The 461373-nt window shown below is 51.1% G+C and carries 411 protein-coding genes, 5 tRNA genes, 1 pseudogene and 2 riboswitches (1 of these 419 only partly in view); of the genes and pseudogenes, 116 read left to right on the top strand and 301 right to left on the bottom strand.

The annotated features are described in order from the left end of the window. The 3 genes in view from ACRQU7_RS05440 to ACRQU7_RS05430 are tightly spaced (at most 19 nt apart) and all read right to left on the bottom strand, a layout consistent with a single transcriptional unit that may run on beyond the window. On the bottom strand, nt 1-788 hold the 5' portion of the coding sequence (locus ACRQU7_RS05440) for a Ger(x)C family spore germination protein (RefSeq protein WP_444644335.1). Its footprint begins 313 nt before the window's first position; the window shows 788 of its 1101 coding nt (coding positions 1-788); its start codon is at nt 786-788; its stop codon lies off the left edge, out of view. Between the two features lie 19 nt (nt 789-807). Then, on the bottom strand, nt 808-1569 hold the full coding sequence (locus tag ACRQU7_RS05435) for a GerAB/ArcD/ProY family transporter (protein WP_444644333.1): 762 nt from the start codon (nt 1567-1569) through the stop codon (nt 808-810). 14 nt (nt 1570-1583) lie between these two features. Next, complete coding sequence (locus ACRQU7_RS05430) at nt 1584-1934, bottom strand: GerAB/ArcD/ProY family transporter (protein WP_444644331.1); 351 nt, start codon at nt 1932-1934, stop codon at nt 1584-1586. Between the two features lie 471 nt (nt 1935-2405). Between ACRQU7_RS05430 and ACRQU7_RS05425 the strand changes: the two genes are divergently transcribed. Continuing rightward, nucleotides 2406-2657, top strand: coding sequence for a hypothetical protein (locus tag ACRQU7_RS05425; RefSeq protein ID WP_444644329.1), 252 nt, complete (start codon nt 2406-2408; stop codon nt 2655-2657). A gap of 286 nt (nt 2658-2943) precedes the next feature. On the opposite strand, the gene ACRQU7_RS05420 is transcribed toward ACRQU7_RS05425, so the two are convergent. From ACRQU7_RS05420 to ACRQU7_RS05365, 12 genes are all read right to left on the bottom strand, one after another. Beyond that, on the bottom strand, nt 2944-3723 hold the full coding sequence (locus ACRQU7_RS05420) for an ABC transporter ATP-binding protein (protein WP_141827462.1): 780 nt from the start codon (nt 3721-3723) through the stop codon (nt 2944-2946). Nucleotides 3724-3731: 8 nt separating this feature from the next. After that, on the bottom strand, nt 3732-4511 hold the full coding sequence (locus tag ACRQU7_RS05415) for an ABC transporter permease (RefSeq protein ID WP_444644327.1): 780 nt from the start codon (nt 4509-4511) through the stop codon (nt 3732-3734). A gap of 19 nt (nt 4512-4530) precedes the next feature. Then, nucleotides 4531-5601, bottom strand: a complete 1071-nt coding sequence (locus tag ACRQU7_RS05410; protein WP_444644325.1) for an ABC transporter substrate-binding protein — start codon at nt 5599-5601, stop codon at nt 4531-4533. A 31-nt stretch (nt 5602-5632) separates the two neighbouring features. Continuing rightward, nucleotides 5633-6106, bottom strand: a complete 474-nt coding sequence (locus ACRQU7_RS05405; RefSeq protein ID WP_444644323.1) for a hypothetical protein — start codon at nt 6104-6106, stop codon at nt 5633-5635. A gap of 12 nt (nt 6107-6118) precedes the next feature. Further along, nucleotides 6119-7366 carry a radical SAM protein gene (locus ACRQU7_RS05400; protein ID WP_444644321.1) on the bottom strand — a complete coding sequence of 416 codons (1248 nt, stop codon included), beginning with the start codon at nt 7364-7366 and terminating at the stop codon, nt 6119-6121. A gap of 676 nt (nt 7367-8042) precedes the next feature. Continuing rightward, a complete protein-coding gene (locus ACRQU7_RS05395) occupies nt 8043-8774 on the bottom strand; it encodes a creatininase family protein (RefSeq protein ID WP_444644319.1) in 732 nt (243 codons plus the stop codon). Beyond that, a complete protein-coding gene (locus tag ACRQU7_RS05390) occupies nt 8771-9397 on the bottom strand; it encodes a bifunctional 4-hydroxy-2-oxoglutarate aldolase/2-dehydro-3-deoxy-phosphogluconate aldolase (protein ID WP_444644317.1) in 627 nt (208 codons plus the stop codon). The genes ACRQU7_RS05395 and ACRQU7_RS05390 overlap by 4 nt, the downstream gene beginning before the upstream one ends. After that, a complete protein-coding gene (locus tag ACRQU7_RS05385) occupies nt 9391-10320 on the bottom strand; it encodes a phosphotriesterase family protein (protein WP_444644315.1) in 930 nt (309 codons plus the stop codon). Before ACRQU7_RS05385 ends, ACRQU7_RS05390 begins: the two co-directional genes overlap by 7 nt. An 88-nt stretch (nt 10321-10408) precedes the next feature. Then, the gene (locus ACRQU7_RS05380) at nt 10409-11692 is read right to left on the bottom strand and encodes a PTS ascorbate transporter subunit IIC (RefSeq protein ID WP_444644313.1); all 1284 of its coding nucleotides are present in this window, start codon (nt 11690-11692) and stop codon (nt 10409-10411) included. A gap of 22 nt (nt 11693-11714) precedes the next feature. Further along, on the bottom strand, nt 11715-11993 hold the full coding sequence (locus ACRQU7_RS05375; protein ID WP_279231003.1) for a PTS sugar transporter subunit IIB: 279 nt from the start codon (nt 11991-11993) through the stop codon (nt 11715-11717). A gap of 46 nt (nt 11994-12039) precedes the next feature. Further along, complete coding sequence (locus ACRQU7_RS05370) at nt 12040-12489, bottom strand: PTS sugar transporter subunit IIA (protein ID WP_038323045.1); 450 nt, start codon at nt 12487-12489, stop codon at nt 12040-12042. 14 nt (nt 12490-12503) lie between these two features. Beyond that, a complete protein-coding gene (locus tag ACRQU7_RS05365) occupies nt 12504-14414 on the bottom strand; it encodes a BglG family transcription antiterminator (RefSeq protein ID WP_444644310.1) in 1911 nt (636 codons plus the stop codon). A 252-nt stretch (nt 14415-14666) separates the two neighbouring features. Between ACRQU7_RS05365 and ACRQU7_RS05360 the strand changes: the two genes are divergently transcribed. Both ACRQU7_RS05360 and ACRQU7_RS05355 read left to right on the top strand, forming a co-directional pair. After that, on the top strand, nt 14667-14924 hold the full coding sequence (locus ACRQU7_RS05360) for an HPr family phosphocarrier protein (protein ID WP_038323042.1): 258 nt from the start codon (nt 14667-14669) through the stop codon (nt 14922-14924). Nucleotides 14925-15191: 267 nt separating this feature from the next. Beyond that, nucleotides 15192-16613, top strand: coding sequence for a LysM peptidoglycan-binding domain-containing protein (locus ACRQU7_RS05355; RefSeq protein ID WP_444644308.1), 1422 nt, complete (start codon nt 15192-15194; stop codon nt 16611-16613). Between the two features lie 157 nt (nt 16614-16770). Here ACRQU7_RS05355 and ACRQU7_RS05350 read toward each other — a convergent pair whose 3' ends face one another. The 3 genes from ACRQU7_RS05350 to ACRQU7_RS05340 are packed head-to-tail and all read right to left on the bottom strand — an operon-like array spanning nt 16771 to nt 19118. Beyond that, nucleotides 16771-17898: a response regulator transcription factor gene (locus ACRQU7_RS05350; protein WP_444644306.1), complete on the bottom strand. Its 1128-nt coding sequence runs from the start codon at nt 17896-17898 to the stop codon at nt 16771-16773. 40 nt (nt 17899-17938) lie between these two features. Next, nucleotides 17939-18697 (bottom strand): sensor histidine kinase, encoded by a 759-nt coding sequence (locus ACRQU7_RS05345; protein ID WP_444644304.1) that lies wholly within the window; start codon nt 18695-18697, stop codon nt 17939-17941. 7 nt (nt 18698-18704) lie between these two features. Next, nucleotides 18705-19118 (bottom strand): M67 family metallopeptidase, encoded by a 414-nt coding sequence (locus ACRQU7_RS05340; RefSeq protein ID WP_141827449.1) that lies wholly within the window; start codon nt 19116-19118, stop codon nt 18705-18707. 320 nt (nt 19119-19438) lie between these two features. On the opposite strand from ACRQU7_RS05340, the gene ACRQU7_RS05335 reads away from it, so the two are divergent. The 6 genes from ACRQU7_RS05335 to thiS are packed head-to-tail and all read left to right on the top strand — an operon-like array spanning nt 19439 to nt 23265. Further along, nucleotides 19439-20305 carry a 4Fe-4S binding protein gene (locus ACRQU7_RS05335; protein WP_141827448.1) on the top strand — a complete coding sequence of 289 codons (867 nt, stop codon included), beginning with the start codon at nt 19439-19441 and terminating at the stop codon, nt 20303-20305. Beyond that, entirely contained in the window at nt 20302-20550 is a 249-nt protein-coding gene (locus tag ACRQU7_RS05330) for a sulfurtransferase TusA family protein (protein ID WP_444644301.1), read from the top strand. Before ACRQU7_RS05335 ends, ACRQU7_RS05330 begins: the two co-directional genes overlap by 4 nt. Beyond that, entirely contained in the window at nt 20547-21776 is a 1230-nt protein-coding gene (locus ACRQU7_RS05325) for an O-acetylhomoserine aminocarboxypropyltransferase/cysteine synthase family protein (protein ID WP_444644299.1), read from the top strand. Before ACRQU7_RS05330 ends, ACRQU7_RS05325 begins: the two co-directional genes overlap by 4 nt. A 21-nt stretch (nt 21777-21797) precedes the next feature. Continuing rightward, nucleotides 21798-22202, top strand: coding sequence for a response regulator (locus ACRQU7_RS05320; protein WP_038323032.1), 405 nt, complete (start codon nt 21798-21800; stop codon nt 22200-22202). After that, a complete protein-coding gene (locus ACRQU7_RS05315; RefSeq protein ID WP_141827445.1) occupies nt 22199-23041 on the top strand; it encodes a HesA/MoeB/ThiF family protein in 843 nt (280 codons plus the stop codon). The genes ACRQU7_RS05320 and ACRQU7_RS05315 overlap by 4 nt, the downstream gene beginning before the upstream one ends. Before the next feature lie 2 nt (nt 23042-23043). After that, complete coding sequence (gene thiS, locus ACRQU7_RS05310; protein ID WP_038323030.1) at nt 23044-23265, top strand: sulfur carrier protein ThiS; 222 nt, start codon at nt 23044-23046, stop codon at nt 23263-23265. A 67-nt stretch (nt 23266-23332) separates the two neighbouring features. On the opposite strand, the gene ACRQU7_RS05305 is transcribed toward thiS, so the two are convergent. The 6 genes from ACRQU7_RS05305 to metK form a co-directional block, all read right to left on the bottom strand. After that, complete coding sequence (locus ACRQU7_RS05305) at nt 23333-24106, bottom strand: ABC transporter ATP-binding protein (protein ID WP_444644296.1); 774 nt, start codon at nt 24104-24106, stop codon at nt 23333-23335. Nucleotides 24107-24116: 10 nt separating this feature from the next. Beyond that, nucleotides 24117-24914 carry an ABC transporter permease gene (locus ACRQU7_RS05300; RefSeq protein WP_042081523.1) on the bottom strand — a complete coding sequence of 266 codons (798 nt, stop codon included), beginning with the start codon at nt 24912-24914 and terminating at the stop codon, nt 24117-24119. Nucleotides 24915-24941: 27 nt separating this feature from the next. After that, nucleotides 24942-25403: a hypothetical protein gene (locus tag ACRQU7_RS05295; RefSeq protein WP_038323027.1), complete on the bottom strand. Its 462-nt coding sequence runs from the start codon at nt 25401-25403 to the stop codon at nt 24942-24944. A gap of 12 nt (nt 25404-25415) precedes the next feature. Then, nucleotides 25416-26675, bottom strand: coding sequence for a radical SAM protein (locus tag ACRQU7_RS05290; protein ID WP_444644293.1), 1260 nt, complete (start codon nt 26673-26675; stop codon nt 25416-25418). Between the two features lie 14 nt (nt 26676-26689). Then, complete coding sequence (locus tag ACRQU7_RS05285; protein ID WP_444644291.1) at nt 26690-27718, bottom strand: ABC transporter substrate-binding protein; 1029 nt, start codon at nt 27716-27718, stop codon at nt 26690-26692. A gap of 193 nt (nt 27719-27911) precedes the next feature. After that, nucleotides 27912-29090: a methionine adenosyltransferase gene (gene metK / locus ACRQU7_RS05280; protein ID WP_444644289.1), complete on the bottom strand. Its 1179-nt coding sequence runs from the start codon at nt 29088-29090 to the stop codon at nt 27912-27914. Nucleotides 29091-29609: 519 nt separating this feature from the next. On the opposite strand from metK, the gene ACRQU7_RS05275 reads away from it, so the two are divergent. Next, nucleotides 29610-30731 (top strand): GerAB/ArcD/ProY family transporter, encoded by a 1122-nt coding sequence (locus tag ACRQU7_RS05275; RefSeq protein ID WP_444644287.1) that lies wholly within the window; start codon nt 29610-29612, stop codon nt 30729-30731. A 149-nt stretch (nt 30732-30880) separates the two neighbouring features. Here the strand turns inward: ACRQU7_RS05275 and ACRQU7_RS05270 are convergent, their stop codons facing one another. From ACRQU7_RS05270 to ACRQU7_RS05115, 32 genes are all read right to left on the bottom strand, one after another. Then, on the bottom strand, nt 30881-31141 hold the full coding sequence (locus ACRQU7_RS05270; RefSeq protein ID WP_038323019.1) for an HPr family phosphocarrier protein: 261 nt from the start codon (nt 31139-31141) through the stop codon (nt 30881-30883). Nucleotides 31142-31164: 23 nt separating this feature from the next. Beyond that, nucleotides 31165-31899: a 2-dehydro-3-deoxy-phosphogluconate aldolase gene (gene dagF, locus ACRQU7_RS05265; protein ID WP_444644285.1), complete on the bottom strand. Its 735-nt coding sequence runs from the start codon at nt 31897-31899 to the stop codon at nt 31165-31167. A gap of 4 nt (nt 31900-31903) precedes the next feature. Continuing rightward, complete coding sequence (locus ACRQU7_RS05260; protein WP_444644283.1) at nt 31904-33010, bottom strand: DgaE family pyridoxal phosphate-dependent ammonia lyase; 1107 nt, start codon at nt 33008-33010, stop codon at nt 31904-31906. Nucleotides 33011-33042: 32 nt separating this feature from the next. Further along, nucleotides 33043-33690 carry a DUF4310 family protein gene (locus ACRQU7_RS05255; RefSeq protein ID WP_444644281.1) on the bottom strand — a complete coding sequence of 216 codons (648 nt, stop codon included), beginning with the start codon at nt 33688-33690 and terminating at the stop codon, nt 33043-33045. Nucleotides 33691-33703: 13 nt separating this feature from the next. After that, on the bottom strand, nt 33704-35428 hold the full coding sequence (locus ACRQU7_RS05250; RefSeq protein WP_444644279.1) for a DUF4311 domain-containing protein: 1725 nt from the start codon (nt 35426-35428) through the stop codon (nt 33704-33706). A gap of 311 nt (nt 35429-35739) precedes the next feature. Next, the gene (locus tag ACRQU7_RS05245; protein WP_444644278.1) at nt 35740-39204 is read right to left on the bottom strand and encodes a collagen binding domain-containing protein; all 3465 of its coding nucleotides are present in this window, start codon (nt 39202-39204) and stop codon (nt 35740-35742) included. A gap of 302 nt (nt 39205-39506) precedes the next feature. Beyond that, on the bottom strand, nt 39507-40223 hold the full coding sequence (locus ACRQU7_RS05240) for a tryptophan synthase subunit alpha (RefSeq protein WP_444644277.1): 717 nt from the start codon (nt 40221-40223) through the stop codon (nt 39507-39509). Nucleotides 40224-40254: 31 nt separating this feature from the next. Beyond that, nucleotides 40255-41400: an iron-containing alcohol dehydrogenase gene (locus ACRQU7_RS05235; protein ID WP_444644275.1), complete on the bottom strand. Its 1146-nt coding sequence runs from the start codon at nt 41398-41400 to the stop codon at nt 40255-40257. 47 nt (nt 41401-41447) lie between these two features. After that, the gene (locus ACRQU7_RS05230) at nt 41448-42242 is read right to left on the bottom strand and encodes a BtpA/SgcQ family protein (protein ID WP_444644273.1); all 795 of its coding nucleotides are present in this window, start codon (nt 42240-42242) and stop codon (nt 41448-41450) included. Nucleotides 42243-42257: 15 nt separating this feature from the next. Further along, nucleotides 42258-43034 carry a nucleoside phosphorylase gene (locus ACRQU7_RS05225; protein ID WP_444644271.1) on the bottom strand — a complete coding sequence of 259 codons (777 nt, stop codon included), beginning with the start codon at nt 43032-43034 and terminating at the stop codon, nt 42258-42260. A gap of 13 nt (nt 43035-43047) precedes the next feature. Beyond that, nucleotides 43048-44004, bottom strand: coding sequence for a carbohydrate kinase family protein (locus ACRQU7_RS05220; RefSeq protein WP_444644269.1), 957 nt, complete (start codon nt 44002-44004; stop codon nt 43048-43050). Further along, a complete protein-coding gene (locus ACRQU7_RS05215) occupies nt 44004-44570 on the bottom strand; it encodes a cysteine hydrolase family protein (protein WP_038322999.1) in 567 nt (188 codons plus the stop codon). The genes ACRQU7_RS05220 and ACRQU7_RS05215 overlap by 1 nt, the downstream gene beginning before the upstream one ends. Continuing rightward, nucleotides 44563-45477, bottom strand: coding sequence for an ABC transporter permease (locus ACRQU7_RS05210; RefSeq protein WP_444644266.1), 915 nt, complete (start codon nt 45475-45477; stop codon nt 44563-44565). Before ACRQU7_RS05210 ends, ACRQU7_RS05215 begins: the two co-directional genes overlap by 8 nt. Nucleotides 45478-45479: 2 nt before the next feature. Continuing rightward, complete coding sequence (locus ACRQU7_RS05205; protein ID WP_444644264.1) at nt 45480-46568, bottom strand: ABC transporter permease; 1089 nt, start codon at nt 46566-46568, stop codon at nt 45480-45482. A gap of 16 nt (nt 46569-46584) precedes the next feature. Further along, nucleotides 46585-48105, bottom strand: coding sequence for an ABC transporter ATP-binding protein (locus ACRQU7_RS05200; protein ID WP_444644262.1), 1521 nt, complete (start codon nt 48103-48105; stop codon nt 46585-46587). Between the two features lie 25 nt (nt 48106-48130). After that, nucleotides 48131-49345, bottom strand: coding sequence for a BMP family lipoprotein (locus tag ACRQU7_RS05195; RefSeq protein WP_444644260.1), 1215 nt, complete (start codon nt 49343-49345; stop codon nt 48131-48133). A gap of 55 nt (nt 49346-49400) precedes the next feature. After that, entirely contained in the window at nt 49401-50117 is a 717-nt protein-coding gene (locus ACRQU7_RS05190; protein WP_141827417.1) for a GntR family transcriptional regulator, read from the bottom strand. A 362-nt stretch (nt 50118-50479) separates the two neighbouring features. Further along, entirely contained in the window at nt 50480-51652 is a 1173-nt protein-coding gene (locus tag ACRQU7_RS05185) for an iron-containing alcohol dehydrogenase (RefSeq protein ID WP_444644258.1), read from the bottom strand. Nucleotides 51653-51671: 19 nt separating this feature from the next. Further along, a complete protein-coding gene (locus tag ACRQU7_RS05180; RefSeq protein WP_444644256.1) occupies nt 51672-52697 on the bottom strand; it encodes an alcohol dehydrogenase catalytic domain-containing protein in 1026 nt (341 codons plus the stop codon). Between the two features lie 24 nt (nt 52698-52721). Beyond that, nucleotides 52722-53402 (bottom strand): L-fuculose-phosphate aldolase, encoded by a 681-nt coding sequence (locus ACRQU7_RS05175; RefSeq protein ID WP_038322989.1) that lies wholly within the window; start codon nt 53400-53402, stop codon nt 52722-52724. 47 nt (nt 53403-53449) lie between these two features. Further along, the gene (locus ACRQU7_RS05170; protein ID WP_444644253.1) at nt 53450-54505 is read right to left on the bottom strand and encodes a 2-hydroxyacid dehydrogenase; all 1056 of its coding nucleotides are present in this window, start codon (nt 54503-54505) and stop codon (nt 53450-53452) included. A gap of 95 nt (nt 54506-54600) precedes the next feature. Next, the gene (locus ACRQU7_RS05165; RefSeq protein ID WP_038322985.1) at nt 54601-56037 is read right to left on the bottom strand and encodes a PTS transporter subunit IIC; all 1437 of its coding nucleotides are present in this window, start codon (nt 56035-56037) and stop codon (nt 54601-54603) included. A gap of 66 nt (nt 56038-56103) precedes the next feature. After that, a complete protein-coding gene (locus ACRQU7_RS05160) occupies nt 56104-56406 on the bottom strand; it encodes a PTS sugar transporter subunit IIB (RefSeq protein ID WP_038322984.1) in 303 nt (100 codons plus the stop codon). A gap of 25 nt (nt 56407-56431) precedes the next feature. Continuing rightward, nucleotides 56432-56917: a PTS sugar transporter subunit IIA gene (locus ACRQU7_RS05155; protein WP_141827411.1), complete on the bottom strand. Its 486-nt coding sequence runs from the start codon at nt 56915-56917 to the stop codon at nt 56432-56434. A 140-nt stretch (nt 56918-57057) separates the two neighbouring features. Then, complete coding sequence (locus ACRQU7_RS05150; RefSeq protein WP_444644250.1) at nt 57058-57549, bottom strand: hypothetical protein; 492 nt, start codon at nt 57547-57549, stop codon at nt 57058-57060. A 13-nt stretch (nt 57550-57562) separates the two neighbouring features. After that, nucleotides 57563-59284 carry a phosphoenolpyruvate--protein phosphotransferase gene (ptsP, locus tag ACRQU7_RS05145; protein ID WP_444644248.1) on the bottom strand — a complete coding sequence of 574 codons (1722 nt, stop codon included), beginning with the start codon at nt 59282-59284 and terminating at the stop codon, nt 57563-57565. After that, nucleotides 59175-61358: a BglG family transcription antiterminator gene (locus tag ACRQU7_RS05140; protein ID WP_444644246.1), complete on the bottom strand. Its 2184-nt coding sequence runs from the start codon at nt 61356-61358 to the stop codon at nt 59175-59177. Before ACRQU7_RS05140 ends, ptsP (ACRQU7_RS05145) begins: the two co-directional genes overlap by 110 nt. 22 nt (nt 61359-61380) lie before the next feature. Continuing rightward, nucleotides 61381-61641 (bottom strand): HPr family phosphocarrier protein, encoded by a 261-nt coding sequence (locus tag ACRQU7_RS05135; protein WP_038322975.1) that lies wholly within the window; start codon nt 61639-61641, stop codon nt 61381-61383. Nucleotides 61642-61944: 303 nt separating this feature from the next. Then, entirely contained in the window at nt 61945-62502 is a 558-nt protein-coding gene (locus tag ACRQU7_RS05130; protein ID WP_444644244.1) for a hypothetical protein, read from the bottom strand. 289 nt (nt 62503-62791) lie between these two features. Beyond that, on the bottom strand, nt 62792-63997 hold the full coding sequence (locus ACRQU7_RS05125; protein ID WP_444644242.1) for an FprA family A-type flavoprotein: 1206 nt from the start codon (nt 63995-63997) through the stop codon (nt 62792-62794). A gap of 51 nt (nt 63998-64048) precedes the next feature. Then, nucleotides 64049-65953, bottom strand: coding sequence for an acyl-CoA dehydrogenase family protein (locus tag ACRQU7_RS05120; protein ID WP_444644240.1), 1905 nt, complete (start codon nt 65951-65953; stop codon nt 64049-64051). Between the two features lie 182 nt (nt 65954-66135). Further along, entirely contained in the window at nt 66136-66540 is a 405-nt protein-coding gene (locus tag ACRQU7_RS05115) for an RrF2 family transcriptional regulator (protein WP_444645507.1), read from the bottom strand. A gap of 269 nt (nt 66541-66809) precedes the next feature. Between ACRQU7_RS05115 and ACRQU7_RS05110 the strand changes: the two genes are divergently transcribed. Continuing rightward, the gene (locus ACRQU7_RS05110) at nt 66810-67256 is read left to right on the top strand and encodes a flavodoxin family protein (RefSeq protein WP_444644238.1); all 447 of its coding nucleotides are present in this window, start codon (nt 66810-66812) and stop codon (nt 67254-67256) included. 90 nt (nt 67257-67346) lie between these two features. Here ACRQU7_RS05110 and cysK read toward each other — a convergent pair whose 3' ends face one another. After that, a complete protein-coding gene (gene cysK / locus ACRQU7_RS05105; RefSeq protein ID WP_444644236.1) occupies nt 67347-68279 on the bottom strand; it encodes a cysteine synthase A in 933 nt (310 codons plus the stop codon). 464 nt (nt 68280-68743) lie between these two features. Here cysK and ACRQU7_RS05100 point away from each other — a divergent pair, with 464 nt between their 5' ends. Both ACRQU7_RS05100 and ACRQU7_RS05095 read left to right on the top strand, forming a co-directional pair. Further along, a complete protein-coding gene (locus tag ACRQU7_RS05100) occupies nt 68744-69877 on the top strand; it encodes a trans-sulfuration enzyme family protein (protein ID WP_444644234.1) in 1134 nt (377 codons plus the stop codon). Between the two features lie 94 nt (nt 69878-69971). After that, complete coding sequence (locus ACRQU7_RS05095) at nt 69972-70418, top strand: RrF2 family transcriptional regulator (RefSeq protein ID WP_038322963.1); 447 nt, start codon at nt 69972-69974, stop codon at nt 70416-70418. A gap of 409 nt (nt 70419-70827) precedes the next feature. Here the strand turns inward: ACRQU7_RS05095 and pta are convergent, their stop codons facing one another. Then, complete coding sequence (gene pta / locus ACRQU7_RS05090) at nt 70828-71817, bottom strand: phosphate acetyltransferase (protein WP_038322962.1); 990 nt, start codon at nt 71815-71817, stop codon at nt 70828-70830. Between the two features lie 175 nt (nt 71818-71992). Here pta and ACRQU7_RS05085 point away from each other — a divergent pair, with 175 nt between their 5' ends. Beyond that, the gene (locus tag ACRQU7_RS05085) at nt 71993-72334 is read left to right on the top strand and encodes a rhodanese-like domain-containing protein (RefSeq protein WP_444644231.1); all 342 of its coding nucleotides are present in this window, start codon (nt 71993-71995) and stop codon (nt 72332-72334) included. A 23-nt stretch (nt 72335-72357) separates the two neighbouring features. Here the strand turns inward: ACRQU7_RS05085 and ACRQU7_RS05080 are convergent, their stop codons facing one another. The 8 genes from ACRQU7_RS05080 to ACRQU7_RS05045 all read right to left on the bottom strand — a co-directional run bounded on the left by ACRQU7_RS05080 (nt 72358) and on the right by ACRQU7_RS05045 (nt 81405). Beyond that, nucleotides 72358-74931 carry a PAS domain S-box protein gene (locus tag ACRQU7_RS05080; RefSeq protein WP_444644229.1) on the bottom strand — a complete coding sequence of 858 codons (2574 nt, stop codon included), beginning with the start codon at nt 74929-74931 and terminating at the stop codon, nt 72358-72360. 128 nt (nt 74932-75059) lie between these two features. Then, entirely contained in the window at nt 75060-76448 is a 1389-nt protein-coding gene (locus ACRQU7_RS05075) for a sensor histidine kinase (protein WP_444644227.1), read from the bottom strand. A 25-nt stretch (nt 76449-76473) separates the two neighbouring features. Beyond that, complete coding sequence (locus tag ACRQU7_RS05070; protein ID WP_444644225.1) at nt 76474-77166, bottom strand: response regulator; 693 nt, start codon at nt 77164-77166, stop codon at nt 76474-76476. Between the two features lie 98 nt (nt 77167-77264). Next, nucleotides 77265-77408, bottom strand: a complete 144-nt coding sequence (locus ACRQU7_RS05065) for an LDCC motif putative metal-binding protein (protein WP_444644223.1) — start codon at nt 77406-77408, stop codon at nt 77265-77267. Between the two features lie 20 nt (nt 77409-77428). Next, complete coding sequence (locus ACRQU7_RS05060; RefSeq protein WP_444644221.1) at nt 77429-79300, bottom strand: urease accessory protein UreH domain-containing protein; 1872 nt, start codon at nt 79298-79300, stop codon at nt 77429-77431. Between the two features lie 144 nt (nt 79301-79444). Further along, entirely contained in the window at nt 79445-79996 is a 552-nt protein-coding gene (locus ACRQU7_RS05055) for a DUF2318 domain-containing protein (protein ID WP_444644219.1), read from the bottom strand. A gap of 87 nt (nt 79997-80083) precedes the next feature. Then, complete coding sequence (coaBC, locus tag ACRQU7_RS05050) at nt 80084-80623, bottom strand: bifunctional phosphopantothenoylcysteine decarboxylase/phosphopantothenate--cysteine ligase CoaBC (RefSeq protein ID WP_038322953.1); 540 nt, start codon at nt 80621-80623, stop codon at nt 80084-80086. Next, a complete protein-coding gene (locus ACRQU7_RS05045; protein WP_052010458.1) occupies nt 80620-81405 on the bottom strand; it encodes a phosphopantothenoylcysteine decarboxylase domain-containing protein in 786 nt (261 codons plus the stop codon). The genes coaBC and ACRQU7_RS05045 overlap by 4 nt, the downstream gene beginning before the upstream one ends. Before the next feature lie 228 nt (nt 81406-81633). Between ACRQU7_RS05045 and ACRQU7_RS05040 the strand changes: the two genes are divergently transcribed. From ACRQU7_RS05040 to ACRQU7_RS05030, 3 genes are all read left to right on the top strand, one after another. Continuing rightward, nucleotides 81634-82635 carry a hypothetical protein gene (locus ACRQU7_RS05040; protein ID WP_444644216.1) on the top strand — a complete coding sequence of 334 codons (1002 nt, stop codon included), beginning with the start codon at nt 81634-81636 and terminating at the stop codon, nt 82633-82635. Continuing rightward, nucleotides 82632-83393, top strand: a complete 762-nt coding sequence (locus ACRQU7_RS05035; protein ID WP_141827392.1) for a protein-glutamine gamma-glutamyltransferase — start codon at nt 82632-82634, stop codon at nt 83391-83393. Before ACRQU7_RS05040 ends, ACRQU7_RS05035 begins: the two co-directional genes overlap by 4 nt. Nucleotides 83394-83524: 131 nt before the next feature. Next, nucleotides 83525-84358, top strand: coding sequence for an undecaprenyl-diphosphate phosphatase (locus ACRQU7_RS05030; protein ID WP_038322868.1), 834 nt, complete (start codon nt 83525-83527; stop codon nt 84356-84358). A 73-nt stretch (nt 84359-84431) separates the two neighbouring features. Here the strand turns inward: ACRQU7_RS05030 and ACRQU7_RS05025 are convergent, their stop codons facing one another. Next, on the bottom strand, nt 84432-85058 hold the full coding sequence (locus ACRQU7_RS05025; protein WP_444644213.1) for a flavodoxin family protein: 627 nt from the start codon (nt 85056-85058) through the stop codon (nt 84432-84434). Between the two features lie 483 nt (nt 85059-85541). Here ACRQU7_RS05025 and cbiM point away from each other — a divergent pair, with 483 nt between their 5' ends. The 5 genes from cbiM (at nt 85542) to ACRQU7_RS05000 (ending at nt 90693) form a co-directional block, all read left to right on the top strand. Then, the gene (gene cbiM / locus ACRQU7_RS05020; RefSeq protein WP_444644211.1) at nt 85542-86540 is read left to right on the top strand and encodes a cobalt transporter CbiM; all 999 of its coding nucleotides are present in this window, start codon (nt 85542-85544) and stop codon (nt 86538-86540) included. Nucleotides 86541-86562: 22 nt separating this feature from the next. After that, nucleotides 86563-87351, top strand: coding sequence for an energy-coupling factor transporter transmembrane component T (locus ACRQU7_RS05015; protein ID WP_444644209.1), 789 nt, complete (start codon nt 86563-86565; stop codon nt 87349-87351). An 8-nt stretch (nt 87352-87359) separates the two neighbouring features. After that, nucleotides 87360-88145 carry an energy-coupling factor ABC transporter ATP-binding protein gene (locus tag ACRQU7_RS05010; RefSeq protein WP_141827388.1) on the top strand — a complete coding sequence of 262 codons (786 nt, stop codon included), beginning with the start codon at nt 87360-87362 and terminating at the stop codon, nt 88143-88145. An 86-nt stretch (nt 88146-88231) separates the two neighbouring features. Next, on the top strand, nt 88232-88408 hold the full coding sequence (locus ACRQU7_RS05005) for a DUF1540 domain-containing protein (protein ID WP_081928198.1): 177 nt from the start codon (nt 88232-88234) through the stop codon (nt 88406-88408). Between the two features lie 251 nt (nt 88409-88659). Beyond that, the gene (locus tag ACRQU7_RS05000; RefSeq protein WP_444644206.1) at nt 88660-90693 is read left to right on the top strand and encodes a methyl-accepting chemotaxis protein; all 2034 of its coding nucleotides are present in this window, start codon (nt 88660-88662) and stop codon (nt 90691-90693) included. Nucleotides 90694-90759: 66 nt separating this feature from the next. Here the strand turns inward: ACRQU7_RS05000 and ACRQU7_RS04995 are convergent, their stop codons facing one another. The 20 genes from ACRQU7_RS04995 to ACRQU7_RS04900 form a co-directional block, all read right to left on the bottom strand. Further along, nucleotides 90760-92580: a glycosyltransferase gene (locus tag ACRQU7_RS04995; RefSeq protein WP_444644204.1), complete on the bottom strand. Its 1821-nt coding sequence runs from the start codon at nt 92578-92580 to the stop codon at nt 90760-90762. Nucleotides 92581-92922: 342 nt separating this feature from the next. Further along, nucleotides 92923-93729, bottom strand: coding sequence for a Cof-type HAD-IIB family hydrolase (locus tag ACRQU7_RS04990; RefSeq protein ID WP_444644202.1), 807 nt, complete (start codon nt 93727-93729; stop codon nt 92923-92925). 42 nt (nt 93730-93771) lie between these two features. After that, a complete protein-coding gene (locus tag ACRQU7_RS04985) occupies nt 93772-94590 on the bottom strand; it encodes an HAD-IIA family hydrolase (protein ID WP_444644199.1) in 819 nt (272 codons plus the stop codon). Between the two features lie 52 nt (nt 94591-94642). Further along, a complete protein-coding gene (locus ACRQU7_RS04980; protein ID WP_444644197.1) occupies nt 94643-96154 on the bottom strand; it encodes an iron-containing alcohol dehydrogenase in 1512 nt (503 codons plus the stop codon). Nucleotides 96155-96219: 65 nt separating this feature from the next. Beyond that, nucleotides 96220-97779 (bottom strand): FGGY-family carbohydrate kinase, encoded by a 1560-nt coding sequence (locus ACRQU7_RS04975; RefSeq protein ID WP_444644195.1) that lies wholly within the window; start codon nt 97777-97779, stop codon nt 96220-96222. Between the two features lie 307 nt (nt 97780-98086). Next, on the bottom strand, nt 98087-98461 hold the full coding sequence (locus ACRQU7_RS04970; RefSeq protein ID WP_038322857.1) for a DUF1667 domain-containing protein: 375 nt from the start codon (nt 98459-98461) through the stop codon (nt 98087-98089). Nucleotides 98462-98469: 8 nt separating this feature from the next. Then, nucleotides 98470-99741 carry an NAD(P)/FAD-dependent oxidoreductase gene (locus tag ACRQU7_RS04965; protein ID WP_444645505.1) on the bottom strand — a complete coding sequence of 424 codons (1272 nt, stop codon included), beginning with the start codon at nt 99739-99741 and terminating at the stop codon, nt 98470-98472. A gap of 32 nt (nt 99742-99773) precedes the next feature. Then, nucleotides 99774-101216, bottom strand: coding sequence for an NAD(P)/FAD-dependent oxidoreductase (locus ACRQU7_RS04960; RefSeq protein WP_444644193.1), 1443 nt, complete (start codon nt 101214-101216; stop codon nt 99774-99776). Nucleotides 101217-101441: 225 nt separating this feature from the next. After that, nucleotides 101442-102761, bottom strand: a complete 1320-nt coding sequence (locus ACRQU7_RS04955) for a RuBisCO large subunit C-terminal-like domain-containing protein (protein ID WP_052010453.1) — start codon at nt 102759-102761, stop codon at nt 101442-101444. A gap of 379 nt (nt 102762-103140) precedes the next feature. Then, nucleotides 103141-104112 carry a sugar-binding transcriptional regulator gene (locus tag ACRQU7_RS04950; RefSeq protein ID WP_444644191.1) on the bottom strand — a complete coding sequence of 324 codons (972 nt, stop codon included), beginning with the start codon at nt 104110-104112 and terminating at the stop codon, nt 103141-103143. A gap of 220 nt (nt 104113-104332) precedes the next feature. Then, nucleotides 104333-105169 carry a hypothetical protein gene (locus ACRQU7_RS04945; RefSeq protein ID WP_444644189.1) on the bottom strand — a complete coding sequence of 279 codons (837 nt, stop codon included), beginning with the start codon at nt 105167-105169 and terminating at the stop codon, nt 104333-104335. A gap of 101 nt (nt 105170-105270) precedes the next feature. Continuing rightward, complete coding sequence (locus tag ACRQU7_RS04940; RefSeq protein ID WP_444644187.1) at nt 105271-106836, bottom strand: FGGY-family carbohydrate kinase; 1566 nt, start codon at nt 106834-106836, stop codon at nt 105271-105273. Nucleotides 106837-107230: 394 nt separating this feature from the next. Further along, a complete protein-coding gene (locus ACRQU7_RS04935; protein ID WP_444644185.1) occupies nt 107231-108550 on the bottom strand; it encodes a RuBisCO large subunit C-terminal-like domain-containing protein in 1320 nt (439 codons plus the stop codon). Between the two features lie 221 nt (nt 108551-108771). Next, nucleotides 108772-109527 carry a GntR family transcriptional regulator gene (locus ACRQU7_RS04930; protein ID WP_038322851.1) on the bottom strand — a complete coding sequence of 252 codons (756 nt, stop codon included), beginning with the start codon at nt 109525-109527 and terminating at the stop codon, nt 108772-108774. Nucleotides 109528-109624: 97 nt separating this feature from the next. Next, nucleotides 109625-110521 (bottom strand): allose kinase, encoded by an 897-nt coding sequence (gene alsK / locus ACRQU7_RS04925; protein WP_444644182.1) that lies wholly within the window; start codon nt 110519-110521, stop codon nt 109625-109627. 36 nt (nt 110522-110557) lie between these two features. Further along, on the bottom strand, nt 110558-111532 hold the full coding sequence (locus ACRQU7_RS04920; RefSeq protein WP_444644180.1) for a ketose-bisphosphate aldolase: 975 nt from the start codon (nt 111530-111532) through the stop codon (nt 110558-110560). A gap of 33 nt (nt 111533-111565) precedes the next feature. Continuing rightward, nucleotides 111566-112750, bottom strand: a complete 1185-nt coding sequence (locus ACRQU7_RS04915) for a diphosphate--fructose-6-phosphate 1-phosphotransferase (protein ID WP_444644178.1) — start codon at nt 112748-112750, stop codon at nt 111566-111568. An 82-nt stretch (nt 112751-112832) separates the two neighbouring features. Continuing rightward, on the bottom strand, nt 112833-113807 hold the full coding sequence (locus ACRQU7_RS04910; protein WP_444644176.1) for an ABC transporter permease: 975 nt from the start codon (nt 113805-113807) through the stop codon (nt 112833-112835). Nucleotides 113808-113821: 14 nt separating this feature from the next. Continuing rightward, nucleotides 113822-115315: a sugar ABC transporter ATP-binding protein gene (locus tag ACRQU7_RS04905; protein ID WP_444644174.1), complete on the bottom strand. Its 1494-nt coding sequence runs from the start codon at nt 115313-115315 to the stop codon at nt 113822-113824. An 84-nt stretch (nt 115316-115399) separates the two neighbouring features. Next, the gene (locus ACRQU7_RS04900) at nt 115400-116431 is read right to left on the bottom strand and encodes a sugar ABC transporter substrate-binding protein (protein ID WP_444644172.1); all 1032 of its coding nucleotides are present in this window, start codon (nt 116429-116431) and stop codon (nt 115400-115402) included. A 391-nt stretch (nt 116432-116822) separates the two neighbouring features. On the opposite strand from ACRQU7_RS04900, the gene ACRQU7_RS04895 reads away from it, so the two are divergent. Next, the gene (locus ACRQU7_RS04895; RefSeq protein WP_444644170.1) at nt 116823-117506 is read left to right on the top strand and encodes a hypothetical protein; all 684 of its coding nucleotides are present in this window, start codon (nt 116823-116825) and stop codon (nt 117504-117506) included. A gap of 21 nt (nt 117507-117527) precedes the next feature. Here the strand turns inward: ACRQU7_RS04895 and ACRQU7_RS04890 are convergent, their stop codons facing one another. The 6 genes from ACRQU7_RS04890 to ACRQU7_RS04865 all read right to left on the bottom strand — a co-directional run bounded on the left by ACRQU7_RS04890 (nt 117528) and on the right by ACRQU7_RS04865 (nt 124913). Further along, complete coding sequence (locus tag ACRQU7_RS04890; RefSeq protein WP_444644168.1) at nt 117528-118127, bottom strand: HAD family hydrolase; 600 nt, start codon at nt 118125-118127, stop codon at nt 117528-117530. 130 nt (nt 118128-118257) lie between these two features. Further along, nucleotides 118258-119046, bottom strand: a complete 789-nt coding sequence (locus ACRQU7_RS04885; protein WP_141827369.1) for a response regulator transcription factor — start codon at nt 119044-119046, stop codon at nt 118258-118260. Continuing rightward, a complete protein-coding gene (locus tag ACRQU7_RS04880; protein WP_444644166.1) occupies nt 119039-120826 on the bottom strand; it encodes a sensor histidine kinase in 1788 nt (595 codons plus the stop codon). Before ACRQU7_RS04880 ends, ACRQU7_RS04885 begins: the two co-directional genes overlap by 8 nt. A gap of 104 nt (nt 120827-120930) precedes the next feature. Next, nucleotides 120931-122601 carry an ABC transporter permease gene (locus ACRQU7_RS04875; protein ID WP_038322844.1) on the bottom strand — a complete coding sequence of 557 codons (1671 nt, stop codon included), beginning with the start codon at nt 122599-122601 and terminating at the stop codon, nt 120931-120933. Then, nucleotides 122598-123683, bottom strand: a complete 1086-nt coding sequence (locus tag ACRQU7_RS04870; RefSeq protein WP_141828161.1) for an ABC transporter ATP-binding protein — start codon at nt 123681-123683, stop codon at nt 122598-122600. Before ACRQU7_RS04870 ends, ACRQU7_RS04875 begins: the two co-directional genes overlap by 4 nt. A gap of 174 nt (nt 123684-123857) precedes the next feature. Further along, nucleotides 123858-124913 carry an ABC transporter substrate-binding protein gene (locus ACRQU7_RS04865; protein ID WP_141827366.1) on the bottom strand — a complete coding sequence of 352 codons (1056 nt, stop codon included), beginning with the start codon at nt 124911-124913 and terminating at the stop codon, nt 123858-123860. 247 nt (nt 124914-125160) lie between these two features. On the opposite strand from ACRQU7_RS04865, the gene ACRQU7_RS04860 reads away from it, so the two are divergent. Beyond that, nucleotides 125161-126573, top strand: a complete 1413-nt coding sequence (locus ACRQU7_RS04860) for a phosphoglucomutase/phosphomannomutase family protein (RefSeq protein ID WP_444644163.1) — start codon at nt 125161-125163, stop codon at nt 126571-126573. 246 nt (nt 126574-126819) lie between these two features. Here ACRQU7_RS04860 and ACRQU7_RS04855 read toward each other — a convergent pair whose 3' ends face one another. From ACRQU7_RS04855 to ACRQU7_RS04820, 8 genes are all read right to left on the bottom strand, one after another. Beyond that, complete coding sequence (locus ACRQU7_RS04855) at nt 126820-127560, bottom strand: SIS domain-containing protein (protein ID WP_444644161.1); 741 nt, start codon at nt 127558-127560, stop codon at nt 126820-126822. A gap of 2 nt (nt 127561-127562) precedes the next feature. Next, complete coding sequence (locus ACRQU7_RS04850) at nt 127563-128816, bottom strand: PTS ascorbate transporter subunit IIC (RefSeq protein WP_444644159.1); 1254 nt, start codon at nt 128814-128816, stop codon at nt 127563-127565. Then, nucleotides 128816-129103: a PTS sugar transporter subunit IIB gene (locus ACRQU7_RS04845; protein ID WP_038322840.1), complete on the bottom strand. Its 288-nt coding sequence runs from the start codon at nt 129101-129103 to the stop codon at nt 128816-128818. Before ACRQU7_RS04845 ends, ACRQU7_RS04850 begins: the two co-directional genes overlap by 1 nt. Before the next feature lie 80 nt (nt 129104-129183). Further along, on the bottom strand, nt 129184-131109 hold the full coding sequence (locus tag ACRQU7_RS04840) for a BglG family transcription antiterminator (RefSeq protein WP_185741243.1): 1926 nt from the start codon (nt 131107-131109) through the stop codon (nt 129184-129186). 287 nt (nt 131110-131396) lie between these two features. After that, the gene (locus ACRQU7_RS04835; RefSeq protein WP_141827361.1) at nt 131397-131654 is read right to left on the bottom strand and encodes an HPr family phosphocarrier protein; all 258 of its coding nucleotides are present in this window, start codon (nt 131652-131654) and stop codon (nt 131397-131399) included. Nucleotides 131655-131915: 261 nt separating this feature from the next. Beyond that, nucleotides 131916-132878, bottom strand: a complete 963-nt coding sequence (locus ACRQU7_RS04830) for a bifunctional 4-hydroxy-2-oxoglutarate aldolase/2-dehydro-3-deoxy-phosphogluconate aldolase (RefSeq protein ID WP_444644156.1) — start codon at nt 132876-132878, stop codon at nt 131916-131918. 29 nt (nt 132879-132907) lie between these two features. Then, nucleotides 132908-133849, bottom strand: coding sequence for a sugar kinase (locus ACRQU7_RS04825; protein WP_444644154.1), 942 nt, complete (start codon nt 133847-133849; stop codon nt 132908-132910). Nucleotides 133850-133929: 80 nt separating this feature from the next. Continuing rightward, the gene (locus ACRQU7_RS04820) at nt 133930-134619 is read right to left on the bottom strand and encodes a GntR family transcriptional regulator (protein WP_444644152.1); all 690 of its coding nucleotides are present in this window, start codon (nt 134617-134619) and stop codon (nt 133930-133932) included. Nucleotides 134620-135117: 498 nt separating this feature from the next. Between ACRQU7_RS04820 and ACRQU7_RS04815 the strand changes: the two genes are divergently transcribed. From ACRQU7_RS04815 to ACRQU7_RS04780, 8 genes are all read left to right on the top strand, one after another. Then, entirely contained in the window at nt 135118-136089 is a 972-nt protein-coding gene (locus ACRQU7_RS04815) for a C-terminal binding protein (RefSeq protein ID WP_444644150.1), read from the top strand. 19 nt (nt 136090-136108) lie between these two features. Then, nucleotides 136109-136867: an SDR family oxidoreductase gene (locus tag ACRQU7_RS04810; protein WP_444644148.1), complete on the top strand. Its 759-nt coding sequence runs from the start codon at nt 136109-136111 to the stop codon at nt 136865-136867. Nucleotides 136868-136943: 76 nt separating this feature from the next. Continuing rightward, nucleotides 136944-137930 (top strand): substrate-binding domain-containing protein, encoded by a 987-nt coding sequence (locus ACRQU7_RS04805; RefSeq protein ID WP_170949879.1) that lies wholly within the window; start codon nt 136944-136946, stop codon nt 137928-137930. A gap of 148 nt (nt 137931-138078) precedes the next feature. Further along, nucleotides 138079-139581 carry a sugar ABC transporter ATP-binding protein gene (locus ACRQU7_RS04800; RefSeq protein ID WP_141827355.1) on the top strand — a complete coding sequence of 501 codons (1503 nt, stop codon included), beginning with the start codon at nt 138079-138081 and terminating at the stop codon, nt 139579-139581. Nucleotide 139582: 1 nt separating this feature from the next. After that, nucleotides 139583-140581: an ABC transporter permease gene (locus ACRQU7_RS04795; protein WP_081928190.1), complete on the top strand. Its 999-nt coding sequence runs from the start codon at nt 139583-139585 to the stop codon at nt 140579-140581. A gap of 21 nt (nt 140582-140602) precedes the next feature. Next, complete coding sequence (locus ACRQU7_RS04790; protein WP_141827354.1) at nt 140603-141424, top strand: transketolase; 822 nt, start codon at nt 140603-140605, stop codon at nt 141422-141424. A 4-nt stretch (nt 141425-141428) separates the two neighbouring features. Then, nucleotides 141429-142355, top strand: coding sequence for a transketolase family protein (locus tag ACRQU7_RS04785; RefSeq protein ID WP_444644145.1), 927 nt, complete (start codon nt 141429-141431; stop codon nt 142353-142355). 51 nt (nt 142356-142406) lie between these two features. Then, the gene (locus ACRQU7_RS04780) at nt 142407-143048 is read left to right on the top strand and encodes an RpiB/LacA/LacB family sugar-phosphate isomerase (RefSeq protein ID WP_444644143.1); all 642 of its coding nucleotides are present in this window, start codon (nt 142407-142409) and stop codon (nt 143046-143048) included. A gap of 80 nt (nt 143049-143128) precedes the next feature. Here the strand turns inward: ACRQU7_RS04780 and glpK are convergent, their stop codons facing one another. Together glpK and ACRQU7_RS04770 are read right to left on the bottom strand one after the other, a co-directional pair. Beyond that, entirely contained in the window at nt 143129-144622 is a 1494-nt protein-coding gene (gene glpK, locus ACRQU7_RS04775; RefSeq protein WP_444644141.1) for a glycerol kinase GlpK, read from the bottom strand. Between the two features lie 182 nt (nt 144623-144804). After that, nucleotides 144805-146301: an iron-containing alcohol dehydrogenase gene (locus ACRQU7_RS04770; RefSeq protein WP_444644139.1), complete on the bottom strand. Its 1497-nt coding sequence runs from the start codon at nt 146299-146301 to the stop codon at nt 144805-144807. A gap of 479 nt (nt 146302-146780) precedes the next feature. Between ACRQU7_RS04770 and ACRQU7_RS04765 the strand changes: the two genes are divergently transcribed. From ACRQU7_RS04765 to ACRQU7_RS04740, 6 genes are all read left to right on the top strand, one after another. Next, on the top strand, nt 146781-148115 hold the full coding sequence (locus tag ACRQU7_RS04765; RefSeq protein ID WP_444644137.1) for a RuBisCO large subunit C-terminal-like domain-containing protein: 1335 nt from the start codon (nt 146781-146783) through the stop codon (nt 148113-148115). 411 nt (nt 148116-148526) lie between these two features. Continuing rightward, complete coding sequence (locus tag ACRQU7_RS04760) at nt 148527-149555, top strand: sugar-binding transcriptional regulator (protein ID WP_444644135.1); 1029 nt, start codon at nt 148527-148529, stop codon at nt 149553-149555. Nucleotides 149556-149698: 143 nt separating this feature from the next. Further along, nucleotides 149699-151198 carry an NAD(P)/FAD-dependent oxidoreductase gene (locus ACRQU7_RS04755; protein ID WP_444644133.1) on the top strand — a complete coding sequence of 500 codons (1500 nt, stop codon included), beginning with the start codon at nt 149699-149701 and terminating at the stop codon, nt 151196-151198. Next, on the top strand, nt 151188-152444 hold the full coding sequence (locus ACRQU7_RS04750) for an NAD(P)/FAD-dependent oxidoreductase (RefSeq protein ID WP_444645502.1): 1257 nt from the start codon (nt 151188-151190) through the stop codon (nt 152442-152444). The genes ACRQU7_RS04755 and ACRQU7_RS04750 overlap by 11 nt, the downstream gene beginning before the upstream one ends. A 12-nt stretch (nt 152445-152456) precedes the next feature. Next, complete coding sequence (locus ACRQU7_RS04745) at nt 152457-152840, top strand: DUF1667 domain-containing protein (protein ID WP_444644131.1); 384 nt, start codon at nt 152457-152459, stop codon at nt 152838-152840. Nucleotides 152841-152879: 39 nt separating this feature from the next. Then, on the top strand, nt 152880-153212 hold the full coding sequence (locus ACRQU7_RS04740; RefSeq protein ID WP_444644129.1) for a cupin domain-containing protein: 333 nt from the start codon (nt 152880-152882) through the stop codon (nt 153210-153212). A gap of 279 nt (nt 153213-153491) precedes the next feature. Here ACRQU7_RS04740 and ACRQU7_RS04735 read toward each other — a convergent pair whose 3' ends face one another. The 9 genes from ACRQU7_RS04735 to ACRQU7_RS04695 form a co-directional block, all read right to left on the bottom strand. Beyond that, entirely contained in the window at nt 153492-154547 is a 1056-nt protein-coding gene (locus tag ACRQU7_RS04735) for a tripartite tricarboxylate transporter substrate binding protein (protein WP_038322824.1), read from the bottom strand. Between the two features lie 101 nt (nt 154548-154648). Continuing rightward, nucleotides 154649-156154 (bottom strand): tripartite tricarboxylate transporter permease, encoded by a 1506-nt coding sequence (locus tag ACRQU7_RS04730; protein WP_444644126.1) that lies wholly within the window; start codon nt 156152-156154, stop codon nt 154649-154651. Between the two features lie 40 nt (nt 156155-156194). After that, the gene (locus ACRQU7_RS04725) at nt 156195-156656 is read right to left on the bottom strand and encodes a tripartite tricarboxylate transporter TctB family protein (RefSeq protein ID WP_444644124.1); all 462 of its coding nucleotides are present in this window, start codon (nt 156654-156656) and stop codon (nt 156195-156197) included. A 36-nt stretch (nt 156657-156692) separates the two neighbouring features. Continuing rightward, the gene (locus ACRQU7_RS04720; RefSeq protein WP_444644122.1) at nt 156693-157670 is read right to left on the bottom strand and encodes a hydroxyacid dehydrogenase; all 978 of its coding nucleotides are present in this window, start codon (nt 157668-157670) and stop codon (nt 156693-156695) included. 26 nt (nt 157671-157696) lie between these two features. Then, nucleotides 157697-158614, bottom strand: coding sequence for a dihydrodipicolinate synthase family protein (locus ACRQU7_RS04715; RefSeq protein WP_444644120.1), 918 nt, complete (start codon nt 158612-158614; stop codon nt 157697-157699). Between the two features lie 46 nt (nt 158615-158660). After that, nucleotides 158661-159701 carry a 4-hydroxythreonine-4-phosphate dehydrogenase PdxA gene (pdxA, locus tag ACRQU7_RS04710; RefSeq protein ID WP_444644118.1) on the bottom strand — a complete coding sequence of 347 codons (1041 nt, stop codon included), beginning with the start codon at nt 159699-159701 and terminating at the stop codon, nt 158661-158663. Nucleotides 159702-159720: 19 nt separating this feature from the next. Next, nucleotides 159721-160878, bottom strand: coding sequence for an iron-containing alcohol dehydrogenase (locus ACRQU7_RS04705; RefSeq protein ID WP_444644116.1), 1158 nt, complete (start codon nt 160876-160878; stop codon nt 159721-159723). Beyond that, complete coding sequence (locus ACRQU7_RS04700; RefSeq protein ID WP_444644114.1) at nt 160868-162142, bottom strand: four-carbon acid sugar kinase family protein; 1275 nt, start codon at nt 162140-162142, stop codon at nt 160868-160870. The genes ACRQU7_RS04705 and ACRQU7_RS04700 overlap by 11 nt, the downstream gene beginning before the upstream one ends. A 299-nt stretch (nt 162143-162441) precedes the next feature. Next, nucleotides 162442-164202, bottom strand: a complete 1761-nt coding sequence (locus tag ACRQU7_RS04695; RefSeq protein WP_444644112.1) for a PrpR N-terminal domain-containing protein — start codon at nt 164200-164202, stop codon at nt 162442-162444. Between the two features lie 409 nt (nt 164203-164611). Between ACRQU7_RS04695 and recQ the strand changes: the two genes are divergently transcribed. From recQ to ribF, 6 genes are all read left to right on the top strand, one after another. Further along, nucleotides 164612-166762 carry a DNA helicase RecQ gene (gene recQ / locus ACRQU7_RS04690; RefSeq protein WP_444644110.1) on the top strand — a complete coding sequence of 717 codons (2151 nt, stop codon included), beginning with the start codon at nt 164612-164614 and terminating at the stop codon, nt 166760-166762. 488 nt (nt 166763-167250) lie between these two features. Then, the gene (locus tag ACRQU7_RS04685) at nt 167251-168201 is read left to right on the top strand and encodes a sugar-binding transcriptional regulator (protein ID WP_444644108.1); all 951 of its coding nucleotides are present in this window, start codon (nt 167251-167253) and stop codon (nt 168199-168201) included. 255 nt (nt 168202-168456) lie between these two features. After that, nucleotides 168457-169257 (top strand): class I fructose-bisphosphate aldolase, encoded by an 801-nt coding sequence (locus tag ACRQU7_RS04680; RefSeq protein WP_444644106.1) that lies wholly within the window; start codon nt 168457-168459, stop codon nt 169255-169257. Nucleotides 169258-169274: 17 nt separating this feature from the next. Further along, the gene (locus tag ACRQU7_RS04675; RefSeq protein ID WP_444644104.1) at nt 169275-170309 is read left to right on the top strand and encodes a zinc-dependent alcohol dehydrogenase; all 1035 of its coding nucleotides are present in this window, start codon (nt 169275-169277) and stop codon (nt 170307-170309) included. Between the two features lie 168 nt (nt 170310-170477). Further along, nucleotides 170478-171833: an APC family permease gene (locus ACRQU7_RS04670; RefSeq protein ID WP_444644102.1), complete on the top strand. Its 1356-nt coding sequence runs from the start codon at nt 170478-170480 to the stop codon at nt 171831-171833. 72 nt (nt 171834-171905) lie between these two features. After that, the gene (ribF, locus tag ACRQU7_RS04665; protein ID WP_444644100.1) at nt 171906-172775 is read left to right on the top strand and encodes a bifunctional riboflavin kinase/FMN adenylyltransferase; all 870 of its coding nucleotides are present in this window, start codon (nt 171906-171908) and stop codon (nt 172773-172775) included. A 47-nt stretch (nt 172776-172822) separates the two neighbouring features. On the opposite strand, the gene ACRQU7_RS04660 is transcribed toward ribF, so the two are convergent. From ACRQU7_RS04660 to iadA, 4 genes are all read right to left on the bottom strand, one after another. Beyond that, nucleotides 172823-173245, bottom strand: coding sequence for a class II fructose-bisphosphate aldolase (locus ACRQU7_RS04660; RefSeq protein WP_444644098.1), 423 nt, complete (start codon nt 173243-173245; stop codon nt 172823-172825). 381 nt (nt 173246-173626) lie between these two features. Next, complete coding sequence (locus ACRQU7_RS04655; protein WP_444644096.1) at nt 173627-175033, bottom strand: Sapep family Mn(2+)-dependent dipeptidase; 1407 nt, start codon at nt 175031-175033, stop codon at nt 173627-173629. A 57-nt stretch (nt 175034-175090) separates the two neighbouring features. Next, nucleotides 175091-176167 (bottom strand): M42 family peptidase, encoded by a 1077-nt coding sequence (locus ACRQU7_RS04650; protein WP_038322926.1) that lies wholly within the window; start codon nt 176165-176167, stop codon nt 175091-175093. Between the two features lie 81 nt (nt 176168-176248). Continuing rightward, nucleotides 176249-177379, bottom strand: a complete 1131-nt coding sequence (gene iadA / locus ACRQU7_RS04645; RefSeq protein ID WP_444644094.1) for a beta-aspartyl-peptidase — start codon at nt 177377-177379, stop codon at nt 176249-176251. A 174-nt stretch (nt 177380-177553) separates the two neighbouring features. Between iadA and ACRQU7_RS04640 the strand changes: the two genes are divergently transcribed. Continuing rightward, nucleotides 177554-178438 carry a MurR/RpiR family transcriptional regulator gene (locus ACRQU7_RS04640; RefSeq protein ID WP_141827279.1) on the top strand — a complete coding sequence of 295 codons (885 nt, stop codon included), beginning with the start codon at nt 177554-177556 and terminating at the stop codon, nt 178436-178438. Between the two features lie 117 nt (nt 178439-178555). Here ACRQU7_RS04640 and ACRQU7_RS04635 read toward each other — a convergent pair whose 3' ends face one another. From ACRQU7_RS04635 to ACRQU7_RS04525, 23 genes are all read right to left on the bottom strand, one after another. Then, nucleotides 178556-179533 carry an ABC transporter ATP-binding protein gene (locus ACRQU7_RS04635; RefSeq protein ID WP_444644092.1) on the bottom strand — a complete coding sequence of 326 codons (978 nt, stop codon included), beginning with the start codon at nt 179531-179533 and terminating at the stop codon, nt 178556-178558. Continuing rightward, nucleotides 179523-180536, bottom strand: a complete 1014-nt coding sequence (locus ACRQU7_RS04630; RefSeq protein WP_444644090.1) for an ABC transporter ATP-binding protein — start codon at nt 180534-180536, stop codon at nt 179523-179525. Before ACRQU7_RS04630 ends, ACRQU7_RS04635 begins: the two co-directional genes overlap by 11 nt. A 20-nt stretch (nt 180537-180556) precedes the next feature. Then, nucleotides 180557-181480, bottom strand: a complete 924-nt coding sequence (locus tag ACRQU7_RS04625; protein ID WP_444644088.1) for an ABC transporter permease — start codon at nt 181478-181480, stop codon at nt 180557-180559. 5 nt (nt 181481-181485) lie between these two features. Continuing rightward, nucleotides 181486-182421 carry an ABC transporter permease gene (locus ACRQU7_RS04620; protein ID WP_038322795.1) on the bottom strand — a complete coding sequence of 312 codons (936 nt, stop codon included), beginning with the start codon at nt 182419-182421 and terminating at the stop codon, nt 181486-181488. Between the two features lie 90 nt (nt 182422-182511). Further along, the gene (locus ACRQU7_RS04615; RefSeq protein ID WP_038322794.1) at nt 182512-184164 is read right to left on the bottom strand and encodes a peptide ABC transporter substrate-binding protein; all 1653 of its coding nucleotides are present in this window, start codon (nt 184162-184164) and stop codon (nt 182512-182514) included. A gap of 709 nt (nt 184165-184873) precedes the next feature. Further along, nucleotides 184874-186502 (bottom strand): amidohydrolase, encoded by a 1629-nt coding sequence (locus ACRQU7_RS04610; RefSeq protein WP_444644085.1) that lies wholly within the window; start codon nt 186500-186502, stop codon nt 184874-184876. A gap of 45 nt (nt 186503-186547) precedes the next feature. Then, on the bottom strand, nt 186548-187660 hold the full coding sequence (locus ACRQU7_RS04605; RefSeq protein WP_444644083.1) for a 4-hydroxybutyrate dehydrogenase: 1113 nt from the start codon (nt 187658-187660) through the stop codon (nt 186548-186550). Next, a complete protein-coding gene (locus ACRQU7_RS04600; protein WP_444644081.1) occupies nt 187657-188307 on the bottom strand; it encodes a cytidylate kinase-like family protein in 651 nt (216 codons plus the stop codon). Before ACRQU7_RS04600 ends, ACRQU7_RS04605 begins: the two co-directional genes overlap by 4 nt. Before the next feature lie 28 nt (nt 188308-188335). Then, nucleotides 188336-189688, bottom strand: a complete 1353-nt coding sequence (locus ACRQU7_RS04595) for an aspartate aminotransferase family protein (RefSeq protein ID WP_444644079.1) — start codon at nt 189686-189688, stop codon at nt 188336-188338. Between the two features lie 85 nt (nt 189689-189773). Continuing rightward, nucleotides 189774-190811 (bottom strand): branched-chain amino acid ABC transporter permease, encoded by a 1038-nt coding sequence (locus ACRQU7_RS04590; protein ID WP_444644077.1) that lies wholly within the window; start codon nt 190809-190811, stop codon nt 189774-189776. 17 nt (nt 190812-190828) lie between these two features. Beyond that, a complete protein-coding gene (locus ACRQU7_RS04585) occupies nt 190829-191698 on the bottom strand; it encodes a branched-chain amino acid ABC transporter permease (RefSeq protein ID WP_038322787.1) in 870 nt (289 codons plus the stop codon). A gap of 11 nt (nt 191699-191709) precedes the next feature. Next, nucleotides 191710-192417, bottom strand: coding sequence for an ABC transporter ATP-binding protein (locus ACRQU7_RS04580; protein WP_444644075.1), 708 nt, complete (start codon nt 192415-192417; stop codon nt 191710-191712). Beyond that, the gene (locus ACRQU7_RS04575; protein WP_141828148.1) at nt 192410-193165 is read right to left on the bottom strand and encodes an ABC transporter ATP-binding protein; all 756 of its coding nucleotides are present in this window, start codon (nt 193163-193165) and stop codon (nt 192410-192412) included. Before ACRQU7_RS04575 ends, ACRQU7_RS04580 begins: the two co-directional genes overlap by 8 nt. A gap of 189 nt (nt 193166-193354) precedes the next feature. After that, the gene (locus tag ACRQU7_RS04570) at nt 193355-194605 is read right to left on the bottom strand and encodes an ABC transporter substrate-binding protein (protein ID WP_444644072.1); all 1251 of its coding nucleotides are present in this window, start codon (nt 194603-194605) and stop codon (nt 193355-193357) included. Nucleotides 194606-195065: 460 nt separating this feature from the next. Continuing rightward, nucleotides 195066-196226 (bottom strand): PucR family transcriptional regulator, encoded by a 1161-nt coding sequence (locus ACRQU7_RS04565; protein ID WP_444644070.1) that lies wholly within the window; start codon nt 196224-196226, stop codon nt 195066-195068. A gap of 494 nt (nt 196227-196720) precedes the next feature. Beyond that, on the bottom strand, nt 196721-196978 hold the full coding sequence (locus ACRQU7_RS04560; protein ID WP_038322780.1) for an HPr family phosphocarrier protein: 258 nt from the start codon (nt 196976-196978) through the stop codon (nt 196721-196723). Nucleotides 196979-197055: 77 nt separating this feature from the next. Continuing rightward, the gene (dgoD, locus tag ACRQU7_RS04555) at nt 197056-198201 is read right to left on the bottom strand and encodes a galactonate dehydratase (protein ID WP_038322779.1); all 1146 of its coding nucleotides are present in this window, start codon (nt 198199-198201) and stop codon (nt 197056-197058) included. Continuing rightward, on the bottom strand, nt 198198-199565 hold the full coding sequence (locus ACRQU7_RS04550; protein WP_038322777.1) for a PTS transporter subunit IIC: 1368 nt from the start codon (nt 199563-199565) through the stop codon (nt 198198-198200). The genes dgoD and ACRQU7_RS04550 overlap by 4 nt, the downstream gene beginning before the upstream one ends. Before the next feature lie 141 nt (nt 199566-199706). Further along, the gene (locus ACRQU7_RS04545; protein ID WP_444644067.1) at nt 199707-199988 is read right to left on the bottom strand and encodes a PTS sugar transporter subunit IIB; all 282 of its coding nucleotides are present in this window, start codon (nt 199986-199988) and stop codon (nt 199707-199709) included. Nucleotides 199989-200057: 69 nt separating this feature from the next. Continuing rightward, a complete protein-coding gene (locus tag ACRQU7_RS04540) occupies nt 200058-200504 on the bottom strand; it encodes a PTS sugar transporter subunit IIA (protein WP_444644065.1) in 447 nt (148 codons plus the stop codon). Between the two features lie 13 nt (nt 200505-200517). Beyond that, entirely contained in the window at nt 200518-201144 is a 627-nt protein-coding gene (locus tag ACRQU7_RS04535) for a bifunctional 4-hydroxy-2-oxoglutarate aldolase/2-dehydro-3-deoxy-phosphogluconate aldolase (RefSeq protein WP_444644063.1), read from the bottom strand. Nucleotides 201145-201158: 14 nt separating this feature from the next. Beyond that, entirely contained in the window at nt 201159-203189 is a 2031-nt protein-coding gene (locus tag ACRQU7_RS04530) for a BglG family transcription antiterminator (RefSeq protein ID WP_444644061.1), read from the bottom strand. A gap of 620 nt (nt 203190-203809) precedes the next feature. Continuing rightward, the gene (locus ACRQU7_RS04525) at nt 203810-205021 is read right to left on the bottom strand and encodes an ROK family protein (RefSeq protein ID WP_444644059.1); all 1212 of its coding nucleotides are present in this window, start codon (nt 205019-205021) and stop codon (nt 203810-203812) included. A gap of 339 nt (nt 205022-205360) precedes the next feature. On the opposite strand from ACRQU7_RS04525, the gene ACRQU7_RS04520 reads away from it, so the two are divergent. Then, entirely contained in the window at nt 205361-208777 is a 3417-nt protein-coding gene (locus ACRQU7_RS04520) for a glycoside hydrolase family 3 protein (protein ID WP_444644057.1), read from the top strand. A gap of 66 nt (nt 208778-208843) precedes the next feature. Here the strand turns inward: ACRQU7_RS04520 and ACRQU7_RS04515 are convergent, their stop codons facing one another. Both ACRQU7_RS04515 and ACRQU7_RS04510 read right to left on the bottom strand, forming a co-directional pair. After that, entirely contained in the window at nt 208844-210013 is a 1170-nt protein-coding gene (locus ACRQU7_RS04515) for a YibE/F family protein (protein WP_444644055.1), read from the bottom strand. A 94-nt stretch (nt 210014-210107) separates the two neighbouring features. Beyond that, nucleotides 210108-215363, bottom strand: a complete 5256-nt coding sequence (locus tag ACRQU7_RS04510; RefSeq protein WP_444644053.1) for a lamin tail domain-containing protein — start codon at nt 215361-215363, stop codon at nt 210108-210110. A gap of 296 nt (nt 215364-215659) precedes the next feature. Here ACRQU7_RS04510 and ACRQU7_RS04505 point away from each other — a divergent pair, with 296 nt between their 5' ends. The 3 genes from ACRQU7_RS04505 to ACRQU7_RS04495 all read left to right on the top strand — a co-directional run bounded on the left by ACRQU7_RS04505 (nt 215660) and on the right by ACRQU7_RS04495 (nt 218786). Then, on the top strand, nt 215660-216028 hold the full coding sequence (locus ACRQU7_RS04505; RefSeq protein WP_038322767.1) for an ArsR/SmtB family transcription factor: 369 nt from the start codon (nt 215660-215662) through the stop codon (nt 216026-216028). Between the two features lie 152 nt (nt 216029-216180). Further along, the gene (locus tag ACRQU7_RS04500; protein WP_444644050.1) at nt 216181-216408 is read left to right on the top strand and encodes a heavy-metal-associated domain-containing protein; all 228 of its coding nucleotides are present in this window, start codon (nt 216181-216183) and stop codon (nt 216406-216408) included. Between the two features lie 23 nt (nt 216409-216431). Beyond that, a complete protein-coding gene (locus tag ACRQU7_RS04495) occupies nt 216432-218786 on the top strand; it encodes a heavy metal translocating P-type ATPase (RefSeq protein WP_444644048.1) in 2355 nt (784 codons plus the stop codon). Between the two features lie 180 nt (nt 218787-218966). Here ACRQU7_RS04495 and ACRQU7_RS04490 read toward each other — a convergent pair whose 3' ends face one another. After that, nucleotides 218967-219224 (bottom strand): HPr family phosphocarrier protein, encoded by a 258-nt coding sequence (locus ACRQU7_RS04490; protein WP_444644046.1) that lies wholly within the window; start codon nt 219222-219224, stop codon nt 218967-218969. 30 nt (nt 219225-219254) lie between these two features. Next, entirely contained in the window at nt 219255-220034 is a 780-nt protein-coding gene (locus ACRQU7_RS04485) for a MurR/RpiR family transcriptional regulator (RefSeq protein WP_444644044.1), read from the bottom strand. Between the two features lie 360 nt (nt 220035-220394). Here ACRQU7_RS04485 and ACRQU7_RS04480 point away from each other — a divergent pair, with 360 nt between their 5' ends. From ACRQU7_RS04480 to ACRQU7_RS04440, 9 genes are all read left to right on the top strand, one after another. Continuing rightward, nucleotides 220395-221150 carry an MBL fold metallo-hydrolase gene (locus ACRQU7_RS04480; RefSeq protein ID WP_444644042.1) on the top strand — a complete coding sequence of 252 codons (756 nt, stop codon included), beginning with the start codon at nt 220395-220397 and terminating at the stop codon, nt 221148-221150. A gap of 58 nt (nt 221151-221208) precedes the next feature. Continuing rightward, nucleotides 221209-221694 (top strand): PTS sugar transporter subunit IIB, encoded by a 486-nt coding sequence (locus ACRQU7_RS04475; protein ID WP_444644040.1) that lies wholly within the window; start codon nt 221209-221211, stop codon nt 221692-221694. Between the two features lie 23 nt (nt 221695-221717). After that, the gene (locus ACRQU7_RS04470; RefSeq protein ID WP_141827312.1) at nt 221718-222515 is read left to right on the top strand and encodes a PTS mannose/fructose/sorbose/N-acetylgalactosamine transporter subunit IIC; all 798 of its coding nucleotides are present in this window, start codon (nt 221718-221720) and stop codon (nt 222513-222515) included. Continuing rightward, a complete protein-coding gene (locus ACRQU7_RS04465; protein ID WP_141827311.1) occupies nt 222508-223311 on the top strand; it encodes a PTS system mannose/fructose/sorbose family transporter subunit IID in 804 nt (267 codons plus the stop codon). The genes ACRQU7_RS04470 and ACRQU7_RS04465 overlap by 8 nt, the downstream gene beginning before the upstream one ends. A 66-nt stretch (nt 223312-223377) precedes the next feature. Then, nucleotides 223378-224649 (top strand): neutral/alkaline non-lysosomal ceramidase N-terminal domain-containing protein, encoded by a 1272-nt coding sequence (locus tag ACRQU7_RS04460; protein WP_444644037.1) that lies wholly within the window; start codon nt 223378-223380, stop codon nt 224647-224649. Beyond that, nucleotides 224646-225053 (top strand): PTS sugar transporter subunit IIA, encoded by a 408-nt coding sequence (locus ACRQU7_RS04455; protein WP_444644035.1) that lies wholly within the window; start codon nt 224646-224648, stop codon nt 225051-225053. The genes ACRQU7_RS04460 and ACRQU7_RS04455 overlap by 4 nt, the downstream gene beginning before the upstream one ends. 1 nt (nt 225054) lies before the next feature. After that, nucleotides 225055-225951, top strand: coding sequence for an HAD hydrolase family protein (locus ACRQU7_RS04450; protein WP_444644033.1), 897 nt, complete (start codon nt 225055-225057; stop codon nt 225949-225951). Next, nucleotides 225936-226388: a hypothetical protein gene (locus ACRQU7_RS04445; RefSeq protein ID WP_444644031.1), complete on the top strand. Its 453-nt coding sequence runs from the start codon at nt 225936-225938 to the stop codon at nt 226386-226388. The genes ACRQU7_RS04450 and ACRQU7_RS04445 overlap by 16 nt, the downstream gene beginning before the upstream one ends. Next, complete coding sequence (locus ACRQU7_RS04440) at nt 226385-227431, top strand: hypothetical protein (protein ID WP_444644029.1); 1047 nt, start codon at nt 226385-226387, stop codon at nt 227429-227431. Before ACRQU7_RS04445 ends, ACRQU7_RS04440 begins: the two co-directional genes overlap by 4 nt. A 17-nt stretch (nt 227432-227448) precedes the next feature. Here the strand turns inward: ACRQU7_RS04440 and ACRQU7_RS04435 are convergent, their stop codons facing one another. The 14 genes from ACRQU7_RS04435 to ACRQU7_RS04370 all read right to left on the bottom strand — a co-directional run bounded on the left by ACRQU7_RS04435 (nt 227449) and on the right by ACRQU7_RS04370 (nt 250378). Next, the gene (locus tag ACRQU7_RS04435) at nt 227449-229425 is read right to left on the bottom strand and encodes a methyl-accepting chemotaxis protein (protein ID WP_444644027.1); all 1977 of its coding nucleotides are present in this window, start codon (nt 229423-229425) and stop codon (nt 227449-227451) included. Between the two features lie 252 nt (nt 229426-229677). Next, entirely contained in the window at nt 229678-230859 is a 1182-nt protein-coding gene (locus ACRQU7_RS04430; protein ID WP_444644025.1) for a sugar ABC transporter permease, read from the bottom strand. Between the two features lie 13 nt (nt 230860-230872). After that, nucleotides 230873-232396 carry an ATP-binding cassette domain-containing protein gene (locus ACRQU7_RS04425; protein ID WP_444644023.1) on the bottom strand — a complete coding sequence of 508 codons (1524 nt, stop codon included), beginning with the start codon at nt 232394-232396 and terminating at the stop codon, nt 230873-230875. 121 nt (nt 232397-232517) lie between these two features. Continuing rightward, the gene (locus tag ACRQU7_RS04420) at nt 232518-233669 is read right to left on the bottom strand and encodes a sugar ABC transporter substrate-binding protein (protein WP_038322761.1); all 1152 of its coding nucleotides are present in this window, start codon (nt 233667-233669) and stop codon (nt 232518-232520) included. A gap of 330 nt (nt 233670-233999) precedes the next feature. Further along, on the bottom strand, nt 234000-235067 hold the full coding sequence (locus tag ACRQU7_RS04415) for a sugar ABC transporter substrate-binding protein (protein ID WP_185741234.1): 1068 nt from the start codon (nt 235065-235067) through the stop codon (nt 234000-234002). 5 nt (nt 235068-235072) lie between these two features. Then, the gene (locus ACRQU7_RS04410) at nt 235073-236665 is read right to left on the bottom strand and encodes a response regulator (protein ID WP_444644020.1); all 1593 of its coding nucleotides are present in this window, start codon (nt 236663-236665) and stop codon (nt 235073-235075) included. Then, nucleotides 236640-238202: a histidine kinase gene (locus ACRQU7_RS04405; RefSeq protein ID WP_038322757.1), complete on the bottom strand. Its 1563-nt coding sequence runs from the start codon at nt 238200-238202 to the stop codon at nt 236640-236642. The genes ACRQU7_RS04410 and ACRQU7_RS04405 overlap by 26 nt, the downstream gene beginning before the upstream one ends. Beyond that, nucleotides 238192-239181: a sugar ABC transporter substrate-binding protein gene (locus tag ACRQU7_RS04400; RefSeq protein WP_444644017.1), complete on the bottom strand. Its 990-nt coding sequence runs from the start codon at nt 239179-239181 to the stop codon at nt 238192-238194. Before ACRQU7_RS04400 ends, ACRQU7_RS04405 begins: the two co-directional genes overlap by 11 nt. Before the next feature lie 314 nt (nt 239182-239495). Then, nucleotides 239496-245162: a TIM-barrel domain-containing protein gene (locus tag ACRQU7_RS04395; RefSeq protein ID WP_444644015.1), complete on the bottom strand. Its 5667-nt coding sequence runs from the start codon at nt 245160-245162 to the stop codon at nt 239496-239498. Between the two features lie 393 nt (nt 245163-245555). Further along, nucleotides 245556-246446, bottom strand: coding sequence for a class II fructose-bisphosphate aldolase (locus tag ACRQU7_RS04390; protein WP_444644013.1), 891 nt, complete (start codon nt 246444-246446; stop codon nt 245556-245558). Between the two features lie 41 nt (nt 246447-246487). Further along, the gene (locus tag ACRQU7_RS04385) at nt 246488-247255 is read right to left on the bottom strand and encodes an SDR family NAD(P)-dependent oxidoreductase (protein ID WP_444644011.1); all 768 of its coding nucleotides are present in this window, start codon (nt 247253-247255) and stop codon (nt 246488-246490) included. A 37-nt stretch (nt 247256-247292) separates the two neighbouring features. Further along, nucleotides 247293-248348 (bottom strand): 2-hydroxyacid dehydrogenase, encoded by a 1056-nt coding sequence (locus tag ACRQU7_RS04380; RefSeq protein ID WP_038322749.1) that lies wholly within the window; start codon nt 248346-248348, stop codon nt 247293-247295. Between the two features lie 82 nt (nt 248349-248430). Further along, nucleotides 248431-249690: a PTS transporter subunit IIC gene (locus tag ACRQU7_RS04375; protein ID WP_038322748.1), complete on the bottom strand. Its 1260-nt coding sequence runs from the start codon at nt 249688-249690 to the stop codon at nt 248431-248433. A gap of 148 nt (nt 249691-249838) precedes the next feature. Continuing rightward, on the bottom strand, nt 249839-250378 hold the full coding sequence (locus tag ACRQU7_RS04370; protein WP_279231020.1) for a glycerol-3-phosphate responsive antiterminator: 540 nt from the start codon (nt 250376-250378) through the stop codon (nt 249839-249841). Nucleotides 250379-250727: 349 nt separating this feature from the next. Here ACRQU7_RS04370 and ACRQU7_RS04365 point away from each other — a divergent pair, with 349 nt between their 5' ends. Continuing rightward, nucleotides 250728-252248 (top strand): FGGY-family carbohydrate kinase, encoded by a 1521-nt coding sequence (locus ACRQU7_RS04365; protein ID WP_444644008.1) that lies wholly within the window; start codon nt 250728-250730, stop codon nt 252246-252248. 65 nt (nt 252249-252313) lie between these two features. After that, complete coding sequence (locus ACRQU7_RS04360; protein ID WP_444644006.1) at nt 252314-253354, top strand: 2-hydroxyacid dehydrogenase; 1041 nt, start codon at nt 252314-252316, stop codon at nt 253352-253354. Nucleotides 253355-254069: 715 nt separating this feature from the next. Here ACRQU7_RS04360 and ACRQU7_RS04355 read toward each other — a convergent pair. The 12 genes from ACRQU7_RS04355 to ACRQU7_RS04300 all read right to left on the bottom strand — a co-directional run bounded on the left by ACRQU7_RS04355 (nt 254070) and on the right by ACRQU7_RS04300 (nt 266999). Further along, a complete protein-coding gene (locus ACRQU7_RS04355; protein ID WP_444644004.1) occupies nt 254070-255173 on the bottom strand; it encodes an acyltransferase in 1104 nt (367 codons plus the stop codon). A 63-nt stretch (nt 255174-255236) separates the two neighbouring features. Next, nucleotides 255237-257807, bottom strand: a complete 2571-nt coding sequence (locus ACRQU7_RS04350) for a polysaccharide pyruvyl transferase family protein (protein ID WP_444644002.1) — start codon at nt 257805-257807, stop codon at nt 255237-255239. Nucleotides 257808-257837: 30 nt separating this feature from the next. Further along, on the bottom strand, nt 257838-258368 hold the full coding sequence (locus ACRQU7_RS04345; RefSeq protein WP_444644000.1) for a hypothetical protein: 531 nt from the start codon (nt 258366-258368) through the stop codon (nt 257838-257840). Between the two features lie 558 nt (nt 258369-258926). Next, a complete protein-coding gene (locus tag ACRQU7_RS04340; protein WP_444643998.1) occupies nt 258927-259898 on the bottom strand; it encodes a glycosyltransferase family 2 protein in 972 nt (323 codons plus the stop codon). Between the two features lie 24 nt (nt 259899-259922). Beyond that, complete coding sequence (locus tag ACRQU7_RS04335) at nt 259923-260933, bottom strand: glycosyltransferase family 2 protein (RefSeq protein ID WP_444643996.1); 1011 nt, start codon at nt 260931-260933, stop codon at nt 259923-259925. A gap of 86 nt (nt 260934-261019) precedes the next feature. Continuing rightward, on the bottom strand, nt 261020-261769 hold the full coding sequence (locus ACRQU7_RS04330) for an ABC transporter ATP-binding protein (protein ID WP_444643994.1): 750 nt from the start codon (nt 261767-261769) through the stop codon (nt 261020-261022). An 18-nt stretch (nt 261770-261787) separates the two neighbouring features. After that, nucleotides 261788-262582: an ABC transporter permease gene (locus ACRQU7_RS04325; protein ID WP_444643992.1), complete on the bottom strand. Its 795-nt coding sequence runs from the start codon at nt 262580-262582 to the stop codon at nt 261788-261790. Between the two features lie 17 nt (nt 262583-262599). Continuing rightward, a complete protein-coding gene (locus ACRQU7_RS04320; protein WP_444643990.1) occupies nt 262600-263532 on the bottom strand; it encodes a glycosyltransferase family 2 protein in 933 nt (310 codons plus the stop codon). Next, on the bottom strand, nt 263516-264415 hold the full coding sequence (locus ACRQU7_RS04315) for a glycosyltransferase family 2 protein (RefSeq protein ID WP_444645500.1): 900 nt from the start codon (nt 264413-264415) through the stop codon (nt 263516-263518). Before ACRQU7_RS04315 ends, ACRQU7_RS04320 begins: the two co-directional genes overlap by 17 nt. After that, nucleotides 264403-265527 (bottom strand): UDP-galactopyranose mutase, encoded by a 1125-nt coding sequence (glf, locus tag ACRQU7_RS04310; protein WP_444643988.1) that lies wholly within the window; start codon nt 265525-265527, stop codon nt 264403-264405. The genes ACRQU7_RS04315 and glf overlap by 13 nt, the downstream gene beginning before the upstream one ends. Nucleotides 265528-265545: 18 nt before the next feature. Next, nucleotides 265546-266319: a DUF4422 domain-containing protein gene (locus tag ACRQU7_RS04305; RefSeq protein WP_444643986.1), complete on the bottom strand. Its 774-nt coding sequence runs from the start codon at nt 266317-266319 to the stop codon at nt 265546-265548. Nucleotides 266320-266699: 380 nt separating this feature from the next. After that, nucleotides 266700-266999 carry a recombinase family protein gene (locus ACRQU7_RS04300; protein WP_444643984.1) on the bottom strand — a complete coding sequence of 100 codons (300 nt, stop codon included), beginning with the start codon at nt 266997-266999 and terminating at the stop codon, nt 266700-266702. Nucleotides 267000-267858: 859 nt separating this feature from the next. On the opposite strand from ACRQU7_RS04300, the gene spoIIID reads away from it, so the two are divergent. The 5 genes from spoIIID to ACRQU7_RS04275 all read left to right on the top strand — a co-directional run bounded on the left by spoIIID (nt 267859) and on the right by ACRQU7_RS04275 (nt 272204). Then, the gene (gene spoIIID, locus ACRQU7_RS04295; RefSeq protein WP_038322728.1) at nt 267859-268107 is read left to right on the top strand and encodes a sporulation transcriptional regulator SpoIIID; all 249 of its coding nucleotides are present in this window, start codon (nt 267859-267861) and stop codon (nt 268105-268107) included. 128 nt (nt 268108-268235) lie between these two features. Further along, nucleotides 268236-269738, top strand: a complete 1503-nt coding sequence (locus tag ACRQU7_RS04290) for a spore germination protein (RefSeq protein WP_444643981.1) — start codon at nt 268236-268238, stop codon at nt 269736-269738. Then, a complete protein-coding gene (locus tag ACRQU7_RS04285; RefSeq protein WP_444643979.1) occupies nt 269735-270859 on the top strand; it encodes a Ger(x)C family spore germination protein in 1125 nt (374 codons plus the stop codon). Before ACRQU7_RS04290 ends, ACRQU7_RS04285 begins: the two co-directional genes overlap by 4 nt. 1 nt (nt 270860) lies before the next feature. Beyond that, nucleotides 270861-271073 carry a hypothetical protein gene (locus ACRQU7_RS04280; protein WP_444643977.1) on the top strand — a complete coding sequence of 71 codons (213 nt, stop codon included), beginning with the start codon at nt 270861-270863 and terminating at the stop codon, nt 271071-271073. Nucleotides 271074-271082: 9 nt separating this feature from the next. Beyond that, nucleotides 271083-272204 carry a GerAB/ArcD/ProY family transporter gene (locus ACRQU7_RS04275; protein ID WP_444643976.1) on the top strand — a complete coding sequence of 374 codons (1122 nt, stop codon included), beginning with the start codon at nt 271083-271085 and terminating at the stop codon, nt 272202-272204. 6 nt (nt 272205-272210) lie between these two features. Here ACRQU7_RS04275 and ACRQU7_RS04270 read toward each other — a convergent pair whose 3' ends face one another. The 8 genes from ACRQU7_RS04270 to ACRQU7_RS04235 form a co-directional block, all read right to left on the bottom strand. Beyond that, nucleotides 272211-272801 (bottom strand): hypothetical protein, encoded by a 591-nt coding sequence (locus tag ACRQU7_RS04270; RefSeq protein WP_038322725.1) that lies wholly within the window; start codon nt 272799-272801, stop codon nt 272211-272213. A gap of 97 nt (nt 272802-272898) precedes the next feature. Next, nucleotides 272899-273420, bottom strand: coding sequence for a transcription repressor NadR (locus ACRQU7_RS04265; RefSeq protein ID WP_444643974.1), 522 nt, complete (start codon nt 273418-273420; stop codon nt 272899-272901). A gap of 35 nt (nt 273421-273455) precedes the next feature. After that, on the bottom strand, nt 273456-274148 hold the full coding sequence (locus ACRQU7_RS04260; RefSeq protein ID WP_444643972.1) for a hypothetical protein: 693 nt from the start codon (nt 274146-274148) through the stop codon (nt 273456-273458). Continuing rightward, nucleotides 274108-275739 carry a GNAT family N-acetyltransferase gene (locus tag ACRQU7_RS04255; RefSeq protein WP_444643970.1) on the bottom strand — a complete coding sequence of 544 codons (1632 nt, stop codon included), beginning with the start codon at nt 275737-275739 and terminating at the stop codon, nt 274108-274110. The genes ACRQU7_RS04260 and ACRQU7_RS04255 overlap by 41 nt, the downstream gene beginning before the upstream one ends. Next, entirely contained in the window at nt 275730-276635 is a 906-nt protein-coding gene (locus tag ACRQU7_RS04250) for a DUF2156 domain-containing protein (RefSeq protein WP_141827264.1), read from the bottom strand. Before ACRQU7_RS04250 ends, ACRQU7_RS04255 begins: the two co-directional genes overlap by 10 nt. 229 nt (nt 276636-276864) lie before the next feature. Next, entirely contained in the window at nt 276865-278718 is a 1854-nt protein-coding gene (locus ACRQU7_RS04245; RefSeq protein WP_444643968.1) for a hypothetical protein, read from the bottom strand. Between the two features lie 255 nt (nt 278719-278973). Beyond that, nucleotides 278974-280614: a M20/M25/M40 family metallo-hydrolase gene (locus ACRQU7_RS04240; RefSeq protein ID WP_444643966.1), complete on the bottom strand. Its 1641-nt coding sequence runs from the start codon at nt 280612-280614 to the stop codon at nt 278974-278976. A gap of 275 nt (nt 280615-280889) precedes the next feature. Further along, on the bottom strand, nt 280890-281453 hold the full coding sequence (locus tag ACRQU7_RS04235; protein ID WP_038322910.1) for a tyrosine-type recombinase/integrase: 564 nt from the start codon (nt 281451-281453) through the stop codon (nt 280890-280892). Between the two features lie 219 nt (nt 281454-281672). Continuing rightward, nucleotides 281673-281755: riboswitch (cyclic di-GMP riboswitch) on the top strand. 70 nt (nt 281756-281825) lie between these two features. On the opposite strand from ACRQU7_RS04235, the gene ACRQU7_RS04230 reads away from it, so the two are divergent. Together ACRQU7_RS04230 and ACRQU7_RS04225 are read left to right on the top strand one after the other, a co-directional pair. Further along, nucleotides 281826-282323, top strand: a complete 498-nt coding sequence (locus ACRQU7_RS04230) for a chemotaxis protein CheW (RefSeq protein WP_141827261.1) — start codon at nt 281826-281828, stop codon at nt 282321-282323. A gap of 12 nt (nt 282324-282335) precedes the next feature. Beyond that, nucleotides 282336-284810 (top strand): methyl-accepting chemotaxis protein, encoded by a 2475-nt coding sequence (locus tag ACRQU7_RS04225; RefSeq protein WP_444643963.1) that lies wholly within the window; start codon nt 282336-282338, stop codon nt 284808-284810. 75 nt (nt 284811-284885) lie between these two features. Here ACRQU7_RS04225 and ACRQU7_RS04220 read toward each other — a convergent pair whose 3' ends face one another. Then, nucleotides 284886-285347 (bottom strand): chemotaxis protein CheX, encoded by a 462-nt coding sequence (locus tag ACRQU7_RS04220; RefSeq protein ID WP_444643961.1) that lies wholly within the window; start codon nt 285345-285347, stop codon nt 284886-284888. Further along, nucleotides 285347-286204: a response regulator gene (locus ACRQU7_RS04215; RefSeq protein WP_444643959.1), complete on the bottom strand. Its 858-nt coding sequence runs from the start codon at nt 286202-286204 to the stop codon at nt 285347-285349. The genes ACRQU7_RS04220 and ACRQU7_RS04215 overlap by 1 nt, the downstream gene beginning before the upstream one ends. A 497-nt stretch (nt 286205-286701) precedes the next feature. Here ACRQU7_RS04215 and ACRQU7_RS04210 point away from each other — a divergent pair, with 497 nt between their 5' ends. From ACRQU7_RS04210 to hypE, 18 genes and pseudogenes are all read left to right on the top strand, one after another. Continuing rightward, nucleotides 286702-287073, top strand: coding sequence for a demethoxyubiquinone hydroxylase family protein (locus ACRQU7_RS04210; RefSeq protein ID WP_444643957.1), 372 nt, complete (start codon nt 286702-286704; stop codon nt 287071-287073). 18 nt (nt 287074-287091) lie between these two features. Next, entirely contained in the window at nt 287092-287907 is an 816-nt protein-coding gene (locus ACRQU7_RS04205) for a family 1 encapsulin nanocompartment shell protein (RefSeq protein ID WP_444643955.1), read from the top strand. A gap of 78 nt (nt 287908-287985) precedes the next feature. Beyond that, entirely contained in the window at nt 287986-288360 is a 375-nt protein-coding gene (locus ACRQU7_RS04200; protein WP_038322714.1) for a desulfoferrodoxin, read from the top strand. Nucleotides 288361-288549: 189 nt separating this feature from the next. After that, nucleotides 288550-289218: pseudogene (locus ACRQU7_RS04195) on the top strand (hypothetical protein); the annotation flags it as partial. Between the two features lie 299 nt (nt 289219-289517). Continuing rightward, on the top strand, nt 289518-289811 hold the full coding sequence (locus tag ACRQU7_RS04190) for a hypothetical protein (RefSeq protein ID WP_444643952.1): 294 nt from the start codon (nt 289518-289520) through the stop codon (nt 289809-289811). 47 nt (nt 289812-289858) lie between these two features. Next, nucleotides 289859-290413 carry a rubrerythrin family protein gene (locus ACRQU7_RS04185; protein ID WP_444643950.1) on the top strand — a complete coding sequence of 185 codons (555 nt, stop codon included), beginning with the start codon at nt 289859-289861 and terminating at the stop codon, nt 290411-290413. Between the two features lie 325 nt (nt 290414-290738). After that, nucleotides 290739-292460, top strand: coding sequence for a DUF4080 domain-containing protein (locus tag ACRQU7_RS04180; protein ID WP_444643948.1), 1722 nt, complete (start codon nt 290739-290741; stop codon nt 292458-292460). Between the two features lie 401 nt (nt 292461-292861). After that, the gene (locus tag ACRQU7_RS04175; protein WP_444643946.1) at nt 292862-294688 is read left to right on the top strand and encodes an NADH-quinone oxidoreductase subunit 5 family protein; all 1827 of its coding nucleotides are present in this window, start codon (nt 292862-292864) and stop codon (nt 294686-294688) included. A gap of 1 nt (nt 294689) precedes the next feature. Next, nucleotides 294690-295553: a respiratory chain complex I subunit 1 family protein gene (locus ACRQU7_RS04170; RefSeq protein WP_038322708.1), complete on the top strand. Its 864-nt coding sequence runs from the start codon at nt 294690-294692 to the stop codon at nt 295551-295553. 17 nt (nt 295554-295570) lie between these two features. Then, the gene (locus tag ACRQU7_RS04165) at nt 295571-296026 is read left to right on the top strand and encodes an NADH-quinone oxidoreductase subunit B family protein (protein WP_038322707.1); all 456 of its coding nucleotides are present in this window, start codon (nt 295571-295573) and stop codon (nt 296024-296026) included. Nucleotides 296027-296028: 2 nt separating this feature from the next. Next, nucleotides 296029-296364 (top strand): NADH-quinone oxidoreductase subunit C, encoded by a 336-nt coding sequence (locus tag ACRQU7_RS04160; RefSeq protein WP_038322705.1) that lies wholly within the window; start codon nt 296029-296031, stop codon nt 296362-296364. Between the two features lie 18 nt (nt 296365-296382). Continuing rightward, on the top strand, nt 296383-297462 hold the full coding sequence (locus ACRQU7_RS04155; protein ID WP_038322703.1) for a hydrogenase large subunit: 1080 nt from the start codon (nt 296383-296385) through the stop codon (nt 297460-297462). A 7-nt stretch (nt 297463-297469) separates the two neighbouring features. After that, nucleotides 297470-297832, top strand: a complete 363-nt coding sequence (locus ACRQU7_RS04150) for a 4Fe-4S binding protein (RefSeq protein ID WP_038322701.1) — start codon at nt 297470-297472, stop codon at nt 297830-297832. Between the two features lie 31 nt (nt 297833-297863). Beyond that, nucleotides 297864-298205 (top strand): hydrogenase maturation nickel metallochaperone HypA/HybF, encoded by a 342-nt coding sequence (locus ACRQU7_RS04145; RefSeq protein ID WP_141827250.1) that lies wholly within the window; start codon nt 297864-297866, stop codon nt 298203-298205. After that, on the top strand, nt 298202-300463 hold the full coding sequence (hypF, locus tag ACRQU7_RS04140) for a carbamoyltransferase HypF (RefSeq protein WP_444643940.1): 2262 nt from the start codon (nt 298202-298204) through the stop codon (nt 300461-300463). The genes ACRQU7_RS04145 and hypF overlap by 4 nt, the downstream gene beginning before the upstream one ends. A 42-nt stretch (nt 300464-300505) precedes the next feature. Next, nucleotides 300506-300718: a HypC/HybG/HupF family hydrogenase formation chaperone gene (locus ACRQU7_RS04135; protein ID WP_038322697.1), complete on the top strand. Its 213-nt coding sequence runs from the start codon at nt 300506-300508 to the stop codon at nt 300716-300718. After that, complete coding sequence (hypD, locus tag ACRQU7_RS04130) at nt 300715-301752, top strand: hydrogenase formation protein HypD (protein ID WP_444643938.1); 1038 nt, start codon at nt 300715-300717, stop codon at nt 301750-301752. The genes ACRQU7_RS04135 and hypD overlap by 4 nt, the downstream gene beginning before the upstream one ends. Continuing rightward, nucleotides 301752-302738 (top strand): hydrogenase expression/formation protein HypE, encoded by a 987-nt coding sequence (gene hypE, locus ACRQU7_RS04125; protein ID WP_444643936.1) that lies wholly within the window; start codon nt 301752-301754, stop codon nt 302736-302738. The genes hypD and hypE overlap by 1 nt, the downstream gene beginning before the upstream one ends. 52 nt (nt 302739-302790) lie before the next feature. Here the strand turns inward: hypE and ACRQU7_RS04120 are convergent, their stop codons facing one another. Next, entirely contained in the window at nt 302791-304587 is a 1797-nt protein-coding gene (locus tag ACRQU7_RS04120; RefSeq protein ID WP_444643934.1) for an ABC-F family ATP-binding cassette domain-containing protein, read from the bottom strand. 384 nt (nt 304588-304971) lie between these two features. Between ACRQU7_RS04120 and ACRQU7_RS04115 the strand changes: the two genes are divergently transcribed. Both ACRQU7_RS04115 and ACRQU7_RS04110 read left to right on the top strand, forming a co-directional pair. Then, nucleotides 304972-306150: an AI-2E family transporter gene (locus ACRQU7_RS04115; protein WP_444643932.1), complete on the top strand. Its 1179-nt coding sequence runs from the start codon at nt 304972-304974 to the stop codon at nt 306148-306150. A 117-nt stretch (nt 306151-306267) separates the two neighbouring features. Next, entirely contained in the window at nt 306268-308205 is a 1938-nt protein-coding gene (locus ACRQU7_RS04110; RefSeq protein WP_444643929.1) for a methyl-accepting chemotaxis protein, read from the top strand. 117 nt (nt 308206-308322) lie between these two features. On the opposite strand, the gene ACRQU7_RS04105 is transcribed toward ACRQU7_RS04110, so the two are convergent. The 32 genes from ACRQU7_RS04105 to ACRQU7_RS03950 all read right to left on the bottom strand — a co-directional run bounded on the left by ACRQU7_RS04105 (nt 308323) and on the right by ACRQU7_RS03950 (nt 346487). Continuing rightward, nucleotides 308323-308871, bottom strand: a complete 549-nt coding sequence (locus tag ACRQU7_RS04105; protein ID WP_444643927.1) for an SIS domain-containing protein — start codon at nt 308869-308871, stop codon at nt 308323-308325. 9 nt (nt 308872-308880) lie between these two features. Continuing rightward, on the bottom strand, nt 308881-309933 hold the full coding sequence (locus ACRQU7_RS04100) for a galactitol-1-phosphate 5-dehydrogenase (protein ID WP_444643925.1): 1053 nt from the start codon (nt 309931-309933) through the stop codon (nt 308881-308883). An 83-nt stretch (nt 309934-310016) separates the two neighbouring features. Further along, the gene (locus tag ACRQU7_RS04095) at nt 310017-310487 is read right to left on the bottom strand and encodes a PTS sugar transporter subunit IIB (RefSeq protein ID WP_444643923.1); all 471 of its coding nucleotides are present in this window, start codon (nt 310485-310487) and stop codon (nt 310017-310019) included. A gap of 2 nt (nt 310488-310489) precedes the next feature. Continuing rightward, the gene (locus ACRQU7_RS04090; protein ID WP_444643921.1) at nt 310490-310906 is read right to left on the bottom strand and encodes a PTS sugar transporter subunit IIA; all 417 of its coding nucleotides are present in this window, start codon (nt 310904-310906) and stop codon (nt 310490-310492) included. A gap of 40 nt (nt 310907-310946) precedes the next feature. Then, on the bottom strand, nt 310947-311612 hold the full coding sequence (locus ACRQU7_RS04085; protein ID WP_038322681.1) for a ribulose-phosphate 3-epimerase: 666 nt from the start codon (nt 311610-311612) through the stop codon (nt 310947-310949). A gap of 14 nt (nt 311613-311626) precedes the next feature. Further along, nucleotides 311627-312493 (bottom strand): PTS system mannose/fructose/sorbose family transporter subunit IID, encoded by an 867-nt coding sequence (locus ACRQU7_RS04080; RefSeq protein WP_038322676.1) that lies wholly within the window; start codon nt 312491-312493, stop codon nt 311627-311629. A 4-nt stretch (nt 312494-312497) separates the two neighbouring features. Continuing rightward, nucleotides 312498-313250, bottom strand: a complete 753-nt coding sequence (locus ACRQU7_RS04075; RefSeq protein ID WP_038322675.1) for a PTS mannose/fructose/sorbose/N-acetylgalactosamine transporter subunit IIC — start codon at nt 313248-313250, stop codon at nt 312498-312500. A 69-nt stretch (nt 313251-313319) separates the two neighbouring features. Beyond that, nucleotides 313320-315044 carry a phosphoenolpyruvate--protein phosphotransferase gene (gene ptsP / locus ACRQU7_RS04070; protein WP_444643918.1) on the bottom strand — a complete coding sequence of 575 codons (1725 nt, stop codon included), beginning with the start codon at nt 315042-315044 and terminating at the stop codon, nt 313320-313322. Between the two features lie 5 nt (nt 315045-315049). Continuing rightward, entirely contained in the window at nt 315050-315310 is a 261-nt protein-coding gene (locus ACRQU7_RS04065) for an HPr family phosphocarrier protein (RefSeq protein ID WP_038322673.1), read from the bottom strand. A 32-nt stretch (nt 315311-315342) separates the two neighbouring features. Continuing rightward, the gene (locus ACRQU7_RS04060) at nt 315343-317331 is read right to left on the bottom strand and encodes a PTS sugar transporter subunit IIA (RefSeq protein WP_444643916.1); all 1989 of its coding nucleotides are present in this window, start codon (nt 317329-317331) and stop codon (nt 315343-315345) included. Nucleotides 317332-317794: 463 nt separating this feature from the next. Then, complete coding sequence (locus ACRQU7_RS04055) at nt 317795-319591, bottom strand: methyl-accepting chemotaxis protein (protein WP_444643914.1); 1797 nt, start codon at nt 319589-319591, stop codon at nt 317795-317797. A gap of 155 nt (nt 319592-319746) precedes the next feature. Further along, nucleotides 319747-319827: riboswitch (cyclic di-GMP riboswitch) on the bottom strand. Between the two features lie 21 nt (nt 319828-319848). Beyond that, nucleotides 319849-321030 carry a MalY/PatB family protein gene (locus ACRQU7_RS04050; RefSeq protein ID WP_444643912.1) on the bottom strand — a complete coding sequence of 394 codons (1182 nt, stop codon included), beginning with the start codon at nt 321028-321030 and terminating at the stop codon, nt 319849-319851. 76 nt (nt 321031-321106) lie between these two features. Further along, entirely contained in the window at nt 321107-324673 is a 3567-nt protein-coding gene (gene nifJ / locus ACRQU7_RS04045; RefSeq protein ID WP_444643910.1) for a pyruvate:ferredoxin (flavodoxin) oxidoreductase, read from the bottom strand. Between the two features lie 137 nt (nt 324674-324810). Then, nucleotides 324811-326280, bottom strand: coding sequence for an FGGY-family carbohydrate kinase (locus tag ACRQU7_RS04040; RefSeq protein ID WP_444643908.1), 1470 nt, complete (start codon nt 326278-326280; stop codon nt 324811-324813). Continuing rightward, nucleotides 326273-327460, bottom strand: coding sequence for a trans-sulfuration enzyme family protein (locus tag ACRQU7_RS04035; RefSeq protein WP_038322665.1), 1188 nt, complete (start codon nt 327458-327460; stop codon nt 326273-326275). Before ACRQU7_RS04035 ends, ACRQU7_RS04040 begins: the two co-directional genes overlap by 8 nt. A 26-nt stretch (nt 327461-327486) precedes the next feature. Then, nucleotides 327487-328536 (bottom strand): alcohol dehydrogenase catalytic domain-containing protein, encoded by a 1050-nt coding sequence (locus tag ACRQU7_RS04030; protein ID WP_444643905.1) that lies wholly within the window; start codon nt 328534-328536, stop codon nt 327487-327489. Beyond that, nucleotides 328533-329519, bottom strand: a complete 987-nt coding sequence (locus tag ACRQU7_RS04025; protein ID WP_444643903.1) for a sugar phosphate isomerase/epimerase family protein — start codon at nt 329517-329519, stop codon at nt 328533-328535. Before ACRQU7_RS04025 ends, ACRQU7_RS04030 begins: the two co-directional genes overlap by 4 nt. Nucleotides 329520-329537: 18 nt before the next feature. Further along, nucleotides 329538-330236 (bottom strand): ABC transporter ATP-binding protein, encoded by a 699-nt coding sequence (locus ACRQU7_RS04020; protein WP_444645498.1) that lies wholly within the window; start codon nt 330234-330236, stop codon nt 329538-329540. A 13-nt stretch (nt 330237-330249) separates the two neighbouring features. Beyond that, nucleotides 330250-331017, bottom strand: a complete 768-nt coding sequence (locus tag ACRQU7_RS04015; RefSeq protein WP_141827231.1) for an ABC transporter ATP-binding protein — start codon at nt 331015-331017, stop codon at nt 330250-330252. Next, the gene (locus tag ACRQU7_RS04010) at nt 331014-331910 is read right to left on the bottom strand and encodes a branched-chain amino acid ABC transporter permease (protein WP_444643901.1); all 897 of its coding nucleotides are present in this window, start codon (nt 331908-331910) and stop codon (nt 331014-331016) included. Before ACRQU7_RS04010 ends, ACRQU7_RS04015 begins: the two co-directional genes overlap by 4 nt. Before the next feature lie 14 nt (nt 331911-331924). Beyond that, nucleotides 331925-332797 (bottom strand): branched-chain amino acid ABC transporter permease, encoded by an 873-nt coding sequence (locus ACRQU7_RS04005; RefSeq protein ID WP_038322658.1) that lies wholly within the window; start codon nt 332795-332797, stop codon nt 331925-331927. Between the two features lie 92 nt (nt 332798-332889). Next, nucleotides 332890-334119 (bottom strand): ABC transporter substrate-binding protein, encoded by a 1230-nt coding sequence (locus ACRQU7_RS04000; protein WP_444643898.1) that lies wholly within the window; start codon nt 334117-334119, stop codon nt 332890-332892. A gap of 97 nt (nt 334120-334216) precedes the next feature. Beyond that, nucleotides 334217-335248, bottom strand: a complete 1032-nt coding sequence (locus ACRQU7_RS03995; RefSeq protein WP_038322654.1) for a 2-hydroxyacid dehydrogenase — start codon at nt 335246-335248, stop codon at nt 334217-334219. A 44-nt stretch (nt 335249-335292) separates the two neighbouring features. Beyond that, complete coding sequence (locus ACRQU7_RS03990; RefSeq protein WP_141827229.1) at nt 335293-335958, bottom strand: L-fuculose-phosphate aldolase; 666 nt, start codon at nt 335956-335958, stop codon at nt 335293-335295. Between the two features lie 62 nt (nt 335959-336020). Beyond that, nucleotides 336021-336995, bottom strand: a complete 975-nt coding sequence (locus ACRQU7_RS03985) for a sugar-binding transcriptional regulator (RefSeq protein WP_141827228.1) — start codon at nt 336993-336995, stop codon at nt 336021-336023. A 297-nt stretch (nt 336996-337292) separates the two neighbouring features. Continuing rightward, nucleotides 337293-338849, bottom strand: coding sequence for a helix-turn-helix domain-containing protein (locus ACRQU7_RS03980; RefSeq protein WP_444643895.1), 1557 nt, complete (start codon nt 338847-338849; stop codon nt 337293-337295). 35 nt (nt 338850-338884) lie between these two features. Then, nucleotides 338885-340411: a sensor histidine kinase gene (locus tag ACRQU7_RS03975; RefSeq protein WP_444643893.1), complete on the bottom strand. Its 1527-nt coding sequence runs from the start codon at nt 340409-340411 to the stop codon at nt 338885-338887. After that, nucleotides 340401-341366, bottom strand: coding sequence for a sugar ABC transporter substrate-binding protein (locus tag ACRQU7_RS03970; protein ID WP_444643891.1), 966 nt, complete (start codon nt 341364-341366; stop codon nt 340401-340403). Before ACRQU7_RS03970 ends, ACRQU7_RS03975 begins: the two co-directional genes overlap by 11 nt. Before the next feature lie 99 nt (nt 341367-341465). Further along, on the bottom strand, nt 341466-342470 hold the full coding sequence (locus ACRQU7_RS03965; protein ID WP_444643889.1) for a galactose/methyl galactoside ABC transporter permease MglC: 1005 nt from the start codon (nt 342468-342470) through the stop codon (nt 341466-341468). Next, complete coding sequence (locus ACRQU7_RS03960; RefSeq protein WP_444645496.1) at nt 342467-343993, bottom strand: sugar ABC transporter ATP-binding protein; 1527 nt, start codon at nt 343991-343993, stop codon at nt 342467-342469. Before ACRQU7_RS03960 ends, ACRQU7_RS03965 begins: the two co-directional genes overlap by 4 nt. 87 nt (nt 343994-344080) lie before the next feature. After that, on the bottom strand, nt 344081-345184 hold the full coding sequence (locus ACRQU7_RS03955) for a galactose ABC transporter substrate-binding protein (protein ID WP_444643887.1): 1104 nt from the start codon (nt 345182-345184) through the stop codon (nt 344081-344083). Between the two features lie 148 nt (nt 345185-345332). Next, nucleotides 345333-346487, bottom strand: coding sequence for an alpha/beta hydrolase (locus ACRQU7_RS03950; RefSeq protein WP_444643885.1), 1155 nt, complete (start codon nt 346485-346487; stop codon nt 345333-345335). A 351-nt stretch (nt 346488-346838) separates the two neighbouring features. Between ACRQU7_RS03950 and ACRQU7_RS03945 the strand changes: the two genes are divergently transcribed. Both ACRQU7_RS03945 and ACRQU7_RS03940 read left to right on the top strand, forming a co-directional pair. Next, nucleotides 346839-347342, top strand: a complete 504-nt coding sequence (locus ACRQU7_RS03945) for an RNA polymerase sigma factor (RefSeq protein WP_444643883.1) — start codon at nt 346839-346841, stop codon at nt 347340-347342. Further along, a complete protein-coding gene (locus ACRQU7_RS03940) occupies nt 347314-348168 on the top strand; it encodes an RsiV family protein (protein WP_444643881.1) in 855 nt (284 codons plus the stop codon). Before ACRQU7_RS03945 ends, ACRQU7_RS03940 begins: the two co-directional genes overlap by 29 nt. Nucleotides 348169-348365: 197 nt before the next feature. On the opposite strand, the gene ACRQU7_RS03935 is transcribed toward ACRQU7_RS03940, so the two are convergent. Further along, nucleotides 348366-349760 (bottom strand): undecaprenyl-phosphate glucose phosphotransferase, encoded by a 1395-nt coding sequence (locus tag ACRQU7_RS03935; protein WP_444643879.1) that lies wholly within the window; start codon nt 349758-349760, stop codon nt 348366-348368. A gap of 263 nt (nt 349761-350023) precedes the next feature. Between ACRQU7_RS03935 and ACRQU7_RS03930 the strand changes: the two genes are divergently transcribed. Continuing rightward, nucleotides 350024-351136, top strand: a complete 1113-nt coding sequence (locus ACRQU7_RS03930) for an EpsG family protein (protein WP_444643877.1) — start codon at nt 350024-350026, stop codon at nt 351134-351136. Between the two features lie 220 nt (nt 351137-351356). On the opposite strand, the gene ACRQU7_RS03925 is transcribed toward ACRQU7_RS03930, so the two are convergent. The 6 genes from ACRQU7_RS03925 to ACRQU7_RS03900 all read right to left on the bottom strand — a co-directional run bounded on the left by ACRQU7_RS03925 (nt 351357) and on the right by ACRQU7_RS03900 (nt 357796). Further along, nucleotides 351357-352028 (bottom strand): MgtC/SapB family protein, encoded by a 672-nt coding sequence (locus ACRQU7_RS03925; RefSeq protein ID WP_444643875.1) that lies wholly within the window; start codon nt 352026-352028, stop codon nt 351357-351359. Between the two features lie 98 nt (nt 352029-352126). Next, a complete protein-coding gene (locus tag ACRQU7_RS03920) occupies nt 352127-352852 on the bottom strand; it encodes a glycerophosphodiester phosphodiesterase (protein ID WP_444643873.1) in 726 nt (241 codons plus the stop codon). A 2-nt stretch (nt 352853-352854) separates the two neighbouring features. Next, nucleotides 352855-354600 (bottom strand): glycoside hydrolase family 2 protein, encoded by a 1746-nt coding sequence (locus ACRQU7_RS03915; RefSeq protein ID WP_444643871.1) that lies wholly within the window; start codon nt 354598-354600, stop codon nt 352855-352857. Between the two features lie 12 nt (nt 354601-354612). Continuing rightward, complete coding sequence (locus ACRQU7_RS03910; RefSeq protein WP_444643869.1) at nt 354613-355443, bottom strand: carbohydrate ABC transporter permease; 831 nt, start codon at nt 355441-355443, stop codon at nt 354613-354615. 78 nt (nt 355444-355521) lie between these two features. Continuing rightward, the gene (locus tag ACRQU7_RS03905) at nt 355522-356421 is read right to left on the bottom strand and encodes a carbohydrate ABC transporter permease (protein WP_444643867.1); all 900 of its coding nucleotides are present in this window, start codon (nt 356419-356421) and stop codon (nt 355522-355524) included. Nucleotides 356422-356497: 76 nt separating this feature from the next. Further along, on the bottom strand, nt 356498-357796 hold the full coding sequence (locus ACRQU7_RS03900; protein WP_243122572.1) for an ABC transporter substrate-binding protein: 1299 nt from the start codon (nt 357794-357796) through the stop codon (nt 356498-356500). A 285-nt stretch (nt 357797-358081) separates the two neighbouring features. Here ACRQU7_RS03900 and ACRQU7_RS03895 point away from each other — a divergent pair, with 285 nt between their 5' ends. From ACRQU7_RS03895 to ACRQU7_RS03850, 10 genes are all read left to right on the top strand, one after another. Then, nucleotides 358082-359056 (top strand): ArsR/SmtB family transcription factor, encoded by a 975-nt coding sequence (locus tag ACRQU7_RS03895; protein ID WP_444643864.1) that lies wholly within the window; start codon nt 358082-358084, stop codon nt 359054-359056. A gap of 408 nt (nt 359057-359464) precedes the next feature. Then, nucleotides 359465-360631 (top strand): iron-containing alcohol dehydrogenase, encoded by a 1167-nt coding sequence (locus ACRQU7_RS03890; protein WP_444643862.1) that lies wholly within the window; start codon nt 359465-359467, stop codon nt 360629-360631. A 354-nt stretch (nt 360632-360985) separates the two neighbouring features. Beyond that, entirely contained in the window at nt 360986-362194 is a 1209-nt protein-coding gene (locus ACRQU7_RS03885; protein WP_444643860.1) for an aspartate aminotransferase family protein, read from the top strand. Nucleotides 362195-362332: 138 nt separating this feature from the next. Further along, on the top strand, nt 362333-363406 hold the full coding sequence (locus ACRQU7_RS03880; protein ID WP_444643858.1) for an ABC transporter ATP-binding protein: 1074 nt from the start codon (nt 362333-362335) through the stop codon (nt 363404-363406). An 80-nt stretch (nt 363407-363486) separates the two neighbouring features. Continuing rightward, nucleotides 363487-364614, top strand: a complete 1128-nt coding sequence (locus tag ACRQU7_RS03875) for an ABC transporter substrate-binding protein (RefSeq protein ID WP_444643856.1) — start codon at nt 363487-363489, stop codon at nt 364612-364614. A gap of 110 nt (nt 364615-364724) precedes the next feature. Beyond that, nucleotides 364725-365648 carry an ABC transporter permease gene (locus ACRQU7_RS03870; protein WP_052010430.1) on the top strand — a complete coding sequence of 308 codons (924 nt, stop codon included), beginning with the start codon at nt 364725-364727 and terminating at the stop codon, nt 365646-365648. Between the two features lie 15 nt (nt 365649-365663). Continuing rightward, nucleotides 365664-366470 carry an ABC transporter permease gene (locus tag ACRQU7_RS03865; RefSeq protein WP_141827212.1) on the top strand — a complete coding sequence of 269 codons (807 nt, stop codon included), beginning with the start codon at nt 365664-365666 and terminating at the stop codon, nt 366468-366470. A 33-nt stretch (nt 366471-366503) separates the two neighbouring features. Beyond that, nucleotides 366504-367757: a class-III pyridoxal-phosphate-dependent aminotransferase gene (locus ACRQU7_RS03860; RefSeq protein ID WP_444643853.1), complete on the top strand. Its 1254-nt coding sequence runs from the start codon at nt 366504-366506 to the stop codon at nt 367755-367757. A gap of 8 nt (nt 367758-367765) precedes the next feature. Continuing rightward, nucleotides 367766-368776: a phosphotransferase enzyme family protein gene (locus ACRQU7_RS03855; protein WP_444643851.1), complete on the top strand. Its 1011-nt coding sequence runs from the start codon at nt 367766-367768 to the stop codon at nt 368774-368776. Continuing rightward, the gene (locus tag ACRQU7_RS03850) at nt 368770-369564 is read left to right on the top strand and encodes a glucose 1-dehydrogenase (RefSeq protein WP_444643849.1); all 795 of its coding nucleotides are present in this window, start codon (nt 368770-368772) and stop codon (nt 369562-369564) included. Before ACRQU7_RS03855 ends, ACRQU7_RS03850 begins: the two co-directional genes overlap by 7 nt. A gap of 114 nt (nt 369565-369678) precedes the next feature. On the opposite strand, the gene ptsP (ACRQU7_RS03845) is transcribed toward ACRQU7_RS03850, so the two are convergent. From ptsP (ACRQU7_RS03845) to ACRQU7_RS03820, 6 genes are all read right to left on the bottom strand, one after another. Beyond that, a complete protein-coding gene (gene ptsP, locus ACRQU7_RS03845) occupies nt 369679-371310 on the bottom strand; it encodes a phosphoenolpyruvate--protein phosphotransferase (protein ID WP_444643847.1) in 1632 nt (543 codons plus the stop codon). A 79-nt stretch (nt 371311-371389) separates the two neighbouring features. After that, a complete protein-coding gene (locus tag ACRQU7_RS03840) occupies nt 371390-371653 on the bottom strand; it encodes an HPr family phosphocarrier protein (protein WP_038322618.1) in 264 nt (87 codons plus the stop codon). A 98-nt stretch (nt 371654-371751) separates the two neighbouring features. After that, entirely contained in the window at nt 371752-372402 is a 651-nt protein-coding gene (locus ACRQU7_RS03835) for an HAD family hydrolase (protein ID WP_444643844.1), read from the bottom strand. Nucleotides 372403-372615: 213 nt separating this feature from the next. Next, on the bottom strand, nt 372616-373602 hold the full coding sequence (srlE, locus tag ACRQU7_RS03830) for a PTS glucitol/sorbitol transporter subunit IIB (protein ID WP_444643842.1): 987 nt from the start codon (nt 373600-373602) through the stop codon (nt 372616-372618). After that, nucleotides 373599-374126 (bottom strand): PTS glucitol/sorbitol transporter subunit IIC, encoded by a 528-nt coding sequence (gene srlA / locus ACRQU7_RS03825; RefSeq protein ID WP_038322613.1) that lies wholly within the window; start codon nt 374124-374126, stop codon nt 373599-373601. Before srlA ends, srlE begins: the two co-directional genes overlap by 4 nt. A gap of 38 nt (nt 374127-374164) precedes the next feature. After that, nucleotides 374165-374557, bottom strand: a complete 393-nt coding sequence (locus ACRQU7_RS03820) for a transcriptional regulator GutM (protein WP_444643840.1) — start codon at nt 374555-374557, stop codon at nt 374165-374167. 308 nt (nt 374558-374865) lie between these two features. Between ACRQU7_RS03820 and ACRQU7_RS03815 the strand changes: the two genes are divergently transcribed. The 5 genes from ACRQU7_RS03815 to ACRQU7_RS03795 all read left to right on the top strand — a co-directional run bounded on the left by ACRQU7_RS03815 (nt 374866) and on the right by ACRQU7_RS03795 (nt 380949). Beyond that, nucleotides 374866-376125: a zinc-binding dehydrogenase gene (locus tag ACRQU7_RS03815; RefSeq protein ID WP_444643838.1), complete on the top strand. Its 1260-nt coding sequence runs from the start codon at nt 374866-374868 to the stop codon at nt 376123-376125. A gap of 12 nt (nt 376126-376137) precedes the next feature. Then, on the top strand, nt 376138-377010 hold the full coding sequence (locus tag ACRQU7_RS03810) for a class II fructose-bisphosphate aldolase (protein ID WP_444643836.1): 873 nt from the start codon (nt 376138-376140) through the stop codon (nt 377008-377010). 75 nt (nt 377011-377085) lie between these two features. Beyond that, entirely contained in the window at nt 377086-377436 is a 351-nt protein-coding gene (locus ACRQU7_RS03805) for a PTS glucitol/sorbitol transporter subunit IIA (RefSeq protein ID WP_185741226.1), read from the top strand. A gap of 18 nt (nt 377437-377454) precedes the next feature. Then, on the top strand, nt 377455-378438 hold the full coding sequence (locus ACRQU7_RS03800; RefSeq protein WP_038322608.1) for a sugar-binding transcriptional regulator: 984 nt from the start codon (nt 377455-377457) through the stop codon (nt 378436-378438). A 360-nt stretch (nt 378439-378798) separates the two neighbouring features. Next, a complete protein-coding gene (locus ACRQU7_RS03795; protein WP_444643833.1) occupies nt 378799-380949 on the top strand; it encodes an SPFH domain-containing protein in 2151 nt (716 codons plus the stop codon). A 92-nt stretch (nt 380950-381041) separates the two neighbouring features. Here the strand turns inward: ACRQU7_RS03795 and ACRQU7_RS03790 are convergent, their stop codons facing one another. The 8 genes from ACRQU7_RS03790 to ACRQU7_RS03755 form a co-directional block, all read right to left on the bottom strand. After that, nucleotides 381042-381968, bottom strand: a complete 927-nt coding sequence (locus tag ACRQU7_RS03790; protein ID WP_444643831.1) for an ROK family protein — start codon at nt 381966-381968, stop codon at nt 381042-381044. 6 nt (nt 381969-381974) lie between these two features. Then, nucleotides 381975-382700: an N-acetylmannosamine-6-phosphate 2-epimerase gene (locus tag ACRQU7_RS03785; protein ID WP_444643829.1), complete on the bottom strand. Its 726-nt coding sequence runs from the start codon at nt 382698-382700 to the stop codon at nt 381975-381977. A 48-nt stretch (nt 382701-382748) separates the two neighbouring features. After that, nucleotides 382749-383711, bottom strand: coding sequence for an ABC transporter permease (locus ACRQU7_RS03780; protein ID WP_444643827.1), 963 nt, complete (start codon nt 383709-383711; stop codon nt 382749-382751). A 28-nt stretch (nt 383712-383739) separates the two neighbouring features. Further along, entirely contained in the window at nt 383740-385224 is a 1485-nt protein-coding gene (locus ACRQU7_RS03775; RefSeq protein WP_444643825.1) for a sugar ABC transporter ATP-binding protein, read from the bottom strand. A gap of 75 nt (nt 385225-385299) precedes the next feature. Continuing rightward, on the bottom strand, nt 385300-386298 hold the full coding sequence (locus ACRQU7_RS03770; RefSeq protein ID WP_444643823.1) for a sugar ABC transporter substrate-binding protein: 999 nt from the start codon (nt 386296-386298) through the stop codon (nt 385300-385302). A gap of 92 nt (nt 386299-386390) precedes the next feature. Beyond that, nucleotides 386391-387104 carry a GntR family transcriptional regulator gene (locus ACRQU7_RS03765; protein WP_141827197.1) on the bottom strand — a complete coding sequence of 238 codons (714 nt, stop codon included), beginning with the start codon at nt 387102-387104 and terminating at the stop codon, nt 386391-386393. Between the two features lie 359 nt (nt 387105-387463). Continuing rightward, a complete protein-coding gene (locus tag ACRQU7_RS03760; protein WP_243122568.1) occupies nt 387464-387664 on the bottom strand; it encodes a hypothetical protein in 201 nt (66 codons plus the stop codon). 147 nt (nt 387665-387811) lie between these two features. Beyond that, complete coding sequence (locus tag ACRQU7_RS03755) at nt 387812-388744, bottom strand: LysR family transcriptional regulator (RefSeq protein WP_444643820.1); 933 nt, start codon at nt 388742-388744, stop codon at nt 387812-387814. Between the two features lie 259 nt (nt 388745-389003). On the opposite strand from ACRQU7_RS03755, the gene ACRQU7_RS03750 reads away from it, so the two are divergent. The 6 genes from ACRQU7_RS03750 (at nt 389004) to ACRQU7_RS03725 (ending at nt 395152) form a co-directional block, all read left to right on the top strand. After that, nucleotides 389004-389996 (top strand): 4-hydroxythreonine-4-phosphate dehydrogenase PdxA, encoded by a 993-nt coding sequence (locus tag ACRQU7_RS03750; protein WP_444643818.1) that lies wholly within the window; start codon nt 389004-389006, stop codon nt 389994-389996. Nucleotides 389997-390121: 125 nt separating this feature from the next. After that, nucleotides 390122-390931: a sugar phosphate isomerase/epimerase family protein gene (locus ACRQU7_RS03745; protein ID WP_444643816.1), complete on the top strand. Its 810-nt coding sequence runs from the start codon at nt 390122-390124 to the stop codon at nt 390929-390931. Nucleotides 390932-390984: 53 nt separating this feature from the next. Further along, nucleotides 390985-391638: an aspartate/glutamate racemase family protein gene (locus ACRQU7_RS03740; protein ID WP_444643814.1), complete on the top strand. Its 654-nt coding sequence runs from the start codon at nt 390985-390987 to the stop codon at nt 391636-391638. A 32-nt stretch (nt 391639-391670) separates the two neighbouring features. Next, nucleotides 391671-392936 (top strand): 3-oxo-tetronate kinase, encoded by a 1266-nt coding sequence (otnK, locus tag ACRQU7_RS03735; protein ID WP_444643812.1) that lies wholly within the window; start codon nt 391671-391673, stop codon nt 392934-392936. A 2-nt stretch (nt 392937-392938) separates the two neighbouring features. Further along, nucleotides 392939-393559, top strand: a complete 621-nt coding sequence (locus ACRQU7_RS03730; protein ID WP_444643810.1) for a class II aldolase/adducin family protein — start codon at nt 392939-392941, stop codon at nt 393557-393559. Between the two features lie 207 nt (nt 393560-393766). Then, nucleotides 393767-395152, top strand: a complete 1386-nt coding sequence (locus tag ACRQU7_RS03725; RefSeq protein WP_444643808.1) for a CitMHS family transporter — start codon at nt 393767-393769, stop codon at nt 395150-395152. A gap of 323 nt (nt 395153-395475) precedes the next feature. On the opposite strand, the gene ACRQU7_RS03720 is transcribed toward ACRQU7_RS03725, so the two are convergent. The 3 genes from ACRQU7_RS03720 to ACRQU7_RS03710 form a co-directional block, all read right to left on the bottom strand. Further along, nucleotides 395476-395796, bottom strand: coding sequence for a hypothetical protein (locus ACRQU7_RS03720; protein WP_444643806.1), 321 nt, complete (start codon nt 395794-395796; stop codon nt 395476-395478). An 83-nt stretch (nt 395797-395879) separates the two neighbouring features. Further along, nucleotides 395880-398411 (bottom strand): MBG domain-containing protein, encoded by a 2532-nt coding sequence (locus ACRQU7_RS03715; protein WP_444643804.1) that lies wholly within the window; start codon nt 398409-398411, stop codon nt 395880-395882. Between the two features lie 16 nt (nt 398412-398427). Beyond that, on the bottom strand, nt 398428-398676 hold the full coding sequence (locus ACRQU7_RS03710; RefSeq protein WP_444643802.1) for a hypothetical protein: 249 nt from the start codon (nt 398674-398676) through the stop codon (nt 398428-398430). Between the two features lie 181 nt (nt 398677-398857). On the opposite strand from ACRQU7_RS03710, the gene ACRQU7_RS03705 reads away from it, so the two are divergent. Next, complete coding sequence (locus tag ACRQU7_RS03705; protein ID WP_444643800.1) at nt 398858-399544, top strand: response regulator transcription factor; 687 nt, start codon at nt 398858-398860, stop codon at nt 399542-399544. On the opposite strand, the gene ACRQU7_RS03700 is transcribed toward ACRQU7_RS03705, so the two are convergent. From ACRQU7_RS03700 to ACRQU7_RS03675, 6 genes are all read right to left on the bottom strand, one after another. Next, a complete protein-coding gene (locus ACRQU7_RS03700; protein ID WP_444643798.1) occupies nt 399525-401543 on the bottom strand; it encodes an ATP-binding protein in 2019 nt (672 codons plus the stop codon). The two genes, ACRQU7_RS03705 and ACRQU7_RS03700, sit on opposite strands and share 20 nt — an antisense overlap. Before the next feature lie 190 nt (nt 401544-401733). Further along, nucleotides 401734-403461 carry an ABC transporter ATP-binding protein gene (locus ACRQU7_RS03695; protein WP_444643796.1) on the bottom strand — a complete coding sequence of 576 codons (1728 nt, stop codon included), beginning with the start codon at nt 403459-403461 and terminating at the stop codon, nt 401734-401736. Continuing rightward, nucleotides 403455-405221: an ABC transporter ATP-binding protein gene (locus ACRQU7_RS03690; protein WP_444643794.1), complete on the bottom strand. Its 1767-nt coding sequence runs from the start codon at nt 405219-405221 to the stop codon at nt 403455-403457. Before ACRQU7_RS03690 ends, ACRQU7_RS03695 begins: the two co-directional genes overlap by 7 nt. A gap of 61 nt (nt 405222-405282) precedes the next feature. Next, nucleotides 405283-405897: a TetR/AcrR family transcriptional regulator gene (locus ACRQU7_RS03685; RefSeq protein WP_444643792.1), complete on the bottom strand. Its 615-nt coding sequence runs from the start codon at nt 405895-405897 to the stop codon at nt 405283-405285. A gap of 137 nt (nt 405898-406034) precedes the next feature. Further along, nucleotides 406035-406496 carry a GNAT family N-acetyltransferase gene (locus ACRQU7_RS03680; protein ID WP_444643790.1) on the bottom strand — a complete coding sequence of 154 codons (462 nt, stop codon included), beginning with the start codon at nt 406494-406496 and terminating at the stop codon, nt 406035-406037. A gap of 92 nt (nt 406497-406588) precedes the next feature. Beyond that, nucleotides 406589-407281 (bottom strand): TetR/AcrR family transcriptional regulator, encoded by a 693-nt coding sequence (locus ACRQU7_RS03675; protein WP_444643788.1) that lies wholly within the window; start codon nt 407279-407281, stop codon nt 406589-406591. Between the two features lie 149 nt (nt 407282-407430). On the opposite strand from ACRQU7_RS03675, the gene ACRQU7_RS03670 reads away from it, so the two are divergent. Beyond that, a complete protein-coding gene (locus ACRQU7_RS03670; RefSeq protein WP_444643786.1) occupies nt 407431-408639 on the top strand; it encodes an alpha/beta hydrolase in 1209 nt (402 codons plus the stop codon). On the opposite strand, the gene ACRQU7_RS03665 is transcribed toward ACRQU7_RS03670, so the two are convergent. From ACRQU7_RS03665 to ruvC, 20 genes are all read right to left on the bottom strand, one after another. Then, the gene (locus ACRQU7_RS03665; protein ID WP_141827185.1) at nt 408576-408866 is read right to left on the bottom strand and encodes a GIY-YIG nuclease family protein; all 291 of its coding nucleotides are present in this window, start codon (nt 408864-408866) and stop codon (nt 408576-408578) included. The genes ACRQU7_RS03670 and ACRQU7_RS03665 overlap by 64 nt on opposite strands. Nucleotides 408867-408899: 33 nt before the next feature. Next, nucleotides 408900-409841 (bottom strand): hypothetical protein, encoded by a 942-nt coding sequence (locus tag ACRQU7_RS03660; protein ID WP_444643784.1) that lies wholly within the window; start codon nt 409839-409841, stop codon nt 408900-408902. A gap of 306 nt (nt 409842-410147) precedes the next feature. After that, nucleotides 410148-410223 (bottom strand) — tRNA-Lys (locus tag ACRQU7_RS03655). A gap of 88 nt (nt 410224-410311) precedes the next feature. Beyond that, a tRNA-Gln gene (locus ACRQU7_RS03650) sits at nt 410312-410387 on the bottom strand. 47 nt (nt 410388-410434) lie between these two features. Beyond that, nucleotides 410435-410511: transfer RNA gene (locus tag ACRQU7_RS03645), tRNA-His, on the bottom strand. 6 nt (nt 410512-410517) lie between these two features. After that, a tRNA-Arg gene (locus tag ACRQU7_RS03640) sits at nt 410518-410594 on the bottom strand. Nucleotides 410595-410603: 9 nt separating this feature from the next. After that, nucleotides 410604-410677: transfer RNA gene (locus ACRQU7_RS03635), tRNA-Gly, on the bottom strand. Between the two features lie 82 nt (nt 410678-410759). Then, nucleotides 410760-413048, bottom strand: a complete 2289-nt coding sequence (locus ACRQU7_RS03630) for an ATP-dependent Clp protease ATP-binding subunit (protein WP_038322887.1) — start codon at nt 413046-413048, stop codon at nt 410760-410762. A 64-nt stretch (nt 413049-413112) separates the two neighbouring features. Beyond that, nucleotides 413113-413724, bottom strand: a complete 612-nt coding sequence (locus ACRQU7_RS03625) for a CDP-alcohol phosphatidyltransferase family protein (protein WP_038322581.1) — start codon at nt 413722-413724, stop codon at nt 413113-413115. Nucleotides 413725-413740: 16 nt separating this feature from the next. Continuing rightward, entirely contained in the window at nt 413741-414259 is a 519-nt protein-coding gene (locus tag ACRQU7_RS03620; RefSeq protein ID WP_185741223.1) for a CvpA family protein, read from the bottom strand. A 76-nt stretch (nt 414260-414335) separates the two neighbouring features. Further along, nucleotides 414336-415574: a DUF5711 family protein gene (locus ACRQU7_RS03615; protein ID WP_444643781.1), complete on the bottom strand. Its 1239-nt coding sequence runs from the start codon at nt 415572-415574 to the stop codon at nt 414336-414338. A gap of 1 nt (nt 415575) precedes the next feature. Further along, on the bottom strand, nt 415576-416325 hold the full coding sequence (gene truA / locus ACRQU7_RS03610; RefSeq protein WP_444643779.1) for a tRNA pseudouridine(38-40) synthase TruA: 750 nt from the start codon (nt 416323-416325) through the stop codon (nt 415576-415578). Nucleotides 416326-416363: 38 nt separating this feature from the next. Beyond that, nucleotides 416364-417179, bottom strand: a complete 816-nt coding sequence (locus tag ACRQU7_RS03605) for an energy-coupling factor transporter transmembrane component T (protein ID WP_038322576.1) — start codon at nt 417177-417179, stop codon at nt 416364-416366. Then, entirely contained in the window at nt 417172-418038 is an 867-nt protein-coding gene (locus tag ACRQU7_RS03600; protein WP_141827178.1) for an energy-coupling factor transporter ATPase, read from the bottom strand. Before ACRQU7_RS03600 ends, ACRQU7_RS03605 begins: the two co-directional genes overlap by 8 nt. Continuing rightward, complete coding sequence (locus ACRQU7_RS03595; protein ID WP_042081452.1) at nt 418025-418927, bottom strand: energy-coupling factor transporter ATPase; 903 nt, start codon at nt 418925-418927, stop codon at nt 418025-418027. Before ACRQU7_RS03595 ends, ACRQU7_RS03600 begins: the two co-directional genes overlap by 14 nt. Further along, complete coding sequence (locus ACRQU7_RS03590) at nt 418924-419787, bottom strand: class I SAM-dependent methyltransferase (RefSeq protein ID WP_444643776.1); 864 nt, start codon at nt 419785-419787, stop codon at nt 418924-418926. The genes ACRQU7_RS03595 and ACRQU7_RS03590 overlap by 4 nt, the downstream gene beginning before the upstream one ends. Before the next feature lie 111 nt (nt 419788-419898). Further along, nucleotides 419899-421248, bottom strand: a complete 1350-nt coding sequence (gene glmM / locus ACRQU7_RS03585; protein ID WP_038322571.1) for a phosphoglucosamine mutase — start codon at nt 421246-421248, stop codon at nt 419899-419901. A gap of 34 nt (nt 421249-421282) precedes the next feature. After that, on the bottom strand, nt 421283-422296 hold the full coding sequence (gene ruvB / locus ACRQU7_RS03580; RefSeq protein WP_042081451.1) for a Holliday junction branch migration DNA helicase RuvB: 1014 nt from the start codon (nt 422294-422296) through the stop codon (nt 421283-421285). A gap of 102 nt (nt 422297-422398) precedes the next feature. Continuing rightward, nucleotides 422399-423001, bottom strand: a complete 603-nt coding sequence (gene ruvA / locus ACRQU7_RS03575; protein ID WP_444643773.1) for a Holliday junction branch migration protein RuvA — start codon at nt 422999-423001, stop codon at nt 422399-422401. Between the two features lie 21 nt (nt 423002-423022). Next, nucleotides 423023-423538, bottom strand: a complete 516-nt coding sequence (gene ruvC / locus ACRQU7_RS03570) for a crossover junction endodeoxyribonuclease RuvC (RefSeq protein ID WP_038322884.1) — start codon at nt 423536-423538, stop codon at nt 423023-423025. Nucleotides 423539-423760: 222 nt separating this feature from the next. On the opposite strand from ruvC, the gene pap reads away from it, so the two are divergent. Both pap and ACRQU7_RS03560 read left to right on the top strand, forming a co-directional pair. Next, entirely contained in the window at nt 423761-425257 is a 1497-nt protein-coding gene (gene pap, locus ACRQU7_RS03565) for a polyphosphate:AMP phosphotransferase (protein ID WP_444643771.1), read from the top strand. A 15-nt stretch (nt 425258-425272) separates the two neighbouring features. Continuing rightward, on the top strand, nt 425273-426139 hold the full coding sequence (locus ACRQU7_RS03560; RefSeq protein ID WP_444643769.1) for a GNAT family N-acetyltransferase: 867 nt from the start codon (nt 425273-425275) through the stop codon (nt 426137-426139). Nucleotides 426140-426190: 51 nt separating this feature from the next. Here ACRQU7_RS03560 and ACRQU7_RS03555 read toward each other — a convergent pair whose 3' ends face one another. The 14 genes from ACRQU7_RS03555 to ACRQU7_RS03490 form a co-directional block, all read right to left on the bottom strand. Continuing rightward, nucleotides 426191-426631 carry a threonine/serine exporter family protein gene (locus tag ACRQU7_RS03555; protein WP_444643767.1) on the bottom strand — a complete coding sequence of 147 codons (441 nt, stop codon included), beginning with the start codon at nt 426629-426631 and terminating at the stop codon, nt 426191-426193. A gap of 4 nt (nt 426632-426635) precedes the next feature. After that, on the bottom strand, nt 426636-427400 hold the full coding sequence (locus ACRQU7_RS03550; RefSeq protein ID WP_141827173.1) for a threonine/serine exporter family protein: 765 nt from the start codon (nt 427398-427400) through the stop codon (nt 426636-426638). Between the two features lie 134 nt (nt 427401-427534). Further along, nucleotides 427535-428479 (bottom strand): transketolase family protein, encoded by a 945-nt coding sequence (locus ACRQU7_RS03545; RefSeq protein ID WP_444643765.1) that lies wholly within the window; start codon nt 428477-428479, stop codon nt 427535-427537. Continuing rightward, the gene (locus ACRQU7_RS03540; RefSeq protein ID WP_038322561.1) at nt 428480-429325 is read right to left on the bottom strand and encodes a transketolase; all 846 of its coding nucleotides are present in this window, start codon (nt 429323-429325) and stop codon (nt 428480-428482) included. Nucleotides 429326-429365: 40 nt separating this feature from the next. After that, nucleotides 429366-430547: an iron-containing alcohol dehydrogenase gene (locus ACRQU7_RS03535; protein ID WP_444643762.1), complete on the bottom strand. Its 1182-nt coding sequence runs from the start codon at nt 430545-430547 to the stop codon at nt 429366-429368. 348 nt (nt 430548-430895) lie between these two features. Further along, nucleotides 430896-431375, bottom strand: coding sequence for a DUF4489 domain-containing protein (locus tag ACRQU7_RS03530; RefSeq protein WP_141827169.1), 480 nt, complete (start codon nt 431373-431375; stop codon nt 430896-430898). Nucleotides 431376-431497: 122 nt separating this feature from the next. Further along, nucleotides 431498-432562, bottom strand: coding sequence for an acyltransferase family protein (locus ACRQU7_RS03525; protein WP_141827168.1), 1065 nt, complete (start codon nt 432560-432562; stop codon nt 431498-431500). A 75-nt stretch (nt 432563-432637) separates the two neighbouring features. Continuing rightward, nucleotides 432638-433120, bottom strand: coding sequence for a divergent PAP2 family protein (locus tag ACRQU7_RS03520; protein WP_141827167.1), 483 nt, complete (start codon nt 433118-433120; stop codon nt 432638-432640). A 190-nt stretch (nt 433121-433310) separates the two neighbouring features. Continuing rightward, nucleotides 433311-433757 (bottom strand): Lrp/AsnC family transcriptional regulator, encoded by a 447-nt coding sequence (locus ACRQU7_RS03515; protein ID WP_038322883.1) that lies wholly within the window; start codon nt 433755-433757, stop codon nt 433311-433313. 56 nt (nt 433758-433813) lie between these two features. Continuing rightward, a complete protein-coding gene (locus tag ACRQU7_RS03510; RefSeq protein ID WP_444643759.1) occupies nt 433814-434560 on the bottom strand; it encodes a copper homeostasis protein CutC in 747 nt (248 codons plus the stop codon). 125 nt (nt 434561-434685) lie between these two features. Continuing rightward, the gene (locus ACRQU7_RS03505; protein ID WP_444643757.1) at nt 434686-436074 is read right to left on the bottom strand and encodes an aspartate ammonia-lyase; all 1389 of its coding nucleotides are present in this window, start codon (nt 436072-436074) and stop codon (nt 434686-434688) included. Between the two features lie 292 nt (nt 436075-436366). Beyond that, nucleotides 436367-436810, bottom strand: coding sequence for an aspartate carbamoyltransferase regulatory subunit (locus ACRQU7_RS03500; protein ID WP_141827164.1), 444 nt, complete (start codon nt 436808-436810; stop codon nt 436367-436369). Further along, the gene (gene pyrB, locus ACRQU7_RS03495) at nt 436803-437723 is read right to left on the bottom strand and encodes an aspartate carbamoyltransferase (protein WP_038322553.1); all 921 of its coding nucleotides are present in this window, start codon (nt 437721-437723) and stop codon (nt 436803-436805) included. The genes ACRQU7_RS03500 and pyrB overlap by 8 nt, the downstream gene beginning before the upstream one ends. A gap of 361 nt (nt 437724-438084) precedes the next feature. After that, nucleotides 438085-438312, bottom strand: coding sequence for a hypothetical protein (locus ACRQU7_RS03490; RefSeq protein WP_444643754.1), 228 nt, complete (start codon nt 438310-438312; stop codon nt 438085-438087). A gap of 234 nt (nt 438313-438546) precedes the next feature. Here ACRQU7_RS03490 and ACRQU7_RS03485 point away from each other — a divergent pair, with 234 nt between their 5' ends. Further along, the gene (locus tag ACRQU7_RS03485) at nt 438547-439017 is read left to right on the top strand and encodes a pyridoxamine 5'-phosphate oxidase family protein (protein ID WP_444643752.1); all 471 of its coding nucleotides are present in this window, start codon (nt 438547-438549) and stop codon (nt 439015-439017) included. A gap of 1 nt (nt 439018) precedes the next feature. On the opposite strand, the gene ACRQU7_RS03480 is transcribed toward ACRQU7_RS03485, so the two are convergent. From ACRQU7_RS03480 to ACRQU7_RS03360, 25 genes are all read right to left on the bottom strand, one after another. Beyond that, on the bottom strand, nt 439019-439384 hold the full coding sequence (locus ACRQU7_RS03480; RefSeq protein ID WP_444643750.1) for a DUF4180 domain-containing protein: 366 nt from the start codon (nt 439382-439384) through the stop codon (nt 439019-439021). A 193-nt stretch (nt 439385-439577) separates the two neighbouring features. Then, a complete protein-coding gene (cobI, locus tag ACRQU7_RS03475; protein ID WP_444643748.1) occupies nt 439578-440312 on the bottom strand; it encodes a precorrin-2 C(20)-methyltransferase in 735 nt (244 codons plus the stop codon). Next, nucleotides 440309-441091 (bottom strand): ABC transporter ATP-binding protein, encoded by a 783-nt coding sequence (locus tag ACRQU7_RS03470; protein WP_444643746.1) that lies wholly within the window; start codon nt 441089-441091, stop codon nt 440309-440311. The genes cobI and ACRQU7_RS03470 overlap by 4 nt, the downstream gene beginning before the upstream one ends. Further along, complete coding sequence (locus tag ACRQU7_RS03465; protein WP_444643744.1) at nt 441084-442091, bottom strand: FecCD family ABC transporter permease; 1008 nt, start codon at nt 442089-442091, stop codon at nt 441084-441086. Before ACRQU7_RS03465 ends, ACRQU7_RS03470 begins: the two co-directional genes overlap by 8 nt. Then, a complete protein-coding gene (locus ACRQU7_RS03460; RefSeq protein WP_444643742.1) occupies nt 442078-443025 on the bottom strand; it encodes an ABC transporter substrate-binding protein in 948 nt (315 codons plus the stop codon). Before ACRQU7_RS03460 ends, ACRQU7_RS03465 begins: the two co-directional genes overlap by 14 nt. A gap of 4 nt (nt 443026-443029) precedes the next feature. Continuing rightward, nucleotides 443030-443809 (bottom strand): sirohydrochlorin cobaltochelatase, encoded by a 780-nt coding sequence (locus ACRQU7_RS03455; protein ID WP_444643740.1) that lies wholly within the window; start codon nt 443807-443809, stop codon nt 443030-443032. Then, on the bottom strand, nt 443806-444123 hold the full coding sequence (locus ACRQU7_RS03450) for an energy-coupling factor ABC transporter substrate-binding protein (protein ID WP_141827155.1): 318 nt from the start codon (nt 444121-444123) through the stop codon (nt 443806-443808). Before ACRQU7_RS03450 ends, ACRQU7_RS03455 begins: the two co-directional genes overlap by 4 nt. A gap of 1 nt (nt 444124) precedes the next feature. Then, a complete protein-coding gene (locus ACRQU7_RS03445; RefSeq protein WP_444643737.1) occupies nt 444125-444874 on the bottom strand; it encodes an energy-coupling factor ABC transporter permease in 750 nt (249 codons plus the stop codon). A gap of 57 nt (nt 444875-444931) precedes the next feature. Further along, the gene (locus tag ACRQU7_RS03440; protein WP_444643735.1) at nt 444932-445753 is read right to left on the bottom strand and encodes an energy-coupling factor ABC transporter ATP-binding protein; all 822 of its coding nucleotides are present in this window, start codon (nt 445751-445753) and stop codon (nt 444932-444934) included. After that, a complete protein-coding gene (gene cbiQ, locus ACRQU7_RS03435; protein WP_444643733.1) occupies nt 445754-446545 on the bottom strand; it encodes a cobalt ECF transporter T component CbiQ in 792 nt (263 codons plus the stop codon). Further along, a complete protein-coding gene (locus ACRQU7_RS03430; RefSeq protein ID WP_444643731.1) occupies nt 446529-447890 on the bottom strand; it encodes a cobyrinate a,c-diamide synthase in 1362 nt (453 codons plus the stop codon). Before ACRQU7_RS03430 ends, cbiQ begins: the two co-directional genes overlap by 17 nt. After that, nucleotides 447887-449911 (bottom strand): precorrin-6A reductase, encoded by a 2025-nt coding sequence (cobK, locus tag ACRQU7_RS03425; RefSeq protein WP_444643729.1) that lies wholly within the window; start codon nt 449909-449911, stop codon nt 447887-447889. The genes ACRQU7_RS03430 and cobK overlap by 4 nt, the downstream gene beginning before the upstream one ends. After that, nucleotides 449908-450639: a precorrin-3B C(17)-methyltransferase gene (gene cobJ / locus ACRQU7_RS03420; protein ID WP_444645493.1), complete on the bottom strand. Its 732-nt coding sequence runs from the start codon at nt 450637-450639 to the stop codon at nt 449908-449910. Before cobJ ends, cobK begins: the two co-directional genes overlap by 4 nt. Continuing rightward, nucleotides 450629-451684 (bottom strand): cobalt-precorrin 5A hydrolase, encoded by a 1056-nt coding sequence (locus ACRQU7_RS03415; RefSeq protein WP_444643727.1) that lies wholly within the window; start codon nt 451682-451684, stop codon nt 450629-450631. The genes cobJ and ACRQU7_RS03415 overlap by 11 nt, the downstream gene beginning before the upstream one ends. Then, on the bottom strand, nt 451681-452439 hold the full coding sequence (gene cobM / locus ACRQU7_RS03410; protein WP_444643725.1) for a precorrin-4 C(11)-methyltransferase: 759 nt from the start codon (nt 452437-452439) through the stop codon (nt 451681-451683). The genes ACRQU7_RS03415 and cobM overlap by 4 nt, the downstream gene beginning before the upstream one ends. After that, complete coding sequence (cbiD, locus tag ACRQU7_RS03405) at nt 452439-453566, bottom strand: cobalt-precorrin-5B (C(1))-methyltransferase CbiD (protein WP_444643723.1); 1128 nt, start codon at nt 453564-453566, stop codon at nt 452439-452441. The genes cobM and cbiD overlap by 1 nt, the downstream gene beginning before the upstream one ends. A 2-nt stretch (nt 453567-453568) precedes the next feature. Next, nucleotides 453569-454204 carry a precorrin-8X methylmutase gene (locus ACRQU7_RS03400; RefSeq protein WP_444643721.1) on the bottom strand — a complete coding sequence of 212 codons (636 nt, stop codon included), beginning with the start codon at nt 454202-454204 and terminating at the stop codon, nt 453569-453571. After that, complete coding sequence (locus ACRQU7_RS03395; RefSeq protein ID WP_444643719.1) at nt 454197-455237, bottom strand: pyridoxal phosphate-dependent aminotransferase; 1041 nt, start codon at nt 455235-455237, stop codon at nt 454197-454199. The genes ACRQU7_RS03400 and ACRQU7_RS03395 overlap by 8 nt, the downstream gene beginning before the upstream one ends. 12 nt (nt 455238-455249) lie before the next feature. Beyond that, nucleotides 455250-456233 carry an adenosylcobinamide-phosphate synthase CbiB gene (cbiB, locus tag ACRQU7_RS03390; RefSeq protein WP_444643717.1) on the bottom strand — a complete coding sequence of 328 codons (984 nt, stop codon included), beginning with the start codon at nt 456231-456233 and terminating at the stop codon, nt 455250-455252. A gap of 11 nt (nt 456234-456244) precedes the next feature. After that, nucleotides 456245-456862: a histidine phosphatase family protein gene (locus tag ACRQU7_RS03385; protein ID WP_444643715.1), complete on the bottom strand. Its 618-nt coding sequence runs from the start codon at nt 456860-456862 to the stop codon at nt 456245-456247. Then, on the bottom strand, nt 456835-457218 hold the full coding sequence (locus ACRQU7_RS03380; protein ID WP_444643713.1) for a bifunctional adenosylcobinamide kinase/adenosylcobinamide-phosphate guanylyltransferase: 384 nt from the start codon (nt 457216-457218) through the stop codon (nt 456835-456837). Before ACRQU7_RS03380 ends, ACRQU7_RS03385 begins: the two co-directional genes overlap by 28 nt. A gap of 33 nt (nt 457219-457251) precedes the next feature. After that, on the bottom strand, nt 457252-458022 hold the full coding sequence (locus ACRQU7_RS03375; protein WP_444643711.1) for an adenosylcobinamide-GDP ribazoletransferase: 771 nt from the start codon (nt 458020-458022) through the stop codon (nt 457252-457254). A 178-nt stretch (nt 458023-458200) separates the two neighbouring features. Continuing rightward, a complete protein-coding gene (locus ACRQU7_RS03370; protein WP_444643709.1) occupies nt 458201-458743 on the bottom strand; it encodes a bifunctional adenosylcobinamide kinase/adenosylcobinamide-phosphate guanylyltransferase in 543 nt (180 codons plus the stop codon). 49 nt (nt 458744-458792) lie between these two features. Continuing rightward, nucleotides 458793-459854 (bottom strand): nicotinate-nucleotide--dimethylbenzimidazole phosphoribosyltransferase, encoded by a 1062-nt coding sequence (gene cobT, locus ACRQU7_RS03365; RefSeq protein WP_444643707.1) that lies wholly within the window; start codon nt 459852-459854, stop codon nt 458793-458795. Continuing rightward, nucleotides 459832-461355, bottom strand: a complete 1524-nt coding sequence (locus tag ACRQU7_RS03360) for a cobyric acid synthase (RefSeq protein WP_444643705.1) — start codon at nt 461353-461355, stop codon at nt 459832-459834. The genes cobT and ACRQU7_RS03360 overlap by 23 nt, the downstream gene beginning before the upstream one ends. Nucleotides 461356-461373 lie beyond the last annotated feature (18 nt).

The following is a 461373-nucleotide window of genomic DNA, read 5'->3' as shown; positions in this document are numbered from 1 at the left end:
CTGTTTGTATAAATCGGTTTGATCGTTTTCTTTTTTAAATGAACTGTTGCATTATATTTTCTATTATCAATGTAAGCATCGTATACAAAGCTGGCGTTTGGATTCAAAAAGCAAACCATTCCTTTGCTGTCTTCCGCTGAAAATTTGCCGATACTTTTCGAATTTTTAAAAACCGTGTACCCTGTAAGTGTCACATAAGAATCTGTAATATTAAAGTCTGGAATCAAAAATCCGACTTTCTTAACGGCAAGTGCTTCTAAAATATTGCCTATATTCACACTCGCGGCGGACCCGTCACTTGTCAGTTTGTTAATAATATTGTCGATGGTAAGTCCGGTGGAGAGAGAATTATCCGGTTTGGCTTTCAGCAATTCCTCCGGCTCTAACGAGGTTGTAACCAATCTGAGTGATTTTCTTGTTTCATTTTGTGTTCTTGTCCGGTTAAAATACTCCTCCAACCCGAAATCAGCAATTCTATCCGTAAAAACAAGAAGTCTGCATGCGCCAAGGTATACTGTTTTTCCGCTTTTTCGCTCTAAAGCATCTCTTGCCTGTACAAGTGTTCTTCCTTTGGCAGAAATGATATTAAATGCCTGATTGTTATTACCCTCTTTATTATTGCTCTGAGAATTTCCGGACAGATTGGCAACCTCTCCATAATAAATGAAATTCTTGTCTTTATAATCGATCGCCTCAGTAATATGGATGTCTTTTTGTTCAATATCTTTCGAATCCCAACAGCCGGAAAAAGAAAATAAAATAATAGTTGCGGATAACCCTACTGCCAAATATTTGATTTGTTTTATTTTAATTCCCGCTCTCTTCTGAATTTTTTACGACCGATCTTTTGCTTGTTGCCAGGCTTTTAAAAATATGAATCATAAATAAGATAAAGGGGATGATAAATACCGGAATCAGGCTTAAATAAGTGACAAACCAGATGAAATATTGCTGTACTTTTTCGGCACTGGGAATCAGAAGCCCAATGAAACAGGCCAATATACTAATGGTTATCAATAATATTTTCAGATTAGCTTTTGGGATCAGCTTTTTTGTATATCCCGCCGCCGTAAAAATAAGCATGGATATAGAGCAGTACGCAGAGGAAAGCCATATGATGATGAAAAACAAATCCAGCCTTTTTGCAAACTGTAAAATATCAATATCCAGCCTTCTGATTGCTATAATCAGCGGATAATCATAATTTAAAATATCATCGGTACCTAGAACTGTATAACAGGATTCTACAACAAAAATGGAAAAAAAACATAAAACCAATATTGCAATGATGGCAGTCCATATTGTCTTAACCCCATTGGATTTTGTAAAAGGGATATTCGTAATAACCTCAAACCCTACAAATCCGAAAATAGTTGATGGCAATGCACGGAAGTAAATACTCATATCAGAATCCAATAGAGGCAAAACATTTAAGAGGTTGCCCTGATTAAAAGTTATAAAATTTAAGATGAAACCAATCGCTAATATAATGAATCCCAGAAACTCAATAACCCTTCCGATAATAGTTAAACCCTTTGAAGCAGTATACAGCGATACTGCTGTAATCAATAACATAGTCGCGATTATGGGCGTTTATACAGTATCTCCGCTTTAATAATATCTGCTGACGACCTTATAACAAATGCCAGCATAACAATAAAATAAGGAATATATATCGCTGTAAAACAATAGGAAACAAATTTTCCTGTCAATAATCTACTGTATTCAAAAAGAGTTTTCCCCCTATAAGCGTTGCCAAGATAAGCAATCATAAAAATATCGAAAGAGAAGAAGAGGGCTGCAAGTAATAGAGTAAACAATGCTCCCGTTCCTGCAGCTTCACCCATAATTTTGGGGAGTTGAATAATACTAAAACCGATTGTGGATATTATGATAACAAAAAATAGCTGTCTGTTTGTAACACCATTCTCCAAAATATCATCTCAATTTATCATTTTTGTGGTATTGATTATTCTCCTTGTATTTTCTGTAAGTAAAAATTAATTATGCATTTTATATGAAATTGTCTACTGTAAACTGAAAAGGGCTGCATCAAGTGAAAACCGATTCGTCCCCTTGATTTCGCGGCAGGTTGGCATCGATGCACCCTTATGGGCGTTTCTAGCTAAAACTTCTTCCGATCCGGCAGCATACCTGATAGAGGGTCTTCCAACGGAATTCCCAGTAGATGTGCGATATCTCCAATTGCCTTGGATCCTGGGCGTTTAATATACCCACTTTCAATATTATGAATAGTAAAAACGGCATGTCCGCATTTTCGAGCAAGCTCGGATTACGACATGCCGCTTTTAATTCTTATTTCACAAATCTTGTCGCTAAATATCTTTATTCTCCTCTGGATATATGATAAAATTATAAACAAATTACTTGGGAGATGGGACAAAATGGACACGTCAAAAATAATAGATGTCTTGTGTCAAATTGTTGGTGGTGGAGTAGTTGGGATAATAACATATTGGATATCATCAAAACTCTGGCCAGCATCGGTAAAAAAAGATGCGATGGAACATACATTAGAATATGCATTAACGCCTATACAGAAAATACTAAAACCAATCAGATTACTTTCTATTGAAGCCGGACTATCCGGATTGATTTCATCATCGGCGCTCAAAGTAACCGAAGTGATAACGTAATGATGGAATGAAGCTGCGGTTTCGATGTGGAACCAGAATAGTCCGGGAATCCTAAGTCTGAATGGTCGAGGAATAAAGAAAGCGGTAAGTTTTGATGTGTCAAAGAAACCATCTCTTACCGCAACTTACCGCTTAGTTTTTGGTCATATAGTGCCGCTTCCGTGATCGTCAAGTCCGTCAAGGAAAGCCGCAACCATTCCAATCGGTTTGGCTGCGGCTTTCTTGATAGGATATAATGCTGAATTTTCAAATGCTCCGGATAGTATGTAAGCGCAGGAAAATGAAGCTACAGATAGTATTCGATCGACAGGGAAGAATCCTCGAAAAAATGGGTGTAAATTTCTTTGCGGATTTCGATGAAGCGGGCGCTGCTGCGGTCCCTGGGGCGGTTCAGGCCGACGGAGATCACTTTTTTGACCTCTCCCGGACGATTTGACAGCAGCACAATCCGGTCGCTTAAAAAAATCGCCTCGTCCACGTCATGGGTGACTAAAACCATCGTTGATTTTTCTTTGTCCCATATCCGCAGAATCTCATTCTGCATGTGGATTCTGGTGAGAGCGTCCAGCGCGCCGAACGGCTCATCCAGCAGAAGCACGTTGGGCTGGTTGATCAGCGCACGGGCGATGCTCACCCGTTGCTGCATTCCGCCGGAAAGCTGCTTTGGCAGCGCCTTTTCAAAGCCTTTCAGCCCCACCAGTTCAATATGCTCCGCGATGGACCGTGCCCTTTGCTCTTTATCGATTTTTTGATGGATACCGAACGCGATATTTTGCTCTACGTTCAGCCATGGGAACAGTCTGGATTCCTGAAAGATCACACCCGTAAGCACGCTGGGCCGCTCCACTCTGCGCTCGCCGATTCTCACCTCGCCCGTGGTGGCTGTTTCCAGCCCGGAAAGAATCCGTAAAAGGGTGCTTTTTCCGCACCCGCTGGCACCCACCACACTGATAAACTCACCGCTTTCGATCTGCAGATCGATGCTGTTGAGCACCGGGAGGTCCCCGGACGAAAGCTTGAAGGTCTTTGAGACGCCTGCTATATTTATGTTTTTATTTTCAGCCATTTCGATATCTACTTTCCATCAGTCTCGTTCCAGCGTAAAACGTGCTTTTCGATCCGCTGCAAAATTGTATCCAGAAGCAATCCCACCAAGCCGATGGTGATTACGCCGGAGAACATTACAGGCGGCTGTGAAAGCTCGCGCGCATACATGATCAGGTAGCCGATGCCCGAGGCGGCCGCGATGGCTTCCGCCGTTACGACACAGGTCCACGCGCTGCTCACTCCCAGACGCAGGCCGGTAAAAATAAAGGGAAACGCGCCGGGCAGAACCACCTTGGTAAGCATCTGGAATCGGGTTTTCTCCAGAATGGTGCCCACCTCCAGCAGCTTTTTATCGCTGTTGAGTATCCCGCGGCTGGTGTTTATCACCACCGGCCAAAAGGTACCGATTGAAATGAGCGTCACCTTGGAAGCTTCGTCGATCCCCATCCACAAAATGAGCAGAGGAACCCACGCAATCATAGGGATCGGGCGCAGAAGCCCGATGATGGAGGCCGAAAGGCTGTTTGCCGTTTTGGAAAGGCCGATGACAACGCCGATACCCAGCCCGAGCGAGGAACCGATACAAAAGCCCTTGATGACCCGCCCCGCACTTACGGTTAGATCCTTTTGTATGCTGCCCTTCCGCACCATATCCAGATAGGTTTCAAAAATACGTGTGGGATAGGGGAAGATGGAGCGGTTGATGATTCCCTGCCGCCCCAGAATTTCCCAGGTGAGGATCAGCACCGCCGGCAGAACGCACCCCAGGCCGATCTTGACGAACCGGTTTTTCAGGTTTGAAGTCATACAAAAGCGTCCCTTCCGGTTAATTTTTGCTGATTCCTGCTTCCTCCAGATAAGAGGTGTCGATAATCTGATTTAGGTCCACGTCTTTTATGGTACCCTGTTCCTGCAGGAACTCCTTTGTGTCCTGTAGAGTGCCAAGCCGTTCTTTGTCCAGATATAATGAAAAATCGGTGGAAGCAAAGGACGCTTTATAAGAATTTTCCGCCACGCCGTTTCTCTTGGAAAGAATCTTGATCGCCTCGTCCTCGTGCTCCTTGCAATAAGTGACCGTTTTGTCCAGCGTTTTCAGGATGCGGGGAATCAGCTCGGGATATTTTTTGGTAAATTCCTCCGAAACGATAATGACGCTCGATGTTCTTGGAAATTTAGAGCCGTCCACCTCCAGCAGGGTGGCGGTCCCGTTGTCGATTACAGTCTGCAGCTGCGGAAGCTGGCTGACGCCGGCGTCAATATTGCCGGCTTCCAGCGCGGTGTTGATGTCTGTGAAAGAAAGGTTTACCAGTTGGATATCTTTTTCGGTCAGGTTGACCGACTCCAGAATCCGCAGCAGGAGCATGTGGGAATTGGAGCCGATCTGCACGCCGACTTTCTTCCCGCGGATATCTGCGAGGGCATTGATGCCGGAACCCTTTCGGGCAAGCAGGCCGTCGCCCTTGCCGTTGCCGGTCATATAAGCGGCGATGATTTTAAGCGGAATATCGTTGGCGGCCGCCTGAACAGCCGGCTGTGCGCCCACCTGGCCGATATCGATATCGCCGGCGGCAAAGGCCTCGATGATCGGGGGACCGGAAGCAAAGGTTCGCACATCGAAATTGATGTTGTTCCTGCCGAATTCCTCCTTAAAATAGCCAAGCTCCTCCGCCAGGGCGGGCTGGGTTTGGCTGGGCTGGGTGGCAATATGGATGGTCAGCCCGCCGTAATCTTTTTCGGACTCCTGCGCCGAAGCGGGAGCGGAGGACGCAGGAGCGGAGCCACCCGCCTGCGAGGTACCGGAGGACGGAGCCGCGGACGAGCACCCGGATACCGACAGAAGGGTCGCCAGGATCAGCACCGGAATGAAAAGCTTACTCCTTTTTAAATGGTTTTTCATTATGAAATTTCTCCTCAAATTTTAAAAATAGTTATTGACCGGTTACGGTCAGGCGGTCCAAATGCTGCAGCAGGGGATGTGCCGCCTCTTCTTCCAGCCTGCGTTTGTCAAAGCTCTGTTCACATGCCGCGACCGGTTCGATCACCCATACAGCGGCCAGATCGATATCTCCCCGTTCTTCCCGGGCCGCTGTGTAATGCGTACGGAATTCCCTTCCCGCTATCAGCACCCGAAGGGGACGCCCCACGATGTTGTAGCTGCGCCGGTCCGGGGTAACCAGGCTGATGGAAACGGTTTTCCCGAACCAGATGGAATACACAAGATTTTTATTGGTTTGGGATGTTTCGATCCCTTCGTCGTACTCGAGGTTTCCATCCCCGCGCAGCCTGAGAGACTGTTTGAATGCGATATGCGGATCGCCGTCCTTCCCCACGGTGGCCACGGCCCGGACCGTTCCGGGATCGGCAAGCGCCCGCCTGATTTCCTCGCTGAGTATCACGCTCATTCTGATTTCCCCCTAAATTCTGGAAAGATCCGTATCGGGATGGTTGCCGCACCGCCGGTAATTGTCCATATCGATACTAAGGTTGTATTTCCGGCGTATCCGGTCAAGCCCCATGGCAAGACGCACGTAATATTCCAGGCTGGGAGACGTCTGCTTACGAAAGATAGAACCGGGATGCACCTTCCACACGCAGCCGACCACGCCCACACCGTGGGAGGATATTTCATCCGCTTCGGAGAGGGTGGATTCCAGCGCCTCTTCCTCGGTTTGAAAGCCGTTTGGCTGCGCAAGCTCCACACCCGCCACGATTCCGGTGTCCACATTGCCGCGCCCGAATATCTCCACAGCCTCATACAAACGGTTTTTCCATTCCTCATAACCGATCGTCGCCGCCTTGCCCGGGCAGATCCATTCAAACAGGCTTTTATTGAGCACCTCGAGGTCCGCCGTATAGGAAGCAAGGCCCGTGCTGTCGTGCAGGCGCCGGAGCTGCTCCCGTGAGAAGGCCGTGCTGATCAGCTGGCTCGGGAAACGCTTTCCTCCAAACAGCCCGGTGATTCCTGCCAGAATGTCAATATAACAGTCGAGCTCCTCGTCCAGGAAATTTTCCCCGCCTCTGAGCGTTCCGCCCGTCAGGAAGATATTGACATTGCGCCCCGGCTCCTTCAGCGCCTCGGCGACGGTCTCCACAATATCCTGCGTGTTCAGCAGCTCCGGCTTGTTGCCCGCGTGGTAAACGGCGGACATGGTACAGAATTTGCAGCCATAGCCGGGCGTTTTCCAAAAGTCGCATTGCTGGTGAGGATGGATGCACAGCCGCTGCGGGCGGGGAGAAACCACATGCCACATGGGAGTACCCCGTGAGGTTACTTTTTCATAATAATCCGGCTTTTCCCAGTAAGAAACTTCTTCAATGACGTTTCCTTCATCCACCAAGACGATTTTTCCGTCCACCACATCCACCTGATAGGGGTCTCTGTCGCCATGTGCCTCCCCGCTGCCCTCGTCCCCTACGTTAATGGAGGTGCCGTCCCGCATCGTAAGAGAAACAGGCGTCAAATCCTCCTTGTTGCTGTAATCGCTGCGCAATTTGGTAAGATGGACATCGGGATCGACGGCGGCGAGGGCTTTTTCGGTATAGAAAACTCCTCTGCGCTGCACATCGGTTTTTATAATGACAAATGGGGAAACGTCGGGATATTTTCGAATCACTTCCGAAAGGCTGAGCTCTTTTTCCCGCCAATTGCGATCATTACTCAAGCTGTATCCGCCTACTTTCTTTTTCATTGAATAATCAATCATTTTTTTGAATACGGCCGAACCGGGGCCGTTCCCATCTGCAGGAGCCGCAACAGTACTCCCGAACCCCCCTTGGGATTATAAAATGATAAAGCATGCGCATTTCCCCCTTGTTTCTGCCTTGTCAATCAGTTCCTGATCCGGGCGCATCATAGCAGAAACAGGAGTATAAAAAACTTCTGTTTCCGAGCGTTTTACAGATAACCGGGGCTACCGATAAAACCACCGGAGCAGGTCTTTCCAGTCTGTAATTCTGACAGCAAGGTTTATAATCTACTAAACATATATAAATTATATAACTTGGAAATCTTTTCTACAACATGACGAACTTTTGCATGATAGCAGAAATTGTTTGGATAGAACTTTACAATGCTGTGAACCGCATAAAAAACACCCCGATTATCGTTCCGTATATGGAACAACAATCGGGGTGCGGTTTGCGCATTGGATCGACAGATACGATCATACGGCAAAGGTGCGCTCCCATACTCTGGAAACGCACCTTTTCATATTTACATACATAGAAGTTCATGAGCTATAAAAACTTCGTCCCGCTTTGACCAAAGGATGGGGAATTTCACGGATGCTTTCAGGCATCCCGCTTTCCCGTCCGATCTGCGGTGCAGAAAACCGCCGTCTATTTTTCACACGGATAAGCCTTATGAATGATCTCAACAATCCTACGGGTAAATTCGGCGAACATGCGGTCGCCCTTTTCCTTTGTGGCCAGCGTCGGATCGCCGTACACGCCGCTCTTGCTGATTTCCCCGATCGACGAGTCGTCCATGCCGTAGAAATCCGGGCGCGGAGGATACTCCTTACAGGCCAGCTGCATATTGACCTTCGATTCATCCGCGGAAAGCATCAGCGAGGTTTCAAATTCGCAGGCGTGGAACATTCCTCCCCAAGTCGGGGATTCCATATATTTTTCATAGACCTCGCCCAGTCCGGGATAGAACATTCCAAGGACTTTCATGGAGGTATCGTCGGATACGTCCCGGATCGCGTATTTCATCGAAGAGCCGTTTGCCTCGTGGCCATTCAGGAAGATCAAAAGCTGAATCCCATAGCGTTCCATGCTTTTCACGATATCTGTCAGAACGATCTGAAAATGCTCCCGCTTCAGAGATACCGTGCCGGCAATGTCTCGCCAGCCCCAGGAATAGCCGAAATTCAGTGAGGGGAACACCAGCGCTCCCGTTTCATCCGAAACGAGCTCCGCCAGCTTTTCCGCCAGAAAAACGTCGGTGCCCAAAGGGAGGTGCGGCCCGTGCTGCTCGGTGGAACCGATCGGCACGATGGCGACCGGATACTGCCGGATGCGCTCCGCAACCTGCAGCCGTGTCATGTCCTGTACGCGATATATCATTCCTTCGCCTGCTTTCCCAGTGCGCCGACGAACGCTCTGGCGTTCTCCGCGATAGCGGGCAGGTCCGCGTCGGTGGCCCTGCGCGGCACCAGCCCGCCGCCAATGGCGGCTCCGTGGAAGCCGTGCTTCAGAAAGTCGGTAAAATTGTCCCTGGTAACCCCGCCGACCGCGACAAATTCAGCCTGCGGAAACGGACCTTTCAGGTTGGAAACATAGTTCATCGGAAGAGAATCCGCGGGGAACAGCTTCAGGAGAGTGACTCCCCTGTTCAGTGCCTTCTGGACTTCTCCCGGCGTAAACACGCCGGGCAGAATCTCCATTCCCTTTTCCTGTGCGTATCCGACCAGCTCGTCGTCATAGCCGGGGGTAAGGATGAAATCGGCGCCCAGCTCCGACACCCGGTCCACCTCGCTCCTGCGAACAACGGTCCCGACTCCCAGATGAAGCTGATCCTTTGAAAAAGCGCGCTGTAAAGCCTCAATGCAGGCATATCCCCTTTCGGGGTTGCTGAGGGAGACCTCTACCGTATCGATGCCTTCCCGGAGCAGTACCTGCACAATGCCGGTCACGTACTGCGCGTCCACATCCCGGATAATCGCGACGAGTTTACTTTCCGTCAGCATTCCGGACCCTCGAAGACCGCGAGCCAGCGCTGCGGATTTTTGATAAAGATCTTCTCGATCTCGGCCTGCGTCACTCCTTCATCCAGAAGGCGCGGAATAAACTTTGTTTTGATATAGCGGAAGCCGGGGCCGCCGCCGTAGGCTTCCAGATAGGAGGCCCTTCCCATGTCGCCGGAAATCAGAAGCTGGTCAATATGACCGTGGGCGATCAGGGATTTGATCAGGGCGACGCGGACACTGTCCGGATAATACTTTACTTTGCCGGGGCCGTCAAACTGGATGTAGATGCCGCGGTCGGCAAGCTTCAGCAGGTAATACTCGTCCGCGTTTCTGTCAAGGTGGCCCAACGCCGTGGTGGTCAGGTCTACCCCGTTGCCCTCCAGAAGATCGAGCACTTCCATGCCCATCGTTCCGGCCTCGGTGTGTCCCCAGATAGGCGCTCCGCATTTTTTCTGGGCAATCGCCGTGGCGGTAATGGTCTTTTTCTCCAGCGGATGGATCAGGTTGTAGTAGGTACCGATTTTCATGAAACCGGCCCTTGAGCTGCCCCCGTCCCCGCCGACCAGAACGTCGTTGCTGAGGAGGTCCGCAATTTCTTCCACGGATTTTTCTTCGACCCATTCCGGATAATAAATATGCTTATTGAATCCGGAAGTGGCAATGACATGTACCCCGGTTTCTTCGGACATTTTCCGAAGCACGTTGAGGTCCCTGCCGTAATCCAGAGTGGAGGCCTCCACCAGCGTGCAGCCGCCCACTTCCTTAAAATTCAGCAATTCGGCAGTACTCTTTTCATAGCTGCTGAGTTCCAGGTCCCTGTCCTTCTGGCACGGAGGCGGAACCGCGTGAAGATGCTCATGCGTATATGTAAAGCCCATCTCCTCCGCTTTGATATCGCCAAGAACCGTTCTTGCATATTTCATTTGAATACCGACCTTTCCGGCTCACAGACATAGGAATGCACAGCTTAACGTGAGCCCGATTAAGATGCACATAAAACGGAATGAGGAATCAATGCGCGATGCCGAACAGCATGCCCAGCAGCTTCATGACTGCGGAAACAATGATCGCGTCGGAGGATGCGAACCACAGTCCCTTTACGCCATAGCGCGCCACATCGATCAGCGGGTAAGCCACCGCGACCAGCATGGTGAACACAAAGCCGAGGAACAGGCCCGACACGACGGCGCCGCGCTTGCCGCCCAGCTTGTCGCCGAACACACCGGCCGCCGCGCCCATAAAGTACAGCCCGATGACACCGGGCAAAACCACGACGGACATCTGTGAGGTAATGGTCGTTGCAATGAATCCGCCGACCATCGCGGCGATAAATCCAACGGTCGTAGCAACCGGGCCGCTGGCATAGAAAATCGGGATATCCAGTGCGGGCCGCGCACCGGGAACCAGCTTCTCACTGATGCCCTTGAACGCGGGAATGATTTCGCCAAGGAACATGCGCACGCCCTGTAAAAGGACGATAACGCCGGCAACGAAGGTCAGGCCCTGCAGGAGTGCGTAGATAATGTAGTTTGACCCGCCGCTCAGTTCATTGACCACTGTGGGTCCGGCAGCAATCGCCGTGACAACATAGACAACAGCCATGACGATCGCCATCAGGACGGACATATCCTTTAAAAAGCTCAGCTTCTCCGGAACATTGACCGATTCCCAGGTGTCCTTTTCAGGGTCTCTGTCCTTCTTCGCCGTCAGCCCGCCGACCCAGCCGCTCAGGCAGACAAGGGAGCTTCCCCAGAAGCCGAAGGCCACGTCGTCCGTTTTCAGAATCTTACGGACAAAGGGCTGGGCAATGGCCGGGAACAGGACCATGGAAACGCCCTCTACCACAGAGCCGATCGCGACGGCAGTCCAGCCGCGTATGCCGAGCTGGTCGAGAACAATAGCCATGGTTCCCGCAAAGGAGAACATCATATGCCCTGTCAGGAAGATGTATTTCAACGGTGTGATTCTCGCGAGAATCAGGTTAATAACAAAGGAGAACAGCATAATCAGCGGCGTTTCAAAGCCGAGGACCGTCTGTACCGCCGCCACAAGGGAATTATCCTCCGGGACGATTCCGGCCAGGCCGAACGCCTGGGTGAACATTGTGCTGAACGGGACTAAAGCACCGCAGATGATCGTGGAGCCTGCGCTCAGAACCATAAAGCCCAGAATGGTTTTTACCGTTCCGGTAACGACGGTCGAGGGTTTGTTTTTCATCGCAATCAGGCCGACACATGCCACAAGACCCAGTACGATAGCCGGTTCGCTAAGAAGTTTGACTAAAAAAGATACCATGGTGGTCCCTCCCTTTCGCTCGTTATTTCGTTAATAACGGCATTATTTTTTCCTCAATTTCACTTTTGCTCAAAAGATTGTCAATGGAAACAACCGGGACATTTTCCCCTTGAATCTGCTTTGCGATTTCCGAGGACGCCGCAATGAAATCGCATCTTTTTCCCTTGTATGAGCCCAGGTCAACCGCTTCGCCGCTGATTTCCATGCCGTGCTTTTTTCCAATATCCTTGATCGACATCAGCAGCATCAGGCTGGTTCCGAAACCCATACCGCATACTGTAACAACGTGTATCGTGCTCACCTCCTTTGAGGGATTTCCCCTCTGCTGATCATCTGCCGTTCCCCGTTTACCGGACGCTCTGAATGAGCTTTTCCAGTTCCTCGTAACTTTTTAAGGAAAGCAGCTGCTCTATGTTCTTCTCGTCGCCCAGCAAGCCGCTCAGGGCCTCCAGAACTTCAAGATGTCCATTATGTTGAACTCCGCCCAGCGCAAACACCAGTTTGACGGGGTCGTTTCCCGGATGATGGAATGCAACCGGATTTTTCAGTCTGACGAAAGAGATACAGGGCTCCAGAACATCCCCCGAGGGTCTGGCGTGCGGAAGCGCGATCCCGGGCGTCATAACCATGTACGGCCCGATCGTTTCATACGCCTCCACCATTTTTGCAACGTATTCCTCTTTCACTTTTCCCGCTTTCACCAAAAGGAACCCGCTATAACGAATCACTTCCTGCGGAGAATGCAGGCCGTCCACATCCAGCGCGACCAGTTCTTTCGTAAGAATTTCCGACAACATTCCATTAGCCTCCGTTAAATTTTTAAATTTTCCAGGAATTCATTGTAATTGGTACTTGATATTAAATTTGCGGTCCTGCGCGGGTCCGAAACAATGGCAAACAGCTGGGACAGCAGCTTTTTGATCTGAACGTCCCCCTCGTGGAAACAGCCGAAAATCAAAAGGCTGATTTTTGCCTTGCCCCACATGACCGGCGTGCGAAGGATATAAAAGGAGATAAAGCTCGGGCCCTGAATGATGCAGTGCGGCATAGCGATATTTTCAGCAATCTCCGTCGACACCAGCGCTTCGCGGTCAAAAACCGCCTGCTTCTCTTCGGCGGTAAGCAGTCCCCGCCGCACAAAATCGTCGGTCAGCATTTCGAGCAGCTCCGTCTTTTTACAGGGCTTTTCAATAATGGAAAACCGTTCGGGGGAACAGATGTCCTGAATGGTTTCCGTCTGGGAAAGCTTTGCAAGCATATCTGCCAGCGCTTTTTTGTCGTCCTCTTTCAGGAACGGGGACAGCAGCAGGACGGGCTTGCCGTTCAGGGACATCTGCTTCACGGGGACCGTGGTAATATAGAAATCGACATCGGAGCGGATTCGCTTCGCGTCGTTGATCGCGCACACATCGACGACATTGATTTCCTCATACTGGGTGGAAATCCGGCTGTTCAGAAGCGCGGCCGTACCAAACGCCGTATTGCAGAGGATAATCACACGGTACTTGTCGTGCTTTTCATTTCGCTCAATGGACGACGCGAAATACAGCGAAATATAACCCAGCTCATTGTTGGAAATCCGTATTCCCGTCTGCTCCCAGATGCACTCGGACAGCTCAATGGAATAGTAATACGCGCTGGGATAGTTCTTTCTCGCTTCCGCAAGAAACGAATTGTCCGTTTCCAGATCCAGAAGATATTTGCCGAAGCAGGACGAGATATGATCCACAAGTCCGCTGAAAAGGTTCGTGTCCTTCGTAAGATCGACTCCGTATTTTTCCTCAATGTTCTCCAGAGAATTTTGCACGAGCGTACGGAAAAAAGGCGCAGAGGACGGATTGTTTTCCTTTCCGGGGCTGCGGGTAAAAAAGGACTGCTCCCAGATCAAAGTAAGATAGGTGATTTCCTCTTTTGCCGAATGGGCCGATTCAAAATTGGGGATAAAAAGGGACAATAAGCTGAAAAGAAACCCTCGGTTCTCAGAAGACTGCGAAGACAGGGCAGCCTTGACCAGGGAAACCGCCTGTCTGTCAAAGCGGATTCCATGACCGCCCCTGATCCGGTAAACCGTCACAAACAGATATTTCAGAAACTGTTCGCAGCTCTGTGCGGTACAGCGAAGGCTGTTTTGTTCCACAAATCCGTCAATGCTCTGTCTGGCACCGGAAATCTGCTCTTCGGAAAGCTGCATATTCGATGCCGCTTCCTCAAGCCCGGCGCCGGAAAAGAACACATGGCACATGCAGTTGCGCACGGCTGTTTCCTTACCCTGCACGGTCAGGCCCGCGTGGGCCCTGCTTCCCAGACGGACGCCGTAGCTTTTGAACAGCTTTGCGACGGAAGCGGTCATGCGGGACATGCTCGAGCGGCTGTAATGGAACTCTTCCGCCAGATCATCCAGTCTGATATTGTCATAAGTAAGAATAAGCGCGGCAACCTTCATCAGAATTTTCTCCGAGGACGGCAGAGGAAGGCTGTCGCCGCCGCCCTCGCCGATAAACCGCCCGAACTTTTCCTGATCCGTAACCGTCAGCGTATATCCGCGCCCTTTGTGGGCCCGGATTTCAAAGCCGTTTTCGGCGCTGACCCGCTGCGCTTCCTGAACGTACCGGAGCGCCGAACGGCTGCTTACGTTCAGAAGGGCGCTCAGCTGCACGGACGTTGTATATTCTGTTTTCGCATTGGCCAAACATTTGACAACCGACATTCCTTTTGCACACATTTGGCTGCCCCCGCTTCTCATTTTGCTTACTCCTTTTCATCATTATATTTTTTTTGATTTGGAAAGTCGACATCAACAAATGACGGCTTGTAAGTGACATTTTCCATCTGTTTTTAGCTGGGAAAATGTCGTCCGGCAACCGAAGAATCCTTGCGTTGACACTCTTTTCAGAATGGGATTATAATTTTTTTATTGATAATCAGGCGTGACAACACCTTAGAGACGCCGTTATTTTGGAAATGAGGAAGAAATATGAAGAAATTTAAATGGACGGTACGGGACGAATACGGGCTGCACGCAAGGCCGGTCGGCCTTCTGGTGAAAATCGCGGGCAAATTCCCCTGTAAAATCACCATCGCAAAAGACGCAAAAAGCGCGGACGGAAAGAAGCTGTTCTCCGTAATGGGTCTGGCCGTCACAAAGGGTGAGACCGTAGAATTCTCTTTCGACGGGGAAAACGAGGACCAGGCCTGTCAGGAAATCAAAGCCTTCTGTGAAGGAAACCTGTAACCGGCAATATACGATGGGCAGATCCCGGAATCCGGAAATTGGGTATTTCTATTTTACAGCAGACACAGGGTATCGGTATTTCCGCAGATGATTTGCTCCCGCTTTTTACAGAGCGTTATCGAAAGCTTAGCTTTATATTCCCCCTAAACGGAAAAAAATAAGCCCTCCCGGCGTTTACAGCTGAGAGGGCTCTTGTTTTGATGGAAAGGAAGCTTTCACACACCCCGGAATTTTCACATATATTGTGAAAAAAGAAGGTGACGTTTTATGTTTATTCATGTAGTCATGCCGGGCGAAACGCTTTGGCAGATTGCAAATCGATATGGTGTTTCCGTGGCGGAAACAGTGGCGGTGAATGGGCTGCAAAATCCCAATCGGCTTGTTATCGGTCAAGCCCTGGTGATTCCCAGTGAGGATTTTTATACCGTACAGCCCGGAAACACCCTGTGGAAGATCGCTCAGACATACGGAACCACCGTACGGGAGATCGTACAGGCCAACCAGATCACGGACCCGGACAGTATCCGTCCGGGAATGATCCTGTATGTCCCCGCCCCCCGGCACCGTGTACAGCCCGGGGAAACCCTGGGAGGGATCGCGCAGATGTACGGCGTATCGCTGCAGTCCCTCATCACAGTCAACAGAATTACCGATCCGGACAGGATCCTTCCCGGGACCGTACTGGTTATTCCGCGCAGGGCAAGGCCCCCTCTCAATGTAAACGGTTATCTTTATACGCTGGGGGAGGACGCCGTTCCGATCGTCAGGGAGGACGGCAGATTTCTGACCTACCTGAGTCCGTTTGCTTATCTGATCAAAGAGGACGGAACGCTGCAGCCGATCGATGACGAGCCCGCCGTACAGGCCGCTCTGACGGAAAGAGTGGTCCCCATGATGTCCATCACCAATTTTACTTCGACATCCCAGGGAGCGAATCTTGCGTCCGTCGTGCTGAACAGCCCGCAGCTCGTGGAACGTCTGCTGACCGAGATCATTTCCCTGATGAAAGAAAAAGGATACCGGGGGCTAAACATCGATCTGGAGAACGTGCTCCCGGCCGACCGCGAAGCTTACAACCGCTTTCTCCAGCGCGCGGTGGACCGTCTGCATGCGGAAGGCTTCTTTGTATCCACGGCGCTCGCACCGAAAACGTCCGAGGGGCAGGCCGGTTTGCTCTATGAAGCGCACGATTATGCGGCACACGGCAGGATTGTCGATTTCGTGATTCTGATGACTTATGAATGGGGCTATCGGAAGGGGCCGCCTCAGCCGATTTCTCCTTTGAATCAGATCGAGCAGGTTCTGGACTACGCCGTCACGGTCATTCCCCGGGAGAAAATCTACTTCGGCTTCCAGATTTACGCCAGAGACTGGTTATTGCCCCATACCGAGGGGCAGGAAGCGGAAACGTTCAGCTCCCAAGAGGCCATCGCGAGGGCCGTCAGATACGGTGCGGAGATTCAGTACGACCCGGTCGCCCAGGCTCCTTTCTTCCGGTATTGGGACGAACAGAGCAGGGAGCACGAAGTGTGGTTTGAGGACGCGCGTAGCGCCCAGGCGAAATTCGATATGGTGAAAAGCTATAACCTGCCGGGGATAAGCTATTGGGCCCTGGGCTATCCATTCCCGCAGAACTGGACCTTGCTTGAGGATAATTTTACGATCAGAAAATGGAATTTTTCCTCATAATCCCTCCCGCAATGCTTGCTGCGAAAGTATTCTCCTCCGAAGCATCGTCCGGCCGCACTCCCATATCCCCAAGGAAATTCCACATACCCCGCATTCAAATGCAAAAGCCCGAAAAAACGCGGAAAAGCGTTTTCGGGCTTTTTTGTGTGCTGCTGTTTTACGGGGCTATTTTGCAGCAGCTTTCCATGACCACCGGGCAATTTTTGAGCTGCAGGTTCCGGTACTCCGCCGGGCTTTTGCCAATGTAGCTCTTAAAGAGTCTGGAAAAGTAATTGATATCATGATACCCTAGCTGATAGCAGATTTCATAGGTTTTCAAATCCGTATTTTTAAAAAGGTATTCCGCGCGCGCCATCTTTACCATCGTGACGAAGCTGTTGTAGTGCATTCCGGTTTTGACGGCAAAGGTATTGCTCAGATAAGTATTGTTGATATAAAATTTTTCCGCGAGCACCTTCAGCTTGATATCGTCCTCCGAATGGCTCAGTATGTAAGAGCAGATTTCGCTGATGGTGCCGTCTTCCACCTCCGGCTGATACCTGCGGATGAAGTTCAGCAGAAAAGTTATTTTCCCGCAGTAATATTCTTTGTAGGTATCCGGTCCGCTTTCCTGCAGATATTCCGTGGCGTCAAAGAAGCGGATATCGATGAAATCGCCCAGCCAGGGAATTTTTGAATAAACCTCTTCGATGATATGGTGGTACAGCTTCCGGACAAGGATGTCGGCCTTGATCATATTGTCCCCCATCATGGTGTACACGCTTTTCACGGCGCTTTCAAAAATCTGCACCGTATCGGCGCCCTGCTTCAGAAACCCGTCGACAACCCTTTTTTCCTCCGCAGAGGGGTACGCCCAGCCAAAGTCGGCCTCCAGCGGGTTTCCATAGCCGTTTTCCCCTTTTTTGCGGGTTTCCAGAAATCGGTGCGCCCGCTGGAACAGCTCCAAAAGCTTTTCCCGGCTGGGGGGCTTGACAAGATAATCGAAAGCGCCCAGCACAATTCCCTGACGGGCGTAATTGAATTCACTGTACTCACTCAGGAGCACCACGCAGGAGCACAGGTTCTCCTGATTGATGACCCGCAGGAGCTGCAGGCCGTCGACCACCGGCATGCGGATATCCGTAAGGACCAGGTCATAGGAAGAGGATTTCAGCATTTCCATTGCCTGTCTTCCGTTACTGGCCTTTCCCGCTACCTCGAACCCGGAAACATTCCCCCATACCTTCAGCCTTTTCAGCTCCATTAGAAAAATATCCCGGTCATCCACCAATAAAACCCGATACATCTGCCGACACCTCCTAACAGAACAAGCGAACCATACGGCTCTATTTTAAAATATTGCCCGGGGGAAGGGTAAAATACACACAGGCCCCCTTTCCGACCTCGCCGGTTATCCAGACTCTGCCGCCCATTGCCTGAATGAGCTTTTTCACGATGGAAAGGCCTACGCCGCTTCCCTCGAATTCATCATCGGAATGCATGCGCTGGAACATGCCGAACAGATTCTGGGAATATTCCATATCGAACCCCACGCCGTTGTCGCGGATATAAAATACATCCTCTCCGTTTTCGGGATGGAAGCCCGCGGTAATGACGGCGGTCTGTTCTTCGCGGGTAAATTTCAGCGCGTTTGAGACCAGATTCACGACCACCTGATGCATCAGGGTCCCGTCGCACAGGACGAACGGAATCTCTTCCTGAAATTTCAGCACGGTAGCTTTTTTGCTTGTATAGCCCGCCGCAAGTTTGTCACACACGTCCTGGATCATCTGCTGCAGATTGACCGTTTCCTTGACGGGCTCCACGCCGGAAAGCCGGGTGTATTCCAGAAGCCTGTCAATCATGGAAAGCGTTTCCCTGCATATCGCGCGGATATTGGAGATCAGCAGCAGGCCGTCCTCATCGATTTTATCGCGGTAATCCTCAATGAAAATCCGCGCGTAGCCGTCAATGGCGCGTACCGGCGCTTTGATCTCATGGGAGATCGTAGAACTGAGCACCTGCAGGTCATGGCTGCCGCCGCGCGTGGATTTCTGCTCCTGTTCCTGAATTCCTGCAAAAGCCTCGTGTTCACGGGGGTCCATGACAAACTCACTCCAAACTTTTTATTTCTTCTTTCTCCACGGATTGATTCCGTATCAGAAAACTGTTCAGCACCGGCTCCCGACTGTTCGCAAGGGAAAGGATCAAGTAGCTCAGCGACGGGTCAAAGGCCAGCCGGATGTCCTCCCGGGATGGGCGGGACGGCGTCTGCGGATGGCTGTGAAAATTGCCGATCAGCTTCCAGCCGTTTTTTCGCATATCCGCGACCGCCGCAAACTGCTCCCGCACGTCCATGGAAAAATGCTCCGGGCTTTCGTCGATGTTCCTCAGCAGATATACCCTTTCAATCGTTTTACAATCGTTTTCGACAGTTCCCGCAATCAGCCCGCAGCTTTCGTTGGGAAGCCCAGCAATGCTGTGGCGTATCATTTCCCCTATCTGCTGTTTTTTTAATATTATCACAATAAACCTCCCGTATCTTCTAAAAAAGATATTAACTTAATTTAACATATATGTTTTATATGTTATAAAAATGTTGAAGAAAAGGGTGTACACTTCAGAGCATCTCCCTGAAATGCGATGCTTCAAAGTATATAATATACATATGTTTACTATATTCACCATGAAAACAGTTTAACATGCCGTCGGGCAAAGTCAATCGTCCGGTTTTGACAGCCAAAGATATTCCCCCCTTTTGCTAAATTTATTCGCCTTGTCAGAGCGGGGACCGTATTCTATAATTAAATGTACATTTTAGAAGTACGGTAAGGAGGGATGCTCAGATGGATGAGTCGATATATAAAGAGCTTAAAAAAGGCGGATTTATGAGGCAGATTCAAAATAATAAATTTTCGCTGAGAATCCGGGTGGTCGGCGGTCAGCTGCAGGGAAATCAGATCAAAAAAGTCAGCGAGATAGCCGATCGGTACGGAAAGGGCTATATCCATATGACGTCGAGGCAGGGAATTGAAATCCCGTTTATCGACTTTGCAGACGTGGAGGCGGTAAAGGGCGAGCTGGCCGAAGTAGGGCTTCAGCCGGGGGCATGCGGCCCGCGCGTGCGCACGGTCACCGCGTGCCAGGGCAGCGCCATCTGCGGAAGCGGTCTGATCGAGACCAGTGGGCTCGCCAGGGAGCTGGACGCCAAATATTTCGGCAGGGACCTGCCCCACAAATTTAAAATCGGTATTACCGGGTGCAAAAACAACTGCCTGAAAGCGGAAGAAAACGACCTCGGTATTAAAGGGGGGCTTCGCCCCGAGTGGCACAGCGGAGACTGCACCTACTGCGGCGTATGCGCGGCCGCATGCCCCGTGAAGGCGATCAGCGTCAGCCGCGGGCCAAATTCGCTTGCGTTTGACGAAAGCCGCTGCATTTACTGCGGGAAATGCGTTAAATCCTGCCCAACGGATGCCTGGTCGGGGAAAAGCGGCTACATTACCTCCTTCGGCGGCACCTTTGGGAACGATATGGTCTTTGGGAAGCCGCTGCTTCCGCTGATTACAGAGAAGGAACAGCTGTTCCGCGTGGTAGACGCCGCCATCGCCTTCTTTCAGGAACACGGAAAGCCGGGCGAACGTTTCCGCCGGACGATCGACCGCATCGGCGAGGATCAATTAAAGGAAAAACTGGAGGAGGCAATCCGATGAGCAAGCAAAGCTATGACGCTTTTGTCGATATTACGGATGTGGTGTGCCCGATCACCTTCGTAAAGACAAAAGTCGCACTGGAGGAACTGGAAAACGGACAGACCCTGCAAATCCGGCTGAATGACGGAGAACCGATTCAGAATGTTCCCCGCAGCCTGAAAAATGAAAAACACAAGGTGATCGAGGTGGTTCAGAACAACGACGGAACCTACCTGCTCGGCGTGATAAAGGGCGGATTGGAATGAGGTTCAACACTGCTCTGCTTCACAAAAACAACGGCCCGGAAAGGGCGACGGGAGCCACCCATACGCCCATTTACCAGTCCAGCGCCTTTGAACACAAAACCGCGGAGGAGCTGGAGGCGATCTTCAACAACCGCGCGCCGGGCTTCTCCTACACCAGAATCAACAACCCCACCGTCGAGGCTTTTGAGCGCCGCGTCGCCGCGCTGGAAGGCGGTATCGGGGCGGTGGCCTGCGCTTCCGGCATGGCCGCCATCTCCCTGTCCGTTTTGAATCTTTTAAGCGCGGGGGACGAAATCCTTTCCGCCGCAGGAATCTTCGGCGGAACGATCGGCCTGTTCCGCGATCTGGAAAGCTACGGGATCACCACCCGTTATGTCGCGGACAGCACGCCCGAAAGCTTTGAAAATCAGATCACCGGGCGTACGAAGCTGATATTTGTTGAAACCATCGGAAACCCAAAGCTGGACGTTCCCGACATCTCCGCCCTGTCGGAAATGGCGCACAGACACAAAATCCCGGTAATCGTCGACAATACCGCCGCCACCCCTTTCCTTGTGCGCCCCATTGAGCTTGGCGCGGACATCATCGTGCATTCCGTATCCAAGTATATCAACGGCAGCGGAAATTCCATCGGCGGAATCATTGTCGACAGCGGAAACTTTGACTGGGACCCGGAGCGATATCCCGCGATAGCAAAATTTGTCAGGTTCGGGGAATTTGCCTACCTTTCCAAGCTGAGAGGCGGTCTGTTCCGCAACACCGGCTCCTGTTTTTCCCCGTTCAACGCCTTCCTGTGCAGTCTGGGGCTGGAAACGCTGGGCATCCGGATGGAGCGCCTCTGCGGCAATGCCCAGAAGCTCGCGCAACAGCTTTCGGACAATCCCAAGTTAGCGTACGTCAACTATCCGGGGCTGGAAACCAGCCCGTGGCACCAAACGGCCCGGCGGCAGTTTTCCGGCGGTTACGGGGCGATATTGACCCTGCGGGCCGGTACGAAGGAAAACGCTTTTTTCATCATCAATCATTTGAAATACGCGTGCAATATTGCAAATATAGGCGACCTTAGGACGCTGGTCATCCATCCCGCTTCCACGATCTATGCAAACAGCAGTACGATGGAAAAGGAAAACGCAGGCGTTTACGAAGATCTGATCCGTGTCAGCGTCGGTCTGGAAGATATTGAGGACCTGACCGAAGATTTTGAAAACGCTGTCGGCGGACTATAAAACGATACGGAGGATTGCCGAATGCAAACCATCAACGTCCTCATTGTGGAGGAATTCCGGTATATTGCCGATCTGAATGTCCTGGAACTGAAGCGGGGAGGCTACAGCGTCTGCAGCCGGTACGTTTCCAGCGAGCTGGCCATGTGCCAGGCACTGCTGCAGGAAAAATGGGATATTATTCTTTCCGACGATTCCACGCCGCACTTTAACGCCATTCAGGCGCTGTCCGTGCGCAACCGCCTGACACCGAAAACGCCGTTTATCATCGTTTCCGAAGACGTTGCGCCGGAAAGCATCCGCTATGCGATGAAGAACCGCTGCTGTGCCTATCTTCTGAAAGAGAATTTGCATCAGCTTGCCATTCTTGTGCGTAAAATACTGGAAAGCCAGTCCACCGGCCAAATTCAAAAGGAGACTTCCCTATGAAATTCACGAACGAACAACTTGAGCGGTATTCACGGCACATTATTTTGAGCGATGTCGGCGTAAGCGGACAGAAAAAGCTTCTGAACGGGAAAGTGCTGATCATCGGCACCGGGGGGCTGGGCGCGCCCGCCGCCATGTATCTGGGCGCCGCAGGCGTGGGCACCATCGGCCTGGTCGACGCGGACTGCGTGGACCTTTCCAACCTGCAGCGCCAGATTATCCACGGCACGCAGGACGTCGGCAAGCCGAAGGTACTCTCCGGCAAAGAGACGATCAACCAGATGAACCCCGACGTAGACGTCGTTACGTACCATGAGTATGCGACTTCGGCAAACATTCTGGATATTATCAGGGACCGGGATTACGACTTCATCATTGACGGCACGGACAATTTCCCCGTGAAATTCCTGATCAACGACGCCTGCGTCATGCTGAAAAAGCCCTTTTCACACGCGGGAATCATCCGTTTTCAGGGGCAGACCATGACGTTCCTTCCCGGGGAAGGCCCCTGCTACCGCTGCGTATTTAAAAATCCCCCGCCGCCGGACGCCGTTCCGACCTGCCAGCAGGCCGGGGTGCTGGGGGTCATGGGCGGCGTCATCGGAACGATTCAGGCGGCCGAGGCGATAAAGTATCTGCTGGGAGTCGGCGATCTGCTGAACGGGAGCCTGCTTACTTACGACGCGGCGAAAATGGAGTTCCGTAAAATTAAAATCACCCGTGACCCTGAATGCGCGGTTTGCGGAGACCACCCGACCATCACTCATCTGATCGACTATGAACTGAAGGCGTGCAGTTTTTCACCTGCCGGCCGGCACGAAGAAAGTAAGGAGATTTAGCTATGATAATTACGATCAACGGCAAGCAAAACAGTTTTGAAGCGGAAATGTCCGTTCAGGAGCTCCTGGAAAAGACCGAGGTCGATATGCAGGAATATGTAACGGTGCAGCTGAATGATGAGATCATCAGCCGGAAGGATTTCAGCTCTATCCCCGTCCGGGACGGGGACCGTGTGGAGTTCCTTTATTACATGGGCGGTGGGCAGTACAAAAAAATCGCATGATGAAAGCGTTGAAAAGACAGCCGTTCCGGCAAATGCCGGAACGGCTGTCTTTGGTTTCTCTGGATTCTCAGATATAGTAATCCGGCGTGATTTCGGATTCCTCCAGAAATTCGCGGTATACCTGCTGGCGCATGACGGCAAAGTTTTCACTCGTCCGGCTGCGGGGGCGGGAAAGCTCCACAGGGATGATCTTTTTGATGGCCCCGGGGCGCTTGGACATGACCACCACCCGGTCCCCCAAGTAAATCGCTTCGTCAATATCGTGGGTGACAAGCACCATCGTTGTTTTCTCCGCCTCCCAGATGCGCAGGATCTCCTGTTGCATATTGATGCGGGTCAGGGCGTCGAGGGCTCCGAAGGGCTCGTCGAGCAGCAGCAGTTCGGGCTGTCCGACAAGCGCCCTGGCGATGCTGACCCTTTGCTGCATTCCGCCCGAAAGCTGGTTCGGCCTGGCCTTTGTAAACTCGGTGAGCCCCACCAGCGCGATATGCTCGTCAATCCGTTTTTTCCGCTCCGCCGCGCCGACGCTTTTCGGAATGCCGAAGTCAATATTCTGCTCCACGTTGAACCAGGGAAACAGCCTCGATTCCTGAAAGACCATGCCGCACAGCTCCGAAGGCTCCACAAGGGGCTTGCCGTCCAGAGTAATCTGTCCGTCCGTCGCGCTTTCCAGCCCGATGATCAGCTTCAGCAGCGTGCTTTTTCCGCATCCGCTCGAACCGATGATACTGATGAATTCCCCCTTGTTTACATCCAGGCTGATATCTGAAAGGACTTCCACCTGTTTTTTATCGATGATAAAATTCTTCTTGATGTGATTGATAGACAGTAATCCGCTCATAGCTACCCCCTCAGTCCTTCGTTTCCGTTTCATTCCAGCGCAGCAGGCGCTTTTCGAGGTGAACGAGCAGAAAATCGATCAGCAGGCCGAACAGTCCGATCATCAGGATGCCGACCAGCATGACGTCCGGCTGAGACACCTCTCTGGCAAACATCACAAGGTAGCCGATTCCCGACGAGGCGGCGATCATTTCCGCCGCCACCACGCAGGCCCACGCGTTGCTGGCCCCTAGCCGGATCCCCGCAAAAATGGAGGGGAGGGCGGCGGGCAGCACGATCTTCAGAAGCGTCTCCATGCGGCTTTTCTTTAAAATAAAGGCGACCTCCACCAGCTTTTTGTCGACGCTTTTGATTCCATAAATCGTATTGATCAGAACGGACCAGAAAGAACCGACCGTAATCACCGCGATTTTTGAGGTTTCATCGATTCCCATCCAGAGGATAAACAGAGGAATCAGCGCAATCATCGGAATCGGCCGGAGAACGCCGATAATCAGCGTCAGGGCGCGGTCGATTTTATGGAACAGCCCAATCAGAATCCCCAGCACCAGCCCGCCGGCACTGCCCAGCAGAAACCCAGAGCACACGCGAAAAGCGCTCATCCGCATATGCCTTGCGATTTCGCCGCTGGTAAGCATGGACCAGCAGGTAGAAAAGATGCTCGACGGCGCGGGCAAAATGGCAGGGTTGATGATGCGCCGTGCGCTCAGTGTCTCCCACACGAAAAGCAGCAGCAGGGGAAAAAGCACGGGCAGCACCAATTCCGTAAAAACGCCGCTGTTTCCCACCTTCTTTTTTTGATTGATCATAAGAATGTTTCCTTCTTTGCAGGTTTGTCAGAATCGGTCAAGGTGCCCGATCAGCGGGTAAGCTTCCCGCTCCCGCGAGGCCTGCACGCTGAACGTTTCCTCTCTGATTTCTTCGGGATCAATGATCCATACGGTCGAAAGGTCCGCATCCTTACCGAAACGTTCCCTTACGGCAATATAATTCTCTTCAAATAATTCTCCGCAGATCACGGCCCGTACCGGAGTGCCCTTGATCTGATAGCTTCTGGAATCCTGTGTAAGGATACCGACGGCGACCTGACGCCGGAACCAGATGCTGTGCACCAGATTCCTGTTTGTCTGAGAGGTCTCGATGATTTCAAGATACTGCAGCTTCCCGTCCGCATTGACGGAGACGGAGCCTTTAAAGACCACATGGGGAACCCCGTTTTGATCGGCGCTGGCCAGTACCTTCAGTGTTTTGGGATCGTTGATCAGTGCGATCACCTGATCGTTCAATTGTATGCTCATTTTTTCCGCTCCTTATATCCGCGCCAGATCGGTGTTGGGATGGTTTCCGCAGGTACGGTAGTCGTCGAAGTACGCTTCCAGACGGTACTTGCGCTGAAGCGTGTCAAGCCCCTTTGCAAAAGCGGTCAGGTAATCCAGGGACGCCGCCTTCTGCTTCTGGAAGTACGAGCCTTCCGCCACACGGTAAACCGTCTGGGCGACGCCGACGCCGTGCCGCGCGAGCTCCTCGGCTTCCGCCAACCCTTTTTCCAGCGCTTCCTCTTCGGAGCGGAAGCCGTTTGGTTTCACCAGCTCCACACCGGAAACGATCCCGGTATTGACGGCTCCCGGACCGAAAATTTCAGCCGCCTGATACAGGCGCCTTTTCCATTCCTGATAGCCGATGTACTTTGCTTTGCCGGGGCATATCCAGTTGAAAATTTCTTCGTCCAGAACTTCGATGTCGGCGGTATACCCCGTCAGGATCGTTTCCTTGTGCAGGCGGCGCAGCTGCCGTTCGTTATGCGCGGTGGAAATAAGCTGGGTCATCACCTTTTTATGGCTGAAATTCTTTTCCAGCAGCTTCAGCATGGTGATATACTGGTCAATTTCATCGTCCAGCAGCTCCTCCCCGCCCAGCAGGCTGCCCGAACAGAGCTGGATCATCCGGAACCGCCCCGGCTGCTTGAGCGCCTCGACGACCGCCTCCGCGACGTCCTGATAATCCAGATGCTCGCACTTTACTTTTTTGGTTTTGCTGTATGTTGCCGCGATCGGACAGAATTTACAGCCCATGCCGGTGTCCTTCCAAAAATCGCAGTTCTGGTAAAGGTTGATATCCATGCGCTGCGGTCTGGCGACCAGCACCTGCCACATGGGCTTGCCGCTGCCGGTCACCTTGTCAAAGTAATCGGGCTTCGGCCAGTATCCGACCTCTTCAATCACTTTGCCTTCATCGGTCAGCACGGCTTTTCCGTCCACGATATCAATGAGATAGGGGTCACGGCCGCCGTTAAACCCGGAGGAGGAAACGACACGGTCGGCCAGAATCGTTGTTCCGTCCCGAAGAATCAGCCCGTTGGGGATACGGTCGTTTTTTTCGCTGTAAATCCCGCGATAAACAACCGCGTCCCGGTCGGGGTCCACCGCGTCGATCGCGCGCTGTGTGAAGTCGACGCCTCTTCGCTGAACATCTGTTTTCAAAATCACGAAAGGAGACACGTCCGGATATTTCTGTATGACCTCCTGCAGGCTGAGCTCATCCTCACGCCAGCTGTGTTTGTTCTCTGCCACGCTGTCGGCCCCCCTTACTGAATGCCTGCTTTTACGGCGTACTCGTCGTTAAAAATCTGTTCGACCGTCAGGTCCCTGCGGATAATATTGTTGTTCTTCAGATACTGGGCGGTTTCCAGAATCGCCTGTTTATGGCTGTCCTTCAGCGCCAGAAGCGGCGGCATGGAGGAAGCGCTGGCACGCAGGGCTTCCTTGTCGACGCCGGTACGCTTTGCAAGGATACCCAGAGATTCTTCAAAATTGGAATCGCGCCACTCCGCCGTCTTCTTGATGACCTTCAGAAAACGCACCGCCAGATCGGGATGCTCCTTCGTAAATTCCGTCCTGCCGACAATGACGTTGATAATTTCCTTGTAGCCCTCGGCGTCGCTTATTTTCTTGATTCCGCCGCCCGCCACGGCCTTGGTCAGGCTTGGCTCAAAGGTAACGGCGGCCTGAATGTTTCCGGTCTGCAGCGAGGTGACGATATCGCCCGCCGCCAAATTGACAAGCTGGATATCCGAGGTTTTCAGGTTGTTCTTTTCGAGCATTTTGATCAACAGCTGATGGGCCGTAGTCCCGACGGGCACGCCCACCTTTTTCCCTTTCAGATCGGCTATCTGACTGATTCCGGCGTCTTCACGGGCAATCAGGCCGTTTCCGTGCGTGCCGTCCAGCAGACCGGAAACCACCTGAATACCGATTTCATTCGCGACACCCTGTACCGCCGGCTGGTCACCCATCAGAGCAAAATCAAGGTCTTTCGCCGTCAGCGCTTCCAGCTCCGGCGGGCCGGACTGAAAGCTTTTGATTTCAACGGTAACGTCGTCCTTTGAAAATTCTTCTTTAAAAAATCCTTTTTCATCGGCGTCCTTGATCAGCTCATAGCTGGCAAGATCGCCTACACGGATCGTAACGCCCTTATCGCTGGAAGAAGCCGCATCGCTTTGGCTGCCGGACGCTGCCGGCGCCGCGGATGCCGACGTATCGGAACCGGTATTTGCGCAGCCGGCACCGGTAAGGGCAAGGGCCGCAATCAATAACGAGATCAGTAATTTTTTCATAAGGTTACCTCTTTCATATGTTTTTTGCATCAATCGCTGTATGGTTCATTTTTCATCCGTTTGTCATTTCATGGGAACATCGGCGGCGGCAGCCGAAAGAATCGTATTGTTTGATTTTCATATGAACGTTCAGTAACCTCCCATCCATTAGTCTGCTGGAAAAACTTGATTGGCATAACGGCCATATCCCAAATTACAAATATTTTTTGATTTCATCAACCTTGTCTAGTGCCTCCCACGGCAGGTCGATATCAATTCTCCCGAAATGTCCGTATGCGGCCGTTTGTCTGAAAATGGGCCTTCTCAAATCAAGCGCGTCTATAATGGCGGCCGGTCTGAGGTCAAACACGTTTTGGATGATCTCGATGATTTTGCCGTGTTCGATCTTTCCCGTCCCGAAGGTATCCACCGATACGGATACGGGAGTCGCTACGCCGATTGCATAAGCGATTTCAATTTCCAGCTTATCGGCTACGCCGGCCGCCACCAGATTTTTCGCTACCCATCTGGACGCATACGCCGCGGAACGGTCCACCTTGGTCGGGTCCTTCCCCGAAAAAGCTCCGCCGCCGTGCCGTCCGGTCCCACCGTACGTATCTACGATGATCTTTCTTCCGGTCAGTCCGGCGTCACCCTGCGGACCGCCGATGACGAAGCGCCCTGTCGGATTAATAAAATATTTTGTATTTTCATCCAGCAGGTCGGAAGGGATCACCGTCCGAACGACATGCTTGATGACATCCTCTCTGATCTGCTCTAAGGGTACCTCTTCACTGTGCTGGGTGGAAACAACAATGGTATCCACTCTGGCCAGCTTTCCGGCGTCGTCAAATTCCACCGTGACCTGTGATTTCCCATCCGGCCTTAAATAGCCCAGTGTCCCGTTCTTGCGCACCTCCGCCAATTTTCTGGCCAGCCTGTGGGCGAAGGAAATGGCGGGCGGCAAATATTCCGGCGTCTCATTCGTCGCATACCCGAAGATGATTCCCTGGTCTCCGGCTCCGGTCCCGTAATCCTTCTCCGTATTCCCCTCTTTGTTCTCATATGCCTGATCAACGCCAAGCGCAATATCCGGCGACTGCTCGTCAAGGGAAACAAGAACAGAGCAGGTATTTCCGTCAAATCCGCCGCCAAGGCCGTCGTACCCGATTTCACGGATGGTCTGGCGGGCTATTTTGGAAATATCGACATACGCTTTCGTTGTCACTTCTCCAATAATCAGCACCAATCCGGTTGAAACGGCCGTTTCCACCGCTACGCGTGAAGACGGGTCCTGAGAGATCAGCGCGTCCAATACGGCGTCGGATATCTGATCGCAAATTTTATCCGGATGTCCTTCGGTTACTGATTCAGATGTAAATAATTTTCCCACAACATTTTCCTCATTTCTTTTCTTGGTTTACAGACAGTGCAAGAACCACAAATCTTTCTGAATGAAATCTGTTCTGCTGGCCGGAGCTATAGCGGCCCGAATATTCATAGTATTCATATCTGTTTTAATAAAAACATTATATGTTTTATGCGGCGAATGTCAATCACAGGATGACAATGCATAAACTTTTTCTTGGTAACACATAAAGAATATCTACAGCGAGCCGCAGCCTGTTTTTAAACCATTCCAAATCGGAATAAAAAAAGCCGGAAGCTTTCCGGCCTCCGGTTTTGCAGCGTATGAAGATAAAGCATAGGAAAGAAGGTGCTTTCGGGGTATAAAAAGCGGTTAGAAACCCACAATATGCAAGATGGCTTGAGTAACCTTTGAACCGGATTTTCTTGGCATGAAATCAAATTCCCTCATCGCATTTAGAGTAAATTACCCTATTCTTGAGAATAATAGCAATGATTATTGACGATTACAAAATATTTTTGTTCACGCGAGGAAGCAGACAGAATGACAAATTACAAAATAACGGGAAAACAGATGACAAGCCTCTTTTATATGTTCTGGTTTGGGACTCTTGTCCTTTTCGGCTCCGATAAAGATGTAAAGCAGGACTTCTGGGTATCGATTTTACTTGCGGCCATTTTCATGATACCGATGGCAGCACTGTACATCAGATTAGCAAAGCTTTATCCGGAAAAGGATCTGTACGAAATGCTGTTTGCCATCTTCGGGCGTTTCTTCGGAACCGTAATGTCGCTTATCAGCGTGTTTTTTTCCCTGTTTATCGGTTACAGGGTACTGGGCTCCTTCAGTCTTTACATCAAAACTACCGCTTTAGACACTACCCCAAGAAACGTTACCTCCATATTTTTCATTATGATAACCATAGCGGCTGTTACGTGCGGAGCCGAAACGATCGCCCGCACTTCGAATCTTCTGATAAAATTTGTGATCGGCTTTGTGGTCATTGCAACTCTCATTTGCCTCGGCAGTATGGAATTGGGAAATTTAAAGCCGATGATGGATTCCGATCTGAAAATGATTTTGAATTCGTCCTATAAAATATTTATCATTCCATGGTCGGAAGCGTTCGTCTGCCTTTCTTTCTTTTCCAAAATGGAGCAAAAAGCAAACATTAGAAAAATTCTTGTAAACTCTATGCTGCTGATTACATTAACACACTTAGTGATAGGATTGCGGAATGTGTTGGTTTTAGGACCGTCGGCATCCGTCTATTATTTTTCATCCGACGCGGCGATCAGTACGGCTTCACTGGGAGATTTTTTCGAAAGGTTTGAAATATTGGTCGGCATAAATCTGGTGCTTGCCGGGACTATAAAGCTTTGTGTCTTGATTTACTCCGCCTCTTTAGGGCTCTCTCATATTCTCCGCAATACGGAGCAAAAATTTCTGGTCGTTCCCTGTACTCTTATCATATTGACAACCAGCTTGTTGGATCTACAAAAGCTAAGCGATGTTTTTGACCGGATTCCCTCTCTGGTAATTTCTATGACCCCTTTTGAAGTGATTTTTCCTATAATCATATTGATTTCCGCTGAAATCCGAAACCGCAAAAAAACAAAGCCGACCGCCGATCTTCCCGGCGATCTTCCCGGCATCGTTCAGTAATACTGCGGTCCGATAATCGTACAGCCGGTACGGGTGCTAAAAACACCTGTACCGGCTGTACGGCTTACATTCGCTTTGTACTGAGACTTTCAAACTGAGGGCCGCCGGAGCTCCGGAAATCGTCGAAAGCCCGAGACGGGCTGCCGCTCCTATAAATTGTTGGTAACCAGTGCCTTCATCGCGGAGATGGCGGCTTCCTCGTCCTTACCGTCAGCCTGTACGGTGATGACGTCGCCGTGCTTGATACCCATCGCCATCAGGTTCAGAATTTTGGAAACGTCCGAGCTCTTTCCGTTTTTGCCGCGGATGGTAATCGCACTGCCGAACTTTTTTGCTTCCTTTACCAGCATCCCGGCGGGCCTTGCATGAATGCCCAATTGGTCTTTGATTGTATAAGTAAATTCTTTCATATCTTCTTATCCTAATTCTAAATTTATACGATTTCTTTTACGACCGACAGCAAATTCTTTACTGCGTCAATCTTTGTGTTTCCGCTCTCTTTGTCAATAATGGAGCTGTAAACATGCGGAATGATTTTTTCCACACCTGCCTGTAAGATAATTTCCATGATCTCACGAAAATTATCCGGGCTGATCCCGCCGGTCGGCTCCAGAATGAAATGGTTTCCGGCACAGGCCTGCGCTACCGCTCTCAGCTCTTCCCTGCTTTTCAGGCCGCCCATCGGGAAAAACTTGATGGAGTTCCCTCCCATTTCCCGAATCATGGCAATGGCCGTATCCACCGGAATGATCGCAGGCTGTTCGCAGTCCTTGGACAGCGGCCCGGTGGAAATCTTCACCATTCCGGCCGTTCCGGAGGGGGACACGAGGGCATTGATATGGCTGGACTCATTCCCCACGTTTGCCCTTGTATAGCCGACCGCGGAAAACACCTGATTAAAGTGATTGGCCTTGACTTCCTTTGCAATTTCCGCGACTGCTTTCCACTGAGCGGGATTTCCGCCGCCCAGCCCGACAGAGAGATTTCCCTCAAGCACATCCATGTATTTTTTCATATCCTCTACCGCGCTCGGAACATCCGGATAGCTGGCGGAGAGCACGCCGACCTCCACATGTTTTTCCGCCGCCCGATAGATTTCTTCCGCGTTTTTCAGGCTTCCGGCCAGCACGTTCAGGCATACACGATGATGATAGTAATTGATTCCCATGATTTCATCCCTTCATAATTTCTTTCAGTCTGCTTACAATCAGCTCCTTGTCGCCCTCGCACATCGGTCTCGGGTCAAGGTCCAGCTTGCCCAGATTCAGAAATTCGATCCGGCAGTAAATGATGGGGTCCCCGGCGCGCAGCTCCCTGTTGATGTCTTCGATCTTTTTATCGCTGACCGCCGTGTCCACCGTCACTCTGGCCCGATAAATCGCCCGGCCCGCTTCATCCTGTATCTGAACCGTCTTCAGGCCGGGAATCCCGTTGATCTCCTCGCACAGATACCGTACCTTTTCCAGATTCTCCTTGACCTCCTTTTCGCGGTCCTTGTTTTCATAGCGGTCCAAAGCCTTCAAAAGGCCCATAATGCCTTCTTTGCCAATCTTCATGGGGCGTCCGATTCCGTGGTACTGCTTTTTGGCATACTCGATATATTCCTTTTTCCCGGTCACAAATCCGGAGGTCGTCGCTTCCAGAGCCTTCGCCCCGCTGTACACCACCAGATCGGCTCCCATGGCAAGGTATTTCCGGAAATCCTCTTCCGCCGCCGCGTCGATGATCAGGGGAAGCTGGTGACGGTGCGCGATATTCCGCATTGTTTCGATATCCAGCATTCCCTTCTGCACGCAGTGATGGCTCTTGACATACAGCAAAGCAACCGTTCTTTCGTTGATGGCCTCTTCCACGTCCTCGGGGACGACTTCATTCACGGTGCCCGCTTCCACCGGCACCCCGCCTCCAAGCCGGAGCATCGTCGCCATCGGCGCCCCGAATTCGATGCTGTGCCCCTTCTGAAGAACAATTTCATTCGGAAGCCCTGCGGAGTCCGGAAGGCGGTCCATGATCGACTTTTTCCCTTTTGAGATCAACCCGGCCACTGTCAGGCAGATCGCGGCGGAAGCGCAGGACGCCACGCAGCTGTCCTCACCCCCTGTATACCGGGAAATAATCTCGCCTGCGCGGTTGATCAAATCCTCGATTACCACATAAGACTGTCCCCCGGCGACCGCTGCATGGGCAACTTCATCGCTCAGGGTGGAAACACCCAGCAGGGTTACGCGCCCGCAGCAGTTAACCACCCTTTTTAATCCGATATCCTGATATACACTCATTTTTATTTCTCTTTAATCCCTTTCACTGTTCATTACAGAAAAATTGCACCCAGAATCATGGCGCCCAAAATTGCGCCGCCGGTCATTTCCTTTCCCCACTTGTAGAAAATTGCTGCTCCGACGACCGCGCCGATCCCCGCATAGACATTGTACTGTGTCGCCGCAACGATAATCAGGGGAGCAAGGTAACGGCCCACCGCGTTTCCGGCGCCCATCATAACGCTGGTGCCCCCGACCGCCATGCCTTCCGGCACAACTTTACGGATAATAATGATTGCAAGGCCAATGACAATTCCAATAACTGCACCGACGAGAAGTGCCGAAAAGAAATTGGAGAACGGGAACTTCCAGCCCATAGACAGAAATACCGCTGGAATCCCGATGCCTACACCGGTCATCAGGCTGCCGCCAATATCCATCAAGCCGACCAGCGGACCTTCCAGAACTCGGGCAATCAGGAAGCCGGCGGCAAATCCGGCGGCAGCCGCGTAATCCCCGCTGCTCATCCCGTCGGTCAGCATGGCAACGATTGAAATGTCGTTGAAGGCACCCGTACCGAACTTAATAAACATAAAGGTTCCTGAGAAGATCGCCGCGGCCGCTCCCATAACCAGAAGGATGAAGGTGCTGTCCTTCATCATAAAATCATCAAATTTCTGCATAAAGGTTTTGTTTTCCATCTTCTGTCTCCTCCTAAATAAATTTCTCGAAGAATCCTCTGAAGTAAGCAATGGCAATGAACATGACAGTAACAATGGCAATCAAAATCTGAACCATCTTGTTCTTGTAGCCACTTTCCTCTGCCGACTTTCCAATCAGGATCCCAAGTACGATTCCGGGTACCGCGTTTCCGGATACCAGTGCAGAAATACCGCCCAGTACCGTTGCCCACATACCGACAACCTTGCCGGCGTCAATGGCGGCCAGCCAGAAGATGGCGGGCATGACCGGGTTGATCAGCCATGTTGTAGCTGGAGTCAACACGTTTTTCGCAATCATGGAGAGCTTTTCCGGAATCAGCTGGGACATGGTATTCAGAAAAACAACCACGACCGCGCCGATTGCGGAACCGGCTATAAACATCTTTCCGGGATTGCGGACTGTTTCATCAACATTTTTATTTTTAATTAAGAGTGATGCTGCGCTCCAGTTTGGAACAACTCTATGTAACACTTCTCCAGACAGCGCTCCGGCGGCAACAGTCGAAGCCGCTGCTGAAAAGAAAAAGCCCAGGCCAAACGAAAAATGCGCAATCGGATCTCCGTTACAGGCATTCATTTCGCCCAACGTACGGAAAGCGCCCATCGCCTGTATTTCCGGTGCGTGAAACATGCGGTAGAAGTCGAGGTAATTTTCTTTTACCTCACGGATAACAATATAGTTCTCCTCTTTTTTCTCCTTCGCGTTGAGGAACAGGAATAACGAGCTTTTCAAGTGCCCGTATAAATCATCGAAAAGAGAGGTCATATCAAACTTGTAGTTGCCTTTTTCTTCCTGCGTTTTTAAAAACTCCAGAATCTTCTGCAGGCTGGAATTGACCTTCTGCTCCTCTATCTCCTGAATATTGACAATGATTTCGTTTTCCATCAGAACGGTTTTCAGATAGCCCAGTTCCGTTTTGTCGATCTTTTTGTTCAGCCTTTTTAAAAGAGTTTCGGCATACCCCTGCGAATCGTCCGCAGAATCTCCGGGACTGCAGAAATATTTCCGTATATCGCCTGCAATGCAATAAGACAGCAGATTTAAAAATCCGCTGTTGGAAATCCAGACATTATACTGTTCATTTACTCTTTTGATCTCATTGCTGATCGTAATGATCCTTTGAAGGTTGATGTATTTTTTCAACGGATCGGGCAAAAGCAGATACCAGTCTTCCGCCGTATAGCTTCCCTTGAAATACTGAGCCAGCCGTTCCGCCAGAATATGGCGGATGGTAAATTCGTCCCCCTGAAGCTCATAGCCTCCTGTTTTCAGGGAGGACAGATGAATCCGGCTGTCGAAATATTCGTCAAACCGCGGTACAATTCTCATCAGAGTGGATCGGGAGATATAAAATTCTCTGGCGAGCAGCTCCGCCGTAACGTCTCTTTTCTTCACATAGAAATAGAAAAAAAGGTTCAAAATGCGCTCATCTTCAATACTCTTCAGAAATCCCGCGTCCTTTTCAGGCCGCCCGGCAATAATGATTTCCGAACACCTGGGTTTCTGTTCGACCGGTATGTAGAACCCCCACTTTGAACGGTGGCGTATTTCCACGTTTTTTTCCGCACAGATTTTTTTCAGCTCATTGATGTCATACCATACGGTCCGTTCGCTTTTTTTAAGCTCGTCGCGAAAAAACGTGATGTCCAGCGGGGCGGAAGAAGTAACTAAAATTTTCAGTATTTCATACTGCCTTGGTTTCAATTTTCCGTTCATTCTGTCGCCATCCTTCCCAAAAGTTTTCCCCGATCAATCTGTTTCCGTCATTCTGTTCAGCTGTACCGCCGCATATTTTTTGACTGGCTGGACGGATTAACAGAGTTATCCGCCATTCGTGTAAAATTTATGTTAAAATTATGTTATCATAATTTCCCTTTCGCGTTACCTTATTCTTTTGCAAACTAAAAATTTTTTCTGCAATTTTGAGACTCAGCAAATTTCCTTATTTTGAAAAAGTTGCGTCATTTTTTCTGTCAAGATATAAAAAGCCAGCCAATTTCACATTGGCTGGCTTTAGTCTTTATGATTTATTCTTTGGTAATCTTCTTTCTCAGTACCACTACGGTTAAAATCGCCATTCCCATGACGGTCCCTAGGGCCGGCAGAGAAAGCGGAGCTTCGCCTGTCTTGGGAGAAGGCCCGGATTTGCCGACATCATCGTCACGAACGGTTTCATTTGGGTTTGAAGCGGAAGAGCTTCCGGGGCCGGCCTGCGCTATCGAGTTTTCATCGATGATTTCCGTGGAGTTGACGGAGGAAGAATCAGCGGAAGATGCGCTGCTGGACGATGCATCCGAATTGGATCCGCCTCCACCACCGCCACCGCCGGAATGGCCGTGGCTACTGCTGCTGGAACTGCTCGGCGTAGAGGAAGCGGAGGATTCCGAACTGCTTGAGCTTTCCGAACTGGACGATGAGGACGATTCGGAACTTCCCGGGTCGGGCGTAGAATTATTCTTTGTGTTGCCCACCGTCAGATTGATATTTTTGGAAGCAGAAGAAACCTGAATATCGCTTTTATAATACGTACTCGTTTTATATCCATCCGGTGTTTTTGTCTCACGCAAAGAATAGGTTCCGTAGCTCAGCCTGCTGAAAACGATCCGGCCTGTCGAGTCCGTAGTAAGGATCTGCACCGGATTGCCGTACGAATCGTAAAGGGTAAACTCGGCGCCGGAAAGCGGAGTGTTGTCTTTGTCATCCTGCTTTAGCACCGTAATACTGCCCAGCGGAAGGGAACCCCATCCGTCGCCGCCCGCCGACTGGTAAACAATACTGACATTTCCGCTTGTTGAGCTCTGGTCCTTGATGACACCCTGAAAGTTCACCGTGTTTTTGAAAGGGCTCTTGGACTGATCTGTTACAAAGGTCCGGAATTCCAGCCGGTATGCCTTGGACAAATCCGTATCTTTCGGGAACGTGAATACAAACTCCCTGGTGGCAGCGTGATAGCTGATATTGTCCCTCGTCAGTGTCACAGGGGCTCCATTGGTAAAAGTCTGTCCGTTATTGGTAGTCACCGGGTAAAACGCCACGGAACCGGTGTCCAGAGACAGGCCTTCCGGCAGATTGTCTGTAATCTTGACCTCCGTTCCTTCTTTTCCAATCGGTACCTGATTGCGGTTAATCAGTACCTTCCAGTCAATATAGAGATTTCCGTTTGTATATTGAAACCCCTTTTCAACAACGGAATGGGTTACGGTCTGAGTGGCCGTGGAAGATTCTCCGGAGGTGGTTCCATTGTCGAAATGGAGGTTCGCCGTATTTTTGTAGGAAAGGGTTTGATTGCTGTTCTGGAACTGACCGATATCGACCGCCGTATCATACTTGACAGTGCCGGCTGCCGTCAGGTTGCCCAGATGAATCGTCAATTTGGAGCCTTCCAAAGTATAGTAAGGGGCTATGCCGCCCGCCGCTGACTGTGTCTTCACGGCAGTACCGTTAAAGGTAATGGTGCTCTCTTGAAGGGTAAGCCCAGCCGGGATGGTGTCGGTAATAACGGCATTCGTCATGGTCATGTTATTTTGGTTGACAACGATCTGCCAATTCACCAAATGGTTGTCATCATAACGGTAGCCGAGAGCAGTTTTTTCAATGACCTTGCTTGTGACATCCTGTTGGGCCGTCACGGACTGGCTGATGCTGCCAGCGCTGTTGCTTCCGGTAAGGACCGCTGTGTTGTACACCGTGTTTGTACCATTGACTGCATAATAGGACGCATCCGTCACTTCGGAAACAACCGTAAGGACAACAGGTTTGTCTCCAGACTGGAAGTCTTGTAAATGAACAGTCAGTGTTCTAGCATCGGAACTGATATAGTAAAACGGAACCGTTCCGGTATCGACGGCTGTACCCAGGCTGAGAGGAATCGAAATACTGTCCCGCGCGGCGGTAACGCCGATGATTTTCTGGTGATTGTCTATCTGTCCGTTCGACCGCTTGTCGATCGAATCCGTGACGACGGGATTGGTAATGGCCATTTGATTGCTGTTTACCGTGATTTTCCAGCTCAGCTGGTGAGTGGATGGGTTGTAGGAACCGGATTTCCCTTTTGTAATGACGGACGAAGACGGGCCGACGGTTCCGGTCGCCGCAGGACGGGATTTCCCAATGCCGTCATGGTTTGGAGTATCCAAAGTGGCTGTATTCTTAAAACCGCCGGAATTGGTGTTGTAGTATTTACCGTCGATCTTCGTGGTAAAAGTAATGGTCTGCTGGGTGGTCGTTGCCTCGGTAAAATAAAACGTTACTTTCGTTTGACCGTTACTGTCCGGGGCGGTTTTATAATAAATTTTTTCCGTGATTTCTCCGGTCGCGCCGGTTTTGTCCGGGATATCCGACCCGTTCACCTGAACCGTATTCTTATCCAGATTGAGAAATTTGGCCAGCGTATCCGTCACGGTCGCCCCCGCGGGCAAAGGCCGGTTGTCGGGATTGACATCGATGGTCCACGTGATTGTATCGTTTGAAGAATGGTAGGTTCCGCCCTTGAAAATCCAGTCAACCGGCACATCGACCGTACCGTCAGTGGAAGGATTTTTCGTAATGTTTGCGGCCCCCAGTTTTACATGGTTGGTAAGTGTTACTTTATCCTGATTTAACTGGTAAATTTTATCAGTGACTTTGGAAGTATAAACGATTGTCGCGTCCGTATTTGCGGGGATGTCGCCAAGATGGAACACGATGCCGCTGTCCTTCACCTCATAATACGGCGTTGTTGGGCCACCTTCGTTGATCGGCTGGGAAACATCGCCCCCGATCTGCAGGGAAGCATTCCCCGTAAAATCCTGATAGTCTCCGGGCGTATCGGTAACGATCGCATCCGTCAGGCCCGCGTTATCACGGTCATTTCCGGAATGAATCGTCACCGTCCAGGTAACGCCGGAATCCTTGGTATAACTGCCCTTCTTTTCGATAGAGGGGTCCTTCACGGAATAAACCGTTTCCACGGGAACCGTAACGGTATTTCCCTGGACGTTGAACACGACATCCTGCACGGGGAACCCGCTGTCCGATACCCCGCTGAACGAAGTTTCCACGTAAAAATTGCCGCCGCGGGACTCGTTCGTCGCCGCAAAATCGTTAAATGTAAGGGTTACCGTTTGGTCGTCGTTTATCTGATAAGTACCCAGCTTTCCAATATTCCCCGTTTTACCCTTAAAGCTGTTGGCAACAGGTAAATTTTCAGGAAGGGAGATCGTATATTTGTCCCCATTGTGGATCACCATGTCATCCGGAAGGGCGAACTCATATTTCAGGCCCACGGTGGTGCCCGCCTGTATTTCGATGGTGTCCGGGCTGCCGGAATCTCTGATTTGTACCGTGTGCTGGCCAGAATCATTGGTATAAGTAATATCCACGCCGGTAATGCAGGAATCCATGGGATTGGAATCCTTGACCTCCGCGCTTGCGGCCGGGGTCATGATAATGATGGAGCACAGCATTGAAAAAGCAAGTAATAATGCGGTTGCCGAATTTTTAACTTTAATCATTTTCTCTCCTCCTGCAATAATAATCCTTTGAAAAACAATAATGATTTCTATTTTTGTAATCAATTATACGTTCCGCAGGAGGAAAAAGATATTCGCGTTTTACCAGAGAATTTACGTGTTTTGAGCAAAATATCCCAACATTTTGCGGTGCCGCTGAATACTAAAGGTGCAAAGTGATTTTGGGATGTCATTTTTGTGACCGGATTACACGAGACGAATGGAAATTCTGTCAAAAAAGCAAGCCCAATGCCTTGCAAATGCTGGCATCGGGCTTGCTTTTTCATTCACCGGTCGCTTGTCAATCAGCACTGTTCCTTAAACTGGCGGATCATCGAAATAAGCGCCGGTTTATCGTCGTGCAGCTTTAAAATAGTGCTGCCGACAAACGCGGCATCCGCTCCGGCCGCTTTTACCATTGAGGCATTCTGTGGGGTATGCACCCCAACGCCGCAGTAAATCGGGTTTTTAAGTCCTCTGCCGCGCAGGTACCGAATACAGTCCTTCAGCTCCGGATACGCGGGGTTGACTTGATTTGGAGCCGGTACGGCCTGCAAATATACGAATCCGTTGGATTTCAGCGCGTATTCCACTTCCCGCTCCATCAGTTGGAACTGAACATAGCAGCTCACGCGCAGATTATTTTCAATCATTCTGTTCTTGAGGGTTTCGTCTTTCAATCCTACCAGGATAATGTCGCGGTAATCGTTTTTCAGACAGAAATCAATGAACTTCTTTTCTCCGATTTCCTCGACGGTGTTCTCGTATACCATCAGGATAAATTTTGTATTTGGAAGCAGTTTTTTGACCTGCACCATGCCTTCCATATATTTGTCAAAGTCGTCGCATGCTTTGAGCGCTTCAGCCATTCGGTTCGAAATGTATTCGCTCTCCAGAAAAGGGTTGCGCGAGGGGAAGTCGATTTCGATAATGTCGCAGCCGGCCTCCACATATGTTTTCGCCATTTCAATGCTGTCCGCAATGGTTGGATAACCGTTGGAAAGATAGCAGATTAAATTCATAAATATTTTCTCCGTTCGTCCTGATAAGATTTTATGCGGAGTACACTTTTTTAAAGAGCTCCACGAATTGCTCGACCGTTGGAATAATCGGGTTTGTCTTAGTGCAGCCATCCGCCAGGGCAACAGGAGCCATCTCGCTGACTTTTGCCATATAAGCCGCTTCGTCCGGCACAACCTCTTTGACGCAGGCCGGAATTCCTACTTTGCGATTCAAGTCCCGGATGATTTCGCAAAGGTCGCCGCCCCCCAGATCCCTTGCCATATTGTCATATACCGCCTTGGCCGTCGGGTCGGCGCTGTTGAATTCAATAATGTAAGGCAGAAGGATCGCATCCGCAAGGCCGTGAGCTACGTGGAAATAGCCGCCCAGCGTATGCGCCATGGAATGCACGATTCCCAGCGAAACATTCGTAAAGGCGAGGCCGGCCGTCATGGAAGCATTCAGCATTTTTTCGCGTGCATCCATGTCATTTCCGTTCTGATATGCTTTGGGCAGATTATTCACAATGTCAATCACCGCCGCATGGGCGAGAATGTCGGAAAGGTAGTTCGCCCGTTTGGAAGCAAGGGCTTCCACAGCGTGGGTAAGGGCGTCCATTCCGGTTTCGGCAGTAATGTGCGGGGGCATGGTAGCCGTGACCTCCGGGTCGCAGACAGCAATATCCGGCATCATTTCCATATTGCCAAGCCCGTGCTTCATTCCGGTTTCGTCATCGGAAATGACGACGGAACGGGAAACCTCGCTGGCGGTTCCGCTGGTGGACGGAATACACATAAAGCGCGCCTTCCCCCTCAGCTTCGGAAAAGGCTTCGCGGTCAGCACTTCGTCCAGAGTGGTGAGCTCGGGATGCTCATAGTACACCCACATTGTCTTTGCGGCGTCCATGACCGAACCGCCGCCCAGCGCGACGATCATATCCGGCTCAAACGCTTTCATCATTTCGGCCCCTCTTTTTACCGTCGCAAAACAGGGGTCCGGCTCCACTCCGCTGAAAACCTTCGTTTGGGCACCTGCCTGTGAAAAATAGCTCTCCACCTTTTGCAGGATGCCGCTGCGTTCCATGCTTTTTCCGCCGATCACGATCAGGGCTTTTTTTGCCGGGACGGATTTTATGTACTCAAGGCAGCCTTTCCCGAACACAAGCTCGCTGCCTGCCAATTTCATAGGTCTCATCATAATTACATTTCTTCCTTTCACTATGACCATCTATTCCGGTCAATCCATTATTTTCGCAGTCCGCCAAGCACCTCACGCACAAGCTCATAGGAGATGGGGTTTGTGATGACGCCGTCTTTTTTCAGGCTGCTTCCGATGATGGCGCCGTCTGCGATATTGAGCTGCTCGTTGATATTATGAGCGTTAACGCCGCTGCCGGCGATCACCGGAATACGGGAAATCTTTTTCACTTTCTCGATCATTTCAATCGGTGTTTCCATTCCGATCGCAGAGCCGGTAATGATCAGGCCGTCGGCGCCGCAGCCGATTGCCGCTTTGGCGGAAGCCTCAATAGTCACCTGGGGCAGAACCATATTGGTATGCTTGACCTGAATATCGGCCAGAACCATAATGTTTTCGGCGTCCAGATTTCTTCTGGTCTGCATGCAGAGCCTTGCGCAGGGCTGGATAATCCCTCCGTAAAACTCAACGGTGTCCACAAAAACAGGCACGCGGATAAAATCGCATCCATTGATTTTCGCAATGGAAAGGGCAGCCACGCAGTCGTTAAACGCCGCGTCCACGCCGACCGGGATTTTCACCGCCTGCTTTACAAGCGCCGTGGCCGCGGAGAGCGCCGCCACCTGAGGAGTATCCAGCAGAGCGGCAAACGGATCGTCTCCCATATTTTCAACAATGATGGCGTCTACCCCGGCTTTTTCAAGCGTAAGGGCGTCCTGAACGGCCTGACTCAATATTTTATCGCAGTCCCCGCCGAAACCTGCCGTCCCCGGCAGCGCCAGACAGTGCACCATACCGATCACAAATTTCTGATTGCACGCAATCACTTTCCTGATATCCATATCAATACCTTCCTTTCAACAAGATCCTATATTTTCCTGATTTTCACCCTGTGTATGGCAACGGTAGATTCCTTCCAATACGACACGGCAGAGCAGGTCTTCGGCGTCCGTCCGATCCTGCCCCTTGAGCGTATCCTTCAGATTCTCCAGCACTGTCGCCATGGTCACCACACAGGTTTTTACCCCCATCAGACGGCCGAGCGTCAGCATGCACGCGGATTCCATATCCACGCCCGTAACATGCAGCTTCTTCAGCTCTTCAAAGGTCCTGAGCATATCGATTCCACATTCTTTGGAGAATCTGGAATCGTGCATCTTGCTGTAAAACCCGTCCATGGTACAGTTGATTCCATTGAGATAGCGCCTGCCGAAATCGGTCACTGTCCGGTTCATAATGTTGACCAGACCAATGTCGGCCACGGCGGGGTAACTTTCTTCCACATAAGTTTTGCTTGTGCTTTCCCGGCGCATTGCCGCAATGGGGATAATAAAATGGCCCAGCATATCGTCCTGCAGGGACATGACCGTGCCCATACGCACCGCCACCTTCATCCCTGCCTCGTACATTTCCTCCATGGCTATGGCCGCCGACGGCGCGCCGATCCCGGTGGACGTAACGGTTATTTTCACTCCCTTGTACAGGCCCGTGTAAGTATTGAACTCACGCAGAAACGCGACGTGCTGCGGATTGTCCAGATATTTTTTCAGCACCTCGACACGCCACGGATCGCCGGAAAAAATGACGTAAGGGGCTACCGTGGAGGCGTCCGCTCCCAGATATAATGTTGGCATGACTACCCTCTCCTTAACAAATACATTTTTTGAAATTCTCAAACCGCTTCATCAATGCGTCCTGGGAAGGCGCGTTGGTGCAGCAGCCTTCCTTTTCGATGATAAAGGAGGAGAGCGTGCTGCCCATTCTGCAGCAGTCCGCCATCGGCATGCCCTTCAGGTACGCATACAGGAAGCCCGCCATATATCCGTCCCCGGAACCGGTCGTGTCGACCACACGGATGCAGTCGCAGATGGGGATACAGGCGGTATCCACCGAACCGTCCTCCGTGCGCCGGTAATACTTGCTGCCTTCCTTGCCGTAAGTCGTTACGATGATCTCCGCGCTGCTGAGGCGAAACAGCTCGGTAATATCATTCAGCTGGAAAAGCTTTTCGATGGTTTCGCGCTCCGCCTCGTTGGTAAAGATGATTTTGCTGTTCAGCAGAAGCTCTCTGAGAAACGGCTCCGGAAACGCGTCAAAATCGGACTTCATGCCAAACACAACCGGTACGTCGTGCTTCCTGCACTTCTGAAAAAATTCCTGATTGTCCGGACGGGACGCAACGGTAATAACGCCCATACCGGCTTCTTCAAAGATCGCGTCGTCCAGAGGTCTTGAATACCGGCCGTCCATGGCGCCCGGGTAAAAGATCGTGATGTGCTGTCCCATATTGTCCTGGATCAGATAGCACACCGACGTTGTTTCGCCCTCCACCATGGAAATCCCCTCCGTCGGGACGCCGCCGTCCTGAAGAAACGCTTCAAATCCAATTTTTCGGTAGTCCTCGCCTACACGCAGAACCGGCATCGCTTTCATTCCAAGCCGGCACAGCGCGTATGCGATGTTGACGGAACAGCCCCCATAATAAATTTCCGAATTGGTTTTATTTTCAATCAAAGAAGTAAAACCGACGGCCGCGGGTGTTTTTATTTTCAGCATGTGGTCCATACTGACATATCCGCTCGTAATCAAGTCGTACTTTTTCATTACCATTCTCCGTTATCCAGTTTTTCAAAAAATGTATTCATATCCGTAACCGTCCCCAGATATTTTTGGATATCCGTAAGATGCACTTCATTGACCGTTTCCGAATTCGTCGCCACGCATTCACGGATCACGATCGGATGATAATTCAGGTAAAAGGCGTCGGTCACGGTGGCACGGATACAGCAGTTGGTCTTGGTCCCCACGATCACGGTGTTTTTTATATGGTTCTCACGAAGCACAAGGTCGAGGTCCGTACCGAAAAACCCGCTGTAGCGGCGTTTGCGGATCACATAATCCTTTTCCTCATCCACTTTGAGCATCGGGTCGATTTCAATTCCGCTGGTGCCCTCCAGACAGTTCGGGCGCATGGACGCGGCTTTTTCGTCCGGCTTCCCCACCCGGTTGCAGTGCTGCAGAAAGATAATCAGCTTGCCCTTTTCTCGGCATTTTTCCAGAACCTGCGCAATCTTCGGAAGGATTACGCGGTTCTGCGGATAATACACAAGTCCGTCGGGGTCCGTGAAATCCTTTACCATATCCACGATAATCAGAGCGGTTTCATTCATTCTTAAAACCTCTTATCTTATTGTTCTTGCGTTTGACGATGGAAACCGCCGTCAGCACGCAGACCATAATGACATACGGAACCACGTCGAACAGCCCCGCAGCCGGACCGGCATAAATGCTGAGGTTCACGGACAGCGCACGCGCCAGACCAAACAGGATGGCGTAAAGCGACGACATGGTCGGGGACCCCTGTCCGCAGTAGATAGCTGCGATTGCGATGAACCCGCGGCCCGCAGTCATGTCATTGGTAAACAGTCCCAGCCGTTCCGTGGAAAGATTCGCGCCCGCAAGGCCACAGCACAATGCCCCGATCAGAACCGCGGCATATTTGTAGAAGTCGGTTTTCAAACCGATGCTTTTTGCGGCGTCCTCGTTTTCGCCCACCACGCGGACATAAATGCCGAACCGCGTCTTATACATCAGAAGCCACATAACAAAAATACCGATAAAGCTGATATAGGTGATCAGCGGGTGGCCGCTGAGAATCCTGCCGAGCAGGGGAATGTTCTCAATCACGGGAATATGGATCTGGAAATCCGCTACATTGAGAAAGCTCAGCGTAATATTGGAGGTATCCATCGTCACCAGAACAAACCGGGCGATCGCGGAGGTCAGCAGGTTGATCGCCAGACCGACGATAATAACATTGCCCTTGAAGGTAACGCCCATCAGGGAAAAAATCAGCCCGAAAATCAGCGCCGATACCATGGAAAGAAGGATGCCCAGCGCGACGTTATGCGTAAGAAACGCGCAGAGAGTCGAAGTAAACGCTCCGATCAGCATCATTCCTTCCAACGCAATGTTCAGCACATTAGCCTTGTAGGCAAATATGCCGCCCAGGACACACAGGACAATCGGGGCACTGTGATAAACGGTATCGTATAAAATGTTGCCTAAAATATCCATCCTTATGCCTCCTTGGCGGCGGCTGTCTCAGCCTTGCCGGTTTTCTTGCCAAACAATTTTTTCCGGATGTCGGTATGCTCGTCCACAAACTTGACCGCAAGGAAAAGGATAATCAGGCCCTGAATAACCGAAACGATTTCCTTTGGAACAGTGGAATACAGATTGATATGATCCGCACCGGTTTTCAGTGCGGCGTAGAAAACGGCCGCAATCAGGATTCCCACCGGGGAATGACCGCCCAGCAGCGCGATCAGCATCCCGTCCCAACCAAGGCCGGGATTTCCCGAAAAGCTCAGGGTGTACTTGAACTGCTCGCTCATCATATAGCCCGAACCGGCCAGCCCGGAAAGCGCGCCGCTGATGATCATCAGGATCATGATTTTCCGGTGGACCTTCATTCCGGCCGCCTCCGCGAACTCCGGATTTTTCCCGATCGCCGTCACTTCATACCCCAGTCTGGATTTGTTCATAACAAAATACATGACCAGAAACGCAGCGACCGCAATAAAGAAAAACAGGGTGATTCTCGAGTTTCCGATGCGCGAAAACATAGCATTGTCGTGAATGGTCGGCGTACAGACGTAGCCGGAGCTGTAATCGCGGAACACACCCGTGGAAAGGAACTCCAGTACCTTGATCATCGCGTAGTTCAGCATCAGGGTGACCACCATTTCATTTACATGGAAGTATGCCTTCAGGACCGCCGGAACCAGAGCGAACAAAATACCGCAGAGAACACCGACCGCCAGACAAATCAGCTTTGCCGCAGCCGGGTTCAGGGAAGCAGGCAGATAGGCACCCGCCACACCGGAAAAAAACGCGCCGAGCAGCATCTGCCCTTCCACGCCCATGTTGAAGATATTGGCCTTAAACGTAATGGCAATCGCCAGACCGGTTAAAATCAGCGGCGAAGCATAGTGCAGCGTATTCAGAAGGCCCTTTGCCGTAAACAGCGATTTCCCCAGCAGAATCCCGTATGTATCAACCGGATTTTCACCAATGAGCAGAATGATGATTCCGCCGATTACAAACGCCAACAAAACAGGCAGTATGGAGTTGAGGAGGCGTTTTCCAAAATTAATCATTTTCATTATCAATGCCCCCTTGTTAATTTTTAATCCCGGCCATCAGCAGGCCGATCGCCGAACTGCTGATTTCCCTGGGTGAAATTTCTCCGATAATACCGCCCTTGTACATCACGATAATCCGGTCAGACAGGCTCATCACTTCGGAAAGCTCGCTGGAAATCAGCAGCACCGCGTTGCCTGCATTGCGGAAGTTCAAAATCTGGTTGTGGATAAACTCAATGGACCCGATATCGACCCCGCGTGTCGGCTGACAGGCTATCAGCAGCCTCGGCGAGCTTGAAAACTCCCTTGCGACAATGATCTTCTGCGCATTACCGCCGGACAACTGACCCACATTGCCGTTGATATCGCCCACGCGAATGTCAAAATCCTTAATGAAGCGGTCGCGTTTTGCGGACACGCTTCTTTTGTTGTAAAAGCCCAGACGGCATACATCCGAAGCGCCGTGATAACCGGCGATACAGTTTTCCGCAATGCTCATCGTACTGCAGAGCCCCTGCGCATAACGGTCCTCGGGGATAATCCCAACGCCGTTGTGCCGCAGCTCGTCCGGCCATTTATTGGTAATGTCCTTATCATATATGGAAACCCTTCCGCAGGTTGTTTTCATCATGCCGGTCAGAACCTTTACCAGCTCCGACTGACCGTTCCCCTCAACCCCGGCCACGCCGAGAATTTCTCCCTTATGAACGGAAAAGGAAATATTGTGCAGCACCTCTTTGCCGTAATCATTGATCGTACAGACATCCTCCACGCAGTAGGCCACCTCGTTTGCCGCTTTGGTCTCCGCCGTGTTCTGTACGGTCAGTACGACATCTCTGCCGACCATCATCTGGGCCAGTTCCTCTTCCGAGGTATCCTTGGTAAGCAGGTTCCCTACAACCTTGCCTTGCTTGATGACCGTCACGCTGTCGCTCAGCTCCATGACCTCGCGCAGCTTGTGGGTAATAACAATAATGGTTTTCCCCTGTGCGCGCAGTTCCTTCAGGTTGACAAAAAGCTCGTCCACTTCCTGAGGGGTAAGCACCGCGGTCGGCTCGTCAAGGATCAGGATATCCACGTTGCGGTACAGCATTTTGAGGATTTCGACCCGCTGCCGCCCGCCGACTGAGATATCCTCGATTTTATCGGTAGGATTCAATTCAAATTTATATTTCTCTATCAGCTTCCGGACCTCTTCGATTTCCGTTTTGTTATCGACAAACGGTGATTTGGCCGATTTTTTCAATTCCGTGCCGAGAAGAATATTTTCATAAACAGTGAGACTGGGCACCAGCTTAAAATGCTGGTGCACCATTCCCAATCCGAGCGCGATGGCATCCACAGGGCTGCCGATCGCGACCTCTTTGCCGTGAAGTAAAATCTTACCTTCTGTGGGACGCAGCAATCCATACAGCATATTCATCAAAGTGGATTTACCCGCACCGTTTTCGCCCACGATACACTTGATTTCCTGCTTTTCCACCGAAATGCTGATCTTATCATTTGCAGTGAAATCGCCAAACTTTTTGGTTAGATCAATCGTTTGAATCATGCTCATTTCAGTTTACGCCCCCAGCGTTTTATTATTTAATGGTTACGTTCGGGTAGGCAGAAGCGTCAAATTTATCGCCGGCCTGTGCATTTACGACCTTAATGTCCGAACCGACTTTTTCTTTGATTTCGCTCAGCTTGGTCTGGATTTCCTTCCACTTTGCCTGTGCCTCGGAGGTTGTGGCAATGTGTTTGCTGATTTCAGCCAGATCCGTAATGCCGGTAGCGCCGGAAGCCAGAGAATAGGACTGCAGATTTCCCATGCCGGCAAGCTTGCTGGTTGCCAGGGCGTCGCAGATGGTCATGACCGGGACATCGGTGTTTTTCAGCACGCTGGTAAGGACATAGCCCGGCTGCTGAGCGTCTTTGTTGGCGTCAACCTGGATCGCCAGCCTTCCGACTTCCTTCGCTTTGGAGGTAATGCCTTCGCCTACGCCGCCCGCGACGCCGTAAACAATGTTGGCACCCTTGTCGTAATAAGTACCGGCTACCGTGCTTCCCAGTGCGGAATCGGTAAAGCCTGCGTCGTATTTTGCATAGTAGTCATACTTTACGCCCAGTTCCTTCGCCATGTAGTTCACACCGGCGATGTAGCCGTAAGAAAATACGGTGATGCCGTTTGAATTGGTTCCGCCGATGAATCCGAGTGCGCGGCCGCCCTGAGCCGGGTCCTTGAATTTGTAGCCATCCGCAAAGAGGACTTTGGCGTTTTCATTTACCAGGACACTCAGTGCACCGGCAAGGAAAGAGCCTTCATGTACGTCGAACAGCACGGAAATAACGTTTTTATACTTAACGGAACCATCCTCGTTTACATTCGGGTTGTCATTGAATACGACAAAGGTCGTATCGGGATACATTTCGGCAAGAGGCTTGGAACCGCCGACGCCTTTAATCAAAGCGTCGAAGTCATATTCCAGACTGAAGATCACGTTGTATCCGTCTTCCGCAAGGGCTTCCAGAGCGGAGGGAACGCCGTTGGTCGGTTCAACGACCTTGTATTCCATACCGTACTTTTCCGCGGCCTGCTTGGCGCCGCTGACGGCGGCCTGATTGTACCCATTGTCATTCTGTCCCGCAGAATCACACACAATGGCAATTTTCTTGTCGCTCTTTACAGCGGAAGAGGCCGACGCAGCCTGACTGCCCTGATCCGTACTGTCCTTGCTGCCGCATCCAGCCAAGGCGGATGCGCCGATCATCGTGGCCATTACGAGGCAAAGGATTTTTTTCAATGTTTTTTTCATTGTCATTCTCCCCTTAATAATGAAGTTTCAATTTAATAAGCGCCAAAATAAAAACTCACTTGACCTGATTAATGTAGAACTTAAATCTGTCGCTGCGGTAGCAGCACTTGAAATTTTCTATGGGAACTTCCTTGCCGTTGACGACGCCATAGGTAACGCAGCCGAAAAGCAGGATCGGGATTCCGGGGTTCACATTCAGATAATCGGCGATTTCATCCGTTGCCAATATCGCCTCTACAGATCGCTTGGCCTTCGTTATTTTCGTGTGATACTGCTCTTCCAGAACCTTGTACAGGGAATCGCTTGAGAAGTCGAATTTCTCAATTCCGGGAAATAATTTATAAGGAAGATATGTCTCCGTGTGGTTGATCGGCTCATTATCCGCGTAATAAATCCTTTCCAGCCGGAACACCTTGTCGTTTTCCCCGATTTCCAGGGTATGGCACCTTTTCCGGTCCGCCTGAATCACGGAAGCCGATATCACCTTTCTTCCGGGCGTCATTCCCAAATTGATAACATCCTGTGTACAGCTGGTAATGGAAATAAGGTCCTGACTGTAATCGTCAGATTTTACGTATGTCCCCTTGCCCTGCACCTTATACAGATACCCTTCATTTACCAGTTCTTCGATGGCCTTGCGCACGGTAATCCGGCTGACATCATACATCTCGATCAGTTCCCGTTCGCTCGGAATCATTTCATTTGCCTTGAATTCTTCCTGATTGATTTTTTCAATGAGACTGCGTTTCAGAATAAAATACTTTGGCAGCATTGACTGTTCCGTAGAACCCCCTCCCAATCCTAATCATATCGTCATGTCGTCATGACCAGTTGAACTATGTTCTAATTATACCTGAGGAGTTTATAAAGTCAATATTTATAAAATGCCGAATTTTTTAACTTTGTTTTGTATAATTTAACATTTCTTTCGGCAAAACTCATCAAAATTTTCAGGATAAATCCAGCCAGGAATATTCTGAAGCTATGTTTCCCCGCATAGGCTTCTGTTTTGAGAGTGACTGTTTATATAACATTTCAGACGCAAAGAACGCCGCTTGACAGCGGCGTTCTTTGCTGAATTCTAATATTGGAAGTCGTTCGTCATGAGCAAGTACGTATAAACAATTGAGAAGATTAAGCCTGATGTCCCTTTTCTCCGTAGTAGACCTCCAGGATCAACGCTTTCAGCTCTTCCGTGGTAGGCTTTACGGGAGTAAAGGGCGTACAGACGTCGGACATGGCCTTTTCCACAAGCATGTCGATTTTGCCGAGCACATCCTGCTCGTCGGGCACAACATCCTTCATGCGGGGAGGCACGTCGATGCGTTTGCGCAGTGCCAGGACCCCGTCCAGCAGGGAGGTTTCCCCCACGAAGGAAGCCAGCTCGTCATAACGGGCCTGCGTTCGGCTGTCGCGGGAGTTGAACCGCAGGCCGTACGGAAGCACAATGGCGTTCGCCAGGCCGTGCGGCACGCCGTACTCCGCCCCGAAGGTGTGGGCAATGCTGTGTACGATGCCCAGCGCGCAGTTGGAAAACGCAATACCGGCCATGCAGGAAGCCTCCAGCATCTTTGCTCTGGCTTCCGCATTTTTTCCGTCCTCATAGCAGATGGGCAGATTTTTATATCCGTAAATAAACGCGGCCATTGCCATCCCGTCCGAAAACGGATTGTCGATCGGGGTGACATAGGATTCGATGGCATGGGTCAGCGCGTCCATCCCGGAAGCGGCCGTCAGGCTTTTCGGCATCGTCATGGAAAACGCCGGATCGAGGATGGCGACATCCGGCACCATGCGGCCTTTCAGGCAGCGGATCGAGTATTTCTTCTTCTTTACGGTATCTTTGATCAGAGCCGCGCGGGTCGCCTCGCTGCCGGTTCCCGCCGAGGTAGGGATACAGGCCACGCGCGCCTTTACCTTGAGGTTTTTGATCTCGTTGGGGGGCATCACGTCATCCAGCTCCCGGTACTCCGGATTTTCGTAGAAAACCCACATGGCTTTCGCGGCGTCCATGGCGGAGCCGCCGCCAAACCCGATCACCCAGTCGGGTTCGAATTCCCTCATGTCCGCGGTTCCGCGTTTGACGGTTTCAAAGCTGGGCTCAGGCTCCACATCGGTATAGGCCTTCCATGTAAAGCCAGCCTCTTCCAGAACGTCCGTGACAATTTTGAGCTGACCCAGTTCCTGAAGGATGGTGCCGCTCATGACAATGTAGGCACGCTTGCGGACGGCGGGCAGTTCCTTCAGGTACTGCACCGCGTTTTCCCCGCAGTAAATATGTTCACAGCCGAGCTTGATTGAATACATTGTTGCTTTCCCACTCCTTTTAGTCGTATATGATACAGTTCTTGATGACGCTGCCGGAAGCGTGTTCGCGGATCGCCTTTTCCAGATCCGGCAGCCTGTACTCGTTCTGAATATAATCCTCGCTTAAAATCACACCCATTTTCAGCAACTCCAGCGCCGTCATGACATGACGCGGAGTGGTGTGGAACACGCCTTTGATGGTAATCTGCGAGTAATGCAGCAGGGTGGCGTCCACCGTCAGCTCGCTGCCGGATTTTGTGCCGCCGAACAGAAGCACGAATCCCCCTTTGCGCACCATCTGCACGCTGGTTTTCCACACGTCGATCAGGCCCGTGGCCTCGATGACGATGTCCGCGCCGCGCTTCTCATCCGTCAGTTCACGGATGGCCTCCACCGGACTTTCCACACCGGTCAGGTTGCAGGTTTTCCAGACCCCCATTTTTTCCGCCAGTTTCAGACGGTTCTCCATCATATCCGTTACAATGACCTTGGCGCCCTTCAGCACCGCCAGACGCGCAAACATCAGGCCGATGGGTCCCGCGCCGTTCACGACCACGGTGTCGCCCAGATGGACGGGGCAGTTCTCAATGCCGTAAACCGCGCAGGAAAACGGCTCCATCAGGGAAGCGGTCTTGTGGGAAACGGAGCTGTCCAACACAAACATGTTCTGGCGCACGATGGACTCGGGTACCTTTACGTATTCCGCGTAGCTGCCGCGGTTAAACGTCATATTGGAGCACATGGAGTAAAGGCCTTTCTTGCAGTAATAGCACTCATTGCAGGGGGCCGTGTTGTGGACCGCTACGCGGTCGCCCTCGTGAAAGCCCTTAACGTCTTTTCCCACTGCGGCGATCACGCCGGAAAATTCATGTCCGTAAGGATGCGGCGGCTTTAAAAGAGGATATCCTCTTTTAAAGTTTTTCACATCGGTGCCGCAGGTTGTTGAAATCTTATTTTGAATCAGTACCTCGCCCGGTCCGATTTCCGGGACCGGCACTTCCATGATGCGGATATCCTCCACACCGTACAGCATGGCAGCCAGCATTTTTCCATTCTCCCGTCCTTCAGATTAATAGCCCATTCCGTCCTTTTTCTCATCCGTTTTTTTCGGCTGGCCGTAGCTCTTGAAGCTTTCCATCACCGTATCCATCTCCGCGTCGCTCAGCACAACGGGGGTTCCCATACAGGAAGCTCTCCACTGCATTTCGGCTACGAATTCCAGATTGACGGCCAGGCCGAAGGCTTTGGCAAGGCTTGGGCCGCTGGTGACAAGGCCGTGGTTCGCCAGCAGAACGGCTTTGCTTTTACCGATCGCCCTGGCGACGTTTTCCGCCAGCTCCGGTGTTCCGAAGGTTGCGTATTCCGCACAGGGGACCGTTGCCGCACCCGCGCCGCCGATGACGTAGTGCACCGCTTTCAGCGGGGTGTTGAGGCAGGCCAGCGTAGTGCAGAAGGTGGAATGGGTATGTACCACCGCGCGGGCGTCCGGTTTGTTCAGATACATCACGGTGTGAAGGCCGTGCTCACTGGAGGGCTTGCGGCTGCCGTCGATAATATTGCCCTTCAGGTCCATGACGACCACGTCTTCCGGCTCGGTGTCAAAATATCCGAGACCGGAAGGGCTGATCGCCATATAGCCGGTTTCCGGGTCATAAATGCTGATATTGCCGCTGGTACCCTTGCTCAGACCGGAAGAGCTCATTTTACGGCCGTATTCTGCGATTTCTTTTCTTTCCTTTTCCATCAACATAAGTCATTTCTCCTTTTCATACGCGGGGAACAGCCCCGCCAATCGGTTCAGCGTTTGATATTTCTGAGGTTCACCACCATATCGCTCTTTCCGGTTTCCCAGAAGGCTTTGATGGTACGCGCGAGCAGCAGGGGCGATTTGGGAAGGGCGTCCACCACGTTGCCCGCGTTGTGCGGCGTCATGGTCAGATTGTCCAGCTCCAGAAGCGGGTCGTCCTTCGGGATGGGCTCTTCCCAGTACACGTCCAGCGCCGCGCCGCCGATGGTCCTATTCTGCAGCGCTTTCACGAGAGCGTCCTTATCCAGCACACCGGCGCGGGAGGTGTTGATGAGATAGGCGGTGGGCTTCATCAGGCCGATCAGCTTCCCGTCCACGCTGTTTTTTGTTTCGGGAGTCAGGCGCAGGTGCAGCGTGACGATATCCGCTGTTCTGAACAACTCCTCCTGCTCCACCAGCCGGACCGGCAGCCCCGTTTCATCCAGGGACCCCTGCGTTACGTACGGGTCGTAGGCGATGACCTTCATGCCCACTCCTGCGGCCTTTTTGGCGACCAGCTTGCCGATATGTCCAAGGCCGACCACACCCAGCGTCATTTCGCACATGGAGGTGGTATAGCCGTTATTTACGTATTCCTTACGCCATTCGCCCTGTTTGAGCGCGGCGTGTGCCCGGGCGATATTGCGTGTTTCCGCGAACATCAGGCCGATTGCAAAGTCCGAGGTTGCTTCCGCGTTGCGGATGCAGTGGATAACGGGGATGTTGTATTTGGTCGCCGCCGCGACATCTACATGCTCCATGCCGCCGCGGCAGGTCCCGATGAGTCTGAGCTTCTTTCCCTGTGCGATGAGCTCCTCCGGAACCGGGCAGAAATGCGTGAGCAGGATGTCCGCGTCCGCGATTTCACGGTAGACCTCTTCGGGGACCTTTTCCGCCGTCGGGCCGTTCTTTTCTATGTTCTGTGCTTTCTTTTGAAATTTCTGGCGCGTTTCGGCCGGCCACACAATCGGAACGACCGTGTTCTGACCGGGTTCGCCCAGGGACTCCGCCGCCTCTGTCAGCAGTTCACAGGGAACGACGATATCACCGATTACTACAATTTTCATAGAAATTCCTTTCTTCTTAAACAAGCATCCATTCTGCCGTTTCAAAACGGCAAAATGAATGCTTATCCGTCAGTTTCTCATAACTAGTTTCCGGGTCAGGCGTTTACAGCCGGCTGGGGAGCGACATACGCTTCGCCCAGAGCATTCTTTTCCAGATATTCCTGTACGGCGCCCTTATTCTTCTTATACAGGACAAACAGTACCAGATACACGGCGACGGTCGCGGCGATAATGATCGGGTTCATGGTCAGGAAGGCCATGGTGATGATACCGGCCGTGCAATTGGACATGATAAAGCCGATGATGAGGGTGCCCCCGGCCAGAGCGGTAGTGGCCGCCTCAAATCCGGCGCCAGCCGCGACCTGGGTAAAGACGGTCGCCCAGTAGGAAGCCATCATGATCTTGGCAGCGAACACGATACAGCCCATCAGCCAGGACTTCACAATATTGCCGTTGCTCAGGCATACGGGAATTTCCACCATATATGGCAAAGAGGGAAGAACCATAACCGGAATTACCACGTTGCCCGGGAGCAGGAATGCAAGCAGAACGGCGAAGGGGATGACCAGCAGTCCGGTGGTCAGGGTGGCCGGCTCGCCGTAGCCGAGCGCGTCGTTGACGGCGATAATGAACTCACGGTCTTTCCCGTACTTGCTGTTCTTCAGCGTTTTGCGGGAATAATCGGTCAGAGTGGTAAATCCGGAGGCAAACAGCCCGGCAACCTTCGGGAAGATCGCCATAACGGCGGAGCAGGTCACGGATACGTTGACAACCTGTCCCCAGGCCGCCATATTGTTCAGCGCGGTAATATTGCCGACTACACCCAGAATAATACCGACAATCAGTCCTATGTACATCGGTTCGCCCATGAAGCCGATCTTTTTGCGGATCGTAACGGGGTCCGCCTTGATTTTATCCATGCCCAGCTTGCTGAACAGAATGTTCAGGACAAGATACATCGGGGCGTCGCCGTTGTGGTGCGGCGCGGTCATTGCGCAGGAAGGATAGTGATAATAAGTGGACCATCTCTTCTGCAGGACCTCCGCAATCAGCAGGGTGACCAGGTTGACAAAGAGCATCAAAGCGAACGCCATCGCCAGGTTTTGCGTCAGCTGGTACAGCATGGAGCCCCAGACGATGATGGAATAGTTGTTCCACAGGTCGGACGGCATAAAGATGTCGGTCCACTTGATCAGCCAGAGGATAATCTGGAAAACCAGACCGACGCCGATGAACATCATGCCGATGTTCGTGGAATAGGCAACGGAGGCGACCGCCTGCCAGCCGATGTCCAGTGCAGGCAGATTCAGCCCGCTCGCTTTTACGATCTGCTGTACCAGCGGGGACAGGACGGCGCCGAATTCAGTGGTGATGAAAGCCATGCCCTTGAGTCCCACGCCGATCAGTACGGCGGAAGAAAACGCTTTTTTGGTGGGGGCCTTAAACAGCTTGCAGATCACAAAAATAATGAGGGGCACTGTGATATAGTTTCCAAAGGTGTCAAATACACTTTTCAATACTGTAAAAAACATAATTCCTTACCTTCCTCTTTTACGGTAATTTCTGTCTGAAAAAGGGGATCTTCCACGTATGCCGCTTTAACCCAGATCCAGCTTGCTCAGTACAGCAAGGAGCTCCTCTACAAACTCGTCTTCATTGATTCCAACCAGAAACCCCGTCGCATTCAGTACCGGGATTCCGTAGATATCGTCTACCGGGCTTGTGTAGGCGATTAAATCATAGCCTCCGTTCGCCACTGCAAGTTCCACGCCGCCCGGCGCGACCTCCGTAGATTCCATTTTGTAGCCGTGCTCCGCCAGCACGTCCTCCAGTTTGGACGACAGCATGGCAGAACTGACCGTACCGGAACCGCATACCGATAAAACTTTCACTGCACGCATCAAGATTCTCCTCCCTTAGTTTTTATTATGATTCGTCTTCCAGAGAGCTCAGGCAGTCCATAATCTCCGCCTTGCTCCCGGAATTTTTCAGCTTCTCCAACAGCTCACTGTTTTGAATGATCTTCATGATTTTTTTCAGCATCCCTATCTGCTGCTTGGAATCCTTGACCACCAGCGGCAGAATCACTTCGCAGTCCAGCGAGGTTTCCCGGTCCCCCATCATATGAAACGCAACCGGCTTCTTCGGGATAATGACCCCGACCGCCGGTTTGTTCACCAGCTTGTTGTTCGTATGAGGGATCGCCAGGTTGATCTTTTTTCCCGGAAGCCCGGTGGGAAGGGTCTTTTCCCGTTCAATCACCGCGTCTCCGTATCCGGGGCTGACATATCCGGCTTCTTCAAACCGGGTAGCCATCAGCCGGATACATTCTTCGTCGCTGTTTACATCCGCATCCAAAACGATCAGCCGTTCATCCAGTAATGCTCCTATTCCAGACGCCTCCTTTTTCATTTCTCTTTCAACTAGTTGATGTGAATATCTCGCTGTTTACAACATACCATATTCCATCCGTTCAAAAAAGACCAAGTTTTTTCACAGATTGTACAGTTAATTTTGCAATTAGCTGAACTGTTTTGTGCAAACCGGCACACTTAGTAACAAATAATCAGCAGCAGCGCAAATGCAGAAACCGCCGCCGACACAACGCGGATGATCTTCCGCGTCTTCTCGATCCCGAATTTCTGGTAGCGTTCATACCGGGTAAAAACCAGCGGGCATACAAAAGCGGCAATCCCCATGCCGAATAAAGGCAGGTAAGTCCACCGGGTCGCGGGCTGAAACGAGAACAGCAGAAGATTTGCGATGACGAAAACCAGCAGCACCATATAAAACGGCGTGCGGAAACGGGTATCGTAATCCACAAACTGCCCGGTCTTATAAAAGCATTCCTCGCTGCAGCAGGGCAGCTCATGCTCCGCCTCCGGATTGATGATATATTTCCTGCAAAGCGTCAGCTTTCCACAGTACAGGCAGGGTTCCTCCCCTACCTTTCCGGCGGCGCGTTCTTTTTGCTTTTGCTTTCTCGCCTCCTGCGCTTTTGCCGCTTCCCGGCTTTCCGCGCGCTTTTTGGCTTCCGATTTCATCCGGCACCCCTTCCTATTCCGCGGAATATTCCGCCAGCAGTTGTTTCACTTCCTCAATGGTATCGCTGTCGAGCACCCGCTCTTTCAGCCCGGCAAGCTTACCCAGATCACACCGGCGAATCAGATATTTGATTCTGCCCACCTGTTTGGGAACGACGCTGAACTCATCCAGCCCCATTGCCAGCAGCAGGGGCGTCAGCCGTGCGTCCGAGGCGACCTCCCCGCACATGCCGACGGGAATCCCCGCGCTGTGCGCGCTGCGGATCACCGTATCAACGGAGCGCAGAACCGAAAGGTTGCAGGGGTCGTAAAGGTGCTGGACGCGCTCGTTCATCCGGTCGGTCGCCGTGGTGTACTGGATCAGGTCGTTTGTCCCGATCGAGAAAAACGCGGCTTCCCTTGCCAGCTTGTCGCTGATGAGGACCGAGGCCGGCGTTTCAATCATGATGCCGACGGGAATGGTTTCCGTAAAAACAGTCCCTTCGGCACGGAGCTGATCCTTTGCTTTTTTCACCATCCCTTTTGCCTGACGCAGTTCTTCCAGTGTCACGATCATCGGGAACATGATTTTGACATTTCCATATGCCGAGGCACGCAGAATAGCGCGCAGCTGCGTCAAAAAAACCTCTTCGCGGTCCAGACAGATCCGGATCGCGCGGTAGCCCAGAAACGGATTGCTTTCCTTCGGGATGTCCATGTAATCCAGCTGCTTGTCACCGCCGATATCCAGCGTGCGGATAATCACTTCTTTTCCCTTCGCGTTCTCCGAAATGCTTCTGTAGGTCTGGAACTGCAGCTCTTCATCCGGGTAATCGTGCTGATTCATAAAAAGGAATTCGGTGCGGAACAGGCCCACGCCGTCGCACTGCTCTGCGCGGAAATTTTTCAGGCTTTCGGCATCGCCGGAATTCATACACACCGCCACCGGATGGCCGTCCGCCGTGACGGCGGGCTCCGCCGCCATAGCGGCGTAAAGCTTTTTCTGCCCGTCAAGGCAGGCTTTGTCCTTCCTGAAAGAGCAGACGAAAGCCTCGTCGGGTTCCAGAATCCCGTAGCCGCAGTCGCCGTCCACAAAAATGGACTGGCCGGAACGGGCCTCCCGCATAATGCCGGCTGCTCCCACCACAGCCGGGATACCCAGCGTTTTGGCCAGAATCACCACGTGGGAGGTGATTCCGCCCTTCTCGGTGATAAAGCCCCGCAGAAAACGCTTGTCGACGCGGATGGTGTCCTCCGGGGAAAGGTCCTCCGCCACCAGAATAAAGGGCTCCCGCATATTCTGCATTTCCTGCCCGCCGTCGGCAACGCCGTTCAGGCGGCGGATGATCTCATCGCAGACGTTGCGGATATCGTTCGCGCGCTCCTGCAGATACGCGTCGGGCATGGCGGCAAATTTTTTGCTGATTTTCTCCTTTTCCCGCTCAATCGCGCAGTCAATTCCCATATGCTCCTCCCGGACGGCCTGAATCGGATTTTTAAACAGAAAATCGTCCTCAACGATCGTGCGGTAAGCCTTAAAAATACCGGCTGTTTTTTCCCCGTCTTCAGCCAGGGTGGTGCGGTACAGTCTTTCCAGCTCTTCGGCGTACTCACGCTGCACCTCTCTGAAGCGCTCTATTTCCCGTTCACAGTCCTCCACCGCCTTTTTCTCCAGTGTCAGCTTCTTCCTGTGCAGAACCACGGTCTGCGACAGGTCGCGTCCTCCCGCTCCCGCAAGGCCGGTAAATTTTTTCATTTCCGCAATGCTCCTTGTCATTTTGATAGATTTGTTTAATGCCGTTGATATGATTGGGGTCGCTGAAATAGCGGTAAATGCCTTCCAGTACCGCCCAATGGGAATAAGAATCCTTCGTCGCAAGCCCGACCAGAATCCCGGCGGTTCTTCCGTCGTGGCATTCCAGCCCTTTTGGGGCAAGCGCGATACAGACGTCTATTTTCGGATTTGCATCTCCCTGTAAAGGAAAGTGGACCAGTACCACGTCCCCCTGAATACGGTAGGTCTGCAGCTTTTTGTTCTGCATCAGGTTGTACATTCTCTGTGCAAGACGCTGACCGGCCGCCCCCTGCCGCAGCACTTTGCTGCAGCTGTGGAGCGTCTGTTCCAGATCCGCCGTTTCCGGGAGCAGCAAAAACCGGTTCTGCTCAATTTTTTCATAAAAAATATCGCTCTTGGCGCGCGGCCGTTTACCGCGTTCTTTTTCCTCAAAATAACGGAAAAGGTCAAGGTACAGCTTGTCATCCTGCACCTTTCCGTCCACGCTGCCCTTGACCCGGTTGATTATTTCGCAGATCATATCGTCGTAACGGGCGACGGAACGGTCCCCGCGAAGGATTTCCATGATCCGGCGCTGCGTATTTTCCGTGATGATGGGGCCGGTTTCCACGATTTTACTGTAGGAAAAATTTTTGCCCAGGGGCACCAGAGAAACCACCAGCGCGTAGTCCCCCAGCATCCATTCGCGCAGCTTGCTCTGACTGATGACGCGGTAATCCAGCGAAAGGCCGAACACGTCCTGCAGCTGTTCCCGCAGCAGGACCGCCACGGCCATGTTTTCGGCACCGACGATCAGCACGCCCTTGCTGTCCGCATTTTCCTTGACCAGATATTTTTCGCTGAGGTTGCTGACAAAATAGACGCACAGATACGCCAGCTCATCCTCCGAAATCCCCCCCTCCGGAAGATCCATCTTGGCCTCCTGCACGGCTTTTCGGGTAAAGTCAAACACAAACGGGTACATGGCCTGGATATCCTTAACCAGCGGGTTTTTATCGGGGATTCCGTATTTGATGCGGTAGTACATGGGGCGGATGTGATGGCTGAGCTGCCTCTGCAGCCGCTCGCGGTTCGGGAAGGAAAGGCAGGCGATGCGCTCAAAGCTTAACACCAGCTCCTCCGCAAATTCCGCGATAAAGGTATCCTCCTGCTCCTGGGACAGAAAGTCCGTCGTCTGGATACCGAGAAACAAAGTGGTTATGTAATAGGTTTCCTGCATGGCGACTTCCACTCCGTGAACGCGCAGCTTCTGAAGGCTGAACTCCACGGAACGGAAGGAAAGGCTCTTCATCAGGGCAAGCTGTTCGTCGCTGCTCAGCTGGATGATATTTCCCTTGCGGCTGCGTATCCAGGAAACCTGAATCATCATTCTGATTAATTCGATATTTGCCAGAATATAATCGCCGTGAATATCCGTCTCGTACTGTTTGATCAGGCAGCGGCACAGCTCGCCGAAGTCGATTTCATTGTGGTAGAGGCACACAAGGTTTTTCTGCAGGAACTGATGGATATACGTCTGGCAGCCCGGGCTGGACAGCATTTGGAACTGTTCCCCCAGCATTTTCCGGATGGTCATTTCCTCTCCCGAAATCAGATAACCGGATTTAATGGTACTGTTCAGGGTCAGGCCCCAGCCTTCCAGCACGGCGCGCACTTCCCTGATATCGCTGAGAACGGTGTTTTTGCTGACCCCAAACAGCTCCATCAGGCAGTTGATGGTAATGTTGGTGCTGGAAAGCGAAATATGTACCACTTCCATTGCGCGCCGCTCTTCCACCGAAAAGAAATAGGTCGTGCTTTCCCGCAGCCGCTGGTCCAGAGCCGACGCGTCCGGCACTTCCGCAAGGATGGTCTGTCCGGAGATGACCACCTTTCCCAATCCGTAGTACTTTAACCAATCATTGATTTTTTCCAGATCGTAATACATGGTGCGTTTGCCAACGCCCAGCTTTTCCAGAAATTCTTCGGGTGCAACACCTTTTTCCGTCGTCAGCAGGACGCGTAAAATATAAATCTGCCTGCTCTTAAGTTCCATTTGTGCCTCCCGTCTTCCGGCCTTAGTCGGAAAGATTTTGTAGAAAACGAATGACCTGAGGACCCGCTGTCTGCTCATCCGCACCATTTACTTGTACCATAAGTTTTGTTCCCTGATACACTCCTCCGCTCAAAATACTTAAAATACTTTTTGCATTGATTTCTTCGGTGCCCTTTTTCAGAATGATGTCGCTTTTGATATTTTTGCAGAATTCCACCAATTCCGACGCCGGACGCGCATGAAGCCCCGTTTTATTATTGATGACGATTTCTTTCTGATACATTTTTTTCTCCTTCCAAGGCTCTGCCTTTTTGTAAGTTTATTAGTTTAAACATTTTATTGCATGTATCTTAACATATATTGTTTATATTGACTATTACCAAAAGCATTCATGGCGAAAAGGGCAATCTGTGCAAAGAATTGTTTCGGTTACTGTTTCCCGTACAGTTTTTTGCGCAGCCATGTTGTTCCGTGTCCCGCAGAACAGCAGAAAAGCTTTTTCCCAATCAAAAAAGCTATCGCCCGAAAGCGACAGCTTTTTATAACAACGGATAAATTTCTGAAGGGATTTCAATGAAAAAGAACGTCAGACCACAATCAGTTCATTTTCCTTAGCCATATATCGGGTCAGGACAAACAGCGCGCACAGCAGACCGCCGTCCGTTATGGAGCTGCTCTCAAGCGCATATCCCTGAAAGGGACGGTACCCCGACAGAGTCCCCACCGTCTGATTCTGCTGGTCGTAAATCCGGCAGGAACCGTCCCGTTCCATACGGATTGTCATGCCGGACTGCCCGGGATCGTTTATCTGAATATTCAGTCGCTCCGCCCGCGGCAGCTTATCGGGAAAATGCCGCACGTCTTTCCTGCCTGAGGACACTTCATAGCCTATGGCGGCTGTTAACACCGGTTCCGTTTCTCTGGAGCCGCGGCAGACGATATACCGGCGGGAAGCAGGTTCGTCAGCGGATGCGGAAGAAGCTTCCGACCCGATAATGTCGGTGTAGTACAAAATCCCGTGATGATTGGCCGCGATTACTTTTTGAGGGCTGAAAGGGCGGCTCCTGATCTGATAGAGCGGTTGACCGGAAGGATCACAGGCCACCATTTTAAACAAGCGGTTTTTCAGGATTAATTTCACCACAATACCCTCTTTCACCATGTATCCACAAAGAAATGCGCGCACAGGCAGACAATTGTAAAATAATATTATGCTATAAACTTTATATCATAAATCCAATGATTGCAAGGGCAAGGGAAGATATGATCCCGAAAAGATGGAAAGATCGTTCCGGCAGTCAGCCGGAAAAAAGCGCTGCCAAAGCCGCAGGAAGGCTGTGCCGTCTGAATTCCTCCGCCCCGGGACACGAAAAAACCGCCGGAGTTCTGACCCCGGCAGTTTTTTATAAGGACGGCAGACGGATTCTGTTTCGTTATTTCTTCACGGACGCAATCAGACTGTCGGCAAGGGCGTCCATTTCCGGCAGGTTATCCTCGTTCATGGCGGAATTCAGCGTCAGTTTCTCATCCAGCACGTTGATATCCTTCATTTCATTTTCGAGGAATTCGCGCATCAGGGTCCCGGACTTGCACGCCCAGGAGCCGTTTTCCACAATCGCGACAGTGCGTTTCTGAAGATTGAGCGCCTTCATATCCATCAGGAAATTGTGCATCGGCGGGTAAATCCCCAGATTATAGGTAACAGAGGCCAGCACAATATGGCTGAGGCGGAAGGCTTCTGAAATCAGGTAGGACACATGGGTTTTAGACACGTCGTACATCACGACATTGGTCATGCCTTTTTCCGCCAGCCTGGTCGCGAGTGCCCCCGCAGCGCTTTCGGTATTTCCGTACATGGTGGCGTATACAATCATGATGCCCTGCTCTTCCGGCTCATAGCTGCTCCAGTGAGCGTATTTATCCAGAAAATATCCCAGATCGGTGCGCCAGACCGGCCCGTGCAGCGGACAGATGATCTTGATGTCGATCCCGCCCGCTTTTTTCAGAAGCGCCTGCACATGCGGCCCGTACTTTCCGACAATGTTGGTATAGTATCTGCGGGCGTCGTCGATCCAGTCGCGGTCGAAATTCACCTCGTCGTTAAAGAGCTTTCCGTCCAGAGCGCCGAAGGAACCAAAGGCGTCCGCGGAGAAAAGCACTCCGTTGGTCGTGTCGAAGGTCACCATCGCTTCCGGCCAGTGCACCATCGGAGCGGACACGAAGGTCACCACATGTTTCCCGAAGGATTTTGTGTCGCCCTCCTTCACTTCCTCTATGCGGCCGTCGATATGGAAACCGAACTGACGCATGAGCATGAAAGCTTTTTCCGTGCTGATAATTTTTGCCTTGGGGTAGCGCAGCAAAATTTCCTCTATGGACGCGCCGTGGTCGGGCTCCATATGGTTGATCACCAGATAATCGAGCGGCCTTCCGTCCAGAAGATACTCCACGTTCTCCAAAAACTGGCGGCAGGCCGACCAGTCCACCGTATCGAACAGAACCGCCTGCTTATCCAGAAGCAGGTACGAGTTGTAGGAAACGCCGCGCGGAATCGGATGAATATTCTCAAAAAGGGCAAGCCGGCGGTCGTTGCCTCCGACCCAATAAAGATTTTCCGTTACTTTTCTGACACAATGCATGGTTCAATCCTCCTTGATACGAAATCATTGTTTTCCGGCTTCCATACCGGGTCAGACCTCAATAAACTGGTCTTTTTCCTCGCCGCACTCCGGGCAGATCCATTCTTCCGGGAGCGCGTCGAACAGGGTGCCGGGACGGATATCGTTTTCCGGATCGCCCACCGCGGGATTGTATTCGTAACCGCAGCCATTGCAGACATAGGTGTGCCAGGAGGGCTTTGCTTTCTTGACAACGGCCCGTTTCATTTTCTTCATGGGAGGCGCTGGCTTCTTGGCTTCCCCGTTATCCAGCGCGGCGGTGAGCAGCGGGAGGATTTCCAGCACGTCGCCCACAATGCCGTAGTCGCAGTTTTTGAAAATGGGTGCGTTGGGATTGTTGTTGATGGCAACAATGGTCGTGGCATCCTTGATGCCTTTCAGATGCTGGCCCGCTCCGGAAATACCGCAGGCTATGTACAGATTTCCGTTGAATTTCTGGCCGGACATTCCCACATAGCGGTTCAGCGGCACATATTTCAGCGTTTCCGCCACCGGACGGGAGGAGCCGAGCGCCGCGCCCGCCTGAACGGCAAGGGCCCTGACCAGCGCCATATTTTCCTTCTCTCCGATGCCCTTTCCGGCGCTGACCACCCGCTCCGCCTGGGTGATGGGAGTATCGATGTCGATGCCGACGGTAAAGTCGTAGCCGTCCGCTTTCAGGGCTTCCACCAGCGTATTTACCCGCTCCCCGGCGGCGCCTTCCTTGAGGATCATCTTCTTGCGCACGCCGGTGACCGGCCCGTGCTGACCGCCGGACGGAACCGCGTCCTTCGGCATCTTTCCAATAATATGGGAGGCGATGACCACTCTCTGAATCTCGTTCGTGCCTTCATAAATGGTGCAGATTTTGGCGTCGCGGTAGGCGCGCTCGACCTCCATGCCCTTGAGGTATCCGTTGCCGCCGAAAATCTGAAGGGCGTCGTTGACGATTTCCAGACAGACATCGGAAGCGTACTGTTTTGCCATGGCGGACTCCATGCCGTAGGGCTCGTGATTTTCCTTCAGCTCGGCGGCGCTGTAGACCAGAAAACGGGCCGCGCGAAGCTTGGTCGCCATATCCGCCAGCTTAAAGGAGATGATCTGCTGCTGACAGATGGGCCTGCCGAACTGGACGCGCTCCTTGGAATACTCCAGCGCGCTTTCATAGGCACCCTGCGCAATCCCCAGCGCCTGCGCGGCGATTCCGATGCGGCCGCCGTCCAGCGTGGACATGGCGATTTTAAATCCGTCTCCCTCTTTTCCGAGAAGATTTCCACAGGGAACCTTCACATCGTTGAAAATCAGTTCCGCGGTGGAGGAGGAACGGATGCCCATTTTGTCGTAGTGGTCGCCGAAGGTAAAGCCTTCCCAGCCCTTTTCCACAATGAACGCGCTGATCCCGTGCGTGCCGATGTCCGGAGTGGTGACGGCAAACACCACATAAGTGTCCGCCTTGTCGGCGTTGGTAATAAAAATCTTGCCGCCGTTTAAGACATAATGGTCACCGTCCAGCACGGCGGTGGTTTCCGTTCCGCTCGCGTCGCTGCCCGCGTTCTGCTCGGTCAGGCCGAAAGCGCCCAGCGTTTCGCCTTTGGCCAGCGGAACCAGGTATTTCTTTTTCTGTTCTTCCGTGCCGTAGGCGAAGATCGGCCAGGACCCGAGCGAGGTGTGCGCGGAAAGGATGACGCCGGTGCCGCCGTCCACCCGGGCCAGTTCCTCCACGGCAACGGCATAGCTGACCATGTCCAGCCCCGCGCCGCCGTACTCCTTGGGATAGGGGATTCCCATCAGCCCCATTTGCCCCATTTTTGTTACAATGTCCGCGGGAAATTCATTCTCCTTGTCCAGCAGGAACGCCAGCGGCTTCACCTCCGCCTCGGCAAACTCCCGGACCTTCGCACGGAGAGCTTCGTGGTCTTCCGTTGTTTTAAAAGACATATTGATTCCTCCCTTTTCGTAACCAATTATATTTCATTTTATGAATTCCATAGGAAATTTATAAAACAGAATCGTAAGGAAATGCGGCAGACCGGGAAAACCGGCCTCCGCTCAGGTAATCATATACTTGATAAATCTTATCCAGTTTCACCGCAAAAAAATACCGGCCAGGCCGAAGTATTTTAATCCGCCTGAAACAGCATCTGATGAAGGCTGACCGCACGCAGCTCCGCGTCCAGAACACCCTGAATCCGGGAAAGCTGCCGATGAACCGTACAGGGAGTACTGCATTTCTGCTGCCACGCGCACTGAAACCCGGGCCGCATACAGGCGCTGATGAGCTTTTCCGCGTCCATTACTTCCGTCAGGTCGTAGAGACTCACCTTTTTCAGATCCGCCGCCAACCGGCAGCCGCCGCCCGCACCGCGGGTGATTTGAACCAGGCCGGCCCGTTCCAGCTTTTTGAGGATTTTATATACAAACTGCTGCGGCAGCAGTTCCCGCCGGCAGATATCCCCGGCCGTAAGCTGTTCCCCGTGGGACACCGCGCGCAGGATGCGCAGCGCGTAGTCCGTTTCCCTTGTAATCAGCAGATAAAACCCCTCCGCTCCATAAAATGGAAGTTTTTATTCATTGACACCAGTGTATCATTCTGGATAAAGTTTGTCAAGTTTATAACCAATATTTTCTGTAATTCTTCAATAAAATTGTGCCTTCCTTCCAAAAGCCGTCCGTATCGGTTTTGTACCGCCCGAAAATAAAATATCGATTTTCATCGCGGGAATATTGCATCTCTCCCTTCATCATACTATCATAGAGACAGCACAGACCGATTTTATTTTAGGAGGAATCTTTTTTGAAAAAATGCCTGATTGTTTACGACTCCTATCATCACGGCAACACGGCAAAGATCGCCTCCGCTATGGCGGAGACTGCCGGTGCAGAGCTCTGCAAAGCGGACGGAATCAAAAATAAAAATCTTTCGGATTATGACATGATCGGATTCGGCGCGGGTATCGCCTACGGAAAACATTACAGCGGGCTGATGGAGGCCGTGGAGGGGCTCAGCCTGAACGGCAAACCGGTCTTCGTGTTTTCTACGAGCGGAATGGGAAGCACCGCAAGCCACAGCGCTCTGAGTGATCTGCTGAAAAAGAAGGGCGCCGCCATCGCCGGGGATTTTGCCTGCAAGGGATTTGACACCTACGGGCCGTTCAAGCTCGTCGGGGGCATTTCCAAAGGGCATCCCAGCGACGCCGACCTGGAAGCCGCCAATCAATTCATTCTGGAAATGGTAAAATAAAACCGCCTGCCGCTTCGGATTGCCGAAGAACGGCAAACGGGCCGGGGCAATCTTACCGATTGCCCCGGCCCGCTGCTCTGTGTGGGGATATTATTCAGAAAAAAGCGGGGTGGATAAATACCTTTCCCCGGTATCCGGCAAAAGCGCCACGATCGTTTTTCCGGCGTTCTCCGGCCGCTTTGCCAGCTCGGCGGCCGCCCACAGCGCCGCCCCGGAGGAGATGCCCGCGAGCAGGCCCTCCGTTTTGGAAAGCTCCCTGCCGGTCCGGAAAGCGTCTTCGTTTTTCACCTTGATAATTTCGTCATACACCGCCGTGTTGAGTACCTTCGGCACAAAGCCCGCGCCGATTCCCTGAATTTTATGCGGTCCGGCCTTGCCCTCGGAAAGGACCGGCGAATCGAACGGCTCCACCGCAATGACCTTGACGCCGGGATTTTTGGATTTCAGATATTCCCCGACGCCTGTGATCGTTCCGCCGGTGCCGATCCCCGCGACAAAGAAATCGACCTTGCCCTCGGTGTCCTCCCAGATTTCCGGACCGGTTGTCTCCCTGTGTATCTGCGGATTGGCGGGATTGACAAACTGGCCGGCAATAAAGGAATTCGGAATCTCTTTGGCAAGCTCATCCGCTTTATCAATTGCGCCCCTCATACCCTTGCTGCCGTCCGTCAGCACAAGCTCCGCCCCGTAAGCCTTCAAAAGGTTCCGGCGCTCCATGCTCATGGTTTCCGGCATGGTGAGAATTACCCGGTATCCTCTGGCGGCCGCGACGGAAGCAAGGCCAATACCGGTATTGCCGCTGGTCGGTTCAATAATGACGGAATCCGCCTTCAAAAGGCCTTTTTCTTCCGCGTCGTCGATCATGGCTTTGGCAATTCTGTCCTTAACGCTCCCCGCGGGATTAAAATACTCCAGCTTTGCAACGACCGCGGCTTTCAGGTCATGCTTCTTTTCAAAGTTCGACAGCTCCAGCAAAGGTGTTTTTCCGATCAAATCGGTCAGACTATGATAAATCTTCGACATTTACAGGAAACCTCCGTTCAAATTTAATGATTTACAGCATTTTCAGCTAATTTTGCAACAGATTACGTTTTTCCCCGCCCTCGGCGGGGGAAAAACGTGCTTTGTCTCACAAACCGAAATGAAATTGCTGTAGATATGCAAATTTTCATATATGTTTAATATATAAAAATATTTTAACCGGAACAAATCCGCTTGTCAAGGCCGGCAAAGAGATTGCAGGCGGATTTCCCGGCGCGGGCTATTGACAGGGCCCTTGTTTTCGATTATTATTTAATACATATAATATTACTATGATTTGGAGAATGTGATGAAAATTTTTTCAAGGGCGCACTGTTCGCCCATTCTCATCACCGGCCCCGGACGAAGGGGAGGAATTGCACGAATGCGCGGGCAGATAGCCGCACCCGGTTATCTGCTTAGGATACGCATTTCTCTCTAATATGATTCAGACAGGAGACGGGAATATGGATTTTACCACACTTTGTATACACGGAAGCTCTGACCGGTACGACTGTACCGGCGCCGTGAGCGTGCCTATTTTTCAGTCGGCCACCTTTGCACACCCCATGGTCGGCCAAAGTACGGGCTACGACTACTCGCGGCTGCAGAATCCCACAAGGGAGCATCTTGAAAAAACGGTCGCTGCGCTGGAGGGCGGCGCGGGCGCCAAGGCTTTTTCCAGCGGAATGGCCGCCATCGCGACCCTCATGGAGCTTTTTTCGCCCGGCGACCACATCATCGCGTCCGACGACCTCTACGGCGGCTCCCACCGTTACTTTCACAAGATATCCATTAAGAACGGCCTTACCTTCGACTTTGTAAACACTTCCGACCCCGCTTTGATCGAGTCCCGCATCAGGCCCGAAACCAAAGCCGTGTTTATCGAAACGCCCACCAACCCGATGATGCAGGTGACTGACATTGAAGCCGTTTCAAAAATCACCAAAAAGCGGAACCTGCTGCTCATTGTGGACAACACGTTTCTGACCCCGTATTTCCAGCAGCCGCTGAAGCTGGGTGCCGATATCGTCGTCCACAGCGGGACAAAGTATCTTTGCGGGCACAACGACACCCTTGCCGGCTTCGTCGTCACCGCCGACCCGCAGCTCTTTGACCGGCTGCAGGTGCTGAGCACGACCACGGGCGCGTGTCTTCCCCCGTTTGACAGCTGGCTTCTAATCCGCGGCATCAAGACGCTCGCCGTACGCATGGAAAAGCAGCAGGAAAACGCGATGCGACTCGCCAAGTGGCTGTGCGCACAGAAAAAGATCAAAGCGGTGCACTATGTCGGTCTGCCAGAAGACCCGGGATATGCCATTTCAAAAAGGCAGTCTTCCGGGTTCGGGGCAATGATCTCCTTTGAGGTGGACTGTGAGCAGACGGCAAAACAGCTTTTGGAGCGCGTCAAGCTGATCCAGTACGCGGAAAGCCTCGGCGGGGTGGAAACGCTGATTACCTATCCGATGCTGCAGACGCACGCCGACGTTCCCAAAGAGGAACGGGAAGCAAAGGGAATCAACGAGTGCCTGCTGCGTCTTTCCGTCGGACTGGAAAGTGCGGAGGACCTGACCGGCGACCTGGAACAGGCATTGCGGTAACCTGAAAAATCCGCGCCCCTCTTGACGAAATCCTTCTTTCAAGATATGATAAATAGGTATTATAAAAAATATGATCTTTATAAAGGAGAAACCCATGAGAATTTCTTCAAAAGGAAGGTACGGACTGGCCGCCATGATTACCATGGCGCAGAATTATACCGCCAACGAATGTATTACGATTGTGAGCATATCGGAAAAGCTGGGGATTTCCAAAATTTATTTGGAGCAGGTGTTTTCCCTTTTAAAAAGGGCCGAACTGGTAATTGCCGTCAAAGGAGCACAGGGCGGGTACAAGCTTGCGATGCCCCCTCAAAAAATAAATGCATACGTAATCCTGCGGTCGCTGGAACAGTCCCTGTTCGAGAAAACGGAAGAGTCGGTGGAAAAGAAAGCCCCCGCAATGGAACAGGCCATGCAGCACTCCGTTTTTTCCGTCATCGACAACGCAATTGAAGCGGAGCTGAAAAGGATATCTCTTTATGATATTGCGGATGATGTGGAAAAGAGGACGCAGGAAGGCGGATTCATGTTCTATATCTAAAAGCAAGCCGGACCCGGAGGGATGTTTACAAACATCCCTCCGGGTCTTTTCTGAAAAAGAAGGAAATAGCCCTCACCTCTGAAAAAATGAAAAGATTTCTCGAAATTTTCAAATCAACTTCACCATAAATACACATAATATGCCTATACTATAAACATCGCAAATACATTTGTATCCCCGGTCTTTGTTTGTAACGCGATGTCGGCGCAAGGGCCGGAAAATTAATTACAAGCACCTCAGGTGAGGGTTTCAATATCTTTTTCATATTTCTCTTCTTTCTTAGAATACCGCCCGTAAAACGGCGGTATTTTTCTGTATATAAAAAGCCGCGCGTAAAACGCACGGCTTTGTCTCGGAATTTCGGTCTGTAAACCCGCTTCTAAAGAAGCAGGCTTTATAAAAATGCAGGTCAGGACTGAGCCTGTACCGCCGTCATGGCGACGACGCCGACGATATCCTGTGCCGAACAGCCTCTGGACAGGTCGTTGACCGGCTTTGCGATTCCCTGCAGTACCGGGCCGAACGCTTTCGCTTTCCCCAGTCTTTGTACCAGCTTATACGAAATATTGCCGCAGTTCAGGTCCGGGAAAACCAGAACGTTTGCCTGACCGGCTACGTTGCTTCCCTTTGCCTTGGACTGGCCGATGCTCGGCACCAGCGCCGCGTCCGCCTGCAGTTCCCCGTCGAGCGTAAGCTCCGGTGCTTTTTCCTTCGCCAGCTTCGTCGCTTCCGCCACTTTGTCTACCAGCTCGTCTTTGCCGCTTCCGTAAGAGGAAAAGGACAGCATGGCGACCTTCGGCTCCGCTCCGACCATATTTTTGAATGACTTTGCCGATGCGATCGCGATTTCGGAAAGCTCGTCCGCGTTGGGGTTAATATTCAGCGCGCAGTCTGCGAAAACGAAGTTGCCCTCGTAGCCGTATTCGCAGTCGGGAACGGAAAGAACGAAAAAGCTGGAAACGAGCTTTACGCCCGGAGCGGTCTTAATGATCTGCAGAGCCGGACGGATCGTATCCGCCGTGGAGTGCGCCGCGCCGGAAACCATTCCGTCCGCATCGCCTTTTTTCACCATCATCACGGCCCAGAAAACGTTGTCCGCCATGATTTGCTCCGCCTTTTCCGGCGTGATGCCCTTTGCTTTTCTCAGCTCGTAAAATGTATGAATATAGTCCTCGCGGCTGGATGAAGTCAGAGGATTTACAAACTTTGCTTTTGAAAGATCCAGCCCCCCGGCCTGTTCTTTGATCTTCGCTTCGTCGCCCACAAGAATCAAATTGGCGATTCCCTTTTCCAAAACCTCCGCAGCAGCCTGCAGGGTTCTCATATCGCCGCTCTCCGGCAGGACAATGGTTTTTTTCGTCTGTTTTGCTCTCTCAATGATACTCTCAATAAATTCCATGCTTATCACCTTTCTGCTGTTTTAATGATATCAACGTTTTCACTATAACACTCACGTTTCAAGATTACAATCCCTTAACGCGCTGTTTTCATAAAACGCGTCGGCATTCTGTTACCAAGTCACAGAGAAAACAAAAGAATCCGGTTATATTAATAGAAAAGAAAGGTGATGAAAGATGTTCAAGACATTACTCAGAACAAAAACATATGAGACCGTTTCCCCGAAAGAGGCTAAAAAAAGGCTGGAGGAAAATCCCGATCTTCTTCTGCTTGACGTCAGGACCCCGGAGGAATACAGGGAAATCCATATTCCGGGAAGCAAGCTGATCCCTCTTAACGAGCTTGAGCAGGGAATCAAGAGGGCTGTTCCGGATAAAAACCGGGAGATTCTGGTTTACTGCCTGAGTGGCGCGCGGGCCGCAGCCGCCTGCAGCCGGCTGTCCGCAATGGGATATACCCGCGTCGGCAACATGGGAGGAATCCGTTCCTGGCCGTATCAGAAGATAAACGGCCGGTAAAAAAGCAAAAGGCGTTTCCCCCATTACTGGGGCGGAAACGCCTTCACTGTTTTTATAAAAAGCTCCACGATGTACGGGTCGAACTGCGTGCCGGAATTCTGTTCCAGCTCCGTGAGAGCCTCTTCCCGCCTCATTGCCTTACGGTATACCCTGTCGTTCGTCATGGCGTCATACGCATCCGCCACGGCGAGGATACGGCACTGGACGGGAATGTTTTGACCGCTGAGCCCTCTCGGGTAACCCTTTCCGTCCCACCGCTCATGATGGGAAAGAATGTATTCGGCCACCACCAGCAGCTCCGGCGTGTTCTGCGCAATGCGGTACCCGATTTCGGGATGGCGCCTCATTTCCTCCCACTCTTCTGGCGTAAGCGGGCCGGGCTTCTGCAGGATGCTTTGGTGGACGCCCACTTTGCCGATGTCGTGCAGGATTGCGAGAAGCGACAGCTCGCTCATTTCCTCTTCGGAAAATTTCAGCAGGGAGCCGATGGCGCGGCAGGTATCCCCCAGTCTTTCCGCGTGCTCCTCCGTTTCCATGCTTTTTTCATACAGAGTGGCCAGCAGTGTGTTGATGATGCTGTTCCGGTAGCTTTTGCCCTCCAGAAGCTTCTGGTGGTACATGCTTTCCTCCGCTTCCTGAAGAACGCGCCTCAGATTCTCCTCCGGCTCCGTTTTCACCGCACAGCCAAGGGAAACGCTCAGGTGCAGATCGCCTTCGCTTGCCGGAATAAAATCGTTTTTCATTTCCTGAATGGTCCTCTGCGCCGCTTCCATCGTGGTATGCGGCTGTAAAATCAGGAATTCGTCCCCGCCCCACCGGGCTATGATATCCTCTGCCCCGCAGTGATTCTGCAGAATTTTCGCGGCCTTCTGCAAAAGCCGGTCCCCCGCCTCGTGGCTGAAAACGTCGTTGGTGATTTTCAGACCGTTCACATCCCCCATGATGACCGCCAATGGGAGCTGGCCGGGGTCGTCCAGCCGGTACATTTCCTTTTCCAGGAACCGGCGGTTATAAAGGCCCGTCAGCAGGTCGTGGTAGCTCAGGAAAAGAATCTGTTTCTGCTGTTCCTTGTCCTTGCTCACGTCGCGGAAGACCATAACGACCCCGAAGATCTGCCCTTTGTCGTTTTTGATGGGCGCGGCGCTGTCGGCAATGGGGATGGGAACCCCCTGCTTATTGATCAGCACGGTATGGTTTGCAAGGCCGATGACCTTCCCTGTCTGCAAAACCCGAGAAACGGGGTTCTCCACTTCTTTTCCCGTTTCCTCGCTTCTCAGCCTGAAGATTTCTGCAAACGGGCGGTTTTTCACTTCCGTGTTCTTCCAGCCCAGAATGTCTTCGGCCGCTTTATTGATGGAAGTGATTCTGCCGTCGATATCCGTTGTGACCGTCCCGTCCCCGATGGATTCAAGGGTCGTGCTCAACAGCTCTTTTTCGAGGGACAGCTCTTTTCTGTATTTTTCCCTGTCGGTGACATCAAAAATAATGGAAAAAAGCTGCGTTTTCCCGCTGTATTGAATCGGCGAGGAATAAACGTCCACCAGTCGGATTTCTCCGTCTTTCAGCCGGTGCGGAAACAGGAAATACCCCGTACGGCGGTCCAGCGCCGAAAAGCGGCGGCGCTCCACGTCTTCCTGTGGCAGCATATTGATCTCCTGTATGGACATCCGCAGAAGCTCCTCGCGGGAGTAACCGTAAAAGGCGCAGGCGGACGGATTGACGTCCAGAATTTTACCCTCTTTCGGTTCAATAATCATCATAACCGCCGTATGTTCGTTGAACATGGATGCGAAACGCAGCAAAAGCTCGTTTCTGTCCTTCTCCACGGTTTTCAATTCCGTAATGTCTTTTCTGGAACCGATCAGGTATTTGGGGCTGCCGTTTTCGTACACCGGCGTCAGGCTGGTCAGAAAATATTTTTCGCCCTGGCTCAGGTCCAGTTTTTCTTCATAAGTGGCGTCTTTTCCCGACAGCATACTGTCGAGGTAGCGTTTCTGAATTCCCGGGCCGACCTCCGGTCCCCACACCTCGGCGGGCGTCTTTCCGTGTATATCCTGCGGACGGAATCCGGAGAGCTCCTGATGGGCGGTGTTCAGCCTGACATAATTTAACGTCTTTTCCCGGTATTCGGCAAGGAACATGGCGTCGTGCGTGCTGTTGAAAAAAACATCCAGGTCGCGGTACGCGTCCTCGATCTGTTTTTTCTGCCGACTGAGCTGTTCCGTATTCTGCATCTCCGCAGTAACGTCCTCAACGAGGGCGACAAAGCACCCCGGCTGCAGCAGGAAGGCCGTGGTTTTCATCCATTTTTTCAGGGCACCGATATACTGTGTGGTTTCCCGGGTCTCCCCCGTAAAAACAACATCCCCATAAAACGCAGCCCAGTTAAAGCTGTCCGCCTTTACACCAGCAGCCACTTCCGCCGCCTTTTTCCCGACGACAGACTCCTTTTTCAGTCCCGTCATCTTTTCAAAAGCGCCGTTTACATCAAGAAACAGCCAATCCTCCGCCTCGCCCCGGCTGTTTAAAACCAGCCGGCAATAGGCATAGCCAAGCGGAAGCTGCCCGAGTAAATCCTGCACAAACCGATCCGTCATCTTCAACTGTCCTTTCGCGTAGCGTTTGGCACAAAGGGATGCGAATAAGGATGAAAATGCTATTGGAAAAATTATACCATTTAATGATTCTATTGAAAAGATGAGTCGAAAAATAAATACATATAGTATTATATGGCCTGCGTCTGTTCCCCGGACTGCGGCAGGATGACTGTAAAGGTTGTTCCCCTGTCAACCTCGCTCACCACCTCAATGGTTCCCCGGTGGGCTTCCACAATGGCCTTCGTGATCGTAAGCCCAAGGCCCAGGCCGCCGGTCAGCCTGTTGCGCGACCGGTCCGCCCTGTAAAACCGTTCAAAGATGTACGGAAGGTCCTCCGGCGGAATCCCCTTCCCGCTGTCGCTGACGATCAGCTCGGCACCGTGTTCCGCCGCACTCACGCGCACCTGTACCTGTCCGCCTTCCGGGGTATATTTGAGCGCGTTGGAAACAAGGTTGGTGACGACCTGGCTGATTTTATCCCGGTCGGCGCGAAGGATTTCCGGTTCCCCCTCAAAGGAGAGCGCGACGCCTTTTTTGTGGAACTCCGATTCAAAATTATGCAGAATGTGCCGGATCAGATCGGATACGTCGAATTCGGAAAGCGAAAGGGATGCGTTTTCCGCCTCATACCGTTCCAGCTTTTCCAGATCGCCGACCAGACGGTTCAGCCGGATAATTTCTTCATGGCAGCTTTCCAGCCGGGCCTCATCCGGTTCCCAGATTCCGTCGAGCATTGCCTCCATGGAGCTTTGCAGGTTCGCAAGAGGCGTCCTCAGCTCATGCGCGACGTCGGCGGTCATCCGCTTTCTTAAATCCTGCTGCTTCTCCAGAGAATCTGCCAGATAGTTGATGGTATCCGTCAGGCGAGCCATTTCCCTTGTTCCAGAGCTTTCCGTGATTCTCTGCCGGAAATTCCCCTTTGCGATCTGCCCCGCGGCACGGATAGATTTGGAAATCGGCCCGCTCACCCGCTTTGCCATAAAGGTTCCCAAAATCAGCGCCATGACGAGCGACAAAATACCCACCGCAACCAGGATGGTGTTGACGCTGTTCAGGAAGGCGATGTCGTTATCCGTAAAATAATAAGGGCCGTAATACCCCAGTTCGACGTGCCCGACTTCCTTTGCGCCGGCTTTGACCGAATACGTCTTCTGCTCATACCCGCCCTTGAAGCCGGGATAGCGGCTGTTCATATTTTCGGACATATGGGTCAGCATCTGTACACAGAGGCCGTTGTTGTGGACCGTGGCGTCCCACACCGTTTTCCCTTCCGCATTTTTCAGCCTGACAATGACTCCCTGTTCCAGGGCATTCACGCCGATGTTTTCAATGACGTTCGTATTCCAGCCGCCGTTCAGCCCGTTATACTGCTTTTCGATCATGCTGACGATTTCGCTGTTCCTCTGCTCCCGCTGGTTGATGACATAGTCCTGAAAACGGTTCTGCAGCAAAACGTTGATGCAGAAGCTGATGAGGGCGACCATCAGAAGCGACATCACCGCATAGGAAAACGACAATTTTGATTTTAAACTGTATTTCAGCTCAATCGCCTCCGAACTTGTATCCGACTCCGTGAACCGTCAGAATATACTCCGGATTTCTGGTGTCCGTTTCGATCTTCTGGCGGATATTTTTAATATGGGTATCGATGACCCTGTCAAATCCGTTAAAATCGTCTCCGCTGACAATGGCAATCAGCTCTTCGCGGGTAAACACCTTGTTCGGATGTCTTGCCAGCGCGCCGACGATTTTGAATTCATTGGGGGTCAGACCGGCCGGGCGGCCGCTCAGCATGACGTCGTAACCGTCCATATCCACGATCAGTTCTCCCCGGCGAAAAGAAAGGACCGGGGACGAGTCGCCTTCCGTCCTGCGCAGAACCGCCTCCACCCGCGCCACAAGCTGGCGGGGGCTGAACGGCTTGGTCACGTAATCGTCCGCGCCGATCTGCAGCCCGTGCAGGATGTCCTCCTCCTCCACTTTGGCAGTCAGCATGATGATGGGGACGTCGGACTTCTGCCGCAGCATCCGGCAGATTTCCTCCCCCGTAGTATCCGGGAGCATCCAGTCCAGGATCACAAGGGACGGCTTCTCCCTTTCAAAGCTTTCATAAGCTTCTTTTCCGCTGAAAACGCCGCGCACGGCGTATCCGCTTTTTTCAAGATAGGACGTCACGACCTCCACAATCTTCGGCTCGTCGTCCACAACCAAAATCCGCTTTCTGTTCCGGTTCAATCCGTTTCCGCCTCCAATGACAAAAGCCCCTTTCTCAAAAGGAGCCTGCCGTTTTGATTATTATACCATATTTTCCTGCCGATTCTGAAAGCGGCGTATTATTTTCGTGGCCGGTCGTTGGTCTGACGGTTCATTTTACAGCAGTCGGGCACCCCGCCGCCGAACTGCTTCTGGTTTTCCTTTGCCATGCGGTCCAAAGAGCGTTTGACGGAAGCTTTCATTCGTCTAAAAATTTTCAGCATTCAAATTTCCTCTTTCACAATTATCCGCAGCAGCCGGAGCCGCCGCCCGCGGGAACATAGTTCTGCACCTCGGCTTTGATCGCGTTCAGGTCCGCCTTGCCGAGGTCGTCGACCACCTTTACGTAGCCATGGAGCATTCCCATCCCGCACTGGAAAGTAAAATCCTCCTCGGGCGTAATCGGCGGCGTTTCCTTATCCGTGCTCAGATTCAGCTGACCGCCGTATTCCGGAAAAACCATGATGCTGTTACAGGAATTCAGGCTGCCGGTATCGAATTTGATCTTCGCCGGAATCCCCTTCTGAAGAACGACCACCGCGGGCGTGTAGCCCTGATCGTCCACCTTAACCGTTACTTCCTGCTCCTTGCCGCTGATTTTCGCAACGCCGATGCTGTCCGTGGGGACCCCGCCGTCCGCGAATCTAGCCGGGGTGTTGCCGCAGCACCCGCCCGCCGCAGCCGCGCCGCCCGCGGAAAGGTCGGACTCCTGCGAAACCTCCTGCCCGGTAATATTACCGAGATCGTCGACGACCGTAATATTGCTCCGGATCATCCCCATCCAGCAGGTATAGGTGATTTTCCCGGTTTCCTGCGGGGTAAAATCGATCTCGTTATCGCCCGGCTCCAGCGTTCTGGTAATATTGTACTGCGGAATCGTGATGGTCCGGTTGCAGCCGTTCAGCGAGTCCGCTTCGGCCTTGATCGTCCATTTTACCGGGACGCCCTTTTGTACGACAAGCGGGCTGTAGCTGCCGGGCTGCAGCGTTGTCGATACGGTCTGCACATTGTTTTCGATTCGGGCAATATTGTCGCCCCCGGCCGCCGCCGCGGAAACGCCGGGAAAACCGATTCCCGACAGGGCAAAGCCCCGGTTGAGCATCACGACGCCCAGAAGCATCACCAGAACGGCGCTGGCCTTCATCATTTTATGGGTGAATTTACTGCTCAGGAAAGAGCTGAGCGCGCCGAAGCTGAACATCAGCGGCACGGTGCCGAGGCTGAAAACGAACATGGAGGCCGCTCCGGCCAGAACGCTCCCCGTACCCAGCGCGTAAATCTGCATCGCCTGCAAAGGGCCGCAGGGCATCAGCCCGTTCAGAAGCCCCACATAGAACGGCCCGTGCTTCCCCTGATTGCGGTAAATTTTGCTGCCGAAAAACTTGGGCATCCGAGGGACAAATTTACGCAGCCACGGAAACAGGTCGAGCATATTCAGGCCCATAATCACCATAAAAATTCCGGAAAGAATCGCGACGATCCCCTTTGCCGTCCCCGAAAAGCTGACGACGGAGCCCAAACCGCCGACGATGCCGCCCACAATCGTGTAGGAAAGGACCCGGCCCGCGTTGTACATCAGGCTTGGCTTCAGCTTTGACCATTTGCCCGTATCGTTTTCCCCGTACCGGTAGGACACGCACTGCGAAAGATTGATTCCGCCGCACATCGCCACACAGTGCAGGGAGGTAATCAGTCCGACCACAAACAGAATTCCGTATCCCATATTCTGGGAGACCTCGGGAATAAAATTCAGGCCGACCGTATTTTGAACAATCAGATAGCCCGCGAAAAGAATCAGGCCGACACCGATGAGCTGACTGACGAATTTTTTGTCCGCCGTCCCGCCCGCCTGTTCCTTCGCGACGCTTTCTTTTTTTGCGCTCCGAAGGTTTTTATCGTCTGTTACATGATAATCCAGCTCTTCAATCGCGGCAATAATTTTCTCAAGGCGAATGATTTCCGGGTCGTAAACGACGGTCGCCGTCCCGCTGCCGTAGCTTGCGGACACCTTTTCCACCCCGGAAAGCCCGCTGAGTGTGCTTTCAATTTTCAGGGCACAGTTCGCGCAGGTCATGCCCTCTATTTTCAGTGTTTTCTGTGCCAGCTTGCGTTCCATACCATTTCTCCCGTCCGAAGATGATTGTAGCTGCATCCTACCAGCCCGCTGTGAAGATTTTATGAAGATCGAAGAAGAAATTCTCCGCAGGGTTCCAGCCCTGACCCAAAAAGCAGTACCGCCGGCCGGCGGTACTGCTTTTTATCATCTTTTCCAGTTTTCAAACAAGGTTTTGCTTTGCTGCAGGAAATCTTTTGAAATGGTGATCGTCGTTCCGTCGTCCGTTTTACTGTCCTCCAGAATCGGCACGGGGTTGCAGCCGTTTTTCTGCTTTTCCACCTGGCTGATCTGGAACCGGTTCCCGCAGTTCTGGCAGACCAGTTCGTCGCCCTCCTGCACATAGTACCCCCTGCCGGAGTCATAGCAGACCTGACAGGTGTTCAGCGCCGTCCTGATCGTGCCGTCCGGCGCTTTTACGGCGATCAGTTCCATATTGGTACCCCCGGCGTTATAGGGAATAAACTTCGCCGTCTCGGTAATCTCGCTTTTGGCAATGGAAACGTCCGCGCCCGTCTCTGCAACGCTGGTCAGCGACGCGCCGGACGGAGCAGCCGTTTTGGGGGCGGTCAGCCCTTTCACAAGAAAGAAAGCCGCGGCCAGAAGGACCAGAAAACCCGCGCTCAAATAAATCGTGCGATTGCTCTTTTTCTTCGCGTCCGCCTTTCGGCCGGAGTTTGGTTTTTGGGATTTTGCCATTTCATGCACTCCTCTGATCTGTTTTGGCATCATCTTACCAACAGATTGTGGAGAATTTATGAAGATGGAAGCGAATGCAGAAGCAAATTACCGCCCTACGGCGGCATTCACCGCACTGCAGATATCGTCCAGCTCGGCGAGCGCGCCTTTTCCCAGAGTTCCGCACGCAAGCAGGCTTTCCTTCGGTTCTATAAATTGGTAGCCATATTTTTTTAATTTAGAAATATTTTCCTGCACAATCGGATTTTCCCACATATTCGTATTCATCGCCGGAGCGATCAGCACCGGTTTGTTCCTGATGGCCAGAATCGTGGTGGATAGCATGTCGTCCCCAATGCCGGAGGCGATCTTCCCGATGATGTTGGCGGTGGCGGGAGCGATCAGCACGACGTCCGCTTTCGTGGCGAGGGAAATATGCTTGATCTCATGCGGAAAATCGTCCTGAAACACATCCGTGTACACGCGGTTCTGCGTCAGGCTGCGGAACGTGAGCGGCGTTACAAATTTGGTCGCGCCGTTTGTCAGGATCACCTCTACCTGATATCCCTGTTTATAAAAGCGGTGGGCTAGATCGGCGGCCTTATACGCCGCGATGCTTCCGGTCACTCCCAGTATCATATTTTTCATTCTTGATCCTCCATCAGTTTTTTCAGCACGCTGTCCGCGACGCCCTTCGCAATCTGTTCCTTTCCGGAAAACGCCGTATAGCTTCCGCTCCCGTCCACTAAGAATCCCTCGTGGTTTCCCTGTACGACGGAATCCATATCGTTGGCAAGGACGTAAGTACAGCGGTTCTTTTTCAGCTGGCCGTACGCCGTATCGATCAGCACTTTCCGGCTGACCCCGCTGAGCAGCTTGAAACCGACCAAAAGGGTCTTCGGGCTGGCGTCTTTGATCAGGCCGATAATCTTCGGTGTTTTTTCCAGCACCAGCACCGGATGCTCCAGATCGGAGCTGATTTTGTTCTGCGTGCCCAGCGGCCGGGCAAAAACCGCCTGCGCGACCGCCTGTTCCCACTCCGCTTCGGAAAGCGGAAGCGGAGCGACGCGGAATTTTTCCGCCAGCGCCTGCGCAATGTGCTCCGGCGTCGTCACGCTGCTTACCTTATAATCGCTCACCGCCATGGAATGGATGACCGCGTCGATCTCCTGCTCTTTCAGCAGGCCGATCAGCGTATCCTGCAGCTGGTCGGTCCCTTCGATATGCAGGACGCGTATATTCCCACGCTCTGTCTTCGGAAGGCACGAGCCCGTTCCGCAGAGAAAATAGACGGTGTGTTCTTTCCCCGGAAGCCTTTCGGCCAGTTCTTCCGCAATCAGGCTGCCGAGTTTCCCGGTGGCCTCGTTCGCAATGGTTCGGACCGCGTCGATTCTTTCCCGTGTGCCGCCCGCGGTAACAATGAAATTCAAGCGCTCACATCCTTGCTTATCCATATAAATTTACTATGATTTTAATGTATATGATTTCGCGAAATTTGTCAACTCGCCGCGTTCCGGTTCAGCGTATGTCCTGTATTAGAATTCTTCCTTTTTTCCCGTTTACTCCGTCAATTACAGAAACCAAAAACGCTCTTTCAAAATATTATGGAAGGAAGGCCCTTCTGGGACTATTTCATAATGGAAAGAAGCGCGATTAGGATGAATTCGGGCTACAACGGTCCCATCGGTTATCTGGACCGTATCAGACGCACGCGGGGAGCGAACTTCTGCAGAAACGCCTTCCTGAGAACGGAAAGGGGAAACAGGCAAAACGCCGTCAGGCTCATCAACGACGACAGGCTCCTCTTTGCCACCCTGTTTGTCCTGCAGCCGGAGATCTGGGAGCGGAACCTGTATCAGGAGCTCAGTGAACGCAACCGCACTGCGCTGAACATATGTCAAAAAATCAGGAGTGCAAAAAATCCGCAGGACGGTACGGGCGGGGAAATTTCTTTAAAAAGCGAGGACGTCCACTCCGTAATGCTCTGGATGTTCAACACCGGCGCGGGCGAAGACGGGCTGAGCGCCGAATTCGACCAGATTCTGGATATCACCGCGTCCGTGCTGGTGAAAACGCACCATGAAAAAACGGTTCTGCCGGTCATAGCGGACCTGATTTTCCGGCGCAACCGCAGGGGCGTATACAACCATGACCTGATCTGGGCTTTCTTCCAGGCCCGCGACCCGCAGTCGCTCACGCACATTGCAGGGAAGCTGCGTTCTTCCTACAAAAAGGACGTCGAGCTGGCCTGTCAGCTTCTGCACATTCCGGAGGATACGCCGCTGAACACAGGCAGGGACAAACAGAAGCAGTACGACGCCTACCTGTCGTGGCTGAAGGAAAACAGCCCCTATGTCTATTTCACGGGGGAAAGCCTCCAACTGACCAACGCCCCCTCCGTCTGCGGGGTCAATCTGGAAGCAAAATACCTTTGCAAGGATGTTTCCCCGCACAACAACAGGCCTCTCACCCCCCTGACCGACGAGGAAATCGCCAATCTGGAGCATTTCCACGAAGTGGAAGATGAGGAAAAGGCGGCACTCGCGACATTTTCCCACAATCTTCATACCAAAAATGAGTCCTCGTGGAACGAATGGATGCAGTATCCTGTCAGCAAACAGGTCGACATTGCCAAATATGGCCGGAGGGAACTGGCATGATTGTGATAGCAGGAAATACGGTTCAGCCCGACAGCATAGGGGAATACGCCCCCGGCAGCATAGAGAGGACCATCCTCGACATGCTCGCTTCCAGCAGCGCGAAAAGCGTCTACGACTCCGTCGATCAGCTGAAATTCGAGCTGGCGCTGCGCAAAGAAATCATAGCAGCCTCCCTGCAGCTTTACCGGAGCGGGCTGGGGTTCGAAATTTTCCGTGAAACCCGGTGCAATCCGGATTACTGGAAAAGGACGCAGGAGGGGGGCTTCCTGCTGAAAGACGGCGTAAAGCCGTCCAAAGCGATCATGGATATCTACGAAAACGGCTCCAAATACGGCACGGAATGCGCCACCGCCATGATGATCGTCTACTATAAGGCTCTTCTGTCCGTCTACGGGGAAGCCCTGTTCGACAAGACCTTCCCGAAAATCGAACTGATGAACTGGCACCATATCGACCCGCTTCTCCGCGAAGTCGGCTATATCAGCAAAAGAGACGTCTATCTGCCGGGGGACCGGAGGTATTTCGCAAATCCCGACGTCGACCCGCTGGTCCCGCAGTGGCAGGGCGAAAATGTCATCGACCTGGGCGACGGCAAATACTACGGGCACGGCATCGGCATCCGCAACGCGGACCAGATCATCCGCGCGCTCAACCAGAACCGGAGCGAGGACGCGGATGAATCCGCCCATCTGCTCGATTCGGCCGGGCGCCCGAACTTTAACCGGCTTTACGATATCTCCCGCCGCAGCGCCGCCTGACGTGTTGCTTTTCTCCGGCGCCGCCCCTGTAAAAACAGGAGCGGCGCTTTATTTTGCTTGTATTTGACAGATAAGTATTTTATAATAGAAGGCAATCCGTAAGCACCGGATGAATAACGAAGATTTGAGTGATGACAGTGGTCTTAATCGATATCCTGAAAGCGCTTGTGCTGGGAATCATAGAAGGGCTGACCGAATGGCTGCCCATCAGCAGCACCGGACATATGATCCTTGCCGATGAATTCATCAGGCTGAACGTAAGCCCCGCCTTTAAGGAAATGTTTTTGGTGGTCATTCAGCTCGGCGCCATTATGGCGGTCGTCGTGCTGTATTTCCATAAGCTGAATCCCTTCTCCCCCAAAAAGACGGCCGGTCAGAAACGCGAAACCGTCGACCTCTGGCTGAAAGTTCTTGCCGCCTGCATTCCGGCGGGCATCATCGGCATCCTGTTCAACGATCAGATCGACAAGATTTTTTACAATTACCAGACTGTGGCGGTCACTCTGATTCTGTACGGCGTACTGTTTATCCTGATTGAAAACCGCAACCGGAACAAGCGGCCCGCTGTTCGCAATTTTTCGCAGCTGACCTACAAAACAGCCCTTTTTATCGGCATCTTTCAGGTGCTGGCGCTGATTCCCGGGACCTCCCGTTCCGGGGCCACCATCGTCGGCGCTATGCTGATCGGGACCTCCAGAAGCATCGCGGCGGAATTCACCTTCTTCCTTGCGATTCCCGTAATGTTTGGCGCCAGCCTGATCAAGATGCTGAAATTCGGATTCGCCTTTACCCCCGCGGAAGGGATGATTTTAGCGACCGGAATGATCACGGCGTTCATCGTTTCCGTCTTTGCCATCAAGTTCCTGATGGGATATATCAAAAAGCACGATTTCAAGGCGTTCGGTTATTATCGGATTGTCCTGGGCGTTGTGGTTGTCCTGTATTTCCTTCTGGCTGGAAAATAATCTTCATAAAAAAATGCCCGCTCCGAAAAGGAACGGGCATTTTTATTTCTGTCGGTTTTGCCTCGACAAGCATTTACCGGATAAAATTCGTGATCTGCGGCTCTTCCGCCTCCGGAATGGAAATGCCCGCCTGTTTTCCGGCCTCAATGGACTTTAAAAGCCAGGCCATGTTCCTGCCCAGAGTCCTCATGGTCTGCATCCCTTCCAGGTCCTGATGCACTTCCTCGGGCGTATTCCCGTGCACCATGTTCCAGTACTGGGAGGAAACCACCGGCATGCTCGAAATAGTAAAGTATTTGTTCAGCTGGTCAAACGCTGCCGCCGCCCCGCCGCGGCGGCAGCTTACAACGCACGCGCCCGGCTTGTACTTCAGGACGGTACCCGCATAGAAAAACCGGTCCAGAAAAGACGTCAGCATTCCGGATGCCGCCGCGTAGTGGACGGGAGAGCCAAAAATGAAGCCGTCCGTTTCTCTGGCCTTTTCCAGCGCGTGGTTCACGGGGTCGTTGCCAAACACGCATTTGTTGCCCTTGTTCTTCTTGCAGAAGCCGCAGCCGATACAGCCGCGGATCGGCTGCTGGCCAACCTGAAAAATCTCGGCTTCCATTCCGGCCTTTTCAAGCTCCCCGGCAACCTCGCACAAGGCCGTATACGTGCAGCCTTTTTCATGAGGACCTCCGTTGATCAGCATGACTTTCATTTTGAACCCTCCATACTTTATAATATTTCAACAGCTCCGCAGACGGCGGAGCATATCTCTTCAAGGTTTCCGGGAACAGCGATCCGGCCCATAAGGTGATCAGACCGGGCCGGTTACAGCAACCGGCCCATAAGGTGATCAGACCGGGCCGGTTACAGCAACCGGCCCGGTCTGATCTGCACACAGGAAATACAGACTGAATTTTCAAAACGCAATACGTCAACGATCTATTCCGATTAAATTATGACTCCTGATCGCCGTAATGTCAATAATAATATGAGGGATTTTGAAATATTTTCCATCCGTTTTCAGAAATGCCGCGCCGTTCCTCAATTGACAAAAGTTCTGCACTGTGGTAAAATGACGTCAATGTAAGCCATGAAGGCCGCAGTCAAACATTTCTTTTGAATTTGATGAACCCAAAAAGCAGCTACTGAAGTAGTTCTTTTTGGGCTATTTTTTTGTGATTGGAGAGGTTATAACATGCATATTCCCGACAATTATCTGAGCCCCGCCACCTGCGCTGCTTTGGGTGCGGCCGTCGTTCCGGTCTGGGCGGTTTCCGTAAAAAAGGTGAAAAAGGAAATCACCAGGGCCAAAATGCCCCTGCTGGGGATCGGCGCTTCCTTTTCCTTTTTGATGATGATGTTCAACGTTCCGCTTCCGGGCGGCACAACCGGCCACGCGGTGGGCGGGACCCTTCTGGCGATCCTTTTGGGGCCGTTTTCGGCCTGTATTTCCGTTTCGGTGGCCCTGCTGATACAGGCCCTGTTTTTCGGCGACGGCGGAATCCTTTCCTTCGGCGCAAACTGCTTCAACATGGCGTTCGTGTTACCGTTCGTGGGATATTTCATTTATAAGTTCATCAAGGACCGGGTTCGTTCCGAAAAAGGCGAATATCTCGGAATTGTCATCGGCTCGTACATAGGCATCAACGCCGCCGCGCTGTGCGCCGCGATTGAATTCGGCATTCAGCCGCTTCTGTTCCGGGACGCCGCCGGTCAGGCGCTTTACAGCCCTTATCCCCTGTCCGTCGCCATCCCGGCTATGCTGATTCCCCACCTTCTGGTTGCCGGCGTTGTGGAAGCGGCCTTTACCGCCGCCATTTTCGCATTCATTAAAAAGGTTTCCCCGGGCACGATATACGAAGGCGCAAAGGCAAAAAGCAAAGCCGTATACGGGCTGCTTGCCGCTTTGATTCTGCTGACGCCGCTCGGCCTGCTCGCCACCGGCACCGCTTGGGGCGAATGGGGCGCCGACGAAATCGGGGAGGTCGTCTCCAACGGCAAAGCGCTCGGCTTTATTCCGCAGGGAATGCAAAACGGCTTCAGCTTTGAAGCGATGATGCCCGACTATTCGGTCGGCGGCATCCCCGAAGTCGCGGGATACATCCTTTCGGCAGTCGCCGGCGTTGCCGTTTTGCTGATCGTATTTAAAATCGTATCTTCCCTGAAAAAGAACGCCCACGGCGTTCACGAATAAATTTGGAAGGAAACCGTAAGATATGCCCGAATGGCTGCTGAAGGATGAAAATTACCAACCGCTTCCCGACAGGGACACCTTTATCGATAAAAGTATTCTCTCCCTGCTGCGCATCCTGTCGCGCATCCGGGCGCAAAGCGGCTACTCCGGCGGAAAGTACAGCGTACACGCGCCCTGGAAGGTTGCGGGCACGTTCCTGCTGATCGTGCTGCTTTCCCTTTCCCGAAACCTTTGGTTCCTTGCCGCCGTCGGGGCGTATCTGCTGGCGGCTTTAAGCATGATGCCCGCCGAAAGGATTCTCCGCATTTTAAAAACGGGGCTGGTCATTGCCTTCTTTTCGTTTCTGGTCCTCCTTCCGTCGTTTTTTATGGGGAACCGGTACAGCCTGGTGATGATCCCCCTGAAAACGCTCGCGACCGTCACGGCGGTCGGCATCCTTTCCCACACCACGGGCTGGCACTGTGTCACCGGCGCGCTGAAAAGCTTCTTTATTCCGGATATTTTTATTTTTGTTCTGGATATTACCATTAAGTACATCGTCCTGCTGGGTGAGTTGTCTCTGGACCTGTTTTATTCGCTGAAGCTGAGATCGGTGGGAAAAAACACGGGAAAATACTCCTCCCTTTCGGGAATCGCCGGGACCCTGTTCCTTCGGTCGAAGGAAATGGCGGAGGACATGTACTCCGCCATGGAATGCAGGGGCTTTACCGGCAGCTACCGCGTCCGCCGGCGTTTCCGCTTTACGGCGGCGGATTTTCTGTATGTCATGGTCCATGCCGCGTTCATCGCCATTTTTGTTTATTTAGGATGAAGAAATCAATGATTGAATTAAACGACGTATCGTATTCCTACGAGGGAATTCCCGCGCTGAAGCATATCGGCCTGCGTATCGAAAAAGGCGAGTCCGTCGCGCTGATGGGCGTGAACGGAAGCGGAAAGTCCACCCTCTTAAAGCTTTTGAACGGCATTATCTTCCCCGACGGCGGAGAATACCGGTTCGCTGGGGAAAGCATTACACGGAAAAAAATGCAGGACCCCGTGTTTTCCAAACGCTTTCATCAGCGGATCGGCTTCGTGTTTCAGAATTCGGACACACAGCTGTTCTGCTCCGACGTGTATGACGAAATCGCCTTCGGTCCGCGTCAGATGGGCATGGACGAAAGCGAAGTCGAAAAAAGAGTGGAGGACTGCCTTGCGCTCCTGAACATCCGGGATTTCCGCCACCGCCAGCCGTATCATCTGAGCGGCGGCGAGAAAAAGAAAGTGGCCATTGCCTGCGTGCTGGCGCTGAACCCCGAGGTCCTTGTTTTCGACGAGCCGCTGAACGGGCTTGACCCGCGGACACAGCGGTGGTTCGTGTCTTTCCTGATTCAGCTGCACGAGTCCGGAAAAACGCTGATCTCCTCCACGCATGACCTGGAGATGGTACAGGAGATCGCGGGCAGAGCGGTCCTGTTTGACGAAAACCACACCATTGCCGCCGACAAACCGGCGCAGGAGCTGCTGGAGGACACAGAGCTTCTGAAAAAAGCAAATCTGATCGACGAATACTACCACAGGCACCCGGGAAGCGGTCATCAGCATTTCCATATTCATCCTTTTTAATTTTTTGTTTTGAAAGTTCAAACTCTTTCCAATGATATTTTGCATTTTGATGGACAAAATAGCTGTTGGAAAGGAGGTCTTTTAAAATGATGAACAATGGAAAAAAAGCCAATGAAAGTATAAAATGTTCTGTTGACCAGTGTGAATATCACTGCCAGAGCCAGGACTACTGTAGTCTGGACTGCATTCAGGTCGGTACCCACGAGGCTAACCCGACTATGGAAGAGTGCACGGACTGTGAGTCCTTTCAGCGCAAACAGTAATTAAAACGAAATCATTACGAACCGAACGGGCAAAAACAATTTTGCTTTTTCGGTTCTTTCTATTTTGTGATCATATTCTTCCCAAACCACCAAAAATTTCCTGTGGATAACATGTGAAATGGTGAACGTGCTGAATTTGAAAATACCAGTATTTACCACAAATTTTTTGGTGAATGGAGCCGATAAAAGGAGTACAGGATTTCCGGTTTTCCATGATTTCCCTGTAAAAAGATAAGGAGTGTGATCTAGGAATGAAACCAAAAAAGAGCTTATTATCCAAAATGTTCCTCTTTGTAGGCCTGCCGGCTGCAGTCGTATTTTGCGTCACGGCGGCTATTGTTTTATCCTCTGTGAAACAGACTGTCACCCGGCTGACAAACAGCCAGCTCACCGCAGAATCCCAAGCCGCTTCCTACCAGATTGCAGCGTACTTTTCCAAATATACCGAAGTTGCTACGCAGATGTCGGCGAATTCACAATTCGAGGATCTGTTTTTAAAGGCTGCTCCCGGCACGAAGATCACTTCCGCGGAAGGATTCGCCGCCGTAAAACAATCCCTGGTGAATGTGAAGCAAAGCGACCCGGACAATATTGTGGTGGCATGGATCGCCGATATCGATTCCAGCCAGCTGACCCAGGCGGACGGATATTTATCCGGAGCGGACTGGAATGTTCTGGAACGCCCGTGGTATAAAGAGCTTATAAAAAAGCAGACGGTCATTCTGACGGAGCCTTACCAGGACACCCAGACGAAGGAGTGGATCGTCAGCGTCGTCGCGCCGGTCTATCAGCCAGGGACCAAAACCCTGCTGGGCGTGACCGGGATCGATTTCAGCATCGGGACCCTTCAGACCATGGTATCGGGCTATAAGCTGGGCAATACCGGCTTCTATATGCTGGCCACGGAGGCGGGAAAGCTCATTTACCATCCCGATCAGGACATGAACGACAAAAATATTTCCGAAACCGGCATGTCCCAGAATGTCATTGCCGCCATCCAGAACAAAACCGCGGGTTCCATTACATACACAGCAAGAAGCCAGACGAATTACGGCTATGTGGCCCCGGTGGGAGCCACGGGATGGACCGTTACCACCGGCCTTCCCCAGAAGGAATTCAACGCTGAATTCAGCGCGGTCCAGACCTCCGTTTTTACCGTTTTCATACTGGCCCTGCTGCTTCTGCTGGCACTCATCGTGTTTATGTCAAGAGGTATCATCCATCCCCTGAAAAATCTGACGGCCGCCGCCGGCAAAATAGCGGACGGGGACCTGGACGTTGAGCTGAACATTACCTCCAAAGATGAAACCGGCCAGGTTGCACAGGCGTTTTCCCGCACCGTGGACAGGCTCAGGCAATATGTCCACTACATTGAGGAAATCTCCTCCGTGCTGGACCAGATCGCCGTGGGAAATCTGTCCTTCGAGCTGCAGTACGACTATGTCGGAGAATTCTCAAAGATCAAAAACTCTCTCGAGAATATCAAAACGACCCTGACGAAGCTCTTTATGGGGATCTATGAATCCGCGGAGCAGGTCGCGAGCGGCTCGCATCAGGTCGCCGGCGCTTCCCAGGCCCTCGCGCAGGGCGCGGCGGAGCAGGCGAGCTCCATTGAGGAGCTGTCCGCATCCATCATGGAAATTTCCGGTCAGGTCAATCTGACCGCCGCCAACTCGGCGACCGCAAGCCAGCTTGCGGGCCGGGCCTCCACAGAAATTCAGCACGGCAACGAATCCATGCAGCAGCTGATCGCGGCGATGGACGAGATGAGCCGGTCCTCTGATGAAATCGGCAAAATCATCAAAACAATCCAGGATATCGCGTTCCAGACCAATATTCTTGCTTTAAACGCCGCCGTGGAGGCCGCACGGGCGGGTTCCGCGGGCAAGGGCTTCGCCGTTGTGGCGGACGAAGTGAGAAATCTGGCGAGCAAGAGCGCCGAGGCCGCGGCAAACACCACAACGCTGATCGAAAATTCCATCAGCTCCGTGGCCAACGGCACCAAAATCGTGCAGGAAACGGCGCAGTCGCTGAATCTTGTGATGGAAAGCGCACAGAAGACGACCAATCTGGTCGACGAGATTTCCAAGGCTTCCAGGGAACAGGCCCTTTCCATTGAACAGGTGACGACCGGAGTGGACCAGATTTCCGCCGTCGTCCAGACCAATTCCGCCACTTCCGAGGAAAGCGCGGCGTCCAGTGAAGAGCTGAACAGCCAGGCGCAGACACTGAAAGCACTGGTGGAACGGTTCAACACGGCAGCTTCTGCCAATGGAACGGAATAATCAGGAATAGAAAAGCACGATAGCCGGCCGCATCCGCGGCTGGCTATCGTATTTCTCAGAAGATTTCTATTTTCTGCTTGTGCGGAGCAGAATATTCAGCCCTGCGGCGTCCAGATAATTCAGTTCTCTGACAGAACGCACAATCTGGTCAGCCGCCAGCGTATCGTATCCGTTGCTGAAATACACGCCGGCCAAAGCAGTCAACGCCGCGGGACTGTTTATGTCGTTTAAAACATACAGCAGCTTCTGAAACAGATCAAACTCCCTTGCGCGGATCAATCTGTCAAAAAGGAGCGTCACTGCATTTAAAACTCTCTTCCAGTCTTCATCCTTCCGGAAAGCAAGCTCGCCGTTCCCCCGGTATACGTTCCAGATCTGCCGGAAGGTACGGACGGTTGTTTCGTCGCAGCCGCCTTTTGCCAGACGGATACACTCTCCTGTTTTTTCATTGCCCAGAATCAGGGATAAAAGATACAGGTACTCCGCGCTCTCCCCGCCGATCTGCCGAAAAACGGCGCCCGCAGGGCGCGTGGCCGCCAGCGGTTCAAACAGTTTCCATGCCTTTTCATACTCCTGCGTATAAAAATACAGCTTCGCCCGCAGAAAAGTTTTGTCCGGTTCGTATCCGGGCTGTTTCGCAAGAATATCCCAGTAAACCACGCCGTAAGCGTAAAGCTTTTCCTCGATCAGAATATCCGTGAGCACGATGAGGTTGGGCGGGTCCTCCAGATTGGAAAAGAACGCCGTCAGCTTTGCGACGGCCGTTCGTTTATCCTCATACATCTGGTTGAGGACATGCCCGACGGAATAAAGCGTCTGGTAGTGGAAAGGTTCCTGCACGACCGCCTGCTTGTAGCATTGGAAAGCTCTTTCGTAATCGCAAAGCCGGACGTACAGATCCGCAAGAAGCAAAAGCGGCCCGGCCGGATTGTCCCCGGCCAGCCTCAGTTCGGGCGGAGGATCGCCCATCTGCATACATCGCTGAAAGCTGTCAATCGCCAGCGTATATCTTCCCCACTCCGAATAAACCGCGCCCCGGAGCTGCTCCAGATCCGTACACTGGGGATAAACGGCAAGCGCCTCTTCAATCGCTTTCAGGGAGCGTTCATACTGCTTCAAGTGATCATACGCGATTGCGCGCCGGTAAACCAGATGGGGCGCGTAGGGCTGTGTCTCATCCATATTGGCGTATGCCCTGTCATAAAAGCAGACCGCGTTCTTATAATCGGAATCCGACAGATATTCATTGCCCAGGTGGAACTGCAGAAATGGATTCTCCGGGTCTTCTTCGAGCTCTTTCAGAAGGGCCGCGCAATTCTCTTTTCTCTTTTGGCGTTCCTTTGCGGCTTCCTCAAAGTGGCTGAAGCGGTAAATTCTGAAATCCCTTCGCTCAAACAATCCCTTAGCGACTTTTTTGCCGTCCTTTCTGCAAAGCTGCTCCCGCACCTTCCCCCGAAAACAGTAAAGTCCGTCGTTGCGCAGCAGGCGCAGGGTATTGGGCATTGTACAGCACAGTCCGCCTTCAGGATTTTCCGCGGGACTGAGGACGGTAAAATGGCATCCATGGTTTCTGGAGTGCTGAACATAGTCCGCAAGGGCTTCGCGTCCGCTCTTTTCAAATACCTCGCAGTCGTCCATCAACAGGACCCATTTTCCTCCCGCCTTGCTGATGGAATAATTTCTGACGTCGCTGATGCTGCCGTTCCACGGAAAGGAATAAACCTTTGCTCCGAATTTTTCTGCGGTTTCCGCGATTTTTCCGGCTGAACCGATATCGACAAGAATAATTTCGTCAGCGGCATCCCCCACGCTCTCAAGACATTCTTCTACAGCGCTTTCCTCCTCTTGCACAATTACACACAGGCTGAGAGTTCTTTTACGACCCATATCTGCATCACTCCCTGTGGATTACTGAAAATGACTAAAAACGGGATTTGCGTACAGCTTTCGTCCTGAGACGGGCTCTGATCCGCAAAAATACGGGCCTGTTTTCTTTCAGGCTTTCAATATATTCACTATCATTCTATGAATTTGGAATATATCTGGTTCGATATATTTTTCCTGTCAACCAGTATTTTTCACGGGCACTTTTAAATGCAGGCTGCCGGTTCGCTCGCAGGAACGAACCGGCAGCCTGTTAAAAATAAAGGACAGTACATAAATTCTGAGAAAGATAAAAAATCAGGATGAAAGGTGCAAAATTTACGGCTGTCTGAGAAAACGCAAAAATTAAATACCGTGCGTCAGCGCCCAGGCGACACCGCGGTCGCGCTCTTCCGTTGGAACCACGAGCGCGCCGACGGGCAGCTGCGGAATTGCGGAACCCCGGCGAACAAACACCGCCGTCCCCGCAAAATCGAGCATGGGCAAATCCGTTTCGCCGTCCCCGACCGCCATGACCTCCTCCGGAGAAAGCCCCAGCCGCCCGCACACAATGGAAAGTGCTCTGCCCTTGTTAGCCGTCGGTGTGTTGACTTCTCCCAGATAGGGATAGGAGCGCCCCGTTGCCAGATGCCCGATCTTCTCCGGCCATGTGGCCAGCGCCTGTGCGACCGACTGAGGGTCGCCCAGAAGCATGACCTTGTTCACCCGCTCAAGCGGCAGGTCGGCCGGCGCAGGGACGTCGAACCGCTTATCAAGCCGGAACGAGTCCAGAATATCCGACAGCCAGTTTTTGTCCATATCCTGCGGGAACCAGTAGGGGATGATCTCGGGCTGGAAGGCCAGCACGGAGATGCCGCCGACCGTAATTCCATGTTCGTAAACGGCGCGCAAATCCTCCGGGTTAAAAAAATCCTGATACCACACTTCGTCCCCCGACAGGACCAAAGCCCCGTTTCCCAGAATCAGCGGTCCGTTCATTCCCAGCTCCCGGCAGATGGGCTCCACTCCCTGAAGCGGCCTGCCCGTAGCCAGGATCACCTGGATTCCGGATTCCATGGCCGCTTTGACCGCGGAAGCATTTTCCGCGCTGATTCTGCCCTCTTCATCGGTCAGGGTACCGTCCACGTCCAGCGCAATCAGCCTGATGGACATTCCTCCGCCCCCTTTTTCAGTGATGTATGGCAAGGATGGATTTTACAGATAGGGAATGATTTGCTTAACAGAATCAAAGATCAAATGGGGTTTGACATCCGAATCCGGAAGGTCCTTCAACTGTGCCTCGCCGCTGAGGACAAAGATTCCCGTGAGTCCGTTGTTCACCCCGGCCGCGATGTCCGTATACAGGCGGTCCCCCACCATAGCGGTCTCTTCTTCCGTACAGTGGGTCATTTTCAGCGTATACGCCACAATCTCACGGTTCGGTTTTCCGATCACCTTGTCGGGGCGGCGTTTGGTGGATGCTTCTATAAAGGCGTGGATGGAGCCGGCGTCCGGAATAAACCCGGTTTCCGTCGGGCAGTTGAAGTCCGGATGCGTCGCTATGTACGGAAGCCCCTCCCGGACGAAATCACAGACCTTGCACATTTTTTTGTAATCCAGAGAAGTATCGAATGCGGTGATGACAAGGTCCGGATGCTCGTCATCCAGCGGGATTCCCATTTTTTCAAATTCCGCGGTCAGCATGGGGTTCCCCAGCAGGAAAACCTTTTTACCCGCAAAATTCTTTTTCAGGTAATCAACGGTCGCGTGGCCGGAGGTAATCAGCTGCTCGGGACGGATTTTCAGCCCCATCCGCTCCAGTTTTTCATAGTATACATCCGCGCTCTTGGAAGAGTTGTTGGTCATAAAAACATATTTTCGCCCGGTCTCTTCCACGCATTTCAAAAAGTCCCTTGCCCCGTCAATCCACTGTTCACCCAGATAGATCGTCCCATCCATATCCAGCGCAAAACATCTGATTCGATCCAGAAGATGATCCGGATCCGCGTTTACCTTAATACGATTGTCGCTCATGGTTAACCTCCAAAGACTCCCTCTTTCCCCCGCATCAAGAAGTCTGATTTTATCAGTGAGCCGCTGATGAATTCTCAGCGCGCACGGTTCTCACTATTTCATAATATCGGCTGATAATGTCATTTTCCCAATCCATATTATACCATCCCAGGAAATAGGTCAAATCGGCGGAAGTAAACCGCTTGCGCATCAGGTTGGCGCTACGCATGGCCCAGCGGAAACGATCTTCCGTGACAGGCGCGTCCAGTTCGCCGAACAGCAGCGGATGCTTCGCTTTATTTAACGCCCGCGCGCAGGCAAGCGCCGTGTGTGGAAGAAGCTCTTTAAGGACCGCGTAGTGTTTGGGCCATTCCTTCAGGAACGCTTCGAATTTCGGGCGGTTATCGTTCCATTTTTTCAGCTTCTGACTGTAATCGTTCCAGCATTCGCGGCCCATTTTCCCCGTGGGATCGATCTGCTGGAAAGTTTCCAGGACCTTTTTCTGCATTTCTTCCTCCGAAGGATAGCAACTGCCGATATTGATTCCGCCGTCCGCCAATTCTTTGTCAAGGCGGGTGACGAGTTTTTCCATATTGATCAGAGAGAGGATATCTGCTTCGCCCACCTGCTGGCCGTGAACCCCTGTCTTTCTTTTGTCATAGTCCGCAGTCATGTCCAGCAGATGGCTGATGACATGCTCATAGCCGGAAACCGGTACGGAGTCCTGTGCAAACGTCATGGTGAGCCCGGTCACGAGCAGGCATTTCCCCAGCACTTCCATTCCGACGGAAGTCCGGTTGGCCACTTCTTCCATATACGGGATCAAAAGCTCCTTGATGTCGTCCACAATGCGCCAGCAGGCGTCCAGTACCGTTGCGGTGCCCATGCAGTCAGCCAGATACCAGTCCGCGAAAGCACTGAACACCGGGAAAAGATCGCCTACTCCCCCCACCGTATAGTGCAGCGGGCAGTCCATCAGGGTCTGCACGTCCATCACGACAATGTTCGGCGTACGGGAAGGCCATGTCCGCTTGACGCCGTCCTTGGAAATAATGGAAGAACGGGACGTATAGGCCGGTACCGTATTGGCCGTCATAAAGGAAATCAGCGGGATGCGTTCGCAATGGTTTTCATTCTGATAGAGGAAACACGCGTGCTTTGCAATATCCGTAACGGTTCCCGATCCGACGGAAATGACCGCGCAGGTTTTGTCCAGACGGGACTGAACCGTTTCCACCTGCTTTGCGTCCGCGTGAACGACCCCGTATTCATCTCCCTTGAGGACGAGCTTTTCCACCGCGTAACCCGCCCGGGTGAGCAGCGCCTGTACCTGTTCCTTCAGCTTTTCGCCTTTGCGGAGAATGGCCGTCTCGTCCATGACCGCAATCACCCTGCGCCCGGCCCGGACGCCCAGGGACTGCAGCGCGTCAGGAAGCCGCTCGATGGCGTCCCTGCCGACGATCACGTCCTCCAGTTCTATTTTTGGAATCTGATCGTAATCCGACCAGCGTTTAATCCGCTCATTCAAATCCTTCATATTGCCAACATCGTACTTGAATACGGGAGGCATTAACCGGTTTAACATGATGAACTCCTTCCTTTTTGCGGGGCTGCGAAAGCCGTTCTCAGGCTTTCGCAGCCGGGAATGCTTTAATTATTTTCCGTAAAATTATTGAGTTTTTGGTAGAAATCTCCCTGCGCAAGCGAGCTGTAGGCGGTCTTGAACAAATCGTACAGTTCGTTATACTGCGGTACCGTCTTCGGATTTGGCTCGTAGGTGCTTACCCTCTTGACCATCGTGTCCACGCCTTCCTGCACACTCTTGAACACGCCGGCGCCCACGCCGCCCAAAATAGCCGCGCCCATAACCGTGCATTCGCCTTCCCTGAGCATCGTTGCGGGACGGTTGTAAACGTCCGCCTGAATCTGGCACCACAGCTTGGAGTTGGTCGCGCCGCCGCTCAGAATGATCTCGTCGATATCGATAAAGGAATAGAACGCCTCCAGAACGCTTCTGGCTTCCAGAGTCACGCCTTCCAGCACTGAACGCGCCAGGGACGCGAAATCGCTCTTGAAGCTGAGTCCGAGGAAAGCGCCGCGGGCCGTGCCGTCGTAGTTCGGGCAGTTGGACCCGGCCAGATACGGCTGAAAGATAACGCCGTTGCTGCCGACAGGCGCCTTTTCCGCGTGCCTGTCGAGAATCTGGTAAGGGCTGGTCTGCGTAATCGGTTCGATCATCTTGCATACCTGCCCCACGGTATCGCGGAACCAGCGGTAGCTGCTGGCCGCCGCCATCTGCAGCCCTTCGGACTCCCACGCCTTTTCCGGGAAAGCGGCGGCAGAAAGGGAAACCTTCTTATTGGGATCGTGCTTGGGTGTGTCGAGAGCGGCCAGACTGACTCCGGAGGTCCCGAAGGTCACCTCGCACAGGCCTTCGCGTATGACGCCAGCACCGATTCCGGCACACTGCTGGTCGCCGCCGCCGGTACAGACCGGCATGCCGACCGGAAGTCCGGTGCGTTCGCTCGCGTATTTGTCGATCGTTCCTACCTGCCAGCCGGAACCGACCAGGCTGGGCAGCTTTTCCTTGCTGATGCCGAACCGTTTCAGAAGAGGATCGCTGAATTCCATCGTCTGCACATCGAGCAGACCGAAATAGGAGGCGTTCGACCAGTCCTGGAACCAGCCGTCCCTCGCGCCGAGCTTATACAGGAAATATTCCTGTGTGGTCAGAATTTTGGAAGCCCGCTCATAGGTCTCCCGCTCATTATTCAAAACCCATTTTACTTTACCGCTTCCCCAGGCGGTACCTACGGGAAGACCCGTGATCTGGGTGTATTCGTCGCCGAATTCACTCATCCATTTTGCTTCGGCCTCGCAGCGGGAATCCTGCCAGGAAATCCCCATGCCGTTGCGCATGACGTTGCCGTCCTGATCGACGTACATATGTAGAATACGCTGGGTGGATAAGCCGATGGATGCAATTTCATTGGGATCCACACCGGCCTTTTTCCCTTTTGCCACAACCTCCGCCAGCGAGTCGTACATCGCCTCGACCATCATGTTGATGTCCTGGTCGATCCATCCGGGTTTGTAGTAAACGCAGTCATACTCGCGGTATCCCTGCGCGATTACGTTCCCGCTCAAATCATAAATCTTGCTCCTGAGTCCCGTTGTTCCGCTGTCCAGACCAATCAAATATTTCGCCATTGTTTTTCCTCCCTTTATAAGCCTTTTCAATACTTTTTCTGCGGCCACAATGACCGCCGCCTTTGATGGTTCGCCTTAAAAAACACACAGCTTTCCAAGTCCTGACCCAACTGAAAAGCTCCGCTGTAACCGATTCCAACCCATATAGAACCTGCTGTCAGGCTCATTCCCCCGAGTGGAACATTTCATATCCCTTTGTACAACGATCTTTGGGTCCGATATAAAATCTGTAATAAGGCTGAGGAAAAATCACACGATGCACGGCCCCGCCGCGCAGTGGGAAAAAGCGGGAGATAACTGGATTTTTTCAGAGGGTGCTGGGGGATTTCACATTTTTTGTCGCCACAAAAGGAATCCCCGTTCCCGCCGCGTCCTTTAAGATGATATCTCCGATTCTGACCGGAGCGGCCACCTTGACGGTTTTCAGAGCATTTGCACAGTCAAATATTTTTTCTTTGGGAACCGCTTCCCTTGTTTTCACGGACAGTACGCGGATGTCCCCACCGGAGACCCTTACCGAAGAGGTTACGATCCTTGTGGGACATGTCACTTCTTTTACAGCGTACTTTTCTCCACGCGTGCAGGTATTCCCGGTCACCTTCACCACTTTACCGTCCTGCATATCTACGGTAATCATGCAGCCGAGCGGGCAGCCGATGCAGATCAGTTCTCTCTTCTCCATGATGCTCCTTACTCCCTTTCGATCTTAACGGTAATTTTCTTTAAGTCGGGATATCCCAGCAGCTTTTTCCTGTCAAGGGTAATATCCTCCATTTCCCCCGGGGCCATAATAATTTTTTTGCGGTGCAGCACCCGCTCATCGTCATAATAAACGCTGACATAGCTGTCCTTAAAGACGTTTCCGACACGGAAACGCACCTTGACCGTGTCCTCCATCCGGCCGACATTCACGGTTTTCGGCACGGTGTAGCGGACCCCGTCAACCGCTTCCAGCGTGACGGTATGGGCGGAATTTTCCTGACCGCCGAATTTTCCGAGCACGTATTTCGCGGCGTTCTTTCCCGCCAGAGCGGCTTCTTCGGAAACATAATCCACCAGATCATGCACATGAAGGACATTTCCGCAGGCGAATACCCCTTCGACATTGGTTTCAAGGCTTTCATTAACGACCGGCCCGCTGGTAACGGCGTTCATCTGAACGTTTATCTTGTTCGACAGCTCGTTTTCAGGGATCAGGCCAACGGAAAGCAGGATGGTATCGCAGTCGTAATCCTCCTCGGTCCCCGGAACAGGCTTCATGTGCTCATCCACCTGCGCGATGGTGACCCCTTCCACACGGTCAACGCCCCGGATATCCACAATGGTATGGCTTAAACGGAGAGGAATCCCGAAATCGTCTAGACACTGCACGATGTTCCGTTTGAGTCCGCCCGAATACGGCATAATCTCGGCGACCACCTTGACGTGGGCGCCCTCCAGCGTCATTCTCCGCGCCATAATCAGGCCGATGTCTCCGGAGCCCAGAATGACGACTTCCCTGCCGGGCATATAGCCTTCCATATTGACAAGCCGCTGAGCGGTCCCTGCGGAGAAAATACCGGCCGGCCGGAAGCCGGGGATATTCAGCGCCCCCCTGGGTCTTTCCCGGCAGCCCATCGCCAATATGATCGATTTTGCCTGAATATGTACCATACCCTCCGCCCTGTTCATATAGGTGACGATTTTGGATTGCGTAATATCCATTACCATGGTATTGAGTTGATACTCTATCTTCTGTTCAAGGACTTTCTCAATAAATCGATCAGCATATTCCGGTCCGGTCAGTTCCTCCTTGAAGGTATGCAGTCCGAAGCCGTTGTGGATGCACTGGTTCAGAATCCCGCCGAGTTCCCTGTCCCTTTCCAGGATCAGGATGCTGTCGACCCCCGATTCTTTCGCCGCCAAAGCCGCCGCAAGCCCGGCGGGTCCCCCGCCGATGATAACAATTTCATATGACTTCATCATTCATCATGCCTTTCTTCCATGTAAACCTTTTACAGTTCTTTGGTTTTACCGACAACGAGCCGGGAGCCGCCGCCCTTTTTGGTGATTTCGGTCATGCCGATCTTCAGCTCCCTGGAAAGGATCTCCATCGTTCTGGGCGTACAGAAGCCGGCCTGACACCGTCCCATGCCCGCGCGGGTTCTTCTTTTGATACTGTCCATGGATTTTGCCCCCAAAGGCCGGTGAATCGCGTCTACAATTTCCCCTTCGGTAATCATTTCACAACGGCAGATGATATTGCCGTACGCCGGACTTTTCTTAATCAGTTCGTTTCTTTCCTCATCCGTGAGTTTTTCCGGCTTTAAAACCCCTTTTCTGGCAGAAACAAAACCGCTTTTTTCTTTCAGGCCCAGTTTCTCCGAAACCATCTTCGCCATCATTACCCCGATTGCGGGCGAACTGGTCAGTCCGGGGGATTCGATTCCCGCGGCGTCGAAGAAGCACTCGGCGTCCGGAACCTCCTGCACAATGAAATCATGTTTGTCCTGATGCGCACGCAGGCCCGCGAAGGAGGTAATCACCTTATTCATGGGAATCGTCCGCTTGGACAAATGATTGGCCTTTGCCTTTTCCGTCAGAAGCTGCAGGATATCCTGTGTGGTATTGATCGATTCCTTATCCTCCACGTCGTTGGCGGTGGGGCCGACGTACAAATTTCCATGAACGGTGGGCGCAATCAGGATACCCTTCCCCATTTTTCCCGGAACCGGAAAAACAGAAGCGGTGAAAAGATCCCCAACCGTTTTGTCAAACAGCAGATATTCTCCTTTGCGCGCGGTAATATGTATTTTTTCTGCGCTCACCATGTTGTGGAATTTATCCGCATAAACACCGGCTGCATTGACGACACATTTCGTCTCAATGGTTCCGTGATTGGTTTCCAGCTCGTATTTTTCGCCCTTTTTATGGATCTGCAGAACCTCCGTCTCAAACCGGAATTCCACCCCGTTCACATTGGCATTTTCCCCCATGGCAATGGCAAGGTTGAACGGGTCGATCACTCCGCCCGTAGGCGCGTAAAGAGCAGCCACCGTTTTGTCCGTAAGGTTTGGCTCCATTTTCATGACTTCCTCGCGGGAAAGGATCCGTACGCCCGGAACGCCGTTTTGACGGGCCTGATCGAGCAGAAGTTCCAGATGCTTGACTTCCTCCTCGTCGGTGGCAACCACCAGAGCGCCGTTCTTCTTCACCGGAAAATCCAGCTCTTCCGCCAGCTTCCAGAGAAGAGCGTTGCCTTCCACATTGAGTCTCGCCATCAGCGACCCCGGCTTCGCGTCAAACCCCGAATGAATGACTCCGCTGTTCGCCTTTGAAGTGCCGGACGCAACATCATCGCCCTTTTCCACCACACACGCGTTCAGCTGATACCGTGATAATTCCCTTGCAATACAGCACCCGGTGACCCCGGCGCCGATGATTACAACATCATACATTATGATTACTCCTCCGTCCTTTTCGTCTCATAAGCAGGCCAGGAAAGCTTATGAATCAAAGCCAACACAGCAATTTGGGTAAACGGGGCCCCTATTGCCCCAAGATAAAAGGAATACATAATTCTCCATTGGTAAAACATCTCTTTAAATCTGACAGTTGAATGTGCACATCGGCACATTCAACTGTCCTGTAACATCACTATTTTAAGGCTGGCAGAAAAACAATCAGCCCTTCAGATCAAAGATACCGGTCTTGCCTTCCTGGTAGTAGCCCCAGGCGTCAAACGCCGCCTGCAGCTCCTTATGCTGTTTTGCCGCTTCCAGCATGTTCTGCCCGGAAACAGCGGCGTCAATGGCCTGACGGAAAGCAACCGCTCCGGCCCTCGGCCCCATCGGATGGCCGTGGATGCCCGCGCCGCTCGCGATCATCACGTCGTTGCCGAACTTCCTGACGACGTCTTCCACATGGCCCTGCGTCGTACCGCCGCCCGGCATCGGGAACACCGGCTTGATGTTGCCCAGAGGAGACAGCATCCGGTATCCGCCGTCCACAAACGTGTCCATCATCATCGGGAACTTGCCGTAAGGCGTCAGAGCGATGATCATATCCACACCGGCCAGTCTCGGCAGCTTCGCACCGATCAGGGCGGCGCTCACACCCGACCACGGAGACTCGTACAGCGCGCCCGTATAGTCGGAGTGCCCCAGAATCGGAACGTTGATATTCTTGTCCTCCGCGAGCATTCTCGTCGCGTCCAGACCGATCGTGTTGTAGTTCACCATCAGGCAGTTGGCCCCCGCTTCCAGCGCTTTGTAAGCGTTGTCCTTCAGGTTTTCCGTTCTGTCCGTAATATTGAAGGCATAGAGCGTCTTTTCGCCCTTCTCCTCATCCGCGCGTTTCAGAGCGGCCATGACTGCCTTGACTCTTTTCACCAGCGGACAGTGGACCGGGTTGGAGATCAGCTCGTCGTCCTTGATGACGTCCACGCCGCCGACGGCGGACTCAAAAGCCAGCGCTGCCGTCGCTTCCGGCGAAAGACCCGTGCAGGGCTTGATCATGTTGTTCAGCAGCGGGCGGTCGTAAACGCCGAGGAGGTCGCGGATGCCCTTGACGCCGAATTTCGGCCCCTGGAACTGGTTCAGGAAGGAATCCGGGAACTCCAGATCGATCAGCTTGACCTTGCCGGAGCTGGAGATATTGCCGATCACGGCACTCAGCATCATCGCGAACTGCGCCTCGCCGAAGTTGGCCCACGGATAAGCGATACGGACGATGAAGTTTCTTTCCTCAACTTCCTTCGGAAGCTCGATCTGGTAAGAGGGCGCTTCATAAACGCCGACGACTCTGCCAATGCATTTTTCACGCACCTCGGCGGTTTCCTGGGGTACCTGGATCCAGGTTCCGCAGGTCTGCTCGCACGCCAGAGCGGCGGCGAACTTCATCATATTCGTGTTCCGTTTCGTTCCGCAGTAATAGGTCGCGATGACAAAACGGTCTTTTTCCAGCCCTTCCGGGTATTGAATGATAATAGGATCGATATACATGATGTTCACTCCTTCTTTGTTTTCTTCGGCTAAGTTATTTCCTATGTCCCTATTATAACTGCCTAAAAATCATAAGAAAATATTGAAAAATATTTCAATATTAACTAAAAATAAAGGCTTGTCCCATCCTGTTTTCCACCTGCGCCTCAGGTGCGGAAGCTGCTGGAAACGACCTGCGTCAGCCCGGGAAATCCCCGGTAACGAATTGCGGGCTTTCTGATTTCGTTTCAGAAAACCCGCAATATCGCAAGGATGTTTCAAAGGAGGTCTTACGTTTCATGGGAAGGTGTTTCAAACCAATATTTCAAAACATCATCTATATCAACAGCCGCGGGTACCAATTGAGAAGGGCGGTACCCGCACCCGTTTCCGACGTCTTTCAAAGCGCGTACAGGGCACTTGCAAGATAATAGTCAATAACAAGGACGTCGACCAGATTCCCTTTCAGCAGGGCACGGATGGCATGCGCCTTTTTGCTGCCGGAGGCCACCACGATTTTGCAGGGAATCTGCCTGTATGTATCAAGTCCGATGGAAAGGGTCCGGTCCTTCAGGCTGCTTTCGCATTCCTGACCGTCCCTGTTGATGAAACGGAGAGCAAAGTCGCAGCAAACCTTCTGCTCAATCAGTTCCTTCATTTCATGGGGCTTCAGATAGCCGGAGGAAGCCAGCAGGGAATCCACGCTGGGATAAAACACCCCGACCCCGCTTACGGAGATATTGATGTATTTCAGCAGGGAAAATATTTTCTGGAATTTTGCGTCATCCTGAATCTGGCGGCAATGTTCTCTGCTGTCGGCAAGGCCGTTCGCGCAGATCGATACATTTTTTCCGCCGAAAGCCATGGCGGCACGCCGTACAAGGTTGTTGACCGCCAGCTTTTCGTCGCAGTCGGCAATGCTGCCGTGCATCGTGATAACTTTGGCGTTCACCTTCCGGCAGGGGTTCAGGTACTGGATCAGATGATACATCGTACCTCCCCAGCTCATGCCGAGAATATCGTCGTCCGTAACGATCCGCTGTACATAGCGGGCCCCTTCCAGAGCGACCCTTTTCTTTGTCTCCTCTGGATTCAGAAGCTTTTCCGGTTCCAATACCGGGACGACGATCACCGATTTCAGACCGTAGCGGCTCATGATCTTCTTTTCCAGATCAATGCAGTCCGCAAACGGCTTGGAAATTTTGAATTCAACGACGCCCTCGTCTACCGCTCTCTTCAGAAGCCGTGAGACGGTAGGCTTGGAAATGCCCAAATCCTGCGAAATTTCTGCAAGAGTCCTTTTTTCAATGTAGTACAGATACGCAACGGAATCCATAATGCAAACAGACTGATTGTACACTTCGCTTTTCATTACTCTTTCCTCCCATAGTGATGTCCGGCACATAAAAAATCCACCATTATGTATTGAACAGCGTCCACTTTCATTATATCTATCAATCATTGTATAATGACAACCATGTCTGAATTTTGGGAAAAATCTTATTTCCTGAATCACACTCTATTTTATCCTGCCGCCCCGCCGGCAACGGCCGGAGAGGCGGTAAGAAAAGCTGATCGGCTTACATTTCCGCTCAGGCGGGGAAGACAGTGAATATAACGAGACTTAAAGTGGCGATGGTGGACGCGGGAGCGTCAATATGGGAGTCCACATTGGAGTTGATGATATTCTGATACAGTTCAAACACAATGCAGGCAAGCACCCCAAACAAGACTCCTGTCAGCACGCTGCCGGAGCGAAGGGTCGCGTAGCCCGCGATCAGGGTAACATGGTGGGTAACGGGAAAATCGCCGTCCCTGAGGAAAAAGATAAGAGAAAGGGCACTGATGTAAAACCCGGTCGTCGCAATGCCCGTCAGATGAACGGCATAAGCCGCTATCGTCGCAACCACCAGACCAACCAGTATTTTAAAGGCCCAGTGAGAGATGCCTTCCTTATGAAAAAGAAGGTTTTCATTTAATTTGGGATTTACAATCGTACGGTTGCCGAACAGCAGCCTGACGATAAATCCGGAAAGCATCACCGTCAAAGCGCCCGCGTCCAGCGGCAGCTTGAAATAGACGGCCAGGTTCAGGCACAGAAAACCAAACAGGCCGAAAATCCCCCCGACCAAAACCGTCATCGGGTCCTTTGTAAAACCCAGCGCTTTATTGAGGTTCAAGCCGTTAATATCGTATTTCCTTTTGTTGGCGGCAAAGGCCAGCGCCGCCACGCCGCCCGCAAAACAGATACATGGGGTGAACAGCGTGTATTCCACAGTCTGCTGCAGAACTGCTGCCGCCGGCACGTTTCCCATGGAAAGAAAAGTGACCCCGACAATACCCGCGATGACAAAAGCCGGATTTCCTCCAACCAGCGCTCCGATACATCCTCCTGCAAATGCTCCTATCACACTAACAGCGTTTACCATTTTCATTCCTCCTGTAATATAGATTGATAAAATCCGTATAAGGAAGCTTCCGCCCGATCCTTACAAACTGCGGGAAACTCCCGTCGGTTCTTACGGATCGCTCAGCGGTATTTTTCCTGGAACGCCGTAACGGCACAATAGGCTTCCCCGTTGAGCGCCTGATACACTTTTTTCCAGGTCTGGTAAGCATCTTCATAAATTGGAACATTTTTTGGATTCGGTTCGTAACGTTTTGTGACCTTGACCATGTGCTCGGCGGCTTCCTCAAAATCCTGATAAATTCCGACACCGACAGCCGCGACCATGGCGCACCCAAGTCCCGTAGCCTCTTCCACCGCCACGGTCTCACAGGGTCTGTTGTAAATATCGGCCTGCATCTGGCACCAGAAACCGGACCGGGCGACTCCCCCGGTCAGCCGGACAACATCAAAATTGGGAACATTTCCTTTGACCATGGCTTCCAGCATATCGCGGATATCGAAGCAGATCCCCTCCATCGTTGCACGGACAAGATCGTTCCTCGTATGGGCGAAGGTCATCCCTATGTAAGTGCCGCGCGCATCCGCGTTGTAATTGGGCGTGTTCGCCCCCTGCAGGTAGGGAAGGAAGAAGCATCCGTTCGCACCCGGCCCGGACTTCTGGGCCGCTTTCGTCAGAAAGTCATATGCCTCCAGCCCCAGGTACTTCGCGGTCATGCTTTCCACATCACAGAATTCGCCCTTGAACCACTTGAAAGCGCTGCCCGCGGCATTCGCCTGCCCCTCCATGACCCATGCCCCGTCGGGTGTTCCCAGTATATAGCATTTCTTCGCCGGGTCCCTCAGCAGCCTAGTGGATTTTCCGGCCGTAATGCCCGCCGTACCGCCGCAGGCATAGCCTGTGCCTTCCCTGACGCAGCCGCAGCCGAGGCATCCCGCCTGCTGGTCGCCTGTACCCATGACCAGCGGAGTCCCGACCGCAAGTCCGGTCTTTTCCGCGATTTCGGGAGATACCTTTCCGATGATCGTTCCCGTCGTTTTCAGAGGAGCCAGCTTGTCGATATCCACCCCGAACACCTTGCACAGCTTTTCGCTGTACTTGAAATCCGGCCCGTTCAGCTGAAGCCACGGCGTGTCGTTGATATCGTCGTAGTAGTCGTCGGCACCGTAGGCTTTCGTCAAAAGTCCCATCATGGTGTGGATTCTGACGGCATTCTGATATGCCTCAGGCTTCTTTTCCTTTACCCATTGCAATTTTCCGGACGGATTGACGCCGCCCAGCGGCATTCCGCACGTGTCGTACAGGTCGTCCGGCGTCATTCCCGCCGCCGCAAGCTGCGCCCTCATTTGCGGGAGCATTTCGGCGCTGCGCAGATCCTGCCAGATAATAATCGGCGTGGTAAAGCCACCGTCCCGATCGCGCGTAACCATGGTGCAGCGGAACATGTCGAAGCTTACCCCGGCAATTTCCTCCGGGTCCACCCCGCTGTTCTTAATTGCCAGGCGGGTCGTCTCATGCAGGAGCTTAATCAGTTCCTCCCCGTCGCACTCCACCCGTCCAACTGCCGGATACGTCAGCGGATTCATGATCTGTCCCGAACCGAGGCAATTCCCTTCCAGGTCAAAGACAAACGACTTGCTGCTCGTTGTTCCACAGTCCACTCCAACCACATACTTTTTCTGTTTCAATACAATTCCTCCCGTAATTTGTTTTACTGCACTCCCTGGTTCTGACCCGGCCAGGAAGATTTTTTCAACCAACTCCAACCCTTTCAAAAAACTTTCCTCCGAATCTATTGATCCGTCTGCAGCCCCCCAATCGGCTGCGGACGGTTTCGGAACCAGACAATCACACTGGAAAAAAGATCGGACAGTTTCATAAACAAATATAAGGAAAAGGCACTCCCCCTATTGGCGTCCTTTTACGCAATACGGGAAGAAACCTATTTTTCAATTCAAGATTCTGAATATTTTATTAGTTTGTATTAGAAAATAAAGTTCTTAAATGGAGCAGTTGAATGTACGCAAGCGTACATTCAACTGCTTTCAACATCTCAATTCTTTTAAAATCCCTGAAAAACAATCAGCCCTTCAGATCAAAGATGCCGGTTTTGCCTTCCTGGTAGTAGCCCCAGGCGTCAAACGCCGCCTGCAGCTCCTTATGCTGCTTTGCCGCTTCCAGCATGTTCTGTCCGGAAACAACGGCGTCAATGGCCTGGCGGAAAGCAACCGCTCCGGCCCTCGGCCCCATCGGATGGCCATGGATGCCCGCGCCGCTCGCGATCATCACATCGTTGCCGAACTTCCTGACGACGTCTTCCACGTGGCCCTGTGTCGTACCGCCGCCCGGCATCGGGAACACCGGCTTGATGTTGCCCAGAGGAGACAGCATCCGGTATCCGCCGTCCACAAACGTGTCCATCATCATCGGGAACTTGCCGTAAGGCGTCAGGGCGATGATCATATCCACACCGGCCAGTCTCGGCAGCTTCGCACCGATCAGGGCGGCGCTCACGCCCGACCACGGAGACTCGTACAGCGCGCCCGTATAGTCGGAATGTCCCAGAATCGGAACGTTGATATTTTTGTCCTCCGCGAGCATTCTCGTCGCGTCCAGACCGATCGTGTTGTAGTTCACCATCAGGCAGTTGGCCCCTGCTTCCAGCGCTTTGTAAGCGTTGTCCTTCAGGTTTTCCGTTCTGTCCGTGATATTGAAGGCATAGAGCGTTTTTTCGCCCTTCTCCTCATCCGCGCGTTTCAGAGCCGCCATGACCGCCTTGACTCTTTTTACCAGCGGACAATGGACCGGGTTGGAAATCAGCTCGTCGTCCTTGATGACGTCCACGCCGCCGACGGCGGACTCAAAAGCCAGCGCGGCCGTCGCTTCCGGCGAAAGGCCCGTGCAGGGCTTGATCATGTTGTTCAGCAGCGGACGGTCGTAAACGCCGAGGAGGTCGCGGATACCCTTGACGCCGAATTTCGGTCCCTGGAACTGGTTCAGGAAGGAATCCGGGAACTCCAGATCGATCAGCTTGACCTTGCCGGAGCTGGAGATATTGCCGATCACGGCACTCAGCATCATCGCGAACTGCGCTTCGCCGAAGTTGGCCCACGGGTAAGCGATACGGACGATGAAGTTTCTTTCCTCAACTTCCTTCGGAAGCTCGATCTGGTAAGAGGGCGCTTCATAAACGCCGACGACTCTGCCGATGCATTTTTCACGCACCTCGGCGGTTTCCTGGGGTACCTGAATCCAGGTTCCGCAGGTTTGCTCGCACGCCAGAGCGGCGGCGAACTTCATCATATTCGTGTTCCGTTTCGTTCCGCAGTAATAGGTTGCGATGACAAAACGGTCTTTTTCCAGCCCTTCCGGGTATTGAATGATAATAGGATCGATATACACGATGTCCACTCCTTCTTTGTTTTCTTTGGCTAAGTTATTTCCTATGTCTCTATTATAACTGCCTAAAAATCATAAGAAAATATTGAAAAATATTTCAATATTAACTAAAAATAAACGGCCATATTTCACGGACAGCTCCTGCAAAGCGACAGGGAAAAAACAAAGGAACCGTTCTCTTCCCAGCAGGGAAAGAGAACGGTTCCTTTGTCAGAATATTATGTTTACGGCTCGTTCGCTATGGATTGGGCGTTCAGTTCGGCGGTCAGATAATAGGTATCGCCGCGGTAATACGCCTGCAGATATTCTCCCGGTTCATCGTTCTGGTCGTAGGAAACGCGCTCAATATAAATGAGAGGGTCTCCGTTCAGGATATCCAGATTGCCCGCCAGCTTCGCGTTTGCGTTAATGGAAAAAATCTTCTGGTGGGCCCGTATCCACACGATACCGTACTGACTCGCCAAAAATTCGCGCAGAGAGTTTTTCGCAAAATCCTGCTCCAGTACTTTGGGGCATTTGTCGTGAATAAGATAGGCCGACTCCATACACATCGGCACCCCATCCGCAAAACGAAGACGGATGACGCGGATTAACTGGTCGCCCTCCGAAACGTGTAGCTCATCCGCAATCGTCTTGCTTGCGCAGACGACTTCGTTCGCCAAAACGGAAGTGGAGGACTTGTACCCGCGCTTTTCCATTTCATTGGAGAAATGGAGCACCTTGTTCAAAGTCTGTTCCACCTTATGCTTCTGCACAAAGGTCCCGTAGCCGCGCCGCTTGGCAATCAGGCCGTCATTCATCAGCAGGTCCATCGCTTTGCGCACAGTCACCCTGCTGATATGATACTGATCGATCAGTTCATTTTCAGTGGGCAATAATTCACCGGGCTTATAAACGCCGTCAATAATGTTTTTATACAATATATCGTACAACTGAAAGTACAACTGTGTCCGTCCGCTAAAATCCAGCTGTGCACTCATGAACACACCTACTTTATTATAATATTATTATAAAGATTATTATATTTCACATAAGGACTTTTGTCAACAAAATCCTCGCTTCGGCAGCCATAAAACCTTATCCCAGCAGCTGCTGAGCATGGATGGCCGCGCCGATCACACCGGCCTCGGGATCACCGGAGGCAACCGTGATCTGCAGCGATTCCCTCGGGTTCGGGATGCGCAGATTCTGTCGGATGCTCTGTTCCAGATACGCAAAGGGAAAGCCCTTCATTTCCGTAACGCCGCCGCCGAGAATCAGGCGCGCCGGGTCCAAAATGGTAACAGCCGTCGCAATGGCAGCCGCACAGTAATACACAACGGATTGCACGTCGGGTTCGTCGCCGTGCTCGAGAAAAATCCGTGAAATGTCGCATTTGTATTTTTCCACCGCGAGGCGGTACAGCACATCCCCGCAGGCGAGCAGCTCGATGCAGCCCCTTTTCCCGCAGCCGCACTCCGCTTCCAGCCCGGGTACGGGAATATGGCCCAGCTCGCAGGCGGTCCCGCTGCTTCCTTTGTATACCCGTCCGTCAATGCACATGGCACTGCCCAGCCCGGTTCCGATAAAGACGCCCAGCGTAATCCCGCCCGGGTCCATTTTTGCCTTGTTGATTTCATAGAGCAGAAGAATATTGACATCCTTCTCGATGATGACCGGGATGGAAAAACGGCTCTGCAGTTTTTCCACAATGGGGATGTTGTCAAAATCTTTGATCATCGGGGCGGAGTAGAGCACCGTGCGGTCCCTGTCCATCAGGGATGCCAGAGCCATCGTAATGGCCCGGACATTTTCCTTCCCCGCCTGCTGAATCATTTCGCCCAAGAGAGTACAGAGGTACTCTATTTTTTCGGGAGCGTCCGACAAGGTACGGGTGGGGATTTTATGGAAGGCAAGCACCTTCCCGTCTTTTCCGACAATCCCGTACCGCAGATTGGTACCGCCTATTTCCAGACAAACGTAGTATTCTTTCAAAGGATTTCTTCCTTTCAGACCGAACAGCCAAATTCCTTATGCCTTATTTTCGCTGCCCATCACATCTATTTTGTGCTCGTAAAGAGCGGCCAGCTCCGGCCGCACCTTCAGCGTGAAAACACGGCTGTCGATAGCGGCGGGCGACTCCGCCAGAATCTTTCTGGTCAAGGCCAGCGCGGCGATCCAGCCGTCGGAGGCGATATTCACCTTGCAGACCGCCATTTTGGCGGCCTTTGAAATCTGGTCCTCCGGAATGCCGACCGCCTGTTCCAGCTTTCCGCCGTAGGTATTGATCATTGTAACATATTTCGGAAGGATGGTGGATGCGCCGTGCAGAACAATGGGGAATCCGGGCAAGCGGCGCTGAATGTCCTCCAGCAGATCGTAGCGGAGCTCGGGCAGGCTTCCGTCCGGGTTGGGCTTCAGCTTGACAAGGCCGTGGCAGGTGCCGACGGAAACGGCAAGACTGTCTACGCCGGAACGCCTGACGAATTCTTCCACCATGGCGGGATCGGTGTAATATCCGGCGATTTTCTTTTCGTCGCCCTCTTCCTCCTGACCGGAGAGCACCCCAAGTTCCCCTTCCACCGTAACGTCAAACCGGTGGGCGTACTCCACAACCTTTTTGGTAAGCGCGATATTCTCTTCAAACGGCAGGGCGCTTCCGTCGATCATGACCGAGGAAAATCCGCCTTCGATCGCACTGACACACTGCTCATAGGTCATTCCGTGGTCGAGGTGCAGCGCCACAGGGACACCGCGTTCCTCGTTTTTAAGACGATCCACACCCGCCTGAGCGACACGCGCAATCATTTCGTAGCCAAGCTGATTGCGCAGGTTTGGGGAAACGATGAAGATGACCGGCGACTGTTTTTTTCCACAGGCGTCCATAATCGCGTTGAGCTGCTCAATGGAAATAAAATTAAAAGCCGGCACCGCGTACCCGCCGTCATAGGCTTTACGGAACATTTCCTTAGTATTGACAAATCCCAGTTCATTGTATTGATACATGATATACCTCTTTTCAAAAATACCGGCCGGACGTTACGCCAGATTCATTTTCAGGTTGGCATATTTCGGCAGTTCGCCGACCAGCGGTTCAATGTAATCCAAAAAGGATTCCCTGATATAATTCTTGTCATCTGTTATGTATTCCAGCGGCATGGAAGCGTCCAGATCACAGATTTCTTCCACATCCGCCAAAGCTTCTTTTACAAGATACGGGCTTGAGCTGACCCGCTGCAGCGTGACCATTTTCCCGCTGACACCGTTGAGCGCGGCAGTGACCGCCGCGCCGCCCAGCTGCGCCGCTTCACGCAGATCCACCGGCGCCGCAGTGTGCATACCGCAGCGCTGCATCAGCCCCAGGTCGATCCCGCGGACCTTACAGGGAAACTCGCCGCGGAGCAGCATGGTCAGGTAGGGCGTTACGCCGCCCATGCTGATTTCGGGATTTTCCACCGCGTTTTCCCTGCCGTACTCAAACAGATATTTCCCGCCGGAGTCTCTCACGCCCTCCGCGACAACGGCAAGGCATTTCCCTTTTTGCTCATATACCCCGCGGATATCTTTGAGAAAGCGTTCCGTTTCAAAGGGCACCTCCGGCGTATAGATCAGGTCCGGCCCGTTTCCGTCCCTGCTGCTCAGCAGGGTTGCGGCGGCAAGCCACCCGGTGTTGCGCCCCATCACCTCTACGACCGTTATCAGCCCCGTATCGTAGACCCGGATGTCGTGGGCAAGCTCCGAAACGGTAATGGCCACATGACGCGCCGCGGAGGGAAAACCCGGAGAATGGTCGATGCCGCCGATGTCGTTATCCACCGTTTTGGGCACTACAACGACATTACAGTCATAGTTCCGGCTGTCAAGATAGCGGATCAGGTCCCTGCAGGCGCGCAGCGTGCCGTTTCCGCCGTTGTAAAAAAGATAACCGATATCATGCTGCTGTAAAGTAGTCAGAATTTTGCGGTAATCGCTTTCATCCGTCACATGGTACCGGCAGGAACCGAAAATGGAGGAGGGCGTCTGCTGTAACAGTTCCAGCTGGGTGCTGTCTTCCGAGTAGACATCAATTAACCGGTTGTTGAGCAGTCCGACCATGCCGTATTCGGCGCAGTACAGCCTGCCGATTTTATCTGAATTTTCCCTGCACGCGGTAATCACCCCGTACGCCGAGGTGTTGATCACCGTGGTAGGCCCTCCCGATTGGATATATAGCGCATTTCTCATTTAATAATTGCCCTCCAGACGTAGTATTGCTTTGAATCGTAATCGCCGGACAACCGGTTCCGGCTTTTGCCGCGGGGACGGATCAGCTTCTCCTGGCTTCCCTTCTGGTCCGTACGGCTTCCAAAAATACGACGACCAGAACCAGCGCGCCCTGAATGAACTGCTGATAATAGGCGGAAACCCCCATCAGGTCCAGCGCGTTGCTGATCAGGCCGACAATGACAACACCGAGGAAGGTTCCCATCATTTTGCCCTTGCCGCCGAAGGTGACGCTGGTTCCGCCGATTACGGCGCCCATGATGGCTTTCATTTCCAGATTGTTCGCGACCGTCGCGGGCGCGGAGTCCATTCTTGCAATGAAGATCAGTCCGGCGATTGCCGCCAGAACGGAACAGGCGATATAGCAGAAGAAAATCACATGATTGTTTTTAATACCGGCTACACGCGCGGCCTCGGGATTTCCGCCGATCGCGTAGATATTCCGGCCGGTGACCGTTTTGTTCATGAACCACGCGGCGACTATGTACAGAAGCACAATCAGGATCGCGGGAATGGGAACCGCGCCGAAGACCATTCCCTGCCCGATATACTGGAACTGCTCGGGCAGACCGTTCAGGGTGGAGCCGTGGGAAATAACGGTCTGCAGCCCGCGGGTCATATACATCATGGCCAGAGTCGCGATCATGGGAGGAATTTTCATGATTCCCACAGAGAACGCGTTCACCATGCCGCAGAACGCAGCGATCAGAATGGCCACGACAACCGCCAGCACCCATGAAACGCCGCTTTTCATCATCAGGGCCGCAACCCAGACGGAAAGCGCCAGCACGCCGCCGACCGAAATGTCGATGCCGCCGCTGCCCGTGATAATTACCATCGTCATTCCGATGGCCGTAATGCCCTGCAGGGAAATGTTCTGCAGGATATTCATGATGTTCTTAGTTTTCAGAAAATACGGGGACACAAAAGGCATTACAATCAAAAACACTGCGATGATGCCCAGACGCACAGCGTCCTCAGAAAAATACTTCCGTATTTTTTTCAATTCGTTTTGCATCGTGTTGACCTCCCTTAGCCGATCAGGCCCATTAAATCATTTTTTGTCATTTCTGCCGCATTGACAATGCCGGAAACGCTGCCCTTTTTCAAAATAATGATTTTACTGCAGTTTTCCAGAAGCTCCTCCAGCTCTGAGGAAAAAATAAGAATCGCGGTCCCGGCTTCCGCCGCATTTCTTAAAATCTTATAAATTTCCGATTTTGCGTAAACGTCCACACCGCGGGTAGGTTCGTCCAGCAAAAAGAGCCGGGGTTCACTGGAAAGGCACTTTGCAATAACGACCTTCTGCTGATTTCCTCCGCTGAGCGACACGACGGACTGCTCAATGCCGGACATTTTCACCTTCATCTGTTCGGCAAACCGCTGGGAATGCTCCTGCTGTTTTTTCCGGTCGATCGCCCGGCCCTTTCCGCGCATTCTCTCTATAATGGATAGTGTTATGTTCTCCCGGATGGAAAGCAAAGGCACGAAGCCTTCGAGCTTTCTTTCCTCGGTGAGCAAAGCCACTTTGTTTTCGATCATTTTATCGGGCCGCGGTTTTGCCATTCTTTTTCCGAAAAGCAGAATGTCCCCCGAATCGTAGGAGTCCAGACCGAAAACCGCCCGTGCGATTTCCGTTTTTCCCGCTCCCAGCAGTCCGCACACCCCAACGATATCGCCTTCCTGAATCTGCAGATTGATATTCTGGAATTTTTTTGCGCTGGTGAAATCTTTAAGCTCAAGTACTACCGGGGCATCCTCTTTGACCTGAATCACCTCATAGTCGCTGTTTTCCAGCTTGCGCCCCATCATCGCGGTTATCAAATCATCTTTGGTAAAGCTGCCGGCGGTAAACGCTCCGTTGTTTACGCCGTCCTTCAAAACGGTTACCCTGTCGGAAATCTGTATGACGTCCTCAAGAAAATGGGAGATAAAGATAATGCTGACTCCCCGCTGCTTCATTTTGTCGACGATCAGGAAGAAGTTTTCTTTCTCTTTTTCATTTAAAGAGGAAGTGGGCTCGTCCAGCACCACCACTTTTGCGTCTTTGGTAAGGGTTTTCAGAATTTCGATTACCTGTTTTTCCGCTGTGCGCAGCGACCGAACCTTGGCGTCCGGGTCGATACTGACCCCCATCATGTCAAGCAGTTCTTTCGCTTTCGCGCAGGTCGCCTTTCTGTCGTACAGGCCGCGCTTGTCCGTGATCCAGTTGCCGAGATACATGTTTTCCGCGACCGTCATGTCGATGCAGACGTTCAGTTCCTGATGCACAAAAGCCAGGCCGTACTGTTCGGTATCCCCGGGGCTTTTGATATTCACAGGCGTTCCGTCGATTTCGATCGTACCGGATACCGGGTGGTAAATCCCGTTTAGAATTTTGACCAGCGTGCTTTTTCCCGCGCCGTTTGCACCCATCAGCGAGTGGACCTCGCCCCGGCGCAGCTGAAAGTTAACGGATTTCAGCACTTTGTTTCCCGAAAAGGACATGGTAATGTCTTTCATATTGACAATGATGTTTTGATCCAATTCGTTAGCACCACCATTCTTATTACATTAAAAAGAGGGCTTTCTTCAGACTTCAAACGGAAAGCCCCCTCAAATGAAAGTTGATTATTTCTTCATGGAATCCGCGCCCCAGAGGACTCCGTCGGCCTTCAGCTTCTCAAAATTATCCTTTGTAACGATGCGGCCGGAAATCAGGATGGATTTTTCAACGGTTTTTCCGTCAAAAGAATCTTTCAGCGCCTTGACGGCGGAAGCGGCCCACTCATAGGGATCAAGACCGTATGTAGCGTCGATGCTGCCGTTGACGACCTGAGTCAGTCCGTAGCCGTCGCCGTCCACGGAATAAACAAAGACATGTCCCTTTTCCCCGACGGGAGCAAGCTTGTGGCCTTCTTCCAGAGCGGTCATGATGGAGGGCAGCAGGGAGTCGGTGCAGGAGAAGATGCAGTTGATGTCCGGATTGGCCTGCAGGTAATTGGAAACGGCGGCCAGAGCGACTTCATTGTCAAATTCAGTAGCGGACTCGCCGACGATCTCGATATTGTCGTGGCCCTTGATGGCAAGCTTAAAGCCTTCGGTTCTGTTGACCGTCGCGGAGCTGGACAGCGGGCCGCCGACAATCAGGACCTTCCCCTTTTCGTTTCCAAGGCTCTTGATGAACATTTCGCCCATTTCCTTACCGATCTTGGAGTTATCGGCTTCAACCGTTGCAAGCGACGTTCCCTGCACCTGACGGTCGATGGCAACAACCGGGATTTTTGAAGATTCCAGTTCGGACATCAGCGGAGCGACCGCCTGACCGTCGATCGGCGTAATGACAAGGCCGTCGATGCCGGTGGACATTGCGTTCTGCACCATGGAAATCTGATTTTCCAGATTATCGTTCGGGTCGATAATGGTTGCTTCCCAGCCGAATTCTTCAGCCTGCTTCTTGAAGCCTTCGCCCGCGGCGTTCCAGATCGGACCGGTCAGTCCCGGAATCGCGTACGCGATCTTCTTGCTGCCGGAGCCAGCGCCGGAAGCCGCCGGAGCGGCGGAAGCGTCAGAGCCGGAGGATGCATCCGAATTGGATGCTCCGCAGGCCGTCATACCGAAAGCCATTGTTACACATAAGAGTAATGCCAGTATCCTTTTCATTTTTGTTCCCCTTTTCGTTTTTTACTGATTAAGTAATATTGTTATAACATTACTTTATTATAATATTATCATCTGGATTTTGGAAAGTCAATTGTATACTTGTTCCAAACTTGGCCGAGAAATTCTGTATAACTGTCTTTAAAAACACGCTTTTACCAACCGAAAGGATGGTCCTGCAAACTTATTATTCCACATAAATTCGGAAAACAGATGAAAATGTTTCTCCTTTTCCTTCAACAGCTTCCGGGATACCAATCCTATTTTCTCTACTTTTCCCGAACAGCAGAAAAGCCCGGCTTTCGCCGGACTCTTTTCCTTTATTGACTTTTACATTTTTCCTATATACAATTGAAATACAGAAAATCTGCATCTCGGAAAGGAATTGATCAATTTGGAAATTTCCGTATCCGTAAAAGGTGTATTAAATAGAAACGGCAAATATCTTCTAAGAAAAAACAGAAGAGAGGAATATGAGCTATTAGGCGGAAAGCTGGAACGAACCGACCGGTCAACCGTTGAAAGACTGATACAGGAATACAAGGAAGAGTCCGGTATCGGGATAACGGTACAGGAGTTAAGGCATCCATGGCTCTACAAAATCGGCAGGGAGCAGACGCTCATCGTCCCCTATGTCTGCATGGCTGATCATATCCCCGAAGCCCTGTTTGATGAAGACGGAGGCCAATTGGATTGGATAGAGGAAGCGGACATAGTGAACTTGAACATGCCGGTCGGATACAAAGACACGATCGGGAACCGCCTGCCGCAAATCAGCATATCCCATGTCCCAGAGCAGCAGAAGCTTTACCATGACGACCGTTTTCAGGTGGTTTTTATTTTTATGAAAAACGGCTGTATCTTTTTAAAAGAAACTCTTAAGAAAGACCATGCTCCTTACAATCTGTTCTGTCAAAACTTTACCGCGCAGGAAGTCGGGCGATTAAGCCCCCAAAAAGCAATTTCTTCCCCGGATAAGATTGAAATCTATTATGAATATCAAGAAGGCCATAAAAAGATTGAGATCGCAAAACAAAGCAGAAAGTCCGCATACATAAATATCCCTTCGGAAAGCTGAGCGCTTTCCGAAGGGATATTTTTATAGGACGTGATTTTCTTCAAGATATTGGGAAAGCTCCTCCGCCCCACGAAAAAGGTGCCCGTGAAATCCCGCTTGTTCAGCTCCGTCAATGTTCTGCTGCAGGTCGTCGATGAAAAGGCATTCTCCGCTGAGAAGGCCGTACCGCCCGCAGAGGCATTCAAAGATGGCGACATCCGGTTTTACCAGCTTTTCTTTTGCGGAGACGATAAAGCCGTCAAAACTGCGGAACATTTCCACCTTATCGCGATATTGAAAGAAACGCAGGCTCGTGTTGGAGAGGAGATAAATTTTATAGCCTTTTTCCTTGAGCCGGATCACTATTTCCGGCATACCCGGCATGGGCGTCAAGTCGGAGTGCCAGTTGTCCATTGCTTTTTTCACTTCCGCGGCATATTGGGGAATCCTTGCGCAGACCTGGGGGACCGCAGCCTCCTCCGTAATGGTGCCGGCATCCAGCTGCCGCCATTCCTCGGATTGAAACAGCTCTTTCAGCACGGCGGCCGCCGCGGCCTCATCCTGTGTGATCGTCTGGATGTATTCCTCCGGAGTATATGCCAGCAGAACGTTTCCCATATCAAATACAATGTTCTTTATCATCGGTTATCATGCCTTTCTAACGATTGATAGCAATTCCCTTTCAGTTTGCGAGACAAAACACGTTCCTTCCCGTCCTCGGCTGGGGAGAAACGCAGCCTTGTTGCAGAATCAATTGGAAATGTCGTAGGGCTTATTCCAGTCTTTCACGAAATTCTTTTGGAGTGACTCCCACCAGTTTTTTAAAGATCATGCTGAAATAACGCTGATCCTTGTAGCCGATCAGATTGGCGACCTCATAGATTTTCCCGTTCGGTTTTTTCAGCAGCTCACAGGCTTTTTTGATGCGGTAATAGGTCAGATAATCCCCGAAGGTCTGCCCTACCGTATTTTTAAAAAGGCGGCTCAGGTAGCTTTCGCTGATAAAAAGGCCGTCCGCGACGCTCTTCACGCTGATGTCCTTCTGATAGTTGGCACTGATATGCTTGACGGCCAGAGCAACATAGTCGTTATCCTTTTTTTCATCCAACAGATATTCCTTAAACAGCATGACGCGGCTGTCCGAAATATCGTTCATTTTATCCTGTATTTTGTGGATACGCTGCTTATCGTGCACCGCTTCACAGGTACTTTTCAGCGCGGCATCCAGATCGTCGTCGTCAATCGGCTTGATCAGAAAATCGCGGACGCCAAGCTTTACCGCCTGCCGGGCATACTCAAATTCGCTGTAGCCGGAAATGATAACAAACTCCGGCTTGATGCCGCCTGCCTTGATCTGTTCAATCATGCTGATTCCGTCAAGGCCGGGCATCCGGACATCCGTGATCACGATATCGGGCCGGATACGGGTGATCTCACGGATTCCCTCCATTCCGTTGGAGGCCTCCCCCACGACTTCACAGCCGTACTTCTGCCAGTCCGTGGTCAGGATCAGGCCCTTCTTGACCAGAACTTCATCTTCAACAACGACTACTTTAATCATTACCGGAACCCCCCACATTCTCGTTTCCAAGCGGTAAAGTTGAAAAAGGCATCGTGATCCGCGTGACCGTACCGATATTTTCTTCGCTTTGGATTTCCAGCCCAAAATCTTCGCCGTAGTACAGTTTGATCCGTTTATCTACATTTGCAATTCCAATGCTGTCGCTGTCGAGCGCTTTTGCGCGGGCGGACCGCCGGATGCTGCTCAGCTTTTCTTCACTGATTCCCACGCCGTCGTCTTCCACCTCAAAAATGATTTTGTCATCCTGTCTCCAGCCGCGGATGACTAAATGCGCTTTCCCGATTTTATCCTCGATTCCATGTATAATCGCATTTTCGACGATCGGCTGAATGATGAATTTTGGCACGTAGCAGTCCATAATGTCGTCGTCCACCTGTACGGCGGCGTCGAACTTATCCTCATACCGTATTTTCTGGATGGACAGATAGCTCCCGACCAGCCCGATTTCCTCTGAAATCTGAACGGATTCCTTTTCGTTGCGGATGCTGTTTTTCAGAAGCTTTCCAAGCTGGGAAACAATCAACACGATATCGTCCACCCCGTTCAGCTTGGCGAGCCATTTGATGGAATCCAGAGTGTTGTACAGAAAATGGGGATTGATCTGCGAATACAGAGATTTCAGCTCCGCCAGGCGCAGCCGGTTCTGCTTTTCCAGATTGGTGGCAAACAGTTCATTCAAGCGGTCCAGCATGGAGTTCAGGCTCCGCCCGATATAACCGAATTCGTCGTCGTTGCGTACGTCGACGCGCGCGCTGGTGTCACCGTTCTGGACCTTGTTCATGGTGCGGACAATGGCGTTCAGCGGTTTGGTCAGGCTGCGCACCAGCATGGGTGAAATCAGCACGCACAGGAAAATGGAGCCCAGCGCGACCGCGATGGCGGTATCCATGATATAGTTGCTGTTAATGACGACCAGCTCGACCGGAACCGAGGAAATCACCCGAAGGGGATATCCGCCCGGGGTTGTTTCCCACGTAATGATGCGTTTCGGCTTTTCCAGATAGAACCTTTTGTTTTCTCCGGCCTGAAGCATCTGATTCCGGAAGTCCGTATCCATAAAAATCCGGTTCTGTCCGCTGAAGATTTCATCATACAGGATATAGTTATTTTTATCCACAACGGCGTACCGGACCGGAAGCGATACGTTGACCGAATCGAGCGCCGTCTGAAAGACGTCCGACGGAATATCGATCACCGCATAGGCAATAATCTGTCCGTCCTTCCGGATACTGTCGCCCACCGCGATACAGTAGTTTTTCCCTTCCTGCGAAACATAATGGTTGGAGTACAGGACGGTGCCGTAGGATGCATTCATTTCGCGGAAAATCCCCCAGTCGCCGTGGTTTCGGACATGATAGGCTTCCGGGATCACGGAGGTGGAAATTCCGAACGACCCGTCCGCCTTGATCAAGTGCATTGCCACGTTGGTCGATTTTCCCGCCAGTAAAATATACATCTTCTGGTAGAGGCTTGTGCTGTCCGACTGGGTAATCGCGGGAGCGCCGATTTTCTGGACCGTGTCGTCGTCCTCGCAGAAATAGGACAGGGCGGACCGGTACTCGCCGATGGTCTGCTCCAGGCTCACCGCCGCGTTGTTCACCGTTTTGGAGGACTGGTATTCCACATTTCCCATAGAGATATTGGAAGAGATGGTGTAGGTAAGCGTTCCCAGGATCGCAACGGGAACGATGCTGATAACGGCAAAGCAAATAAACAGCCGTGCAAAAAAACTGATCTTTCCCTTTTTTTCAGAACTCATATGATCACCATCCACTATCCATTATACAATGGTTGCCGGAATCCGAAAAGCCCATTACGAAAACAGGGGAGCCGACAGTTTCTGTCCGCTCCCTTTTCGTTTCATCAGACCACGGAAACCCTGCCCTTGCTGACCCAGTTGAACAGCAGCAGGGACAAAATGGTGGCAACCGTCAGAATGGACGCCAGCGCCGCGGCGGTTCCAAAGCTGGAACGGACCACCTCGGTATAGATCGCTACCGAGATCGTCGCGGTTTTCCCGCTGTACAGCATAATACTGGAGCTCAGTTCGTTGATGGTGGTAATCCAGCTCAGGATCGCGCCGGACAAAACACCGGGCGCCATCATTCTCGCCGTTATTTTGAAGAAGGTGCGCATTGGGGATACGCCGAGGTTGATGGAGGCCTCCTCAATGCTGGGGTCGATCTGGTACAGCAGCGCGCTGCTGGAACGGATGGTATAAGGCATTTTCCGGATGACATAGGCGATAATCATAATGACAGCGGTGCCGGACAGCATGAGCGGGGGCTTGTTGAACGCAACGAGCATGCTGATGCCGAGCACGGCGCCGGGGATCACATAGGGGAACATCAGCAGCAAATCCAGCGTGCTGCTGATTTTGCTCTTCTTTTTCACGACAAGGTAGGAAAGAAGCATTCCAAAGATAATAATGATGATGATGGCGATGAAGGAGAACATAAACGTATTCGTGATATTCTTGGACAGCTTGTAGAAGATTTTTTCATAGCTTTCCAGACTGAAGCCCTGCACAAAGATCGGCCCGTTCGTCTTGATAAAGGACGTAAAGATCACAACGATCTGCGGTAAAAACGCGACGGACGCGACGAACATGCAAAGCGCGGTCAGAAGGATTCTTTTCCCCCGGGAAAGCTCTTCCACGATCGGGGGGCGGAGCGCGGTCATGACGTAATTCTTGCGCGCCACCACATATTTCTGAATCAGGAGCACCGCGGTGGAACAGCAGATGATCACGACGCTGAGCGCTCCGGCCATGTTGGCGTTGCCGCCCATTTCGCTCATGTACTCCTCATATACGAGGACGGGAAGAACCTTGTAGCCTTCGCCGATCAGCATGGGCGTGCCGAAGTCCGCCAGCGACGACATAAACGCCATGATCGCGCCTGCCGCAAGCGTCGGCATGATCACCGGCATGGTAATCGTCATCACTCTTCTCAGCTTGCTGGAACCGAGGTTTTCGGCCGCCTCCTCCAGAGAGCGGTCGATGCTCGACATGGCACCTGAAACGTATAAATAAACATAGGGAAAAAATTTCAGGGTAAACACCAGAACGATTCCGCCAAAGCCGTAAATCGGCGGAGTAATAATGCCGATTTTCGCAAGCGCGTTCGTAAACAGGCCGTTTCTGCCGAGCAGCATGATCCAGGAATACGCGCCGATAAACGGAGGCGACATCAGGGACATAATGATCAGCATATTGATGCATTTTTTCCAGTACACGTTGAAGCGGCTGGTTATGTAAGCGAGCGGAACGCCGATGATAATCGCAAAAACGGTAGAGATTCCGGAAGTCGCGAGGCTGTTCCACAGGGTGCGATAATAATACTGCTTGGTAAAGAAAATCTTATAGAATTCGAAAGTGAATTTTCCGTCGCTGCTGAGAAAGCTGTGGAAGATAACGGAGAAAAACGGATAGACCAGAAACACCAGCAGCAGCAGCATGGAGCCGTACTTTACCAGATTCCAGAAATTGAAGTATTTCGCAAAATTTCTGTGGGAAGTCCTTTCAGCGTTCATGAAAACACCTCGGTTCCGTCTTCGCTGAACACGCTGATTTTTTCCGGACGGAAGCTCAGGCGCACCTTATGGCCGATATCCCGGACAAAATCAATATCTTTTGTGTATTCGTTCGCCTGTACGACCTGACCGTTTTCCAGCTTGACCTCATAGCTGGCGAAGTCGCCGAGGAAGGTGTACATCTGGATTTCGCCTGAAATTCCGGCTTCATTCCCGTCGTCCATAAGGAACTGCTCCGGGCGGACCGAAGCCCTGATCCTTCCCTCAAGGCCCTTTTTCAGCTTTACGGAAAATTCAAAGCCGGCGTCCAGCCTCACACGCGCGATTTTGTCGGGGTCAAGCTGCTCGATCTGCCCCTCCATAAAGTTGGAGGTCCCGATAAATCCCGCGACAAAAGAATTCTGCGGCTGTTTATAAATGGTGGACGGCGTGTCGATCTGCATGATCCGGCCCGCGTTGATAATGGCGATCCGGTCCGAAATGGCAAGCGCCTCTTCCTGATCGTGCGTGACATAAATCGTTGTGATGTTCAGATCCTTTTGCAGCTTGCGGATAATGGTGCGCATCTGAACCCTGAGCTTTGCGTCCAGGTTGGAAAGCGGTTCGTCCATCAGAAGAACGCCCGGTTTGATTACGATCGCCCGGGCAAGGGCGACGCGCTGCTGCTGGCCGCCGGACAGCTCGGAGGGTTTTCTGTCTTTCAGATTCTTGATCTGTACGAGCTCAAGCGCCTCCATTACCCTCGGCTCAATCTCACTTTTGGGCAGCTTGCGCGCCTTCAGCCCGTAAGCGACGTTGTCAAAAACCGTCATATGAGGAAAAATGGCATAATTCTGAAACACCATGCCGATATCGCGCTGATAAGCTTCTATATCGTTAATTACTTTGTCGTCAAAATAAATTTTTCCACCGTCAATCGTATTAAACCCCGCGATCATCCGAAGCAATGTGGTCTTTCCGCAGCCGGAAGGCCCCAGCAGCGTAAAAAACTCCCCTTGCCGGATATCGCATGAAATATCGTTTACCGCGGTAAAATCGTCATACCGCTTCACCACATTACAAATTTTTACTCCATGGCTCAATCTGTTCAACCCCTTTAAACTCACACTGTTGCTTACGCGTTCCAAAAGCAGGAACAGGCGCCCGCCAACCGCCTTATGATAGAAAGCGTGCAGGCGCTCATCTGCTTTTAACGCCTGCACGCAAAGACTCCTGATTTGCGTGGAATCTGTCAGAACCGCTTTGACGCCCTGCGGTTAACCGACAATGACCTCTTTCCACTTTTCCATGACCTGTGTTTTCTGGGAAGACGCCCAATCAAAGTCGTAGTTTACCAGCTTTACGTCCTTCATTTCCGGAAGGTCCTTCGGAACCTGAGTGTCCAGCCTGACGCCTCTTCTGGCAAAATCGGTCGCCATCATGGTCTGGCATTCCTTGCTCAGAACAAAGTTCATAAAGGTTTCGGCATTTTCCTTGTTTTTGCAGCCCTTGACCAGCGCAATGCCGTCCGGAACCGCGGAGGTGCCTTCCGACGGATAAATGATGCCGACGTCCGCACCGGCCTGAACATATTTAATGGCCTCTTTTTCGAGCGTCAAGCCGACGCTGTATTCGCCGTCGGACACCTTTTTATAGACGTCGCCGGAGGAACCGAGAATTTTTCCGTCCAGATTGGCGACAAACTTCTGAATGAAATCCCAGCCCTTGCCGTCGTCCTTACCGAACGCGGTCAGCATCGTGCACAGGATGGTGTAGGAGGAACCGGATTTCGCCGGGTCCGCGTACGCAATTTTCCCCTTGAACTTCGCGTCGATCAGATCGCCCCAGCCCTTCGGGACGTCGCTTTCCCCGACCAGCTTTTTATTGTACATAATGACCATCGGCAGCGGGGATTCTCCGGTCCAGAGTCCGTCCTTGCTGACATACTCCTTATCGATGCTGTCAATATCGGCGGGCGTAAACTTGTCGAAATATTTGCTGTAGGCCGCAAGGGAATCCGCTCCGCCGCCCCAGAACACATCGCATTGCGGGCTGTCGCTTTCGGCCTCGATACGCTTGAGCAGTTCGCCGGTTCCCGCGGCGACAAGGTCCACCGTAATTCCGGTCTTCTCCTGGAACTCCTTGATTCCCGCGTTCAGCGGGTCCGCCGGGTGCGGCGAATAAACCGTGACGTGCTTGGAATTCGGCGTCTGCTCCGCAGCCTGGCTGGCGTCCGTATTGGCCTGTGACGATGCGCTTTGCGTGCTCCCGCATCCGGCTAACACGCCGGCGAGCATGGTGACAGCCAAAAGTGCGCTGACAAACTTTTTCATAACTCTTCCCCTCAGTTCGTTAAAATTTGAATTCCGGGGGCCTTGCCCCGCGTTGTCGTGATCTCATTATTGCATCTTGGCCGTGTAAATACAATGTGACGATCCTGTACTTTTGTAGAGGATTCTAACATATTCACGAAATCCGTCATATTTTTACTTCAAAACTGTGCAATTCGCAGTCATCCAAGCTTGAAAATGCAAATCCGGAATGCTAGAATAGCCCCAGATTCTACGGGAGGGATTACATATGATCAAATTTGGTACCGGCGGATTCCGCGCAATTATCGGAGAGGATTTTACGCGGGGCAATCTGGAGCTGCTCTCCGCCGCATTGGCGAAAATGATAAAAGAGGACCATGCCGAACACCTTCCGGTCGTCATTGGATACGACCGCCGGTTTCTGTCCGATTTCGGGGCAAAGTGGATAGCGTGCACCCTTGCGGCCGAGGGCGTCAGGGTACACCTCATCAATCACGACGCGCCGACGCCCCTGATCATGTTTCAGGTGCTGAAGGAAGCCGCCGCATACGGGATGGCAGTTACGGCGAGCCATAACCCGGCTGAATACAACGGGGTCAAGCTTTTTACGTCCGGCGGAAGGGACGCGACGGAAGAAGTAACCGACCGTCTGGAAAAAGAAATCGCCCTGATGAGTCCGGCGGAAATCCGCACGATGGAATATGAGGACGCTGCCGCGGGCGGGCTGATTCTGGAGATCGACCCACAGAACCATTATATCGACAGTATTCTGAATGTAATTGATACCGAAGCCATTAAGAGAAAAAATCTGAAAATCCTTCTTGACCCCATGTTTGGAGTCAGCAAAACGACCCTGCAGACGATTCTGCTCACCTGCCGCTGCAGCGTGGAGGTCATCCACGACCGGCACGACACCCTGTTCGGCGGAAGGCTTCCCGCCCCGAACAGCTCGACGCTGTCCCATCTGGCCCAGATGGTCGTCCAGAACGGCTACGATCTTGGCATCGCCACGGACGGCGACGCCGACCGCATCGGCCTGATCGATTCCAGCGGAAGCTTTATCCACCCAAACGATATTCTTGTGCTGCTTTACTATTACCTGCATGAATATAAAGGCTGGAAGGGCGCTGTGGTGCGTAATATTGCCACAACCCACTGTCTCGACCTGATGGCGGAAAGCTTTGGGGAAGCCTGTTATGAGGTCCCGGTCGGCTTCAAGTATATTTCCGCCAAAATGGAGGAAACCGACGCCCTGATTGGCGGCGAGTCCTCCGGCGGGCTGACCGTGCGCGGCCATATTCACGGCAAGGACGGCGTTTATGCCGGTTCCCTGCTGGTGGAGATGATCAGCGTGATCGGCAAATCTTTGCGGGACATTCTCGACGAAATCCACCGAAAGTTCGGAAATTTCGCCATGGACGAGTTCGACTGCCGCATGACCGGCGAACGCAAGGAAGAATTGCAGCATCTTCTTTTTGAGGAGAAAAAGACGCCGCGGTTCGACCTGGAAATCGAAAAGATCTCCTACATGGACGGGTGCAAGGTATATTTTAAGAACGGAGGATGGATTATCTGCCGTTTTTCAGGAACGGAACCGGTGCTCCGCATTTTCAGCGAAATGGAAAATGCGACGGAAGCCGCGCACATCAGCCGGGTATTCCGCAATTTTCTGGGACTGTAAATCAGCCTTCAAAAAGACATCAACAATATGGGCGGCCGGAAATTCCGGCCGCCCATATTGTTGATGATTCTGCCTGGCTGTAGAATTCTGTTGAAATAATTCTGAAACGCCTTCTCTTTGTCACTGGAACGATAGGAATGAGCGGCGCCAGGTCCGGCCTTTCAGTCAGCCGTAACGATAGCAATTCCATTTCAGTTTGCGAGAACACAACCTTGTTGCAAAATCAACTGGAAATGCTGTATGTACTCAGTAGCTGTAATGAATGTTGTCCTTATACTCCTCATAGACCCTGCGGTTCCGTTCATCGCCGCCGTCCACATTGGCGCTGTAAAAAATCGGCAGGATTTCCAGCCCTGTATCCGCCAGCGCCTGCGCGGCAGCCGCAACAACGGCATTAAGGACAGACGCTCCGATCACCGTGGACGTTGGGCTTACCTTCTGCTCTATTCCTTTAATTTTTACGCACGCGTCTCCCTTTTCCCCATGGTTGTCAATTACAATATCGCTGACCTCATACAGCTTTTTTCCGGAAGGATGCCGCGACGTGACGGATTGGGAATAGCTGAGATTCGTGATGCAGATCACACAGGCACCCCTTTTCTTCGCTTCCATGGCCACCTCGATGGTGACGGGGTTCCTGCCGGAAACGGAATGAACGATCAGCACATCTCCGTTCCCGATACATGTCTTTTGAGCAAGAAGCGTACCGTATCCCGGCAGCCGCTCCATTTTACTGGTGTGAGTAATGGGAGAAGTATCCAGCATTACTTCTCTGCCGAAGATCGGGTTGATGACCACCAGTCCGCCGGCCCGGTAGAACATTTCCTGCGTCAGAATCCCCGCATGGCTCGCCCCGAACACATAGATCGCGCGTTTGTCCAGAATAGCTTTTACCAACGCACCGACAGCGGCTTCCATGGATTCCGACTCCGTTTTTTCAACCTGATCAAGCAGCCTGCGGATTTCTGAAAAATATAGAAACTCCATGCTCAGACCACCGCCAGAAGCTTATCGATCAGATTTGCGATAATCCCGAAGAGTGAAAGATCGTTGCCGCCGAATATCAGCATCCAATTCTGGATGGTTCCGGAATACATGACCGCGGAAACGCCTACCAGAGCAACCATGACGACCGCCGCCACCGCAGTTCCAATCACGCAGCCGCGCAGGCCGCCCTGCCCCTCGCCGATGACAGCCGCCGCACCGCACTCAAAGAAGGAGGTAATGACCAGCGGGATCAGCATCAAATGGAAGACATTCGCCGAATTGCAGATCAGCACGATAATCGTAGAAGTAACCATTGCGGTTACAAAACCAATCAGCACGGCATTCGGCTTATAATTGAAAATGATCGGGCAGTCAAAGGCCGGCAGCGCATTTGGAACCAGCTTTTCAGAAATGCCCTTGAACGCCGGAACGATCTGGTTGATCAGCATACGTACACCCTGCAGCATGATGATGAGCCCCGCACCGAAATTCAGCCCCTGATTGACGGAAACCATAAACAGGTTCTGGTCTTTCGCAACCGAGGAGGGTACTGCAATCCCGACGGCAATGAACATAATGAAAATGACGACTGCGCCGGTAATGGAAATTTCACGGAAGAAAGAAAGTCCTTTTGGCAGGGTAAGACTTTCCGTGGATTTGTCCTTGTTTCCCACTTTGCCCGCGACAAAACCGGAAATCAAACTCAAAACGCCGGTCGGATGGCCAAGCGTAAAGGATTCGTCACCGGTGACGGCAAAGACATATTTGCGAAGCAGCCACGGCATAACGGACCAGTAGAGAGCGGAAAAAACCGCACTGACGGCAATCAGCATGGGGCCTTTCAGGCCTGCTTCCACACCCGCCGCTACAAAGATGAACGGGAACCACCACAGCATGTGACCGGTAAGGAAGATGGTCTTGATCGGCGTGAACCTTGCAATCAGCAGATGCAGGATCAGGCCGACGAACATGGACAAGCCGACATCTCCGCCATAGGTACCGGTGAAAGTAACGTCATTGAGCCCTTCCGCCGCACCGGAGCCGGAAAGCGACTGAAACGCCGCATTGATCGGTGAAATGGAGCTGACCAGCATGGAAACACCCGCGTTCAGAATCAGCATGCCGAACGCCGCAAGCAGGGTCCCCTTTACCACCTCCGTGAATTCCTTTTTCTGAAGGATCAGTCCCAGCATGGCGATCAGCCCCAGCAGGACGGGAGGGTTGCGCAGAATGTTTGTTGTAATAAAATCCATCATCATAATACCCCCTTAGTATCACTCAAAAACTTCTCAAGCACTTCTTTGACTTCCGTTAAATCCATATACTTTTTCACACTGTATATGGGCACGGTGCAGGAGCTTTTCAGTTCTCCCGCCAGCTCCGCACTGGTAAAAATCGCATCGCATTGGGCGCCGCGGGCCGAATTGATATCGGCTGTTTCCACTTCGCAGGCAATCCCCAACTGTTTACATACTTTATCCAGGCTCATTTTCAATATCATGGATGATCCGCAGCCAAATCCGCAAACCGCTAAAATCTTCATATTATCACCTCCTCACTTTGGACTCCCTGTATAACCGTCGATTGAACGGGTACAAACAATGGAAATGCCCCGCAGGATTTTCAATATCTCCGGAGAAGATCCAGAATCTCCTCCTGATCTCCCAAACGAAACACCTGCAGATTTTTTCGTTCGCTGAGGATATCGGATAGGTTCGCCAGCGCGTCCAGATGGGACGAAGAATCCACCGTCGCCAGCACCAAAAACACATTCACCGGCTGGCCGAGCACATCCACCTCGTCCCTGACAACAAGCAGGGACATGGAAAGACGGTTTACACCGCCTTTCAATTTCGCATGGGGAAGTGCAAAGTACTCGTCCAGTACAATGTACGGCCCAAACCGGTTTACGCTTTCGATCATGGCTTCCACATAGGACGGTTCAATGGAATGGTCCTCCACCAACGGCTGGGCCGCCAGTGTAATCGCTTCCTGCCAATTCTTTACATGTTGTACAATATGAATTCTGTTTCCATAGATGAGGTCTTTCAGCACAGGATTTTTTTCCTCCTTGTTTTCTTGTGTCTTCTGGTACATCAGCGTGCCCAGATCCCGGCGGAGCTGGTCTTCCTCGAAAATATCCGCGCTTTTGCGAATCACATGAATGAGCAGCTCAATGTCAAACGTATAGGCAAAGCCTGAAAAATCCAGCAATTTGTTCATAATAAGCTGAATATCCATTTTGGTAAGAATCGGATTGACGACCATCACGTTTGAATAGTCCGGAAGTTCGATGGTGGAAATAATGTAATCGTAATCGCCGGTATAGCCGGGCAAACTGCTCATGGCGATGGTATCTACCACCTCCACCGCGGGAATATACTTATAAAGCTGTATTTTCAGCGTCTTTGACACCATCAGGCCGTTGGGGCAAACCAGCAGCACCCTGTTTCTGCGCACCCCGCTGCTCCGGCTTCCGGAAAGATATCCGCCAAAATAGGCCGTGAGAAATCCGATTTCCTCATCACTCATGCTGCTCAGTTCCGGAAATTCTTCCCCGCCCTCCGTTACAACGGAGCGAATAATCTTATAAAGCGCACCGTGCCGCAGGCTGATTTCCTCCAGGCAGGGATTGTTGACTGGAAAATGAAACCGGATACGATAATAAGACGAAAGCAGATGGCGCTTGATATTGCTTTTAAACTCCTCCTTGGATTCCAGCGTAATCGCGGTTTTGGATTCAAATTTTTCAATCAGCCGGTCGACATATCGTTCGATCCTGCTGTCGTCCACCTGATGGTTCCTGCTGGGAAGAGAAGCAACATAGGCCGCAAGATACTGCCGCTCCTGCGGATCGTCGGTCCCGAGCAGCCCGGAAAGGGCCTCGCAGTACGGAAATTGCTCCGCTTCGGAGAAATCGTCCCCCGTCTGCACAAACCGCCCCTGAGCGATCCTCTGTTTCACAAATGCGAGGAATGCGGAAAGGTTGCCCAAGGAATAATCCGTCAGCTGCAGGTTTTGCTCCCGGTCAAAGTTCACAACCGGCTGTGAAATCTGGTGAATCAGGTCTACATTTTCCTGCATGAGCGACAGGTAAAGCTCCCGTATCTTTATTTCATTACCCAAAATTGAAAAGCGCGGCTTTGTATGAAACAAAAGCCCCTTTTCCTTCAACAGCAGCTTTACGGCCTCCATATCGCTGATACAGGTGTTTTTGCTGATGCCCATTTCTTCAGCCAGCTTTTCAAGGGTAAAGGGCTGGTCGTCCAGAATTCTTCCCAGAATATAGTTTCTTCTGCTGTAGACCGCGTAGGGGTCCAGAGAACCGGCCCCGCTGATAAACCTGCGCAGCATGTTGTAGTTGCCGATACAGTTGAATTTCTGTCCGATTCTCCGTATTTTCCCCCAGCTTTTGATCTGCTCATTGATATTTTCAATATCATAGTACAGCGTGCGTTTGGAAATCCCGAACCGGTCCAGAAGCTCCTGCAGGCCCGCTCCGCCATTGTAAAAAATAAAGCTCAGAATGCTGTTCTCTCTGTTTTTCATAATTTTTCTTTCCATAACACAAGTTGCAATTGTGTACCCTTTTTTTCATTATAATTTACTGACAACAAACTACAATACCAAACTATTGCACATCTTTTGCACAAACGCTGTATGAACAGGCAAAGCAAATGTTCTGTTTCCCATATCATTTTATGAAACAGCCGCCAGCCCTCATACCGTTTATAAACCGCCTGAAGAAATCGGCGGATTTGCGCAGAGTGCCCTTGGCCGGGGCGCCTCATCCCACTCCCGTGATAAAACAAAAACCGCCTTTACGGCGGTTTCCACTAAAGGTTCTGCTCAAAAAATTTCCTGATCTGTTCCGCGGCCTGCTCCTCGTCCGGACCCTCTACCACAACGGTAACGGTCTCTCCCTGCTTGGCGGCTAAGCCCATAACCGAGAAAATCTTCCCGGCATCCGCCAGATTGTTTCCCTTGCCGATTTTCACCGAAGAAGTGTACTGCGCGGCCTGTTTAACCAACAGCCCCGCGGGCCGTGCGTGGATTCCCTCCGGGTCCTTTATTGTGTAGCTGAATTTTTTCATTGATATCCTCCTGTCTATGACGGCGATCTCTTTATTCTTCCGTTTTTTTATCATAGCATAAATCGGAGCCTTTGCAACAACCATTTCTCTGCACACCTTTTGCACAAGTCGACCGAACCCGCTCTGGCCGGCGAGCGATTTCCCTTCCTGCACAAAGGACCTCCTGCCGCATTCATCCTGCGTCAGGAGGTCCTTTTATCAATGATTCAGGGAATGGATGATCCCGGCTGTGAGCCGGATTCCTGTCCGGCCGGGAACAGCTTACTTCCTTCTTAAATGGATGGCAAAGCCGCCGATCGTCCGTTTAAAGTAAATCGCGATCAGCCCGCCGTTTTCGTCACGCACCGCCGAACCTTTGTCCAGCTCTGCTCCCATGCACTCAAAATGATGGACCGCGCGCTCGATATCGTTGGTCTGAATGGCAATATGCCCGTTTTCGCCCAGGAACGGACCCTTCACAATTTCAAACATGCTCCCGGCAAAATAAGCGCCCGGGAACTCCATGACCGGAATGGAAAGAAGGCCGGCAAAGCTGTTCGCCACGTTGGACGCGTCCTGAGCATCCTTGGTGTTGACGCCGACATGCAGCAGTTCAAACCCGAAGGCCCTGCGCACGGCTTCCTTGCACAGGCTGACGATCCGGCTGAAATCTCCCGCTTCTACCAAATCTTTCGGCACCATCCAGGAACCGCCGCATGCGGCTACGTTGGAAAGGGAAAGATATTCCTGCACATTGTTTTCATTGATTCCGCCTGTGGGGATAAACCGGAGCCCTCTGTAAGGACCCGCGAATGATTTCAGCGCCTTGATCCCGCCGCTGGCCTCTGCCGGGAAAAACTTAACGGTATCCAGGCCAAAGCGGAGAGCCGCTTCCAGATCGGTCGCACTGGAGCAGCCGGGGATAACCGGAATATCGTTTTCCAGGCACCACTCCACAACGGCGGGGATAAAACCCGGCGTCACGATAAATTTTGCCCCGGCGTCCACGGCGCTCCTCGCCTGCTCTACCGTATGGATGGTACCGGCTCCGACGGTGATTTCCGGCACCTTTTCAGCCATTTCCCGCACTGCCTGCCGTGCGGAATCGGTGCGGAAGGTAATCTCGGCCACGGGAATTCCCCCCGCGCACAGCGCCTTTCCCAAATCTGCGGATTTGGTATGGTCGTCAATAACAACCACCGGCACCAGGGCGGCGCCCGTGATAATATCCATCAGGTTCTTCATGATCGGTCCCTCTCTTTATTGTTAATATTTTATTTTGCCTGCATAAAATGCTGCAGCTGCTCCCTGGTCGGCAGTCCTTCATTGTCGCCGCGGGACATGACCTGAATGGCGCCGATCGCGTTTCCGCGGCGCACCGCTTCCTTTAACGGCAGGTTTTCCATTAACGCGCTGATGATTCCCACGGCAAATCCGTCGCCCGCGCCGACCGTGTCGACCACCTTCTCTACAGGGAATCCGGGAACAAAGAAGCGTTCCTGTGCACACGCGGCATAGGCGCCCTTCGCCCCCTGCTTGACCACCACGGTTTTCGCTCCCCGCTTCAGGTAAAATTCGGCGATGGCCTCCGGGTCCCTGCTTCCGGTAAGGATCAGGCCCTCCGAATCACCGGGAAGAACCATGTCGCTTTTTGCCGCTATTTCATTCAGGACCCGTACCATTTCCTGCTGACTGGCCCAAAGCTGAGGCCGCAGATTCGGATCGAAGGAAACGGTCAGCCCGTTTTCGCGGGCCTTTTCCAGCAAAAACATTGTCGCTTCTCTGGTGGACTGGGAAAGCGCCGGCAGGATTCCGGTAACATGCACCCACTGATAGGCTGAAAAGTCAACCTGAGCAATATCTTCGGCGCTTAAAGTAGACGCCGCGGAATTTTTACGGAAATAAAAGATATCAGGATCACCGGAGGAAACCATGGATTTCATCATGAAACCGGTGCTGTGCTCCTCGCTCCAGGAAACCAGATCGGTGTTGATCCCGTTGCGTTCCATCGCCTTTACGATCTGTTTCCCGAAAGGGTCCCGTCCCAGTTTTGTAAGATAGCTTGCGGAAAGCTCCAGCCTGGTCATTCCCACCGCAACATTAAACTCGGCCCCCGCAACGGCGCAGGAAAAGCCGGGAATATCCTCCAGACGGCCCTCGGACTGCGCGATAAACAGTCCCATTGGTTCCCCGATCAGCATAATACCTTTTGACATCTTAAAATAAAGTCCTTTCTGAAATTCAATGAAATATTGAACATGATTTGCCCAAACCGCAGCCGGCAGGACATGCAGAATCAAAATGTGGATACATTGGTATCTTCTTTTGTATAAGCCGGTAAAAAAGTCTCATAAAGCTTCATCGTGTTTTCCAGATGAGTGCGGATCAGGAGCTCCAGCTTTTTGCCCTCTCCCTCTTCCAGACATTCATACATCAGCTTGTGCTCCTGATGGGCGGCTTCGTGCCGTTCCATAGGATGCCTGGAGGAAGCATAGACAAGGAAAGAGAAGCTTACGCCCATCAGCATATTGTAGAGCTCCGTCAGCTTCCGGTTTTCCGTCAGGCGGATAATGCTTCCGTGATAAATTTGTTCATACTGGTTGGCCGTAACATAGTCGTTTGCCTGAACATCCGCCATTCTCCTTAATACCTCACGCATTTTCACCTGAATTTCAGGGTGAGCGTGAAAATTTTCCGCCGCCGGTATCGCTGCAAAGGTTTCCATCATAATACGGCAGTCCATGATATTGCGGATTTCGTCCATGCTTAACTGTTTTACAACAAAGCCCCGCCGGGGCAGCATGTCCATCAGCCCCTCCGCCACCAAACGGTTCATCGCTTCTTTGACGGGGGTGGGGCTGATCGAAAGACTTTCGGCAACTTGATTGACGACGACTTTTTTGCCCGGCTCCATTTCGCCGGACATAATTTGGTCCCTGATGTGGGCATAAGCCCATTCCAATAAAGAAAGGGGTTGCTTTTCCATACTTGACCTCCTATGGACGACAGCGCAGAAGCCATCCAATTTTTTTCGCATTCCTTTTAGACTGAAACGGCTGTCGGCAGCCTGTCTGAAAACAATAACGATGATTAACAACTTGTTTATTTTATCACAAACAAAACAGAATGTCATCAAAAAATATGGACATTTTATAAATAGTTGTTAAGTAATCCATCAAATATAAAATATTATATTCAATTTCAAAATCTATTATATAAATAATTTCTATAAAAATCAAGTATTTATTTGCTATATTTCCAGCAAAATGTTTAATATAAATAAAAAGACAGTTTTTGATTATATTATATAAATTAACGAATTATAAAGTCATTTCAAGGGTGTATTAATCGATTTTTTAGTTAAAATGCCTATTATATATAAAATTTATTCATTAATTTTCACTATTGCGTAATTATCGACACGCTTATATAATATAGGTCGAAATCAAATTTTAGATTTAAAATTCAAAAAGGAGTGTAGCGAATGCTCAATCGGAATCTTGTGGCGATTACAGACTGCGACCACGACAGCATTACGGTGGAAGCCGGAGTGCTGAAAGCGGCCGGATTGGAAGCGCCCTGGCTCCAATGCAAGACGGAAGACGACCTGATTCGTGAATGCGTAGGATTCAAGTCAGTGATTAACCAGTATGCCCCTTTCACAGAAAAGGTGTTTGACAACCTGCCGGACCTCAAGGTGATTGTGCGTTACGGCGTGGGAGTGGATAATATTGATCTGACGGCCGCCACAAAGCACGGCGTTAAAGTCTGCAATGTGCCGGACTACGGGATGTACGAAGTGGCGGATCATGCAATGGCGCTTGCTTTGGCCCTTGCCAGAAAAATTGTTCTGAATAACGACAATGTAAAAAGCGGCGTCTGGGAATACCAGAAAGCGATCCCCATTTACAGGTTATCCACCCAGACGGTCGGCGTGATCGGCGTAGGAAGGATCGGCACCGCTTTCGCGGAAAGAGCCAAAGCCTTTGGAATGAAGGTTCTTGCCTATGATGAATACGCGCAAAAAGCCGGACGCACAAAGGACTATATGGAAATGGTCAGCCTGGACGAGCTGCTGGAGCGTTCCGACATTATTTCCGTACATTGCCCGCTGGACGGGAACCGCGATCTGATTGCGGCCCCGCAGTTAAAGAAAATGAAAGAAAGCGCCTATCTCATCAACGTGTCCCGCGGCGGCATCATCAATGAGCAGGACCTGTTCCATTCCCTTTCCAGCGGGGAAATCGCCGGCGCGGCATGCGATGTCTTCAGTCCGGAACCGATTGCGAAGGACAATCCCCTTCTGAGCCTTCCGAACTTCCTTGCCACTCCGCATATCGCCTGGTACTCGGAAGAGTCCGCAATCGAGCTGGAGCGCAAGGTGGCGGAAGAAGCCGCCAGGGGCGCTCTGGATCAGCCCCTGGTCAATGTTGTCAACACAGCAGCCGGAAAGTAATTTCAAGGAAGGAAAAAGTATGAATTTATTCGATTTAACGGGAAAAAAAGCGATCGTAACGGGCGCCGCTTCGGGTCTGGCCCACGGAATAGCCGAAGGCCTGATGGAATCGGGCGCCGAAGTGGCGATCATCGACATTTCAGCCGGCACGGAAGCGGCCGCGAAGGAATTCTGCGAGCGGGGATTCAAAGCCCACGCCGTCCGCGCCAACCTCGGCGACCGTGACGAACTGAACCGTGCGTTCCATGAAGCACTGGAAAAGCTTGGCGGGAGAATCGACATCCTTGTCCCGGCTGCGGGCATTCAGCGCCGCAGCAAGTCGGAAGATTTTTCGATGGAAGACTGGGATTTGGTCCTGAACATCAACCTGTCCGCCGTTTTCATGCTCTGCCAGCTTGCGGGACGCGAAATGATCAAACAGAAGAGCGGAAAAATCATCAATATCGCTTCCATGCTCAGCTTCTTCGGCGGCTATACCGTTCCGGCCTATGCCGCAAGCAAAGGCGGCGTTGCCCAGATCACCAAAGCGCTCTCCAACGAATGGGCCCGCGAGGGAATTAATGTAAACGCGATTGCGCCGGGTTATATGGCTACACAGATGAATACAAAAATCATCGAGGATGAAACCCGCAACGCTGAAATCACAAACCGTATACCGGCACGACGCTGGGGCACGCCGGACGATGTCAAGGGCGTGACGATCTTTCTGGCTTCTCATGCATCCGACTATCTTAGTGGCGCAATTATTCCGGTAGACGGCGGTTACCTTGGCTGCTGATTTATGATTGACCGTCCTACCGGTTATAATGATAATTTGCAAGGAGGAGAAACTAAAAATGAAAAGGAGCTTCAAAATGAAAAAATTAGGTGCAATTATTCTGGTCATGGCTATGGTTTTGTCTTTGGCGGCCTGCGGAAACAGCAGCACGGCCTCTTCACAGGCCAGTGAGGCGGCCAGCGCAGCCGGAAGTACGGCGGCATCGGGCACAGCTACCGGCAAACCGCTCAAACTCGGTATTTCCGTCCCGAACCTCACAAACGTATTTTTCGTACAGATCAAAGAAGGTATGCAGAAGGCGCTCAAGAGCCCGGACGACAGCCTTGTGGTTATGGACTCCCAGGGAGACCAGAACAAGCAGATGAACGACGTAATCGATCTGATCAACCAGGGCTGTAACGTAATCGGCCTGTCCCCCATCAATTCGGACGGTGTCCGCGCAACCCTGGAAACCTGCCAGAAGGCCGGCGTTCCGGTTATCGCTTTCAACGTAGGCGTTAAAAACCCCGAGCTGGTCGCCAGCACGATCGTTTCCGACAACGAGGCATCCGGACATATGTGCGCACAGGCCCTGGCAAAAGCGCTGAACAACAAGGGCAATGTCGTTGAAATCACTTTCAGCACAACAACAACCTGCCACGCACGTCAAAAGGGTTTCGAAGACGAAATCAAAGCAAACTACCCCGACATCAAGATCCTTCAGAGCAAGGACGTGGAAAAAGCAACCGCTGACTACTCACAGCCGATCATGGTCGACTTTATCAATGCTTATCCGGATCTTGACGGTGTTTTCACCATTAACGATCCTACCGCCCGCGGCGCTATCTCGGCACTGAAGGAAGCGGGAAAAATCAAGGATGTCAAGGTTGTGTCCGTCGACGGTTCCGATGAAGGAAAAGGCTTTATCCGTGCGGGCGAAATGGTCGCTTCCGCCGCCCAGGACCCGACCGGTATCGGCAGCACCACAGTGGGAACCGCATACAAACTGATCGCCGGCCAGAAAGTGGAAGCAAACGTCATTATGCCGATGTCCATTATCGACGCCAGCAACGTAGACAAATAAAAACAATTTTTCGATGAGAGTCTGAGTGTGATCGGTCACCTTTTCGCGGATTGGTGACCGGTTACGCAACTAATTTGTGAAATTCATTTGCCTGTTTCCAAAGTAAATGCCGTCTTTCAGGCGGCAAGCAGTAAAAGGAAGTGATTCAATGCCAAGTGAGTATACCCTTGAGATGAATAACATTTTTAAGTCATTTGGCTCCAACAAAGTTCTGGATGACGTATCGATCTCCATTAAACCGGGGGAAGTACGTGCTTTGATGGGGGAAAACGGTGCCGGAAAATCCACTTTGATGAAGATTCTCGGCGGTATTTACCATGCCGATCAAGGCGATATCAAAATAGGCGGAGAAACGGTGCAGATCAATACTGTGGATGACGCCCGCCGTTACGGCATCAGCTTTATCCATCAGGAAATCAGCAATGTTCCCAGTATGACAATCGCTGAAAACTTTTTCCTTGGCAAGGAACCCAAGACAAAAGCGGGGCTGATCGACCAGCGCAGAATGCACCGCGAAACCCGAGCCGCGCTGGACCTGATGGGAATCGATCTGCCGACAAACCGTCTGGTCACGGGCCTGTCGATCGCAAAACAGCAGATGCTGGAAATCGCGCGCGCCATCAATGAAAACGCAAAAGTGATTATTATGGACGAGCCTACCGCTTCGCTGGCCAACGCCGAGGTAGAGGACCTTTTCCGGCAGGTAAAAATGCTGAAGGAAAAGAACGTAGCCATCATATACATTTCACACCGTATGGAAGAAACCTTCCTTGTCTGCGACACGGTCACCGTGCTGCGTGACGGTAAATTTATCGGTACGAAAAACACGGCGGAAGCAACCGAAAAAGAGCTGATCAGCATGATGGTCGGCCGCAAGTTCGACGAGATCTACGGACAGGAGCGCGCTGTGGGCGGCGAGACGCTGATGCAGGTAAAAGGGCTGTGCAGCAGAGCCGTGAAGGATGTCAGCTTCGACCTGAAAAAAGGCGAGGTCCTGGGCTTTGCCGGACTCGTGGGCGCGGGTCGGACGGAAACGGCTCTCGCACTGTTCGGAATCGATAAAATCCACTCCGGCGAAGTATGGATCGAAGGAAAAAAAGTATCGATCTCCAATCCGACGGAAGCAATTCGCGCGGGCATCGCGCTGGTTCCCGAAGACCGTAAAGGACAGGGACTCTTTTTGGGCCACAGCATCGCGGTGAACCTTACTTTTCAGGTTTTGAAAGAATTTATCCATAATCTCAGAATCAATCGTAAAAAAGAAGCGAATTTGATCTCCACATATCAGAATAAACTTTCGATACGCATGGCATCCGTCAATCAGCTGGTGGGCGAGCTGTCCGGCGGTAACCAGCAGAAGGTTGTCATTTCAAAATGGCTGGCGTCTAAGCCAAAGGTTCTGATCCTGGATGAACCTACCCGCGGCATCGACGTTGGCGCAAAGGCGGAAATCTACAAGCTGATGAGCGACCTGAGCAAAGAAGGGGTATCTATTATCATGATCTCGTCCGAATTGCCTGAGATCATTAATAACTCCAGTCGTATTGCGGTTATGAGCGAAGGCAGACTTGTTAAAATATTAGACCCTGATGTAGACGAAATCTCTCAGGAGATTATCATGTCCTACGCAGTGGAAGGAGGAAACAAATAAAATGGGTAATACTAACCATTCGGAATCCGCGGCATTGAAAGGCAGCGCGGCGGGAAACGTAGCAGTAAACTGGCTGAGACGCAATCTGGCTGCTATTGCTGCGGTGCTGGGGCTGTGCATCGCGCTTTCCATCACTACAAATACTTTCCTTGTTTCTACAAATCTGCTGAGCTTGCTGCGGCAGTCCTGTGTAAACGTTTTAATCGCATTCGGAATTACCTGTGTCCTGATCTGCGGCGGAATTGATTTGTCCGTCGGTTCGTGTGCCGCCGCTTCCGGCGTTATCACGGTACGTCTGGCAAACGCCGGTCTGCCGCTGCCGGTATGTATTGTGAGCGCGCTCGCTTTCGGTGCGCTGCTCGGACTCTTCAACGGATATGTCATTTCACACACCACGATCCCGGCCTTTATCGTAACTCTTTCCACACAGATTATTGTGCGCGGCGTCGGCTACGTCGTGACCGGCGGCCAGCCTACCCAATGCACCAACGAAACCTTTAACCTGATCGGCACCGGCGATCTGTTCGGAATTCCGACCCCGGTATTTGTGGTCGCTTTTGTTTTCATCATCCTGTTCTTTATTATGAACCGCACAGGCTTCGGACGCCACGTTTACGCCACGGGCGGAAACGCGGAAGCCGCGAAATACGCCGGCGTCAACACCAAATCGGTTCAGATGCGCGTTTTCATGATGAGCGGTATTTTAGCCGCTCTTGCCGGTGTGGTTCTTGCAGCCCGCCTCTATTCCGGCCAGCCGTCCGTCGGCGAGGGCTTTGAGCGCGATGCGATTGCCGCGTCGGTTCTGGGCGGCACAAGCTTTAACGGCGGTATCGGTACTCTTGGCGGCACGGTTGTCGGCGCTTTGATTATCGGCGTGTTAAACAACGGCATGAATCTTCTCCGCATCAACAGCTACTGGCAGTTCGTTGTAAGAGGATGCGTCATTTTGGGAGCGGTCTATATCGATTTCCTGAAAAAGGCCCGTACCCTGAAAAAATAAGAAACGGAACAAGGTATTTAGATGAAAAGACTGGACAATCAACAACTTGTTTCCCTATGCACGCAGCTGCGCCGCGACATTATTGAAATGGTCGCCGGCGCGGCCAGCGGACATCCGGGCGGCTCGCTTTCCATGGTGGAGCTGCTCGCCGCGACATACTGCACACAGATGAGAGTAGACCCCAAAAATCCGGACGACCCGGCGCGGGACCGGTTTGTGCTCAGCAAAGGGCACGCTTCTCCGTGTTATTATGCGGTTCTGGGCGAAATGGGATTTTTCGACAAGGCGGAATTCAAAAATTTCCGCCAGCTTCACAGTATTCTTCAGGGCCATCCGGACGCCAAAAAAGTCCCCGGCGTGGACGCTTCGACCGGCTCGCTCGGTCAAGGCGTTTCCATCGCCGTAGGGATGGCGCTGGGAGCCAAAGCGGCGAAAGGCCCACAAAAGGTCTATACGATCCTCGGCGACGGCGAACTGCAGGAAGGACAGGTCTGGGAAGCATGCACCGCTGCCGCCCACTACAAGCTGGACAATCTGACGGTGATGGTCGATAACAACGGGCTGCAGATCGACGGCACCAACGATCAGGTCATGGCTCTGGGCAATCTGCGGGACCGCTTCGAAGCGTTTGGGTTCGACGTGATCGAGCTGGCCGACGGCAACGAGATCGGCCAGGTGATCAACGCGCTGGAAATCCCCGCAAGGCCGGGAAAACCGAAATGCATTCTGGCGCATACGGTCAAAGGAAAAGGTGTTTCCTTTATGGAAAATCAAGTGGGCTGGCACGGGAAAGCACCCTCTCCCGCCGAGCGGGATGCCGCGCTCGAAGAAATGAAGGGCTGATAGAATGAGTGAATTAAAAGCAATACGAGCCGCTTACGGGGAAGCGCTGGTCGACCTTGGCGCAAAAAACGACAAGGTCGTCGTTCTGGACGCCGATCTGGCGCACGCAACCATGACCAACGGCTTCGCCGAAAAATATCCGGAACGTTTCTTTAACGGCGGAATCGCGGAAGCAAACATGATCTCCATGGCCGCGGGACTTTCCACGATGGGATTCATCCCGTTCTGCAGCACGTTTGCCATCTTTGGTGCGGGGCGCGCATACGAGCAGGTGCGCAACAGCGTTGCGTACCCGAATTTCAACGTGAAGCTGGGTATGACGCACGCGGGAATCACGCTTGGCGAGGACGGCGGCAGCCATCAGGCCATTGAGGACCTTGCTCTGATGCGCGTGATTCCGGGCATGACGGTGATTGTGCCGTGCGACGCAAACGAAGCGAAGCGCGCCGTCAACGCGGTGGCCGCTATAAAAGGCCCCGCCTATCTGCGTCTTGCAAGGCCCGCGTCTCCGGTATTCGAGCAGGAAATGCCGTTTGAAATCGGCAAAGCCAATGTTTTGCGGGAAGGCGGCGACGTTGTCCTGTTCGCCTGCGGCATTATGGTGGCTACCGCGCTGGAGTGCGCGGCGAGACTGTCGGAACGCGGAGTATCCGCTTCTGTAGTCAACATCCATACCATCAAGCCGATCGACGAGGACTGCGTGCTGCGTTATGCCTCCCGGTGCAAAAAGGCAGTCACCATCGAAGAGCACAGCGTAATCGGCGGCTTAGGCGACGCAGTATCCGCCGTGCTGATCGGCAGAGGCGATTTCCGGTTCAAAAAAATCGGGGTGCAGGACCGTTTCGGCCAATCCGGAAAACCGGATGAGCTTCTGCGTGAATACGGTCTGGACACGGATTCCGTATTGAAGCAGATAAAAACCATTTTATAAAAAATCCCCCGGACGGCGTCATGTGGCCCGAGGAAATAAAGGAGAGATACCATGAAAATAGCACTGATAAACGAAAACAGCCAGGCTTCCAAAAATGAATTGATCTGCAGCGTACTGAAAAAGGTAGTCGAACCAATGGGTCATACGGTATACAATTACGGCATGTATACGGCAACGGATAAGGAATGGCTGACTTATGTACAGAACGGCATTCTGGCCGCCGTATTATTGAACAGCGGCGCGGCCGATTATATCATTACCGGCTGCGGCACCGGCGAAGGAGCCATGCTCGCGCTCAACAGCTTCCCCGGCGTGATCTGCGGCCATGTGGTCGACCCGAGCGACGCCTTCATGTTTGCCCAGATCAACGACGGCAACTCGATTTCCCTTCCCTTTGCAAAGGGCTTCGGCTGGGGCGCGGAGTGCAACCTGGAATATATCTTTGAAAAACTGTTCGGCTGCGAGAGCGGCGGCGGCTATCCGAAGGAAAAGCAGCAGGTCGAGCGCAGCAACAAGAAGATTCTTGACGCCGTAAGGGCAAACAATTTCCACGATATCATTACCTGCCTGAAGGGCATCGATCAGGAACTGCTGAAGGGCGCTCTCGGCGGCGCGCACTTTAAAGAGCTTTTCTACGCGAACAGCAAGGACGAGGCTCTTACCGCATTTGTAAAATCAGTCGTAGGCGAATAAGCAAGCGATAATCCAACTGCACAGTGATCTTTCGATATTTCAGCTAAAAGCGGCCATCACTTTTTGTGATGGCCGCTTTTTTATCTTGCACTGCTCCATGCCATCGCTGCGGCGACGGCGCGTTTCCAGCCTTTATAGTATGCATCGCGACTTTCCTCGCTCATGGATGGCTTGAATACTCTGTCTATCTTTCGGGTAGAGGCGACGTCATCGAGATCTTTCCAGAAGCCCACCGCAAGTCCGGCAAGATATCCGGCGCCTGTGGCGGTGGTCTCAACGTTCTTTGGACGTTCGACATCACAATTCAGGATGTCGGCCGTGAACTGCGCCATCAGGTTGTTTCGGCAGGCTCCCCCGTCCACCTTCAGCATTGAGATTTTCTGGTCCAGACCGGCCAGTGCACAATCATACAGATCTTTCGTCTGATAGGACAGGGAAGCAAGGGTAGCACGTATAATATGATTTTTGTCGGAGCCTCTGGCAAGACCCACGATTGTGCCGCGGGCATAAGGATCCCAGTAGGGAGCGCCCAAACCCGTAAAAGCGGGTACCACATACACCCCTTTGCTGTCCGCAATCTTGTTGGCAAAAAATTCGGAATCGGGGGTTGCCTCAATAAATTTCATGTCGTCACGCAGCCATTGCACAGCCGCACCTGAGCAGTACACAGTAGCCTCTGCCAAATATGTAGGTTGGCCATTCAGGACCCAGCCTAAAGTTGTAGTCATGCCGTTGTCGAACGAAGGGACTGTGTCGCCACAGTTTACATCAATAACTCCGGCGGTACCGTAGGTAAATTTGGACATGCCCTTTTTGAAAGCACACTGGCCGAATGTTCCGGCCTGCTGGTCGCCTGCAACACCGGTAATCGGAATCGGTTCCTTAAAGATTGCGGTAGCTTTGCAGAATAATCCGCTGTTTTCTTTAACCTCTGGCAGCATGTTACTCGGAACTTCCAGAATATCAAGAAGCTCCTGATCCCACTTCAGCTCGCGAATATTGAACATCATGGTCCGGCTTGCATTGCTGTAGTCTTCTATATGCTCTTTGCCTCCGGTCAGATTGTACATAATCCAACTGTCGACGTTGCCGAAAAACAGTTCTCCATTTTTAGCTTTTTGCCGTGCTCCGGGCACATTTTCGAGTATCCAGTGGACTTTTGTTCCGGAAAAATAAGGGTCCACAATCAAACCGGTTTTTTTCTGGAAGGTGGAGCCGTATCCCTTTTCCTTTAATTCGTCACAATACTCGGCGGTTCTTCTGTCTTGCCAGACAATCGCGTTATAGACCGGTATTCCCGTATTCTTATCCCATACAACGGCTGTTTCCCGCTGGTTTGTAAGACCGATCGCTTCGATCTGATCTTCCGTAATGCCCGCATCATCAATCGCACCTTTAATAACCTCAATCGTTGACTTCCACATTTCAACAGGATTGTGCTCCACCCAGCCGGGTTTCGGATATATCTGGGTCAGTTCTTTCTGCGCGATGCCAATCCAGTCGCCGTCATGATTCAAAATAATCGCCCTGGTGCTCGTCGTACCTTCATCGATGCAAAGAATATAATCTTTCATTTGAACTCCTCCTAATAAAAAATAATATTGATAAACGGACCGCTCCGTTTTTTCACTAAATAATTAAGAAGGCTTCCAGATTGCTGCATGAACAGCACTTACAATCAGAAATACGAATCCGGACAGACGTAGTTTGCGAATTGCCAGCCTACGGAACCACGCAGTATTTCAAGTTTTCAAGTCTAGTCTTCTGTTCGTACGGCTTTCACAATATCATAGAACCTTGTGAAGATGTCATCCTCCCATTGCTTATCAAACCAGCCGAGATAATAAACCAGGTCGTCGGAAGTAAAGCGCTTCCGCATAAGATTGGCATTGCGCACAGCCCAGCGGACCCGCTCCTCAGTAATGGGGGCGTCAAGCTCGCTGAACAGCAGCGGATGCTTTGACCGGTTAAGCGCTCGGGCACATTCCAGCGCGGTATAGGGTAACAGGCCGGAAAAAACGGCGCTGTATGTGTCCCAACTCTTCAGAAATGCCTCAAATTTCGGACGGGCATCCGTCCAATTTTTAAGCTTGACCGCATAGTCGCTCCAGCATTCGCGGCCCATTTTTCCGGAAGGGTCCAGCGGCTCAAAAACACGAAGCACGATTTTTTCCATTTTGTCGGCAGCTGGATAGCAGCTGTCGATGTTGATCCCGCCGGAGGCAAGTTCCCTGTCCAGACGGCTGAAAAGCTTTTCTATGTTGATCAGTGACAGTATCATTGCCTCACCAACCTGCTGGCCGTGCAGCCCCGTCTTACGCTTGTCATAGGCGGCGCTCATATCTAACATGTGGCTTACGACATGTTCATAGCCTGACATTGGCACGGAATCTCTGGCAAACATCATAGTTAGGCCGGTCAGATGCAGACAGCTGCCCAATACTTCCATCCCCTCGTATGTACGGTTCGCGATCTCCTCCATATAAGGGACCAGAAGTTCCTTGACATCATCCATAATCCGCCAGGAACCGTCGACAAAATTTGATATGCCCATACAGTCGGCCAGATACCAGTCGGCAAATGCGCAAAATACCGGGAAGAGGTCGCCTACTCCGCCTACGGTGTAATGTAACGGGCAGTCCATCAGCGTCTGAATGTCCATAACAATAATGTCCGGAGTGCGCGAAGGCCACGTACGTTTGACATGATCCTTCATAATGATGGATGAAGGCGATGTGTAGGCAGGCACACTGTTGGCCGTCATTAAGGAAACCAGCGGGAGCGGCCTGATCCCTTTTTCATCACAGTAACAGTAGCAGGAGTGCTTGGTTATGTCGGTAACTACGCCGGAACCGATGGACAGCACGGCACAGCGCTCATCCAAGCGGGCCATAACCTTTTCCACCTGGCTGAATTCCGCATGGACCACTCCATAGGAATCACCCTCTAGAACAAGCCGCTCGATCTTATAACCAGCGTTTGCAAGCAGGCCGAGCACCATTTCTTTCAGCTTTTCGCCCCTGCGCAGCATGACCGTTTCATCCATTACGGCGAGCACGCGGCACCCTGCCTGCACTCCCAAAGACTGCAGTATCTGCGGAAGCTGGAATATTGCATCCTGTCCCTCAATAACGCCTTTCATTTCGATTTCGGGAATCTGCTCATAATCGGACCAACGCGCAATGCGCCGGTTTAAATCTTTCATGTTGCCAACATCGTATTTGTATACGAGCGGGGGCAGACGGTTTAACATAATCGCCCTTCTTTCAGATGTTATCGGCTCTAAAGGTGGATTCCAAACACTGTGAAAATATAGTACTAAATGTACATTTTATCCACCTGTTATCCGGACTATATTATTCATAATAACCTATTGCAATCCAAATAGACACATTGAAAAAAATTGCAAGGACCAATTATAGAAAATAATTTCAATATTAAACTCAGTTTTAAAAAATAATTTCAAGTGGGTCCAAAACCACCTCTTTACGGACCTGACAGATGCAAATCCTGTGTGCAATTCCATTTTGCGGTTAACAGACGGAATCGGAAAATGGGATTGGTACAACTTGCAATATCCGTAAATTCCGGAAACGGCGGCAAGTCCACATTGGCGTTTGACGGATAAGGCGACGGAGGCATGTGAAAATATTTTCTATGTTGTTGAAAAGTGAAGGTTCCCATATAATACGCATAGAATCACCAAATAAAAAAAACGGAGGTATTTTTAGTATGAACAGATTTTACAGTTCGGTTCTCAACCCGATGTACGAAGGAGTCAATCTTGATGAGTTATGTGTTGCAACATATCTGATTGCCTGCAGGAAGAATGAAGATCCTATCATTAAGGCGACTGCAATCGGAATCGAACAGACCACAGGCTCATGGGTCGATGTTCCCGAAGAGACAGAGGAAGTAAGGATCAACTACGCAGCCAAAATTCTTGCCATTTACGAAGTACCTGACTATGAAAATCAGTCGAATGTCAACGACGACATTGCCGAGGACGGCAAACGGTGGTATATCGTCAGGATGGGGTATCCGACCGTCAATATCGAAGACAACATCCCTCTGCTGTTTGCCACTATCCTGGGTAATGTCACCGCTATGCCCTATCTGAGAATCCTTGACATTGATTTTCCAAAAAGTTATGTTTCAAAGTTCAAAGGTCCCAAATTCGGTATCGAAGGCATCAGGAAGATCCTCGGCGCATACGGCAGGCCGTTGCTGAACAACATGATCAAGCCCTGCACCGGTTATACTCCGGATGTCGGCGCAAAGCTTTTCTATGAAGCCGCGGTCGGCGGTGTGGATCTCATCAAAGATGATGAATTGATCGGCGGCGACAGGTCATTCAACTCTCTTGAAGAACGTGTGAAAAAGAACATGGATGCCGCACACAGAGCCGACAAGGTCAAGGGGGAAGTCACCATGTATGCCGTCAACATTACGGACGAAATCTCTCGTCTTAAAGACAACGCATACAAAGCCATCAAGGCCGGTGCGAACTGCCTCATGGTAGATACTTTTGGTATCGGTTTGTCAGCACTGAGGGATCTTGCCGAAGATCCTAAGATCACGGTTCCGATTCTTTCTCATTGCTGCTTTGGTGCCTCTTGGACGGTTTCGCAGTATCAGGGCGTCAGCTCACTTGTGCTGACCAAACTGACAAGGATGTGCGGTGCAGATACGATGCTGCTGGAGCCGCCTTACGGCAAATTTGATATTACCAAGGCAAAATATATCAAGAACTGTATCGCCTCGGCTGCAAAATTCTATGATTTGAAGCCCACTCTGCCGATGGTTGGCGGAGGAGTCATTCCCGGACTTGTTCCACAGCTTGTAGACGACATCGGCCCCGATGTTCTGCTTGGCGTTGGCGCCGGTATACATGCCCATCCGATGGGCCCAGCCGCCGGTGCAAAAGCTATGAGAGTCGCTATGGATGCAACCATGAAGGGCGTCAACCTCAGAGAAGCCGCGAAATCCTGCGAAGAGTTGGCTTGTGCCATCAAAATATGGGGCATCTACGGCGAAACCAACGTGAAAGACAATTACGCTCTTTGATACATACGTTTCCGGTCCGTTGCCCCCATCACTCCACTTTTCTTACGGCGCGGACCTGTCCCCAAAGAGGACAGCGAATAAAACTGTCCTGATACAGAATTCCTTCCGTCAAAAGCAAACTGGCGTCGCTTGAAAGCGACGCCAGTTTGCTTTATGGAGGCCCATAAGCACCTCCCAGTGTTCTTGTAAAGGGTATGGAGTCTTGAAAATATCAGTGTGAAAATATTTTCCCTCTTGTTAATAATTGAAAGTAGCAATATAATTTACACAACATACAAAATTAATAGAAATTAAATAAATATTATATGCAATTATTATATAACAAACAGTTACTCGTATGCTTTCGATGCTTTCAAATCAAGAAGATTTGTTGTTTCAATATGCTGCTTGAAATTAAGACGGAGGTAGAATATGGAATCTGAAGTTTACAATCAATCGACTTTTATTATTCTCAAAGCCGCTTATCTCTACTACATAAAAGACATTCCCCAAAATGAGATTGCCGAAATGCTGAATATATCCATCACGACTGTTTCGCGACTTATTAAAAAGGCGAAAGAAGAAAAGATTGTGGAATTTGTGATTCGTGATCCTTATATAGACTGCATTCGTCTGGAAGAGGAGCTGCAAAAAACATTCGGGCTAAAAGATGTCATCATCGCACCCACCCCAATGGCGAATTCAGTTGAAAATAATATCTCCAGCTGCAATAACGTCAAAAAGTTGGTCGCTTTGGAAGGAGCCAGATATCTTCAGAGAATTATCAGAGAAAATGATACCCTTGGGATTACATGGGGAAGCCATATGTATTATTTGATTAACTATTTGAATCCCTGTCAAAAGGTTGATGCATCGTTTGTTACGCTTCACGGAAGTATTGCATGCTGCGACAACGAACTTGATGTGCGTACGCTTGTTTCAAGGATGGCAAAAGCTTTTTCAGGGAGAAAGTACTATTTGTTGACAGAAGGTCTTATGAGCAACAAAAACGTTGCGAATTCAATCAAAAATGAAAAAAATATTCAAACCGTATTTGAGATGTTTGATAATATTGATATTTCAATTAACGGAATTGGTTCCTATTATCCGACCTTGAGTTCGGTGTTGGCCAAAAAAGAGTATTTGAATCAGTTTGAGGTAGAAGATCTGCAAAGTAAAAATGTTGTGGGCGATGTTGCCCTTCGTTTTTTTGACATGCACGGAAAGGAATGTAACACCGATCTGATTGACAGGACAATTTCCATTGATTTTGAAAAATTTAAAAAAATCAAAACAAAAATCACCATTTCTTCCGGGGAAGGGAAAGCTTTTTCAGTTTGGTCCGCTTTAAAGGGACATCTCATTGATGTATTGATTACGGATTACATGCTTGGAAACTCCATTTTAAAGCTAAACAGAAAAATGACATCCCACACGCAAAAGCAAGTTCAAGCAATTTAGCCATCGGTTCGAGCAATCTGCGAAGGGCGGCTTTATCAGTGCTTTTTGCATAAGGAAAATATTTTCCATGTTGATAGAATTTCAGGGCAGCAATATAATACTGGCAGAATATTACTTTATCCCATTGAAAAGAGGAGTAAATGATGAAAACGGATATTATCATTATTGGGGGCGGAGTCATTGGCTCAGCAATCGCTCATCAACTAGCGCGATATAATCTGGATATCGTGCTGGTCGAAAAAGAAAGTGATATTTGCATGGGGTCAAGCAAGGCTAATTCCTCCATGGTTCATGACGGTTACAATGTGGACAGTCAGAAATTAAAGGGTAAACTGGTTTTGAAAGCAAATCCATATTTTGAAAAACTGTGCAAAGATTTATATATTCCATATGTAAAAAACATCGGATCCATTGTCATTGGCTTTGAAGATGACGATATGAAAGTCATGAAAGAACAAATGGCCAATGGCCAAAAAAACGGGGTAAAGGGATTAAGAATCGTCGGAAAGGAAGAACTCCGTCAAATGGAGCCGAATATCAATCCGGAAGCAATGTTCGGGCTTTACAATCCAAACACCGGCACCATAAACCCCTTTGAATTGACGAGGGCTTTGGCAGAAAATGCGGTCTTAAACGGCGTCAAAGTATTGCTAAACACAGAGGTTCAGGGAGTCCTTGTAAAAAATCAGAAGGTCGAAGCGGTACGGACCAATAAAGGAGTTATTGAAGCTAAGGTGGTAATCAATGCGGCCGGGCTTTTCGCCGATAAGGTTGCGGCAATGGTGGAAAATATCGATTTTGAAATCAAGCCGAGAAAAGGCCAGTATTTCCTGTATGATAAAAAGTGGGGTGATTACGTAAAGCATACCATTTACTCCTCACCGACAAAAATTTCAAAAGGTATGATTATCGTTCCCACTACAGAGGGGAACATTCTGGCAGGTTCCAACGCCCAGTTGCTGGACGACAAGGAAGATGTTTCCACAACATATGAGGGGCTGGAAGAAATCTACGGAAAGATCATTTCCCGTATTTTTCCGAAACTTCCCCGCATGGGCGACGTCATTACCACATTTACAGGGCTGAGAGCCGCCGCCACAGGAGAAGATTTTATAATCGGATACGCAAAGACAGTAAAGGGATTCATCAATGTAGCAGGAATTCAGTCACCCGGATTGTCCTCCTGCCCCGCAATTGCTATGATGGTTGAGGATTTGGTCAGAGGCCTTCATTATGACCTAAACTTTACGGAAAAAGGAAATTATCGAATCGACCGTCCGAAACCAATTGTACTTAGGGATCTTTCCTACGAGGAGCGGGATGAGTTGATCAAAAAGAATCCCGATTACGGAACCATCATTTGCAGGTGCGAAACAGTGAGCAAGGGGGAAATTATTGATGCAATTCACCGCCCGATTCCCGCAACAAATATCGACGCTGTCAAACGCAGGACACGCGCCGGAATGGGGCGTTGCCAAGGCGGATTCTGCGGACCCAGAGTATTGGATATTTTAAAACATGAGATGAACATTTCTCCTCTTGAAGTCACAAAAAAAGGAAAAGGTTCCTTTGTGCTGGCATTTAATAACAAAGACTTGTCTTTACAGGAAGCGAGGAGAGATCATGAAAAGATTGTATTATGATATCGTTGTTATCGGCGGCGGGCCGGCGGGCCTGTCGGCAGCTCTGGAGGCAAAGAAAAACGGTGTTGAAAAAATTCTTATCTGCGAAAGAGGATCCAGCCTGGGTGGGATTTTAGAGCAGTGCATTCACAACGGTTTCGGTCTTCAGTACTTTAAAGAAGAGCTGACCGGTCCCGAGTATGCCGACAGATTCATCAAAAAGGTAAAAGAAACCGACATTGACGTTAAATTGAACACTATGGTAATCGACGTTCTTGATAATAGAAAAATTATCGCCGTTAACCACATTGACGGATTGTTTGAGATCGATACAAAAGCAGTCATCTTAGCAATGGGCTGCCGTGAACGAACCCGCGAAGCATTGACGATTCCCGGAGAACGGCCATCAGGCGTGATGACCGCCGGAACCGCACAGAGATACGTCAACGTGGAAGGATATCTGCCCGGTAAAGAAATTGTCATTCTGGGATCGGGTGACATCGGGTTGATCATGGCAAGAAGGCTGACTTTGGAAGGAGCAAATGTAAAAGGTGTTTTGGAGGTCATGCCTTATTCTACCGGCTTAGTCCGTAACAAAGTTCAATGTCTGGACGATTATAACATTCCGCTTTACTTAAATCACACGGTTATCGACATCCATGGAAGAGAGCGGCTTGAAGGAGTCACGATTGCCGAAGTGGATAAACAGCTAAAAGCAATTCCGGGATCGGAAAAACGAATAAAATGCGATACATTATTATTATCCGTCGGTTTAATACCGGAAAACGAACTGTCTAAAAAGATCAATGTTCAGTTGGATCCGGTTACCAAGGGGCCGATTGTCGATGAAAAGCGCCGGACCAGTGTACCCTGGATCTTTGCCAGCGGGAACGTCCTGCATGTTCACGATATTGTGGACAATGTGACTGTGGAAAGTGAAATCGCAGGAAAAGCCGCTGCCGAGTACATAAACAGCCAACTCAATGCAAGAAAGAAAAGAATATCGGTCACTCACGGAGACAACATCGGCTATGTTGTTCCACAGTTCATAGATTTTGATGACGCAGCAGAGAAATCCGTCAGGCTTTATATGCGTGTAAAACATCCGGACAGGGACGTAAGCATTGTGGTAAAGGACAATGGCGGAAAGGTTATCGCAAATTTTTCAAAAGAAGCTGTAACGCCGGGCTCGATGCTGGCGCTTCCTGTCCCTGCAAACCTTTTACGAAGTGACCTCGATAATATTGATATTTCAATCATGAAATAGGAGATGAGAAAGGTGATTGAGAAAAAAACAATCATTTGCATCGGTTGTCCAAAGGGATGCAGCATCAAAATCAACCATGACGGCGGGAGTATTCAAGATATCAGCGGATATACCTGTAAAAAAGGATTGGAATATGCTCAAAATGAATTGATTTCGCCAAAACGGATTTTGACTTCCACAATAAAAATAGAAAACGGCGATCCCCCACTTCTACCTGTCAAAACAAAAGACGCGATCAGCAAAGGGAAAATATTCGACTGCATGAAAGAAATATGTAAAATCGAATTGCAGGCCCCAGTAGCATTGGGAACGATTGTCAAGTCCAATATTGGAGGAACCGGCATTGATTTGGTGGCCACAAACAACATCAGCGTCAAATGTGCACAACTCGTATAAGTTTTGATTTTACTATTCCATAAGAGAGGAAATTTGATTATGAAATATTATGAGCGCCTTAAAGATATTCCAGCCGGCAAAGCAGAACCGTACATTACACATTACATGCTGAAAGAGGAAAACGGATGCGTAGCGGGATGCTCTGCAGGAATTAGTATTCACACAAAAACAGAATATCCGGCTCCTGGAAATCATGCAGATCAGGAAGGCTTTCTAGTGCTGGAAGGAACCGGCTGGGCCAAGGTTGGAAGTCAAGAATTCAAAATTGAGCCTGAAACATCTTTCATTGTTCCTGCAAATATGCCTCATACCATTAAAAAAGATATTGATTCTATTCCCGTCAAGGTTTTTTGGTTTCATGCCGCAATATAAAAAATGAGACTGCTATCCCTAACCGCAACGCAGTATGGGTTCCTTCCTTTCTCAAAGTGCCCATAACTGTTCTTTATATATTGTGAGGTTTCGGACTTCTGTATCTAAAATAACACCTTCCCTTTATAGCAGACGCCTTTGGTAATACCCTAAGTAATTGCGGCCTTTCTGAAAAATATCAGAAAGGCCGCAATTCTTTTCCAAAATAATATTTCAGCCGGCAATCGGACCTTGAAAACCAACCGCAGAGGCACCCGAAAGGGTTTACGCACCGAATTTTTATTTTTTCTTTTCCAGTCCGAGTTCCTTCAGCAGAGGAGAGAAATCATCGCGCATTTTGTCCAGATCGGTTTTCAGTTCATCGCCGGTTTCATACTTCAGATAATTGTAATCGCCGGTCTTCTGTACGATTTTAATAAATTCGGGGTCTTCCATGGTCTGTTTAAAAGCGTCATGAATTTTCTGAACAATGTCGTCCGGCAAACCAGCCGGTCCGCTGATTCCTTTGTTGACCTGTACGACCACATCGTAGCCGCATTCCTTGGCGGTTGGGACATCCGGGTAATCAACAAGCTTTTCATCGCTGAAAATTGCCAGCATGCGCAGCTTGCCGCCTTTGAGCTGCTCGCTGATTTCCGTGGGATGAAGCACGCTGGCGTCGATGTGATTGCCAAGCAGTGAAGTGGTCGCTTCGGAAGTACCGCCGCCGAACGGGATTTCATTGGTTTTGATTCCCGCCGTTTTGGTAAATCTCTGCCATGCCATATGATTGGTTCCGCCGGGCACGCCCGCCCCGGCTTTCAGCTTTCCGGGATTTTCCTTGCAGTAATTCACCAGGTCCTCAAGGGTCTTCCACTGAGAATCCGCATTCACAACTATTGCCATAGGAAGAGATTCAATGCCGATAATATGTTTTACATCCTTGACCGGATCATAAGGGGCTCCCTGCACGATGGGAGTCGTGGTAAAGTTTCCGGAAGAGGTGATCAGCAAAGTATATCCGTCCGGCTTGGATTTCAGAACATAATCCGTCCCGATCGTGCCGCTTCCGCCCGGTCTGTTTTCCACCATAACGGTCGCACCGATATACTTGTTCACCACAGAGGCAAGCGCGCGGCCGAGAACGTCCGACGAGCCGCCCGCCGCGAACTGGTTGATAAGGGTAATCGTCTTTTTCGGGTAATCGCTGTTTTCTGTCGTTTTGGAATCCGCCGCGGTGCTGTTTGCCCCGCCGCCGGACTGTGACTTAGGCTGGCTCTGGCAGCCGCCTAAAAGCGGAGTCGCCATCAGAGCAACCGCAAGCAAACCACAGACTGCCTTTTTAATAGATAACATTTTTCAATTCCTCCCTAATCTTCTACTATGAAATCCGGCCGTAAGGCGGCCTTTCCGCCTCATACGCCCGAATACATCGCCTTATGAAACGACGGGCCGGATCAGTCCTCAGAAATAGAAACCTTATATTTCTTCTTCACCTGTCCGACTATGACCCAAATAAGCACAGCCAGGCAAACCAGATACATGGAGCCGGCGATCGGCCGCATAAAGAGAGTAGCAAAATCGCCGCCCGCAACCAGCAGCGACTGGCGCAGACCCTTTTCAAATACGTTGCCAAGAACAAATCCGACAATAATGGGAGCCGGTGAGATATTCACAATCTTCAGAATGTAGCCGATCACACCGAAAATCATCAGAATCAGGAGATCAAAGGTACTGTTGTTTACGCTGTATGTACCAATCATCATAACGGCGACAACAATCGGCATCAAAATCTCCGGTCTGACCTTGGTGAGAGACGCGAACACTCCGACCAGAGGAAGGTTCAGAATCAGAAGCATAACATTGCCGATATACATGCTGGCTACAATCAGCCAGAACAGGTCGGCATGCCCGCTGATGAACGTAGGTCCGGGCGCCACACCCTGCAGCATAAAGCCGCTGAGCAGAACAGCCGTAGCGGGCGCGAACGGAATTCCGAGCGCCAGCAGGGGAATCATCGTGCCGGAAGCGGCGGCGTTGTTGGCGGATTCGGGACCTGCTACGCCTTCGATCGCGCCGTGTCCGAACTCTTCTTTGTGCTTGGAGAAATTTTTCTCCATTTTATAAGAAACCAGCGAGGAAACAACCGCGGCGGGGCCGGGTATCAGACCGATCGGGAAACCGATCGCGGTGCCGCGCAGAATGGGAGCGACCGACCGTTTCAGTTCTTCTTTTGTGGGGTACAGATCCCTGAATTTTACCTTGATGAGTTCCCCGACCTTGTAGGGCTCTACCGCGACGGAGAACACTTCCGCCATACCGAAAAGGCCCATAATGACCGGAAGCATCTCAATTCCTTTGGACAGATCCAGGATATCGAAGGACAGACGGTTGATTCCGGATATCGGGTCGATTCCGATCGTCGTGATAATCATGCCCAGAATAAACATTCCGAGGGAAACCAGAAACGACCCCCCGGTCAAATTGCTGAGCAGGAGCATTCCGAGTACGGCAATCGAGAGATATTCCTGAGGTCCGAAGGAAAGGGCAAAATTTCCAAGCGGCGGAGCAAAGATCATCAGCAGGACAACCCCCACCGTGCCCGCAATGAACGAACCGATGGCCGAAACGGCAAGGGCGGCTCCCGCGCGTCCTTTCTTTGCCATTTCGTGTCCGTCAATCGCCGTGACCATTGAGGCGGATTCCCCCGGTACGTTCAGCAGAATAGAAGTGGTGGAGCCGCCGTACATAGAGCCGTAAAAGATTCCCGAAAGCAGAATCAGGCTCGTACTGGTATCCAGCCCGAAGCTAAACGGCAGCAAAAGCGCCGTCGCTCCAACAGGGCCGATTCCCGGCAATACCCCGACGACGGTTCCCACAAACACGCCGGCAAAACAGGCGATCAGATTCTGAATCGTAAGCGCCGACATAAATCCGGTACCTAATTGGTTCAATATATCCATATTTATCAACTCTTCTCCATAAAAGCTCTTGAGCCATTATTTAAATGAAACTAATTAACCCCTGCGGCAGCGGCACCTGCAGTACCATTGCAAACAGACAGTAAAAGAAAGCGGATGTAGCCAGACCCAAAACAGTGAATTTCCACCACTTTTTAAGTCCTGATATTTTGGACAACAGCAGAACCAGAATAAAAACGGAAATCAGTGAACCGAGAAAATCGAACATGGGCAGGAACGCAAAGCAGACAAGCACATAGAGTCCCAGCCGGATCAGGCTGGTCTTATCCTCGTCGTTCCCTTCCTTCTTTTCCAGCTTCTGCCGGAAGGCCTGTACGGTCAGACAGGACGACAGAACCGTACCGACCACCCCCAGAAAAACGGGAACGAAGCCCGGGCCAGGAGTGGAGAAATCGCCCACCTCAAGCTGCATGCACAGGAGCGTATAAACAATGCAGAAAACATTAAAAGCAACAAAGAATATGCGTTTTGACAGGGTCATCATATTCACCTCTTTTACAGAAGACTTCGGATTTCTTTCTCAGGCATTTTGCCATTTCGGATGCCGGTAGACCTCGGGGTTGCATACGTTTGGCCACTTCTCCCCTCTCAGAACAGCAAGCGTCCCTTCCACGGCCATCAAAACCGTTTTTTCCGTCGTTTCCTGCGTCTGGGCCGCCATATGCGGTGTAAGAATCACGTTGGGCAGCTTCATGAGTGGATGGTCGGGCTTCATCGGTTCGTCCGCCAGCACATCCAGTCCTGCGCCGGCTATCTCATGATTCGTCAGGGCTTCGATCATATCCGGCTCGTTGACGATGTCGCCTCGCGCACAGTTCAGGAAAAATGCGGTCTTTTTCATCGCTGCAAACTGTTTCTGAGCGAACATTCCGCGTGTAGCGGGCAGGGACGGCATATGGATGGATACGAAATCACCCTGTCCGACCGCCTCGAGCATATCGTAAGAGTAAGAATAATTCAGCGCGGCCACATCTTCCTTTTTGATGTACGGATCATAGACGCAGACCTTCATCCCTACAGCGCTGCACAGCCGGGCTGCTTCCCTGCCGATGTTTCCGAAGCCCAAAACCGTTATGGTCTTTCCGGCCAGCTCTACCGCGGCGTATTTACTGCGTATTGAGAAATTTCCTTTCCGTGTTTCTTCCACGCTTTCAAGCAGATTTTTGCTGAGGGCAAAAATGAGAGCCAGAGTGTGCTCTGCTACCGCATGGAAATTCGCGGCAGGGCAAATCACAACGGGAATCCCTCGTTCGGTGGCCGCGGCAACATCCACGGAATCCACCCCCACTCCCGGGCGGGTAATCACCTTCAGCTTCGGGCAGGCTTCGATCGCTTTCCGATCGATCTTCCCGATCCTTAAAATATAACCGTCCGCCTGTTTCAGCTGTTCAATGATTTCGTCGCTGTTTCCATTGTCGGGAACAATCAGGTTTGCTTTTCCGGCAAGGGCATCCATGCCGGGCTGGTAGAGTGCGTGCGACAATACTACGGTATCCAAAGCCTTAACACCCCTTTCCGGAACGGTTACAGATTTTTCTTGAATTCTTCGTATTTCCGATTGATTTCTTTTGTCTTATCGATAATCTTCTGTTCCTCTTGCGGAAGGATGGAATCCTGCGGCAAGATTACCCGCTTATCGGTAAATCCAAGCTGCGACAGCGCGAATTTATTGGCGGAGGTGGCATTCTTCGTCATGCCGAGGATTTCAGAGGTTTCGCGCAGCAATTCATCATATTTCATCGTCAGATCGATATTTTTGGAACGGCCCGCCTCGTATGCCTTCACAAACAGTTCGGTAAACAGCGGCGCGATGGAGGGGACGAATCCGTCCGCACCCAGCAGCATACTCGGCATCGCGTAAGCGGTCGTACCCTGAAGCACGGCAAAATCCTTGTCCTTAAAATAATCCAGACATTTCATGAATTCTTTAAAATCGCCCGAGCTGTCCTTCAGGCCGACCACATGGTCGATTTGGGAGATACGGATAATGGTGTCAGCCGACAGCTTTAATCCCGTAAACATTGGAATGTTATAGATCATCAAATCGATCGATGTTTCCTTCGCTATCTTTTCAAAATGGCGCACCGTTTCATCCTGAGAAGTATGGCGGGCATAAAAAATCGAAGTGACCACCGCGCATGTTCCGCCCATTTGTTCAAGGCTCTTGATGTTATCGATCACGCGACGGGTGCTGGTATCCATCACGCCCGCCATGACCGGGACTCTCCCGTTCGTCCGTTTCAGCACAACATCGATGGCATGGTCTCTTTCCTTCTGTGTAAGGGCCATTGTTTCCCCGTTGCTTCCGGCCACAAACAGCCCATGCAGGCCGCCGTCAATACAGTGGTCAATCAGTCTGCCGAAGCCTTCCTCATCAACGTTTTCTTTTTCATCCACCGGCGTAATGATCGGCGGAATGACACCGTAATACTTCTTATTCATCGATTTACTCCTCCATTGTTTTGAATCTCTGTTTTATGACAGACGTTTACAAGGCCGGCCCTTCCCCAGTCAGCCGTACGGCGTATTCGATTGCGTTGATCAGGCTCGACTCGCTCGCGGTCCCCTTGCCCGCCTGATCGAAAGCCGTTCCGTGGTCCACAGAGGTCCGGATGATCGGCAGTCCAAGGGTGATATTCACCCCTCTGACGGATTTCCATTTCCCGGCGTCCCGGTCGTAAACAAAGCCCAGAACCTTCAGAGGGATATGCCCCTGGTCATGGTACATCACCACCACCATGTCGTACCATCCGCCCCGTGCCTTCGAAAACACCGTGTCCGGCGGAAGGGGCCCGTCGGCATTGATCCCTTCTGAAACGGCCTGACGGATCGCCGGCAGAATTTCTTCTGTTTCCTCGCTGCCAAACATCCCGTTTTCCCCGGCGTGGGGATTCAGACCGGCTACGGCGATCCGCGGCTTTTCGATCCCGAATTTCCGGCAGGCGCTGTCAGCCAGCCGGATCACATGGTAAACCCGGTCCTTTTTCACCCGGTCGCAGGCGGTGCGCAGCGACACATGAGTGGACACGTGTGCGACGCGCAAATCGCCGTCCGCCAGCATCATGGCGTAATCCCGGGTACCCGTAAGCTCCGCGTAAATTTCCGTATGCCCGGAATAGTGGAAGCCCGCAAGGTTCATGGCTTCCTTGTTCAGAGGGTTTGTAACGGTCGCGTCCACCTCATGGGACAAGGCGAGCTCAATGGCCTTTTTAACGCACTCGAACGCCGCCCCGCCCGACATGGCCGAAACCTTGCCGTATTCCAGCTTTTCTGTTTGCACATTATGTAAATCGTAAACGTCCATTGTACCGAATTGAAAACGGGAATCCGCCACCCTCGAAACAGGATGGACGGCGATTTGTCCGGTACCGACGATCCCGACCGCTTTTTTCATCACTTCGGCGTCCCCGATGACAACGGGGCGGCAGATGCCGTATACTTTTTCATTCATAAGGGTTTTTACCGTAATTTCCGGCCCGATTCCGGACGGGTCGCCCATGGTAATTCCCAAAATCGGAAGGCTGCTCATTTTTCTCCGTCCTTTCGCACTACAGCACCTGCCGATAGATGTTTCTGATATCGTCAAGACTGAGTTTTTTCCGGTTATTGTTCAGTAAGCGGGTAACCTGGCTGCCCGCTGCTACCAAAAACTCAAGGTCCTCTGCCGGAACCCCAAAGCTGCCGAGTGTTTTCGGGATTTCCGTAAACCTGCAGATCTCTTCGATCAGATCAATGAGATGCCTTGCCTTCCGGGTTTCCGTTTCTCCCGGGAAGTCCGGCTCCACGGCCTCACAGATATCCGCCAGCCGGTCTGCGCAGTCCAGAAGGTTACAGTTCATGACCGGTGCAAGCAGGATGGCGTTGGACACGCCGTGTGCGATATGATATGTTCCTCCCAGCGGATAGGACAGTGCGTGAACCGCCGTTGTACCGGAGGAGGTGATCGCCACTCCCCCATAGAACGCCCCGACCAGCATATTGGCTTTTGCTTCGCTGTCGTCCGGGTCCGAATAGGCTCTGCGGATACTGCCGAAAATCAGCCTCGCGCCTTCCAAAGCAAATGCGTCGCTGAACCGGTTCGCCTTGTTGGAGGTGTAGCATTCCACACAATGCGCCAAGGCATCGATGCCGCTGGACGCAATGATTTTTCGGGGCAGCTTCGCGATCAGATCGGGATCGAGAATTACATAGTCGGGAATCATCCCGTCATTTACAATGCCGACCTTCAGTTTTTCCTCGGGTACCGCTACGATGGCATTGCAGGTCGCTTCCGAACCCGTCCCGCAGGTCGTCGGCACCATGACCGTCCGGATTTTTTTTACTGCGAGCGATGGGTCCTTTACCAGATCGCCGACCCGATATTCAGAGCCTTTCAGCATGGACACCAGCTTTGCCGCGTCCATTGTGCTTCCGCCGCCCACCGCGATAATCAGGTCGCAGTGCATATCCTGTGTCTCATCAATCACCTTCTGCACGTCATCTACGCTCGGTTCCGGGACCAGATCATCGATGACCCGGTATTTTACCCCGCACTGATCCAAAACCTTCAGGGCAAAATCCGTTACTCCGGAATCGCGGACTCCTTTGTCAGTAAAAACCAGAACCTCCTTCGCGTTTTCCGCAGCGACCATCTCCGAAAGCTTATGTACGCTGCCCACCCCTCCATATACGCAGGACGGCATTTTCATTTTGTAATTAACCACCATAAAGTCTCCTTTCATTTTCATTCCGGTTATCGTCAAGGTAATTAACAACCTGGATCAGGGCATCTCCGTTGCCAAACCCGCCGGATTTCGTGATAATTATCATTCCGTCGGCTTCCCCTCCTACCATCCGTCCAACCGGAATTCCCGCCGCAATCTCATCGCACAGCTCGATCCCTTTTGAACGAAAAGCCCTGCATATCTGCAAGGAGGTATCTCCCCCTGTCGACACTACCGCACAAAGCCGAATCTTCCGGTATATTTTTTCCACCGTTTCCCCCAGCGCCGCGGCAATATTGACCGCCTCAGGATCTTTGTTTTCCGGTTTTGGCTTTTCCTGTGTTTCAGAAAACAGGCTGCTTACCGCCAGAAGAATCAGTTTATGACCTTCCTGCACCGTCTGCAAAATTTGATCCGTACATCTTGTAATTTCCTCGCTGTATGACCGGCCTCCGTTTTCAACCTTGGAGACATCAATTTTGACGATCGGTGTCAAAAAAGCTTCTGAAATCTGCTGAAGCTGAACAGCGGTCTCTTTCCTTCTGGAACCGGCAACTACAAGAACCGCATTTTCGGATTTTTCACTCGTAACAAGTTCTTTCTGGAATCTTTTTTCGTTGCTGAGCTGTTTTGCGAAGCCGGCACTTCCGCAAAAAATCATTTTTCCATCGATCGGTTTGGCAGCGTTTTTGATCGTTTCCAATTCCGAATCGGAAGTAGCGTCCGCAATAAAAATCTGAAAGCCTTCCTTTTGTTTCCGTTTCATCAGCTGTTTTAAGCTTTCCGGGCCTTTCCCGATTTCCTCCAAGGAAAGCTTAAAAGTGGAACGTTTCGAACCTTCCCTGAAAATCTTTTCCACATTGATCCGGTCATCCTGCGTTACCATGATTCCATTGACAAGCTGCCTGCCGTTTTCAGGAAAGCTCGGCACAACAAGCGCCGTTTCGGCCCCCAGCGCGTCCATCACTGCGTCCAGTTCCGCCGCGGGGTTCCCCCGAAGCAGGGAATCGATTTTTTTATAGACGTATTCCGTGGGGATTTCGCTGATCTGTCTGGCAAGATTATAAACGCGTCTGTACGCTTCCTCCGAAGCCAATTGCCGGCTGTTTACATTAATGGAAAGGGCATCATAGCAATTGCAGCATTGCAGATATTCGCTCTGCACATCGCTGTATTCCGTTTGAACCATTGTGGAAAATCCGTTTTTCTGAAACTGTACACCGGTATCATTGGCGCCGGTTAAATCATCCGCAATAATGATAATCATATTTCATCAATCCTTTTTGCTTTCAGTACCCTATTGACTTCTGAATTTCGTAAAAAGTCGAATTTCAATTTGTTGCTGACCCGTATATTCCTCCCATCATCAACCATTCTATTTTGAAACAAATCATTCTATGCCATTCACTTTCTGTTTCAAATTATAGTATAATATATTTAAAATTGCAATAGGATTTCATAAATAATGATAAAAAATCCAGACGCAAGTTTCAAATTGCATCTGGATTTTTTGTAAAGGTAGGAACGCTAACTTAAATTTGTTTCATTTTTACTAGTCTCTTCGCTTCATTCATTTTTCATACGTCTCCAGATCGTAGTGCGGCTGACCCCAAGCCGGTTGGACACGCGTGTTAAATTCCCATTCTCTTCATTCATCACATTCCGGATGATATCCTGTATCTGTTCATCCAAAGTTTTATCTGACACATTCTTGTGTACGGGCTGCAGATCGGTTTCCGCTTTCAACACTTCGGAGACGCTTTCCGCACTGATATAAGGCTCTTCGGCTTCCATGACCAGCTTGAAAACAATACGCTGCAGTTGGTCAAGGTTGGTTACCCAATGGAAATCCGTCAGAAGCTTCAATCCCCCATCGTCAACGGCAACAATTTGTTTTCCATACTGGGAATTGGCAAGATTAATATAATTGCTCGTCAGGTCCCTCATATCCCCGCTCCTTTCCCGCAAGCTGGGAAGATGGATCCGATATTCGCCGACACGCTTGCCAAGCTCTTCCAACAAAGTACCGGCTACCATCATCGTCTCCGGGGATTCACATACAGACGTTAAAAGCAAATGCGTACGGGTAAAATCCGGAGCAGCCAGCATTTCCAGCAAAATCCGCTGGTTCTGAAGGCTCAGCGCCTGAAGCTGCTTCAGATAAAGTGTTGAGGAAGGGTCCGAATCAATGAGGGCGCGGCTGTTTTTCAGGCTGTCGCTGTCCGCGATTTCACCGTCGATGGTAACAAAGGGATGCTGACGGTTAACGCTCATGGAATGAATCATTTTTGCAAGAGCATCTTTCCCCGTTCCGATTTCTCCGGTAATAAGGATCGGAACGCAGAGCTTGCTGAATTTTTGTACCTCTTCATAGGTTTCCCTGAGATAAGTACTGCTTCTGCCAAATACCGTGATGGAAAAATCCGCGGTATTCTGAACGCTTTCGGCAGTGATCCCTTTCAACACCGATTTCTGATCGATACATTTTGAAAGGTAAAACACAGCATACGGATGATTGCCGCCGGCATAGATCCTCGTCCCGGTTTCATTCCAGTAATGGCCGCCCAAATCCAGCAGCGCCTGCTGTTCTCCGGAGCTCAGCACGATTTTTGAGTATTCAGCCAATTCAGCCGCCACTTTTCCGGTATCTTCTTCCGGCAGCTTCTGATACACTATATTGCCCGTACAATCGAAGACAGCGCAGTACTGGGGAATTTGGCGGAGCGTTTCCATAAGAAGCTCTGTTTTCAGGCTGTATTTTTGGATATACTCATAGATCTTCAAAGCATCGTTGAAAGCTTTTTTAACGCTTTCCTCACCGGATGTCAATAAAATTGCGTTAAAGCTCATTTCCTTGGCTTTTTCCACCGTAATGGTGTCGCCCACAATAACCAGGTAATCTCTCCGCCGCAGTTCGGACAGCAATCCCGGCAGTTCTCTGGAATTTTCAATTGTAAAGATATCGATTTCGCTTCTCAGAAGGGTTTTGATCGCCTGAGCGCCTTCCGTAATGCTGTGGTATCCCACTATGGCCGCTTTGCCGGAAAAGTTATGTGTAAGCGCTATTACACGCATATAATCGTAACCTGAAATATCAATACTGATAACCGGAATGGAAACCGCTTCCTGTATCATTTCAGCCGTACCGCCTCTGGAGATAATCATTTGATATCCGTCCTGCTGCGCACGCGCAGCAGCCTCTACGCCCTGATCAAGGTTGCCGACCTCCGTCCTGATATCAAACATCGGATACTGTCTGGCTATATTGAAAGTCAATTCACCGAGTCCTTCATAAGGAACTACAATGAATACTTTTATTTTCGGCATTCACCTTCATCCTTTCCTATTGCTGTATTCCAATTGCGCAAGCCATCGTTTTGTAGTTACATTATAACACAGGCTTATGCGTTATCAAGTAATATTGATTAAAATTGTAACAGTTCTTGAAGGCCTTTTCGATCTGAAAGCCGAGTGCTTTCTATTATGTACAGTTTTCGTGCCGTTCTCAGGGTGAAACAGTGATCGGTAAATATGGCGTCCGATTCATGACGGAAGACATGGCGCGCCGCGCAGCCCGGACAAAACGGAATTTGTGAGAAATGTGAGCTTTCATCTTTTCCCATGCTTGAAAATGTTTCGAACCCGGATTACAATGGAATTAATAGTATTGAGAACAGCTTTGACAAATTTGTCAAAGCAATCGGCAGCTCGAAAAAACAGGAGTGATCAGTTTTTAATGGATAATCCGCAGACGCTGCTGAAACGTTATTTCGGCTATGATGCGTTCCGCCCCGGGCAACGGAAAATCATCGACAAAATACTGCGCGGAGAGGATGTAATGGCGGTTATGCCGACAGGCGCGGGAAAATCGGTGTGCTACCAGATTCCGTCGCTGCTTTTTCGCGGCATTACGATTGTAATATCTCCGCTTATCTCTCTCATGAAGGATCAGGTTGACGCTTTGTCGCAGTCGGGAATCCCCGCGGCATACATCAACAGCGCGCTTTCGTCCGGCCAGCAGTATGCGGTGTTTGAGAACGCAGAAAACGGAAGATACAAAATCGTCTATGTTGCTCCTGAAAGACTGGAAAACGAGAACTTTCGCGAACTGATTGGAAAGCTTAACGTTTCCATGATCGCCGTCGACGAAGCCCACTGCGTCTCGCAGTGGGGACATGATTTCAGGCCAAGTTATACAAAAATAGCGGAAATGATTGCCTTGCTGCCGTCCCGCCCGATTGTTGCAGCCTTTACCGCGACGGCAACTCCGCAGGTTCGGGCGGACATCGTCCGATTTTTACAGCTGCGGCAGCCCTTTACGCTGACGGCCGGATTTGACCGGGCAAACCTTTATTTTGAAGTGGAAAAGCCCCGGAACAAAACCGCCGCGCTTCTTGAGTTCCTTGACAAACACAAAAATAAATCCGGGATCATCTATGCTTCCACAAGAAAAACGGTGGATTCCCTGTGTCAAAGGCTCAAAATCAGCGGGCATCCGGCCGTGAAATATCACGCCGGGATGCCGGAAGCGGAACGAACCGGAAATCAGGACGATTTCATCTACGACCGCATAAATCTGATGGTTGCAACCAATGCGTTCGGCATGGGAATTGACAAATCGAACATTTCCTTTGTTATTCACTACAATATGCCGCAAAGCGTCGAAAACTATTATCAGGAAGCAGGAAGAGCAGGACGCGACGGCGAAAGAGCCGAATGTATTCTCTATTATTCCGTATCCGACATTGTCACGGTTAAATTTCTGATTGAAAACGGCGCAAATGACAGCGATAAGGCGATCCGTTTCCAAAAGCTGAATGATATGGTTGATTACTGCAACACCGATAAATGCCTGCGTTCTTACATACTGAAGTATTTTGGAGAGCTGGACGCAGAAAACAAATGTGAAAATTGCGGCAATTGCAACAGCCGGGTTGAGAGCACGGATATCACGGTGGAATCACAGAAAATCATGTCGTGCATTATCCGCATGGGCGAGCGGTTCGGGAGCGGGATGGTCACCGGCGTGCTGCGTGGCAGCAACACGCGAAAAATAAAGGAAATGGGCTTTGACCGGCTCAGTACCTTCGGTATCATGAAGGAATATTCCCCGGAAACGATAAAGGAACTCCTGTCGTTTCTGGTTTCAGAAAGATATATCGGGCTTTGCGGGGATCAATATCCAATACTGAAGCTAACGCCCTCAGCCCGGGATGTCCTATGCGGCAGAACTGCCGTTTCTATAAGACGCGCCATCCTGAAGCAGGATTCCGCCCAAAGAAGCGCAGTTCATCCGGACGAGAAGCTTTTCGAAATTCTTCGCGGGATACGTGCCCGCCTTGCGCAGAAGGAGAGCGTTCCGCCTTTTGTCATTTTTTCGGACGCCACCTTAAGTGAAATGTGCGGAGCCTATCCTGTCGATCAGGAAAGCCTGCTTAGGATTTCCGGCGTGGGCAGCGTGAAACTGAAAAAATTCGGGCGCTGCTTTACGGAAGCCATTCAGACGTATGTCGAAGAAAACCATATTCAGGTTCCCCGGAATATTCCCGCGGACACCCCCCAAAAGCAAGAGCGGAAAGCGTCGGAAACTGTCAGCGATACAAAGGAAGAAAGCTACCGGCTTTATAAAGACGGACTTGATATTGACGAAATTGCAAAGGAACGCGGGCTTACCACGGATACTGTGGAAAAGCATCTGCTGAACTGCCTTCAAAATGGGCAGGAAATTGACGCACGCCTGTTTGTAACCAAAGAAGAAGAACTGTTGATTACGGAAGCCGTAAAACGCTTCGGACGCGACAGGCTAAAGCCCATCAAGGAAGCTCTGCCTGAAAAGATAAGCTATGGGGCTATCCGATACGTTCTATACAAAAGCAGGCTGGATTGAACCCCCCGGGCACACAAAAAGGGATTGCGCTTTCACGATTTCCAGCTTTTTTCTTTCTTCTAAATTCAGTATTTTTGCAACACTGTCCTTTTTATTTTCCAATCCAACCGTTTTTAAAGCTGACATCACAATTTGTTCGGCATCTTTATAGTCGGAATGTTTGCAAAACCCGCCGACCATAATTATGAAGCGTCGTCATATTGCCGAAGGGCTGCACGATCTGGTAGCTCCGGGCAATACCCGCTTTTGCAATCTGGTGGGGCTTATTACCCGAAATCATGCTGGCCCTGAAAAACTATTTTGCCGTACTGATCGGAATAGAGCCCGTAATACATCCAACCATCGTGCTTTTCCCCGAGCCGTTCGGCCCTAAGTCATGCACGCATTGAATACGCTGTATTTCTTAATTTTATTTATGAATAATGTTTAACGTTTGCTCAGTTTGTGATATACTAAAACTTTAGAAAATGTTATTAGGAAGTGGCAGAATGGCGGATCTGGAGCAAAATAGCGAATATGTTAAAGTAGCCTATTATTATTATAAAACCGGTTTGACGCAGGATGAAATTGCAAAGAAAATGTTCATGTCTCGCCAACGGGTAAATCGTATCCTTAAAAAATGTCTGGAATTAGGAATTGTTAAAATATCCATACAAGAATGTGAGCAGCGCGACGTAGAACTGGAAACCCAGCTCGAAATGATGCTCGGCATAAACGAAATGCTTGTTGTGGAAATTGCGCCCAACGACGATCCTTACGCTCCGGTAGGCAGCGTTGCCGCGAGCTTTTTGAACAGGGTCATCCAAAATGACTTTATTATTGGGTTTTCCCGCGGACGGGCCCTTTCTGCAGTGGTGGATCATCTTATTGCTACGGATAAAACCGATCTTACAGTAACACAATTAGTGGGCGGCCTGAACGCCGAAGAAACCGTAATTAATTCCGATTCGATTGTCCACCGTGCGGCCGAAACCTTGAATGCCAAGCCCCGCTTTATGTACGCCCCCATTGTTTTGGAAAATAAAAAGCTCCGGGATGCCTTGATAAAAGAAGATATTTATCAGCAGGCTTATCAATCGATGAAGGCGTGCACCATTGCTTTGGTCGGTATAGGCGACCGTTCACAGGCTTTCAATTCCCGCCACCCAAATTTTATATCCGGCGCCGAACTGGATTACTTAGACCGAAATCACGCGGTTGGAGAAGTTTGTACGCATTACTTTGATATCGACGGCAAACTGATTCAAAGCGGAATCGAGGACCGGGTTTTGGCGATTGACCACGAAAGCCTCTTAAAGGTCCCTTTCCGCATTGGCGTAGCCTGCGGTGTTGAAAAAGTACAAGCCATAATCGGCGCGGTCCGGGGGCGCTTTATCAATGTTCTAATAACGGATAAAGAAACCGCGCAGCAACTAAAGACAGCCCTTACTTCGAAATAAAAAAGCTTCACTGAAGCCGCCCTGTCGTTCTCAATGCTGAGGATGATGGGGCGGCTTTTCTATGTTGCACAAAAAACTGAACATACTAAAAAAAGTCTTGACAAAAGAAGACAGAGATGTTATAACGTATGCAGTTACATATGTAATATATATTGAGCATATGTAACATTTAGCAATTGTCACTGCGTTGTGCGCGCAAACCAGTGGCAGCAGCGGAGCCATTCTACTGGATGGACAAATAAGGAGGAACCATAATTGAACAACACTGTACAACGTATCAATCACATCTTTCAGCCGGATCACAAAACTTTTATTCTGGCAATGGACCACGGCAGCAATTTTAACATTCTGCCGGCACTGAAAGACGCTGGAAAAACAATCAGTGAAACGGCCCTTGCCGGAGCGGATGCCTTTTTATCCACGGCGGGAATGGCGGATAAGCTCGCCGACAGTTTCCATGGAAAAGGCCTTATTCTTCGAATTGACGGCGGCGTGTCCTTTTTAGGAGACCATTCCAAGCCTATGCAAACGGTTATTACTGCTGAGGACGCCCTCCGGCTGGGCGCCGACTCTGTAATCACCATGGGCTTCCCCGGATCAAAATTTGAGAATGAGATTCTCAGCTCTTTAACCCGCAATGTTATGGCCGCTCATAAATGGGGACTGCCGGTTACGGCAGAAATGCTCCCCAGAGGATTTGAAGGCGGAGAGGATGCCAGAACCCCCGACAATATCACTTTTGCCTGCCGTCAGGGCGTGGAGCTCGGAGCGGACATCATCAAGACCGAGTATACGGGCGACCAGGAGAGCTTTCACAAACTGGTAGAGAGCGTTTATGCTCCTGTCGTCATTCTGGGCGGTTCCAAGAAAGTGCCGGAAAAACAGCTTCTGCAGGAAATCAAGGACGCCATGGAGGCCGGCGGCGCCGGTGTTGCGATGGGGCGCAATATCTGGGGACACGAGAATCCGGCAAGATATGCCGCGGTCATCGCCAAACTCATCCATGAAAATTGCAGCATTGAAAGCGCCCTCAAAGAGCTTAACCCAATTTACTGATGAAATAAGGTGTTATTATGAGTAATTACAAAGTATGTGTTTTAACAAAGGAAAAGGCTTTTGAATTCGCTGAAAAAGAAATTCGGAAGCCGCAGGGCAAACAGGTCCTTGTAAAAGTAGAATATTGCGCAATCTGCACACTGGAGCAAAGAGTGTATCAAGGCATAATGAAAATGTACCCCTTTGCGGGCGGACACGAGGTGTCCGGAATCGTGGAAGCAGTCGGAGAGGGCGTAAAAAGCGTAAAGGCGGGCGACAAGGTCGCCATTCGGATGCTCACAAGCTGCAGCGAATGCTATTACTGCCGTAACGGCCACGAAAATCAGTGCGTCATCTCCTTTAAAGCATCCGCGCACGAAGGATTGATGGGCCCGGGCGGATTCTCCGAATACATGATGGTCGACTCGAAAAGCGTTTATCCGTTCCCGGAAGATACCAATCTCCAATACGCGGCTCTTTCCGAACCGCTGGCCTGCTGTGTACATAGTGTGAACAACGCGCAGATCGAATTGGGAAACGACGTAGTGGTAATCGGTGCGGGCATTATGGGAGCCATGCATATTCAGCTTGCCAAGCTGCGTGGCGCTCGCGTGATTGTGTGCGAGGTTGACGAAAAAAGGCTTCAGATCGCACGTGAGCTGGGTGCGGATATCACCATTAATTCAAGGGAAACCGATGCAATCCAAAGAGTAAAAGACCTGACGGACGGCCGCGGAGCGGACGTTGTATTTTGTACCGCCGCAATTTCCAAGCTTGCCGCCGACAGTATTGCAATGACCGGGAAGAACGGCAGGGTCATCATGTACTCCTCTTTCCATCCGGACAATCCGATCGACCTGAGCGCAAACAGGGTTCATTCCACGGAAATGGTCATTACCGGCTCGGTTAACCCGAAGACAAGCGACTTTCTTGCGGCTACCCGTTTGCTGTCTTTCCATTTGATCGACGTTTCGAAGCTGATCTCGGATGTAATCCCCCTCGAAAAAATCGGAGATGCCTTTGAGAAAGCAATCGATCCTTCCACCTACCGGATTTTACTGAAATGTCATTGACCGGAATACAGCCGAAGGACGGAAACGGCTTTGGGAACAAAGTCATTCTCTATTGTATTTTTACACGCGCGATGAAGAAACGGAATTCTTTTTTAGCTTAAATAGGAGTTGGTGGAGCTTCGAGCTCCGTAGCGGTAAGCTATCATTATATTGAAAAGGGGAAACGTTATGTCCAATAACGATAACAGAAAAATCGGCTTATTTGATAGTGCAATGATTCTTATTGGCGGTATGATTGGCAGCGCAATTTTTTCTCTTTCGGGCGTGACCATTCTGAACGCAGGTCCGGCGTCCATCATTTCGTGGATTATCGCCGCAGTTGTTTTGTTTTTTTACGCTCTTCAAACAGCCGAGCTGTCCACAATTTATCCGCATTCAGGCGGCGTCTTTGTATTCCCTGAAAAAACGCTGGGAAAAAACGCAAAGCAGGGACGCCTTTGGGGTTGGATTTCCGCTTGGGCCTATCTGTTTGGAAACATTTCGGCTGTTACATTCTCCGCAATGTACATCGGTATTTATTTGGGAGTGGGATTCCCGGCTTTGAACAACTACCAGCTAATCATCGGCGTTGCCGCCGTTATCCTTACGGGCGTTCTGAACATGATCAAGGTGTCCTCCATGAGTAAGGTCAACAACACCATTACCATCATCCACGTGGTTACCATGGGAATCTTTGTAGTTGTCGCCTTTTTCAGCGGAAAATGGGAAGCAAGCAACTTCGTGCCTTTCTTCTCACAGGGAACCGGCGGCTCATGGGGCTTTTTGAGCGCAGTTCCTGTTGCGATGCTGGCATATGGCGGAATTGTGGCGATTGCTTTCATGGTGGGCGAAATTAAAAACCCAAAGAAAACGGTTCCGCTGGCAATGACCATCGCCATGGTGATCGTCGTCGCGACTTACCTTCTGATGATGATTTCCACCATGGGTCTAATCACCGCACAGTATCTGGTAAAGAACCCGGATATGACCTACATTCCCGTATTCGCCGCGGCGTTCGCCAAGCTGGCTTACATTCCGTGGCTGGTGAAGCTGATCGCTATCACGGCCGTGCTCGGTCTGTTTACAACGACAATGGTTTGCATGACCTTGACGGCCCGTACCTTTCAGGCATGTGCCGGCAGCGGACTGTTCCCTAAGGGCCTCGCAAAAATCAGCGAAAAATCCGGCGTACCGGTAAACGCCCAGATCCTCACGATTCTGATCTGCTGTATTCTTGCGGCTTTCCCGTCCCTGATCAACGTCATGGTAAATATGGGCGCTCTTTGTACGGTAATCGTAATCGCCATTGTCTGCCTGTCCGCTATTGCAGCCCGGAAGAAAAATCCGGATATGACGGATAAATTTGCGGCGCCGGGTGGAAACGCGGTTTCCGTTCTTGTCCTGATTGTATTGGTAGCCTGCTACATACCGAGCATCATTGAAGGCGGCTGGCAGTTGTGGGCATGGACCGGGATTTATTATTTATTCGGAATGATCATTTACTGCTTTGCAACAAAAAAGGCGGATGAAGCAGGAGATCATTAACTAGAATTCATTCTGTTCTGCGGCAATCGGTCGCAGAACAGAATGACGAACATGAAACGGAGAGGATTTATTGTGATATATATTGACAAGGCTGATTTCCAAATCGACAGCGCCTGTGTGGCTTTCGGCAGCTTTGAAGGGGTACATACCGGTCACCGTGCAGTCATCAACAGACTGCTGGAAATATCAAAAAGCGGGCTGACTTCCGTGGTTCTCTGCTTTGACGGTCATAGCGACGAAGAACAAATTCTTACCACAAGCGAAGAAAAGCGGGAACTGCTCAGTGAAAACGGGCCGGAGGTTTTGATTTTCTATGAAATTGACAAGCAGAGCTTTTCTTTGGATCAATTTATAAAGGAAGTTTTAGCGGACAAGCTGGGGGCCAAAGTCATTGTGACCGGTAAAAATGATCCTCATCTCCCCGCACTGCGTGAACACTCCAAAAAATACGGCTTTTCCATTGAGGAAATCGAAACGGTGAACATCGGCGGAGAAGCGGTGACCTCCCAGCGCATTGCAACTGAAATTACGCAGGGTTCGCTGGAAAAAGCGACCGAAATGCTGGGGCACCCTTACCTGATGATGGGGGAAGTAATGCACGGTAAGGCGCTTGGACGAACGGTAGGAATGCCTACGGCTAACCTCGGCGTCGGTGAAAACAAACTGATTCCAAAGCACGGCGTATACGCTACCCTGTCCATCATTGAAGGGGAAAGCTACAAGGGCCTGACAAATATCGGCCTCAGGCCGTCCGTCGACAGTTACCGGTACGTGACCATTGAAACCTATCTGCTCAACTTTGCAAAAGATATTTATGGAAAGAAAATCCAGTTGGAAGTTCAGGGATTTATCCGGGAGGTTCAGAAATTCGACAATCTGGAACAAGTCAAAAACCAGGTGGAAAAGGATCTGGAATATGTTAAGAACAATGTAAAGCAATAAATAAAACCGTATCTGTTCAAACGCAGATACGGTTTTATTTCCAATCTTTAAAAACAATTCAGATATTTTTCCGCAACCCGTTCCATTGCGGCTTGGGCATATTCCGTCGCCTTATCAATCCTGGAGATTTCGCCCTGCGCGTCCAGAAACGTTTTTACCGATTTTGCCGCTTCCACCACCATATCCGTATTGACGTTTATTTTCCGTATTCCACATCGAACCGCTTTTCGAATATCGTCGAATGGGATTCCAGAGCATCCGTGCAATACCAACGGCAGATGCGCCGCATCCCTGATTTCAAGAATCCGTTCAAAATCAATGTGCGGCTGGCCCGAATAAACACCATGCGCGTTCCCGACGGAAACAGCCAGAGCATCAACCCCGGTTTTGGCAGCGAACAGGGCCGCCTGACCGGGATTTGTATAATAATCGCTTTGAATTCGGGGACCGGTTCCGTCTTCCGGATTCATATTTCGGGCCCAAAAAATGTGTTAACGGCAGCTCCGCAAAGTAACGAAAACCGTATTTGTCTCCGATGACGCTCTCAAATCAGGAAATCATTGTAGCGGATTACGGTGACGGAATGGAAGTAAGATCGATCAATCGAGCAGTTGTGGGTAAATAAAAGAAGCCAGGGATTCCGTCTCTCTTTATCAGAGAGACGAAATCCCTGGCTTTTCTTTTTCTATTATTTTACAGTATGCCACCCGTCAGAGCTATAGCAATTCCAGTTACGTTTGCGAGACAAAACATATTCCTCCCCCCGCCTTCGGCGGGGGGAGGAACGCAACCTTGTTGCAGAATCAACTGGAAATGCTGTAAAAAGTTGTTTCAATCGGGGAAAATATTCTTCAGGAGCAAAGGTCAATGATTGCCTGTGTAAAGATTTTCGCTCCCATGAGCAGTTCCTCAATGACTGCATATTCGTCCGCGCCATGCATACGGTTATCCGTTTCCGGCATGGAGCACCCAAAGCCGACGCCGTTTTTCAAGCGATGTGCGTAAGTTCCCCCGCCAATCGCTACGCATTCTCCCTTTCTGCCCGAATACTGCTCGTAGCACTTCAGCAGCGTCTGAATAAAAGGCGTATCCTTTGGAACATGGTGGGCCGGCGAAACACCCTTATCGTCCGGAGTCAAACCGTGAGCCCTTGCTTTCTCACAAAAGATATCTTTCAAATTTTCATTGGTGGCGCAGACCGGAGTACGGCCGTCGAAATAGCCTTTCAGTCCTGTAAGTTCATATTCAAACAAGTTCAGACTCATCGTCAGAGGGCCGGAAATCTCATCTTCCATGGCTACTCCGGGAGCTTTTCCAAGCCTGTCACCATGCGGGAAAAGCTGATTTACGGCACAAAGCTTCTCAAATCCTTCCGATTTTGCAAATGGAATTCCGACTAATAAATCGATGAGCCCGGTAATGGCGTTATTTCCGTCGCCCGGCGAAGAAGCATGCGCACAGGCTCCATGTGCTTCCACGACAATCTTTCCGTTATTCTCCTTCCATTCAAACGAAATGCCGGTTCTGGCGGTGGCCGCGGCGGTGCAGGCGGAAAGCTCCTGCGCAGAAAGCCCTTCCACCACAGCCTCGGCAGTGTCAGGAACCACATTGCTCTTCACGCCGCCGTGAACGGAAAGGATGCGCGGCAACGCAAGGTCTTCTTTCCAACCCGCCTTCACCCAGATGCTGTAACGCCCCTTTTCAATATTAACCACAGGGAACGCGGCATCCGGCGAAAAAGTCATAGGTGCTTCCGGTTCCTGTTCATAATAATGGGTAATGTCCGCGCTGCCGCATTCCTCGTCGGTGCCGAGAACCAGACGGGCGTTCTTCTTCAGCGGAACATCCAGGTCACGAACCGCTTTTAATGCGTACAGCGCAGCGATCGCCGGGCCTTTGTCATCCGCGGAACCTCTGCCGTATAATCTGCCGTCTTTTACAAGCGGCTCAAACGGCTGCGTCACCGTCCAGCCGTTTCCTGCGGGAACAACATCCAGGTGGGCCAGAATATCAAGCTGCCTTGGAAGGTCATTCAAATCGACAGCCGCCGCATAGTTATCATAATTATTTACTGAAAATCCCATATCTTTCGCAATTTGCACGGCTGCGGCAAGCGCCTTTGCCGGATACTCCCCAAAAGGCATTCCTTCTTTGGGCTCCCCTTTTTCGCTCGGGATTCGAATCAGCGTACTCATATCGCGAAGCATCTCTTCCCGATGCGCCTCAAAATACTGTTCTATTGTTTTCTGATCCGTCATGATATGGCCTCCTATGTAATTTCAGCTCTGTGCTACAAATTTTTAAAAGAAACAGTGTCAGAAGGATTTTATAATATTTTCCTCCAGCGATTCGATCACCGCGCTTGCCAGCTTTACGGCGTTCTGTAAATCGGACAAAGCCGCAATGCCGTAATGCGTATGGATATAACGTACCGGAAGCCCCATCACGATTACCGGAACTCCTGCGTTGGACAAATGAATCGGTGCTCCGTTGGTGGAACCGCCTGTGCGGACCGATTCCTGCACCGGAATCCCAAGTTTTCTGCCCAAATCCAGAACATAACGCTGATAGCGGGGGTTAGTGATCATACGGGCATCAATATGACGCAGCATAGGCCCTTTTTTGATCGCCGTCTGAGTCATGTACTCCTCAGTAAACGTATCGTCCGCCGGGCATCCTTCAAAAACGATGGCAATGTCGGGGCGGATGGTGTTGCTGGTTACATAAGCACCGCGCGTACCGACTTCTTCCTGAACGGCAAAGCCCGCGGTTACGTCCACATTCAGGTTTTTCCCCTGCAGCGTACGCATGGTCTCCAAAATGGCCGCACAGCCCAGACGGCAGTCAAAGGCCTTCCCAATCAGCAGGTCTTTCTGTTTCCTATATTCAAAATCAACATCCGGAACTACCGGTTCCCCAATGCGGATCTTAAAGTCATTGACAGCTTCTTCCCGGGAAGTCGCACCAATGTCAATCACCATATTGGACACGTTAGCCGGTGCATTGCGCTCCGCTTCACTCATAAAATGCGGGGGCTTGCTTGCAATAATACCGGGAATATAGTTTCCCTCCGCGTTGCGCACACGCACCTTATGCGCCGGAATGTTATTCGCGACCCAACCGCCGAGAGTAATAAACACCAGCGTTCCGTTCGGCTTAACCGCCTGAACCATAAACGACACTTCATCCGTATGGGCATCCAGTTGAACGACCGGACGACCGCCCCGGTTACCCGCGCGTTTCAGGTACAGGTTCCGCAGGGAATCTTCTGAAAAATCCCCCAGGCCTTCCCCTTGTTTACGCAGAACCTTTAATACATCGTCTTCAAATCCGGAAGCACCATTCGCATTGGAAACCTCCCGGATCAATTGGAGTAATCTTTCCTCATTCAAAATAAATCCTCTTTTCTTCCTATAAAAATGATAATACAGCATTTCCGGTTGATTCTGCAACAAGGAATTGCTGCAGTGTTTCTATTTTTCAAAAATTCCTTTTTTGATCAGACTGCCGCTTCTCATCATAATAGCACCGCCCGCCATAACGGTATCAATATTCAGCTGGTCGTCGAGCAAAATCAGGTCGGCATCGTACCCTTGTGCAAGACGGCCCTTTCGATCGGCAAGCCCAAGCGCCTTCGCAACGGTAGCCGTGCCGGGCAGTATCGCCTGAGAAAGCGGAACCCCGCAATCCTGTACAAGCGACTTCACGGTACGGTGGAGAGTTGTAATCTGCCCCACACCCATCCCGACGATTTCTTTATTCTCATTCCACTTCGGCATACTGCCGTTCGAATCCGTACTGAGCGTAATGCGTTCGGCAGGGGCCTGCTCAAAAGCTTTTACGATCATTTGAGCCGATTTCCTGCTTTCTTCCTCGGCGGTAAAATCGATGTATCCGCCTAAATTGGCAAACCGCACCGCGTCGTCAAATACTCTTCCCACGTGAGTCGGGCGGAATATCTGAATCGGGATGTCTTCGGTTTCCAAAATATCAAATAATAAACCAAGTTTACGCTTCCCGGTGCCCACATGAATGTGAACCAGACCCGGCTTTCTGGAAAGAAGCCCGCCAAGCCTTGCTTCCGACGCAAGCCGAATCAAATCCTGCTTACACAGATTTGACGAACGGTGATCAGAAATCGCAATTTTAACGCCGATTACTTCCTCAATATACGCAATATCCTTTTTCACGGAACCGGTCAAAGTCGGGGAAGGATATTCATACGCTCCGGTCAGACAGTAGGCGGTTAACCCCTCGCTGCGCAGTGCCTTTGTTTTCGCCACCACATTTTCGACGCTGCGGGTGATCGAATCGGTTCCCAGCAAGCCGACCAGCGTGGTAACGCCGCCGCGAATACAGTCAGAAAGCTGAATTTCCGGTACGCGGCTGGAAAAACCATCTTCTCCCCCGCCCCCCGTGATATGGACATGCTGATCAATATACCCCGGTATCGCTGTCTTGCCGTCCCCGTCAAGGACTTCAAGATTCGCCAGCGCAGGTTCCAGTTTGCGGCCTATCGCCTGTATTTTGCCGCCCGCGATGAACACGTCTGCAACTTCGTTCGGATGATTCAAATTAATTCTTACATTTTTTATAAGCAGCATTGATACTCCAGTCTTCCACGCCGGATGGGGTGTGGCTGCCACATTTTACGTGTGTGGCCCACAATGATTATGAAAATGCCGGTTTTCGGCAGCTTATTCCAGATTATTCTTTTCATTAAAACAAGTTTAAGGTATAATCATTCATATGAACAAGTATGAAATGGGGGGCAGACAATGCCGGACGATTCTTTCCAGAAAATCAATAAAAATTATCATAACCTGACTAGAAAACAAAGGGAAATTCTGGACATACTTCTGTCCAACCCGGAGGATGTCTGCTATATCTCCCTGAAAGACCTCAGCCAGCGCAGCAGCGTTTCCGAAGTGACCATCCTCCGCATGTGTAAGAGGCTCGGATTTGAAAACTTTATTGAACTGAAAAAAGCGTTTCGTTCGCATACGGAACGTCTGGTGAAAAATTTTATGGAAACCAGTTATTTTTCATTGGATCTTCCCGTGGTGGAACGCGGAAATCAAGAAATGGTCATACAGCAGATTATCAATAACGCCCGCACGCAAAGCGCCGAATTTTACGACACAGTGCCGACAGAGCATATTTTAAAAACCGCACGGCTGATTCTTCAGGCCAAAACGGTACTGATTTGCGGGCAGGGCGTCTCCAGCGTCGTCTCCGAGTATTTTTACCGCCGAATTTCTCCGCTGATCCCCAACGCGATTCTGGTTCATCCAGAGGACCTGGACAATGTTCAGGCAAACCTGGTCAAGCTTCATCCCGGCGACCATGTGATCGCCATCTCGTTTCCCCGCTATTACGACGCGATGCGGAACATTGTGCAGTATGCGGAATATCGGGGTGCAGGCGTTACTTCGATTACAGACAATCTGGAGTCCCCTGTGGTAACCCAGAACAGCATTAATTATTTGTGCGATACCGCTACTAGGGTTTTTTATAACTCCTATTCACTGCCGATTGAACTGGTTAATTTAATTGCTTCCGGAATTGTGCTGGAAATGGGCGAAGCTTACGACAAGCTGGTTTCCGACGCGCATGAAGTCATTCACTTTATCAACGAATCCAGTTCTGAGAAAAATTCTTAAGGGCACACAAGGCCTGGGTATCTGACCAAAAAGCTCGTAAAACTGCGGGTGGTTCTTCGCTTCGGAATTTCCGAAGCCCAAGGAACCTACCCGCTTTTTGTTTGATACGAATCCGAGTTATTCGGTCTCACCGTCATATCGATAACATGCAACCCAATGGTCTTTTTCCACTTCCCGGAATACAGGACTCGACTGTTTACAAATATCCATCGCATATTTGCAGCGCGAACAAAATTTGCATCCATTCGGAATATTGACCGGGTTCGGCACAGTCCCTTCCAGTACAACACCGCTGCGATTTCTTTCCGCCTTTGGATCAGGCAGAGGAATTGCTGAAAGAAGCGCCTGCGTATAGGGATGCATCGGTTTATCAAACATCGTTTCGCTTGCGGTCAATTCCACCAGACTGCCAAGGTACATGACACCGATTCGGTTGCTGATATATTTTACCATTGAAATATCATGCGCTATAAACAGGTAGGTCAGACCCAGTTCATTCTGCAATTTCTTCAGCAGGTTGACAACCTGTGCCTGAATGGAAACATCCAGCGCGGAAATCGGTTCGTCGGCCACAACGAATTCAGGATGGATGGCGAGAGCCCTGGCAATGCCGATACGCTGCCGCTGGCCGCCTGAAAACTCGTGCGGAAAACGGCCGATATGTTCTTTCTGAAGTCCTACCATCTCCATCAGCTGTATGACCGTTTTTTCACGCTCTTCCCTGCTCAGCGGGGTTTCCTGTGAATCCAGTCCTTCCGCAACAATGTCAACAACTTTCATGCGCTGGTCCAGAGAAGCATATGGGTCCTGAAAAATCATCTGCATTTTACCGCAGCATTCTTTTGCTTCCTCATTGGAAAGCGGTCCGCTGATTTTCTTTCCGTCATACAATATTTCACCGTCCGTTGGGTGATATAACCGCATAATGGTTCTGCCCAGCGTGGATTTCCCGCAGCCGGATTCCCCAACCAGGCCGAGTGTTTCTCCTTTATAAATCTGAAAGGAAACATTATCCACCGCTTTTAAAGTCTGTTTATTTCCAACCTGAAAGTATTTTTTAAGATTCTTCACTTCCAGCAATACTTCACTCATCACGGGTCTCCTTTCCGTTCGTATTCTCTGCCTGTTTTTTCACAAGGGGATGTTGCAGCCAGCAGGCAGAGCGGTGCGTAGAGGAAATCTGCGTGTATTCCGGCTGATACTGCTGACAGACCTTCCGCGCTTTTTCACAGCGCGGCGCAAACGGGCAGCCTTTCGGAGGGTCAATCAAGTCCGGCGGGGTACCGGGGATTGTTTTCAGTTCACTGGCTGTTTCATGAATTTTGGGGATGGAAGCAATCAAGCCAAGCGTATAAGGATGCTGCGCATGGTAGAATATTTCATCTACCAAGCCGCTCTCCACAATTTTGCCGCCGTACATAACCGCGACTTTATTCGCAATACTGGCAACCACGCCAAGATTGTGCGTAATCAGGATAATCGAGGTGTTTACCCTGCTTTGCAGCGACTTCATCAGATCAAGAATTTGAGCCTGAATCGTAACATCCAGCGCAGTTGTGGGTTCGTCTGCGACCAAAACTTTCGGGTTGCAGGCAAGTGCGATCGCAATCACCACACGCTGACGCATTCCGCCGGAAAGCTGATGCGGATACTGGCTGAATCGCTTTTCCGGGAAAGAAATGCCGACCAATCCCAGAAGCTCCAGCGCTCTTTCCCTCATCTGCTGGGAACTCATTTTCTTATGTTCACTTAATATTTCAATAATCTGTTTTCCGATTGTCATGGTTGGGTTCAGGGAAGTCATCGGATCCTGAAAAATCATCGAAATTTCTGAACCGTTCAGCTTTCTCATCTGGCGATCGTTTAAATTGGTAATATCTTTCCCGTCAAATGTTACCTGGCCTGCAACTCTGCCGGTTTTGGGCAGCAGCTTCATGATCCCCTTCACCATCATGCTTTTTCCGGAGCCGGATTCCCCAACGATAGCCAACGTATCCTTTGGCTCCAGAGAAAGACTGACACCACGAACAGCTTTCACGGTTCCGTTTTGCGTTAATAAGTTTATTTCTAAATTCTCAACTTCTAATAAACTACTCATTTTTCAGCCTCTTTTCTGCACTAAACACGCATTCTCGGATCGAATGCATCACGGAGACCATCCCCCAGGATGCTGAAACACACCATAATCAAAACAATGATGACGGCGGGAATCAGCAGCAGGTATAACTGGCTGTTGATGACCTGAAAACCGCTGTTAATCAAAACACCCAGAGACGCTTTCGGTTCCTGAAGACCAATTCCGATAAAGCTGAGGAAAGCTTCCGTAAAAATAGCGGAGGGAATCGTAAACATCGTATTGATTACGATAACCCCAATCGTGTTGGGGATCAGATGCTTCAGAATAATCCGTTTATTGGAGGTACCGAGGATTCGGGCGGCAAGAATAAATTCCTGATCTTTCAGTTTCAGAATTTCCGCACGGACTAATCGGGCCATGTTCACCCAGCCGGAAATAGACATGGCAATAATCAGAGTTCCAATACCCGCAGGCATAACCATCATCAATAAGATAACAATGATTAAATTCGGAATTCCGATCAACACTTCAATGATACGCTGCATAACAGAGTCCACTTTTCCGCCGAGCAAAGCGGAAATCGAACCGTAAGTTACGCCAACCACCAAATCGAGCGTTGCGGCAACAAACGCAATCAAAAGGGAAACGCGGGTACCGTACCACACGCGCGCCCATTGATCGCGGCCGAATTTATCCGTACCAAACCAGTGCTCCGCATTCGGCGCCTGAAGGATTGCACTATAATTCGTATCATAGTAATTATTTTTCGTAAGTACCTGCCCTAAAAAGGCAAGAGCGACCAAAACAAGAAGGATCACCAGGGCGATCACCGACCCCCTGTTCTGCTTCAGACGAATCCAGCCGTCCTGAAAGGCCGACCTCGTTGGCCGTGATATTTTTTCCCGGTCACCCTCGTCCATTTCAGCAGGAGCCATCAAGTCTTCCGTAAGTTCTATGTTCTGCAATTGTATCACTCCTTTGACGGCGCGAGCCGGATTCTTGGGTCAATGACGCAGTATAGGATATCAACCAGAAGGATAACAACCACGTAAAATGCACTGTAGAAAAGTGTGAGCCCCAGTATTGTGGAATAATCGTTTGCTTTAATGGTATCCACAAACAGACTGCCAATACCCGGAACACTGTAAATACTTTCCACAGCAAGAGAGCCGGTCAGGATATTGACGGTTATGGAACCAAGAATTGTAATGACAGGCAGCAGGGAATTCCGAAGTGCGTGGCGCAGAAGAATCTTTACCGGGCTGAGCCCCTTTGCTTTCGCCATTAAAATATAATCCTGCTGTAAAACCGTGAGCATTTCCGTACGTATAAAACGGGCGATCTGCGCAATGACGCCGAAGGACAGCGCAAGGGAAGGCAGGATGGAGCAGGCATAGCTCTCCCAGTAGGCAACCGGAAGCAGTCCCCATTTCAGTCCGAAAAAATATTGAAGCAAAGCCGCTACAACAAAGTTCGGGACGGAAATCCCCAGCACAGAGATGACCATCGTCAAATAGTCCATAGAAGTATTATGCCGGTAAGCAGCCACAATGCCAAGAATCAGTCCGATTACAAGGCCGACAAGGACAGCCTGAATTCCAACCAGAGCAGACGGCACAATGCGGGCTGCAAGGATCCCTTGCACCGACTGTCCGGAATACAGGGTGGATGTACCCAGATCCCCCTGAAAGACGTTTCCAAGGTATTTAAAATACTGAACATAAACCGGCTGATCCAAACCATAGCTGGCATAAACCTGCCGCTGCTGCTCCGCGCTCAGCTTGCTTATTTTATCTTCGTCAAACGGCGTACCGGGAAGACTGTGCATCAGAAAAAATGTTGCGGTGGTAATTACCAAAAGAGTGATCAAAAGGTAAACAAGCCGTTTGATAATATATTTTTGCAATTTACTTCCTCCCTTGGAGTTCGGATTGTGATTTTATAACAGGTAAGGCTGTTGCATGGCAACAGCCTTATCGGAATGCCTAAGCCGATTTTATTGTACAGTAACGTATTTCAATTCCAGAATACCACTGTTGGGTTCAATCAGATTGGAAACGTTGGATTTAATAAGATAGGCGGAACCCATGTAATACAGAGGAGCAACGACCGCATTGTCTGTAATCAGGCTCTTTTCCGCCTGTACCAACAGATCGGCACGTTTTGCGTTATCCTTTTCGCCATGCGCACTCTGAATCAATTTCGCGTAATCGTTGGCCGCATCGGTATCTTTAAAGTTTCCGCGGAACGCGTTCTTGTTTTCTGTCCAAATCTGCAGGTAGGTCATCGGGTCATTGTAGTCGGCGCCCCAGGCGTTGAGGCCCATTTGATAGGTGCCGGCCTTCATCAGATCTCTTCTGGCTTCCTTCGTTTTGGAATCCAGTTTTACATCGATGCCGAGTACGGATCTAAACTGGCTCTGCAGATAGGTGCCGACATCTTTGTTTTCGGTGTTATCATCCAGAACAAGAGTAAGCTGCGGAGCCTTTCCACCCAATTCGGCAACGCCCTTTGCCCAGTACTCTTTCGCCTTGGCTGCGTCATAAGACTTCAGAGTTCCCTGCATGGAGCCGAAGGTCTTTCCGGCCACGCCGCTGCTCATTGCCTTCGGCACAACACCGTTTGCCGCTTCGGAACCGTTGTTCAGGATGGTGGACATAAGCGTGTCATTATCGATCGCAAGGCTGAGTGCTTTGCGGATGTTGAGATTTTTAGTTCCCTCAGCCGTAGTATTAAACTGTATGAAGTTGGTACGGAAGATTGAGTGCGTCTTAAATTCCTGGTTGTCCTTGTAAGCCGGAACATCGGTTGAGGCAAGCTGTACACGGCTCAGCTGACCGGCTTTGTAAAGATTGAGCGCCGTGCTTTGTTCTTTGATGATTTTAATACTGACCGTATCAACTTTAACATTTGCAGCATCCCAGTAGTTCGGATTTTTTACCAGTTCCACACCTGCAGCGGCGTCATACTGAGAAATCATGTAAGGGCCGGAATAAACCAAATTATCTTTTCCAACCGCATAATCTTTGCCCTGTTCGTCGAAGAAACTCATGTCGACTGCATAGTAAGGAACGAAGGTTGTAAGAGAGAGGAAGTAAGGCGTCGGCGCCTTCAGCTTTACAACCAGAGTCTTGTCGTCCGGGGTCTGGATTCCGATCTGGTCAGCTGTAGCCTTCTTTTCGGAATACTCCTGAGCATTTACAATATAGTCAGTCATAATAAATGCATAGTTGTTCGGAGTATCGGCAGCCATTTGCTTAATCCATGTGTCCTTAAAAGTTTTAGAGGTAATAGCGTCACCGTTGCTGAACTTTAAGCCATCGCGAAGCGTAAAGGTATAGGTAAGCTTATCGTCCGAGATTTTGCAGTCCTTTGCCATAGCCGGCTGCGGCTCATTGTTCATATCAAGCCGGTAAAGGCCTTCCGAAATATTATTCAAGACATTAAACGCAATATTATCGGAAGCGGCAAACTGGTTCAGGGTCGGGATCTCATTTTCCAGATAAATATTGACTGATGTTGACTTTGTCTCTCCGGAATTTGTTTGACTGGCTGTTGTACCGCCTGACTTGCCGGTAAACGAGCCGCAGCCCGCTGCCGCAGACAGGATGAGCGCAGCGGATAGGAGTGCTGCAATTAACTTTTTCATACTAATCACCTCATAAAAATTGATGCTGGACAAATATTTTCATAAACCAGCCGCCCCGTAACTGCACAATCGGGCAAACTGACTTAGTGAAGATGAAAAGTTGTAAAAATCTTTGATGCAATCAAATATTTTAAAAACTTTCATTTTATAATATTTGAATAATAAATTAGCAAAAACGTCAAAATGGCTTTATGCCGATTTGACATCTTTGCCAAACTCAAATGAATTATTATAATTTAGATGTTACCACTTCAAAGCAGTAAAGTCAATAAAAGCTTTACAAAATTAAAATATTTCTCTAATTTATTACAAATCCACTATACAATTTACAAAAAATGAATCAAAATTTAAAATCACAGATAGAAGTCAAATTTCATTCCTTCTTTTTCGGTTCTTCTTTCTTTTCTGTGGAATTTTGAATAATTTTTATATTAAATTGCACAAAAGATGAGCTTCATCAATATATTTCTTAATATAAATCGGGTTTGATTATAAAAGTTCAGTCTTCTAAATATGCAAAAATCAGGCTACTGCAAGACGGATAAATATGCGCGCGAGCCAAAAGTCGCGACTTTGCTTGTAACTTAAATGAATGGTTTTCGATCGTGGTTAAAGTCCCGTCACAAACGTCTGAACAGCACACAAAGAAAAAGCCAGGGATTCCTATGCTCTCCGATAGACGAGAGCTGGAATCCCTGGCTTTTAATGATTAACCTTCATAAACGACCCTGCCGTCAAAAATCGTTTTCACCACCGACATTTTACTGATTTCACGCGGTGTTTTCTCTGTGATCCTGCCGTCCAGGACAACCATATCGGCCAGTTTCCCCGCTTCAAGGCTTCCTTTGATATCTTCGTCAAACCCAGCGTACGCCGCGGAATAGGTATAGCAGCAAATCGCTTCCATCAGGGAAATCGCCTGGTTTTCCGCTACCTTTTCTCCGTTTGCATAGACCGTCCTGTCCATCGCGGATGCAATTCCCTGAATGGGCCGGATATCCGGGATGCACTCCCAGTCGGACGCCGCCGTGCAGACAATCCCTCTGTCGATCGCACTGCGTATGGGAATCAGGTATTCCTGACGGCTTCCCTGATAATACTTATTGAAGGAAACGCCCCAGAGATTGATGAATGCGGGATTGAACGTTGGGATGACCTCCAATTGCCTGATGCGTTCCAACAGATCCGGTTCTGCAATCATGCAATGTTCGATTCTGTGTCTGCAGTTTTCACGCGGAAATTCTTTCTGCGCTTTTTCATAAGCATCCAGAATCATCTCGACGCCTTTATCGCCGATACAGTGCGCAGCGATCTGAAAGCCCGCCCGATGCGCCCTTACGACGATGTCGTCCACTTCCTCCTGCGTCATGGAAGGCGGCATCGTCTTGCCGTTATGGCTCAGTGGCTGCCGTGTCGCACAGGTCCCGGACGCCCCCGATCCGTCGACCATGATCTTGACCGGCCCGATTTTCATATACTCGTCGCCAAAGCCGGTAAGAAACCCGGACTGAATCTGGGCGTTTACAAAATCGATGTTTAAATCCTTTCCCATCAGGGTAAACAGCATGGGGTACATCCTGACGGTAAGCTTTCCCGATTTCACCGCTTTCTGCATGGCCCGGATTGTCGTAGTCCCCGTTGCGCCCGCATCGTGAGCCGTTGTGATACCGACGCTGTTCATAAGCTTTGACGATTCCGCCAGAGTTTGAACGAGCTTTTCTTCCGTGACGGGAATAAATTGATCGATAACATCCAGGATCTTGAAATGACCTACTTCTTTCATGACTCCGTTCGGGATGTTGTTTTCATCCTTTATTACATGTTCGTCCGGATAGCCGATTTGGCCGTCCAGGACATGGCAAAGCTCAAAAGCCTTCGTATTATACAGGCCGGTGTGCCCGCTGGAATGAGTGATCGCTACCGGATTGTCCGGAGAAACGCGGTCGATTTCCCATCTGGTCGGCCAACGCTGTTCCTCCAGATTTTCAAAAGTCAGGCCGTGGCACAGCAGCCATTCCCCCTTTTCCAGGGCGGCCACGTTTTCTTTGATACGGCTCAGAAGATCCTCAATATTCAGGATACCGGACTTTCGGGACAAATCAATTCCCTTGGTCAGAACGACTCTGGAAGCCGTATGGATATGTGTTTCGATAAATCCCGGCAGAACGGTATTTCCTTTCACATCGATTTTTTGTGTCGATTCATCGCATCGCTTGAACGCTTCTTCATCGGACCCAACGAATTGAATTTTGTTTCCTTCGATCAGGACCGCTTGGGCGATTTCATCTTTCGCATTTACGGTAATGACTTCACCGTTATACAATAAAATTTTACTCATGATACTGCCTCCTTCATCTCCGTTATCGGGAACCTCCTAAAGCCCTTAATACAGTTCCTTATAAATTTTGTAAACCCTTTCCTGATTGAGCGCCACAAAGTTATTTGCCATCAAACGGCCTTGGTTTCGCATGACCGAGTCGGTAAACTCTTCCAGGTTTTGTTCCGTCACCCCATATTCATGAAGGGCCTTTTTCGGAATCAGGATATCCAGCAGCTTTTCCAGCTCCTCAAAGACATGACCGGCACCGCAGCCTAAAATATCCGCAAGGAACTGATTGAGCACCGCGATTTCCCCGTCGCTTTTCAGTTCCATGTAATTTTTCAGCACACCGGTGAACATGGCGTAATTGGCCTCGCCGTGAGGAACGTGATAGATTGCGCCCAACGGGTAGCTTAACGCGTGCACCGCCGCACAGCCCGCATTACCAAACGCGATACCGGCGTAATTGCTTGCCGTCAGAAAATCATCGAGCAGCGGGGTCCTTGCATCGGGTCCCTTATCCCGGATTTCCCTGTAACCTCTTAAAATCATATCAATGGCTTTATAGCTGAACATTTTTGTCGCGTCCGTCGCTTTCGGTGAGAGGGCGGATTCAACCGCATGAACCAGCGCGTCGATCGAACTGGTTGAAAAATACCGAAAGGGAAGACTGTTCAGCAATTCCGGAATCAGTACGGCGCTGTCCGCGTACAATTCGTCCGCGGCCAGGCCCTTTTTGGTACCCCGGCTGTTGAGTGCAAGAATAGAGATATTGGTAACTTCGCTTCCGGTACCACAGGTCGCCGGTACGATCACCAGTTCCTTGTCTTTTACAAGGGGCAGCTTCCCGTCGAAAAGGTCCAGAACGGGCGATACGTCCCTGAGCGCAAACAGTTTGGAAAGATCAATAACGGAACCGCCCCCAACCGCAATAATACACTTATAGCCGCTCCCGATATCCCTGTATATGGCTTCGGCCATCTCATCGGACGGCTCGCCCGCGCCATATTTCTCTTTCAGGAGCACGTCGCACTGCAAGTTCAGCGCCGCCAGAAAGGGCTTGTAGATATATCCGTTCGTAATGAGCAGATCGCCCCGCCCGATTTTGAACTCCTCTATAAACTCTGCGCAGGTAGAATATTTGTAGATGGTTGGCCTGATAAAAAGCTGCTTCATGACTGTATACCCTGCTCTTTCCCGGTATCGAGCTTAATTTTAATATAGTCCTTAATCAGCTCCACACATTTTTTCCGCCCTATTCTGGCGCTGTTTAAGGTCATGTCGTAATTGATCGGATTGGTCCAATTACCGCCGCCGGTGTAATATTTATAATACTCCGCGCGATATTTGTCGGTCCTGTGTATCATCTGGTTTGCCTCGTCCTCATCGACCCGGAGCTTGCTCACAATGGACTTGACGCAGTCCTCTCTTGGAGCTTCCACATACACGCTGATGACATTTTCGTAATTCCTCAAAAGGTAATCGGCGCATTTTCCGATAATCACGCAGGATTCCGTATTTGCAAGATTGCGGATAATTTCCGCCTGAATGTTGAACAGATTGACGTCCGAAATAAAATCCTTCTCGCTTGGTTCGGCCACAGTGGAAAAGGGGACTTTTTTCAGCATATTGGTGAGATAGCTGCCCTTTAATTTTTCGTCGACATCGTAAAACAAGCCTTCCGCAATCCCGCTCACCTCAGAGGCCATCTGAAGGATCTGCTTCTCATAAACCGGAATGCCCAGATCCTGAGAAAGCATGGTTGCAATATCTTTTCCGCCGCTGCCGAAGCCTCTCGCTATTGTAATCACATAATTTCTCATAGTATTAACCCCTTTTCATACGGTTTCGTCACATACACTTTTGTATCGCGTCTTCCAGAATCGTAAGTCCCGCATCCAGCTGTGCATCCGTTATTACGAGCGGAGCCAAAAAGCGGACGACATTTCCATAGGTACCCGCGTTTTCAATCAGCAGGCCGTGAGCCGCACATTCCTTGATCAGGGCTGAAACAAGCGGAGCGTTGGGCTCCTTTGTTTTCCTGTCCTTGACAAACTCAATTCCGACCATGCCGCCAAGCCCTCTGATGTCCCCGACCACCGCGTATTTTTCCTTCCAGTTGTTGAACGCCGTCCGGATCTTATCGCCGATTTCCACAGAACGTTCGCACAGATGATCCCTTTCCATGACTTCGATCACCTTCAGGGCCGCGGCACAGGCAAGCGCGTTCCCGCCGAAGGTTCCGCCGATCACACCGGCCGGAACCGCGTCCAGAATTTCCGTACGGGCGATGATCGCGCTCAGCGGCACGCCGCCGGCAATTGATTTCGCGGAGGTAATGATGTCCGGCTCGCAGCCCGCTTCTTTCCAGTAGCAGCTTGCAAACATTTTACCCGTACGCCCAAAGCCCGACTGAACCTCGTCCGCGACCAGAAGGATGCCTTTTTCATCGCAGATTTTGCGGAGCGCTTTCACCCATTCGATCGGCGCGGGAATAAAACCGCCTTCTCCCTGCAGGGGTTCGACCACAACAGCGGCGACCTGATCGGCGGGCGAAGCCTCTTCAAACACTCTGTAGATTTTTCCGATATAGTAATCAATTGCTTCGGCTTCCGTCATATTGCCCGGGCATCTGTACAGATAGGGGAAGTCGGCGCGATAAACACCGTCCGGGAAAGGGCCCATTCCCAGCGCGTATGATTTCTTTGATGTCATGGCCATCGTCAGCATCGTCCTGCCGTGGAATGCACCCGAAAAAACGATGATATTGGGCCTCTTCGTATAGGCTTTCGCAATTTTTACCGCATTTTCATCCGCTTCGGCGCCGCTGTTGGCAAAGAAGGTCTTTTTGACCGCGCCCCTTACGGGAACGATTTCATTCATCTTCTCCGCCAAAGCGACATAGCCTTCATGCGTTACAATATTAAACATTCCATGAAAATATTTTCCGGCCTGTTCCCTGACGGCCTCGACCACTTCCGGATGGCAGTGGCCGATATTCAGCACGCCCACGCCGCCGATCCAGTCTAGAAAAAAGTTTCCGTCCATGTCCTCTATGATGGCGCCCTGTGCCCGTTTCATTGCGCAGGGGTAAACACATCGGATCGCTCCGGGCGTCGCTTTTTCCCGCCTTGCGATCAAAGCTTCGGATTTTTCACCCGGCACGGTTTTTGTAATAATCTTTGGCAGCTCATCTTTCAGCATTTCGATTCCTCCATAAAATAGATATCATTTATTCCAGGCGTTTTGTAAAACGTCGAAACCTGCGGTAATCTTTTGGCAGCGGTCGTCACTTTGTTCCGACCGCTTTGCCGGATTTTCTATTGAATCGTTTTTTCAGCTTATTGGTGCCGCTGGTAAATTCCGATTTGCTGTTTAAAACTCCGCCTGGTAGAAAGATCATTACCAGAATTAAAATACCGGCGTAAATAAACAGCTTATAATTGGCAAGGGATTTTAAGGATTCCATTAAAATGGTAATAAAGAAAGCGCCGAAAATGGGGCCGCTGATAATCCCTGTGCCGCCGAATAGGCTCATCGCGATAAATTCCGTCATCAGATTCTGACCGAACATGGCGTCCGGGGTCAGGATTTTCATATAGTGCGCATAAAAAGCGCCAACTACGCCAGCCATGAACGCGCTGACAACAAAAACCTTGATTTTGGTCCTGGCGATATTTACTCCGATTGCCTCCGCCGCTTCCTGCGATTCGCGAATGGCTTCCATGGCCAGACCCGTCGGAGATTTTACGATGTAAGCGCAGGCGCCTACAATTACCGCGAAAATAAGGAGGATCAAATAATAATAAGGGATTTTATCCATGCCGCTGAAGTCGACTCCGGAGATATTTTCATACGAACGGATCTGCCAAAAGCCGCTGGAGCCTCTGGTCCAGGTCTTAAGGTTCGTAAAGACAAGCCTGACGATTTCCGCCAAAACCATGGTGGCTATGATAATATAAGGCGCTTTTTTCAGCCGAAGGCAAGGAACGGCAATAATGACACTGACTAACGCCGCGCAAACGCCGCCGATCAGAAAACCCAGCCAGGGGGATGTCCCGGCGTACAGGCCGAACATTGCCGTGGCATACGCGCCGATCCCGAAAAAAACCTGATGGGCCATGCTGAAAATTCCAAGATAGCCCGCCACCAGGTTCCAGGAGGAAGTAAGCGCCGCCCAATAAAAGCACATGATAAAAATGTTCAGGAAATAGTTCTGCTGGCTGTTGTCACAAACCAGACGGATCAAGACCGGCAAAATGAGCAGCACCAGAAAAAACGCGACGGAAACATTCCTTTTGGACTTTTTATGATCAAATAGTTTCATGATTGTTTCTCTCATATTTAATGTCCCTTCTTTTCAAAAAGTCCATTCGGCTTAAACCAGAACATGAGAATCAGCAGGCTGTAGGCCAGAACATTCTGCCAGTCCGTTCCGATATACTGTACCGCAAAGCTTTCAATCAATCCCAGCAGGAGTCCGGCTACGATGGAACCGCCGATATTTCCGAACCCCCCAATGACGCAGACCACAAAGGATTTCAGCTGAATGCTGGCGCCCATCCAGGGGTTGATCCCGTAAATCGGAGCGAGCAGGCCGCCGGACAGCGCCGTCATCCCGGCAGCTAATCCAAACGTATACATATAAATCTTTTTTGTGTCGATTCCCATCAGGGTCGCGGCGAAGGTGTTCTGGGAGGTCGCCGAAATCGCCCAGCCAAATCTTGTTTTCCGGATGAAAAGCATGGCGGCGAACATAGCAAGAAACGCGACGATCACAACGATAATCCGCTGTGCCGCCAGGGTAACGCCCAGAAATTTGATAATGGCGTCGTTAAAATAGGGAACGCTTTTATATCTTTCGCCGTAAATCAGCTGTACGAAATTCTGCAGCAGAATGGACATCCCGAGCGTAATGACAAAGGGGGAATTTCCCATGCTGTCCCGTGTCAAAGCCGGCGTAAGGATTGCGCGCTCCAGAATCATTGCCAGAACGGCGGCGACGAGAACGGCAATCATGACGGCGGGGATTACGGGAACTCCAACCATGGTTAAAAAGGTATATAACATATAAGCGCCCAGCATATAGAAATCGCCGTGGGCCACATTGATAATCTTTAAAACGCCCCAAATGATGGTCAGCCCCATCCCCAGAACCGCGTAATAGGAACCTGCGACCAGTCCGTTGATTAAATTCTGTAAAAAATTTGTCATAATGTCACCCCTTACAGCCCGAGATACAGTTTTTGTATTTCGGGGGACTCCAGCATCTCATGGGCGTTCCCCGACATCTTGATTTCGCCGGTTTCCATAACATATGCCCGATCGGCCGACTGCAGAGCCATATTGGCATTTTGTTCCACGATAAGAACTGTGATGTTTTTTTCCTTATTGATTTTACCGATGATGTCGAAAACAAGGTCGACAATATTGGGGGCCAAGCCTAAGGACGGCTCATCCAGCATAAGAAACTTCGGGTCGGAAATCAGCGCTCGCGCAATGGCGCACATTTGCTGTTCCCCGCCCGACATGGTGCCCGCGAGCTGATTCAAACGCTCTTTCAGCCGCGGAAACATATCCATAATCTGCGTGAAGGATTCGCTTTCGGCAACTTTTCCCTTCTTTGTGTACGCCCCGAGCAGTATGTTTTCTTTTACGGTCAGCTCCGGGAAAAGATGCCTGCCTTCCGGTATCAGCGCGATTCCTTTGGAAACAAGCCGGTAGGCCGGAACCGCCATGATATTCTCGCCGTTCAGCTCGATGCTTCCGGAGCGATTTTTGATGACGCCGCAGATTGTTTTCATCAATGTCGTTTTGCCTGCCCCGTTAGAGCCCAAAATGGTGACGATTTCGCCATCCCGCACTTCCAGACTGATATCGTACAACACCTGTACATCGTCGTAAAAAGCGTTTAAATGGTCGATCTTAAGCATGCTTGACCTCCCTCTTATTCCCCAGATAAGCGCTGATCACATCGGGATTTTTTATGATCTCCGCCGGTTCGCCTTCCGCGAGCTTTTCTCCGTGGTTCAGGACCAGAATCCTGTGGGAAACGCCCATGACCGCTTTCATAACATGCTCGATCATCAAAATGCTGACTCCGGATCGATTGATGCTTTTGATGATCTCCATCATATCGACGACCTCCGTCGGATTCAATCCGCCGACGACTTCATCCAGCAGCAGCAGCTCGGGCTCCGTGCTTAACGCCCTGGCCAGCTCCAGCTTTTTTCTCTGGGATACGTTGAGGCTGCCGGCCGGATCATTGATTTTATCCGAAAGCCCGACCTTTTCTATCAGATCATAAGCTTCTTTTTCACAGTCCTTGATAGAGCTTTTCTTTTTCAGGCTTTTGCCATAATAAGCGCCCACCATGACGTTTCCAAGAATAGAAATATTTTCAAACGGTTTTGTAATCTGGAAAGTTCTGGCGATCCCCATGCAGCACCGTTTGTCCGGGCGCATGCCCCGCACCGATGTTCCATTGAAAAGAATCTTTCCGGAATAAGTCTGGTAATATCCCGTGATGGTGTTGAACAGCGTCGTTTTTCCCGCGCCGTTCGGACCGATAATTCCTAAGATACTGCCTTTCTCCAAATCAAATGAAATGTCATTGAGGGCCATAAAACTGTCAAATTTCATTGTTATATTGCGAACGCTTAATATCATATTTTCTGCCATTTTGTCCTCTCTTCCCATATCATGTGTCAGCATTGGGCGCCGTCCCACAACACTTTAAAGCCGCATCACACAAGTCCCATACAGGCTGAACAAGTTCGCTGTCAAGCCCTTCCGCCGCCGAAAGAGCATATCTTCCTTGGAAAACATGCTCTTTTCAAGCAGCGCCGGTCAAAATATTCTATTAATAAATTATCCCTGTGAGGGCCACACGACTTTATTGCTTCCGCTTTCGATCTTGCAGATTTTGATCGGAATGAAGTCCGCGCCGTCTTTGCCCGTGTGGGTCTCAGGATCGAACGAGTAGGTTCCCGAGTATCCTTTGTAATCAAGGCTCAGCAATGCCTGCGACAATTGCTCCCCTTTTGTGGTTCCGGCCTTTTCCATTGCCTTCAGCACTTTCATCATCATATCGTAGCCCTGAATATTGTCGAGATTCACCTTGTCTCCGTTATGCGCCTTGAGTTTTTCCGCAAATTCCTGAATTCCTTTATCCTCTTCATTGATCAAAAACGGAGTCCAATACAAACCGTTCGCCAGGTCACCGACCTGACTGACAAATTCCTTCTGAGACGGATAATAAATCGCGAAGTGAGTAGACTCGATGCCGTTTTCCTGATATTGCTTTACAAGCGCGGCCCCTGCGGCGGTGGAAGTAAAGCAGGAGACCAGAAGATCGCTTTTCTTATTTTTAATATTGCTCAATACCGAGTAGAAATCAGTTGTATCCATGGGCACATAATCTTCAGAGTCGATCGTATAGCCCGCCTGTGTCAGCAATTCTTTGCAGGCGCCCAGATTGGACCGGCCGTAATCGGAATCTTCTCCGAGCAAAGCTACTTTTTTATCGCCGGCATTCAGTTTTCCAGATTTGGCCATGTCTATGATCGAATTTGCGATCGCGTTGCCATACGCTTCGCTGTTAAACTCAAATTTGAAGAAATTTTTGTAGCTGTTCGGATCGGAAACATATTTTTTTGAGATTTCGGTACTTACGCATTCCAGAGTCGCAACACAGATATCGGTGGTTTTGGCGACTTCCATCGCCGCAATGCCAACGGAGCTGTTGATCGTATCGGCCCACAGAAAATCGACATTATCCACGGAAACCAGTTTCTGACAGTTGGAAAGTCCCGTCGCTGTATTCGTCTGGCTGTCGTAGAAAATCGCTTTCACCTGCTTCTTGGCACCGTCAACCTGAATGCCGCCCGCTTTATTCACGTCATCAATCGCCATCTGAATGCCGGTATTAATTGCAACGCCTGATTCGGCACTTGTTCCCGACGTAGGGCCGGATACACCAATTTTAATCGTATCACCGCTTGAACCGTTGCCGGCCGCATTGTTCGCCGACGAGGAAGTCGTACCATTTGTTTGACCGCACGCACCTAAGCTTACGGACAGTGTCACTGCCAACAAAATAGATATGAGTTTTCTTTTCACTGTTCTTTCCCCCTTAGAGATGGTTGAGTTTTTGAAGTTCTGTGTATGATAAAAGCAAAGAATTCTCTGCTTCTATTTCAAGCTGAAAATGTGCTGACAGAAAAATCAAAAAAGCAAAAGGGGCTTTATCCGGATGAATAAAGCCCCTTTGCTTTTAACCGTGCTCGACAGTTCCCAATATTATAATTTCTGTTTTCTGTTGCTTACAGAATTTCCAGTTGATTCTGCAACAAGTTTGTCTTGCAAACTGAAATGGAATTGCTGTAAATTCTTTCTAAATTGAATAAATATGCAGACTTTAATGAATAAAAAAAAGGCAAGGAAACTCCCGTTAAGGAATAGCTTCTTTGCCCTCAATTTGTAAATTTAGTGTATGTGTCTTATGTTAGGACGATTATAGCAGATCATATCCGGATTGTCAACGAACACAATTGCGAATTATTTTGTGCACATGCACAATTCATAAAAGATCATCCATAAAAATACTCAGATGAATTTTTAGCCTGTCCTCCCAGTTTTCCAAATTTATATTACATATTTTTTCAATTTTTCTCAATTGGTAATTAATTGTGTTTCTATGGACAAAGTTTAAGTCGGCCAGTTTCTGAATACTTCCATTCATTTTAAAATACTGCTTTAACAGTTCGCAGCAATTTGTATGGTTCGCTTTGTCATATTCGGCAAGCCGGCCATAGGTATTTTTGTGAAAGTCTTTGATTTCATTCTGTGAACCGACTGCCAGAATCAGTTTGTAAATAACTTCCTCGTCATATTCCGTCATTTCCCGGTTCTTGCCGACGGCCAGCTTCAGCATTGCGTTCAGCCGTTTATAGTAATCGCTCAGAGATTCAACGGGTAAATTTCTCGGGGAAAAAACCGCATTCAGCTGAAATTGTTTCGAATACGTCTTTTGAAGCTTCTGAAGACTCTGTTTGATTAAGTCAATTTCTCCTTCACTATAATTTGCAGAGACCATATAGATATGTTTATCCCTTGTAAAAAGGATAAAGGAAGCATTGACCCTATTTAAATTCTCGATGAGCTTACCGGTCACCAGATTGATATAATATTCTATTTTCTCTTTCATGCCAGCCTGCAGGGCCAAAGCGATCAGACAATATCTGGTTTCCTCTCCAAAGCCGTTTCTGGCCAGTATTTTTTTGTATACGTCCTGTTCCTTCGGTGAAAAAATAGCATTCTGAACTGCTTCGGACAGGTTGTCTTCAATCTGCTCTCTCTTCAAAATGGAGCGGCCCATATCATGCATGATATCAACAAGACGGACTTCCCATGGTAAGACGAAAAGCGGAAACCCTACTTTATTGCAGTATTGAATGATTCTGGGAGATATATTTTTTATATAAGGTCCAATATTAATAATCAACCCGCTTATGTTCCTATCATATAGCTGTTTGCAAAAAGATATCAAACCTTCTTCGTCATGGTTCGCAACGCCGGTTGAAATAACCAGCTCATTCTGTCTCTGGAAAGGAATCAGGTTGCTGTTTTCAACAATCTGGACCCAATCCACTAAATTAAAGATTCCTTCTTTTCCCGCAATCAGTTTGAGCTGATACTTCGGGCCGATTTCGGAATATAATTTTCCCAGTAAAACGGCCATAATGCGCCTCCTTTAAACCATGAAGAGCGGAGGAGCTTCTCACCTTAACCACACCCGGCAATCGGCAGATTTTCATTCCGCTAAGGCTTGGACATAATAGATTAGTATATCACAATTTTACCTTAGAAAGATAAAAGATAACGAAAAAGGACATCGCTTTTTCAGTAAATCTTATCGGCATTTCTGCATCCAATAAGGTAAAGGATCGCTTTGTCGAAGAAACGGTAAACATCCTAAGCAAAAAAACGTCTTAAATGGGCTGTCAAAAGCCACTTTAAGACGTTTTTTGTACTTTCTAAGTCCGTCGCATTATGCAATACGTTATTGCATGTTCAATTTTCAGATTGATCCATAAATTAAAGATCTGCGGCAGACCTGCCGATGATAAAGATTACCTCAGAGTCGGTGTTCGGCCGGGCCACCGGCGTTAGTGTGGCTATAGAAAACAATATCCCGTCAGCATTTTCCGCTCCACAAATTCCAGTGTTGACAGCCTAGACGCTTTTCTCTAGAAAAACCTTCAGGGAAGCGGCGTTTGCCTCCTCGCTGCCACCGGATACCGATATGGTGATAACGTTGTCCTGTTTGACGCACAGGCCCATGATTGCAAAAATTTTCCTCGCGTCAGCCTTTCTGCCATCCAGCGAAACGGTTACGTCGGAATTGAGGCTCTGCGCAAATTTGACAAGCTGGCCCGCCGGGCGGGCATGGAATCCTTCGGGATCCGTGACTTTATAGGTGAATTCCTTCATGGTATGTTACATGACCGAAAAGATGGGACACATGCCGATCATGCGCTCCTTTCAAAATATTGACACGAGAAGTACGGTTACCACTCTGCGAAAGTACCGTCGTAGTTCTTCCATTTCGGGTTCGTCCAGACCAGTTCGTCCATGGAAACCTTCTTAATTTTTTCTTCGTCCAACTCGATGCCAAGGCCCGGCTTCGTTGGCAGCCCGACATATCCATCCCTGTATTGAAAGATTTTCTTGTTCTTCACAAAGTCAAGCAGATCATAATCCTGGTTGTAGTGGATACCGAGGGATTGCTCCTGGATGAACACGTTCGGGGTGCAGGCATCTACCTGCAGAGTCGCGGCCAGTGCGATCGGGCCGTAAGGCGCATGCGGTGCGGCGGCCATGTCAAAGCCTTCGGCCATCGCCGCGATCTTTTTCGTTTCCAGAATTCCACCGACCAGCGCGACATCCGGCTGCACAATGTCGATGACGCCTTCGCGAAACAGGTTTTTGAATGCCCAACGGGAATTCAGGCGCTCGCCGGTTGCCAATGGTGTGGAGGTATGCAGCGCCACTTCCCGGAAGGCTTCTTCGTTTTCCGGCAGCACGACCTCTTCCAGGAACATCAACCGGTAGGGCTCCAGCTCTTTTGCAAGCACCTTGGCCATTGGCTTGTGGACTCTACCGTGAAAATCGATGCCGATCCCGAGATCATATCCGAATTTGTCACGCAGCGAACCGACGCGGTCGAGAACCTCCTGAATTTTTTTGAAGGAATCGATATAATGCAGTTCCGAAGTCGCATTCATCTTGACCGAGTCGAATCCGGCGTCAATACGCTCCTGCGCGTTTGCTACCACGTCATGCGGATGATCTCCTCCTATCCAAGAGTAGACCTTGATCTTATCCCTTGCCGCGCCGCCCAGAAGCTCATAAACGGGCACATTCAGCGCCTTGCCCTTGATGTCCCACAAAGCCATTTCGATGCCGGACACAATGGTGGAATTGATCGGACCGCCCCGGAAGAACGACTTGTACAGTTCCTCCCAGATACCTTCGATAGCGAACGGGTTGCGGCCGATCAGCGTATTGCCGATTTCATAGGCTCCGGCAACAACGGTCTTCGTCTTGGTACCGGAGATCATTTCGCCCCAGCCTTCAATGCCCTCGTCCGTCGAAATTTTGATAAAGATCCATCTTGGTTTAACAGTATAAACTTTGACCGCACTGATTTTCATGAAGCTTCCTCCATAATTCCTTTTAACTTCCTGACATGCCCGAAGTAGTACCAACAGGCTGCAAGCACCACGATCAGGATCGGCAGAGTAATCATTACGTTGGAGACGAACACTTCATAGACAAGATAGCTTACCGACAGGCTGGTCGCGGCAAAACAGGAAATTTGCGATCCGTTCGCAAGATTGAGGCCCGTGGATTTTGCAAGCGCGGTCAGAACCGGAGAGGTGGCAGTACCGGCAAGCAGGATGGCGCCCGTGGTAAAAATGCCCATGATGATGCTCTTGAACAGATTCCCGTTGCACAATGCGACAATCATCGCTACGCGGAACGTGATGACGGCGAGATCCGCGAACGGCAGCACCCTGTTCCCGGGCAGGACCGCAGCCATCAGGATGGTGATAGGCGTGACGATCAGCGCGGTGGTGATGACGGACTGGTCGCCGACAATAACGGCGGCGTCAAGCCCAATCAGGAACTTTCTGCCCTTGAAGCGTTCCTGGGTGAATTTGGTCGCCGCTTCGGAAATCGGCATCAAGCCTTCCACGAACAGCGCGGTCATCTTCGGGATCAGCACCAGAACCGCGGCCATGTAAACGGCCAGCGACAGCACCTTGTCGACGGGATAGCGCGCCAGCAAACCGATAACGGCACCGAGGATAAAGCCCAGCATGATCGGTTCACCGAAAATGCCGAATTTTTTCTGCGCATCCTTGATGGAAAAGTTAATCTTGTTGACGCCGGGGATTTTGTCCAGCAGCCAATTCATCGGGACCGCAATCAGCAGAGAGGACAACGCAGACATTGTCGGAAGCGAAATGCTGGGCAGTCCGAAATACTTTTCAACCAGCGGCGCAGACCAGTCCGACAGCTTGAAGGTTATGATCGCCATAAACAGGGCGGCTAACGAGGCGTAAATCAGGTTGTTTGTCACAAAATAGACCATGACACCGACGATCGCCATGTGGTGGTAATTCCAGATATCAACGTCCAGAGTATCGGATGCCTTCAGCACCAACAGCAAGATATTCGTCAGAAAGATCACGCCGATCAGGATCGGAATGATTGGCGACGACCACGTCACCGCCGCGATGGCACCCCAGCCGACATCCAGAATATCCAGCTTGATTCCGAAATTCTGGACCATTGCTTTGGCTGCCGGGCCCAGGTTGGTAGACAACAGGTTGATTACCAGATTGATACCGGCGAAGCCGATGCCGACCGTCAGGCCAGCTTTCAAAGCCTTTGAAAATTTCAGTCGGACAATCAGGCCGACAATGGTGATAATAATCGGTAGAATGACAACTGCGCCCGCGCCCATCAAAGCGCGGAAAGCAACGTAGGTTGCCTGAAGAACTTGATTCATAATTTTTCCTCCTGCCAAATTGGAAGCCATACTGTATGTAAATCCCGATGGCTCCTGTAATGGAATCCCGCGGAAGGGCGGCCGCGTCGGCCGTCCACGCCCGGAATCCGCCGCCGGGTCCTAATGCCGGCGGACTTTGCTTTATTTGCTCAGAAAATCCGTGATCTTCTCAATGCTCTCTTTCGCACCGATTCCGGTCAGCAGGGAAATCGCGCTGAAAATCGGAATTTTAATGGATGGGTCCTGAAATTTCCCCGTGGTGACGATCAGATCATAATCCTCCGCCTTGGAGGGGACCTCCAGAATTTTGCACTGTGTAATCGCAACAGGAATTTTCTTCTCCTCGCACGCCTCTTTGATTTTGACGGCGGCGATGGTAGAGGTCGCGATTCCGTTGCCGCAGGCAACCAAAACTTTTTTCATTCTCGACATTCCTTTCGTTTGGCCGGCGTTTACGGCGTCGGCCGTAATTATTTCACCGCAAAGATGCGGTCAGAAATATTTGCTGATAATACCGTAAATATCTTTGCGGTAGGCGGCTTCCGTGATTTTCTTCAGGGCGCCCTGTTCCTGTATCAGGTCCGTGACCCGTTTCAGAACATCGGTGTGCCCGTGGGGATCCTTCAGGGCCAGCAGAATCACTACAGAAACCGCCACCTCCGCGTCGGGGTCACTCATCTGGCGGAACGTCACCGGCGCATCCAGAACGCCGATAATAATAGCGGACTCATTGACCAGCCTGTAGTCAGCGTGCGGCATGGCCACGCTGATGTCTCCGGTGTAAAGGCCCGTCGGATACTGGCGCTCTCGGTCCAGAATCGCCTGCACATATTCCTTTTGCACCCGTTTATCTTCAACGAGCCGACCAGTGAGGAAGCTCAGCACCTCCTCCCTAGTCTTGCATTTCAGATGGATATAGACATCCTCTGGGGTTATCACAATTTTCTCCAAGTCAGACCACTCCAATTGCTTGTTTGTATTTTTCAATTCTCTGCGCCAGATTGGCGACATTCCCCGCAATGATATCCTCTTTCCCAAACATCTTGCTGCCGATTCCAAGGTAGTCGATCCCATTTTTCAGCAGTGACGCAGCGTTGGAAAACCCTACGCCACCGACTCCCATCAGCAGGATGTTGCCGAGCGGGGCCTTGACGGCTTTACTGTATCCAAGTTCCAGCGTGCTGACCGGGAAAATCTTGACGATATCGGCGCCGGACAAATACATTTGGTAAATTTCGCTCGGACTGAAGGCTCCGGGAATCGCAAGCACATTGTTTTCATGGGCATATTCAATCATTTCCCGCTCCATGATGACGGGGGACAGGAGGAATTTGGCCTTCGTGCGGACAGCGCCGACAGCGTCTGTCATGTTGCGCACAGTACCGGCGCCCACCAGAAGGTCTCCGTCGAATTCCTCCGAAATCTTTTTGATGATCTCCAGCGCGTCCGAAGAGGTCATGGAAATCTCAACGGAGCGCGTGCCGGTCTTTTTCATGGCCTCAGCCACGCAGCGAACCTGGTCATACGGGCTTCCCCGCATGATAATAGTTATTTTCGGAAAATCTTTTAAAATAGACATATCTTCTCCTTTCGTCAGGTCAGGTTGTATTCATAGCCTGCAATCACTTCCGAAGCTTCTTCCGCCGTCTCCGCATGCAGCAAGTCCTGCTTGAACCGGCTGACGGCGAGCAGATTGACGAGATGGAACAACGCATTCAGGTGAGTCGTATTGTTGATTGCACAAAGGCAGCAGACAAGCTGGACAGGGTCCAGAATACCCACGTCGAAGCAAACGGGCTGTTTTAAGCGGATCAGACTCATGCCTACCTTCCTGACCCCGTCGTCCTTGCCGCTGTGAGGTAGTGCAAAGCCCGGCGAAATGACAATATAGGGGCCGTTTCTCTCTACATTTTGGATCATGCTCTCAATGTAGTTGGCGGTAATGTATTCATGCTCCAGCAGAATGCCGCCCGCCTGCCGCACAGCATCCCGCCAGTCCGTGCAGTCCACGTCAAGCCGAATAAAATCCTGCGTCAGGAAGTCGGACAGCATGCATTCCCGGTGAAAACCCGACGGGATCTTTCTGAAATACTCCTGTACGGTATCCGCGACTGCCCGCTCCAGTTCTTTGTTGCTACTCAGATACGGGGAAATCTTCTCCATAATTTCCTTTGGACTGCTGAACGATATGCTGCGGCCGCTCCGGTCCACCGGCGTGCCCCGGTTCTTGATTTGTTCTATTTTCCGGCCGATCTTCATATAATCCTCGTCGTTCAGGAGCGGCGTTACAGTCACGCTGTCCACGGGGCTGTTCCGGACGGGCACTGTGGAGATAATCAGGTCCACCTCGCCGCGCCGGACCTTGCCCAGTTCGTAGGAGGTGATGACTCCCACGATGTTAAAGGTAAACAGCTTTTTGATGCGCACCTTCAGCAGCTGGGAGGTTCCGATCCCGCTATTACAGATCAGCACGACGTTGATGCCCGTGATATTGTGCATTTTTTCGATGGCTGCGCACAAATAGACCGCGATATATTCCTTTTCGGTATTCGACAGGTTCCGATTGATATATTTTTGAATGATATGCGCATGCTCGTCGATCACATCCCGAACCTGCGGATATTCCTCCGAAATATCATGTCCCTCGGGAAAATCCGGTAAATTCTGGTCCCGTTCAAAGGCCGAGCCCAAATGGTTGGAAAGACCTTCGAACAGACTGTAATCCGTGTTGAGATTAACTGCCAGTGAGCCCGAAACAGCTTCGATGAATTTTCTGGTGATGGTCTGCACTTCCACGATATTGGAATTGTCCGCCTGTCTTTCAATGTAATGCAGACGCGCCATCTGTTCATTGAGCAACCGCAGCTCGCCAGGGCTGTAATTCAACTGAAAATACTGGATGATGTTTTTATATAAATGAATCGCGACCCGCCTCCGGTCTTTCTGTTCCGGCAGAGAGTCCGGTCCGCTCAGAAAATTACCGTTTTTCGTCCTGAGCACGGAGAAAAGAAGGATATACTGGATCTGTGTGAAGGAATCCTCTGAAAGAAAAACGGTGTGCAGATTTTCGGATTCCGTAATCAGCTTGCGGATGACCAGCATCGTGTCGTCCAGACTTTTTCCGAGGGCAGGCAGGAACTGCTCCACACTGCCCTGATTGAAAAAAATTCTGACAAGCAACGGATCCTCCCGCATTAGCCGGAAAAACAAAAGCCGGACTTTCTTCTCATCCCCGATGACCCGGACGCCCCTGTTCGGGTGCGAAGACAGCACCAGCCCACTGACATCGAGGCTCTCATGCAGCGCCTCCAGATCATTCGCGACCGTCGAACGCGAAACATTCATAAAAACGGCCACCTGCTGCAGTGTAATGAAATCGGCATGACAGATCAGCAAAAGAGAAGAGATCCGGAGCCGTTCTTTACGGGAAATCGCATAATCGTAAAAATCGATATGGGAAATCAGTTCCTGAACCGAAAACAGCTCCGCCTTCAGATCGAACAGACCGTCCTTCTGAACCGTGATTTCCGGAAAACTGCTGCGCACAAGGTAGTCGTTGATAACGCCGAGGTCCGTACGAACGGTACGCTCCGTCCTGTTTTCCTTCTCCGACAGAGTAGACAAATTGTAATGCTTCTTTTTCAATGCAATATCTGTCAGGATGTCAATCGCTCTTCGATTAATGAAAATCACCCGCCTTTCTTTCCGTAGGCGTTTCCGGCATGGATAGATCACCCTATTGGCTTTCGCATTCCGCCCTCTTTACTACATTTTTAGTATAAACCCTAAAAAACGAAAGAAAAGTTGAGAATTCTTCTATTCATTTGAAAGAAATTGTTCGATTAGCGCAGCAAAATCGGAATGCTGCTCACAATTTATTCTTTTAAATAGGATAAAATTCAAACAACATGATAAGAAAACTTTGCCTGTCCTAGTGTGGAATTATACGCCAAAAAGTTCCTCATGAAATGCATTTTACAGTGCAGCAGAATCAAAAAAGCTCTCCCGAATGGTGATGACTATAAACCGATGTGATCGTAGGAAGTAATCGAAGGCAAAGGATAAAAGCCACGTTTTATCGGCTGTGGTCAGACAAAGAAAAAGCCAGAATTTCTGCACTCTCTGATAAATGAGAGCCAGAATTCCTGGCTTTTAATCATGAATTTTGTAATGATACTTCGATTGAAGAAATTTCTTTTCCTTTCAACGTTGAATTAAAAGCCGTCCCAGCTTTCAGGCACAAATCAACGCATCACTTGATTAATTATGCAAGATGGATCATCAATAATATGCTGTGCGGCAATAGCCCCCGCCCCCAACAGGGCGGGGCTTTCGGAAAGCGGATTGATTTCTACAGTTAAGTCTTTCTGTACCAAAAGCTGAGTACACTGCTGTATTTTATCATTGACAATGGACAGCAGTAAATCAGGCTCTATTTGTGTTAACTCATCTCCAAGCACAATGATCTCGGGGTTAAATTGGTTGACTAGATTTACAATTCCAATTGACAGCAGGGAACATACTTTTCTGTATTCCTCACAGGCTACAGGATCTCCGTTCTTCACGGCCTCAGAAATTGTCTCTGTAGTGATATCGTCAATGGAGAGGCAGGACGGTTCTTTTGTTCTCAGACGGTTTCTAATATTTTCATACAAAACCAACAGGGAACAGTATTTTTCAATACATCCATGATTTCCGCACGGGCACTTTGGTCCATTAAAATTAATCGTTGTATGGCCGAATTCGCCACCAAGGCCAGTACTGCCGCGTGCAAGCCTTCCGTCAACCACCAGTCCGCTTCCAATCCCCTGACCGGCCAAAACGTATAATAGATATCTCTTATTCCGGTACCAGTATTGCGAAAAAGCGCTTGCGTCCGCATCGTTGACAAGGTACAGGGGGATTTCCAAATCCTTTGTCAGAGCTTCTTTGATAGGATAGTTCTGCCATCCCGGCAATTCCGTGACGAAAAGCAGACGATCTATGTCTTCCCGGTAAGGTCCTGGAATCGCCATTGCGGCAGAAAGAATCGTGCAATCCCTGTTTTCATCCAGTGTCATTTGAATCGCAGAGCGAATCCGGGCAATGGTGACTTCAACATTTTCCCCATGGGAAACAGCATATTTTTTCTTACGATATATCTGACCGGACAAACCGAAAAGACCAACATAAAAAACGGATCTGGTCATCCGTACGCCAACAACTTTATATTTGTCATCGTTCAGCTTCAGGCCGATGGATCTTCTTCCCCTACTGCCACTCATCAAACCCGTTTCTACTACCAGTCCGCAATCCATCAGTTCATTGATTATGTTTGTAATCGTTGTCTGTTTTAATCCGGACAGGCAGGCAAGAGTGGATCTGGAACATATTTTTTGTTGCCGAATGAAGTCAATAACCAGACAACGGTTGACAATTTGTATTTTTTCCTGATTAAAACTTTTTTTTCGTTCCATATTATCGCCCATTTCTCTTATTATAGTTTGAATAATACACGCGGCCAATACTATTATTATATCACAGAAGTATAATAAAGAAATTTGTAGATATTGAGTAGAAATTTTATATATAATACAACCATATTTTATTGACATTTATAATAAATTTTGTTTTAATTATCGTAATGATAAATTGAATGAAATTATAAATTGAATGGATTATCGAAAATGATTCAACTGTTTGTTCTAAGATGTATTCGACCGTGAAAGCATCTTTAAGAATAAAACCCAATAAGGAGGTGTAAACACAGCGGTTCAGTATTGGAGGAAAATATAATTGCGAAAGAGGTAGAGAGTATGAAAAGGGTTTCAAAATCCGCATGTGCGCTTCTGCTTGTGTTGACGCTGGTAATGGGGATGTGTATCGGTGTAAATGCGGCAAGTACGTCGAACGAAGTGTCGGACCGGGAAAAGACGAACGCAGAGCTGTCTAGGCAGGCAGCTGCACAGGGAATGGTTCTACTGGAAAACAAAGACAACGTTTTACCGATCGCTTCCAAAACTAGGAAAATAGCTCTATTCGGAAGTGGTGCCCGCCACACCGTCAAGGGGGGGACCGGCTCCGGCGATGTAAATCAAAGGTATGTAATTTCAATTGATAAGGGATTTAAAAATGCTGGTTATGAAATTACTTCCAACGCATGGCTAGATGCTTATGATGCCGCTCTTGGAAAGGCGACCTCCTTACCGGATATAGCTATTACAGATGAACAACTTAATTTATCTAAAACAACAGATACGGCTATTTATGTGATATCAAGGATTTCCGGGGAGGGAGGAGACCGAACAAATACTAATGGCGATTATCAGATAAGCGAAAACGAAACAGCAAATATAACCAAATTAGGTAGCAATTTTAAAAATGTAATTATTTTGTTAAATGTTGGCGGAATCATTGATACAAAGTTCTTTACTGAAATTTCCGGATTGGATGCTATGGTGTTAATTTCTCAGCCCGGAATGGAAGGTGGAAATGCTGTCGCGGATATTCTGACCGGGAGTATAACACCATCGGGTAAATTATCTGATACCTGGGCAAAAAATTACAGTGATTACCCATCTGCGGAAAGTTTCAGCACAAATGATGCCGATACCGACTATGAATATTATGACGACGGCATCTATGTCGGCTATCGCTATTTTGATACTTTCAATGTTGCCCCAGCTTATGAATTCGGCTATGGCAAGTCTTATACCACATTCAATATTAATACAGACTCTGTTACAGCAGATGAAAAGAAAGTTACAGTTAAAGCTACGGTTACAAATACGGGCACTACATATTCAGGCAAAGAAGTTGTTCAGGTTTATTTCTCAGCACCGAATGGGTCCCTTGAGAAGCCATACCAAGAACTTGCCGGTTACGCAAAAACTGATTTATTAGCTCCTGGACAAAAACAGACTTTGACAATTACTTACGAAACAACAGATATGTCCTCTTATGATGAAGATTCTGCGTCTTATATCATGGAAAAAGGTGACTATATCATCCGCATCGGTAATTCGTCAAGAAATACGCATGCGAAAGCAATCCTTCGTCTGGACGATAATGCAACAACGGAGCAACTAAGCAATCAGTTAATGGTTAAAGACTCCGCATTAGAAGAAATCACCTCCAATGGGATTGAACCTTATTCCTATTTGACAGAAAATGCAGAAATAGCTTCCGCGAAAGTTCTTTTATTAAAAGCAGAAGATATTGTAACCATCGACAATTCCGAAACAGAACAATCCGTTACAAGCTATCTGCCGACCGGACAGGTTAAGGATTCCAGCGAACATTCCTGCGAAGATTATGAAGTAACTAAAACGGTCCCCAAAAACAATAGTTTGACTTTAAAAGATGTATACGACGGAAAAGTTAACATGCAGGAATTTGTTGCTCAGCTATCTCTGGAGAATCTTGTAGCAATAACGACCGGAAGTAACAGCAAATCACTTTCCGGTGACAATATCGGCGCCCAGGCAAACAGCGTGAAAGGCGGAGCAGGTGAAACTACCTCCGTTCTATTTGGTAAATATAAAGTCCCCAATATTGTTCTTACCGATGGACCTGCGGGGATAAGAATCACTCAGTCATATACCGACAGCGGCGTCAATTATTATCAGTATTGTACCGCTTGGCCTGTAGGTACTCTTTTGGCTATGACTTGGGATGTTGATCTACTAAAAAATATAGGAAAAGCTATCGGTACGGAGATGCTGGAATATGGTTCCACGCTGTGGCTGGCTCCAGCACTGAATATTCACAGAAACCCTTTGGGCGGACGCAATTTCGAATATTATTCGGAAGATCCGCTAATATCGGGTTTGTGTGGCGCTTGGGAGACGCTTGGCGTTCAGTCGCACCCGGGCATTGGTGTTACTATAAAGCACTTTGCTTTAAATAACCAAGAGGTCAATCGCCTCAACCAAGACAGTGTTGCATCTGAAAGAGCAATCCGTGAAATCTACCTCAAAGCATTTGAAATTTCAGTAAAATCTGCGCAGCCGATGGCAATTATGACATCGTTAAACCAGATTAATGGTGAATATGCTGCGCAAAGCAGAGACCTACTGACCAACATCTTACGGGATGAATGGAAATACAAAGGTCTTGTTATGACCGACTGGGGTTCTCCGATGGATCGGGGAAAAGCCATGCATGCCGGAGTGGATGTCTTAATGCCTGGTAGCGCTGCAGACAGATTAGAAATACAAAAGTCCGTAAATCCAGCCCCGTTTGATTATACTCCTCCAAAGTTTAATGCTGATGGTACAATTAATATTACGAAGGGCTCAAACTGGAGTGCTACCAGAGAAAATTGGAATGACTTTGTCCCGACCTTACAAGAAGGCCACACCATAAATGAGCCTTTTTCAGCTGACAAGTATGTTTGGCATAGAAATATGGCAACTGGGAAGATAGAATATGAAGGTCATCCAAGAATTTCATCCATTTATCTGGGCGATGTCCAGAATAGAGCGATCAACGACCTCAGAATTATCATGCAATCTATTCAATTCAAAAAGATGTTCCCAAATATAAAAATCACTTCTTATTCCGCTCAGTTTAAACTCGAAAACTTTGTCCAAATACAGAAATCCACTATTTCATCCTCGAATGGAAGTGATAATAGTTCTGGACATCATTCAAGCGGAACCAAAACTTCCGGAACGGGTTCAGCTCCCTCTACCGGTTCAGCAATAACCGGATCTTTAATAACAACCAGTATGGGTACCTTCATCACCGATACGACAACCGATGTTCGTGTGAAGGGCAGCTACACCGTTAAGCTTACCAGCGAGAATGGTCAGCCGCCAAAGGTCGTCGTGGGGACTCCGGGCGTTTTCGAGGCTCAGCTGACGACAACCAATGGAAAGGATTATTTTGTTAAGCTGATTCCGATTGGTCAGCCTGGTACGCAGGCCGGTATCTATTTGGACGGCATTAAACTCTTCGTCGCAACTGTTGAGACTCCGGTTTCCACAATAAAAAGCGACACAACTCTTCCGTTTAAAATAAAATCCGGCGCTTCCTATGTCATAAAGCTTACGGCCGGTTCCCGTCCAACCCTAACTCCCGGAACGGCGGGCGTATTCAGCGTGGAATTTATTAAGTCTTCTGGGAACGATTATTTCTTCAGGATTATCCCGGCCGGCAGAGTGGGGGGATCTTCTGGATTCTATATTAATTCCGAGAAGAAACCCGTTACAGTCGTAACAATAGCGTAAAATATTAAAAGCTTATTTAAACTAATACTCACCCCTCCGATGATACTAACATCGGAGGGGTGAGTATTATCTGCGGCGCTGAAGGTCCGGCCGTTTTATTTCTGATCTTGTCATCCACAGCGACGAAATGGCTGATACAAATGGGACGGCCAGAATGACCCCGATGGAACCGGATATACCGCTTAAAATTTCTATTCCGATTTCATACCCGTTCATATATTGCAGGTAGGACATGCTGTAGGAGTATAGAACAATCAGCGTATTGATGGAACTGCCGGCATACGCCAGAATCAGCGTGGTGGACATGGTCCCCATCATATCCTTTCCGACACGGATTCCGGATTGGAAAAGCTGCTTTGCGGTAAACGAAGGATTGGTTGCATGAATTTCCTCTATCGTGGAAGCGACGGACATGCTGACGTCAATAACCGCTCCCAGCGAGGAAATCAAAATACCGGAATACAAAATCCCGCTGACATCCAGCCGGCTGTTCTGGCTGATATAGGCCAGAGTCTCAATCTCCTCGACATTCAGTCCGGAAATGTGGCCGAAGTACCCGAAAATTTGTGCCGTAAGCCCTGCCGTCAAAATACCGGCCGCAGTTCCCAAAATAGAGCAAAGCGACTTGACCGACCAGCCCCCGATCAACAGCATGCTCACAAATGTTACCAATACCGCCGTGAGCGACGCAGCGAAAAAGGGTGAGATCCCGATATACATCATCGGTATGTACAAAAACATAATACATACAAAAGTAAAGATCAGGGCGGCGGAGGATGTTACTCCTTTTCTGCCGCCGATCGCACACAGGATCAGGAAGAACAGACCGATCAGCACCCACAGTACCAATCCCCTGTCATAATTATAAACGCTCGCCACCAGAGTTCCCCCGGCTGACAAATTAACCAGTGCAATCACCTTCAGTCCCGGGACGCAGTACGCGCCGGCATGATTGGCGTGCGGGCTCTGCGCCTCGCACACCTGCCCTTTATGCAGGCCGGAAGTGATTTTCAGCTGAACGACCTGGTTCCCCTGCATTTCCCCATTCTCATCTTCACCAATATTACTGCTGATTACCTTTACGACCGTCGCCTTGGCAAATTGTGTGCTTCCGTTGGGCCTGAGGGGAACACGTTCAATCTGTGCATTGAAAACAATCAGCGCTCCGATGAAAACGACCAGAAATAAAGACAGACCCATTGCCGTACGCTGATGTGGAGTCAACTTTGCCTTCAAAGATCAATACCCTCTTTCTTTTTGTTTATACAAAAGTGTCCGCCGTGAAGAATCTTTCCCCACAGCAGACACTCTTCCTCAAATCTTGTTTGTTTTAACCGACTTCTACTGTGAAAAGCCGATACGTATTGCCTTTAACCTTTGCATAAACCCCGTAAGAGCCTTTTTTCTTAGCCGTGACTTTACACAGCAAGCTGCCGTCCTGCGCCGGATAACTCCCTCGCACTTGGGAAGTCTGAAGCGATTCACCGTCGGCGGTTTGGAACGTATAATCCGCGCCTTGCAGGTTCGAGATTTTAAAAACATAGCTGCTGCCTATTTTCAGGGATACATTCTTTGTTGTATCGCTCTTAAACGGCGGACCCGGATTCACCTGAACGGTTCCAACCTTAGTAACAACGCCGTCTATGGTAACATAGATTCCCGCTTCACCTCCCGCCAGCTGAGAAGAAGCCGTACAGGACAGAGAGTAGGTAATCGTTTTTGTCACCGGATCCCATTCCGTCACAGGTGCGTTCACACTGACAAGCAGGCCGTTTCCGCTGACAACCGCATCCGGTTTCTTGTCGCAGGCGATGGTGAACAGCAGACTGGACCCGGATTGTACCGGGGTCTTCTCCTTCGGACTCAAGCCGGAGGACGCAGCGGGATGGGGTGGCGCGGGAGTTGTTGTTGTGGGGACTGTTTCATTCTTATTATGATTCTTGCTCTCCCCACCGCCGTTTTGTTTCGTGGTAAACGTCAATACCGGGGTATATAAAATTTCACCACTCGCTTTCGCTACCTTTGCATACCAGCTATAGGATGTACCGGCGCTCAGCCCCGTCCAGCTCTGCCGGACCGTCCCGGATACTCCCTGTTGGTTTCCGATGGACTTGGATGTCCTTACATTAACCTCACAGCTTTCTGTCTGCAACGTCTTCGCCTCTGTATTGAAAGCAACGTCCAGCTCCGCGATGTCAATATCCACCGCTTTTGTACCTGGTCCATACGAATCCAGGCGCGGTGTATCAAAATAATTGTAATCCTGGCGGTAAGGGGAGTAAGAGTTAACATAAATCTTATTGCTTTTCAAATCAAAATACAGAAATTTGATGTATTCGGATCCGCCCTCCGGATCTGACTGATAATCGGTACAGATCTGATAGACCGTACGGTCCGGTGTCCCGTCTTTATTATCGTCAAAAGAATCCGTCTGAATGGAAGCGCCGTGGTAATGACCATTTAATACTGCGATGACATTTTTATTTTTTGCCACGACCTCTTCCTGTAGCAGCTTACCGGTATAATCCAGCAGATTATCGGCCGCTTTTACATTGGTGTAGCGATGCAGGGCAATGATTGCCTTGCGGTCCGGATACTGGGCAAGCACCTGATTCATCCATTCGATTTCATCGGTATAAATATCCCAGCTCATATAAAGGACGATAAAATCCTGACCGTTTTCCGTCAGCAGATCGTAATGTCCTAAATTATTTTTATAGGAGTCTCCATAATACGGTTTGTTTTTAAATCTTTCCTCACCGAAGTACTTCCAATAGTTTCCGTATCCTTCCGCTCCCGCGAAAACATCGTGATTGCCGCCCAGCACGCCGTACGGCATACCGGCATCGTCGAAAATTTTCATAGAATGGTCCGCGTTGACCCATTCTCCGGTCATATCGACATCATCCACAAGATCTCCCGTATGAAGCACATACCGGATATCCAGTTTTTCGCGGTTATCAACAATCCACTGGTTCATCTGGTCGTAATGATAAGGGAAGCTTTCTGAATAATACTGCGTATCCGTTTCCCATGCAAAGGAAAAATCATAATTCTCCGGGACACCGGTACCGTCCCATTCGGAGGTATCCGATGAAGCGTCTTTTTCCGGGATGAGACTGGAGACGACCGACGGCTCCGTGCCGTTTGTACGGCACTGTACCAGCAGCACCGCTTTCCCGTTTGCCGTGTGGTTTTCCGCCGGGAAGGATGCTTTTATTCCGCCGTCCTTTTCCGATCCAACTTTTTCCCACTCACCGGTTGACATATTTCTGACATACAGAGATGTAGCATGACTGGAATCGGCGTTGCTTGCGCTTCCTTTCCAGTTGACCGCGACAACGTCTCCGTCCTCAACCGCCCCGGCGCTGACGGTAAACAGCTCATAGGGAAAGTCTCCCTCGGGTGCGCTGACACTTATCGACTGACCGTCTCCCAGATTCAGAGTGGAGGATCCCCCGCTTTCGCTGCTTTTGACCGTGATGCCGCCATTTTTCAGCGTCAGAGATCTCCCCTGCAGAAATTCGACATCCGACTGCTCATTTCCCACCTGAACGGAAAGATTTGCAGAATTTGCGGTAATCGCGCTCTGACCGGCCGTCACGCTTTCCTCATCTGTGGAGCCTGCTATAAACTTTACTTTCTTTGTCGCAATATTGTTTGCCTCATCCATCGCAACAATTTGAATCGCGTGCTCTCCGGGAGTCAAGTCCGCGGGAACAATATCAGCCGGCATTTTGATTTCCTGACCGTCAAGCGTTGCCATTTGCTGGATGATTTTACTGTTGTCCTTTACTTCTGGCGAAAGGGTAAACGGCTGATATTGAACGGAGTTTTCCTCGATTCCAGCCTCAATAACCGGAGCTGTATTGTCTACCTTTACCTCCGCGGTGACGGTTTTTCCATTCGCGGCGGCCTTAATGGTATGAGCGCCGTCGGATAGCTGGGTGGTATCCACCGTCGCGCCGACGGCATTGATATCTGTATCCGGTATTTCAAAATATATGTCCATATATGGAATCATGCCGGAACTGTCCCCAATAGTATGCACTGCTTCTAAAGCCGTACTGGTGTTGGTCTTGGAATTATCCGGTTCAATTTTTACGGGCAGATAGTCCTTCCCGTTTGCAAGCCGGAGCTGTATATTGGACGCTGTGTAATCCTCGTGATTTTCATCGGCAACCTCCGGATAGATTTCCTCGAAGGGGGTGCCGCTGTCACCGGCCCACATGGTCAGCTTCAACTTGTATTTGCCGTCTTCGTGGGTAGAATATTTGTTGTCGATTCTTACCACGCGCGAAGCCGGTGATTCGCACCAGGGCGAAAAAATGGTAATGATATCACGGTCACTACTTTTGTAAGCCGCGGTCAGGGCGTTTTTAAAGTAATTGTTCAATCCGTTGCACTGAACGGAAAAATAAGCCCCGTTTTCCAGCATTGGCACAGTGGATACCGCATTCCCATCTACAAGGATTTTTGTGTCCTTATTATCGGAACCGTCGTTCGCGGTAATGGTCGTCTCGCCCGAAAGGACGGACCCGTCAGTCACGTTCAGGCGAACACCGTCAACCTGATTCAGACGGCTGATTTTTACTTCCTTTGGTTCTGTCTGATTTACTCCGTAAAGGGTATAAGCCTGCACATAAAACTTGACGGAATCGTGACCGAACAAAATGTCGGACGGAATCTGAGCGACGAATTTTCCCAGCCTCCACTGTGTCTTTTGATTGATCTGGTACCAGACTCCTTCTCCGTCTAGCTGATAATTGATTGTTGTAGCAATCAGATATGGACGCATAGGCTTCCCCTGGTCTCTTTCAATGGCCGCGATCCGTTCGGCGGAACTCGCCCCCACAAGGTAATCCACATCGTACATCACATAAATCTGGTCGCCTTCATTGATGGACTTCGGGACGAACCAGCCTTCCGAAAGCTGAAGGGTCGGTGGGTTTCCGTCGTCGGCGGGATAATCCCGGTATCCCGCAAAAGGGATCAGGTCCGAAGGGACCTGCCATGCCTCAACGGTTCCGGGCGTACTGCTGCTGACTGTAACAGGAATTGCGATATTTTCTTCTGTTCTGGGATAAGAGTATTGCAGAGAGTTCTTTGTGCACAGCTGACTGGAATCCTCATTAAATCCCGCGACAGTGAACGCGTCTTCCTCCGTGGTGCCAAACCGGATCCAGCGCGGCAGGGTAGCGTGCAGTCCCGCGTAATTGATGTTGACGATATCCTGATTTTCCACCAGGCTGGTTCCATAATTCTGATTGAATTGGTCTACCGTCGTGCCATTGCTGCTGAGCCACAGTACCATGGTTTTACCGGGCTTGACAAACACCCGGGGATTGTCAACTGTAAAGGTTTTTCCCGACTGTGCCGCCGTTTTGTTTGGGTAATCGTAATAGTAGAAAAATTTATAATAGGATAAATTGATATCCTTATTGGTACGGTTATAAATTTCGACATAGGAAAACTGTCCTGTGGTAGGGTTTGGACTGACCTCCGTAACAATCAGCGGCGCGGCCTTATCTTCCGAAATATTATCCGGTTCTTCGATTGCGGCAATCTTGTGTTCACTCTCGGAAGTACCGCCGTACTCGTAGCTTGCTTCCACATACCATTCAGCCTCGCTGCCCCAAAACTTACTGCGGTCGACCGTGGCATTGAATGAGCTGTCTGCAGTTTCCTGCATTGGAACCTTCGTGTAACCGGCAGGATAGTCGATCGCATTATTTTTCTGGCGGTAAAACAAATTGACCTGCAGGCCTTCGGTTGTACCCCCGTCTGGAATCGAAAGGTCCGCACGAACCGCCAGCCCCTCATTTTTCAGACTGTCCTGAGCCGTCGCGCTCTGCACCTCCGGAGTAATTCCCGCGTTCGGAATATGTACTTTCTGGGCCGGGACCTGTGAAGGGTCCACGCTGCCCGGTGTCGCTGTGGAAACGGAAGTTTTCTCGGACAGGCGCCCTTCAGTGTAAGTATACTGGATACCCAGTTTGTCGGGATTATAAGTAGGGATATCTGCTACGTTATCCGCATTGCACCAAGCCTCGGCTACAATGGAATCCGCATCCTTGCCGAACAGGAACCCACGATTCTGCGTCGCGTGGATCCCGCTGTAGTCAATACGAAAAATATCCTGATCCTCTATAAGAGTTACACCGTAGTACTCATTAAACTCAGCTACCGAGTTTCCTCCGGCGGTCGCGTTTCCGTCGCTTTGCCAAAGCACCAGCGTCTTCCCGGATTCAATATAAACATCTTTTCCTCCGGTCGTCCAATCTTTTCCCGTTCCACTGGGATACCGGTAAAAGAAATGGTAATCTTTGAAATTGAGGGTAATGTCTGTGTTGTTGTAAATTTCAGTATAGGTATAGCGTGAACCCTTGGGGCCCGTGGAAACGACTTCCGTCACAATCAACGGCGCATCGGTCGAAGCATTCCCACTGTCGGTATATGTATACCCGCTGTCCTGATTGGAATCCTCTCCTGTTTGGCCTGTCTGCTCCGCAAAAGCAGAGAGCGGCGACACCGCCAAAGTAACGGTCAATACAAACGCCAATACTGATTTGCTGATTCGCTTCATGTTTTTCCTCTCTTTCTCATCAATCATATTTTTTCCAATGTTTACTAGTCTACCTCTATCCTCTCTTCCATTGGTTAGAACCGCCTTGGTTTTTTGTAAACCAGTATTAAAAGAATGTTAACTTCTTGAAAATTTTATCTGTTTTAAGTTGTGTCGATGCACGTACGCCAAAATGCCGAGGCTATATTTTCAGCAACGAAAAAATTTATTGATAGAGGCATTGACATCGGCATAACAATACCCTATAATAATAGTTGAAAAACGATTCAACTATTCAACAATTGGAGGTTATGATTATGTGCGCGTATGCAGCTGATATTGACCGTTGCGATTGTAATACGATCCACGAAGAAGTCGTAAACGATGTCCGCAAACATATGCCGGATGACGATACCCTCCTGGATCTGGCTGATATATTTAAAGTCTTCAGCGATTCAACGCGGGTGAAAATTCTTTGTGCCTTATTCCGTGCTGAGATGTGTGTCTGTGATATTTCCGTTCTTTTAGGCATGACCAAATCCTCTATTTCTCACCAGCTTCGGATTTTAAAACAAGCGAAACTAGTAAAATACCGCAAAGACGGACGCGTGGTCTATTACTCGCTTGACGATGAACATGTCAAGTCCATTTTTGATCAGGGATTGATTCATGTTTGCGAAAAATAACTTTTGCAAACATACCTGGTTCTCCTGAGTATCTTTCATTAGCTTTTCCCCGGCCTGTGGCCACAGGCTTTGGGACTTTTTGCATTTATAGTTGAATATTTAAACAACTATTCAATCAAATAATATTTTAATTTGAAAAGGAGAAATTAACTATGGCAATCAGCAAAAAGCAATATCTTCTGGAAGGACTTTGCTGCGGCAACTGTACCGCAAAAATTCAAAACGATATCCGGCTTTTGAATGGTATTAAAAGCGCAGAAGTAAATGCTGACACCGGAATCCTTTCGCTTGAATTGGATACAGATATTGAAACACTGGTTAACGATATTACCAATATAGCCGTTTCCCATGATAAGGACATCGTTGTGAAAGAAATATAAAGGAAAGGGATGGAGATCAGAAAATGAACGCAGCTATTAGAAAAGAGTTTACATTAGAAGGGCTCTGCTGTGGAAACTGCGCCGCCAAGATCGAACGGGACATTGGAAAACTCAACGGTGTGTCTTTCTCTGCCGTCGATTTTGTAGCTAAGACCCTCACCATGGAAATAGAGAACAGTTCTGCGGAAAACAATTTGATTTCCCAGGCGGAGGCAATCGTAAAGCAGCACGATTCCCAGGTGATTATGAGCGAAAAACCAATTTCCCAGCCGGGTCAGAAAACACTCTATTTACTTGGGCTGTGCTGTGGAGAATGCGCACAGAAAATAGAATCTCAGGTCAAGCGCATTGAAGGCGTCAAGACAGCTTCGCTGGACTTTGTTTCACAGAAGCTGAGCATTGAGGCAGTCGACCGGAAAGACCTGCCCGCTATCGTACGCCAGGCGTCCAAAATCGCACTGGACATCGAACCCTCAATCCAGATTTCCTTTACCGATCAAAAACCGGCTGAAAGCGACGGCTCCGCGAATCTGAGGAAATGGGCGTATCGCTTCAGTCTCGGTATAGGAGCAGTTCTTTTTGTGGTAGGCATCGCATTTGACTTTCCGCAGCCGGTCGGGTTTCTTGTATTTCTTGTAAGCTACCTTCTGGTGGGCGGCGAAGTTGTTCTTCAGGCTCTGAAAAACATCGCAAAAGGGCAGGTGTTCGATGAAAACTTTCTGATGAGTATCGCTACCATCGGCGCTTTCGCGATCGGCGAGTATCCGGAGGGCGTGGCGGTCATGCTCTTTTATCAGGTAGGAGAAGCTTTTCAGAGGATGGCTGTCAACCGTTCCCGAAAATCCATTTCCGCACTTATGGATATCCGGCCTGATTTTGCGAACCTGAAGGTGGGCAATGAAGTCCGTAAGGTTTCCCCGGAGGAAGTGGGAATCGGCGACATTATCGTTGTTAAGCCCGGAGAAAAAGTTCCGCTGGACGGCCGCATTACAGAGGGTGTCTCCGCTCTGGACACCTCTGCGCTCACCGGAGAGTCCCTGCCTCGCGACGTGGAACCCGGCAGCGAAGTACTGTCCGGTTCGATCAACAAAAACGGAGTATTGACCATAGAGGTCTCAAAGGAATTCGGTGAATCCACAATATCCAAAATTTTGGATCTGGTACAGAACGCCAGCAGCAAAAAGGCTCCTACCGAAAATCTGATTACAAAATTTGCCAGATATTACACACCGGCCGTAACCTTTGCCGCACTCGCTTTGGCGGTGATTCCGCCGCTCGTAATTCCGGGAGCCTCTTTCAGCTCATGGATTTATCGCGCGCTTGCGTTTTTGGTGGTATCGTGTCCCTGTGCCTTGGTAATCTCCATTCCCCTCAGCTTTTTCGGCGGTATCGGCGGGGCATCCAAAAACGGAATCCTTGTTAAGGGAAGCAACTATCTGGAGGCACTGAACAATATTGACACGATTGTCTTTGATAAGACCGGGACCCTGACTAAGGGCACTTTTAAAGTGACGTCTGTTGTGGGCGCAAACGGCTGGTCAGAGCAGGAATTGCTCTCCTATGCCGCCCATGCGGAAAGCTTCTCAAATCATCCCATTGCTCTTTCCATACAGAAAGAGTATGGCAAGGATGTTGAAACCCAACGGCTCACAGAGCAGGAAGAGATTCCCGGACAGGGAATCCGTGTAAAGATTGATGGAAAATCCGTGCTGGCCGGTAACGGCAAGCTGATGGAATCCGGGCATATTGACTGGAAACCTGTAGATGCGTTGGGCAGTGTGGTGTATCTCGCGGTCAACGGCGATTTTGCCGGCTATATCGTAATTTCCGATGAATTGAAGCCGGACAGCAAAAAAGCGATCTACGACCTGAAAAAGATCGGCGTGAAGCATACGGCGATGCTGACCGGAGACAGTAAAGCCGTCGGAGAAGCCATTGCCCGCGAAATAGGGCTGGATACCGTCTACACAGAACTTCTTCCTCACCAAAAGGTCGAACAGCTGGAGAAGCTCGACAAAAGCAGAAAAGGAAAGGGCAAGCTGGTCTTTGTAGGCGACGGAATCAATGATGCGCCCGTATTGGCAAGAGCAGATATCGGGATCGCCATGGGTGCGCTGGGGTCTGACGCCGCTATCGAGGCGGCCGATGTCGTACTAATGACCGATGAGCCCTCCAAAATCGTCTCCGCCATCCGTGTGGCACGGAAAACGCGCTCTATTGTCTGGCAGAATATTCTGTTCGCAATGGGTGTAAAGGTTGCTGTCCTGATTCTCGCCGCAGTGGGTATTGCAACAATGTGGGAAGCCGTGTTTGGCGACGTCGGCGTTACGGTGATTGCCATCTTAAACGCTATGCGGGCGATGAAAACAATACGATAAAGGAAGCCGGTAAAGGCACGGGACCCCATTCCCAATTTTTGGGCCGGATAAAGACGGATAGACAAAGAGCAGGCACATTTGCTGTACAAATGTGCCTGCTCTCATTTTTTGTCTTTTCCGTCTGCGTTTTTAAACCGATGACTCCCACGGACGGACGATACCCAAGTGGAAGCGGATATACTAGAAATTTTCCGACATTAATTTTCGTATCCTCTGTACCGCATCGTCCTCGTCGGGTCCTTCCACCGTAACAGTGACTTCGTCGCCGAATTGTATATTCAGGCCCAGCAGGGAAAACAGCTTTTTCAGGGATGCGGTCCCCTGCTTTCCGCTAATCTGGATTTCCGACTGAAATTCTTTGCAGAATTTCACAAGGGTACCCGCCGGGCGGGCGTGTATCCCGTTTTTATCCTTCACCGTGTAAGAAAATTGTTTCATATCAAATTCCTCCTAAATGATGCTGAACGATCAGATTGAATCGGCGGATGCCTTCAGCTCTTTTGAGATCTCCGCTCCAAGCAGGCTGCAAAAAACAAAGTTCGAAGTGCTTGTCTCTACACATATGGGATAATGCAAAGTGCTCCACGTAGGCAGGCAAACCGCTTCATCCACCGCCCCGAAGAGCGGATGCTTGGGGGACTGCGTAATCAGAAGCGTACGCGGGCGCCGCGATGAGGACACCTCCGCCGCCATAGCCAGGAAGTCCTTGTGTGTGGCATTTTGGGCGGAAAAAAGAATCACCAGATCGTCCTTCCGCATGATGTGCAGGGCCTCCACCTCCAGTCCGGGTTCTATAAAATAGGTAGGCAGGCAAAACTGAACCAGCTGACTGGCCAGCAGCTGCGCGGAAATACTGCTTCTGCCCGTTCCCGCGACATATATATAATTTGCCTGTGTAATCAGTTTCGCCCAGGAAATCAAAAGCGCTTTGGGAACGGTCTTCTCCGTGGAACGCGTCAAATCGCACAGATAGTCCGTTAACCCTCTTTCCTCCTTTTCCTCCTCTGCGGAGAAGGAATGGGAGGAAAGGGACAGAGTCAATGCCATTCGAAAATCTGCAAAGCTGTTAAACCCGATTTTCTGGCAAAAACGGCTGATGGCGCTCTGCGCAATTCCGTAACGCGCGGCGATTGCCACCGTTGTATTCTGTGCAATGACATCGGGTTCATTTTTCAGAATCCGGTAAAATTGCTTTTCACGGGGAGTGAAATCATTTTTGCGCAGCTCCATTTGATCGAAAATATCCAATTGATCTCCCCTCTTTATCATGATTTTAGATGGATAATCCATTTAAAAAACAGTTAAGCATCTGATTGTAGTGTAGCATAAAGTTGATCTATTTACAAATATTTTTTATAAAAAATATATTATATGTAAATTATATACAATAACAAAAGATTTGTTTTGTTGCATATTTCATTCAAAATTTATTGAATGGATTATCCATTTGTGCTATGATGATCACAGATAAGAATTCACCTCCACGTTGTGAGGTATATCCTTTGAAAGTAATCTTAGTAAAGGCGGCGACTTTTAGAAATGGTTCGTTTTACAAGGGAGCAAGTCACACCCAGGATAAGCCGAATCCGGGGCGCGGGAGATGTATGCATGTATTTTGTCGAGGGAAGCAAGCGTGCCGCCCTGATCGACACCGGCTATGGACTGGGAAATTTAAAGGCGTATCTGGACAGCCAGACGGACAAGCCCTATGACGTCATCCTGACGCACGGACATGTGGACCACGCGTCCGGGGCGGGGCAGTTTAACCGGGTTTATCTGAATGAGGCCGATTTGGAAACGCTCCGCAGGCATTGCGGCATCGAAAAAAGAAAGGAAGCGCTGAAAACGCTTTGTCTGGAGGTTTTCAGGACATTGACGGAGGAAGACTTTATTCCGCCGAAGGAAGATGGGTTTCTTCCTCTGGAAGACGGACAGCTCTTCGATCTCGGCGGAGTCACCCTGGAGGCAATCCATGTACCGGGGCATACGAGGGGAACGATGGTTATCCTAATCAGGGAAGAGCGCGCCGTGATGTTCGGCGACGCGTGCGGTGTAGGCGTCCTGCTGTTCCTGCCGGAATCGACCAATATTCTGGAATATCACAGGAGCCTTTTAAAGCTGAAGCGTTTTGAACCGCAATACGACAAGGTGCTGCGGGAGCATGGGGCCTGTGAATCCACAAAGCATGTGCTGGAGGACTGTATCGAAATCTGCGAGCGGATCCTGAACGGAACGGATGACGCCGTACCGGCTGATTTTATGGGAGAAACGGCTTACCGGGCCGTAAAAACCGATCCCCGGACGGGAAAACGCATGGACGGCAGAGAAGGCAACATCCTGTACTCAAAAGCCAAAATCCGATAGAGCAGGCTTCGCAGCCTGTACGATTCGGATCTATTACGCTGAAACTGGAGGTATTTTTATGAAAAACGGAATTATTCATGTTCGTGTGGACGACCGCATGCTGCATGGAATCGTGGCGACGGACTGGATTCCGAAATCGGGAGCCACCCGCGCGATGGTAGTCGACGAGGCGGCCTCAAAAAATGATATTGTACGCTCCTCGCTGAAAATGGCGTGCCCGGCCGGCGTGGCTCTCTCGGTTTTGGATCCGCAGAAAGCGGCGGCGAATATTTTAAGCGGGAAATACAATTCCCAGAAGGTCTTTGTAATCTGCCGTTATATTAAATGGGCCTATACGCTTTTCCAGGCCGGGGTGTCTCTGGAGCAGATAAACCTGGGAAACGTTACGCAAAATAAGGAGAACGTGACCGTGCTGGACAAGACGGTGCGGGTTTCTCCCGAAGAAAAGGAGATGTTAAAGGAAATGCGGGACGCGGGCGTAAAAATCACTGTGCGCTTTCGCCCCGACAACCCGGAGGTAGGAGTAGGAGATCAGTTAGGCTGATTTTTTAAAAGGGAGGAAAAAACATGTTCAGTCCACTGCAAATTATCTTTATGACCCTGTTCATCGCATTTTTAACCTGGCAAAAGTACAATATCCAGATGTTTATGTACGCCGGGGTGGTTTTTGTGGGTCTCGTTTCGGGAATCGTCATGGGAGACGTTCAGACCGGCCTGCTTATTGGCGGCGAAATGTGTCTGATGAGTCTGGGGATCGGCGCCTACGGCGGTTCCTCTGTTCCAGACTATATGTTTGGCGCGGCCGCCGGTACGGTATTTGCCATTGGGATGGGCCAGAGCGGTGAAACCGCGCTGGCAACCGCACTGGCGATCGGCGTTCCGGTCGCGGCCCTGAGCGTTCAGTTGGACGTTGTGGGAAAAATGTCCGGCTCTTATTTCATTCATAAGGCAATGGCCTGCTCTGACCGGCAGGACTGGAAGGGAATGGGCAGATGGATCTGGCTGTCCCAGATTCCGTTCGTCGGTCTGTGCGCGCTGCCGATGCTGCTGCTCATGACGGTCGGCTCCAGCTATGTACAAGCCCTGGTCAACAATTTCCCGGCATGGCTGTCAAGCGGGCTGAGCGTCGCCAGCGGGATGCTCCCCGCACTGGGGTTTGCCATTCTGCTGAAATACATGCCCATGAAAAAATACGGATACTTTATGCTTCTGGGCTTTGTTCTGGCCGCCTACCTGAAGCTGAGCATTCTGGCGATTGCGATGCTGGGTACGGTATTCTGCATTTTCATTTTCCAGCTGAAGGAAGAAAGCGCAAAGCGTGAAATGGCGGCGGCGACCGCGGGAGGAGACGACGAAGATGAGTGAGACAAATTCGGTGCTGACCAAAAAAGATCTGACAAAAACTTTGACGCGTTATGTTCTTGCTCGGCAAATCTGCTTTAATTACGAAACCATGCAGTCCGGGGGCTGGGTATGGTCCATGCATCCGGCAATGAAAAAGATTTACGGCGACGATCAGGTCCTCAGTGAAAAGTATAAGTCTTACTTCAAATTTTTCAATACCAACCCTTGGTTCGGCAACCTGATCCTGATGGCCTGCCTTGCGGTCGAATCCACCAAGGATGAAATGGCGACAGAAACCGCCGTGGACATCCGCACCGGTCTGATGGGACCGCTCGCCGGTCTGGGAGACGCGATCGTATGGGTGCTTCTGCCGACGGTCATGGGTGCCATAGCCGGGTATCAGGCGATGCAGGGAAGCGCGATTGGCTGGCTTCTGGCCGAAGCGGTCGGAATCGCGCTGTGGATCGCGTTCTGGAAAATGTCCTATGTGGTTTATCATCAGGGAATTTCCTTCATCACCTCAAAGAGCAGCTCCCTGAAAAACCTGACCGACGTCTGCTCCATCATGGGCCTGATCGTTATCGGCGCAATGGTCGCCTCCACGGTCAACGTCAACATCGCGCTCTCCTGGACGGTCGGGGACCTGACCCAAAAGCTGGGAGACCTGCTGGATTCGATTATTCCCCATTTCGGAAACGTCTTCTTCACGGTACTGATCTATCTGGGCCTTGGAATCAAGAAGATGACTTCCGGAAAAATGGTGTGGATTGTTCTGATTCTCTCTATTCTTCTGGGGGCTTTCGGAATCTGCGCTTAAAAAAGCAAAACTACCGGGAAAAGGCCGTCAGAAATACGACGGCCTTTTCCCGACATGGAGGTAACTATGAAGGTAAGCACTTACCGAACGAAGATCACGCCGAAAGGCAAATTCTTTCCGTGCTATCTGATGGGACACGCTATCCGTACGAAGCCGGCCACCGGCATTCTGGATGATTTGTGGGCAACCGCCCTGGTGCTGGAGGTGGACGGAGAACAGCTTGTCTGGGTAACGGTAGAACTGATCGGCCTGACACGGGAATTTACGGATCGGATCCGCTCCGCGATTTCACAAAAGTACGTAGCCTCTGCGGAAGCGGTAACCGTTTCGTTTACACACACGCATTCCGCGCCAGAATACGAGGAACGCCGCAATTCCATGATCTTTGGAGAAGGGGCCGTCCCCGGTTACATGGACTGGGTGGAACAGCAGATTCTGAGCGCGGTCGGCGGCTGCTTTGAGACCGGATTCACGGAAGCAGAGCTTTTTGCGAACAAAGTGACGATCGACGGCTGCTACGGAAACCGGAACGGCAAAGAAAAGCCAGGCGATCCTTCGTTTGTCACGCTGGAATTCCGCTCCGGGGACAGTGTCGTTGCCGGCGCTTTCAGCTTCGCGTGCCATTCCACGGTGCTGGGTCCGCAGAATCTCTGCGTCAGCGGCGATCTGGCGGGATATGCCGCGCGTTCCCTGAAAGAAAAATGGGGCGTTTATCCGGTCGCGATGATCGGCGCCGCGGGCGATATGAGCAACCGGCTGTACCGCCGGGGAAACGATGAGGCGGAACTCAGGCGCGTGGGGGATCAGATGATGCATCAGGTGTTTGCGGCCGGGGGCGGCGGAGAACCCCTTGCGCTTCACAGGCCGGAAATCAGGACCTTCCGTTACAGGGAGACGTTTTACCCGGACCCTGCCGAAAAACGGAGGCAGTACGATTCCATCCGGGACAAAGTCGAGCATGCAAAAACCTTTGATGAGCGGAAGGTATATTCCTCCGCCCTGCGTATTGCCGAAATCGGCCTGAAAAGCAGCGGACCTTTTGATTTTGACCTCGAGTGCCGCTACGTCAATCTCGGTGATCTCCGGCTGTTCCTGATGCCGGCGGAACTGTTTGCACGTTTCGGCCTGCAAATAAAAGACGCCATGGGCGGCAGATGCCCTGTCTGCTGGTGTTACAGCAATTACAGCGCGGGATATCTGGCCGATCGGGAGGACTACGGGAAAAGCTTTGAAACCTCCGCCTCGGACATTCCCGCGGGGACAACGGAAAAAATCGTTGAGAAGGCAATTGCCTTCATCCAAAACGAGCATCAGCAATCAGGAGGAGTACTGCAATGAAAATTCTTTTGGTCAGTCATGGAAAATTTGCCGAAGGACTCTGCGATACCATGAAAAATTTCTTTGACGACGATCATTTTTATTTTGCCTCGGTCACACAGGAATACGGCTCCGACGGTCTGAAGCAGGCGGCGGAACAATACCTGAGCCAATGGGAAGGCGAACAGGTGGTCATCTGTTCGGATATGATGGGCGGCAGCGCAAATCAAACGGTCTTTCCTTTTCTCAGCAGGCCGAACACGTTCCTTGTCGCCGGTATGAACCTGCCCCTTTTAATGCAGCTGCATTTGGAGGAAGGAGATATTACGGCGGACTCTCTGCGGGAAATGATCCAAGAGGCGCAAGCGGAAATTGTGCTGGTCAATGATCAGGATTTCAGCCGGATGGACGAAGACGACGAATAAGATGGAACGAAACACTGTACTTTGGCAGGCGGCAAAAAACATCCGCCTGATCGCCATGGATCTGGACGGAAGCTGCCTGAATTCATCGAAGGCTGTTTCCGAGCGTACCGCAAAAGTGATCCGAAAACTGATCCAAAAGGGTGTGGAGGTCGTACCGGCCACGGGCCGCGGTTTCTATCGCCTGAGGGAAGACGTAATAGGGGTCGGCGGCATCCGCTACGTAATCTCCGGTAACGGGGCGATTGTAACGGACGGCAATACCGGACTGCATCTGTCGGAGCATTTGATTCCGTGCCGTACGGCGGCTTCTCTGGCCGACGAACTGCTGGCGCTGCGGGCCTGTGTGTATATCCATCAAAACGATGGGAAAAGCACCCACGTTGTCGCGTGCCGCGACGCGGAAGTTCTGGATCACTGCCGCCGGGAACGGGAAAAAGGCAGGTCGGAAGCGGGCCCTGTGCTGAGAGACGGATTGGGCGATTTCATTTTAAGGGCCGGGCAGGATGTGGTAAAGCTCGGAGCGGCCTTCTGGAAGTTTGACGGTTTTTCCGCCCTCTCGGAGCGATTAAAAACCGATTATCCGGATGTCAGAGGGTTCCGGGTAGATTCTTCCTCAATGGAATTCGTTTCCCGCCGGGCAGGCAAGGAAAAGGCCCTGCTTGATTTATGCCGGCATCTACGCATTGCTCCGGAGCAGGTCTGCGCCTTTGGAGACTACGAAAATGATATCGGAATGCTACGCATGGCAGGAATTGGGGTTGCCATGGGCAACGCCGCGGAAACGGTAAAGCAGGCAGCCGACACTGTTACAAAAAGCAACGACGACGAGGGAGTCGCTGAATTTTGCGAAACCTATATTCTGACGGAGCAGGAGGACGAAGAATGCGGCAGGATGTAGAAAAGCTATTGCATAAGGATAAGGTGTTTCTGTGGGGAGCCCGTAAGAAACGGCTGGAAGCCCTTTGCGCCCTGCTGGACGGAAATGAAACAGCAGAAATCATTCTTCTGGGACAGCTGGACGTGTATCATGGGACAATCAGCGCGCCGGAGCGCATGGAGGCGGCCATCTGCGTGACCGACCGCGGGATCGCACTCTACGGAAGTGTCTGGAAATACTCCGCTTCCTTCCGTCAGACATGGCGGCAGCTGAAAAAACTGGACACAGAGAATGGGCTGGCCGCGGGGGCCCGTATCGGGCTTGCGGATCAAGACACCGGATATCTCTTTCGGGAAAACTATCGGGGAAAACTATCGGAGCAGCACAAAAAGGAGCTTGAGCGTATGAAGCAAATCTATTTCTATCAAAAGCCAACGCGGGACGGAGACAGCCTATGAGCTGCTTTAAGGACCGCGTTGAACAGTTCTATGCCCGGTTTTCCCGGGAGGAGCCGGAGCTGCGTACCCTTATGGACAACGGGGAAATGGAACCGGCCTCCCATCGGATGCGGGAGCTGCTGCAGCCGGTGCTGGGCGACCTGACGTTTCAGCTTTATAAGAAACCGGGATGCTACATTCTGGAATGCAGCACCATGCTGGATTCCGGCAAAAAAATCCCCTGCTTCTATTTTTGCGACTGCCTTCCGGAAAAGCTGAGGAAACACTGGGCTTTTTACTATTACCATCCTGCGTTCCGGGGAAGCCTGACCATCGGGGATACGATGTTCTCTCCCCAGGATTTCCGCATCATTCCGTCGGTTAACGAGAAATTGCATAAAATCGACCTGAAGATTTCCCTGACGGAGAAATTCACAAAAGTCGGCGACGAGGACCGGTTTGCCGTCACTTATATGATGCTGATGGATTATCTGGGGGAAATCGCAGCAGAGGCCTATGCGGGCCAGATTTCCTTCAGCAAAAAAAACAAAGCTTTCCAGGAGGCCCTTTCCATGGAGGAACTGCGGACCTTTTTGCAGCATACCATTCAGTCAAAGGGCTGGGTAAAGCCAGGCGATATCCGTCTGATTGCCGACAGCTTCCAGCTGAAAAACCGGAACCGGGAACTCCGCCGGGATATTTTGCACGGGATCTCCTACAGCCTTGATTTACTGAACGAGGAAGAGAAGCCCACAGGGGACCGCCCCGGAACACAATATATTCTGTCCTGCGGCATCCGGTACGGCTCTTTGGTTCTTCTGCGCGGTAAGAATACCGAAGAGGCGGTTCGCCGTGAGCAGGAAAAATGGGAAAAAAGACTTTCCGAAATTTTTTCTGAATCCCGTTCCGGTACGATTGTCACCTCATCGGTCGGAAATACCTATTGCTATCTGGACTTCTTTGCTTACGACGACGAAACCTACCGGCTCGTGGGCAGAGAGGCATCCGGCGCGGAGGGTGCTGTGTCCGTTCTGGATTTGGGAACGTTTCAGGCGCCATCCTGAATTTGACGCCGTGACCGTTACAGCAACATTCCGCCTGTTTGTCTGGTGCGCTCCGACAGTGTGAATTTACCGACCAGCGCCTTCATTGCCTGCGCTTGCCCGGAGAGTTCTTCGCTGGCGGCGGCACTTTCTTCGGCTGCTGCGGAATTTGCCTGTACAACATTTGAAATCTGCTCTATTCCCGAGGTTATCTGACCAATAGAATTTTCCTGCTGAATCGATGCCTGTGAAATCTGATCGACAGTATCCGATACGGTTTTTATACTGCTTACAACTTGAAAGAGGGATTTGGCAGTTTTATCCGCGATTTCAGTTCCCTTTTCCACCTGATTTACGCAATTCTGAATTAAAGCGGCGGTAACTTTTGCTGCCGCCGCGCTTTTACTGGCCAGATTTCTTACTTCATCCGCTACGACAGAGAAGCCTTTGCCCGCCTCCCCCGCTCTTGCCGCTTCAACGGCCGCATTCAGCGCCAGTATATTTGTCTGAAAGGCAATATCTTCAATCGTCTGAATGATTTTTCCGATTTGACCGGATGATTCGTGAATCTGAGATATTGCTAAAACCATATCGCTCATATCCCGGCTGCTGATTTCTATTTCTGAACTCACCTGATTTACATTTTTACCGGCTTCCGCCGCATGCCGCCCGTTCTCCCTGACCTGTACCGATATCTCCATAATAGAAGCGGACAGCTCTTCAATAGAGCCCGCCTGTTCGGTTGAACCCTTTGAAAGTGCCGTTGCACTGATGGAAATCTGCTCTGAACGTAAGGAAACCGATTCGGCCGCAGTGCTGATATCGTAGAATGCGGTATTCATGGAATCAATGATATTTTTCAGGGCGTTTTTTATTTCAACAAAATCGCCGAAATATTGCCTGTGCGTTTCTACCGTCAAGTCCCCTTTTGAAATTCCGCTCAGCACGCTGGAAATTTCGCCTATGTACATTTGCAGGCTGCGGACGGTGTTTCCGAGAGCGTAAGCGACCTGCCCAACCTCGTCACCAAAATATGCGTCGTGCACAGCTGTGTCTCTGACTGTAAAACTGATTTCACCGTGTTCCATGCTGTTGGCAAGGGTCACGACCTCATTCAGCGGTATTTTGATCCTTTTCTTGATAAACCGCCTCAATATTATGGTAGAAACAAAAATCATCAGTACCGCGATTCCGTTGGAAAAAAGCACGGTAACGTTCAATGTTTTTTCCATTTTGGTGATATCTTTTCCAGCCATCAGCGCACCGGCCGTTTTTCCATCGGGACCTAAAACCGGAGCGTAGGACACCATCAGACTGCTGCCTGATACATTCATTTTTTCCTCATAATTCTGTTTGCCGGCAATCACTGTCTTTGTGGCCGCGCTGCCCATTTTTGCGCCGGTCTGGCGTTTTCCGTCTTTTCCGAAGGTCGTGTTGATTTGTTCATCACCGAGAAAAACGGAAAAATCGCATCCGGTATTTTCTTTGAGTTTGTCAAGGAAGTTTGGGGTATTCAAAGAACGTACGGCAGAAACCGTTCCAATAATTTCATTGTCCTTTTTTATCGGTACACCGTAACAAATACAAAGGGTCTTCCCGGCGATGACCTCGCTGGTAAGACTTTTTTTATTTTTGAGGGCCGACTGGACATGGCTCAGCTTTGAAAAATCAGGGAAATCAAGGTCCTTGGCTGTTGAAACAACCACTCTGCCGCCGGAATCAGTCAGAAAAGCATAGCTCAGACTGTAGGCGCTTACCTGGCTGTTCAGTATACTTGACAGCGTGTAATGATTATTTTCAGCCGCGGCATCAGCCAGGTTCCGGTCTTCCGCCATCTGGTCGCCAGCCTGCTTCACATTGATCTGATAGCCTTTTATGGTGCCGGTCAGATTCTGTAAAGCAACCTTGCTTTCCTCTTCAAAAGAGCTTTCAAACGCCCTGCCGGTAAATATGGAATTAATCGATACAACAACTATCAGAATCGCTGTCAGAAATGCAACAAAAAATATAGACAAAATTGAGCTAAGACTTTTGCAACTCTTTTTCAAAAAGCTCACCCCTTTGTTTGCATCGCCAAATCATCATTTTTACAAGTATCGTCCACTTTGATCTATATGCAATTTACGTCATGCGCCGGTTACGTATAATCAGGATGGATTCTCATCATGTTACAGCCCATCAGGAAACAAAACAACAAGGTCTACAGCGAAGAGAAGAAGCTATAGATCTTGTTGTTTTCCTTACAGCGGGGGATTTTATCAAATAAATTAAGCGGCCTTTTTATTCTTACGGGTTGTGATATCGAAAACAACGGCCAGAACCAGAATAGCGCCTTTAATAATGTATTGGAACGAAATATCCACGCCCATCAGATTCATGCCGTTCGTCAGAGAAGACATTACAAAGGCTCCTACGATCGTACCCGTAACCTTGCCGATGCCGCCGTCCGCGGATACGCCGCCAACATAAGCCGCCGCGATCGCGTCCATCTCAAAGGCGGTACCCGCGGTTGTTGTGGCTGATTTGGATCTTGCCGTAAACAGGATACCGGCGAGTGCCGCAAGAACACCCATGGACGAGAACACCATAAAGGTAATCTTCTTTACATTTACGCCGGAAAGCTGTGCTGCCTGGGCATTGCCCCCCACCCCGTAAACATGACGCCCGAACGGTGTTTTGTTCAGCGCAAAATTATAAATCGCAACCACCGCCGCTACAATGACGAGCGTCCAAGAGATACCCTTGAAGCCCGCAAGAATGTAAACCACGTAACCGATGATGGCGGAAATAAAAGCGAGCTTGATGATAAACATCGGCATGGATAAAACCTCAAAGTGATATCTGATCTGATTGTTTCTGTTTTTCACCTGAGAGAAAACCAGGCCGATAATCGCCAGCACGCCGACCAGCAGGGTCAAAAAGTTATAGCCGCTGATTTTGGTGATTTCCGGAATAAACCCGTTTCCGATCGCATTATAGGCATCATCGGGAACGATAATCGTACCGGTCCCCTGTGTTACAAGCATCAACAACCCTCTGAACACCAGCATTCCCGCCAGAGTCACGACGAAGGAGGGAACCCCTACCTGTGCCACCAAAAAGCCTTCGAACATACCAATACAAAGGCCGAGGGCCAGCGAGGCAAGGATTGTCAGCCAAGCCGGAAAATGCGCCTGCGTCATTAAAATGGCCGAAAATGCGCCGATGAATCCGCATAAGTAGCCAACCGAGATATCAATGTGCCGGATAATCAGAATCAGTGTCATACCAACTGCCAGAACAGCGATATATCCCGTTTGATTAATCCAATTGCTGATATTTCTGGAGGAAATAAAATTTCCGTCGGTACCCAATGTAAAAATGATAATAATGACTCCAAGCGCTATGTACATTCCGTAGTCACGGATATTTTTCTTCACCAAAGATTTTGCTTCAGCAAAAAGGTTCATAATTCTATCACTCCTAACCAACTGTTGCCATTCCCATAATAATTTCTTCTGTTGCGTTCTCTGTTTTGATTTCTCCGGTGATTTTGCCTTCGGACATGACATAAACGCGGTCGCTCATACCCAAAATCTCCAGCAATTCCGAAGAGATCATAATGATGCTCATGCCAGCCTCTACAAGCTGATTCATGATCGTATAAATTTCATATTTCGCGCCAACATCGATTCCCCGTGTCGGTTCATCCAGAATCAGGGTGTGAGGGCCGATAAACAACGATTTCGCGATGGAAACCTTTTGCTGATTGCCTCCGCTTAGATTCCCCACGATCTGATCCACCGACGGCGCCTTGATATTGATGGATTTCAAATATCCATTTGCGACACGCACTTCTTCGTTCTGATTGATAATCCCGTTGCTGCAGATCGCCTTCAGGTTTGCCATCGTGATATTTTCTTTAATATCCTTAATCAGGACAAGCCCGTTGCCCTTTCTGTCTTCCGTTACATAGGCAAGGCCGTCCCGGATCGCTTTCTCAGGATGCCTGTAATTTTTTTCTTTTCCATTGACCAGAAGCCTGCCTTCAATTTTGTAATTCTGCGGATTTCCGAACACACTCAGCGCAAACTCTGTGCGTCCGGCACCCATCAATCCCGCGATCCCTACAATTTCCCCTTTGCGGACATTGAGGCTCACGTTGTGCAGGATCTCTCTGCCGGCGGCCGGGTCAAATACGGTCCAGTCCTTTACTTCAAAGCTCACATCTCCGTACTCGTGCTTTTCCCTCGGCGGGTAAACGTTATCGATTTCGCGGCCCACCATATACTTAATGATCTCGCTTTCGGAGATCCTGCGTTCTTTCGTATCCATAGAGCAGATCGTTTTTCCGTCACGCAAAGTTGTGATGGTGTCGGCGATTGAAATGATCTCTTTCAATTTGTGGGAAATCATAATGCAGGAAACGCCCTGTTTTTTAAGCTCCCTTAATAAGTTCAGCAGATTTTCGCTGTCTGCTTCTGTCAAAGCTGCCGTGGGTTCGTCCAGAATCAGCAGCTTGACATTTTTACTGAGCGCTTTTGCGATTTCGATCAGCTGCTGCGTCCCCACGCCGTATTCCTTCACCTTGGCGACCGGATTGGCGGAGGAACCCACCTGTTTCAGAACTTTCTGCGCGTTAATAATGGTTTGGTTCCAATTAATTGTTTTGCCGCTCATAATTTCGTGGCCAAAATAAATATTCTCATACACGGTCAGCTCCGGAATCAACGCAAGCTCCTGATAGATAATTGCGATCCCGGCTTTTTCACTGTCCGCAATGTTGGAAAAATGCTGTTCCACTCCGTTTAAGACAATGCTTCCGCTATATGTTCCGTGCGGATATACACCGGACAGCACCTTCATCAAAGTTGATTTTCCCGCTCCGTTTTCTCCCACCAGACAGTGAATTTCTCCCCGTTTCACTTTGAAATTCACCGTATCCAGGGCTTTTACTCCCGGGAATTCCTTTGTGATATCATTCATTTCGAGTATGTAGTCTTCCATATCCATAGTTCCCCTTTTGAACACTTTAAGAAAACAGATGAGATGCTCGGTTTTTTTCACCAATATCCCATCTGCTTTTCTTATTGCGGTATGTATCAGCTATTGAAAAACATTCGCTTTTTTACTTCAGGTTTGTAAAATCGGAAGCCGGATAGTAGCCGGATTCTATAATCGCACTTTTCACATTCTTCGCGTCGACAACCTGAACCGCCGTCTGCTTGGCTTTTACGTCGATCTTATTATTGTTATAAGAACCGGTTGTTTCGGGAGTCTTTCCTTCCAGCACGGAAACAGCCATTGCGATGGAATCCTTCACAAGAATACGGACGTCCTTAAATACGGTCATGGTCTGCTTGCCGTCGATGATATACTGGATCGACGCCTTTTCGGCATCCTGTCCGGTAATCACATAGGACTTGATGTCTTTATCAGCCTTGAATTCGTCCGCGATGGAACGTGCGGTACCATCGTTCGGGGCAAGAATGCACACATCCCCTTTGTCGGCTTTGGCAGCGGAGGTCAAATGTGCCTGCGCCTTGTTTTTTGCCTCGTTGAAATCCCAGTTTGTGGTAACCTGTGCAATGATTTTGCTTTCTTCATCACGGGTGAGCTCCGCTTTGTCCTTTAAGCCTTCCGCCGCACTGGAATTCTTGATCACAAACGTTCCGTCTGCAATCTTCGGCTGCAAAGTCTCCCACGCGCCCTGGAAGAACAGGAAAGCGTTGTTGTCAGTCGCAGCACCTGCGTAAATGTAAAGCGGAACATTTTTCTTGCCGGCGGCGTTGTCGATTAAGTACTGGCCCTGCGCTTTTCCAACGGAAACGCTGTCAAACGTAACATAATAGTCAACCGAGCCGGTATCCGTAATCAGTCTGTCGTAGGAAATAACGGTGATTCCTTCTTCTTTGGCCTCGTCAACCGCCGCTGCGGCCGCGGCGCCGTCCTGCGGGCAAATAATCAGAACTTTGATTCCCTTGGCGATCAAAGCTTCCACATTTTCTTTTTCTTTTGCGGACGAGCCTTGGCTGAACAGTACCTCTGAAGAATAGTTTGTCGATTTCAGCGCTTCGGTAAACCTCGTCTCATCCTGTACCCATCTCGGCTCATCCTTGGTAGGAAGAACAATGCCGACGTCCACAGTGCCTTTTTTTGCTTCGCTGACCGCAGCTTCGCTTGCCGTATCCGCCGTACCGGAAGCTCCCGTCGTGCTTCCGCAAGCGGCCGCACTTATGAACATCATAACGGAAAGGACTATTGCGAAAAACTTTTTCAATTCATTTCCACCTTTCAATATCACGTCCAGAGGCAAATGCACCACATTTATTCGCATCATTCGCCGTCTTTTGTTGTATTTATGATACTATGGCGGCAATTCCTTTACAATGGAACCAATTGCTGTCTGTTATGACTATATTGTTTAAAATGCTTACGCGATCACAGCGAGGTAAAATATTGTCCTGAATCAGGAAAGGAAAGCCTGACCGGACTGCCCTTGACACAAAAAGCCCCCCTTTTTGTCGGTCCGGTTTCAATGAAACTGACCAACAAAAGGAGGGGCTCCTATTATCCTGCGCCCGCCGCTGTAAATAAGCGGCGGCACAACCTATTTTGATGTTCTGTAAACATCCTCCTTTAACTGAAAGCCGTCTTTAATCACGGTAGCGTCAATATTATCGATGGTCACCGGAATTACATCGCACATCAGATAGGGGACATCGTAAGCGCCGTTGTTGATTGTTTGCTCATAGGAAATCTTTTTCTTCTGCGCTAAAGTTCTACATATTTCCACCGTTTTCTCCACCAGTTTATCAATCGGCTTATAAATGGTAAGATCCTGCGTACCGTCTACAATGCGCTGGCAGGCGGCCAAATCGGCATCGTGACCCACCACAATCACCTTCTTGGTGAGCTTTGCCTCGGAAAGAGCGTCGATGGCGCCCCAGGCAAGCGAGTCGTTGGCGGCCAGAATCGCATTGATTTGGCCGGCATTGTGTGTAAGCTGTTCGGAAACAAAGCTGTACGCGTTTTCTCTGAGCCAATCCTGCACCCATGTTTCCGCGATAATTTTAATTTTCCCATCCAGAACAGACGGCTGCAGTTTATCGAAATACCCCTGATGGTACATCGTACTGTTGTTGTCGGATTTTGCACCGTTTAAAATAAGATACCCGCCCGTGGGTACCTTTTTCAAAAGCTCTTCCGCCTGTAGCTGCCCCACTTTCACGTTGTCGAAAGAAACGTAAGCGTCCACTTTGCAATTGCGAACCAGACGGTCATAAGAGATGACCGGTATGCCCGCATTGTTGGCAAGCTGTACACAGTACGCCGAACGCTCACAGTCCTGCGGGACCATGACCAGCAGATCGATCCCCTTGTCTATCATGCTTTTTACTTGCCGGTACTGCTCGTTGATGTCATTGTTGGCATTGGTGACAATGACGTCAATGTTCTCCTGTTTGGCCTTGGCAGAAAAAATATCCCGGTCGCGGAGCCAACGGTCTTCTTTGAGCGTGGCCATAGAAAAGCCGATGGTCATTTTTTTCGTTCCGGAAGAAACCGGGGCAAAATCATTTTTACTGGTGCAGCCCGCGATGGTTCCACACAGCAAGCTGCAAATCAAAAGACAGCAAAGGCATCCAATCGAACGTTTTGGGGTAAATTTTTCTGACACTGTACTCATCTCCCATATTGTTCTTTATATTCAGTTGCTGTTATCCCGGCAATTTTTTTAAAAAGCTTGGAAAAATAATTTGGTTCCATATAACCAACCTGTTTTGAAACTTCCTTGATCGACGCATCTGTTTCGGATAAATATTCTTTTGCCTTCTCAATGCGGATCGTCATCAGACGATCGATGAAATTAACGCCTGTCTGCGCTTTATAAAAGCGGCTGAAATAGTAGGGACTGAGATTGACCTCTTTGGCAATTGAATCCAGCGTGATCTCGTCGCTGAAATGTTCCTCCATGTAGCGATTCGCCTTTTCAATAATACTGTTTATTTTTTTCTTCTTTCCCGAAACGGTCCGGTTTACTGCCGACGCGATACAGCAGCAGCATGCCCTGCGAAGCTCGTCCGGTTTCTGAGCCTGTAAGATCTGACCGAGCATCACAGAATGATTGCTTCCCAGGTTCACCCACAGCTTGCTGAAGCCCAGGATGAGAGAAATGCTTTTATTCTTCAGCTCGTCAAAATCAGGCATTATCTCCGAGCACATACGTGAAAATATGCTTTCAAACGCAAGCTGGGCTACCAAAGCGTCCTCCGTATCCACACTAAGGTAATAGCTTCGCATAAACTGCTTTTCATAGCAGGTTTCCACTCCCCCCTCTTCCGCCAGAACATCATCAAAGTGTAAAATATTGCAGTCGATTTTCGAGATGGAAAGCATAAGCAGCGCGCGCAGAGCCTGCTGGTAGGACTCGTGCGCATTGTCGACGCTCTTACAGTGTCCTCCTATTCCCACAGAGATTTCGATATCCAGCTTTTCTGCGCGTTTATAGAAATTCTGTACTGTTTTTTCAGCGGAAAATTTTTGCTCAAATCCATTTTCCTGCTCGTCCAGGATATAAACAATCAGCCGGTTTAACATCATTGGTCCCACAACACAGACACAAATCGACTTTAAAATGCTGTAGTAATGCTGGTACAGCTTTTGGCTTTGTACCCCTGCGCCGATTTTATTTTTTACCTCACCGCCCTCCTTTTCACCAAACTGGATCGCAATGACATACCCGCTGGTACTTTTGAAATCAAAGATACGGCAATAATTATGAAGGTCCGTACCGGCGTCGTCGAAAATGCAAATGGCGTTGATAAAACCTGTTTCCAAAATCGGCATGACCATCTCGAATTTCTCTTTCAGCTCCATCTCCCGCCGTGTTCTGTCGCGCCGGGCATCAATCTGTTTCATTACCTTTTCGAGCGTTTCCACCAGCGTTGCCTCTTTGACAGGCTTTAAAAGATAATCATCTACATTGAGAGCGACCGCCTCCACCGCATAATTAAAGTAATCGAAGGCAGAAACTACGATAAAACGGACATTCGGATTTCCTTTTCGAATCTGGCGCATCGCCTCCAATCCATTGATTCCCGGCATATTGATGTCCATAATTATAATATCGGGGTAGGTACTCTCCGCTTTTTCAATGGCCGCTCTGCCCGAGCGCTCTGTACCTTCCACTTTCAAAGACGTAAACTTTTTATTGATAATGTACTCTATAAATTTCAGCTCAATCGGTTCGTCATCCACAATCAGCACACGATACATGCTCCTCCCCCTTCTCTATTTCTGTCGGCAGTATAAAAGTAAATCTTGTTTCTCCGTCCGTACACTCAATTTTCATCACATCCTGTTTCCCAAAGAAAAGGCGCAGCCGTTTCATCACATTGTCAATGCCGATGCCCGTAGTGTGGCCCCTCTGCCTCGGTTTCTCCTCCGCCGATTCTTCCGGTTCTCCGTTTATAATGGCAGCGATCTTTTCCTCCCCAATTCCCTTCCCGTTATCGCTGACGGTCAGATAAACGTATTGAGCATCCCGCCGGGCAATGAGCCGGATGGTTCCCCCTTCTTCGATTTCTCCTATCCCGTGAATATACGCATTTTCAACAATCGGCTGCAGGATCATACGGGGCACCACAAAACCGAGCAGTTTAGAATCGGACTCATCAAGATCAAGAGAAAACTGAATTCTGTCGCTGAACCGTGTTTTAAGAAGATACATATAGGAAACCACATTATCAATTTCTTCTCTTAACGTTGCGTTGGAATCCAGCCCGTTCAGATTGTAGCGGAAAATATCGGCGGCGTTTTCAAGGTAGGTACAAGTGGCCGCGTCTCCCTGCAGCATTGCGATCTTTGCACCGATATTAATGGTGTTAAATATAAAATGCGGGTTGACCTGCGACTGCAATGCTAAAAGCTCCGATTCATGCAGCGCATTCCTCATCTTCAAGTTGTTCACTTTCTGTTCGCTGATCGTTCTTTCCAGTCTCCTCTTTTCTTGCAGCTCGTTCACATATTCTTTCACATTGACCGCCATGGAAGAAAAAACGCTGTAAAGCATATTTACTTCCCTGCTGGACTTGACGGGGGTAATTTTAATTTCAAAGTTCCCTTTTGATATTTCAGCGGCATAGGAAGCTAGCTTTGTAATCGGCTTGGTAATTTCAAAGCTGAAAACAAAAATCATTACGATAACGTAGATCATAACAAACAGAATAAAGATATTGTTGAACACCGTTGCCTGCAGCTGCCGTTCGCTGATTGCCTTATATTTTTCGGCACTGTCCACAATATCCTGACTCATGATTTCTTCCATATATACCGTTATATAGTTACATTCCTTCACCGTGATTTCATAAGCGGTCACATAAGCGTCTATATTCCTGCCGCGCTTCGCGTTGATTGCGTTTTCCGCTTTTATCATATAATCCGTAATCATGTTGGCGACATTTTTGATTTTCACGCCCCGCGGCGTATAGGTTACTTCATCCATCAGCTTGTTCACGTTATCAGTAATGGCGTTGCCATCGTCGTAAAATGCCAGCAGGCTGTCCGAGCTGCCGGTGGAAAGATACAGTTCTATGTCATTTTGAATCTTTCTCAGCCGGCTGTATGCTCCGGTAAGCTCTAAATTTTTCCGGAACATTTCCGATGTATCCTGCATTAAAATCTGGGAGGATATGTAAGTGTACACGCTTGCCAGCATTATAATGACGGCAGAAGACAGGAAAAAGGTGATCAGCAGTGTACGGAATTTCATATCACGGGATTTGACCGCATTATATTTCATCTTATCTTTCATTCGTTTTTACCATAAATTGATCAACATTGGTCTTATTAATCGGAAACAGCTCGGTGTTGAGACTTTCGCTCACCTGGTTGCCGTTTAAAATGGCGTAAAGCTGAGAAACCGTATCGTAACCGATATTGTACGCATCCGGGCATACCGTGCCGTAGATCACCCCACGCCCCCCAATGTACTTCAGAGTCTGCGGCATGGCGCCGTACCCGACAATGGATACATCGCCCACCCGGTCGGCGTCAACAATGATCTGCGCGATACTCGGCGTGTTGCGCTCGTCGGTGCAGACGATCAAATCGATTTTCGGATTCTGGGCCAAAATTTTACTCATTAGTTTTTCTGTTTCAAACATACCGGCACTCAGCGTATAAACCGCCTGTACGGAGATTCCGGCATGCTTTGAAAATACATCCATAATCCCCTGTAGCTTGAGGCTTTTAAACTGACTGCTTTGGCTCCCTGCTCCGTTTACAATCAGGACGGCGTTTCCCTTTCCCTTGCAGGCCTGTACCCCCAGTTCTCCTTCTTTCTGACCGATATCATACAGGTTTGAGCCAACCGTCGGCACATCGGGAATATAACTCAGCTCATTTTCAAAAGTGATCGCAGCGATGTTTTTTGATTTTGCAATTTCCAGCACGGCAGATGTCTTCGTAATGTCCTGTCCCTGCAAGGCAATGCCATCCACGCTGGAGTAAATCGCTTTTTCAACTGCCTGTACGGATGAATCCACATCTTTTTGAGTAACATCGACAAATTCTACATAGGTGTTCAATTTGGCTCCTGCGGCGCTTGCACCTTTTTTAAACATCGTCCAGAAATGCTCATCCGAATTCTGCGTAATAACCTGTATGTGATATTTCGGCTGTTTTCCCGCCTCATTTTCCACTGTCCCATCATTGACGGTTCCATACAGATCATAAAATAAAGCGGCAATAATCACCAGCGCAACAACCAAAGATGCAAAGATCCTCTTCATTATGACCCTTCTCTTCTAAATAATTGTAGTAGAAATATTGATGAATAAATGGCCGACGCTCCTGTGCACGGCGTAAATTATAAATTTGAGCGGTCTGATAATCATTGAATTTCAACTCTATAATTTTGAAAATTAGGTAAAAATAATTATATATAACTTCCATTTTTATTTAATCTATTTGACAGAACTTATGCAGCATTTAACAAAATGGATGAACAAAGAGGTACCCAAACCACCGATTTCCGTGATTCAAGTACCTCTCCGTCTGGAATTTTCCGAGAGGTCTTTTTGCCTCTCCGCGCTGCCGTATTATGCTACTTGACTACTGAGATATAGCACAGGATTACCGGCTGCTGTCCTGGCAAAGTGCTGTAGACCGCAGTCATCGTACCAACTGACCCAACCGCTTTTACGGTGAAATAGTACTTGTTTCCCTGACGCTTTACCATACTCGTAAATGCCTGGCCGTTCCCCACGCCGAATGACGGAGTTGAATTTTCGCCGGCTGTCATCATAAAGGTATAGCTTTCTCCATACTTCACCCCGACGGGATAAGTGGTGTCTGATTTTACAGGATACGGATTTACCGCGGCTTTCGGCAGCAGTACATAATCGGAACAGTGGATAATATCAATTTCCACATACCCGTTTGCATCCACCGTGTACTCGCTCCTCGGCAATTGCTCCAGAACCTTTGTTGTTCTGTTTAGATAATAGAGAAACACCTGTGAATTCGGAGCACATCCCTGCTGATTTCCCACATACACCCTGACTTTTGCGAGTCCGGGGAGAAGTCCGTGATTGCTGAATTGAATCAAAGTACCTAAAGAATTTTGATCCGCAGCATTTTTTGCCACTACTTCGGCAGCTGATGTGTCATTTCTCACTGCGACAACGTTCAGCGCAAGATTCACGTTTGTAACGGGAGCAACGGAACTGCTCAAGTCTGCACCGGAGAAGGTCCATGAATAAGCTTCACTGCCCATGTCCGAATCGGTCACTGTAAGGGTAATGTCCTTCTTCGCATCCTTAGCCGCCTGCAAAGCCGCTTGTGATGCCGTTATGGATATATTTGCATTTGCATTGGTATTGTTTGCCACAGAGGAAGGGACCTGCATGTTCACAGTAACGGTTTGAACCGTACTGCTGCTCAATTGTTCCAGTATCGTTTCGGTCGGCAGGGCGATCGTTACCTGGGCGGGTTTTTCCGCCGTTGCATTGGAGATCACGGACGTGATCTCTGTCGGGATCGAAACGGTAACGCTTGACTTGCTTCCCGACACAGCCGGTGCTGTATCCGGTTTTGTTGTTACCTCTGCCGCCGTGCCTCCGCCTGTGGTTGTTGTGGTAGACATCGTACTTTGCGTTTTTGGAGTATTGCCGGTACTGCTTGAAGAAGAGCTGCCGCTTGAGTGATTGCTCTTTTTCGGTTTAACGGTTACTGAAATGCTGGGAAGTCCGGCGTTATCTTCCAGTACATAGCCGCTGTCTAAAACCGGAGCAAAGCGGTATGTTTTGGAAGCCAGCGGGTTGTAAGTGATGTCGCTGACCCATTTGGTTATGCTGACCCAGGTATCCTTTATTCCGTCAACTTCCGCCTTGAGCTTCTGAGGCAGATTCAGGGAAGAGAACGGCGTTCCATAGGCAACTGTTTGATTTTTCACCGACGGATTCAGCGGATTAAATGAATTGATGATTTTATCCGTGCCGGGGGAGGAACTGTCCTCTACCGTAATCTGAATGGACGCCTGTATATTGTTTGTATTGGTTATGCCATCTTCCAGAATCAGCGAGCCCTTTAAGGTGTAGGTACCCGCGCGATTGCCGTTGTAGCCGCCCTCTATCCAGCTGACGGAAAGGCTGATATCGGTATCGTCGCTGAGAGTCACATCCACAGTTTCGGGCAGCTCTAAGCTGTCATAATCGGTACCGTACTCAACAGTCAACGGATCAGACTGCTGAACGCTGCGGATATTCTGTGTATCGGGAGTTACATCCTGCAGTTCCACATCGACGGTAACAGACGACGCGGGCATGACAAACGTATATTTTTTGCCGACCGTTACCTCCGCAGTATCGACGGGCTCGCCGTCCGCATCGGTCACAGAGATCGATTTGAAAGCTTTTCCCTGCACGATATCTTTAATGGTAACGCTCACGACTTCATCCGCCTGTGCCTGCGATTTGTCTGCAGTAACTGTCGCACCGCTGACCGGAGTCACCGTTATGCTGTTCGCGGAGGAGGCCTGAAGATCAAATCTGATGGAATCCAGATTAAAGTTTCCGGAATTTTCGCTGCCTTCGGAACGAATCTTGAAGGTATGGATGCCCTCTTCAATGGGGATACCCTCAATGACATGTTCAAACCATTCGCCCCATGTTTCGTGTACTTCGAGGCCAAAATCCGCGGCCTTTACGCCGTCGATGTAAAGTACACCCGTACGAGGAGTATCATCATACTGCGAAGCATTCTTCTTTCCGTTGGCGACGTTCAGAGTAACATCATAGTTCCCCGTCTGTGCAACGTCCGCCTGGAATTCCACATAATGCCCCACGGACTTCCAGCCCGCGACGTAACCGGTACCGGTATATCCCGGCCACTGATTGTCGACCCGTACGGTCCCGCTGCCGTCACCGGCCGCGCTGGTTGTATCGCCTTGTGCATCTTCCGCCTCAAAGGTATCGCCGGCATCAATTCTTGGAATGAAGCGGAACCAATCCATGTCGCAATCCAAAACTGATGCAGAGTTTGCGACGAATTCGAAGAAAATATTGCTTGTATCCGCGTCTGTGTCCTTGGACTTTTCCGTAAGAGTCGTCCACTGCCCGTCCTCCGGCAGGTCAAAGGTGGCAAGCACCTTATCGCCCACACCGTTTTCATAAGCTATGATACGGCCGCCAGTCGTACTCTTTACCCGAAGCTGGAGTCCGCCTTTGTTGGAACCTCTCACTTCATTAAACTGCGCCCACGCTCCGTTTGTGGATGTGATCAGGACATTGGTGCCGTCTCCCAGAGCCGCCTTCGACACATTGGTGAGTGTGCCGGCCGACTCCGCTTCAATCCGGCTAAAGGCGTTTACCGTGGTATCCAATCGGTTGAAGGTAAGCGAGTCCAGATTGTAGTTGCCGGGGTTGGAACCTTCCGCCTGGATTTTGAAGGTATTGACGCCGGCGTCCAGCTTGATGCCCGGAATGGTATAATCGACCCAGACTCCCTGTTTTACATTATTTACGGTATTTCCCCAGACATCCGTCACCGCAAAGGACAGATCGGCCGCTTTTGTTCCGTTGAGGTATAATCCGCCTGTACGGGGTGAGGAATCATATTGGGGATCGTTTTTCTTTCCGCAGTTTACGCGTATTTTCAGGTTGTAGGTGCCCGCCTTTACAATATCGGCGTCGAACTGAACCGCATCCCCGGCCACCTTAAACCCTTTTGCAAAGCCCGTTCCCGTATAGCCTTTCCACTCCGTGTCGGCGATTACCTGACCGCCGGACTGCGGGAGGAATTTTCCCGTTTCCAGTTCAAACGTGTCTCCATCGTTTACCTGCTTGGCGGGAATCCCTTCGTTTTCATTGCCGAGCGCCGGTTCAACAATTCCGCCGGAAGCGAGTTCCACATTGATTTCCTCTCCGGTGTCGGGAGTTTTGACATAGACAATGTTATTTGTTGAATCAAGCCAGTAAGCCTCCTGCGAAGCATTGTACTGCTCCAGTGTCGATACGCCGGAAATGTTGTCTCCGTTTACGGTCACGCCGTTTATCTGAGCGATATGGTTGAACTTCAGATTGTAGGAACGGTCGGCCGGTTTGTAAACAGCCGCGTTGTGATCTTCCCTTGCAAAGATTTTAAAGGAAATATCATTCCCGTTCTGTACACTTTCGTATTTTGTCGTGCTGTATGCATTTTCAGTTATGTATTTACGGCTTACCCCGTCGTCTTCATAAAGGGTAAAGTCCGTGGTTCCCTTCGGATAAATATCCAGTGTAAGAGGATCCAAAGGTTTTTCATCCGCATAATCCATATCCGGACCCATGGGAACAATGGCCCCCGCTTTTACAAACACGGGTATATCCGTCAGGGCTGCCGCGACGTTGATCGTTTTTCCGCTTGCGCCTCCCTCATAGCGTTTCCCTGTGTAATAATTGTACCAGGTAGTCTGCGGGGGAAGCCAGACCGAAACCACGGTATCGCTGGTATCCTGTGCCGGGGCCACCAGGAACCAATCTCCAAAATAATACTGTTTGTTCAGATTCCATGCCGCCGGGTTATTTTGGCTGCCGTCTTCCAGCAGCATGGCGCGCATGATCGGTGTCCCCTGGCTGTAGCCCTGCCATGAAAGAGAATAAATATACGGATACAGCTCATAACGGGTCTTCAGATTCTTTTTCAGCGTATCCTGAGCCGTCTGGTTAAATGTCCAAGGCTCGCGGCCATCGTGACCATGGGTTCTCATAATGCCGTTCCATGCGCCGAACTCCGAGACCCACCGGGTATACAGAGCATCGGTAGGCCGCGACATAAATCCGCCGAGGTCATGCGAGGTCGCCCAATAACCGATCAGGCCGGTATCAATGCTGAAACCGATCTGGTTGCCGATTTCCGCAGAGGTGGGATTAATATCGCCCGACCACGCGGTCGCAAAGTGCTGTCCCGCGTAACCTCCTCTGGCCATAAACATCGGCCGCGATTCATCGGTGTATGCCTGCCAGGCTTCATAAGCGCCTTTGGAGGAAAGCGTAGGCGCCGTGTTGGAGCCAAGTACGTCAAATTCATCGGGCCAGAAAAAATCCCCGAGCCCGGTGGTAATGACGCTGTCCATATAGGATTTTACCCATTTCTGTTCGTTTTCAGGCAGGTAAAGCGTCTTGCCGCCCGAGGCTTCCGGCGTACCCGCGTTGTTGTGAAGTCCTACATGGAACCCCAACTGCCGCGCTTCGTCAAACATTGCCGGAATATCCGGGAACTTCGCGGTGTCGTTGCTCCACATCTGTTTGCCGAATTTCTGGCCTGCTCCGGTTTGGTTGCCGCCGTTGTCCGCAACATCGCCGCGCCAGCCGTAGTCAAAAACATAGGCATCGCTGGGATAGCCTTCATCTCTCAATTTGTGGAGCCATTCCAGAAACTCTGCCTGTGTTGCATTGTCATTGCCGTATTTCGACAGCATGAAGCCGTTTGCCCATTTGCCGTAAAGCTCCATCCTTCCGGTAATTTCCGCGTATTCATTCAGAATTGTTTTGAAATCAGGGCCATACATGAAATAATAATCCAAATAGCCCTGTGTCTGAAAGCCGCCGCCCTGTTTAAAAAACTTCGTGTTTGTCTCGATGGTGTTCAGGAAAATCCCATAGCCAACGGTACTCATGAAAAAAGGAGCGACCACTCTGCCGTGTGACATAGTGAATTCACTGAAATCCGTGCTGTATCGGTTCAAATCCGCTCTGCGGCCATGATCTCCGGAGCCAAAGCCGAAAATGCCTCCCGCATTTTTTGTACCCTCTGTTTTCTTGACGCCGCGGATTCCCGTATCATCCCAATACATACCCTGGTCGTCGGCATCCTTGCTCAGCAGGTTGCCGTCGAGATCATACATTGCAATACGCAATGGACTTTTCTGTATATGAATATCCATCTTGCTTGTCAGAATCCTGATGTATCCGCCTTCGTCCGTAACGGTTCTGCTTACAGGATCCCAGATATTTTTCTGCACCATGTAGTATTGAGGATCGCTGGGACGGTATCCGTCCGCGCCGTCCAGTGACAGCTCAATATGCGCCGTCTGTGGAGTACACAGTTCGACCTTAACTTCCTGCTCCCCGCACGTAAAGGTCAGAATGTTTCCATCCTCCGCCACCGACGTGTTATCCCCGATTTTTACTATTTCCGCCGCCTGTACTTCCGTCTGGAGAGTATCCGGCAGAATCAGTAATGAAAACACGATGGAAATGGAAAGCACCATACATAAAATTTTCTTAATCATTCTTCTTCCTCCCGAAATCTCAAAGCCCCGTATCATCCGCCGATTCTCATTTTCAGTTCTATGGCGAACCTCCTTTTTTAGATTAAATGTTTCGTTTTTTTTAAGTGTTTCTAGTATATTGATGTTTTTAATCATTATCAATAGAATATATTGCTGACCATTACATCTTTTTTGCCATTTTTTATATAACGCACCCGTATTGAAACTTCTTGCTTCCTCACTGTCTTTATAAGCAAAAAAACTCAACACCAGACTCGATGAGCCTGGTGTTGAGTTTTTTTGCTTATACTTCTTCTGCGGCGAAATTTTTTCTGGTGCAAAGGCAAATCCCGCTGCAATCCGATCGTTTGTCTTTCTGGACAGCGAACCTTCCGGTCAGTCTGTGCTCAGAGGTCAGGCATGGTTATTGGAACCTAACAGCAATATTTTATCCCGGACAACCTTCTTCATCGCCTCAACCGGTTCCTTATTTGCGGTGCAGGGCCAAATGGACATGTTTTCCGTTTCGTTTAACTCTTTCTTCATGGCCGAATAGAAAGCAGCCAGCATCTCTGAAAAGATATTCAGCTTGCAGATGCCGAGCTGAACGGATTTTCGGATCAGATCGTCAGGCGTACCGGAACCGCCGTGCATGACCATCGGGACCGTGGAGAGGCTGTTCAGTTCTTCCAGGCGGTCAAAATGGATTTTGGGCTTATTAACATAAACGCCATGAGCTGTCCCGACAGCAACAGCGAGAGCATCCACCTTTGTTTCCTCAATAAAGCGGGTCATCTCCCCGGGATTCGTGAGATAATCGTCGGGATTATCGAATGCCGCGTTTTTGTCTTTTTTTACTCCGGTTTCCGAATTTCCAACGATGCCGTCGCCCACATGACCGAGTTCCGCCTCAACCGATACATGGTGGCGGTGCGCGTACTCGACGACTTCTTTGGTGTTCTTGATATTTTCTTCCAGGGGAAGGGTGGACCCGTCATACATAACGGAAGAGAAACCGCTGTCCACGCAGTTCCGGATAAAGTCCGGATCGGTCGCATGATCCAGGTGGATGCATACGGGAACCTTTGCTTTTTTCGCCATCGACTTGAGTCCCTCGATCCAATACTCAAGCTTATCGCCCTGCAGGTCCACCGTCAGGCCCATCAGGATTACGGGGGATTTCTGTTCCTCCGCAACATCCAGCACGGCCAGCGCCATATCGTGATTGCTTACGTCAAATGCTCCGACCGCATATTTGTTTTTGCGTGCATCCTGAAGCATTGTGTTTAAATTTACCAGTGACATGAAAGGATACCTCCAAATCAATCATTTTTTCGTTGTTTTCTTTATCGCATCAGCATTCCGCCTGAAACGTCAATGGTTGCGCCGGTGATATAATCCGCTTTATCGGAAGCCAGAAACAGCACCGTGTAGGCGACTTCGTTCGGTTCTGCAATCCGTTTGAGGGGAATCCGGTCTTTGTAATATTCTTCTCCATTCTCCGAAGACAGCGCTCCGGACATCATTTGGGTCCGCATGATCCCGGGGGCTACGCAGTTGCAGTTGATCCCGTACTGGGCGACTTCCCGCGCAAGGGAAACGGTGAAAATGACCAGGCCGCCTTTAGCCGCGGCGTAATGCGCGTGGCCGGTCGTGGAACCATGGAAAGCCGCCTGCGACACAATATTGATGATTTTCCCCCTGCTTTTTTGCTCAAGCAAATGATTTACCATTTTTTTACTGAGCAGAAACGGCGCTTCCAGATCCACCGCGAATGTCTTTTCAAAATCTTCTTCCGGCATGTCTTTGACGTAAGAGGAGAGCCAGACTCCCGCATTATTGATCAGGATATCCAGTTTTCCGAACGTTTCGCAAGCCGTATCAAAAAGAGAATTCAGATCCTGCTTGTTCGAAATGTCCGCTTTCACGGCAATGCTTCTTGTGCCGTACCGGCTGTTGAGTTCCTCCAGAAACACTTTGGTTTCCTTTTCTTTTGAGCGGTAGCTCACCGTAACATTGACGCCCTCCCGGGCAAATTCCTCGGTGATCGCTCTCCCCAGGCCGCTGCCGCCGCCGGTGACAAGAGCCGTTTTGCCTTTCAGGTTTAAATCCAAAGTCTGTCACACCATTTCTCTGTTAAAATTACATTTATTACTTCTTTTGAAACTGCTGACGATAAACATCGGGGTTCAGCACAAAGCGCGAATCCGCTCCCTCGAGGAGCTTGATCATTTCCGCGGCCAGCAGCTTGGGGGAGCTGGTAAAAGCGTCCCGCGTTCCGCCGGCAAGGTGCGGAGTAACCGTTATGTTTTCCAGCTCAATGAGCGGGTAGCCCTTGCGGGGAGGTTCTTCGTCAAATACATCGATCGCAGCCCCCATTATCTTTTTCTCTTTCAAGGCTTCGCAGAGGGCATTTTCATCGACCAGACCCGACCGTGCCGTGTTGATGAGGTAAGCGGTCGGCTTCATCAAATCCAGCATCTCTGCGCTGACCAGATGCTCCGTTTCCTCGGTAAGTCGGGCGTGGACGGTGACAAAATCAGAGACCTGCATCAGTTTTTCCAGCGGCAGCATTTTCACGCCGTCCGGGGCCTGCTGTACAAAAGGATCATATGCAACGATTTTCATATTAAACCCGGCAAGTCTTTTCGCCACCCTTCTGCCGATTTCGCCGAATCCGACAATCCCGGCGACTTTGTCCGCTAAATCCGGTACGCTGTCCTTATTATTATAATCCCGAACCCATTGCCCATTTTTCAAATTTAGATGACTTTTGGCAATATTTCGGCATTCGGCAAGGATCATACCCACTGTGAAATCGGCAACCGCGTTGGCATTGCGGCCCGGCGTATGAAAAACCGCAACTCCCCTTTCGCTTGCATAAGGCAGATTCACATTTTCAATACCGCCCCTTAATACTCCGACCGCTTTCAACCGGCTGCACGCATCCAGCACCCTCCGGTTGATCGGGCAGAACTGCGTAATGATGATGTCTGCGTCCCGTACGGCTTCCAGAATATCGTCCGGAACCTCGTACGCTTCGCTTCCTCTGGTCTCAATCAGCAGGTTGATGTTTTGCAGCTCTTCATAATCCCCAAGTTTCCAACTGACGGTTTTCAGGGAAGCTCCTGCCTGTTCGAAATTGCGGAAACCTTCCCGAATGAAATTTTCGGGGATCAGCAGATCTCCAATGCCAACAATGTTCAATGTGCTAACTTCCTTTCCCTAGTTACTTGTGTTTTGATTGCTATGTATTTTATAAAAACAGGCCCGCATATTTTAGAACGGGTCAATGGAACAGCTTTCCCAGCTCAATAAGAATCCAAGCAAAGGGAGCATTATAAGGCGATACCAGGTTGCCGATCTGGGTCCCCTGCGCGCTTGCGGGAAGTTCAACCCCGGACAGCACCGCTGCCTGCGTGTAGAGAGGGGCGAGGAATGTGCCGCCGTACAGCGCGATGGTCACCACAAAAAGGCCCGTGATGAAAATACGGAACATATTCTTTTTGCAGAACGGGGCGACCATGGAAATCAGAAAAACAATGGAAGCCAGGTCGGTAAAGGGCAGCATTTTATTCCCGGGCAGAATGACGGCCAGAAGCAGCGTGCAGGGAATCAGCAAAAGGCCGGTCGCCAGAATGGTCGGTTCGCCGATCAGCAGCGCGGTATCCATGCCGATGTAGAACTCGCGGTCCGGGAATATCTTTTTCAGCCGGATTTCCGCGGCCTCACGCACGATGGTCACGCCTTCCACAACAACCCCGACCATATAGGGCAGCAGCTTCATGACCGCTGCCATCTCCACGGCCAGCAAAACGATCTGACCGGCATTCCAGCCCGCCAAAAGGCCCAGTACGGCGCCCAAAACCGAAGAAAGTACCAGCGAATCCCCCAGGATACCGAGCTTTTTGCTGATTTTATCCGGGTTCAAATCGATTTTATTCAGTCCCGGCGTTTTTTCAATCAAAAAATTGATGAGAATGCCGATCGGAACATACGCCGTACAGGTAGCATGCGGGAAGGACACCCCCTTCATATCGTAGCTCTCCTGGATGATTGGAGCCGTCTTATCGCCGACGATCAGCGCGACGGCGTAAAGGATCAGGGAGGTAGCGACCGCTGCGACCAAATTCTGGTTGACGGAATACACCATGCACCCCGGGAGCAGCAGCAGCCAGAAATTGAAAATATCCAGATTCACCGTTTTGGTCAGTTTCAGCACCAGCAGCAGAAGATCCACAGCAAACGCGCCTACGACCACAAACGGCACCAGTACGGATGACCAGGCAATTTGCGACGCAGTGGGCCACCCAACGTCCAGCACGGTGAATTTGAGGCCGAACCTTGTGACCATGTCCTGCGCGGCGGGTCCTACGCTGTTGAGAAGGAGACTGACAATCAGATTAATGCCCTCAAATCCTACGCCCACCAGAACCGCACATTTAAACGATTTCCCAATTTTCACGCCGAAGATCAATGCCAGAATGAAGAATATGATGGGCATCATTCCCGGAGCACCCAGTTTGATAATTTGATTGAACCATTCCATAACAAGCATCCTCCTAAAATTATTTAAGCTTTCTCCTCAAACTTAAGAACGGTGTTTCCGTATCGCTCCCTTCCAGAATAAAATAAAAAACGACTAAAAGCTGTCGATAAACAGCTTTTAGTCGAATTCTTTACTACCATTCAACCTTTTATTTTGTTTTATAGCTCCAAAGTTTGTTGTTGCTGAGGGTTACTGCCTTAAACTGGAGCAGCCGCGCTTCGTCTATGATTTTCTGAGTATTGATAAAACCGGCGAGAAAATACGGAATATCCGCCCGGGTCTGACGCAGCCGGCTGATATATTTGATCCCGTAAACAGAGGGCCGTAATTCCACCGCGTCGCAGGAAGTTTCAGAAACAATCCGCAAAGAATTTTCAAGGGCAAGAGAATCCATCAGCATAATCCGCTGAATCACAAAAAGGTTCAATCCCTTCAGGTAATTCGTCCACATGGGATTGGAAACGATGACGACATCCACATGGAAAATCTGCTTTAAAAAACGGGCACCGTCCCTGTCGAGATTAAATCCGCCGATCAGTTCCACATTCACAACCGTTTTCTTTCCCGCCTGATGCACCGCATCGACCATCGGTTTTAAATTCCCGATATGCGTATTGCTCAGATGAATATACGGTGCTTCTGTAGTCAGCGCATAAGACAGGTGCTTGATCTCCCGTACAGAAGGAATTATGTAAAACTCATTTTGAAAGTCTATGTCTTCACTTCCCTGTTTTGGCCTTGGGTAATTTCTGTAGTTTTTATCTTAATCGACCTGGAAACGTTTTGTCAAGGATTAAACATACAAAAAAATATATACTTTTTTGTATTTATTGTTCATTGACAATGGAATTGTATTGCCATATAATGCAGATTGTAACTTGCAGCGGCTGCTTGAAAAACAAAATAGAGTACCGAATAGTAGTATTTTTGAATTCGGCTGACGGCTATGAAAAATCATAGCTGTCAGCCGAATTTTTGTTTTCAGCGCTTCCCGGTCGGCTGAACGGAAAGGGAAGCAATATGAAGGAGGCTACGTATTGAAAAAGTATTTACTTGGTATTGACGCGGGTTCTTCCTCTGTAAAATCCGTCTTGTTTGACACAAAAGGCAATGCACTTGCATCCGCTTCCGAGCAGAACCGACGTGTAGAGGTCACCGAGGAAAGCCGGCGGCTCGGGTTTGAAGAAGTGGACGCCGACGGAATCTGGGATTCCACGAAAAACTGCATTCACGAAGTAATCCGGAAATCCGGGATCGACGCGTCTGAAATTGCGGCGGTAGGAATCTGCTCCTTTGGCAACGGGGTCCTCATCGTCGACGAAAACGGGAGGCCGAATGCAAAGGGCGCGCTGTCACAGGATTACAGGGCCGCGAAAATTCTGGAGAAATACCAGCAGGAAGGCTCCTTGGAGAAAATCAACAAAATTATAGCGGGAACCCTGTTTGCGGGCGAACCGGGTCCCATACTGCGCTGGTACAAGGAGAACCGGCCCGATATTTACAGTCATATCGGGAGTATCTTATTGTGCAAGGACTATCTGATCTACAAGCTGACCGGCGAACTTTCCGCCGACATCAATTGCTTCGGCGGGTCCGCCCTGCTGGATTTGAGCACCTTCCAGTATTCGCGCGAACTGATGGACCTGTTTGGAATTCCGGAAATGTATGACAAACTTCCGAAGCTGAGGGAAAGTGCCAGCATCGCCGGGACGGTCACCGAAAAAGCCGCCGGATACACCGGGCTTTCGGTCGGCACCCCGGTAGCCGCGGGCATGATGGATATTTTGGCCTGCCTGGTTGGAGCAGGCGCGGCGGATGAGGGTGTTGTGACGATTGTCGCGGGCACCTGGTGCATCAATGAGACCCAGTCCACCAAAATCATTCCGGGCGCTTCTGCAAACCAGCCTTCGCTTGGAAAGGGGCTGTATTTAAACTGTTCCTATACCGGCGCGTCTGCCATTAATTTCGACTGGTTCGGCAAGGCGCTGGGCGGAACCGCACGGATGGAAGCAGTGAAACGTTCGGTATCCCACTACGACGTGCTGGATGAGATGATCGGACAGATGTCGCCGGACCAGACCGAGGTCCTGTTCCATCCCTTTGTCGCCCAGCCGAGCGTTCATCCCAATGCGAAGGCGAACTTTTTTAATATTGACCAGAACACTTCCTACCGCGAGGTGGTTTACGCAGTGGCGGAAGGCATCGTATTTTTACATAAATGGCATATTGATTTCCTGAGAAACGCCGGCTGCAGGATCACTTCTGCGCGGCTTACCGGAGGAATCGCAAAAAGCCCTGTATGGGCACAGCTTTTTGCGGATATTCTGCAAATTCCTGTTGAGGTGGTCGACTGCGACGAAGTCGGAGCTTTGGGTGCCGCGATCACTGCGGGCGTCGGCGCAAAGACCTATCAGGATTATCAGGATGGATTCCGTCAGGCGGTAAGAATTCGGGAAAGATTCAACCCCTCCAGCCGATATCTTCCGGACTTTGAGGTCCGCTACCGTGAGTGGGAACATCTTATGCGCTGTCTGAAACCGTATTGGGACGCAAAATAGAAATTTGTCTTTCTATCCTGTTGCGGTTATCTTCTTATTTGATTATTTTTGAAAGGGACTAAAAAATGAAAAAAACAAAGGTGCTGCTTGTATCAGATGGCGGAGTGACCAAGGATCTGATGCAGAAAATGTTTGAACTGGAGGCCTACGGGGCGGAAATTACTCTTATAGAAGACAAAGAAATGTCCGCAATGGGGCCGATCACGGACCGCATGGGCCTGATTGAACGGGATGGCATCGACGCGGCGCCCACCTGCGGCGCTCTGCTGGAAAACTGTGCCGATAAGGAAATTATTGCCGTACACGTAGCCTCCATCAACCGGGAGGTAATCAATGCAAGCAAAAATCTGAAGGTCGTCGCCGTTCTTCGGGGCGGCATTGAAAACGCCGACGTTCCCGCGCTGACCGAGAAGGGAATCAAGGTGATCAACGCCCCGTGGCGAAGCGCGGACGCCGTAGCCGACTTTACAGTCGGAATGATGATTGCAGAAAACAAGAATATCGCGCGCAGCCACAGGCTTCTGTTTGAAGGCAAATGGTGTAAGAATTATGGCAACCAGTCTTACATTCACAACATGAATCACTGTACGGTCGGAATTATCGGGTTCGGCTATATCGGACGCCGCGTTGCCGAACGCCTGAAGGGCTTCGGCTCCAGGATTGTGGCGTATGACCCGTTCCAAAACGCGGATGCCATTGAGAGTGCGGGCTATACTGCCGTTACGCTGAATGAATTGCTGAGGCAATCCGATTTTGTGACCGTGCATCTGAGGCTTTCCCCAAAAACAGAAAAATTTATGAGTGATCGCGAATTTTCTCTGATGAAGACGACCGCCTATTTCGTCAATACGGCGCGTTCCGGACTTGTTGATACCGACGCTCTGCTGAAGGCGCTGCAGACGAAAACAATTGGGGGAGCCGCCATTGATGTTTATGACAGCGAGCCACTTTCTCAGGACAGTCCTTTCCTGAAACTGGATAATGTGACCCTTACCCCTCATCTTGCGGGCACTTCGAGCGACACCATGCGTAATTCGGTGGATATCTGCTTTGAGGATTTAAAAAATTACCTGCAGGGAAAATCCATGCACAATCTCTGCAACTGAACAACCGTTGCGGCTTGTCTGTATGCTGTTCTGCATACCGCAGGCAATTTCAATATCTCTTCGTACAATTGGACGCAGATATGATACTTTCAGATTTGGTATCAGTCTGATGCGATGTATACAACTCCAGGACGCTTACCCAAAATCGGGAAATGATGAGCTGTCATAATTCTTGTGCGCCACTACATATATGGTTATAACTCAAGTGAATGTTTTTGATTTTGGTAAAATAGTACGATAAGACGCACGGATACTACGGCAGGAAGAAAAAATCTTCCTGCCACTATTTTTTACTGCTGTTCACTGGTGTATTAGAATATATTTTGCTTTCCCTTTGCCCACTGACCGGATCACGGAACATGGGAAAAAGAATATCCGAATTTCTTGCCAGCAAATAGCGGGGGTAAAGGGAAAAGGTTTTTCTTATTTTAAATTCATGCCCTCAATATAAAAAGTGTATGACCAAATCAAACTGCTGCATGAGCTAGGCAACGAGACTTCAATACGGTTGATTCCTAATTCATACATATCGAAGAAACAGCTTTTCTCGACGAATTATCAAAACTAAATAAAAATATTTTCTCCGCAACTGCAATTGTAATAAAATGATATATTATGTCGAATCCGTGCATATGGTTGTAACTTAAAAGAATGGTTTTCTATTGTGGCTTTTTACATTTCCCATTTTGCATTATCGCCTTTTCCTACCCTCAAATTATGGAAACAAGTACTTAAGCAACGGTATCTTTCGTACCGCATAAACGATTACGAGACAAAACAGATAGCAAATAAGCGGCCAGAAAAAGTACCATTGAAGAGAATATATGGCAAAAAATGCAATTCCAGCTATTTTATTTAAAACAATATTATGAATCAGATAAACTCCTAAACTGCATCCCGAAATAGCAGCCAGGAATTTTGCAGTTTTCTCTTTGCAAACAATTCTCTCTGCAAATAAGTACCGGATAAAAACAAAAACCCCCAGAGCCAGAAACAAGGACGGGAAACTCAGATAATCGAAATACAGTTGATTTGTAGACCCATCGCGTTTACACAGGTATACTAATCCTGTATAACGCAAAATCGCACATAGGATTGCCGCTGTATAGCAAATACCGCGTTCAACAGTAGAAAAATTATGTGTGGACGCCCAGTAACCCAAAACAGGGTAAATCAAATAACTGCCTAGTATGGGTAGCTGTAGTGCTGAATTCCAGCCACTTCCATCGAGATAGCAGTAAGTCTGAAGCATTCGATAACAAAACGGCAGGATAGATACAGTAAGGGCTCCCACTGCTACAGTGTAGTCTAAAACAGTGCGATTTTCCGATTTGGTAAGCAGAGTGAGTATCGGCATTGATAAATATATTCCAAATAGAACTAAGAAAAACCAGTAGATAGATTCCATCCTATTATTGACGAAAATATCAAGGATTATAAACAGCATTTTGCGGATGTCCCCATCCAGTGGAATATGTATATTACCGCGTTTGATCTGAAGTGCAAGCATAAATGTACCCCAAATTAGATAGGGAATTATACCACGTAACATTCTTCTTTTAAAAAAAGTCATTGTGTCATATTTCGCTTGGTAATTCATCAAAGTAGCACCAGTCAGCATAAAGAAAACCGGTACTGCCCAGTACGCGAGTACTTGAATGCTAGCACACCACATCCATACACGGGAACCATCGTACCAGTGCACTTCATTTCCGAAATGAATCCAGACAACATTGATGGCTGCGAGTATATTCAATACATCATAATAAATCACTCTTTTTCCAGGATTCACATTTGATATCTTCGCCTGTTCCACCATGTCTTACTATCCTCCTGCTTACTCTATTTGCAAGGTTACCTTTTATTTTATTACTATTAAATTTCATTTTTTCCAGAACCAGCGCCAACGTTGTTCTAATATATCCATTCTTTCATGCAATTCATTTATTTTAGCATCTATGCCATCTAAACGGCGGCGGTGATCTTCAATCTGTACCCACTGGGATGCGTCCGTTTCAGTTCCTTCCTTCTGTAACTTTTCCAGTGCTGTTAAACGCTGGTTATGACCCTCAAGCTGTGTCCACTGAGATGCATCCGTTTCAGCTCCTTCCCGCTGCAATTTTTCTAGCCCAGCTAATCTATTTTTATGATCCTCAAGATGCGTCCATTGGAGCGCATCCGTCTCGGCCCCCTGTCTTTGAAACTCTTCTAACTCTGCAAGACATTTTTCTGTTTTCTGATTTACCTTTGCTATACATGGTGCCAAAAGATCATAATCACTGAGTTCCTTCGGTGGAAGTGCGGTAGAAAGTGCGTTTTGCAGCCATTGTAGACTTTCTTGGCTGGCTGCAGCCAATTTCTTGTTCACCTGTGCATAATCAATCATTTGATCAAGTAAGCTCAGCTTTTCCGGTAGTTCCTTTTCTGTCAAAAGCAAACGATCCTGCAGCCCTAGCAACGACAAAATAGCAGTGAATCGTGCAGCACCACGAGTCGTATTGCAAATAGCCAAAAAAGGTCGCTGATAAAGGATTGCCATACACATACCATGGAAAGAATCTGTAATCATATAATCACAGCTACGGATATAGGCAAGCCATTGCTCCAGCTTAATGTCATAGGCGGTTTCAATATTCCAACTGTTTTCCAACCTGTGCATTTCCGGTGCGGCATCACTGACAGAAAGCACCTGCATTCCCAGCTTTGTGCCGCAGGTATGCAATACATCTGCCTTTTCCTGTTTCGGATCCAAAATGTAGGCAAACAGATATTTGTCTTTTGGTAGACAGTCTCTACCCACATCTGCCAAAGAGTCCCGCATTTTAGCCGGCATCAGAAAAACAGGATCCAAAACACTTTGTGCGTTCACGCCATAGTATTGTTTTAGTAGTGTTTTTCCACTTGGTTCCCGTACAGAGATGGAATCAAACTGCTGCAGAAAATGTGCCAGTTCTGCCCGGTCGTCATCGCTTCCCCAAATGTAATCTGTTCCAAAAGAAACCGCATAGGCGATTTTTCGTTTGTTGCTTCTTACCCAATCCATCTGGGCAAATTTATCAAAGCAGTTATAGAGATTATTATTCAGCAACTGGTCAGATCCCAGCACAAATGTATCGCAGCGGTCATTATAACAAAACAGCGCATCCCGGCTTGAAGGGAGGGGCGCGATGTCCCACAGAGGATACGGATTTTGTAAAAAGAGCTGTGGTACAGGATAGGGTTTCCATGTAGAATTCTGTGGCCAACTGAGCATAACTGTCTCATAACCCAATGTATTCAGAACAGTATACAGGGCATAATATGTCAGTTCCGAGCCATAATTTGGATAGGACCAGTTTCCCACAATGCCGATGTCATGCTTGTTCTGTTGAGCATACAATACTGCCTGATTGAAATTCAATTTCGGATAAAGATGCAGAAAAAAATCTCTACCCGGATCTTTCGCCGTATCAGGTGTGATCCGATTCTGCTCCAGATATTTCATCGGTACCGGTTGCAGCATTTTAAACATATTCTGAGTCTGAGCAAGCAATTCTCCGCCCTTTTGGCTGTTAACCAGAATAGCACTAGTTCCCTTTCCATCCGTCAGGTCGGAATCATAATCCATTACATTCCAAAAATCACCGATCGTAAGATCACCCTGCCTAGGAAAATCACAGAAAAGACAATAATAGCAACTTTCTCTCAGGGTCATGCCCGGATGAAATCCCTGCTCATAACGGCTCTCATTATACGACAAGCGTCGCCGTGTACCATTCGCAAGGATTACCGTCATCGCCAAACTCTCCCAGCCATAATCCTTATCGCGGAAATCAACACCCACAGCCGGGATTTGTTCTGTTAGTGCTTGAATAGATTCTCTAAGCATCTTTTGTGAAGGCACACCGTGGCACAAGATATCCACAGTATACAAATTAGCGTACTTTCTTTCCCCAAGATAGGATTTCAAGCTGGCTATCTGACAGGGGCAACCTGAAAACAGCACCTTCTGCCCTTTTACCAGAGCAGTTTTTACCTCCCGATAGATTAAGCCGACCTCGCTTTGCACATATTTGGATTTTCGTAGGGTGGTCAACTCCTCCTGTGTCTGTACTCCGATATGCCGTACCGACAGGTCCGATCCAATGGCAGCACCGAACACCACTCCGCCCTCCATCAAGATGACATCGGCCAACGCAGTAAAAGCACCACCGGAAGAACTCTGATGTCGTACGTTGTCCGGCATAACTGCGGCATAGCATTCTGGTTCTACATAATTTGTATTTCTCTGTGGGGTTAGAACAGGACAAGTTTGCAAGCATTTTCCACAATTGATGCAGAGATTATCCTGCACTATAGGCTGCAAAAATCCATATGCATCCGGTTCCATTATAATGGCATTTATCGGGCATATATTATAACAGGCTCCACATCCGGTACAGTTCAGATTCCTTTTATGCAACTCTTCCAACATTATTTACCCTGCCCCCTCTCTTAGATCCATTTATAGTTCCATGTCCGCCCATTCATGAATATTACATTCACTTGTCCGCCACGGGTGCCCATATGAAGTGCTATCCACTTTGCAATAACGGCAAAAAGCTGTTGGCCGAGCTAACTGCTCGTAGATCTCGTTCTTATCTTTCGCCTTGTATATGTCAATAAAATCATTATCAGTAACTTTCAAATCTGTATGAAAGCAGCGATTAAACAAATCAATATGTGGAATTCTGGAACAAGTATAGATCCTCCCATTTTGCACGCGAATGCATTTGTTTGCTTCCCAGCAGTTAAAGAAATTTAAACGCTCATCTTCCTTATCGAGAGACTCTTCCATAATTTTATAAATTCCTAGCGGGAAACGCATCATCGTCTTATCTTTTGTTCCAGAGTCTCCCATATACAAATACGAAACTCTATTTTCCTCCGCTTTCTTTTGGATTTCGTCAAAATTAAGCTCAATAGGATATTTGGTCTGCTCAATCGTAAAACGGTATTTCCTGCAAGATTTCCAAAATGCCTCCTGCATTTCCAACAAAGCCACTCCATTAGTAACAACTCTCAGATTCGTATGAGGAAAATAACAACGAAGAAGCCTCATCAAATCTTCCAGTTCCGGGTGTAAGAGTGGCTCTCCACCAGAAAGTTAAATCACCTGAAGTTCGCTTTCACTAAACAGTTCGGCCATTCTCTTGATGTCTGCCTCAAAAGCAGACATTGGCATCACATATCCCGGCACTTTTCTTGCGCAGGGTACGAACGTTAGGCACCCGATGCAGTTTAAATTACACTCTTCCACAATGTCAATCGCAAACCGCAAGATTTTATGGGGTTGGTACGAATCAATCCATCACGCACACGCAACAGTTCCCAATACAACCCATCTGTCGTGCTTTTGGATTGTACAAGGATTTTCTGATTTTTATGCATACCCTGCATAATAGCTTTTCTCGTTGTTTCAATTTGTGTATTTACCATAGGCAACACAGTCTCTTGAAATTGCAAACAATCCCATTCCATTTTTTACGGATCGATTTTAACCACGTCCAACCCATATTATATTCCTTCCTCATTAATTTTCTAGCCATTCACCTCAGAACCTACAGTAAATACGACAGAAAAGCCAAGCCATTATGTGCTTTGGCTTTTTCAAATCACCCAAGCGCAAACGCTTGCATACCTTAAGCAGGCATTTCTTAGTGCGTTTATAACGGGACATATCCTTTTTTCGCCAGGAATGCATATTCCTCAAATCTATGAAGCAGAAGCGAAAATACTTTCCAAGACCAGACCGACAGGCCCTTCGGTCAATGGATTCTAGATAGTCACAAATCTTATCATAGGCCAGATAGGCGTTGAACTGGCGGCGATACCAAGCTTCATCGCTGTTAGTCAGGCTAGAGGGCACCAACCGATAATCATAATAAACTTCTGGTAACAAAACTACTTGTTTTAGGCCGTGCAGAAGCTGTATAATCCAGTATTTATCCTCGTAGGCAAACAATTCCATATCAAACTGGGGAATTTCGCCGCCGTTTACCGCGCGAATTGCATCTGCATCCCACACTTTATTCCAGGGATACCCGCCACCGCAGGCATCGTTATCGCCCGCAATCTGCGCCATTGCTTCCAACGCCGTCAATACTGTCGGGCGCTCTGCCACTTTCCGGTTAACCGGACAACCTGTCTCATTGTTGATCCACCCGAAAACAACACATTCTACCTCATACTCCTTCATGGCACATATGGCATATTTCCAAGCCGATGGGGACAACGTATCATCGGAATCCACAAAAGTAAGATAATGCCCTCGCGCATGTTGCAAACCTTTATTCCGTGCTGCACTTGGACCGCCATTTTCCTGATGCAAGACTTTAATGCGTGGGTCTGCTTGTGCATATTCGTCACAAATTTTCCCGCAATCATCCGGGCTACCATCATCAACAAGCAAAATTTGCGTATCCTGAACAGTCTGTTTTTGTATACTCTCAATACAGGCGCGCAAAAAAGGTTCCGGAGTTTTGTATACTGGGATAATAGCAGTGATTAAAGGCCCTTCCGTCATACTACTGTTCCTCCCCTGTCCCTTTTAAAATACAAGACGACCGTCCTTCGTAAAGCGATTATCCTTCCCTTTCTTATAACGGGCAGCCACAGAATAGCCAAGAAAATGTGTTTGACGCAGTTTATTGATCACACCGATACCAATCTTATCATAATATTGCGGCGCACGGGCGCGAATCATTTCATCAAATGCCATCAAATCCTTTTTATGCCGGCTGGTAGGCTTGATGTACAGCATGACGAGGTACTGCCAACAGCAAGTACCACACAACAGGTTATCATATATACGTCTTACTGCAGGGTCCTTAACCTTTTCCTTCATGTAACTCAGCAGAACGTCGATGACCTTTGTCTGTTCTGTGTAATGCTTTTCCATTCCAGAAAGACTCATGCTCTGACCGACCGCCGCGCAACGGTAGCAATATATCTCCATATCCAGAAATTCCACCGTCCTGACTTGATTACAAGCCTTTAACACAAACTCTGTATCAGTATAAAAACAATGTTCTGTAATAGTTACGGTGTTGCGTATACGTTCTGTTTTAACAGTGACGCTATGCATAAATGGCGTGAAAGATTGCACTTCACTCAGCAAATAGGTTTTTTCGATTTCACAGCCCGGATTACAGTTCTCATGCGAAATTACATTGCCATTCGTTGCATCATACGTCAGATACGGGGTGATAATCATATCGGCATCGCTTTTTTGCAAAGCCTTGATATAGTTTGGCATATTCTCTGGCTTATAATAATCATCGCCGTCCATCTGGCGAAAATACCTTCCCTTTGCATTTTGAATACCGGTATTTACCGTGGAACCCCAGCCCCCATTTTTTTGCTGGATCAGGCGAATACTTTCTGGATATTTCTCCACATATTCCTGTGCAATTTTTGCTGTATTATCTTTAGAGCCATCATCCACAATCATAATATCAAGTACGTCAAGTACTCTGCTGCTCAGGAATGGGTCCAATGCCTCGCACAGGGTAGATGCCACGTTATAAGCTGCAATTGAGATAGAAAGTATCTTTTCCATAAATCCACATCCTTAAAGTATTTCAATTTACTCTATCAACTCATCTGCGTTCATTTTTTATTCTCATTACGGGGCTGCTATTGTCCTTATTCATGATACTCTGCTTTCAATGCCATGCGGTATGCATTACATACCGCATGGCATTCGCCATCCATCTGCATTTTACCATGATTTATCCAGATTGCCCGTTTGCACAGCTGCTCAACCTGCTTTTCGTTATGAGATACCAAAAGCAATGTCGTGCCGTCGGCCAATAGTTGTTCCATGCGCCTATGACACTTTTCCTGAAACATGAAATCACCTACAGCTAGGATCTCGTCAACGATTAAAATGTCCGCTTTTACTGCAGTGGCAACAGCAAAACCAAGTCGCGCCACCATACCGCTGGAGAAATTTTTGACCGGAACATCCACAAAATCCCACAATTCCGCAAAGTCCATGATTTCCTGGAAGTAGCCTTGCATTATTTTGCGGTCATAGCCGAGCACTGCCCCATTTAGAAATATATTTTCGCGTGCCGTCAACTCCATATCAAAGCCAGCACCCAATTCAATCATTGGCGCAATACCTCCCTTGATTGAAAGATAACCTTTGCTGGGATACATAACTCCTGCAATTAATTTCAGCATTGTACTTTTTCCGCTTCCATTCGCCCCCACCAACGCTAAAGACTCCCCACGCTTAACCTGAAAACTCATATTGCGCAGCGCATAGAATTCATGAAAATGAAGCTGGTGCTTAGCTACTTTCACAAAATATTCCTTGATGCTGTCTGTCCTTTCCCGTGCCAAGTTAAAGCGCATCGAAATGTTGTTAACTTCTATTACATTATCCATAATTTCAACTTTCCTTGTTTAAATATAAAGAATGAAGTTCCGCTGTAGCTTGCGGAAAACAGCAAGTCCGATGACTAATATTAAAAAGCTGGATGCAATACAGGCAAACCAGGTATTTGGCCCAGGAATCATACCATACAACACCAATTCACGGAAAAAATTAATATAATGGTATATTGGATTCAGTTTGATGACAATTTGGACGGCTGTGGGCACTTTATCTACAGGATAAAAAATCGGCGTACCATACATCCATGCCATTGTAATCACACTATACAGATGCATTATATCACGAAACTGGACTGCAATCGCGGAAAGTATTAACGCCGCACCACAGCTAAATAAAAACATAAGAATCAGCGGAATCCAAAAAAGTAACACCTCCCAGTGGAATACCGTTCCAGTACAGATCATGACAACGAGAATTGCCGCCAAACTGAATAACATCGTTACAAAGCTAGACAGTACGCGCGATATTGGAAAAATAAATTTAGGTATATATACTTTTTTTATTAGGCTTCCATTCTGAATTACAGATGTCATAGCCATATTCGTTGCTTCATTAAAGCAGTTCCACAATGTCTGCCCACAAATAAGGTACAACGGATAATTCGGAATATCAAAACGAAACATATATGAAAAAATCACTGTCATAATTGCCATCATCAACAGTGGATTCAGTAAACTCCATAAATAACCTAGAAAACTGCGTCGATATTTCACTTTTAAATCGCGCACTACCAGTTCGCGCAGAAGAGGCTTGTACCTTATTAAATGCTGTAGAGCTGTACCAATTGCATTTCTTCCCGTCATACGTTCAATATTCTCCTTTATTTGTCGATATGCTCAACCGGCGGATTAAAGGACAGCCCACCGATACTGCAGGAAATGAGTACCCAGCTGCGCAGAAACCTGTGATCTTTGGCATCCTTCCAAATCCGCAATAGGTCTCGCGCACAGCGTGCAACATAATAGCAGAAGCCTTTCAAACCTTCATGTCGATATATATTACTTTCATTACGATAAGCATATTTATATCTCTCAATGCGTTCTACAGAGTCGGTAGCAAGATTACTGCCGCTGTTCTGTTTCATCGCATGGATTACTTGACTTCGGCCGACCAAGTAAGATGAAAGTCCCTTTCGCACTGCAATTCGTCTTGTATACTCAATGTCATCCCCCCAGATAAAATATTCCTTAATAGGCAGTCCAGCCTTTCTGATCGTTTTTGCCGGGAAAAGCAAAGAGACAAAGCTTGCCTGTTCAATTTGAATAAGACCATCTCTCAGAAATTCTATATGCTCATAAAAGCTCTTTTTAATTTTCTGCCGGTTCATTTTGCACTCATGGCCGTCTGTCCACAGCACAACGCTGGACAGAAAACCATAATTGCCCTCCAACCTCGCATCTGCTTCCAGCAATTCTGCCAACGTATCCGATTCAGGCAAGGTGTCGTCATCCATAATCCAGACTCGGTCATATCTGGCCTCAACCGCCCACCGAATGCCGTATTGAAAGCCGCCAGCACCACCCAAATTACTGCCCGTATTTCGGTACTGCAGTCTGTTATCAGTTATAGATTGTATTATTTTGCCTGTTCCGTCTGAACTGGCATTATCAACGATCAAAATATCACATTCTGCATTCTGTTGGGTGCGAATTTTTTTAATACACTGCAGAAGCAGTTCTCTGCGGTTATAGGTAACAACGACCGCAGCGACTTGTATCGGTTGTTCTACTTTTCTTTCAGAATCGAAGGACATCGTCGTTTCCTTTCAAAAAATGAATTCCATGAAAAAATCCGCTCCAAATGATCCTGAGCTTTTTCCATTTGCAGCCATGGCTTTTCGTAACCACCTGTGCACTGTGCCAGCAGTCCTTGGCAAGCAGCCAAAGCCAGCCTTTTAATCCTTCACGCCGGTAAAGATAAACATCATTTCGATAAAAATATCGGTATCGTGGCAGCCGTTCCGGAATATCTGTAGCAATGTTGGCTACCGTCTGATCTTTCATGGCATGTACCACTCGACTGGCCGTCACTGCATAGCAAGGAAGTTTGCGGGAAATGCGGCGCGTATATTCCCAATCATCCGACCAGATAAAAAATTCTTTAATCGGCAGCCCAAATTGGAAAATCGTATCCGCACGTAGAAACAATGATACGAAGCTTGCCATTACAACGGGTATCAGTGGACGGCCAAATCCATCAATATCGCGGTAAGGAGTTTTGCGCTGTAGGTTCATCTGGCAGTCGCCGCCATCGGTCCACAGTGCACGACTTGACAAGAAGCCGTAACTGCCAGCCAGTTTTTCATCTGCCGCCAGCAACTGTGCCAACGCATCCGGTTCTGGCATCGTGTCATCATCCATAATCCAAATATAATCATAGCCTGCTTCTACTGCTCTGCGCATACCAAAATTGAATCCGCCGGCACCACCCAGATTTTTGCCGGTGTTACAATAGAGCAAACGCGGATCGCTTTTTTGTTGTATGTCTTCCGCTGTACCGTCGGTACTGGCATTGTCAATCACCATCACATCACACGCGAATTTTTGCTGCGTCAGCAATTTTTCAATACACTGCAGCAGCAATTCTCTGCGATTATATGTAACGACTACTACCACAACTTTTTTTATTTGCCGCACCAAAATCGGGTCAGCTCCTTCTTTGCCACATCAAGGGCCTCTTCAATCACTTGATCCATATCATAATATTTATACTCACCCAAACGGCCACCAAAGATCACGTTCGGTTCCGCATTGACCAGTGCCTTATACTTCTGATACAGTGCACCGTTCTTTTCATCATTGACCGGATAATACGGTTCGTCACCGGGCTTCCACTCGGCGCTGTATTCACGGCTGATGACGGTTTTCGGCTGTGTACCGAAGGTGAAATGCTTATGTTCAATAATACGTGTATATGGGGTTTCAGCGTCCGTATAGTTTACAACCGCATCGCCCTGATAGTTTTCCATATCCAGCGTTTCCGTTTCGAAGCGAACGCTGCGGTACTGTAGCGCACCCAACTGATAGCCGAAATAGGCATCAATGGGGCCGGTATAGACTATTTTATCCGCCAGTTTGTCAAATTCTGTCTTCTGCTTTAGGTAGTCCACGTTCAAACGTACTTCCGTATCACCCAACAGGTTTTCCACCATTTTTGTGTAGCCTTCTACCGGAATGCCCTGATACAGTGCATTGAAATAGTTGTTATCATAGATAAGGCGTACAGGGAGACGTTTAATGATAAACGCCGGCAGTTCCGAGCATGGACGTCCCCACTGCTTTTGTGTGTAGCCTTTGATCAGTTTTTCATAAATATCTGTACCTGCCAGACTGATTGCCTGCTCTTCCAGATTCTTCGGATTCGTGATGCAGGCAGCCTTACGTTGCTCATCAATCCTGGCTTGGGCCTGCTCAGGCGTAATCACGCCCCACATTTTGTTAAATGTATTCATATTAAAGGGCAGATTGTAAATTTCGCCTCTGTAATTAGCTACCGGGCTGTTAGTGTATCGGTTGAACTCTGTAAATCGATTGACATAGCTCCACACTTTCTGGTCGTTCGTATGAAAAATGTGAGCACCATAGCAGTGCACATCAATGCCCTCTACCTTTTCAGTATAGATATTGCCTGCAATATGGTCCCGCTTATCAATCACCAGACACTTTTGTCCGGCTTCTTTTGCCTGCTGAGCAAACACTGCACCGTAAAGCCCAGCTCCAACGATCAAATAATCATATGGTTTTTCCATAACTACTCCCCATTTTCATTATAAGCTTGTGATTTTCCCACGAAAACGACGCATCAGAAAAGCGGCGCCCTTTTTCAGCCAATGCTGGTTCTCTAGATTCACGACTGGCATTTCCGTGTAGGTAATATGGTTTGTTTCGATCCAGCAGTCTAACAGTCGCTCCGCCACAAAGCCGAATACTCTCCGATCATTTGTGCTGTAATGAGAGATGTCCAGGCTCTTTTCCAACTCGAATAGAATTTCAAACAACCATGTGCAGTAAGCGTCTAAAAGGTCGTGCCGCATCACAAACATATTGAACCGGTGGCCGCTGGTGCGCTTCATGCTGGCATCATAGGACAGCATGTATTCCGGACATTTCATGGACAGGATCACCCGCGTTTGGGCCAGATCCTCTGCATGATGCGCATGAACATATTGGCCGTAGTTAGTATCAATCCAGTAATGGCGCTTACATGGCAAGATCACCGGTGCCCTTTTTAGCATACGCATTACGGATTCGTCGTCTGCAATGCGGCTACGTTTTTCTCCAGTCAGACGCTGGGCGAAATAACGGCGATAATGTACCAATCCGAGATATTCAGCGTCCAGATTCTTCCATGCCCAATACAGTGCCGTCAACTCACAAAAAGAAGAATTTCTGTCGCTGATGTTGTCGCCAATATCATCCCTCTGGAATCCGTGAGTCACTGTATCTGGTAGTCGGCATACACCGCACCTGACAGGTAGGTACATTTTGTCTCTTGGCATCCAGTAATCTTTATGAGTGGCCACCAGAATCTTGATTTCCATTGCCATCCTCTATTCTTCTATTTCCTAAAAAAGTTTCTAGTTGCATAAAGAATAAAAAATATTTATTAATATTATAACATTATATTTAGTCTACCTGCAACCTTAATATTGACAAAATATCACTATCTCATCGTTTTGATCTTAGAAAACGATGTCAATACTTTTGATTATCTACTAGTATAATGTACCAATCCTGTTCTTGTTTTTATAGATGAATAAAATTAATTATAAGCGGTTTTAGTTTCAAGTCTTAATACAAAATATAATTATAAATTCAAACTTTGTAAACTTCTATACAGCGTCGCCTTCTTTACCCCAGTCAACTCTTCAATTTTCATAACGGAATATTGCCGTGTTGTTGTAAAGCTTCACCGCCTGTTTCACCCTCGCCTCATCAGTCTTTGGCTTTCCACCATACGACCACGAACCCTAGCTGACTTCAGTTCCTCCTTTGTCTGTTCAGCGATGACATCCCACTCAAACTGAGCCAGCGCACTTATGACTGTGAAGAGCATCTTCCCGGTTGACGTGCTGGTGTTGATGGATTCTTTTAAGGAAATCAGATACACCTTTTTCTTTTCAAACAGCTCCACCAGTTCAATCAAATCTTTTGTGCTCCTGCCAAGCCGTGACAGTAATTCGATCAGAATGGTATCACCCTCCTTGATCCGATCTGGCATTTTCATCACTCCGGCCGCTCGGAATGCGTGCATATTGCCTCCTCAAGGGTGCATGAAAACTTTTTTACTATCAAAACCGCAATGATTCTCTTTCTAAGGCAATTGACATGAACGAATTTTAAAAAACCTCAAGCCTCGTTGATGCAATTGCCGTAAATTTACTCTATAGAAGATTTGCGCTTGCTCAAAGTGATCAATATATCCTTGGAGATTACGATGGGATGATTTGTGATTCCACAATCTGTTTTGATCCAAAAAAATTGAAAAACATATTGGGAAATGCGCTTGGCATTTCGCAGATAAGCACTCAATCAATTACGAAACAATTGTTGGGATACGGTCTATTAGACACAGATGCTCCGCCAGCAACACCAAGAGACGGATGATTGTGATCAACGAATCTGATGCGGTAAATCTGTCATTTTCATTCATATATCATTTTTTTAGAGAGGAATGAAAATCCATGTAACACACATCGTTTCCGACCTAATGCAAGCGTATTGCCAACTGTTCTGCACTGGGGGCAGGACAGGATGATACCAAATCCTCTTATTATTATCTTTTATTAATAATGAAGGAGAAAATGGCTTTGAAAAGGAAAAAGTCTTCCTTCCTGTTCTTTTTTGCCGTTGTGTCGAAACGGTTTCTGCCAGCTCATCTATTTGCAGATCTCATCGAATTGGGGAATTTCCTGCCGCCCATTCTCATAAAATTGAATATGTTCCTCTTTTTCTCCCGGCGACGTCCTCCATAAAGAAATATCCTTTCATTAAGTTTCTTTTCATTCCCCCTCTTTGTACTAATTCTTCTTCTCAGAGCATAATTATTTACCAATCGGAATCGTTTGGAGGGTGGAACAGTGAAAGGTATTGTTGAGGAGCGCGCCGTAGAGCTCGGCGAGTACATAATCAAGAACAGAACCACCGTGCGCGGCGCAGCAAAAAAATTTGGTGTCAGCAAAAGTACCGTACATAAGGATGTGGCGCAGCGTTTGAAATATGTCGATCCCCAGTTATACAGGCAGGTCAAGCAAATCCTTGAGATCAACAAAGCGCAGCGCCACATCCGCGGCGGAATGGCTACAAGGTTGAAATACAAGAAGACATAATAAAAACCCGCGTGCATGGAATTGAATTCCGTGCACGCGGGTTTTTATTTAAAAATCGGAGGAATCGCATAAATTTCCCATTATTACAAATAGTACGAATATATTGTTTTAGCCGGAAAGGTGAAAAAATGGAAAAGAAAAACACGGACCAAAAGGAAGAAAAAATTGCCTTTACCGGCAGGATCAGCGTCAACAAGAAACTACTGCAGAACATCTTTAGAAATGATGAAACGCTGATTTTCAGGCCGGTCGAAAACCCTGCGTTCCCGTCCATAGAATTCTGTCTTGTTTATATTGACGGAATGGTCAACAACAAGCTGATAAACGAGGACGTTATCAAGCCACTGGTGGAGTACAGGCCAAGGCAGAAGGATGTTCTGTCACTGGATATCATCGCGAGGCAGGTAATGCTGTCCGACAGTGTGGAGCGCACGTCGGACACGGACGAAATTCTTCAGGCGATCGTCTACGGGGACTGTGTCCTGATGATGGACGGCTTTTCCGATTTCCTGATTCTGAATACAAAAGGCTGGGGCAGCCGATCTGTTTCAGAGCCTGAAAATGAAAAGGTGATCAGAGGGCCGCGAGAAGGATTCAACGAGGCGCTGATGATGAATCTTTCCATGCTTCGCAGGAAGTTGAGAACTCCGGATCTGAAAATGGAGTTCCAGCGCTTTGGAACGAGATCAAATACCAAAGCCTGCATCTGCTATCTAGACAAGGTCGTCAACAAGGACGTCCTTGCGGAACTAAAGAAAAGGCTTCAGACTTTTACGATTGACGGTACTTTAGACTCAAATTATATAAACGAGTTTATCAAAGACTCCCCGTACTCTCCCTTTAAAACGATCGGAAGCACCGAAAAGCCGGATATTGTCGCGGCAAAGCTTCTGGAGGGAAGAGTCGCTCTATTTTTGGACGGTACCCCAGTTGTTTTAACCGTTCCGTTCCTTTTCATAGAGAATTTCCAAAGCGACGAAGACTACTATCTGAACTATTTTTTTGCATCCATCGGGCGTATGCTGCGATTAATCGCCTTCTTTGTCGCCACCAGTATTCCGGCAATTTATGTTGCCCTGACTACCTTTCACGACGAAATGCTTCCACTCGCAATGACAATGAGCATTTCGGAAGCGAGGCAGGGCGTTCCTTTTCCCACCGTGCTGGAAGCGGTCCTAATGCTGATAGTATTTGAAATGCTCCGGGAATCCGGGGCCAGAATGCCCGGAATGATGGGACAGGCGCTCAGCATTGTCGGCGCGCTGGTCATTGGGCAGGCCGCCGTGGAAGCAAAGATCGTGAGTGCCCCCATGATTATTATCGTAGGAGTCACGGGAATCTCCGGCCTGATGATTCCCCGTGTAAAAGGAGCGACCATTATTCTGCGCTTTACCCTGCTTGCCATGGCGTCCATTCTTGGACTGTACGGTTATATGTTTGGCACACTGGGACTGTTGATCCATCTTTTCAATCTCAATTCTTTTGGCATTCCCATTATGAACAGCGCTTACGCAAATACTCTACAGGATAAAAAGGATATTGCAGTCAGAGCCCCGTGGTGGTTTATGAAAAAAAGGCCCAAATACCTTTCCCCAAACGAAACGAGGGAAGCTTCGAGGAGCGAGAAATGAAAACCGGTAAAAGACTTTGCGTCCTTCTATTAATCGTGAGCATGCTCCTTTTAAACGGTTGTTGGAATTATCAGGAAATAGAAAAATTTTCCATGGTCTCCGGCTTCGCGATCGACAGAGGAACAGAGGGGCATAAATATCATTTTACCTTTGAATTTCTGGACCTGTCCGGAAGCAATCCGGGTTCCAAGCTGCTGGAAACCGAAGGAGACACCGTGTTTGACGGAATCAGGAACGCAATCAGCAAAAGCCAGAAAAAGCTGACGTTCAGCGAGTGTAAAGTGGTTGTAATCAGTAAAGATCTCGCTTCGGAGGGAATCACCCCGCTCTTGGATTTTGTTTCCCGTGACGCCGAGCCGAGGCTGACATTGGTCCCCATGATTTCAGAGGAAAAAACAGCAGGAGAAATCCTTCAACAAAAACCGGTAACCGATCACCTGATCTGTCTGGAAATCGATCAAATGCTGGCACAAAACGTAGCCAGCCTCTCGAAAACGCCCAGAGTCAAACTGTACCAGGCCAACAATATGCTTGCCGGAGAGGGTACTTCGCTGGTCCTGCCTTCCATTAAAGTTGCAGAACAGCAGACGGCAACCACTGTAGAACTGGCCGGTACTGCTATTTTTAAAAAGGACAAGCTGATTGGTTTTCTGGATGCCGATCAGTCCCAGCTTTTCCTGTTCATCAAAAACCAGATAAAAGGGGGATTGCTGCTGACAAGCCCTGATTCCGACGGCAGGAACATTACCCTTGAGATAGAGGAAAGCGGAACAAAAATCACTCCCATCCTTACCCAAAATCCTCCGGCAGTCAAAATAGACATCAAAACCGTATGTGCGCTCGGCGAAAATCAGACTGCCAAGAAGCACATCCCAACCGAAAGAATAAAGGATGTTGAAAAAAGTGCGAAAAGCGGTCTGGAGACCAGCGTGTCCAATCTGATAAAAACGGCCCAAAAACAATACAAATGCGATATTTTTGGATTTGGGAATCTGATTTATCAAAACGACCCCCAGCTATGGGAGCAGGACAAAGCAAAATGGGACGAAATTTTCACTGCGATGGATATCGCCGTAACAGCAGATATTAAAATCAATAACACAGCAAGAGTTGGTGACTGATATGAGTTCTATGATTGTTTTTCTTGTTCTTTATGCTATCCTGATTGTCTTCGACCTGATTCCTGTTTTTAAAAAGAAAGACAAAAAGGCTCTTTGGTTTTCCGTTCCCGTCTACCTGATTACTCTGACGGTCAATATCATGACGAGCTTCGGCGTTGATATGATGAGCCCTAACAAAATCATCAGCCAGATCATTTCGTCTATTTTTCATTAGAGGTAAAAGATGAATCCTAAGATAACGGAAAAACAGATTCAGGCCACGATCATTATGTTCTGGCTGGGCAGCCTGGTGGTCATTGGTATCGACCCGCAGTCCAAACAGGATTCGTGGGTCGCCGGCCTGTTGGCAGGGATTATGATACTCCCCCTCCTTTTTCTTTATATCCGCCTGACGTCCCTGTACCCCGGAAAAAATTTATTCGAAATCCTGATACAGATTTTCGGCAAGGTTTTCGGCCGGATTCTGATCTTTATTTATGTGGTTTTTTCCATCCATCTCGGCGGTATCATATTAAAGGTGTTTTCCACCTTCGTCCATATCCTGAATATGCCGGAAACACCCGAACCGGCAATTCTGTTTTTTATTATCCTTTTATCTGTCTGGACCGTAAAAAGCGGGCCGGAAAATATTGGCAGAATGTCAAAGTACACCTTTCCGATTATCGTAGTATCCGTTGCCGCCACTTTCATAGTCGGCACCAAAGATATGGATATCGGCAATCTGAAGCCAATCATGAATACCGATCTGAAGACGCTGCTCGGCAGTGCTTTTTCCCTCTGCGTTCTGCCCCTGGGCGAGGCCTTTCTCTGCCTCTCCTTTTTCTCTTCGCTCGATCCGCAGGCGAAACCCTACCGTTTTTTTTTCAAAGCCCTGATATGGACACTGGTAATCGTGATCGTCGTCAATCTCAGAAATATTCTGATCCTGGGTTTTCCCTCTGCGACCATGTTTTATTTCCCTTCCTACGAAACCGTCGGCATCATTTCCATAGGCGACTTTTTTTCCCGTGCCGAGGTTCTGATCGGCATCAATCTGATGCTGGCGGGATTTATTAAGGTCGCCGTCTGCCTGTATTCCTCTTCTCTGGGTCTCGCCAAGCTGCTGAACGCAGCCGACCAAAAGCTCTATGTCGTTCCCTGCGCTCTGATTATGGTCACCCTGGCCGGCATACTTTACGAAAACACAGTGGAATGGGTGGAATGGATCCCGGTATACGAAATCTACGCGATTCCCTTCCAAATCATCTTCCCCATTATTATTCTGATCGGCGCGGAAATAAAGGCAAGAACACACCCGGAGACAAAAAATCCCCCCGCTGCAGACAAAGAAGCGGGAGGATCTTAAAAATATTTATTTTACGGCAGCTTCCCTTTTCAGTACCGTCTTTGCGCTGACCGGAATGTTGATCACATGGCTCAGCGGCTTCCACACAAACAGGGCGATCCCAAAATCGACCATGCTGTGAACAATGGTGCCGACCCCAACCAGCAGAATCACGGACATAAAGTATCCGTTGGCATAATAATTTTTCGGCATATTGTTTCCAAAATAAAACAGCGTAACGACGGTCACTTCACTGACCGCGTGAATCAGCGCCAGAAGAAGCCCAAACATCGTGGATTTTCCAACGGAAGCGAGCATATTCTCTTTTCTTTTTAGAATGAACGCGCCTGTCAGCGCAAAAAACAGATGGCTGAATGCGCGCAGCACAATCACGATCGGAAATCCGGCAAATAAAAAGCCAAACGAAGTTCCGATGGAAACCGCAACGGCCACCGGCGGGGAAATAAACAGGGCGATAAAAATCGGGACATGGCTGGCAAGGGTAAAGGACGCCGGTTCCAAAATAATTTTAGGGGCGAACATCGGAATGACGATCCCAATGGCGCAAAGCAGCGCCGCGATGACCATACTGATTAATTTTGTTTCACGATTCCTCATAATATCCCTCTCTGACAATCCTCATATTTATCTTTACATATGTCTTGACACCTGTAATTAGTATTGTAAAGAAAATTTTCGGATTTGTCAAGAGGATTTACCGGGAAAACAAAATTCCCTTTTCCTCCAAAGCGGCGAGAACCCTTTGATACGCGTCCTCCGACCGGCAGGAAATCGTGTGCAGATGCACTCCGCCTGTCAGGTCGCACAAGGGCGACGCGTGGTCCTTCGACAGCTTTTCCAGAAAACAGTCGGCGTCGTAGCGGGAAAAAATATGCAGCTGGCCGGAAATCTGGCCGTAAACCGCATGCTCCACGATCACGTCGATCAGGCCGCAGCCGTTATCCACAATCGTATACAGCTCTTCCGCAAGGTTTTCCCTGCTGTGCCTGCAGGCGATTGTCCGGATGATCTGGTTCTTGTCACAGGCGCCGTCCGTCAGGATATATCCCCGCGGTGTGGCGGAAATAGCGACGTTCGCCGCCCGCAGGAGCGCGATGTCTCCTACAATGACCTGCCGGCTCACCTGGAATTGTCTGGCAATGGTACTGGCGCTGACAGGCTGTGCGCTTTTTTTCAGAATTTCAAGAATCTCCCGGCGCCTCTGCGCTGCATCCATCAGTATCCCCCTTCCTTCCGTTTTTCAGTATGGTATCATTTTATCCGACGGTTTTCCACCGTTTCTTTATTTTGTCCGGAGCGTTTCCCTCTTACGCTTCTTGCCAGAATCCTGTTTTTCAGTTTTACATAGACAAACAGCCCGCCCGCCAAAAACAGACACGCCAGTATTTTCTGCTGGGTGAAAATTTCGCCGTCGGAGAATATTCCCGGCATCAGCAGAGGCAGGACCTGCAGCAGAGCCAAAAACAGCAAAATATGGTTCAGGTGGGAAGAATCCCGTCTGTCCAGAAGGTCGCGCTGGGTATCGAACACGCGCTGGAGCTGATTCTGGTTTCGCTCCAGACGCTGCAGCTGCTCGTTGATGCGGAACGCGTCGCGCAGCATGGCCAACGATTTTTTGGAGGATGGGTAATTGACCTGAATATCCCAGAATTCTATCGTCCGGGAGTATTCATCGAAAATCTGATGTGTTCTGAAAAGGACCTCGTTCGGCGTAGGATCGCCGCCGGGCGAAAGGAATTTCACAATTTTTTCATTGGTCGAAACGATGGCGGATTCCTCAAACATCAGAAGCTCGATATAGAACTGGGTAATGGATTCAAACTCGATGCGGTCCGTAATTTCAAACGGAAACGTGTCCGATATCTGAACGAAAATATTGGAATAAGCGTACCCGTGGGCGTATTCATACTGCGCCATTCCATGCTCGTTCTCTACGATTTCCACAACGTCCCGGTCTATGACCCCTGCCCATGTTTTCTCCCTGCTGATAAATGGTCTCCATAAACAGCAGGGAAGCAAGCTCGTTATTTTTGATCTGACCGCGCCGATTTGGGATGGTGACAAACGCCTTCGGCGTTCCCCTTTTGAGGACCTGATACCCGCGCTCAAGATATGCGTAAAAATTCTCGGTATTCTCGTTGTCCGTCTTAACCGTAAACTGGTTCCGGACAACGCTGTCCAGAAAATGGCTGAGCAGGAAAGGACAGGAGAGGGACACCACCGACACAACGCCGCAGCTACTCTGGCGGTCGACGGAAAGAATCAGGTCCACATAAGCGGGGCAGCCGATTTCGCCGCCCCCGGTCAGGTAGGTGTCCGGCGTCGTCTCACAGGTGACGACGATCTTGATTTTCCCGAGGTAGTACCGCCGAATACGCTCCTTAAAACTGCCGCTGTTTTTAGGGGAATCGTTCTGCTTCGGAACTCCCGACTCGAAATGCGTGCGGAAATCGAGCAGATCCAAAAGCTGCGCCATGGTTTTATCGTATTTCCCCTGCCCCGCGTTTTCCAAAACGGAGAGATCACGGTACTCAATCGGAAAGCTCACATACACATCCGGAACGATGCTCCACTCCGACTGCCTGGCAGGGAGCATTTCCTTGAGCAGGCCGTTATACAGGACCGGGCCGTCATAGGGATGGGTTCTGTAATAAATAAAATAGTCCGTATCGCCTTCAGTGCGGGATTCCTCCGTATTGTTGGCAAGGCAGATATATTTCTGATAGGAAAACAGCTGCTCCCGGGTCACCTGCGCGATGACCGCCCGGCAGCGCTCCGACGGCTTTTTGATAAAGCTGTAAACGGCGCTGTTTTTCTCTATCCGAAAGCCCTGTATTTCCGCCGCACGGTGCGGAATCTGCTTTTCACCGAACACAGTTGAAAGCGTTTCTTCATTGGGAACCGCCAGATAAAGCTTTTCCGCATTTCCCGAGCCGAAGCTTTCCGTCAGCGGACTTCCCTTGACCAGATAATAATCCCCGCTGATCCTGTCAATGCGAAACCCCAGCTTTTTGTAAATGCCGAGGGATTCCGGATTGGAGATATCGCTCAGCAGGGAATGGTTCGGGGAGCTTTCGCGCACAAACTGAACCAGGCGGGTAGCCAGACCCGCACGCCTGTGTGCTTCGTCGACGCCCAGCGAAAGAAGATAGGTAGTGCGGACGCCGCATTCCTCCGCCTTCAGCTGAATAAATTTGCGGTCCGACATGGTGGACGGATGGGTCAGCTGGAAACGGGACCTTCCGCTCGCCTCATACCCGAAAAACCGGGACATCTGCCGCGGATTGGACTTGTTCAGCCGGTCGTAGTCGAAAAAAAGGACAAAAGCGATCAGGCATCCGTTTTCGCGGATGCCGTACGCCCCATCCTCCGCGCCGCAGTAAGAAACGGCGTCCAGAAAATTTTTCTTCAGCTCCGATTTTCTTTCCTGTTCCTCCGGGATCATCTTTTGAAAATATAAATCATTGATAAAACAGGAAACCGCCAGATCGGCGGCCTGTTCCCAGTCAAATTCGGAAATTTCGGCTATTTCCATGCGGATTCCTCCACTGTCACGAAATACTTTTCCAGTATGTGAACGGGGTGATAGGACAGCTTGGAGGTTCTGAGCCCCAGGTCGCCGATATCCTCCTCGCGGTTAATATAGATCACTCTCTCATCCGCCTCATGTACGGCAAATTCCTTTACCATTACCTGATAGGAGCCTTCATATTCCTTCAGCGCTTTTTCAATATGGACAAACAGGGTATCCCCCACGATTTCCCCCACGGAGAAGGCAACGATTTTCCCCTCCACCTCGACAAAACCGCCGCACAGCCCAAACTGCTCAAAATACGGGAGAATTTCCTTTGCCCGGAAGGATTCTTCTTTGGCGATGGGGTTGTCCTTGACGTGCTCTTCCGCATAGCTGCCGAAAAATTCGACCACTCTGTCTATATTTCCGTTTTCAATGGGAACATAGCGGTAATCGGGATAAAGCTTTTTAAACTTATTGATATGGTTGCGCTGGCCGCTGAACCTTCTTCCGGCAAACGTCTGCATGTCGGAACACAGGTACAGATAGTCGAACCAGTCGCGGTTTTCCGTGTGGGTAATTCTGCCGCCGTACCTTTTTTCCAGTACGTCAAGCGCGTTCAGCGGCACCGTACAAAAATAAAGGGGGATGTCCTTTTCCCTTGCGTAATTTTCCAGCTGCGTCAGCGCACCGTCAACGGAGCCGGGGCCGACCGGGAAAGTAAACGCGACCGCCCCGTTCAGATATGTAACTTTGAAAAGCAACATATTTTCATAGATATCATACTCGCTGTAAAAAAATTTCCTCCACATAAAGATTCCTGCGATAGAATAGTCGCAGGTCCTGTACTGCTGGTACTCGAAATACTTGGATAAAGCCAAAATATTATCGGCTTCGATTGGTTTGAATGAAAGCATACATTCTCCTTAAATTATCTCTTACTTTTGAGGATCATTCCTATTATACCACAAAACTCAAAATTTCAGCCCAGAGGCAGCAAATTTTTTGCAGGGCAGAAATTCCGCTTCGGCAAACAAAAAGAAAACGGAAAGAGCATATGCGGAAACCGCCCGTTTCGCGGGCTTTTCCGGATATGCTCCCTGATTTTGAAATCGGCCTTTCTATGCCGCCGCGACTTTGATACGGCTACGCCGCCGCAATCAGTCTGGCGCTCACGCCGTGCGGCTTGGCGCCGTTTTCCACAGTGATCTGTGCCTGTACCGACTGGCCGCCGACAATTTCAAAAATAACGGCTCCGACCCCGGTCTGCCTGCCGGTCACCACATACAGGTCCAGCCCGCTTTTATTTTTTCCGGCGTAATCGACCGAGGTGCAGGCGTTCTGGGAATGGACATTGAGATTCTTGCGGTCGATCCCACCGATTTTAACGCCGATATAGTATTTTCCGCCCGGGTTCAGAGTGTAAGAGGAGGTATCCACCACAATGCTGCCCGCGGCGATGGCCGTAATCATTTTTTGCCCGCCGATATCGATAGTCACACCGCCCTTTGCCACGCCGGTAACAGGATACACCCAGCCGGTTTTTCCGTTTTTATTATACGCGGCGGCCGCTCCCACTTTTGCCACGGAGGAATTGTAGGACATGGCGACCGGCGGCGTTTTGGAATCCGTAACGGCCAGAACCCAGTAGGTGTCGCCCGCCCCGATGGTGACGGCATAGGTATCCAGCGTCAGCCCGGAGTCGGAGGGCTGCGACGACTGCGTACCGTAGGTCAGGATACAGGAGTCGGACCGGTAATCCGCCAGCCTGTCACCCCTTTGATCTACAAGGTAAGCCACCAGCGTCGCCTTATAGGACTCGGACGACGCGCCCTTTGCGGACACCTGGCAGGAAAGCCCGCTTTGGCTGATCGTGAAGCCGCTGGTTTCCCCGTGCAGCTCCCAGACGACCTTGGTTCCATCCGCAAACTTCGAGAAGGAAGGCTTGACGCTCGCCACGACCGTGACCGGATTTTTGCCGTCCAGCGCAACGGAGGATTTGCTCAGGGTAATTCCTTCTTTCAGGTTGCTGTCCAATACAAATTCATCCATATCGCCGTCGTCCGACGTTTCTCTTTCCAAAGCAAAGTCATATAGGACGACTTCGTCTTCGCCCACTCTGCCTCTGTCGGCTTTAAAGGCTGTCTGGCCGTCTCTGGCGGAATTGTTGAAATTCAGTAACGGCTTGCCCGATATCCCGTCGTGAATCGTCAGCTTTCCTGTATTGAAGGAAAGTGTCCCGGGTCCCGTCAGCGTATCCAGTTCCAGCCACGAGGTGGTGACAAATTCCCCCTTCTGGGCGATCGTCAAATTGCCCGCGTACACACTGCCGTTTGCCGTCACCGTGCTGCTGGCGTCCACCACAATGGAGTCCATATCCGTAATGTAGGGCAGCTTTCCGCTGTAGCTCTTCAGATTGAGCGTCGCGGTATCCTGTCCGTCCAGTTCTTTGATCTTCAGTCCGTTTCCGGTCAAAGTAATGGTGCCGTCGGCCTGAACGGAGCCCGAAACCGTGCTGCCCGTGCTGCCGGAGGCCACCACTTCATTGCCGATGACGGATCCGCCGACGGTAACTTTCCCGCTGATCGTCACCTTCTGGTAAGACCGGACATCGCGCTTAACGGTGCCGCTCCTGAGCGTGATATCCCCGTTTGCTTCCAAAGAGCCGACGGTTCCGTCCGAAAGCTGCACCGATCCATCACAGTCGACGTCATCCACGGTGCCGCCGGAAATGGTCACCTTACTGCTGCTGCCGGACACCGTGACGTCCTTGACTTCTCCCGCCTTGATGGTCAGGTTGCCGCTGGCGGTCACGTTGGAATTGGTCACTTCCGTAAAATTGTCCTCATTCCATGTAGTACCCCACGCGGAAGTAGTTCCCTGGTAGGTTTTTGCACCGTGTTTATCGATAATTTCGTCACTGGACGCCGCCTGTACGGCTACCGGGGCCGACAAAACGATCACCGCCAGCGACAATAAAACGGAAAGTATCTTTTTCAATCAAATTCCTCCTTCTGTGAGCAAAGAAAAACCCGTTTCGGCTTCTGTCTTTCCTTATTATAGAATATATCGTCCCTTTTCCCGATTAATGAAGAGCGTTTCCGCTGACCCCGGGCAATGTGGGGATATTTTCCATATTCCCTATTATAATGAATCAATGCAAAAACCGCAAGCTTAAAACAAACTTATAATAAGCTTTCGTTTTTACGCCGAATATCCCGCAGCCGGGCAAAGCACGCTTTCCGGAACGCCGGGCTAAGCCAGCAGATGCCGGGCGGCGGCCCAGAGCAGCGGCACCGCTTTTTCAAAAGAGTACGAAAGGTACAGCCTCTCCGTAAATTGATGCGCGTCCCTGCCGTGGGGCCCGATGTTCAGAAACGGGATGTTGAGCTGTGCGATCGTTTCCAAAGGGATTTGGTACCCGGAACCCCATACGGGAAAATCCTTCGCCAAGCCGGAAATGTCAATCCGGGCGGACAATCCCAGATAGCTCATGTCGGACAGGCCGGAAAAAAACGGTTCCGTCAGCAAGGTTTCCCCGTACTGCATCCGAGCCGTCTCCACAAGATATCCCGCCGTTTCCACCGCTCTGCTGTCCGTAGAAGGAAGGTCGGAATGCGGATAGAACGGAGGCGCATAGAAGACGATCACCATCGGCCCTCGGTACGGGTAAAAGGTATGGGCTTCCCTGACAGCCGCGACCGACAGCTTCCTCAGGTCCTCGCCGGGATTTTCCGCCTGCAGTTTACGGATATATTCCTTCATATGCCGGTCAAATTCCTGGCCGTGCGCTTTCAGGCAGCAATCGTACAGCTCCTGAAAGGAAACTACTTTTGGTTCCACGGAAGGCAGCAGGGCGGGGTTCCCGGTGATCCGCGCGTATTTTCCGGTGTTATTCCGAATATCTTCCAGAGCCGCGGAAAAAGCGTCCTCCGCCGCGTGAATCATGCGCTCCATCACCTGTTCGGGCGTCTGCGTCAGGGTCATGTAGTTGAAATACGCATACGCTGCAGTCGGCGTCTGTACGGAATAGGCCGTTTTGACATCCGCCTGCTTTAAACAAACCGGCGGCGGAACATGTGTCCCCCCGGCAAAATCGCACAGCTCCGGGTTCGAGTCCACCCTTTCGATGATTTTGGAGGTCAGAAGGTTGGGGTTCAAGCCCGCGAACGGCTCACAGGCGTGCGTTTCCCTTCCGACGCAGTAGAATGCCGGAAGCAGCTTTCCCACCGTCCCGGTATAAAGATACTTTCCCTCATCCCCCGGATATTTGGGGAAATGGGGCTCGGATACGAGGCAGCAGCGGTAATCCAGCCGTTTTTCCTTTTTCATGGACAGCAGCAGCTCCACCGCGGCCAGCATACCGGCAGAATTTGCCTCTTCATCCGGGACGGAAAGGAACAGCAGGTTTCCCTCAAAATCAGGCAGATGCTCCCCGGCCCTTCTCAGCATTTCCAGATCGGCCGCAATGCCGAACTTCATGTCCATGGTTCCCCTGCCAAATAGATAATCGCCGGATTCCAGATCCCTTTTCGCTTCTTCGGGCAGCCGCACCTCGGGATGGGTCCTTAAATAATGCGTATAAGCTACCGGGTCAAAGGCAAGTTCCTTCAGTACCCCGAACTCTTCAACGCCCACCACATCAAAATGGCTGAGCAGGAGCACCGTTTTTTCGCACTTTATCCCACCTTCCAGAAGCGCGCACACAAAGCTTCTGCGGCAGGGGTCGCCCGGCACCGGGCAAAGCCGCACCTGGTGCGGACGGGAATGAAAATACGGAATTTCTTTCAGCATCGCGGCGATTTTTTCGGCCATCTTCCATTCGCCGTCGGTTTCCGAAACGCTCGGCACCCCGCATAATCCCAAAAAATTTTGGTAAATTGTCTCATTCAGCATGAAATATCCCCATGGTCTTTCTTCCATTTTATTTTGACTGTACTTTCCATTATATTCTCGGCCGCCGCTGTTTTCAACGGCGGAATGGATGGATTTCGGAAGATATCCGGAACAAAACCGCCCCGCCGGAAGCTCTGCCGGCGGGGCGGTTTTCTATGTAAACTAGAGATTAACAGGAAAATAATGGAAGTCAATGAATCAATCTCATAAATTTGTTTCATGTTTTATATCGTCACATTTCATGAATTAATTAATCTAATCCGACAAAAATCGACTTAAAATTGTACCAAAGAGTAAAGCTCGTCCTTCTGGTCCTGGCTGACCCCGATATAACGCAGCGTTACATTCTGAGAGCTGTGATTGAACATTTCCATAATCAATCCAATATTGTATTTGGAAGCCTTATAGGTCCAGTATCCCCATGTCTTTCTCATACTGTGCGTCCCGAAATTTTCAACATTGCAGACGGTCGCCGCCTCCTTCAGCACTTTGTAGGCCTGCACGCGCTGAATATGACCGCCGCTCTTTTTGCTGTAAAAGAGGTAAGAATTACCGGAAAGCCTGTATTCCCTCACATATTCGTAAAGCATTTTGCGGATTGCGTTATTCAGTTTAATCTTTTTTACCTTGCTGGTTTTTTTCTCCCTGATGACAAGATACTCTCTGAACTTTCCGCTTTCATTAAAAATATCATCTACTTTCAGCGGCAGGATATCGCTGATTCTCAGCCCCGTATTAAGACCGTATTTAAACAGAAGTCCATATTTTCGATCTCTCCCGTTCAAATAATAAAACATCTTCTTGATATTCTCTTTGTCCCGGATCGGTTCCACCGTCATTTTTTTCACCCTGTTCCTAAAATTTTCATTCAAGCAATCAAATATAGAATTTATGAAGAAAAAGTTTCCTCTGTATTATGGCATTTTTCAAAATGAAATAAAGGAATGAAAAGAAATATCCCGATATAAAGCCAAATTTTATCAGCCTAAGATGAAACAAATTTATGAGATTGATTCATTGGTTTTCTATCGAAACTGAAATCGAATAACGAAAATGATCAATGAAAAAAGCAAACCCGCCAAAAGACGGGGACGCAAAGCTTCGGGTCTAAGGCTTTTGCTAAGACAGCCGGGTTGCCATGCTGAATTGCCGTGGTACATTGTGCCACGGCTTTTTATAGCGCCCAAAACTTGCAGAAAGGAGAAAGATGGATGAAGGAAACGCTCACAAAGATCATACAGGAGGAACAGGATACACAGCACGGAAAATTCCTCACCTTTGCACTCGATGAGGAATTGTACGGAATTGAGATCTGTTATGTCACGGAAATCGTCGGAGTGCAAAAAATCAGCGTTCTTCCCGGAGCGCCGCCCTATATCAAAGGGGTGATCAATCTGAGAGGAAGAATCATACCGGTCGCGGACATGCGGCTGCGGTTCAGAAAGGAGGTCGTCCCCTACACCTCCCGAACCTGCATCATTGTTGTGGAAATCGGGGACTGCACGGTGGGCCTGATCGTCGACGAGGTCCGGGAAGTCGCCATGATTCCGGACGAGTGCGTCGCCCCGCCCCCCGACATGAAAATCGGCTATCGGAACCGGTTTATCAAAGGGATCGGGAAAGCGGGAGACACGGTTCAGCTTTTGCTGGACTGCGAACAGCTTTTTAAAGAGGACGAGGTCCGGGTGTTGGACCAAATTGAAGCATAAGGAGTTAGAAAGATGGAAAAAAACAGCGAAAACAGCCATACACAAAGATGGAAAAAAGCCGTCATGAGATTGAACGTTTCCTCCAATCTCGTAATCGCCGCCGCAGCGTGCATCCTGCTTGGTATTTCCACACGGGAAAGCACGGGAGGATTCTCCGGCATTTTTTACTTATCCGTCACCGCCATGATTGTTTTGGTTCTGGTGTGCGCGGGGTATGCATCCCAGAAAATCACCGCGCTTTCCCACAGTGTCGGCAATCCGATCAGCGCGCTCACCCGGACAGTCGCCGCCCTTGCCGAAGGGAACTTCAGCGCCGAAGCTCCCGAAATCCCCGATGAGACAATGAACGGCCTGACCCAAGCGCTTCAGGAGCTGACGATTTCCCTGCGCCGGCTGAAAAAAGACACCGCCCTGTATACGGATTCCGTGTCGGCGGGGCAGTTTGATGCCAGGGCGGATTTGAGCCTGTATCAGGGCGACTGGCGGGAAATTCTTGCGGGGATCGACCGTCTGTCGGACTCCGTCAGAGAGCCCGTCGATCTCTCCTGCGCTTTTGCGGCCCGGCTGGCAAACGGCGAGCATCAGGAGGATATGCAGAACCATTATCAGGGCAGATACTCCGTACTCATCGACAACCTGAACAGCGTGCGCCGTTCGGTGGCTTCTCTTGCCGGTGAGACCCGGCGGGTGGCCGCTTCGGTTGCCGAAGGAAACCTTTCCGAACGCGGAAGCCACGGCGATATGGAAGGGCTGTTTGCCGACGTGATTGGCCAGTTCAACAATATGCTCGATTCCATTGCCGTTCCGCTGAATGTTGCTTCCGCATACATCGACAAAATGTCGCGGGGAGAAGAACTGGAAATACTGGACAATTCCTATAAGGGATATTTCGCCCAGCTGATCGACCACCTGAGCGCTGTGAGGACCTCACTGTACGCTCTGCTCGGCGAAGCCGGAAAACTGGTGGAAGCGGGAACCAACGGCGATCTGACCGTAAGAGGAGACGTAAACAAAGTCCAGGGCGGCTACGCAGAAATTATCGAAGGATTCAACCGGACGCTGGAGACCATTACCGTCCCGCTGAACGAAGCGGGTCTGATGCTGGGAAAAATGGCGGTAAACGATTATTCGCTGAAAATGTCCGACGATTACAAGGGCATGATGAGCGATTTCGCCAAATCCGTCAACCGGGTGCGGGAAAGCCTGCTAAATGTTCAGGATACCTTTATTCTGCTTGCAAAAGGCGATATCAGCCCGCTTGAAACCTACCGGAAAATCGGCAAACGGTCGGAAAACGACCAGCTTCTGCCGTCTGCGCTGGCCATGATGCAGGCCCTCCACGACTTGATCGGGGAATCCAATACCCTCGCCGAAGCAGCGCTCGCAGGGAATCTGGACGCGCGCGGCGATGAATCGGAGTTTGAAGGCGGCTACCGCGAGATCATTTCCGGCATGAACAAGACGATGGAGGCCTTCTCCGTTCCGATCGGGGAATCCGTGGACGTCCTGTCCCAGCTGGCGCAGGGCAACCTGACGGTGGAGGTGACCCGGGAGTATCAGGGAAAATACAACGAAATCAAGAGCTCCCTCAACCACACGATCCAGTCGTTCAACGAGCTGCTCAGCGAGATCAACAACGCCGCCGACCAGGTCTCGGTAGGCTCCAAGCAGGTCTCCGACGCGAGCCAGTCGCTGGCGCAGGGCGCCACGGAGCAGGCAAGCTCAGTGGAGGAGCTGACCTCCTCCATCATGGAAATTGCCGCCCAGACAAAAGAAAACGCCGCTAACGCGACGCAGGCGAACACTCTTTGCTCCCAGGTGAAGGAACAGGCCGCGGAGGGCAACCATCAGATGTCCCAGATGCTGGACTCCATGCAGCAGATCAACGAGTCCTCGGCCAACATCTCCAAGATCATCAAGGTTATTGACGACATTGCTTTCCAGACGAATATTCTCGCCCTGAACGCCGCGGTGGAAGCCGCAAGGGCGGGCCAGTACGGCAAGGGTTTCGCCGTGGTCGCGGACGAAGTGCGCAACCTTGCCGCAAAGAGCGCCAACGCGGCAAAGGAGACGACTGCGCTGATCGAGGGCTCCACAAGCAAGGTCGAGCTGGGTACAAAGTTTGCGAACCAGACGGCCGAAAAGCTCGAAGTCATCGCGCAGAATGTAGAGAAATCCGCGGCTATCGTCAGCGAAATCGCAGCCGCTTCCGAAGCGCAGGCCGCGGCGATTGCACAGATCGACCAGGGGCTGGAGCAGGTTTCCTGTGTGGTACAGACAAACTCCGCCACAGCGGAGGAAAGCGCCGCATCCAGCGAAGAGCTTTCCGGACAGGCGGATATGCTTACGCAGATGGTGGGCAAGTTCCTCCTCAGGGACAGCCAGGGACTTACCTCCCAGACACTCACCTCCCAGAGACCCGCTGCCAAGACGGGCAAAGCGGCCCAGCCAAAAACGGCCGTGGCTGCCGAAACGGGAAAATACTGATTTTTTCCTCCCAGCACAAAAAAGGATTCACGGCAATCTGCCGCGAATCCTTTTTACTATGTACGTGTACGTTTTTTATTTCTTTTCCAGTGAGAGGTAGATGCCGAGTAAAAATCCTCCCGCCAGCATTTCAAGGCAGGCGGCCTGTTTCAGGCTCGTATCCGCCGTAAAATCGCCGTGTATCAGCGTCGGTGTGGAGATGTCGGCGCGGATTCCCTTCTCGGACAGATCTGTACAGGCCGTCGCGGCGAGCATATTGCTGAGCTCGGACACCGCGCTCTGCACCATTTCATCGAACTGGGAAATCTCCATCCCGCCCATCATGGCGGATGCGATCGAATTCGCGCAGTCCTCCTGCATGGTAAAATACACGTTTCCGTGGAGGTCGCCCGTGATGCCAACTACCACTACAACACCGGGCGAACGGATCAAACGGCCGCATTCCGTTTCCCCTTTGTACTGAACATCCGGTATCCCGAGCTGTGGCATTACATTTAGAAAAGCAGTGGAAAACGATTCTATATAATCTTTATTCATCAGTTCACGCCCCTGTTAAACCCTACATTGAAATAGACTTCCCCGAAATCGGTCGCCGCCTTTGCGGAAGAAACCGTATCCAGCACCGATTTGGATATTTTAATACATTCGCCGTATACAATCGTCGGGGGCGCTACGCGCAGCCCGAAAAGCGAATTGTTTTGATTCATCAGCGAACAGGCGTTGCCGGCTATAATATTGGAAAGCTCTCCCATCACATTGATGATCTGCTCCTTGGTCGGCTCCTCTTTTTTCAGCAGAAATTTCGCTATGTTCCCGGCGGTTAACTCGGACATATCCAGAATCATCCTGCCGCCGTACTTGCCGATAATCCCCATGACGACCGACATGCCCCTTGAAACCTGTTCTTCTCTGGTGGTTTGCTTTTCCTGAAAGTCGGGAACGGATTTGAAAAACTTATTGAACGTATCGGACAGCGCTTCCTGAAACACATTGTAATACAGGCCGTCAAGCTGTACGAACAGTTCGTCGTCGGACACCGCCCTCTGAACCGCCAGACAAAGCTCCTCTTCATCCACGGGCTTCTGCACATAACCGGATATTTTCGCCTTTTGCGCCCGGCGCACAATTTCGTCGTCCATCATGGAGCTTACAATGATTACTTTTACATCGGGGTCGACCGCGCGGATCGCCTGCGTACATTCAATCCCATCCGCGCCCGGCATCGTCATGTCCATTGTAACAAGGTCCGGTTTCAGCCTGGAAACCGCCTCTACGGCTTCCTCCAGGGTATTGGCGCTTCCTTCGACAAGAAATCCCCTGGAAGTAAGGGTGTTGGTCAGCATAGCAACCGAGAAGGGAGAGTCGTCAACCACTACAATTCTGATTTTTTTCACATTCATCCCAGCTTTTTATATGATTTAGTTGATGGGGGCTTTCAGAAATTGGAAATCATCTGTCACAAATTTTGTCATATAAATGAGTATAAGGTATTTTTTTGCAATTATCAATCTGGAATTTAACCATTCTTTTTCCTGTTCCCACCACAAATTCTAAAACAAAAGCACAGAGACCGATGCCCCTTGTTGGCCGTGTCTCTCTGCGAGCCTGCTTGCCGGTCAATGCTCCGTCCCGGAAAAGTATCCGCATTGTGTGCTTTTCCGTAAAGTCTTACAGCAATTCCATTTCCCGTTTGCGAAAAAAACACGTTCCTCCCCCGCCAAAGGCGGGGGAGGAACGCAACCTTGTTGCAGAATCAGCTGGAAATGCTGTAAAAAAATGATTATTTTTTTGCTTCAGGTACTTGCAATCGGAAGAAAAAGGGTGTATATTAATAGCAGTAAAACAATAACAGTTATTATTATTAAATTATAATTATTGGGAGGACAATCAAATGCCAGCTTTTGCAAATCCCTTTCAGGGGAATGTCGAACGGAAATTGACAAAGGAGGAACTGATTCAGGCAATCCGGCTGGATATCGCCGGTGAACTGGAGGCGATCTACCTTTACGACGCACATGTTCAGGCCACGGACAATGTAATGGCCAAGGAAGTGATCGGCGATATACGCGACGAGGAAAAAGCGCACGTCGGGGAATTGATGACGCTGCTGCGGAACCTGGACCCGAAAGAGGCCGAATGGTTCGCTTCCGGGGAATCGGAGGTAAAAGAAATGCTGGAGGGACTCGGCCTTTCCGGTCCGCCCACACAACAGAACGCCGAAACACACGCAGAGCTTACCGTAGGCGGCCTGCTTAACCAATAGAATATAGGAGGTATCATCATGAGTTACTTATCCAGAGAAAATGCTCCGATCGGATCGGACCTATGGAAAAAAATCGACTCCGAGGTAATCAGTGCGGCACGCTCCGCGCTGACGGGAAGAAAATTTCTGCATATCTACGGCCCGCTGGGAATCGGAGCGGAAAGCATCCGGGTGGACGATTCCAAATCGGCTGACGAAGCCGAGGCGGACGGCCTGATTACCACGAAGGGCAGAAGCTACGTTCAAATCCCCACGCTGTACGAGGACTTTACCCTTTTAGCGAAGGATTTGGAAAGCGACGGCAAAACCGGTTACCCGACCGACCTTTCCGGCGCGGCTTATGCCGCGGAAACCTGCGCAAGGAAGGAAGACCGCCTGATCTTTTTCGGCAGCGAAGCGAACGGATACGAAGGGCTGCTGACGGCGTCCGGGATCCACAGGATTAAACGGTCGGACTGGGCTGCTGATGAAAACGCGTTTTCCGACCTTGCAGCCGGCCTGGAATGGTTCACGGCAAACGGTATTTACGGCGCCTATGCGCTGATCGTCAGCCCCGACCTCTATCTGAAGCTGCAGCGGATTCAGCCGGGAACCGGTCTGCTGGAAATTGAGCGGATCAGCAGGCTGCTAAAGGGCAATGTGTTCACCTCGCCGGTGCTCGGCGCTGAAAGAGCGGTTCTCGTCTGCTCCGAACCCAGATACATGGACCTGGTCATCGGACAGGATCTGGCGACCGCCTATCTGGAGCAAAAGGACCTGAATCATCGTTTCCGCATTCTTGAGACGGTGCTGCCGCGCATCAGGCGCAAAGAAGCCGTTGTGGCTTTTGAATAAATCCACTGTGAAATCTGTGCAGGTCGGACCTGTATGATCAATAACATTATAAATGGATGAATGAAGGAGAAATGTAAAATGTCTGAAGTTGCTTTCTATCGTTGTGAATTGTGCGGAAATATGGTGGCCCTGATCAAGAAAGGCGGCGGAACGCTTACCTGCTGCGGTCAGGAAATGACCAAGCTGGAAGCCAACACCACAGACGCCGCACAGGAAAAGCATGTGCCGGCCGTCACGCGCGAGGGCGGAAAAATCAAGGTATCCGTCGGTTCGGTGCTGCACCCGATGCTCCCCGAGCACCACATTGAGTGGATTGCCCTTGTCACGGACGACAGGGTGGAAATCGCCTATCTGAAGCCCGGCATGGAGCCAAAAGCGGAATTCAACGAGGTCGCCTCCGGCACCGTCTACGAATACTGCAACCTGCACGGCCTGTGGAAAGCGGATTTTTAACACTTTCCGGGCTTTCACATACAACCTCAATCGGAAAAGAACCTTGCGGTTTCGCAAGGTTCTTTTCCTTTTCGCACGAAGCAGACGCTGTTACAAGGTCCCGCGTCATCCGGTTGCAAAGAGTAAGAAGCGGTGATACAATGAAAGCATCCAGTTAGCAACGCCTAACCACCAAACGGAAAGAGGGAGCCAGCCATGGAATACGTTATATTGACAGCTGCTTTATTAACGCTTGCAGGAAGCGGCTATTATTGGCATCAAGACAAAGACGACAGCGAAAGTGTGCGGATCTATCGCACAATTTTCATTATTTCTCTTATCATAGCCGTGTTCAGCGGCATTTCAATCGTCCCTGAAGATTTTATGGAATCCCACGCAAAATGGTTTCATGTCATCGCGGATACCGTAATGGCATGCGGTATTGCGGGCATGCTGATAAAAGTGTTCCGGCAAAAAAAGCCCGGTAAGAAAGCTACTGTCGCCTTTTCCGCTGTGGTTTTGGCAATGGCGTTATCTCTGACCGTATTCTCTTTTTACAGACATATCACAGCCGATCAACCGTCCTCGGAAGGGATGCAGGAAGCCACCAACCGGGCCAGCGCCGCACTGCAGTACGCGGAACAGCGTTTGGTTCAGGAGCACGGGATCGCACGGGACTCCGTAAACGGCCGCTTCTACGGATTCGTTACCGCCGACCCGGTTTATTATATCGTCGGATTCACATACACCGTGCCCGGAACCGATACCGAAAAATCCTATGGCTATCATATTTCAGTGGACGACAATTACCATTTTGAAATTCTGGAACAGAGCGAAGAGATTGGGAAACAGATGATTTCAACAGAGGAAAGCAAATAATTTGAATTTTCCCTCTCCGTGGGAAAATCCGGACGTTGACCGCGCCCCCAAAAAGGTGATGGACTGCCGAGTGTAAGGCAGTCCATCACCTTTTTTCTTCAGATTTGGAATTTTTACAGATGCAGTATCCCTGCACAGCAAGTCAAAGTCAGGCGTATTTGTAGAATATATACAAATTATTCTTAAATTATTACTGCAATTTTTCTCAGGAAACACTTGCAATGTTGAGTAATAAAGAGTATATTATAAACAATAAAATAATAACAATTACTATTATTAATTTATTGGAGGTTTTTCAAATGACAGACAATTTCAGTATCACCAATATGAACGGTATCTCGAACAAGGACGAAGTTCGTTTCGGCATCACCAACATAAACGCACTTACGGACAGGGATGATATTTCCTTCCGCTACGACAATCAAAACGGCGTATCCGAGCTGGACTCCGTCATCTACCACATCAACAACATGAACGGCATCTCGTTCACATCCGCGCATTCTTCCCCGGCGCTGACCCTGTTCAGAATTTTAAGCTCCGTGGCAAAGGGAGATTCTTACCGCCGTCGCCTGCAGCCCGCAGAGGCCAAGTAACGAACCGGATATTTTAAGAATTATCAAAATTAAGGAGGAATAAAGCAATGCCTGTAAAAAATGCAATGACTTTCGATTTTCTTCATTCCGCGTACGGCGGGGAAAGCATGGCTCACATGAGATATCTGATCTGGGCGGAGGTGGCCCGCAAAGAGGGCTTTCCAAACATTGGAAAGCTGTTTGAGGCAATCGCCTATGCCGAAAGAGTACACGCGGGCAACCATTTCCGCGAAATCGGCGGCAGCACCGCGGACGCCACAGTGACCGCCGGAGCAGTTTTCGGAACCGGCAAAACAGTGGAGAACCTTCAGGGCGCGATCAACGGCGAGCTTCACGAAGTGAAGCAGATGTATCCCGTTTACCTGAACGCCGCAGAATTTCAGAAGGAACCCGGCGCGCAGCGTTCCTTCCACTTTGCGCTTGAGGCGGAGAAGATTCACGCCGCACTGTTCCAGAAAGCACAGAACGCCGCAAAGGAAGGGAAAGATGTCGAACTGAAATCCGTTTACGTCTGCCCGGTCTGCGGCCACACGATTCTGGACGGCGCACCCGACAGCTGCCCAATCTGCGGAGCAAAAAAAGAACTGTACGTAAAGTTCTGACTGTAAATACCACACCGAAAATTTGATCCGTATCAAAAACAAAACAGCCGCTCCGATGAAAGGAGGATGCCTTATTGTAAGACATCCTCCTTTTTTCGTCAATGTGCGGTTCCGCCCCGCTGCGGGAAATACTGACGGAAAAACGGAAGTATGGTATAATAGCCACAAAGTAGCTATGATACCGGCAGGTTGCAGCCAAACTGCCGGATTGCGACAAATCGTGCAAGTCAAGGCGGCAAACGCCTCAACGGCTCCGTGCGCCTGTGGTATAACAGCTTCCCCGCCGGTGGGAACGGCCGGCGGGAAAAAGGGGTATATTATATAAATGAAAAACAATTTGACCGCAGCCATCTGCGTTTTAAACTCCAAATATATTCATTCCTCCCTCGCTCCGTGGTGCCTTTCGGCGGGTGTAGACGCCTACTGTGGGCCGGAAATTTCCGCTGAGGTTGTGGAGGGCACGATCAACGAACGGCTGGAGGACGTCGCACAGCGCATCCTGGCGCTGAACCCGCGGGTGATCGGCTTCAGCTGCTACATCTGGAATATCTCCGCTACAAAGGAGCTGATACGGCTTGTGAAGAGCCGCCTGCCCGGTGCCGTCGTCGTGCTGGGCGGCCCGGAGGTAAGCTACTGCGCGGAAAAGCTGCTGTGCGGGGAACCGGAGGTGCAGTACGTTCTCTCAGGGGAAGGCGAAAAGCCTTTTGCCCTTCTGCTGAACGCAATCAGCCGCGGGGAAACACCCGAAAACATTCCCGGAGTCTGTTACCGCCGCGGCGGACAGGCGGTGACCGTTCCTCCCTACACCCCGGAGGAAGACCCGCCTTCGCCGTACACCTCAAAATATCTGAACGCGCTGAAGGGGCGCATCGCGTACCTGGAAACCAGCCGCGGATGCCCCTATTCCTGCGCTTTCTGTCTTTCCGGGCGGTGTGGCAGCGCGCGCTTCTTTCACTTGGACAGGGCCAAAAAGGAATTGCTGCTGCTGGCCCGCAGCGGCGCAAAAACGGTAAAGCTGGTAGACCGCACTTTTAACGCGAACCGCAGACGGGCCATCGAGCTGTTCCGCTTCATTATCGAGAACTACGGAACCGAAATTCCCGCCGGAGTGTGCTTTCATTTTGAAATCGCGGGCGATCTTCTGGATGAGGAAACACTGAATCTTCTGGCGCAGGCACCCGTCGGCGCCATGCAGCTGGAAATCGGGCTGCAGAGCTTCAACCCCAAAACGCTTGCCGCCATCAACCGGAAAACGGACGTGGAGCGGCTGAAGGAAAACATCCGCCGGCTGATTGCCAACGCGAATATGCATATTCACATCGACCTGATCGCGGGCCTGCCCTACGAGGATTTCGCCAGCTTCGCCGAAAGCTTCAATACCGCGTATTCTCTGGGACCCAACATGCTGCAGCTGGGCTTTCTAAAGCTGCTGTACGGCGCGCCCATGCGGGAAAATCCGGAGGAATTTCCCTGCCGGTATGACAATCAGCCGCCGTATGAGATAACACGGACTCCCTGGCTTTCCGAAGAAGAGCTGCTGCGGCTGCATCATACGGAAGACGCTCTGGAGCGCCTGTACAACAGCGGCCGCTTTCGCAGGACCCTCCCCTATCTTCTGGAAAAGAGCGGAACGACGCCGTTCGGGCTGTTTGACCGGTTCGGCGAATTCGCCGTCCGAAAGGGAACGGATAAAATTTCGCTGGACGACTATACCGCCCTACTCTTTGCCTTTTTCAGCGGGCAGAGCGGCATTGACAGGGAGGCTCTGCGCGACAGGATGGTCTGCGACCGGCTGTCCACCAACGCTTCGGGCAGGCTCCCGCCCGTCCTGCGCGTCCGCGATCCCGCGCTGGGAAGGGCAATCCGCGAGCTTGAGGATACAAACCGTCCCTCAAAAGGGATAAAGAGAGGCTACGCCCTGCTGTACACCGGACACCGCCTGGTTTATGCGGATTATCAAAACCGAAATCCTGTCAGCGGGGAATATCCTCTCTTTGAATTCCGGCCCGAATTCTGGAAAGATTCCACTCGGTCCGCCGAACGTTAACACCGTCCGGCGGACCGTTTTTTATTCGTTATATACAATTGAATTTCCTTCTATTTTTAAAATAATTCTTATAACAGCCTTATAGTAACAAAATTGCTCTTTCAATTTTTCCATAATCTGTACTTTTTAAAATTTACATAAAATCCATTCCAAAATCCGAAGAAAAAGGGTAAATATTAACCTTGCACATCCGAGAAATTTTGATTATCATAGGAATGCTTCTGTTATAAATGCAACATTTATTTGCCACACAGGGGAAAAGTGTTGTGGAATTGGTGTAGTGGACAGAAAAGTTAACATGGAGAAATGGTGGTTTTATTGCAATGATAGTTACTCTCATAATCTTTCCTTTTATTGCAGCTCTGATTCTATCCATGGTCAAACCAGGAAAACTGCGGGATATGATTGTATTTTCAAGCTGTGCCGTCCTCGTCGTGATGGTGGTCGCTTTTTCCGTAAGTTCCCTGCTTGGCGGGGCGAACCAGTCTTACCTTGCGGAAACCCAGCTGCTCGACAAGGCGATGCTTTTGGCGGAATTCGGGCTGATGGGTCTTGTGTTTTACTATTCCTTCCGGTATAAGCAGTATTACTGTGCCCTGCTTTCGGCGGCGCAGACCCTGCCCGTTGCATGGATGGAGCTTACCGGTCATTCTGCGGAAGGCGGAAACCATATTATTGTAGACGACCTCACGATTATCATGTGCATGGTGGTCGGTATCGTGGGGTGCCTGATCTGCGTATACGCGGTGGGATACATCAGGGAATACCACAAACATCACACCGGGTACAAAGACAGGTCGCCCTTTTTCTTCGCCATGCTTTTCGTGTTTCTGGGCGCGATGTTCGGACTGGTCTTTTCCAGCAATCTCACCTGGATTTATTTCTTCTGGGAAATCACCAGCATTTGTTCGTTCCTGCTGATCGGCTATAATCAGACTCCGGAGGCTATTCGGAACTCTTTCCGCGCGCTCTGGATGAACCTTTTGGGCGGCCTCGGCTTTGCGGGGGCCATCCTGTACTGTTCCCTCCGGCTGGATATCGCCAATCTTCAGGATCTGGTCACTTTGGGCACAGGGAACCAGGCAGCACTCATCCCGGTCATTCTGCTGGCTTTCGCGGCGCTGACCAAAAGCGCGCAGATGCCGTTTTCCCGCTGGCTGCTGGGGGCTATGGTCGCGCCGACGCCTACCTCCGCCCTGCTGCATTCCGCAACGATGGTCAAGGCCGGCGTTTACCTTTTGATCCGCCTTTCCCCCGCGCTCAGCGGCAACCTGGCGGGAATCATGGTCACCACCATCGGCGGATTCACCTTCTTTGCCGCTTCCCTGCTCGCTATTTCGCAGAGCGACGGCAAAAAAGTGCTTGCGTATTCCACCATTTCCAATCTGGGCCTGATTACCGCGTGCGCGGGCGTCGGCCTGCATGAAGCGGTGTGGGCGGGCATCCTGCTTCTGGTGTTCCACGCGGTTTCCAAATCGCTGCTGTTCCTTTCGGTCGGCGCGGTGGAAAACAGCACCGGCAGCCGCAATATCGAAGATATGCACGGCCTGATCATCAAGCTGCCGAAGCTGGCTTTCGTGATGATCGTGGGAATTTGCGGGATGTTCCTCGCGCCCTTCGGCATGCTGATTTCCAAATGGGCGGCGCTCAAGGCGTTTGTGGATTCCAAAAGCGTCTGGCTGGTGCTTTTTCTGGTGTTCGGAAGCGCCAGCACCCTGTTCTACTGGGGAAAATGGCTGGGCAAGCTTGTCGCGGTGATCCACCGCTCCGAACGGCTTCCCGACAAGCTGGAAAAAAGCGATTGGTTTTCCATTTACACGCTGGCGATCCTGGTCATTGCCCTGTGCGTCTCCTTCCCGCTGCTGTCCACCTATCTGGTGCAGCCCTTCCTGATTCAGACGTTCCATGAGCCTTTAATGACGCTCATCAGCAGCAGCGACCTCAAAATCATGCTTTTGATGTTCTGCACCATTCTGGTTCTGCCCGTTATGGTGCGCCTGCTGACCTTCGGCAAAAGGAATAAAATCGTCATCTCCTATATGAGCGGCGCCAACAGCGGCGACGACCGTCATTTTACGGATTCCTTCGGGCACGAATCGTCCATGTATCTTGCGAACTGGTATATGGAGGATCTTTTCGGGGAAAAGAAGATATTGAAGCCCTCGCTGGTTCTCGCCTCCGCCGGCTTGATCGTCCTGATGGTCGTTGCAATCGGAGGTGTGATTTAAGATGCAGATTTTACTGAAAATTATATTGTTCCTGATTCTGGCTCCCTTCCTGGGCGGTCTGCTCTCCGGGATCGATCGAAAAATCGGCGCCCGGTTTCAGGGCCGTCAGGGTCCGCCGCTGTTACAGCCCTTTTACGACCTGCACAAACTTTTTTCCAAACAGTCCGTCGTGGTAAACGGCGTACAGGATTTTCTGGTCGGCGGTTTCTTTGTATTCGTCGTATTTACGGGATGCATTTTCTTCGCGGGCGGCGATCTTCTGCTCGTCTTCTTCGCGCTGACGCTGGCAGAGGTGTTTTTGATCCTGTCCGCGACCTCGGCGAATTCCCCCTACAGCGCTATGGGCGCACAGAGGGAACTGGTACAGATGATGGCCTATGAGCCGATGATGCTTCTGGCGGCGATCGGGTTTTATATTGCCGACGGCAGCTTTAACGTAAGCGATATCGTACATACGGGATCCTCCGCCATTGCCGTTCTTCCGGGTATGTTTTTAGGATTTCTGTATATTCTGACGATCAAGCTGCGCAAGTCGCCGTTCGACATCAGCACCTCGCACCACGCCCATCAGGAGATGGTAAAGGGCCTTACGACGGAGCTGTCCGGCAACGTTCTGGGGCTGGTGGAGCTTGCGGGCTGGTATGAAGACGTGCTTCTTCTCGGTTTCATCGGACTGTTCATCATCAACCTGCAGTGGTGGAGCATCCTTGCCGCGGTGCTGGTATGTGCTCTGTCCTTTGTCCTTGAAACTTTTATCGACAATCTTTTTCCCCGTGTCAAATGGGATAAAATGCTCGGTTCCACCTGGCTGGTCACACTGGTCGCAGGCGGCATTAACCTGCTGATCCTGACGCTCATTCATTAAGGAAGGTGCTTTAGCGAATGATGAAGATATCAAAATCCCCCTGGCTTCTGCATTACGACGGCTCCAGCTGCAACGGCTGCGACATTGAGGTTCTGGCCTGCCTGACGCCCGTTTACGATATTGAACGCTTCGGCGTCGTTAACACCGGCAACCCCAAACACGCCGATATCCTTCTGATTACCGGCGGCATCAACCACCAGAACGAGCTGGTGGTAAAACAGATTTACTCCCAGATGCCGGAAATCAAGGTGGTCGTCGCGGTCGGCATCTGCGCCTGTGACGGCGGGATTTTCAAGGAGTGCTACAATATCCTGGGCGGCGTGGACAAGGTGATCCCCGTGGACATTTACGTTCCCGGCTGCGCCGCAAGGCCGGAAGCGATTATTGACGGCGTGGTCAAGGCAGTCGCGCTTCTGGACAGAAAACGCGAGCTGAAAAAATTCGGCGCGGCGGCGCTGCACAAGGAGGCTTAATCATGCCGGAAAATATTATCATCCCCATTTCTTCCGAGGTCCTGCTGGAAGAGGTCCTGAAAATGAAAGGCAGCAGCTGCCGCCTGGTGCAGATCTGCGCCACAAGAATCCCCGACGGCTACGAGCTTTCCTATTCGTTCGGAAAGGATTTCGATCTGTACACCCTGCGCTTCAATATCGGCGAAGAGGTCGAAATTCCCAGCATCAGCGGTATTTATCCCGCGTCCTTCTTATATGAAAACGAAATCCACGATCTTTTCGGCGTACCGATCAAGATGATTTCTCTCGACTATAAAGGTACCCTGTACCGCACCGAGAAGAAAACGCCTTTTAAATAAATCTAGGAGTGATACCAGATGTCTAAACGCAGCATTGTACCGTTCGGTCCTCAGCATCCGGTCCTTCCGGAACCGATTCATCTTGACTTGGTGCTGGAAGACGAAAAGGTGGTAGAGGCGATCCCTTCCATCGGCTTTGTGCACAGGGGTCTTGAAAAGCTGGTGGAGAAAAAAGACTTTAACGAATATGTTTATGTTGCAGAGCGAATCTGTGGAATCTGCAGCTTTATGCACGGAATGGGCTACTGTGAATCGGTGGAAAATATCATGGAAGTGGAAATTCCGCCCCGCGCCAAATACCTGCGCACCATCTGGTGTGAGATGTCGCGGATTCACAGCCATCTTTTATGGCTCGGCCTGCTGGCCGACGCGTTCGGCTTTGAAAGCCTGTTCATGGAAACCTGGAGAATGCGTGAAAAGGTGCTGGATATGTTTGAGTATTCCACCGGCGGCCGCGTGATTTTCTCGGTCAATAAGATCGGCGGCCAGCGCAAGGATATGGACAACGACATGATCCGGGAGTTTCTGGGTGTCTTCGCCGACATGGAACGCGATCTGAAGGAGCTTGTCAAAACCTTTCTGAATAATTCCGCGGTCAACAGCCGCCTGCGTGACGTCGGTTTCCTATCGAAGCAGCAGGCGTTCGACCTCGGCGCCGTGGGACCGTTTATGCGTTCCAGCGGCATCAGCCGCGACACCCGCAAGCTCGGCTACGCCGCGTACCCCTTCCTCGATTTTGAGCCGATCACGAGCGACGTGGGCGACTGCTACGCGCGGACCGACGTGCGTATCCGGGAAATCTTCCAGTCCATCGACATCATCCGCCAGGCGGCGGCAAAAATTCCGAACGGCGAGGTTTCCGTCCCGGTCAAGGGCTTCCCGCAGGGGGAATATTTCATGCGGGTGGAGCAGCCGCGCGGCGAAGCGATTTACTATGTGAAGGCAAACGGAACCAAGTTTTTGGACCGGATGCGGGTGCGCACCCCTACGTTTGCCAATCTGCCGGGAATGCTGGAAACCATGAAGGGCTGTCAGCTTGCCGACGTCCCCATTTTAATATTGACGATCGATCCCTGCATCAGCTGTACCGAAAGGTGATGAAATAATGAGTTTACTGACTTTTGCAAAAATCGAACTGCATAATTTATTTTCAAAACCGGCCACCCGGCCTTATCCGGAGCAGCCGAGAGAATATCCTCAGCGCACAAGGGGCCATATTGAAAACGACGTGGACGCCTGTGTTTTCTGCGGACTTTGTTCCAAAAAATGCCCGACCGGCGCCATTCAGGTGAACCGGGGAGAAAAAAGCTGGTCTATTCAGCGCTTCAGCTGCATCCAGTGCGGCTACTGTGTGGAAAGCTGCCCCAAGAAATGCCTTTCCATGCATCAGAGCTACACCGAGCCCGCTCAGCGCAAGACCATCGATACCGTTTGCCAGACCCCCGTGGAGAATCAGAACGCGTCCTAAAAACCATTAAGAACAAAAAGGAGCCGTTATCATGCACGATTATCATAAAGCCGCCGATTTTTTGAAGGAAGCCACCGAAAAAGCGGAAGCGGCGGGAAAAAAGAAGGTCACAGTTATCAACATTGCGGTAGGGGAGGATTCCGGGTACTCAGGAGAAAGCATCCAGATGTACTTCGAGGATTTATCCAAGGGCACCGTCTGCGAAGGTGCCCAGATGAATGTCCGTTCCGTCAAATCGAAGCTGCGCTGCCCCAAATGCAACGAGCTGTTTGAACGCAAGCGCTTTGATTTTTCCTGCCCCACGTGCGGCACTCAGGGAGAGCCGAGCGAAGTGGGCAGAGAAGTAAAGATAGAGAGCATTGAAATGGAATGAATGTTTTCATTACCGTTTCCGGCATCGTACAGGGTGTGGGATACCGTCCCTTTGTAGCCGGGCTGGCGCACAGGCTGGATATTTCCGGCAACGTACGCAACAGCGGCGGGATTGTTGAAATCGCCGCCTCCGGGGAAAAACAGCGGGTGGAGGAATTTCTGCATTCCCTTCGCACCGAAACACCCAACGGCGCGCTGGTGACGGAAATCAGGACAGAGCCGATGCCGGAACAGCGCTTTGACGGCTTTTCCATTCTGAAAAGCGGCAAGGCCGCGCAAAACGAGGCCGGCACGCCGATGATTCCGCCGGATCTGCCGATGTGCGACGAATGCAAAAAAGAGCTGTATTCGCCTGAAAACCGGCGCCGGGGATATCCGTTTATCAGCTGCGCTTCCTGCGGGCCGAGGTTCAGCATTATGAACGCCCTGCCTTACGACCGTGAAACCACCACCATGAAGGACTTTGCCATGTGCCCCGACTGCGAGCGCGAGTATTTATCCGGGCGCAGACGCCACGCGCAGACGATCTCCTGTCACCGCTGCGGGCCTCAGCTGCAGCTGCTTACCGGCGGAATCACGCTGGAAAAGCAGGAAGCCCTGGAGCGGGCGGTTACCCTACTGAAAAACGGGGCTGTGCTCGCCGTAAAAGGCGTAGGCGGATATCAGTTTGTCTGTTCCCCCTGCCTTGAAGACGCGGTGGAGCGCCTTCGTCTTTTAAAGGGACGGGAAAAGAAGCCTTTCGCCGTTCTATTTCCCGATCTGGAAAGCATCCGCAAAATGTGCGGTGTGAATCAGGAAGAAGAAGCCATGCTGCTGTCCGCGGCCCGCCCCATTGTCTTGCTGAACAACCCGTCGGACGGGTTTTGTTCCGATGTCTGCGGGGAAAGCCGTTTCCTCGGCGCGTTTCTGCCCTGTACCGGCCTGCACCAGCTTTTGACGGACGCCTGCGGCCCCTTGATTGTCACGAGCGGGAATTTTACCTCCGAGCCGATGATTTATAAGGACGACGAACTGCTTCGGTCAGACATTCCCTACCTTTCGGGAATCCTGTACAATACCCGCCGGATCGTGACCCCGCTGGACGACTCCGTCGGGCGGGTCGCGTGCTCGGTACCCCAGATTCTCCGCCGCAGCCGGGGGTATGTTCCCCTGCCCGTTCTGTTGGAGCAGCGGACGGAGCATCCGGTTCTGGCCATGGGCGGGGACCTGAAAAGCTGTTTTTGCCTGCTCAGCGGCGACCGCGCCTATCTGAGCCAGTATTTCGGGGACATCGAAAATTACAAGGTCTATGAGAATTACAAAATCGGCCTGAAGCGGATGGAACAGCTCCTGCGGATTTCCCCGCAGAGGATTGCGTGCGACCTGCATCCCGGCTATCAGTCCCACGCGCTCGCGCAGAGGATCGCGCGGGACTTCGGTCTGGAAAGCCCCATCCTCATTCAGCACCATCACGCTCACGCCGCCTCCGTCATGGCGGAGCATCGTCTGGACGGCTGTATCGGCGTGGTTTTCGACGGCACCGGCTACGGCACGGACAAAACGGTCTGGGGCGGGGAATTTTTGCTTTGCCGCGGCGCGGACTTTGCGCGCCGGGCGCATTTGAGCCCTGTTCGGCTCTGCGGCGGCGACGCGGCGGCGAAAAACGCCGTGCTGACCTCCGACTGCTACCGATTCGCCGCGGGCGAGGAATCCGGCAGCGAGCGTTTCCCGTTTGTCAAGGCCGCCCTCCGGCATCAGGTCAATACACAGGAAAGCTCCAGCGCGGGGCGGCTGTTCGACGCGGTATGCGCCATACTGGGCATTAAAGAAGAGAATTCCTACGAAGGGGAATGCGCCATCGCGCTGGAAAACGCGGCTTCTGCGGCAAAAGAAGCCGGAGAAGAGCCGGTGCCGTTCCACTTCGCCCTCAACCGGAATCCCGCCGGGGAACTGGAAGCAGATCAGGCCGATTTTATCCGCCAGCTTCTGCAAGCGGCTGCAAAAGGGGAAAACAGGAACCGCATTGCGCTTGGGTTTCACCGGGCGCTTGCCGAAATGATTCTGACGGTCTGCCGGAGCATCCGGGAAGAAAGCGGCGAAAACCGCGTAGCCCTGAGCGGGGGCGTTTTCGCAAACCTTCTGCTTCTTGGGGACTGCCATGACCGGCTGACCGCGGACGGTTTTCAGGTCTATCTCAATTCCGCCGTACCGTCCAATGACGGCGGAATCTGTCTGGGGCAGGCGTGGCTCTGCGCGCAGGCAGAGGGCGTTCGCAAATAAGCCACCGACGATTCGGAAGATTCCAACCAAAAGGAGATTGCCATGTGTGTTGCACTGCCCGGCAGGGTTGTTAAAGTAAACGGTAGAAAAGCGACGGTGGATTTCAGCGGAAATACGCTGGAAGCAGAGGCCGGCCTGGTGAAAATCAAACCGGGCGACAGCGTTCTGGTTCACGCCGGATGCATCCTGCAGGTGCTGACGGAACAGGACCGCGACGCGCTGGAGGAGCTTCTGAAGGAAATGGAAGAGCTATGACGGACATCCAATCGTATCTGAAAGCCTACGACGGACCGCCCCTGCGGCTGATGGAGGTCTGCGGGACCCACACGGCGCAGATTTCGCGCTGCGGCATTACCGGAATGCTCTCCCCCGCCGTCCGGATGATCTCCGGACCCGGATGCCCCGTCTGCGTTACGGTCACCGCCTATATCGACAAGCTTGTCGCACTTAGTATGGAACCGGAAAACGTGGTCGTCACGTTCGGCGACATGCTGCGCGTACCGGGCGGCAGCCGGAACCTGAACGACGCGAAAGCCGCGGGCGGCCATGTGCGGATGGTCTATTCCCCGCTGGATACGCTGAAGCTGGCGGCGGACGACCCCGCCCGCACCTACATTTTCGCGGCGGTCGGATTTGAAACCACCGCCCCGGTGTACACCATGCTGCTTGAGGAAGCGATTTCAAACGGCATCTCCAATGTAAAGATTCTGACCTCCCTGAAAACCATGCCCCCGGTGATCGACTGGATCTGCAAAAACCAGGGCGGCGTGGACGGCTTTCTCGCGCCCGGCCACGTCAGCGTGATTACCGGCAGCCGTATTTTTGAGCCTTTGTCCGAAAAATACGGCATTCCGTTCGCGGTCGCGGGCTTTGAAGGGCCGCAGATTCTGGCGGCGATCTACGCGCTCGTCCGAAAAAGCGGCAAAGCCGGGGTCATGAACCTGTACCCCGGCGCGGTAACGGAGGAAGGCAACCGGACCGCGCAGAAAATGGTGGACAAGTATTTTGCACCCTGTGACGCCGCATGGCGCGGGATGGGCGGCATCCCGGATTCCGGCCTGCTTCTGCGGGAAGAATACGCCCGCTTCGACGCGGGCAGCGCGGGCCTGAACGACGACCGCGGCGCCAACGCCCACTGCCGCTGTGCACAGGTGCTGACCGGGGCGGTCTCCCCGAACGAATGCCCCCTGTTCGGTTCCGCCTGTACCCCGCAGACGCCGCAGGGAGCTTGTATGGTGTCGATGGAGGGCAGCTGCTACAATTATTTTACAAATATGAGGAAACGGTAATGAAAATAACCATGGCGCACGGCAGCGGCGGAAAAGCCACCGCCGAGCTGATCGAAGATATTTTTGAAAAAAGCTTTCACAATCCCGTTCTAGCCAAAATGGAGGATTCCGCCGTTGTTCCCGGCGCGGAAAAAATCGCCGTGACGACGGACAGCTTCGTGGTAACGCCCCTGTTTTTCCCGGGCGGCGATATTGGCAGGCTGTCCGTCTGCGGGACGGTGAACGACCTTCTGATGAGCGGGGCAAAGCCCCGCTACCTTACCTGCGGATTCATTCTGGAGGAAGGCGCCGACACAGAGGAGCTTAAAAAAATAGCGGCCTCCATGGCGGAAACCGCCTCGGAAGCCGGAGTCAGTATTGTGGCTGGCGACACCAAGGTCGTGGAAGGCAAGGGCGGCATCTACATCAACACCGCCGGTGTGGGCTTTGTACCGCCGGACGCTTCGCTCAGCGCGGCCTCCTGCGAAGAGGGCGACGTGATCCTGCTTTCGGGCAATCTGGGCGACCATCACGCGGCCATTCTGAGCGAACGGATGAATATTCAGAACACCATTCAAAGCGACTGTGCACCCTTGAACGAAATGGTGAACGCACTTCTGGAAAGCGGTGTAAAGGTAAAAGCCATGCGTGACGTTACCCGCGGCGGCCTGGGAACGGTGCTGAACGAATTTGCCGGTGCCTCTTCCTGCTGCATGGAGCTTGAGGAAACAGCGATTCCCGTTTCCGCACAGGTACGCGGCTTCTGTGAAATATTGGGCCTTGACCCCCTTTATATGGGCAACGAGGGTAAAATGACCGCCGTCGTAGCCGCCGGGGACGCACAGAAAGCCCTTGCCTGCATGAAAAAAAGCCGGTACGGGGAAAACGCGGCCATTATTGGAAAGGTCGTTTCCGGCGAGCCCGGCACCGTCCTGCTGCGCACTCCCATCGGGGGCACCCGTATTGTCACTGTTCTTTACGGCGAGGGATTGCCGAGAATCTGTTAATGGGCTTTATAAATGATAGGAAAGGCAGCCGCTGAGCGGCTGCCTTTTTGATTTACGGTGATTCTTCTGCGTTTTGCTCCGCGATCCGGTCGGCCAGCTCGTTGAGGTATACCCAGCGTTCGGTTTTGGCGTCAAGCTCGGCTTCCAGCGCTTCCTTTTCCGCAATCAGTTCGGAAAGCAGGACGTAGTTGCTGGTCTGCTGTGCAATTTCCCGTTGTGCGGCGGCGATTTTTTCCTCCAGCCCGGCGATGACCGAATCGATTTCCCCGTATTCCCGCTCCTCCTTAAAGGAAAATTTCAGCTTGGCCGGTTTTTCCCGGTAAGCGGCTTTCGGCCTGCTTTCCTTTGCCTTCGGCGTTTCCTCCTCCTCGGGCTTTTTCTGTTCCAGATAGTCGGAATAGCCACCGGTATAATCGTGGATTTCCCCGTCTTCAAACACGAAAATATGCTCCGCGACCTTATCCAGAAAATAACGGTCGTGGGACACGACGACAACGGCACCCGAAAAATTCTGGAGATAATCTTCCAGAATAGTCAACGTCTGGATGTCAAGGTCGTTTGTGGGCTCGTCGAAAAGCAAAACGTTCGGCGCCTGCATCAGAATGCCGAGCAGGTAAAGCCTGCGGCGTTCCCCTCCCGACAGCCTGCCGATCACCGAATACTGCAGATCGGACGTGAACAGAAACTTTTCCATCAGCTGGGAAGCGGTCAGCATCCCTTCCGGGGTCATGACCTCTGCAGAGATATTCTTAATATAGTCGATTGCGCGCAGACCGGGGTCCATATCCTCGCATTCCTGCAAAAAACAGCCGATCCGTACGGTTTCCCCCACGGTGACCGTACCGCTGTCCGGCGCAACCTGTCCGGTAATGATTTTCAGCAGCGTTGATTTTCCGCAGCCGTTTGCGCCGATAATGCCGATACGGTCCCCGCGCAGCAGGTTGTAGGAAAAATTCCGGATGAGCCGCCTGTCGCCGTAGCGCTTTTCAATCCCGTCGATTTCAATAATTTTTCTTCCGAGCCGCGTGCTCACGGAGCTCATTGCCAGCTTTTCCTGCTCCGTTTTGACCTCCTGCGCGCTCAGCTGCGCAAACCGTTCCACCCGGAAGCGCTGCTTTGTGCTGCGCGCCCGCGCGCCGCGCTGAATCCACTCCAGCTCCTTTCGGAGCAGGCTCTGGCGCTTGCGCTCACTCGCGGCCTCCATGTTTTCCCGCTCCGCTTTCAGTTCCAGATATTTCGTGTAATTGGCCTGATAGCTGTATAGATTCCCGTCCTGCAGCTCAACGATCCGGTTGGTAACGCGGTCAAGGAAATAACGGTCGTGCGTCACCATGAGCAGCGCGCCCGGATAACGGGCAAGGTAATTTTCCAGCCAGTCGACCATGTCGTTGTCCATATGGTTGGTGGGCTCGTCCAGCACCAGCACCTCCACAGGGGTTACCAGCGCGCTGGCAAGCGATACGCGCTTTTTCTGTCCGCCGGAAAGCCGGCTGACCGGTTCGTCAAAATCCGTAATCCCAAGACGGGTCAAAATCGCTTTGCATTCATACTCCTTCGATTCCCGCTGCTGCTGTGCGATCCCCTGTTTGACCTGTTCCAGCACCGTAACCCCTTCCGGAAAAACCGGGTTCTGCGGCAGATACCCCACACGCACGCTCCCGAATTTGGTGACCGCGCCGCTGTCCGGGCTTTCCTGTCCCGCGACGATTTTCAAAAGCGTGCTTTTCCCGGTTCCGTTCACCCCGATCATCCCGATTTTATCTCCCTCCTGAATCCCCAGGGAGACATCCTTCAGCAGTATTTTCTCACTGTAGCTTTTCCTGATTTTTTCCGCAGATAACAACAGCACAATTCTATCCTCTGTTTCCATATCGTCAATATTGGAACGGTATCCGCCCATAGAGCAGGCCGTTTATTTAGATATTTTTTCTATGGATTCCATCATAACATAGAAACAGCCGGATGAAAACCGCGAAACCGTATTCTGTCAAATTATTTGAGGGATCCCATATATTGTCAGATAAATTGTGCTAAAATATAAAAAAGGCTTTTGAAAGCAATCATTTTCTATCGGTACGCATTATGGTATAATGGTCGCAAGCGATGGCGATACCCGCTTCGCCAATTGATAAGATATCATAACGGCGCGCTGCGCCTGCGGGTTCACGCAGTGAAATGGGACAACCTGCGAGGTTTCAAAGGCCGCCGGCAACAGGTTGGAAAGGAACGGAAAATGGAACTTAATAAAAGCAACATGAAGAAGATCGCCCTGCTCATTGCTTTCAGCATTGTGCTTTACCTTGGGCTGAAAAATTTATACCGGTTTTCGGAGCTGACCGGGATCATTGCGGGGATTTTTGAGCCGATTCTGCTCGGCCTTGCCATCTCCTTCATTCTCAATGTCCTGATGCGGCATGTAGAAAGCCGCATGCTTGCGCCGATCAACCGCCGCTATACGAAAAACTGGCCGAAAGTGAGGCGCGCGGTCAGCATTCTGATCACCTTTCTGATTGTCATCGGGATTATCGCCCTGATTATGCTGATCCTGATTCCGGAGCTTGTCCGCACGATTACCAGCCTGACCAACAATATTCCGGGCTTTTTCACCGAGCTTCAAAACAACCTGATCGCAGTCGGAAACAAGTATCCCGCGGTCAGGGAATACGTCAGCAATCTGCAGATCGACTGGACAAACCTCAGCCAGATGCTGGCCCAGTACGGGCAGAAGCTGGCCAACACGCTGGTGGGTTCCACCGTTACGGTGGCTGCGAATCTGTTCCACGCGGTCATTACCATGGTGCTCGGCCTTGTCTTCGCCATCAACATTCTCGCGCAAAAAGAAAAGCTGGAAGCACAGACAAAACGTTTCCTGTACGCTTATTTCCCCAAAAAGCCTGCCGATACCATCGTACGGGTGTGCAGCCTGACCGACCATGCCTTTTCCAATTTTATTGCCGGACAGTGCACCGAGGCCTGTATTCTCGGTTCGCTCTGCTTTATCGGCATGCAGATTTTCAGTTTCCCCTATGCGCTGCTCGTCTCTGTGATTGTGGCGTTTATGGCGCTGATTCCGATTTTCGGCGCGTTTTTAAGCACCTGTATCGGCGCCCTGCTGATTTTGGTCGTCAACCCCATTCAGGCGGTCTGGTTCGTCGTATTTTTTGTCGTCCTCCAGCAGCTGGAGGGCAACCTGATCTTCCCGCGCGTGGTCGGCTCGAAGGTCGGCCTGCCGGCGCTGTGGGTGCTTGCCGCCGTCACCATCGGCGGCAACACGTTCGGTCTGGTCGGGATGCTGGTCAATATTCCTCTCTGCGCCGTGATGTACACGCTCCTGCGGGAAAACATCAACAAGCGTCTGGAAGAGAAAAAATTGAACAGTCAGCCGCCAAAGGAGGAAGAAAACGGAATGTAAAAGGGAGGTTAATTCCGTCTTAAAATTATTGGTAAATTCTGTATGGCGCCATAAATAATGATATACTGAAACCGTTGGAAAAAGATCCGATTAAACAACGGGAAGGGTATCTTCATTGTGCGTAACAGACAGAAAACGATCAAGAATAAGCTTGTTCAATTTACAGCAATTATTATTCTCTGCACAGTCAGTGTTCTTTGCATTTTTTCCGCTTTTTTTATTGTCCGCTCTACGGAGCAGTCCCTGCAGAAAACGCTGAGCAAAACGGCAGGCATCGTCTCTTCCGAAATCAGCGCCCAGCTCAGGCAGTACGAAATTATGGCCCAGTCGGTCTCAATGATCAAAAACACCGTCGGGGCTGACTACGGAGCCACCAGACAGTACATCAACAGCCTCGTCAAGGAAAACGGGCTGGTGAAGGTAGACATCGTCAAGGAGGACGGAATTTCGGCCCTAAACGGCGATAATTATCAGGAAAATCAGGCCTTTGTACAGGCAAAGCAGGGGACTCCCTACCTGAGCGACCCTGTCACGGAAAACGGAGAAGTGCATTTCGACTACGCCTATCCCTCCGCACCGCATATCATTCTGATCAGCATTCCGTACCGTTCACTGGGCGACATTGCCGCCAAAGTGAAAGTAGGCAATCAAGGCAACACCTATCTTCTCAACCATTCCGGCACCAAGGTGGTACAAAGCGATTCCACCGCTGCCGCAAAGGAAAAGAACGGCAAATCCGATCCCGTCGTCGCCAGAATGGAAGCCAACATGGTTCAGGGAAAAACGGGATTTTCCCTTTACAAGTGGAACGGCCGGCAGTATTTCGGCGCATACGCTCCCATTTCGGGAACGGACGGATGGTCCGTCAATGTTTCCGAAGCCCATTCAGAATTTATGTCCAGTGTACCGGCCGCCATCGCGCTGATGATCGGCGTCGGAATCCTCTCCTTCCACATTGCCCTTTTCTTTGCTTTCCGGATCGCCGGGAACATTACCAGACCGGTTTTGCAGGTAACGGAGGGTATTGAACGGATTTCCGGCGGAGACCTGGATATCCGTCTCGAAGTAAAATCTCAGGATGAGACGGGCAGAATTGCAAATGCCCTCAACACAACGTCGGAAAATCTGCGCCGGATGATCACAGACCTCTGCATGATCTTGAAAGCGATTTCCTCCGGCGACCTGTCCCTGCAGAGCGGCGCCGCCTATCCGGGAGATTTTCATGAAATTCTGACCGCGATCGACGGAATCCTTTCCGGCCTGAACCAGACGCTTTCCCAAGTCCGTCTGGTCGCCGTTCAGGTAGACGGTTCGGCGGGTCAAATGTCCGACGTGGCGCAGGCGCTGGCTATGAACGCCTCGGAGGAAGTGAGCTCCATTGAAAAGCTTTCCTCCTCCGTTCACGAAATCTCCGGCCACGCACAGACGAGCGCGGAAAACGCCCAGCAGGCAAACGTCATGCTGTCCGGAATCGTGCGGGATATTCAGGACGGAAACCAGAAAATGGATCAGCTGATTACCGCCATGAAGGATATCTCCCAGACCTCACAGGAAATAGAACGGATTGTCAAGACGATCGACGACATCGCGTTCCAGACAAACATCCTGGCTCTGAACGCCGCGGTAGAGGCCGCGCGGGCCGGAGCCTACGGCAAAGGCTTTGCGGTCGTGGCAAACGAGGTGCGCAATCTGGCCGGCAAAAGCACCCGCGCCGTGGGGGATACCTCCGCTCTGATCGCCAATACCGTTCATGCGATTGCAACCGGCGCAAAAGCAGTGGACGAGGTGGAGAGGTCCCTGCAGGTGATCGTACAAAAGTCGGAATCGCTTTTCCGGCTTGTCGGTGAAATCACTCAGGCCTCCGACGCACAGGCCGCTTTTGTAACGCAGACAACGGGGAACATCACGCAGATTTCCGACGCGATCCAGAACATTTCCCTCATGGCCGAAAAGAGCGCCGCGGCGGGCGAAGAGCTCTCCTCCCAGTCCAAGGTGCTGACCGACCTTTTATCCCGGTTCCAGCTGAAAGAAGAAGCAGAGGCCGTGGAAGAATGATGTGCAAAAAACATACCGGCGGCCGAAAACGGCCAAACCGGTATGTTTTTTGTTGGGAACCTGAGGGGGAGTCGTGCTGCAGTTGCCTTACGGCAAAAGCCAAATTTATCATAAAAATTATTCTAAATTTGCGTGGTTATTTTTTACTTCCTCTTCATCGAATTTCTTTTTATCCATAATGGTATAAGCAATCACATCACCCAGAATATAGAGCACCTGCTCAAACAGGGTGGACATCGGCTGGAAGGACGGAAATTCGCCGGGCAGTCCCAGCTTCGTTTTACAGGGGATTTTCATTGCAAAGTCCGATAACAGGCCCGCTGTACTTTGGGGATTGCAGCCGATGTAGACGATTTTTACTCCGTGTTTTTTCGCAATCTTCGCAATCTGGACCGGAACCGCGCTTTCCCCGGAGGACGAAGCTACGATGAGCAGATCCTTCTCATGGACCGCACCCTCGGTCTCGCTGCCGACAAAATTGATATCCACGCCGATATGGCGCAGGCGCTTCACCCACGCCTTGAGGGAAATCAGCACGCGGCCGACGCCTACCACCAGCACGCGGTTTGCTTCCAGAATCATGTCGCCGACCCGGTCGATGTCTTCCTCCCGGATCAGGGAGCAGACCCCGTTCATTTCCTTGATGACTTCTTTTCCGTAATCCATGGCCGCTCCTTACTCCGCGCTGTAAATAGCCTTGCAGATGGTAATTTCATGCGTATAAATCTGGTCGAAGAGCTTCTTTAGGTTCTGAAGATCGGATTTGTGGGTAATCAGGTCCGAGACCTTCAGTTTTCCGGAATCGATATTCTCAACGGTAAACTTCCATTCGTTGACCGGGACGTTCAGATAATAGGAATTCCAGACGCCGGAAACGGTGATTTCTTTTCTCAGGATATTGCTGTGGTTCGCAAGCTTGATCGTCGTATCCTGATGCGGGTTTCCCAGCATGGCGATACGCCCGAACGCGCGCACACACTCCACCGCGGTATTCATGCCGCCGGAGCTTCCTGTCCCTTCAATCACCACGTCGGCGCCGCGTCCTTCCGTCATATCCTTAATGATCTGAGGGCAGTCCTCTTTGACGGAATTGATGACTGTAAAGCCTCTCTGCTTTGCAAACTCCACCTTAATATCCGCTATGTCCACGAGAATCACCTGTTTTGCTCCGAAAATCCCGGCCCATCTTGCGGCCATAATGCCGATGGGGCCCGCTCCCAGAATCACGACCGTATCCCCGGCGGCTACGCCCCCTCTGCGAAGGGCGTGCTGTGCGACGGTCGCCGGCTCCACCAGCGCCAGGTCCTCTTTGGAAGTGGACGGGTTATTGGAGAATACAAGGTGCCACTTGCTGGGAACAAGGCAATATTCGGCGAATCCGCCGTCGCTGCGGGAACCCAGATAATTATAGTTGCTGCACTGGGCATAGTTGCCGGTCTGACAGCTGTCGCATTTCCGGCACGGAATCAGAGGGAACACGGCGGCGGTCTTTCCGATCAGATCCCGGTTGCTTTCGTCCCCCACTTCGCAGATGGTTCCGGAAAACTCATGGCCGATCGTCACGGGAAACACGCGGGTGCCCAGTTCGTACACCCGGGGGATGTCCGACCCGCAGATTCCGCAGGCCGCTAACTTTACAAGGACCTCGTCTCCTTTTGGCACCGGCTTCGGTACTTCGTCCAGTGTAAATTCATTGATTGCGTGTAATCTCATTGCTTTCATATTCATTCTATTTCTTTCCTTTCGTTGACGGCGCTTTCCCTTTTGATTCCCGTGGCTTTGCCGGTCACCGCCATGACCGGCAAGAGTCCCTACAGAATATTTTTCAGATCGATCACCTTTTCGGCCGGGATGATCTGTATTTTTACATCAATGCCTCTTTGAATAAAATCCTTTAGAATTTGCCGTTCCTCTTCTGTGACGGCTATATTTTTATAGAGGGTTTTCCGCCCTTCCTTCATGCCGATCCCGCCGATATTGATCGCCTTGAGTTCTATTCCACCGTCGATCAGCGCTTTCAGCGTAAGGGGCGTTTTTGCCAGCATGATCGTCGGCACGGAAAGGCCCTGATTCAAAATCCCGATTGCCTGCTCCACGGAACAGATATTCATTTTCACCCCGGCGGGCGCCGCCATTTCCAGAACTTCCTTCATAAAATCATCCGCGGCGACCTTATCGTCTACAATAATGATTTTTTTGGCGGGCATCACCTTCATCCAAGCCGTCATCACCTGTCCGTGAATCAGTCTGTCGTCTATTCTGGTTAAAATCAAATTTTCCATTTCTAACTCCCTTTTCCCAGCTGTGTTTCCTTTTTTCTGAGCAGCTTTACTCCTTGCTGTGCGGATTCAAAGGCCATGTCGGCCAGCTGCGTCAGCGTAGAATCCTCTTCCCGATTCAGCGCCAGGCTCATCAGCATCGGCATGTTCATGCCGGTCACTATCTGGACGGGGAGGTCGCGCGCAAGCGAACCGATCTGGTTGTACGGGGTGCCCCCCAGCATATCGACAAGCGCAAGCACCCCCATGCCGGTATCGAGCTCCAGAATCGCTTTTCTGATTCTTTCGCCGTAAAGATCCGGGTTCTCTCCCGCGCGCAGCGCAACGGAACCGGCCTGTTCCATCGGCCCGGCGATCATGGCATTGCTCTCCAGCAGCTGCTCGCAGAGTTTTCCGTGGCTGATTAAAAGTACGCCTACCATTCGTTTGTCTCCCTTTCCAAATTGAATACCGTGAAGCCGGTCATTGCTTCAAATGCTGATAATAGCGGCTGTAATCCTCTTCAAACGTGTCGAGTGATTTGATGATGCTTGAAGTGCCCACGACGAACCCGTTCGCACCGGCGTCCCGCATTTTGATGCTGTTTTCGGGCGTCGTATTTCCATCAACAAACACATCGATCTGTTTTCCGTGCTGCCGGAGCAGGTTGACGATTCTGGTGATTTTGTCCGGCGCAGTAGGGACCATCTTCTGCCCTGCAAAGCCCGGATTCACCGTCATCACCATGATATAGTCCACCAGCTCGACGCACTCTTCAATATAAGAAACGGGGGTGCCGGGATTCAACACCAGGCCCGCCGAACAGCCCCGGTCCTTAACGGACTGAAGCAGACGGTACGGCTGGGCCGTGGTTTCGGGATGAAAGCAGACCCTGTCCCCCTTCTGAACCTGATAATACTCGATGAATTCCTCCGGCCGATAGGACATGAAGTGCAGGTCCACCGGAAGATCGGTGAGCCGCTTGATATCCTGATAATCCGTGGTACCGAGCATGACATTTTTTACATAGTGTCCATCCATTACGTCAAAGTGGATGGAGTCAAGCTTTACCTTCTCAAAAAGCCTGATATAAGGCTTGAACTCTTCCACCCTGCAGCACATGATGGACGGGGATATTTTTATTTGCATGATAAATCCTTTCTTTATGAACCGGAAACAGCCAGTGCGCCGATCAGCGAGGTAACAATACCGACGGCAAACAGGATCAGAATGATATAGGTCGGCTTTACTTTCTTCGACACCAGCTTCCAGACCAGCAGCGTCGCCACAAGCGGAAGCAGCCCCGGCAGCAGGGAATCCAGAACGCTCTGGATATTCACGGCGACCTGTCCCACGTTGAAGGCGATCGGCGTAACGATGTTGACCCGGCTGGCGGCCATGTTTCCTACGACCATTAATCCGATAATGCTGAATACATCCGTAATTTTGTTGAGGGTACCGGCTTTGAGAAATTTCAGGATCGCACTTTTCCCCTGCTTATACCCCATCATATACATGCTGTAGCCCATGGTGAGCATGATAAGCTTATAGGCTATTTCAAAAATCACCGGGCCCATAATATTGCCCGCCAGCGCAAGGCTGCACGCGAGGCCGGCCAGAATCGGATAGACGATGCCCTGGGATACGGTATCTCCGATACCGGCCATCGGCCCCATCAGGCCGGTCCTGACGGAATTGATCTCCTCCGCCGATATATCCTCGCCGTTCGCGGCCTGTTCCTCCATGGACGCCGCGACACCGTGGATCACCGTGCCGATATAGGAGGGCTCCGTGTTGAAGAAAACCATGTATTTTTTCAGTGCCTTGGCCTGCTCTTCCTTTGTCTTGTAAAGTCTTCTCACAATCGGGACCATGGCGTTTGCGGTACCAAGCGCCTGGAGTCTTTCATAGTTATAGCAGGTCTCGCTGGAATAACCCAAAAGCCAATGCTTGACAAGGTCCGATTTTCTCAGCTTCACCGTCTGTTTCTGAACCGCCGTCTCTTCCATTCCTTTTACTTCTTCCGACATAGCCTTAAACCCCCTCTTCCAATTCTTCTTTGCTCTTAGAGAACAGATAAATGATCACACCGATTGCCGCGGCAAAAATCGTAATCGCCATCGTGTCCAGCTTCAGGTAAACAGTGGCAAAATATCCGATAAAGAAGAAGGCGATCAGCTTCTTTTTGCCAAGATAGCTGAGCAGCATGGCAATTCCCAGCGCCGGCATCAGTGCGCCGACAACCTTGAGCGCCTGAATCATGGGATTCGGGATCGCGGCCAGCGCCGTTGTTGCAAAGCCGCCGCCGAACTGCACAAGAGCAAAGGCGGGGATTCCATACAGGATCAGGCTCAAAATACCGGACGGGACATAGTTCATCAGCCGTAAGCCCGTGATATTTCCTTCCTCCAGATACTTGTCCGCCCTATGGATCCATAAGCTGTTGATCGTCATGTACGCCTGATTAATCAGGATTCCCAGCAGGCTGAAGGGAACCGCGAAGGTCGGAGCCAGACTCGGGTCCGCGCCCGAAACAAGCGTCAGCGCCGTACCGAACACACCGGCGACCATCAGGTTTCCCGGCATCGTGCCGCCCGCCGTGATCCAACCCAAATAGGTAAGCTGGATGTAAGCCGCCGCTTTCATTCCCTCGATTGGCTGCCCCATGGCCAGAGCCACCAGAAAGCCCGCCCAGATCGGATACAACCAGGTCCTTGTGACTGTGTGGCTGACCCACCATTGGCTCAGCGTAGAAATAATCCCCACAAAAATTGCCGAAATTAGCATACCTTTCCACCCCTTATAAAATATTGATTATCTTAAATTAATTGCCTGCAATTAATTCAATTCCCTTGTTCAATACCAGTTTTTATACTCCTGAGAAACCGTGTCTTTCACCAGAGCGAGCACCTGCTGCGGCGTTTCCGCCTCGACCGCTTGTTCCGCAAGAAACGCAAGCCTGCTTTGGTCCGACAACCCGATCAGGTTTTTCATCAATAAAACGGACGGCGGGTTCACGCTGATATTTTTCAGTCCCATCCCGATCAAAATCGGAAGCGCGGCGGGATCGGCCGCCATTTCCCCACAGACGCTGCAGGTCTTTCCGTTTCTGTTGGCCGTTTCAACCGTATTCCGGATCAGCCGGAGCACCGCAGGATTCAAGTGGCTGTATAAATGGGAGACTCTCCCGTTCAGCCTGTCCGCGGCAAGCGTGTACTGAGTCAGGTCATTGCTGCCGATACTGAAAAAATCGGCTTTCCCGACCAGCTTATCCGCCAGAACGGCGGCGGACGGAACCTCGATCATAATCCCGACCGGAACATTTTTGTCAAACGGAATCTCTTTCTTTTCCAGCTCTGCCTTTACATCGTTCAGAATTTCGAGAGCGCGGTCCAGCTCCTCCGTTCCGGATATCATCGGAAACATGATTTTGATTTTCCCAAACACACTGGCCCTGAGCGCCGCCGCAAGCTGAACCTTCAGGATTTCCGGCCTGTCCAGACAAATCCGGATCGCCCGGTATCCCAGAGATGGGTTCTCTTCCTTTTCCATCTTCAGGCAGCTCGCCGTCTTGTCGGCCCCGATATCCATTGTGCGGATGGTGAGCGGTCTGCCCTTCAGCTTTTTCGCCACATTCTGATAAATGACGAACTGCTCGTCCTCATTGGGCATGGTCTCCCGGTTCATATAAAGAAATTCCGTCCGGAAAAGCCCGACGCCGTCCGCACCATTCTCCATTAACTGGTCGGTGACGGATGCGTCCATAATATTGGCGAGCACATGAATTCTTTTCCCGTCCTTTGTAACGGACTTCCGGTTTTTCCATACGCTGAGCCGGTCCAGTTTACTCCGGTATTGTACATCCTCGCCGCGCGCCCACCGGATTTTTTCATCGGACAAGCCGCTGTAAACCGTCCCGGAAACCGCGTCCAGAAACACGAATTCACCATCGTGAAAATTTTCGATGCTTGCGCAGCCCAGCACCGCCGGAATCCCCATGTTGGCGGCAAGGATGGCAACGTGCGAGGTTTTGGAGCCTTTTGCCATAATCAGTCCCTTCACCTTCCCGTTCGCGCTGGTCAGCATGGACGGAAGAAGGTTGTCGGAGACAATGATCGCTTCCCTGCGCAGATCGGACAGGTCGGGATAGGTCTGCCCGGTCAGCCTGCAGATCAGCCTTTTGCTGACGTCCTTGACGTCCTGCGCGCGTTCCTTCATTAAGGTGTCGTTCAGGGACAGCAGCAGCTTCTGCTGCCGGTAAGCGGCGCGCGCGACGGCGGCCGGCGGGCTGTAGCCCCTGTTGATTTCCTTTTCTATCTCTGTCCGAAGAATCTTGTCCGTAAGCATTGCAGCATGCATTTGGACCATCGCTGCTTTCATATCGTCGCCCGCCGCGGAAAGCCTTTTGCTGAGCGACTCCATTTCACAGTTTAATTCATCAATTGCCTCATCCACCCGGCGGATGGATTCCTGCGCCGCCGCTGTGGATTTCTCCTCACGGTCGTATTCGGGAATATCCTGTATGACAAGAATATTGCCCGCTGCTTTCCCGGGAGAAGCCGCAACGCCTTTGAGCACCATAATCGCTATTCCTCCAATGCATCGATATACTCACATATTTCTTTTACCGCCAGTTCCTCATCCTCCCCTTCCGCCCTTACTTCCACCCGGGTGCCCGGTCTGAGCTCCCCGGACAGCAGGCTCAGGATACTTTTGGGGTCCACTACCACATTGTCATGAACGATCTCAATCGTGCTTTTATATTTCTTTGTCAGGATCACCAGCCTGGTGGCGGGGCGGGCATGAAGCCCCGATGGATTTTTGATCAATATTGTTTGAGAATACATGGTCTTCCCTCTTCCTTAAAGTAAGTGTAATGTTATGACTCCATCGAAAATTCGGCAATCGTTCTGTAGAGGTCCTCTTCTTTTGTACACCGGAGCATTTTTTCCACTTTGTTTTCATCCGTACAGATTTTGACCGCTTCCTTTAAAACCGTGAAATGCTCGTTTTTGTCGGTGGACGCCACCACCAGAAGGATTCGGACCTTGTAATTAACTCCAAAATTGACTCCTTTTTTAATCGTAAGTACAGCGACACCCGATCTTTTGACATTTCCCCGGCTTTGCGTATGGGCAAGATAAACGCCGTTTCCCAGATAGGTGCTGCAGCCGTACATCTCGTTATCGGTAATCATGCAGTCCACATAGCTTGTTTCAATGTTTCCGTTTTCCAGAAGCGGAAGCGCGGCCTGTGCAAGCGCGTCGCGCCAGTTTGAAATTTTGTCGATGCACTGGACGTTCCCCTTCTCCAGAAGCTGAAGAAGGTTCGGTACGGGGGCCAGAAAATACCGGTTGATTTCCATACGGACTTTGCCCTGGTTTTCTTTCGGAATATATTTTTTGATATTTTCAAACAGGTTTTCCCCAATATTTTCATTTTTGAGCATTCGATATCTCAGGTAGACTTCCAGTACCTTTTTCTTGTCTTCCGCTTCCAGCCTGTCGGAAATATAGGCGTAGAAGCCGTCATACTTCAAAAGCTGCGTGGAAATGACGATTTGATATTCCCCCTGAAAGGCGCTTAACTCTGCGGGAGTGACGGTTCGTACCACATGGAACATCGGGAACTCATCGTCCACTTTTTTCTCAAGTTCGCCGTTCGGGTCAGCTTCCTTTACAACCAGAAGCACTTTGATCTTACCGATCGCCACATTGTTTTTTCTCATGTGGGCCCCAAAGTGAATCGTCAGAAACGCAACTTCGGAATCGTTAATGGGGTACCCGATATCGCGGGAGAATTCTTTTGCCGCCAGCTTCACAAGCTCGAAAAGCTCCTTCGGGTTCGCCTGAATTTCTTCTTCCACCCCGCAGGAATCGATCAGTCCGTATTGATAACGGTAAATCGAACGATTGAGATGTCTGGCAAGGTTAAAAATCAGCAGTTCCTTATTCTCGATTTCGATTCCAACCAATCGCTGAAAATAGGCGACCAGTTTTCCCGCCATATTCTTAAAATTGCCAATGCTGCCATCCGGAGTGTTGGCTTCGTCCCTCAGCCTTGCGCCCAGAAGCTGAATGCTTACATAGATACGGTCGTTTTCGCTGAGGGACGGATAATAGCGGCTCACAATCCGGTAAACCGGGTTCTCCCGGATATTCGCCTCCTGGCGCTCCCAATTAAGGGGGATTTCTCTTTTGGTGAGCATCAGCATGATCGCTATTTTATCAATCGTTTCCGCCGGATAATTCACATCCAGCTCCTGTTCGATTTTATGCAGCCTGCTCTGGTGCTCGCGCACCTGCGGATCGGAGAGAAAATTGATGATTCCGTCACTGATCAGCGGATAGATGGCTGAAATAAAATACATCAGAACCGAACGGATTTTCAGACCGTCCCCCGATACCGTATAGCCGGATTTGGAAACATATTCGAACCGGATTCCGTAGTCGTTCAGTTTTTCCTTCACGATCTTCATGTCCAGAAAGACGGTATTTCTGCTTACCTTCAGTTCCTCGGACATTTCTTCAATGGTATTGATTTCATTGGAGAGGAGACTTTCGCAGATAATCAGCGCAACGCGTTCATCCTGGGTGAAAATGTAATTAAATTTCCTCCCGCCTTCCAAAGAAAGGTTCTCCCACCAGGTTTTCTGCTCATCCAGCAGCTTGATTCCTCTGTTTCTTCTGCTGCTGATCGTGGAAATCCCCGCCAGCTTAAATGTATCGTTGATTTTGCAAAGATCGTACTGTGTGTTTCGCCTTGTCTGTCCTAATTGCGCGGAAAGGGAATCAATCGTAACATAATCATCATATTTCGCAAGTGCGTCCAGTACATGCCCGCATCGCCTGTCCAAACTAAAAAACAACCGTTACACCACCTATCCAAGTTTACAATCCGCTGGCTGTTTCTGTTTCGCAGTTTATGAAATTAATGACCGGCTTCTTAACAGCTTGGGTCAATCATATCATTCCGGTTTATCTTCGAGAAGTCCTATTTTTGTGCTAATTGCAGCAAAAACAGACACAATCCAGCAATTGTTTTTATCTTTCTTCCAACAACAGCATTTTTAGTACTCGCCGTTTTGCAACCCTCCGGGTTTTATTGTATTGTAAATATCCGTCCCCGAGGTGGAAGGAACGGAAGAATATCAAGGGACGGGCAGCACAAAATGAACAGAAAAAGGGAGAGTCCCGGGATTCAGTAAATCCCGGGACTCTCCCTTTCGATATCAATAAGCTTTTTCTTATCAGACCTCGTCTGTGGATAAGCAGGCCAAGGCTCCTGCCGAAATTACCGAAAACAGACGTTTGGCATCCACACAAAACCCTTTATGCCTGCAGCTCTTCCGGTTCGGAGCACCCGTCCTCACTGAGCCCCTCTTTAGGTCCCGGTTCCTGCCACAGCAGCCTCTCATCGGCAAATCCGGCTGTCCGTTCCGCTTCGTTTTCCTCTCTTAACCGGAACCTTTTTACAAGCGCATTGAGCGTCTGAGCCTGACCGGAAAGCTCTTCGTTCGACGCGGCGCTTTCCTCCGCCGTTGCGGAATTGGTCTGCACCACATTGGAAATCTGGTCGACTCCCGTGGTGATCTGAGCGATCGCGTCGGATTGGCGTCGGGATGCCTGTGATATCTTTTCCACCGCGCTTGAAACCGTTTCCGCTCCTTCCACAACCCTTTGCAGAGATTTTGCAGTTTCATCCGCAATTTTGCTGCCGTTTTTGACCTGCTTTATAGACTCTTCGATCAGGGAAGTGGTATTCTGGGCTGCCTGTGCGCTTTTGCTGGCCAGACTTCGCACCTCACCGGCCACAACGGCAAAGCCCTTCCCCGCGGCTCCCGCTCTGGCTGCCTCCACTGCGGCGTTCAGTGCAAGAATATTGGTCTGGAAGGCGATGTCCTCGATCGTCTTGATGATTTTCCCGATCCGGCCCGACGAATCGTCGATCCTTGCCATGGCATTCATCATCTCCTGCATATGTCCGTTGCTGATCTCGATTTCCCTGCTGACATCCCTGACCGTCAAAATGGCGTTGGCCGCGTGCTCCGCGTTGTCCCGGATATGCGCGGATACCTCCATAATGGAAGCGGAGAGCTCCTCGACGGAGCTTGCCTGCTCCGTTGCGCCCTGCGCCAGCGCCTGGGCCCCGTTGGATATCTGCTCCGCGCCGCCCGTAACCTGTTCGGAAGCCCGACTGATCTGAAGCAGGACGTCATTGAGTGAAGCAGCAATGCCGCCGATGGATTCCTGCAGCTCCACAAAATCCCCCTTATACTCCATTTCATTTACAATACACAAATCTCCTTTTGCCATTTGCGCAAGCTTGACCGATATGTCCGCAATGCATTGCTTGATATATTCGACGGTTTCCGAAAATGCGGCGCCCAGCTGCCCGATTTCATCATGGGAATCGACCTGAATCTGCACATTGAGATCGCCCTCCGCCATTCTCCGGGCCGCCGCCGCCATTTCCGTTACCGGTCTGCTGATTCCGCGGGAAATCCGCAGCGCAACGATGCACGAGACAACCATCGTAAGAAGGATCACCGAGAAAATAAACACCGTGGCCCCTGTTCCCTGAGCGGACAGGCTTGACGACACCTGGTTCCCGGTTTTGATTTTCCCGCTGATCAATGCATTGGCTGAAGCTTCTATTTTATCCGCAATGGGCTCGACCTGATCCGACAGCATCGTTCTTGCCTGTGCGTCCTTATTTTCTATGGCCAGGGTGACCACCTGATCGGCCAGGGTCTTATATTCATCGATGTTTTCCTGAATGGTCTTAAAATCCTGCAGCTCCTGTTCCGTGGTCATTCTGCCGTTGAGAGTCGCAAGGTATTGATTGAGCTTCTCGTTGGATTGGGAGAGCAGATCGGAATCGGTCATCATTTTCTGAACATCCGGATCGATGACAATATTCCTTACAATCACGCCGTTGTGGTTAAACTCTGAATTGAACAGGCCGATATCTCCCTGAGAAAAGCCGTAATCGACCAAAGCTTTTTTGTAATTGGTGTTCATATTCGTCATGACGCTGAGCCCCACGATCCCCGCAATACTGGAAATAACCGCCACGCAAAGAAAAGACAGAATCAGCTTTTTACCGATCTTCCTATTTTTCAACATTTTCATCCTCCCCAAATTTATTCCGGCCGGCGCGTCGGGTGCCGGACCGGGAACACTGAACTGCGGCTTGCAATGGATACGCCGATTCATGCCGCTTTCTGCTTGACCGGAAACACAGCAAAGCCGCGGTACTGTCTTGTGCCGCGGCTTTCTGGAATGGCAACCCGGCTGTCATAGATAACTTTAGACCCGTGGCTTTGCGTCCCCGCCTTTTGACGGGTTTGCTATTTTCATCGTTTTATTCAGACGTATGCTCCTCAGCTCTGCGGAAGCTTCCTGATTTCCCTGACCAAGCTGCTTACCGCTGTGCCGACATTTTTCGCGGAGGTCGCAAGGTTCATGCGCATATGGGTGTCCGCCCTGTTTTCATAGAACCACTCCCCGTAATCCAGGGCAAGACCGCAACGGTTCTGTATAAAATCGTGCAGCTGTTCACAGGGAACGTAAGCGCCCAGATCGATCCACACCAGATAGGTTCCTTCCAGCGGAGAGACCGTAATTTCCGGAAACTCGCGCATCAGCGTGTCACGCAGATAGCGGTAGTTTTCCGCGATGATATTGAGGATCCGCTCCAGCCACGGTTCCCCGTTGCGGTAAGCGGCCTCCACCGCGGCATATCCGAACACGGAGCCTCTGGTAACGCGGATGGACTTGGCGTATCTGTCAAACCGTTCCCTGATTTCCCTGTCGGGAATGACTGCGAAGGAGTTTTTGCACCCGGCGAGATTAAAGGTTTTGGAGGCCGAAGTCAGCGTCGCCAGCATGTCGTCGTAATCCCCGGCGGCTGCCGCGGGGATATGGCGATGGCCGCCGAAGGTAATGTCCTGATGGATTTCGTCGCTGACCACGAACACGCCTCTGTGTTTGCAGATATCCAAAATCCCGTTCAGCTCCGTCCTGCTCCAAACCCGTCCGACCGGGTTGTGGGGAGAGCAAAGAAGAAATAATTTTACATGATTAACCCGGATAGTATCCTCAAATTTTTTCAGATCAACGGTATAATGCCCGCCGGTGTTCACCAGGTCGCAGCAGATGAGCTTTCGTCCCGTGTCCCTGACCGCGTCCATAAACGGATAATAGCACGGAGTCAGAATCATGCAGGCTTCTCCCGGCAGCGTCATTGCGTTGATGAACCAGTACAGACCGGAAACGACCCCGGGCGTATAACGAAGCCACTCTTTTTTGACCTCATAGCCGTGTTTCTTCTTTTCCCAATCGATAAAGGACTGATAATATCCGTCGCCCACAAAAGAATACCCGTAAACCCCAAAATCAATGATCTTCTTCAGCGCCTCATGGACGCAGCCGGGCGCCGGAAAGTCCATATCCGCTATCCACATCGGCAGTAAATCATCCGCACCGAATTTGGCCGAGGCACCGTCCCACTTAGTGCTGTTCGTCCCCCGCCGTTCTGCGGCATCAACCCTATCAATATCCATTTTTCTCCTTCTTTTATAAAGCGGCCGCCGTTTCTGCCTGCACATTTTTCGGAAAGTGGCGGCACAGGACGCGGGTTTAATCCATATTGAGCTCAGAAAGTCTCTTTAGATGCTCGTAATTCTGTTTGGAATATTCTTCGGCCCTTGTAAAGAGCTCCTCGGCGCGCTGCGGGAAGGCACGTGTCAGCGAATTGTAGCGGACCTCTCCCATAATAAAGTCGCGGTAGCTTGCCGTGGGGGCCTTACTGTCGAGGCGCAGCGGATTTTTTCCTACCTCCGCCAAACGCGGGTCATAGCGGAAAAGATTCCAGTAGCCGGCTTCGACCGCCCTTTTCTCCTCCGTCTGGGCAAGGCTCATCCCGCCCTTGATCCCGTGGTTGATACAGGGGGCGTAAGCAATGACGATGGACGGACCGCGGTAGGACTCGGCCTCGTTGATCGCCTTAATGCACTGATTTCTGTCTGCGCCCATAGCCACATGAGCAACGTACACAAAACCGTAGCTCATAGCGATTGCGGGCAGGTCTTTTTTCTTCATCTTCTTCCCGGTCGCCGCAAACTGCGCAACGGCGCCGGCCGGAGTGGCTTTGGAAGCCTGACCGCCGGTATTGGAGTAGACCTCCGTATCAAACACCAGAATATTGACGTCTTCCCCGGAGGCGAGGACATGATCCAGGCCGCCGAAGCCGATATCGTAGGCCCAGCCGTCCCCGCCGAAAATCCACATGGATTTTTTGGCCAGATAATCCCTGTCCTCCAGCGTCTTTCCGGACAGCTCGCAGCCCTGCGCGGCGGCCTTCTTCAGTTCCGGAATCAAAGCGTCGGCTGCGGCGCGGTTTTCCCTGCTGTCTTCTTTTGTGGTCAGATACTGTCTGCAGGCAGCCTTCATTTCTTCGGATGTCTGATCGGAAGCTTTCAGTTTTTCTATGTACCCTGCAAGTCGGCTGCGGATCGCTTTCTGGGCAAGGGTCATGCCCAAGCCGAACTCGGCGTTATCCTCAAAAAGGGAATTTGCCCAGGCGGGTCCAAACCCCCGTTGATTGGTGGTGTAGGGAGTAGCGGGCGCGGAAGCGCCCCAAATAGAGGAGCATCCGGTGGCGTTGGCAATATACATGCGATCCCCGAAAAGCTGCGTGACCAGCTTCGCATACGGAGTTTCCCCGCAGCCCGCGCACGCACCGGAGAATTCGAGCAGCGGCTGTTTGAACTGGCTGCCCTTCACGGTCTCCGCTTTAAACTTCTCAATGACTTCCGGTTTTTCTCCCAGGGCGACTGCATAGTCGAACCCTTCCTGAGAAGCCATCTGTGTGTCTATGGGCTTCATTGTCAGCGCCTTCTGCCCTTTCAGGCCGGGGCAGACCGTTGCGCAGGAACCGCAGCCGGAGCAGTCCAGGGTGGAAACGGCAATGGCAAACTTCATTCCCGGCATTCCCGTCATATCCCTGCTCTTCTGGCTTTGCGGAGCGGCGGCGGCTTCGTCCGGCGTCATAGCGGCCGGGCGGATCACCGCATGCGGGCAGACATAGGAGCAGAAATTGCACTGGATGCAGTGATCCGGATTCCATTCCGGCACGTCGATGGCGATCCCGCGTTTTTCATAGGCGGAGGAGCCGTTCGGGACGGTACCGTCCTCCATGCCGAGCTTTGTAAACGCGGAAACCGGCAGTTTATTTCCTTTATATTCGTTGGAGGGAATCAGGAACTCATTGACATAATCGGTAAGAGCCTGATTTTTCCCGGTAACTTTTCTCACCGGACCGGCATCCGGCACATTTTTCCAGCTGTCCGGAACCTCGACCTGGTGGAACTCCGCGGCACCGCGCTCAATGGCCGCATAGTTCATATCCACTACCTTCTGGCCTTTCTTCGCGTAGCTGTGCAAAGCGGCGTCCTTCATATACTGAATGGCCTGCTCTTTCGGGATCACGCCCGCAATGGCAAAGAAAGCGGATTGGAGGATCGTGTTGATCCGGCCGCCAAGGCCGATTTCCTTCCCCAGTTTTACTCCGTCGATGGTATAAAAACGGATATGATTGTCCGCGATATATTTTTTCATTCTGTCCGGCAGCTTTTCGCCCAGCTCCCCGTCGCTCCACTGGCAGTTTAACAGGAAGCTTCCGTTGGGCTTAATATCCTGTACCATGTCATATTTCTCAACATAGGACGCTTTGTGGCAGGCGACGAAATCGGCCTTATTAATGTAATAGGTAGATTTGATCGGCTGATCGCCAAAGCGCAGATGGGACACTGTAAGCCCGCCCGACTTTTTGGAGTCATAGGCAAAGTAGCCCTGCGCGTACATGTCGGTGTGATCGCCGATGATTTTAATGGAGTTCTTATTCGCGCCGACGGTGCCGTCGGCACCCAGTCCCCAGAATTTGCAGGAATGAATGCCCTTCGGCGTCGTATCCGGATTTTCCTTCACCTCAAGGGACAGATGGGTGACGTCGTCCTCTATGCCCACAGTAAAATGCTTTTTGGGGGAATCGCTTCCCATATTGCGGAATACCGCGATGATCTGGCCGGGAGTGGTGTCGTTGCCGCCCAGACCGTAACGCCCCACCAACACCTGTACGGAACTGAATTCCGTACCGTTGATCGCGGCCAGCACGTCCAGGTACAGCGGCTCTCCGATAGAGCCGGCTTCGCTGGTGCGGTCCAGCACGGTAATTTTCCGGACCGTCTTCGGCAGTACCCGGAACAGGTACTTTGCGGAAAACGGACGGTACAGGTGGCATTTGATCAGGCCGACCTTTTCACCGGCCGCGTTCAGGTAATCGACGACCTCTTCGATGGTCTCGCAGGAAGAGCCCATGGCCACAATGATCTCCTCGGCGTCGGCTGCACCGTAGTAATTGAACGGCCTGTAATCGGTGCCGATTTTCGCGTTGACCTTTTCCATGTAGCTGTTCACAATATCCGGATAGGCCTCATAATAATGGTTACCCGCCTCAATCTCCTGAAAATAGGTATCGTCGTTTGAGCAGGTACCGCGCGTGACGGGATGTTCCGGATTGAGGCTGCGGCGGCGGTAAGCGCTCACCGCGTCCCAGTCCAGCATGTCCCCCAAAGCCTGATCGTCCCATATATGGATTTTCTGTACTTCATGGGAAGTACGGAAGCCATCAAAGAAATGCAGCATGGGAACACGGCCCCTGATTGCGGAAAGATGCGCCACGGCGCCCAGGTCCATGACCTCCTGCGGGCTGTTGGAGCAGAGCATTCCAAATCCGGTCTGGCGGCACGCGTAAACGTCGGAATGATCGCCGAAAATACAGAGCGTGCTTTTGCCGAGGGTCCGGGCGGCGCAGTGTATGACGCCGGGCAGAAATTCCCCCGCAATTTTGTACATGTTCGGGATCATAAGCAAAAGGCCCTGAGAAGCGGTGTAGGTCGTGGTGAGGGCACCCGCGGTGAGCGCCCCGTGTACGGCGCCCGCTGCTCCGGCTTCGGACTGCATCTCGGTGATCCTGACCTCCTGGCCAAACAGATTTTTGCGATTAGCCGCGGCGTATTTATCCGTTTCGTCCGCCATATTGGACGACGGAGTGATGGGATAAATGGCGGCGACATCGGTGAACGCATAAGAGACATACGCGGCCGCCGCGTTGCCATCCATTGTTTTCATTCTTCTGGAATCCATACTTTTATTCTCCTTCTCTGGGTAGGTTAATCAAAAGGGCCGCCCGAAGCCGTACCGCCGCGGGCGGGCCCGCGGCTTCTGCGCCCGATACGCCGCCGTGCCACTCCTTCCGGTAAAGCAGCGGAAATAGGACCGGCTTATTGCCTCCGTTTCCAAAAAGGCAGCATGGCGTCTTTCAGAAAACAGAATTCCATATAGAGCTTTTTATACTGTTCATGCTTTTCCATATCCGGAAAAAAAGAGTCCCGCTCCGCCGCACCGGACAGGACAGGGAAACCGCACGCTTTCTGCAGCAGGCGGACCACGCCGAGAATTCCCAGCTCTTTTTCCCGACAGCGTACGGTTTTTTCTCCCATACAATCACACACCATCTGACAGACCAGATCGCTTTTCGCCGCTCCGCCTGCTACGGCAAAGACATCTTCCCCGGACGGCAGGCTCCGGTAACAATCGTAAAGGGACAGGGCGACCCCTTCAAAGGCGGCCCTGGCCATGTGATATCTGGTATGGCAGGCCTGCAGGCCGAAAAATCCGCTGCTGGCGGTTCCCAGCCGGAAGGGGGCCCGCTCCCCGTACAGATACGGATGGAAGAAAACCCCCTCGCTGCCGACCGGCAGCTTGTCAATTTCCTGCTCCAGCTGAGGATAGGGTTCGTCGGCAAGAATTTCACGCCGTACCCAATCCAGGGCGGAAGCGCCCGACAGCGCCGCCATCAGCCGGATATAAGTCCCCGGCTGTGTGTGGCAGAGAACGCTGCCGATTTCCCCCGCGTTCACGCGCGCCCCGTCCTCATCCAGAACCACATAGTTGCAGAGCGTGGTGCCGATAACGGTTCCCTTCTGCGCGGGTGCGGTCACACCGCAACCGGTCGCCGCGGCCAGAACATCGATGGCCCCCGCGATCACCGGCGTACCGGTTGGGATTCCGAGCAGTTCCGTCACCTGCCCCGTCACGGTGCCGACCACCTCGTCGGAAGCCGCAACGCGCGGGAAACACTCCTGGCAGGAGCCGATTCCCAGCATTTCCAGCAGGGAAAATTTATATTTTTTTGTATAGATATTCATTAGAGAGGTGGAAGCGTCCGACTGGTCGGTAGCCAACTGCCCGGTCAGACGGTAATTCAGCCAGTCCTTGCAGTGAAGCACCGCGGCAATGCGCCGGTAATTTTCAGGCTCGTACTCCTTCAGCCAGCGCAGAATCACGGGGCATGCGCCCGGAAAGAGCGGGGAAGCTTCCAGCGCGACACAGGTCTTATTGATCGCGTCGTAATCGATCAGACCCTCCGCGCGGGTATCGTTCCACAGAACGGCGTTGCGCACCGGTTTCCCGCCGGCGTCCACCGGCCACATGCCGTCACCCTGCGCGCAGATGCCGACCGCACAGATATTTCCCCATACCGTGCCGTTCTTCTCCCGAAGCGTACCCACCGCTCCGCATACCGCCTGCCAGACGGTCTCCATATCCATCTCGCACCAGCCCTGCCGGGGCATCAGGATCTGAAGCTTCGCAGCGGCGGTATCGACAAATCCGCCGTCGGCGCGGGTAAGCACAGCCTTTATCATGGTCGTACCCGCGTCGATGGCAAGAAAGAACCTTTCGTCAGGCATTGAGGCCCTGTTCAAGGTCCGCGATAATGTCCCTTGCGTCCTCGGCGCCGATTGACAGCCGGACCATGCCGTCGTCAATACCCATGGACATCCTTTCCTCCCGGGACATCTTGCCGTGGGTCTGGGTGGCGGGCTGCTGCACCATCGTATCCAGATCGCCCAGGCTGACCGCATATTTTGCAAGCTTTAAATGATTGATAAGATTCTGGGCGCCCTCCAGTCCGCCCTCTACCACAAAGGAAACCATGGCCCCGTAGCCTCTTCCGCCGAAAATCCCGGTTGCCAGCTCGTGCTGAGGATGCGACTCCAGGCCCGGATAAATCACTTTTTCTATTTTGGAATGGCCCTCCAGCCATTGCGCGACCGCCATCGCGTTCTCACACTGGGCCTTCATGCGCAGATGGAGTGTTTTCAGGCCGCGCAGGATCAGCCAGCAGCTGAAAGGACTGGGAACCGGTCCGAGCTCCTGATAAATGGAGCCGCGGACATTGTCCACAAACGCAAAGGGTCCGCAGATGGAACCGGCGATCAGGTCGCCGTGTCCGTTGATATATTTCGTATCGCTTTCCACTACGACGTCAATGCCGAAATCAAACGGATTGAGCAGGTAGGGGCTGCAGAAGGTATTGTCAATCATGGATTTGATGCCCTTGGCTTTCGCCCAGCCCGCAATCAGCCTGAGGTCGGCGATTTCCAGCGTAGGGTTGTACATGCTTTCCCCGTAAATCAGCTTCGTGTTGGGACGCAGTGCCTTGTTAAGGCTTTCCTCCGACAGATTCTGAAGGAACGTCACCTCGATTTTCATTTCTTTAAAGATTTTGGAAAACAACCCGAAGGTGCCGCCGTAAATGGTTTTACAGCTGATGATGTGGTCGCCGGGATGGACAAAGCTTAAAATGGCAAGGGAAATAGCGGCCATACCGGAGGCGGTAACCAGGCAGGCGGGCGCATCGTACAGCGCGGCGATCTTATCCTGCAGCTCATTCTGGGTTGGATTGCGGGAACGGCCGTAGGTGAAGATCCCCTCTTTGTCCCCGTTCTGATAGCGCTCCATTTTCTCCGGTGTCCATACGTACGTGCTGGTCATAAACATCGGGGAAAGCAGCGCCCCGGTAACGGGGTCTCCGTGCTGTCCGGCGTGAACGGCCTTGGTTGCGAACTGTGCATTCTTGTGATCCATTTTCATATCCTCCATCTCTATTTCATTCAACCGATTTTGATTGCAATTTTAATATGTTTGGATGGATTCCTCAGCAATTCCTCAAATCCGTCCTCTACCAGGGTGTCCAGCGTGACCTCCCGGGTAATGAGCTCGTCGGCGTTGATTCTGCCGTTGGACATATATTCGAGAGCCACACCGATTTCGTCCAGATGCGCCTGGGAGGTCAGGAGCATGCGCTCCCCTTCCTGCAGCAGGTTCATATCTATCACCGGCTGCTTTTCATAAACGCCCATCACCATAATTTTGCCGCCGGGGCGGACAATATGAAGCGCGTTGTCCAGCGTAGGCTGAATGCCGACGCATTCATACACCACGTCGGCCAGCTGTCCGTCCAGCAGTTCCTTCACATATTCGTCGATGGGCTTGCTGCCGGTGTCCAGATACTCCCCGCCGTAGCTTTCGACCAGTTTCTTCCGCTCGGTACCGAGCCCCGCGACCAGCACTCTGCCGGCGCCCGCGAGCTTAGCCGCGAGAAAACAGGCCAGGCCGATGATGCCGGGACCGATGACCACAACCGACTTTCCCGCAACGTCCCCGACCAGCCGAGTGGCGTGAATGCCGCACGCAAGCGGTTCCGCCAGAAGCGCCTGTCTCTGGGTAACATTACCCGGAATTTTGAACAGGCGCTCCGCTTCAAACGTGACGTATTCGGCAAAGGTGCCGTCGTCGCCCACGCCCTTGAAGCCAAGCTTCTCACAGACATTGTAGCGCCCCGATTTACAGGCCGCGCACTCTTTGCAGCAGAGAGTCCCGTTTGCCGTGACCCGGTCGCCCGCCTGATAACCGGTGACTCCTTCCCCAACCTCCGTAATCACGCCGGAAAATTCATGCCCGATAATCAGGGGGGCCATCCGTCCCGTCAGGCGGTGCGGCTTTTTGATGGGGATGAAATTCGGTCCCACATATTCGTGCCTGTCGGTGCCGCAGATGCCCGCATAGTCCACCCTGATTTTCACGGAACCGGGGGGAGTTTCGGGCTGTTTGACTTCTTCGATCCGAACATCCTTGTAACCATGCCACACGGCAGCTTTCATGAAATCCCCTCCTGTTCGAAAATCTTTTCAAATAAGCCTTCCAGTATTTTGGACGGCGCATCGGACTGCGCCGTCTCAAACGAATAATCGCCGAGCTTGCGGTCGATCAGGCTTTCCACTCCCCGGATAAAGGTTACGGAAGCTCTGGTCGCCTCGTCGGCGTCATCGCGGTACGGGTACATATCCAGAGAGTACCAGCCCTGATATCCCATCTTTTTCAACCAGTAAAACAGTTCCACAAAATGCAGGAAATGGACGCTGCCGATCGGCATGTCGTCGTCCGCAATGCGGTAGTTGTCGTTCAGATGCAGATGGAACAGGCGGTTCTGCGAAAACAGAATCGCTGCGATTTCCGCCGGGTTTTCCCCCGCGTTGATCGCGTGGCCGATATCCATCGTCACGCCCACGTTGTCCATGCCGGTACACTGGGCAACCGCCAGCGCCATTCCGCCCGAATTCACCATGCATTTCAGGCGCGGCTCGGAGACCTTGTATTCCATCCCAAGTTTAATCGCGGGATTATGCGCGGCGCATTCGCGGAGGCCCTGAATCAGGAACTCCCACTGCTGCCGGTAATCCGACTGCATCAGATAATCAAAGCCGTCCTGTCCCATCCAAAGGCTGACCACCTCCACGCCGATTTGTGCGGCGAAGTCCATGGCCTTTTTTACAAGCGCAACGGTTTTTTCACGGACTTCCCTGTGCGGAGAGGTAAAGGAACCCGTTTTCCACTCTTTGTCACAAACGATCTCAACACCCATGGAAGAAATCCGCAGACCATATTTTTGAAGCAAAGGCGCATATTCCGGATAGTTTTCCTCGTTGATATCCACGGGATAAGTAATTTCAATTCCGTCGACTCCGCCGAGTTTTCCAATATGTTCGATCCTTTGAGCCAGAGGAAGCCTGGATTTGTAGCCGTCACCCACGTAACGGTCGCTGCAGGCTCCGTAAGCCCAAACGCCCACGCTGATATTATTCATAGTCATTCTCCTTCTTGATCATCCGAGGTAGGCCTGGGTCAGGGTCTTGTCCGCCAGCAACTCCTCGGAGCTTCCCTGTTTGACGATACTTCCCACCGACATTACGTACGCGCTGTCGCTGATAGACAGCGCTTTGAAAGCGTTCTGTTCCACCAGTAAAATGGAGGTGCCGTTGTTGCGAAGTTCCTTGATAATATCAAAAATCTGCGTTACAATGATAGGAGCCAGCCCCAGAGAGGGCTCGTCGAGCATAATCAGGCTCGGTTTTGCCATCAGTGCCCGGCTGATTGCCAGCATCTGCTGTTCGCCGCCGCTCAGGTGGCCGCCGAACTGCTTTTGACGGTCCTTCAGACGGGGAAACAGCGTATATACGTACTCCAGATCCTGTTTGACACCGGCGGAATCCTTGCGCAGATAGGCCCCGGCCATCAGATTTTCCAGCACGGTCAGGTTTGCAAGGATCTGCCGTCCTTCCGGCGCGTGGCTCAGCCCGGCCTTGACCACTTCGTGAGGCTTGGACGGCATCGGCTTCCCCTGAAAGGTAATACAGCCGCACGTCGGTTTCATTGCCGCACAGATACATTTCAGAAGCGTTGTTTTCCCTGCTCCGTTGGAACCAAGCACGGAAACGATCCTTCCCCTGCTGATTTCAATGGATACATTGTTCAGTGCCTTAATCCCGCCGTAAGCCGCGGATATATTTTCCACCTTCAACAAACTCTGCTCCATACTATTTCTCCTCTCCCAGGTACGCTTCCACAACCAGCTTGTTGCATTTTACATCGTCGAGCGTGCCTTCCGCGATGGTCTTGCCGAAATTGAGCACGGTAACATGGTCGCACAATCCGGCGACGACATCCATATGGTGTTCGATCATCAGCACCGTTAGATGGAAACGGGTCTTGATCTCCTTGATGAATCCGACCAGCTCAACCGACTCTTCTCCGTTCATGCCCGCCGCGGGCTCGTCCAGCAGAAGCAGAGCCGGGTTAAGGGCCACGGCCCTGGCGATTTCCAGCTTACGCTGATGCCCGTAGGGGAGCGAGTTCGCCCTAGCGTCCGCCAAATCCTGCAGCCCCACGATTTCGAGCAGGTTCATTGCCTTTTCGCAGAGCTGCTTTTCCTCGCGCTTATATTTGGGAAGGCGCAGGAACGACTGCATCATATTGTAGGTGATATCCATGTTGCTGGCGATCAGAACATTCTGCAGCACGCTCAGGTTGGAAAACAGGCGGATATTCTGGAAAGTTCTCCCGATTCCCATCTGCGCGATCTGAAACGGTTTGCTGTTTGTAATCTTTTTATCCCTGAACAGGATATCTCCGGAGTCCGGCTGATAGATGCCGGTGACGGTATTGAAAATCGTGGTTTTTCCGGCGCCGTTCGGACCGATCAGGCCATGAATCTTTCCCTCCTCCAGCTGAAGATGGAACGAGTCGATCGCCCTGACGCCGCCGAAGTTTTTATTCAATCCGCAGATCTTCAGAATTTCACTCATTCCGCGACATCCCCTCTCCGCTTTGCGTCTCCGGCTTTTTTGCCCAGTCTTTTGAACCACTTCCCAATCCGGGTAATGGAAAACTCCTTATAGCCGTAAAGGCCGCTGGGCCTGACAATAATGATAACGACCACCGCGATGCCGTACAGCAGCATCCGGTAAGAGGAAAGGCTGCGGAAAATCTCGGGAAGCAGCGTAACCACACAGGTTCCCAGGAACGAGCCCGTCAGGCTGCCCAATCCGCCGATGACCGTCGTAATGGTCAGCTCGGAGGATTTTGCCAGATTGAAGATTTTCGGCTCCAGAAAGGTCAGGCTGTTCGCATACAGAGCGCCCGCCCATCCGGCGTACACCGCGCTGACGACAAAAGCCATCAGCTTGTTTTTCGCGGTATCCACGCCCACCGCCTGCGCGGCGACTTCCTGCTCGCGGATAGCGGTCAGGTTGCGGCCGTATTTGGAGTGCGTCAGGGTCCACGCAAAAATAAACGCGAGAATAACGCTGATCAGGACGATCCAGATATTGGTATAGTGAGGGATTCCGCTGAAGCCCTTCGCACCGCCCGTAACCGGTGTAATATACTCAAACAGAACTCTCACGCATTCGCCGAAGCCCAGCGTGGTAATCAGGAAATAGTCGCCCTGAAGCCCCAGCGTCAGCGACCCCAGCCCATAGCCCACCAGACCGGCAAACGCGGCCCCGGCAATAATCGCCACGATAAACGGCACGTTGTACCTGGTTGTCAGAATCGCACAGGTATACGCGCCGATCGACATAAACCCCGCGTTGCCAAAGGAAAAAAGCTTTGTAAAGCCAGTTAAAATGGAAACGCCCAAAACGGCGATAAGATTAATTCCGACCAGAATAATGATTCCCTGTAAATAACCAGACATCCGCTTTCCCCTCCCTATGCTTTGTCTTCAATCGTCACACCCATCAGCCCGGAGGGTTTGACAAGCAGAATTACGATCAGAAGGCCGAAAGTAACCAGATCGCGCAGTCCGGAGCTTAAATATCCGGAAACCATCGTTTCCAGAATCCCGATGATCAAAGCTCCGACAATCGCGCCGCGCACGCTGCCCAGACCGCCGAGCACGGAGGCGATAAACGCCTTCAGAGAAACGTTGCCCATGGTCGGATAAACGCTGTATTTCAGGCCGAGCAGCACACCGGCGCTGCCGGCCAGCATGCCCGCCAGCAGAAACACAAGGGCAAAATAACGGTCGATATTGATTCCCATCAGACTGGCTGTGTAGGAATTGGAAGCAACGGTCCGGATTCCAAGACCCATCTTGGATTTGTTGATGAGTAAGTCCAGGACCACCAGCGCGACAATGGTGGTAAGTAAAGAGATTACGTCCAGTATTCCGATGGAAATGCTCCCGAGCTGAATCGTGGACGTTTCAAACATAGACGGGAACATCTGGAATTTAGGCCCGAAGGCAAGCATGGCCCCGTTCTGATAGGTAGTTGAAATTCCCATGGCCGCGATCATCAGGAACATGGTCGGCGAGCCGTGATCGCGTATACGCTTATAGGCGACCTTTTCATTAAAAATACTCAGCAGCCCCGCGCCCAAAATACCGAATACCAGCGCGCCCAGAAAAGGGGAATTCGTTCTTGTGACCAGTGTCAGCGCCATATAGGCCCCGAACATCGCCACTTCGCCGTGAGCCCAGTTGGAAAATCCCAGCAGACTGTAAATCAAAGCATAGCCTGTTGCAATCAGGGCATAGATTCCGCCTACGGATATTCCGTTGACCAATTGCTGTAGAAACACCTGTATCCACCTCCTAAAAATGCAGGGAACCCATGATATCCGGATGTGTCGTTTCCGCCGTTAACATGGATTCCCTGCAGTCAGATCATTCTTTAATTAACGGAATAGTTTTCAATATACTTGATTGCGCCGTCTTTGATCTGGAAAATAGCTGCGTCGCGGGTAGGATCGTGTGTTGCCGGATCGACCGACATTGTCCCCAAATACCCCTTAAAGTCCTTCGTATTTTCAAGTCCGTCCCGGATTGCTTCAGGGTCGGCTGAATTTTTTTCTTTCATAACCTGTACCAGCCACATGACGCCGTCGTACCCGAACAGGCACTCCGCCTCGGGAACGATATTATAGACTTTTTTGTAGCGTTCACCGTATTCAATTGCTTCCCTGGTGTTAAAGCCAGGACGTGAGCAGTAGTAGCTGTTGTCGATCGCAGTGCCCGCCAGCTTCGGAAGGTCCTGGGAATCCCAGCCGTCCGCGCCGACAAACTGACAGGTGATGCCAAGCTCTCTCGCCTGTTTGGTAATCAGCGCGACGTCCTTGTAAATCCAGGGAATAAACAGGACATCCGGGTTTGCGCTCTTGATTTTGGAAAGCTGAGCGCGGAAATCGTTGTCGCCCGATCTGGCCTCTTCCTTTGCGACAATGGTGCCGCCCTTTGCGGTGAATTCCTTCGTCAGATACTGGGTGATGCCGGTGGAGTAGTTGTCGCCGATGTCGGTGATGATCGCGGCCTTTTTGAAGCCGAGCTTTTCATAAACATAGGAACCCAGCACACGGCCCTGGAACGGATCGGTAAAGCCGATACGGAAAGAGTAGGGATGAAGCTTGCCCTGCTCGTCCACTGTAACCGACGGGCTGGATGCCGCGGTCGCGACCAGAGGAATCTTCTTGGAATCGGCCACCGGCGCCATCGCGATATTGCAGCTGGAGAAATTCGTCCCCACAACGGCAACCACTTTACTTTCATCGATCAGCTTGTTCAATGCGTTTACGGAATCCAGAGGCTGCCCCTGTCCGTCATAGCCGACCACTTCAATCGGTCTGCCCAAAACTCCCCCCGCCGCGTTGACATCCTCTACGGCGAGCTTCATCCCGTTGAGTCCCGCCTGTCCCCAAAGGGCGGAATCGCCGGAAAGTGCGCTGACATAGCCGATGCGGATCGGTTCTCCGCTGGGACCGGACGCGCCGCCGGCTGCCGACCCTGCGTCAGACGCGGCGGTGCTTGCCGCAGCGCCTGCGGCACTGCCGGTTTCCCCACCGGAACATCCTGCCAGACTTGCCACCAGGGACAATGCCAGCAATGCGCTTAAGACTTTCTTTAACATACAACTTTCCTCCTGCTTGATAAATTTTAACCGAACAGCATACTGTTTCGATTATTTTCTAAAGACAGCCGCTTTCCCTTGTGAAAAACGGCTCCCGTTAGTGCGTGTACTCGAATTCGAGCGGCTCCCCATCGATAAAATGCTTTACATCCTTTACCAGCGCAATGGTATGATTGATTATGGCATCGTAAGTGGCACCCGCCAGATGCGGTGTGACAACGATATTGTCGCACTGGGTAAGAAAAGGATGGTCTTTTGCAATCGGTTCACTTTCAAATACATCTACCGCCGCTCCGGCGATTTCATGGTTAAGCAGAGCCGAGATCAGCGCCTGCTCCTCGACAAGTGCTCCCCTGGACGTGTTGATAAAATAGGCCGTTTTCTTCATTTTGCCGAACGCTTCCGCGTTGACGATTCCTCGCGTTTCCGGCGTATCCTTGCAATGCACCGTTACAACATCGGACTGGGCCAGCAATTCGTCTAGGCTGACAGAACGCGTATCCTCTTCCAGAGTGTCCGGGTCGACAAAGGGATCATAGATGAGAATATGCATTCCAAATCCCCGGCAGAGCTTAGCGACCGCGCGCCCGATGCTGCCGTAGCCGATGATGCCGAGGTTGCGCCCGGAAAGCTGACGGCCTTTATACAGCACATACGGGGAATTGGAGTCCAGCGCCCAGGTCACATCGGCGCGGAGCCCGTCCCTTACCGTATTGCTCCGCTTTTTCTCGGACACATGCTGTCCGCTGTGAAGGGCGGAATACGCGATCGGGATTTTACGCATGATGGAAAGCATAAGAGCAACCGTAAATTCAGCGGTACAGGTGGTGTTTCTTCCGGGGGAATAGCTTACTTTGATCCCCTTTTGCCGTGCATAGCCGGTATCCACATTCACCGGGTTCGCGCGCGTGCATACGATCAATTTCAAATCGGGCGCCGCATCGATCACTCTCTTCGTAATCGGATCATAGCTGGTAATCAGAATCTCTTTATCTTTCACCAGTTCGACCATCTGATCTTCACTGAGAATCTTTTTTGTTTCGACCCAGCCCGCATACTGCAGCTCCAAGAGCTGCTCGAGTTCTTCAATATGCGGTCTGCTGATTTCTGCTGTTAATAATGTTTTCATTCTCTACATGTCTTCCTCTCAACGCATTTCACAATCTCAGAAACCTATATTTCTTCATGCTCCTCAATCCGTTTTCCGTAATTTTGAAAGCGCACGATCATTCGCTTCATTTCGTCTTCCGGAAGAATGACCGGTTCGCCGATACTCTTGGTTCTGTACATCAGTTCGCAGCAAAATTCAATTTCCTCTGTGACGGCAAACGCCTCCGCCAGATTCGCGCCTCCCGCCAGCAGCCCGTGATTGGCCAGCAGAACTGCTTTTCTGTCCTTCATTGCCTCAAAAGCATTTTTTGCCAGACGGACAGTACCGTAAGTCGCGTATTCCGCGCATCTGACGTCGGTACCGGCATATGCGACCAGATAATGTACCGCCGGAAGCGGTTGGCGAAGGCAGGAGAGAGTGGCGGCAAAAGTGGTATGGGTATGTATCATCGCCTGAATATCGGTGCGGTACTTGTAAAAAATGCGGTGCATGTCGCATTCGCTGGAAGGAACGGCATCGCCGTCGACTATTTTTCCGGTCTGCACATCGATCAGGACGATTTGCTCCGGCTTGATCTCAAAATAATCGATCCCGCTCGGTGTAATCGCCATAAGGCCTGACTCGCGGTCGCAAACGCTGAGGTTTCCTCCCGTTCCCTTTGTCAATCTGGATTCAACCGCTTTTTTTCCGTAACAGATAATTTCGTTTCTGATTTCCTGTAGAAGCATCCCCTTAATCACCTTTCATTTCATAAATTTAATTTGACTGGGGCTGGCCAAGGCTGATCGGTTCAGGTAGTTTCCTCAAGCATGTCCCCAACATCCAACGATAATTTTTTTGCGATGGAAGCCGCGATCGACTGGTCGATAATCAGCACATCGACACACCCGGTGTTGATCGCCCCCAGAACGGCGTCTGTCTTGTTGTCGCCGCAGGCCATCACCGCCACGCAGGGAATCTGGGCAAGCGTTTCCGGCGACACGCCGATGACATTATTTTCCTGTTCCCACGTACCGTCCATTTTGAACGGCTGCATGACCAGATCGCCCACATATCCCCCGTCCACCAGACGTTCCATCCTTTCCTGTGTCAGGAAGCCCTGCTGGTAGATGGTGGAGGACTGGCTCAGCTCGCCGACGCCCAGTACCGCGATATTGCATCTGTGGATAAGGTCAAACGTTTCTTCAAAAGCATTGTCCTGCAAAATCACCTCTCTGGCCTGTGCGTTGTCCACCATGGCCGGCGCGTATAAAAGATGATAGTCACAGGAAAGCTTTTTTGCCAGCGTCCGGGCTATTTCGTCGGGTTTCGCCATTTCACTGTTTGAATTCAGCCCGCCGACCATCTGCACCACCGTGCATCTGCTCAGGCTTTTCTGCTGCATTTTCATGACCGCGGCCCCCAGGGTAACGCCCCAGGAAACCCCTATGATCTGTCCGTCACGGATTAAATACCCCAACGCCTCAGCAGCTTCCTGCCCAAACAAATCCAACGGATCATCGCTTTCGTTGACATTAAAAATGAATACCCGGTTTAATGAAAAATACTGTTCAAATACGCTCTCGAGTCTTACATTATCTTCGTGAAGACCGTTGATTTTGATTTCCACAATGCCATCTTCCACTAATTTGCCAATAATCTGATTTACCCGCTGTCTGGTCAAATTCAGCCGCTGGGCGATTTCAGCCTGTGTCATGTTCAGTTTGTAATACCAATAAGCGATTTTTAAAATATAGTTGCTCTCTTCAGGCTGTGATCCCCTCATTTCAATTTGTGCCCCTTTCTATATGACATTTGTAAAGTAAAATTACAAATGTAAGATTTGTCCCTATTATAGCGTGCCCTATTCGATAAGTCAAGACAATTTATAACAAAATTTGTGATACTTGGACACATTTCTGGCACTAATCACCTTATCCGTGTCTAAATTGATTCTCTTTTCCACTCCCGGCGGCTATTCGGCCCGAAGCGGCAGCCGGCCACGGATAAAAAAGGCGACAAAAAACCGTCCCCCACCATTGAGTGAGAGACGGTTTCTTCTTTTCTTAAAGGGGAGGAAACGCTATTCTGCGCTGCTTTCCCGGTACCCACCGATCGTCTGTCCGGTAAACTTTTTGAATACGCGGCAAAAATAGGTGGGGTTGGAATATCCGGTGCGCTCCGCTATTTCTTTGATGGAAAGGCGGGTCACGCCCGCCAGCTTGATGGCCTCCTGCATTCTTACCTGCGTGAGATAGCCGATAAAGGTCTGACCCAGCTCCTGTTTCAGCAAACGGCTGAGATAAAACGGGCTGATGCCGATCTGGTCGGCCACCGCCTCGAGGGAAAGGTCTTTTTTATAGTTTTCCTCTATGAATTTGCGCGCCTTTACGACATAGGGATTGGAGTCGCTCTTCCCGCCGGTACGTAAAAGCCCGGATAAAAGCTTTAGGTTCTCTCCGATCCGGCGGATCCGGTAATCGGGATTTGTGCCGGATTCCAGCTGGCGGGAGGTCATGGCGAAAAAACGCTGCAGTTCGGCGGTATTGGCTTTGGGCAGTTTTAAAGCGATGTCCTGACAGGAACGCCAGAGGTACATCGGAATCGACGCGTCGGACTTCAAAGCGGGCATTTCCGCCATCAGCACGGCGTCCAGGTTCTGAAAATTCCCGGACTGCGTGGACTTTACAAGGTCCGAGGCCAGCTGCGTCAAATAATCGGCATCCACATTCGAGGAAGCGGAGCGGTAAAAGCTGATGGGAACATCCGTTATGCCGCGCAGGGCGGCAATGCTCTCGCGGTAAGAATCCGGCATCTTTTCAAAGGCCGGATAGCACCGCCCGACCCCGGCCCGCAGCAGAAGGTTGGAATGGCTTTTGAGCTTGTCAAACAGGACCTGTAATACATCCGTAAGCCACGATTCCCAATGATCCCCATCCTTGGACGGAATAAAGAACAGAATGCTGATACTGAAATCGTTGATGGTTGCAAGCAGGGTGCACACGTCCTGAAGCGCGCTGTGCAGATAATTGCGCAGCTTCTTTTTGTCGCAGCACGCCAAAATGCCGTCCGCGCTGTCCACGGGAATCAGCGAAACCATCAGGCCGCCCGAAAACTGTACGGCGTTGATCTCACACCACATAGAAAAGCTGGAGACGGCCGGTTCGCCCATAAAAATGGAATAGATGATCTCACTTTCGATGACCGGTTGAATATTGCTGAAGAGCTCGTCAACCTGAATACGGCTTTTCCGGCTCGCCCGCACCTTATCGATGTCATCGCAGAGCTTTCGGATCACCGCCACGGTATCGGTACGCTTCTGCGGCTTCAGAATATAGTAATCCACCTTCAATGATAACGCCCTCTGCGCATATTCAAAATCGCTGTAGGCGGTATTGATGATAAAACGGGTCGGTACGTTTAAACTGCTGACCAGCTGAATGGCGTCGATCCCGTTGATTCCGGGCATATTGATGTCCACAATCGCAATGTCCGGCTTGTACTGGTCAATGAAAGAGACCATCTCCGCACCGTTGCGCGCAAGGCCGACAATCCGGATATCCGTAAATTCCTTTTTGATTAACAGCGACAGGGATTTCAGCTCGATCTCCTCATCGTCGGCGATCACCATTGTATGCATTTTTTCACCACCTTCTGCATAAATTCCCGCAATTTTTATCTGTCCCAGGGAATTCCGATATGGACCAGCGTGCGGTGCGGCGTACTGTCGATCAGGAAATCAATATCCCCTCCGAAAAACAGCTTTAAGCGCAGATAAACATTTTGCAGCCCGATATGCTGGTCCGACAGTTCGCCGTCGCTTTCATAAACGGACGAGCGCAGTTCCTTCAAGGCTTCGGCGGGGATGCCTACCCCGTTGTCTTCCACCTCCAGGCAGTTCCACCGGTCCCTGTGGAACGCGCGTATGGTGACCCGGCCCCCGTCGATCAGAGAGCCAAGTCCGTGCGTAATCGCATTCTCCACCAGGGGCTGCAAAATCATACAGGGAAGCTGCTGCTGCTCACAGGTGGGATTCACGTCGAAATGGAACCGGATACGGTCGCCAAAACGGCACTGCTGGATATAGACATACTCCTGCAGATTCGCAAGCTCGTCTCCCACGGTGACGGGCTGGGTGGATTTTCCGAGATTATACCGCAGATAATTGGCCGTACATTCTATCAGATGTGAGGTTTCTTCGGCATTTTCCATATAGGCCGTCTGAGAAATCATATTGAGCGTATTGAATAAGAAATGCGGATTGATGCGCGCCTGCAGTAGGCTGAGCTGGCTGCTCTGCAAAGCGCTGGTCATGCGGATGTTTTTCATTTCAATTTCCTGGAGCTGTTCCCGTATTCTGGCTCCTTTTTCGATTTGAGAAATCTGGTTCTGTATGGTGTCGAGCATCTTATTGAAGGCGGCGGCGAACAGCTCCAGTTCATCATTCGTCTGAATCCCGATATGCGTCTGCTTTGTCGGATTTTCCGTCACCTGAGCCGCAAATTCGGTCAGCTTTGCGACGGAGCGGGTAATCCCCGTGACCACCTTCCTGTAAAAGACCAGGAAGACACAGAATGCGGACCCCAGCAGAATCAGCTGCAAAAGGGTAAAAACAATGTTCAGCCGCTGCATCTGCAGCCGTTTCGCCTGTGCCGACACCAGCTTGACCGAATAAATATCCTTAAAGCTGACGTTGATGTAGGAAACGATATCCTGTGTCTCGGAATAGAGGCGGTTGATTTCGGAATCGCTGCCGAACCCCGGCGAAGAATGATTTTTCTGAAGCTGCTGCGTAAGCTCCCCGCTTTTGTCAAGATAGGTCTGCACCATATTGCACAGGTCGGCGACCTCCCTCGACCAGCTGCCCCGGAGCCCCTGTTCCAGCAAATCCGCACAGGCCTTCGTTTCAGCAGAGGACTTGAGATAATCGTCAAAGCTGGAAGCCCTCAAATAGGTGTAAATATCGAACAGATGCGTATTGGTGGTCTCCACTCCGGCAAACAGCCGGTTCAGGCTCAAAAGGGAGTCCATCTCCCTTTCGTACTGCCGGTTACTATATTGGTTGCACACAAAAGACACCGCAAAAAGCAGAAACATGACCAACAGGATCATAATATAGCCGCAGCTGTACTTCCGGCTGATGGTCCCGGCAGAAAAACGGCGTAGAATGGAAAAACGTTTTTTGGATTTTCTACTTGTCATACCGGTAATATCCTTCCTGGTCCAGATCAGCAGAGGTGATAAATACGGCCTGCGTATTGATAATATTGCTGCTGTATTTTCCCATCCTCACGAAACGGTCGATTTCCTGAACACAAAGGTAGCCCATCGTATGGATCTGCTGCAGGATCAGGCCGTCGACAATTCCTCGGGACAGACCCTTGATGGATTCGTTGGAATAGTCAAAACCAAGAATACACTGAATTCTCTTATCCTTTTCCGAAAGCATATTGCCGAAGGTCAGAGCTCCCGTTCCCTCGATACATACGACAGCGTCAATGTTCTGAGGCGACGAACAGATCTCCTTATATTTCTGCAGGACGGTGATGGAGTCGTAATTTCCGTAGTCCACGCGGAGGATTTTTACCTCCGGATACGCGGCGGCGGCGTCCCGCAGGCCGGAAAGGCGCAGCTCCAGATTAGGGTATCCCTCCGCCCCGCTGATTACGGCGACTCTCGCCCTTCCTTTGGTGAGCTGCACCAGCTTTTCTCCCATCAGACGCCCGGCGGCGTAGTTGTCCGTCCCGACATAGAGCCTTTTTCCGAACTGAGGAAGGTCGGTGTCGATAAAAACGACCTGTACTCCGGCACTGCGGGCATCCTCCAGCGCCTTTATGTAGTCCTGATTATCGATTCCCTGAACGATGACGGCATCCACCCGCGCGGCGGTGGCGGCTTTAATCAATTCGGTCATCTGAGGGATATTATAATTCAGCTGCGGCGTACAGATTTTGATATCCACGGGAAAATCGTCCTTCGCCGATAAAATGCCGTCCGAAATATCCGTCCAGTACCCGTAATCCCTGTGGGGAAGAACCGCCGTGATGCGCAGAGGTGCCGAAGCGGAGGAGCTTACGCCCGAAAAGCCGGCCCGGCACCCGAAACAGAAAATCAGCAGAAGCAGAGCCGCCAACGATAGAGAGAACCTTCTTTTCATTTCTCCATTCTCCTTTATTGCCTAAAAACAAACTCGTTTTGACAAGTATTATTATACATTATGAATAACGATTGTGAAGGCATAAAGAGAATAAACAGTTCAATCTTTCCTGGCATATTTGCGGACGTCCAGCGCCACGGCCCCGATAATGATCAGCCCTTTTACAACGTTCTGCCAGTAGGGGCTGATTCCGATAAAGGTCAGGCCGTAGCTGATGACATTGAAAATAATGACGCCGGCAAATACCCCGCCGACTGTTCCTACGCCGCCTGTAATCGAACATCCGCCGACGATGCAGGAAGCAATGGCGTCCAGCTCATAGGCGTTTCCGTACGCGCTTGTCGCGGAACCGGTCCGCGCGGCTTCCATACTGCCGGACAGGCCGTAAAGCAGCCCCGCAAGCGTAAAGGTAATCATCTGCATTTTGAAAAGGCTGATGCCGGACACCCGGGCCGCTTCCGGGTTGCCGCCCACCGCAAAGATATCTTTTCCCATGCAGGTTTTTGTCAGCAGCAGCCACACGGCCACAAGGCAGACAGCGGCGACGATAATCAGATAGGGCACCTCCAGAACGGACCCGCTTCCGAAGCTGCTGAACCCCTCGGTAAAGCTGCCCAGCGGCTGCGAGTTGTTCGGCGCCTTATTGAAATAAAGGCTGGAAACACCGAAAAGGATCATCTGACTGCCCAGGGTGGCCAGAAACGCGGGCACGCGGAGTTTGGAAACCGCCCACCCGTTAAAAGCACCGAACGCAACGCCGACCAGCATGGAGGCAAGGACAGGGACCACCACCGGCATTTCCGGCAGCCGCGGCCAGAATTTAGCCGTATAGGAGGCCTGCTGCGCCAGAGAGCCGGCGACGAGCGCCGCGAGTCCCAGCATCCTGCCGCCCGAAAGGTCCGCCGAACCGGAGATAATGATGAACATACAGCCAAGCGCCATCACGATGCGCACAGAGCTCTGCATAAAAATGTCACGGAATACGTCAAGGGAAAAGAAATTGGGGGAAATGACTCCAATGATAATGATAAGCGCGAGTAAGATAAAATAAATTGCGTTATTAATGATCAGTTCTTTGGGGTGAAATTTTGTTTTTTCGTTCATACGGCTGCTCCTCCTTCAAGATTGCTGTGGTAAGTGCTGGCAAGCAGCATAATCTGCTCGTCTGTGGCGGTTTTCCCGTCCAGAAGCCCGGACAGCCGTCCCTCGCACATGACCATGATGCGGTCCGACATCCCCATCAGTTCCGGCATTTCCGAACTGATCATGATGACGCATTTCCCTTCCGCGGCCATTTTCGTCATAAGGGTATAAATTTCATATTTCGCACCGACGTCGATCCCCCGCGTGGGTTCGTCCAGAATCAGAATGTCCGGATCGGTAAGCATCCATCTTCCAAGCAGCACCTTCTGCTGGTTTCCGCCGGAAAGATACTGGATCTGCGTTTTCATCGTCGGCGTCTTGATAGACAGCGATTCGATAAACCGCCCCGTGTCGTCGCGCCGCTTCTTTTCATTGAGAAACAGCCGGCCGCCGGTATACATTCTGCGGTGTGACGTTTGATTTGCCAGAACAAGATTTTCCTCCACCGAGAGCATCGGGATGATACCGGTCGCCCGGCGCTCCTCCGTAAGGAGGGCAACCCCTTTTTTGATGGCGTCCTGCGGGCGGCGGATTTTGACCTCTTCGCCGTTGATGGACACTTTGCCCGAAGCAACGGACCTCAACCCGAAAATCGATTCCATCAGTTCGGTGCGCTGCGCCCCCATAAGTCCCCCGAGGCCGAGGATTTCGCCCTTTCTCAGTGTAAAGCTGATGTCCTTGAAGGAGTGGGCGGACGGGGAGGTGAGGTGCTCGACCACCAGATATTCCTCGCCGGGCTTGTGTTCGCGCGCGGGGAAACGGTCGGTCATCTGTCTGCCGACCATCCTGCTGACGATCAGGTCCTGCGTCAGTTCCGAAGAGGGCCAGTTTCCCACCAGCTCGCCGTCTCGCATAATGGTTACTTCATCGGATATCTGGAGAATTTCTTCGATTTTATGCGAAATATAAATGATTGCGACGCCCTGCCCGGTCAGTGTTTTGATGATCTTAAAAAGAAGCTCCACCTCCGAATCCGAAAGGGAGGAGGTCGGCTCGTCCATAATGATCACCTTGGCGTTGTATGATACGGCACGCACGATTTCAATCAGCTGGCAGTGGGCCGCCGCGAGTTCCCCGACCGATTGCCGCGGGTCCAGCCTGATGCCCAGCCTGTCGAAAAGAGATTTGGTGTCGCTGTACATCTTTTTCTGATCGACCCATTTAACGGCCAGGCGCTTCTGATAGGGAGTACGCCCGACCCACAGATTTTCCATTACATTTTGGGTGCGTATCGGGTGCAGCTCCTGATGGATCATCGCGATCCCGTTCGTCATGGCGTCGCTGATGCTTTTGAACTGAACGGGGTTTCCTTCCACAAGGATTTCCCCTTCATCCGGGTGATACAGCCCAAATGCGCACTTCATCAGAGTGGATTTTCCGGCGCCGTTTTCCCCCATCAGGGCGTGGACCGTGCCCTTCCGCACCTTCAAAGAAACCCGGTCCAGCGCCTTTACCCCGGGAAACGACTTGCTGATCTCCCGCATTTCAAGGACAATGTCCGAAGATTCCACAAAATTTCCTCCTTTCTGAAAAAGCAGCCGGATTCTCTCCGGCTGCTTTGAGACATTGCCTTAATAAGATGCATCCTGTGTGTTTTCGGCCGTAATGCCGACATAGTTGATGTAAATATGATGGTCCTTGACGGTGACGCCGTCGATGCCTATGTTCTCCTGCGTAACCTCTTTACCTTCCTCCAGCAGAGACATCAGCTTATAGATGGACTTTCCGAGCGTAACAGGGTTATTCAGGGCGGTCCCCAAAAGGGTCCCGTTCTTGAGGGCCTCCACTCCGACTTTAGTCGCGTCAACGCCGACCACCGGGATGTAGCTGTCTTTATCTTTGAAGAAATTACTGGCTTTCAGCGCCTCGATTGCCCCCAGTGCCATATCGTCGTTGCACGCGATGACCGCCTCGACGTCCTTCTTACGCGCCTGAAGGATGGAGGCCATCTGGTTCTGTGCCTCCCCGCGCTGGTAGTTGCAGATTGCTTCCTGTATCAGATTCGTCTGGATTCCGGCGTCCTGCAGCGCCTGCACGGAATACTTTGCGCGGACCTGGGTATCGTAGTGCTGCTGAAGTCCGAGCAGCATGATATAATCCAGTTTCCCATTTTTATTGCGGTCTGCTTCCGGGTGCTCCTTCCAGTACTTGGCAAGCTGCTCACCGATGATTTTACCGGACTGATCGGCCAGGCTGGAAACATGGTAAACCTTGTCGTAAAGTTGGAACTCCTCGTCGCTCGGGCTGTCCGTGTTTGCAAAGATCAGCGTTGTGTTCTTTGCCTTCGCCTGTTTGATAATGTCCGCTTTGGCGTTGGTATTGATGTTGTTCAGTACCAGATATTTTACGTTCTGAGTATAGAAATTGTTGACGTTGTTCGTCTGGGTCGCAATGTCGTTCTGGCTGTCGGCATCGATCACCTTGATCTTCCCATCCTGTGCGGCGGCCTCGTTCAACGTTGTGCGGGCATTGGCGATAAACGTATCGCCGAAGTTGTACCACGCGACACCGGCAACCGGCTGCTTCCCGGTATTTTCCGCCTGTTGGGACGCGGCCGAACCCGTATCCCCGGAGCCGGAACTTGCAGGGACTGCGGAATTGCCGCCGGAGCTGCCGCATGCCGTAACGCCAAGCATCATGGAGAATGCAACAAGGACTGCCATTACTCTTTTCATCATACTTACCTCCTGTATTTTTGAGAATTTCTCTCTTGCTGTACTGATTATATCGGACAAATCGGAGGTAAGAAATGATAAATTTTTATAATGACTGCACAATCATGCTGTATCACTGCAATATTTTGCTGCCGATTGCACTTTCTTGCTATTTGGAAGAATAGGAATCCAGCGCACGCATGTCTTTCGCGATTTCACGCAGGATATCCTCCACCTGAGGAGCATAGCCGAGCCGGTCGAAGGTCCCGTGAAAAATACCACCGTAGCGGATTGCCCGGAAATCCACACCCGCCGTTTTCAGCATTCCGAGGTATGCGTCGCACTCCGCCCGCAGGAAATCATATTCCGCCGTAACAAGCAGGGTCTTTGGAAGGCCCTCGCATTTTGCAGCAATCGGGCAGTAATGGGAAGTATAGCGGTCCGTTCCCTCCGGCAGGTACCAGTTGTTCACTTCTCCGCTCATTTTTCCTGTCAGCCCTATCTGTTCCCGGATCATGGGATCGTTGTCCGGATTGTCATATAATTCCTCTTTCCAATAATAATAGGGTTCCTCAGAAGACAGCGCGCTGCTCAGCTTCGGATAGATCAGGCACTGGTAGCCGATCCTTCCCCTCCCCTCGTCGCGGTCCGCAACGGAAAGGGCCGCCGACAGATTGCCGCCCGCCGAATCGCCGGCGACGCCAATCCTTTTCCGGTCGATTCCAAACGTATCGGCACCGGAATAGACCCATTCCAGCACAGCCTTGCAGTCGTCGAAAGCAACCGGATAAGGATGCTCGGGCGCAAGCGGGTAATCCACCGAAAAGACCACACCGTCCATCAGCTGCGCCAGCAGCTTGCACTGATTCTCCACCGTCTCGATATCTCCCGCCACAAAAGCGCCGCCGTGAATGAAGAGGATGCAAGGACGGGACTTCCCCGTACCCGGTATTTCGTAGCGCCAGACGGAAAACGGCCCGTGCTCCGACAGCAGGACATGCCTTTCCGAAACGACATGGGAACTAAGGTCTCTGCTCCGCCAGCCGAACGTGTACCGGATCTGTGACAGCACGCTGTAATTTTCCGGCTGCGGCGGACCGAACAGCCGGTCCGCATTCGCCAATAATTCGTCATCGTAACGCTCGGGATGGCGGATAAAATCTTCCCGCACGGCATGGCTGGCCAACGCGGTCCGCGGGTCCATCTTCCCCCCCACGCGATCATAGCAGCTGCGAATTTCAACCGCCGCCCCATTCTTTAATATTTCTGTTTTGACATCTTTCTCCAAACTGACCAATAACTGCCGATACCTTTCCTTTTCCATCAGAACTGCCTCCTTTAATGATCCGGCCCTGTGCCCCGGACTGATTCTATAGAATGATCATAACATCCAAAACGAGAACCGTCGATTATATATTTCTGCACTGATTCTCTTATCTTGCAATCCCGGTCGGGAGAAGTCATCTACGCAATTCCATTTCAGTTTGCGAGACAAAGCGCGTTCCTCCCCCGCCGAAGGCGGGGGAGGAACGCAACCTTGTTGCAGAATCAACCGGAAATGCTATAAGAGGGAAAAAAGAGTTATAATTAAATTGATGATATAACAACTTTTTGGAAACCCAAAAACGTCTAATCAGTGTTCTTAAGAATAAGCACACAGGCAGGAGGTAAAAAAGTGGCAGATGACGAGCAGATTTTCCGGAAAATCATCGATCAGCGCGACCGGTTTTACCGGGTTGCATATAGCTATGTAGGCAACGAACAGGATGCGATGGACGTTGTACAGGACGTAGCATATAAAGCCGTTAAAAACCTCAGAAGATTAAGGGAGCCCGAATACGCGGAAACCTGGCTTTTTCGGGTTACCATCAACACTTCTTTGGATTTCTTACGAAAACGGAGCCATGAACAGGTAGGACTTCCTACAGAAGAAAAAGGCGCAAATGACGATTACGAATCCCTTACGGTTTTCGATATGCTCCGCCAGCTTGATCACACCAGCCGGGCGGTCATCATCCTGCATTTCATGGAAGGAAAAACCTTTCAGCAAATATCGGCTATCATTGAGAAAAATGTCAATACCGTAAAAACCCTCTATTACAAATCATTGAAAACGTTGAAGATTCAACTTTCTGAGGAGGCTATAAATCATGTCAATGAGTCAAAAAGATTGGAATGATTTCATCGTTCAGTACGAACAATTTCATGCACCCCGGGAGTTGGAAGAAAGGCTGAGACAAATGGAAAACGAATATCAGAAAAAGAAACACCCCAGCCCCCTTTTCCTTTGGAGCCGGAGAGCAGCCGCCTGCTTGTGCTGTGCAGTGATCGGGCTTTCAGTCGCCGCCAACACCAGTGCGGCGGCTGCGGAAACACTGCAAAATATCCCGATCATTGGCCCTATTACAAAAGTGGTCACCTTCCGCCATTATCAATCCGGGGATGCGGACATCAGGACACCGCATGTCACAGGGCTGGGTGATAAAAAGGTGGAAGAAAAACTGAATCAGGAATTCGACCAATACGCCGATGTTCTCATCGCGCAGTACGAGTCCGATATAAAAGGAATGGGAAGCAGCGCAAAGGAAGCGGTAACATCTTCCTATAACGTGCTGGTAGAAAACGACTCCCAACTCACAATTGCCATACGCACTGTTTTAGTCAGCGGAGATTCCATGGAAATTGACCGGTATTACAATATTGAAAAGAGCTCAGGGAAAATTCTAAAGCTTTCCGATCTTTTCAAGAGCAGTTCCGATTATGCTGCTCCGATTAACACTTACATCTCAGAAAAAATTCAAAAATCCTCCGAGGATTATTTTACCGATACGGATGCTTTTCAAACAATTGCAAAGGACCAAAATTTCTATATCAACAAAAGCGGAAAACTGATCATTGTTTTTGACGAGGGCAGCATTGCTCCAGCCTACAGGGGCATAACAGAATTTACCATTCCCACAGACCTGATTGCCAGCATTCTAGCAGACGGCAGCATGATTCATTGAGCAGGAATTGCAGTACAAAATGTTAGACGATAAAACAGCGCTCCATACATGTTAGGTATGGAGCGCTGTTTTATTCGGAAGAATTCCAGGAGCCGCGCAACGGTTGCTGAATACAAACCGGCTTGCTGTCATCAAACCGCTCCTGGCAGTTCTAACTGCCGATCTTAAGCGCGTCTCCGGATGACGAAAATAAAGCGTTATAACTCCTCGCTTTGGTTGATGGATCCCTTAAAAACTGTCAGAAGTAAAATTTTGATATCGAGCAGGAATGTCCAATTTTCAATATAATAAATATCACATTTTACCCGTTCTTCAATGGAAGTGTCCCCCCGCCATCCGTTAACCTGCGCCCAGCCGGTAATCCCGGGCCGGACAAGGTGTTTCAGCATATAGAGCGGAATCTCTTCCCTGAACTTGTCCACAAAGAAAGGACGCTCCGGGCGTGGCCCGACAAGGCTCATATCTCCTTTCAGCACATTGATGAGCTGAGGCAGTTCGTCTATGCTGCATTTACGAATCAATGTCCCAAATTTGGTGCGGCGGCTGTCGTTTTTGGTCCCCCACGTGACCATGTCGGAAGACCCGCCATCCACCCTCATCGAACGAAATTTGTACATTTTAAAAGATTTCTTATTTCTCCCAACCCGCTCCTGACGATAAATGACCGGTCCGGGAGAAGTCATTTTCACTCCGATCGCGGTGATTAACAGCAGCGGAGAAAACATAATCAGCGCAATCGCTGAAACAACGATATCAAAAAGCCGTTTGCTAAAACTGTTCAGCATATTGTCAAGAGGGACCTTGCGAATATTGATCAGCGGCATACCTTCTACTTCATCAATATAGGGTTTCGTAGGGAGATATTTTGTATAGAACGGCAGTAAATTCGATTTGACGCCTGCCTTTTCGCACGCTTCAATAATCCCGCCCAATTCGGAAAATTCGTTATAGTCCAAGGAAATAATCACTTCGTCGATGCCCTTCTCTTCAAGCAGGGAGGACAGCGTCCCGAAGCCTCCGGCATATTTGATTTTCCTGTCAGCAACATTTACCCTGCTGTGGCTGAGATATCCTATGAAATCATACCCCAAACCGCGATTAATCGTCACCCGGTCATAGAATTCAGCAGAAATCTCATTCCATCCAACCAGAAGAAGATGCTTGATATTGTACCCTTTTGCCCTCATCCGGCGGAGCAGTTTCCTCAGCGCCAATCTGCTGAAAAAAGACAGCACCGTATTGATGCCCCCAAAGAAAAGAATGACCATTCGGGAAACATGAACTTCCTTGAGGAAAAAAACCAATACAAAGATAAAAATGACTCCCACAAAATTCGCCTGAATGATTTTACCTGTTTCAGAAATAATGGACTTATGACGAAAAGAATCATGTAAACTCAGATAATGATAGAAAACAAAATAGGCCGGAACAACATACAGCATGATTTGGAGATAGTAATTCAGTCCAATGTAGAAGGAACCCTGATAATTAAAAAAGTGCAGGATAAAGGCAAGCACCATGGATAATACACAAAGAGCCGCGTCGCTGACAGCAAGTATGGCATTGAGAATTTTCTGATTTTCTTTTATCATTTTTATTCCTCTTAATTTTTTATGTAATTCTATTCTCATATTCTATAGGATTCTGATTAATGATACAAGACTAATTTACATAATTCTCCAAAAAAACGCTGCTGAGTGTTGTATGTCCCCTCAGCGAATGCTATAATAATAAAATCCAGTTGTTAATTTAAAAGGAAAGCAGGTCTGTCATGTTAGCCTACAACTTACTTTTGCTGTTGATTTTGATTTTAGGGATTTGCTTTTGTGAGATAAAAAAAAGCAAACAAAACAATATGGTCTTTCTGTTTCTTGCTTCCGCAGCAATGATTATTCTATCCTATCTTAGAGCCGACACCGTCGGGATCGATTATAAGCAATATGCAACCTATTTTTCACAGGTAAGAAATGGCGGATGGTCGTTCCTGATCAGCAGTGCGAACGGATATCGCATTGAACCGGGATACAGCCTTTTGAATTACCTCGTATCTCTATTCACCGGCGACGTACATATCTATATGCTGGTTGTCGCCATTATTACCGTAAGTCTGACCGCGGTTCTTTTCTATCGCTATTCGCCCATTCCCTGGATCGGGATGTTTGTATACATCAGCTTCGGATTCTATGGAAATTCCCTGAGCTTTATCCGGCAGTCCATTGCGATCTCTATCTTTTTGTTTTCCATCCATTTCCTGAAAAACAAGAAATTCCTTCCCTATCTTCTGATCGTACTGCTGGCAGCCTCTTTCCACAAATCGATAATCATTATGGTTCCGGTATATTTCATCGCACACATTAAGGTAAACTGGAAATCACTCACGGCATACGCCGGATTGACTGCTCTTGTGATGGGACTGTCCTGGCCGTTGTTTAATTTTGTAACGAAATACGTATACCAGTATTACGCCACCCAGGAAGGCCTCTATTACATGATGGGACGTGACTGGCAGACAGCGGCCATACCGGTGATTACAACTGTAACCGTATTGATTTTGAAAGATTTTATATTGAAGCGCGATTCCAAAAACGTTGTGCTGATTAATCTTTCCGTTTATTCGGGTCTGCTTTACATCATGACCTGCCAGCACTTCCTGTTCCAGCGCTTCGGCATGATGTTCTTTACCTCTGTGATTCTTCTCATACCGGAACTGCTTTCCAGCGTCGGCACGGAAAGCGTACAGGCAGACGTACTGAATCACGCAGAGGCATTAAAAGCCAAAAGCAAAGAGCAAAAGAAAAAGGTCCTGCAAGAGCGCCGTCAGGCAAAGAGCCAATTGAATATGCACAAATATATTTACTACTATGCCACTGCGGCAGTGGTGTTTGTCGGATTTCTCTATCATGTTTGGATCTTACTGCAAAACCGTATCAATTTGACACCCTATATAACATTTTTCACTCAAAAATGATTTCAGAAAATTTTTATATTCTTACTTTACAGCAGAACCTTCTGACTTGGAACTTTTTGTTTTTGAGCGGCGATCGCTGACAAAAACAATAATCCATAATAATCATACGTAACCGAGAGCATCAGGAAACAGTCCTGATGCTCTCGGTCTTACTGCACAAAGAAACCCGTCCTCATTTATCGTGAAGGACGGGTTCCATAATGAACCGAAACTGCAGCCTCTACAGTTCTTCTATACGCTTAAGGTCCGACGAGCACCCCAATATTTGCAGCATTTCAGCATGGGAACAGCTTTGCCTTGCTTTGACCGACAGCAGGACGGAGGTTGCTTTTTTTTCAGTTGTTTTATTTTTAATCACCTGAATATCCGATATTTCCATGTCCTTTTCTTTTGCCAGATTAATGAAAGCGCCCAAACCTACAGGGGCGTCAAACTCCAGATATAAATCAAGCTGTTTCGAATGATATCTCAATCGTTCATCCAATTTATGCAAAACCGTCATAACGCAGAAAATTGCGATTCCGCCGACGATCGCCCCCTGGTAGAATCCTATTCCAATAGCGAGACCTACGCAGGCGGATGCCCAGAGCCCCGCCGCCGTGGTGAGTCCTCTCACCTGATTTCTGCCGGTAATGATGATTGTTCCCGCACCAAGGAAGCCGATTCCGCTGATTACCTGAGCCCCTAACCGGCTAACGTCGCCTGTGTGAAAAGTAGTAAACACATACTGGTTTGTCATCATTACCAGAGTCGAGCCGAGGCACACCAATATATAGGTCCTGAACCCCGCGGGATGCCTCTTTCTTCCACGCTCAAATCCCAGCGCTCCACCAATAATCACCGACAGGAATATTCGCACGGTGATTGAAAAAAAATTTATGTCCTGAAGCAATTCAAATTCCTTTATGATAAATCTCCTCCCCCTGCTGTAGAATTTGTGCCGAAAAGAAGGCATCTTGAACTGCAGGGCCGTACAGCGCGTGCCGGGAATTAACTATCCCGCAGCCTGAGAGCAACATCCGGCTTGTTGGTAATAATTCCGTCTGCGCCCTTTGCATATACGAGACGCATATCGTCCGGTTCATCTACGGTCCAGACGTTAACCTTCAGTCCGGCCTCATGAGCTTTATCGACCTGGCCCTCCATGAGACCGAAGCGAAAATAAGGATGCAGGCAGTTCGCCCCGATTGACCTGGCATAGGCCCACGGATTTACCAGCCCTCCGTGATATAAAAGGCCGATGCATGCTCTTGGCATTACCCTGCGCAGAGCCAGCAGGCTGTAATGATTAAACGAGCAATACATGATTCTGTCTGCAAGCCCAAAGTCTTGAATCAGCTTTGCGAGCTGTTTGGCCAATATCGGATTTGGCTTTCGTTCCTCCTTGATCTCGATGTTTAAGCGAAGAGAATTGCTCCGCATAAAATCAAGGACTTCCGGTAAAGCCGGAATTTTCGCCCCTTTATATTCAGGATGAAGAATGCCTGCGTCCAGCATTTTCAGCTGGGCCATAGTGCAGCCTTCAACCGGTCCCGTCCCGTTTGTCGTCCGTTCCAGTGTCTCATCGTGAAAAACCGCCAGCTGTTCATCGCTGGTAAGGTGAATATCCAGTTCGATTCCGTCCGCGTTTTGTTTTGCCGCAAGAGCGAAAGACTCCAGGGTGTTTTCCGGCGCCATAAAGGAGCTGCCCCGATGCGCCCAGACTACTGTTTTCATTATTAGACCATTCTCCTCTCAATCAGTTGATTAATTTCTCTGATTTTTTTCGGATCATATTTAAACTCATGCATTTTGTTCAACAGGCCGTTGGTTTCCTGCTGGACATCAGCTAATTGTGTGTAACAAAAGCCGCAGAGAATTTCAGAATCATTCAGGACAGTAATCAGGCGTCGGTATACTTCCAGAAATTCCTTTTCACTGTGGGCACAGGTATAACCCCAGCCCTCTTCCCCCTCAGCCCCGGATATTCCTCCGAATTCCGTCAGGATTACAGGCTGACCCTGATAATGATAGCCTTTTACAAAAGGCAGGTGACTGACAATTTTTCCGCTTTCGATTCCCGGCCAGGTTTTTACACACTCTGCAAACACCAGTTGCTGCCGGCGGTCGTCTTCCGTGCCGTGGCTGTAGCTATGTATGGCGCAAACATCGGTTTCCGTCATTTCCCACCCATCATTTGATATGACCAGGCGGGTACTGTCCAAGCTGTGGGCCAAATGATAAAGCGAGGCGGCATAATGCTGCTGCATAAGATTGTCGTAGATCTGAGGTACGCCCCAGCTTTCATTGAGCATCCCCCAGACAATAATAGAGGGGTGGTTATAATCCCTGTGAATGACCTCTTCCCATTCCTTTATAAATTGCGCGGCGGCCGAAGGAGTATAGCTTATGAAACTCGCCATTCCCTCCCAAACCAAAAATCCCAGCTTGTCGGCCCAGTAGAGGAACCTGGGGTCTTCCAGCTTCTCATGCTTCCGGCAGCCGTTAAAGCCCATTGCCTTTGCACGCAGAATATCCTGTCGAAAAGCTTCGTCATCGGGAGCCGTCAGAAGACTTTCTTCCCAGTACCCCTGATCCAGCAATAATTTTTGATAGCACGGATGATTGTTGAGGTAGAGCATTCCGTTTTCTACCGAGATTTTACGCATTCCAAAATAACTGCTTACGGTATCCGCAGCCTTCCCGTCTTCCAGCAGCTGAGCAGTTACATCAAACAATGTGGGGCTGTCCGGGCTCCAGCACAAACCATCGGAATGGAAAGGACCGGAAAGCACATGGTTTCCAAAAACCGTAACCGTGAAGCTGTCTTCATATTCACGGCATAACAGTTCTCCGCTGAAAAAGGTTTCGCCCTGTAAAGTGATCTCCCATTTGGAAGAGCATGGCAGCGGGGTGCCGTCCCCTAAACGATAGGAAATTTTCACCTGTCCGTTATCAATATCCGGTGTAAAGTGAATCCATTCAAAGCAGGCCTTTGTTCTGGGCTCTATCCATACGCTCTGCCAGATACCGGTCGAACCGGTATACCAGATATACTCGGGTTTCTCCCGCCAGAACTGTTTACCGCGAGCAATGGTTTCATCGGTGGGAAAATCCTCGACTATAACAAAAATTTCTTCCTCTTTCCAATTGACATCATCCGTGATGTCCAGTTCGAACGGAGTATGGCCTCCCACATGACCGCCAACGTATCTGCCGTTGACGCAGACCTTGCACCGGTAGTCTGCTGCGCCGAAATGCAGTACAATATCCTTCCCCCGCCATCCGGTCGGGACGGTTAATTTTCGCTTATAAGTAACGGTGCGACATGTCTTCTGATCGTTTATACCGCTTTTTTTACACTGATACACAAAAGGCACCTGTATTTTACATGCCGGACCGTATTCAAAAGAAAAGTCCCACTCCCCATTCAGTGAAAGCCAGTCTTTACGAACAAAATCGGCGCGTGGATATTCGTTTCTCAATTCTTTCTCCCCCTATTTGATTCCCGACTGAGTAAAGCCGCGTACAATATATTTATTCAGGAACATGAAAATCAAAATAGTGGGAATAACCGCTACAACGGTCGCCGCCATCATCAGACCGGGGTTCACGTAGTTTTCGCCGAGGACAAGAGATGCGATCCCGAGCGTGATCGTGTTCATTTCGGTGCGGCTGACCACCAGTGACGGCCACAGATAGGTATTATACAATCCCAAAAACACAATAAATCCCTGAGTAATCAAAATAGGTTTAACGGAAGGAAGCACAATACGCAGCAAAATTTTCACAAGGGAAGCGCCGTCCACAAAAGCGGCTTCCTCCAGTTCTCTTGGAAATCCCAGCATAAACTGATAGATCAGATACACTGTCATCGCTCCGGCACCCGAGGGAAGGATCAGCGGAAGATAAGTATTAAGCATTCCTATATTTTTAAAAATATAAAAAAGCGGAAAACAGGTTACAATTTCAGGAATTGCCATTGCCCAGATCAGTCCGATAAGAATCCCCTTCTTAAATGGAACATTCAGCCTTGCTAAGGAATATGCCGCAAGAGTGCTGGTGATGAGTCTCAGCATCGTTCCCAGGACAGTGACCACAAGCGTGTTGAAAGCCCATTTCAAAATCGGGGCGCTTGAAGTCTGATTAAACAAATCGACATAGTTTTTGAAAGTTACCTGCTGCGGCAAGAGCGAGCTGGAGCCCAAAGCATCCGAGAGTCCCTTAAAACTGGTGGATACCATAAACAGCAGCGGAAGTAAAAACGCATAAGCAACAATGCAGGCAATGATTGTCAGTATGATGTTCGGTATTTTTTTTGTTATCACTTTGCGATCTCCTTTTTTCCCGATTTCCTTTACCCGCTGGGCAGAATACCCATCAAATCGATGGATGTGCGGTTATGCTCATTTTATCCTGATCTTTTCTTTTTCTTTTGTCATAAAATATTGCCCTAAAGAGACCGCCATAATGATCAGCCCCATTAAGATCGCCATGGCGTTGCCTATCCCCATGTTATTTTGGTCCATAATGGCGGAATTGATGACCATAATAAGAGGCTTGGTTGTTTGTCCGGGTCCCCCTGCGGTCATTAGCCGAGGTTGCCCATATACATTAAAAGAGGCAATGATTGTCGTCATTAACACAAAGAAAAAAATATTTTTGATATTAGGCATCGTGATCGACACGAATTTCGTCCAGAAGCCCGCGCCGTCAATGGCGGAAGCTTCGTAGATACTGACGTCAATTTCATTGAGCCCGTTGATAAACAGCATCATATTATAACCGATGGTCCACCACACCGTCGCTATGGTAAGGGAAATCCAGACAAAGGGCTGTGACTCCAGCCAAGGGACGGGAGCCGCTGTTATTTTCAGGTTCATCAGAAGATTGTTCAGATAGCCTCCGTTCCCTTTGAGCATCCAGATAAAAATAGACGCAACCGCCGTGACGGACACGGAATATGAAATAAAATATATTGTGCGGAACAGCCCTTTCACTTTGTTTGGAAGATTGTCTACCAGCAAAGCGAGCGCAAGGCTGAGCAATACCAAAGGCGGGACACTGAGAGCGACAAAAATCAGCGTATTTTTCAGGCCCAGGAAGAACGAGCTATGGTACATGGAAGAAGAAAACAAAATTTTTATGTAATTGTCAACTCCAATAAATCCCCGATCGCCATTGATCAGTGAAAAATTGTGCAGACTCATATAAAAGCCATAAAAAAACGGAACCAGCCAGAACAATATAAAAAACAGAACAAACGGTAAAATGAAACAGACGGAAACCTTTTTGCCCGCTTTCATGTTTAACTCCCCTCTCAGGATATCTAAAACTTTTTCAATTACAGGCGGGGGATAAATCCGCCCGCCTGTCTGTCTTTTATTGCTGAGCCAACTCGGCTGCGGACTCGGTTGCCTTCTTCAGTTCAGGCATCAACTGTTCCTTTGTCAGATTCGGCGTTTTAATAACCATATTGTAAACCGTCTCATTTGCGTATTTAATTTGCTCGCGCACGTTGTAAAGCGGGGGTAAAATCTCACATTTGTCGAGGATGTCGAAGGTTACCATGGATACGGGATACTGATCGGGATTCTGTTTAATATACTCAATTGTTTTAAGATGAACGGGGGTTTGTCCGGCATCCGCCCAGATCTTCATGACCTCCGGCTGATAGGCGTATTTGAAGAATGCGGCAATACCGTCCAGTTTTCCCTGATCCGTCACTTTGGAGGAAACGGCAAAGTTGTGGCCGCCGGCGGGAACCTTCAGCTCTTTTCCCAACACAGGGATTGCCGCTATGCCTAAATCGTCGCCATACTTTTCCTTTGCCGCGGTGTAGTTCCACGGGCCCATCAGCGCGACTGCCGCCTGCATATTGGTCTTGCCCTTCACATTTTTCATAAAAGCGTTCAGATGATCATTCGCGCCCAGATTTGCCGGGCTAAGCCGGTCATTATAAATTAATTTGTTCAAAGCAAGGAAAGCGTTGCAGGCTTCCTCGGTATCAAAGTTCAGATGCCCGTCTTTTACGAAATTAACGCCGTACTGAGTCAGGAATGTCATATACAGCCACTGATGGTCACCGGTAAGCGGTACGGCCATCGGATAAATGCCGCTTTTTTCAGAATCCAGCTGATCGCGCAGCGAAACGAGGTCCGAATAGGTTTTAGGCGCGGTTTTCACCAGCTTTTTGTTGTAAAACATGGTATTGGCATATAGCCCCAGCGGCACAGCGTAAATACCGTCGTCATATTTTGTGTAAGAGGTAGTGATGCTGTGGAAATCATCGAGCGAAATACCGGCCGCCTTGTAGACATCGGACAATTCGCGAAGCAGTCCGTCCCCATGATAAGTAGATATCCAGTCCGAGTGAATAACCAGCATATCGAAGTCGTCCGATTTAAACTTTACATATTCGTCTGCCGTCGTCAGCTCATCGATTTCGTATTTGTCCTGCGACGCATTAAATCCATCGATGATTTTCTTCATGTAAGCGCCGTCGCCGCCGGTAAAGCCGTCGATAAAAGAAATTTTTACTTTTTCCCCGTTACCTGCCGCGGACCCTGCGGAATCCGCTGAAGAACCGGACATGCTTTGACCAGATGAGCCGCTCTGACATCCCGTCAGGAGAGAACCTATTAATGCGAGTGCCGTGACCATAGAAATTAGCTTTTTCATTAACATCCTCCCATTCTCATTGTGCACGGCTTGCATTTTTCGGGCTGTTATATTACAATAATTATGAAACTAAATGCACTCCGCGCATCTTTTCTGAATTTGTTACATATTTTATGTAACTTTCACTATTTATATAGTACTTTTATATTTCAAAAATGTCAAGTTATATTCTAAAATATTCTTGATATCCTGAATAATTTTATTAGTATTGATAAATTACAATTCTTTTTAGAGTATATAATTACATAATTTAAAAAACAATCATAAAACAGGAGGCGAACCGCCGTGTCCAATAAAACAAAAAAGGCGATCAAAATTATTGGCGAGCGCGATATTTCTTTAAACCTGGACAACCATCAGCATCAGGAACAAATCATCAAGATTGCCAAAGCGCTGTCTATTCCAGCCCGCCTGCAAATTTTAAATCTGCTTAAGTTTAAAGCGCTCTCCATACAGGAAATTGCAGGCACACTGGATTTACCCGTTTCCTCTGTCGCCCTGCACATCCGTTTCTTAGAGGATGCCAAAATGGTGATAACAGAGTCCCAGCCCGGGCTGCGCGGTTCTATGAGGGTCTGTGTTTCCAGCGTGCAGTCTATCCACATTGATACTGCGGAAGAGGAGTTTGACCCCTCAAAAAAAGCGGTTTCCGTAGACATGCCCATCGGGAACTACTATCATTGTTACGTGGAACCCACTTGCGGACTTGCGGACGCGAACGGAGAAATGATGGATAACTACGACAGTCCCAAGGCGTTTTTTACACCGCGGCGGGGCCAGGCGCAGTTGATCTGGTTTCAGCAAGGTTATGTGGAATATCGCTTTCCGAATTACGCGGAGCCTCAGCTCTCCATTAAGGAGCTTTCCTTTTCCCTGGAGCTTTGCTCCGAAGCGCCGGGTTATATGGAAAACTGGCCTTCGGACATTACTATTTCCATAAACGATCTGGAGCTCACCACCTATCGCTGTCCCGGTGACTTTGGAGCACGGCACGGGAACTATACCCCCGCCGGCTGGCAGAACGGAAAAACCCAGTACGGCATACTGAAAACTTTTTCTGTTCGTCAAAACGGCGGTTTTTTAGACGGGGATCTGGTAAATCCTCACATTTCTCTCACGCAGCTGAACATTCAGGACCGGCCTTATATTTCTATTAAAATAGAAATTAAGGAAACGGCACAATATGTTGGCGGAATCAACATTTTCGGTGAAAAATTCGGGGATTACCCACAGGGAATTCTCATGAGAATTATTTACTGAGCCGGTACCGCTGCTGAAAACCCCGGATTTAAAAAAACGCAGGAGTCTGCGATCAAACTGGAAATCCGCATCGACGAAATTACGGCAAAAAGGCTGCAAAGGCTTTATAGCGCCTGAAGCTCTTGACAAAACCAAAACCGGGATGCATAATAATTGAAAACGCAGCGGGGCGTATCAGGGAAATTCCCTGATACGCCCCGCTTTTCGGAAATCTTATTGACAGACAGAACCCGGCGGCACCGTTTGAGCAAAGGAAAGCAAGGGTGTTTTTCACGGCTTAAACTGTGGTAAACGCCCTTTCTGTACATTGATCCGCCAGCAAACGACACGATTTCCAACTTCGTATTTTAGGAGCACTCAACATGATCGTCCACAAAACTTCATTTTTCAAGAAAGGATTTTTTTAGAATGCTGAATTTTAAATACTCTATCCCGACAGAAATATTTTTTGGAAAGGGCCAGATTTCCGCTCTTCCCGGCGAACTGCTCCGCTATGGGAGTAGCGTGCTGCTTGTTTACGGCGGCGGCAGCATCAAGCGGGCGGGACTTTACGACACTGTTGTACGGCTGCTTTCCGGTGCCAAAATCGCTTACTGGGAGCTTGGCGGCGTTGAGCCGAACCCCAGGATCGACACAGTGCGCGCCGGTGCAAAGCTGTGCAAAGAGAATGGAATCGATACCGTCCTTGCGATCGGCGGCGGCAGCAGCATCGATTGCGCGAAGGTCGTGGCGGCCGCGGCAAATTATGACGGCGACGCATGGGATTTAGTGCTGCATCCTGATAAGATCGGCAAGGTTCTGCCCATTGCCGCCGTGCTCACCATTGCGGCGACCGGCTCGGAAATGGACCGGATTGCCGTGATATCCAACATGGCTACGAATGAGAAGCTTGCGACGAGCCATGACGGCCTGCGCCCGCGCTTCGCCGTCATGGACCCGGAATACACCTACACGGTTCCGAAATACCAGACCGCTTCCGGAACGGCGGATATTTTCAGCCACGTACTTGAAAGCTATTTTGTAAAAACCCCCGGCGTTTATCTTCAAAGACGGTTTTGTGAGGCCCTGCTGAAAACGTGTCTGCATTACGGACCGAAAGCGATGACCGATCCGGAGGATTATGAAGCGCGCGCCAACCTCATGTGGGCTTCCTCCCTCGCGATCAACGACCTGATCACCTACGGGACGGAACGCCGGTGGACGGTGCATCCCATTGAGCACGTACTCAGCGCGCATTACGATATCACGCACGGCGTCGGCCTCGCCGTATTGACGCCGAACTGGATGCGCTTTGTGTGCGGATTTTCGGAAAACCTCCCGTATTTCGCGGAATACGGGGTCAATGTATGGAACCTTCCTTCCAGCCTTCCGCAGGAAGTGCTGGCACAGCAGGCCATTGAAAAAACGGAGGGCTTCTTCGAAGCGCTGGGCCTGCCGAAACATCTGAGTGAGCTGGGGATTCCCATTGACCTTCTGGAGCCAATGGCGGAACAGGCGGCCGGCAGCGGCCGGGTAGGAGGATTCCATCCCCTTTCAAAAGAGGATGTATATTCTATTTTAAAAATGTCGTACTAATTTACACCGCAGTGAATACTATAAAGTTAAATGAATTTTTTCCGTACTGATCTTTCATTTACAAAAAGCGTTTTGTTATCTTGCATCATTTTCAAAAACAGACATCCTACTTATTTGTAAGCATTACCACCGGAAACGCTATTGACATAATCCCGTGTACCCGCTATAATAATCACATATAAAACACAGTGATGAATAAAAACCAAGAACAAAGGCGTTCTGACTTTAACTGTCAGAACGCCTTCGCTTATATGCAGGAAATTATCAATTATTATTCAAATCGACCCTAAGCGACTGCATATCGATCCGGGAATTTTTCAGCGGCCTAATAAAATCGGAGGGAAATGAGAAGCAATGAAACTGAGTGAGTATGGTAAAACGGCGGAAGATGTGAAGGCTCTGGTCAAAAAGTATATGATCGACACCTACGAGCGCTATAACTTCGTTTGTGAGCGCGCGAAAGACATGTACCTTTACAATGAGAAGGGCGAAGCGTACCTTGATTTTTACGGCGGAATCGCGGTGAACAGCGCGGGCAACTGCAACGAAAAGGTCGTGGCGGCCGTTCGGGACCAGGTCGGCGACGTGATCCACACCTTCAACTATCCGTACACCCTGCCGCAGGCGCTGCTTGCCGAAAAGATATGCACCACACTGGGTTTTGACAAGATTTTTTATCAGAGCACCGGAACCGAAGCAAACGAAGCGATGATCAAGATGGCAAGAAAATACGGGGTCGAAAAATACGGAAAGAACAAATATCACATCATCACCGCGAAAAAGGGCTTCCACGGCAGGACCTACGGCTCCATGTCGGCAACCGGCCAGCCGGACAACGCCTGCCAGATCGGGTTCAAGCCGATGCTTCCAGGCTTTACCTACGCGGATTACAACGATCTGGAATCGTTCCGGTCCCAGGTAACCGAGGACACCATCGCGATTATGGTCGAGCCGATTCAGGGGGAGGGCGGCGTCATTCCAGCAACCCCGGAGTTTTTGAAGGGGCTGCGTTCCCTCTGTGATGAAAAAGGGCTGCTTCTGCTGTTTGACGAGGTGCAGACCGGCTGGTGCAGAACGGGAGACGTTATGGCTTTTATGGGATACGGGATAAAACCGGATATTCTCTCCATGGCCAAGGCGATGGGCGGCGGGATGCCGATTTCCGCCATCGTGACCAGTTCCGAAATCGCAACGGCATTCACCGCAGGCTCCCACGGAACCACCTACGGCGGAAACGCCGTCTGCTGCGCGGCCTCGCTCGCACAGGTAACCGAGCTGATCGGCCGCGACCTGGCCGGCAATGCAAAGAAAATGGGCAATTACCTTGCGGAAAAGCTCCGCACGCTTCCCCATGTGAAAGAGGTCCGGGGCAAGGGCCTCTTGATCGGCATCGAGTACGACGGACCGGTCGGGCTGGAAATCAAACACGGCTGCTTTGACCGCAAGATGCTGGTCACGCTGATCGGCGACCGCGTTATCCGACTGATTCCGCCGCTGATTCTGACGGAAAAGGACTGCGACGCAGCCTTTGAAATTCTGAAAGAGGTCTCGGAAACAATCTGAATTTATTTGAATCATCTATGAGTTGGCAAGGGCGCTTATGAACAAACCGTTCATCTGCGCCCTTTTTCTATCTCCGCGGCGGCCCGGCGGGCCGGATTTAGAACTGCAATATTTGATACGTCAGGAGGTATCGGACAGATGGGTGCCAATATCAGAATGGAAAACATCGATAAACGCTATAAGCTGGCAAATGTCATCAGGGACGTCAATATCGAAATTCAGGACGGGGAATTTCTGACGATTCTGGGACCGAGCGGCGCCGGAAAAACCACGCTGCTGAAAATGATCGCCGGATTTGAGGACCCCTCCAAAGGAAAAATCCTCATCAACGGGAACGACATATCCAGAACGCCGATTCATAAGCGCAACATCGGGATGCTGTTCCAGAACTACGCGCTGTTTCCGCATATGACGGTCTATAAAAATGTGGAATACCCGCTGAGTGTGCGGAAAATGTCAAAGAAGGAACGCAAAGAAAAAATCGACGCCGTTCTCAAGCGGGTACGCCTGTCGGAATACGCGTCGCGTTACCCCCGGGAGCTCAGCGGCGGCCAGCAGCAGCGCGTCGCGCTGGCCAGGGCGCTGGTGTTCGACCCGCTGATCCTTCTGCTGGACGAACCGATGGCCGCGCTTGACAAACAGCTGAGAAAACAGATGCAGCTGGAAATCAAGGAAATCCACCGGGAGCTTGGCATCACCACGGTTTCCGTCACGCACGACCAGGAGGAAGCCCTGACCATGGCGTCCAAGGTCTGCATTATGAAGGACGGCATGATCGAGCAGGTCGCAACGCCAGTGGAAATATACGAAAAACCGGCGTCCGTATTCTGTGCCAAATTTATCGGAGAAGCAAACGTAATCCCCTGCCCGGTGGTTTCCGTCGATGCCGCCGGAAAAGGAAAGATCAGCGTTCACGGGCTGGTGATTCCGGCCCCGGACCAAACGCGCAGCTACGCGGCGGACGATACGGTCAACATTGTAATCCGGCCAGAAAAAATCAATCTGGTCGACGATTCCTACGGTGGACTGAAATTCAGTGGGACTGTGGAACAGTGTGTTTATATCGGAGACTGTCTGAAGCTGAAGGTCCGCCTGACGAACGGGCACCATTTGAAAGTCAAAGTATTTACTAGCTATGCGCTGTCCTTAGACGTGGGTGACGAAGTGCTGCTCGGCATTTCGGAAGAGGATATTGTTCAGGTAAAGCCCTGAAACAGGTCTTTTGCGCTTAACTGTCTATGTTCTATATAAAGGAGAACCACATTCTGTCGAAACAAGAGGAGGCTACAACGATGAAAAAGAGTGCAAATGCGAAAAAAGGAATCCGGGTCCTTTCCGCTGTGATGATCGGAACCATCTTCCTTTCCCTGACCGCCTGCGGCGGCAGCCAGACCGCCACATCCTCCGCAGCGGGTTCCGCATCCGCCGCCGGAGCGTCCAGCGGGAAAAAATGGGCCGGAAAAACCCTGACGGTCTGCAGCTGGGGCGGCGCGATTCAGGCGGCACAGAAAAAAACGATCTTCGATAAATTTGCCGAAGAGACCGGCTGCACCATCGTGGAAGATACCGATCCCAGCCCCGCAAAGGTAAAAGCAGCCGTCCAGGCGGGAAAAATGGAGGTCGACGTATGGGACGTTGACACGGACTTTGCTTTCCGCGGTGAAAAAGAGGGCTTATTTGAAAAGCTCGACTTTAACGTCATCAAAAAAGACGGTCTGGTTGAAAACTTTATCACGGAATATTCCGTGCCGTCGGAAATGTCCGCAATCTGTATTTCGTGGAATACGAATCAATTCTCCGAATCGAACCGGCCGAAAAACTGGACGGAATTCTTTGACACCGCGAAATTCCCCGGCAGCCGCACGCTGTACTCCAACCCGATGTCCATGCTGGAAGCGGTGCTGATGGCGGACGGCGTTTCGATCGACAAAATGTATCCGCTCGACGTGGACCGTGCCTTCAAATATCTGGACGCGCATAAAAAAGACATCCAGACCTTCTGGGATTCCGGTTCCCAGTCCGTCCAGCTGGTTTCCAGCGGCGACAACCCGCTCGGCGAGGTCTGGGCAGGCCGTATCATCAAGGCGAAGGAAGAGGGCCAGCCGGTGGAATACGACTGGAATCAGGCGATCATCACCAGCGATTCCTGGGTGATCGGAAAAGGCTCGAAAAACGTTGAGATGGCAAACGACTTCATCGCATTCGCAACCTCCGCGCAGGTTGTGGCAGACTACGCAATCGAGTATCCCGGCAACGCGCCCTGCAACACGGACGCCTACAAGCTCATGACGCAGGAACAGATCGACAAGCTGGCGTCCTCACCGGAAAAAGTAAAGAATCAGGTTTACTACGATGTAAAATGGTGGGTCGACAACTATGACGCCGTTTACCAGCGCTTCCAGGAGTGGAAATTAAGCTGATTGACGATGGTCTTTACGGTAAACCGCCGCAGTACAGCACTGCGGCGGGCTGCCGTTTCCGTACGAAGAAACACAAACCGACTTTTACAGCTTAGCAGGGAGGCTTTCTAATGGTAAAAGATTTTGAAGTCGCGATGGACGGAATCCGATATAAAAACACAGCGAAGACGGTGAAAGACGAGAAAGCGGAGCGGAAGGGTCTGCTCGGAAGAAATTTATTCAGGCCGTGGATGCTGATTATCCCTCCCGCGCTGTTTTTTGCGGTTTTCCTGATTTTTCCGCTGCTGCAGATTCTTGCGCTCAGCTTTACGGGCGCCCAAAGCGCCCTGACCGCGGACTCCTATGTCAAATTTTTCAGCAGCGACGTCTACCTGAAGGTGATTGCGACCACCTTCCGCATCAGCATTGTCGTAACCCTGGCCTGTCTGGTTCTGGGCTATCCCGTGGCATACGCTATGACGGTCTGTTCCAAAAGGATCAGCTGTCTGATAATGATCGGCGTGATGATTCCCTTCTGGACCAGCCTGCTGGTGCGCACCTACGCGTGGATGATTTTGCTGCAGACCAACGGCGTGATCAACGACATTCTGAAAACGCTCGGCCTGATCCGGCAGCCGCTGGAACTGATGCACAATGAGCTCGGCATTTATGTCGGCATGACGCATATCCTTCTTCCCTATATGATTCTTTCGCTTTACCCCGTGATGCAGGGAATCGACCGCAATCTGATTCTGGCTTCCCGCACGCTGGGTGCAAAAAAGGGCTATACCTTCTTCCGGGTTTTCGTGCCGCTCAGCATGCCCGGCGTTTCCTGCGGCTCGATCATCGTTTTCGTCAGCAGCATCGGCTACTACATCACCCCTTCCCTGCTGGGCGGAACCAAAAACGTGATGATTTCACAGACCATACAGGCACAGATCAACAAGCTGATGAACTGGCCGTTCGCTTCCTCTATCTCCGTCGTGCTTCTGGTTCTGACGTATATCATTCTGTTCCTGTCCAAAAAAATTATGCATGTGGAAAAACTGTGGTAGAAAGGAGGAGCATCGATGATGTTATGGATTGTCGCCGCTCTGATTATGCTTTTTCTGGTCCTGCCGGTACTGATTATCGTACCGATGTCATTCAGCTCGTCCCGGTATCTGGAATTTCCGCCCCCGGGCTTTTCCCCGCAGTGGTACCAGGCATTCTTCGGCAACGCCCAATGGGTGAATTCCCTGAAAATCAGCTTTGAGCTGGCGATCCTTACAACGGTTCTTTCGCTGATTCTGGGAATCCTCGCCGCGGAGGGGCTTTCCAAATCGGAATTCAGAGGCAAAAACGCCATTATCGAAACCTTCATGATGCCCATGCTGGTACCCGGCATTATCGTCGGCATCGCGGTCTACCGGTTCGAAGCGGGAATCAACCTTTCCGGCACCTTCAGCGGGCTGCTGATCGCCCACGTCCTGATGGCGGTTCCGTTTGTAATCCGCACGGCGCTCGCCAGCCTGTCCGGCCTGAACCCGAACTATGAGCTGGCGTCCCGCAGCCTGGGAGCGAACAGCTTCCTCACCTTTCTGCGCGTGACCGTGCCGATGATCAAATCCGCGCTGTTTTCCGGCGCGATGTTCGCTTTCGCTACGTCGTTCGACGAGATCATCGTGACGCAGTTCCTCTGCGGCGTGCAGATCACGACCCTTCCGAAGAGAATCTGGGACGGTCTGAATCAGCAGCTCGACCCCACCATTACCGCCATAGCGGCGATCGTGATCGTTTTCATCACGGCAGTTATGCTCCTTTCCAACGCGAAGACCCTGTTCGGCCGCGAGCCGAAATACCAGATTCAGGAAGAAATCGTACTGGACGACGACTGACCGATAAAAATTTGCAGCAAGGGCGGAAAAACAATGACAGATTATAAAGCGGAAATTTTACAGAAGAGCAGAGAGTACTGGAACCCCAGCAAGGTGGAGGATTTCCATAAAAAGGGGATCGACCTTGTAATGGGAAAACGGGAGGGCTACCGCTTCTGGGATATGGACGGCACGGAATTTCTCGACATCCATCTGAACGGCGGCACCTACAATCTGGGACACCGCAACCCCGAGGTGATCGGGGCGATGATTCAGGCGACGGAGGAATTCGACGTCGGGAACCATCACTTCCCGTCCATTGCAAGGGCGGAGCTGGCGGAACAGCTGGCAAAGCTCTGCCCCGGGGATCTGAATTATTCCGTTTTCTCCACCTGCGGAGGCGAAGCGGTGGACGTCGCCATTAAGAGCGCCCGTTACGCGACCGGACGGAAAAAGGTGATTTCCATCAAGGGCTGCTACCACGGACACACGGGGCTTTCCGTCTCCGCGGGAGACGACATGTTCAAGCTGCCATTTCACTGCGAGGGCGAGCCGAACGCCTTTGTGCAGGTTCCGCTCAACGATATCGGCGCCATGGAAGCGGAACTGAAAAAGGAGGACACCGCCTGCGTTCTGGTGGAAACCATTCTGGCCACCTACGGCTTTCCCCTGCCGGAGACGGGCTATCTAAAAGCGGTAAAAAAGCTTTGCGAACGGTACGGCGCGCTGTATGTCGCTGACGAGGTGCAGACCGGCCTGATGCGTACCGGCAAGCTGTGGGGCTTTGAGCACGAGGGGTTCGTACCCGATATGCTGGTGACCGCAAAGGGCTTCGGCGGCGGAATTTATCCAATTTCGGCGACGGTCATGAACCGGACAGCGGGAAAATGGCTATTTGAGATCGGGCGCCTGCACGGCTCCACCTGCGGCGGCTCCGAAATCGGCTGCAGGGTGGCCGCCAAGGTGCTGGAGATGACAACGCGCCCCTCTACGGTCCAAAATGTCGTTCAAAATCAGGCGGTCCTGAAACACGGCGTTGATGATCTGATGAAAAAATATCCCGGCTTCCTGACCGGGTACTCCCAGCGCGGGGTCATTCTGGGATTGGATTTTGACTGCGAGGACGCCAGCGTATCCGTCTCAAAGCCGCTTTACGACCACGGCGTATGGGCGCACAACGCCCGACTGCACCCCGGGACTCTGCAGATGAAGGTGGGGCTGCTGTGCGACCGGGCATTTATCGACGAGCTTTTTGCCAGAATGGACAAAGGGCTAAAAGAAGCTTACCAAAATTACAGAGGAAGGTGACTGCAATCTTGAAACGGATAGACACACCGGAGGTGCTTTTGGAAACCGTACGCCGGGAATTTGAACGGATGTTTCTTTTCCCGGACCATGCGGAAATCGAACTTCTTAAGAATTCGGAAAATCTGACCTTTACAGTCTCTTCTCCCGTACGCAAAGCCGTTCTGCGCGTGAACCGGCCCGGATATCATACAAAAGAGGAACTGCTCGCGGAGCTGCAGTGGATGGAACAGATACGCCGCGGCGGAAAGCTCATCGTGCCGCAGGCGTTCCCCGGCAGGAACGGCAGCCTTCTGCAGTCCTTTCGCTCCCCGGAAAGCGGAGTGGAATACGACTGCTCCCTGTTCTCCTTTCTGCCCGGAAAAGCGGTCTGCGAGCTGCACGGTCAGCAATTGCTCGACAGGGTAAGCCAGGTTGGAGCGGCGGCGGCCATCCTTCACACACAGGTGCAAAAGGAGGCGGACACCGCCCGCTTTCGGCGGTTTACCTGGGACTTTGAAAGCCTGCTGGGCGAAAACGCCCGCTGGGGCTCCTGGAGCAATTATCCGGGTTTAACACAGAAGGACAGGATCCTTTTCCGACAGGCTTCTACGATCATTGAAGGACGGCTCTCCAACTACGGCAAGGAGCCCGACCGCTACGGCCTGATTCATTCGGACCTGCATCTGTCCAACGTGATTATGGACGGCGAAAAGCTCCAGATCATCGATTTCGACGACTGCGGCTTCGGATGGTTCCTATATGATCTGGGATGCAGCCTGGTGCAGTACAGCGACGGTCTGGAGGAGCTTTGCAAGGCGTGGCTGCAGGGATACCAGACGGTGCGCTGCCTCTCTTTACAGGATTTCGCGGAAATACCCACCTTCGTTCTCATGCGCCGCATTGTCAGGCTGGCGTGGCTGGGCAGCCACGGAGAAAGCGACACGGCGAAAACAGTCGGCACGGAATATCTGGAAAAAACGCGCCGGATGGCCTATGAATTTGTCCGCCGGAACGTGCAAAAGGCGGCGGCGGTGTGCTGAACGGAAAAGTGGCGCTTGTAACCGGCGCGGGGTCCGGAATCGGCCTCGGCATTGCGCGTGAACTGGCCGCGAAGGGGGCTTTCGTTCTTCTGGCCGGCCGTTCCGGGCAGGCGGAAGCCGCGGCGGCGGAACTGAACCGGCAAAATTCCCATACAGCCGCGGTCAAAATGGATATTGCGGACCGGGAAAGCGTAAGTGCCGGGGTGGAAAGTGCACTGATACAGTACGGGCACATCGATATTCTGGTCAATAACGCGGGAATCGCAAAGCTGTCCCGGTTTGAGGCCTTTCCGGATGAACTGCGCGACCGGCATATCGACATCAACCTGAAGGGCACGTGGAATGTGACAAAGGCGGTCCTTCCCTGTATGCTGAAGAACCGGTGGGGACGCATTATCAACATCGCTTCCGTGACGGGCCCTTATGTCAGCGACCCGGGATACACCGCTTACGCCATGACCAAGGCGGGGCTGATCGGGTTTACCAAATCGCTGGCGGTAGAGTTGGCGAAGGACGGAATTACGGTCAACGCCATCTGCCCCGGCTTTATTCTGACGCCGAATGTCCGCAGGAGTGCGGCGGCAACCAATCCTCAGAATCCCGGCCTCGTGCTGGAAGGCATCGCGGCCGGAGTCCCGATGGGCCGTCTGGGCGCGCCGGAAGAGGTAGGAAAGCTGGCGGCCTTTCTCGCCGGCGAGGAGTCCTCGTATATTACCGGCACGGAAAACGTGATCGACGGAGGCAATCTGCTGCCGGAGACAAACGTGATGGGGATAAAGGAATCCTGATGAAAAAAGTGTTTCCTGTGTCAGGCCCTCTGTGAACGGTCTGCGCTAAAAGCGCCCATAGAGCCGAATTTCGGTTCTATGGGCGTTTTATTGTAAAGGGCGCTGCTTTAACACTTAACGTTCAATTCGGATTTCCCTTATTTTTTTCCGCAGCGGTAACACACAGGGCGCCGATACCGAAAGTTCGTCGATTCCCATTCTTAAAAAAGTTTCCGTCAGGGAAAGATCCGCACCGAGTTCACCGCAAATCCCTACAAAAATTCCGTTTTTACGGGCATTTTCAGCTGTAATCCGGATGAGGGTCAGCACCGCTTTATGATGTGCGTCATAAAAATGCTCCAGGCCCGGATTCTGCCTGTCGATTGCCAGCGTGTATTGAGTCAGATCATTGGTACCGATACTGAAGAAATCCACTTCCTTCGCAAGCTCATCGCTAATAAGGGCGGCCGCAGGAGTTTCGACCATGATTCCCAGCTTTGTTCCCGAATTGTAGCCTTTCCCTTCTCCGGAAAGCTCCAGCTGAACAGCCTGCGCAATTTGCTTGATCGCCCTGACCTCTCCCACGGAAATGATCATGGGAAACATGATCGCGATGTTTCCAAACGCAGTAGCCCGGTACAATGCTCTCAACTGTGTTTTAAAGATATCCTGCCTGGTTAAGCAAATGCGTATGGCACGGCAGCCCATAGCGGGGTTTTCTTCCTTTGGCATTTCAAAATAGTCCGCCTGCTTGTCCGCGCCGATATCCAGAGTCCGGATAATGACCTGTTTTCCCTTCATTTTTTCCGCAACCGACCGATACGCCTGAAACTGTTCTTCCTCGGTCGGATACGTTTCTCTGCCAAGATAAAGAAACTCGCTGCGGAACAGTCCAATGCCTTCCGCGTCATTGTCCAGGACTGCCTCCACGTCCTGCGGCCCGCCGATATTTGCAAAAACCTTGATTTTCCTTCCATCTATCGTAACGCTGTTTTTCCCTTTCAGGCAATGCAGCTGTTCCTGTTCCGCCTCTTTCGCTTCTTTCCTTTCAGAAAATAATTTCAGCGTCGCAGTGTCCGGCTCAATATAAATCCTTCCGGAAGCGCCATCCACAATTGCGTTATTCCCGTTATATTTCAGGCCCAATTGCTCTCCGACAGCGACCACGGCGGGAATATTCATGCTCCTCGCAAGAATCGCAGTGTGAGAATTAACCGAACCGTTTATGGTAATAAAGGCAAGTATTTTTGATTTATCCAGCTGCACTGTTTCACTTGGCGTGAGGTCGTCTGCGACGATAATAACAGGCTCATCCGATGTAAAAGCATCCGACTCGGCATTGGCAAGGATTTCAATCAGCTTTTGGGATATATCTTTGATATCGGCGGAGCGTTCTTTCAGATAAGGATCGTCAATAGCGGAAATTGTCTGAATGTATGTATCGCATGCCTTTTTCACGGCATATTCCGCATTGACCCGCTCCGATTGGATCGTATCCGTTATGGCATCGCAAAAATCGATATCCTCCAAAATCATCTGATGGATTTCAAATATCTTGGCGCTTTTCTCTCCCGCTTCATGAAACGCCTTTTCATACAGCTTTTTCAGTTCCTCTGCTTCCCGCTGTTTTGCGTCCTGATAACGACGGAGTTCTTCCTGCGTGTTTTCCGCATGACGTTTAACCGCTTCCCTGCCCTTGCGCTGATAGAACACAATTTTTCCGATTGCGATCCCATCCAATACACCTTTTCCATTTAGAACCGTCATCCTGTTTCCTCCTTAGAATTGATATATGAAAACAAACGGGCAGGGCTGTATGAACCCTGCCCGTTGTATGAAAGCTCTGTTATTCTCCGAGGCCCGATTGAATCGCATCGACCAATTCACGCAATGCTTTCTGCTCATCTGTTCCATTGCAGATCAATTCGACCTCTGTGCCGCATTTTACTCCTGCGGCAATCACGCCCATGATTGATTTTATATTGAATATTTTTTCATTCGATTGCATTTTTATATCGCTTTGATACTGCTGTGCCAATTTCGCCAGCGTACCGGCCGGCCGGGCATGCAGTCCGTATTTCAATTGAATTCTTACTTTTTGACTTACCATATTGATTCCTCTCATTGTTTAAATAAACAGCCCATATGGGTCTCTTCACGTCAGCCGTATGAGATAGGCATTATGAACTTCGTACTTTCCTCATCCAATTACTTTAAATCATTTAAAAACTCTTTCAATGAATCTAAATAGCGATCCGCAAGTACTTGAAGCATCTGCTTTTCGTCCTCAGCCGTTTCATCATAGACTGCGTATACTGTAAACCCGTCTGCCTTTGCAGTGCGGACCGCCTGAATATTATCCTCTACAACGACGGTATTATCGCGTGTCGTATGAAGAATGGCAAGGCCCTCCCGCCAAATGTTGGGATGCGTCTTATTATATCCGACTTCTTGGCAGGTCAATATGCCGGCGAACATCTCGTAGATTCCTAATCGTATAAGCGGCTTCTCTATTAATCCACGGTCCGTAGCAGTGGCTGCGCAAAATCCAACGCCCATATCAGTGAGCCGCTGCAGCACTTCCAGCACTCCGGGCTTTAGACGGATACAGTTTTCATACCGATAGGTCATTTCCCGATCAAATTCATTTTTTATCTCCTCCGCCGACTCCACAAGATTGAATTTCATGCGGAGATATTCCGCGGATTCCATAGAACCCATTTTAACCAAGATATGTTCCAGTCCCGGTGGAAAATCGATTTTCTTCCTTTTTAAATATTCCACGCGTAAATTATTCCAATAACCCATCGAATCAAGAAGTGTTCCGTCCAGATCAAATATTACGCCTTTTATTTTCATACCCTACTACCTCTTGAAACATACTCTGTTTTTGGGGTCTGCGTACTTTTATGTACTCGGTTCACACGTCCGTGTATTTTTTGAAACAGCTTTCCATCGGCTTCTCAGGCGTACCGCCAGGAAAACGCCTTCCGGAATCTTTCCTGGCGGCATTGCCGGGCATACCTGCCTTTCAGCAGTCTTTATTTATACTTTGCTTACAGATCCTTTGGGTTAATAAAGTCCGAAGCTAAGAAGGAACGCCACCAGTACCGCTATGGGACCCGTGATAAGCCGGGAGAAAAGCATTGCCGGGACACCGGTTTCCACTGTCTCCGGCTCCGCTTCTGCCAATGTCAGCGCGACCGGCAGGAAATCGCAGCCTACCTGAGAATTGATCGCGAACAGCGCGGGCAAGGCATAGGATGGCGGAATCGTGCCTTTTCCGATCTGAACGCCCAACAACACTCCGATAACCTGCGCGATGACCGCACCCGGTCCCAATACGGGGGACAAAAACGGAATCGCACAAAAAACGGACAGCCCCAACAGCCCCGGCAAGCTTCCGGCCAGCGGCTTAATAGCGTTGGCAAGCACATTGCCAACCCCTGTGTAGTTGATGATGCCGACCATGATGCTGACAAATACCATAAACGGAAGGATGCTCTTCAATACGATTTCAACGGAATCACGGCCGGCCTGATAGAAGATGTTCACAACGCTTCCGATTGCCCGTCCGGAATTTGTTATAAATCCGACCATTCCCTTTGAGGAGGCAGCCGGCGTTTCCGCCGCCGCTTTTGTTACAGGAGCAGCTTTCGGAACATCCTCTGCAGCGGTATCGGTTTCCGCGCTCTCCACGAGGGTAATGTTATCCTCGACGACCCCCGATACAAAATTGCCTTCGTTGATGTAGCGGCTCAACGGGCCCGACGGTGAGATCGGATGAGTGTCGATCGTTTTGACCCCGAGCTTTGGGTATACGCCGCACCGCAGTGTTCCACCGCAGTCTACGATAGCAATAATCATGGTATCAGGCTCGACCTTTTCTTTAAAACCGTCTACGGCCGGAACATGCAGCATATCCGCTATTTTCTGCGCCAGCGGATGAATGCCTCCGCCTGTGATTGACGCCACGACTTTGCGGGTCTCGGTCTCCTGCACGGTAAACGGACCGCCCCAGCCGCCGGGTCCTCTCGTTACTTTTACTGTCGCCTTCATTTCGCCGCCCCTTTTCTCTTCATCATCAGAGTCGTAATAAGCTCAGTCACGTTGCCGCGGATAAATATGACGATAACACCCACAATAAAATACCGTACCGCCAGAGGCATAGCCGATTGCCCCAGCGCGGTAATACCCGCGGAGATCCCTGCCCACACAAACAGTTCTCCTGGGTTAGCGTGCGGAAAAATTCCGAGTATCGGATGCGCAAACGAGAAACAAGCGTCAATAAAGGCCGGCTTCTCCTTCTCCTCGACAAACCGCCCCATTGTATAGCACATTGGATTTGTCAGGAAAAACAGCGACATGATTGGCAAAAGCGTATAGCGCAGCAGACGGAACCGCGTCAGCTTTTTCGCGAAATTATTGACGCGTTCTTCTCCGATCAGCTTAATCAGCGCGTTGATCGTCGTCAGAAGCACCAGCAACGTGGGCAGGATCCCCGTGATTAGCCCCGTCAGGTTTTCGCCTCCGGCCTGAAACACACCGGTAAATACTTCTGCAAATTTTACTAAGAAATCCATAAAACGCCCTCCTAAATCCTAATCAATTCAATTCCCTGTTACAACGTGACAGCCTGCCTGCTACGCTGCTCGTCAATCAGCTGGACCGCCTTTTTCAAGGCCCGCACTCTCATTTTCTCAGCCACCCGGCTGACTGCCGTCTCCATTGTCAAGCCGGTCAGTTCCGCCCGCCGTTTGAATTTGGCAAATACGGTTCTGCCCTGCATCTCACGGTATTCCACAACAACTCCTGTTTCATCCACCACGATAATAACAGCTACGCCCTTGCGGAAAGGAATCTTTGATTTTGCACTCCCCATTGCCAGATATCCCGATCCGGCATGCTCACGCTTCATCTGCCCCAGCGTACCGTACACGGCCTTTAACTGCATGTATGAAAAAAATGCCTGCAGCGCCATAGCCAGAAACAGCCCGCCTAATACTATCGTCATAGAATCACCCCCTTTATCACTCGCTTTCTCCTTTCTCACATTTGTCAGGTCATGTAACGACTTACTCATCTTGCTCATTGATGTTATATTATTGCACATTAAATGTCAACATAATATTAAAAATTTGCACATATTCTACAGTTCAATTCCGCAACATGGCGGATACGCAAAATAGTCATCACATATGTTCCAATGTATCGCAAATAATTGACAATACAGATAAACTGTCGTTATTATATTAGTGTCATCAGGCACTCACAACCATTCCACCAAAGGAATCGAAATATATCTTATATGGAGGTACATACATGAAAACAAAAGCAATCAGGCTTCATGGAACAAAAGATCTGCTTGTAGAGGAATTGGAACTACCTGAAATCGGGGAGGATGAGATTCTTGCAAAAATGATGACGGACAGCGTCTGCATGTCTACATACAAGCTGGTTCAACAGGGCAGCGCGCATAAGCGCGCACCGGACGACCTGTCCAAAAAGCCGGTAATCATCGGCCATGAAATGGCGGGTGTCATTATATCGGTGGGCGCCAAGTGGAAGGACAATTATCGGGCGGGGCAGCGGTTCACAATCCAGCCTTCCCTGAATTATAACGGAACATTCGACACCCCGGGTTATTCGTATTCTTATTTCGGCGGAGACTGCACCTATTGTGTGATTCCAAACGAAGTGATGGAGCTCAATTGCCTGATTCCAATCAAAGGGGAGTCCTTTTTCCAATCTTCGCTGGCTGAACCGATTGCGTGTGTAATCGCGGGATACAACCGGATGTATCACACCTCGGATGTCAATCACGAGCACACGATGGGAGTAAAACCCCAGGGAAACCTCATTATTTTCGGAGCCTGCGGCCCAATGGGGCTCGCCGCCATCGATTATGCTCTGCAGTTGGAAAACGGTCCGGCGCTCATCGTTGCCGTCGATGTCTCCGAGGAACGAATCGCGCGCGCCCAAACCGTTTTGACTGTGCCGGACAATAAGCAGCTTGTGTTTTTCAATGCGGCGTCAAGCAGCGATGTCGTGCAGGATCTTAGAAATCTCAGCAATGGAGCCGGATACGACGATGTCTTTGTATATGCGCCCGTACAGCAATTAATTGAACAGGCCGACAAGGTGCTGGCAACCGATGGCTGCCTGAATTTCTTCGCCGGTCCCGTGGACAGGGGCCTGTCCGCAATGATCAATATGTATAACATACACTATGCGAAAACCCATTATGTCGGTTTCACCGGAAGCACCAACGCCGACCTGCTTGACGCAATCCGTCTGTCGGATGAGGGACGCATAAATCCCACCGTCATGCTGACACATATTGGCGGATTAAACAGTGTAATCGAAACCACCTTAAACCTGCCAAAGATTCCGGGCGGCAAGAAGCTGATTTACACGCAGATCGATCTGCCATTGACCGCAATTGAGGATTTTCGCAAATTGAGCGCGGAGAATCCGCTGTTCGGCGAGCTTGCGGACGCCTGCGACCGTGCAAACGGCTGCTGGAGCGCAGAGGCGGAACGTATTCTGCTCGCACATTACAACGTCGATACAACAAAGTAGGAGGGTAAAATCATGCTGGCCAATCTAAAAGATGTTTTAGCCGACGCCAAAGCGCGTCAATACGCAGTAGGTGCATTCAACGGTACAACATTAGAAAGCGTGCGCGCGATTATTGCAGCCGCTGAGGAACTGGGATGTCCCGTTATCCTGCAGCATGCTCAGAGCCATGACGGTATTGTCGACATGCACGAGATCGCACCATTGATGCTGCACTATGCCGGACGCGCGTCCGTACCGGTTGCGGTGCACCTGGATCACGGGAGTTCATTTGAACGCTGCGTGCAGGCCATCCGGCTCGGTTTCACGTCCGTAATGTACGACGCATCCGGAAAAGACTTTGACACAAACGTCGCTCAGACTGCGGAGATCGTTAAGATCGCACACGCTGCGGGAGTTTCCGTGGAAGCAGAGCTCGGCCACGTTTTCACATCAAAGGTGGTCGTCGGTGAGGGTACAAACGCTGACAGCGCCGACGACTACAGCAATCTGGATGATATATACACCGATCCGGATATGGCAAAGCGTTTCGTGGATGCCACCGGAGTCGACTGTCTGGCCGTTGCTTTTGGAACTGTGCACGGCGTGTATCTCACCGAGCCCCGCCTGGATCTTGACCGTGTCAGTAGAATCCGCGACGCGGCAGCCGTTCCGCTTGTTATGCACGGAGGATCCGGTGTTTCCGATGAAGATTACAGGACCGCCATCCAGAACGGTATCTGCAAGATCAATTACTACACCTATATGAACAAGGCCGGCGGTGAGGCCGTCAGGCAGTATCTGGCCACAGATCATGACGCGCTGTTTTTCGATGCTGTCTCACTTTACGCTACGAGCGCCATGAAAGCGGATGTTCTGCACGCAATGCGTGTCTTTTCCGGCAAGTAAATTCACGCTGAGTTATGGAACGCTTTCTTTTTTCGAAGCATTGCGCTATAATGTACAAAAAGGAGCATGATGCAAATGTTCAAGACAACCGTGACTGCAATTGGCAGCGATGCCATATTTGACGAAAGTCCGATGCTGGTTCTTTTCGGCAAAGATTGTCCTGAAGAATTACAGGATGCCTGTATTATTCACGAATTCAAGGGTGAACAGAGTGATGAAATGCTGCGCCCGGGCGGGCGTATGCTGTTTGACGGCAAGGAGTACACTGTAGAAAAGGTCGGCGAGGTGGCGAATGAGAATTTCAGCCGCCTGGGACACATGACATTAATATTTGATCCGTCTGAAGACGTACTGCCGGGGGCGGTCGTGCTGTCGCCTGCCGGTGTTCCGGAGGTCAGAATTGGGAGCTCAATTGTATTTATGTAAGCTGTGAGGGATTAGAGAATGGGTACTTCCGATGATACGCAATTGCTGGTAGAAATCGCACATCTGTATTATGACGACTACCTTACACAGGATCAGATTGCGAAGAAATACAATATGAGCCGCTCGCTGGTCTCGAAACTGCTCACAAAGGCGCGCACCGTCGGTATTGTGCAGATTATCATCCACGATGCCGGTATGCGGCCTTACCATGTGCTGGAGAACCAGCTAAAATCCACCTTCAAGCTGCACGATGTCATCTGTGTCAATGTGGACGAAAGCAACCAGCCCAAGAAAAGGCTGGGGCATTTGGCGGCGAAATACCTGTTCCGGCGCATGTACTCGGCCAAGCTGGTCGCAGTTTCTTCCGGCACGACCAATTTTGCGCTGGCCAACAGCTTTTCCTCCCCTGTCCCATTTCCGGATGTTACCTTTGTGCCGCTGTCCGGCGGATTGCTGCGTAACGACCGGGACACTCAGGCGAATGTTATCGCCGAGATTTTTGCGCGTCAGTGCGGCGGCGACAGCTTGCAGCTCCATGCCCCTGTAGTTGTCGATTCACCGGAGGCAAAACGGATCCTTATGAAACAGCATTTCATCAAGGATGTGCTGGACAACGCCAGAAAAGCGGACCTTGCCATCGTCGGTCTCGGCAGTTCCCCCATCTATTTTGAAATGACAGAGGCCTATCTGCACGGCATTGATAAGTATACCGACAATGTCAGCGATCTGATAAAGGGTGATATTTCATTTAATTTTTTCAATGAACACGGTGAGCTGGTGGATTGCAAATGGAACCAGCAATTGATGTCGCTGAGTCTGGATGAAATTAAGAAAATACCGGAAGTGATCGGGGTCGCCGGCGGGGACGAAAAAGTTGAGAGCATTTATATCGCCATCCGCTATCGGCTGATCGACACGTTGATCACCGACACGACCACTGCAAAGAAGCTGCTTCATGTCAGCGCCCAGCAATTTACGAAAGATCATGTTGACAGGATATGAAAAATGCAGCTTTCCCTTTCTCCCGGTCTGTATCGGAGATTTCCGTATCCCTTAGAAGAAATCACCCATTCAATCCATGAACCACAAACGCCTACAGAACGGAAATTTCGTTCTGTAGGCGTTTTCTCATGGAATCCCTCAGGCGCGATTCCCCCTAAAATCTGGTATTTCCCTGTTACCGTCCTTCTATTGAAATCCGTGTCATTGTAGAATATAATGAAGCATAGATTTAGTAATGTGCTGTTGACGGTCGAAATACGAAAAATATTCCGTTTTTCCCCGGCTTTTTGGCACGGCGTCCGCATCCCCCCGGGAAGCGGGTGCTTCACAATCCATGAAATAGGTAAAGGAGAAATGGGAATGGGCTTTATTCTGATTCCGCTGTATATTCTGGTTGCTGTCGCAGTGCTCTATCTTTTGATTTTTAAGATTCTGGGCCTGCGGATTATTGGCTCCAACGAGGTCGCTGTGATTGAAAAATGGTGGAGCAGAAAGGGCTCTTTGCAGGACTCCATCATCGCCCTGCACGGCGAGGCCGGCTATTCGCCCGACCTTCTGCGCGGCGGCATGCACTTCAAATCCGCTCTGATGTATAAAATCCACAAATACCCCCTCATTACGGTTCCGCAGGGCCAGATCGCCTATCTGTTCGCACGGGACGGCCTTCCGCTTGCTCCGACGCAGACGCTGGGAGAAGTGGTGCCTCAGGCCAACAATTTTCAGGACGTGCGCGGGTTTCTGCAGAACGGCGGCCAGCGCGGCCCGCAGCGCGGGATTCTGAGAGAAGGTACATACGCGATCAATCTGGCGCAGTTCATTGTAATTACTCCGAGCGACATTAAAACGATCGGCAATTCCCGCAGCGAACGCGCGGAGATCGCCAGTATGCAGCAGACGCTGCTGGAACGCGACGCGTTCCGCCCGGTGGTCATCATGGCCAATGCAAGCGATACCAGCGATATCATGGGTATCGTCACCGTGCACGACGGCATGCCGCTGGAGCAGGGCGAAATCATTGCGCCGAGCGTGGGCGAAGGGCACTCCAGCTTTCAGGACCCGGAGCAGTTTCTGGAACTGGGCGGCCGCCGCGGCAAGCAGCTGCAGGTGCTGACGGACGGCACCTATTACATCAACCGCCTGTTCGCCACGGTGGAGTTCCGCCCGAAAACGGTGGTCCCCATTGGATTTGTCGGGGTCGTGGTTTCCTTCTTCGGAAAAGAAGGCGTCGATACGACGGGCGAGGATTACAAGCACGGCGAGCTGGTGGAGGCTGGCTGCAAGGGTGTGCTGGAGAAACCGCTCATGCCCGGAAAGTATGCGTTTAACACCGACGCCGGACGCGTGGTGCTGGTTCCCACTACCAACATTATTTTAAAATGGAATAAATCAGAAGTCGGCGACCATAAATACGACGAGAACCTGACCGAGGTCGATATCATCACCAAGGATGCGTTCGAGCCTTCGCTCCCCCTTTCCGTCGTCATGCATATCGACTACAAGCAGGCGCCGTGGGTCATTCAGCGTTTCGGCGATATCAACATGCTGGTCAACCAGTCCCTTGACCCGCTTGTAAGCGCGTACTTTAAGGATGTAGCGCAGACCAAGACCCTGATCGAACTGATTCAGGAGCGCAGTGCCATCCGTGAACGCGCCGTAACCGAAATGCGCAATAAATTTCAAAAATACAACCTGCAGCTGGAGGAAGTGCTCATCGGTACGCCGAGATCTTCCCATGCGGATGTGCAGATTGAAAACATCCTGACGCAGCTGCGTGAACGCCAGATTGCGGAGGAAAAGAAAATCACCTATCAAAAGCAGCAGTCGGCAGCGGAAAGTGAAAAATCCCTGCGGGAGGCCCAAGCGGTCGCCGAACAGCAGAATTTCCTGACCAAGTCGAAAATCCAGATTGAAATTGAAGGAAACAACGGTGCCGCCATGGCGAGCAAGGCGGAACAGGAAGCCAATCAGATCATCGCACTGGCAAAAGCCAACGCATCGAAAGTACGGCTGGAAGGCGAAGCCGAGGCTTCCAAAGAGTCCAACGTCGGCCTTGCCAAGGCGCAGGCCATTGACGCGCAGGTACGGGCTTACGGCGGCGCGGAATACCGGGTCATTCAGGAAATCGCCGACAAGCTGACCGACGCGATCAAAAACTCCAAAGTGGACATTGTACCGAAAACAGTCGTCAACATGGGCGGAAACGACGGGCAGTCTTCGGGCGCCAGCAACGGCAGCGGCAGCAACACGGTCATGGACACTCTGCTGAAGTTTCTGACGCTTGACAAACTGGGCGTGTCGCTCCAGCATATCTCAGAACCGTCCACCACGGCGCAGGCTATCCAGGCGGCGATGGAATCGGCTAAAGCCGGGCAGACAGCCCCTTCTGCGGAACAGCCGGTCCCGGGGGACGGCGGGCAGCCGAATCAGCCCGTACAGCCTGCTCCGCAGGAAACCGCGCAGCCGACTGCACAGGAGAAAAAGCAGCCGGTGCCTCCAAAAGAGAAAATTTAGGGATTCTCACCCCAACTGCAAAAATAAAAGAGCACCCTTGCGGGTGCTCTTTTATTTTTGGTGAACATCGGGGATTCAAGTGTCGGCACACTCTACCCGCGCTCCGCGGACACACCGTATTGGTGCTGTGAGAAGGCCAATGCAGCCGCCCCCAGCAGAGGGGCGTCATTCCCCAATGCCGAGCGCACCAGCTTGATTTTCTTTAAATGCGCGCTGCTTTGTCTGTCGTATTCTTTAACAAACTCATCCCACCAAAGCGCAGAGGTATCAAGAATGCCGCCTCCGAATAACAGCGCCTGCGGATCGTAAAGATTGGCGCAGGTCACTGCGCACAGCGCGAGATTTTCAATAAATTCACGCAAAACGCTCAGCGCAGCAGGATCGCCTTGCCGTGCGCGGCTGAAAAATTCATAGCCCGAATCAATGGCTTCCCGCCCGCTCATCTCATTGTAACGCTGCCAGAGCGCCGTGCCGGAAACGTATTTTTCCACACAGCCGTGCTGACCGCACAGGCACTGTTTCCCGTTCGGGTGCAGAACAGCATGTCCGATCTCCCCAAAACCTCCCGCCTGGCCGCTGATGCTGACGCCGTCCAGCAACAATCCGCCGCCGACCCCTGTTCCGATGATGATGCCGAACACGCTTTTGAAGCCGCGGATCGCCCCCATCCAGTTCTCGCCGATAAGGGCCATCTTGCAATCATTGTCCACTGCCGTGGGCTTTTGATACTTTTCCTGCAGCCTGCTTTTGATTGGGGTTCCAATATATCCGCTGTAGATATCCACCGCGTACAGCACCTCGCCTGTACGCGGGTCAATACGCCCGCCCGCGCCGACGCCGATTGCATCAATGGCATATTTCTTCTCAATCGTATCGATGATTCTGAAATAGGAATCCAGAATAAACGCGCCGGTTCTTCCCGTATTGTCAACATGGATCTTCTCCAGTATGTCGCCACGCTCATTTACGGCCGCACCCATGATTTTGGTGCCCCCGGTATCAATTGCCGCCGCAATCATAAGACCTCACGCCTCTTTCCCATTATTTAAGTAAGGCTTCAAATTGCCTACGATTTTTCTGGTTATAATCTGCGGACGCGTAATTCCGGCTCCTATGACCACATTGTGCGCACCGGCCTGAAACGCTTTGGCCGCCAGCTGATCGTCCCAGTAACGGCCTTCCGCTACCACCGGAACCTTGAGCTTTTCCGCCAAAGACGCCACCAGGCTGATATCGGGCGCCTGCAGCTCCATGATCTTGTCGTCATCATTGTGGCGCGTATATTCCGTGTAGCCGGCCAGCGTTGTCGAAACCAGGTCGGCGCCTGCATCCACAGCCCTTAATCCCTCTTCACATGTCGATACATCCGCCATCAAAAGAATGTCGGGAAACTCTTTTTTTATTGAGCTGAGCAGCTCGGCCGCCGACACGTTTCCGGGCTTTGACAGCTTGCACGCATCAACCGCAACAATTTCAGATCCCGTCGCATATACTGCCTCCACGTCGCGGAGAGTAGGCGTAATGTAACACCAATATCCGGGGTATGTATGTTTAATAAGACCGACCGTAGGGATTGCGATCAGCTGGCGTGCCGCGAGAATATCGGCCACGCCGTTCATACGCACGCCAACCGCGCCGCCTATCTGTGCCGCCAGTGCGAACCTACCCATGATCGCGCTGTCGCGCATCGGCTCCTCTGCCGTCGCCTGGCAGGATACGATCAAACCTTTTTTTAACTCTGTAATTTTCATAAATCGGCCATCTCCCTATTCAGTAAATATATTGTAATATTGATTGCTTTATATTTTTTTGCTCAGTCGTTTCTGGCTCATCATATCGGCGCTGATCGCAAGCAACAGTACGGCGCCTTTCACCACGCGCTGGTAATAATCCGGTATGTTCATAAGAATCATGCCGTTGAGCAGCACTCCCATCACCAAAAGGCCCGCAATGACCCGCGTGATTTTGCCTTCTCCGCCGGTCGTGCTTACGCCGCCCAAAACAACAGCCGTAATGATATCCATTTCATACATTTCGCCCGCTTTCGGCTGACCGCTGTTTACGCGGCTCAGCAGCACCATGCCCGCAAGCGCCGCAAGCATGCCGCACAAACCATACACGCTGTACATAACTTTTCTTACGCTTACGCCGCTTAGCCGGGACGCTTCACGGTTGCTGCCTATTCCGTAAACGTATCGTCCGAAGGATGTTTTCTCAAGTGTTATGTAACCGACAGCAAAGCAGATCGCCATAATAATCACAGGGATGGGGATCGGTCCCAAATACCCCTGCCCAAGAGCGGTGAAGCTTGCCGGAAAACCATAGACAGGGAGACCGCCCGATATGATGTACGCCAGTCCACGCAGGATGCTCATTGCCGCCAAGGTCACAATCATCGGAGGAATCCCTACTTCATAAGTAAAGAAACCGTTCAGCAGCCCTACGATCAGCCCCACAATCAGTACGATCAGCATCGCCAGTATGGGATTCAGACCCGCCACCATCAGAGAAGCGCACCCCACGGAAGCCGCGCCCATCATGGAGCCAACGGAGATATCAATCCCCCCGGTGATGATCACCATCGTCATCCCCACCGCAGGAATGCCATAAACGGCAACCTGCCGCAAAATATTAAAGAAATTTGTTGTCGTGAAAAAACCTTCCGCAACGATTGAGAAAAAAGCGGTCAGCGCCAAGAGCACAATGTAAATTGCATACTTCGATATGCTTTTCTGTTTTTTCACCTGTATGGCAGTGTCCATATGCAGAATCTCCTTCTTTCGAATCCAATTATTCGGTGGCCAATTCCAAAATGCTCTCCTGCTTTACATCTTCGGACGAAAGCATCCCTGTTATGGCACCCTTGCGCATGACGAGAATCCTATCGCTCATTCCGATCAGCTCCGGCATTTCCGAAGAGATCATGAGAATCGATTTTCCTTCGGAAACCAGATCGCGCATCAGCTGGTATATTTCTCTCTTTGCGCCTACGTCAATCCCGCGCGTCGGCTCGTCAAAGATCAGGATATCGCATTGCGTGGCAAGCCATTTGGCTAAAACCACTTTCTGCTGGTTTCCCCCCGAAAGCGTCTTTGCCAACTGGGCGGAGGAATGCGCTTTGATATGCATCGCTTCAGAAAACCTGCTTACTGTCGCGGCTTCCTTCTTTTTTTGTACAAACCCATCCCTGCTGACACTCTTCAGGCTGGCATAGACAACATTGAAATCGATTCCTTTATTGATCAGCAGTCCCTGTGACTTTCTGTCTTCCGTTATCAGACCGATGCGGTGGCGGATGGCATCCTTGGGTGTCCGTATTTCAACAATCTCCCCATTGAGCCGCATGGTCCCCTTGCTGATCGGATCCGCGCCGAAAATCCCCCGGGCAAATTCCGTGCGTCCGGCTCCCACCAGTCCCGCAAGGCCCAATATTTCCCCTTTATGCAGCGTTAAGCTGCAGTCGTGTATCGCAGCATTGGTATATCCCTCGACCTCAAGCACCGGCGGGCCAATGGGTGTGGTCCGTTTTGGGTACTCCTGTCCTATCTCCCTGCCCACCATATGTTTGATCAGCATCGGCCGGTCCGTATCCGCTGTATTCATCGTAATGACATGACGGCCGTCCCGCAGCACTGTCACCCTGTCGCTGATCCTGGAGATTTCTTCCAGTCTGTGGGATATGTATAAGATCGTAATTCCTTTGGCGCGAAGCTTTTCAACAACGGAAAACAGCTTATCGATTTCTGTGTTGGTCAGCGGCGCTGTCGGTTCATCCATAATCAGAAACTTGATGTCTTCCGAAATGGCTTTTACAATTTCCACGACCTGTTGTTCAGCGATCGACAGGTCGCGCACCAAAGCGTTCGGATCAACAGAAACCCCCAGATCGTCTATCATTTTGAGGCAGTCCCGATACATCTTTTTCTCATCGAGAAAAATACCCTTTTTAATCTCTTTGCCATAAAAGATGTTCTCCCTGACGGTCAGTTGCGGCATCAGGTTTAACTCCTGATAAATCACACCGATACCGGCAGCTTTGGAAATCGCAGGAGAATTGTTCGTCATTTCTTTATCATCAAACGTCCACTCTCCGAAGGTCGGCAAATGGGCTCCCGTAATCACTTTGATCAGCGTTGATTTGCCCGCTCCGTTTTCTCCGACAAGCGCATGAATCTCTCCCCGGCGCAGCTCAAGTGACACATCGTCCAGAGCCAATACACCCGAGAACCGTTTTGTAATATGCTTTAAGGCAAGAATATTGTCGTTTGTGGTCATCGCTGCACCTCACCATAAAATCTGCATCTGTACCGGTCCTCTGCAAAAAGAGGACCGGCACAAAACAACGTCGCTCTAGTTTTTAAAGTAATCTGCAATATTGCCTGCATCCACAACCTTCATCGGAATCTCAATCGTATCTGCGATCGAACCGCTTTTCAGGACTTTCAGCGCGGTATCGACAAAAAGCTTACCCGTCTCATAGGGCTGAATATCAACCGTGGCGCGGTAGATGCCGCCCTCTTTGATTTTATCCAGCGCTTCCTTTGTGGCATCCAGGCCGCCAATGTAAAATTTGTCGCTGGCTTTGCCGGCAGCCATGACCGCTTCATATCCACCCAGAGCACCGGCATCGTTCACGCATACAAGCACATCCACATCGGGGTTCGATTGTAAAATGTTCTCCATGTTGGTCATCCCTTTTTCCGGGTTGTTCGCACTCTGGCGCGCCACGATCTCCGCGTTCGGCGCTTTGCTCAGTATCCCCTCTTGAATGCCGTTGCCGCGGGCAATAATCGATTTGAGCTCAGGATAATCAAAAATCGCTACCTTCGCCTTACCGCCCATCTTGTCCGCAATCCACTGCCCGGCATTCTCGCCGATTGCAAAGCCGTACTCGTACTCAGGGACTGTAATGAACGCATCGCTGCCCTCTACGTTCTGATTTCCAGCGATCACGGGAATCTTTGCCGCATGCGCCGCTTTCACGGAGGGAACCAGACCCTGCTCGTCGATAGGGCTGACGATTACCGCGTCTACTCCCTGCGAAATAAAGTTTTCAAATGCGCTGACCTGATTTGCAAGGTCGGCTTTCCCGTCATTGATTGTGACTTTAATCCCCAATTCATCACACCGGTCCTGTACGCCCTTCGCCACTTCAACGAAATAGGTATTTGTTAAATCCGGACATGTAAAGGCAAGCTTGACATCGGACGCTCCCTGCTGTGACGCGGTTTCGGAAGAGGTATCCGCAGTTTTTTGACCGGTTGATTCTGACGGTCCCGACGGGGAACAGCCCCCAAAGCCGATCACCGTCATTGCCAGAACGAGAACAAACGCTAACATCCTTTTCATTTCAATTTCCTCCCTGTGTTATTTATACCTTTCACGAAGGCGCACTGAATAAAGCCCCCGCGCCTTCGATAAAGCCGGCAGACGAAACGAGCTTATTTGAGCTCAATGGAATAGGTGTAACAATCGTTCTTATAATACCTATAATTGTATTCCACAGCTTCTTTGCCGTGAAACGCATTTCTGGTTACTTTTAGGGCTGCTTCGCCCTCCTTCATACTCAGCAGCTCCGCCTCCTCTTTCGATAAAGACGCGGCCATAAAAGACTCGACTGCACGGTCGGGTCTAAATCCGTTTCTTTCCAGGATTTTATAAAGCGAATTTTCTAAAAGATCCTCTTTGTCAATTTCCCCATAGAACTTTTCCGGAATAAACGAATGGTCAAGCGCGATCACCCTGTTATTCGCCAGACGTTGGCGCCTTATGTATATTACGTACTCATCATTCAGGTTCAGGAGCTTATTCAATTCCTTACCGGGTTTTATCCTTTCCAGATTCAATATATGAGCGGACGGAATCATATTCAGCCTTTTTACTTCTTCGGTAAAAGAGTAAAACTGCGACAGGGCATGTTCAATGTGGGTATGGCACACGAAGCTCCCCCGGCCGGGGATTCTCTCAATATACCCTTCGTGAACCATTTCATCCAACGTGCGCTTGGCCGTAATACGACTGACTTGAAAGGTATTGCAAAGTTCTGTTTCAGACGGCACTTTATCTCCTAATGCAAATTCTCCATCTCTTATCTTTGAAACAAGTATTTCTTTCAATTGATAATAAATAGGAATCATCTCATTATTAACAGCCATAAAATCCTCCTAATAATTTCTTAATTGGTATATTGATATATCAGCTTGATTGATATATCAATATATTAACTCTATTTCTCTCAACTGTCAATCCCAAAATTTGTCTTTTTAAGAGCTGCCGTTTTTTAGGAGTTCTTGATGTATCCCGTAATTCAGCCTCCGTTCTTTCCCGACGTATCCGCCAAAAGGAGCCGGATTCCTCCGCTTCCGATCAATATAACCCGCTGTACCGGGATTATCTGAGATTTTACGAATACGCCGTTCTATCAGGGGCAGTAAAAAGAAGCCGCTCCGGTTAAGGAGCGGCAGAGAAACCAAAGGCAAATATTTATATTCTAAGGAGTAGACAATGACTATATTTATTTCTTGCGGCTGCAAACCAGGCGCTCAATGATATCATCCAATATTCGCAAGTCCTGACTGTTCAAATCATCCAGTAAGGAAAGGATTCGTTTCAATGCTTTCGCGCTTCCGCTGTCACAGCTGTCGTTACAGTTGCCGCGATCCGATGCTGATTCGACGGCATCAAAATCGTCATTGACATAACGATTCAGACTCAATGCAATACCTCCTTCATGAAAGATTAATACATAATATTCAAATCACTAATGGCTTGTCAATATGGCTATTAGGAATCCCAGACAGACAGAAAGCTCATACAAAAGATTTGGCTTCCGCCATAAAGCAGAAGCCAAGAAGTACTGAGCTCAAATTTCCACCGAAGCCCCGTCGTTCAGGGTGTTTTTCAGGATATGAATGAACGCTTTCGTCGCATTAGTCAAATAACGGTTCTTTTTAAAGGAAACGGCTATTTCCCTGCTGGGGGCAAGTCCCTCCAGCGTGTAATAATCCGGATGAAGCCTGGAATGGAGGAAGATATAAGGATTATAAGGCAGAAGGGATACTCCCAGTCCTTCGATCACCATTGCACGGACGGCTTCAATATTTCTGCAGTATAGGATGATATTGGGGGTAAACCCGGCTTGTTCACAGAGATTCAGCATAATATCGTGCAAACGGTAGTCCCTCGTCAATCCAATAAAAGGGGCCGTTTGAAACTGCCGCAGATCAATGGGTGCCAAAGGGTTTCCGCGTGTTTGCACGGGAACAAAGCGCTCGAATCCCTTTTTCGGCACGGCCAGAACGATCTTTTCATCAAAAAGCGCCTGATGCACCAACTGATCGTTGCGCAGCGGCAACACCGTAACAGCAAAGTCCACATCACCGGAAAGAAGCAATTCTTCCAGCTCCTGATTCCTTTTTTCGTTCAGCTCAATTTCAATATCCGGATACCTTCTGCGAAATTCATGCAGTGCAGGCGGCAGCAGATAAGTGGTTCTGTACGCAGAAATTCCGATGGAAATGCGGCCGCGCTTGGAGTTGGCAACGTCTTTGATCTGTGCGACAAGCTGATCTTCCAGAGAGAGAAATTCCTTTGCCGTGTTACAGTAAAGGCTTCCGGCATAGGTCAGCTTGAGCGGAATTGACGAACGGTCGAACAGCTCCGTTTCCAGCTCTTCCTCCAGCCTTTGAACGTATTGGCTCAGGGACGGCTGGGAAACGTGGAGCTTTTCGGCAGCTTTGGAAAAGCTCTTTTCCTCTGCGATTGCCAGGACATACTGCAGCTGACGTGTATTCATAAAATCCCTCTAAACCTTAAAAATTCAAAAACTTATAATATTTTTATTATACTATATATAGATTTTCGTATTTGAAGTTATAATATTAAGTATTATATAATAAAATTACAAAAAGTTCAAATGTTTTATAAAACATGAATAATTTTAAAGAAAGGATTGTAAAAAATGGATTTCAGAGAATGTTGTATGAATCATTGGGTTTTTCTTTCAGGAACAGAAACAACGACAAACTAAGAAAGCGAGTAACAGAAGGATGAATGTGAATCACAAAAAACCGGTTATCGGCGTAGCACTGGGGGATGCAGCGGGCATCGGAGCAGAAATCGTAGCAAAAACGGCAGCAAGCGGAGTCCTGGAAGAGTTCGGACATGCTGTTATCATCGCAGACGAAAGGGAGCTGAAAAGAGGTATGGAAATTGCCGGTGTACAGTTTCCATACATAAAAGCCGCAAACGTGGAAGAAGCCGCCGCTATGGACGGGATTGCTCTTCTGGACACAAAAGCTTTGGATGCATATGCCGTCACCATGGGACAAGATTCTCTGGATTGCGGAAAGAATTCGGCACTCAATGTCAAGCAGGCAGTGGACCATTGTATACAGGACCATTTTGATGGCGTATGCTTTGCTCCGAACAACAAGAAAATGATGAAAAAATCGGGATTCAAGCTCAACGGGGCAATTGATCTGGTTGCCGGGTTCATGGGCTATGAAGGAAAAAAAGGTGAACTGAGTGTTCTGGGCAACGTCTGGACCGCCAGAGTCACCAGCCACATCCCCCTTTCCGACGTCAGCGCAGCGCTGACCGTTGACAGGATCATGGACACTATCAATCTGCTGAACAACGCGCAGAAATCCGCTGGATTTAAGAATCCGCACATTGCGGTCGCGGCATTCAATCCGCACGCCGGCGAGGGCGGAACCTGCGGTATGGAAGAAATCAATGTGATTGCCCCCGCCGTAGAAAAAGCCCGTCAAGCCGGAATCAACGTGGAAGGCCCTTATCCGGCGGACACTCTGTTTTACAATCTGTTCAACGGCGTTTACAACTCCGCGGTGACTCTGTTCCACGATCAGGGACAGATTGCTATGAAGCTGAAGGGCTTTGACAAGGGAACCACCGTCATGGGCGGTCTTCCCTATCCCGTAACGACCTGCAGCCACGGCACCGCCTACAACATTGCAGGCCAGGGCATTGCCAATCACGGAGCATGGGAGAGCGCGTACAAGCTGGTATGCGCCATGGCGAAATAAGCATTTCAGACCCAGCCCTCCCAGCGTTTTTGCATATGGCACCGATTACGCATCCAGAACCCTCCGCACAGGTCCCGGATGCCGAATGCGGGCTAAAATATCAAATAAGAAAACAGGTGAAAAAAATGAACCTTGCCTATCCTGTCGCGGCCCCTGACAGCAGTGTGCCGCTTATGGGCTTTACAGGATCTTTTGAAACAAATCTGGATTTTATCCGGCAGGCCGGATATACCGGGGTGGAGCTGCTGGTGAGGGACGCCGACGATCTGGATATTTCCCGCCTGGAAAGTTCGCTCTTTAAAAGTGGTCTGACCGTGGTTTCCTTTGGTACAAGCCCGATGCTTGCGCAGGACAAACTCGATCTGCTTTCCGAAGATGAAGAAATTCGGGAACGAAGTTTTCATCGCACCCTTCGGATGATCAAGCTGGCGTCCCTCTTTCAGGCCCCCGTGGGCATTGGAAAGCTCAGGGGAAATCTGCAGGAAGGAACGGGGCGCACAGTCAAACGGCGAGACAAAATTTTTCTGAAGCTTTGTGAGTACTGTGAGAAAACCGGGGGTTCCATCGTCATGGAGGCTCAAAAATATGACAACGTAAATAATTTGAATACTATTGACGAATCTCTTGAATGGTTAAAGCAAATAAACAGCAAGCGTCTGAAATTGCTGGTAGATACCTTTCATATGGACCTGACCGAAAAAAATCAATTCGGCAGCATCCGCAGGGCAGCCGGACAAATCGGGTTTGTGCACCTGTCTGACACCGACAGAAAAGCGCCCGGGTGCGGAAAAATCGACTTTGGTTCCGTTCTGAAGGCTTTCAGTGACATTCATTACGGCGGTTTTTTTTCTATGGAGATCAAGCAAAGCCCGAGCAGCAAAGAAGCCGCTGAATTATCCATTAAAAATCTGACGAGCCTCGCAGAGCTGATTTAGGCCAAGACACGCCGGGGCAGCCGAACACGAAATTAAAAAAAGAGGTTACGCAAATGAAAAGAATTGCACTGGTCAGTGTCACGCTGAACGCGGTGAATCCGATTGTGGACTATATGGTCAAGACGAATCCCGATGTTCATGTCGTCAATTATCTGGACAGTTACCTGCTGGAAAAGGTGGGCAAAGACAACGGAGTAATTACGGACGAATCCATGGGGCGCATGTTTGACATGCTGGTAAAAGCCTGCGCGGACGGTGCTCAGTGCATCATCATGACCTGCACAATTTTTTCACCGTACGCGGAAAAATTTTCGGAACTGCTCTCCGTTCCCATCATCTGCCCGGACGGCGCCATGCTGGACGGAGTCGCCAAGGGCGGCGGAAAAACGGCGATTATCTGTACGTTCACCGGTACGGTCGATACGACCAGATCTGTGTTTCTCAAATACCAGCGTTTAAACGGAAAGGCGGAATCGGTCGACATGTATGTGGTACCGGAGGCGTTTAAGGCCGCCCAGGTTTCCGACACGGAGACGCACGACAGGGTTATCCATGAAAAAATTGCGGAACTCGACGCTTCCTACGACCATGTTGTGCTGGCACAGATCAGCATGGCAAGAGCGGCACAGGGGGTCGTCATGAAGCACGCAAAGCTCTGGACCAGCCCCAAAAGTGCGGTAGAAGCAGCCGTAAACCTTTTAAAATAAATCTCTGAAGCCTAACTATGTGGAGGAAAACTATGCTACAAAAATTAACGTTCGGCTGTATTGCGGACGATTTTACGGGAGCCAGCGACGCCGCCTCCTTTCTGGTAAAGGGAGGCATGAAAACAGTTCTTTACAGCGGTGTGCCGGACAGCGACCAGCCGATACCGGAAGGCGTGACCGCGGCGGTCATTGCGCTGAAAACCCGCACCGAGCAAGTCGGCATTGCGGTTTCACAGTCCCTAGAGGCGGCCGAATGGCTGAAAAGCAAAGGGGCTGAGCAGCTGTATGTGAAATATTGCTCCACATTTGATTCCACGCCAACCGGCAATATCGGGCCGATCTGCGACGCGGTTCTGGAACGATACGATATTCCCGGCACCGTGCTGTGCCCTTCCCTGCCGGTCAACAAAAGAACAGTAAAAAACGGTACGCTGTTTGTGGACGGAACGCCGCTTTCTGAAAGCAGTATGAAAAACCATCCTCTAACCCCTATGTGGGACAGCTACCTTCCCAATCTGATGCGCGGGCAGAGCAAATACCCCTGTCTGGTCCTCGGCAGCGAAGACATGGCTGGGACGGACGAAGAAATCCGCCGTAAAGTAGCCGATTTCGCGGAAAATCATCCGCGTTTTTACCTGGTACCGGACTTTGTAAACGATTCGGACGCCGATCGAATCGTATCCCTTTTTGGTGATCTGCGTCTTTTGACCGGCGGTTCCGGACTGATGCAGCCCATTGCGGAAAAATACAGCCGCGGCTCGGCGGAACAGTCGGCAAGGCTGGGCGGAAGCAAGGGCCCCGCGATCATTGTGGCGGGAAGCTGCTCGGTAGCTACACAGGGGCAGGTTCGGCACTATCTGGAAAACGGCGGCTTCGGCATTATGGTCCGTGCTGGAATGCTGCTTTCCGGCGATCAGACGGTGGACAGCATCTGGAATCAGGTACAGGAGTCCCCGCGTGCCAGCGTCCTGATTTACAGTGCCGGAAGCACCGGACAGGCAGAAAAGGAAACGGACGGCGCCAATGAGGCCGCTTTTCTTGAAAATACCATGTCCGAGCTTGTGCGCAGAGCCGTAGAAGCGGGCTACACCCGGCTGATCTGCGCGGGCGGAGAAACCTCCGGCGCAGTTACCAAAGCGCTGGGGTATTACGCTTATCGAATTGGGGAAAGCATTGCGCCGGGCGTTCCGGTCATGATCCCGCTGCAGCACCCTCAGATTCGTCTGGTTTTGAAATCCGGTAATTTTGGTCAGCGGGACTTCTTCTTGAGAGCTTTAAAAATAACCGTGGAGGAATAAAGATGACGGGCATACTGCTAGATAAAATAGAGGATGCGATTTGGATTGCAAACAGCCTTTTTGAGCGTGGAAAGACGTCTGGATCCACAGCAAATCTGAGCTTTCTGCATGAAGGAAAGGTATATATCAGTGGAACGGGAACTTGCTTCGGCACTCTTTCGCAGGAAATGTTCTCTGTCATTGACCTTGACGGGAACCATCTTGACGGAGTCAAGCCCAGCAAAGAGTACCCTCTGCACACCCTGTTTTACAAAAAAAATCCCGACGTAAAAGCAGTGATTCACACCCATAGCTTTTACGCTACCCTATGGTCCTGTTACTGCCGGTCGGACGCACGCAATGCCATCCCACACTACACGCCGTATCTTCGCATGAAGGTGGGAGACATTGGATCGGTTGCTTATGCCCCTCCGGGTTCTAAGGAACTCTTTCTGGCATTTTCCGAAGTATTGGACGACCGCTGCGGCTACCTGCTGCAAAATCACGGCCCCGTGGTGGGTGCTGCGGATTTGTTTTCCGCTTTTTATGGGCTGGAGGAGCTGGAGGAAAACGCTCACATCGCGTGGGAGCTGCGCCATTCAGGATTAGCCCATATAGAGGACAGAAGTAATCTGGACTTCTGAGCAAAGCTTTGTAACCCTTGCACAAAAGGCTGTCCGGAGTGGGAATAGAATTCCGAGCGGTGGAATTTCTAGAGTTGTATGAAAAAGCAGGAAAAGGGGGATAAGGGTTCAGGGAGGAGTCAACCGGCTTTCCATCCTGCTCGGTACCGGGAATCAAAACAGTCTTTTGATGTCTTAAAATAAAGCACAGAAATTAGGGGGAGAAAAATGCTTACTGTTTTAGCGTGGTTAATGATTATTATCTTCATGATTATGATCATGAAAAAAAAGATGCATCCATTTACCGCAATCGTGCTGATTCCTTTGGTTTTTACCTTCGTAGGAACATTTACGGGTCTTTACAATGAAATAGCGGCCAAAACCTATGAAATGGCCATTGGCGAAGTAACCTATATGGATCAGCTTAAACTTCTGGGCACCTGGGTGCAGCAGGGTCTGACGAAAACTTCGACCACCATTTTCATGATGTTCTTCGCAATTCTGTTCTTTTCCCTTATGCTGGACACCGGCCTGTTTGACCCGATTTCCAAAACTGTTATCAAGATTGCCAAGGGAGATCCCCTCAAGGTAATCGTAGGAACCGGCGTTATTACGGCAATCGTTTCCCTGAGCGGCGACGGCACAACCACCACCCTGATCTGCTGCTCGGCTCTGGTCCCGATTTATAAGAGACTGAATCTGAAATGCCTGTATCTGGGCGTGATTCTGGTCCTGATGAATACCATCCTCAATATTCTTCCCTGGAGCAGCCCGACGGCTCGCGTTATGTCCGTTCTGGATGGCATTAACCCGCAGGAAATGCTGTACGCACTGGCACCGGGCATGGCGGTGGCCATTGTATACATGATGTTCGTATGCTATTACCTGGGACTCAAGGAAAGAAAGCGTCTGGGAATCCAGAAGCTGACCGACGCTGATGTTGAAGAACTAACCTCCTCTTCTTCGGAGGAAAAGGACGAAATCAAGCGTCCTAAGATGATGCTTTTCAACGCACTGCTCACACTGCTTGTTCTGGTTCTTCTGATTGCCGGCGTATTCCAGCCTGTCTTTATCTTCCTGGTGGGCAGCGTGATCGCACTTGTTGTTAACTACCCGTCGATTGAACAGCAGAAGGCCAGACTGCACGACAATGCACCGGAAATGGTTCTCACGGTTATCGTCGTTATGGGTGCGGGCGTTTTCGCCGGGCTGTTCACCGGCTCCGGCATGGCAGACGCACTGGCGGCCAGCCTGATCAAGGTGATTCCTTCTTCGTTTGGACCGCACTGGGCATTTATCTCTGCGTTTGTCTCTATCCCCGGCGGTTTCTTCCTCTCAAACGACGCATTCTTCTACGGGGTTGTTCCGGTACTGGCCCGCGCCGGCGTACAGTACGGCTTCAACAACTTCCAGATGGGTGTCGCTTCCCTGATGGGACAAGCCTTCCATCTCTTAAGCCCTTTTACCCCGTGGATTTATCTGCTCCTCGGTATGACGGAACTGGAAATCGGCGATTGGCAGAAAGAGGGCGCCAAATGGGCAATCGGTATCTTCATCAGTTTCATTGTTCTGACGGTTTTGACCGGATATCTGCCCGTGACCCTGCATCCGTGATCCGGACGCTATCAACCGCTTACACCTTTTCATGACAATACATAGATAGACTGTTTACCCGGAATGGATTATCGGCGGAAGGCTTCTTTCCCCCCGTTTTCCGTCCGGGTAACTGCCTTTCCCCGTTCCCGAATATATTTTCCTGTGCTGTGCTGCTTCCTTTTTCATGCTCTCGCCTGATTTCTGTTCGATTTTTTAACAGCATTTCTCTTTTCCAGACATACAAAAACCTCCAATCGTAGCTCTATCCTACGGCTGGAGGCTTTTCCTTTCAATTTGCTAAAATCTCCCCGGCGCGCAGGCAGCGTGCCGGGGAGATTTTTTTAAACGGAGATCTTAACCGTGAAGGACTCCGCCGCATTCCGGGGATTCGCGATATACAGATTCCTGTGATGTGTGTTTTCCATGACGTATCCGGAAGAAATTCCACTCAGTACCACCGGGTCCTTACCGGTTCTGTCGGCCTTGATATCGAAGACGATATCGGCCGCTTCCCGCTGTGTCGCCTCATCGTAATCGTAGTACACACGTACGGTGAGCCTTGCGTCCTCATGAAAATCCGCAAGGGTAAAGTTGTTGCTCGACCTTTCCTTCTGGCCGCTCTGCGACTGCTTTTCACTGACGATAATAACTGCCTGATTCATAAAGAACACCCTTTCTTTTATGGCTGTTTTCAGCCTGAATTCATCGGTTCGGCGGACGAATGCGTTCCGTGCGGACAGGCATTTCAAAAAACGCTGGTCTGCCGGGTGGAATCGCCTTGCGGCTGGAGTTCGTTTCCAACGTCGACGCGAACAGAGACGTGCGATAGCAGGTTGTTTTTGGGGTCGTATACGTCGAACTGAATCCACGCCGTACCCTCGCCTTTGCCCGTGACCAGATAATTTCCGTTCGCAAGCTTTGCGGCTGCTGCGATTTTGTCGTCGGTGGAGGAAACCTTTACCGACGCCGCCTTGGTTCCGGTCAGCTTCAGGCCGATCTGGTATTTGCCGTTTGCGGGCATCCGGTAGCTGGTCGTATCCAGCGTAAAGGAATCTCCGACTCCCGCGATCACATAGTAGCTGAAATGGGTCGTGCTGAAAACGAGGAATCCGTCGGCCACGGCCGCGCCCATGTCGGTAAAGGTTCCGTCGTTTTCATAGCGAAACACGTGAGGCGTACCGGGCAGCCCCGCCGGAAGCGGAATTCTGACCGTGACGCTGCCGGTGAAGGAAGAAATCGGATTGCCGCTCTGGTCCAGCAGATCCAGGTTGTAAAGAAGCGGCGTGCCGATCATGTTCAGCCCGGGGGCTGCCGCTGCCGCGCTGTAAACCGCCGCTGCCTGCGGGTCCGGGTTCGCGGCCCCCGGTGTTCCGTTCTGAGCGGCGGGAAGTCCGGCCGGGGTCAGCTGCGTGGCGGCAAGGACCGCCTGGGTCACGCCCGCCGGCAGCGACGCGCCGGTAAGGTTCACGGCCGGCTCCGTGGGAACGCTTGGAGCCGCGGAAGAAGGTGTGTCTTTCTTCGGACGGTCGGGCTTGGGAGAAGGGGAGGCACTCCGCGTGATGATTACGGAATAAGTTCTGGTCATATCCGTCACAATTTGATACGTTACCTTGAGATAAAACGGATTGCGCCCTACCGCGAGGGAAAGCGTGTGGTCGGCGATTTCCTGCGTGCAGGCCTCGTCGCGGTAAAGCTTCCAACCGGAACCGCTCGGAACGGTCGCCGAAAAAGTGAACGAGCTTGTATCCGCAGGAGTCGTCCCGGAAACGGTTCCGTTGACGAGGTCGATGACCGGGGAGGGCAGGTTAACGCTCAGCACGTCGGTCAGGAGGGATTGGATGAAGAGCGTGGCGGGGACATGGGCCAGCGTGTAGTTAGCGTTTCCTCTCGCGTTCAGTACCGCTTCCGGTGCGTAATCGATTGGATAGTCTCCCACCCGGCTGCTGTCGGCGACATTCAGATGTAACGCCGCCCGGGTTTCAAGGCAGTTATCCCCATTATCTGTTCCTAGGAAGCCCACGTAGTATATAAAATCATTCATCTCTTCGAGGAGGGAGAGCGAGTACCCGCGTGTGATATAGATATCCGGCGCCATTACGGAAACCGGTTTTTTTGCAATGGAAAAATCAGCGGAGTCCGACCCGGTGTAACCCGTCTTGTTCACCGATACGGTCACCGTATAATCCCCGGCGTTAACCGGCGGGTCGGCGCTGTCGGGGTACACGGTCCCGTTCCGTCCCGTATAGCGGTAGGCAAGTTCGTTCGGCTGCAGTCCGGGGGCAACCGGCTCCGTATCGTAGCCCTTCTGTCCGTTTCCAGTGTAAACCGCGTCCGCTCCCGTTATGGAAATCGGAATTTCCAGCGTGTCTCTGGCGGTTACCGTCAGCGTAAAGGAGCTGTCTTCATAGAAGCCTTTTCCGTCAATGCTCAGAGTAATGTCCTCGGAGGTGTTGACCGCCTGGCTGGTGGTGCTGAATTCCAAGTACCAGTCACCTGTGTTCGTGTCACAGCGCACAGAAGGGAGGGAGGCAATCAGCCCACTGCCGTAGTTTTCGGTTACTGCATATTCCATACCGCCCATGGGGAGATCGGGCAGAGGGTACGATATATGATCCGTAGCCTGATTGGAAAATACGGAGTATGCTCCCTGCCTTTCCCCATCATAGTCCATTTTGTCGACCGTGAGTGTTGCGCGTTCACTGGTTACGGAATCGCAACCTTCCGCCGTGAGCTTACAGTATATTTCATAACTTCCGGGGTTCAGACCTGTTATGGTAAAGGATGGAGTATCATTCGTGGAATCCCCTACATCTCCTCCACTGAATGCCCAGTGCCACTCATAGTGCACCGCCGCTCCGTTTGTCGCAGATGCTTCAACGGTAAACGTAACCGTATGGCCGAACGCGAACGTGACGCTCTGATCCTCCGGCGGCTGCGTAACGGTAATGGTTCCAGAGCCGGTCGGGGCGCCCGCGGTCCGCGCCATTCCGGCTTCCCCGCCGTCGGGTACGGGAACCTCCCCGGAATCCGGAGCCTCCCCCGTCTTTGGGCTTTCGGGCTGTTCGGTATCCGCAGCCCCGGAACCGGGCGTACCTTCCCCGGAATCACGCACATCCCCCGTCCCGGAGCCGGACGCGCCTTCCCCGGCAGATACCGGGGCGGGAATCTCTCCGGCATCCTGTGTGCCGTCGGCGGCGTATACCGTACAAGACAGCAGGTTCACCACCATGCAGGCGGTGAACAGAACACTCAAAAATTTCCTCATCGTCAATTTCATGTTGATTGCTTCCTCCTCAGTCAAGGTAATCCTGCCGATTCAGCAGGTCCATAATTGTTTCAAGCGAAAGCCGGGGGCCTCCGCGCCAGAAAACGCCTTGCCCGTCGGTGTCCGGGCGGGGAAGAACCTCAAGATTCCGCAAAGAGCCGTAGGAGCGGTCGGTTTCCATCAGACGCCGCATATCGAACAGAATCAGATGTCCGTTGCTCAGCTCAATGTCCAGCATCTGACCGTCCAAAATGTCCACCCGGATGATTTGCGCCACAGAGTATCACCTCATTTCCACCGGGCTTTCCGTCATACTCCGGTACAGTTTAAGCGTAGCAGAAAAATTTTCCTCTGTGCGAAAGGTTAAGAAATCTTATCCGTTTTCCGAAAAAAAGTCTGCGGTATTTCTTTTTTACATAAAATATGGTAAACTCGTGATGACTTCAGGGGGTGGAACAATGAAAAGAGCAAAGCTTTTGCTGATAGAGGACGAAGCCGACGTTCTGGAAATCAACCGGGAATATTTTGAGGGAAAGGGCTATGAGGTCGTCTGCGCCCCCACGCTTGCCAAGGCGCGCTTTTTTCTGGAGGAGCACGCCCCCGACCTGATTTTGCTGGATGTGATGATGCCGGACGGCTCCGGTTTCGACTTCTGCGCCGAGCTGCGGCAAAAAACAAACGCCCCCATCATCTTCCTGACGTGCAGGAATGAAAATGAGAGCGTGGTGAAAGGGCTTTTACAGGGCGGGGACGATTACATCACCAAGCCTTATGATTTGAATGTACTGAGTGCCCACGTGGCGGCGCAGCTTCGCAGAAACGGCGTGCTGTCGGCCGGTAAAATCGAGCTGCCGCCGCTGACGGTTGATTTTCTGGCGGGGGAAGCCGTGCTGGACGGGGAGCATATTCCCCTTACGCTGAAGGAACTGCAGCTTCTGGGCTGCTTTGCCCTTTTTGCCGGGCAACGGCTGAGCTTTGAAGAGATTTACCGCCGGGCATGGGGGGAAATGTCGCTCGGCGCTGCCGGAACCATCAAAACCCATGTGGCGAATCTCAGAAAAAAGCTGAGGCTGGACGATAACGGCTGGTTTGAGCTGGTCAGCACGGGAAAAAGCGAATATATTTTCAACAAGGTACGGTATTAGCCGTTAAATACGGCAGGGTGAAGAAAACAGAGGTACCTCTGCCTTCTTCGCTCTCCAGCCAAATGGTTCCGCCGTGCTGATCCACAATATGCTTACAGATATATAATCCAAGTCCGGTGCCGGTATCCTGACCGCCGCCGGATTTTTGTTTTCCGCCGTAGCGCTCAAACAGGCGGGGAAGCCGCTCCGGAGCGACGCCGACGCCGGTATCTGAAACACAGACAACAAGCTGATTTTCTTTTTGTTCCGCAGATATGGTAATGACGCCTTCCGTGGTAAAGCGGACCGCGTTGGAAATCAGGTTGACGATCACCTGTGAAATTCGCGCGGGATCGGCGCAAATGTCGGGAAGTCCCGGTTCAATCCGGATTTCCAGGCGATTCTGATTCTTGTTGAGCATGGGATAATGGGTTTTCACTGCGGCATGAATGATTTCATCCAGATGGCAGCGCACCGGCTCCATGACCATACGGCCTTCCTCCATCCGGGTCACGTCCAGAATCTGCCCCACCATCAGCGAGAGCCGCTCCGCTTCGGAGGAAATCAGGGTCATCCGGCGGGATACCTCGTCTGCCTGTGGTACAGACATCTGCTCAGTAAGCTGCTTAGAGGTCTGCGCATAGCCGGACATGACGGTGAGGGGCGTTTTCAACTCGTGGGAAACATTGCCCAAGAACTCCGTCTTCATCCGGTCAAGGCTCTCCAGCGCGGTCTTTTCCGCAGCCAGCTTCCGCTCCGATTCTCTGGATTCCGCCAGCACCCGGCTGTTCATCAGAAACAGGGATACCGTCTGAGCCACCACAAAAACCAGCATGGCCGTTTCCGAAACGGTGACGCCGTGCCCGCTGCCCAACAGGTGGTTTGACATGAGGATATCGGCCAGCGCCGCAAGATAAAACACGGCGGTGCCGTACAGCATGGCGGACTGCTCCCTGTCCGGCTTTCGTATCGTCCGGAACAGGCCGGCGATGCCGGGAACGATCACTGCGATGAGCAGAAGCTGGTAGACAATCAGCAGGCGCGTGTAGACGACGGAATCGGCCAGCAGGAGCAGCAGGCCGTATGCCAGCGAACCGGCGACCGCCGCGTAACATATCGCCCGCAAGGGGCGGGTGGATGCGTATTGCCGCAGATAGAGACACAGAAAGACAGTCAGCAGCACCACGCTCATATATTCGAGCATAAAAACAAGATTGCCGTTTACGGGAAAATAGATCCAAGCCTGGCTCTGGACGAACTCCCGCAGCGCCATGACCAGACACGCGGCGGCGAAATAAAAGGTCGCCTTTGTGCGTGAGAGAAACAGGTACACGCTCAGCAGCAGCACCGCCGCGCACACGAGTGCTCCTCCCACAAAAAATCCGGCTTCGGAATCGGTAAAGCGCGGTTTGTCAAGGCTGCTGCTTTGTACAGTGAGCGCCGCCAGACCGGCGCCGCCGCGGGCATGATAAAACTGGGCGCTGTGAAGGATGATATCCATCCTGCCGTTCACGGCGGAAGCATGAACGGTGATGTTGTTTTCCCAGACCTCGGTATTCTGTTTCGCGGTTCCGAGTGTGCCTGTCTGTCCGGCCGGCCAGCCATTGACGTAGACGCGCATGGCATGGCGGCCGGACAGCGTGAAGGTAAGCGTGTAAGTATCGCTGGTATCCGGCATCAACAGGACGAAGCGCTGGGAAAGATAGTCGGCCCTGTCCTGCTCATATCCGGCAATGCTTTTGGGAACGGCGGTGTCCGCGCTGTCCGGAGAAAGGTAGAGGCCCGGATAGTATTTGGAGGGCGCCGGAAGGCGCACGGAGGAGCTTTTCAGCGCGGAAAGCTCCCTTAAGTCGTACACACCGTTCTTTTCCGGCACGGTCACGACGGAAGCGGTTCGGGGAATCCGGATCAGCGCCATCATGGCAAGAACGGTGAGCAGGGCTGCCAGCACGATGAAAGATCGCTTGTATCTATGTATGATACCCCAAACGTGATGAAAGGTCTTTTCGTTGTTTGGCATGGCACGCCCTCCTTTGCATCATTTTCCGCTATCAGTATACCATAGAGGACGGCAAAAAGAAATTTCGATTATTTTTGTTTTTCGATACGATTTTCAGTGGATTGTGCCGATTTGCTTTCACTGGAAGAAATCCATTTAATGCATAAAGTCTTACCGCTACATATAAATTTTTCCTTTTAACTGCCTTTGTTCAGGACAGTTCCCACCCGATTGCTTCCGACCGCATTTTCAGGAATTTCCGGTAGGTGCCTTGCTGCGCCATCAGTTCGGTATGCGTTCCGCGCTGGGTAATCCGGCCGTCTTCCACCACCAGAATCTGATCCGCATCCCGCACGGTAGTCAGCCGGTGAGCAATGGAAATCAAAGTTTTCCCTTTCGTGAGCTCCCGGATCGCGGCCAGCAGTTGGAATTCGTTTTCCGGGTCCACGCTGGAGGTGGCCTCATCCAGAATAATAATGGGAGCATCCTTCAGAATTGCACGCGCTATGGAGATTCTCTGCTTTTCTCCGCCGGACAAAGTGGAGCCGCCTTCCCCGACCATTGTATCATAGCCCTGCGGTAGGGCGGAAATAAACTCATGACACCGGGCGCGTCCGGCCGCTTCCACTACTTGCTCGTGGGTAGCGTCCGGATTGCCGAAGCGGATGTTGTTCTCGATAGTATCGTGGAATAAATACACGTTCTGGAACACCATGCTGATGTACCGTATCAAGCTGTCAACCGTATAGCCTTTTGCGTTCTGACCGCCGACCAACACCTGTCCTTCCTGCACATCCCAGAATCTCGCAATCAGATTGCAGAGGGTAGTCTTGCCGGAGCCGGACGGCCCGACGATGGCACAGGTGGTTCCCTGAGGAACCTTCAAAGAGACATCGTTTATGATCCGGCGGTCGTCGTAGCCGAAGGAGATATTCCGAAGCTCGATATCAAAGTTTCGCGGTTGCAAAACTTGTATACTGGTATCCATCTCCGGCATATCCGTCACAGCCTCCAGACGGTTCAATTCGGTTGTGATTTTCCGGGCAAGAAACGCACCGTCGCCCATCTGTTCCATTTCGGAGTAGACCAGGAAGGCGCTGACAATAAACATCAGGCAGTAGGTCAGTGTGATGCTGCCTGCCAGATATAAGGCGGCTGCCGTGAACATCAGCGCACAGCCGGTCACTTTGTAGACCGCCTGATAAATCTTCAGAAGAGGAAGGGACGCGTATTCCTGGTCCAAGTCGGCCTGACGTTTGCGGTCAAAGGATTCATATACCGCGCCCTCGCTTCCGTCCGCCTGGGAAAAGGCGCGCAGCACCGATATGCCGCGCACATATTCCAGCGCCTGTGTGGTCATGTTTTCCTGTGCCGCCAGGACTCTGGGCGTCTGTTTGCCGGCTACGGACTGAATGATGTGCAGTACCAGCATGCCGACGCAGAGCCCTGCCAGCGTTACCAGCGCAAAGATCGGGTTGTAAAACAGGAAGAATATCATCATCACCAGCGTCATGAGAACCCCGCCGGTCAGGTCGGTGATGGCCAGCATGGAATACTGCTCCAGCTCTGTTACCGTGGAAGTCAGCACCGTCTGGATGCTGCCGAGGCGCTGCTCGGAGAAATAACCCAAGGGGGCCTTGCGCATCCGTTCCCCAATCGCCAGACGGTAATCCCGGAACATGTCAAAGCCTTTGGCGCTCATGCAGATATCCATCAGCCACTGAAACAGGAACCGTCCGGCAACGCTCCCCAGCAGAATCCCCACCGCGGTCCAGATTACCCGTGGGGTCAATGCGTTCAGATGATCCACGACCACGTAAACGGCAAACAGCATCATGGCCATGGAGATGCTTTTTAAAAAGTTCAGGAAGATACCCAGTAGAATTTTTGACTGATGGCGGCCGGAAATTTTAAGAATCCGTCTGATCATGTTCAGCATAACGCCTCACTCCTCTCCTGCTTGAAATCCGCAGCGCCGATATGTTCTTCCCACATGGTTTTGTACAGCGGGCAATTCTGGAGGAGCTCGGACTGCGTCCCCCGTCCGACAATCTTTCCCCGGTCCACAACCAGGATCTGATGGGCGTTTCGGATGGTGGACAGCCGGTGCGCTACCACGATCAGCGTTTTCCCCCGTACCAGCCGCCCCACCGCCTGCTGGATCTGAGCTTCGCTTTCCGGATCGGCATAGGCGGTGGCTTCGTCCAGAATGACCACGGAGGATTTTTTCAGCATCGCCCGCGCAATGGTAATACGCTGGCGTTCCCCGCCGGAGAGGCGGTCCCCCGCATCCCCGGCCCGCGTATCGTAACCATGAGGAAGCTGCAAAATAAAACTGTGGCAGTTGGCCGCCTTTGCCGCGGCCTCCACTTCCGCATCGGAAGCCTTCGGATTGCCGATGCGGATATTTTCCCGGATGGATTTATCAAACAGAAAATTATCCTGTGCCACATAGCCGATTTCCTCCATCATTTGGTCAAACGGTATTTCCTGAATGTCCTTGCCGCCGTAGTGCACCGTACCGCCCGTAGCGTCCCAGAATCCGGCCATCAGCTTGGCAATGGTGGATTTTCCCGAACCGGAGGGCCCTACGATCGCTGTCATCGTTCCGGGCTGTGTCCGGAACGAGACGCCGTGCAGCACTTCCTTGGAAGCGTCATAGGAAAAAGAGACATTTTCAAACGAATAGGAGTTGTCGCAAAGCGTCACGCGTTCTTCGGGGCGCACCTGCTCCGACGCGGCAAAAAACTCCCGGATCGGCTTCAGGTTCGCCGCGATGGTGGTCAGCTGTTCACTGCCGAAGGCCAGCTTCATGAACGGCGCGATAAAGCCGATGGGGATTACGATACAGGCGATGAAAACCGGCAACGTAATCTTACCGTGCATATACAGCAGAGCGCCAACCGGCAGGCATCCCAGCAGCGTAGAAGGGAGAATCGCCTTGACCACCGCCATCCAGAACCAGCACTGACGCCACCAGTCCAGCGTGCTGTCGTGGAAAAAGTCCACCGCATCGGAAAATTTGCCAAACGAAGTCCCGGTTCTTCCAAAAGCCTTGATTACCTGAATGCCGCCCACATATTCCACCAGCGCCGCATTCATCTCGTTGCCGGAGCGCAGGTATGTTTTCATCTTTTCACCATATCCGCGCATCATCCCGAAAATGGAAGGGACGGAAAGCGGCAGGGTGATAAGGGACGCAAGCCCCATCCGCCAGTCCAGCACGAAAATTAAAATCAGGCTGGATGCCATTGCCGCAACCTGCGAGGGCGTTTCCGGGATGATGTGGGCGATGGAGTCCTCCAGCTTGCCCACGTTGTCGACCATCAGGGTTTTGTAAACCCCGGACGGAGTCTCCAGCATAATACCAAGCGGTACACGGCGCATCTTATCGGCAATGGAACGACGGATATTCCTTAAAATAGTGAACGCAATCCGGTGGCTTTTTGCCGAGGATTTGGTGCATAAAAATGTGCGCATCATAATCCCCAACGCGGCGCCTCCCGCCCACAGCAGCGCGCTTTTTACGGTTGCCGTGCCGGCGTACACCTCGTTGGCAAGCATGGCCGCCGCCAGAAACGGCAGCATCCCGAACAATTCCCCCAGGGTTGCCAGGATCACGGAGATTGTCATCCTTCCTTTTTCCTCTCCCACAAACCGGAAGAGGTATCTGATTGGGTTTTCCTGTTTTTCGTTCATATAGCACCTCCAATCCAGTTAGCAACGGCTAACTAATATGTAAAAGAAATAGGGCTGCGGATTACAGCCCCAGAACAGCCCGCCAGCCGGGATAGAAAAATGCCTGCAGCGTTAAAAGATAATGCGCAGCTTCTTCTTTTGAAAAATCGTGCACAACTACTTCAAAAATCGCGGCGGCATAGGCGCTGAGCAAAAGATGCAGTTCCCGCGGCTCTATTTCACGGACGGGAATTCCCCTCTTCCGGGCGGCTTCCATGTATTCCAGCGTTTCTTTTTGTTCAAGCATTACAAAGTCGTGAATGAAATTTTCGTACTTTGTCCCGGAAGAGCAGCAGAGCAAAAGCTTGAATTCCTCAAAATGGCCGTAAATCAGATCCAGAAAATAACGGATTTCAGCACTGTCTCTCCACATTTCGTCCAGAGAACCGGCTTTCAGGTATTCATAGTCCCGCTTCCGGATAGAGTCGTAGACCCCATCAAGCTGATTAAGCAACGGGTCCACCAAAGCGGCGAACAGCGCTTCCTTATCAGCAAAATGCCGGTAGAGTCCTGCTGCACTCATGCCGGCTTTGGCAGCAATGTCCCGCAGGGACGCCTGCTCAAAGCCCTTTTTCAGGAACTCTTCTTTCGCAGCCAAAATAATTTTAGGGTGGCTTTCCGTTTTGCTCTTCGGCATAATTTTCTCCTTGTGAACACTGTTAGCTAACAACGTTCACAGTATATCATAACCAAGATAGGCTGTCAACCATAAGTATTTACAGGCCATAAGAAGAGACGCAGCTGCTACTGCATGTCCTGACAGGCAATTGGAGTTTAGCAGTGTTTCATCATTTTATAATTTATTAATGTAATGCCATTTCGGATAACTTTATTCTCTGAGTCAACTGTATAACCTTGTTTTTCAAAAAAAGGTTTGGCAGTAATCGATGCATAGGTCTCAAAATTAAATAAACCGGCTTTTCCGGCACGCTGTTCCAACTCGTTTATCAGCGCGGTGGCGATACCTCTGCGCTGATAATCCTTATGGACATAAAGCCTGTCCAGATAACCGGTTTTCTCCATGTCTGCAAAGCCCACAATTTTACCGTCTGTCTCTGCAATCAAGGTGTCATGCTCCAAAAAAGAACAATTCCATGCTTCCAGATCAATATTTCCTGTTGCCCATGCATTAAGCTGCTCATTTGTGTAATCCCCTGCATTGATGGTGTGCACAGTATCATAAAACAGCTCTGCCATAGTCGCGCAGTTAATCGGTTTATACTCCCGCAGTATCATAATTACCTCATCAAATTCCTGTTTTTGATACTTCTCATGTGCGTTTTACTCCCCTGCCTTTACCAGCACAGCGTTTCCTTCCGGTTCCGTTTTTATTTTGAATCAATGACCATTTTATCCGCCGCTCTATTCTGCGGCTTCGTTCTCCTATCCGTCTTATCTCCTGCAGCCTGCGTGGAAATATTTGAGGGACTGGAATCTTCTGTGGTGATCCCAATTAGGTTGCATGGTACGACGGTCAGAAAATTCACCATCTCTTTTGCCAAAAACGACGGTGAGTACTTCATTTCGTGATTCAGCCACCATCTTGCCATCGAAATATAGAAAGAGGCCATCAATTCAAAGAACAAATCTCTTGAAACCTGAATCTCTCCTTCAAAGCTTTCTTCCAACCTGGTTTTCAGGACATCTTCGCACTTTCTGCAAAGTCCCAAATGTTCGTTATCATTTAAAATGAGTCTATAAAGCAAAGAATCTTTTTCGATCGAATGAAAGATAGCATTCAGATTTTCCCGAAAGCCATCGTAATTCAAACTTCCGTGGACAATATGCTCTTCAGGCTCCACCAGGTTTAATATGGATAAGATCGCTTCATCCGTCACTTTATTCAGCAGTTCATACTTATCGGCATAATGCAGGTAAAAAGTCGAACGGCTGATCATTGCCTTGTCTGCAATATCATTTACGGTAAGATTGCGGAACCCCTTTTCATCCATCAGCTCTATAAAGGAGTTTCTTATAAACGTCAGGGTTTTCGTTACACGCAGATCCTGTTCACTGGACATTTTCATCCCACCTGTCTATCATCTTTTATCGGAATCTACACTTTTCGCCTGTATATCGTATAAGCTACATTCGCATACGGATCAATCATTGCGGCGACCCGATTTTACGCTTATACTTTGGATGTAAAATTTTAAAGGAGGCCGATATTATGGATAAAAAACGGACGACTAAAGACTTTCCTGTCGGAGTTTTTCAGATGCATCCGGACGTAAGCGTCAATTTTCAAATGAACCGGTTTTACAACTGGTCAAACGACGAAACGATGCGAGAGGAAATGCAGGCCGCAAGTCCGTCTATCCGTTCTTACGAAGATTTGATCGCGTCGTTCACACGCCTTGGTAATCAGGCGCTGGACCGGGACGAAAAGCTGAAAGCCGCCCTGTATTTCCGTGGAGCCGAGTTTTTCGTCCCGGAAAGCGATGCACAGAAACAGGAGCTGCGCCACCGGTTTCTTTCACTGAACAATGCTTATTATGGCATTACAGATGATCAGAAATACCGGATTCCTTATAACAGCGGTTATCTCTCAGCCTATCGTTTTACGCCTCCGTCCCCCAAAGGGACTATCGTTGTCTGCAACGGGTTTGACGGTTACATTGAAGAGTTCATGCGCATGCTTCTGGTTTTGAAAGACGCCGGTTATGATACGATTGCCTTTGATGGTCCCGGCCAGGGAACAGTGCTGGAAGAATGCAGCATGCCGATGATTCCCGAATGGGAAAAGCCAGTCCATACCCTTCTTGATTATTTCAAACTCAATGATGTCACCCTGATTGGTTTATCCCTTGGCGGCTGCCTGGCGCTGAGGGCCGCCGCCTATGAGAAAAGGGTAAAAAGAGTGATTGCCTTCGATGTTCTTGCGGACCTTTTTGAAGTGCTGCTGCGCCAGATGGATGATTCCTTGCGCGAAAAAGCACGATACGCTGTCATGCACGGCAGGCGTTTGGAAATCAATACGGCCGTCGACCTGATGATGAAAAAAAGTCTTGTAGTGGAGTGGGGCATCAGGCAGGGGATGCACGTGATGGGAAGCGACTCCCCTTATGATTTCCTCCGCAAGACCCTGTCCTATAACACGGCGGAGGTTTCGCCGCTCATTACACAGGATGTTCTTCTGCTCGCAGGACAGGACGATCATTATGTGCCTGTTCACCAGTTAACTGAACAAATTGCCGCTCTGACAAACGTCCGCTCTTTGACGGCGCGAATGTTTACCGCAAAAGAAAATGCAGGGAATCACTGCCAGCTCGGGAATGTCGGACTTGCAGCGGAAGTGGTACTTAATTGGATCGGTCAGACGGCGCCGGTGGACGGGCTCGAACCGGCACGCCCAATCAGCGCGATCTTCTCGGCATGATTCAGCTTTTTCAGCACAGCTTCCCGCCTGAGAGCTTCGCTTTTTGTAGCAAAGCTTTCCTGATAGACCAGCGTAACCGGCAATCTTGAACGGGTATATTTTGCGCCTTTTCCACGGTTATGTACGGCGGCGCGCCGATACGGGTCGGTCGTATAGCCGCTGTAGATCGTACCATCCGAGCAGAGCAGCATGTATGTATAATATTGATCCGCTTTTCCATTTTCCATCGTCGGCTTACGGCCCCCCAGACAAAAGGATTCTCATTGTGCGGTAATAATCAGACTTTCTGTTTCCGCTTCCATTTTTTCAATGTTGGATTCTACCTGGGATTCCATTGATTCAAGCCGGTGTACGGTGTCATGGACCTGGCTCTGTACACGGAAAACGCTTTCCTGCGACTGGTTGATTTTCGACTGCATAAACCAATCGGAAATCAATCCGTCAAAGAAAAAGTCCGCGAATTTTGCAAAGCCGCCCGTTTCAATATGAATGTCGGAATGGATTTGAACGTCGGCCAACTCGGCGTGAAATTGCCGTAACAGCCGCTGCGCGTTTTCGGTTTCCTCTTTTGCGTCGTCAATATGGGAATGCTTCGCAAGGTCGGAGATCAGCCCGCCGCCAAGAAGATCCCAAGTTCCCCAGCCTTCGGCATGGTCAAGGCTGCTTTGAATCCGATCCAGGCTCGCCAGCGCTTCCTTACCGGCGGATATTGCCTCCCTGATTTCTTTCAGATTTATTTTTGCACTGCTTATTTGGGTTGACAGTTCCAGAATCCTTTGGGCGGATTTACCGCCGTCTTTCATGATCTGTTCTTTTTTATCGGCATAGAGAGTATCGAAATCGTGCTGACAATTCACATAATTCAGCCGTTCCACGGAAAGTTTTGAAATCTGATATTTTATATTCTCCAGATCTCTGATGGCCTGATCGTATTTGAGCTTCGCAGCAAGGGCTTCCGCCTGCTCTTTTTCAACATGCTCTTCCAGCTTTCCGAACAGGGAATAAAATGCAGAGGCAATCCTTCTGTCTTCCAGCTTAACGACATCGTAGTTTTCTTTTTCCAGAGCAGCCTTGAGCCCGGCAACCTTGAGGCCTAATTGGGACTGTTCATTTTGCAGATCCCGCAGCATGGCGTCAATCTTATGCAGTCGCGCGATCCCTTGCTGAGCCAACCGTATTTTCTCGTTTATCATAGAATCCATTCTTACACCTTCCAAGTCTAATAAAAGTTGAGCGTGCTCGGACCTGTGCGCCGCAGGCGGCCGAGATATTTTCCCTTGACGCTGCCATGGGCATCTCAGGTGCCTGTGAGCACGAATGAAATGAATTGCTTCTCTGAATTTTTATTTTATTTTTCCTTATAATTATATCATGTTTATGGTACCAACACTATATTTCCCCTGATTTTTTAGTACGACACTTTTACGACATAAAAGTGGGGTTTAACCACTTGAAAAGAATAAAAGCAAGCAAAATAAAAGAGCACCCCTGCGGGTGCTCTTTTATTTTGGTGAACCATCGGGGATTCGAACCCCGGACACCTTGATTAAAAGTCAAGTGCTCTACCGACTGAGCTAATGATTCATAAACAGCTTGTATATTATATCAGCTTTGGAAGCTAATGTCAATAACAAATGCCTGTCCGCGTACAACGCCCGCAGACAGGCCCTATTGGCTGGGCTGGCAGGATTTGAACCTACGGAATGACGGAGTCAAAGTCCGTTGCCTTACCCCTTGGCTACAGCCCAATATGAAGCGCGGAACGACTCAGCTCTGCTCCGCGCCAATTTTTAAATGGGGTGGAAGATGGGATTCGAACCCACGATCTCCAGTGCCACAAACTGGCGCTTTAACCAGCTAAGCTACATCCACCATATATGGCGCGCCAAAAGGGACTCGAACCCCTGACCTACTGCTTAGAAGGCAGTTGCTCTATCCAGCTGAGCTATTGGCGCTTATACCCATGGAGCGAGTGATGGGAATCGAACCCACACGACCAGCTTGGAAGGCTGGAGTTCTACCACTGAACTACACTCGCATTTTAGCGACGGCTATTATTGTAGCATAGTTCAGTGGCAAATGTCAACACGTTATTGACCGTTCCTCCAAATTTTTAAAATTTATTTCAAAACATCCAGAATAATCCCATCTTTTTCATCCGCCGTCACGGCAATGCCGGTGACCGTATCGCCGTAATTTTCCACGATCAGCGAAGCAATTTTATCCTCCACCTGGCGGCGGATCAGGTTTCTCAGGTCCCTGGCTCCGCTCTTGCCGCCAAAGGCGTGCTGCGCAAGATAATGGGTGGCCTTATCGTCATAAATCAGCCGGATGCCGCGTTCCTTCAGGGAATCGACGTACTCATTCAGCATCAGATGGGAAATGGCCTCAAAATCATCCACACTGAGCGCACGGAACACAATGATCTCATCCACCCTGCTCAAAAACTCCGGGCGCAGAAAGTCCGAGAGGGCTTTCATCGCCTTTTCACGGGTGACGTCGGAGGCACTCTTTGCAAATCCCAGCGTACCTTCCTTCTTTTCGCTGCCCGCGTTGGAAGTCATGACGAGGACGGTATTTTCAAAGTTGACGGTGCGGCCGTGCGCGTCGGTAATGCGGCCTTCATCCAGAATCTGCAGAAGGATGTTCATCACGTCCGGATGCGCCTTTTCAATTTCATCAAACAGCAGAACCGAGTACGGACGGCGGCGGACCTTCTCCGTGACCTGACCGGCCTCGTCGTAGCCGACATAACCCGGCGGCGAGCCGATAATGCGGGACACCGAATGCTTCTCCATAAATTCGGACATATCCAGCCGAATCAGCGTCTCCGGCGTGTCAAACAGCTCTTTTGACAGCACCTTGACCAGCTCGGTTTTTCCCACGCCGGTGGGACCTACAAAGATAAAAGACGCAGGCCTGCGGCGGGGACTGATCTGCACCCTGCTGCGGCGGATCGCCGCCGAAACAGCTTTTACCGCTTCCTGCTGCCCGATAACCTTCGAATTTAAAACGCCCTCGATATCCGCCAGCTTTTTCAGCTCATTTTCCTGAATCCTGCTCGCGGGGATCCCGGTCCAGAGCTCGATCACGCGCGCGATGTCTTTTTCCTCTACCTCGGCTCCCAGCGCCAGGGGGGCCAGCTGTCTCGTTTTATCTTCCAGTCTGGAAATCTCGGTGCGCACCTCAGCCAGCTTTTCATAATCCGGCTGAACGTCGTCCGCCGTGAGCTCTTCCTCACGCTCCTTTAGCTTTTCCAGTTCAAAGTTGGCCGAATCATAATCCGCCATGGGAATATTTCTCAGCGCGGCACAGGCGCACGCCTCGTCCAGAAGATCGATGGCCTTATCCGGCAGAAAACGGTCATTGATATACCGCTCGGAAAGGACCGCGGCCTTGCGCACAATCTGCTCCGGCACGCGAACCCGATGATACGTCTCATAATAGGATTTGATGCCCATCAGCACGTCTACGGTCTCCTCTACGGAGGGTTCCGCTATGGTAACGGGTTGGAAACGCCTTTCCAGGGCGGCGTCCTTTTCAATGTATTTGCGGTATTCCACAAACGTTGTCGCGCCGATCACCTGTATTTCGCCTCTTGAGAGCGCCGGCTTCAGGATATTGGCGGCGTTCATGGAGCCCTCCGCGTCGCCTGTGCCGACAAGGTTGTGCACCTCGTCGATAAACAGTATAATATTCCCTTCCGCCTTCACCTCGTCCACAAGACCCTTGATGCGGCTTTCAAACTGGCCGCGGAACTGCGTTCCGGCAACCAGAGCCGTTAAATCCAACAGATGGATTTCTTTCCTCATCAGCCTTGCGGGGACGGTCCCCTTCGCGATACGAAGGGCAAGGCCCTCCGCCACGGCGGTTTTTCCGACGCCCGGTTCCCCGATCAGGCAGGGATTGTTTTTCGTGCGGCGGCTCAGGATCTGGATCACACGGGAAATTTCCTTGTCTCGGCCGACGATGTTGTCGATCTCACCCGCCTGCGCCTTTGCGGTCAGATTGGTGCAATAGGCGTCCAGATGCTTGCGTTTGGTCTTTCTTTTTTCCCGTCTGTCCTTTTTAACCGGTTCGTTATTCTGAACCTTTTCCGGGCTGCTTTCATTGCCGGAGAAAATATTCTGAAGAAAAGGAAAAGTCGCGGCCCCACCCGGCACAAAGCCGTCGTCACCGCTGTCCTCCTCTTCCGTGCCATCCGCATTGGCGGCCATCAATTCATTCAGTTCCGACTCCATTGCCTCCATCTGTTCCTCGGTAATTCCCATTTTCTCCATCAGATCATTGACCGGCTTAATGCCGAGCTCCTTGGCACAGACAAGGCAGAGACCCTGGCTCTCTTTGGAATTTACCGTCGGTGAGATAAACACAACCGCCGGCCTTTTATGGCATCTCGAACACATCATAGGCATCCATCACTTCTTCTCTTTCAAAAATAAATATATAACAATCATCAAGTTGTTTTCCAAGTTATTTTCTGGTTGATTTCTTATCCATCAGCTCATCCAGGTTCATGGTATCCTTCGGATCGTTGGAATTCAGGATGGAAAGATACATTTTAAAATATTGGACAAAAGCGTAGATCATAAACGCGGCGGTAATGGAAAGCAGAATAATCGTCACGGTCAGGTCCTGAATTTTCCAGATTCCCTTCATTGCCACGATCACGGCAAAGGAGACATAAAACAGGGTTGTCGCAACCTTACCGTACCATTTGGAACCGCCGGGCCTTTTGTTCTTCTTAATTAAGAAACAGGCGGCAATCACCATGACGGCTTCCTTCAGAACGAAGATTCCCAGAAGCGGAATCAGAACCGGCTCTTCAACGGCAAGGCAAATCGCGACCGCGCCCTGCGTCATCTTGTCGGCAAGGGGGTCAAGCATCTGCCCCAGCTCCGTGAACTGGTTGAATTTGCGCGCGATGATTCCGTCGAACATGTCGGTAAGGCCGGAAACAATCAGCACAACCGCAGCCTGCAGCAGTTCGTTCCGCATAAAATAATAAACGAACGGAGCGATCAAAATGATGCGCAAAACCGACAGTCCGTTTGGTATATTAATATTCTTGTTCCTATTTTTCATTCATAGTTACCTCGTTCTAAATTTCCGCCTGGTACAGTAAATATACCGGATTATGAATATATACATACTTGTAAATATTGGACTGTGTGATTTCCTTCTCGTTAATCTGCGGGAATTTTGCCGTAAGGAACGGAAGGGAAAGCTGCAGAACGGCACAAAGAACCACCACGGCCACCGCGCCCTTGACCAGTCCGAACACGCCGCCGAGCAGGGAATTGACCCCGTGCAGGAGCGGCAGGCTGAAAACGGCGTCCAGTGCGCGGGAAACCATTTGAACCAAAAGCTGAAGGATCACAAAAAGTACCAGGATCGATATGATCTTGACGGCCGCGCGGCCAAACACCGTCACCGGGCTCAGCTTGGCAAGATAAAGGCAGATTGCGCCTGTCAGGTAATTGGACAGCACAATTGCGGCGGCAATGGCAAAAATGGAACCAACCAATCCCACCAGCGACCGGACAAACCCTATTTTAAAGCCTGAAATCACAAAACACAAGGCTATTACGCAAAAAGTCACATCCAATATTGTGCCCAATTTCTGCCTCCATGACCCATATGGTTTTTCATATGAAATTTAATATAACACAAAATGCCGTCAACTACAAGGGGACTCATTTGCTGTTAGCCAGACGAATCTCCGAAACACCCAGAATATAGGCGGAGGTCTCGTCATGAAGGGCAATTGCCCTGGCGTCGCTCCCTGCGTCGCAGGTTCCGGTCAGAGTACCCGCCGTGGCGGAATAAAAGTGTACCTGGCCCTGTGAAAGGACGGCCATTGCGTCCGCGTAAAGCGAAAGGGATTCGACCGGCTGTGCAAACGGAACGGAGGCCGCGGCGCTGCCGGTGTCGTCCAGCACAACCAGCTTGCCGTTTCCGGCGCTTCCGTAAGGCGTCAGTCCCAAAGCGGTCTTTCCGCTATCCATACTATATGCTGACAGATGCAGTCCCTGATAATCAAAATTTGTTTTTGTTTTTCCGCCGGCGCCGATTACCGCTGTCAGACGGTCCCCGACCGCCGTCACCGTGCCGCTGCCGCTGTAGGAAATATCCAGCAGCATATTCTCCGGATAGACCGCGAACGGCTCCACCGGCTTGCTGTTGCCGAAATCGAGCAGGTATACGGCGGAGGTCATCGCCCCGTCCTTCGCGCTCACCGCGGCGACCGCCGCCTTTGTGCCGTCCGCGCTCAGCGCGACGGCGGTGGGGTAGTAATCGGAAAACCAGTAGTGGAACAGGACCTTGCCGTCCGCGGCGTAAGCCGTCAGGCATCCCAGGTAGCCGTCCGCCTGCGTAATCAGCGCGTAACGGCCGTTTACCGCCAGCGCCCCGGCGAGGATGTTCTGCTGTCCGTCCTCTTTCACGAGCGTTTTGCTCTGGCTTTCCACCCGATAGCCCTTTCCCCCGAGATTATAGATCAGGATCCGGCTGCCGCTGATCTTCATAACAGGCCGGGAAAAGCTGTGCTGGCGGCTGACGACGGCCTTTGCCGTGGAATTCAGCACCGTCAGCGCGGTATCGCTGACGACGACCGCCTCTTTATTCATCGATTGGAAGTTGCCCTTTGAAATGGAACTCCCCGCAATCTTGGACGGAAAGCCGTCGCCGATTCCCATGCCGACTACACTGTTCTGCACCCATTCCAGTACGTTTGACGGGGTCAGATTATAGCGGTTGAACCAGATCAGCATGGAAAACACGCAAAGAATCAGGATCAGAATAATTTTATACACCCAGCGCGGGACGCGGCTTTCCCGCCGTTCACGGCGCTTTTTCCTGCGCTTTTCCATCTTTTGCTGGTATTTGGCTGTGTCTATTTCGGTTGTGTCGAACCGCTGCCCCCTGTCGCTCATGTCATTTCACATCCTCATAAAAAACACGGTTTAAAAACAGTCCGTAAGGCGGCGCGGTGGGCCCGGCCGCGTTGCGGTCCTTTGCTTCAAGAATCCGTTCCACATCCCGCGGCTCCAGCTTGCCCTGCGCCACACGCAGAAGCGTACCGACCATAATCCGCACCATATTATATAAAAAACCGTCCGCCGCCACGGTAAAGGTGACGAGGTCGCCCTCTCTTTGCACCTCCGCTTTGGTGACGGTACGCGTCATATTGCCTCGTTCGCGCGCATCCATTGTGCAGAACGAGGTGAAGTCATGCGTGCCCGCAAAAAAACCGGCGGCTTCGTTCAGGCGGACTTCGTCCAGGCTGTACCAGTAGTGCAGCGCGCGGCGGTTCAGAAAGGGGTTCCGGACCGGATGGTTCCAGATCTGATAGATATATTCCTTGCCCTTGCAGGAATAGCGCGCGTGAAAATCGGGGGATACCTCCCGGCAGCCCAGCACCGCGATGTCCTCCGGCAGAAAATGGTTCAGCGCGCCGACCAGACGCTCGCAGGGAATGGCATGCTCCGTTTTCAGGCTGATGCAGTATCGGCGGGCGTGTACAAACGAATCCGTGCGGCTGCAGCCCTTGATGTCCGGCCTTTCCCCAATCACCCGGAAAAGCGCTTCCTGAAAAACCTGCTGTACGGAAACGGCGTTCTGCTGAATCTGCCAGCCGTGGTACTGAGAGCCGTCGTAACAAATGGTCAGCAGAAGATTTCTCATTGTGCCGCTCCTTTCTATTAAGCAGTTCGTTTTCTTTCTCAGTGCAGGGACGCCGGGAAATAGATCCCGCAGAAAATCACCGCGGCGCAGACAACGAGCGTCAGCGCGGCCGCGACCGCGTCCAGGCCGGACACATGCAGAACCTTCATTTTCGTGCGGCCTTCCCCTCCGTGGTAGCAGCGGCACTCCATCGCCATAGCAAGGTCGTAAGCCCGCCGGAAGGAGGAGACAAACAGCGGAATCAGTACGGGAATCAGCCCCCGGATTCTCTGCATCAGGCCGCCGCTTTCCATATCGGCTCCGCGCGCCTTCTGCGCGCTCATGATTTTATCGGTCTCTTCCAGAAGCGTCGGCACAAACCGGAGCGCGATCGTCATCATCATGGCGATCTCATGTACCTTGACGTGGAACAGCTTCAAGGGCTTCATAATCCGTTCCAGCGCGTCGGTCAGCTCCGTGGGGGAGGTGGTAAAGGTCAGAACAGAGCTGAAAAGAATCAGGCTGACAATGCGGATAGTAATAAAAACGGCATTGGATACGCCGCCGGAAGTAATCTGAACAAAGCCCCAGCTCCACAGGACCCGGCCGCCGCCGTAAAACAGGTTCAGCACGGAAGTGAAGATCACCACGAACAAAATGGCCTTCAGGCTTTTAAAATACTGTTTCAGCGGAACGCCCGACAGGAGCAGCACCCCCAGAATTAGAGCCGACATGGTGAGCAGGCCCTCAAAGTTGGAGGCTACAAAAATAAAAACGATATAGACGAAGGTAATGACGATTTTCACGCGCGGGTCAAGGCGGTGAATAAAGGACTTTCCGGGAAAATACTGCCCAAGCGTAATATCTCTAACCATGCTTCCTGCTCCCCCTTTCCAAGAGCGGCATCAGCTGCCGCAGCGCCTGTTCAATCGTCAGGACGGTGGAAACAGGGTAGCCCTTTGCTTTTAAAACAGCCATGATTTTCGTAATCTGCGGCACGCGCAGGCCCATTGTTTCCAGCTCCGTGTCGCGCGCGAACACCTTTTCCGTTTCTTCGAACATGGCGACCTTGCCGGAATTCATCACCAGAACACGGTCCGCGGTACGGGCGATGTCCTCCATGCTGTGGGAAACCAGCAAAATCGTGTTATGCCTGACCTCGTGGTAGCTGACGATCTGGCTTAAAAGCACGTCGCGCCCGCGGGGATCAAGTCCCGCCGTAGGCTCGTCCAGAATCAGCACCTCCGGGTCCATGGCAATGACGCCCGCGATGGCGGCGCGCCGTTTTTCCCCGCCCGAGAGCTCAAACGGACTTTTTTCAAGCAGCTCCTCGCTCAGGCCCACAAAATCCGCGGCCCAGCGTGCGCGCTTGAGGATTTCATCCTGACCGAGCCCCATGTTGCCCGGACCGAACGCAATATCCTTTAAGACGGTTTCCTCAAAAAGCTGATGCTCCGGATACTGAAAGACCATACCGACCTGAAAGCGCACGGAGCGGATTTTTTTCGGCTCCGCCCAGATATCCTTCCCGTTGAGCAGCACGGTGCCGGAAGTGGGGCGCAGCAGGCCGTTGAGCTGCTGGATAAAGGTGGATTTTCCGGAGCCGGTGTGCCCGATGACCCCGATAAATTCGCCGGGTTCGATGGAAATGTTCGCGTCGTCCACCGCCGTCTTGCGAAACGGGGTTCCCTCCCCGTAGGTATAGGTCAAATTCTTTGTCTCAATGATCGGCATACGTCTCTCCTAAAGATGCTTTATTTAAAAGCGGCTCAAGCGCCGCGACACATTCCTCAATGGTCAGCGCGCAGTCCGGCAGGTCAAACCCGCCCGCTTTCAGACGATAAATCAGTTCGGTAGCCTGCGGCACGTCCAGCTGATGCTTCTTGAGCAGCTCCACCTGGGAAAAGACCTGCTGCGGAGTCCCTTCGGTCAGAATGTTGCCGCTGTCCATAACGATCACACGGTCGGCCTGTACGGCCTCGTCCATATAATGCGTAATCAGGACGATGGTGATCCCCTGTTCCTCATTCAGCTTATGAATGGTATTGAGAACCTCGGTGCGCCCGCGGGGGTCGAGCATCGCGGTGGGCTCGTCCAGCACAATGCAGTCCGGCTGCATTGCGATAATGCCCGCAATGGCGATGCGCTGCTTCTGCCCGCCGGAAAGCTTGTACGGAGCGTTCAGACGGTAGTCGTACATTTCCACCGCCTTCAGCGCGTCGTCCACCCTCCTGCGGATGTCAGCGGGCGGCACGCCCAGGTTTTCCGGGCCGAACGCCACGTCCTCCTCAACAATGCTCGCGACAAGCTGGTTGTCCGGGTTTTGCAGCACCAGGCCGACGCGGCGGCGGATTTCATAGAGCACGCTCTCGTCCATCGTATCCATATTGTCCACATACACCTTGCCGCCACTGGGCAGCAGCATGGCGTTGAAGGTTTTGGCGATGGTGGATTTTCCGGAACCGTTATGGCCCAGAAGGGCTACAAATTCGCCTTTGCGGATACCGAGCGACACGCCCTTCAGGACCTCGTGCTGTTCTTCGATTTCCGGCTCGTCATAGCTGAAGGAGATGTTGTCCGCTTTGATATAATCCATTTTTGTACCTACCTGTTTATCGTTCATATACTTTCCCATATCGCGGTGCTGCCGCAGGGCAGCACCAGCCCGCTCCCGGTCACCGGCAGTCCGATTTCGTCGGAAGAAACGCGGCCGCCGAATTTTTTCTGAATCAGCACGCCCAGAAGATATTCCATCACCGCCGGGGACAGCCCCGTCGTATAAGAATTCAGGATAAAGAACAGCGGATGCTCCGAAAGAATCGGCACACACATTTCCACCAGCGGATAAAGCTGTTCCTCCAGCTTCCACACCTCGCCGCCCGGACCGCGCCCGTAAGACGGAGGGTCCATAATAATGCCGTCGTAGGTGTTGCCCCGGCGCTGCTCCCGCTGTACAAATTTCACGCAGTCGTCCACCAGCCAGCGGACCGGTCGGGACTCCAGCCCGGACGCGGCGGCGTTTTCCTTTGCCCAGGCGACCATGCCCTTCGACGCGTCCACGTGGCAGACCTGCGCGCCCGCTTTCAGGCAGGCCAGCGTCGCCGCGCCGGTATAGCCGAACAGGTTCAGCACCTTCAGCGGCCGGTTCGCCTCCGCGATTTTTCCCATTGCAAAGTCCCAGTTCACGGCCTGCTCCGGAAAAATGCCCGTGTGCTTGAAGCCCATGGTTTTCAGCTGAAAGGTCAGTTCCCCATAGCTGATTTTCCACATGGGCGGCACTTTTTTCAGCTCCTGCCAGTTTCCGCCCCCGGTGGAGGAACGCAGATAGCGCGCGTGGGCCGAATTCCACAGGGGATGCTCCTTCGGCGTATTCCAGATGATCTGCGGGTCGGGCCGGATAAGGACGATGTCGCCCCAGCGCTCCAGCCTTTCCCCCGCAGACGTATCCAGCAGTTCGTAATCCTTCCAGTTTGCAGTTCTCAATTTGTTCCCTACTCTTATCTTACAGCATTCCCTGCCGGGCCGCTCTGTTTCGCGGCCCGGGGAAACGTCTGAGTAAATTCATTTTTTATGCGAAGCCCGTTGATCCGGCTTTCACGCCAGCCTGTCGCGCACGGTATCGGCCACGGAATTGGCCAGCACGCTGATATATTCGGGGTCCTCCCCCTCGATCATGACGCGGAGCAGCGGCTCCGTGCCGGAAGGCCGGACAATGATGCGCCCGCTGTCCCCCAGCTTCTGCTTCGCCTTTTCGATAGCGTCCTTTACCTTGTCGTCGGTGTAGAAACGCAGCTTGCCTTCCGCGCTGACCTCCACATTGACGATGATCTGCGGATAGCGCGTCATCAGGGTGGCAAGGCTGGAAAGCTTCGCCCCTCTGCGGTGGACGATACTCAGCAGCTGCGCGGCCGTCATTTCGCCGTCGCCGGTGGTGGCAAAGTCGAGGAAAATAATATGCCCGCTCTGCTCGCCGCCGAAGTTATAGCCCTCCAGCAGCATTTCTTCCAGCACATAGCGGTCGCCGACCTTGGTGGCGGCGAATTTGATGCCGTTGTCGTCGCAGAAACGGTTAAAGCCCATGTTGGTCATAATGGTTCCGACCGCGGTGTTTTTGCCGAGCTTTCCGCGGCTTTTCAGATCCGCGGCGCAGATGGCCATCAGAAAATCGCCGTCCACCAGCTGTCCCTTGTCGTCAACCGCAAGACAGCGGTCCGCGTCGCCGTCAAAGGCAACGCCGGCGTCAAGCCGGTTTTCCTTGACGAAGGACATCAGGCTCTCCATATGGGTGGAGCCGCAGTTCTCATTGACATTGACCCCGTCCGGGCGGTCCGCCAGCATGTGGCATTCCGCGCCCAGCTCGGTAAACAGCTTTTCCGCCGTGCGGCTTGCCGCTCCGTTCGCGCAGTCGATACCGATGCGCATACCGTCGAGCGAAAAGGGAACCGTACTCTTGATATGGTCAATGTAGTCGCGCGCCGCGTTTTCCGCGCGGGAAACGCTCCCCACATTTCCGCCGACCGGGCAGTCCGGCTTCTGCGCGTGGTCGAGCACGATCGCCTCGATCTGCTCCTCCAGCGCGTCCGGCAGCTTGTAGCCGTCGCCGCTGAAAATTTTGATCCCGTTGAATTCACAGGGATTATGGCTGGCGGTCAGCATTACGCCCGCGTCCGCCTTGTATTTTCCGACCAGAAACGCGACCGCCGGGGTCGGGATGACGCCGAGCTGCACCACGTTGGCCCCGACGGAGCAAAGACCCGCAGTCAGAGCGTTTTCCAGCATATCGGAGGAAAGGCGGGTATCCTTTCCGATCAGGATTTTCGGGTGCCTGTGGTTGCCGTCCGTGAGCACCATCGCCGCGGCGCGGCCGATATTCATAGCCATTTCACAGGTCAGTTCGCTGTTCGCGATTCCTCTGACACCGTCCGTACCAAAAAGTCTTCCCATTATAAGCAACTCCTAATATGTTTTATTGTTGATTTCAGAACAGTTTCTGCTGACTGTCCTCCTGCCCCGGCGGGGTCAGGCCAAGGTGCAGATACGCCGCGTGAGTGGCGCAGCGCCCGCGGGGGGTGCGGCTTAAAAAGCCGATCTGCATCAGATAGGGTTCATAGATATCCTCAATGGTCACGGCTTCTTCGCCGATAGCGGCGGCCAGCGTTTCCAGCCCGACCGGCCCGCCGTTGTAAAAGCGGATCAGCGTGCTCAGCATCCGCCGGTCGTTCGCATCCAGCCCGATTTCGTCGATTTCCAGCCGGTCAAGGCCGACCTTCGCCGAATGAAAGGTAATTACGCCGTCGCTGATGATCTGCGCGAAATCGCGCACACGCTTCAAAAGCCGGTTGGCAATTCGCGGCGTGCCGCGCGAGCGCGAAGCGATTTCCAGCGCGCCGTCCGCCTCGATCGGAATTTCCAGTATTTTTGCGCTGCGCGTCACGATCCGGGCAAGCTCCTGCGGAGAATACATCTCCAGCCGGAGCACGACGCCGAACCGGTCGCGCAAAGGCGCGGAAAGCTGCCCGGCGCGGGTGGTCGCCCCGACCAGCGTGAATTTCGGCAGCGGCAGATGATAGGAAGCCGCCATCTGGCCCTTGCCCGTAATGATATCCAACGCGTAATCCTCCATGGCGGGGTACAGGATTTCCTCCACGCTGCGGGAAAGACGGTGCACCTCGTCGATGAACAAAACATCGCCCGGGTTCAGGTTGGTCAGCAGCGCCGCCAGATCGCCCGGCTTCTCGATCGCGGGACCGGACGTGATGCGCAGGCTGACATTCAGCTCGTTCGCGATGATTCCGGCGAGCGTCGTTTTGCCGAGCCCCGGCGGGCCGTAAAGCAGAACGTGGTCCAGCGACTCCTTGCGCTGCTTTGCCGCTTCAATAAAGACGGAAAGATTCTCTTTTACCTTATCCTGTCCAATATATTCCGAAAGCACCTTCGGCCGGAGCGGATTTTCCACTTCGGCGTCCTCCGGCGCGTACTCCGGGGCTACCATACGGTTTTCAAAATCATAGTCGTTTGTATTGTCTTCGTAATTCAACTTCCGGTTCTCCCTCCTTCTGCATTTCGGGGATTCCCTTATTTATTCACTTATTTTTTATTTCATTCCGCCGCCCATCGCTTTGAGCGACTGGCGGATGAGCTCCTCCACCGGCAGGGCGCTGTCAAAGCGTCCGACCACCGCCGCGGCGTCCGTGGGCGAATAGCCGAGCACTGTCAGCGCGTTGACCGCCGCGGCCGCGTTGGACGAGGCGGAAACAATTCCCGCGGGGGCAAACGCCGCCCCGCCGGTCTGCATTCCCTTTACCTTGTCTTTCAGCTCCAGCGTGATGCGCTGCGCGAGCTTCGCGCCCACCCCGCTCGCGCGGGTAAGGGTCTTGCTGTCCCCGGTAGCGACCGCCATGGCGACCTGTTCCGGGGCAAGCTCGGAAAGAATCGCAAGGCCGACCTTCGGGCCGACTCCGCTGACGCCCGTGAGCATTTTAAAGCAGTTCAGCTCGCCCAGGGTCGCAAAGCCGAAAAGGTCCAGCGCGTCCTCGCGCACGTTCAGATGCGTGTACAGCGTCGCCTGCTCCCCAAGGGCGGGCAGTGTACGCTGGGTACTGAGCGTCGTCAGGCACTTGAAGCCGACTCCGCCGCACTCCACCACCGCGAGCCCCGGCTCCATATGTATTAACTTTCCCTTTAAACTGTAGAACATTTTCCTGCTCCTGTTTTTCCTTTATTTGAAACAGTCCGAACGGGTCAGCATCCGCCGGCGGAAAACGGAACCCGCCGCCTGCCCGTGACAGATGGCCATGGCAAGCGCGTCCGCGGTATCGTCCGGCTTCGGCACCTCTTTCAGGCAGAGCAGCCGTCTGGTCATTTCCATCACCTGCGGCTTCATTGCCTGCCCGTAGCCGGTGACCGCCATTTTCACCTGCAGCGGCGTATACTCAAAAATCTCGATCTTTGCCTTCTGTGCCGCAAGAAGGATGACGCCCCTGGCCTCCGCCACACCTATGGCCGTTTTCTGATTGTTTTGAAAATACAGCTTTTCGATGGCCACGGCTTCGGGCTTCCAGTGAGCAATTACCTTTTCCAGCGAATCGTAAATGATTTCCAGGCGGCGGTTAAAATCCTCTCCCGCCTTCGTGACGACCGCGCCGTGCTCCAGCGGCTGGAACCTGCCGCGGTCCGCGCGGATGACTCCGTAGCCCACAATGGCGTATCCGGGGTCTATTCCGAGTATGATCATGCTTTCCGCGCCCCCTGTTCCGCCGGTTTTCGTGCCGCCGGCGTATACTGCGCCATTGCCGGGGCAACCCATAATATCCGTTTTATTATACCACATACGTACTCAATAGTGAAGAGCAGCCGGGCACTTTCCGGGCGAGTGTTTATCGGTATTTTCGTCAAAGTTATATTTGTTTTTGATGAATTTTAGTATATAATCAGTAGAAAGGCAGGAGGTGTCCCTATGCTGGAAAAAGCAGACAGGAAAACGGAAATATCCGAAAAAGACGGCAAACAGCGGGCAAAGGAACTGAAAGCGGCGCTGGCCGCCCTGCAGCAGCCGATCAAGCAGAACAAGCTGCCGGTCATCATTCTTTTCGAAGGCTGGGGCGCGGCCGGAAAAGGCAGCCTGATTTCCAGCCTGATTCTGAATTTCGATCCCCGCGGATTTAAGGTGCACTCCGTTACGGAACCGTCGGAACGGGAAAAGCGGGAACCGCTTTTGTGGCGGCACTGGCTGAACATTCCCGAGCAGGGCAAAATTTCCGTGCTTGACCGGAGCTGGTACCGGGACGTTTCGGTCGCAAAGCTGGAGGACAGCGTCGGCGACGCGGAAAATCTGCGCCGTATGGACGATATCAGGACCTTTGAGCGCCAGCTGACGGACAGCGGATATCTGATCATTAAATTTTTTCTCCATATCAGCAAAAAAGAGCAGAAAAAGCGGTTTGAACAGCTGGAAAGCTCCAAAAATACGGCATGGCGTGTGACGGAAACCGACTGGAAACGCAACCGCCGGTACGAGGATTATTATCAGGTGTTTGACGAGATGCTGGAATACACCTCCACGGAAAATGCGCCGTGGCATGTCGTCTCCTGTATGGATAAAACCGCCGCGGAGCTGGAAATTTTCCGCACCGTGGTGGTCGACTGCATCAACGCCGCCCTGAAACCCCAACCAAAAGCTGCGCTGACCGCTCCCACCGAAAATCCGGCCGTCGAGCCGGGGAATTTTCCGCTGCTGCCGATGCCGAAGCTCGCGGAAATCCCCCTTGACAAAACGCTGGATGAAAAAAGGTACAAGCCCCGCCTGCGCGAGCTTCAGGACGAGCTGAGCGCGCTGCACGGAAAGCTGTACCGGAAAAAAGTACCCGTCGTCATCGTCTACGAGGGATGGGACGCCGCCGGAAAGGGCGGGAACATCCGCCGCCTTGCGCAGGCGCTCGACCCGAGGGGCTACGAGGTGGTCCCCATTGCGGCGCCGAGCCGGGAGGAGTCCGCCCGCCACTACCTGTGGCGTTTCTGGAAAAACCTGCCCAAGGACGGACACATCGCGGTGTTTGACCGCTCCTGGTACGGGCGCGTCATGGTGGAGCGGATCGAAGGCTTCTGTACGGCGGAGGACTGGCAAAGGGCGTACCGTGAAATCAACGAGTTTGAGGACCAGCTTCACGACTGGGGCGCGGTGATCGTCAAATTCTGGCTGCAGATCGACAGGGACGAACAGCTGAAACGCTTTCAGGACCGGCAGAACACGCCGTCCAAGCAGTGGAAAATCACGGACGAGGACTGGCGCAACCGCTCCAAATGGGAGGAATACGAAACCGCCGTCAACGACATGCTGCAGTACACCTCGACGGAGTTCGCCCCGTGGCACATCATTGAATCCCAGGATAAAAAATACGGGCGCATCCAGGCGCTGGAAATCATCACCGACGCGATACGGGAACGGTTCGAATAAAAAGAGAAAGGTGTGATGGAAATAAACTGCATACAGACCAATGTACTGACCGAAGAGCAAATCCAAAAGGTACGGGAGCTGGAAACAATCTGTCAGGAGCACGAGGGGCTGAAACGCCCCGTATTCCTGTCCGGCGAACTCAACCTTGACCCGCGCGCCGACTGCTTTTATCTGTCGTACGAGGGAGACCGGCTCATTGCTTTCCTGTCCCTCTTTATGATATTGGAGGGGGAAGCGGAGATTTCGGCGTACACGCTGCCCGAATTTCGGCAAAGGGGCGCTTTCACTCTGCTGTTTCAAAAGGCCGCACAAACACTTTCCAAGCAGGGAATTCACCGGGTGCTTTTCGTACACGAGCCCCGCGGCGCGGACGCAAAGCGCGTATTGGAAACGCTTGCGGCCGTCCCTTCCCATTCGGAATATTTACTGGCGTTTGACCGCGCCAAATTCCGCAGACCGGCCGGTACTCTTCGGCTGGAGACTCCCCATGAAGCGGACATCCCCCGGCTGGCCGCGCTGGACTCCGAGCTTTTCGGGGACAGCCCGGAGGAATCCGCGTCCATTTTGAAAAAAGCGCTGGAACACCCCACTATGAACGTTTATTCCGCTTTTTGGGGAAACGAACCGATCGGGTTGTGCAACGTCAGCACGGAAAACGGAAACAGTTCCATTTTCGGACTCGGCATCGTACCGAAATACCAAGGCAAAGGCTACGGGCGCGAAACGCTGAGCCTGCTGCTGGAACGGCTGATGCGGCGGGACGGAAAAATTACGCTGGAGGTCGCCAGCACCAACCGCGCCGCCTGCCGGCTGTACATAACAAGCGGATTTGATACGGAAACGCAGTATGATTATGATCTGCTGACGCTCCCATTAAAATAAGAAAACCGGACGCGGCGGGATGAATGGACCAACATCCCGCCGCGCCGTATTTTAAGCCCTTTTATTTTGCGTTACCACCGTCGTCCACAGCCTGACAATGGAGGAAACCAGCAGGATTCCCATTGCCAGCGCGCCGGCAATACCCATCGTGTGCAGCCCGGTTTCAATAAACATGGCGTTGTTCCCGATAACGCAGTATTCCATAGTATAATAAATGCCGCCCCCCGGAACCATGGGAAGAAGCGCGACGAGCAGAAAACCCGTCACCGGCATTTTGAGAATCCTCGCCATCATCTCCGCGTAGATGGAAATGGCGATCGTCGCGATAAAATACTGCATAATATCGCTGTGGACGGGGCTGCTCAGCAGATAGAAAACCCAGCCGATCCCGCCGCCGATCGACGCGAAAATCAGGGTTTTCCCTCGCAGGTTCATCACGGCCCCGAAGGGAACGCAGGCGCAGAACGCCCAAAGGCACGGTAAAAAATTCATGATGCTATACCCCCCATATCATACGCGTCATCGTGAGCGCAATGCCCGCCCCGATGGCGATCGCGGTGGCGACCAGCATGCTTTCTGTAAAGCGGATCAGCCCCGCCATCAGGTCCCCGGCGATCAGGTCGCGCATAAAGCTGGTAATGGCGATTCCGGGGACAAGGTTCATCAGCGCGCCGATGATGACCTTATCCGTATCCAGCGCGAAATTGAACTGCGCCGCAAGCATTGCGAGCGCCGCAGCCGCAAAGCTGGCGACGATATTGACGAAAAAGGGGTTGGCATGAAAACGGTTCATATGATGGCACACGATTTTAATGACCGCGCCGCAGAGCATAGCCCAGTACGCGTCGGTAAAATCCCCGCCGTAAAACAGCGTAAAGAAAAACGCAACCATCGCAAACGCGAGAACCTGAAACAGCAGCCCGTAAACCGGGCGGTGCTCGATCTGATCCAGCTCGCGGCGCACCGCTTTAAAATCCGGACGGTCGCGGCAGATCCGGCGGCAGAGGTCGTTTCCCCTTTCCACCTTGTCAAGATTGGTTCCCCGCACGGGGATACGCCGGATCAGGGTAACCGGCTTGCCCGCCGGCGTGGTGATGGTCACATTGATACAGGTGGGGATGGCGAAAATTTCACCCGTATTGACCCCGTAAGCGCGGAAAATACGCTGCATGGATTCCTCCACACGGTAAATTTCGGCGCCGTTTGCCAGCAGAAGGCAGCCCACGTCGGCGGTAAGCGTAATCAGATCATCATAATTCATTCACAACACCCTTTGAAAATATCTTCCCATTTGAAACCGATTGTATTCTATCATATTTTCGGGGACCAAACAATATGAACAAAGGGCGGCCGGAAATTCCGGCCGCCCTCGCACATTGATAATCTGACTTCGTGTTATTTCTGAAGCGCTTTTTTTGTCACCTCGACAATATGGTCGGCGTTCAGGCCGAACTCGTCCAGCAGGTCGACCGCCGGGCCGGAATGGCCGTAGACGTCGTTCACGCCGACCTTGATCACCGGAACGGGGAACGCTTCGCAGACAGCGCCGCACACCGCGTCGCCCAATCCGCCGATGACGTTGTGTTCCTCGACGGTGATGATTTTGCCGGTTTCCTTCGCGGCCTTGATGATCAGCTCGCGGTCAAGCGGCTTAATCGTATGGATATTGATAAGCCTTGCGTCAATGCCCTGTTCCTCCAGCGTCTTTACCGCTTTCAGCGCACGGGAAACCATCAGTCCGGTGGCCACGATGGTGATATCCCTGCCGTCGCGCAGGGTGACGCCCTTGCCCAGCTCAAACCGATAGTCGTCGGCGTTGTTGAAGCTCTCCACCGCCAGCCTGCCGAGACGGATATAGACCGGGCCGTGATGCTCGATTGCCGCTTTGATGGCGGCCTTCATTTCATAATGATCGGCCGGATTGAGCACGACCATACCGGGGATCGTGCGCATCAGCGCAATATCCTCGTTGCATTGATGGGTCGCGCCGTCCTCACCGACGGAAATGCCCGCGTGCGAACCGACGATTTTGACGTTCAGCTTCGGATAACCGACGGAATTGCGCACCTGCTCAAAAGCGCGGCCCGCCGAAAACATGGCAAAGGAAGTGGCGAACGGGATTTTCCCGCAGGCCGCGAGGCCCGCGGCCACGCCCACCATGTTGCACTCCGAAATTCCGCAGTCGATAAAGCGGTCCGGACAGACTTTTTTGAACACGCCGGTCTTGGTCGCCGCGGCAAGGTCGGCGTCAAGCACGACCACCTGCGGATATTCTTCAGACAGCTCCGCCAACGCTTCGCCGTAGCTTTCTCTTGTTGCCTTTTTTACCATCTCAGCCATTTATTCCGCCTCCAATCCGGACAGTACCCTGTTCAGGTCCTGCATTGCCGTTTCATACTGTTCCGCGTTCGGGGCGGTACCGTGCCAGCCCACCTGATTTTCCATAAAGGACACGTCTTTTCCCTTGACCGTCTTGGCAATAATCGCGCTCGGCCTGTCTTTCACAGTCTTTGCGTGGTTGAACGCGGCTTCTATTTCGTCAAAATCGTGTCCGTTGATGACCTGGACGTCAAAGCCGAAGGAACGGAATTTTTCATCGATCGGCTCCGGTCCGCCAACCTCGGCGACGGAACCGTCGATCTGCAGTCCGTTGTTGTCCACAATCAGGCAGAGGTTGTCCAGCTTGTGGTGGGCCGCAAACATGGCCGCTTCCCAAACCTGGCCCTCTTCGATTTCGCCGTCTCCCAGAATGGAGTACACGCGGTAGTCCTTATGATCCATTTTCCCGGCGGCGGCCATGCCGCAGGCGGCGGAAACGCCCTGCCCGAGCGATCCGGTGCTCATATCGACACCGGGGGTTCCCTTCATATCCGGATGTCCCTGAAGCATGGAGCCGATATGGCGCAGCTTCTTCATTTCCTCCATCGGGAAATAGCCCCTCAGGGCAAGGGTCGCATAGAGGCCGGGCGCGCAGTGTCCCTTGGAAAGCACAAAGCGGTCCCTGTTTTCCTCCTTTGGATTTTTGGGGTCGATTTTCATCTCCTTAAAATACAGGTAGGTGAAAAGGTCGGCCGCCGAAAGGCTTCCGCCCGGATGCCCCGATTTCGCGTTGTATACGCCCTCGATCGCTCCCATTCTCACTTTGCACGCCAGTTTCTGCAATTGATTTTTTTCCGTTTTGTTCATATATATTCCTCCCTTAGGTAGTCTCGCCAAGTAACCCGATTCAGCAGTTTGCCATTTTGTAAATCTGGAAAACGTCGTCGCGGTCCAGAACCCTGAACCCTCCGACCTTACGCTTGCCAAAGAACACACAGCTGTCCGCCAGCTGTCCCAGAGCCTCGTCGCTCTGCACGCCGATTCCAAGCTCCGTAAAGCAGGTGGGCATCTGCAGCGAGGCAAAGAAGGCGACGGTTCTGTCAATCGCCGCGTTGGCCGATTCTTCAGCGCTGTTCCCATGGATTCCCCATACCTTTTCCGCAAAACGCACAAAGCGCTCCGGCTTTGTCCGATAGCAGTATCTTGCCCAGGAGCCCCAGATCGCGGAAAGGCTGGCGCCGTGCGCCACGTCGAATTTCCCGCTCAGCTCATGCCCAAGCTGATGCGGGGCAAAATCAATCACCGCGCCAAGGCCGGTCAATCCGTTGTGGGAAAGGCTGCCGCACCACATCAGTTCGCTCATCGCGCCGTAGTCGCGGGGATTCTCCTTCGCGGCGGTCCCGTTTTTGATCACTACGCGCAGAAGGGCTTCCGCAATCTCATCCGTAAGCTCGTTTCCCTCCGTCAGCGTAAAATAACGGTCCATCGTATGCATCATGATATCCACAATTCCGCAGGAAAGCTGGAAGGGCGGAAGCGTATAAGTCAGCTCCGGATTCATAATGGCGAATTTCGGCCGGTTGAACGGCGTATTCAATCCGCGCTTTTCCCCCGTCTCCCCATTGGTAAGCACCGCCGAGTCGCTGGTTTCGCTCCCCGCCGCGGAAATGGTCAGGATCGCGCCGACGGGACTGCTTTTGGTAACCACGGACTGTTTTGTCCAGAAAAGCCAGAGATCGGTGTCCGGATTCGCAGCGCCGTGGGCGATCGCCTTTGCCGTATCGATCACGCTGCCGCCGCCGATACCCAAAATAAAATCCGCGCCGAACTCCTTCGCCTTCCCGACACCGTCCCTGGCAAAAGAGAGGCGGGGATTCGGAACAACCCCTCCGACGGAAAGGAACGGAAGGCCCCCTTCTTCCAGCGTTTTCTCCACGCGCTCCAAAAGGCCGCTTTTTACCACACTGTTTCCGCCGTAAACAACAAGGACGCGCGTGCCGCCGTGCTTTTTGATTTCATCAGCGGCCTGCAGCTCGGCATCTTTGCCGAAAATTACTTCGGTAGGAGAATAGAAAGTAAAATTTTTCATTGCTTCATCCTTTCTCAGCAATTTAAAAAGGAAGTAATGCCAAACGCGTTTTCAGCGTTACTTACCCATTTTGATCTATCCTATATTTTACACGATTTCCCCGTTCTGTCAAATGCTTTTCCTGCCGGAACGGCGCGGTTTTCCGGCAGCGGACAGGCACGGAGCCGTGTGAAAATAAAAAACAGTCACCCCGTAAACTTTCGTTTAAAGGGCGGCTGTTTTACTGTTTAGTATTTCCACTTGACCTTACTTTCCGCCGCGATACGTTTCCGGCAGCACCGTGGACGGCCGGTCCTTCCGACCGCTGTTACACGGCTGAGCGCGGTCAACCGCAAAACCGGCTGAAAGTTAATCCGCTACCGCAAGGACGCTGAGTACCGCGTTGCCAACCGTCGCACCCGGCGTTACATCAATAATAGAATTCGTCGACAGTTCAACAGAATAGGTGTAGAATCCGGGCTCCACCGCTTCATCCAGGAACTGGAAGCTGAAGGACTCCGCCTCAAGAATATCGACAATCGTCGAGAAGGTGTACGTGGAGCCTACGCCAATAGAACCATCCCTGCCGGAACGGCGGATCTGGAAGTTCAGCGTTACGGAAATTCCGAGAGGCAAATTGATAATGCTGCTGAAATGCAGCAGATTGTTTGTAGGACCCATGCCGCTTGTATCTATGGTGGTGGACACCACGTTAAGCGGCTCGGCAAATAATGTGGTGATAATCGGCAGTGGGCCGACCCCTCCGCTTGATGCGTTTAAGGCAACTTGTCTTCTTTCTGCGGAACAGGAATTCCAGGAACTACAAGCGCCACTCTGAAAGTTATACATATAATCCACCTAACATATAGTTTTGGGGAACGTTCTCCGCTTTATACTATGCTACTTTCAGGCAGTATGTACATTCCCGGGCATACATTTTTGCAGGGAACACCCGTTTTCCCCCGCCCCGCTCAGGCGGCGCGACCGCCCTGGCCGGAGGCGTAGCCCCGCAGGAATTTCAGCCCCGCGACCCAGTCGCACAGCCTCTGAAAAGCCGCGCTCCCTGTAAACGGCCGCAGGAAAAGCGCCCGCACCCGCTCCAGCAGCATGCTTGCCGCAAAAATCGCCAGAACAGAGGCCGGAATGATATAAAGAATTTTCGCCGAATCAAAATAGAGAGAGGTGTGCAGGATTCCGGTGTAAAGGACGCCGCGCACCCAGATGTTGTCGCTGATCAGATAGACCCCGAACGTAAGCGGCGACACAAAAGAAATCACCCTGCCCACAGCCCGGTTTTCGATCGTAACCCCCCGGAAGAAAAGGAACAGAAAAATGGAGGCAAGCGTAATCGGTACGGAAACGTAGGACAGAAAAGCGTCGCTGCCCGTACATTTTTTCCACGCGACAAACACACAGCACAGAACGGCCCCCGCAAGATACCAATATGGGCTGATCCGGCGGTCCCAGTATAGCCGCAGATATGCCGCGAAGAAGTACAGGCACACCATCCATACCACATGATAGCCGCCGTTGGTGCTCATAATGGTAAGCGGCGGAAAAAAGGCGTTCCACGAGCAGAACATGGCGCTCAGCAGAACCACCAGGATCTGCATCTGCTGTTTTGTCGCCGTTTTTACCACCATATTCAGAAAAGGAACCAGGCAGTAAAGCGCGACGTAGCTGGTTGCAAACCAGTATTTTCCCGTAATGACGGGGAAGAAGGCGCCGAACAGATGCCCCTTCGTAAGGGGCGCCAGCCCCATGGCCACAAAAATCAGGTAGATGGCGGCCGACGTGGAAACGATCTGTACCAGCAAAGCGATCAGCTTTTTGATCTTAAAATCCGAACCGGCAAGATAATAGCCGCTGATGAGGACAAAGCCGTTCACGCCTATGTAAGAGAATGTTTCCAGTGTCCAGACGAAAACATATCTTCCGCCGCCCGGGGGAACCGCGTCCAGCATGCCCCCGTGCCCCAGATAATGCAGGGTCACGATCATCAGCATTAACAGAATCCGCAGCAGCTCAATGCTCATATTCCGATTTTTTCTTGTATTCCCTGAGACTTGACTCAATACGGCACCCTCTCGTTTTTTACAGTCCTGCAGATGCTAGCGCAGCCAGATGATCGAAACCACGGCGACGCAGATGCCCAGAACAACGCCCGCAAAAACCTCCAGCGGAGTATGGCCGAGCGATTCATTCAGCTGACTGGCGGTATCCTTGAGGTATTTCCCCCCGTCCGGCAGATTGCATTTGTTTTCTTTCAGATATTCCGCAATGTCATTGATGGCCTTCGCCTGCTGTCCCGCCGCGCGCCGGACCCCCATGGCGTCATACATGACGATCACGGCAAGGGTAAAGGCAAGGGAAAAGTACGGGGAGCCAAATCCGTATTCGTGCGCCGTGCCGACGGCAACGGAACATACCAGCGCGGAATGGGCGCTCGGCATTCCGCCGGAGCCGGAAAGCGTTTTAAAGTCGAGCCGTTTGTTTCTGCAAAGAAAAATAATCGATTTGATCAACTGCGCCAGCATCCACGATACAATGCCGATCATAATTAAATAATTATAGGTCAAGAACCTTAATACCATCTGAAATCCCCGTCTTTCAAAATATTCGTATATCCGGAACGCCGCTCCCGGCGCAGGATATTTCTGCTCTTTACAGTGATTATTTAATTATACCATCTACCGCATTATAAAGCAAAAGCTTTTCACAAAAAAGAACATCCGGCGGACACTGCCGCGGGATGCTCCCTGCTGCCGTATGAATTGATCCGATTTACTCCACCGGGTCCGCCGGGGCAATCCCCCTGTGAGGAACCGGGGTGGAAAAAACGATCTGCGTCTGCGTATGCCCGAACTGCTGAATCTGGCCGATAAAGGTATCCAGTTCAATGGTACTGGGAAACGCGACTTTTATCAACATGGAATAATTTCCTGTAATGCAGTTGCATTCGATCACGTTGGGACATTGCCGGATAAACGGATAAAAGACGGGCTTTTCGCTCGGAGCCACCTCCAGATTGATAAACGCAAGGATGTGATAGCCGAGCTTCACATAATCGACCGTAGCCGTATAGCCCTCGACCACGCCGAGCTTTTCCAGCCGTTCCAGCCGGGCCGACACCGCCGGGGCGGACAGAAAGACCTCCTGCGCCAGCCGCTTCACCGACATCCTTGCATTGGACTGCAAGAGCATAATAAGTTTTCTGTCAATTTTGTCCAACATTCCACGTCCCCCCACAGCAGAAACACAGGTGCGCCGGCTTGAATCCGGCCGCCCTACAGGCTCTGTAAAATATCCCTCACCTTTGCGATTTCGCCCGCATCCGTGCGGTAGATGATGAATTCGCTCATCAGCGGCAGGCCCATGCTGACGTCCTCCTTGCGATAGGTCATTGCGCTCTCCACATTGACCTTACCGGAAAGATGGAACGACTTTGCCTTGGTCACGGCGGCCATTTCCGAAAGCTGCGCGCTGTTCACCCCGCTGCCGACCAGAATATCGATCTCCCCGGCTGCCTTTTCCACCAGCTGCGCGAGCAGCTGCCGGCCCTCATAGCAGGTATTCTTCTGGCCGGAAGTCAGGATCGTACCGATGTGAAGGTCCTTCGCGTCCTGCAGTGTCTGGAACGGGTCCTTGCTGACGTCGAACGCGCGGTGCAGCGTGACGCTCATGTCCCCCGCGGCCTCCATCAGCTCTTTCATCTTTGGAAGGTCGAGGCTGCCGTCCGCTTTCAGCACCCCGATGACGACGCCGTCCGCTCCGTGCTTCCGGAACAATTCAACATCCTTCTTGATAATGCCGAATTCGTCGTCCGTATAACAAAAATCGCCGAAGCGCGGCCGGATCAGCACATTGATTTTAATGGAAACCTTTTCCCGCACCGCAAGAAACAAATTAATGTCCGGCGTGGTGCCGCCGATAATCAGGTTGGCGCACAGCTCCAGGCGGTTCGCGCCGCCCGCCTGCGCGGCCACGGCGGATTCCACCGAATCGACGCACCCCTCTAAAATGTAATCCTTCATTCCGGGTCCTCCATCCATTTTATGATACGAAATTTCTTTTCTCATTCTAACCCCGGGCGGATACCGCGTCAACCTTTTCCCGCCATTCTTAAAAAGAATTTCCGTACTGGGCAAGGTGAATCGCTTTACATTCTGGGCTGGGTCATCGTGTTCGGATTGAGGATGCTGTCCAGACTCTGCTTTGTGAGAAGTCCGTCCTCGAGCGCGATCTCCTCCACCTGCCTGCCGGTTCGCAGCGCCTGCTTGGCGATTTCCGCGGACTTTTTGTAGCCGATATACGGACAAAGCGCCGTCGCGATCCCTACGCTCTGCCCCAGCAGCTCCCTGCAGCGGTTTTCATTGGCGGTGATCCCCGAAACACAGTTGTCAACAAAGGTGCCGACCGCGTTTTCCAGAGTCGTGAGCGACTCGAACAGGTTGTAGAACAAAACGGGCTCGAACGCGTTCAGCTCCATCTGCCCGGCCTCGGCGGCCATGGTGATAGCCATGTCGTTCCCGATAATATTGAACGCCACCTGAGTCACCACCTCGGGGATGACCGGATTGACCTTTCCCGGCATAATGGAAGAACCGTTCTGTTTGGCGGGCAGGTTGATCTCCGCGATCCCCGCCTTCGGCCCGCTGGAAAGCAAGCGCAGGTCGTTCGCCATTTTGGAAAGGTTGACGGCGCAGGTTTTCAGGGCGTTGGAGACCGAGACAAACCCGTCCAGGTTCTGGGTGGCGTCGATGAGGTCGTGCGCCTGCTCCACCTTGATCCCGCTCAGTCTGCGGATATTTTCCGTAATGCTTTTCAGGTAGCCGGGGCTGACATTGATGGCGGTCCCGACCGCCGTACCGCCCATATTGACGGCCTGCATTTCCTTTTCCGCTTTTTCCAGCCGCCTGATGTCGCGGTCCACCACCGACGCGTACGCGTGAAAAGACTGGCCAAGACGGATGGGAACCGCGTCCTGCAGCTGTGTGCGTCCCATTTTGACAATGCCGTCGAACTCGACTCCCTTTCTGTTCAGCACTTTACTCAGTCTGTCCAGTTCGGCCGTAATTTTCGGTATCAGCTTCAGCACCGTCAGCTTTGCCGCTGTGGGAAATACGTCGTTTGTCGACTGGGACATGTTGACATGGTCGTTGGGATGAACCAGCGAATAGTCTCCCTTGACCCCGTGCAGCAGCTCGATGGACCGGTTGGCGATGACCTCGTTGGCGTTCATATTGGCCGACGTACCCGCGCCGCCCTGAATCGGGTCCACGATAAACTGATCGTGCCATTTCCCCGCGAGGATTTCATCGCATGCGCAGACGATCGCTTCCGCGATTTTTCGGTCCAGGTTTCCCGCGTCGCGGTTGGTGACCGCCGCCGCTTTCTTTATTTCCGCCAGACTGTTGATGAATTCGCCGTTCATCCGAAGTCCGGTAATATGGAAATTCTGTTTTGCGCGCAGGGTCTGTACGCCGTAATAGGCGTCCGAAGGGATTTCCATGCTGCCTATGGAATCGCTTTCCACTCTTGTGTCCATCCTGATTTCCTCCTGCTTCCCTATTGCATTATGATCTGTATTCTTTACAGCATTTCCAGTTGGTTATGCACCAAGGTTGCGTTCCGCAAACAGAAATAGAATTGCTGTAGGTCTTGTATGAGAATAGCACCGTGAGGACATTGAGTAAACCGGGAAAAGCAAAAGGAAAATTAAATGTCAAATTAGCGGTCCGCGAGTTTATTTAACAAGTTTGTCAGCCGGATTCCCTTATGAATGAAAAGCAGGTCCAAAACAAACTGTTCTGAACCTGCGGTGCAAAAGCACGGCCGGATTATCCTGCCGTACCCTCCGATTTGTCCTGATATTCCTGCTCGCAGTAAATGCACCGGTACCGCTGGGTGTTGCCGTCGGTGAGGCGGAAAACATGGTCGATTTCTTCTTCCACGCTTGTGATGCACCTTGGATTTTTGCATTTGATCACATTTCTAAGGATTTTGGGAAGCACCAGCTGCTTCTTTTCTATAATTTTTCCGTTGTCAATGATGTTGACGGTAATGTTATGGTCGATGTAGCCCAAAACATCCAGGTCGATGTCGACCGTACCCTCAATTTTGATAATATCCTTCTTTCCGAACTTGCTGCTCTTTGCATTTTTAATCACGGCGACACAGCAGTCCAGATTGGCCAGGTGCAGCAGATCATAGATTTTCATGCTGCTGCCCGCGCGGATGTGGTCCAGAACGATCCCTTTTTCCAGGCTGTCAATGTTAAGCATGTTCCACCTCCAGAAGCGTCATCATCAGCGCCATCCTCACATACACCCCGTTTTGAACCTGATCGAAATACGCGGCCCGCGGGTCGTCGTCCACCTCCAGCGCAATTTCATTCACGCGCGGCAGCGGATGCAGAACGGCCATGTCCGGCTTCGCGTTTTTCATTTTTGCCGCAGTCAGAATATAGCTGTCCTTTAACCGAATGTAATCCTCTTCGTTGAAAAAGCGCTCCTTCTGTACCCTTGTCATATAGAGAATGTCGAGCCCGGAAATCACGTTTTCTATATTTTCCACTTCCCGGTACGGGATATTCTGCGCCTTAAGGACATTGTCGATGATGTAATCCGGCACCCGGAGCTCTTCGGGGGAAATCAGGATAAAGCGGATATCCTCGTATCTGGAAAGCGCCTTAATTAAAGAATGAACCGTACGGCCAAATTTTAAATCGCCGCACAGTCCAATTGTTAAATGATTCAATCTGTGTTTTTTCTCCCGGATCGTCATTAAATCGGTCAGCGTCTGCGTCGGATGCTGATGTCCGCCGTCGCCCGCGTTGATGACCGGGATTCTGGAATAGCCGGAAGCCCTTAACGGGGCGCCTTCCTTTGGGTGGCGGATCGCACAGATATCGGCATAACAGGATACCGCACGGATGGTGTCGGCCACGCTTTCGCCTTTCGAGGCGGAGCTGCTGTCCGCAGAAGAAAAGCCTAATACACTGCCCCCCATATTAAGCATTGCAGCTTCAAAGCTTAACCGGGTGCGTGTACTAGGCTCATAAAATAAAGTGGCTAATTTTTTTCCCGAACAGACCTGAGAATATTTTTTAGGATTTTCAGCGATTCTGTCCGCCAAATCCAAAAGCCGGCCGATTTCCGCGACCGATAGATCCAGAGGGTCGATCAAATGTCTCATAAATACCTCCATGCTTCCAATTTACCCGGATTTCCCAAAAGAAGCACACCTTGAAGCGGATTCAAAGTGTGCCTGACGAAGCATACGGATAAATTTTATTTGTTAGTATACACTACCGTTTTGCCCCTGTCTATAGAGACAATCCATAAACATAGCTCTTTTAGGAATCAATTTGTTATAAAATGTATCCAATCGGCGGAAAGCCGAAATTGTTCCGCTCCATCCCGGCGGAATATTTTGCAGAAACAGGGCATTTTCCGGCTGATTTTCTGGACAAACGAGCGGTAATCGAATAAAATAAAGTCACGCACGGCGTCAAAAAACACCCCGCGTGACTTTTAAAAGCTGGAATGGACGGAAATTACTTTTTGTTTTTCCTTGATTTCTGATTCAGCTGTTTTGCTTCTTCCGTGCCGCTTGTTCCGGAGTTGCCGGAGCTGGAGCCGGAACCGGAATTGGCAGACTGCGAATTCAGCTGTCTGGCTTCCTGAAGAGGATCAATCGAATTGGAATAGCCAGACGTACTGCCCTGCTTCGCTTTTTGATTTGCCTTTTTGGCGTCCTGTATTTCTTTATTATCGTTATACATTTTTTGCATCTCCTGTTTTATTGAACTTTTTAATGGAAAGTCGGAAAAATATTGACTTCCGAAAGTATTTTGTCCACTGAACGGTTTTTTACAACAGGAAATGGGAAAATTTTTAAATACTGAAATCTGAATAAAACAGGATAGTTATGATCCCATGAGCTTTTTCAGCCTATGGAAAGCCTGAAATTTCAAAAAAATCTATCAATTGGAAAATAAAAAACGGAGGCTGTCATTATGAGAAGAAAAGAAAGGGAAATCACAGATTCCCAGAAGATCGACGGGATCATCATGGCCTGCGACTGCTGCCGGCTGGGTTTTGCCGATGAAAACGGAGTTTACATCGTTCCCCTCAACTTCGGATACGAGGTCAAAGGGGAAAAGAGAAGCTTCTATTTTCACGGGGCAAAGGAAGGCAGAAAAATCGATTTGATCAACCGGACCGGCCATGCCGGCTTTGAGCTGGACACAAGCCACGAGGTAGCCGACGGAGAAACGGCCTGTAATTATTCCTTCCGCTACCAAAGCGTGATCGGCGACGGAACGGTCAGTATCGTCACAGACGACGCGGAAAAAAGAGCCGCCCTGCAGCTGATTATGAAGCATTATTCCGAAAAAAGCGACTGGAGTTTTCCGGACGCCGCCGTCAGGGCCGTCGCCGTCTTTAAGCTGGAAGTCAGGGAGCTGGCCTGCAAGGAACATTTATAAATTATACGCCGCCGAGCTTTTCCACGGCATCCTCTTCGGTCGGTACAAAGAAAATACCTCTCCCCTGATTGCTTTCATAAATAAAATCCCTGAGCGGTTTGCTGGTGTATTTTGAAAAATCGCCGTAGACTGCGAATTTGATATGATAATTGATGAATTTTTGCAGAATTTCTCCCGCCACACCGGAACTTAAAATAAAGAAACCGTCGGCAATCGCTTCCTTGTTGAGCGCAATGCGGCTGCATCCCGTTTCATACTGAACAGACATCATCCAGTCTAAAGCGGACTGGCCGTCGGAAATCAGCGTTTCCCCGCTGCTCACCACCGCTATTTTAACGCCGTTTTTTTCTTTGATCTGGGTATTCATATACTTTCTCCTTTAAAATGTCTGCTTTGGTGATCTCTTTTCCAAGCCAGTATACCACAGGAGGACGGATTTGGCGATGCTGAAAAATGGCTGAAAACAAATATAGCAAAGCTCCCGATAGTGTTCAATCGGGAGCTTTTTGCGTAAGAATTATCCCGCAAAAACCGCGTCGGGGAATGCCGTCAGGCCCGGATCATTCTTCCTTCCCGCTGTCGGGGGCGATGTTCCCTTTCGCTCTTTCCTTTACGATGACAATCGTCAGATAGCCGCTTTCCGGGTCGAGATTTTCCACCCCGATGCGGACGGTCTCGTTTTCCATTCCGCAGTTGGAAACGGAGAAAACCTCCAGCTGATCGGCTTTCGGGCATTCCACCAGCATTTGCTTCAGCTCTGCCAGCCTTTTTCCGGATTTCATGTAAATTTTCGTTCCCTGAAGGCTCAGGGTATGTCCGAGTTCGTAGGAAGCAGGAATAATATGGATTTCATCCCGATTGCCGCCCAGAGAGATGCCGAGCGCGGCCGCGGCCGCGCAGAAGGAGGGCACGCCGTTAATAAGGACGGCCCTGCCTCCGCTTTCCAGGACCCTGCTGTGCACATAGCTGTAGGTGGAGTAGACGCAGGGGTCGCCGATGGTGAGAAAGGCGACCGTCTTGCCCGCCCGGAGAAAGCTCTCGATTTTTTCATATATTTCATCATGAGCCTTCTTTAACAGCGCTTTTTCCTTAATCATCGGAAAGGGCAGACAGGCAATTTCTTTTTCTTCTAGCTTCGGGCAGGCCTGTTTGACGATCTGATAAGCGTAGCATTCTTCCCGGGTTTCCGCCGGAAGGACGACGACATCGCTTTCCCCAATACACCGCAGCGCCTTGATTGTCAGCAGTTCGGGGTCGCCCGGACCCACTCCGATTCCGTATAAAATTTTACTCATTTCTCACTTTGCCTTTCCTGCTGTTCAAAATAAAAATGCTTCTTTCCCTCCTGATCTACAAAGCTCTGCGCCGTGATCTGAAAAACCCTTTCGATCATCCCGCCCGACTGGATTTCCTCCGGGGACCCCGTTTGGACAATTTTCCCTTCCTGCATGACAATCATGGAATCCGAAACCCGCATGGCGATATCCAGGTCGTGCAAAACCGTTACCACCGCTTTCCCCTGCTCTTTCAGCTGTTCCATGAGCTGCAGCAGCTCCAGCTGATAGCGGATATCCAGATAGGTGGTCGGTTCGTCGAACAGAAACACGTCCGTTTCCCCCGAAAGGGCCATCGCCAGATAGACCTTCTGCCTCTGGCCGCCGGAAAGCTCGTCCACCTTCTTGTCCCGCAGCGGCAGGATGCCGATTTTCTCCATTGCTTTGCGGCAGAACTCATAATCCTCTTTGCCGTAATGCCTGGGATAGGAAAGGTAGGGAAACCTGCCGTGCAGCACCATTCTGCCGACGGTGATCGCCCCGGCGGTATGGCTTTGCGGCAAATACGAAACCTGCTGCGCAAACTCCCGGCTGCCGATTTCCTCCCTTTTTTTTCCTTTCAGGTACACTGTCCCCTCCTGCACCTCGCAGAGATGGACCGCCGCCTTCAGCAGGGTGCTTTTCCCGCTTCCGTTCGGCCCTACGATGGTGGTGATCCGGCCTTTTTCAAACTCCGCGTTAATTTCTCTGATCACAGGCACCTTTCCGTAGCCTGCGGAGATGTTCTCCAGCCTAAGCATTGCGGTTCCCCCTTTTCCGGCGGAACAGCAGCCAGACAAAGAACGGCGCGCCCACAAAGGATAAGATAATCCCCACCGGCAGCTCAAACGGGGCGAAGCAGGTCCTGGCTATCGTATCGCAGATCAGCAGGAACAGCGCGCCCAGAACGGCGGAGGACAGAATAAAGTATTTCGATTCCTCCCCTACCAGGAATCTTGCGATGTGGGGAATAATCAGCCCCACAAACCCCAGAAGCCCGGCGAAGCTGACCGCCGCGCCGGACAGAACCGCCGCCAGCATCAGGAACAGAAAGCGGTAAAAGGAAACCGGCAGTCCCAGCGTTTTTGCCGTTTCTTCCCCCAGCGACAGCACCTCCAGCTCGTTGTGGAACAGCAGCACCGCCAGAACGGCGACCACGACAATGACGGACGCATATTTCAGAACCTGGGCGTTGACTCCGTTTAATCCCCCGATTTTAAACGCGTTGGCCGAAATCAGCGATTCCTCGCTGAGCGTATTGACCGCGTCCGTCGCCCCGTTCAGAAAGCTGTTGATCGCGACGCCCGCAAGGACCAGCGTTATTTTGGAGGAACCGGTCTTTTTCCCGAGGTAAAAGACAAACAGAACCGTGACGAAAGCCCCCGCGAACGCGGCTGCCGGCAGAGCGGCATACGATTTCGGCAGCAGGATGCCGCACAGGACCACCGCGAATCCGGCCCCGGAGTTTACGCCGATAATATTCGGCCCGGCGAGCGGATTGTTCAACACGGTCTGGATTACGGCACCCGCCACAGCCAGAGCCATTCCCGCAATGACGGCGCCCGCCACCCGGGGCAGACGGACATAAAGAATAATCCGTCCGGCGGCCGTCGCCTCCTGCCCGGAAAGCAGTTCGCGGAAATCGGCAAGGGATATTTTTGCCGACCCGCCCAGAATACCGATTCCCGTCATCAGCAGGAGCAAAAGCAGCATGATTGCTATTCTTTTTTGCGCCCTGATCGATTGTCTACTTTTTTCCATATAAATCGTCCGCTAATATCTGATAGCTTTCTCCCCAGCGCTTATTCGGCTTCAAATGGAACAGTTCCTTCGGCAGAACATAATAATGCTTTTCCTTTACCGCCGTCAGCCCGCTCCACGCGGGATTGGAAGTCAGAAGCTGATCGACCATGCCGAGTGCGGCTTTCTGGGATTCCCCCATGGTCGTCACGAAAATAAAATCCGGGTCCGCGGCGACAATCGCTTCCATGCTCAGATTATCCAGCAGGCTGCCTTTTTGATCAGCGATATTCACACAGCCGAGGTCCTTCAGCATTTTTCCCGTCATGCTGTCGCTGCCTTTCGCCTTTACCCCGGTGGAATACGCCCGCAGGAACAGCACCGTGGGATGGCTTCCATCCGCTCTGGCGGTCTGTTTCTGAATCTCCGCCTGCAAATCGGACACATTTTTTTTGTACAGGTCCGCCCTGCCGGTGATGTCGGTCAGCGTTTTCATCATTTTTGCATAATCCTCAAAGGTTTCCACCTTGAAATAAGCGGTTTTAATCCCCGCGCTTTCCAGCGTGCTTCTCAGCTTTACATGCTCCGAAATCGCGCCGGACAAAACAACGAAATCGATTTTATCCGCAATCATGCTCTCCACATTCGGGGTGTTGAGTTTCCCAAGGTTGAGCATGTCATCTTTGATTGTAATTGTACCCTTCGCGTCGTCCGTATAGGCCGCGACGGTTCCGCCGGCCAGCTGCCAGGCGTCCGCATAGCTTGCGGACAGCACCGCCGTCTTTTTCGGATGGTCCACCGTCACCTGAACCCCCAGATCGTCGGTGAACGTAACGGCGCTCGCCGCCGAAGACGGGGACGGGGAGGTACTTGCCGTATTGGGCTCTGTTTTTCCGCATCCGTAAAGAAGGCATAAGCCCAACACGAACGCTATGATTTTCCCTGCTGTTTTCATACTTTTACCTGATTACCTCTCTTAAATGGTTGATATAAAGATCGCGGATGCCTTCGTATTCGCCGATTCCCTTCCGGATACATTCCGGCTCGTAGCCTGCTGCTCTCAGATTTGATGCAAAGGAATCCTCTTCCCCCGCCATATCGTTGACCGCATGGTCGCCCGCCACCAGCATCAGCGGCAGCACCAGCACGCGCTTTCTTTTTTGCGCGGAAGCGTCCAGCTTTTGGATAACATCCGCGATGGCAACGGAGCCATCCACCGTGGCAATGTAGATTTCCTTGCCGGAACAGTCCCGCAGCTGCTTTTCCAGCTTTGCATAGCTGCCGTCCGATTCATGCGGGGAACCGTGCCCCATCAGGATCACGGGGTCATTCCCCGCCGCTTCCCCGATTTCCCCCCACAGCGAATTCGCGACGGCGGCGTAATCGGCTTCGCTGCCCAAGAGCACACGGGCCGTTTTTATTTCGGAAAACAGTTCCCTGCATTCTTCTATTGTACACTTCATTTTACCGTTTTCAATACCGTCTATCAAATGAGTCGGCAAAACAGCGGCGCGGGTAATTCCGTCCCGCTTCATCTGCCGCAATGTCTCCCTGACATCGCGAATGATAATATGGTCCCTTTTTTCCAGAATACTTCTCACAATATTGCTGGAATACGCCTGATAAACGCTCCAGTCCGGGAAAGCTTCCCGGACTGTCTGAGCGATTTTTTCAATGTTTTTCTCTCTGGTTTCCCGATAGGTGGTCCCAAAGCTGACGATCAGAATTCCCTGCTTCATTCGTTCCCCTTACCGTTCGTCCATTTTTTACGTTCGACCAAGCGTCCCATCAGAAAAGCGATGATTCCGACGCCGATGCCCGTCTGCAGGCAGAACAGAAGGCTTTCCACTTCGCCCGGCAGCTCCCCGTGAATCGCGGTTTCCAATACCGGCGTGAACCAGGGCTCATAGTTCCCCGCGATTTGCTCCACCATGCCGCTGCCCGCGTCGTCGGAGCCGCCGAATTCCGCGCCCTTTAAAGCGAACAGCGGGACAAAAGCGATTAAAACCGCTGCAAGGATTAACGCAACAACCGTTTTTTTCGTCTTACTCATCTTATTTCTCCTCCATGTTCAGCTTCAGCATGTTCAGTTCCGGGGTAGCGTATGTCTTCAGCGCGATCATGATCAGGACGGTAAGGATGCCCTCCAGAACGGCAAGGGGCAGCTGCGTCGGCGCGAAAACGCCGAGGAACTTCCCGACCGACGCCATAACGCCGCCCTCCGCGGAAGGATAGGCGATCGCAAGCTGAAAGCTAGTGACACAGTAAGTAAAGAGGTCGCCCAGAAACGCCGCCAGAAAAACACCGATATAACGGTTTACTTTCAGCTTTTTGCACAGCAGGAAAATTCCGTAGCTGAGCAGCGGCCCGGCAATGGCCATGGAAAAGGTGTTGGCTCCCAGCGTGGTCAGCCCGCCGTGCGCAAGCAGAATCGCCTGAAAAAGCAGGACGATGATGCCCAGAATGCTGACAGCCGTGGGCCCGAACAGGATCGCGCCCAGCCCCGTGCCCGTCATGTGGGAACAGCTGCCCGTTACGGACGGAATTTTCAGGGAGGAAATCACGAAGATAAAAGCCCCCGCCATGGCGAGCAGTGTGATGTTCTTCCTGTTTTCTTTTAGCTTTTTGTTAATGGACAGGTATCCGGTCACTAAGAAGGGAATACACAGCACTCCCCATGCAATACAGTACTGGGGCGCAAGGTAGCCCTCCATGATGTGCATCGCATAGGCATTCGGAGTAATTCCCACGATTACCGACAGGACCGCCAGCGAAGCAATCCATTTTTTCTGTTTCGTTGTCATTGTTATTACCCTCTCTTTTCGTTTTATCTGGAACAAATATCAATTTGTTTACCATTCTTATAACAGCGCGGCAAAATCGGAAATCCTTTTGGGACACGCCCCCGCTTTCCCGATTTTTCCCTTTTCTTTCAGCAGATCGTAAAGCTGCATCAGGACCGGCTTTTTCAGGTTTGCTTTTCTGAGCAGGGACTCGTCGCGGAAGATTTCTTCCGCGGTTCCGTCGCCGATCAGCTCCCCGCCGCAGAAAACCAGGACCCGCTGCGCAAAGCGATAGGCAAAATCCACGTCGTGCGTGGAAAGCAGGACGGTTTTTCCCTTTTGCTCGATCTGATCCAGAACCTCTTCCAGCACCTGCGCGTTGACCGGGTCCAGGGAAGCGGTCGGCTCGTCAAAAATCATGACTTCGGAATCCATGGCCAGAATATCCGCGATGCTGACCCTTTTCTTTTCCCCGCCGCTCAGGTAATGGGGCGGCCGCATGACGTGGTCCTCCAGCTTCATTTCCCGGACGGCGCGAAGGGTTCTTTCCTCCACCTCTTCCCGGGGAAGCTTCATGTTCAGCGGACCGAAGGCTACCTCCGCCTTTACCGTGGAAGCGATGATCTGGCTGTCCGCGTCCTGAAAGACGATTCCCACATTCCGCCGCAGCCGGTTGATGTTTTTCCTGACGATCGTTTCCCCCCGGTAACGGATTTCCCCGTTCGTGGGCTCCCTCACCCCGTTCAGATTCAGAAAAAAAGTGGTTTTCCCAGCCCCGTTTGCCCCAAGGACGGCGATTTTTTCCCGCTGATAGATCGCAAGGCAGATATCCTTCAGCGTATCGCGGTCCCTGTCATAGGCAAACGAAAGATGGTCCACCTCCAGAATTTTTTCCCTCATTCAGCCCCTCCTCCCTATTAAACAAAAAGTTCCCAAAAGCAGCGCGAGATACAGACCGGCGTACAGCAGCTGCCCCGCCGTCAGCGGTCTTTTTTCTTCCCAGAACAGGGCGTTTCCCTCGTAGCCCCTCGCTTCCATCGCGTCGTAATACGTTTCCGCCTTCTTCATGGACAGGATCAAAAGATTCGCCAGCTCCCCGCTGAAGGTACGGAACGAGGTTTTCAGGTCGCAGTACCCCAGCCTTGACCCCGCGGCGTCCTTCTGCCGCTGATTGGTTTCCGACAGGATGAAAATATACCGGTAAATCAGGTGCATCAGCTCCAGAATCAGAACCGGCACACGGATTTTTCTGAAAACGGAAATGATTTCCCCCATCGGGGTGGAAAGCGTCATCAGGTACAGCGCGCTGACCGCCGAGAACGCTTTGAGGGTCACGTGTATCCCCAGCGTCAGGCTGCTTTGGGTCACATACAGATTCGTCAGAAAAAACCGGGTGCGAAAAAGGCTGTCCGCGCCGCTGCCGAACTGGGCCGTAATTGCCGCGCCCCCCAGCAGAATAAAGGCCAGAGGGATTTTCATCAGGCGGAAATAGTCTCCTACAGGGATTTTCCCCACCCCCACGCTGAGAAACAGCATGAAAAGAAGGGTCACGGCGGAAACTCCGACGGAATCGGCGGCAATGACCGTCACCAGCGCCCCCACCGAGAAAGCGACCTTATAGGTCGTATTCCACTCCCTTAAAGCGGAAAGATAGGAATAGGTATCGGCGGATATTTCATGACCCCTGTGCATAGCTTTCAGCCCTCCCTAAAAAGCGGTACGCGTAGGCCGGGTTCGCGTAATAATGCAGATGCGGAAAACCCCACCAGTGATTTTTTCCGGCGTGGACACAGTGCCACTGCCGCCCCGACACCGGTTTTCGCGCCAGACAGTCGCTTCCGTTGTCCGTGCTGTCAAAATAGTGGAACTCATGCCCCCGAATTTCCATCCCCTTCGGCAGAAAGGTTTCCGTTTCCGCGCAAACGCCGATATACCCGAAGCGAACCAGCTTTCCCGTATAACGGCAGCTGCCTTTTACCGCGCCAGCCATCGGGAAGACCTGCCCTTCCTGATTTTCCATCGTCTCGTGCAGGTACAGAAAGCCCCCGCATTCCGCAATGGTGGGCATCCCGCTTTCGATTGCCCTTTTCACGCTTTGCCGCATTCCTTCGTTTCGGGAAAGCCCCTCCGCGTATAGCTCCGGGTACCCGCCGCCCAGAATCATCCCGTGCAGGTGCGTCGGGAGCTTTTCTTCGTGCAGCGGGGAAAAGGGCACCAGCTCCGCCCCGGCTTTTTGCAGCAGCCGCAGATTGTCCTCATAGTAAAAACAGAACGCTTCGTCCATGGCGACACCGATCCGTACGCCGACCGCTTTCGCGGGAACGGTCACCGGGGCTGCTTCGAGTTCTTGCGCCCGCGACGCGATCGCCACGAGCCTTTCCAGATCGACGGCAGTCCTGAAGACCTCCGCGGATTTTTTCAGCTGTTCGCGGAGCCCCTGAATTTCCTCCGGCAGCCGCAGGCCGAGGTGGCGGCTTTCCAGCCTGATTTCCGTCTGAACGGGAAAATACCCCAGAACCGGAATTCCTGTTTCCGCTTCTATTTCCGGTTTGATCGCGTCATAAAACATCTTTCCGGTCCTGTTCAGGATCACGCCCTGAATCAGGCGCGCGGTGTCGTACTGCAAAAAACCGGCAATCAGGGGGATGACCGACCGGCCCATCCCGCGGGCGTCCACCACAAGAATCACCGGCGTTTTCGTGACCTTTGCCAGATGGTAGGAGGACGCTTCCTCCCGGATGCCGCCCAAGCCGTCGTAAAGCCCCATAACGCCCTCGATCACGGAAAGGTCCTTTCCTTCGGCATCCTCCAGAAACAGAAATTTGGTCGTGTTTTCATCCGTAAAAAAGGAATCCAGATTTTTAGAGGGGACGCCGAGCACCTTGCGGTGGAACATGGGGTCGATAAAGTCCGGTCCGCATTTAAACGCGGCCGCCCTTTTCCCGCTGTCCAGCAGAGCCTGTAAAAGCGAGCAGGTCAGCAGGGTTTTTCCGCTGCCGCTGCCGACAGCCGCGATCATGATTCTGGGTGCTTTCATTCGTCTTTCTCCCCATTTCCCCGAAAAGTAAAGGAAACGATAAAAACCGGATTCTCCGCGCGCATCATGCGGTACCCGCCCACCGGCTCGGCCCTGCTGACCTGTAGCTGAACAATCTCTTCTTCCTCCACCGGCAAGGTTTTCAGCAAGCCGGTGATTTCACTGAGGGTTTCCAGCGTGACGGCGTTCACGACCACACGGAGCCGCGGGTTTTTCCGGTAAAGCGCCGCGAGGATTTCCTTCATATTGCCGCCGCTTCCGCCAAGAAACGCATGGGTCGGGGCGGGAAGCCCCTCAAACGCCTGCGGCGCTTCGCCCTCGGCCACGCTCAGGTTGGCCAGGACGAATTTTTCCCGGTTTTTCTCCGTCAAAAGCGCGGCTTCCTTCTTCTTTTCAATGGCATATACCTGTATGCGGTCGGACAGAGACGCGCACTCGACCGCGACGGAGCCCGTGCCGCTGCCGACATCGTAGAGGACGGCGTCCCGGCAAAGCCGGAGCTTGCAGACGGACACCGCACGGATTTCTTCCTTGGTCATCGGAACCCGGCCCCGAAGAAAAGCGCTGTCCGGCAGTCCGTGCGTCAGACGTTTCTTTTCGGCTTGCGGGTTTTCGATCAGGCAGACATAAAGCCCTTCCTTTTCGAGCGCCGCGCAGTCCGCCGGGTTCAGGCGCAGAATCTGTTCCTCCGGGTAAGAGAGCTGATAGCCCGCTGTGATACGGATATTCTCCATTCCCCGCTCCAAAAACAGCGCGCCGAGCGCTTTCATATCCGCAAGGCCGGACACGAGCAGGAACGTTTTTTCATTCGTCCGCACCGTATCGAGGACATTGGCGCTTTTTCCGTGGATGCTGACGATCGCCGCGTCGTGCCAGCTTTTCCCGAGCCTTGCCGCAAGGCAGGATACGCTGGAAATCCCCGGCAGGATTTCCACCCGCGCGTGCAGGATACCCGCTTCTGTTTCTCTTTGAAGGGCGTCGTACAGCTTTTGCGCCCCGCTGTAAAAACCGGTGTCCCCCGAAAAAAGGGCAGCCGCGTTTTGAACCGCTTTCCCCTTCAGAAACGGAAGGATGTCCTCCGCCAGATAGCAGGGGACTTTTTCGGCCGGGCCCGGGATCCCCGCCAGGAGTCTCCGGGCCCCAAAGAGGAGTTCCGCTTCCTGTATCCGGCACTCTGCCTCCCTTGTCAGTAACGTTTTGCCGCCCATTCCCATCCCGATCAGGGAAATCCGCATCCGGCTGTCCCGCCGCAGCTTTTTCCCGGTCAGGTCTTCCAGTTTTTCGCATACTTCCTCAAAAGAGTCCCCGTCCGCCCGTTCCGGGTTCCCGATCACCAGCACTTTCGTTCCGGTGCTGCGGGCGGCCTGTATTTTTTCCGGAAAGCCGCCGTTCTTACCGCTTTCCTTCGTCACCAGAGTGCGGATATCGTATTGACGGATCACCGCCTCGTTCATTTCCACCGAAAAGGGACCCTGCATGGCGATGATATGTTTTCCTTCGATCCCGTTTTCATAGCAGAGGGAGAGGCTTTCCAGTCCGGGCAGAACCCTTGCGTACAGGCGGGGAAGAAGCTCCTTCTGCCCGCTGTAAAGGGACAGGTCCTTACTTCCCGTCGTCAGAAGGATATTGCCGGGCATTTCTTTCAGCGCTTCGGCGCAGGCTTCATGAGTGGGATAGCGCAACCCGTTTTTCCGCCCCGGCGGCAGAATATCCGTATCCCGCTGCAGGCGCAGGCAAGGGATACCGCTTTCCGCCGTGCTGTTTCTGATATTCTCCGAAACGGCGGTAGCAAAGGGATGGGTGGCGTCCACCACCGCGAGGAAATTCCCCGAACGGAGAAAGTACTTCATTTCCTCCGGGGTCATCCTGCCCTGATGAACGGTCAGCCCCGGTCTTTTCTCCATGACCAGCTCCCCGTATTCCGTCGCCACGCAGACCGTGCATTCCAGTCCGTTTGCGCACAGCAGTTCCGCCAGGCGGCGGCCCTCCGTTGTCCCTGAAAAAATCAGTATCTGTTTCATAAAAGGTATCCTCTTTCGGTAATCAGCTTCCCGTCCCGAAGCCGCGTTTGGGAATTCCCGATAAAGACGGTGGTAAACATATTGACCTGCCGCTCTCTCAGTTCCTTTAAGGTGCAGACGAATGTCCGGGTGCCCTCCCTGCCGATATTTTCCACATAGCCGCAGGCCCTGCTTTCCTCAAGCTGTTCCAGCAGGATGTCGCACGCCTTTTGCAGGTAATCCGCGCGCCTACGGCTGGAAGGGTTATAGAGCGCAATACAGAAGTCGCCCTGCGCCGCCGCCCGCAGCCTTTTTTCAATCAGCTCCCACGGCGTCAGAAGGTCGCTCAGGCTGATAACGCAGTAATCGTGGTTGAGCGGGGCCCCAAGGCAGGCGGCGCCGCTGTTGGCAGCGGTAACGCCCGGAATCACCAAAAGCTCGCAGTCCGGGTAATCCGCCCCGATCCCGTACATCAGCGACGCCAGCCCGTACACTCCGGCGTCCCCGCTGCTGACCAGCGCCACTGTTTTCCCTTTTAAGGCTTCCTGAAAGCACATTTCGCACCGTTTTGCTTCCTGCGTCATCGGCGTGGAGAGCAGCTCTTTTTCCTGAAAGCGCTTTTCCAGCAGATCTAAATAGACCGGGTACCCGACGATCACGTCGCTTTCCTCCAGCGCCCTCACCGCCTGAAAGGTCATCATTTCTTCCGCTCCCGGTCCCATTCCCACGATATAAATTTTATGTTTCATCAAAGCTTACACTCCATTTTTTCTGTGCTATGGCCACTGTGATTCCGTTTTCGGCGTATTTTTCGATAAGGAGCTTTCCCTCTTCCCCGCAGGCCGCCATTGCCGCGCGTTCACAGACGTTGTCCACGCCCACCTGCTCCTCCACAAAGGCGGAGGAGGCAAAATCGCCGCCAACTGCTTTCAGCCTGTCCGCAGAAAAAGTCAGAAAAGGAAGGTCATGTTTCTCCGCATATTCCAGTAACCCCTGCTCGTCCTTTTTCCGGTCGACGGAAGCAACAGCCGCCAGCGACTCCCGCCGCAGCCCGGCTTTCTTCATCTGCTTTTCCACCGCTTCCTCTATTTCCGGAAAGGATTTCCCGCGCCTGCACCCGATTCCGAGCACACAGGCCCTTGGGCAAAGCTGTAAATCCGCCTTTTCCGCATCCTCCGCAAAGGGGGAAACGATCACCGACGCCCTGCCGTTCACGGGGTAGGGTACCGGGGTCAGCTCCTTCGGCCAGCTTCCCGTACAGGAACCCGCGATGGCCATTGTAACGGGCTTCCCGGCAAGGAGCGCGGACGAAACGGCAGCAATCCCGCTTCGGTTACAGACGGCCAGCCGGTTTCTGCGGGCAAAGACGTCCGCCGCAAACAATCCGTTTACATCGGTGGCGGTCGTAATGACCGGAACCGCGCCGGTCTTTTCCGCAATCCGTTCGGCCAGTTCGTTGGCTCCCCCGAAATGCCCGGACAGCAGCGGAATCACGAACCGGCCCGCTTCATCCATGACCAGCACCGGGGAATCCTCCAGCTTATCCCTTACGGAAGACGCGATCGCGCGCACGGCAATGCCGCAGGCCCCGATAAAGAGCACCGCGCTGTGCTCCCGGAACCGCTCCCCCGCCCACCGGGAAAGGCTTTCTTCCACATATACGGCTTCCAGATCATCCGGCAAAGCCCTGTGCTTGGCAGAAAGGGTGATCTCCATCTCCCGCGCAAGGCTGTTTCGGATTGTCTGCGCGAGAGCGGCCCCTTTTTCGGTAAAGCTGATGATACTGATTTTCATTCCCGTTTCCCTCGAAATTCCGTCTCAAAATCCGGCGCATACAATCTGGAACGCTGGTAATTCCGATGTGCAACGGCGTCCCCGACCAGAATCAGCGCCGTTTTGGTGATTTGGTTTACTTTCGCCGTTTCCTCCAGAGTTCCTACGGTACAGACACAGGCTTTTTCCTCCGGCCAGGTGGCCTTGTAAACAATGGCCGCGGGCGTTTCGGGCCGGTAACCGCCCCTTTGCAGCCTTTCGCTTAATTCGCGCAGCATCCCGGCGCTCAGATAAATCGCCATGGAAGCCCCGTGCGCCGCCAGGCTTTCGATGCTTTCCCTTTCCGGCACCGGAGTTCTGCCCTCCATGCGGGTAATGATCAGGCTTTGGGAAACGCCCGGCAGGGTGTATTCCAGATTTAACGACGCGGCGGCCCCGAAGCACGCGCTGACCCCCGGACAGCTTTCATAGGGGATGCCGAGCGAATCCAGAACATCCATCTGTTCCCGTACGGCCCCGTATACGCTGGGGTCCCCCGTGTGGAGACGCACCGTGGTTTTTCCGCTTTGCTCCGCCCGGCGCATGACCGCAACGACCTCCTCCAGCGTCATTTCCGCGCTGTTATAGACGGCGCAGCCGTCCTTTGCATCCTGTAAAAGCTCCGGATTGACCAGAGAACCCGCATAGATGACGACGTCCGCCGTCTGAAGCAGCCGCTTGCCCCTCACGGTGATCAAATCCACCGCCCCGGTTCCGGCCCCCACAAAGTAAATCATCATTTCCCTCCCGTTTCCATGATTGTTTGAAGCAGTTCCTGTGCCCCTTCGCTTTTCGCCAGCTCCCCGAATTCGTTTGCATAAAGAATGCATTCTGTCCGAATTCTTCCCGCCGCGCGTTTATTCAGGCAAAAACAGATTTTTTCCAGAAGGATTTCCATCGTTTTTTTCCGTTTCCCAGCGGTTTCCAAAATCCGCAGCGCTTCCTCTGTGGTGACGCAGTCAAGGATTTCCCCGGCTGTCTTTGCGGAAATGCCCGCCCGGATTCCGGCCGACGCCATCAGCTCCATCCGGCAGTCCCCTTCTTTGGAGTGGGTGTTCATCATTCCGCCGGAAAGCTTCACCAGCTTCCCGATATGCCCGGTCAGGAGCATCGCGGAAAATCCCGCCTCCGCCGCCATATCGACGGTATTCCCGATAAAATTACTGCATTTGACGCTTTGGTCCAGATCATACCCGTAGGCGGTTTTCATAAAGGCCTGGCCGTAATTCCCAGGCGTCACCGCCACCGCCCGGCAGCCCTCTTCCTTCTTGACATTCAGCTCCACCCGGATGGTGTCGAGCAGCGCCTGGCTGCTCATCGGCTCCACAATCCCCGTTGTGCCGAGGATCGAAATGCCCCCGGTGATCCCCAGCCTGGGATTAAACGTCTTTTCCGCCAGCTTTTCCCCGCCGGGGACGGAGATTTCCACCCGGAGCCCGCCCCGGTAATCGGTCAGGCGGCAGATTTCCGCCACTTCCTTCGCGATCATTTCCCTCGGTACATGGTTGATAGCCGCGCTGCCGACCGGCTGATCCAGTCCGCGTTTGGTCACCCTTCCGACCCCTTCGCCTCCGTCGATCACGATTTTGCTTCCTTCTTCCGGCGACCGTTCCTGTCCGTTGAAAGTAACACAGGCAAAAACCAGCGCCCCTGTGGTCATGTCCGGGTCGTCCCCGCCGTCCTTTTTGACCGCGCAGGTGACCGCGGATTCCCCGCGGGTAATCTCCTCCACCGCCACCCTGTAGGGAATCCCCTTGGGGGTGTCGATGGTAATGGTCCTTTTTTCTTTCCCGGTCAACAGCATGTAGGCCGCCGCCTTTGCCGCGGCAGCCGCGCAGCTTCCGGTCGTAAATCCGTACCGCATCCTTATCTCCCCAGCTCGTAAAGAATCGCGTTGCAGACAGCCGCCGCCACATTGCTGCCGCCCTTCCTGCCGCGGTTTACGATAAAAGGCACCTCCGTCCCCAAAATCAGCTCCTTTGCCGCCTCCACGTTGACGAAGCCGACGGGAACCCCGATGATAAACGCCGGGCGGAAGGTGCCGTCCGTCATCATTTCATAGAGCCGGATCAGCGCCGTCGGCGCGTTGCCGATGGCAAAGATCACCGGCCTTTCGATTTTAGACGCCATTTCCATGCTGACCGCGGCCCGGGTGATCCTCCGCCGCTTCGCCAGCTCGGCGACCTCTTTTTCCGCCATAAAGCAATGGACGCTGCCGCCGTAACGGGCCAGAACAGTTTTGTTGATTCCGGCCAGCCCCATATTGGTGTCCGTCACAATATCGGCGCCGTTTTGAATCAGCTCCTTCGCTTTTTCCACCGCTCCCGGCGAAAAGGTAAGCGTCTTTGCGTACTCAAAGTCCGCGCTGGTGTGGATGACGCGTTTGATCACCATTTCCTGCTCCGGCTTTAATTCAATTTTTCGCTCGCGCAGTTCCCTTGAAATGATTGCGAAGCTGCGTTTTTCAATTTCCTCCGGCAGTACAAATTCGATTTCATCCATTCTGTTTCACCAGCCTTTCGATCTCCCGAATCAACGTTTCATTTTCCCCGTGCTGTTTTACCGCAATGCGGTAGTACCCTTCGTGCAAGCCCCTGTAATTGCCGCAGTCGCGAATCAGAATTTCCTTTTCCAAAAGCAGGTCATAGAGCGGCACAGAGGTGTAAAACAATAGATAATCCGCCGCCGACGGATACACCCGGAACCCCAGCCGCCTGAGCTCCCCGCTGAGATATTCCCTTTCCGTTTTTACAAACCGGACGGTCTTTTCCAGATATTCCTTTTCCCGGCACGCCGCCGCGCCCGCGGCCTGCGCGAAAACGGACAGGTTCCATTCCGGCAGCTGATTTTTGATTCTTTCCGTTAATTCCCGGTCTCCGCAAAAGAGGTAGCCCAGCCGGACGCCCGGAATGGCAAAAATTTTGGTAAACGCGCGGACCACCACTACGTTTGGGTACTCTTGCAGCCGATTTTTGAACGAAAGCCGCTCCTCTTCGCCGGTGAATTCCAGAAAACATTCGTCCAGCACGACGGTAATCCGCTTCTCCCGGCAGACAGCCGCGATTTTTTTCAGCAGCGTGCCGTCAAGCAGGTTTCCCACCGGATTGTTGGGATTGGCGAGAAACAGCAAATCCGTGTCCCCGGTCAGCTGCTCCAGAAGCCCTTCGTCCAAAGCAAACCCCGCGCTTTCCTTCATTTCGTAATAACCGATTTCCGCGTCCGACGCCATAGCAGCTTTTTCGTACCCGAAGAAGGACGGAACCGGGATGACGATTCGTTTGGGCCTGACGGCGTGAATGATTGCAAGGAACAATTCCGACGCGCCGTTTCCGAAAAGGAGGTGCTCCGTACCGACTCCCGTCATTTGGGAAACGCTTTCCGCCAGCTTTTCCGCCCGGATGTCCGGATACTGTTCGCAGTGCCCGACCGCTTCGTGCAGCGCGTCTTTTACAGAATCGGGAATTCCAAGGGGATTGCTGTTGACCGAAAAATCGATACGGACCTGATTCCGATAAATATCACCGCCGTGAATCATAAACTCCTCCTATTAAAAAACAAAATCGGCAAGAAACAGAAGCGCCAGACAGACGGCTTCGCAAAGGCCCGCCGTAAGATAAAGCAGACGGTTGGCCCGGACGATGTCCTCGTACTCCACCGCCCTGAGCGCGTCCCCGAGAAACGGCTTTTTGACCAGCTTGCCGAAATAGCTGGCGTCCCCCGCAAGGCGGATGCCCAGCGCCCCGGCGCAGACGGCTTCCGTATGGGCGGCGTTGGGACTCTTGTGTTTCCTTCTGTCCCGTTTGTAAATTCTCCAAGCGTTTTTCCCGTGATACTCCCTTCCGGCAAGGGTACAGGCGGCTGTCATCAAAACCGCGCTGATTCTTGCGGGCAGGAAGTTCACCGCGTCGTCCAGCTTGGCGGCGGCCCTGCCGAAAAACGAATACCGGTCATTCTGATATCCCACCATGGAATCCATGGTATTGACGGCCTTATAGAAAAAGCCGAGGACCGGCCCGCCAAGGGCAAGAAAAAGCATCGGCGCGATCACGCCGTCCGAGGTGTTTTCCGCCACCGTTTCAATGGCGGCTTTGGCGACCCCGGTTTCGTCCAGCGCCGCCGTGTCGCGCCCCACGATCATGGACACCGCGCGCCGCGCGCCCGGCAGATCGTTTTCCTTCAGCTTTGTGTAAACCTTCATGCTCTCCTGCTTCAGGCATTTGGTCGCAAGCACCTGATAGGTCATGACGCTTTCCACCGCGATCCCAAAAACGGTGGAAAACCGGTAGGCAAGATACAGAATCAGAGCCGATGCCGCAACGGTCGCGGTCAGGACCAGAAGCACCAGCAGGATTCCCCTGCGAAATTCCTTTTTCCCGTCCCTTTCCTTCCCGTCAAGCTTCCCCAGCAGCACGCCGTCCAGTTTGGCGATCAGCTTTCCGATCAGCCGGACGGGGTGGGGAAGCCAGTGCGGGTCGCCCAGCAGCAGGTCCAATAAAAACCCGGCAAAGAAAGCAGTGATATGATTGATCATTGTTCCATCCTCTACAATTTCCTTATCCATTCCAATGAAAAACAGTCGGTACCGGAGAAGGACAGGCGGCAAAGACAGCCTTCTCCGTTTTTGCACTGATAATCAAAATAATCCCCGCCACAAAAGGTGCTCAGCAGCGCCATGACGGTTCCGCCATGCACCACGGCGGCAGCGGAGGCCGGAAGGCTTTCTGCCTTTCCAAGTTCCCCTACCGCCTGACCCAATCCCCGGCGGCACCTTGCAAGAAAGTCCTGCCTGCTTTCTCCGCCCGGAAAAGGCAGTTCCCCGCTGCTGTCTATCCACGCCTGATACTCCGCGTTCCCGCTCAGCTCCCGGTAATTTTTGCCTTCAAAGTGCCCGAAATTCGTTTCCCGCCATTCTTCCACCACAATCGGATTCGTACAGCCGTAAAGAAGCTCCGCGGTCTGCAGACACCGTTCCATCGGGCTGGAAAAAACGACGCCGGCCTTCGGGTATTTTCCCGACTGCCTGTTTCGCAGCAGCTTTTCCTTTCCCGTATCGGATAAATCCTCTTCGGTTTGTCCAAGGTACCGGCCCAGCGCGTTGGACGGGGTCTCCCCGTGGCGGATCAGCGCCAGGGTTATTTGATTTTCTGTCCGATTCCGCATACAATCCGCTCCACCCTGTCCGCTTTTTCCGCCAGCACGCAGAGGATTCTCCCCAGACGCTCCCGGTATTCCCTTTCCCCTGCGTCCGTGGGGACGATTCCGTTCCCGACTTCGTCGCTGATCACAATCACTCCGGGGTTGTGCGCCAGGATTTCCCGAACCCGGTCCTCGGGGGATTTGCCTTCCTTTAAAAGGGCTTTGACCAGAATATGAAAATGGTTGATAACCGCGGCCCCCGTTTCAGCGCAGTCCGGCACAGACGCCACGGGATCGTATACTCTTTCGGGCGGGATGCCCGTCTTTTTCAGCACATAAGTCAGTTTCCCCTGTGCGTATCCTCCAATGTAAAGCTCCATGTCCTTCCCTCTTTCGGTGTTGATTCGTAAAATCTAAACCAGCCCGGCGATACAGCAGATCGCCGCGGCTGCCGCGTTGACCCCCTCGCAGACCGTCACAAAATAGCCGCAGGTGTCCCCGGTAATGCCCCCAAGCTCCCGAAAGCAGCGGCGGCGCCAGTAAAAGAAGGTCAGCAGCGCGCCCGCCGCAACGGCAATCCCCGTCCACAGCGACAGCCACAGCATTGCCGCCAAACAGAGCAAAAGCTGAAGGTACAGGGAAACTTTCACCGCTTTTTCATGGGCCTTGCTGGAAAACAGGTATAAAAGCCCTTCGTTTTTTGCGTTCGGAAAGGTCACTACTCCAATTCCGCTCAGCGTACGGGAGAGAAAAAATCCCGCGCCCGCCACTGCCAGAGCCTTTGGCTGATCAATTGCGGAATACGCCCCGAAATAAAGCAGGGTATCAATAACCAGCTGTATCACGGAAAACGCGCCGATGTGGGAATCCTTCAGGATTTCCAGCTTCTTTTCCCGGCTTTGATAGGAATGGAACGCGTCCATCGTATCCATGAAGCCGTCCACATGAAACCCGCCGGATACCAAGATCGGGATCGCCGTCCCGACAGCCGCGTACAGCACCGTACCCAGCCCCAAAGAGCGGCAGAGCGTCCCCCACAGGACCGTGAGGACGCCGATCACGGCCCCGACCCACGGAAAAAAGCAGAGGACATATTTCATATCCCGGTCCTCCCACTCCAGCTGCGGGACCGGGATCTTGGAATAAATGGAAAAGGAAATCATCAGTGATCTTAAAACAGGCATCTTTTTTCTCCCATCCTAGAGCGTGTATGCAAACTCCAAAATCTAGTCTATTTCTACTGATAAGGGTTCCTTCGTCGTCAAAAATGCTCCGAATACGGAAAGTATTCGTGTGCTTTTTTCCTTGAAGTCCCTCCTTTTCAGCGAAATATCCGTCGTTTTTCCGATTTGCATACACGCTCTACGGCAGTTCTCCTTTGATCGGAACCGGAATCCCGACTACCACTTCCGTCACCGCGTCCGCCCGGGCGGCAATAAACGCATTGACCCTGCCGAGCGCTTCCATATAAGCCCGCGTTGTTTCTTCATAGGGAATGCCGTCCTCAAAGACGTTGTTGGTGACGATCACCAGATGCTCCATATGCTCCGCAAGGGAACAAAGCTCCGCGCAAAGCTGATCCGCAACCTCTTTCTCCCGCCGGATTTCCTTTGAAGCAAACATTTCATTGGCCACAAGATTCGACAGGCATTCGAGCAGCACCGTTCCTTCCCCCTGCTTCATCCGGGGGACGGCCAAAAGGATACCGGTCGGCTGTTCAATGGTCAGGAATCCCTTTCCCGCCCGCAGGCCGCGGTGCCTGTCCACCTTTTTTCTGCCCTCGCCGTCGTAAACCTTCATGGTCGCCAGATAATACAGCGGCCCTTTCCCGGCAAGCGAAACCGCCGTTTTTTCCGCGTACGCGGATTTGCCGCTGCCGCTGCCGCCCGTAATCAGTACCATCATTTTCGCTCCCTGCCGTCACGCGGCGCCGTATGTTTTCTCAGCCTGAAGGCTATTCATACCGAACATATTGCTCCGTACTGATATCATGAAAAGTGGTCTGGTCTTCATATACGGAAAGCGCGACGTCCAAAAGGGCAAACATCATCACCGCGCCCGTTCCTTCCCCCAGAGCCAGTCCGGCGTCTATGACCGGATGGACCCCGAGCTCCTCAAAAATCCTTTTTGCCGCGGGTTCCCTGCTGATGTGGGACGGGATAATGTATTCCCTTACCCCGGGAACAAGGCGTTCCGCCGTCAGCGCCGCCACCGCGCTGATGACTCCGTCGACAACAACGGGAATATGATGAAGAGCCCCCCCGATAAAAACGCCGACGAGCCCGGCAATGTCGTATCCCCCGACGGTTGCCAGAATCCGCAGCGCTTCGTCTTTTTGGAACCGATATCTTTCCAGCGCCCGCCTGACCACTTCCTGTTTATGTTCCAGCTTTTCCCTGCTCAGACCGGCGCCCTTTCCCGTGACCTCTTCGCCGCTGCATTGCAGCAGTGCCGCGGCCATCGCGCTGCTGGTCGTTGTATTGCCGATTCCCATTTCGCCGGTCGCAAGAATCCGGTACCCTTTCTCGCCGCATTCCGCCGCAATCTCCATTCCCGCCGCGATTGCCTGTACAGCCTCCGCTTCCGACATAGCCGGTTCCTTCAGGAAATTTTTCGTTCCGCGGGCAACCTTGCGCTGAATCAGCCCCGGGATCTCTTCTTCGCAGTTGATACCCATGTCCACCGGCAATACGTCCGCCCCTACCCTTTTCGCCATCTTACAGACGGAGGTAGTTCCCAAAACCATGCTGGAAGCAACGGCGGCCGTTACCTCCTGCCCGCACTGGCTCACCTGCTCCTCTACGATACCGTTGTCCGCGCATAGGACGACCACGGCTTTTTTAGAAAGGTCAATCTGTACGGTTCCGGAAATCGCCCCGATCTGCGCAACGATCGCTTCAAACTGACCCAGCCCGTCCAGCGGCTTTGCAATTCCGTCCCAGATTTGCTTTACCTTTTGCCGGATTTCCTCATTCGGCCTGTCGATTTTTAATTCAGCCAATGCTTCTTTTGTCATAGGTCCCTCCATTTAAAATCCGGTAAATCCCGTCCGGATCGAGATGTTTTCTCAGCGTATCTGCAAGCTTGTCGTACTGGGATTCCTTAAAGGCCCCGTAGTCCATCGTCAGGCCGCTTTCCATGGAGAGGCCTTTCCTGTGGGCAAGCGCCCTCACGACAACGGACGCGATTTCCCCTTCGTCAAAGATTCCGTGCACATAGGTTCCATAAATATCCTCGCCGGAGATTCCATCCTTTTTTTCCCCGCCGTCCAGCACATTGGTCAGGGAACACAGCGGCAAACAGCCCGGTTCCGCGCTGCTGACACCCATATGGATTTCATACCCCTTTATTTTCCTGCCGGACAACCCGGAGAAAATCCCCGGTACTTGTCCAAAGGCGCCCTCCACACGGGTACGGACCTTTTTGGTCTCCAGCCCGGTGTCCACGGGGAGCAGCTCCATCCCTCGAACCGCGCCGCCCTCTTCCACTTCGTAAGGGTCCGAAACGGTGCGGCCAAGCATCTGATATCCGCCGCAGATGCCAAAGATCACGCTTTCGCCTTTTCTCTTTTTGACCGCCGCTTCCAGCCCGTTCTGCCGCATCCATTTCAAGTCGCCCATCGTATTCTTACTGCCCGGCAGAAGAATCATATCCGGACGGTGCAGCTGAACGGCGGAATCCACATAGCGGACGGAAACGCCCTCGATCTGCTCAAAGACGGAAAAATCCGTAAAATTGGAAATCCGGGGAAAACGGATGACGGCGATGTCGATCTGCGCTTCTTCTTTTTGATCGAACCGACCGGTCAGGCTGTCCTCATCCTCCACCGAAATCTCCATATAAGGAACGACCCCGGCGACCGGCACGCCGCTTTTTTCCTCCAGCATACGGATTCCCGGGTCGAGAATCGAAGGGTCGCCCCGGAATTTATTGATGATCAGGCCCTTTACCCTTGCCTTTTCATGGTCTTCCAGAAGCATCAGGGTGCCGAGCAGCTGGGCAAAGACGCCGCCCCGGTCGATGTCCCCGACCAGAAGCACCGGGGCGTCCAGCATTTCGGCCAGCCCCATGTTGACGATATCATTTTCTTTCAGGTTGATTTCCGCCGGACTGCCCGCGCCCTCTATAAGAATAATGTCCGCCTGCTTTTCCAGCTCGTGAAACGCCCTTCTGATGTCCGGGATCAGCTTCGTTTTATAGGCGAAGTATTCTTTCGCGCTCATATTGCCGACGACTTCCCCGTTGACGATCACCTGGGAGCCGGTGTCGTTGGTGGGTTTTAACAGAATGGGGTTCATCAGAACGGACGGTTTGATTCCCGCCGCTTCCGCCTGCATGACCTGCGCCCTGCCCATTTCCAGCCCTTCGTCCGTAATATAGGAATTCAGCGCCATATTCTGGGATTTAAAAGGAGCGACGCGGTATCCGTCCTGCTTCAGAATTCTGCACAGGCCGGCTGTAAGCAGGCTTTTCCCCGCGTTCGACATGGTCCCCTGAATCATCAATACTTTCGCCACAATAAAATACCTCCATTG

Source organism: Caproiciproducens puteiluti (assembly GCF_052442865.1).
GTDB lineage: Bacteria > Bacillota > Clostridia > Oscillospirales > Acutalibacteraceae > Caproiciproducens.
Note: the sequence above shows the minus strand (reverse complement) of the source record. Positions and strands in the feature narration are given on the sequence as shown.

Coding starts and splice junctions, on each gene's coding strand:
- ACRQU7_RS05425 (WP_444644329.1), top strand. CDS start 2,406: ATGGACACGTCAAAAATAATAGATGTCTTGTGTCAAATTGTTGGTGGT.
- ACRQU7_RS05420 (WP_141827462.1), bottom strand. CDS start 3,723: ATGGCTGAAAATAAAAACATAAATATAGCAGGCGTCTCAAAGACCTTC.
- ACRQU7_RS05415 (WP_444644327.1), bottom strand. CDS start 4,511: ATGACTTCAAACCTGAAAAACCGGTTCGTCAAGATCGGCCTGGGGTGC.
- ACRQU7_RS05410 (WP_444644325.1), bottom strand. CDS start 5,601: ATGAAAAACCATTTAAAAAGGAGTAAGCTTTTCATTCCGGTGCTGATC.
- ACRQU7_RS05405 (WP_444644323.1), bottom strand. CDS start 6,106: ATGAGCGTGATACTCAGCGAGGAAATCAGGCGGGCGCTTGCCGATCCC.
- ACRQU7_RS05395 (WP_444644319.1), bottom strand. CDS start 8,774: ATGATATATCGCGTACAGGACATGACACGGCTGCAGGTTGCGGAGCGC.
- ACRQU7_RS05390 (WP_444644317.1), bottom strand. CDS start 9,397: ATGCTGACGGAAAGTAAACTCGTCGCGATTATCCGGGATGTGGACGCG.
- ACRQU7_RS05385 (WP_444644315.1), bottom strand. CDS start 10,320: ATGAAATATGCAAGAACGGTTCTTGGCGATATCAAAGCGGAGGAGATG.
- ACRQU7_RS05380 (WP_444644313.1), bottom strand. CDS start 11,692: ATGGTATCTTTTTTAGTCAAACTTCTTAGCGAACCGGCTATCGTACTG.
- ACRQU7_RS05370 (WP_038323045.1), bottom strand. CDS start 12,489: ATGTTGTCGGAAATTCTTACGAAAGAACTGGTCGCGCTGGATGTGGAC.
- ACRQU7_RS05365 (WP_444644310.1), bottom strand. CDS start 14,414: ATGTGTGCAAAAGGAATGTCGGTTGTCAAATGTTTGGCCAATGCGAAA.
- ACRQU7_RS05360 (WP_038323042.1), top strand. CDS start 14,667: ATGAAGAAATTTAAATGGACGGTACGGGACGAATACGGGCTGCACGCA.
- ACRQU7_RS05355 (WP_444644308.1), top strand. CDS start 15,192: ATGTTTATTCATGTAGTCATGCCGGGCGAAACGCTTTGGCAGATTGCA.
- ACRQU7_RS05350 (WP_444644306.1), bottom strand. CDS start 17,898: ATGTATCGGGTTTTATTGGTGGATGACCGGGATATTTTTCTAATGGAG.
- ACRQU7_RS05345 (WP_444644304.1), bottom strand. CDS start 18,697: ATGGACCCCCGTGAACACGAGGCTTTTGCAGGAATTCAGGAACAGGAG.
- ACRQU7_RS05335 (WP_141827448.1), top strand. CDS start 19,439: ATGGATGAGTCGATATATAAAGAGCTTAAAAAAGGCGGATTTATGAGG.
- ACRQU7_RS05330 (WP_444644301.1), top strand. CDS start 20,302: ATGAGCAAGCAAAGCTATGACGCTTTTGTCGATATTACGGATGTGGTG.
- ACRQU7_RS05325 (WP_444644299.1), top strand. CDS start 20,547: ATGAGGTTCAACACTGCTCTGCTTCACAAAAACAACGGCCCGGAAAGG.
- ACRQU7_RS05320 (WP_038323032.1), top strand. CDS start 21,798: ATGCAAACCATCAACGTCCTCATTGTGGAGGAATTCCGGTATATTGCC.
- ACRQU7_RS05315 (WP_141827445.1), top strand. CDS start 22,199: ATGAAATTCACGAACGAACAACTTGAGCGGTATTCACGGCACATTATT.
- thiS (WP_038323030.1), top strand. CDS start 23,044: ATGATAATTACGATCAACGGCAAGCAAAACAGTTTTGAAGCGGAAATG.
- ACRQU7_RS05305 (WP_444644296.1), bottom strand. CDS start 24,106: ATGAGCGGATTACTGTCTATCAATCACATCAAGAAGAATTTTATCATC.
- ACRQU7_RS05300 (WP_042081523.1), bottom strand. CDS start 24,914: ATGATCAATCAAAAAAAGAAGGTGGGAAACAGCGGCGTTTTTACGGAA.
- ACRQU7_RS05295 (WP_038323027.1), bottom strand. CDS start 25,403: ATGAGCATACAATTGAACGATCAGGTGATCGCACTGATCAACGATCCC.
- ACRQU7_RS05285 (WP_444644291.1), bottom strand. CDS start 27,718: ATGAAAAAATTACTGATCTCGTTATTGATTGCGGCCCTTGCCCTTACC.
- ACRQU7_RS05275 (WP_444644287.1), top strand. CDS start 29,610: ATGACAAATTACAAAATAACGGGAAAACAGATGACAAGCCTCTTTTAT.
- ACRQU7_RS05270 (WP_038323019.1), bottom strand. CDS start 31,141: ATGAAAGAATTTACTTATACAATCAAAGACCAATTGGGCATTCATGCA.
- dagF (WP_444644285.1), bottom strand. CDS start 31,899: ATGGGAATCAATTACTATCATCATCGTGTATGCCTGAACGTGCTGGCC.
- ACRQU7_RS05260 (WP_444644283.1), bottom strand. CDS start 33,010: ATGAGTGTATATCAGGATATCGGATTAAAAAGGGTGGTTAACTGCTGC.
- ACRQU7_RS05255 (WP_444644281.1), bottom strand. CDS start 33,690: ATGGAAAACAAAACCTTTATGCAGAAATTTGATGATTTTATGATGAAG.
- ACRQU7_RS05250 (WP_444644279.1), bottom strand. CDS start 35,428: ATGAACGGAAAATTGAAACCAAGGCAGTATGAAATACTGAAAATTTTA.
- ACRQU7_RS05245 (WP_444644278.1), bottom strand. CDS start 39,204: ATGATTAAAGTTAAAAATTCGGCAACCGCATTATTACTTGCTTTTTCA.
- ACRQU7_RS05240 (WP_444644277.1), bottom strand. CDS start 40,223: ATGAATTTAATCTGCTATCTTTCCAACGGTTATCCAACCATTGCGGAC.
- ACRQU7_RS05235 (WP_444644275.1), bottom strand. CDS start 41,400: ATGATGAGACCTATGAAATTGGCAGGCAGCGAGCTTGTGTTCGGGAAA.
- ACRQU7_RS05230 (WP_444644273.1), bottom strand. CDS start 42,242: ATGGATATCAGGAAAGTGATTGCGTGCAATCAGAAATTTGTGATCGGT.
- ACRQU7_RS05225 (WP_444644271.1), bottom strand. CDS start 43,034: ATGCCAACATTATATCTGGGAGCGGACGCCTCCACGGTAGCCCCTTAC.
- ACRQU7_RS05220 (WP_444644269.1), bottom strand. CDS start 44,004: ATGAAAAAGTACGACTTGATTACGAGCGGATATGTCAGTATGGACCAC.
- ACRQU7_RS05215 (WP_038322999.1), bottom strand. CDS start 44,570: ATGAATGAAACCGCTCTGATTATCGTGGATATGGTAAAGGATTTCACG.
- ACRQU7_RS05210 (WP_444644266.1), bottom strand. CDS start 45,477: ATGGATATTTTAGGCAACATTTTATACGATACCGTTTATCACAGTGCC.
- ACRQU7_RS05205 (WP_444644264.1), bottom strand. CDS start 46,568: ATGAAAATGATTAATTTTGGAAAACGCCTCCTCAACTCCATACTGCCT.
- ACRQU7_RS05200 (WP_444644262.1), bottom strand. CDS start 48,105: ATGAGCATGATTCAAACGATTGATCTAACCAAAAAGTTTGGCGATTTC.
- ACRQU7_RS05195 (WP_444644260.1), bottom strand. CDS start 49,345: ATGAAAAAAACATTGAAAAAAATCCTTTGCCTCGTAATGGCCACGATG.
- ACRQU7_RS05190 (WP_141827417.1), bottom strand. CDS start 50,117: ATGCTGCCAAAGTATTTTATTCTGAAACGCAGTCTCATTGAAAAAATC.
- ACRQU7_RS05185 (WP_444644258.1), bottom strand. CDS start 51,652: ATGTATTCAATCAAGCTCGGCTGTGAACATATTTACTGCGGGGAAAAC.
- ACRQU7_RS05180 (WP_444644256.1), bottom strand. CDS start 52,697: ATGCTGGCTGCCATGCTGTACGGTGTGGAGGATATCCGCATCATGGAA.
- ACRQU7_RS05175 (WP_038322989.1), bottom strand. CDS start 53,402: ATGTTGATGGAAAAGGAAAGAAAAGAAATCGCAGAATACGGCCGTAAA.
- ACRQU7_RS05170 (WP_444644253.1), bottom strand. CDS start 54,505: ATGAAAATTGTAGTAATCGGTGATATCGTCGTTCCCTGTGAACTGCTG.
- ACRQU7_RS05165 (WP_038322985.1), bottom strand. CDS start 56,037: ATGTTTTTTACAGTATTGAAAAGTGTATTTGACACCTTTGGAAACTAT.
- ACRQU7_RS05160 (WP_038322984.1), bottom strand. CDS start 56,406: ATGCGTGCAGTGAAAGTTTTATCGGTATGCGGTTCCGGTACGGTCAGT.
- ACRQU7_RS05155 (WP_141827411.1), bottom strand. CDS start 56,917: ATGAAAAAGGAGGCGTCTGGAATAGGAGCATTACTGGATGAACGGCTG.
- ACRQU7_RS05150 (WP_444644250.1), bottom strand. CDS start 57,549: ATGAAATCGGAAGCCAAAAAGCGCGCGGAAAGCCGGGAAGCGGCAAAA.
- ptsP (WP_444644248.1), bottom strand. CDS start 59,284: ATGAAAAAATTTACCGGCCTTGCGGGAGCGGGAGGACGCGACCTGTCG.
- ACRQU7_RS05140 (WP_444644246.1), bottom strand. CDS start 61,358: ATGGAACTTAAGAGCAGGCAGATTTATATTTTACGCGTCCTGCTGACG.
- ACRQU7_RS05135 (WP_038322975.1), bottom strand. CDS start 61,641: ATGTATCAGAAAGAAATCGTCATCAATAATAAAACGGGGCTTCATGCG.
- ACRQU7_RS05125 (WP_444644242.1), bottom strand. CDS start 63,997: ATGCATTGTGTCAGAAAAGTAACGGAAAATCTTTATTGGGTCGGAGGC.
- ACRQU7_RS05120 (WP_444644240.1), bottom strand. CDS start 65,953: ATGTCTTTTAAAACAACGGAAGACCACGAAGCTCTCCGTGCGAAGGTC.
- cysK (WP_444644236.1), bottom strand. CDS start 68,279: ATGTCGAAGATTTATCATAGTCTGACCGATTTGATCGGAAAAACACCT.
- ACRQU7_RS05100 (WP_444644234.1), top strand. CDS start 68,744: ATGGATTTTACCACACTTTGTATACACGGAAGCTCTGACCGGTACGAC.
- ACRQU7_RS05095 (WP_038322963.1), top strand. CDS start 69,972: ATGAGAATTTCTTCAAAAGGAAGGTACGGACTGGCCGCCATGATTACC.
- pta (WP_038322962.1), bottom strand. CDS start 71,817: ATGGAATTTATTGAGAGTATCATTGAGAGAGCAAAACAGACGAAAAAA.
- ACRQU7_RS05085 (WP_444644231.1), top strand. CDS start 71,993: ATGTTCAAGACATTACTCAGAACAAAAACATATGAGACCGTTTCCCCG.
- ACRQU7_RS05080 (WP_444644229.1), bottom strand. CDS start 74,931: ATGACGGATCGGTTTGTGCAGGATTTACTCGGGCAGCTTCCGCTTGGC.
- ACRQU7_RS05065 (WP_444644223.1), bottom strand. CDS start 77,408: ATGCTGAAAATTTTTAGACGAATGAAAGCTTCCGTCAAACGCTCTTTG.
- ACRQU7_RS05060 (WP_444644221.1), bottom strand. CDS start 79,300: ATGGAACGCAAGCTGGCACAGAAAACACTGAAAATAGAGGGCATGACC.
- ACRQU7_RS05055 (WP_444644219.1), bottom strand. CDS start 79,996: ATGGCAAAATCCCAAAAACCAAACTCCGGCCGAAAGGCGGACGCGAAG.
- coaBC (WP_038322953.1), bottom strand. CDS start 80,623: ATGAAAAATATGATACTGGGAGTGACCGGAAGCATCGCGGCGTATAAG.
- ACRQU7_RS05040 (WP_444644216.1), top strand. CDS start 81,634: ATGAATTCGGGCTACAACGGTCCCATCGGTTATCTGGACCGTATCAGA.
- ACRQU7_RS05035 (WP_141827392.1), top strand. CDS start 82,632: ATGATTGTGATAGCAGGAAATACGGTTCAGCCCGACAGCATAGGGGAA.
- ACRQU7_RS05030 (WP_038322868.1), top strand. CDS start 83,525: ATGACAGTGGTCTTAATCGATATCCTGAAAGCGCTTGTGCTGGGAATC.
- ACRQU7_RS05025 (WP_444644213.1), bottom strand. CDS start 85,058: ATGAAAGTCATGCTGATCAACGGAGGTCCTCATGAAAAAGGCTGCACG.
- cbiM (WP_444644211.1), top strand. CDS start 85,542: ATGCATATTCCCGACAATTATCTGAGCCCCGCCACCTGCGCTGCTTTG.
- ACRQU7_RS05015 (WP_444644209.1), top strand. CDS start 86,563: ATGCCCGAATGGCTGCTGAAGGATGAAAATTACCAACCGCTTCCCGAC.
- ACRQU7_RS05010 (WP_141827388.1), top strand. CDS start 87,360: ATGATTGAATTAAACGACGTATCGTATTCCTACGAGGGAATTCCCGCG.
- ACRQU7_RS05005 (WP_081928198.1), top strand. CDS start 88,232: ATGATGAACAATGGAAAAAAAGCCAATGAAAGTATAAAATGTTCTGTT.
- ACRQU7_RS05000 (WP_444644206.1), top strand. CDS start 88,660: ATGAAACCAAAAAAGAGCTTATTATCCAAAATGTTCCTCTTTGTAGGC.
- ACRQU7_RS04995 (WP_444644204.1), bottom strand. CDS start 92,580: ATGGGTCGTAAAAGAACTCTCAGCCTGTGTGTAATTGTGCAAGAGGAG.
- ACRQU7_RS04990 (WP_444644202.1), bottom strand. CDS start 93,729: ATGTCCATCAGGCTGATTGCGCTGGACGTGGACGGTACCCTGACCGAT.
- ACRQU7_RS04985 (WP_444644199.1), bottom strand. CDS start 94,590: ATGAGCGACAATCGTATTAAGGTAAACGCGGATCCGGATCATCTTCTG.
- ACRQU7_RS04980 (WP_444644197.1), bottom strand. CDS start 96,154: ATGTTAAACCGGTTAATGCCTCCCGTATTCAAGTACGATGTTGGCAAT.
- ACRQU7_RS04975 (WP_444644195.1), bottom strand. CDS start 97,779: ATGGCGAAATATTTGATTGGTCTGGACAGCGGAACAACGGGACTCAGG.
- ACRQU7_RS04970 (WP_038322857.1), bottom strand. CDS start 98,461: ATGGAGAAGAGAGAACTGATCTGCATCGGCTGCCCGCTCGGCTGCATG.
- ACRQU7_RS04965 (WP_444645505.1), bottom strand. CDS start 99,741: ATGAAGTCATATGAAATTGTTATCATCGGCGGGGGACCCGCCGGGCTT.
- ACRQU7_RS04960 (WP_444644193.1), bottom strand. CDS start 101,216: ATGTATGATGTTGTAATCATCGGCGCCGGGGTCACCGGGTGCTGTATT.
- ACRQU7_RS04955 (WP_052010453.1), bottom strand. CDS start 102,761: ATGTATATCGATCCTATTATCATTCAATACCCGGAAGGGCTGGAAAAA.
- ACRQU7_RS04950 (WP_444644191.1), bottom strand. CDS start 104,112: ATGAAAAGCGAAGTGTACAATCAGTCTGTTTGCATTATGGATTCCGTT.
- ACRQU7_RS04945 (WP_444644189.1), bottom strand. CDS start 105,169: ATGGTAAACGCTGTTAGTGTGATAGGAGCATTTGCAGGAGGATGTATC.
- ACRQU7_RS04930 (WP_038322851.1), bottom strand. CDS start 109,527: ATGAGTGCACAGCTGGATTTTAGCGGACGGACACAGTTGTACTTTCAG.
- ACRQU7_RS04920 (WP_444644180.1), bottom strand. CDS start 111,532: ATGTATCAATACAATGAACTGGGATTTGTCAATACTAAGGAAATGTTC.
- ACRQU7_RS04915 (WP_444644178.1), bottom strand. CDS start 112,750: ATGAGAAATGCGCTATATATCCAATCGGGAGGGCCTACCACGGTGATC.
- ACRQU7_RS04910 (WP_444644176.1), bottom strand. CDS start 113,807: ATGCAAAACGAATTGAAAAAAATACGGAAGTATTTTTCTGAGGACGCT.
- ACRQU7_RS04900 (WP_444644172.1), bottom strand. CDS start 116,431: ATGAAAAGGATACTGGCATTACTCTTATGTGTAACAATGGCTTTCGGT.
- ACRQU7_RS04890 (WP_444644168.1), bottom strand. CDS start 118,127: ATGATAAAGAACATTGTATTTGATATGGGAAACGTTCTGCTGGCATAT.
- ACRQU7_RS04885 (WP_141827369.1), bottom strand. CDS start 119,046: ATGATTAAAGTAGTCGTTGTTGAAGATGAAGTTCTGGTCAAGAAGGGC.
- ACRQU7_RS04880 (WP_444644166.1), bottom strand. CDS start 120,826: ATGAGTTCTGAAAAAAAGGGAAAGATCAGTTTTTTTGCACGGCTGTTT.
- ACRQU7_RS04875 (WP_038322844.1), bottom strand. CDS start 122,601: ATGAACGCTGAAAGGACTTCCCACAGAAATTTTGCGAAATACTTCAAT.
- ACRQU7_RS04865 (WP_141827366.1), bottom strand. CDS start 124,913: ATGAAAAAGTTTGTCAGCGCACTTTTGGCTGTCACCATGCTCGCCGGC.
- ACRQU7_RS04860 (WP_444644163.1), top strand. CDS start 125,161: ATGATCAAATTTGGTACCGGCGGATTCCGCGCAATTATCGGAGAGGAT.
- ACRQU7_RS04855 (WP_444644161.1), bottom strand. CDS start 127,560: ATGGAGTTTCTATATTTTTCAGAAATCCGCAGGCTGCTTGATCAGGTT.
- ACRQU7_RS04850 (WP_444644159.1), bottom strand. CDS start 128,816: ATGATGGATTTTATTACAACAAACATTCTGCGCAACCCTCCCGTCCTG.
- ACRQU7_RS04845 (WP_038322840.1), bottom strand. CDS start 129,103: ATGAAGATTTTAGCGGTTTGCGGATTTGGCTGCGGATCATCCATGATA.
- ACRQU7_RS04840 (WP_185741243.1), bottom strand. CDS start 131,109: ATGAAAAACAGAGAGAACAGCATTCTGAGCTTTATTTTTTACAATGGC.
- ACRQU7_RS04835 (WP_141827361.1), bottom strand. CDS start 131,654: ATGAAAAAATTCAGCTACACAATAAAGGACCCGGAGGGAATCCACGCA.
- ACRQU7_RS04830 (WP_444644156.1), bottom strand. CDS start 132,878: ATGAAGAACCTGATGGATATTATCACGGGCGCCGCCCTGGTGCCGGTG.
- ACRQU7_RS04825 (WP_444644154.1), bottom strand. CDS start 133,849: ATGTCAAAAGGTATTATGCTGATCGGGGAACCAATGGGACTGTTTATC.
- ACRQU7_RS04820 (WP_444644152.1), bottom strand. CDS start 134,619: ATGGAAAAGCAACCCCTTTCTTTATTGGAATGGGCTTATGCCCACATC.
- ACRQU7_RS04815 (WP_444644150.1), top strand. CDS start 135,118: ATGCTCAATCGGAATCTTGTGGCGATTACAGACTGCGACCACGACAGC.
- ACRQU7_RS04810 (WP_444644148.1), top strand. CDS start 136,109: ATGAATTTATTCGATTTAACGGGAAAAAAAGCGATCGTAACGGGCGCC.
- ACRQU7_RS04805 (WP_170949879.1), top strand. CDS start 136,944: ATGAAAAAATTAGGTGCAATTATTCTGGTCATGGCTATGGTTTTGTCT.
- ACRQU7_RS04800 (WP_141827355.1), top strand. CDS start 138,079: ATGCCAAGTGAGTATACCCTTGAGATGAATAACATTTTTAAGTCATTT.
- ACRQU7_RS04795 (WP_081928190.1), top strand. CDS start 139,583: ATGGGTAATACTAACCATTCGGAATCCGCGGCATTGAAAGGCAGCGCG.
- ACRQU7_RS04790 (WP_141827354.1), top strand. CDS start 140,603: ATGAAAAGACTGGACAATCAACAACTTGTTTCCCTATGCACGCAGCTG.
- ACRQU7_RS04785 (WP_444644145.1), top strand. CDS start 141,429: ATGAGTGAATTAAAAGCAATACGAGCCGCTTACGGGGAAGCGCTGGTC.
- ACRQU7_RS04780 (WP_444644143.1), top strand. CDS start 142,407: ATGAAAATAGCACTGATAAACGAAAACAGCCAGGCTTCCAAAAATGAA.
- glpK (WP_444644141.1), bottom strand. CDS start 144,622: ATGAAAGATTATATTCTTTGCATCGATGAAGGTACGACGAGCACCAGG.
- ACRQU7_RS04770 (WP_444644139.1), bottom strand. CDS start 146,301: ATGTTAAACCGTCTGCCCCCGCTCGTATACAAATACGATGTTGGCAAC.
- ACRQU7_RS04765 (WP_444644137.1), top strand. CDS start 146,781: ATGAACAGATTTTACAGTTCGGTTCTCAACCCGATGTACGAAGGAGTC.
- ACRQU7_RS04760 (WP_444644135.1), top strand. CDS start 148,527: ATGGAATCTGAAGTTTACAATCAATCGACTTTTATTATTCTCAAAGCC.
- ACRQU7_RS04755 (WP_444644133.1), top strand. CDS start 149,699: ATGAAAACGGATATTATCATTATTGGGGGCGGAGTCATTGGCTCAGCA.
- ACRQU7_RS04740 (WP_444644129.1), top strand. CDS start 152,880: ATGAAATATTATGAGCGCCTTAAAGATATTCCAGCCGGCAAAGCAGAA.
- ACRQU7_RS04735 (WP_038322824.1), bottom strand. CDS start 154,547: ATGTTATCTATTAAAAAGGCAGTCTGTGGTTTGCTTGCGGTTGCTCTG.
- ACRQU7_RS04730 (WP_444644126.1), bottom strand. CDS start 156,154: ATGGATATATTGAACCAATTAGGTACCGGATTTATGTCGGCGCTTACG.
- ACRQU7_RS04725 (WP_444644124.1), bottom strand. CDS start 156,656: ATGATGACCCTGTCAAAACGCATATTCTTTGTTGCTTTTAATGTTTTC.
- ACRQU7_RS04715 (WP_444644120.1), bottom strand. CDS start 158,614: ATGAATAAGAAGTATTACGGTGTCATTCCGCCGATCATTACGCCGGTG.
- pdxA (WP_444644118.1), bottom strand. CDS start 159,701: ATGAGCAGCCTTCCGATTTTGGGAATTACCATGGGCGACCCGTCCGGA.
- ACRQU7_RS04705 (WP_444644116.1), bottom strand. CDS start 160,878: ATGGTGGTTAATTACAAAATGAAAATGCCGTCCTGCGTATATGGAGGG.
- ACRQU7_RS04700 (WP_444644114.1), bottom strand. CDS start 162,142: ATGATTATCATTATTGCGGATGATTTAACCGGCGCCAATGATACCGGT.
- ACRQU7_RS04695 (WP_444644112.1), bottom strand. CDS start 164,202: ATGCCGAAAATAAAAGTATTCATTGTAGTTCCTTATGAAGGACTCGGT.
- recQ (WP_444644110.1), top strand. CDS start 164,612: ATGGATAATCCGCAGACGCTGCTGAAACGTTATTTCGGCTATGATGCG.
- ACRQU7_RS04685 (WP_444644108.1), top strand. CDS start 167,251: ATGGCGGATCTGGAGCAAAATAGCGAATATGTTAAAGTAGCCTATTAT.
- ACRQU7_RS04675 (WP_444644104.1), top strand. CDS start 169,275: ATGAGTAATTACAAAGTATGTGTTTTAACAAAGGAAAAGGCTTTTGAA.
- ACRQU7_RS04670 (WP_444644102.1), top strand. CDS start 170,478: ATGTCCAATAACGATAACAGAAAAATCGGCTTATTTGATAGTGCAATG.
- ACRQU7_RS04660 (WP_444644098.1), bottom strand. CDS start 173,245: ATGAATCCGGAAGACGGAACCGGTCCCCGAATTCAAAGCGATTATTAT.
- ACRQU7_RS04655 (WP_444644096.1), bottom strand. CDS start 175,033: ATGACGGATCAGAAAACAATAGAACAGTATTTTGAGGCGCATCGGGAA.
- iadA (WP_444644094.1), bottom strand. CDS start 177,379: ATGCTGCTTATAAAAAATGTAAGAATTAATTTGAATCATCCGAACGAA.
- ACRQU7_RS04640 (WP_141827279.1), top strand. CDS start 177,554: ATGCCGGACGATTCTTTCCAGAAAATCAATAAAAATTATCATAACCTG.
- ACRQU7_RS04630 (WP_444644090.1), bottom strand. CDS start 180,536: ATGAGTAGTTTATTAGAAGTTGAGAATTTAGAAATAAACTTATTAACG.
- ACRQU7_RS04615 (WP_038322794.1), bottom strand. CDS start 184,164: ATGAAAAAGTTAATTGCAGCACTCCTATCCGCTGCGCTCATCCTGTCT.
- ACRQU7_RS04610 (WP_444644085.1), bottom strand. CDS start 186,502: ATGAGTAAAATTTTATTGTATAACGGTGAAGTCATTACCGTAAATGCG.
- ACRQU7_RS04605 (WP_444644083.1), bottom strand. CDS start 187,660: ATGAAGCAGCTTTTTATCAGGCCAACCATCTACAAATATTCTACCTGC.
- ACRQU7_RS04600 (WP_444644081.1), bottom strand. CDS start 188,307: ATGAGAAATTATGTGATTACAATAGCGAGAGGCTTCGGCAGCGGCGGA.
- ACRQU7_RS04595 (WP_444644079.1), bottom strand. CDS start 189,688: ATGCTGAAAGATGAGCTGCCAAAGATTATTACAAAAACCGTGCCGGGT.
- ACRQU7_RS04590 (WP_444644077.1), bottom strand. CDS start 190,811: ATGAAACTATTTGATCATAAAAAGTCCAAAAGGAATGTTTCCGTCGCG.
- ACRQU7_RS04585 (WP_038322787.1), bottom strand. CDS start 191,698: ATGACAAATTTTTTACAGAATTTAATCAACGGACTGGTCGCAGGTTCC.
- ACRQU7_RS04580 (WP_444644075.1), bottom strand. CDS start 192,417: ATGCTTAAGATCGACCATTTAAACGCTTTTTACGACGATGTACAGGTG.
- ACRQU7_RS04575 (WP_141828148.1), bottom strand. CDS start 193,165: ATGGCAGAAAATATGATATTAAGCGTTCGCAATATAACAATGAAATTT.
- ACRQU7_RS04565 (WP_444644070.1), bottom strand. CDS start 196,226: ATGGCCGTTTTACTGGGAAAATTATATTCCGAAATCGGCCCGAAGTAT.
- ACRQU7_RS04560 (WP_038322780.1), bottom strand. CDS start 196,978: ATGAAGGAATTCACCTATAAAGTCACGGATCCCGAAGGATTCCATGCC.
- dgoD (WP_038322779.1), bottom strand. CDS start 198,201: ATGAAAATCAGTGCGGTCAAAGTTTATACTGTTAAACCAAGATGGATC.
- ACRQU7_RS04550 (WP_038322777.1), bottom strand. CDS start 199,565: ATGAATCAAGTTCTTCAGGCAACCTACGTTGCTTTCCGCGCTTTGATG.
- ACRQU7_RS04545 (WP_444644067.1), bottom strand. CDS start 199,988: ATGAAAAAAGTTTTGGTTGCCTGCGGCAACGGAATCGCGACCTCTACC.
- ACRQU7_RS04535 (WP_444644063.1), bottom strand. CDS start 201,144: ATGTCTATTTTAAAAGATTTTCCGAAAATAACTATTATCATGCGGGGA.
- ACRQU7_RS04525 (WP_444644059.1), bottom strand. CDS start 205,021: ATGGAACGAAAAAAAAGTTTTAATCAGGAAAAAATACAAATTGTCAAC.
- ACRQU7_RS04520 (WP_444644057.1), top strand. CDS start 205,361: ATGAAAAGGGTTTCAAAATCCGCATGTGCGCTTCTGCTTGTGTTGACG.
- ACRQU7_RS04510 (WP_444644053.1), bottom strand. CDS start 215,363: ATGAAGCGAATCAGCAAATCAGTATTGGCGTTTGTATTGACCGTTACT.
- ACRQU7_RS04505 (WP_038322767.1), top strand. CDS start 215,660: ATGTGCGCGTATGCAGCTGATATTGACCGTTGCGATTGTAATACGATC.
- ACRQU7_RS04500 (WP_444644050.1), top strand. CDS start 216,181: ATGGCAATCAGCAAAAAGCAATATCTTCTGGAAGGACTTTGCTGCGGC.
- ACRQU7_RS04495 (WP_444644048.1), top strand. CDS start 216,432: ATGAACGCAGCTATTAGAAAAGAGTTTACATTAGAAGGGCTCTGCTGT.
- ACRQU7_RS04490 (WP_444644046.1), bottom strand. CDS start 219,224: ATGAAACAATTTTCTTACACGGTGAAGGATAAAAACGGGATACACGCC.
- ACRQU7_RS04480 (WP_444644042.1), top strand. CDS start 220,395: ATGTATTTTGTCGAGGGAAGCAAGCGTGCCGCCCTGATCGACACCGGC.
- ACRQU7_RS04475 (WP_444644040.1), top strand. CDS start 221,209: ATGAAAAACGGAATTATTCATGTTCGTGTGGACGACCGCATGCTGCAT.
- ACRQU7_RS04470 (WP_141827312.1), top strand. CDS start 221,718: ATGTTCAGTCCACTGCAAATTATCTTTATGACCCTGTTCATCGCATTT.
- ACRQU7_RS04465 (WP_141827311.1), top strand. CDS start 222,508: ATGAGTGAGACAAATTCGGTGCTGACCAAAAAAGATCTGACAAAAACT.
- ACRQU7_RS04460 (WP_444644037.1), top strand. CDS start 223,378: ATGAAGGTAAGCACTTACCGAACGAAGATCACGCCGAAAGGCAAATTC.
- ACRQU7_RS04455 (WP_444644035.1), top strand. CDS start 224,646: ATGAAAATTCTTTTGGTCAGTCATGGAAAATTTGCCGAAGGACTCTGC.
- ACRQU7_RS04450 (WP_444644033.1), top strand. CDS start 225,055: ATGGAACGAAACACTGTACTTTGGCAGGCGGCAAAAAACATCCGCCTG.
- ACRQU7_RS04445 (WP_444644031.1), top strand. CDS start 225,936: ATGCGGCAGGATGTAGAAAAGCTATTGCATAAGGATAAGGTGTTTCTG.
- ACRQU7_RS04440 (WP_444644029.1), top strand. CDS start 226,385: ATGAGCTGCTTTAAGGACCGCGTTGAACAGTTCTATGCCCGGTTTTCC.
- ACRQU7_RS04430 (WP_444644025.1), bottom strand. CDS start 230,859: ATGAACCTTTTTGCTGAAGCAAAATCTTTGGTGAAGAAAAATATCCGT.
- ACRQU7_RS04425 (WP_444644023.1), bottom strand. CDS start 232,396: ATGGAAGACTACATACTCGAAATGAATGATATCACAAAGGAATTCCCG.
- ACRQU7_RS04410 (WP_444644020.1), bottom strand. CDS start 236,665: ATGTATCGTGTGCTGATTGTGGATGACGAACCGATTGAGCTGAAATTT.
- ACRQU7_RS04405 (WP_038322757.1), bottom strand. CDS start 238,202: ATGAAAGATAAGATGAAATATAATGCGGTCAAATCCCGTGATATGAAA.
- ACRQU7_RS04400 (WP_444644017.1), bottom strand. CDS start 239,181: ATGAAGAGGATCTTTGCATCTTTGGTTGTTGCGCTGGTGATTATTGCC.
- ACRQU7_RS04395 (WP_444644015.1), bottom strand. CDS start 245,162: ATGATTAAGAAAATTTTATGTATGGTGCTTTCCATTTCCATCGTGTTT.
- ACRQU7_RS04390 (WP_444644013.1), bottom strand. CDS start 246,446: ATGTCACTGGTAAATTTAAACACAATGCTTCAGGATGCACGCAAAAAC.
- ACRQU7_RS04375 (WP_038322748.1), bottom strand. CDS start 249,690: ATGGAATGGTTCAATCAAATTATCAAACTGGGTGCTCCGGGAATGATG.
- ACRQU7_RS04360 (WP_444644006.1), top strand. CDS start 252,314: ATGAAAAAAACAAAGGTGCTGCTTGTATCAGATGGCGGAGTGACCAAG.
- ACRQU7_RS04355 (WP_444644004.1), bottom strand. CDS start 255,173: ATGGTGGAACAGGCGAAGATATCAAATGTGAATCCTGGAAAAAGAGTG.
- ACRQU7_RS04350 (WP_444644002.1), bottom strand. CDS start 257,807: ATGTTGGAAGAGTTGCATAAAAGGAATCTGAACTGTACCGGATGTGGA.
- ACRQU7_RS04340 (WP_444643998.1), bottom strand. CDS start 259,898: ATGACGGAAGGGCCTTTAATCACTGCTATTATCCCAGTATACAAAACT.
- ACRQU7_RS04335 (WP_444643996.1), bottom strand. CDS start 260,933: ATGGAAAAGATACTTTCTATCTCAATTGCAGCTTATAACGTGGCATCT.
- ACRQU7_RS04330 (WP_444643994.1), bottom strand. CDS start 261,769: ATGGATAATGTAATAGAAGTTAACAACATTTCGATGCGCTTTAACTTG.
- ACRQU7_RS04325 (WP_444643992.1), bottom strand. CDS start 262,582: ATGACGGGAAGAAATGCAATTGGTACAGCTCTACAGCATTTAATAAGG.
- ACRQU7_RS04320 (WP_444643990.1), bottom strand. CDS start 263,532: ATGTCCTTCGATTCTGAAAGAAAAGTAGAACAACCGATACAAGTCGCT.
- glf (WP_444643988.1), bottom strand. CDS start 265,527: ATGGAAAAACCATATGATTATTTGATCGTTGGAGCTGGGCTTTACGGT.
- ACRQU7_RS04305 (WP_444643986.1), bottom strand. CDS start 266,319: ATGGAAATCAAGATTCTGGTGGCCACTCATAAAGATTACTGGATGCCA.
- ACRQU7_RS04300 (WP_444643984.1), bottom strand. CDS start 266,999: ATGCCAGATCGGATCAAGGAGGGTGATACCATTCTGATCGAATTACTG.
- ACRQU7_RS04290 (WP_444643981.1), top strand. CDS start 268,236: ATGGAAAAGAAAAACACGGACCAAAAGGAAGAAAAAATTGCCTTTACC.
- ACRQU7_RS04285 (WP_444643979.1), top strand. CDS start 269,735: ATGAAAACCGGTAAAAGACTTTGCGTCCTTCTATTAATCGTGAGCATG.
- ACRQU7_RS04280 (WP_444643977.1), top strand. CDS start 270,861: ATGAGTTCTATGATTGTTTTTCTTGTTCTTTATGCTATCCTGATTGTC.
- ACRQU7_RS04275 (WP_444643976.1), top strand. CDS start 271,083: ATGAATCCTAAGATAACGGAAAAACAGATTCAGGCCACGATCATTATG.
- ACRQU7_RS04270 (WP_038322725.1), bottom strand. CDS start 272,801: ATGAGGAATCGTGAAACAAAATTAATCAGTATGGTCATCGCGGCGCTG.
- ACRQU7_RS04265 (WP_444643974.1), bottom strand. CDS start 273,420: ATGGATGCAGCGCAGAGGCGCCGGGAGATTCTTGAAATTCTGAAAAAA.
- ACRQU7_RS04255 (WP_444643970.1), bottom strand. CDS start 275,739: ATGGAAATAGCCGAAATTTCCGAATTTGACTGGGAACAGGCCGCCGAT.
- ACRQU7_RS04250 (WP_141827264.1), bottom strand. CDS start 276,635: ATGCTTTCATTCAAACCAATCGAAGCCGATAATATTTTGGCTTTATCC.
- ACRQU7_RS04240 (WP_444643966.1), bottom strand. CDS start 280,614: ATGCTGAATGAGACAATTTACCAAAATTTTTTGGGATTATGCGGGGTG.
- ACRQU7_RS04235 (WP_038322910.1), bottom strand. CDS start 281,453: ATGACGGTGGAACCGATCCGGGACAAAGAGAATATCAAGAAGATGTTT.
- ACRQU7_RS04230 (WP_141827261.1), top strand. CDS start 281,826: ATGAAGGAAACGCTCACAAAGATCATACAGGAGGAACAGGATACACAG.
- ACRQU7_RS04225 (WP_444643963.1), top strand. CDS start 282,336: ATGGAAAAAAACAGCGAAAACAGCCATACACAAAGATGGAAAAAAGCC.
- ACRQU7_RS04220 (WP_444643961.1), bottom strand. CDS start 285,347: ATGAATAAAGATTATATAGAATCGTTTTCCACTGCTTTTCTAAATGTA.
- ACRQU7_RS04210 (WP_444643957.1), top strand. CDS start 286,702: ATGCCAGCTTTTGCAAATCCCTTTCAGGGGAATGTCGAACGGAAATTG.
- ACRQU7_RS04205 (WP_444643955.1), top strand. CDS start 287,092: ATGAGTTACTTATCCAGAGAAAATGCTCCGATCGGATCGGACCTATGG.
- ACRQU7_RS04200 (WP_038322714.1), top strand. CDS start 287,986: ATGTCTGAAGTTGCTTTCTATCGTTGTGAATTGTGCGGAAATATGGTG.
- ACRQU7_RS04190 (WP_444643952.1), top strand. CDS start 289,518: ATGACAGACAATTTCAGTATCACCAATATGAACGGTATCTCGAACAAG.
- ACRQU7_RS04185 (WP_444643950.1), top strand. CDS start 289,859: ATGCCTGTAAAAAATGCAATGACTTTCGATTTTCTTCATTCCGCGTAC.
- ACRQU7_RS04180 (WP_444643948.1), top strand. CDS start 290,739: ATGAAAAACAATTTGACCGCAGCCATCTGCGTTTTAAACTCCAAATAT.
- ACRQU7_RS04175 (WP_444643946.1), top strand. CDS start 292,862: ATGATTGTATTTTCAAGCTGTGCCGTCCTCGTCGTGATGGTGGTCGCT.
- ACRQU7_RS04170 (WP_038322708.1), top strand. CDS start 294,690: ATGCAGATTTTACTGAAAATTATATTGTTCCTGATTCTGGCTCCCTTC.
- ACRQU7_RS04165 (WP_038322707.1), top strand. CDS start 295,571: ATGATGAAGATATCAAAATCCCCCTGGCTTCTGCATTACGACGGCTCC.
- ACRQU7_RS04160 (WP_038322705.1), top strand. CDS start 296,029: ATGCCGGAAAATATTATCATCCCCATTTCTTCCGAGGTCCTGCTGGAA.
- ACRQU7_RS04155 (WP_038322703.1), top strand. CDS start 296,383: ATGTCTAAACGCAGCATTGTACCGTTCGGTCCTCAGCATCCGGTCCTT.
- ACRQU7_RS04150 (WP_038322701.1), top strand. CDS start 297,470: ATGAGTTTACTGACTTTTGCAAAAATCGAACTGCATAATTTATTTTCA.
- ACRQU7_RS04145 (WP_141827250.1), top strand. CDS start 297,864: ATGCACGATTATCATAAAGCCGCCGATTTTTTGAAGGAAGCCACCGAA.
- hypF (WP_444643940.1), top strand. CDS start 298,202: ATGAATGTTTTCATTACCGTTTCCGGCATCGTACAGGGTGTGGGATAC.
- ACRQU7_RS04135 (WP_038322697.1), top strand. CDS start 300,506: ATGTGTGTTGCACTGCCCGGCAGGGTTGTTAAAGTAAACGGTAGAAAA.
- hypD (WP_444643938.1), top strand. CDS start 300,715: ATGACGGACATCCAATCGTATCTGAAAGCCTACGACGGACCGCCCCTG.
- hypE (WP_444643936.1), top strand. CDS start 301,752: ATGAAAATAACCATGGCGCACGGCAGCGGCGGAAAAGCCACCGCCGAG.
- ACRQU7_RS04115 (WP_444643932.1), top strand. CDS start 304,972: ATGGAACTTAATAAAAGCAACATGAAGAAGATCGCCCTGCTCATTGCT.
- ACRQU7_RS04105 (WP_444643927.1), bottom strand. CDS start 308,871: ATGGATTACGGAAAAGAAGTCATCAAGGAAATGAACGGGGTCTGCTCC.
- ACRQU7_RS04100 (WP_444643925.1), bottom strand. CDS start 309,933: ATGAATATGAAAGCAATGAGATTACACGCAATCAATGAATTTACACTG.
- ACRQU7_RS04095 (WP_444643923.1), bottom strand. CDS start 310,487: ATGGAAAATTTGATTTTAACCAGAATAGACGACAGACTGATTCACGGA.
- ACRQU7_RS04090 (WP_444643921.1), bottom strand. CDS start 310,906: ATGGTAGGCGTACTTTTAATCAGCCACGGAAAACTCTGCGAGCAGCTG.
- ACRQU7_RS04085 (WP_038322681.1), bottom strand. CDS start 311,612: ATGCAAATAAAAATATCCCCGTCCATCATGTGCTGCAGGGTGGAAGAG.
- ACRQU7_RS04080 (WP_038322676.1), bottom strand. CDS start 312,493: ATGTCGGAAGAAGTAAAAGGAATGGAAGAGACGGCGGTTCAGAAACAG.
- ACRQU7_RS04075 (WP_038322675.1), bottom strand. CDS start 313,250: ATGCTAATTTCGGCAATTTTTGTGGGGATTATTTCTACGCTGAGCCAA.
- ptsP (WP_444643918.1), bottom strand. CDS start 315,044: ATGGTGCTCAAAGGCGTTGCGGCTTCTCCCGGGAAAGCAGCGGGCAAT.
- ACRQU7_RS04065 (WP_038322673.1), bottom strand. CDS start 315,310: ATGTATTCTCAAACAATATTGATCAAAAATCCATCGGGGCTTCATGCC.
- ACRQU7_RS04055 (WP_444643914.1), bottom strand. CDS start 319,591: ATGTTGAAAAATAGGAAGATCGGTAAAAAGCTGATTCTGTCTTTTCTT.
- ACRQU7_RS04050 (WP_444643912.1), bottom strand. CDS start 321,030: ATGGATATTGATAGGGTTGATGCCGCAGAACGGCGGGGGACGAACAGC.
- nifJ (WP_444643910.1), bottom strand. CDS start 324,673: ATGGATTCCAGAAGAATGAAAACAATGGATGGCAACGCGGCGGCCGCG.
- ACRQU7_RS04040 (WP_444643908.1), bottom strand. CDS start 326,280: ATGCCTGACGAAAGGTTCTTTCTTGCCATCGACGCGGGTACGACCATG.
- ACRQU7_RS04035 (WP_038322665.1), bottom strand. CDS start 327,460: ATGGATCACAAGAATGCACAGTTCGCAACCAAGGCCGTTCACGCCGGA.
- ACRQU7_RS04030 (WP_444643905.1), bottom strand. CDS start 328,536: ATGAAAGCTGCCGTGTGGCATGGTTACAAGGATGTTCGGATCGAAGAA.
- ACRQU7_RS04025 (WP_444643903.1), bottom strand. CDS start 329,519: ATGAATAATATCAGCGTGGGCGTTTGGGCTTACGGAGCCTGCAGCGAC.
- ACRQU7_RS04015 (WP_141827231.1), bottom strand. CDS start 331,017: ATGAGTGAAATTCTGAAGATCTGCGGATTGAATAAAAACTTCGGCGGC.
- ACRQU7_RS04010 (WP_444643901.1), bottom strand. CDS start 331,910: ATGTCTGGTTATTTACAGGGAATCATTATTCTGGTCGGAATTAATCTT.
- ACRQU7_RS04000 (WP_444643898.1), bottom strand. CDS start 334,119: ATGTTAAAGAAAGTCTTAAGCGCATTGCTGGCATTGTCCCTGGTGGCA.
- ACRQU7_RS03995 (WP_038322654.1), bottom strand. CDS start 335,248: ATGAAAACATTATTAACAGCAGAAATCAGCAGACCGCATATTGAAGAA.
- ACRQU7_RS03990 (WP_141827229.1), bottom strand. CDS start 335,958: ATGCTTCTACAGGAAATCAGAAACGAAATTATCTGTTACGGAAAAAAA.
- ACRQU7_RS03985 (WP_141827228.1), bottom strand. CDS start 336,995: ATGAGGGGATCACAGCCTGAAGAGAGCAACTATATTTTAAAAATCGCT.
- ACRQU7_RS03980 (WP_444643895.1), bottom strand. CDS start 338,849: ATGCATACAATGGTGATCGCCGACGATGAGGAGATCGAGCTGAAATCC.
- ACRQU7_RS03975 (WP_444643893.1), bottom strand. CDS start 340,411: ATGACAAGTAGAAAATCCAAAAAACGTTTTTCCATTCTACGCCGTTTT.
- ACRQU7_RS03970 (WP_444643891.1), bottom strand. CDS start 341,366: ATGAAAAGAAGGTTCTCTCTATCGTTGGCGGCTCTGCTTCTGCTGATT.
- ACRQU7_RS03965 (WP_444643889.1), bottom strand. CDS start 342,470: ATGAACGAAAAAACAAAATTTCACCCCAAAGAACTGATCATTAATAAC.
- ACRQU7_RS03960 (WP_444645496.1), bottom strand. CDS start 343,993: ATGCGGGAGATCAGCAAGTCGTTTCCCGGGGTAAAGGCGCTGGACCGG.
- ACRQU7_RS03955 (WP_444643887.1), bottom strand. CDS start 345,184: ATGAAAAGAGTAATGGCAGTCCTTGTTGCATTCTCCATGATGCTTGGC.
- ACRQU7_RS03950 (WP_444643885.1), bottom strand. CDS start 346,487: ATGGAAAAGGAAAGGTATCGGCAGTTATTGGTCAGTTTGGAGAAAGAT.
- ACRQU7_RS03940 (WP_444643881.1), top strand. CDS start 347,314: ATGTCAATGAGTCAAAAAGATTGGAATGATTTCATCGTTCAGTACGAA.
- ACRQU7_RS03935 (WP_444643879.1), bottom strand. CDS start 349,760: ATGATAAAAGAAAATCAGAAAATTCTCAATGCCATACTTGCTGTCAGC.
- ACRQU7_RS03930 (WP_444643877.1), top strand. CDS start 350,024: ATGGTCTTTCTGTTTCTTGCTTCCGCAGCAATGATTATTCTATCCTAT.
- ACRQU7_RS03920 (WP_444643873.1), bottom strand. CDS start 352,852: ATGAAAACAGTAGTCTGGGCGCATCGGGGCAGCTCCTTTATGGCGCCG.
- ACRQU7_RS03905 (WP_444643867.1), bottom strand. CDS start 356,421: ATGAAAGCGGGCAAAAAGGTTTCCGTCTGTTTCATTTTACCGTTTGTT.
- ACRQU7_RS03900 (WP_243122572.1), bottom strand. CDS start 357,796: ATGAAAAAGCTAATTTCTATGGTCACGGCACTCGCATTAATAGGTTCT.
- ACRQU7_RS03890 (WP_444643862.1), top strand. CDS start 359,465: ATGCTGAATTTTAAATACTCTATCCCGACAGAAATATTTTTTGGAAAG.
- ACRQU7_RS03885 (WP_444643860.1), top strand. CDS start 360,986: ATGAAACTGAGTGAGTATGGTAAAACGGCGGAAGATGTGAAGGCTCTG.
- ACRQU7_RS03880 (WP_444643858.1), top strand. CDS start 362,333: ATGGGTGCCAATATCAGAATGGAAAACATCGATAAACGCTATAAGCTG.
- ACRQU7_RS03875 (WP_444643856.1), top strand. CDS start 363,487: ATGAAAAAGAGTGCAAATGCGAAAAAAGGAATCCGGGTCCTTTCCGCT.
- ACRQU7_RS03870 (WP_052010430.1), top strand. CDS start 364,725: ATGGTAAAAGATTTTGAAGTCGCGATGGACGGAATCCGATATAAAAAC.
- ACRQU7_RS03865 (WP_141827212.1), top strand. CDS start 365,664: ATGATGTTATGGATTGTCGCCGCTCTGATTATGCTTTTTCTGGTCCTG.
- ACRQU7_RS03860 (WP_444643853.1), top strand. CDS start 366,504: ATGACAGATTATAAAGCGGAAATTTTACAGAAGAGCAGAGAGTACTGG.
- ptsP (WP_444643847.1), bottom strand. CDS start 371,310: ATGACGGTTCTAAATGGAAAAGGTGTATTGGATGGGATCGCAATCGGA.
- ACRQU7_RS03840 (WP_038322618.1), bottom strand. CDS start 371,653: ATGGTAAGTCAAAAAGTAAGAATTCAATTGAAATACGGACTGCATGCC.
- ACRQU7_RS03835 (WP_444643844.1), bottom strand. CDS start 372,402: ATGAAAATAAAAGGCGTAATATTTGATCTGGACGGAACACTTCTTGAT.
- srlE (WP_444643842.1), bottom strand. CDS start 373,602: ATGAAGGCGACAGTAAAAGTAACGAGAGGACCCGGCGGCTGGGGCGGT.
- srlA (WP_038322613.1), bottom strand. CDS start 374,126: ATGGATTTCTTAGTAAAATTTGCAGAAGTATTTACCGGTGTGTTTCAG.
- ACRQU7_RS03820 (WP_444643840.1), bottom strand. CDS start 374,557: ATGACGATAGTATTAGGCGGGCTGTTTCTGGCTATGGCGCTGCAGGCA.
- ACRQU7_RS03815 (WP_444643838.1), top strand. CDS start 374,866: ATGAAAACAAAAGCAATCAGGCTTCATGGAACAAAAGATCTGCTTGTA.
- ACRQU7_RS03810 (WP_444643836.1), top strand. CDS start 376,138: ATGCTGGCCAATCTAAAAGATGTTTTAGCCGACGCCAAAGCGCGTCAA.
- ACRQU7_RS03805 (WP_185741226.1), top strand. CDS start 377,086: ATGTTCAAGACAACCGTGACTGCAATTGGCAGCGATGCCATATTTGAC.
- ACRQU7_RS03800 (WP_038322608.1), top strand. CDS start 377,455: ATGGGTACTTCCGATGATACGCAATTGCTGGTAGAAATCGCACATCTG.
- ACRQU7_RS03795 (WP_444643833.1), top strand. CDS start 378,799: ATGGGCTTTATTCTGATTCCGCTGTATATTCTGGTTGCTGTCGCAGTG.
- ACRQU7_RS03790 (WP_444643831.1), bottom strand. CDS start 381,968: ATGATTGCGGCGGCAATTGATACCGGGGGCACCAAAATCATGGGTGCG.
- ACRQU7_RS03785 (WP_444643829.1), bottom strand. CDS start 382,700: ATGAAAATTACAGAGTTAAAAAAAGGTTTGATCGTATCCTGCCAGGCG.
- ACRQU7_RS03780 (WP_444643827.1), bottom strand. CDS start 383,711: ATGGACACTGCCATACAGGTGAAAAAACAGAAAAGCATATCGAAGTAT.
- ACRQU7_RS03775 (WP_444643825.1), bottom strand. CDS start 385,224: ATGACCACAAACGACAATATTCTTGCCTTAAAGCATATTACAAAACGG.
- ACRQU7_RS03770 (WP_444643823.1), bottom strand. CDS start 386,298: ATGAAAAGGATGTTAGCGTTTGTTCTCGTTCTGGCAATGACGGTGATC.
- ACRQU7_RS03765 (WP_141827197.1), bottom strand. CDS start 387,104: ATGGCTGTTAATAATGAGATGATTCCTATTTATTATCAATTGAAAGAA.
- ACRQU7_RS03755 (WP_444643820.1), bottom strand. CDS start 388,744: ATGAATACACGTCAGCTGCAGTATGTCCTGGCAATCGCAGAGGAAAAG.
- ACRQU7_RS03745 (WP_444643816.1), top strand. CDS start 390,122: ATGAACCTTGCCTATCCTGTCGCGGCCCCTGACAGCAGTGTGCCGCTT.
- ACRQU7_RS03740 (WP_444643814.1), top strand. CDS start 390,985: ATGAAAAGAATTGCACTGGTCAGTGTCACGCTGAACGCGGTGAATCCG.
- otnK (WP_444643812.1), top strand. CDS start 391,671: ATGCTACAAAAATTAACGTTCGGCTGTATTGCGGACGATTTTACGGGA.
- ACRQU7_RS03730 (WP_444643810.1), top strand. CDS start 392,939: ATGACGGGCATACTGCTAGATAAAATAGAGGATGCGATTTGGATTGCA.
- ACRQU7_RS03725 (WP_444643808.1), top strand. CDS start 393,767: ATGCTTACTGTTTTAGCGTGGTTAATGATTATTATCTTCATGATTATG.
- ACRQU7_RS03720 (WP_444643806.1), bottom strand. CDS start 395,796: ATGAATCAGGCAGTTATTATCGTCAGTGAAAAGCAGTCGCAGAGCGGC.
- ACRQU7_RS03715 (WP_444643804.1), bottom strand. CDS start 398,411: ATGAAATTGACGATGAGGAAATTTTTGAGTGTTCTGTTCACCGCCTGC.
- ACRQU7_RS03705 (WP_444643800.1), top strand. CDS start 398,858: ATGAAAAGAGCAAAGCTTTTGCTGATAGAGGACGAAGCCGACGTTCTG.
- ACRQU7_RS03700 (WP_444643798.1), bottom strand. CDS start 401,543: ATGCCAAACAACGAAAAGACCTTTCATCACGTTTGGGGTATCATACAT.
- ACRQU7_RS03695 (WP_444643796.1), bottom strand. CDS start 403,461: ATGCTGAACATGATCAGACGGATTCTTAAAATTTCCGGCCGCCATCAG.
- ACRQU7_RS03690 (WP_444643794.1), bottom strand. CDS start 405,221: ATGAACGAAAAACAGGAAAACCCAATCAGATACCTCTTCCGGTTTGTG.
- ACRQU7_RS03685 (WP_444643792.1), bottom strand. CDS start 405,897: ATGCCGAAGAGCAAAACGGAAAGCCACCCTAAAATTATTTTGGCTGCG.
- ACRQU7_RS03680 (WP_444643790.1), bottom strand. CDS start 406,496: ATGATACTGCGGGAGTATAAACCGATTAACTGCGCGACTATGGCAGAG.
- ACRQU7_RS03675 (WP_444643788.1), bottom strand. CDS start 407,281: ATGTCCAGTGAACAGGATCTGCGTGTAACGAAAACCCTGACGTTTATA.
- ACRQU7_RS03670 (WP_444643786.1), top strand. CDS start 407,431: ATGGATAAAAAACGGACGACTAAAGACTTTCCTGTCGGAGTTTTTCAG.
- ACRQU7_RS03665 (WP_141827185.1), bottom strand. CDS start 408,866: ATGGAAAATGGAAAAGCGGATCAATATTATACATACATGCTGCTCTGC.
- ACRQU7_RS03660 (WP_444643784.1), bottom strand. CDS start 409,841: ATGGATTCTATGATAAACGAGAAAATACGGTTGGCTCAGCAAGGGATC.
- ACRQU7_RS03630 (WP_038322887.1), bottom strand. CDS start 413,048: ATGATGTGTTCGAGATGCCATAAAAGGCCGGCGGTTGTGTTTATCTCA.
- ACRQU7_RS03625 (WP_038322581.1), bottom strand. CDS start 413,724: ATGAAAAATAGGAACAAGAATATTAATATACCAAACGGACTGTCGGTT.
- ACRQU7_RS03615 (WP_444643781.1), bottom strand. CDS start 415,574: ATGAGCGACAGGGGGCAGCGGTTCGACACAACCGAAATAGACACAGCC.
- truA (WP_444643779.1), bottom strand. CDS start 416,325: ATGAGAAATCTTCTGCTGACCATTTGTTACGACGGCTCTCAGTACCAC.
- ACRQU7_RS03605 (WP_038322576.1), bottom strand. CDS start 417,179: ATGGTTAGAGATATTACGCTTGGGCAGTATTTTCCCGGAAAGTCCTTT.
- ACRQU7_RS03600 (WP_141827178.1), bottom strand. CDS start 418,038: ATGCCGATCATTGAGACAAAGAATTTGACCTATACCTACGGGGAGGGA.
- ACRQU7_RS03595 (WP_042081452.1), bottom strand. CDS start 418,927: ATGAACGATAAACAGGTAGGTACAAAAATGGATTATATCAAAGCGGAC.
- glmM (WP_038322571.1), bottom strand. CDS start 421,248: ATGGGAAGACTTTTTGGTACGGACGGTGTCAGAGGAATCGCGAACAGC.
- ruvB (WP_042081451.1), bottom strand. CDS start 422,296: ATGGTAGCCCCGGAGTACGCGCCGGAGGACGCCGAAGTGGAAAATCCG.
- ruvA (WP_444643773.1), bottom strand. CDS start 423,001: ATGTTCTACAGTTTAAAGGGAAAGTTAATACATATGGAGCCGGGGCTC.
- ruvC (WP_038322884.1), bottom strand. CDS start 423,538: ATGATCATACTCGGAATAGACCCCGGATACGCCATTGTGGGCTACGGA.
- pap (WP_444643771.1), top strand. CDS start 423,761: ATGCTGGAAAAAGCAGACAGGAAAACGGAAATATCCGAAAAAGACGGC.
- ACRQU7_RS03560 (WP_444643769.1), top strand. CDS start 425,273: ATGGAAATAAACTGCATACAGACCAATGTACTGACCGAAGAGCAAATC.
- ACRQU7_RS03555 (WP_444643767.1), bottom strand. CDS start 426,631: ATGAATTTTTTACCGTGCCTTTGGGCGTTCTGCGCCTGCGTTCCCTTC.
- ACRQU7_RS03550 (WP_141827173.1), bottom strand. CDS start 427,400: ATGAATTATGATGATCTGATTACGCTTACCGCCGACGTGGGCTGCCTT.
- ACRQU7_RS03545 (WP_444643765.1), bottom strand. CDS start 428,479: ATGGCTGAGATGGTAAAAAAGGCAACAAGAGAAAGCTACGGCGAAGCG.
- ACRQU7_RS03540 (WP_038322561.1), bottom strand. CDS start 429,325: ATGAACAAAACGGAAAAAAATCAATTGCAGAAACTGGCGTGCAAAGTG.
- ACRQU7_RS03535 (WP_444643762.1), bottom strand. CDS start 430,547: ATGAAAAATTTTACTTTCTATTCTCCTACCGAAGTAATTTTCGGCAAA.
- ACRQU7_RS03530 (WP_141827169.1), bottom strand. CDS start 431,375: ATGTATAACTTTCAGAGTGGCGCTTGTAGTTCCTGGAATTCCTGTTCC.
- ACRQU7_RS03525 (WP_141827168.1), bottom strand. CDS start 432,562: ATGAGCATTGAGCTGCTGCGGATTCTGTTAATGCTGATGATCGTGACC.
- ACRQU7_RS03520 (WP_141827167.1), bottom strand. CDS start 433,120: ATGGTATTAAGGTTCTTGACCTATAATTATTTAATTATGATCGGCATT.
- ACRQU7_RS03510 (WP_444643759.1), bottom strand. CDS start 434,560: ATGAAGGATTACATTTTAGAGGGGTGCGTCGATTCGGTGGAATCCGCC.
- ACRQU7_RS03505 (WP_444643757.1), bottom strand. CDS start 436,074: ATGGACACAAGAGTGGAAAGCGATTCCATAGGCAGCATGGAAATCCCT.
- ACRQU7_RS03500 (WP_141827164.1), bottom strand. CDS start 436,810: ATGCTTAACATTGACAGCCTGGAAAAAGGGATCGTTCTGGACCACATC.
- pyrB (WP_038322553.1), bottom strand. CDS start 437,723: ATGAGACATTTGATCGACCCTCTGGATCTATCGGTCGCGGAAATCGGC.
- ACRQU7_RS03490 (WP_444643754.1), bottom strand. CDS start 438,312: ATGTATAACGATAATAAAGAAATACAGGACGCCAAAAAGGCAAATCAA.
- ACRQU7_RS03485 (WP_444643752.1), top strand. CDS start 438,547: ATGAGAAGAAAAGAAAGGGAAATCACAGATTCCCAGAAGATCGACGGG.
- ACRQU7_RS03480 (WP_444643750.1), bottom strand. CDS start 439,384: ATGAATACCCAGATCAAAGAAAAAAACGGCGTTAAAATAGCGGTGGTG.
- cobI (WP_444643748.1), bottom strand. CDS start 440,312: ATGAGTAAAATTTTATACGGAATCGGAGTGGGTCCGGGCGACCCCGAA.
- ACRQU7_RS03470 (WP_444643746.1), bottom strand. CDS start 441,091: ATGCTTAGGCTGGAGAACATCTCCGCAGGCTACGGAAAGGTGCCTGTG.
- ACRQU7_RS03465 (WP_444643744.1), bottom strand. CDS start 442,091: ATGGAAAAAAGTAGACAATCGATCAGGGCGCAAAAAAGAATAGCAATC.
- ACRQU7_RS03460 (WP_444643742.1), bottom strand. CDS start 443,025: ATGAAAACAGCAGGGAAAATCATAGCGTTCGTGTTGGGCTTATGCCTT.
- ACRQU7_RS03455 (WP_444643740.1), bottom strand. CDS start 443,809: ATGAAGCAGGGAATTCTGATCGTCAGCTTTGGGACCACCTATCGGGAA.
- ACRQU7_RS03450 (WP_141827155.1), bottom strand. CDS start 444,123: ATGAGTAAGACGAAAAAAACGGTTGTTGCGTTAATCCTTGCAGCGGTT.
- ACRQU7_RS03445 (WP_444643737.1), bottom strand. CDS start 444,874: ATGACAACGAAACAGAAAAAATGGATTGCTTCGCTGGCGGTCCTGTCG.
- ACRQU7_RS03440 (WP_444643735.1), bottom strand. CDS start 445,753: ATGAGGGAAAAAATTCTGGAGGTGGACCATCTTTCGTTTGCCTATGAC.
- cbiQ (WP_444643733.1), bottom strand. CDS start 446,545: ATGCACAGGGGTCATGAAATATCCGCCGATACCTATTCCTATCTTTCC.
- ACRQU7_RS03430 (WP_444643731.1), bottom strand. CDS start 447,890: ATGAAAGCACCCAGAATCATGATCGCGGCTGTCGGCAGCGGCAGCGGA.
- cobK (WP_444643729.1), bottom strand. CDS start 449,911: ATGAAACAGATACTGATTTTTTCAGGGACAACGGAGGGCCGCCGCCTG.
- cobJ (WP_444645493.1), bottom strand. CDS start 450,639: ATGAAACATAAAATTTATATCGTGGGAATGGGACCGGGAGCGGAAGAA.
- ACRQU7_RS03415 (WP_444643727.1), bottom strand. CDS start 451,684: ATGAAAATCAGTATCATCAGCTTTACCGAAAAAGGGGCCGCTCTCGCG.
- cobM (WP_444643725.1), bottom strand. CDS start 452,439: ATGATTTACTTTGTGGGGGCCGGAACCGGGGCGGTGGATTTGATCACC.
- cbiD (WP_444643723.1), bottom strand. CDS start 453,566: ATGCGGTACGGATTTACGACCGGAAGCTGCGCGGCTGCCGCGGCAAAG.
- ACRQU7_RS03400 (WP_444643721.1), bottom strand. CDS start 454,204: ATGGATGAAATCGAATTTGTACTGCCGGAGGAAATTGAAAAACGCAGC.
- ACRQU7_RS03395 (WP_444643719.1), bottom strand. CDS start 455,237: ATGATTCACGGCGGTGATATTTATCGGAATCAGGTCCGTATCGATTTT.
- cbiB (WP_444643717.1), bottom strand. CDS start 456,233: ATGATCAATCATATCACTGCTTTCTTTGCCGGGTTTTTATTGGACCTG.
- ACRQU7_RS03385 (WP_444643715.1), bottom strand. CDS start 456,862: ATGCGGAATCGGACAGAAAATCAAATAACCCTGGCGCTGATCCGCCAC.
- ACRQU7_RS03380 (WP_444643713.1), bottom strand. CDS start 457,218: ATGGAGCTTTACATTGGAGGATACGCACAGGGGAAACTGACTTATGTG.
- ACRQU7_RS03375 (WP_444643711.1), bottom strand. CDS start 458,022: ATGCCTGTTTTAAGATCACTGATGATTTCCTTTTCCATTTATTCCAAG.
- ACRQU7_RS03370 (WP_444643709.1), bottom strand. CDS start 458,743: ATGATGGTACTGATTACGGGCGGCAGCGGCAGCGGCAAATCCGCGTAC.
- cobT (WP_444643707.1), bottom strand. CDS start 459,854: ATGACAAAAGAAGCATTGGCTGAATTAAAAATCGACAGGCCGAATGAG.